At 65.9% G+C, this 348,247-nt stretch carries 332 protein-coding genes, 9 tRNA genes, 1 pseudogene and 1 riboswitch; of the genes and pseudogenes, 159 read left to right on the top strand and 183 right to left on the bottom strand.

Going from position 1 to position 348,247, the window contains the following annotated elements; genetic code table 11:
* Positions 1-61: 61 nt before the first annotated feature.
* Positions 62-931 (bottom strand): ATP-binding protein, encoded by an 870-nt coding sequence (locus MUU56_RS01705; RefSeq protein WP_244765611.1) that lies wholly within the window; start codon positions 929-931, stop codon positions 62-64.
* 183 nt (positions 932-1,114) lie between these two features.
* Here MUU56_RS01705 and yajC point away from each other — a divergent pair, with 183 nt between their 5' ends.
* From yajC to MUU56_RS01680, 5 genes are all read left to right on the top strand, one after another.
* Positions 1,115-1,450 carry a preprotein translocase subunit YajC gene (gene yajC, locus MUU56_RS01700; protein WP_244765610.1) on the top strand — a complete coding sequence of 112 codons (336 nt, stop codon included), beginning with the start codon at positions 1,115-1,117 and terminating at the stop codon, positions 1,448-1,450.
* A gap of 88 nt (positions 1,451-1,538) precedes the next feature.
* On the top strand, positions 1,539-4,046 hold the full coding sequence (secD, locus tag MUU56_RS01695) for a protein translocase subunit SecD (protein ID WP_244765609.1): 2,508 nt from the start codon (positions 1,539-1,541) through the stop codon (positions 4,044-4,046).
* On the top strand, positions 4,039-4,425 hold the full coding sequence (locus tag MUU56_RS01690) for an Mth938-like domain-containing protein (RefSeq protein WP_244765608.1): 387 nt from the start codon (positions 4,039-4,041) through the stop codon (positions 4,423-4,425). The genes secD and MUU56_RS01690 overlap by 8 nt, the downstream gene beginning before the upstream one ends.
* An 8-nt stretch (positions 4,426-4,433) precedes the next feature.
* Positions 4,434-5,288, top strand: coding sequence for a phytoene/squalene synthase family protein (locus MUU56_RS01685; RefSeq protein ID WP_244765607.1), 855 nt, complete (start codon positions 4,434-4,436; stop codon positions 5,286-5,288).
* A gap of 299 nt (positions 5,289-5,587) precedes the next feature.
* Complete coding sequence (locus MUU56_RS01680) at positions 5,588-6,040, top strand: hypothetical protein (protein ID WP_244765606.1); 453 nt, start codon at positions 5,588-5,590, stop codon at positions 6,038-6,040.
* 203 nt (positions 6,041-6,243) lie between these two features.
* Here MUU56_RS01680 and trmFO read toward each other — a convergent pair whose 3' ends face one another.
* From trmFO to MUU56_RS01665, 3 genes are all read right to left on the bottom strand, one after another.
* Positions 6,244-7,653, bottom strand: coding sequence for a methylenetetrahydrofolate--tRNA-(uracil(54)-C(5))-methyltransferase (FADH(2)-oxidizing) TrmFO (gene trmFO / locus MUU56_RS01675; RefSeq protein WP_244765605.1), 1,410 nt, complete (start codon positions 7,651-7,653; stop codon positions 6,244-6,246).
* Positions 7,654-7,796: 143 nt separating this feature from the next.
* Positions 7,797-7,940 (bottom strand): DUF1127 domain-containing protein, encoded by a 144-nt coding sequence (locus MUU56_RS01670; protein ID WP_023511883.1) that lies wholly within the window; start codon positions 7,938-7,940, stop codon positions 7,797-7,799.
* Between the two features lie 342 nt (positions 7,941-8,282).
* Complete coding sequence (locus tag MUU56_RS01665) at positions 8,283-8,426, bottom strand: DUF1127 domain-containing protein (RefSeq protein WP_024270460.1); 144 nt, start codon at positions 8,424-8,426, stop codon at positions 8,283-8,285.
* A gap of 1,100 nt (positions 8,427-9,526) precedes the next feature.
* Between MUU56_RS01665 and MUU56_RS01660 the strand changes: the two genes are divergently transcribed.
* From MUU56_RS01660 to tig, 4 genes are all read left to right on the top strand, one after another.
* Positions 9,527-10,630: a DUF2157 domain-containing protein gene (locus tag MUU56_RS01660; protein ID WP_244765604.1), complete on the top strand. Its 1,104-nt coding sequence runs from the start codon at positions 9,527-9,529 to the stop codon at positions 10,628-10,630.
* Between the two features lie 2 nt (positions 10,631-10,632).
* Positions 10,633-11,223: a GDYXXLXY domain-containing protein gene (locus tag MUU56_RS01655; protein ID WP_244765603.1), complete on the top strand. Its 591-nt coding sequence runs from the start codon at positions 10,633-10,635 to the stop codon at positions 11,221-11,223.
* A 124-nt stretch (positions 11,224-11,347) separates the two neighbouring features.
* Positions 11,348-11,432, top strand: a tRNA-Leu gene (locus MUU56_RS01650).
* 179 nt (positions 11,433-11,611) lie between these two features.
* Entirely contained in the window at positions 11,612-13,090 is a 1,479-nt protein-coding gene (gene tig / locus MUU56_RS01645; RefSeq protein WP_244765602.1) for a trigger factor, read from the top strand.
* Between the two features lie 951 nt (positions 13,091-14,041).
* On the opposite strand, the gene MUU56_RS01640 is transcribed toward tig, so the two are convergent.
* The 6 genes from MUU56_RS01640 to MUU56_RS01615 all read right to left on the bottom strand — a co-directional run bounded on the left by MUU56_RS01640 (position 14,042) and on the right by MUU56_RS01615 (position 20,809).
* Entirely contained in the window at positions 14,042-14,845 is an 804-nt protein-coding gene (locus tag MUU56_RS01640) for an endonuclease/exonuclease/phosphatase family protein (protein WP_244765601.1), read from the bottom strand.
* A gap of 90 nt (positions 14,846-14,935) precedes the next feature.
* Positions 14,936-16,342, bottom strand: a complete 1,407-nt coding sequence (gene sthA, locus MUU56_RS01635) for a Si-specific NAD(P)(+) transhydrogenase (protein ID WP_244765600.1) — start codon at positions 16,340-16,342, stop codon at positions 14,936-14,938.
* Between the two features lie 181 nt (positions 16,343-16,523).
* On the bottom strand, positions 16,524-17,354 hold the full coding sequence (gene radC, locus MUU56_RS01630) for a RadC family protein (protein WP_244765599.1): 831 nt from the start codon (positions 17,352-17,354) through the stop codon (positions 16,524-16,526).
* Positions 17,355-17,362: 8 nt separating this feature from the next.
* Positions 17,363-18,190: a type I methionyl aminopeptidase gene (gene map, locus MUU56_RS01625; RefSeq protein ID WP_244765598.1), complete on the bottom strand. Its 828-nt coding sequence runs from the start codon at positions 18,188-18,190 to the stop codon at positions 17,363-17,365.
* A gap of 30 nt (positions 18,191-18,220) precedes the next feature.
* Complete coding sequence (gene sfsA, locus MUU56_RS01620) at positions 18,221-18,940, bottom strand: DNA/RNA nuclease SfsA (RefSeq protein ID WP_244765597.1); 720 nt, start codon at positions 18,938-18,940, stop codon at positions 18,221-18,223.
* A gap of 12 nt (positions 18,941-18,952) precedes the next feature.
* Positions 18,953-20,809 (bottom strand): PHA/PHB synthase family protein, encoded by a 1,857-nt coding sequence (locus MUU56_RS01615; RefSeq protein WP_244765596.1) that lies wholly within the window; start codon positions 20,807-20,809, stop codon positions 18,953-18,955.
* A gap of 125 nt (positions 20,810-20,934) precedes the next feature.
* Here MUU56_RS01615 and MUU56_RS01610 point away from each other — a divergent pair, with 125 nt between their 5' ends.
* The 4 genes from MUU56_RS01610 to recJ all read left to right on the top strand — a co-directional run bounded on the left by MUU56_RS01610 (position 20,935) and on the right by recJ (position 26,065).
* Positions 20,935-21,279 (top strand): SHOCT domain-containing protein, encoded by a 345-nt coding sequence (locus MUU56_RS01610; protein WP_244765595.1) that lies wholly within the window; start codon positions 20,935-20,937, stop codon positions 21,277-21,279.
* Positions 21,280-21,453: 174 nt separating this feature from the next.
* Positions 21,454-22,674, top strand: a complete 1,221-nt coding sequence (locus MUU56_RS01605) for an LL-diaminopimelate aminotransferase (RefSeq protein WP_064329964.1) — start codon at positions 21,454-21,456, stop codon at positions 22,672-22,674.
* A 58-nt stretch (positions 22,675-22,732) separates the two neighbouring features.
* Positions 22,733-24,055, top strand: coding sequence for a homoserine dehydrogenase (locus tag MUU56_RS01600; protein WP_244765594.1), 1,323 nt, complete (start codon positions 22,733-22,735; stop codon positions 24,053-24,055).
* Between the two features lie 207 nt (positions 24,056-24,262).
* Positions 24,263-26,065 carry a single-stranded-DNA-specific exonuclease RecJ gene (gene recJ, locus MUU56_RS01595; RefSeq protein ID WP_398430735.1) on the top strand — a complete coding sequence of 601 codons (1,803 nt, stop codon included), beginning with the start codon at positions 24,263-24,265 and terminating at the stop codon, positions 26,063-26,065.
* Between the two features lie 32 nt (positions 26,066-26,097).
* Here recJ and MUU56_RS01590 read toward each other — a convergent pair.
* The 7 genes from MUU56_RS01590 to gloA all read right to left on the bottom strand — a co-directional run bounded on the left by MUU56_RS01590 (position 26,098) and on the right by gloA (position 30,112).
* Positions 26,098-26,172, bottom strand: a tRNA-Glu gene (locus MUU56_RS01590).
* A gap of 101 nt (positions 26,173-26,273) precedes the next feature.
* Entirely contained in the window at positions 26,274-26,759 is a 486-nt protein-coding gene (locus MUU56_RS01585) for a hypothetical protein (protein WP_244765592.1), read from the bottom strand.
* A complete protein-coding gene (locus MUU56_RS01580; RefSeq protein ID WP_244765591.1) occupies positions 26,756-27,046 on the bottom strand; it encodes a hypothetical protein in 291 nt (96 codons plus the stop codon). The genes MUU56_RS01585 and MUU56_RS01580 overlap by 4 nt, the downstream gene beginning before the upstream one ends.
* Positions 27,047-27,213: 167 nt before the next feature.
* Positions 27,214-27,288 (bottom strand) — tRNA-Glu (locus tag MUU56_RS01575).
* A 496-nt stretch (positions 27,289-27,784) separates the two neighbouring features.
* Positions 27,785-27,859, bottom strand: a tRNA-Glu gene (locus MUU56_RS01570).
* Between the two features lie 136 nt (positions 27,860-27,995).
* Positions 27,996-29,333, bottom strand: coding sequence for a YcbK family protein (locus MUU56_RS01565; RefSeq protein ID WP_244765590.1), 1,338 nt, complete (start codon positions 29,331-29,333; stop codon positions 27,996-27,998).
* 338 nt (positions 29,334-29,671) lie between these two features.
* On the bottom strand, positions 29,672-30,112 hold the full coding sequence (gene gloA, locus MUU56_RS01560) for a lactoylglutathione lyase (RefSeq protein WP_244765589.1): 441 nt from the start codon (positions 30,110-30,112) through the stop codon (positions 29,672-29,674).
* A 195-nt stretch (positions 30,113-30,307) separates the two neighbouring features.
* On the opposite strand from gloA, the gene MUU56_RS01555 reads away from it, so the two are divergent.
* The 5 genes from MUU56_RS01555 to MUU56_RS01535 all read left to right on the top strand — a co-directional run bounded on the left by MUU56_RS01555 (position 30,308) and on the right by MUU56_RS01535 (position 32,087).
* A complete protein-coding gene (locus MUU56_RS01555; protein ID WP_244765588.1) occupies positions 30,308-30,886 on the top strand; it encodes a cold-shock protein in 579 nt (192 codons plus the stop codon).
* Entirely contained in the window at positions 30,886-31,383 is a 498-nt protein-coding gene (locus MUU56_RS01550; protein WP_244765587.1) for a DUF192 domain-containing protein, read from the top strand. Before MUU56_RS01555 ends, MUU56_RS01550 begins: the two co-directional genes overlap by 1 nt.
* Before the next feature lie 91 nt (positions 31,384-31,474).
* A tRNA-Pro gene (locus MUU56_RS01545) sits at positions 31,475-31,551 on the top strand.
* Between the two features lie 129 nt (positions 31,552-31,680).
* On the top strand, positions 31,681-31,986 hold the full coding sequence (locus tag MUU56_RS01540; RefSeq protein WP_244765586.1) for an ETC complex I subunit: 306 nt from the start codon (positions 31,681-31,683) through the stop codon (positions 31,984-31,986).
* A 24-nt stretch (positions 31,987-32,010) separates the two neighbouring features.
* Positions 32,011-32,087: transfer RNA gene (locus MUU56_RS01535), tRNA-Arg, on the top strand.
* An 89-nt stretch (positions 32,088-32,176) separates the two neighbouring features.
* Here the strand turns inward: MUU56_RS01535 and MUU56_RS01530 are convergent.
* From MUU56_RS01530 to MUU56_RS01510, 5 genes are all read right to left on the bottom strand, one after another.
* Entirely contained in the window at positions 32,177-33,046 is an 870-nt protein-coding gene (locus MUU56_RS01530) for a calcium-binding protein (protein WP_244765585.1), read from the bottom strand.
* Positions 33,047-33,309: 263 nt separating this feature from the next.
* Positions 33,310-34,086 carry an amino acid ABC transporter ATP-binding protein gene (locus MUU56_RS01525; protein WP_244765584.1) on the bottom strand — a complete coding sequence of 259 codons (777 nt, stop codon included), beginning with the start codon at positions 34,084-34,086 and terminating at the stop codon, positions 33,310-33,312.
* Between the two features lie 19 nt (positions 34,087-34,105).
* Positions 34,106-35,260, bottom strand: coding sequence for an amino acid ABC transporter permease (locus MUU56_RS01520; RefSeq protein ID WP_244765583.1), 1,155 nt, complete (start codon positions 35,258-35,260; stop codon positions 34,106-34,108).
* A gap of 1 nt (position 35,261) precedes the next feature.
* Positions 35,262-36,470: an amino acid ABC transporter permease gene (locus MUU56_RS01515; RefSeq protein ID WP_244765582.1), complete on the bottom strand. Its 1,209-nt coding sequence runs from the start codon at positions 36,468-36,470 to the stop codon at positions 35,262-35,264.
* 98 nt (positions 36,471-36,568) lie between these two features.
* Complete coding sequence (locus MUU56_RS01510; RefSeq protein ID WP_244765581.1) at positions 36,569-37,597, bottom strand: amino acid ABC transporter substrate-binding protein; 1,029 nt, start codon at positions 37,595-37,597, stop codon at positions 36,569-36,571.
* A gap of 355 nt (positions 37,598-37,952) precedes the next feature.
* Between MUU56_RS01510 and MUU56_RS01505 the strand changes: the two genes are divergently transcribed.
* A complete protein-coding gene (locus MUU56_RS01505) occupies positions 37,953-39,143 on the top strand; it encodes a cystathionine beta-lyase (RefSeq protein ID WP_244765580.1) in 1,191 nt (396 codons plus the stop codon).
* A gap of 193 nt (positions 39,144-39,336) precedes the next feature.
* Here MUU56_RS01505 and MUU56_RS01500 read toward each other — a convergent pair whose 3' ends face one another.
* Both MUU56_RS01500 and MUU56_RS01495 read right to left on the bottom strand, forming a co-directional pair.
* A complete protein-coding gene (locus MUU56_RS01500) occupies positions 39,337-40,497 on the bottom strand; it encodes an FAD-dependent monooxygenase (protein ID WP_244765579.1) in 1,161 nt (386 codons plus the stop codon).
* Between the two features lie 22 nt (positions 40,498-40,519).
* Positions 40,520-40,768, bottom strand: coding sequence for a zinc-finger domain-containing protein (locus MUU56_RS01495; RefSeq protein ID WP_244765578.1), 249 nt, complete (start codon positions 40,766-40,768; stop codon positions 40,520-40,522).
* Positions 40,769-40,934: 166 nt separating this feature from the next.
* Here MUU56_RS01495 and MUU56_RS01490 point away from each other — a divergent pair, with 166 nt between their 5' ends.
* The 8 genes from MUU56_RS01490 (at position 40,935) to MUU56_RS01455 (ending at position 48,183) form a co-directional block, all read left to right on the top strand.
* Positions 40,935-41,720 carry an alpha/beta fold hydrolase gene (locus MUU56_RS01490; protein ID WP_244765577.1) on the top strand — a complete coding sequence of 262 codons (786 nt, stop codon included), beginning with the start codon at positions 40,935-40,937 and terminating at the stop codon, positions 41,718-41,720.
* 90 nt (positions 41,721-41,810) lie between these two features.
* Positions 41,811-42,644: a serine O-acetyltransferase gene (gene cysE / locus MUU56_RS01485; RefSeq protein ID WP_244765576.1), complete on the top strand. Its 834-nt coding sequence runs from the start codon at positions 41,811-41,813 to the stop codon at positions 42,642-42,644.
* Positions 42,645-42,738: 94 nt separating this feature from the next.
* On the top strand, positions 42,739-42,942 hold the full coding sequence (locus MUU56_RS01480) for a DUF3126 family protein (RefSeq protein ID WP_064330164.1): 204 nt from the start codon (positions 42,739-42,741) through the stop codon (positions 42,940-42,942).
* Between the two features lie 418 nt (positions 42,943-43,360).
* Positions 43,361-43,714, top strand: coding sequence for a phasin family protein (locus MUU56_RS01475; RefSeq protein WP_244765575.1), 354 nt, complete (start codon positions 43,361-43,363; stop codon positions 43,712-43,714).
* A 284-nt stretch (positions 43,715-43,998) separates the two neighbouring features.
* Positions 43,999-44,349, top strand: a complete 351-nt coding sequence (clpS, locus tag MUU56_RS01470) for an ATP-dependent Clp protease adapter ClpS (RefSeq protein ID WP_037408383.1) — start codon at positions 43,999-44,001, stop codon at positions 44,347-44,349.
* A 9-nt stretch (positions 44,350-44,358) separates the two neighbouring features.
* Positions 44,359-46,869, top strand: coding sequence for an ATP-dependent Clp protease ATP-binding subunit ClpA (gene clpA, locus MUU56_RS01465; RefSeq protein ID WP_244765574.1), 2,511 nt, complete (start codon positions 44,359-44,361; stop codon positions 46,867-46,869).
* Between the two features lie 238 nt (positions 46,870-47,107).
* On the top strand, positions 47,108-47,842 hold the full coding sequence (locus MUU56_RS01460) for an AzlC family ABC transporter permease (protein WP_244765573.1): 735 nt from the start codon (positions 47,108-47,110) through the stop codon (positions 47,840-47,842).
* Positions 47,839-48,183, top strand: coding sequence for an AzlD domain-containing protein (locus MUU56_RS01455; protein WP_244765572.1), 345 nt, complete (start codon positions 47,839-47,841; stop codon positions 48,181-48,183). The genes MUU56_RS01460 and MUU56_RS01455 overlap by 4 nt, the downstream gene beginning before the upstream one ends.
* Positions 48,184-48,359: 176 nt before the next feature.
* On the opposite strand, the gene MUU56_RS01450 is transcribed toward MUU56_RS01455, so the two are convergent.
* The 4 genes from MUU56_RS01450 to MUU56_RS01435 are packed head-to-tail and all read right to left on the bottom strand — an operon-like array spanning position 48,360 to position 51,187.
* Positions 48,360-48,785, bottom strand: a complete 426-nt coding sequence (locus tag MUU56_RS01450) for an HIT family protein (RefSeq protein ID WP_133036824.1) — start codon at positions 48,783-48,785, stop codon at positions 48,360-48,362.
* A gap of 17 nt (positions 48,786-48,802) precedes the next feature.
* Entirely contained in the window at positions 48,803-49,996 is a 1,194-nt protein-coding gene (locus MUU56_RS01445) for a GNAT family N-acetyltransferase (protein WP_244765571.1), read from the bottom strand.
* Position 49,997: 1 nt separating this feature from the next.
* A complete protein-coding gene (locus MUU56_RS01440) occupies positions 49,998-50,723 on the bottom strand; it encodes a glycerophosphodiester phosphodiesterase (RefSeq protein WP_244765570.1) in 726 nt (241 codons plus the stop codon).
* On the bottom strand, positions 50,723-51,187 hold the full coding sequence (locus tag MUU56_RS01435; RefSeq protein WP_064330156.1) for a RidA family protein: 465 nt from the start codon (positions 51,185-51,187) through the stop codon (positions 50,723-50,725). Before MUU56_RS01435 ends, MUU56_RS01440 begins: the two co-directional genes overlap by 1 nt.
* 179 nt (positions 51,188-51,366) lie before the next feature.
* Between MUU56_RS01435 and MUU56_RS01430 the strand changes: the two genes are divergently transcribed.
* The 14 genes from MUU56_RS01430 (at position 51,367) to lpxB (ending at position 65,818) form a co-directional block, all read left to right on the top strand.
* Positions 51,367-52,194: a cell envelope integrity EipB family protein gene (locus MUU56_RS01430; protein ID WP_244765569.1), complete on the top strand. Its 828-nt coding sequence runs from the start codon at positions 51,367-51,369 to the stop codon at positions 52,192-52,194.
* A 343-nt stretch (positions 52,195-52,537) separates the two neighbouring features.
* Positions 52,538-53,299 (top strand): 30S ribosomal protein S2, encoded by a 762-nt coding sequence (gene rpsB, locus MUU56_RS01425; RefSeq protein WP_064330154.1) that lies wholly within the window; start codon positions 52,538-52,540, stop codon positions 53,297-53,299.
* 244 nt (positions 53,300-53,543) lie between these two features.
* On the top strand, positions 53,544-54,470 hold the full coding sequence (gene tsf / locus MUU56_RS01420) for a translation elongation factor Ts (protein ID WP_244765568.1): 927 nt from the start codon (positions 53,544-53,546) through the stop codon (positions 54,468-54,470).
* 207 nt (positions 54,471-54,677) lie between these two features.
* Positions 54,678-55,400, top strand: a complete 723-nt coding sequence (pyrH, locus tag MUU56_RS01415; RefSeq protein WP_244765567.1) for a UMP kinase — start codon at positions 54,678-54,680, stop codon at positions 55,398-55,400.
* A gap of 57 nt (positions 55,401-55,457) precedes the next feature.
* Positions 55,458-56,018, top strand: a complete 561-nt coding sequence (gene frr, locus MUU56_RS01410) for a ribosome recycling factor (protein ID WP_244765566.1) — start codon at positions 55,458-55,460, stop codon at positions 56,016-56,018.
* A gap of 42 nt (positions 56,019-56,060) precedes the next feature.
* Positions 56,061-56,807 carry an isoprenyl transferase gene (locus tag MUU56_RS01405; protein WP_244765565.1) on the top strand — a complete coding sequence of 249 codons (747 nt, stop codon included), beginning with the start codon at positions 56,061-56,063 and terminating at the stop codon, positions 56,805-56,807.
* A complete protein-coding gene (locus MUU56_RS01400; protein WP_244765564.1) occupies positions 56,807-57,640 on the top strand; it encodes a phosphatidate cytidylyltransferase in 834 nt (277 codons plus the stop codon). The genes MUU56_RS01405 and MUU56_RS01400 overlap by 1 nt, the downstream gene beginning before the upstream one ends.
* 31 nt (positions 57,641-57,671) lie before the next feature.
* Positions 57,672-58,799, top strand: coding sequence for an RIP metalloprotease RseP (rseP, locus tag MUU56_RS01395; protein WP_398430739.1), 1,128 nt, complete (start codon positions 57,672-57,674; stop codon positions 58,797-58,799).
* Positions 58,800-59,039: 240 nt separating this feature from the next.
* A complete protein-coding gene (gene bamA / locus MUU56_RS01390; RefSeq protein ID WP_244765562.1) occupies positions 59,040-61,370 on the top strand; it encodes an outer membrane protein assembly factor BamA in 2,331 nt (776 codons plus the stop codon).
* Positions 61,371-61,419: 49 nt separating this feature from the next.
* On the top strand, positions 61,420-62,487 hold the full coding sequence (lpxD, locus tag MUU56_RS01385) for a UDP-3-O-(3-hydroxymyristoyl)glucosamine N-acyltransferase (protein ID WP_244765993.1): 1,068 nt from the start codon (positions 61,420-61,422) through the stop codon (positions 62,485-62,487).
* Positions 62,480-62,947: a 3-hydroxyacyl-ACP dehydratase FabZ gene (gene fabZ, locus MUU56_RS01380; RefSeq protein ID WP_244765561.1), complete on the top strand. Its 468-nt coding sequence runs from the start codon at positions 62,480-62,482 to the stop codon at positions 62,945-62,947. The genes lpxD and fabZ overlap by 8 nt, the downstream gene beginning before the upstream one ends.
* Positions 62,944-63,759: an acyl-ACP--UDP-N-acetylglucosamine O-acyltransferase gene (lpxA, locus tag MUU56_RS01375; protein ID WP_244765992.1), complete on the top strand. Its 816-nt coding sequence runs from the start codon at positions 62,944-62,946 to the stop codon at positions 63,757-63,759. The genes fabZ and lpxA overlap by 4 nt, the downstream gene beginning before the upstream one ends.
* 5 nt (positions 63,760-63,764) lie before the next feature.
* Positions 63,765-64,643, top strand: coding sequence for an LpxI family protein (locus MUU56_RS01370; RefSeq protein ID WP_244765560.1), 879 nt, complete (start codon positions 63,765-63,767; stop codon positions 64,641-64,643).
* A complete protein-coding gene (lpxB, locus tag MUU56_RS01365) occupies positions 64,640-65,818 on the top strand; it encodes a lipid-A-disaccharide synthase (protein ID WP_244765559.1) in 1,179 nt (392 codons plus the stop codon). Before MUU56_RS01370 ends, lpxB begins: the two co-directional genes overlap by 4 nt.
* A gap of 29 nt (positions 65,819-65,847) precedes the next feature.
* Here the strand turns inward: lpxB and gltA are convergent, their stop codons facing one another.
* The gene (gltA, locus tag MUU56_RS01360; protein ID WP_244765558.1) at positions 65,848-67,137 is read right to left on the bottom strand and encodes a citrate synthase; all 1,290 of its coding nucleotides are present in this window, start codon (positions 67,135-67,137) and stop codon (positions 65,848-65,850) included.
* A 48-nt stretch (positions 67,138-67,185) separates the two neighbouring features.
* Between gltA and MUU56_RS01355 the strand changes: the two genes are divergently transcribed.
* Positions 67,186-67,392 (top strand): hypothetical protein, encoded by a 207-nt coding sequence (locus MUU56_RS01355; RefSeq protein WP_244765557.1) that lies wholly within the window; start codon positions 67,186-67,188, stop codon positions 67,390-67,392.
* A 52-nt stretch (positions 67,393-67,444) separates the two neighbouring features.
* Entirely contained in the window at positions 67,445-69,901 is a 2,457-nt protein-coding gene (locus tag MUU56_RS01350; RefSeq protein WP_244765556.1) for a ComEC/Rec2 family competence protein, read from the top strand.
* Here MUU56_RS01350 and lexA read toward each other — a convergent pair.
* The 6 genes from lexA to MUU56_RS01320 form a co-directional block, all read right to left on the bottom strand.
* Complete coding sequence (gene lexA, locus MUU56_RS01345) at positions 69,892-70,611, bottom strand: transcriptional repressor LexA (protein WP_244765555.1); 720 nt, start codon at positions 70,609-70,611, stop codon at positions 69,892-69,894. The two genes, MUU56_RS01350 and lexA, sit on opposite strands and share 10 nt — an antisense overlap.
* A 98-nt stretch (positions 70,612-70,709) precedes the next feature.
* On the bottom strand, positions 70,710-71,933 hold the full coding sequence (locus MUU56_RS01340; RefSeq protein ID WP_244765554.1) for a molybdopterin molybdotransferase MoeA: 1,224 nt from the start codon (positions 71,931-71,933) through the stop codon (positions 70,710-70,712).
* Positions 71,933-72,430: a cyclic pyranopterin monophosphate synthase MoaC gene (gene moaC, locus MUU56_RS01335; protein ID WP_244765553.1), complete on the bottom strand. Its 498-nt coding sequence runs from the start codon at positions 72,428-72,430 to the stop codon at positions 71,933-71,935. Before moaC ends, MUU56_RS01340 begins: the two co-directional genes overlap by 1 nt.
* A 13-nt stretch (positions 72,431-72,443) precedes the next feature.
* On the bottom strand, positions 72,444-73,259 hold the full coding sequence (gene trpC, locus MUU56_RS01330; protein ID WP_244765552.1) for an indole-3-glycerol phosphate synthase TrpC: 816 nt from the start codon (positions 73,257-73,259) through the stop codon (positions 72,444-72,446).
* Between the two features lie 8 nt (positions 73,260-73,267).
* Complete coding sequence (trpD, locus tag MUU56_RS01325) at positions 73,268-74,290, bottom strand: anthranilate phosphoribosyltransferase (protein ID WP_244765551.1); 1,023 nt, start codon at positions 74,288-74,290, stop codon at positions 73,268-73,270.
* 15 nt (positions 74,291-74,305) lie between these two features.
* Positions 74,306-76,195 (bottom strand): peptidylprolyl isomerase, encoded by a 1,890-nt coding sequence (locus MUU56_RS01320; RefSeq protein WP_244765550.1) that lies wholly within the window; start codon positions 76,193-76,195, stop codon positions 74,306-74,308.
* A 281-nt stretch (positions 76,196-76,476) separates the two neighbouring features.
* Between MUU56_RS01320 and MUU56_RS01315 the strand changes: the two genes are divergently transcribed.
* The 5 genes from MUU56_RS01315 (at position 76,477) to MUU56_RS01295 (ending at position 82,808) form a co-directional block, all read left to right on the top strand.
* The gene (locus MUU56_RS01315; protein WP_244765549.1) at positions 76,477-78,126 is read left to right on the top strand and encodes a Na/Pi cotransporter family protein; all 1,650 of its coding nucleotides are present in this window, start codon (positions 76,477-76,479) and stop codon (positions 78,124-78,126) included.
* A gap of 145 nt (positions 78,127-78,271) precedes the next feature.
* Complete coding sequence (gene glmU, locus MUU56_RS01310; protein WP_244765548.1) at positions 78,272-79,645, top strand: bifunctional UDP-N-acetylglucosamine diphosphorylase/glucosamine-1-phosphate N-acetyltransferase GlmU; 1,374 nt, start codon at positions 78,272-78,274, stop codon at positions 79,643-79,645.
* A 114-nt stretch (positions 79,646-79,759) separates the two neighbouring features.
* Entirely contained in the window at positions 79,760-81,586 is a 1,827-nt protein-coding gene (gene glmS / locus MUU56_RS01305; protein WP_244765547.1) for a glutamine--fructose-6-phosphate transaminase (isomerizing), read from the top strand.
* Positions 81,586-82,080 (top strand): GNAT family N-acetyltransferase, encoded by a 495-nt coding sequence (locus MUU56_RS01300; protein WP_244765991.1) that lies wholly within the window; start codon positions 81,586-81,588, stop codon positions 82,078-82,080. The genes glmS and MUU56_RS01300 overlap by 1 nt, the downstream gene beginning before the upstream one ends.
* 35 nt (positions 82,081-82,115) lie before the next feature.
* On the top strand, positions 82,116-82,808 hold the full coding sequence (locus tag MUU56_RS01295; RefSeq protein ID WP_244765546.1) for a DUF502 domain-containing protein: 693 nt from the start codon (positions 82,116-82,118) through the stop codon (positions 82,806-82,808).
* A 323-nt stretch (positions 82,809-83,131) separates the two neighbouring features.
* Here MUU56_RS01295 and MUU56_RS01290 read toward each other — a convergent pair whose 3' ends face one another.
* The gene (locus MUU56_RS01290) at positions 83,132-83,347 is read right to left on the bottom strand and encodes a hypothetical protein (protein WP_244765545.1); all 216 of its coding nucleotides are present in this window, start codon (positions 83,345-83,347) and stop codon (positions 83,132-83,134) included.
* Positions 83,348-83,446: 99 nt separating this feature from the next.
* Positions 83,447-85,552, bottom strand: coding sequence for an ATP-dependent DNA helicase RecG (gene recG / locus MUU56_RS01285; protein ID WP_244765544.1), 2,106 nt, complete (start codon positions 85,550-85,552; stop codon positions 83,447-83,449).
* 109 nt (positions 85,553-85,661) lie between these two features.
* Between recG and MUU56_RS01280 the strand changes: the two genes are divergently transcribed.
* From MUU56_RS01280 to MUU56_RS01270, 3 genes are all read left to right on the top strand, one after another.
* Positions 85,662-85,970, top strand: a complete 309-nt coding sequence (locus MUU56_RS01280) for an FAD assembly factor SdhE (RefSeq protein ID WP_244765543.1) — start codon at positions 85,662-85,664, stop codon at positions 85,968-85,970.
* Positions 85,967-89,473 (top strand): transcription-repair coupling factor, encoded by a 3,507-nt coding sequence (gene mfd / locus MUU56_RS01275; RefSeq protein ID WP_244765542.1) that lies wholly within the window; start codon positions 85,967-85,969, stop codon positions 89,471-89,473. Before MUU56_RS01280 ends, mfd begins: the two co-directional genes overlap by 4 nt.
* 66 nt (positions 89,474-89,539) lie before the next feature.
* Positions 89,540-90,172, top strand: a complete 633-nt coding sequence (locus tag MUU56_RS01270) for a glutathione S-transferase family protein (protein WP_244765541.1) — start codon at positions 89,540-89,542, stop codon at positions 90,170-90,172.
* Positions 90,173-90,178: 6 nt separating this feature from the next.
* Here the strand turns inward: MUU56_RS01270 and MUU56_RS01265 are convergent, their stop codons facing one another.
* Positions 90,179-90,850, bottom strand: a complete 672-nt coding sequence (locus MUU56_RS01265) for a DsbA family oxidoreductase (RefSeq protein ID WP_244765540.1) — start codon at positions 90,848-90,850, stop codon at positions 90,179-90,181.
* A 196-nt stretch (positions 90,851-91,046) separates the two neighbouring features.
* The gene (locus MUU56_RS01260; protein ID WP_244765990.1) at positions 91,047-92,843 is read right to left on the bottom strand and encodes an extracellular solute-binding protein; all 1,797 of its coding nucleotides are present in this window, start codon (positions 92,841-92,843) and stop codon (positions 91,047-91,049) included.
* A 290-nt stretch (positions 92,844-93,133) separates the two neighbouring features.
* On the opposite strand from MUU56_RS01260, the gene MUU56_RS01255 reads away from it, so the two are divergent.
* Positions 93,134-93,760 (top strand): invasion associated locus B family protein, encoded by a 627-nt coding sequence (locus tag MUU56_RS01255; RefSeq protein WP_244765539.1) that lies wholly within the window; start codon positions 93,134-93,136, stop codon positions 93,758-93,760.
* A 74-nt stretch (positions 93,761-93,834) separates the two neighbouring features.
* Here the strand turns inward: MUU56_RS01255 and hspQ are convergent, their stop codons facing one another.
* A complete protein-coding gene (gene hspQ / locus MUU56_RS01250) occupies positions 93,835-94,167 on the bottom strand; it encodes a heat shock protein HspQ (RefSeq protein WP_244765538.1) in 333 nt (110 codons plus the stop codon).
* 152 nt (positions 94,168-94,319) lie between these two features.
* Between hspQ and MUU56_RS01245 the strand changes: the two genes are divergently transcribed.
* A complete protein-coding gene (locus MUU56_RS01245) occupies positions 94,320-95,363 on the top strand; it encodes a hypothetical protein (RefSeq protein WP_244765537.1) in 1,044 nt (347 codons plus the stop codon).
* A gap of 68 nt (positions 95,364-95,431) precedes the next feature.
* Positions 95,432-96,463, top strand: coding sequence for a TAXI family TRAP transporter solute-binding subunit (locus MUU56_RS01240; RefSeq protein WP_244765536.1), 1,032 nt, complete (start codon positions 95,432-95,434; stop codon positions 96,461-96,463).
* 237 nt (positions 96,464-96,700) lie between these two features.
* Here the strand turns inward: MUU56_RS01240 and glnA are convergent, their stop codons facing one another.
* Both glnA and MUU56_RS01230 read right to left on the bottom strand, forming a co-directional pair.
* Positions 96,701-98,110 carry a type I glutamate--ammonia ligase gene (glnA, locus tag MUU56_RS01235; RefSeq protein WP_064330048.1) on the bottom strand — a complete coding sequence of 470 codons (1,410 nt, stop codon included), beginning with the start codon at positions 98,108-98,110 and terminating at the stop codon, positions 96,701-96,703.
* 60 nt (positions 98,111-98,170) lie between these two features.
* Positions 98,171-98,509, bottom strand: a complete 339-nt coding sequence (locus MUU56_RS01230) for a P-II family nitrogen regulator (protein WP_003515720.1) — start codon at positions 98,507-98,509, stop codon at positions 98,171-98,173.
* A 366-nt stretch (positions 98,510-98,875) separates the two neighbouring features.
* Here MUU56_RS01230 and MUU56_RS01225 point away from each other — a divergent pair, with 366 nt between their 5' ends.
* Both MUU56_RS01225 and MUU56_RS01220 read left to right on the top strand, forming a co-directional pair.
* Entirely contained in the window at positions 98,876-100,360 is a 1,485-nt protein-coding gene (locus MUU56_RS01225; protein WP_244765535.1) for an NAD(P)H-hydrate dehydratase, read from the top strand.
* A gap of 75 nt (positions 100,361-100,435) precedes the next feature.
* Complete coding sequence (locus tag MUU56_RS01220; protein WP_244765534.1) at positions 100,436-101,167, top strand: 3-keto-5-aminohexanoate cleavage protein; 732 nt, start codon at positions 100,436-100,438, stop codon at positions 101,165-101,167.
* A 49-nt stretch (positions 101,168-101,216) separates the two neighbouring features.
* Here the strand turns inward: MUU56_RS01220 and MUU56_RS01215 are convergent, their stop codons facing one another.
* Genes MUU56_RS01215 through uvrA form a run of 3 tightly spaced genes read right to left on the bottom strand, consistent with a single transcriptional unit; the run spans position 101,217 to position 105,604 of the window.
* Positions 101,217-102,020: a DUF72 domain-containing protein gene (locus MUU56_RS01215; protein ID WP_244765533.1), complete on the bottom strand. Its 804-nt coding sequence runs from the start codon at positions 102,018-102,020 to the stop codon at positions 101,217-101,219.
* A 37-nt stretch (positions 102,021-102,057) separates the two neighbouring features.
* Positions 102,058-102,681: a glutathione S-transferase family protein gene (locus MUU56_RS01210; protein WP_244765532.1), complete on the bottom strand. Its 624-nt coding sequence runs from the start codon at positions 102,679-102,681 to the stop codon at positions 102,058-102,060.
* Between the two features lie 4 nt (positions 102,682-102,685).
* The gene (gene uvrA / locus MUU56_RS01205; RefSeq protein ID WP_244765531.1) at positions 102,686-105,604 is read right to left on the bottom strand and encodes an excinuclease ABC subunit UvrA; all 2,919 of its coding nucleotides are present in this window, start codon (positions 105,602-105,604) and stop codon (positions 102,686-102,688) included.
* A 291-nt stretch (positions 105,605-105,895) separates the two neighbouring features.
* On the opposite strand from uvrA, the gene MUU56_RS01200 reads away from it, so the two are divergent.
* On the top strand, positions 105,896-106,399 hold the full coding sequence (locus MUU56_RS01200) for a single-stranded DNA-binding protein (protein ID WP_244765530.1): 504 nt from the start codon (positions 105,896-105,898) through the stop codon (positions 106,397-106,399).
* Positions 106,400-106,479: 80 nt separating this feature from the next.
* Entirely contained in the window at positions 106,480-106,887 is a 408-nt protein-coding gene (locus MUU56_RS01195; protein ID WP_244765529.1) for a cupin domain-containing protein, read from the top strand.
* A gap of 327 nt (positions 106,888-107,214) precedes the next feature.
* On the opposite strand, the gene MUU56_RS01190 is transcribed toward MUU56_RS01195, so the two are convergent.
* Positions 107,215-107,844, bottom strand: a complete 630-nt coding sequence (locus tag MUU56_RS01190; protein ID WP_244765528.1) for a MarC family protein — start codon at positions 107,842-107,844, stop codon at positions 107,215-107,217.
* Between the two features lie 242 nt (positions 107,845-108,086).
* Here MUU56_RS01190 and gyrA point away from each other — a divergent pair, with 242 nt between their 5' ends.
* On the top strand, positions 108,087-110,867 hold the full coding sequence (gene gyrA / locus MUU56_RS01185; RefSeq protein ID WP_244765527.1) for a DNA gyrase subunit A: 2,781 nt from the start codon (positions 108,087-108,089) through the stop codon (positions 110,865-110,867).
* Between the two features lie 221 nt (positions 110,868-111,088).
* Here gyrA and MUU56_RS01180 read toward each other — a convergent pair whose 3' ends face one another.
* Positions 111,089-111,235, bottom strand: a complete 147-nt coding sequence (locus MUU56_RS01180) for a hypothetical protein (protein ID WP_244765526.1) — start codon at positions 111,233-111,235, stop codon at positions 111,089-111,091.
* A 13-nt stretch (positions 111,236-111,248) separates the two neighbouring features.
* Positions 111,249-111,374: a hypothetical protein gene (locus MUU56_RS32630; RefSeq protein WP_256388514.1), complete on the bottom strand. Its 126-nt coding sequence runs from the start codon at positions 111,372-111,374 to the stop codon at positions 111,249-111,251.
* Between the two features lie 249 nt (positions 111,375-111,623).
* Between MUU56_RS32630 and coaD the strand changes: the two genes are divergently transcribed.
* From coaD to tgt, 6 genes are all read left to right on the top strand, one after another.
* Complete coding sequence (coaD, locus tag MUU56_RS01175) at positions 111,624-112,118, top strand: pantetheine-phosphate adenylyltransferase (RefSeq protein WP_244765525.1); 495 nt, start codon at positions 111,624-111,626, stop codon at positions 112,116-112,118.
* Positions 112,119-112,151: 33 nt separating this feature from the next.
* On the top strand, positions 112,152-112,721 hold the full coding sequence (locus MUU56_RS01170) for a peptidylprolyl isomerase (RefSeq protein ID WP_244765524.1): 570 nt from the start codon (positions 112,152-112,154) through the stop codon (positions 112,719-112,721).
* A gap of 82 nt (positions 112,722-112,803) precedes the next feature.
* On the top strand, positions 112,804-113,319 hold the full coding sequence (locus tag MUU56_RS01165; RefSeq protein ID WP_244765523.1) for a peptidylprolyl isomerase: 516 nt from the start codon (positions 112,804-112,806) through the stop codon (positions 113,317-113,319).
* 80 nt (positions 113,320-113,399) lie between these two features.
* Positions 113,400-113,849 carry a DMT family transporter gene (locus MUU56_RS01160; protein WP_244765522.1) on the top strand — a complete coding sequence of 150 codons (450 nt, stop codon included), beginning with the start codon at positions 113,400-113,402 and terminating at the stop codon, positions 113,847-113,849.
* 8 nt (positions 113,850-113,857) lie between these two features.
* The gene (queA, locus tag MUU56_RS01155; protein ID WP_244765521.1) at positions 113,858-114,925 is read left to right on the top strand and encodes a tRNA preQ1(34) S-adenosylmethionine ribosyltransferase-isomerase QueA; all 1,068 of its coding nucleotides are present in this window, start codon (positions 113,858-113,860) and stop codon (positions 114,923-114,925) included.
* The gene (gene tgt / locus MUU56_RS01150) at positions 114,922-116,052 is read left to right on the top strand and encodes a tRNA guanosine(34) transglycosylase Tgt (protein WP_244765520.1); all 1,131 of its coding nucleotides are present in this window, start codon (positions 114,922-114,924) and stop codon (positions 116,050-116,052) included. Before queA ends, tgt begins: the two co-directional genes overlap by 4 nt.
* Before the next feature lie 24 nt (positions 116,053-116,076).
* On the opposite strand, the gene MUU56_RS01145 is transcribed toward tgt, so the two are convergent.
* Both MUU56_RS01145 and MUU56_RS01140 read right to left on the bottom strand, forming a co-directional pair.
* Entirely contained in the window at positions 116,077-116,493 is a 417-nt protein-coding gene (locus tag MUU56_RS01145; RefSeq protein ID WP_244765519.1) for a DUF4864 domain-containing protein, read from the bottom strand.
* Between the two features lie 213 nt (positions 116,494-116,706).
* Entirely contained in the window at positions 116,707-117,228 is a 522-nt protein-coding gene (locus MUU56_RS01140) for a GNAT family N-acetyltransferase (protein WP_244765518.1), read from the bottom strand.
* 391 nt (positions 117,229-117,619) lie between these two features.
* On the opposite strand from MUU56_RS01140, the gene MUU56_RS01135 reads away from it, so the two are divergent.
* Positions 117,620-118,576: a phosphoribosylaminoimidazolesuccinocarboxamide synthase gene (locus tag MUU56_RS01135; RefSeq protein WP_244765517.1), complete on the top strand. Its 957-nt coding sequence runs from the start codon at positions 117,620-117,622 to the stop codon at positions 118,574-118,576.
* On the opposite strand, the gene MUU56_RS01130 is transcribed toward MUU56_RS01135, so the two are convergent.
* The 8 genes from MUU56_RS01130 to MUU56_RS01095 form a co-directional block, all read right to left on the bottom strand.
* The gene (locus tag MUU56_RS01130) at positions 118,564-119,391 is read right to left on the bottom strand and encodes an MBL fold metallo-hydrolase (protein ID WP_244765516.1); all 828 of its coding nucleotides are present in this window, start codon (positions 119,389-119,391) and stop codon (positions 118,564-118,566) included. The two genes, MUU56_RS01135 and MUU56_RS01130, sit on opposite strands and share 13 nt — an antisense overlap.
* Positions 119,392-119,393: 2 nt before the next feature.
* Positions 119,394-120,173: a TatD family hydrolase gene (locus MUU56_RS01125; RefSeq protein WP_244765515.1), complete on the bottom strand. Its 780-nt coding sequence runs from the start codon at positions 120,171-120,173 to the stop codon at positions 119,394-119,396.
* Positions 120,174-121,724 (bottom strand): methionine--tRNA ligase, encoded by a 1,551-nt coding sequence (gene metG, locus MUU56_RS01120; RefSeq protein WP_244765514.1) that lies wholly within the window; start codon positions 121,722-121,724, stop codon positions 120,174-120,176.
* A 77-nt stretch (positions 121,725-121,801) separates the two neighbouring features.
* On the bottom strand, positions 121,802-122,833 hold the full coding sequence (locus MUU56_RS01115; protein ID WP_244765513.1) for a DNA polymerase III subunit delta': 1,032 nt from the start codon (positions 122,831-122,833) through the stop codon (positions 121,802-121,804).
* Complete coding sequence (tmk, locus tag MUU56_RS01110) at positions 122,830-123,513, bottom strand: dTMP kinase (protein WP_244765512.1); 684 nt, start codon at positions 123,511-123,513, stop codon at positions 122,830-122,832. The genes MUU56_RS01115 and tmk overlap by 4 nt, the downstream gene beginning before the upstream one ends.
* Before the next feature lie 108 nt (positions 123,514-123,621).
* Positions 123,622-124,785: a D-alanyl-D-alanine carboxypeptidase family protein gene (locus MUU56_RS01105; protein ID WP_244765511.1), complete on the bottom strand. Its 1,164-nt coding sequence runs from the start codon at positions 124,783-124,785 to the stop codon at positions 123,622-123,624.
* 77 nt (positions 124,786-124,862) lie between these two features.
* Positions 124,863-125,879 (bottom strand): septal ring lytic transglycosylase RlpA family protein, encoded by a 1,017-nt coding sequence (locus MUU56_RS01100; RefSeq protein ID WP_244765510.1) that lies wholly within the window; start codon positions 125,877-125,879, stop codon positions 124,863-124,865.
* A 202-nt stretch (positions 125,880-126,081) separates the two neighbouring features.
* The gene (locus tag MUU56_RS01095; RefSeq protein ID WP_244765509.1) at positions 126,082-126,297 is read right to left on the bottom strand and encodes a hypothetical protein; all 216 of its coding nucleotides are present in this window, start codon (positions 126,295-126,297) and stop codon (positions 126,082-126,084) included.
* 253 nt (positions 126,298-126,550) lie between these two features.
* On the opposite strand from MUU56_RS01095, the gene MUU56_RS01090 reads away from it, so the two are divergent.
* The 4 genes from MUU56_RS01090 (at position 126,551) to MUU56_RS01075 (ending at position 130,412) form a co-directional block, all read left to right on the top strand.
* On the top strand, positions 126,551-127,312 hold the full coding sequence (locus tag MUU56_RS01090; protein WP_244765508.1) for a hypothetical protein: 762 nt from the start codon (positions 126,551-126,553) through the stop codon (positions 127,310-127,312).
* Positions 127,313-127,417: 105 nt separating this feature from the next.
* Positions 127,418-128,896 carry a D-alanyl-D-alanine carboxypeptidase gene (locus MUU56_RS01085; protein WP_244765507.1) on the top strand — a complete coding sequence of 493 codons (1,479 nt, stop codon included), beginning with the start codon at positions 127,418-127,420 and terminating at the stop codon, positions 128,894-128,896.
* 165 nt (positions 128,897-129,061) lie between these two features.
* Positions 129,062-129,334 carry a hypothetical protein gene (locus MUU56_RS01080; protein ID WP_244765989.1) on the top strand — a complete coding sequence of 91 codons (273 nt, stop codon included), beginning with the start codon at positions 129,062-129,064 and terminating at the stop codon, positions 129,332-129,334.
* Positions 129,335-129,395: 61 nt separating this feature from the next.
* A complete protein-coding gene (locus MUU56_RS01075; protein WP_244765506.1) occupies positions 129,396-130,412 on the top strand; it encodes a helix-turn-helix domain-containing protein in 1,017 nt (338 codons plus the stop codon).
* Here MUU56_RS01075 and MUU56_RS01070 read toward each other — a convergent pair.
* The 3 genes from MUU56_RS01070 to MUU56_RS01060 form a co-directional block, all read right to left on the bottom strand.
* Positions 130,399-131,433: an alpha/beta hydrolase family protein gene (locus MUU56_RS01070; RefSeq protein ID WP_244765505.1), complete on the bottom strand. Its 1,035-nt coding sequence runs from the start codon at positions 131,431-131,433 to the stop codon at positions 130,399-130,401. The genes MUU56_RS01075 and MUU56_RS01070 overlap by 14 nt on opposite strands.
* Positions 131,434-131,516: 83 nt before the next feature.
* Positions 131,517-131,954: a DUF1489 family protein gene (locus tag MUU56_RS01065; protein WP_244765504.1), complete on the bottom strand. Its 438-nt coding sequence runs from the start codon at positions 131,952-131,954 to the stop codon at positions 131,517-131,519.
* A 76-nt stretch (positions 131,955-132,030) separates the two neighbouring features.
* Entirely contained in the window at positions 132,031-133,431 is a 1,401-nt protein-coding gene (locus tag MUU56_RS01060; protein WP_244765503.1) for an L-serine ammonia-lyase, read from the bottom strand.
* A gap of 576 nt (positions 133,432-134,007) precedes the next feature.
* Here MUU56_RS01060 and MUU56_RS01055 point away from each other — a divergent pair.
* The 3 genes from MUU56_RS01055 (at position 134,008) to MUU56_RS01045 (ending at position 136,288) form a co-directional block, all read left to right on the top strand.
* A complete protein-coding gene (locus tag MUU56_RS01055; protein ID WP_244765502.1) occupies positions 134,008-134,697 on the top strand; it encodes a DUF599 domain-containing protein in 690 nt (229 codons plus the stop codon).
* A gap of 93 nt (positions 134,698-134,790) precedes the next feature.
* Positions 134,791-135,810: an acetyltransferase domain-containing protein gene (locus tag MUU56_RS01050; protein ID WP_244765501.1), complete on the top strand. Its 1,020-nt coding sequence runs from the start codon at positions 134,791-134,793 to the stop codon at positions 135,808-135,810.
* Positions 135,811-135,814: 4 nt separating this feature from the next.
* Positions 135,815-136,288 (top strand): methyltransferase family protein, encoded by a 474-nt coding sequence (locus MUU56_RS01045; protein WP_244765500.1) that lies wholly within the window; start codon positions 135,815-135,817, stop codon positions 136,286-136,288.
* 7 nt (positions 136,289-136,295) lie between these two features.
* Here MUU56_RS01045 and MUU56_RS01040 read toward each other — a convergent pair whose 3' ends face one another.
* Both MUU56_RS01040 and mgtE read right to left on the bottom strand, forming a co-directional pair.
* On the bottom strand, positions 136,296-136,682 hold the full coding sequence (locus tag MUU56_RS01040) for a MerR family transcriptional regulator (protein WP_244765499.1): 387 nt from the start codon (positions 136,680-136,682) through the stop codon (positions 136,296-136,298).
* A 117-nt stretch (positions 136,683-136,799) separates the two neighbouring features.
* Positions 136,800-138,230: a magnesium transporter gene (mgtE, locus tag MUU56_RS01035; RefSeq protein WP_244765498.1), complete on the bottom strand. Its 1,431-nt coding sequence runs from the start codon at positions 138,228-138,230 to the stop codon at positions 136,800-136,802.
* A 303-nt stretch (positions 138,231-138,533) separates the two neighbouring features.
* On the opposite strand from mgtE, the gene MUU56_RS01030 reads away from it, so the two are divergent.
* A complete protein-coding gene (locus MUU56_RS01030) occupies positions 138,534-139,028 on the top strand; it encodes a peptide deformylase (protein ID WP_244765497.1) in 495 nt (164 codons plus the stop codon).
* A 101-nt stretch (positions 139,029-139,129) separates the two neighbouring features.
* Positions 139,130-139,378, top strand: coding sequence for a DUF982 domain-containing protein (locus tag MUU56_RS01025; protein WP_244765496.1), 249 nt, complete (start codon positions 139,130-139,132; stop codon positions 139,376-139,378).
* Between the two features lie 92 nt (positions 139,379-139,470).
* Here the strand turns inward: MUU56_RS01025 and MUU56_RS01020 are convergent.
* Positions 139,471-139,555: transfer RNA gene (locus MUU56_RS01020), tRNA-Leu, on the bottom strand.
* Between the two features lie 194 nt (positions 139,556-139,749).
* Between MUU56_RS01020 and lipB the strand changes: the two genes are divergently transcribed.
* A complete protein-coding gene (gene lipB / locus MUU56_RS01015; RefSeq protein ID WP_244765495.1) occupies positions 139,750-140,496 on the top strand; it encodes a lipoyl(octanoyl) transferase LipB in 747 nt (248 codons plus the stop codon).
* Here the strand turns inward: lipB and MUU56_RS01010 are convergent.
* The gene (locus MUU56_RS01010) at positions 140,469-141,713 is read right to left on the bottom strand and encodes a hypothetical protein (RefSeq protein ID WP_244765494.1); all 1,245 of its coding nucleotides are present in this window, start codon (positions 141,711-141,713) and stop codon (positions 140,469-140,471) included. The two genes, lipB and MUU56_RS01010, sit on opposite strands and share 28 nt — an antisense overlap.
* Positions 141,714-141,804: 91 nt before the next feature.
* Positions 141,805-142,755, bottom strand: coding sequence for a DMT family transporter (locus MUU56_RS01005; RefSeq protein WP_244765493.1), 951 nt, complete (start codon positions 142,753-142,755; stop codon positions 141,805-141,807).
* 143 nt (positions 142,756-142,898) lie between these two features.
* On the opposite strand from MUU56_RS01005, the gene MUU56_RS01000 reads away from it, so the two are divergent.
* From MUU56_RS01000 to MUU56_RS00970, 7 genes are all read left to right on the top strand, one after another.
* Positions 142,899-143,303 carry a helix-turn-helix domain-containing protein gene (locus MUU56_RS01000; RefSeq protein WP_244765492.1) on the top strand — a complete coding sequence of 135 codons (405 nt, stop codon included), beginning with the start codon at positions 142,899-142,901 and terminating at the stop codon, positions 143,301-143,303.
* Between the two features lie 82 nt (positions 143,304-143,385).
* Entirely contained in the window at positions 143,386-144,513 is a 1,128-nt protein-coding gene (locus MUU56_RS00995; RefSeq protein WP_244765491.1) for an S-(hydroxymethyl)glutathione dehydrogenase/class III alcohol dehydrogenase, read from the top strand.
* 35 nt (positions 144,514-144,548) lie between these two features.
* The gene (locus MUU56_RS00990; RefSeq protein WP_244765490.1) at positions 144,549-144,974 is read left to right on the top strand and encodes a GNAT family N-acetyltransferase; all 426 of its coding nucleotides are present in this window, start codon (positions 144,549-144,551) and stop codon (positions 144,972-144,974) included.
* Positions 144,975-145,013: 39 nt separating this feature from the next.
* Complete coding sequence (locus tag MUU56_RS00985; RefSeq protein WP_244765489.1) at positions 145,014-145,475, top strand: YaiI/YqxD family protein; 462 nt, start codon at positions 145,014-145,016, stop codon at positions 145,473-145,475.
* Complete coding sequence (locus MUU56_RS00980) at positions 145,472-146,128, top strand: DUF1345 domain-containing protein (RefSeq protein ID WP_244765488.1); 657 nt, start codon at positions 145,472-145,474, stop codon at positions 146,126-146,128. The genes MUU56_RS00985 and MUU56_RS00980 overlap by 4 nt, the downstream gene beginning before the upstream one ends.
* A 20-nt stretch (positions 146,129-146,148) precedes the next feature.
* Positions 146,149-146,982 carry an S-formylglutathione hydrolase gene (gene fghA, locus MUU56_RS00975; RefSeq protein ID WP_244765487.1) on the top strand — a complete coding sequence of 278 codons (834 nt, stop codon included), beginning with the start codon at positions 146,149-146,151 and terminating at the stop codon, positions 146,980-146,982.
* A 156-nt stretch (positions 146,983-147,138) separates the two neighbouring features.
* Positions 147,139-147,453, top strand: coding sequence for a DMT family transporter (locus MUU56_RS00970; protein ID WP_244765486.1), 315 nt, complete (start codon positions 147,139-147,141; stop codon positions 147,451-147,453).
* A gap of 11 nt (positions 147,454-147,464) precedes the next feature.
* Here MUU56_RS00970 and MUU56_RS00965 read toward each other — a convergent pair whose 3' ends face one another.
* The 6 genes from MUU56_RS00965 to MUU56_RS00940 all read right to left on the bottom strand — a co-directional run bounded on the left by MUU56_RS00965 (position 147,465) and on the right by MUU56_RS00940 (position 151,418).
* Positions 147,465-147,848, bottom strand: a complete 384-nt coding sequence (locus MUU56_RS00965; RefSeq protein WP_244765485.1) for a DoxX family protein — start codon at positions 147,846-147,848, stop codon at positions 147,465-147,467.
* Positions 147,849-147,950: 102 nt separating this feature from the next.
* Positions 147,951-148,601 (bottom strand): hypothetical protein, encoded by a 651-nt coding sequence (locus MUU56_RS00960; protein ID WP_244765484.1) that lies wholly within the window; start codon positions 148,599-148,601, stop codon positions 147,951-147,953.
* A gap of 73 nt (positions 148,602-148,674) precedes the next feature.
* A complete protein-coding gene (locus MUU56_RS00955; protein ID WP_244765483.1) occupies positions 148,675-149,460 on the bottom strand; it encodes an ATP12 family chaperone protein in 786 nt (261 codons plus the stop codon).
* A complete protein-coding gene (locus MUU56_RS00950; RefSeq protein WP_244765482.1) occupies positions 149,453-150,118 on the bottom strand; it encodes an HAD-IA family hydrolase in 666 nt (221 codons plus the stop codon). Before MUU56_RS00950 ends, MUU56_RS00955 begins: the two co-directional genes overlap by 8 nt.
* Positions 150,118-151,110 (bottom strand): RluA family pseudouridine synthase, encoded by a 993-nt coding sequence (locus tag MUU56_RS00945; protein WP_244765481.1) that lies wholly within the window; start codon positions 151,108-151,110, stop codon positions 150,118-150,120. Before MUU56_RS00945 ends, MUU56_RS00950 begins: the two co-directional genes overlap by 1 nt.
* A gap of 71 nt (positions 151,111-151,181) precedes the next feature.
* Positions 151,182-151,418, bottom strand: a complete 237-nt coding sequence (locus MUU56_RS00940; protein WP_024271053.1) for an Lrp/AsnC ligand binding domain-containing protein — start codon at positions 151,416-151,418, stop codon at positions 151,182-151,184.
* Between the two features lie 268 nt (positions 151,419-151,686).
* Here MUU56_RS00940 and MUU56_RS00935 point away from each other — a divergent pair, with 268 nt between their 5' ends.
* The 4 genes from MUU56_RS00935 (at position 151,687) to gcvP (ending at position 156,873) form a co-directional block, all read left to right on the top strand.
* The gene (locus MUU56_RS00935) at positions 151,687-151,914 is read left to right on the top strand and encodes a hypothetical protein (RefSeq protein WP_244765480.1); all 228 of its coding nucleotides are present in this window, start codon (positions 151,687-151,689) and stop codon (positions 151,912-151,914) included.
* Between the two features lie 153 nt (positions 151,915-152,067).
* Positions 152,068-152,169: riboswitch (glycine riboswitch) on the top strand.
* Between the two features lie 158 nt (positions 152,170-152,327).
* Entirely contained in the window at positions 152,328-153,467 is a 1,140-nt protein-coding gene (gene gcvT, locus MUU56_RS00930; protein WP_244765479.1) for a glycine cleavage system aminomethyltransferase GcvT, read from the top strand.
* Positions 153,468-153,640: 173 nt separating this feature from the next.
* Positions 153,641-154,003: a glycine cleavage system protein GcvH gene (gene gcvH / locus MUU56_RS00925; RefSeq protein WP_244765478.1), complete on the top strand. Its 363-nt coding sequence runs from the start codon at positions 153,641-153,643 to the stop codon at positions 154,001-154,003.
* Positions 154,003-156,873 (top strand): aminomethyl-transferring glycine dehydrogenase, encoded by a 2,871-nt coding sequence (gene gcvP, locus MUU56_RS00920; protein ID WP_244765477.1) that lies wholly within the window; start codon positions 154,003-154,005, stop codon positions 156,871-156,873. The genes gcvH and gcvP overlap by 1 nt, the downstream gene beginning before the upstream one ends.
* Before the next feature lie 166 nt (positions 156,874-157,039).
* Here gcvP and MUU56_RS00915 read toward each other — a convergent pair whose 3' ends face one another.
* The 10 genes from MUU56_RS00915 to MUU56_RS00870 all read right to left on the bottom strand — a co-directional run bounded on the left by MUU56_RS00915 (position 157,040) and on the right by MUU56_RS00870 (position 167,048).
* Positions 157,040-157,447, bottom strand: coding sequence for a response regulator (locus MUU56_RS00915; RefSeq protein WP_244765476.1), 408 nt, complete (start codon positions 157,445-157,447; stop codon positions 157,040-157,042).
* A complete protein-coding gene (locus MUU56_RS00910; RefSeq protein ID WP_244765475.1) occupies positions 157,431-159,296 on the bottom strand; it encodes a PAS domain S-box protein in 1,866 nt (621 codons plus the stop codon). The genes MUU56_RS00915 and MUU56_RS00910 overlap by 17 nt, the downstream gene beginning before the upstream one ends.
* Positions 159,297-159,515: 219 nt before the next feature.
* Positions 159,516-159,908 (bottom strand): Fe-S cluster assembly scaffold SufA, encoded by a 393-nt coding sequence (gene sufA, locus MUU56_RS00905; protein WP_244765474.1) that lies wholly within the window; start codon positions 159,906-159,908, stop codon positions 159,516-159,518.
* A 285-nt stretch (positions 159,909-160,193) separates the two neighbouring features.
* A complete protein-coding gene (locus MUU56_RS00900) occupies positions 160,194-160,574 on the bottom strand; it encodes an SUF system Fe-S cluster assembly protein (RefSeq protein WP_244765473.1) in 381 nt (126 codons plus the stop codon).
* A gap of 12 nt (positions 160,575-160,586) precedes the next feature.
* Entirely contained in the window at positions 160,587-161,825 is a 1,239-nt protein-coding gene (locus MUU56_RS00895) for a cysteine desulfurase (protein ID WP_244765472.1), read from the bottom strand.
* Between the two features lie 66 nt (positions 161,826-161,891).
* The gene (sufD, locus tag MUU56_RS00890) at positions 161,892-163,166 is read right to left on the bottom strand and encodes a Fe-S cluster assembly protein SufD (RefSeq protein WP_244765471.1); all 1,275 of its coding nucleotides are present in this window, start codon (positions 163,164-163,166) and stop codon (positions 161,892-161,894) included.
* 24 nt (positions 163,167-163,190) lie between these two features.
* Entirely contained in the window at positions 163,191-163,946 is a 756-nt protein-coding gene (gene sufC, locus MUU56_RS00885) for a Fe-S cluster assembly ATPase SufC (protein WP_244765470.1), read from the bottom strand.
* A 48-nt stretch (positions 163,947-163,994) separates the two neighbouring features.
* Positions 163,995-164,156, bottom strand: a complete 162-nt coding sequence (locus MUU56_RS00880) for a hypothetical protein (protein ID WP_244765469.1) — start codon at positions 164,154-164,156, stop codon at positions 163,995-163,997.
* Positions 164,157-164,270: 114 nt separating this feature from the next.
* Positions 164,271-165,740, bottom strand: a complete 1,470-nt coding sequence (sufB, locus tag MUU56_RS00875; protein ID WP_244765468.1) for a Fe-S cluster assembly protein SufB — start codon at positions 165,738-165,740, stop codon at positions 164,271-164,273.
* Between the two features lie 138 nt (positions 165,741-165,878).
* The gene (locus MUU56_RS00870; protein ID WP_244765467.1) at positions 165,879-167,048 is read right to left on the bottom strand and encodes a cysteine desulfurase family protein; all 1,170 of its coding nucleotides are present in this window, start codon (positions 167,046-167,048) and stop codon (positions 165,879-165,881) included.
* A gap of 214 nt (positions 167,049-167,262) precedes the next feature.
* Here MUU56_RS00870 and MUU56_RS00865 point away from each other — a divergent pair, with 214 nt between their 5' ends.
* Positions 167,263-167,940: an alpha/beta hydrolase gene (locus MUU56_RS00865; RefSeq protein ID WP_023516508.1), complete on the top strand. Its 678-nt coding sequence runs from the start codon at positions 167,263-167,265 to the stop codon at positions 167,938-167,940.
* A 74-nt stretch (positions 167,941-168,014) separates the two neighbouring features.
* On the opposite strand, the gene MUU56_RS00860 is transcribed toward MUU56_RS00865, so the two are convergent.
* Both MUU56_RS00860 and MUU56_RS00855 read right to left on the bottom strand, forming a co-directional pair.
* Positions 168,015-169,136: a GGDEF domain-containing protein gene (locus MUU56_RS00860; protein WP_244765466.1), complete on the bottom strand. Its 1,122-nt coding sequence runs from the start codon at positions 169,134-169,136 to the stop codon at positions 168,015-168,017.
* Positions 169,137-169,283: 147 nt separating this feature from the next.
* A complete protein-coding gene (locus tag MUU56_RS00855) occupies positions 169,284-170,417 on the bottom strand; it encodes an anhydro-N-acetylmuramic acid kinase (protein ID WP_244765465.1) in 1,134 nt (377 codons plus the stop codon).
* 130 nt (positions 170,418-170,547) lie between these two features.
* On the opposite strand from MUU56_RS00855, the gene tyrS reads away from it, so the two are divergent.
* Positions 170,548-171,801 (top strand): tyrosine--tRNA ligase, encoded by a 1,254-nt coding sequence (tyrS, locus tag MUU56_RS00850; RefSeq protein ID WP_244765464.1) that lies wholly within the window; start codon positions 170,548-170,550, stop codon positions 171,799-171,801.
* 149 nt (positions 171,802-171,950) lie between these two features.
* Here tyrS and MUU56_RS00845 read toward each other — a convergent pair whose 3' ends face one another.
* The gene (locus MUU56_RS00845) at positions 171,951-175,316 is read right to left on the bottom strand and encodes a DUF3971 domain-containing protein (RefSeq protein ID WP_244765463.1); all 3,366 of its coding nucleotides are present in this window, start codon (positions 175,314-175,316) and stop codon (positions 171,951-171,953) included.
* 176 nt (positions 175,317-175,492) lie between these two features.
* Between MUU56_RS00845 and MUU56_RS00840 the strand changes: the two genes are divergently transcribed.
* From MUU56_RS00840 to MUU56_RS00820, 5 genes are all read left to right on the top strand, one after another.
* Positions 175,493-175,960, top strand: coding sequence for a peroxiredoxin (locus tag MUU56_RS00840; RefSeq protein WP_244765462.1), 468 nt, complete (start codon positions 175,493-175,495; stop codon positions 175,958-175,960).
* A 22-nt stretch (positions 175,961-175,982) separates the two neighbouring features.
* The gene (locus MUU56_RS00835; RefSeq protein ID WP_244765461.1) at positions 175,983-176,810 is read left to right on the top strand and encodes a ferritin-like domain-containing protein; all 828 of its coding nucleotides are present in this window, start codon (positions 175,983-175,985) and stop codon (positions 176,808-176,810) included.
* A gap of 97 nt (positions 176,811-176,907) precedes the next feature.
* Positions 176,908-178,185, top strand: coding sequence for a M23 family metallopeptidase (locus MUU56_RS00830; protein WP_425314242.1), 1,278 nt, complete (start codon positions 176,908-176,910; stop codon positions 178,183-178,185).
* 193 nt (positions 178,186-178,378) lie between these two features.
* Entirely contained in the window at positions 178,379-179,878 is a 1,500-nt protein-coding gene (locus MUU56_RS00825) for a DEAD/DEAH box helicase (RefSeq protein WP_244765459.1), read from the top strand.
* An 8-nt stretch (positions 179,879-179,886) separates the two neighbouring features.
* On the top strand, positions 179,887-180,297 hold the full coding sequence (locus tag MUU56_RS00820; RefSeq protein ID WP_244765458.1) for an NUDIX domain-containing protein: 411 nt from the start codon (positions 179,887-179,889) through the stop codon (positions 180,295-180,297).
* On the opposite strand, the gene MUU56_RS00815 is transcribed toward MUU56_RS00820, so the two are convergent.
* The 8 genes from MUU56_RS00815 to MUU56_RS00780 form a co-directional block, all read right to left on the bottom strand.
* The gene (locus MUU56_RS00815; protein ID WP_244765457.1) at positions 180,298-182,412 is read right to left on the bottom strand and encodes a TonB-dependent receptor domain-containing protein; all 2,115 of its coding nucleotides are present in this window, start codon (positions 182,410-182,412) and stop codon (positions 180,298-180,300) included.
* Between the two features lie 108 nt (positions 182,413-182,520).
* Complete coding sequence (locus tag MUU56_RS00810) at positions 182,521-182,838, bottom strand: TfoX/Sxy family protein (protein ID WP_064330117.1); 318 nt, start codon at positions 182,836-182,838, stop codon at positions 182,521-182,523.
* Between the two features lie 3 nt (positions 182,839-182,841).
* Positions 182,842-184,452, bottom strand: a complete 1,611-nt coding sequence (locus MUU56_RS00805; RefSeq protein WP_244765456.1) for an NTP transferase domain-containing protein — start codon at positions 184,450-184,452, stop codon at positions 182,842-182,844.
* On the bottom strand, positions 184,449-185,147 hold the full coding sequence (locus MUU56_RS00800; RefSeq protein ID WP_244765455.1) for an XdhC family protein: 699 nt from the start codon (positions 185,145-185,147) through the stop codon (positions 184,449-184,451). Before MUU56_RS00800 ends, MUU56_RS00805 begins: the two co-directional genes overlap by 4 nt.
* A complete protein-coding gene (locus tag MUU56_RS00795) occupies positions 185,147-185,473 on the bottom strand; it encodes an XdhC family protein (RefSeq protein ID WP_244765454.1) in 327 nt (108 codons plus the stop codon). Before MUU56_RS00795 ends, MUU56_RS00800 begins: the two co-directional genes overlap by 1 nt.
* A 10-nt stretch (positions 185,474-185,483) precedes the next feature.
* Positions 185,484-186,701, bottom strand: coding sequence for a vWA domain-containing protein (locus MUU56_RS00790; RefSeq protein ID WP_244765453.1), 1,218 nt, complete (start codon positions 186,699-186,701; stop codon positions 185,484-185,486).
* A 27-nt stretch (positions 186,702-186,728) separates the two neighbouring features.
* Positions 186,729-187,604: an AAA family ATPase gene (locus tag MUU56_RS00785; RefSeq protein WP_064332513.1), complete on the bottom strand. Its 876-nt coding sequence runs from the start codon at positions 187,602-187,604 to the stop codon at positions 186,729-186,731.
* Between the two features lie 78 nt (positions 187,605-187,682).
* Positions 187,683-188,165: a flavin reductase family protein gene (locus MUU56_RS00780; RefSeq protein WP_244765988.1), complete on the bottom strand. Its 483-nt coding sequence runs from the start codon at positions 188,163-188,165 to the stop codon at positions 187,683-187,685.
* A gap of 187 nt (positions 188,166-188,352) precedes the next feature.
* Here MUU56_RS00780 and MUU56_RS00775 point away from each other — a divergent pair, with 187 nt between their 5' ends.
* The 7 genes from MUU56_RS00775 to MUU56_RS00745 all read left to right on the top strand — a co-directional run bounded on the left by MUU56_RS00775 (position 188,353) and on the right by MUU56_RS00745 (position 194,139).
* A complete protein-coding gene (locus MUU56_RS00775; RefSeq protein ID WP_244765452.1) occupies positions 188,353-189,417 on the top strand; it encodes an ABC transporter substrate-binding protein in 1,065 nt (354 codons plus the stop codon).
* Positions 189,414-190,418, top strand: coding sequence for a P1 family peptidase (locus tag MUU56_RS00770; RefSeq protein WP_244765451.1), 1,005 nt, complete (start codon positions 189,414-189,416; stop codon positions 190,416-190,418). Before MUU56_RS00775 ends, MUU56_RS00770 begins: the two co-directional genes overlap by 4 nt.
* A gap of 68 nt (positions 190,419-190,486) precedes the next feature.
* The gene (gene rpe, locus MUU56_RS00765) at positions 190,487-191,164 is read left to right on the top strand and encodes a ribulose-phosphate 3-epimerase (protein ID WP_244765450.1); all 678 of its coding nucleotides are present in this window, start codon (positions 190,487-190,489) and stop codon (positions 191,162-191,164) included.
* Positions 191,165-191,166: 2 nt separating this feature from the next.
* Positions 191,167-191,895, top strand: coding sequence for a DUF2259 domain-containing protein (locus MUU56_RS00760; protein ID WP_244765987.1), 729 nt, complete (start codon positions 191,167-191,169; stop codon positions 191,893-191,895).
* Positions 191,896-191,897: 2 nt separating this feature from the next.
* Positions 191,898-192,428 (top strand): hypothetical protein, encoded by a 531-nt coding sequence (locus MUU56_RS00755; RefSeq protein ID WP_244765449.1) that lies wholly within the window; start codon positions 191,898-191,900, stop codon positions 192,426-192,428.
* A gap of 64 nt (positions 192,429-192,492) precedes the next feature.
* A complete protein-coding gene (gene purB / locus MUU56_RS00750; RefSeq protein ID WP_244765448.1) occupies positions 192,493-193,800 on the top strand; it encodes an adenylosuccinate lyase in 1,308 nt (435 codons plus the stop codon).
* Positions 193,801-193,902: 102 nt separating this feature from the next.
* The gene (locus MUU56_RS00745; protein ID WP_244765447.1) at positions 193,903-194,139 is read left to right on the top strand and encodes a hypothetical protein; all 237 of its coding nucleotides are present in this window, start codon (positions 193,903-193,905) and stop codon (positions 194,137-194,139) included.
* 96 nt (positions 194,140-194,235) lie between these two features.
* Here the strand turns inward: MUU56_RS00745 and MUU56_RS00740 are convergent, their stop codons facing one another.
* Positions 194,236-195,039, bottom strand: coding sequence for a DUF2189 domain-containing protein (locus MUU56_RS00740; RefSeq protein WP_244765446.1), 804 nt, complete (start codon positions 195,037-195,039; stop codon positions 194,236-194,238).
* A gap of 169 nt (positions 195,040-195,208) precedes the next feature.
* Between MUU56_RS00740 and MUU56_RS00735 the strand changes: the two genes are divergently transcribed.
* Complete coding sequence (locus MUU56_RS00735) at positions 195,209-195,769, top strand: RBBP9/YdeN family alpha/beta hydrolase (protein WP_244765445.1); 561 nt, start codon at positions 195,209-195,211, stop codon at positions 195,767-195,769.
* 85 nt (positions 195,770-195,854) lie between these two features.
* Positions 195,855-198,443: a sensor domain-containing protein gene (locus tag MUU56_RS00730; protein ID WP_244765444.1), complete on the top strand. Its 2,589-nt coding sequence runs from the start codon at positions 195,855-195,857 to the stop codon at positions 198,441-198,443.
* A 65-nt stretch (positions 198,444-198,508) separates the two neighbouring features.
* On the opposite strand, the gene MUU56_RS00725 is transcribed toward MUU56_RS00730, so the two are convergent.
* Positions 198,509-198,829 (bottom strand): DUF1476 domain-containing protein, encoded by a 321-nt coding sequence (locus MUU56_RS00725; protein ID WP_244765443.1) that lies wholly within the window; start codon positions 198,827-198,829, stop codon positions 198,509-198,511.
* Positions 198,830-199,044: 215 nt separating this feature from the next.
* Between MUU56_RS00725 and purC the strand changes: the two genes are divergently transcribed.
* Genes purC through MUU56_RS00700 form a run of 5 tightly spaced genes read left to right on the top strand, consistent with a single transcriptional unit; the run spans position 199,045 to position 201,465 of the window.
* Positions 199,045-199,809, top strand: a complete 765-nt coding sequence (gene purC, locus MUU56_RS00720; protein ID WP_064330132.1) for a phosphoribosylaminoimidazolesuccinocarboxamide synthase — start codon at positions 199,045-199,047, stop codon at positions 199,807-199,809.
* A gap of 28 nt (positions 199,810-199,837) precedes the next feature.
* On the top strand, positions 199,838-200,080 hold the full coding sequence (purS, locus tag MUU56_RS00715) for a phosphoribosylformylglycinamidine synthase subunit PurS (RefSeq protein ID WP_023517061.1): 243 nt from the start codon (positions 199,838-199,840) through the stop codon (positions 200,078-200,080).
* A 19-nt stretch (positions 200,081-200,099) separates the two neighbouring features.
* Entirely contained in the window at positions 200,100-200,357 is a 258-nt protein-coding gene (locus tag MUU56_RS00710) for a hypothetical protein (RefSeq protein ID WP_244765442.1), read from the top strand.
* Positions 200,354-201,025 (top strand): phosphoribosylformylglycinamidine synthase subunit PurQ, encoded by a 672-nt coding sequence (gene purQ, locus MUU56_RS00705; protein ID WP_244765441.1) that lies wholly within the window; start codon positions 200,354-200,356, stop codon positions 201,023-201,025. The genes MUU56_RS00710 and purQ overlap by 4 nt, the downstream gene beginning before the upstream one ends.
* 47 nt (positions 201,026-201,072) lie before the next feature.
* A complete protein-coding gene (locus tag MUU56_RS00700) occupies positions 201,073-201,465 on the top strand; it encodes a hypothetical protein (protein WP_244765440.1) in 393 nt (130 codons plus the stop codon).
* Positions 201,466-201,474: 9 nt separating this feature from the next.
* On the opposite strand, the gene MUU56_RS00695 is transcribed toward MUU56_RS00700, so the two are convergent.
* Positions 201,475-201,690, bottom strand: a complete 216-nt coding sequence (locus MUU56_RS00695; protein WP_244765439.1) for a DUF1127 domain-containing protein — start codon at positions 201,688-201,690, stop codon at positions 201,475-201,477.
* A 95-nt stretch (positions 201,691-201,785) separates the two neighbouring features.
* Here MUU56_RS00695 and MUU56_RS00690 point away from each other — a divergent pair, with 95 nt between their 5' ends.
* The 7 genes from MUU56_RS00690 to MUU56_RS00660 all read left to right on the top strand — a co-directional run bounded on the left by MUU56_RS00690 (position 201,786) and on the right by MUU56_RS00660 (position 208,315).
* The gene (locus MUU56_RS00690) at positions 201,786-203,204 is read left to right on the top strand and encodes an aminotransferase-like domain-containing protein (protein ID WP_244765438.1); all 1,419 of its coding nucleotides are present in this window, start codon (positions 201,786-201,788) and stop codon (positions 203,202-203,204) included.
* Between the two features lie 103 nt (positions 203,205-203,307).
* On the top strand, positions 203,308-205,545 hold the full coding sequence (gene purL / locus MUU56_RS00685) for a phosphoribosylformylglycinamidine synthase subunit PurL (protein WP_244765437.1): 2,238 nt from the start codon (positions 203,308-203,310) through the stop codon (positions 205,543-205,545).
* Between the two features lie 18 nt (positions 205,546-205,563).
* Complete coding sequence (locus MUU56_RS00680; protein ID WP_064330139.1) at positions 205,564-205,797, top strand: BolA/IbaG family iron-sulfur metabolism protein; 234 nt, start codon at positions 205,564-205,566, stop codon at positions 205,795-205,797.
* A gap of 7 nt (positions 205,798-205,804) precedes the next feature.
* Positions 205,805-206,068: a hypothetical protein gene (locus MUU56_RS00675; protein ID WP_244765436.1), complete on the top strand. Its 264-nt coding sequence runs from the start codon at positions 205,805-205,807 to the stop codon at positions 206,066-206,068.
* A 42-nt stretch (positions 206,069-206,110) separates the two neighbouring features.
* On the top strand, positions 206,111-206,527 hold the full coding sequence (locus tag MUU56_RS00670) for a hypothetical protein (RefSeq protein ID WP_244765435.1): 417 nt from the start codon (positions 206,111-206,113) through the stop codon (positions 206,525-206,527).
* Between the two features lie 116 nt (positions 206,528-206,643).
* Positions 206,644-206,979, top strand: a complete 336-nt coding sequence (gene grxD / locus MUU56_RS00665; protein WP_244765434.1) for a Grx4 family monothiol glutaredoxin — start codon at positions 206,644-206,646, stop codon at positions 206,977-206,979.
* A gap of 130 nt (positions 206,980-207,109) precedes the next feature.
* Complete coding sequence (locus MUU56_RS00660) at positions 207,110-208,315, top strand: multidrug effflux MFS transporter (RefSeq protein ID WP_244765986.1); 1,206 nt, start codon at positions 207,110-207,112, stop codon at positions 208,313-208,315.
* 255 nt (positions 208,316-208,570) lie between these two features.
* Here MUU56_RS00660 and MUU56_RS00655 read toward each other — a convergent pair whose 3' ends face one another.
* The 8 genes from MUU56_RS00655 to MUU56_RS00620 form a co-directional block, all read right to left on the bottom strand.
* A complete protein-coding gene (locus tag MUU56_RS00655; protein ID WP_244765433.1) occupies positions 208,571-209,392 on the bottom strand; it encodes an inositol monophosphatase family protein in 822 nt (273 codons plus the stop codon).
* Positions 209,379-210,260 carry a tRNA 2-thiocytidine(32) synthetase TtcA gene (gene ttcA, locus MUU56_RS00650; protein WP_244765432.1) on the bottom strand — a complete coding sequence of 294 codons (882 nt, stop codon included), beginning with the start codon at positions 210,258-210,260 and terminating at the stop codon, positions 209,379-209,381. The genes MUU56_RS00655 and ttcA overlap by 14 nt, the downstream gene beginning before the upstream one ends.
* A 31-nt stretch (positions 210,261-210,291) precedes the next feature.
* Positions 210,292-211,221, bottom strand: coding sequence for a glutaminase (locus MUU56_RS00645; RefSeq protein WP_244765431.1), 930 nt, complete (start codon positions 211,219-211,221; stop codon positions 210,292-210,294).
* Between the two features lie 239 nt (positions 211,222-211,460).
* Positions 211,461-212,078, bottom strand: a complete 618-nt coding sequence (rpsD, locus tag MUU56_RS00640; protein WP_244765430.1) for a 30S ribosomal protein S4 — start codon at positions 212,076-212,078, stop codon at positions 211,461-211,463.
* A gap of 219 nt (positions 212,079-212,297) precedes the next feature.
* A complete protein-coding gene (locus tag MUU56_RS00635; RefSeq protein ID WP_244765429.1) occupies positions 212,298-213,809 on the bottom strand; it encodes an ATP-binding protein in 1,512 nt (503 codons plus the stop codon).
* A gap of 120 nt (positions 213,810-213,929) precedes the next feature.
* Positions 213,930-214,691, bottom strand: coding sequence for a glutamate racemase (gene murI, locus MUU56_RS00630; protein WP_244765985.1), 762 nt, complete (start codon positions 214,689-214,691; stop codon positions 213,930-213,932).
* 37 nt (positions 214,692-214,728) lie between these two features.
* Positions 214,729-215,562 (bottom strand): RNA methyltransferase, encoded by an 834-nt coding sequence (locus MUU56_RS00625; RefSeq protein ID WP_244765428.1) that lies wholly within the window; start codon positions 215,560-215,562, stop codon positions 214,729-214,731.
* Between the two features lie 69 nt (positions 215,563-215,631).
* The gene (locus tag MUU56_RS00620; RefSeq protein ID WP_244765427.1) at positions 215,632-216,213 is read right to left on the bottom strand and encodes a hypothetical protein; all 582 of its coding nucleotides are present in this window, start codon (positions 216,211-216,213) and stop codon (positions 215,632-215,634) included.
* A 215-nt stretch (positions 216,214-216,428) separates the two neighbouring features.
* Here MUU56_RS00620 and MUU56_RS00615 point away from each other — a divergent pair, with 215 nt between their 5' ends.
* Positions 216,429-217,643: an NADP-dependent isocitrate dehydrogenase gene (locus MUU56_RS00615; RefSeq protein ID WP_244765426.1), complete on the top strand. Its 1,215-nt coding sequence runs from the start codon at positions 216,429-216,431 to the stop codon at positions 217,641-217,643.
* A gap of 111 nt (positions 217,644-217,754) precedes the next feature.
* Positions 217,755-218,390: a glutathione S-transferase family protein gene (locus MUU56_RS00610; RefSeq protein ID WP_244765425.1), complete on the top strand. Its 636-nt coding sequence runs from the start codon at positions 217,755-217,757 to the stop codon at positions 218,388-218,390.
* A gap of 28 nt (positions 218,391-218,418) precedes the next feature.
* Here the strand turns inward: MUU56_RS00610 and MUU56_RS00605 are convergent, their stop codons facing one another.
* On the bottom strand, positions 218,419-219,288 hold the full coding sequence (locus MUU56_RS00605; RefSeq protein WP_244765424.1) for an AraC family transcriptional regulator: 870 nt from the start codon (positions 219,286-219,288) through the stop codon (positions 218,419-218,421).
* Between the two features lie 184 nt (positions 219,289-219,472).
* Between MUU56_RS00605 and MUU56_RS00600 the strand changes: the two genes are divergently transcribed.
* Positions 219,473-221,146: a SulP family inorganic anion transporter gene (locus tag MUU56_RS00600; protein ID WP_244765423.1), complete on the top strand. Its 1,674-nt coding sequence runs from the start codon at positions 219,473-219,475 to the stop codon at positions 221,144-221,146.
* A 68-nt stretch (positions 221,147-221,214) separates the two neighbouring features.
* Here MUU56_RS00600 and MUU56_RS00595 read toward each other — a convergent pair whose 3' ends face one another.
* From MUU56_RS00595 to recA, 3 genes are all read right to left on the bottom strand, one after another.
* Positions 221,215-222,408, bottom strand: a complete 1,194-nt coding sequence (locus MUU56_RS00595) for a GGDEF domain-containing protein (RefSeq protein WP_244765422.1) — start codon at positions 222,406-222,408, stop codon at positions 221,215-221,217.
* A gap of 371 nt (positions 222,409-222,779) precedes the next feature.
* Positions 222,780-225,440, bottom strand: a complete 2,661-nt coding sequence (gene alaS / locus MUU56_RS00590; protein WP_244765421.1) for an alanine--tRNA ligase — start codon at positions 225,438-225,440, stop codon at positions 222,780-222,782.
* A 313-nt stretch (positions 225,441-225,753) separates the two neighbouring features.
* Positions 225,754-226,842 (bottom strand): recombinase RecA, encoded by a 1,089-nt coding sequence (recA, locus tag MUU56_RS00585; RefSeq protein ID WP_244765420.1) that lies wholly within the window; start codon positions 226,840-226,842, stop codon positions 225,754-225,756.
* A 238-nt stretch (positions 226,843-227,080) separates the two neighbouring features.
* On the opposite strand from recA, the gene MUU56_RS00580 reads away from it, so the two are divergent.
* Together MUU56_RS00580 and MUU56_RS00575 are read left to right on the top strand one after the other, a co-directional pair.
* Complete coding sequence (locus MUU56_RS00580) at positions 227,081-228,028, top strand: carbohydrate kinase family protein (protein ID WP_244765419.1); 948 nt, start codon at positions 227,081-227,083, stop codon at positions 228,026-228,028.
* Positions 228,029-228,062: 34 nt separating this feature from the next.
* Positions 228,063-228,989, top strand: coding sequence for a pseudouridine-5'-phosphate glycosidase (locus MUU56_RS00575; RefSeq protein WP_244765418.1), 927 nt, complete (start codon positions 228,063-228,065; stop codon positions 228,987-228,989).
* Between the two features lie 315 nt (positions 228,990-229,304).
* On the opposite strand, the gene eno is transcribed toward MUU56_RS00575, so the two are convergent.
* The 3 genes from eno to MUU56_RS00560 all read right to left on the bottom strand — a co-directional run bounded on the left by eno (position 229,305) and on the right by MUU56_RS00560 (position 232,444).
* Positions 229,305-230,579 (bottom strand): phosphopyruvate hydratase, encoded by a 1,275-nt coding sequence (gene eno, locus MUU56_RS00570; protein WP_064330009.1) that lies wholly within the window; start codon positions 230,577-230,579, stop codon positions 229,305-229,307.
* Positions 230,580-230,709: 130 nt separating this feature from the next.
* Positions 230,710-231,549 carry a 3-deoxy-8-phosphooctulonate synthase gene (gene kdsA, locus MUU56_RS00565; RefSeq protein ID WP_244765417.1) on the bottom strand — a complete coding sequence of 280 codons (840 nt, stop codon included), beginning with the start codon at positions 231,547-231,549 and terminating at the stop codon, positions 230,710-230,712.
* A gap of 1 nt (position 231,550) precedes the next feature.
* The gene (locus tag MUU56_RS00560; protein WP_244765416.1) at positions 231,551-232,444 is read right to left on the bottom strand and encodes a VOC family protein; all 894 of its coding nucleotides are present in this window, start codon (positions 232,442-232,444) and stop codon (positions 231,551-231,553) included.
* Positions 232,445-232,590: 146 nt separating this feature from the next.
* Between MUU56_RS00560 and MUU56_RS00555 the strand changes: the two genes are divergently transcribed.
* From MUU56_RS00555 to MUU56_RS00545, 3 genes are all read left to right on the top strand, one after another.
* Complete coding sequence (locus MUU56_RS00555; protein ID WP_244765984.1) at positions 232,591-233,832, top strand: NAD(P)/FAD-dependent oxidoreductase; 1,242 nt, start codon at positions 232,591-232,593, stop codon at positions 233,830-233,832.
* A 99-nt stretch (positions 233,833-233,931) separates the two neighbouring features.
* The gene (locus MUU56_RS00550) at positions 233,932-234,672 is read left to right on the top strand and encodes a metallophosphoesterase family protein (RefSeq protein ID WP_244765415.1); all 741 of its coding nucleotides are present in this window, start codon (positions 233,932-233,934) and stop codon (positions 234,670-234,672) included.
* Complete coding sequence (locus MUU56_RS00545) at positions 234,672-236,093, top strand: serine/threonine protein kinase (RefSeq protein WP_244765414.1); 1,422 nt, start codon at positions 234,672-234,674, stop codon at positions 236,091-236,093. Before MUU56_RS00550 ends, MUU56_RS00545 begins: the two co-directional genes overlap by 1 nt.
* Before the next feature lie 219 nt (positions 236,094-236,312).
* Here MUU56_RS00545 and MUU56_RS00540 read toward each other — a convergent pair whose 3' ends face one another.
* Positions 236,313-237,266: a GlxA family transcriptional regulator gene (locus MUU56_RS00540; protein WP_244765413.1), complete on the bottom strand. Its 954-nt coding sequence runs from the start codon at positions 237,264-237,266 to the stop codon at positions 236,313-236,315.
* A gap of 101 nt (positions 237,267-237,367) precedes the next feature.
* Between MUU56_RS00540 and MUU56_RS00535 the strand changes: the two genes are divergently transcribed.
* Both MUU56_RS00535 and MUU56_RS00530 read left to right on the top strand, forming a co-directional pair.
* A complete protein-coding gene (locus tag MUU56_RS00535) occupies positions 237,368-237,913 on the top strand; it encodes a cysteine hydrolase family protein (protein WP_244765412.1) in 546 nt (181 codons plus the stop codon).
* 384 nt (positions 237,914-238,297) lie between these two features.
* Entirely contained in the window at positions 238,298-239,449 is a 1,152-nt protein-coding gene (locus MUU56_RS00530) for a ceramide glucosyltransferase (protein WP_244765411.1), read from the top strand.
* 7 nt (positions 239,450-239,456) lie between these two features.
* Here the strand turns inward: MUU56_RS00530 and MUU56_RS00525 are convergent, their stop codons facing one another.
* Positions 239,457-240,047, bottom strand: coding sequence for a TetR/AcrR family transcriptional regulator (locus MUU56_RS00525; RefSeq protein WP_244765410.1), 591 nt, complete (start codon positions 240,045-240,047; stop codon positions 239,457-239,459).
* Between the two features lie 119 nt (positions 240,048-240,166).
* Between MUU56_RS00525 and MUU56_RS00520 the strand changes: the two genes are divergently transcribed.
* On the top strand, positions 240,167-241,390 hold the full coding sequence (locus MUU56_RS00520; RefSeq protein ID WP_244765409.1) for an MFS transporter: 1,224 nt from the start codon (positions 240,167-240,169) through the stop codon (positions 241,388-241,390).
* 279 nt (positions 241,391-241,669) lie between these two features.
* Here MUU56_RS00520 and MUU56_RS00515 read toward each other — a convergent pair whose 3' ends face one another.
* The 3 genes from MUU56_RS00515 to tpiA all read right to left on the bottom strand — a co-directional run bounded on the left by MUU56_RS00515 (position 241,670) and on the right by tpiA (position 244,964).
* Positions 241,670-243,298 carry a CTP synthase gene (locus tag MUU56_RS00515; RefSeq protein ID WP_244765408.1) on the bottom strand — a complete coding sequence of 543 codons (1,629 nt, stop codon included), beginning with the start codon at positions 243,296-243,298 and terminating at the stop codon, positions 241,670-241,672.
* A gap of 147 nt (positions 243,299-243,445) precedes the next feature.
* Complete coding sequence (gene secG, locus MUU56_RS00510) at positions 243,446-243,928, bottom strand: preprotein translocase subunit SecG (protein WP_244765407.1); 483 nt, start codon at positions 243,926-243,928, stop codon at positions 243,446-243,448.
* Between the two features lie 265 nt (positions 243,929-244,193).
* Positions 244,194-244,964 carry a triose-phosphate isomerase gene (tpiA, locus tag MUU56_RS00505; protein ID WP_244765406.1) on the bottom strand — a complete coding sequence of 257 codons (771 nt, stop codon included), beginning with the start codon at positions 244,962-244,964 and terminating at the stop codon, positions 244,194-244,196.
* Positions 244,965-245,114: 150 nt separating this feature from the next.
* On the opposite strand from tpiA, the gene MUU56_RS00500 reads away from it, so the two are divergent.
* Positions 245,115-246,701 (top strand): caspase family protein, encoded by a 1,587-nt coding sequence (locus MUU56_RS00500; protein ID WP_244765405.1) that lies wholly within the window; start codon positions 245,115-245,117, stop codon positions 246,699-246,701.
* Positions 246,702-246,726: 25 nt separating this feature from the next.
* Complete coding sequence (locus MUU56_RS00495) at positions 246,727-247,323, top strand: hypothetical protein (RefSeq protein WP_244765404.1); 597 nt, start codon at positions 246,727-246,729, stop codon at positions 247,321-247,323.
* Positions 247,324-247,416: 93 nt separating this feature from the next.
* On the opposite strand, the gene MUU56_RS00490 is transcribed toward MUU56_RS00495, so the two are convergent.
* On the bottom strand, positions 247,417-248,301 hold the full coding sequence (locus tag MUU56_RS00490; RefSeq protein ID WP_244765403.1) for an alpha/beta hydrolase: 885 nt from the start codon (positions 248,299-248,301) through the stop codon (positions 247,417-247,419).
* A gap of 278 nt (positions 248,302-248,579) precedes the next feature.
* Between MUU56_RS00490 and parE the strand changes: the two genes are divergently transcribed.
* Both parE and MUU56_RS00480 read left to right on the top strand, forming a co-directional pair.
* Positions 248,580-250,637 carry a DNA topoisomerase IV subunit B gene (gene parE / locus MUU56_RS00485; RefSeq protein ID WP_398430680.1) on the top strand — a complete coding sequence of 686 codons (2,058 nt, stop codon included), beginning with the start codon at positions 248,580-248,582 and terminating at the stop codon, positions 250,635-250,637.
* Positions 250,638-250,790: 153 nt separating this feature from the next.
* Positions 250,791-251,216, top strand: coding sequence for a hypothetical protein (locus MUU56_RS00480; protein WP_244765402.1), 426 nt, complete (start codon positions 250,791-250,793; stop codon positions 251,214-251,216).
* A gap of 141 nt (positions 251,217-251,357) precedes the next feature.
* On the opposite strand, the gene MUU56_RS00475 is transcribed toward MUU56_RS00480, so the two are convergent.
* On the bottom strand, positions 251,358-252,485 hold the full coding sequence (locus MUU56_RS00475) for a DUF2336 domain-containing protein (protein ID WP_244765401.1): 1,128 nt from the start codon (positions 252,483-252,485) through the stop codon (positions 251,358-251,360).
* A 129-nt stretch (positions 252,486-252,614) separates the two neighbouring features.
* Here MUU56_RS00475 and MUU56_RS00470 point away from each other — a divergent pair, with 129 nt between their 5' ends.
* The gene (locus MUU56_RS00470) at positions 252,615-253,259 is read left to right on the top strand and encodes a hypothetical protein (protein WP_244765400.1); all 645 of its coding nucleotides are present in this window, start codon (positions 252,615-252,617) and stop codon (positions 253,257-253,259) included.
* A 38-nt stretch (positions 253,260-253,297) separates the two neighbouring features.
* Here MUU56_RS00470 and MUU56_RS00465 read toward each other — a convergent pair whose 3' ends face one another.
* Together MUU56_RS00465 and MUU56_RS00460 are read right to left on the bottom strand one after the other, a co-directional pair.
* Positions 253,298-253,906 (bottom strand): flavin reductase family protein, encoded by a 609-nt coding sequence (locus MUU56_RS00465; RefSeq protein WP_244765982.1) that lies wholly within the window; start codon positions 253,904-253,906, stop codon positions 253,298-253,300.
* A 4-nt stretch (positions 253,907-253,910) separates the two neighbouring features.
* Positions 253,911-254,495 (bottom strand): nitroreductase family protein, encoded by a 585-nt coding sequence (locus tag MUU56_RS00460; RefSeq protein WP_244765399.1) that lies wholly within the window; start codon positions 254,493-254,495, stop codon positions 253,911-253,913.
* A 131-nt stretch (positions 254,496-254,626) separates the two neighbouring features.
* On the opposite strand from MUU56_RS00460, the gene MUU56_RS00455 reads away from it, so the two are divergent.
* On the top strand, positions 254,627-255,589 hold the full coding sequence (locus MUU56_RS00455; protein WP_398430749.1) for a hypothetical protein: 963 nt from the start codon (positions 254,627-254,629) through the stop codon (positions 255,587-255,589).
* Between the two features lie 80 nt (positions 255,590-255,669).
* On the opposite strand, the gene MUU56_RS00450 is transcribed toward MUU56_RS00455, so the two are convergent.
* From MUU56_RS00450 to prmB, 4 genes are all read right to left on the bottom strand, one after another.
* Positions 255,670-256,506, bottom strand: a complete 837-nt coding sequence (locus MUU56_RS00450) for a lysophospholipid acyltransferase family protein (RefSeq protein ID WP_244765398.1) — start codon at positions 256,504-256,506, stop codon at positions 255,670-255,672.
* Between the two features lie 139 nt (positions 256,507-256,645).
* Positions 256,646-258,616, bottom strand: coding sequence for a threonine--tRNA ligase (gene thrS, locus MUU56_RS00445; protein ID WP_244765397.1), 1,971 nt, complete (start codon positions 258,614-258,616; stop codon positions 256,646-256,648).
* A 237-nt stretch (positions 258,617-258,853) separates the two neighbouring features.
* Positions 258,854-260,551, bottom strand: a complete 1,698-nt coding sequence (locus MUU56_RS00440; RefSeq protein WP_244765396.1) for an AIPR family protein — start codon at positions 260,549-260,551, stop codon at positions 258,854-258,856.
* Between the two features lie 281 nt (positions 260,552-260,832).
* Positions 260,833-261,750 carry a 50S ribosomal protein L3 N(5)-glutamine methyltransferase gene (prmB, locus tag MUU56_RS00435; RefSeq protein WP_244765395.1) on the bottom strand — a complete coding sequence of 306 codons (918 nt, stop codon included), beginning with the start codon at positions 261,748-261,750 and terminating at the stop codon, positions 260,833-260,835.
* A 198-nt stretch (positions 261,751-261,948) separates the two neighbouring features.
* On the opposite strand from prmB, the gene MUU56_RS00430 reads away from it, so the two are divergent.
* Together MUU56_RS00430 and MUU56_RS00425 are read left to right on the top strand one after the other, a co-directional pair.
* Entirely contained in the window at positions 261,949-262,776 is an 828-nt protein-coding gene (locus tag MUU56_RS00430; protein ID WP_244765394.1) for a pseudouridine synthase, read from the top strand.
* A 120-nt stretch (positions 262,777-262,896) separates the two neighbouring features.
* Complete coding sequence (locus tag MUU56_RS00425; protein WP_244765393.1) at positions 262,897-263,481, top strand: methyltransferase family protein; 585 nt, start codon at positions 262,897-262,899, stop codon at positions 263,479-263,481.
* A 2-nt stretch (positions 263,482-263,483) separates the two neighbouring features.
* Here MUU56_RS00425 and MUU56_RS00420 read toward each other — a convergent pair whose 3' ends face one another.
* From MUU56_RS00420 to MUU56_RS00405, 4 genes are read right to left on the bottom strand one after another with little or no spacing between them, the layout of a single operon-like run.
* Positions 263,484-264,011, bottom strand: a complete 528-nt coding sequence (locus tag MUU56_RS00420) for a DUF1697 domain-containing protein (protein ID WP_244765392.1) — start codon at positions 264,009-264,011, stop codon at positions 263,484-263,486.
* On the bottom strand, positions 264,008-264,427 hold the full coding sequence (locus MUU56_RS00415; protein ID WP_244765391.1) for a DUF2267 domain-containing protein: 420 nt from the start codon (positions 264,425-264,427) through the stop codon (positions 264,008-264,010). The genes MUU56_RS00420 and MUU56_RS00415 overlap by 4 nt, the downstream gene beginning before the upstream one ends.
* Positions 264,428-264,431: 4 nt before the next feature.
* On the bottom strand, positions 264,432-264,797 hold the full coding sequence (yidD, locus tag MUU56_RS00410) for a membrane protein insertion efficiency factor YidD (protein ID WP_244765390.1): 366 nt from the start codon (positions 264,795-264,797) through the stop codon (positions 264,432-264,434).
* 6 nt (positions 264,798-264,803) lie between these two features.
* A complete protein-coding gene (locus tag MUU56_RS00405) occupies positions 264,804-265,250 on the bottom strand; it encodes an iron-sulfur cluster assembly scaffold protein (RefSeq protein WP_133035393.1) in 447 nt (148 codons plus the stop codon).
* Between the two features lie 394 nt (positions 265,251-265,644).
* On the opposite strand from MUU56_RS00405, the gene folE reads away from it, so the two are divergent.
* From folE to MUU56_RS00390, 3 genes are all read left to right on the top strand, one after another.
* Entirely contained in the window at positions 265,645-266,256 is a 612-nt protein-coding gene (gene folE, locus MUU56_RS00400) for a GTP cyclohydrolase I FolE (RefSeq protein WP_244765389.1), read from the top strand.
* A 76-nt stretch (positions 266,257-266,332) separates the two neighbouring features.
* Positions 266,333-266,785, top strand: a complete 453-nt coding sequence (gene hisI / locus MUU56_RS00395; RefSeq protein ID WP_263193621.1) for a phosphoribosyl-AMP cyclohydrolase — start codon at positions 266,333-266,335, stop codon at positions 266,783-266,785.
* A 361-nt stretch (positions 266,786-267,146) separates the two neighbouring features.
* Complete coding sequence (locus tag MUU56_RS00390) at positions 267,147-268,109, top strand: patatin-like phospholipase family protein (RefSeq protein ID WP_244765388.1); 963 nt, start codon at positions 267,147-267,149, stop codon at positions 268,107-268,109.
* An 80-nt stretch (positions 268,110-268,189) separates the two neighbouring features.
* Here the strand turns inward: MUU56_RS00390 and MUU56_RS00385 are convergent, their stop codons facing one another.
* Together MUU56_RS00385 and MUU56_RS00380 are read right to left on the bottom strand one after the other, a co-directional pair.
* The gene (locus MUU56_RS00385) at positions 268,190-268,618 is read right to left on the bottom strand and encodes a CBS domain-containing protein (protein ID WP_244765387.1); all 429 of its coding nucleotides are present in this window, start codon (positions 268,616-268,618) and stop codon (positions 268,190-268,192) included.
* A 186-nt stretch (positions 268,619-268,804) separates the two neighbouring features.
* A complete protein-coding gene (locus MUU56_RS00380) occupies positions 268,805-269,545 on the bottom strand; it encodes a rhomboid family intramembrane serine protease (RefSeq protein ID WP_244765386.1) in 741 nt (246 codons plus the stop codon).
* Positions 269,546-269,831: 286 nt separating this feature from the next.
* On the opposite strand from MUU56_RS00380, the gene MUU56_RS00375 reads away from it, so the two are divergent.
* The 3 genes from MUU56_RS00375 (at position 269,832) to MUU56_RS00365 (ending at position 272,315) form a co-directional block, all read left to right on the top strand.
* Positions 269,832-270,473, top strand: coding sequence for a PAS domain-containing protein (locus tag MUU56_RS00375; RefSeq protein ID WP_244765385.1), 642 nt, complete (start codon positions 269,832-269,834; stop codon positions 270,471-270,473).
* A 145-nt stretch (positions 270,474-270,618) separates the two neighbouring features.
* A complete protein-coding gene (locus tag MUU56_RS00370) occupies positions 270,619-271,230 on the top strand; it encodes a PilZ domain-containing protein (protein WP_244765384.1) in 612 nt (203 codons plus the stop codon).
* 485 nt (positions 271,231-271,715) lie between these two features.
* Positions 271,716-272,315 (top strand): transglutaminase-like cysteine peptidase, encoded by a 600-nt coding sequence (locus tag MUU56_RS00365; RefSeq protein ID WP_244765383.1) that lies wholly within the window; start codon positions 271,716-271,718, stop codon positions 272,313-272,315.
* A 141-nt stretch (positions 272,316-272,456) separates the two neighbouring features.
* Here the strand turns inward: MUU56_RS00365 and MUU56_RS00360 are convergent, their stop codons facing one another.
* The gene (locus MUU56_RS00360; RefSeq protein WP_244765382.1) at positions 272,457-273,431 is read right to left on the bottom strand and encodes a GlxA family transcriptional regulator; all 975 of its coding nucleotides are present in this window, start codon (positions 273,429-273,431) and stop codon (positions 272,457-272,459) included.
* Positions 273,432-273,719: 288 nt separating this feature from the next.
* Here MUU56_RS00360 and MUU56_RS00355 point away from each other — a divergent pair, with 288 nt between their 5' ends.
* Positions 273,720-274,160, top strand: a complete 441-nt coding sequence (locus tag MUU56_RS00355) for a BA14K family protein (protein ID WP_244765381.1) — start codon at positions 273,720-273,722, stop codon at positions 274,158-274,160.
* A 159-nt stretch (positions 274,161-274,319) separates the two neighbouring features.
* On the opposite strand, the gene MUU56_RS00350 is transcribed toward MUU56_RS00355, so the two are convergent.
* The 4 genes from MUU56_RS00350 to MUU56_RS00335 all read right to left on the bottom strand — a co-directional run bounded on the left by MUU56_RS00350 (position 274,320) and on the right by MUU56_RS00335 (position 279,875).
* A complete protein-coding gene (locus tag MUU56_RS00350) occupies positions 274,320-275,243 on the bottom strand; it encodes an SRPBCC family protein (protein ID WP_244765380.1) in 924 nt (307 codons plus the stop codon).
* Positions 275,240-275,581 carry an ArsR/SmtB family transcription factor gene (locus tag MUU56_RS00345; RefSeq protein ID WP_244765379.1) on the bottom strand — a complete coding sequence of 114 codons (342 nt, stop codon included), beginning with the start codon at positions 275,579-275,581 and terminating at the stop codon, positions 275,240-275,242. Before MUU56_RS00345 ends, MUU56_RS00350 begins: the two co-directional genes overlap by 4 nt.
* A 137-nt stretch (positions 275,582-275,718) precedes the next feature.
* Positions 275,719-278,823, bottom strand: a complete 3,105-nt coding sequence (locus MUU56_RS00340; RefSeq protein ID WP_244765378.1) for a UvrD-helicase domain-containing protein — start codon at positions 278,821-278,823, stop codon at positions 275,719-275,721.
* Between the two features lie 191 nt (positions 278,824-279,014).
* Complete coding sequence (locus MUU56_RS00335; RefSeq protein ID WP_244765377.1) at positions 279,015-279,875, bottom strand: endonuclease III domain-containing protein; 861 nt, start codon at positions 279,873-279,875, stop codon at positions 279,015-279,017.
* 257 nt (positions 279,876-280,132) lie between these two features.
* On the opposite strand from MUU56_RS00335, the gene MUU56_RS00330 reads away from it, so the two are divergent.
* On the top strand, positions 280,133-280,336 hold the full coding sequence (locus tag MUU56_RS00330; protein ID WP_244765376.1) for a cold-shock protein: 204 nt from the start codon (positions 280,133-280,135) through the stop codon (positions 280,334-280,336).
* An 11-nt stretch (positions 280,337-280,347) separates the two neighbouring features.
* Here the strand turns inward: MUU56_RS00330 and MUU56_RS00325 are convergent, their stop codons facing one another.
* The 4 genes from MUU56_RS00325 to MUU56_RS00310 form a co-directional block, all read right to left on the bottom strand.
* Positions 280,348-280,722: a response regulator gene (locus tag MUU56_RS00325; protein ID WP_244765375.1), complete on the bottom strand. Its 375-nt coding sequence runs from the start codon at positions 280,720-280,722 to the stop codon at positions 280,348-280,350.
* An 8-nt stretch (positions 280,723-280,730) separates the two neighbouring features.
* Entirely contained in the window at positions 280,731-281,708 is a 978-nt protein-coding gene (locus MUU56_RS00320) for an HWE histidine kinase domain-containing protein (protein WP_244765374.1), read from the bottom strand.
* A 72-nt stretch (positions 281,709-281,780) separates the two neighbouring features.
* On the bottom strand, positions 281,781-281,993 hold the full coding sequence (locus MUU56_RS00315) for a hypothetical protein (RefSeq protein ID WP_244765373.1): 213 nt from the start codon (positions 281,991-281,993) through the stop codon (positions 281,781-281,783).
* Between the two features lie 334 nt (positions 281,994-282,327).
* Positions 282,328-283,293: a YihY/virulence factor BrkB family protein gene (locus MUU56_RS00310; protein WP_244765372.1), complete on the bottom strand. Its 966-nt coding sequence runs from the start codon at positions 283,291-283,293 to the stop codon at positions 282,328-282,330.
* Between the two features lie 289 nt (positions 283,294-283,582).
* Here MUU56_RS00310 and MUU56_RS00305 point away from each other — a divergent pair, with 289 nt between their 5' ends.
* Entirely contained in the window at positions 283,583-284,668 is a 1,086-nt protein-coding gene (locus tag MUU56_RS00305; RefSeq protein ID WP_244765371.1) for a sensor histidine kinase, read from the top strand.
* Between the two features lie 140 nt (positions 284,669-284,808).
* Here the strand turns inward: MUU56_RS00305 and MUU56_RS00300 are convergent, their stop codons facing one another.
* Positions 284,809-285,708 carry a hypothetical protein gene (locus MUU56_RS00300; protein WP_244765370.1) on the bottom strand — a complete coding sequence of 300 codons (900 nt, stop codon included), beginning with the start codon at positions 285,706-285,708 and terminating at the stop codon, positions 284,809-284,811.
* Between the two features lie 228 nt (positions 285,709-285,936).
* Here MUU56_RS00300 and katE point away from each other — a divergent pair, with 228 nt between their 5' ends.
* Positions 285,937-288,054 carry a catalase gene (katE, locus tag MUU56_RS00295; protein ID WP_244765369.1) on the top strand — a complete coding sequence of 706 codons (2,118 nt, stop codon included), beginning with the start codon at positions 285,937-285,939 and terminating at the stop codon, positions 288,052-288,054.
* Positions 288,055-288,260: 206 nt separating this feature from the next.
* Here katE and MUU56_RS00290 read toward each other — a convergent pair.
* Positions 288,261-288,350, bottom strand: a tRNA-Ser gene (locus tag MUU56_RS00290).
* A 391-nt stretch (positions 288,351-288,741) separates the two neighbouring features.
* Here MUU56_RS00290 and MUU56_RS00285 point away from each other — a divergent pair.
* The 5 genes from MUU56_RS00285 to MUU56_RS00265 all read left to right on the top strand — a co-directional run bounded on the left by MUU56_RS00285 (position 288,742) and on the right by MUU56_RS00265 (position 292,252).
* Positions 288,742-288,954, top strand: coding sequence for a hypothetical protein (locus tag MUU56_RS00285; protein WP_244765368.1), 213 nt, complete (start codon positions 288,742-288,744; stop codon positions 288,952-288,954).
* Positions 288,955-289,144: 190 nt separating this feature from the next.
* Positions 289,145-289,669: a DUF992 domain-containing protein gene (locus MUU56_RS00280; protein WP_244765367.1), complete on the top strand. Its 525-nt coding sequence runs from the start codon at positions 289,145-289,147 to the stop codon at positions 289,667-289,669.
* 82 nt (positions 289,670-289,751) lie between these two features.
* Positions 289,752-290,015, top strand: coding sequence for a hypothetical protein (locus MUU56_RS00275; protein WP_244765366.1), 264 nt, complete (start codon positions 289,752-289,754; stop codon positions 290,013-290,015).
* A 25-nt stretch (positions 290,016-290,040) separates the two neighbouring features.
* Positions 290,041-290,388, top strand: coding sequence for a hypothetical protein (locus tag MUU56_RS00270; protein ID WP_244765365.1), 348 nt, complete (start codon positions 290,041-290,043; stop codon positions 290,386-290,388).
* A 79-nt stretch (positions 290,389-290,467) separates the two neighbouring features.
* Positions 290,468-292,252, top strand: a complete 1,785-nt coding sequence (locus tag MUU56_RS00265; protein ID WP_244765364.1) for a cation:proton antiporter domain-containing protein — start codon at positions 290,468-290,470, stop codon at positions 292,250-292,252.
* 39 nt (positions 292,253-292,291) lie between these two features.
* Here MUU56_RS00265 and MUU56_RS00260 read toward each other — a convergent pair whose 3' ends face one another.
* The 7 genes from MUU56_RS00260 to pcsA all read right to left on the bottom strand — a co-directional run bounded on the left by MUU56_RS00260 (position 292,292) and on the right by pcsA (position 299,766).
* Positions 292,292-292,999 carry a FadR/GntR family transcriptional regulator gene (locus MUU56_RS00260; RefSeq protein ID WP_348538647.1) on the bottom strand — a complete coding sequence of 236 codons (708 nt, stop codon included), beginning with the start codon at positions 292,997-292,999 and terminating at the stop codon, positions 292,292-292,294.
* Between the two features lie 302 nt (positions 293,000-293,301).
* The gene (locus tag MUU56_RS00255; protein ID WP_244765362.1) at positions 293,302-294,372 is read right to left on the bottom strand and encodes a BMP family ABC transporter substrate-binding protein; all 1,071 of its coding nucleotides are present in this window, start codon (positions 294,370-294,372) and stop codon (positions 293,302-293,304) included.
* A 51-nt stretch (positions 294,373-294,423) separates the two neighbouring features.
* A complete protein-coding gene (locus MUU56_RS00250; RefSeq protein WP_244765361.1) occupies positions 294,424-295,344 on the bottom strand; it encodes an ABC transporter permease in 921 nt (306 codons plus the stop codon).
* The gene (locus MUU56_RS00245) at positions 295,344-296,438 is read right to left on the bottom strand and encodes an ABC transporter permease (RefSeq protein ID WP_244765360.1); all 1,095 of its coding nucleotides are present in this window, start codon (positions 296,436-296,438) and stop codon (positions 295,344-295,346) included. The genes MUU56_RS00250 and MUU56_RS00245 overlap by 1 nt, the downstream gene beginning before the upstream one ends.
* Entirely contained in the window at positions 296,428-297,999 is a 1,572-nt protein-coding gene (locus tag MUU56_RS00240; protein ID WP_244765359.1) for an ABC transporter ATP-binding protein, read from the bottom strand. Before MUU56_RS00240 ends, MUU56_RS00245 begins: the two co-directional genes overlap by 11 nt.
* Before the next feature lie 48 nt (positions 298,000-298,047).
* A complete protein-coding gene (locus MUU56_RS00235) occupies positions 298,048-299,019 on the bottom strand; it encodes a quinone oxidoreductase family protein (protein WP_064330184.1) in 972 nt (323 codons plus the stop codon).
* A 24-nt stretch (positions 299,020-299,043) separates the two neighbouring features.
* Positions 299,044-299,766: a phosphatidylcholine synthase gene (pcsA, locus tag MUU56_RS00230; RefSeq protein WP_244765358.1), complete on the bottom strand. Its 723-nt coding sequence runs from the start codon at positions 299,764-299,766 to the stop codon at positions 299,044-299,046.
* A gap of 242 nt (positions 299,767-300,008) precedes the next feature.
* On the opposite strand from pcsA, the gene MUU56_RS00225 reads away from it, so the two are divergent.
* Positions 300,009-301,217: a UbiH/UbiF family hydroxylase gene (locus MUU56_RS00225; RefSeq protein WP_244765357.1), complete on the top strand. Its 1,209-nt coding sequence runs from the start codon at positions 300,009-300,011 to the stop codon at positions 301,215-301,217.
* Here MUU56_RS00225 and MUU56_RS00220 read toward each other — a convergent pair.
* Positions 301,185-302,147, bottom strand: a complete 963-nt coding sequence (locus MUU56_RS00220; protein WP_244765356.1) for an AEC family transporter — start codon at positions 302,145-302,147, stop codon at positions 301,185-301,187. The genes MUU56_RS00225 and MUU56_RS00220 overlap by 33 nt on opposite strands.
* A gap of 140 nt (positions 302,148-302,287) precedes the next feature.
* Positions 302,288-303,037, bottom strand: coding sequence for a cytochrome c biogenesis CcdA family protein (locus MUU56_RS00215; protein WP_064330188.1), 750 nt, complete (start codon positions 303,035-303,037; stop codon positions 302,288-302,290).
* Positions 303,038-303,266: 229 nt separating this feature from the next.
* Here MUU56_RS00215 and MUU56_RS00210 point away from each other — a divergent pair.
* Positions 303,267-303,342 (top strand) — tRNA-Lys (locus tag MUU56_RS00210).
* 143 nt (positions 303,343-303,485) lie between these two features.
* The gene (locus MUU56_RS00205) at positions 303,486-303,800 is read left to right on the top strand and encodes a hypothetical protein (RefSeq protein WP_244765355.1); all 315 of its coding nucleotides are present in this window, start codon (positions 303,486-303,488) and stop codon (positions 303,798-303,800) included.
* Positions 303,801-304,018: 218 nt separating this feature from the next.
* Here the strand turns inward: MUU56_RS00205 and MUU56_RS00200 are convergent, their stop codons facing one another.
* The 6 genes from MUU56_RS00200 to MUU56_RS00175 form a co-directional block, all read right to left on the bottom strand.
* Complete coding sequence (locus MUU56_RS00200) at positions 304,019-305,572, bottom strand: caspase family protein (protein WP_244765354.1); 1,554 nt, start codon at positions 305,570-305,572, stop codon at positions 304,019-304,021.
* Positions 305,572-307,104: a caspase family protein gene (locus MUU56_RS00195; RefSeq protein ID WP_244765353.1), complete on the bottom strand. Its 1,533-nt coding sequence runs from the start codon at positions 307,102-307,104 to the stop codon at positions 305,572-305,574. Before MUU56_RS00195 ends, MUU56_RS00200 begins: the two co-directional genes overlap by 1 nt.
* A gap of 146 nt (positions 307,105-307,250) precedes the next feature.
* Positions 307,251-308,144, bottom strand: coding sequence for an OmpA family protein (locus MUU56_RS00190; RefSeq protein ID WP_244765352.1), 894 nt, complete (start codon positions 308,142-308,144; stop codon positions 307,251-307,253).
* Positions 308,145-308,211: 67 nt separating this feature from the next.
* Positions 308,212-311,565 carry a c-type cytochrome gene (locus MUU56_RS00185; RefSeq protein ID WP_244765351.1) on the bottom strand — a complete coding sequence of 1,118 codons (3,354 nt, stop codon included), beginning with the start codon at positions 311,563-311,565 and terminating at the stop codon, positions 308,212-308,214.
* A 105-nt stretch (positions 311,566-311,670) separates the two neighbouring features.
* Positions 311,671-312,930: a ferredoxin reductase family protein gene (locus MUU56_RS00180; RefSeq protein ID WP_244765350.1), complete on the bottom strand. Its 1,260-nt coding sequence runs from the start codon at positions 312,928-312,930 to the stop codon at positions 311,671-311,673.
* Between the two features lie 239 nt (positions 312,931-313,169).
* A complete protein-coding gene (locus MUU56_RS00175) occupies positions 313,170-313,391 on the bottom strand; it encodes a hypothetical protein (RefSeq protein ID WP_244765349.1) in 222 nt (73 codons plus the stop codon).
* Positions 313,392-313,577: 186 nt separating this feature from the next.
* On the opposite strand from MUU56_RS00175, the gene MUU56_RS00170 reads away from it, so the two are divergent.
* Both MUU56_RS00170 and MUU56_RS00165 read left to right on the top strand, forming a co-directional pair.
* Positions 313,578-314,933 (top strand): M10 family metallopeptidase, encoded by a 1,356-nt coding sequence (locus MUU56_RS00170; protein WP_244765348.1) that lies wholly within the window; start codon positions 313,578-313,580, stop codon positions 314,931-314,933.
* Positions 314,934-315,083: 150 nt separating this feature from the next.
* Positions 315,084-315,704 (top strand): GntR family transcriptional regulator, encoded by a 621-nt coding sequence (locus tag MUU56_RS00165; RefSeq protein WP_244765347.1) that lies wholly within the window; start codon positions 315,084-315,086, stop codon positions 315,702-315,704.
* 54 nt (positions 315,705-315,758) lie between these two features.
* On the opposite strand, the gene MUU56_RS00160 is transcribed toward MUU56_RS00165, so the two are convergent.
* From MUU56_RS00160 to cysG, 5 genes are all read right to left on the bottom strand, one after another.
* Positions 315,759-316,574, bottom strand: coding sequence for a ferredoxin--NADP reductase (locus tag MUU56_RS00160; protein WP_244765346.1), 816 nt, complete (start codon positions 316,572-316,574; stop codon positions 315,759-315,761).
* A gap of 212 nt (positions 316,575-316,786) precedes the next feature.
* Positions 316,787-317,287, bottom strand: a complete 501-nt coding sequence (locus MUU56_RS00155) for a DUF934 domain-containing protein (protein ID WP_244765345.1) — start codon at positions 317,285-317,287, stop codon at positions 316,787-316,789.
* A gap of 11 nt (positions 317,288-317,298) precedes the next feature.
* A complete protein-coding gene (locus tag MUU56_RS00150; RefSeq protein WP_244765344.1) occupies positions 317,299-318,972 on the bottom strand; it encodes a nitrite/sulfite reductase in 1,674 nt (557 codons plus the stop codon).
* A 9-nt stretch (positions 318,973-318,981) separates the two neighbouring features.
* Positions 318,982-319,299: a DUF2849 domain-containing protein gene (locus MUU56_RS00145; protein ID WP_244765343.1), complete on the bottom strand. Its 318-nt coding sequence runs from the start codon at positions 319,297-319,299 to the stop codon at positions 318,982-318,984.
* A gap of 1 nt (position 319,300) precedes the next feature.
* Positions 319,301-320,740 (bottom strand): siroheme synthase CysG, encoded by a 1,440-nt coding sequence (gene cysG, locus MUU56_RS00140; RefSeq protein WP_244765342.1) that lies wholly within the window; start codon positions 320,738-320,740, stop codon positions 319,301-319,303.
* Between the two features lie 197 nt (positions 320,741-320,937).
* Between cysG and MUU56_RS00135 the strand changes: the two genes are divergently transcribed.
* Together MUU56_RS00135 and mazG are read left to right on the top strand one after the other, a co-directional pair.
* On the top strand, positions 320,938-321,525 hold the full coding sequence (locus MUU56_RS00135) for a nucleoside deaminase (protein WP_244765341.1): 588 nt from the start codon (positions 320,938-320,940) through the stop codon (positions 321,523-321,525).
* Between the two features lie 8 nt (positions 321,526-321,533).
* Positions 321,534-322,370, top strand: coding sequence for a nucleoside triphosphate pyrophosphohydrolase (gene mazG, locus MUU56_RS00130; protein WP_244765340.1), 837 nt, complete (start codon positions 321,534-321,536; stop codon positions 322,368-322,370).
* Positions 322,371-322,557: 187 nt separating this feature from the next.
* Here the strand turns inward: mazG and hflX are convergent, their stop codons facing one another.
* The 9 genes from hflX to dusB all read right to left on the bottom strand — a co-directional run bounded on the left by hflX (position 322,558) and on the right by dusB (position 334,066).
* Positions 322,558-323,880 carry a GTPase HflX gene (gene hflX, locus MUU56_RS00125; protein WP_244765339.1) on the bottom strand — a complete coding sequence of 441 codons (1,323 nt, stop codon included), beginning with the start codon at positions 323,878-323,880 and terminating at the stop codon, positions 322,558-322,560.
* Positions 323,881-323,957: 77 nt separating this feature from the next.
* Positions 323,958-324,200, bottom strand: a complete 243-nt coding sequence (gene hfq, locus MUU56_RS00120) for an RNA chaperone Hfq (protein WP_023514954.1) — start codon at positions 324,198-324,200, stop codon at positions 323,958-323,960.
* Positions 324,201-324,297: 97 nt separating this feature from the next.
* Positions 324,298-325,161 carry a D-amino-acid transaminase gene (locus MUU56_RS00115; RefSeq protein WP_244765338.1) on the bottom strand — a complete coding sequence of 288 codons (864 nt, stop codon included), beginning with the start codon at positions 325,159-325,161 and terminating at the stop codon, positions 324,298-324,300.
* Positions 325,162-325,199: 38 nt separating this feature from the next.
* A complete protein-coding gene (gene trkA, locus MUU56_RS00110; protein WP_244765337.1) occupies positions 325,200-326,576 on the bottom strand; it encodes a Trk system potassium transporter TrkA in 1,377 nt (458 codons plus the stop codon).
* A gap of 30 nt (positions 326,577-326,606) precedes the next feature.
* A complete protein-coding gene (gene ntrX, locus MUU56_RS00105) occupies positions 326,607-327,971 on the bottom strand; it encodes a nitrogen assimilation response regulator NtrX (protein WP_244765336.1) in 1,365 nt (454 codons plus the stop codon).
* Positions 327,961-330,234: a sensor histidine kinase NtrY-like gene (locus MUU56_RS00100; RefSeq protein ID WP_244765335.1), complete on the bottom strand. Its 2,274-nt coding sequence runs from the start codon at positions 330,232-330,234 to the stop codon at positions 327,961-327,963. Before MUU56_RS00100 ends, ntrX begins: the two co-directional genes overlap by 11 nt.
* A 207-nt stretch (positions 330,235-330,441) precedes the next feature.
* The gene (ntrC, locus tag MUU56_RS00095; protein ID WP_244765334.1) at positions 330,442-331,896 is read right to left on the bottom strand and encodes a nitrogen regulation protein NR(I); all 1,455 of its coding nucleotides are present in this window, start codon (positions 331,894-331,896) and stop codon (positions 330,442-330,444) included.
* A complete protein-coding gene (locus tag MUU56_RS00090; RefSeq protein WP_244765333.1) occupies positions 331,896-333,044 on the bottom strand; it encodes a two-component system sensor histidine kinase NtrB in 1,149 nt (382 codons plus the stop codon). Before MUU56_RS00090 ends, ntrC begins: the two co-directional genes overlap by 1 nt.
* The gene (gene dusB / locus MUU56_RS00085) at positions 333,041-334,066 is read right to left on the bottom strand and encodes a tRNA dihydrouridine synthase DusB (RefSeq protein ID WP_244765332.1); all 1,026 of its coding nucleotides are present in this window, start codon (positions 334,064-334,066) and stop codon (positions 333,041-333,043) included. The genes MUU56_RS00090 and dusB overlap by 4 nt, the downstream gene beginning before the upstream one ends.
* 146 nt (positions 334,067-334,212) lie before the next feature.
* Between dusB and MUU56_RS00080 the strand changes: the two genes are divergently transcribed.
* Positions 334,213-335,424, top strand: coding sequence for a bifunctional 2-C-methyl-D-erythritol 4-phosphate cytidylyltransferase/2-C-methyl-D-erythritol 2,4-cyclodiphosphate synthase (locus MUU56_RS00080; protein WP_244765331.1), 1,212 nt, complete (start codon positions 334,213-334,215; stop codon positions 335,422-335,424).
* Positions 335,421-335,924: a CinA family protein gene (locus MUU56_RS00075; protein ID WP_244765330.1), complete on the top strand. Its 504-nt coding sequence runs from the start codon at positions 335,421-335,423 to the stop codon at positions 335,922-335,924. The genes MUU56_RS00080 and MUU56_RS00075 overlap by 4 nt, the downstream gene beginning before the upstream one ends.
* A gap of 1 nt (position 335,925) precedes the next feature.
* On the opposite strand, the gene MUU56_RS00070 is transcribed toward MUU56_RS00075, so the two are convergent.
* From MUU56_RS00070 to MUU56_RS00010, 13 genes are all read right to left on the bottom strand, one after another.
* Positions 335,926-336,765 carry a hypothetical protein gene (locus MUU56_RS00070; RefSeq protein ID WP_244765329.1) on the bottom strand — a complete coding sequence of 280 codons (840 nt, stop codon included), beginning with the start codon at positions 336,763-336,765 and terminating at the stop codon, positions 335,926-335,928.
* Positions 336,766-336,846: 81 nt separating this feature from the next.
* Entirely contained in the window at positions 336,847-337,296 is a 450-nt protein-coding gene (locus MUU56_RS00065) for a type II toxin-antitoxin system RatA family toxin (protein ID WP_244765328.1), read from the bottom strand.
* Between the two features lie 9 nt (positions 337,297-337,305).
* Positions 337,306-337,872 carry a P-loop NTPase family protein gene (locus tag MUU56_RS00060; RefSeq protein ID WP_244765327.1) on the bottom strand — a complete coding sequence of 189 codons (567 nt, stop codon included), beginning with the start codon at positions 337,870-337,872 and terminating at the stop codon, positions 337,306-337,308.
* 180 nt (positions 337,873-338,052) lie between these two features.
* Positions 338,053-339,114, bottom strand: coding sequence for a phytanoyl-CoA dioxygenase family protein (locus MUU56_RS00055; protein ID WP_244765326.1), 1,062 nt, complete (start codon positions 339,112-339,114; stop codon positions 338,053-338,055).
* A 58-nt stretch (positions 339,115-339,172) separates the two neighbouring features.
* Positions 339,173-340,201 (bottom strand): lipoyl synthase, encoded by a 1,029-nt coding sequence (gene lipA / locus MUU56_RS00050; RefSeq protein ID WP_263193623.1) that lies wholly within the window; start codon positions 340,199-340,201, stop codon positions 339,173-339,175.
* A 166-nt stretch (positions 340,202-340,367) separates the two neighbouring features.
* A complete protein-coding gene (gene lpdA, locus MUU56_RS00045; protein WP_244765324.1) occupies positions 340,368-341,813 on the bottom strand; it encodes a dihydrolipoyl dehydrogenase in 1,446 nt (481 codons plus the stop codon).
* Between the two features lie 88 nt (positions 341,814-341,901).
* Positions 341,902-342,162, bottom strand: coding sequence for an HP1242/YdcH family protein (locus MUU56_RS00040; RefSeq protein ID WP_244765323.1), 261 nt, complete (start codon positions 342,160-342,162; stop codon positions 341,902-341,904).
* Positions 342,163-342,228: 66 nt separating this feature from the next.
* Positions 342,229-342,870, bottom strand: coding sequence for an SGNH/GDSL hydrolase family protein (locus MUU56_RS00035; protein WP_244765322.1), 642 nt, complete (start codon positions 342,868-342,870; stop codon positions 342,229-342,231).
* The gene (locus MUU56_RS00030) at positions 342,867-343,307 is read right to left on the bottom strand and encodes an endonuclease domain-containing protein (protein ID WP_244765321.1); all 441 of its coding nucleotides are present in this window, start codon (positions 343,305-343,307) and stop codon (positions 342,867-342,869) included. The genes MUU56_RS00035 and MUU56_RS00030 overlap by 4 nt, the downstream gene beginning before the upstream one ends.
* An 80-nt stretch (positions 343,308-343,387) precedes the next feature.
* On the bottom strand, positions 343,388-344,746 hold the full coding sequence (locus MUU56_RS00025; RefSeq protein WP_244765320.1) for a pyruvate dehydrogenase complex dihydrolipoamide acetyltransferase: 1,359 nt from the start codon (positions 344,744-344,746) through the stop codon (positions 343,388-343,390).
* Positions 344,747-344,761: 15 nt separating this feature from the next.
* Entirely contained in the window at positions 344,762-346,159 is a 1,398-nt protein-coding gene (locus tag MUU56_RS00020) for a pyruvate dehydrogenase complex E1 component subunit beta (RefSeq protein ID WP_244765319.1), read from the bottom strand.
* A gap of 17 nt (positions 346,160-346,176) precedes the next feature.
* Positions 346,177-347,223 carry a pyruvate dehydrogenase (acetyl-transferring) E1 component subunit alpha gene (gene pdhA, locus MUU56_RS00015; protein ID WP_244765318.1) on the bottom strand — a complete coding sequence of 349 codons (1,047 nt, stop codon included), beginning with the start codon at positions 347,221-347,223 and terminating at the stop codon, positions 346,177-346,179.
* Between the two features lie 149 nt (positions 347,224-347,372).
* On the bottom strand, positions 347,373-347,681 hold the full coding sequence (locus MUU56_RS00010; protein WP_244765317.1) for an FtsB family cell division protein: 309 nt from the start codon (positions 347,679-347,681) through the stop codon (positions 347,373-347,375).
* 337 nt (positions 347,682-348,018) lie between these two features.
* On the opposite strand from MUU56_RS00010, the pseudogene MUU56_RS00005 reads away from it, so the two are divergent.
* A pseudogene (locus MUU56_RS00005) lies at positions 348,019-348,247 on the top strand (IS110 family transposase); the annotation flags it as partial.

Raw genomic sequence — 348,247 nt, 5'->3', positions numbered from 1 at the left:
ATGACGACAGAGGGTGGGGCGAGGTTACCCTCAAGAGGAAGGTCGGCCCGACCGGCCCCTCTCATTTCATCAGCGGCTTGCCGAGGCGCCCGGCCAGATCCTGCACATATTGCCAGGCGACGCGGCCGGAGCGGGAGCCGCGGGTCGTCGCCCATTCCAGCGCCTCGGCGTGCAGCTGCTCTGCCGGGATGTCGAGGCCGAAATGCCGGGCGTAGCCGTCGATCATCTCGAGATATTCGGCCTGGCTGCATTTGTAGAAGCCGAGCCAGAGGCCGAAACGGTCGGAAAGCGAGACCTTCTCCTCTACCGCCTCCGACGGGTTGATCGCCGTCGACTGCTCGTTCTCCATCATGTCGCGCGGCAGGAGGTGCCGGCGGTTGGAGGTGGCGTAGAGCAGCACATTGTCCGGCCGGCCCTCCACGCCCCCGTCGAGCGCCGCCTTCAACGACTTGTAGGACGTGTCGTCATGGTCGAAGGACAGGTCGTCGCAGAAGATGATGACCGGGCAGGGCGCTTCCTTGAGGATGTCCATCAGCGCCGGCAGCGTGGCGATGTCCTCGCGGTGCACTTCCACCAGCTTCAGCCCGCTGCCCGTCTCCTTCGCGGCCAGCGCATGGACGGATTTGACCAGCGACGACTTGCCCATGCCGCGCGCGCCCCAGAGCAGCACGTTGTTCGCCGGCAGTCCGCGGGCGAAACGCACCGTGTTGTCGACGAGGATGTCGCGCACATGGTCGACGCCGCGGATCAGCTCGATCTCGATGCGGTTCGGCCGCCTGACCGGCTGCAGGTGCTGGCGGGCCGGCGACCAGACGAAGACCTCGGCGGCGTTCCAGTCGTTGACGGCGGGGGCGGGGCCGGCGAGGCGTTCCAGCGCGGCGTTGATGCGGCCGATTTCGGCGAGCAAGAGCTTGACGTGATCTTCCTGCAATTTCTCTCTCCTCATGCGTCCCTGCCGGGTAGCATGCGGCGGCGGGTCGCGAAAAGGGGGAAAGCGCTTGAAAACAGGCCGCTTCGCAAGGTCGTGTGTTGCATTCAATGCCCGCTTGCCTATATTCCGGCAACCGAAACGGCCCCTCTGGCCGCCCGAATTCACGATTTCAAGGAGTAGTTGATGTTCATTACCGAGGCCTTCGCGCAGACGGCGGCACCCGGCGGGGCAGGCGGCGCAGACATTCTCATGTCGGTCCTGCCGTTTCTGCTGATCTTCGTGGTGATGTATTTCCTCATCATCCGCCCGCAGCGCGCCGCCATGAAGCGTCGCGATGAGCTTCTGAAGAACATCCGCCGCGGCGACCAGGTCGTCACCGGCGGCGGCATCGTCGGCAAGGTCACCAAGGTCGTCGACGACAACGAACTCGAAGTCGAGATCGCCGAAGGCATGAAGGTGCGCGTCGTGCGCAGCGGCGTCAGCGAAGTCCGCGTCAAGGGCGAACCCGTCAAGGAATGACTTGGCCTGCCGCCTGGCCGGGCAATGACCCGGCCGGACGGCCCGACTGGTTTTCAGCCGGCGGCGCGCCGGATTAGTCGAGATCGCGATGCAGCAATCCGCCCGCTGGAAGACCTTTTCTCTCTGGCTCGTCCTTGCGGCGAGCCTTCTTGTCCTTCTGCCGAGCCTTTTGCCGGCGCGCATGACCGTCGGCCTGCCCGGCTGGGTGGCGGGCCATCGCCTCGTCCCCGGCCTCGACCTGACAGGCGGCTCCCGCCTCGTGCTGAAGGTCTCGCGCAGTGACATCGCGGCCGAGCGCCTGCGCGCGGCCGTCGAGACCATCGGGAGCACCCTGCGCGCCGCGCGCATTGCCCACAGCGACCTCAACGGGGCAGAAGACACGATCGACGTCACGGTAACGGCGACCGACCGCCTCGATGCCGCCCGTACGGCGCTCGCCGGCCTTGGCCTTGGCGCGCTCAGCGAGCCGGAAAGCGGCAAGTTCCGCATCGTGCTTGCCGCCGATGCCGTCGACAGCGCCGCAAGCGCGGCCTCGCTCGGGGCCGTCGATGCGGTGCGCCGCCGCGTCGAGAGCCTCGACATTCCCGAGCTCGTCGTCGCGCGCGGCGAGCGTGATCGCATCGTCGTCTCCATGCCGGGCCTGACCGATCCGCAGCGCGTCAAGGACATGCTGGCGACGGTCGGCAGGCTTTCCGCCCGGCTCGTCGACGACAGCGTGCCGCTCGACACGGCGATCGAGGACGGCGTGCCGGCGGGCTCCGAGGTGCTCTACTCCACCGGCGAGCCGCCGGTCGGTTATGTCGTGCGGCAGGACGATCTCTTCACCGCCGTCGATGTCGCCTCGGCGGAGCCCGCGCCCAACGACGAGCCCTTCATCGAATTCGTGCTGAAGGCCGGCGCTGCCGAAAAGCTCGCCGCCTTCACGCGGGAGAACAGCGGGCGCACCATCGCCATCCTGCTCGACGAGCAGGTGATCTCGACCTCGCGCATCCAGGGCGCCATCACCGATGGCGTCGGCCGCCTTTCCGGCGATTTCGACGCGGAAGGGGCGGCGAACCTCGCGCGCATCATCGCGAGCGGCCCGCTGCCGGCCCCGCTCACCATCATCGAGGAGCGCTCGATCGAGCCGGCGCTCGGCACGACCTCGGCCACGACGGTGGTCGTCGCGCTTGCGGTCGCCATCGTTGCCGTCGTCGCCTTCATGACCTTCTTCTACGGCGTGCTCGGCGTCATCGCCTCCTTGTCGCTGGCCTTCGCCATGGTCCTCTCCTTCGCGGTGCTGGCGCTTGTCGGCGCGCCGGTCTCGCTGTCGATGATCGCCGGCATGGTGCTGACCGTCGGCATCGCGGTCGATGCCAGCGTGCTGATCTTCGAACGCATCCGCGAGGAGGTGAAGGGCGGACGGGAGCTCTCCCGGTCGGTCCTGGTCGGCTTCCGTCGTGCCCGTGCCACGGTGCTCGATGCCTCCGTCACCATGTTCATCGCCATCGCGGTCCTCTTCCTGCTTTCGGCAGCTCCGGTGCGCGCCTTCGCGCTTGCCGTCGGCATCGGCCTTTTCGCGACGCTCGTCACCACCTTCACGCTGACGCGCCGCCTTGTTACCGTCTGGCTCAACCGCAGCCACGCGACGCACCTGCCGAAGGGCGTGCGCACCGGCCTCTTCGACCGGCTCAACCTGCGCTTCATGGCGGTGCGCAACGGGGTCTTCCTCCTGACCGCGGTGCTGTCGCTCGCCATTGCCGGCCTGCTTGTCGCCGGCAAGCTCAGGCTCGGCATCGATTTCACCGGCGGCGCGGCGCTGGAGGTTCAGGCCAAGGCCGGCAATGCCGATCTCGACGACATCACCGCCCGCCTGAACGATGCCGGCGTGGACGTGCTGACCGTCACGAAACAGCGAGACGCGCGCCATGCGCTGGTGCGGCTGACATCGGCGGGCGAGGGCGAGAACGCGGAGCAGACCTCCGTGCTGGTCGCCCGCGGCGAGCTGGAGGACGACTACGACTTCCGCCGCGTCGAGGTGGTCGGCCCGGCGATTTCCGGCGAGCTGATCGATACGGCGACGCTCGGCTTCGTCGTCGGCCTGCTTGCGCTCATCGCCTATATCTGGGTCCGCTTCGAATGGCATTTCGCCATCGGCGCGATCATCGCGCTGGCGCATGACGTGTTCTTCACGCTCGGTTTCCTGGCGCTCGCCAAGATCGAGTTCAACGTCACCGCGGTCGCCGCGCTGCTGACGATCGCCGGCTATTCGCTGAACGACACGATGGTCGTCTACGACCGTATCCGCGAGAACCTTCGGCATTTCAAGCAGATGCCGCTGCCGATCCTGATCGACGACGCGATCAACCGCACGCTGTCGCGCACCGTCCTGACGTCCGCGACCACGCTGATCGCGCTTGCCGCGCTCGCGCTCTTCGGCGGCGAGGCGATCGGCACCTTCGCGCTGACGCTGCTCTTCGGAGTGGCGATCGGCACCATATCCTCTATCTACATTGCCGGGCCGATCCTCATCCTGTTCCGCCTGCAGCCGGAGCGCTACCGCCCGGGCAAGGGCGGCAAGGGACCGGCCACGGAGGCGACGGGAGCCAATGGCTAAGGGCATCGAAATCCGGGAGGCGCATTTCCCCGGGCGGGCGCCGATCGACGCATATGGCAATGGCGGCTTCCGCTTCGCCGACATGTCGCATCGCGGCTCCATCCTCTGCCTGCCGTCCGGCATCCACGGCTGGGACAAGCAGGAGGGCACGCCGCTGACGCTGTCCGACCTCCAGCGCGTGCTGGACGAGGCGGGTGAGATCGAGGTGCTGCTCGTCGGCACCGGCAAGGAGATCCGCCCGCTTTCGGCCGAGATCAAGGCGGCGTTGACGGAGCGCAAGGTCCGCTCCGACCCGATGAGCACCGGCGCTGCCGTGCGCACGTTCAATGTCATGCTGGCCGAGAGCCGGGCCGTCGCCGCCGCGCTGATCGCCGTGTGACATCAGACATGACCGATCTGCGGCAAGACCATTACGCGCATTGTCTGGCAATGCTCCGCGACACCGATCGCGACCGCTATCTCGCCTGCCTGCTGGCCCCGGCGGAAAAGCGCGGGGCGCTTGCCGCGCTCTACGCCTTCAATGCCGAGATCGCCCGCGTGCGCGACGTGGTGCGCGAGGCGCTGCCCGGCGAGATCCGCCTGCAATGGTGGCGCGACGTGCTCGACGGCACGGCCGAGGGCGACGCCATGGCCAACCCGCTCGCCGCCGGCCTGATGGCCTGTGTGGAGGAATACCGGCTGCCGGTCGCCGTGCTGACGGACATGACCGAGGCGCGCATCTTCGATGTCTACAACGACCCGATGGAGAGCCGTGCGGCATTCGAGGGCTATGCCGGCGAAACCGCCTCGGCGCTGATCCAGCTCGCAAGCCTCATCCTCGATCCGGCAGGGGCGCCTGCATCGGCCGAGGCCGCGGGGCATGCCGGCGTGGCGCAGACCGTCGCGGGCACGTTGCTGATGCTGCCGATCCACCGGCGGCGCGGCCAGGTCTACCTGCCGGCCGATCTTCTCGCCGCCACGGGCCTGACGCCGGAGGGCCTGCTTGCCGGCGACGACATCGCCGCGGCCGCGCGGGCGGTGGATGCCTTTATCGGCCTCGGCCGGGAACATCTCGCCAAGGCCAGGGCCGCCGGCGGCATTTCACCGGCCAATCGCCCGGCCTTTTTGCCGGTCGCCCTCGTTTCGCCTATACTGGATGCAGTGGAGAAGGCCGGCGCGGCGGCACTGGAGCGTTCTCTCCAGCCCGCCCAGTGGCGGCGACAGTGGTGGATGTGGCGGGCGCTGCGCCGCGGCCCGTTCTAGAGCATTTCCGGTGAACTCCGGTTCACCGGAAATACCCCAGATTCTTGTTTTACCGCATTATCCGACGCCAAAGCGACTTCGCTTCGGCTGGAAATGCTCCAGGATCCGTCCCCCTCAGGATAGGTGTTCTGTTGGAGTACGGACCCTAAGGCGCCCGGCCGGCTTCCCGTTTCTTCGCATGTCGCGTAAAATCGCCGCGCATGTCCGCGCGACGTGCCTTGGCACCTGACAAGACGCAAAACTGGCGCAAGCCTTGTCCGCTACAGCGGCAGGATGTTTTTCGTGGAGGAATCGCGCCGATGCTCTGGACCGTCACCATCGCCTGCCTGCTCTTGGCCGGCCTCGTCTTCCGTCAGGTGTTTCGCCGGGAGGATGCGCAGGAGATGGCCGGCGAGGATGCCGGGCTCGCGATCCTGGAATTCGGCCGGGCCTTTCCCGAGGAGGCGATCCGCGAGGTCATCGCCACGACGGACGGCCGCACGGTGTTCCTGCGCCTGCATGACGGCAAGGCCGGCTGCATGCATGCCCACGGCCACCACTATTCCTGCCACCGGATCGAACCCGGCACCGTGCGCGTCGAAAGCGCCGGCCCGAAGCGCCTCGCCGTGAAGTTCGCCAATGCCGCCTTCGAGGGCGGCGTCTTCGAGTTCCGCGACGAGCGGGAGGCCGCGGAGGTCTCGCTCTGGCTGCTCGGCAGCTTCATGCCGGCGGTGGTCGGTCTTGGCCCGGAGGCCGCAGGCCGGCAAATCTAAAAAGGCGGGCCAATCGCCCATGGCTCGACATTGCCTCCTTTTCCTTCTCCTCTGCGAAGAGAAGGTGGCCCGAGGGTCGGATAAGGGGGGCGTGTCCGTCTTGCGCCTGCAGCCCCTCGTAGAGAAGGACAAGAGGCGCGCTCCCGGCCTTATACGGGTGTCGTGCATTTTGAGGGTGCGGCTGTGGGCCGGGCTGCCCGAGGTCAGCGGCCGAGCCAGCGGGCGCAGTCTTCGAGCGCCCTTGCGGCCGTCGCCTGCTTCTTGGCGAGGGCCTTGTCCTTGCCGCGGAACCGCTTCATGCCTTCCGGCTTCGTCACCGTGCCCGGCTCCAGCGGCGGGAACAGGCCGAAATTGATGTTCATCGGCTGGAAGGAGCGTTTGCCCGGCTCGTCGTCGGAGACGATGTGGCCGCCGGTGATGTGGCCGAGCAGCGAACCGAAGGCCGTGGTTTCCGGCGGCAGCGACGGCGTTTCGCCGCGCCGTTCGGCCACCGCGAAGCGGCCGGCGAGCAGGCCGATGCTGGCGCTCTCCACATAGCCCTCGCAGCCGGTGATCTGGCCGGCAAAGCGCAGGCCCGGGCGGCCCTTCAGCGTCAGCGAGCGGTCGAGCAGCGTCGGCGAGTTGATGTAGGTGTTGCGGTGAAGGCCGCCGAGGCGGGCGAACTCGGCGTTCTGGAGGCCGGGGATCAGGCGGAAGATTTCTGCCTGCGCGCCGTATTTCAGCTTCGTCTGGAAGCCGACCATGTTGTAGAGCGTGCCGAGCGCATTGTCCTGCCGCAGCTGCACGACAGCATAGGGCTTGACCGTCGGGTTGTGCGCATTGGTAAGGCCCATCGGCTTCATCGGCCCGTGGCGCAGCGTCTCGCGGCCGCGCTCCGCCATCACCTCGATCGGCAGGCAGCCGTCGAAATAGGGCGTGCCTTCCCATTCCTTGAAGCCCGTCGTGTCGCCGGCGATGAGGGCGTCGACGAAGGCGTTGTACTGCGCCTCGTCCATCGGGCAGTTGATGTAGTCCTTGCCCGTGCCGCCGGGGCCGACCTTGTCGTAGCGCGACTGGAACCAGCAGATGTCCATGTCGACGCTGGCCGTGTGCACGATCGGCGCGATGGCATCGAAGAAGGCGAGCGAATCGGCGCCGGTGCGTTCCTGGATCGCCGCGGCGAGCGAGGGGGCGGTGAGCGGCCCGGTGGCGATGATCGCCTGGTCCCAGTCCTCCGGCGGCAGGCCGGTGACTTCCTCGCGCGTGATGGTGATCAGCGGGTGGCTTTCGAGTGCGGCGGTGACGGCGGCGGAAAAGCCGTCGCGGTCGACGGCGAGCGCGCCGCCGGCCGGCACCTGGCTGGCATCGGCCGCGCGCATGATCAGCGAGCCGGCGAGCCGCATTTCGGCGTGCAGCACGCCGACGGCATTGCTGGTCGCATCGTCCGAGCGGAAGGAATTGGAACAGACGAGCTCGGCAAGGCCGTCCGTCTTGTGGGCATCCGTGCCGCGCACGCCGCGCATTTCATGCAGGATGACGGGGACGCCGTTCTCGGCGATCTGCCAGGCGGCTTCCGAGCCGGCAAGGCCGCCGCCGATGACGTGGATGGGAGCGAGGGAGGAGGTCTGTGTCATGGGCGGTTCGTTACCATGCCCGCGGGCCGACTTCCACGGCGGAGATTCAAAAGCCCGAATCAAAAACGGCACCGAATGGTGCCGTTTGAAGCGTTCCTCGCGCGTCGCCGTTTCCGGCCGCAGCGGCGGAAACCGGCTATGTCTTAGCGGAAGGAACGGGCTGCGATGTCGCGGATGTCGTAACGGGTCAGGCCGATGTCGGACAGCGTGTGGTTCGACAGGTTGCCGAGTTCGTTCATCGTGCGGCGGTAGGAAATCCAGTTCTTTGCAATGCGGATCGGGTTCATGGTCATCTCCTCGAAGTGTTGGCCGGGAGGTCTGTCTCGCCGGTGTGTGAGCTCTATATAGGCGATCCCCTTGTTAATGTGCAGTGCAAAGAAAATGCAGCTGCTATGCATTTGTGCAATAAGACGACCATCAATCGGGCAGATGGATCGCCTGCAGGCAAAATGGGCAGAAAATGCCGCCATTCCAGGCAGATAGGAAAAATGCGTGCCGGGGAAGGGCGGCCCTGCATGTCGCGCATGGAAAATTGCGACATTGTGCGGCGCAAAAAGACGCGCAAACGAAAACGCCCTCCGGCGGGAGCCGGAGGGCGTTCGAAACGGGACCGTTAAAGGTCGTTCGGCTTAGTTGGCGGCCTTGCGGGCGATATACGGGATATCGCTGCGGCCGATGCCGAGGTCACGGAGTTCCCGGTCCGACATGCGGCCGAGTTCGTTGACGGTCTGACGGTACTTGCGCCAGTTGTTGAAAGAGCGTGCCAGGTTCATGTTCTTACCCCTTTCTTGGGCTTCCTGCTGGGCGGCCGCTCGTCCTTGGCGCCGCCCCGATCTGATGATTGGAATATACGCTGCGCCGCCGAAAAGAACAGCGCTGTTACAGCACGGCACCTATGCGTTTTGAGCATGTCAAGCAGAAATTTTGACAAAATTCAGGCCAAATTCCGGGCGTTCGGCCATAAAGGTTAAGGTCGCTATGCAACATTGCTTGGGTGCGACGCAAAAAACAACGCCCGCCGGGGGAGGAGGTCCGGCGGGCGTTGCTGATATCGATTGGCAGCCTGGGAGGAGGGAGGGCCGCCAATCCTGTCGGGGACGTTGGGAGGAGGAGATCGTCGCCCGACCGATAAGAACCATATAGGTCGCCAAAGCCGTGCGCGGTAGAGCGCGATCGGAATGGCACCTATGCGCAGGGTGCATGTATTCCGCGCTGTGCGGGACGGGGTTGCCCAGGTGTTGGGCGAAACGGTGGGCTTGTCTGGCGATCGGGCCGCTTTGGCGCGGCCTGCCATGCGTTTGCGCAAATAATAACGCCCGCTGGGGGAGGAGATCCAGCGGGCGTCACTAAAGTTGATTGGCAACTGGGAGGAGGAGTGTTGCCAATCGTATCGAAACGACGCTGGGAGGAGGAGTGCGTCGTTCCGAATTCCATGTCGTTCCCCGCTTGCGGGGCCCGGGTCTTTCGGCATCATGCCGGGCGGTTCGACCCGTCCGCCTTCCCGTTCCTCTGTCGCCCTACACTACGCGGCGCCTTGATTTGCGGGCCGGATCGCTTCTGATCCGATGTCTGTACTATAGCCCTGGCCGTCGATTTTGTGCAGTGCAATATGAGCATGGATGATATGCGCCATCTGCATGTCCGAAATCACCGGGCCAATCGGCCTGTGAAGGCCAGCTTTATCCAATCTTTCTTTATTTCCCGTTAATCTTGGTGGTCGGAGGCCGGTCTTCAAGGGCGAGAAGCGCGAATAAATGCCCTTTTGGCGGATTTTTGCTCCGATTGCGAATTTCCGGCCGATCTGTATCGTTCCTGTTGACAAAGCCGGAATCGGCGTGAACCACCGGTGTTTTTCCGAACGGAGCGGGAACGGATGTACAGGGGCAGGCTGGAGCGCGACCTCAAACACTGGACGGCACAGGGCCTGCTCGATGCCCCGACGGCCGGTCGCCTGCTGCAGGAATACGATTCCCGGCCCAGTTCCTTCAGCCTCGGGCGGGTGCTGATGATCATCGCGGCCCTTCTCGTCTCCGCCGCGGTTCTGCTGCTCGTTGCGGCCAACTGGGAAGCGATCCCGCGGCTCGTGCGGCTCGTCGGCATCGTCGGCCTGATCTGGGGCGCCTATCTTGGCGGCGCGGTGCTGGTCGGCCGCGGCGCGGAGCGGCTGGCGGCCGCCTTCCTCGTCTTCGGCACGCTCGCCTTCGGCGGCGCGATCGCGCTTGTCGGGCAGATGTATCATCTCTCCGGCGACACGTTCCAGGCGATGCTCGTCTGGTTCGCCGGCGCGGTCGCCGCCGCCGCGCTCTTCCGCTCTGGCGCCGTCACGGCCATTGCCGGTGTCCTCGCCTTCGTCGTCTCCGGTGCGGACTGGACGCAATCCTACAATGTCGACGAGACGGTGCTGCTCTGGCTGATGCCGCTGATGGCGGCCGTCATCATTCTTCTGGTGCGCTATACCGGCGCGGCACGGGTGCGGCATCTCGCCTATCTGCTGCTCGTCGCCTGGCTCGCCTTTATCTATAGCGAATACGAGACGCCCGAGACCGCCATCGCGATCGCGGGGTTCGGCGCCGTCGCCTATCTCCTTGCCGCCGTGCCGCAATCGCCGCTCCATGCGCTCGCCCGCAGCGCCGGCGCGGCACCGGCCTTCTATTCCTACCTGGTGCTGGTGGTCGGCCTTCTCGTGCTGCATGCCGAATTCGACGACATCGCGAACCGGCTGTTGCTCGGCATCGTCACGCTCGTCGCCGCCATTGCCGGCATCGCGCTGTCCGGCAAGGAGAACGGCGCGGTGCGTTACCTCGGTTATGCGACCTTCGCCGCCGAGACGCTTTATCTCGCCTCCGAGACGATCGGCTCGATCATCGGCACGTCCGGCTTCTTCCTGGTGTCCGGACTGGTCGTGGCGCTGGTCGCCTGGGCGGTGATCGTGCTGGAGCGGCGGTTTTCCAAGGCTGAAACCAGAGCGGAGGCCTGACCATGACGACATCCCGCTTTCTCCGCGTGCCCCCGCTCGTCGCCGGCATCCTCGCGGCCGCGCTGCAGACCGCCGTGCTTGGCTACATGGTCGAAAGCCGCGCCTCGATCCTGCGCAGCGGCGCCGACATCAAGCTGAAGACGCAGCCGGTCGATCCGCGTGATCTGCTGCGCGGCGACTACGTCATCCTCTCCTACCCGATCTCGACCATCCCGAAGGCGATCGTCACCGGCGAGGTGCCGAAGGCGAGCGGCCGCGTGCGCCTTGCCGTGCGGCTGACGCCGGGCGCGGACGGCCTGTGGACGGCGAGCGAGGCGCGCTTCGGCGACCTTGCGCCGGAGGCAGGCAGCGTCATCCTGCGCACGCTGCCCTTCGACTACTATTCCGCCGGCGACGGCGGCCTGCCGGATGCCCTCTTCGTCAACTACGGTATCGAGCGCTACTACGTGCCGGAGGGCGAGGGCAGGGTGCTGGAGGATGCCCGCAACCAGGAGGAGCTGGAGGTGGAGGCGCGCGTCTCGAAGGACGGCACGCCGCAGATCGCCCGGCTGGTCCTTCGGGGGGAGCCCGTCTACGACGAACCGCTCTATTGAGCGCGGTGCCCGAAACCCCGCATTTTTCCTTTGATCCGCCCAAAACGGGTGATATAGAGACGCCGCGCTCGGAAGGCGCCACGGTGCGCGGCTACGCTGCTCGTGGCAAAGCGGTTTCTGAGACGCGGGTATGGTGAAATTGGTAGACACGCCAGATTTAGGTTCTGGTGCCGCAAGGCGTGGGAGTTCAAGTCTCTCTACCCGCACCAGAGCCACCGAACGCCGAAACAGAAGGTTTCGGCGGGTTGTGGATATATGAGAGCGCCATTTTGCTTGCCAAAAGGCCACGAAATTCAGTAAAGCCACTGCCGGCAAATGGACCGGCGGGGTGTTCGCCATAACCGGCAGGCCGGTTTGAGCACCGCCAACTCGAAATGAAGGTTTGAACATGCAGGTTATCGAAACGCTCGCTGAAGGGCTGAAGCGCGAAATCAAGGTCGTCATCCCGGCCAAGGACATGGAAGCTCAGATGAACGAGCGTCTTGAAGACGCCAAGGGCCGTGTCCGCATCAACGGCTTCCGTCCGGGCAAGGTGCCCTTCGCCCATCTCAAGAAGATGTACGGCAAGTCCATCATGGCCGAACTCGTCAACGAGATCGTCCGCGACCGTCCGTCGGCCATCCTTTCCGAGCGCGGCGAAAAGTCCGCGACGCAGCCGGAAATCGCGATGACCGAGGACCAGGCCGAGGCCGAGAAGATCCTCGCCGGCCAGGCCGATTTCGAGTTCACGCTCTCCTATGAAGTGATCCCGGCCATCGACCTCAAGGACAATTCCGGCATCGCCGTCACGCGCGAAGTCGTCGAAGTCGACGCTGCCGAAGTCGACGAGCAGATCCTCAAGATCGCCGAAAGCGCCCGTTCCTACGAGACGAAGAAGGGCAAGGCCGCCGACGGCGACCGCGTCACCATCGACTATCTCGGCAAGGTCGACGGCGAGCCCTTCGACGGCGGCAAGGACGAGGACGCGGAGCTGGTTCTCGGCTCCAACCGCTTCATCCCGGGCTTCGAAGAGCAGCTCGTCGGCCTGAAGGCCGGCGACGAGAAGGTCATCACCGTGACCTTCCCGGCCGACTATCCGGCCGCCAACCTTGCCGGCAAGGAAGCGACCTTCGACATCAACGTCAAGGACGTCGCCGCCCCGGCCGATGTCGAGATCAACGACGAGCTTGCCAAGAAGCTCGGCCTCGAATCGGCCGACAAGCTGCGCGAGATCGTCCGCGGCCAGATCGAGAGCCAGTACGGCTCGGTCACCCGCCAGAAGGTCAAGCGCCAGATCCTCGACCAGCTCGACGAGATGTACAAGTTCGACACGCCGGAGCGCCTGGTCGACGCCGAATTCGAAAACATCTGGCGCCAGATCAACACGGACCTCCAGCAGTCCGGCAAGACCTTCGCTGACGAGGACACGACGGAAGAAGCTGCGCGCGAAGAATATCGCAAGCTTGCCGAGCGCCGCGTCCGCCTCGGCCTCGTTCTCTCGGAAATCGGCGAGAAGGCCGGCGTCCAGGTGAGCGACGAGGAAATGCAGCAGTCGCTCTACCAGCAGCTCCGCCAGTTCCCGGGCCAGGAAAAGCAGATCCTCGAATACTTCCAGAAGACCCCGGGCGCCGCCGCTTCGCTCCGCGCGCCGATCTTCGAAGAGAAGGTCGTCGACCACCTGCTCGGCGAGATCAAGGTGACGGACAAGACCGTCTCCAAGGACGAGCTGATGGCGGACGACGAGGCCGAAGGTTCCGAGAAGGAAGCCAAGAAGGCCGCGCCGAAGAAGAAGGCTGCCGCCAAGGCCGAAGCTGCCGAAGGCGAAGACGCCGCTCCGAAGAAGAAGGCCCCGGCCAAGAAGAAGGCCGCCGAAGGCGACGCCGAATAATCGGTCCGACCGGATATCATGTAAAGAGGCCGTCCTTCGGGGCGGCCTTTTTGTTTGCGCGGCAAGGGCCGCGTTCCTGCTGTTTTCGCACCGTCATCCACGCGGCGGTTTCCGCCCGTGGGTTTTCAAAGAGCATCGGACGGGGCGCTGGAAGCCGCCGGGTCAGAAATATGTATATGACGCCTTTCAGCGCCCCGTTCGGCGGTTTTTGCCCGCGACCTGGGCCTCTCTGCAAAGGCCGGGCCGGGCGGACGTTTCCCGTCGGTTTCCGGGATGACGCCGTTTTCCGTTTTTGCATCCGTCATCGCGCGCCTTGGCGATGGCGGACGGAAAGGCAAGCCTTTCCGGACGGGCTTCATCCCGGCGGACGATGCCGACGCATCCGCCAGACCGGCCCCCTTGTGTGCCGCACAGGCACGCCCGGCGCGCCGTTCGGGGCGTGAAGCGGAAGGCTCGGTCCAACGCCCGCCGCTTCCCCCGTGTCGCCGGAGGGAGACCATTTTCCGCAGGCCCGGTGCATGGGGTTCTGCGTCTTCCCCCCACGCCCCGCGCCGACCCCGCCTCGCCGCGACGCCTCGCGGTGTATCCGCGGCGGGATGGGGAGATTGTAGGCATGGATGGAGGGGGCGGGGAAAATGTGCGGTGGGAACGGGGATGAGGAATAGCTGCGGCGTGGGGCCTGGATCCTCGGGTCAAGCCCGAGGATGACGCAAGACGAGAGGTTTGGAGGTATCGGCGAAGGGGCCGCGTGCCGCGCCCATTGGAGGGGCTTGCGCCGCTTCCTCCTCGCCGCCATCCCCGGATGATGCCGGAAAATGATGCAAGAAGAGGAAACTCGTCGGAAAATGCGGGGGGCGGCATGCCGTGCCGCTTGAAGAGCAGGTGGCGTTTCCTCCCCTCCGTCATCCTCGGGCTTGACCCGAGGATCCAACGCACCGTGCTTGGCGGGTTTTATCCGACGCTGAGCAGCAATGCCCGGTGATCCGACACTTCCGGCGCCTCCACGACGGTGAAATCCGCAACGCGTACCGTCGCGTTCACCAGCATGTAGTCGGCATAGCGGCCGGGCTTCGTGTAGAGCGAGGTCCGCGTGTCGGTGAAGCCGCGGGTGATGACGAGGTCGGTGAGGCCGAACCGCGCGAGTGTCTTGAACGTCTTGCTCTCGGGCAGCACGTTGAAATCACCGCAGAGGACGAGGCCTTCGTCCTGGCGGTGCAGGCGCGCGATGAGGGCGACGAGGGCCTCGGCCTGCGCCGCGCGCTCCGGCGTGTCGCCCTTGCCGTCGACGGTTCGAAGGCCGTGAAGCTGTGCGACGGTGAGCGCGCGGTCCGCGGCATAGTCGTAGAGGCGGAAGGCGTGGGCGTTGCGGGGGCGGGGGTGGGGGCCGAAACCGTGCGGGGAGAACGCGCCGTGCACGAAATCGAGCGCCTGGCCGATCACGGCGATATCCTGGCGGATGAAGGTGGCAAGGCCGAACTCCTGCCAGCAGGGACGATCGCCGTCCGCCAGCTCGCCGCGCATGGCCGGCGCGAAGAAGCCGTCATGGCCGGGCAGGGCCGTCGCGATGTCCCGGTAGAGATCGGCGCGCTGCTGGAGTTCCACCGCGCCGTCGCGATAGGTCAGCCATGCCGACCGCGCGGCGATGGCGCGGGGCACCTCCTGCAGGCAATAGACATCGGCATCGACGGCCCTGAGATAGTCGATGAGCGGCGCGTGCAGCATGCCGCCCCAGACGTTCAGCGACAGGATCCTCATGCGTGCCGTTCCTTCTGCCCGTTCTTCCGCCGCTGCAGGCGCAAAACCGCTTCGCATATCTGCCGGAGCGGCCTTGGCCGGCGAAGCGGATCACTTCGCCTGCGACAGGTCGCCCATGCGGTTCCAGGCGTCGAGGCCGGCGATCTTGTAGGCTTCGGCGAGCGTCGGGTAGTTGAAGGTGTTCTCGACGAAATATTCGACGGTGCCCTTCAGGTTGAGCACCGCCTGGCCGATATGGACGAGCTCCGTCGCGCCTTCGCCGACGATGTGCACGCCGAGCAGGCGCCGCGTCTTCAGCGAGAAGATCATCTTCAGCAGGCCGGAATTGAGGCCCATGATGTGGCCGCGCGAGGTCTCCCGGAAACGCGCCATGCCGCATTCATAGGGGATGCCGCGCTCCTTCACCTCTTCCTCGGTGAGGCCGCAGGTGGAGATTTCCGGCACGGCGTAGATGCCGTAGGGGAAATATTTCGGCGGTTCCTTGGCGATGGCGCCGACGGCGACACGGGCGGCGATGCGCCCCTGTTCCATCGAGGTCGAGGCAAGGCTCGGGAAGCCGACGACGTCGCCGGCGGCGTAGATATGCGGCACGTCGGTCTGGAAGGTCTCCGGGTTGACGCTGAGGCGGCCGCGCGAATCGGCCGTCAGGCCCGCTGCGGCGAGGTTCAGGCTGTCCGTCGCGCCGACGCGGCCGGCGGCATAGAGCACCATGTCGCAGGTGACGTGGCGGCCGTTGTCCAGCGTGATCTCGCATTTGCCGTTTTCCAGCTTTTCCACCTTGTCGGCCTTCTGGCCGAGGATGAGCTTCATGTTGCGGTCACGCAGATCGTGGATGAACTCCTCGACGATCTCCCTGTCGATGAAATCGAGGATCGTCGGCTTCGGGTCGATGACGGTGACCTGCGTGTCGAGCGCGGAGAAGATCGTGGCATATTCGATGCCGATGACGCCGGCGCCGATGACGGCCATGGAGCGCGGCAGCTCCTTGATGTCAAGGAGCTCGTCGCTGTCGAGAACGCTGACGCCGTCGAAAGGGATGCTCTCCGGGCGGTACGGCTTGGTGCCGACGGCCAGCATGATGCTCTTGGCCTGGACGTGAACGGTCTCGCCGTCGTCCTTGACGATCTCCATCGTCTCCGGCGTGACGAACTTCGCCTTGCCGCGCATGTGCTGCACGCGGTTGCGGGCGAACTGGTGCTCCAGCACCTCCACCTCGTGGTCGAGCGTGATGAGCAGGCGGCGGCGCAGGTCGTCGGCGCTGATCTCCTGCTTGACGCGGTAGGCGCGGCCGTAGAAGCCGCGCTCGCGCCAGCCGGAAAGGTTCAGCGCCGTCTCGCGCAGCGTCTTCGAGGGGATCGTGCCGGTGTGCACCGAGACGCCGCCGACGCGTTTTCCCTGCTCGATGACGAGGACTTTGCGGCCGAGCTTTGCCGCCTGGATGGCGCCGCGGCGGCCTGCGGGGCCACTGCCCACGACGACGAGATCATATTCCTGCATGTGAGATGGCCCCAGCCTTTTGCGGGAAGAATCATATTGCGATGCAGCAATTGTCTTCGCCGTGCAAATTTTCGTCAACCGAATGTGGCAGCAAACCGTTTCAATCGGATGAAGGAACGCACCCGATTTCGTTGTTTTGTAACGCGATTCGGCGGTTTCCCGCGGGGCGCCGCCCTTCCTTTCAGATCAGTCTCAGCCCCTTGAGGCTGGCATGCCCGTCCTTGCCGATGATGATGTGGTCATGCACCGTGATACCAAGCGGCCGGGCGGTCTCCACGATCGTCTTCGTCATATCGATGTCCGCCCGCGACGGCGTCGGGTCGCCGGACGGGTGATTATGGACGAGGATGATCGCGGTGGCCGAGAGCTCCAGCGCGCGGCGCACCACCTCGCGCGGATAGACCGGCGTGTGATCCACCGTGCCGTGGCCCTGCACCTCGTCGGCGATCAGCGTGTTGCGCTTGTCGAGGAAGAGGATGCGGAACTGCTCGCGCGGCTCGTGCGCCATGGCGGCGTGGCAATACTGGATGACCGAGGACCAGGAGGCGAGCACGGTCTTGTTGCGGATCTCGCTCTTCAGCGTGCGCTGGGCGACGGCCGAGACGAGCTTCAGGTCCAGCGCCACCGCCTCGCCGATGCCCTTCACCTCCTGCAGCAGGGCGGGCGTCGCGCCGAAGACGCCGGCCAGCGTGCCGAAGCGATCGAGCAGGGCTTTCGCGACCGGCTTCGTGTCGCGCCGGGGGATGAGGCGGAAGAGGAGGAGCTCGAGGATCTCGTAATCGGCGAGCGCCCCGTCGCCGCTGTCGCGGAAGCGCAGGCGAAGCCGCTCGCGGTGGCCGTGATAGTGCTTGTCTTCCGCTGCCGGAAGGGCCTTGGCGGGCGTTGCGCGGGCGGGGTGCTCGAAGAAATGGCCCCGCTCGTCGAGCGTGTCGAAGAGGTCGTCGGCGGTCGGCGGGTCGTTTCCCGTATCAAGGGGGGAGGTCGTGTCCGTTCGTCCGCGCGATCCCGTCATGGGCGGCCTTAAGCGGAAAGGCCGGGGCGGTCGAGGCCGCCGGGCGAAAGCGTGAAGATCTCGCAGCCATCCGCCGTCACGCCCACCGTGTGCTCGTACTGGGCGGAGAGCGAGCGGTCGCGCGTCACCGCCGTCCAGCCGTCGGAGAGCACCTTCACATGCGGCCGGCCGAGATTGATCATCGGCTCGATGGTGAAGATCATGCCCTCCTTCATTTCCGGCCCCTCGTTGGCGCGGCCGTAATGCAGGATGTTCGGCGCGTCGTGGAAGAGGCGGCCGACGCCGTGGCCGCAGAAATCGCGCACCACCGAGCAGCGCTCGGCCTCGGCATAGGCCTGGATCGCCTCGCCGATGGCGCCGGTGCGCGCGCCGGGCCTGACGGCGGCGATGCCGCGCATCAGGCATTCGTGGGTGACTTCGAGCAGGCGCTCGGCGGCGCGCTTGATCTCGCCGACGGGATACATGCGGCTCGAATCGCCGTGCCAGCCGTCGAGGATGAAGGTGACGTCGATATTGACGACGTCGCCCTCGCGCAGCGGCTTGTCGTTGGGGATGCCGTGACAGACGACGTGGTTGATCGAGGTGCAACTCGACTTGGTGTAGCCGCGGTAGTTCAGCGTCGCGGGCAGGGCGCCGTGGTCCATGCCGAACTCGAAGACGAAGCGGTCGATGACGTCGGTGGCAACGCCCGGCTTGACCAGCGGGTAGAGTTCGTCGAGGCAGCGCGCTGTGAGCTGGCAGGCCTTGCGCATGCCGGCAAAGGCCTCGGCGTCGTAAAGGCGGATCACGCCCGTGTTCTTCAGCGGCGCGGAGGTCGCGTCGATATAGGTCACCATGGTCGAACTTTCGCTAGTCTGTCCGCATGTTCATAGATCAGCCAGACCGGGTTCGTCCATGGCGATCGACGCCACGGGCCGGATTTGCTGGGATGTAACGGCGCATTTGACCGCATAGGCCTCGACGCCGCGCGAAAGCGCCCGGCGGAAGCCGGCCGCATAGGCGGGATCGAGATCGGCGCAGATGCGGAACCGCGAACAATCCTCCCGCTGGACGAGATAGAGCATGACCGCGCGGAAACCGGCCTCGGCCATGTCGCCGAGCTCCTCGAGGTGCTTTGCGCCGCGTGCCGTCACCGTGTCGGGAAATTCCGCAAGGCCGGCGGCGCGGCGGAAATGCACGTTCTTCACCTCGACATAGGCGGGGGGCCGGTCAGGCCCGGACAGGAGGATGTCGATGCGCGAATTGCGGCCGTATTTCCTCTCCCGCTCGACGACGGGATAGGTGCCGAGATCGGCGACCAGGCCGGCGCGGATCGCCTCCTCCGCCAGCCGGTTCGGCAGGCCCGTATTGATGCCGACGACGGTGTCGTCCGCCTCCACCAGTTCGAGGCGATGGCGGTGCTTGCGCGTCGGGCTGTCGCTCTGCGACATCCAGATGCGCGAGCCGGGCGCCGTCAGGCCGCGCATCGAGCCGGTATTGGGGCAGGAGCCGGTGATCGCCGATCCGTCGTCGAGGATGGCGTCGAACAGGAAGCGCTTGTAGCGCTGCACGAGGGTGCCGGAAACGAGCGGCGGATCGAACTTCATGGGCGTCGGCGGTCAGGCGCGCACGCGCACGTAGGAGCCGGGGGCCTCCTCGATCGAGTTCATCGTGCCGCCGGTCTTGCGCGCCGGCACCATGCGGTCGTCCTGCGCCTTGATCCAGTCGTGCCAGTGCGGCCACCAGGAGCCGGGCGTTTCCTTCGCCTTTTCCACCCAGTCCTCGAATTCGCCCTTCACCGGCCCGCCGGTCCAGTACTGGTACTTCATCTTGTCCGGCGGATTGACGACGCCGGCGATGTGGCCGGAGCCGGCCATCACATAGGTCACCTTGCCGCCGAAGAACTTGCTGCCGACGAAGACCGATTTCGCCGGCGCGATGTGGTCCTCCCTGGTGGCGAGGTTGTAGATCGGGATCTTGACGTCCTTCAGCGACAGCGTCTTGCCGGCAAGCGTCATCTCGCCCTTGGCGAGGGTGTTGTTGAGATAACAATTCCTCAGGTAAAACGAGTGGTTGGCGGCGGGCATTCGCGTGGAATCCGAATTCCAGTAGAGCAGGTCGAAGGGCATGGGATCCTGGCCCTTCAGGTAGTTGTTGACGAAGTAGGGCCAGATCAGCTCGGAGGCGCGCAGCATGTTGAAGGCGGTCGCCATCTTCGAGCCGTCGAGATAGCCGGTCGCCTTCATGCCGCGCTCGATGAGGTCGATCTGCTCCTCGTCGGCGAAGACCTTCAGGTCGCCGGCATGGGTGAAGTCGACCTGCGTGGTGAAGAGCGTCGCCGTGCGGATGCGCTTGTCGCCCTCCTGGCCGTGCAGGGCGAGGGTGGCCGCAAGCAGCGTGCCGCCGACGCAATAGCCGATGGCGTTCACCTCGTCCTCGCCGGTCGCCTGGCTGATCGTGTCGAGCGCGAAGCCGACGCCTTCGCGGGCGTAGGCTTCCCAGTCCTTGTCCGCATGCCGCTCGTCCGGGTTCACCCAGGAGATGACGAACACCGTGTGGCCCTGGTCCACCGCCCACTTGATGAAGGATTTCGCCGGGTTGAGGTCGAGGATGTAGAACTTGTTGATCCAGGGCGGGCAGATGAGCAGCGGGCGCTTCAGCACCTTTTCCGTCGTCGCGTCGTACTGGATGACCTGGCAGACATCGCTCTGCGCCAGCACCTTGCCCGGCGTCAGCGCCATGTTCTCGCCGATGGCGAACTTGCTCGTGTCGGTCTGGCGCAGCTTCAGGTCGCCGCGGCCGGCGGCGATGTCCTCGGCCAGCATCTTCATGCCGCGCACCAGGTTCGCGCCGTTGGAAGCCACCGTCTCGCGGTAGAGCTGCGGATTGGTGGTGATGAAGTTCGTCGGCGAGATCGCGCTGGCGATCTGCTTCACATAGAAGCCCGCCTTGTGGCGCGTGTGCTCGTCGAGCCCTTCGGCATCGGTGACGAGCTTCTCCGCCCAGTCGGAGGTGACGAAATAGGCCTGGCGCAGGAAATCGAAGAAGGGGTTCTTCACCCAGTCCTCGTCGGCAAAGCGCTTGTCCTTGCTATGCGGATCGGGCGCGGCGTCCTGCGCCTCGCCGGAAAGGCGCCCCAGCGTGCGCGACCAGATGTTGAAATAGCTGCCGAGCAGCAGCGTCTGCGCCTCCAGCGTGCGGCGCGGGTCCGTCAGCCAGTATTCGGAGACTTTGGAGAGGGTTTTCACCATGTCGACCATCGGCTCGGAAACCGTGTCGACCTTCTCGCCGCTTTCGCGCGGGGCAAGCCAGGCGGAGGCGGCCTTGCCGAGCTGTTCGATGGTGCGCGCGAAGTTGACCGTCAGCGCCTCGGGATCCTTGACGATGTAGGGCTCGATCGTCGCGGGGTCGAAGGGCTGGAAACCGGGTTTGTTTCCGGCCGCATCGCGTTCATTCGCCTTGCGTTCGTCGGCCATGGTTCCCTCCCGATTTTATTGTTACTTTTGTATTTTTACATTCTCTACGAAACAGATTACAAGGGCCTGACAGCCGCACAAGGCAATATCGGGAACCGGTCGTTTCGACAGGAGCATACAGCCACATGGCGTTCGAAATCAGGCGCTTGCGCGCCGCTCTTCTCATGGCCGCCGCCGCGGCGGCGCTCGCCTCCTGCGCCTCGAGCGAGACGACATCGACCGCGACGGCGAATGCCGGCGCGAACCGGGCCGACGTCTATCCCGACATCACGGCGATCGTCAGCGCCGAGACGCAGCAGATGAGCGACGAGGAGGCGGCCGGCTACAGCGCGCGCCTGACGGCGCTCTCCAACAGTCGCCGCTCGGGCGCGATTTCGGAGGCCGAATACCGCCGCCAGCTCGCCGAATTGCAGGCGCTGCGCGACGGTCATGGCAAGGCGGCGCTTTCGCAAATCGAGAAGACGAATTAGCGCTTGCGTTTCTTGCCGTTTGGCAGCAAAGCGGATGACGGCCAATTGGCCGTCGGCCGGGCGGAGCGCCTTCATTTCGAACGCTTTCGTCCGTATCCGATTTCTTGATTCGCACGGAGTTTTGCGCCGTCCGGCAAGGCCGCCGGAGGGGCTTCGTGCCTAACGGGGTTGAAGATGGAAGAGTTTCACAAGGTCCGGCGTCTGCCGCCGTATGTTTTCGAACAGGTCAACCGTTTGAAAGCAAGCGCGCGAGCGGGTGGCGCCGACATCATCGACCTTGGCATGGGCAACCCCGACCTGCCGACCCCCAAGGCGATCGTCGACAAGCTCTGCGAGGTGGTCCAGGACCCGCGCACGCACCGCTATTCCTCGTCCAAGGGCATTCCGGGCCTGCGCCGCGCCCAGGCCGCCTATTACGCCCGCCGCTTCGGCGTGAAGCTGAACCCGGAGACGCAGGTCGTCGCGACCCTCGGCTCCAAGGAGGGCTTCGCCAACATGGCGCAGGCGATCACCGCGCCGGGCGACGTCATCCTGTGCCCGAACCCGACCTATCCGATCCACGCCTTCGGCTTCCTGATGGCCGGCGGCGTGATCCGCTCCATGTCGGTCGAGCCGGACGAGAGCTTCTTCCCGCCTCTGGAAAGGGCCGTGCGCCACTCGATCCCCAAGCCGCTGGCGCTGATCATCAACTATCCGTCGAACCCGACGGCGCATGTCGCCTCGCTCGATTTCTACAAGGACGTCATCGCGTTTGCGAAGAAGCACGACATCATCGTGCTTTCCGACCTTGCCTATTCTGAAATCTACTTCGACGACAACGCGCCGCCACCCTCCGTTCTGGAAGTGCCCGGCGCCATCGACATCGCGGTGGAGTTCACCTCCATGTCGAAGACCTTCTCCATGCCCGGCTGGCGCATGGGCTTTGCCGTCGGCAACGAGCGGCTGATCGCCGCGCTGACCCGCGTCAAGTCCTATCTCGACTACGGCGCCTTCACGCCGATCCAGGTGGCCGCGACCCATGCGCTGAACGGCGACGGCTCCGACATCGCGGAAGTGCGCAACGTCTACAAGCGCCGCCGCGACGTGATGGTCGACACCTTCGGCAAGGCCGGCTTCGAGGTGCCGCCGCCGGCCGCCACCATGTTCGCCTGGGCGAAGATCCCGGAAAAGTTCCGTCATCTCGGCTCGCTGGAATTCTCCAAGCTGCTCGTCGAGAAGGCGGATGTCGCCGTGGCGCCGGGCGTCGGTTTCGGCGAGCAGGGCGACGATTATGTCCGCCTCGCGCTGGTCGAGAACGAGCACCGCATCCGCCAGGCGGCGCGCAACATCAAGAAGTTCCTCTCCACGGCGGACGAGACGATGCACAACGTCATCTCGCTGAACGCCCATCGCTGAAAAATCCGCCCTCCGCGTCTCTGCGGAGGGCTTTCTTCCAAAACGTTAGGACATGACCATGGCTGATGCCCTGAAGATCGGCATTGCGGGCTTGGGGACCGTTGGTGCCTCGCTCGCGAAGATTCTCGTCGAACGCAGGGACATGCTCGCAACGACGTGCGGCCGGCCGATCGAGATCGCCGCCGTGACGGCCCGCAGCAAGGGCCGTGACCGCGGCGTCGATCTTTCGGCCGCCGAATGGTTCGACGATCCGGTCGCGCTCGCCCGCGAGGCGAAGATCGACGTCTTCGTGGAACTGATGGGCGGGGCCGGCGATCCGGCCCATGCCGCGGTCAAGGCGGCGCTGTCGCGCGGCGTGCATGTCGTGACGGCCAACAAGGCGCTGCTTGCCGCCCATGGCGTGGAGCTTGCCGGCATCGCCGAGGAGAACGGCTGCATCCTCAACTACGAGGCGGCCGTCGCCGGCGGCATTCCGGTCATCAAGGCGCTGCGCGAGTCGCTGACGGGCAACACGATCTCGCGCGTCTACGGCATCATGAACGGCACCTGCAACTACATCCTCACCAAGATGGAGAAGGAGGGCCTCAGCTTCGAGGCCTGCCTCAAGGAAGCCCAGCGCCTCGGCTATGCCGAGGCCGATCCCGCCTTCGACATCGAGGGCAACGACACGGCGCACAAGCTGTCGATCCTGACGACGCTCGCCTTCGGCACGAAGATCTCGGCCGACAACATCTATCTCGAAGGCATCACCAACATCTCCATCGACGACATCCGCGCCGCCGCCGATCTCGGCTACCGCATCAAGCTGCTCGGCGTCGCGCAGAAGACGGACACGGGCGTCGAACAGCGCGTGCACCCGACCATGGTGCCGCTCGACAGCGTCATCGCGCAGGTCGACGGCGTGACGAATGCCGTGGCGATCGAATCGGACATTCTCGGCGAACTGCTGATGGTCGGCCCCGGCGCCGGCGGCAATGCGACGGCCTCGGCCGTGCTCGGCGACATTGCCGACATCGCCAAGAGCCGCCCGGGCGCGCAGACCGTGCCGGCGCTCGGCCGCCCGGCCGCCTCGCTCATCCCCTACAAGCGCGCGCAGATCCGCAAGCACCACGGCGGCTACTTCATCCGCCTTTCGGTGGAAGACCGCACCGGCGTCTTCGCCAGCATCGCCAGGCACATGGCGGAAAACGGCATCTCGCTGGAATCCATCGTGCAGCGCGCGCAGTCGACGACCGAATCGACCGATCCGAAGACCATCATCCTCGTCACCCACGCGACGATGGAGGATTCCGTCCGCAAGGCCGTGGCATCCATCAAGGGCGAGGGCTATCTTGTCGGCGAACCGCAGGTGATCCGCATCGAGCGGCCGAAGGCTGCTTGATTTTGCGGCCTTTGCCGCGTCCGGGCACCCCCCTCTGCCCTGCCGGGCATCTCCCCCACAAGGGGGGAGATCGGCAAAGAAGCGGCGCTATGCTTGAATTGCGACGTTGACGAGGGGCGTGAGACATTGCCTCATCCAATCTCCCCCCTTGTGGGGGAGATGCCCGGCAGGGCAGAGGGGGGTAACACGGCAGGAGCCGCCATGAGCATGCTGGAAAACGCCGACCCCGTCAGCCGGGCCTTCCTGAATGTCGAGCGCTCGGTGACCGGCCAGCGCTGGGTGGCGCGGCTCGACCAGGCGGGGGAGAACCGGGCGCTGGCGATGAGCCAGAGCCACGGCCTGCCGGATCTCATCGCGCGCGTGCTGGCGGGGCGGGGCGTGCCGTTCGAAGGCGCCGTCGAGTTCCTCGATCCGACGCTGCGCCGCCTGATGCCCGAACCCTACAGCCTGATCGACTGCGAGGCGGCCACCGAGCGGCTGGCGCGGGCCATCGAAAGGCGCCAGCGCATCGCGATCTTCGGCGACTATGACGTCGACGGCGCGGCCTCCTCGGCGCTCCTCTATCGTTTCCTCGCGCATTTCGGCGTGCAGGCGGAAATCTACATTCCCGACCGCATCTTCGAGGGCTACGGCCCGAACCCCAATGCCATCGCCCAGCTCATCGAGCGCGGCGCCGAGCTGATCGTCACGGTCGACTGCGGCTCGACCAGCCACGAATCGCTGGCCGTCGCGAAGGCGCGCGGCGTCGACGTCGTCGTCATCGACCATCACCAGGTGGGCGAGGCGCTGCCGCCGGCCCATGCGCTGGTCAATCCGAACCGCGAGGACGACCTGTCGGGGCAGGGGCACCTTTCGGCCGCCGGCGTCGTCTTCCTCGTCCTGGTGGCGCTGCAGCGCGTGCTGCGGGACAGGGGCGATGCGCGGGCGAAGACCTTCGATCTCCTCGCCATGCTCGACCTCGTGGCGCTCTCCACCGTCTGCGACGTCGTTCCCCTGAAGGGGCTCAACCGCGCCTATGTGGTCAAGGGGCTCGTCGCCGCGCGCCATCTCGGCAATGCCGGCCTGACGGCGCTCCTGAAGCAGGCGGGCATCGGCGGCCCCGTCACGCCCTATCATCTTGGCTTCCTCGTCGGCCCGCGCATCAATGCCGGCGGGCGCATCGGCGATGCGGCGCTCGGCAGCCGGCTTCTCACCATCGACGAGCCGGGCGAGGCCGAGCGCATCGCCAGGCAGCTCGACGACCTCAACCGCGAGCGCCAGGCCATGGAGGCCGCCATGCTGGCCGAGGCGGAGGCCGAGGCGCAGGCGGAATACGGCACCGGCGAAAGCGCCTCCGTCATCCTGACGGCCCGCGAGGGCTGGCATCCGGGCGTCGTCGGCCTGCTCGCCTCGCGCCTCAAGGATCGGTTCCGCCGCCCCGCCTTCGCCATCGCCTTCGACCCTTCCGGCAAGGGCACCGGCTCCGGCCGCTCGATCAGCGGCTTCGATCTCGGCCGCATGGTGCGTGCCGCCGTGGAGGAGGGCCTTCTCGTCAAGGGCGGCGGCCATGCCATGGCAGCCGGGCTGACGGTGGAGCGGTCAAACCTCGGCCGCCTGCGCGGCTTCTTCGAAGAACGCGCCGAGCGCGCCGTGCGCGACCTGGTGGCCGTGGAAACGCTGAAGATCGACGGGGCGCTGAGCGCCGGCGGCGCGACGCTGGCGCTCGCCGACCAGCTGGAGCAGGCCGGCCCCTATGGCTCCGGTCACCCGCAGCCGATCTTTGCGCTGCCGGCGCACCGGGTGCGCGACGTCAGGCCCGTCGGCGTCAATCACCTGCGCCTGGAGCTCGAAGGCCCCGATGGCGGGCGCCTCGGCGCCATGGCCTTCCGCGCGGCGGAAGCCGATCTCGGCCTGTTCCTGATGAAGCAGCGCGGGCAGGCGGTGCACATCGCCGGCACGCTTTCCGCCGACAGCTGGCAGGGCAGCCGGCGCATACAGTTCCGCGTGCTGGACGCCGCGAAGGCGTTCTGACGGGCGGGTCTCGATTGTCGAAAGGGGGAGGGTGGCACGCCCTAGGGGAGTCGAACCCCTCTTTTCAGAATGAAAATCTGACGTCCTAACCGATAGACGAAGGGCGCGTGCGGTGGGCGTCTTCTAGTCGGGGCCGCTGATTTGCGCAAGCCCTAAATGCAGGAATTTCCAGTTTTTTCCGTGGGGTTTTTCGGTGCGGGCCGCCCGGTCAGGGGCGGATGCTCGCACGATCGGCGAGGATCGAGGCGGGGTCGCAGGCGAGCCTCGTCAACTCGTTGTCCCGGGTGTCGTTCGTGAAGGCATCCGTCGAACCGTAGACGCGCACCTCTCCCTGCCGGATGCCGTCGGCCTCGCGCTTGTCCTCCGTCACCACGAAGGCGTAGACGTATTTGCCATGGGCGTAACCGACGGCCATGGTCAGGTCCGTCGGGTGGTCGATTTCGGTGTCCTTCGTCGAGAACCAGGTCGAATCGGTTTCGAAATACAGTTCCGCCGCCGCGGCGCCGACGGCATAGGTGTAATAGGCCTCCTTCTTGCCGGGGTGGTCGCCCGGCTCGGGAAGGCGGCAGAACTCGACGCGCGCATGGCGCTCGGGGATATTGCAGGCGAACTGCGTCCGCCAGGGCGGAATGCAGTTCGCCTCGGCGCAGACCGGCAGAAGCAATGCGAAAACCAGCGCGGCGAAGGGCTTCACGCGGCGGCCTTCTTCTTGCGAAGCCCGATGAACGCGACAATGCCGGCCGCAAGGCCGTAGAGCGCCCATTTGAACGGCAGGATATCGGCCGTTTCGCTGCGGATGGGCAGGACCGTGACGGTTCCGGGCGACGATTCGAGCCCCGCCTTGCCTTCCGCCCGGGCTGCGGCGATCTGGTCCGGCGACACCTCCCATTCGGCGCCGGTCCATGTGTCGTAAGCCATCATGCCACCACCGACGGCGCATGCGACAAGGGCGGAGAAGACGAGGTTTCGGGCTATCGACATGCTTGATTTTCCTGCTTATTTCAGTGCGCGCAAGATAATCGGCGTTCCCTCGGCTGGCAAGCCGCATGGCCGCATGGAACGGGGATAGCGGGAGGCGCGGCAAAATGGCGGGTCGCATCCGGGCGGGATCACGCCAGGCGCTTCGAACGACAGAGGACAGGAGAAAGTGGCACGCCCTAGGGGAGTCGAACCCCTCTTTTCAGAATGAAAATCTGACGTCCTAACCGATAGACGAAGGGCGCGTGCGGTGGGCGTTATCTAGTCGGCACCGGACGGATTCGCAAGACGGAAAATCATGCGGGCGCCAACTTTTTCACAGGTGGAGGAGAAGGGAATAGGCCCCTCGGTGTTCCCGTTGCCGGCTGGCCCGGCCGAGAGCAGACGGCCCCGCCAATGCGCTGCCCCGCCGTCCCGGATTGACGACTGGTAATCCGGCGGACGCCTTCCCATATATGCCGTGCTGAGGACCTGAGGCGCCGCCGTTCGACCCTCCCGGCGGGCGCCCGCTGGCTCAGCCTCGTTGCCCCTGTCGGCAACACGCAGCCGCTCGTCCGGCATGCTGGGCCGGGCGGGCGGCGCGACTTGGGCGGTTCGAGACCCCGGAGCGCTGGGCCAAGCTCGACGGGGCCTCTCGCCCGGCCGCGTAAGACTGCAGCCGTGAATGGTAAACGTTCTCGCCCATGCTTCGTTCCGAGACGGAGGGCTGGTCGCTTTGTGATACAGATTGTCGGGGAGGGGTGGCACGCCCTAGGGGAGTCGAACCCCTCTTTTCAGAATGAAAATCTGACGTCCTAACCGATAGACGAAGGGCGCGTGCGGTGGGCGTCTTATAGAAGGGCGCCTGCGCTTCCGCAAGCCGGAAAAAGCCGTTGTGACAAAAAAATGAAGAGCCGCCCAGGGGCGGCTCTTCGTGCGAAAAGGCATCGATCACAGAGGGTTAGGGCGCTGCCTACTTGCGCCGCCGGCAGCGCCAGTTCCAGTCGCGCTCCGGGCCGATGTCGATATGCACGGATTCGGTGTGGCAATAGGTGCCGACGCCGCCGCGGCCCGGCATGGAGCGCAGATATTCGGCAAGCTCCCACTTGCTGACACCGGAAATCTGGATGTCCGCCGCCGCGCAGCGCGTGTGCAGCGATTGCTTCGCGCGGTTGACCTTGATGTCGCGCAGGCCCGAGGTGACGATGATCGGCTTGTCGTAGTGCTTCTCGATCGTCTTCAGCACCTGCAGCAGTTCCGGCTTGAAACAGCCGGTGCGCACCTTCTCCGTCTGCAGCCACAGGCCGTTCGGCGCGAGGCGGGCAAGGCCGGCGAGCGATGCGACTTCCTTGAACTGCGGGCCGTCGTCCTCGACTTCGTCGGCCTCCGAATGGTCCGTCGAGAACATGGAGCTGGCCATCGATACGCCGGGCAGCGTGCCGAGCGAAGCCTTGCGGGTGGCGCTCGCGCTTTCCCGGTTGAGCACGCGGCGCGGCCCTTCGGCAAAACGGTTGCCGTCGAACTGCTGCCTTGCCTCGCGCTTGTTGGCGAAGAGCGAGGCGAGCGTCATGGTCTTTCGCGGCTCGTCTTTCTTGATGTCGGTCGCGCTCGCCTGGCCGGTGGTGCCGGGCAGCACTGCCGCCGCGCCATCGTCCGCCGGTGTCGCAAGGACAAGGTCCGCCGCATTGCCGGTGGCGGCTTCCGCGGTGAGGGCCGTTCGCGCGGTCTTGGGGATCGGCCCATTTTCCGGCAGCGTGATCTCCGCCTGTTCGTCGCCGGGCACGGCGAGCGGCTGCTGGCCGGTCGATCCGACCGGCGGCATGTCCTCGACCGGCAGGCGGCCGGCCTGGTCCGCCGTCTGCGCCGCGCCGGTGCCGGCATAGAGGCTGTTGACGGAGGCATTGGCGCCCGCTGTCTGCGTGGCATAGGCATTGCCGGTCGCGACCGCCTGGCCGCCAGTGCCGTAGATGCTGGCCCTGCCGGCATTCAGCGTCGTCGGCTGCATGACGAGGCCGGACCGCTCGGCGGCAGCGTCATCCGCGACCTGCCGGTCCGCCACGGCCGCCGAAGCGGCATCGGCGGTGACGGAGGGCTCCCCGGCCGTTCCGCCGGCAGCCCCCGCGCTCACCACGGGCGTGGTGGTCTCGTCCGTGCTGCCTTCGGCGAGCGTGTCTTCGCTTTCCTGCGCGGCCCTGCCGTCCGCGCGCATATCCGTTGAGACTGCGGAAACGCAGCCCGAGAGCGTGGCAACCGAAACAGCCAGCAGCAATCCATACCGCAGCGCCTTCAGGCCTGGCCACTTTCCCTGCATGTCCTGCAAAGGCTTTCCCCCGCTTTCGACGTTCGCGCCCCCGGTCTTGCTGCCGGTCGGGCCATTTCTTCAAACAGTCGCAACCGCAATCGAGAAAAGCCGAAGGGCCAAGCTGCGGTTGCTGCGATGTTAGCGTTTCGGTCGGTGGTGTAAAGGCCGAAGCGCGTAAAGCCGTGAAACGCAGAACGGGAGGCGATCCGGCCCGAATCGGCCAAGACGCCCTCTCGCTGGCGATCGACCGGATGGGCAAGAGGTATCCGGCCAAATACGGCGAAACGATGATCGTTGCACGGATGTATAGGACGCAAGCTTTGCCCGGGGCTTGCGTCCCGCAAGGGCTACCAGGCGCCGGTATTGCCCATGGAGGCCCAGGGCTCGGCCGGCGGCAGGCTGTCGCCCTTCTGCAGGATCTCGATGGAAATGCCGTCCGGCGAGCGCACGAAGGCCATGTGGCCGTCGCGCGGCGGGCGGTTGATCGTCACGCCATTGTCCATCAGCTTCTGGCAGATGGCATAGATGTCGTCGACCTCGTAGGCGAGGTGGCCGAAATTGCGCCCGCCGGTATAGTCTTCGCTGTCCCAGTTGTAGGTGAGCTCGAGGCAGGGGGCGGCGTTCGCCCGCGCGGACTCGGCATCCTCCGGCGCGGCGAGGAAGATCAGCGTGAAGCGGCCTTTTTCGTTCTCGTGGCGGCGCACCTCCTCAAGGCCGAACAGCGTCGAATAGAAATGCAGGGACTGGTCGACGTCTTTGACGCGGACCATCGTATGGAGATAACGCATTGGAATATCCTTTGAATGTGGAATCGTCCGGAAGAGTAGGGTTTTGTCAGCCTGAGGCAAGCCTTGCGGCCTATCAAAGGGACCGGCAAAACTTTCAAAGGGACTTGCGCATTCGCATCGGGACAATGTTATTCTGGTTATCAAGAATCAGTTAACCGTAACTCATGTGACGCGTAAACGAGGGGCTGGCAGATCATGGCGGACAGGGTGTCTTCAAAGGAAATCACGAACCGTGATGACCAGAGCAATGACGCCGTCGATCTCGTCGAGATCACCGGGGTCATCAAGTGGTTCGACGTAGCCAAGGGGTTCGGCTTCATCGTGCCGGACAACGGCATGCAGGATGTGCTCCTGCACGTCACCTGCCTGCGGCGCGACGGCTACCAGACGGTTCTGGAGGGCACGCGCGTCGTGGCGCTGATCCAGAAGCGCGATCGCGGCTACCAGGCCTTCCGCATCCTTTCCATGGACCAGACGACGGCCGTGCATCCCTCGCATATGCCGCCCGTCAAGACCCATGTGCAGGTCACCCCGTCGAGCGGGCTGGAGCGCGTGCTGGTCAAGTGGTTCAACCGCACCAAGGGTTTCGGTTTCCTGACGCGCGGCGAGGGCACGGAGGACATCTTCATCCATATGGAGACGTTGCGCCGCTTCGGCCTGACGGAGCTGCGCCCCGGCCAGGTCGTGCTCGTGCGCTTCGGCGACGGCGAGAAGGGCCTGATGGCGGCGGAGATCCATCCGGACATGCCGGTTCCCGGCAACAGGGCCCACTGATGGGCCTTTTCGCGCGGACGGCCGGTTTCGCGCGCCTTGCGAGCGCCGTCCTGGCGCTCTTCCTCTGTCTTTCCCTTGCCGCCTTCGCGGCGGAAACGTTCGACACCCAGCCGCTGACGATCATCACCAGGGACGGCAAGCGCCACGCCTTCACCGTGGAGCTCGCCATCACGCCGCGCCAGCGCGAGCAGGGGCTGATGCACCGCCGCGAGATGGCGCCGGACCACGGCATGCTCTTCGCCTTCGGCGAGACGCGGCAGGTCTTCATGTGGATGAAGAACACCTATCTGCCGCTCGACATGCTGTTCATCGCCAGGGACGGCAAGGTGCGCGCGATCAAGGAGAATGCCGAGCCGCATTCCGAATCGATCATCGATTCGCAGGGGCCGATCGACTACGTGCTGGAGCTGAACGGCGGCACCGTGCGGCGCCTCGGCATCCGGGCCGGCAACCGCGTCGAGAACGAGCTGATGGATTCCCTGCGCAAGGCGAAATAGCCCGGCCATTTCCTGCGACAAGCGCTTGAAAACACCCATTTCCTGTTGCGGCAGCGGGCGGATGCGTGTATCTCCCCATCGCCGGGACGGACGGAGTGTAGCGCAGTCTGGTAGCGCATCTGGTTTGGGACCAGAGGGTCGGGAGTTCGAATCTCTCCACTCCGACCACGTCCGGCGGGCGTTTCGATGCCAAATGCGCGTCCGGTCATTCCCCCTTTACGGAATCCGGGTTATGCATTCTCGGACGCGCGCCGGCGGAACGGCGCGCCTTTATGCGAGAATTCTGGAGCCGCTTCGATGACCGCGAAGATCTATCGTCCCGCCAAGACCGCCATGCAATCGGGCAAGGCCAAGACCCATCTCTGGGTCCTTGAGTTCGATGCCGAGAAGCCGCGGACGATCGACCCGATCATGGGCTATACGAGCTCCGGCGACATGTACCAGCAGGTCAAGCTGACATTCGAGACCCGCGAGGAGGCCATCGCCTACGCGACGCGCAAGGGCATCGACTACCGCGTGATCGAACCCAAGGAAGCGACCCGCAAGCGCGTTGCCTATCCGGACAACTTCCGTTTCAACCGCATGCAGCCCTGGACCCATTGAGGTTTCGCTGGCCCTGCCAGCCCCGGCCCCTTAGCTCAGCTGGATAGAGCATCTGCCTTCTAAGCAGAATGTCGCAGGTTCGAGCCCTGCAGGGGTCGCCAGTCCTTCCGGAATATTTCCGCTCTTCCCCGTAAAACGCTCTTTCCGTCTGTTCCGAACGTGGACTGCTCGGCCCGGTCGGCGCGAAGCTTCACAGAAGGAAGTCGCTCGCCTTCAGATGCTCGGTCGCATCCAGCAGGATCGAAAAATCCGCCGTGCCGTCGCCGTCCACGTCGCCCTGGAGGATCGTGTCGCCGCTTTTTGTCGCGTAGCGCAGCTCACCGGCCTTGCCGTGGAATTTCTCCGTGCCGATGAAGTCGAAGGCCTGGTCGCCCTTGACCGTCTTGTCGGCGTCGATGCCCTTCAGGTCGATCCGGTCCCCTTCCTTCCGGCTGAAGTCGCGGATCGTGTCGCGCCCGCTCCTGGCGACGGTCGAATCGTGGAGGGACCGGAAGACGAAGGTGTCGGCCCCCGCGCCGCCATGAAGCCTGTCCGCATCGGGGCCGCCTTGCAGGCGGTCGTTGCCGTCCTCCCCGTAGAGCCAGTCCCTGCCGAGGCAGCCCCTTATGCTGTCGTTCCCGCTGCCGCCCGCAAGCCGGTCGTCGAGGCCGCCGCCAACCATCCTGTCATGGCCGGCAAAGCCATAGAGGCGATCGGGGCCATATCCGCCGGTGATGACGTCGTTGCCTCTCAGCGCCGTTTCCAGGACTTTCCAGTCGTCCGCCTTTCCTTTGGTTCTTGCCGCGTCGATCACCGCGGTCGCCGAAAACGCGGCGCCCTCAAGGGACAGGCCGAGTCTACCTGCGAAAAAGAGGTTGTAGTCCGTGAACGTCCCGCCGATGGGATAGTCGCTGGCATCATAATGCAGCCCGCGGCCGCGAAACAGGGTCGCGTTGCCGCCGCCATAATCCACTTCGAAGCGCGTGCTGGTGGAGGACCGCACGAGCCCTTCGAAAAGGCCGCTCAGAGTGATGGCCCGCATGTCGATGCTGTGGAAAAGTCCGACCTTCACCTTTGCCATGGCCTGGCTCCCTCAACGGGTAACGGGACCGGTCCACCATCTGCCGGAGGTTCCCGTCGCCTTTCCCGGGGCACGCCTGCCGATATGCCGCGGTCGGCATGGGATCCCGGAACGCCGACTATGGACGAAGGCTGGCGTCTTCCGCAAGGGCCGGGCTTCCATCAAGGCAAGGGTTTACGGAGCCCGGGCCGAGGCGGCCCGGCGACGCAAAAAGGCCGGGGCATCGTGAGATGCCCCGGCCTTGGCTCGTGCTTCGGCAGATCCTAGTGCAGGATCTGGCTGAGGAAGAGCTTTGTGCGCTCGTGCTGCGGGTTGTCGAAGAACTCGGCCGGCGAGTTCTGCTCGACGATCTGCCCCTGGTCCATGAAGATGACGCGGTTGGCGACCTGGCGGGCGAAGCCCATTTCGTGCGTCACGCACAGCATGGTCATGCCTTCCTCGGCGAGCGAGACCATGGTGTCGAGCACTTCCTTCACCATTTCCGGGTCGAGCGCCGAGGTCGGCTCGTCGAACAGCATGATCTTCGGCTTCATGCAGAGCGAACGGGCGATCGCCACGCGCTGCTGCTGGCCGCCGGAGAGCTGGCCCGGATACTTGTTCGCCTGTTCCGGGATCTTGACGCGCTTCAAATAGTGCATCGCCACTTCCTCGGCGTCCTTCTTCGGCATCTTGCGCACCCAGATCGGGGCGAGCGTGCAGTTTTCCAGGATGGTCAGATGGGGGAAGAGGTTGAAGTGCTGGAACACCATGCCGACCTCGCGGCGCACCTCGTCGATCTTCTTCAGGTCATTGGTCAGCTCGATGCCGTCGACGACGATCCTGCCCTTCTGGTGCTCCTCGAGACGGTTGATGCAGCGGATCATCGTCGACTTGCCGGAGCCCGACGGGCCGGCGATGACGATGCGCTCGCCCTTCATGACCTTGAGATTGATGTCGCGCAGAACGTGGAAATCGCCGTACCACTTGTTCATGTTGACGATCTCGACGGCGACATCCGTCGCGGAGACCGTCATCTTTTGCGCCTGGGCCTGGTTTGCCATTGTTGTTGGTTCCTCTCAGTTATCTTGTGTGGCTCGTGTCGAGCCGGCGTTCCACGAAGGCCGAATAGCGCGACATGCCGAAGCAGAAAATCCAGAACACGAAGCCGGCGAAGATCAGGCCCGTCAGCGGCGTGACCGGCGTGATCCAGCCCGAATCCCCAAAACTCGCCTTCACGATGCCGAGCAGGTCGTACATCGAAATGATCGTGACGAGGGACGTATCCTTGAACATGCCGATGAAGGTGTTCACGATGCCCGGGATCACGAGTTTGATGGCCTGCGGAAGCACGACGAAGGTCATTTTGTGGAAGTAGTTTAGACCAAGGGCGTCGGCCGCTTCATATTGTCCTTTCGGAATGGCTTGAAGACCGCCGCGAATAACCTCCGCCATATAGGCGGATGCGAAGATCGACACGCCGATCAGCGCGCGCAGGAACTTGTCGATGTTGTTGCCGGGCTCGAGGAACAGCGGCAGGAGCACGCTTGCCATGAAGAGAACGGTGATCAGCGGCACGCCGCGGATCAGTTCGATGAAGACGATGCAGGCCGTCTTCATGATCGGCATCTGCGAGCGTCTGCCGAGCGCAAGCAGGATGCCGGCTGGCAGCGACACGACGATGCCGACGAAGGAGATGATGAGCGTCACCATCAGCCCGCCCCACAGCGAGGTCTCCACATGGCGCAGGCCGAACGTGCCGCCGAGCAGCAGGAAGAAGGAGACGATCGGGAAGACGATGAGCAGCAGGAGCGCGTTCAGCCCCTTGCGCGGCGCCTTCGGCATGAGGAACGGGATGAGCAGGCCGACGAACATGACGACGACGAGCAGCGGCCGCCACAGCTCGCCGCGCGGGTAGGAGCCGAACATGAACTGCACGAAGCGGTCGTTCACATAGGCCCAGCAGGCGCCGCTCCAGCCGGCGGGAAGCTGGCCGCCCTGATCGGTGGTGAGGCAGGCCGTCCGGTCCGCCCCGGTCCACACGGCCGAGACGAACAGCCAGTTGATCGCCGCCGGCAGGTACCAGACGATCGCCAGGATGGCGACGATCGTCATCGCGCTGTCGGTGACGGAGGCGAACAGGTTACGGTGGAGCCAGGCGATGACCGAGCTGTCGGAGGCCGGCGGTTTTTCCGCGTCGATGAAGCGGTCGCGGACATAGGTAATGCTTTCAGCCATCTCAGCGCTCCACCAGGGCCATCTTGGCGTTGAACCAGTTCATGAACAGCGAGGTGATGAGGCTGATCGAGACGTAGATCAGCATCCAGATCGAGATGATCTCGATCGACTTGCCGGACTGGTTGAGGATGGTGCCGCCGACCGCGACGAGGTCGGCATAGCCGACGGCGACCGCGAGCGAGGAGTTCTTGATGAGGTTGAGATACTGCGAGGTGAGCGGCGGGATGATGATCCGGAGCGCCTGCGGCAGCACGACGAGACGGGTCGCCTGGCCGGGCCGAAGACCCAGCGCATAGGAGGCTTCCGACTGGCCCTTGGACACGCCGCGGATGCCGGCGCGCACGATCTCGGCGATGAACGAGGCCGTGTAGAGCGACAGCGCGAGATAGAGCGCCAGGAATTCCGGTCCGATGACCATGCCGCCGCGCATGTTGAACGAGCCCGGCACCGCGTAGTCGAACGTCAGGGGGCTGCCCATGACGAGGAAGACGAGGAACGGCAGCAGGAGGACCAGACCGAGATTGACCCAGAGCACCGGCGGACGCTGGCCCGTGGCGCGCTGGCGCGCATTGGCCCAGACCGTGAACGCGACGGCCGCGACGACGCCGATCAAGAAGGCGATGAGCACCGTGCCGAAACCGTCGCCGAAGACCGGGGCCGGCATGTAGATGCCGCGGTTCGAGATGAAGAAGATGGCGTCCGGATTTTCCTCCAGGTGCTGGAAGATGGAGCGGATCGACGGCAGCAGCGCAAGAACGCCGAGATACCAGAAGAAGATGACGAGCAGCGGCGGAATGTTGCGGAAGATTTCCACATAGACCGTGCAGAGCCGCGCGATCAGCCAGTTGTGCGACAGGCGCCCGATGCCGACCAGGAGGCCGACGATCGTCGCCGTGACGATGCCGGCGGCGGCGACGACGAGCGTGTTGAGAAGACCGACCTGCAGCGCCCGGAAATAGGTCGAGTCGCTCGAATAGGCGATCAGACTCTGCGCGAGGTCGAAGCCGGCGCGGCTGTTCAGAAAGCCGAAGCCGGCCGTCATGTTGGCGCGCGCGAGATTCTGGACGACGTTGTTCCACGCATACCAGATGGCCGCGACGATCACGACGAGCGTCACGACCTGATAGACGATGCTTCTCAGTGCCGGATTGTAGAGAAGAGATACCTTCGGCGGTTCGCCGGACCCTGTTCGGGCATCCGCAAGAGCCATGCATTTCCCCTGACGTTGGTTCCGCCCTGTTTTCCGGGCGTTTGTTCAAAGGGGAGGGCGGTTATCCGCCCTCCCGGAAGGATCGCGCGACCGGCCGATCAGCGAACCGGCGGAGCGTACTGCAGGCCGCCGTTCGTCCACAGCCCGTTCAGGCCGCGGGCGATCTTGAGCGGAGAGCCTTCGCCGACATTGCGCTCGAAGGATTCGCCATAGTTGCCGACGGCCTTGATGATCTGCACGGCCCAGTCCTTCGGCAGGCCGAGGTCGGCGCCGATCGTCGAATCAGCCTCTTCGCCGAGGAAGCGCTTGATATCCGGGTTGGCGGATGCCTTCATCTCCTCGACATTGGCCGTGGTGATGCCGAACTCCTCGGCGGCCACCATCGCATAGTGCGACCAGCTCACGATATCGAGCCAGCGCGAATCGTTCTGGCGGACGGCCGGGCCGAGCGGCTCCTTGGAGATGATTTCCGGCAGAACCATGTGGTCGTCCGCGTTGGCCATCTTCAGGCGGATCGAGTAGAGGCCCGAGGCATCGGTCGTGTAGGCGTCGCAACGGCCGGCATTGTAGGCGGCGTCCGCTTCGTCCTGCGCTTCGAAGACGACCGGCTTGAAGTCCATGTTGTTGGAACGGAAGTAGTCGGCCAGGTTGAGCTCGGTCGTCGTGCCGGACTGCACGCAGACGGAGGCGCCGGACAGTTCCAGCGCGGACTTCACGCCGAGTTCCTTCTTCACCATGAAGCCCTGGCCGTCATAGTAGTTCACGGCGCGGAAATCGAAGCCGAGCTGCGAATCGCGGCTGACGCTCCAGGTGGTGTTGCGGGCCAGAAGATCGATTTCGCCCGACTGCAGGGCCGGGAAGCGGTCCTTGGCCGAGAGCGGGGTGAATTTCACCTTGGTGGCATCGCCGAAGACGGCCGCGGCCACGGCCTTGCAGAGGTCGACGTCGAGACCCGCCCAGTTGCCCGACGAATCCTGCGCGCCGAAACCGGCGAGGTTCGAGCCGTTCACGCCGCACTGCACGAAGCCCTTGGCCTTCACGTCAGAGAGCGTGTCCGCCTGTGCTGCCGTTGCGCCAAGCCCCAGTACGGCAGCGCCGACGAGCGCCGTCACGATTGTTTTTGCCATTTTTTCACAACCTTTTTCTGTTGTCTTTGTTTTGTCCGCAGGTCCCGCACCCTTGTCGGGCGCGCCCATGGAACTCGCCACCCTCCCGGCGCGAGGTTGCTTATCTCATGCTCAAAATTTCACAGGGTCAAGTGAGCGCGGCCATTTTCCGGTCGGTAACCTAAATTTGTCGGCTCGTGACCGGATTTTGGGCGAAAGATCGGGGATTTGTGCAGTAAATCGCTCAAAAAATTCGCGTCTTTAACACTTGAAGCGCTTTGGGAGCCGGGATCGCGTCGCCGCATGGGGTTGACCTGCCGCCCCGCCTGTCCAAAAGTCGGCGCCACAAACCCCTCGCATCTTCTTCGGATCGATCATGAAAAACAGAGACGAAATCCTCGCCGGCGCCGGCGTGAACACCCGCCTTGCCCATGCCGGAAACGACCCGGCGGACTATCACGGTTTCGTCAATCCGCCCGTCGTGCATGCCTCGACCGTGCTCTTCCCGAATGCGGCGACGATGGAAAAGCGCGCCCAGAAATACACCTATGGCACGCGGGGCACGCCGACGACGGATGCGCTCTGCGCGGCCATCGACGAGCTGGAAGGCTCTGCCGGCACGATTCTCGTTCCCTCGGGCCTTGCCGCCGTCACGGTGCCGTTCCTCGCCTTCCTGTCGGCCGGCGACCATGCGCTCATCGTCGATTCGGTCTATCACCCGACCCGCCATTTCTGCGACACGATGCTGAAGCGCCTCGGCGTTTCGGTCGAATACTACGATCCGGCGATCGGCGCCGGCATCGAAGCCCTGATCCGGCCGAACACTCGGCTGGTGCACACCGAGGCGCCGGGCTCCAACACCTTCGAGATGCAGGACATCCCGGCGATCGCCGCCGCCGCCCACAAGCACGGCGCCGTGGTCAGCATGGACAATACCTGGGCGACGCCGCTCTATTTCCGCCCGCTGGATTTCGGCGTCGACATCTCCATCCACGCGGCGACGAAATATCCGGCCGGCCATTCCGACGTGCTGTTCGGCACCGTCTCGGCCAATGCCGCCCATTGGGAGCAGCTGCACGAGACGCAGATCACGCTCGGCACCTGCGCCTCGCCGGACGACGCCTACCAGGTGCTGCGCGGCCTGCGCACCATGGGGGTGCGGCTGGAGCGGCATCAGGAAAGCGCGCTGGAGCTGGCCCGCTGGCTGGAGGGCGTCGACGACGTGTCCCGCGTGCTGCATCCGGCCTTGCCGAGCTTTCCCGGCCACGCGCTCTGGAAGCGCGACTTCAAGGGCGCGAGCGGCATCTTCTCCATCGTCCTCAAGGGGGGCGCGCCGGAGCGCTACAAGGCGAAGGCGCATGCCTTCCTCGATGCGCTCGGCATTTTCGGCCTCGGTTATTCCTGGGGCGGCTTCGAGTGCCTTGCCGTGCATGTGGGCCTCGGCGACCGGCGCGTCGCCAAGGGGCCGGAGGAAGGCCCGGTGCTGCGTCTCCAGATCGGCCTCGAGGACGTGAAGGACATCAAGGCCGACATCGAGCGCGGGCTCGCGGCCGCGCGAGCGGTCTGACGCGGCCGGATGGGGGGGCGGTGGATCGCCCCTCATCCGGCCTGCCGGCCACCTTCTCCCCGCTTGCGGGGAGAGGGGATGGATGAGCCCGTTTCCCCAAACAACAGGTTTTTTGGATATGGGAAGGCGATGCTTCTTGCGCCTTCTCCCCGCCTGCGGGGAGAAGGTCGCGGCAGCGGGACGAGGGGCCTGATCAGTCCGGCGTGCGGTAGCCGTAGAGCCAGTCGAGATCGCCGGCGAGGCTTTCGGGGCCGCGCAGCGACAGCACGAGATCGCGGCCGAGCGCGACCGGGCCGCGGGCGTGATAGGCGAAGCGGTTGAAGGCGCCGCGGCTGCGCACCCTGGCGACCCGTTCGCGGCGGGTTGCCTCGAACCGGCGGAGCGCCGGCCCCGTGCCGGAAGCCCGGGCGAGGCGGTTTGCCAGCAGCGCCGCATCCTCGATCGCCATGGCCGCGCCCTGGGCGGCGAAGGGCGTCATGGCATGCGCGGCATCGCCGATCAGCACGACCTTTCCCCCATCGGTCCAGGCCCCGTCGGGGCATTCGAAGAGCGGCCACATCAGCGGATCGCGCGCCTCGGCGAGCAGGCGGCGGAGATCGGCGTGCCAGCCGGAAAAGGCGTCGAGCAGGCGGCTGCGGGCGGCGGCATCGCCGCTGCGGGACCAGCCGGCCGCCGGTGTCTGTCCGTGCGCGTGGAGGGCGACGATGTTGAAGGCCTGCGCCCCGGCAAGCGGATAGGCAACGAGATGGGCGCGCGGGCCGAGGAAGGCCGTGACGGCGCGCGGATCAAGGACGGGCGGGGCGGTGGCGCAGGGCACGAGGAAACGCCAGGCGATCGTGCCGGAATAACGTGCGGGCAGGGCGCCGGGCACGTCCTTGCGCAGCGCCGACCAGACGCCGTCGGCGGCGATCACCAGGTCGGCGGGCGCGGCGGCAAGAGCGGCCTCGACGGTGTCGATCCGCCGGCCGGTCGTCAGCGTGGCGAGCGGCTCCCGGCGGACGGCCTCGAGCAGCACGGCCTGCAGCGCGGCGCGGGGCAGCACGCCGTAGGGCGCGCGCCAGCGTTTGCGTGCGAAAGCGCCGGCCGGGACCGAGGCGAGGGGAGCGAGGGTGCGGCCCGAGGACAGGAGAATATGGTCCGGCTCGCTCCAGCGCGCGCCGAGCGCCTCGAGAAGGCCGAGATCGGCGAGGATGCGCGAGGCATTGGGCGAGAGCTGCAGGCCGGCGCCGACCTCTTCGAGCGCGGGGGCCTGCTCCAGGACATGGCAGGCGATGCCCTTGCGGGCAAGCGCGAGGGCCGCCGTCAGGCCGGCAATGCCGGCGCCGACGATGGTTGCGGATCGTACCGAGGGCATCGGGGTGCCGGCCGCCCGGCCGTTACGCCGCGACCTGGTTGGTGAAGATGCAGCCGGCCGGGTCGGTCTGGCTGGCCTTGAGGGCCGGATTGTAGCGGTAGAGCGTCGAGCAGTAGGGGCAGACCTTCTCGTTGTCGTCGCCCATGTCGAGGAAGACGTGCGGATGGTCGTAGGGGACCGACGCGCCGACGCACATGAATTCCTTCACGCCGATCTCGATCGAGCGATGGCCGCCGTCGTTCTGGAAATGGGGAATGCTGTGGCCAGCCATGTCATGCTCCTGGGATGCCGTCTTTCTGGCGCGGACCATAGTCGCCTTCGCGGCAAATGTGTAGATGCAAAACCGCCGCGCCCCGGGAGATTTCCGCATGCCGGCCGTTTTCTCCGCGGGCAAAGGGCAGTAAGAGCAGGGGCATGCAAATGAAAGACGGCCTGCGATGAACCTCGATCCCCCGCCCTTTTCCCGTTTCACCCACCATGGCCTGGAACTCGCCTTCTTCGATGCGGGCGATCCGTCCGGTCCGCCGGTGCTGCTGATCCACGGCTTTGCCTCCAGCGCCAATGTCAACTGGGTGTTTCCCGGCTGGCTGAAGACGCTGGGCGATGCGGGCTACCGCGTCATCGCGCTCGACAATCGCGGCCACGGCAGGAGCGCCAAGCCGCACGATCCCGCGCTCTACACGCCGCCGCTGATGGCCGGGGATGCCGCCGCGCTGCTCGATCACCTGGCGATCCCCGAAGCCCATGTCTTCGGCTATTCGATGGGCGCGCGCATCACCGCCTTCATGGCGCTCGCCCATCCGCACCGCGTGCGCTCCGTCGTCTTCGGCGGGCTCGGCATCGGCATGGTGGAAGGCGTCGGCGACTGGGACCCGATCGCCGATGCGCTGCTGGCCCCCTCGCTCGACGCGGTGACGCACGAGCGCGGCCGCATGTTCCGCGCCTTCGCCGACCAGACGAAATCCGACCGCCAGGCGCTCGCCGCCTGCATCATGACCTCGCGCAACCTGCTGACGGCGGCGGACATGGCGCGCATCGACGTGCCCGCGCTGATCGGCGTCGGGACGAAGGACGACATTGCAGGCAGCCCGCAGCCGCTCGCCGAGCTCATGCCGGATGCAAGGGCGCTCGACATTCCCGGCCGCGACCACATGCTGGCCGTCGGCGACAAGGTCTTCAAGCGCGCGGTGCTGGAGTTCTATGCGGAAATCGACGGCCGCTGACACGCCGTTCGCGACAATGGCCGGCCGGCCATTTCGCAGCGACGCCAATTGCTCTATATATGGGCGGGAACGACGACAAGGAGTGCGGCGATGGTCGCGATGAACGAACTGAGGGCCGGCGACAAGCTCAAGGCCATGGATCCGATCTGGGACAGCCTGCGCGAGGAAGCGCGCGTCGCCGCCCAGGCCGAGCCGCTTCTGGCGGCCTTCCTCTATTCGACGGTGCTGAACCACCGCTCGCTCGAGGAAAGCGTGATCCACCGCGTCTGCGAGCGGCTCGACCATCCGGACCTGCAGGCCAACCTCCTGCACCAGATCTTCGACGAGATGCTGGAAGACTGGCCGGAATGGGGCGGCATCCTGCGCGTCGACATCCAGGCCGTCTACGACCGCGACCCCGCCTGCCTGCGGTTCCTCGATGCCGTGCTCTACTTCAAGGGATTCCACGCCATCCAGACCCACCGCCTGGCGCACTGGCTGCACGACAAGGGCCGGCGCGACCTCGCGCTCTACCTGCAGAGCCGCTCCTCCAGCGTCTTCCAGACGGATATCAACCCGGCCGCGCGCATCGGCAAGGGCTTCTTCCTCGACCATGCGACGGGCCTCGTCGTCGGCGAGACGGCGGTCGTCGGCGACAATGTCTCGATCCTCCACAACGTCACGCTCGGCGGCACCGGCAAGGAGGGCGGCGACCGCCACCCGAAGATCGGCGACGGCGTGATGATCGGCGCCGGCGCGAAGATCCTCGGCAACATCCATATCGGCCATTGCTCGCGCATCGCCGCGGGCTCGGTCGTGCTCAAGCCGGTTCCGCCGAAATCGACGGTCGCCGGCGTGCCGGCCAAGGTCATCGGCGAGGCGGGCTGCAACGAGCCGTCGCGCGCCATGGACCAGCTTCTGGCGGCGTTCGACTACGATCTGTGAGCGGGAAAAGTCGCTTTCTCGCGGAATTCGTGGGTTTACAGGACCCGAAGCAGGTGCGAGAAGCGCGGCAAATCAACCGTTACGGAGACAGATCGTGAAGCCGGAAGAAATCAGGAAGCTCGAGGCCTACTTCAAGCGCAATCTCAACAAGGAGATCGTCGTGAAGGCCCGTCCGCGCAAGGATGAGTCCGCGGAAGTCTATCTCGGCGACGAGTTCCTGGGCGTGATCTTCCGCGACGACGAAGACGGGGAGCTCTCCTACAACTTCTCCATGGCGATCCTCGACATCGACCTGTGATCTGCCGATCATCGCACGGAATACAGGCCCGGCAGCCCTTGGCGCCGGGCCTTTTCGTTGCATGTTCGGTCGCTGGGTCATGGATCTTCGGGTCGAGCCCGCGGATGAGCAAGAGGAATGGTTGGGCAGAGAAGGCAACGAGGCCGCGTTCCGGTACCGCTTGATGGGCTGGTGACACCTGCATCCCCTCCGTCATCCTCGGGCTCGACCCGAGGATCCCGTTAGGCGCGGGAATGCGGTTGCGGGCCCTTTTCATTATAATTTTGCGACAAATAGGCTTTTGTCAGCCGCAATGATCATACCTATCGCACAAGGCCTTGCTTTCCCTGCGGAATATTGCATTGCAGCATCAACGTTGACTTTTTTGTGCATTGCATATAGATTTTGGGCAAATCACCGGGATCCAAAGGAGACTTCGATGTTCAATTTCGACGAGGCAAACAAGAAGGGCAAGGAAGCCGTGGACACGTTCGTCAAGAGCTATACGACCGCTGCCCAGGGCTGGCAGGCGATCGCCACCGAAACGGCCGACTATTCCAAGAAGTCCTTCGAAAACGGCCTCGCGCATTTTGAGAAGCTCTCGGGCGTCAAGAGCGTCGAAGCCGCTCTCGAGCTGCAGACCGCCTTCGTGAAGTCCTCCTATGAAGGTTTCGTCGCCGAGGCCACCAAGCTCAGCGAAATGTACGCCGATCTCGCCAAGGGCGCCTACAAGCCCTACGAAGCACCGGTTGCCAAGGCGACCGCCGCTGCCAAGGCTGCCGTCGCCGCCTGATCCTTTTAGAGTACCGCGTACGCGTATAGCGTTCATCGGCCGGCTGCGGGCAACCGCAGCCGGCCTTTGCGCGTTCCGGGGATTGCGCGAGGCTGACGTAGCGGCAGCAAATTTCGCTATTTCCTTCGGATGACCCGCGATTATGATTGCAGTGCGAAGCGGGGGTCTTACAATCGTGGGCCGAGACATTAGATAACAGGTCCGAAGGCACCCTCGGATGAACGGTGCGCCACAGACAAGCGACCGGAAGCAAAGGGCCCGCAGTCAAGGGAATGAACACGAAAATGGATGTGAGACGGGTTCGAATGCAGGATGGGGAAGGCGGCGGCGACACTCCCGGTCGCAGCACCTCCGTCATTACCCGCACGAAACCCAAGACCAAGAAGCCGAGCCTCTACCGCGTCCTGCTTCTCAATGATGATTATACGCCCATGGAGTTTGTGATCCACATCCTGGAACGTTTCTTCCAGAAGGACCGGGAAGCGGCGACGCGGATCATGCTGCATGTGCACAATCATGGCGTAGGCGAGTGTGGCGTGTTCACCTACGAGGTTGCCGAAACCAAAGTGACACAGGTGATGGATTTCTCCCGCCAGCACCAGCACCCGCTGCAATGTGTCATGGAAAAGAAATGAGGAACGAACGTGCCAACATTTTCTGCCAGCCTTGAAAAGGCCCTCCACCAGGCACTGACCTATGCGAACGAGCGCCATCACGAATATGCGACGCTCGAACATCTCCTGCTCGCCCTGATCGACGACGGCGATGCGGCCGCCGTGATGGGCGCCTGCAACGTGAATCTCGACGTTCTGCGCAAGACCGTCACCGATTATGTCGACCATGACCTCGCCAACCTGGTGACGGGCTACGAGGAGGATTCCAAGCCGACCTCCGGCTTCCAGCGCGTCATCCAGCGCGCGGTGATCCATGTCCAGTCCTCCGGCCGCGAGGAGGTGACCGGCGCCAACGTGCTCGTCGCGATCTTTGCCGAGCGCGAAAGCCATGCCGCCTATTTCCTGCAGGAGCAGGAGATGACGCGCTACGACGCCGTCAACTTCATCTCGCACGGCATCGGCAAGCGGCCGGGCGCGTCCGAGCAGCGCCAGGTGCGCGGGGCGGACGAGAGCGAGAACGAACAGAAGCAGACCCGCAACGGCAACGAGCAGGAGGAGCCCGCCAAGAAGCAGGATGCCCTGACGGCCTATTGCGTCAACCTCAACGAGAAGGCCAAGGGTGGCAAGATCGATCCGCTGATCGGCCGTCACGCCGAGGTCAACCGGACGATCCAGGTCCTGTGCCGCCGCTCCAAGAACAACCCGCTCTATGTGGGCGATCCCGGCGTCGGCAAGACGGCCATCGCCGAGGGTCTCGCCAAGCGCATCGTCGAGGGCAAGGTGCCCGAAGCGCTCGCCGACGCGACGATCTTCTCGCTCGACATGGGCACGCTGCTCGCCGGCACCCGCTATCGCGGCGACTTCGAGGAGCGCCTGAAGCAGGTCGTCAAGGAGCTGGAGGACTACCCGGGCGCCGTTCTCTTCATCGACGAGATCCATACGGTGATCGGCGCGGGCGCCACCTCCGGCGGCGCGATGGATGCCTCGAACCTCCTCAAGCCGGCGCTCTCCTCCGGCGCGATCCGCTGCATCGGCTCGACGACCTACAAGGAATACCGCCAGTTCTTCGAGAAGGACCGGGCGCTCGTCCGCCGCTTCCAGAAGATCGACGTCAACGAGCCGACCATCGACGACACGATCGAGATCATGAAGGGGCTGAAGCCCTATTTCGAGGAGTATCACAAGCTCCGCTATTCCAACGAGGCGATCAAGACGGCGGTGGAGCTGTCGGCGCGCTACATCAACGACCGCAAGCTGCCGGACAAGGCGATCGACGTGATCGACGAGACCGGCGCGGCCCAGATGCTGCTGCCCGCCGGAAAACGCCGCAAGCTGATCACCGAGAAGGAGATCGAGGCGACGATCGCCACCATGGCCCGCATTCCGCCGAAGACCGTGTCGAAGGACGACGAGCAGGTGCTCGCCAACCTCGACAAGGAGCTGCGCTCGGTCGTCTACGGCCAGGACCTCGCCATCGAGGCGCTGTCGTCGGCGATCAAGCTGTCGCGGGCGGGCCTTCGCGAACCGAACAAGCCGATAGGCTGCTACCTGTTCTCCGGCCCCACCGGCGTCGGCAAGACGGAAGTCGCCAAGCAGCTTGCATCGTCGCTCGGCGTGGAACTGCTGCGCTTCGACATGTCGGAATACATGGAGCGGCACACGGTCTCGCGCCTGCTCGGGGCGCCTCCCGGCTATGTCGGCTTCGACCAGGGCGGCCTCCTGACCGACGGCGTCGACCAGCATCCGCATTGCGTGCTCTTGCTCGACGAGATCGAGAAGGCGCATCCGGATCTCTACAACATCCTGTTGCAGGTCATGGATCACGGCTCGCTGACCGACCATAACGGCAAGAAGATCGACTTCCGCAACGTCATCCTTATCATGACGACCAATGCGGGCGCCTCCGACATGGCCAAGGCCGCCATCGGCTTCGGCTCGTCCAAGCGCGAGGGCGAGGACATGGAGGCGATCAACCGCCTGTTCACGCCGGAATTCCGCAACCGCCTCGATGCGATCATCCCGTTCGGCTCGCTGCCGACGCCGGTCATCCACCAGGTCGTGCAGAAGTTCGTCATGCAGCTGGAAACCCAGCTCGCCGAGCGCAACGTAACCTTCGATCTCCAGCCCGAGGCGATCTCCTGGCTGGCGGAGAAGGGCTACGACGAGAAGATGGGTGCCCGCCCGCTGGCGCGTGTCATCCAGGAGAACATCAAGAAGAAGCTCGCCGACGAGATCCTCTTCGGCAAGCTGAAGAAGGGCGGCGTCGTGCGCGTCTCCGTCGGCGTGAAGGAGGACGGCTCGAAGGGCCTGATCCTCGACGCCGTGCCGGAAACCGCGCCGATCAAGCCGAAGGCCGAGGTCGAGGAGGCAGCCGCCAAGAAGGCCAAGCCCCGCAAGCCGAAGGAGACCGTCGCCGCCGAGGCCGCGCCCGCCAAGGCCCGCGCTTCGAAGAAGGCGGTGGAGGCCAGGGCCGAGGAGCCGAAGGACGAGCCGCCGCGCAAGTCGTCCGGCGCCGTTCCCAAGGTGCCGCGCAAAAAGTGACGGCTTTACAAATCGCATGGGCCGGGCAGGAAACTGCCCGGCCCATATTGTTGAAGAAATGGCGCAAGCCTTTCCTCCGTCATGGTCGGGCTTGACCCGACCATCCACGCCCCGCCCGCGGTTGTGGATCCTCGGCTCGGGGCCGAGGATGACGACAGAGGGTGGGCGCGGTTTGCGATCGTATGGGACCGGCCTGGCAGGGTAGCCGTCCGGCTTTGTTTTCCTGCAAGAGAATTGAATGACCGCCCCGCCAGAATCCCAATCCCAGAGCCACTGGTTCCTCCTCGGCATGCGCGGCATCTTCAGCCTGCCGGCGATCATCCTGATGCTGTCCTTCGTGGGGTTCGCCGCCTTCACGGCGGAGGCGAAGGTGCCGGTCGAGCAGGTGATGTTCATGACCGGCATGGTCTGGGCGCTGCCGGCCAAGGTGATTCTCGTCGGCTCCATGCTGTCGGGCGCGCATATCGCGACGGCGTTCCTCGCGGTCACGCTGTCCTCGGTGCGCATGATGCCGATGGTGGCGGCGCTCATTCCGGAAATCCGTGACCGCCGCACGCCGACCTGGCTGCTGCTGATCGTCTCGCATTTCGTCGCCATCACCGCCTGGGTCTTCGCAATGGAGAAGGTGCGGGACGTGCCGCGCGGCGGCCGCGTCGCCTTCTTCGCCGGCTTCGGCGTGACGCTGACGCTCACCAATATCGTGCTCGTCGGCCTCGTCTATGGCGCGGTCTCGGAGTTCCCGCCGATCGTTTCCGGCTGCCTGTTCTTCCTGACGCCGGTCTATTTCCTCACCTCGATATGGATTTCCGCGCGCCACCGGGTGATCTACTGGGCGCTCGGCATCGGGCTCGCACTCGGCACCATCTTCGCGGTGGTCGCGCCCGAATACGATATCCTGCTGGCCGGCGTCGTCGGCGGCACCGCGGCCTGGTGGGGCGAGCGCGCGCTGCGCCGCCGGGAGGCCGCGCGATGAGCTTCGACGGTCTCTGGCCCTATATCTACATCGCCATCGCCGGCTGGCTGGCGACGGATCTCTGGCGCTGGGCGGGCGTCGTCGCCGGCAACCGCATCGACGAACGGTCCGAGGTCCTGAACTGGGTGAGGGCGGTGGCGACGGCGCTGGTGGCGGCGGTCATCGCCAAGCTGATCGTCTTCCCGACCGGCACGCTGGAGGCCTCGCCCCTCTGGCTGCGGCTCGGGGCCGTCGCGTTCGGCGGCCTCTGCTTCTTCATCGGCGGCCGCTTCCGCCAGATCGCCGGCATCGCCGCAGCCATCGCGTTCCTTGCCGCGGGGCTGGCCTTGCTGGGTGTTTGAAAGGGGCGATTCCGTGTGGGGTTTGCCCCTCACCCTAACCCTCTCCCCGCGCGCGGGGAGAGGGGACTTGCCCAACGAACCGGTGAGGAACTGGGAAGCGGGCGCGGCATATCCCTTCTCCCCGTTCACGGGGAGGAGGTGGCCGGCAGGCCGGATGAGGGGCCGTGGCGGATATGTCAGCCCTTCAGCGCCTTGCGCAGCTTCTCCGCATTGGCGGCGAGCACGCCCTGGTCCTCCATCGTGCCGGAATGGGGCTTCAGCGGCTGGCCCTCGACGCGGGGGATGACGTGGAAATGCAGGTGATAGACGGTCTGGCCGGCGGCCGGTTCGTTGAACTGCATGACGGTGACGCCGTCGGCCTCGAACGCCTCCTTGGCGGCGGCCGCGACCTTCTGCACCACCGGCAGCAGGCGCGACAGCGTCTGCGGGGCGGCGTCGAGGATGTTGCGCGACGGCGTCTTGGGGATGACGAGCGTGTGCCCGTTCGCCTGCGGCATCACGTCCATGAAGGCGACCGCGTCGTCGTCCTCGTAGACGCGGTGCGCGGGAATCTCGCCGCGCAGGATCTTCGCGAAGATGTTGTTCGTGTCGTAGGCGGTCATGCTCGTCTCCGATGTGCTCAGTCGTGGTCGTCTTGGCCGCCCGCGCGGCGGAAGGGGCCGTGTTCGGCAAGATATTCGCCCGTCGCCTCGACGTCACGGCGCTCGCGCTCGAGATAGTCGGCGACGGCGCGCCGCAGGCCGGGATGGGTGATGTGGTGGGCCGAATGGGTGGTGACGGGCAGGTAGCCGCGCGCCAGCTTGTGCTCGCCCTGTGCGCCGGCCTCCACGCGCGCCAGCCCCTTCTCGATCGCGAAATCGATGGCCTGGTGGTAGCAGACCTCGAAATGCAGGAAGGGATGGTCCTCGATGCAGCCCCAGTGCCGGCCGAAGAGCGTGTCGCCGCCGATGAAGTTGATCGCGCCGGCGATGTAGCGGCCGTTGCGTCTTGCCATCACCAGCAGGATGTCGTCCGCCATGCGTTCGCCGATCAGGCTGTAGAAGCGGCGGTTGAGATAGGGCCGGCCCCATTTGCGGCTGCCGGTGTCCATGTAGAAGGTGAAGAACTGGTCCCAGATCTTTTCGGTCAGGTCCCCGCCGGTCAGCCAGTCGATTTCGATGCCGTGCTCGAGCGCCGTGCGGCGCTCCTTCTTCAGCGCCTTGCGCTTGCGGGAGGCGAGCGTTTCCAGGAAATCCGCATGCGAGCCGTAGCCCGCATTGAGGAAATGGAACTGCTGGTCCGTGCGGTGCAGGTAGCCCGCGGCCTCGAAGACCGGCATTTCCGCTTCCGGCACGAAGGTGACATGCGCCGAAGAGACGCCATGGCGTTTCGACAGTTCCTTCAGCCCCTCGGCCAGCGCGGCCTGCGTCGCGACGACCGGCTGGTCCGGCCGGTGGAGGAGGCGCGGGCCGGTGGCAGGGGTGAAGGGAATGGAGGCCTGCAGCTTGGGATAATAGCGTCCCCCGGCACGCTCGAAGGCGTCGGCCCAGCCGTGGTCGAAGACATATTCGCCCTGGCTGTGGTTCTTCAGATAGACGGGCAGGGCGCCGAGAAGGGCGCCGTCGTCGCCCTCCAGCAGGAGATGCTGGCCGAGCCAGCCGGTCTCGGCGACGGCGCAGCCTGATTCTTCCAGCGCGGAGAGGAAGGCGTGGCTGACAAAGGGATTGTAGGGCACCAGCGCGTCGTCCCTGGAGGCGCCGGAAAGACGCCCCCAGTCGCCCGCCGGAATATCGGCGAAGCTGGTTTCGACACGGATGCGTACCGTCCCGGCCATGTTATGCCGTCAGCGGCTCGCGCGGATCGAAGCCCTCGAAGGTCATCTGGTCCGCGTTGAGCGCCGTGATCGTGCGCGCCTCGTCGTCGCGCACGGTCCAGGTGATGACCTGCCGGCCGAGGTCGCGCTGCCGGCTGACGAAGGCGTTCGGCAGGTGGCCGTAATAATAGGAGATGAAGTCGAGCCCGAGCTGCATCGCCTCCTCGTGCACGGCAAAATTCTCCGGCCGCGCACCTTCCGCCGTCAGGCCGACGGGGCGGCTGGTGCCGATCGCCTTGAGGTCTTCCAGGAGCCAGTGGTCGAAGCTCATCAGCGCGACGGGGCCGTCATAGTCCTCGATCGCGTCGAGCACGGCCATGGCGAAGCCGTCGTCGTCGCCCTTGCGCCCCTTCAGCTCCAGGACGAGCGGCACGCGGCCCTTCACGAGGTCGAGGAGCTGGCGCAGCGTCGGCACGCCGTCCTCCGTGCCGCCGACCTTCAGCAGGCCGAGTTCGGCGGCGGTGCGCTGGCGCACGTCCCCCTCGATGCCGCAGAGCCGCTTCAGGTCGTCGTCATGGAAGACGACGGGAATGGCATCGGCGGCGTAGTGCAGGTCGCATTCGATGGCAAAGCCGGCGTCGGCCGCGCGGGCGAAGGCGGAGAGCGTGTTCTCCCAGACCTTGCGGTTGAGATCGTGATAGCCGCGATGGGCGATCGGCCGCTCGGTCAGCCAGGGGAATTTCTGCATCAGGCGATTTCCATGATGGCGTCTATCTCGACGGCCGCATTCAGGGGAAGCGCGGCCATGCCGACGGCGGCGCGGGCATGCTTGCCGGCATCGCCGAGGGCCGCGACGAGGAAGTTCGATGCGCCGTTGATGACGAGGTGCTGTTCGACGAAGTCCGGCGCGGAGGCGACGAAGCCGTTGATCTTGATGATGCGCTTGATGCGCGAGAGGTCGCCGAGGGCGGCCTTGGCCTGGGCGAGAAGGCCGAGCGCGCACAGTTCCGCCGCCTTCTGGCCGCCGGGCACGTCGACATTCCTGCCGAGATGGCCGGTGACGGCGAGCTTGCCGTCCAGCATCGGCAGCTGGCCGGAAATGTGGAGCACGTTGCCGCTGATGACGAAGGGCACGTAGTTGGCGGCCGGTGCTGCGGCCACGGGAATGTCGTAGCCCAGTTCCTTGACGCGGTTTTCGATTTCAGCGGACATTCCGGTCTCCGTTTCTTGTCGCCGGTCCATAGATAGGAGCGGCGAGGGGCGGCTGTGAGGGGCATTGCGGCGCGGATCGTCGCAATGGTGGAAATGAAGTTGGCAAGACGTGGATATTGCCTCGCTTTTGCCGGAAGAGTTCATATAACATCACGACCGACTTCAACAGGAGGAAACGGATGTTTCGTTCAGCCTTTGTCGCGGCCTTGACGGCCGGGGCATGCTTCGCCGGCAGCGGCGTTCCGAGCGCCTTTGCCACGCCGGCGACCGGGCTTGCGCCGCACCGCGCCGTCTACGACCTCAAGCTGAAGGACGCGACCGAGCGCTCCGGCATCGCCGGCATGTACGGCCGCATGGTCTACGAGTTCAACGGCAGCCCGTGCGACGGCTACACGGTGAGCTTCCGTTTCGTCACGCAGGTCAATACCGGCGAGGAAACGCGCCTCACCGACCAGCAGACGACCACCTACGAGGACCTGAAGAACGGCAGCTTCCGCTTCCTCACCCGCTCCTTCACCGACGAGAAGCTGGACAAGGAGGTGCGCGGCACGGCGCGCGAGGACAAGGAAGGCGTCAGCGTCGATCTCACCGCGCCGGACGCGAAGCAGGTGGAGCTCGCCGCAAGCCGCTTCCCGACCGAGCACATGCTCGACGTCATCGAACATGCCAGGAAGGGCGAGCGCTTCTTCGAGGCGCGCCTCTTCGACGGCTCGGACGCCGGCGACAAGACGCTGATGACGACCGCCGTCGTCGGCAAGAAGGAAATGCCCAAGGCCGGCGATCCGGACGCCGACAAGGCCGGCAGCTTCTCCAAGGAGGCGTTCTGGCCGGTATCGATCGCCTATTACAACGATACGAGCGAAGGCGACGCGCTGCCGGTCTACCGCATGTCCTTCAAGCTCTACGAGAACGGAATCACCCGTGACCTCACCATGGACTACGGCGAGTTCGTGCTGAGCGGAAAGCTTGCCAAGCTTGAGATGTTCAAGCCGCAGGAATGCAAGTAGGGCGGTTTTGGTTGCCCCTCACCCTAACCCTCTCCCCGTAAACGGGGCGAGGGGACGTGGCCCACGAAACGGTCATTGGTTGGGGAAACCGGCACGGCATATCCCTTCGCCCCGTTTACGGGGAGAAGGTGGCCGGCAGGCCGGATGAGGGGCGAAACTGCACAGGAAATGCCTTTTTTACCCCGCTGCCCTTGATTTGCCGGGAAACTGCGGTTAAGGGGCAGCCATTCCACACGTGAGGCATGGGATTGTCCGGGAGAAATCCGGGCGGTTCCGCCGGTGGCGTTTCCGAAGGAATCGCTGATCGCCTTGCGGAGGTTCAACCGGAAAAGGATGACAAGGCATGGCATTGCCCGATTTCTCTATGCGCCAGCTCCTGGAAGCCGGCGTTCACTTCGGCCACCAGACCCACCGCTGGAACCCGAAGATGAAGCCGTACATCTTCGGCGACCGCAACAACGTCCACATCATCGACCTCGCCCAGACCGTTCCGCTGCTCTCGCGCGCCCTTCAGGTCGTGTCCGACACGGTTGCCGGCGGCGGCCGCGTGCTCTTCGTCGGCACCAAGCGCCAGGCGTCCGACATCATTGCCGATGCCGCAAAGCGTTCGGCCCAGTACTACGTCAACGCCCGCTGGCTCGGCGGCATGCTGACGAACTGGAAGACCATTTCCAACTCGATCCAGCGCCTGCGCAAGCTCGACGAGATCCTGTCCTCGGAAGGTTCCGGCTATTCCAAGAAGGAGCGTCTCAACCTCGAGCGCGAACGCGAGAAGCTTGAAAAGGCCCTCGGCGGTATCCGCGACATGGGCGGCACGCCGGACCTGATGTTCATCATCGACACCAACAAGGAATCGATCGCGATCCAGGAAGCCAAGCGTCTCGGCATCCCGGTCGTCGCCATCATCGATTCGAACTGCGACCCGGACCCGATCGACTTCCCGATCCCCGGCAACGACGACGCCTCGCGCGCCATCGCCCTCTACTGCGACCTGATCGCGCGCGCCGCCATCGACGGCATCGCCCGCCAGCAGGGCGCATCGGGCCGTGACCTCGGCGCGTCCGCCGAGGTTCCGGTCGAGCCGGCTCTCGAAGCCGAAGCGTAAGGCCAAGGTCGGAGCGAGGCTTTCGTTCCTGCTTTCTTGAGATAACCGAGGCCAGAGAGACGATCCCTGGCCTCGGCTTGTTTGAAGACCCTGTCTGCCCGCGCTCCGCTGGGACGCGATCGAGGCGGCAGGTCGGCGGTGATCTTCATCACCCTGTCACACTTCCGGGTACATTCGTTCCCAAAACCTTGAGTTCGCCGAGGTTTTCCGGCGACACGCAACAAGAACCGACAAGAGGCTCACAATGGCTGAAATCACCGCTGCACTGGTGAAGGAACTGCGCGAAAAGTCCGGCGCAGGCATGATGGACTGCAAGAAGGCGCTGGCTGAAAACAACGGCGACATCGAAGCGGCAATCGACTGGCTGCGCGCCAAGGGCATCGCCAAGGCCGACAAGAAGTCGGGCCGCACCGCAGCCGAGGGCCTGATCGGCATCGCCAGCGCCGGCACGAAGGCCGTCGTCGTCGAGATCAACTCCGAAACCGACTTCGTTGCCCGCAACGATGCCTTCCAGACCATGGTTCGCGGCGTTGCCGACGTGGCGCTGACCACCGACGGCACCGTCGAGGCCGTTGGTGCCGCCACCTATCCGGCAACCGGCAAGTCGGTCACCGACACGATCAAGGACGCCGTCGCCACCATCGGCGAGAACATGAACCTGCGCCGCTCGGTCCTGCTGTCGGTCGAGGACGGCGTCGTCGCGACCTACATCCACAACGCCGCCGCCGACCGTCTCGGCAAGCTCGGCGTGCTCGTCGCGCTCAAGTCGACCGGCGACAAGGAAGCCCTGAACGCCATCGGCCGCCAGGTCGCCATGCACGTCGCCGCGACGGCTCCGCTCGCCATCCGCGCCGAGGAAGTCGACGCTGCCGTCGCCGAGCGCGAGCGCAACGTCTTCATCGAGCAGTCCCGCGCCTCCGGCAAGCCGGAAAACATCATCGAGAAGATGGTGGAAGGCCGCATGCGCAAGTTCTTCGAGGAAGTCGCCCTTCTGTCGCAGGCCTTCGTCATGAACCCCGACCTTACGGTCGGCGCTGCCGTCAAGGAAGCTGAAAAGACCGTCGGCGCGCCGATCGAAGTCGTCGGCATGGCCCGCCTCCTGCTCGGCGAAGGCGTCGAGAAGGAAGAGTCCGACTTCGCCGCCGAAGTCGCAGCCGTCGCCAAGGGCTGATTTTCACATTCCCGCTTGGGAAAAGAATGACCCGCCCGGGAAAAGAAGGGGGCGCCGCGTGACAACGCGGCGCCCTTCGTGTATCCGGCTTGCCGAAATGCCTGCCCCGAAATTCTCAAGCGGCGATGGCTGCCCTCAAGCGGGACCGCCCTCGGTTCTGCCCGGCTGCCGGTTCGGGAGAGCAGGTGCACGAGTTCAGGAGCGACCATGACGGCCAAGCCAATCTACAAACGTGTTCTGTTGAAAGCCTCCGGCGAGGCGCTGATGGGCTCGCAGGGTTTCGGCATCGATGTGGCGGTCGCCGATCGCATCGCCTCCGACATCGCCGAAGCCCGGGCGCTCGGCGTGGAGGTCGGCGTCGTCGTCGGTGGCGGCAACATCTTCCGCGGCGTGGCGGTTGCCTCCAAGGGCGGCGATCGCGTCACCGGCGACCACATGGGCATGCTGGCGACGGTCATCAACGCGCTGGCGCTCGCGACGTCGCTGCGCAAGCTCGACATCGACACGGTCGTCCTGTCGGCGATCGCCATGCCGGAGATCTGCGAGAGCTTTTCGCAGCGCGCGACGCTCTACCACCTTTCGCTCGGCCGCGTGGTGATCTTCGCCGGCGGCACGGGCAACCCGTTCTTCACCACCGATTCCGCCGCCGCGCTGCGCGCCGCCGAAATGGGCGCCGAAGCGATCTTCAAGGGCACGCAGGTCGACGGCATCTATTCGGCCGACCCGAAGAAGGACCCGGCCGCCACGCGCTTCGACCGCCTGACGCACAGCGAGGTCCTTGAAAGGGGCCTTGCCGTCATGGATGTCGCAGCCGTCGCGCTGGCGCGCGAGAACCACATCCCGATCATCGTCTTCTCCATCCACGAAAAAGGCGGTTTTGCTGAAATATTGACCGGGGGCGGGCGCGGGACCATCGTAACCGACAACTGATTCTTGAGGCGCGCACGCGAGGCGCGTGCAGCCGCTCTATGAAAACGGGAGTATCCGATGAGTGAAGGTATTGACCTGAAGGAACTGAAGCGTCGCATGGATGGCGCGATTTCGGCTTTCAAGAACGACATCGCGTCGCTGCGCACCGGCCGTGCCTCGGCCAACGTGCTCGATCCGGTGCAGGTCGAGGCCTATGGTTCGCGCGTGCCGCTGAACCAGGTCGCCAACATCTCCGTTCCCGAGCCCCGCATGCTGTCGGTCTCCGTCTGGGACAAGGGCATGGTCGGCGCCGTCGAACGCGGCATCCGCGAATCGAATCTCGGCCTGAACCCGATCATCGACGGCCAGAATCTCCGCATTCCGCTGCCCGAGCTCAACGAGGAGCGCCGCAAGTCGCTCGTCAAGGTCGCGCATGACTATGCCGAGAAGGCCAAGGTCGCGATCCGCCATGTGCGCCGCGACGGCATGGACGACCTCAAGAAAGCCGAAAAGGATGGCGATATCGGGCAGGATCTCTCCCGCAGCCAGTCCGAAAAGGTGCAGAAGATGACCGACGAGACGATTTTGGAGGTCGATCGCTTGCTTGCCGAGAAGGAAAAGGAAATCATGCAGGTCTAGGGCTTCGGCCGCCTGCCTCCGTTCCTCCTTTCCGGATCGTTCATGAACCAGCTCTCGCCCAGCACCGCACCGGCACACGTCGCCATCATCATGGATGGCAACGGACGCTGGGCGAATGCCCGCGGCCTGCCGCGCGCCATGGGGCACCGCAAGGGTGTCGAAGCGGTGCGCGAGGCCGTGCGCACGGCCGCCGAATGCGGCGTGCGATACCTCACGCTCTTCGCCTTCTCCTCGGAGAACTGGAGCCGGCCGGAGAGCGAGATCAGCGACCTGATGGGCCTGCTCAAGACCTTCATCCGGCGTGACCTCGCGGTGCTGCACCGGGAGAACGTGCGCATCCGCGTCATCGGCGACAAGGCGAACCTTTCCAGCGACATCCTGCCGCTCCTGCTGGAGGCCGAGGACACGACCCGCGCCAATACCGGCATCACGCTGGTCATCGCCTTCAACTACGGTTCGCGCGACGAGATCGCCCGCGCGGTGCGCCGGCTCGCGGCCGAGGTCGCCGCCGGCCGCCTCGATCCCGCCGAGATCGGCCCGGAGCGCATCGGCGCCTCGCTCGACACGTCCGGCATTCCCGACCCCGACCTCATCATCCGCACCAGCGGCGAGGAGCGGCTCTCCAACTTCCTGCTCTGGCAGGCGGCCTATGCGGAGCTGATGTTCATTCCCGAGTTCTGGCCCGATTTTTCGCGCGACACCTTTGTCGCCGCGCTGTCGCGCTATGCCATGCGCGAGCGCCGCTTCGGCGGCCTGCAGGCGGCAAAGACGCTTGCGGTGGGTTCGTGATGCACAGCGAATTGCGCCTGCGCATCCTCTCCGGCATCGTGCTCGCCGTCGTCGTGCTTCTCGCGACCTGGCTCGGCGGCCTTGCCTTCCGCCTGCTCGCCTCGGCCATCGCGCTGCTCGTCTACTACGAGTGGTCGACGATCATCCGCCTGCCGGAAACGGACTTCCGCGCCAATGCCTTCGGCTGGCTGTCGGTCGTGCTCGTCGCGGCGCTGGTGCTCTTCGGCTTCGACGAGCTCGCGCTGCCCGCGCTGATCGGCGCCACCCTGATCGGCATCGCCTATGCCTTTGCCCTGAAGGGCAGCGGCTGGCTTGCCGGCGGCATCGTCTATTCCGGCCTGACGGCGATCTCGCTCGCCGCCATCCGCGGCGACACCGCCCACGGCTTTGCCGCCATGCTGTTCATCTTCGCCGTCGTCTGGGCGACGGACATCCTTGCCTATTTCGTCGGCCGCGCGGTCGGCGGGCCGAAGCTCGCCCCGCCCATCTCGCCGGGAAAGACCTGGTCGGGGGCGATCGGCGGGGCCATTTCCGCGGTTGTCGCCGGCACGCTCGTGCACATGATCTTCTTCCCGCTGAACGGCCTGTGGGTGCCGGCGATCGCGCTGGTGCTCTCGGTGTTCAGCCAGATCGGCGACCTTTTCGAATCCTTCATCAAGCGCCGTTTCGGCGTGAAGGATTCCAGCCGCCTCATTCCGGGACATGGCGGCGTCATGGACCGGGTGGACGGCCTTGTTTTTGCCTGCTTCGCCGCGTTCCTCATTGCGCTTGGCGACGCGATCGTTTCGGGCACCGTCAACACGCCGGCCGGCGTGTTCCTTTTCGGCCCGTAGCGGCGACACGTTGGGGATTGGGTTCATGGACATGCTGGCTGGCTCCGTTGGATTCGTGACGGGCTACATCCTTCCCTTCCTGGTCGTGCTGACGCTCATCGTCTTCGTGCACGAGATGGGTCATTACCTTGCCGGCCGCTGGTCCGGCATCGGCATCACGGCCTTCTCCGTCGGCTTCGGCCCGGAACTCTTCGGCTTCACCGACCGCCACGGCACGCGCTGGAAGCTCTCCGCCATCCCGCTTGGCGGCTATGTGAAATTCCTCGGCGACGACGACCCGGCCTCCATACCGGACTACGATACCGTCGCCTCGCTGCCGGAGGATGTGCGCAAGCGCACCTTCCTCGGCGCCGCCCTTTGGAAACGGGCGGTCACGGTCGCCGCCGGCCCCATCGCCAATTTCGTGCTCGCCATCGCCATCTTCGCCGTGATGTTCTCCATCTACGGCCGCCAGATCGCCGACCCGATCGTCGCGGAAGTGCGCCCGGACAGCGCCGCCGAAGAGGCGGGCGTGCGGCCGGGCGACCTCCTCGTCGCGCTCGACGGCAATCCGGTCGCGACCTTCGACGACGTGCGCCGCTATGTCAGCGTGCGCCCGGAGCTGACGATCACGGTGACGGTGCGCCGCGACGGCCAGGACCTCGACCTGCCCATGGTGCCCAAGCGCACCGAGATCACCGACCAGTTCGGCAACAAGATCGAGCTCGGCCTGATCGGCATCGTGACCAACCAGGAAAGCGGCAATTTCCGCGTCGTGGAATACGGCCCGGTCGAGGCCGTGGGGCAGGGCGTGCTGCAGAGCTGGCATATCGTGACGGGGACGTTCGACTATCTGTCCAACCTCGTGATGGGACGCATGAAGGCCGATCAGCTCGGCGGGCCGATCCGCGTCGCGCAGGCCTCCGGCCAGATGGCGACGCTCGGTGTTGCCGCCCTGCTGCAGCTTGCCGCTGTTCTGTCTGTTTCCATTGGACTTTTGAACCTGATGCCGGTTCCGGTACTTGATGGCGGCCATCTGATGTTCTATGCGGTGGAAGCTATCCGGGGCAGGCCTGTCGGGCCCGGGGCGCAGGAGATCGCATTCCGCATCGGCATGGCGCTGGTGCTCATGCTGATGGTTTTCGCGACCTGGAACGACATTTCCATGCTCCTCGGCTGAGGTTTGCCGCATTGCCGGCAGGGAATCGAAAAAGGGGGCCGCTTACGCTGAGGCAGTCGCGCTAACGCTCTGTTTACCGTAATGAAACGGATGTAGTGGCCTTCGGGCCACGGTTGGAATTGAAGTAAACAGAAATTAACGCGTACGCTTGCTTGTATGGCAAAAGCGGTTAAAACGGCAAACGTGACCGGAGTCGGGCGCGCGCCTGCCGGGACGTTGAAACGAAGGTAAGTAGTGAAGATGAAAGCTGGTTCAAACTTTTTGAACGCCGTGTCGGCCGTTGCATTGTCGGCCAGTATGGTTGTCACGGGCGGCTCTTTTGCCACGCTTGTCTCCGCCACCGTCGCGGAAGCGGCCGTGATCCGCAGCGTCCAGGTGCGTGGTGCCAGCCGTGTGAGCGCCGATACGGTCAAGGCGAACATCACCATTGTACCCGGCAAGAACTTCTCCAACGCCGACATCGACGCTTCCGTGCGCCGCCTGTTCGCGACCGGCTATTTCTCCGATGTGAGAATCGCCGTCTCCGGCAGCACGCTCGTCGTCACGGTCGATGAAAACCAGCTGATCAACCAGGTCGTCATCAACGGCAACCGCAAGATCAAGGACGAGAAGCTCACGCCCGTCCTGCGCTCGCAGTCACTCGGCCCGTACAGCGAAACCGCCATCGAAGCCGACAAGCAGGCCATCCGCGACGCCTATGCCTCGATCGGCCGCTCCGACGCCACCGTCACGACGCAGGTCTATCCGCTCGGCAATGGCCGCGTGAACGTCGCCTTCATCGTCGACGAGGGCGACCGCACGAAGATCTCGCAGATCAATTTCGTCGGCAACCAGGCCTACAGCAACAGCCGCCTGCAGGCCGTCATCGTCACCAAGAAGTCGAACTTCCTGTCGTTCCTGACCCGCAAGGACGTCTACAGCGAAGACAAGCTGCGCGCCGACGAAGAGGCGCTGCGCCAGTTCTACTTCAACAACGGTTATGCCGACTTCCGCGTCGTCTCGTCGGAAGCCGTCCTCGACGAAGCCTCCAACGAATATGTCGTGACCTTCACGGTCGAGGAAGGCCAGCGCTACGACTTCGGCCCCGTGAGCGTCGAATCGACGGTCGAGGGCATCGACGGCGAGGAGCTGCAGGGCCTCATCGAATCGCGCCCGGGCAAGGTCTACCGCGCCCGCGACGTGCAGGACACGATGTCCGAGATTTCCAAGCGCGTCGCGGCCAACGGCTATCCGTTCGCCCGCGTGACGCCGCGCGGCAACCGCGATCTCGGCAACGGCACGATCGCCGTCGACTATCTCGTCGACCAGGGCGAGCGCGCCTATGTCGAGCGCATCGAAATCCGCGGCAACACCCGCACGCGCGACTACGTCATCCGCCGCGAGTTCGACATCGGCGAAGGCGACGCCTTCAACCAGGAAGTCATCACGCGCGCCAAGCGTCGCCTCGAGGCGCTCGGCTACTTCTCGACCGTCAACATCTCCACGGCGCCGGGCAGCCAGCCCGACCGCGTCGTCCTGGTCGTCGACGTCCAGGACCAGTCGACCGGTTCGTTCGGTATCGGCGCCGGTTACGAGACGGGCGACAAGGGCGGCTTCAAGCTGGAAGCCTCGATCGAGGAGAAGAACTTCCTCGGCCGCGGCCAGTACATCCGCGTTGCTGCCGGCGGCGGCGAGAATTCGCGCGACTACAACCTGTCGTTCACCGAGCCCTACTTCCTCGGCTACCGCCTTGCGGCCGGCTTCGACGTGTTCAAGAACGAAGACGACAGCGAAGACTACTACAGCGTCGATACGCAGGGCTTCACGCTGCGCGTGACGGCTCCGATCACGGAAGACCTGTCGACGTCGCTGCGTTACAACTACACCAAGCTCGACTATAAATCCGGCGACCTGAGCGAGCTGTCTTCGCCCTACCAGCATGTCGTCGTCAACGGCCCGTGGGTTCGGTCCTCGGTCTCGCACAGCCTGACCTACGACACGATCGACGACAGGACGTTGCCGCGCGACGGCATCTTCGCCCAGATCACGCAGGAATTTGCCGGCCTCGGCGGCGATTCGGACTTCTACAAGATTTCGGGCAAGGCCCGGTACTTCCATATGCTCATGGAGGATGCGGACGTCATCGGCTCGATCGCCGTCAGCGGTGGCCACATGTGGGGCCGCAACGACGTGAAGGTCTACGACCAGTTCACGCTGTCGGCAAACGACCTGCGCGGCTTCGAATCGGGCGGCATCGGCCCGCGCGCGACGTCGACGGGCGATGCGCTCGGTGGCACGACCTACTTCACGGCCTCGGCGGAAGCGTCCTTCCCGCTGCCGTTCATCGCGCGTGACTCCGGCTTCCGCGGTGCGGTCTTCGTCGATGCCGGCACGCTTTACGGCAACGACGTCAAGACCGTTGCGGCTGACAGGGTTCGTGGCGAGGACATGAGCCTGCGCGCCTCGGTCGGTGCCTCCATCATCTGGGCGTCGCCGTTCGGTCCGCTGCGTGTCGACTATGCTGTTCCGGTCAAGAAGGAATCCTTCGACGAGGTCCAGCGCTTCAAGTTCGGCATCGCAACCCAGTTCTGAGATAGGCAGTCCAGAACTGCGAGAAGACGGGCGTTCTGGAGTCATGCCTATGGAGCATAACTGGTTTTTTCCGCCCCATGACGGCGTTCGCCTGGGAGACCTGGCGGCAAGGCTTGGGGCGGAACTTGCCGACGCCGCGCATGCCGACCGCATCGTGCGCAGCGTCTCGCCCGTGAGCCGGGCGAAGGACGGCGACCTCTGTTACATCCTCTCCCGCAAGTTTCGCGCCGAGCTTGAGACCAGCGAGGCGACCGCGATCCTGTGCGATCGCGCTCTGGCCCCGCTCATTCCGTCGAAGATCGCGGTTCTGCTTTCGACCCGCCCGCACACGGCCTTTGCCCGCGCCGGGGAAATCCTGTACCCCGCCGCCATGCGGCCGGAAGCAATGACCTCGTCGCCCGCCGGCGTTGCCCAGGGCGCCTATGTCGATCCGCAGGCGCGCCTCGAGAACAATGTGTCCATCGAACCCATGGCGGTGATCGGCAGGGGCGCGGAGATCGGCGAGGGCAGCCGCATCGGCCCGGGCGCGATCGTCGGCGCGGGCGTGCGCATCGGCCGCGACTGCACGATCGCCGCGGGCGTCACGATCCAGTGCGCGCTGATCGGCAACAATGTCATCATCCACCCCGGCGCGCGCATCGGCCAGGACGGCTTCGGCTATGCGCCCGGCCTCAGGCCCGGCATGATCAAGATCGTCCAGATCGGCCGCGTGATCATCCAGGACCATGTGGAGATCGGCGCGAACACGACGGTCGACCGGGGCACGATGGACGACACCGTCATCGGCGAGGGCACCAAGATCGACAACCAGGTCCAGGTCGGCCACAACGTGCGCATCGGCCGCCATTGCGGCATCGTCAGCGGCGTCGGCATCGCCGGCAGCACGCGCATCGGCGATGGCGTGATGATCGGCGGCGCGGCCGGCATCAACGGTCATATCACCATTGGAGACGGCGCGCAGATTGCCGCCATGAGCGGTGTCGTCGCCGATATTCCACCGGGCGAGAAATATGGCGGCATTCCCGCCCGCCCGATGCGCGATTTCCTGCGCGACATGGCGGAGATCGCCATGCGTTCCAGCACTCGAGTCCAGAAGAAGGGGGGCAACGATGAGTGAAGAGACCAAGGCGACGCTCGGCGTGGCTGATCTGCGTGAGATCCTGACGTTGCTTCCTCATCGCTATCCATTCCTGCTCGTCGACAAGATCGTCGACATCGACGGCGACGATTCGGCCATCGGCATCAAGAACGTCACGGTCAACGAGCCGCAGTTCATGGGCCATTTCCCCGATCACCCGATCATGCCGGGCGTGCTGCTCATCGAGGGCATGGCGCAGACGGCCGGCGCGATCTGCGCCCGCAAGACGCGCGCGGGCACCAATCTCGTCTACTTCATGACGATCGACAATGCGCGCTTCCGCAAGCCGGTCGTGCCCGGCGACCGCGTCGAATTCCACGTCGCCAAGCAGAAGCAGCGCGGCAATATCTGGAAGTTTCACTGCGACGCAAAAGTTGATGGGCAACTCGTCGCGGAAGCTGATATCGGCGCGATGATCGTCAAGAAGGAAGACGCCTGATCATGATTGCCGCCAGCGCGAAGATCCACCCGCTCTCCGTCATCGAGGACGGGGCGATCATCGGTGAGAACGTCGTCGTGGGACCCTTCTGCCATGTCGGGCCCAAGGTCGTTCTCGGCGATGGCGTGGAGCTTCTGACGCATGTGGTGGTCACGGGCCGCACGGATATCGGCCGCGGCACGCGCATCTTCGCCAATGCCGTCATCGGCGGCGATCCGCAGAGCGTGCATCACGACGGCGCCGAGACGACGCTTTCCGTCGGCGAGATGTGCGTCATCCGCGAAGGCGTGACGATGAACACCGGCACGACCGAAGGCGGCGGCAAGACCGTCGTCGGCAGCCACAACCTGTTCCTCGCCAATTCGCATGTCGCGCATGACTGCCAGCTCGGCAGCCACATCATCCTGTCGAACAATGTCATGCTCGCCGGCCATGTGACCGTCGAGGACCGGGTGATCCTCGGCGGCGGCTCGGCGGTGCACCAGTTCACCCGCATCGGCCGTCAGGCCTTCATCGGCGGCCTTTCGGCGGTCGCCTATGACGTCATCCCCTATGGCATGCTGAACGGCAATCCGGGCATCCTCGGCGGTCTCAACGTCGTGGGCATGAGCCGGGCGGGCATGGAGAAGGCGGCGATCCACGAGGTCCGCCGCGCCTTCAAGCAGATTTTCGAAGGCGAGGGCTCGATCCGCGCCAATGCGGCCGCGATCCGCGCGGATTATGCGAACAGCGTGCCCGTCATGCACATCCTCGATTTCATCGCCGCCGAAAGCGACCGCGCGCTCTCCTCGCCGAACCGCGGCAAGGCCTGAGCGGCATGGCGGACAGCCGGCCCCTCGCGCGCGACCGGCTGGCCATCATCGCCGGCGGAGGCCTCCTGCCGCGCTATGTCGCGGATGCGGCCCGCGCCCGTGGCGAGGATCCCTACATCCTGGCGCTGCGCGACGAAGCCAGCCCGGACTGGTCCGGCTTCGAGCACCAGGTCATCTCCATCGGCAACTATGCCGGCATCGGCGCAGCCTTCCGGGCGAAGGGCATCGGCCGGGCCGTGCTGTCGGGCTCCGTCCGGCGCCGGCCGGAATGGCGGGACATCCATGCGCCGCTGAAGGCCCTTGCCGCCGTGCCCTCCATCATCCGCACCCTGCTGAAGGGCGGCGACGATGCGGTGCTGAAGATGGTCATCCGGCTGATCGAGGCCGAGGGGGTGCGTGTCGTCGGCGCGCATAACATCGTGCCGGACCTGCTCGGCAGCGAAGGCCCGCTCGGCGCCGTCGCCCCGGATGCGGCCGCCGAGGCCGATATCGCCGCCGCCGCCGCCGCGGCGCTGGCGCTCGGCCGCCTCGACGTGGGGCAGGGCGCCGTCGCGCTCGGCGGGCGCGTGGTGGCGCTGGAGGGGGCGGAGGGCACGGATGCGATGCTGGAGCGGGTGGCGGGCCTGCGCGCGGCCGGGCGCATCTCCGCGCGCCGCAAGGGCGTGCTCGTCAAGCTCTGCAAGCCGGAGCAGGACCTGCGCGCCGACCTGCCGTCGATCGGCGTGGAAACCCTGCGCCGCGCCCGCGCCGCCGGCCTAGCGGGGATTGCGGTGGAGGCGGGGCGCTCGCTGGTGCTGGAGCGCGCGGCGCTCGTTGCCGAAGCGGATGCGAACGGCCTGTTCGTGACCGGCATCGTGCCGGACAGGGCGGAGATGCGGCAATGACGGAAAGACCCCTGACGATCGGCGTCGTTGCCGGCGAGATTTCCGGCGATCTCCTCGGCGGCGACCTGATCGCGGCCTTGCGGGTTGCCCATGCCGGCCCGGTCGCGCTCGTCGGCGTCGGCGGCGAGGCACTGGAGCGGCAGGGGCTTCAATCCCTGTTCGATTTCTCCGAACTCTCCATCATGGGAATCTCGCAGGTGCTGAAACGCCTGCCATCGCTCATCCGCCGCATTCGCCAGACGGCCGATGCCCTGATCGCCGCGCGACCGGACGCGCTTGTTATCATCGACAGCCCGGACTTCACCCACCGCGTGGCGCGCCGTGTGCGCAAGGCACTGCCGGACCTGCCGGTCGTCAACTATGTCTGCCCGAGCGTCTGGGCCTGGAAGGAAGAGCGCGCGCCGCGCATGCGCGCCTATGTCGACCACGTCCTCGCCCTCCTGCCGTTCGAGCCGGCCGTGATGGAGCGGCTCGGCGGCCCGGCGACGACCTATGTCGGCCACCGGCTGATCGGCGATCCCGATATCCGGCACATCCGCGCCGCGCGCCTTGCCCGCGCCGAGCGGGCGCCCGGCGAGCGCGTCTGCCTGCTGCTTCCCGGCTCGCGCGGCACCGAAATCACCCGCCTGCTGCCGGTCTTCGGCGAGGCCGCACGGGAGATCACCGCGCGAAACCCCGGCACGCGCTTCCTCCTGCCCACCGTGCCGCGGCAGGAAGCGCTGGTGCGAAAGCTGACGGCGGACTGGCCGGTGAAGCCGCAGATCACCGTGTCCGCCGCGCAGAAGTGGCAGGCCTTCACCGAGGCCGATGCGGCGATTGCGGCATCCGGCACCGTCATCCTCGAACTGGCGCTCGCCCGCGTGCCGGTCGTCTCGACCTATCGTTTCGACTGGCTCGCCAACCTCTTCCTCGGCAAGGTGAGAATCTGGACGGCGGCGATCCCCAACATCATCGCCGACTATGCCGTCGTGCCGGAATACCTGAACGACATGGTGCGCCCCGGCAGCCTGACCCGCTGGTTCGAGCGGCTTTCGCAGGAGACGATGCAGCGCCGCGCCATGCTGGAAGGCTACGACCTCGTGCACGAACGCATGCAGACCGGAAGGCCGCCCGGCGAGACCGGCGCGGCGGTCATCCTCGATCTTCTTACAACAAAAAAGCCCGGTCGAAACTGACCGGGCTTTTTCATGGATATCTGCTGAGATCAGCGCTTGGAGACGGGGATATAGTCGCGCTTCGGAGCGCCGACATAGAGCTGGCGCGGACGGCCGATGCGCTGTTCCGGGTCTTCGATCATCTCGTTCCACTGGGCGATCCAGCCGACCGTGCGGGCGAGCGCGAAGAGCACGGTGAACATGGTGGTGGGGAAGCCCAGCGCCTTCAGCGTGATGCCGGAATAGAAGTCGATGTTCGGATAGAGCTTCTTCTCGATGAAGTAGTCGTCCGTCAGCGCGATACGCTCCAGCTCCATGGCGACTTCCAGCATCGGATCGTCCTTGATGCCGAGCTCGCCGAGAACCTCGTGCGTCGTCTTCTGCATGATGCGGGCGCGCGGGTCGTAGTTCTTGTAGACGCGGTGGCCGAAGCCCATCAGGCGGAACGGATCGTTCTTGTCCTTCGCCTTGGCGACATATTCCGGAATACGCTCGACCGAGCCGATTTCGGCGAGCATGTTGAGCGCGGCTTCGTTCGCGCCGCCATGGGCCGGGCCCCAGAGGCAGGCGATGCCGGCCGCGATGCAGGCGAAGGGGTTGGCGCCGGAGGAGCCGGCGAGGCGCACCGTCGAGGTGGAGGCGTTCTGCTCGTGGTCGGCATGCAGGATGAAGATGCGGTCCATGGCGCGCGACAGCACCGGGTTCACCACATAGTCCTCGCACGGCACGGCAAAACACATGCGCAGGAAGTTCGACGCGTAGTCGAGGTCGTTCTTCGGGTAAACGAAGGGCTGGCCGATATGGTACTTGTAGGCCATGGCGGCGATCGTCGGCATCTTGGCGATCATGCGCAGCGAGGCGACCATGCGCTGGTGCGGATCGGTGATGTCGGTGGAGTCGTGGTAGAAGGCCGACAGCGCGCCGACACAGCCGCACATGACGGCCATCGGGTGCGCGTCGCGGCGAAAGCCGGTGAAGAAGCGGCTCATCTGCTCGTGCACCATGGTGTGGTGCGTGACGCGGTAGTCGAAATCGTCCTTCTGGGCCTTGGTCGGCAGCTCGCCGTACAACAGAAGATAGCAGACTTCGAGGAAGTCGCCGTGTTCGGCCAGCTGCTCGATCGGGTAGCCGCGGTGCAGCAACACGCCTTCGTCGCCATCGATATAGGTGATCTTCGACTCGCAGGAGGCGGTGGAGGTGAAGCCGGGGTCGTAGGTGAAGGCGCCTGTATTCTTGTACAGCGTGCCGATGTCGATCACATCGGGGCCGATCGTACCGGACCGGGTCGGCAATTCGACTGTCTTGTCACCGATCGACACACCCGCGCTTGTTCCTGTCATAACGATCCTCCGTTGTTTCCAATGGCGGCACGAGGTTGTGCCGGAACCATGAACATGCTCGTTTTGCTAGCCCATTTGCGTTTGCATGCCAAGCGAGACCAAAGGCAAATTGTGCATTGCGAAAACAGGCTTTCCGGCAACGCAATATCTACCCTTTCCAACAAGTTTCAAGCAACTTTTGCGCGTGTTTCATTAAATGCGGAGGTGGCATCCTTTCTGTTTGGCTTAGCATCTGCGGCGGCTACTGCTGATTGAATATTCTTCCGTTCGATTGCATGATGAGGTCCGGACGGGCGGGGCCGCGATCATGGAGAAAGCCGACGTCGCAGAACGGCGGGAAGTGCCCGAGGCCGATGCCTGGCGGGCGGTGCCTGATGGCGCCCGCCTGCCGACCCCGGTTTACGGGCCGCGCAACGGGTCCGTGTTTTCCGGCATGCGGCACGCGGCAATGCGTCTCCGGGGCGCGCCTGCCGCGCGGCAGGCGGGCGCGGCCGCCCTTGCGGAGGAGCGCGCCCACGGCCACTTCTTCCTCTTCGTTCCGGTCTTTCTCGGCGCCGGGGCCGCTTTCTGGTTTGCCGTCGCCTCCGATCCGCCGCTTCTTGCCATGCTCCTCTCCGCCTCACTCGCCTTCTGGCCGGCCTGGCGCCTGCGCCACCGGGAAGACTGGGTCGCGCTTGTGGCCGCCGCGGCGTTTCTCGTTCCCGCCGGCATGCTGCTGGCCGCGCTTGAAAGCGCCCGGCTCGGCACGGTCATCCTCGACGCGCCGGTCACCACCGAGATCCGTGGCCGCGTGCTCTCGCGCGAAAGCGATGAACGCGGCGCGATCCGTTATCGCATCGCGCTCGATGCGACGCGCGATCCCGTGCTGAAGCGGCAACCCGCCGTGGTGACGCTGCTGGCCCGCAGCCGGCACGCGCCGATCCCGATCGGCGGCGGCATAACCGGGCGCGCCCGGCTCGGGCCGCCCTCCGGCCCGGCGCTTTCGGGTCTCAACGACTTCGCCTTCGACGCGTATTTCGCCGGCACCGGGGCGGTCGGCTATTTCTACCGCGCGCCGGGCACGGCCGCGGTGGCCGATCCGGGGCTTGCCGACCGGATCCGGCAGGAGATCGCCACATGGCGCAACAACCTCACCGAGCACATCCGCGGCCGCATTGGAGGCGATGCCGGGGCGATCGCCGCGGCCCTGGTGACGGCCGAGCAGCGGGCGATCGGCGTGGAGACGGTGGAGGCGCTGCGGCAGGCCGGGCTTGCCCATGTGCTCGCCATTTCCGGGCTCAACATGGTGCTGGCCGCCGGCACCTTCCTCGTCGGCGCGCGCGTCGTGATGGCGTTGATCCCGGGCTTCTCCGAGCGTTATCCCGCCAAGAAGATCGCCGCCGCCGGGGCGCTCGTCATGGTGACGCTCTACATCCTCGTCTCGGGCGGCGCGATCTCCGCCGTGCGTTCCTGGATCATGATCTGCGTCATGCTGGTCGCTGTGCTGTTCGGCCGGTCCGCGATCAGCCTGCGCAACGTGGCACTTTCGGCGATCCTCATCCTGGTCGCGACGCCGTCCGCCGTCACCAATCCCGGCTTCCAGATGTCCTATGCGGCGACGCTCGGGCTCGTCGCCGGCTATGCGGCCTGGCGCGAACGCCCCGTCCGGCGGGAGGACGGGGGAGGGCGCCTGAAACTCTTCGGCGGTGCGCTCGGCCGCTTCTTCGGCGGGCTCATGCTGTCCTCGCTGATCGGCGGGTTCTCGACCCTGATCTATTCCATCGGCCACTTCCACCGCATCCCGGCCTACGGGCTGGCCGGCAACCTGCTCGCCATGCCCGTCATCAGCGCCGTCGTCATGCCCTTCGGTCTCGTCGCCGTGCTCTTGATGCCCCTCGGCCTCGATGCGGTGCCTTTCGCGATCATGGGCAAGGGCATCGAGTGGATGATCGCCCTTTCGACATGGGTCGCGAGCTGGAAGGGCGAGATCGTCACCGGCCGCATTGCGCCCGCCGCCTTCCTGCTGGTCGGCCTCGGCGGCGGCCTTGTCTGCATCCTGCGCACGCGGCTGCGCCATGCGGGAACGCTGCTCGCCGGCCTCGGCCTCGCCATCGCCTGCTGGCCGGCCGGACGCGATGCGCCGGAGGCGCTGGTGTCGGAGGACGGCCGTCTCGTCGCCATCCTTCGTGGCGAAACCGTCGCGACGAACCGCGCGCGGCCGCCGGACTTCATCTATGCGCAGTGGCGGCGCGCCCTCCGGCTCGGCGATCTTGCAAAACCGGACATCCGACGGAGCGCGGGATTGACTATCGAGGAAACGGGCGAGCCGTCCGGCGCAACCGGAGACCGGAAACGGCCCCGGCGCAAGGCCGACCGGCAAAAGGCGAGGGACGCCATGGCCGCGGCTTTCACGGCGGCGAGAGAGGGCGACAATTTCGTCTGCGAGGCAAAGGCATTCTGCGCCGCCGTCTCGCCGAGCGGCTGGCGGATCGTCACCCTCGACGACGTCGCCTTCCTGGGCACGGCCTGCGACGCCGCCGATCTCGTCGTCGTTCCCTTTGCCCTCCGGCTGGAGGTCTGCCGTTCGGGCGCCCGCCTGGTGACGGCGCGTCATCTGAGGCGAACCGGCGCCCTCGAGATCCGGCCGGATCCTGAGGGCGCATCCGGCGCTCTCTCCGGGGCCGATATCACGCCGGCCGTCGAAAGCCTAAACCGGCCGTGGTCCCGCCATCGCACCTATGACTGGCGCAGCGGCACCTTCGATCTTCCGAAAGATCAGTTGTAGCGGCGGATGAGGCCGACCAGCTTGCCCTGGATCTTCACGCGGTCCGGCCCGAAGATGCGGGTCTCGTAGGCTGGGTTTGCCGCTTCGAGCGCGATGGACGCGCCCTTGCGGCGGAAGCGCTTCAAGGTCGCCTCCTCGTCGTCGACAAGCGCCACGATGATTTCACCGGGATTGGCGCTGCTGGCATTGCGGATGATGACCGTGTCGCCGTCGAGAATGCCGGCCTCGATCATCGAGTCGCCCTTGACCTCCAGCGCATAGTGCTCGCCGTTGCCGATCATCTCGGCCGGCACGGTGATGTCATGCGTGTTGTTCTGGATGGCGGAGATCGGCACGCCGGCGGCGATGCGGCCCATGACCGGTACGGAGACGGAAGACGGGATCTCCGCGATCGGCGTGCGCTGCGGCGGGGCGGCGGCCGGGGCCTGCTTGCCGCGGCTGCCCTCGATGACCGCCGGCGAAAAGCCGCGGCGCGGCTGCAGGCTCTGGGTATAGGCCTCGGGGAGCTTGATCACCTCCAGCGCGCGGGCCCGGTTCGGCAGGCGCCGGATGAAGCCGCGCTCCTCCAGCGCCGTGATGAGGCGGTGGATGCCGGACTTGGAGGCGAGATCCAGCGCATCCTTCATCTCGTCGAAGGAGGGGGGAATGCCGGACTCCTTCATCCGTTCATGAATGAACAGGAGAAGTTCCTGTTGTTTGCGCGTGAGCATGGCCCCTCCACCGAGAATCGTGTGAAACAAATCCAGAACAGACACTATCTGTTCCATATGTGTTCCGCAAGGGGTTGCTGAAACAATAATAGTACTGTTCAGGCGGCAGGTTCGCGCAGGAGAAGAACCGTGCAGGGCGTGCCCGCCGGGGCCGCCGGGGCGTGGGGCGGGCGCACGAGCAGGCCTTCGGAGACGGCGAAGGCCTTCATCATCGAGGATTCCTGCTTGTCGAGGGGCGTGACGAGCAGTTCGCCGGCGGGGCCGCGGGCGATGCGCGCGCGGACATAGTCCTGCCGGTGGTCGTTCTCCCTGAGCGGCACGGCCGCGACGGCCGGATGTTGCCGGTCTTTCGCCGGCAGGCGGGCGAGGCGGCGCACGAGGGGGGCGAGGAAGAGATGCGAGCAGACGAGGCTCGAAACGGGATTGCCGGGCAGGCCCACCACCTGGACCGCGCCGAGCCGGCCGACCATCAGGGGTTTTCCCGGGCGCATGGCGATGCGCCAGAAATCGAGTTCCATGCCCGCCTCGCCGAGCACGGGCTGCACGAGGTCGAAATCCCCGACGGAGGCGCCGCCGAGCGTGACGAGCACGTCGATATCCTGCGTCAGCGCGTGGCGCACGGCCTCCAGCAGCGCCTGCCTGTCGTCGCGAACGATGCCGAGGTCGATCACCTCGGCGCCGGCCTCCCGGGCGAGGGCGGCGACGCCGTAGGTGTTGGAGGCGATGATCTGGCTGGCGCCGGGCGGCGTGCCGGGCGGGACGAGCTCGTCGCCGGTGGCGAGCAGGGCGATGCGGGGGCGGGCATAGACCGGCAAGACGGGGTGGTTCATCGCCGCCGCCACGGTCAGCCGGCCGGCATCGAGCATGTCGCCGGACTTCAGGACGACCTCGCCCTCGGAAAAATCCTGGCCGCGGGGACGGATGTGGCGGCCCTTCGGGGTAAGGAAGGTTGTGCGGATGCGGCCGTCTTCCAGCACCGCGGCATCTTCCTGCAGCAGAACGGTATCGGCGAAGGCCGGCAGCGGGGCGCCGGTGAAGATGCGCACCGCCTCGCCGGGCGCCGCGATGCCCTCGAAGGCATGGCCGGCCGAGGAGAGGCCGACGACCGACAGGACGGAGCCGAGCACGGCGATGTCCGCATGGCGCACCGCATAGCCGTCCATGGCGGAATTGTCGAAGGGCGGCTGCGTCAGCCGCGCGGCGATGTCTTCGGCGAGCACGCGGCCGTCGGCCTCGTGCAGCCCAACCGTCTCCGTCCGCCGCGTCGGCCGGGCGGCGGAAAGCAGGCGGTCGAGGGCGTCCGCGACGCTGAGGAGGGACATCAGCCGGCGTCTCCGCGCCGGTAGTCGCCGGAGCGTCCGCCGGATTTTTCGACGAGGCGGATGCCGCTTATCTCCATTTCGCGGTCGGCGGCCTTGGCCATGTCGTAGATGGTGAGGCAGGCGACGCTGACGGCCGTGAGCGCCTCCATCTCGACACCGGTGCGGCCGGTGAGCTTGGCCATCGCCTCGACGCGCAGGCCCGGCAGGGCGCGGTCCTCGAAGATCTCCACGGCCACCTTGGTCAGCATCAGCGGATGGCAGAGCGGGATGAGGCTGGCGGTCTGCTTGGCGCCCATGATGCCGGCAAGGCGCGCCGTGCCGATCACGTCGCCCTTCTTGGCATTGCCGCTAAGGATGAGCTCCAGCGTCGCCGGCGCCATGCGGACGAAGCCTTCGGCTCTTGCAACGCGCACCGTCTCTGCCTTGTCGCCGACATCCACCATGCTGGCTTGCCCGGCGGCGTCGATATGGGTGAGCGTGCGGGCCTCGCCCGTCATTGCGCGACCGCCATCATTCCGCCGCCAGCATGCCGGCGGAGCCGGTCAGGAGCTCGCGGGTCGCCGCCGCCACATCGTCCTTGCGCATCAGGCTCTCGCCGACGAGGAAAGTGGAGATGCCGGCCTTGCCGAGCCGTTCGCAATCCGCATGGGTGAAGATGCCGCTCTCGCCGACCAGCAGCCGGTCCTCGGGCACCATGCCGGCGAGCTTTTCAGACACGGCGAGATCCACCTCGAAGGTGCGCAGATTGCGGTTGTTGATGCCGACGAGCTTGGACTTGAGCTTCAGCGCGCGCTCCATTTCCGGCGCGTCGTGCACCTCGATCAGCACGTCCATGCCGAGCGAGAAGGCGGCGTCCTCCAGCCTCTTCGCGTCGTCGTCGCCGAGCGAGGCCATGATGAGGAGGATGCAGTCGGCGCCCCAGGCGCGCGCCTCCAGCACCTGGTAGCTGTCGAACATGAAATCCTTGCGCAGCGCCGGCAGGCCACAGGCCGCACGCGCCGCCGTCAGGAATTCCGGCGCGCCCTGGAAGCTCGGCGTGTCCGTGAGCACGGAAAGGCAGGCGGCACCGCCGGCCTCGTAGGCCTTCGCCAGCGCCGGCGGATCGAAATCCGGCCGGATGAGGCCCTTGGAGGGACTTGCCTTCTTGATCTCGGCGATGAGGCCGAAGCGGCCCTCGGCCTTCTTCGCCTTGAGGCTGGCGAAGAAGCCGCGCGGCGGCTCCTGGTCGCGGATGCGGGCGCGAAGCTCGGCGGGGGAAACGCGTGCCTTGGCGGCGGCGATCTCCTCCAGCTTGTAGGCCTCGATCTTCTTCAGGATATCGGTCATGGACAATCCTACTCCGCCTTGCCTTCGTTGGAAACCGCGACAAGGCGTTCCAGCACGGTGCAGGCGCGGCCGCTTTCCAGCGCTTCGACGGCAAGCCGCATGCCGTCCTTCAGCGTCTCCGCCTTGCCGGCGACGACCAGCGAGGCTGCGGCATTGGCGAGCGAAATGTCCCGGTAGGGCATGTGCGCGCCGCCGAGCACGGAGAGGAGGGCGGCCGCATTGTGCGCGCCGTCGCCGCCGCGCAGGTCATCGAGCGCCACCTGGGGCAGGCCGAAATCGGCAGGCGTCAGCTCGAAGGTGCGGATCTTGCCGTCCTCGAGGGCGGCGACCCGGGTGGTGCCCGTCGTGGTGATCTCGTCGAGGCCTTCGCCATGCACCACCCAGATGCTTTCCGAGCCGAGGTCGCGCATCACCTCGGCGATCGGCAGCAGCCAGTGCGGCGAGAAGACGCCGAGGAGCTGGCGCTTGACGCTGCCGGGATTGGAGAGCGGGCCGAGCAGGTTGAAGATCGTGCGCGTGCCGAGTTCGACGCGCGACGGGCCGACATGCTTCATGGCGGGATGGTGCAGTTGGGCGAACATGAAGCCGAGGCCGGCATCGTGCACGCAGCGCGCGATTTCCGCAGGGCCGATGTCCAGCTTGACGCCGAGGCAGGAGAGGGCGTCCGCCGTGCCCGATTTCGAGCTCAGCGCCCGGTTGCCGTGCTTGGCGACCGGAACGCCGGCGCCCGCGACGATGATCGCCGCGAGCGTCGAGATGTTGTAGGTGCCGGCCCCGTCGCCGCCCGTGCCGACGATGTCGATCGCGTCGGCGGGAACATCGACCGGCAGCATGCGGGCGCGCATCGAGCCGACGGCGCCGTAGATCTCGTCGACGGTCTCGCCACGCACGCGCAGCGCCATCAGGAAGCCGCCGATCTGCGAGGGCGTGGCGGCGCCGGACATGATGATCTCGAAGGCGCCGCGGGCGTCCTCGCGATCCAGTGTCGCGCCCCCGGCGACCTTGGCGATATAGGGTTTCAGGTCGGACATGCGGTTCCCGTCTCCCTATCGCGCGATGCTCTGCTCGGCGAGCGTGCGGTTGATCGAGACGCCGTAGGAGGCCTGCAGGGCGCTCACCATCTGGTCGAGGATGTCGTCGCCGCTGGCGCGCGCGACGGCGGCGATCTGCTGCTCGTCGCCGGAAAGCGCGTCGGTGGCGGTCTCGGCGTTCACGTCCGTCACCTTCAGCAGGATCTGGCCCTCGCCGTCGACGCCGGGCGTGTTGGCGACATGGCCGACGGGACCGGCGAAGGCTGCGGCGACGGCCGCCGGGCTCAGCACCGGATCCTGGGCGCCGCGGTTGAGGCCCGTCTTGTTCTCCACGGCCATGCCGAGCTCGCCGGCGATGGCGGCAAGGTCGCCGCCCTTGCGCACGCGCTCGGCCAGCTCTTCCGCCTTCTTGGCGAGCGTCTGGCGCTGCTGCTCGGCGGTCCAGTCGGCAACCGCGCGTTCGCGCACTTCGTCGAGCGTGCGGTCGCGGTCCGGGATCACGTCGAGCACCTCGAACCAGGCATAGCCCTCGCGGCCGACATTGATCGGCTGCGTTTCCGTGCCGACATCCGTCTTGAAGACCTCGCCGAGGAGGGTGGCCTTTTCGGGCAGGCCGTCGATCTCCTCGCCCTTTTGGTCGTTGCCCTGGGCGTCGATCGCGTCGATCGTCACGGCCTTGAGGTTGTTCTTGGCGGCGGCTTCCGCAAGGCCGAGGCCCTCGGCGCGCGCGTCTTCCAGCCGGTCGTGCACGGCGAGGATGCCGTCGGCGGCCTCGCTCAGCGCCAGCTCGTTGCGCAGCTCCTCCTTCACCTCGTCGAAGGTCTTGACGTTTTCCGGGCGGATGTTCGTCACGCGCAGGATGATCGGGCCGAACGTGCCGTCGATGACCGGCGTCGTGCCGCCGTTCTCGGCGACGGCGAAGGCGGGAGCGGCGAACTTCTGGTCCGGGACGTTCGCCTCGGTGAAATCGCCGAGCAGGACGTCGGCGGCCGTCTTGCCCTGTTCGGCGACGATGGCGTCGAAGGTCGTGCCGGAGGCGAGCTTGGCGGCGGCGGCGTCCGCGCTGGCGCGGTCGGCAAAGGTCAGCTGCTCGATCGTGCGGGTGGCCGGCGTGCGGTATTTTTCCTTGTTCTTCTCATAGTCGGCCCGCAGCGCCTCGTCGGTGATCGCGGCCGTGTCGACGATGTCCTTCGGCTCGAGCGAGACATAGACGACCTTGCGGTATTCCGGCGCGCGGTACTTGGCCTTGTTCTCCTCGAACCAGGGGGCGAGCACGTCGTCGCCCGGCGCCTTGACGGGGTCGATATTGGCATTGCTCAGGATGAGATAATCGACGGTGCGCGCCTCGTTGCGGTACTGGCGCAGCGCCGCCGTCAGCACCTCCGGGGCCTTGTAGCCGTCGGAAACCGCCTCGACGACCTGCGCGCGGATCGCCACCTGGCTGCGGTTGTTGATGTAGTCGTTCTCCCTGAGGCCGGCATTGCGCAGCACTGCGGAGAAGGCCATGCGGTCGAACTGGCCGTTGACGCCGCGGAAGGCCGGATCGTCGGCGATCAGCTGGGCGAGGCGGCCTTCGGAAAGGCCGAGATTCATGTCGCGCGACAGCTGGTCGAGCGCGGCGCCCGCGACGAGCTCGGCAAAAACCTGATTCTCGATGCCGAAGGCGCGGGCCTGCTCGGCGTTCAGCCGCATGCCGAAGCGCTGCGACATGGTCGCGACCTGGCGCTCGTAGGCCAGACGGAAGTCCGTCGGCGAGACGCTGACATCGCCGACCGTGACGACGGAATTGGCCGTGCCGGTGATAAGAGAGCTCGAAACGCCCCAGACAGCGAAGGAACCGACCAGAACGATCAGCAGGGCTTTTGCCACCCAGGTGTGGGAGGCGCGTCTCAGGGCTTCGAGCATCGTCTAAATTTCCTCAATCACGGCGGCCATGCGGCCGGAGATCGTCTCTTAACGGAAAGTTCGCGGGAATTGAAGTCCGCCCGGCGCGCGCGATGCATGGGAAAACCGGGTCCGGCGCAAATGTGCGGGGCGGTGCCGATTTATTTTGCCGGCAAACAAAAGTTTTCTGAAATTATTGACGGAATACCGCCAGAATGGCCTATCACGATACGAAACTTCGTGCTCGGATGCGCGATCAGGCCGGTGAGTCCCGTTTCCACCGGCCGGAAGGAGGGCAGAACGTGGAATCCACGATCGTCATGATCAATCTTTTCGGCGCGGTCGCGCTGCTGCTCTTCGGCCTGGCACAGGTGAAGGACGGCATGACGCGCGCCTTCGGCGTGCGGCTGCGCTCGGGCCTGGCGCTCGGCACGCGCGGGCCGTTCCGCTCCTTCTTCGCCGGTTTCGTCGCCACCGTCGCGCTGCAGAGCTCGACGGCGACGGCGCTGATGATCGCCTCCTTCGTCGAGCGCAACCTCGTCAGGGCGCGCATGGCGCAGATCGTGCTGCTCGGCGCCAATGTCGGCACGGCCGTCACGGCCTGGCTGGTGGCGACGGGCATCGAATCGATTTCCCCGCTCGTCATCCTGATCGGCATCGTCTTCTACAAGTCGAGCAGTTCCACCGCCCGGCAGGGCCTCGGCTCCGCTTTGGTCGGCATCGGCCTGATGCTCTTGTCGCTGCACCTGCTCAGCCTTGCGACCGAGCCGATGCGCCAGTCTCCGGCGCTCGGCGCCTTCCTGACGCTGCTCGACGGCGCCTGGCCCGTGGCGCTCGCGTTCTCGACGGTCCTTGCCATCATCTCGTCCTCCAGCCTCGCCGTCGTCGTGCTCATCATCTCGCTGACGGCGATGGGCATCCTGTCGCCGGCCCTGACGGTGATCCTCGTGCTCGGCGCCAATCTCGGGGGCGCCGTGCCGCCGGTCATCGCCACCTTGAAGGCGGCCGCCTCGGCCCGCCGCGTCACGCTCGGAAACCTCCTCGTGCGCGGGGTCGGCTGCCTTGCCGTGCTGCCCTTCGCGGGGCAGGTCGCCGAGCTGCTGGCCCTCCTGCCGCTCCCGGCCACGAAGCTTCCCGTCGACGTGCACCTTGCGTTCAACCTCGTGGTGGCGCTCGTCCTCTGGCCGCTGTCCGGCCCGCTTTCCAAGCTGATGGAAAAGCTCGTGCCGGAGGAAAAGCAGCCGGAGACGGGGCCGAAATATCTCGACGATTCCGCGCTTTCGAACCCGGTCGTGGCGCTGTCCGGCGCAACGCGCGAGGTCCTGCGCGTCGGCGACATCATCGAATCCATGCTGATCCGCACGATGCGGGCGTTCAACGACAACAACCTGGCGCCGCTGAAGGATGTCGGCGAACTGGAGCGGCAGGTCGACGCCCTGCAGCAGGAGGTGAAGATCTACCTCTCGCGCCTTGGCCGGCAGGGCATCACCGGCGAAAGCGCGGCGCGCTCCATCGTCATCATCGACTATGCGATCAACCTCGAGCATGTCGGCGACATCATCGAGAAGGGCCTGCAGGAGCAGGTGCGCAAGAAGATCACCAACGGCCTGAAATTCTCCGACGACGGCTACAAGGAGCTCGCCAACCTCTTCAACCTGACGATCGAGAACCTGCGCATCGCCCAGACGATCTTCGTCACGCGCGACGAGGGGCTGGCGCGCCAGCTCGTCGAGGTGAAGGTGGATGTGCGGCGGATGGAGAAGCAGTCTTCCGAAAAGCATCTGGCGCGCCTGCGCGACGGGCGGCTCGACAGCCTCCAGACGAGTTCGCTGCATCTCGACATGCTGCGCGACCTGAAGCGCGTCAACGCCCACCTCGTCTCGGTCGCCTATCCGATCCTCGACGAGAGCGGGCTTCTGACGGAAAGCCGCCTGCGCAGCAGCGCCAGCTGAGAAATCCTCCTGCTTCGGCCCGGGTGGAGTGGCTCTCCGCATGAACGGGCGGGCGGCCTTTGTCGCTCATCCGCGGAATCCCTTTGTCTCCTCCGCCCCGTTTTTGCTAAGGAACGGCGTCGATTTCGGGTGAACGAGGATTCTCATGATTGCAACGAAGCGCAACTGCCTGGCCGTCATCCTGGCCGCCGGCGAAAGCACCCGGATGAAGTCCTCCCGCTCGAAGGTGCTGCATCCCGTGGCCGGCCGGCCGATGATCGCCCATGTGGTCGATGCGCTGGCCGCTGCCGGCATTTCCGATATCGCGCTGGTGCTCGGCCGCGATGCCGACAAGGTCGAGGCGGCGGCGCAGAACCCCGCGGTGACGAGCTCGGTACACATCCAGACCGAACGGCTCGGCACCGCCCATGCCGTGCTGGCCGCGCGCGAGGCCATCGCGAAGGGCTATGACGACGTGCTCGTCATCTTCGGCGATACGCCGCTCGTCACCGAGGCGCCGCTCACGGCCGCCCGTGCCGGCCTTGCCGGCGGCGCGGATGTCGTCGTCATCGGTTTCGAGGCGGCGGACCCGACCGGGTACGGCCGGCTGATCGTGGAGAACGGCGAACTGCTGGCGATCCGCGAGCAGAAGGACGCGAGCGAGGCCGAGCGCGCCATCACCTATTGCAACGGCGGCCTGATGGCGATCGACGGACGCAAGGCGCTCGACCTCATCGGCCGCATCGGCAACGCCAATGCCAAGGGCGAGTACTATCTCACCGACATCGTCGAAGTGGTGCGCGCGACCGGCGGGCGGGCGATAGCCGTCGCGGCGCCCGAGGAGGAGCTGACCGGCTGCAACACCCGCGCCGAGCTTGCCGTCATCGAGCGGCTCTGGCAGCAGCGCCGCCGCCGCCAGATGATGCTGGACGGCGTCTCGATGATCGCGCCGGAGACCGTCTTCCTGTCCTACGACACCAGGATCGCCCAGGACGTGACGATCGAGCCGAACGTCGTCTTCGGCCCGGGCGTCACCGTCGAATCGGGTGCCGTCATCCATTCCTTCTCGTATATCGAGGGCGCGCATGTATCGGCCGACGCCGAGATCGGCCCCTATGCGCGCCTGAGGCCCGGCGCCCGTCTCGGCGCGGGTGCCAAGGTCGGCAATTTCTGCGAGGTGAAGCAGGCGGAGATCGGCGCGGGCGCCAAGGTCAACCACCTGACCTATATCGGCGATGCGATCATCGGCGAGAAGACGAATATCGGCGCCGGCACCATCACCTGCAATTATGACGGCATCAACAAGCACCTGACCCGCATCGGCGCCAATGCCTTCATCGGCTCCAATTCGTCGCTCGTCGCGCCCGTCTCGATCGGCGATGGCGCCTATGTCGCGTCGGGCAGCGTCATCACCACGGATGTGCCGGACGATGCCGTCGCCTTCGGAAGGGCCCGGCAGGAGAACAAGGAGGGCAGGGCCGTGCTCGTCCGCGAGCGCAACCAGGCGGCCAAGGCAGCCAGGAAGAAGGCGGCCGAATAGGTTGCTGCCCGCATTAACGCTTGCAATCGAAAGTGAGTGCCGCCGTGTTGCGTTGCGGCAAAAAACCACTACGAAACGAATAGAGTTGAACGAAACGAACCTGCGGAGCGGCCCATGTGCGGAATTGTCGGTATCGTCGGAACCCAGCCTGTTGCCGGTCGCCTCGTCGATGCGCTGAAGCGCCTTGAATACCGCGGCTACGATTCGGCCGGTGTTGCCACCATCGTCGACGGCAGGCTGGTGCGCCGCCGCGCCGAGGGCAAGCTCTTCAACCTCGAAAAGCGCCTCGCCGAGGAGCCGCTCGCCGGCACGATCGGCATCGCCCACACCCGCTGGGCAACGCACGGCGCGCCGACGGAGGCCAATGCCCATCCCCATTTCGTCGAGGGCGTCGCCGTCGTGCACAACGGCATCATCGAGAACTTCTCGGACCTGAAGGACGAGCTCACCGCCGGCGGCGCGACCTTCACCACCCAGACCGACACGGAAGTCGTCGCCCAGCTCGTGGCGAAATACCGCCGCGACGGCCTCGGCCGGCGCGAGGCGATGCACGCCATGCTGCGCCGCGTCACCGGCGCCTATGCGCTCGCGGTGATCTTCCAGGACGACCCGTCCACCATCATGGCCGCCCGCAGCGGCCCGCCGCTCGCCATCGGCCATGGCCGCGGCGAGATGTTCCTCGGCTCCGACGCCATCGCGCTCGCTCCCTTCACCAACGAGATCACCTATCTCGTCGACGGCGACTGGGCGGTGATCGGCCGCGACGGCGTCTTCCTCTTCGACATCGACGGCAACCGCGTCGAGCGCCCGCGCCAGATCTCGTCGGCCGCCGCCTACCTCGTCGACAAGGGCAACCACCGGCACTTCATGGAGAAGGAAATCCACGAGCAGCCGGAGGCGATCTCCCACGCGCTCAGCCATTACGTCGATTTCCTCGCCCATACGGTGCGGCCGATCGCCGAGGAAATCGACTTCGCCAAGGTGCCGAGCCTTGCCATCTCCGCCTGCGGCACGGCCTATCTTGCCGGCCTTGTCGGCAAATACTGGTTCGAGCGCTATGCCCGCCTGCCGGTCGAGATCGACGTCGCCTCGGAGTTCCGCTATCGCGAGATCCCGCTGAACCCGGCCTCCGCCGCGCTCTTCATCTCGCAGTCCGGTGAGACGGCCGATACGCTCGCCTCGCTGCGCTACTGCAAGGAGAACGGCCTCAAGATCGGCGCCGTGGTCAACACGAAGGAATCGACGATCGCCCGCGAATCGGACGCCGTCTTCCCCATCCTCGCCGGCCCGGAGATCGGCGTCGCCTCGACGAAGGCCTTCACCTGCCAGCTTGCCGTGCTGGCCGCGCTCGCCGTCGGCGCGGGCCGGGCGCGCGGCACGATCAGCGAGGCGGAGGAGAAGACGCTGGTGCGCCACCTCGCCGAGATGCCGCGCATCATGGCAAGCGTGCTCAACACCATCCAGCAGTCGATCGAGCAGCTGTCGCGCGACCTCTCCAAGTGCAAGGACGTGCTCTATCTCGGCCGCGGCACCAGCTATCCGCTGGCCATGGAGGGCGCGCTGAAGCTCAAGGAAATCTCCTATATCCATGCCGAGGGCTACGCGGCAGGCGAGCTGAAGCACGGGCCGATCGCGCTGATCGACGAGAACATGCCGGTCATCGTGATCGCCCCGCATGACCGCTTCTTCGAAAAGACCGTCTCGAACATGCAGGAAGTCGCCGCGCGCGGCGGACGCATCATCTTCATCACCGACGAGAAGGGCGCCGCCGCCTCGAAACTCGAGACCATGGTGACGATCGTGCTGCCCAATGTCGACGAGATCATCGCGCCGATGATCTATTCGCTGCCCATCCAGCTTCTCGCCTATCACACCGCCGTCTTCATGGGCACGGATGTCGACCAGCCGCGCAACCTCGCCAAATCCGTGACGGTCGAATGATCTTTCTGCGCCCGGAACGGCCCGATGACGTCAACGCCATCCGCGCGCTGACGGAAACGGCCTTCAGGACGGCGCCGCATGCCGACGGCACCGAGCACGTCATCATCGACCGCCTGCGCGCCACGGGCGCCCTGACGCTCTCGCTGGTGGTGGAATCAGATGGCGTGATTATCGGCCATGTCGCCTTCTCGCCGGTCACGGTTTCCGATGGCAGCGCAAACTGGTACGGCCTCGGCCCGATTTCCGTCGATCCGTCCCGGCAGGGCGAGGGCATCGGCGGCCGGCTCGTCGAGGAGGGGCTGCAGCGCCTCAAGGCTCTCGGCGCGGCCGGTTGCGTACTGCTCGGCGATCCCGGCTATTACGGCCGGTTCGGCTTTGCGGCCGATCCGAAGCTGACGCTCGACGGCGTGCCGCCGGAGTATTTCATGCGTGTGGCGTTTTCACCGGTTTACGGCGGGGGAACCGTTTCCTATCATCCGGGTTTCTACGGCTGAGTGGCCTCCCACGCTCGCCAGGTGCTGGATATCCGATGACCGACCTCGTTCCGAGGCAGTCGCTTGCCATGCGACTGCGCAACAATTTCCTGACCGGCCTCGTCATCTGCGCGCCGATCGCCATCACCATCTGGCTGACCTGGACCTTCATCCGATGGGCCGACAGCTGGGTGAAGCCCTATATTCCGGCGCAGTACAACCCGGAAAACTATCTCCAGTTCGCCATCCCCGGCTTCGGCCTCTTGACGGCGCTGGTGCTGATCACGCTCGTCGGCTTCCTCGGTAAGAACCTCATCGGCCGCACCATCGTCGAGTTCGGCGACGGGCTGTTCAACCGCACGCCGCTTGTGCGCACGGTGCACAAGAGCCTGAAGCAGATCTTCGAGACGGTGCTGAAGGACAAGGGTACCTCGTTCAACAAGGCGGCGATGATCGAATATCCGAGCCCGGGCCTGTGGGCGATCGTCTTCGTGGCGACGGATGCGCGCGGCGAGATCGCGACGAAGTTCAAGGCGATGGGCAAGGACATGGTCGCCTGCTTCCTGCCGCCGACGCCGTTCCCGACGGCCGGGTGGCTTGTCTATTTGCCGCGGGAGAAGATCGTGCCGCTCGACATGAGCGCGGAGGACGCCGCAAAGCTCATCATCTCCGTCGGCCTCGTCACGCCGCCGGAAAAGCCGCTCCAGCTCGTCGAGAGCGAGGAAGGATCGAGCAAGAAGAAGGGCTGAGGGAGGGCCTGGAAGGGCCGCTCTCTGAGCCACATCCCACCTTCTTCTTGCTTTCCCCCTCCGTCATCCTCGGGCTTGACCCGAGGATCCAGGCATCACGGCACGCCCCTCTGTCGCATGGATCCTCGGGTCAAGCCCGAGGATGACGGCGGGAGGTTTGAGGATGACGGAGAGGAGGTTTGAGGATGACCCAGGAAAAGCTTGGGGGCATTCCGGGAGAAGCCTGACGATGTCTCAGGAGATTCGCGGACACGAAGAGAGAGGCGCGGATGATGTCGGCGTTCAGCCTTCGAGCCGCCCCGCGAAGGGGCGGCGGGAAAAGGCTATTCGGTGACGGCTGCGTCCTTCTGGTCTTCCAGAATGATCTTGCTTTCCTCCGCCGGCAGGCGGGACTGTTTCTGGGTGGTCGTGACGCTTGCGGTGGTGATGGTCTTGTCGACCTTGGCTTCCGCGCTGACCTTGTTGTGCCAGGCGCAATCCGCAAAGGCGGCGGATGCCGAGAGGCCGAGCATTGCTGCGACTGCGAGAACTGTCTTCATGGCATTTCTCCTTCTTCGCTGAGGCGAGGGGCAGTATGCGCTCACGCGCAGTCTCGGCGAAATCACGATTTTGTGGCCGGCGCGTTTCCGGTACAGACCCTAGCCGGCGCGCAGGAACCGGATCGCCTCGTCGCGGCGGTAGAGATAGAGCAGCGTGCGGATCGCCTCGCCGCGTTCGCTGGTCAGGTCCGCGTCGCGTTCCAGCACATAGGCGGCGTCCTTGCGGGCGATTTCGAGAAGGTCGCCATGCGCTTCGAGGCTGGCCACCAGGAAGCCGGGCGTGCCGGACTGGCGGGTGCCCAGAAGCTCGCCTTCGCCGCGCAGCTTCAGGTCCTCCTCGGCGATGCGGAAACCGTCCTCCGTCTCGCGCAGGATGGAAAGCCGCGCCCGGCCGTTCTCGCTGAGTGGCCCCTTGTAGAGGAGGATGCAGCTCGACGCCTCCGCGCCGCGCCCGACGCGGCCGCGTAGCTGGTGGAGCTGGGCAAGCCCGAAGCGCTCGGCGTGCTCGATCACCATGATCGAGGCATCCGGCACGTCGACGCCGACCTCCACCACGGTCGTCGCGACGAGCAGCCGCGTCTCGCCGTTCTTGAAGGCGAGCATGGCGGCGTCCTTCTCCGGCCCGCTCATCCGCCCGTGCACGAGCCCGGCCGCATCGCCGAAGACGCTGGCGAGCGTTGCATGCCGTTCCTCGACGGACATCAGCTCGCTTTCCTCCGTCTCCTCGACCAGCGGGCAGATCCAGTAGGCCTTCTTGCCCTCGGCAAGCGCCGTGCGCAGCCGGTCGACGATGTCGCCGATGCGCTCCTGCGGCATGACGACCGTCTGGATCGGCTTGCGGCCGGCCGGCTTTTCGGTGAGCTTCGACACGTCCATGTCGCCGAAGGCGGCGAGCACCAGCGTGCGCGGGATGGGCGTCGCGGTCATGACGAGCATGTGGGGCGAGATGCCCTTGGCCGTCAGCCGCAGGCGCTGGTGGACGCCGAAACGGTGCTGCTCGTCCACCACGGCGAGCACGAGGTCCCTGTAGGCGACATTGTCCTGGAAGAGCGCGTGCGTGCCGATGACGATCTGCGTCTCGCCGGAGGCGATACGCTCCAGGATGGCGTCGCGCTCGCGGCCCTTGGTGCGGCCGGTCAGGACGTCGATGGTGACGCCGGCGGGCGCCGCCATGCGCGAGAGCGTGGCGAAATGCTGGCGCGCCAAAATTTCCGTCGGGGCCATCAGCACGGCCTGGCCGCCCGATTCGACGGCCGCCAGCATCGCCATCAGCGCCACCGCCGTTTTGCCCGCGCCGACATCGCCCTGGAGGAGCCGCAGCATGCGCTGCTCGCCCGCCATGTCCTTCAGCACTTCGGCGATCGCGACCTGCTGGCTGCCCGTCAGCGAGAAGGGCAGGGCATCGATCACCGGACCGCTCAGCGCGCCGGTCGCCACCACCGGCCGCCCGGCGACCTTGCGCAGGCGCTGGCGCACCAAAGCGAGCGAGATCTGGCCCGCCAGGAACTCGTCATAGGCGAGCCGGCGGCGGGCGGGAGCCTGCGGGTCGAGATCCGTTTCGTCGCGCGGATCGTGCAGGCGGTGGATGGCGTCGAAGGCGGAGGAGAAACCCTGCCGCTGCAGCAATGTCGGCTCGATCCATTCCGGCAGGTGCGGCACGCGCGCGACGGCCGCCTCCACCGACTTGCGCAGCACGCGCGCGGTGAGGCCGGCGGTAAGGCCGTGCACGGGCTCGACCAGCGGCACCGTGTCCGCCTCGCCGAGCCGAGCCATATAGTCCGGATGCACCATGGAGGGGCGGCCGTTGAACCAGTCGACCTTGCCGCTCACCACCACCGTCTCGTCGATGGGCAGGGCCTTTTCCAGCCAGTTGCCCTTGACGCGGAAAAAAGTGAGCGCCAGCTCCCCGGTCTCGTCGTGCAGGAAGACGCGGTAGGGCTGGCTCGACTTGCCGGGCGGCGGCGGCTGGTGGCGGTCGACGCGGCCGGTGATGGTGACGATGACGCCCTGCGGCGCGTGCGCGATGCCCGGCTGGTTGCGCCGGTCGACGATCGAGTGCGGGAAATGGAAGACGAGGTCGATGACCCGGCAGTCCTCGATGCTCTCCTGGCCGAGCAGGCGCGCGAAGAGATCGCCGAGCTTCGGGCCGATGCCGGGAAGCGAGGAGAGGGGAGCGAAGAGCGGATCGAGCAATGCGGGTCTCATGGCGGCCAAAATCGCCGGACCGGGACGCTTTGGCAAGGCTGACAAGCGGCTTTTGCCGGTCTATAGAAACGCGGAATTATACCTGAGTGAAAGAAAAGCGAGCACGATCATGACGGGCACGACACGCTCCAGCGCCGAGATCGACCCGCGCCGCAAGCGCATCCTCTTCCGCTGCTGGCATCGCGGCATCCGCGAGATGGACCTGGTGCTCGGCGCTTTCGCCGACGCGGAGATCGAGACTCTTTCCGAGGCCGAGCTCGATGAGCTGGAGCGCATCATGGCCGAGGAGGACAACGACCTCATCAAGTGGGTGACGGGCGAAAAGCCGGTGCCGGAGGCGTTCCGCGACGGCCTCTTTTCGCGCATCGCCGCCTATCGCCCCGATTTCTCGCCGCTCTTCAAAGACGACCGCGCATGATCCCCGGATTTTCCCCCGAACGCGTCGCAGCGGCCGGCCGGCCGATGACCATCGGCGCCGTGCCGTCCGGCGTCGAGCCGCTGATCCTCGCCGAGCTTGCCCGCACCGGCGGCCCGCTCGCCTATGTGCTGTCGGACGGCCAGCGCATCTCCGATCTCGAGCAGATGCTCGGCTTCGTTGCGCCGGACATTCCGGTGCTGACGCTGCCCGGCTGGGACTGTCTGCCCTATGACCGCGTCTCGCCGAGCGCCGAAGTCTCTGCACGGCGCCTGTCCGCGCTTTCCGCGTTGATCGCCCACCAGAAGAAGCCGCATGCGGCCATCGTGCTCGTCACCGTCAACGCCATGCTGCAGAAGACGGCGCCGCGCGCGATAATCGAGAGCCTTGCCTTTTCCGCCCGCCCCGGCAACCAGGTGCGCATGGACGACATCGCCGCCCGGCTGGAACGCAACGGTTTCGAGCGCGTCGCGACGGTGCGCGAGGTCGGCGAATATGCGGTGCGCGGCGGCATCCTCGACGTCTTCGTGCCCGGCAGCGGCGAGCCGGTGCGCCTCGATTTCTTCGGCGATACGCTGGAGAGCATCCGCTCCTTCGATCCCGCCAGCCAGCGCACGACCGGCCAGGCGCGCTCCCTCGACCTCAACCCGATGAGCGAGGTGACGCTGACGCCGGAGACGATCTCGCATTTCCGAAAACACTACCTCTCCTCCTTCGGCGCCGCGACGCGCGACGACGCGCTCTACCAGGCCGTTTCCGAAGGCCGGCGCTATGCCGGCATGGAGCACTGGCTGCCGCTGTTCTACGACGGCCTCGAAACCGCCTTCGACTATCTCGCCGGCTTCCGTATCGTCACGGACCATACGGTGCGTGAGGCGGCCGTCGAGCGCTCCCGCCTCGTGCGCGACTACTACGAGGCGCGCGTGGCGTCCGCGACGCCCGGCAAGGGCCAGGTGGCGCAGGCGACGCCCTACAAGCCGGTGCCGCCGGGCCTCCTCTATCTCGACGCAGAACGCTTCGCCCGCGATCTCGACGAGCGCGACGCCATCCGCCTCTCGCCCTTCAACGAGCACGAGGGCGAGGCGCGGCATGTCGAGACCATCGCCGCGCGGCCCGGCATGCGCTGGGCGCGGCCGGCCGGCAGCGAGGATGCGGACAGCGCCCGGGTCAACGTCTTCGACCAGGCGGTGAAGCACATCGCCGACAAGCGGGCCTCCGGCGCGAAAGTGCTGGTGACGGGCTGGTCGGAAGGCTCGCTCGACCGCCTCTTGCAGGTGCTCGCCGAACACGGCCTCGGCAATGTCGTGCCGGTCGGGAAGTTCTCCGATCTCCGCAAGCTGAAGCCCGGCGAGGCGGGCTCGGCCGTGCTCAGCCTCGAAAGCGGCTTCGAGGCGGGTGATATCGTCGTCATCGGCGAGCAGGATATTCTGGGCGACCGCATGGTGCGGCGCTCGAAACGCCGCAAGCGCGGGGCGGATTTCATCACCGAGGTCGCCGGGCTCGACGAGGGCTCGATCGTCGTGCATGCTGAGCACGGTATCGGCCGCTTCGTCGGCCTCAGAACCATCGAGGCCGCCGGCGCGCCGCATGCCTGCCTCGAACTCGTCTATGCGGACGAGGCCAAGCTCTTCCTGCCCGTCGAGAACATCGACCTCCTGTCGCGCTACGGCGGCGAGGGCACGGATGCGCTGCTCGACAAGCTCGGCGGCGTCGCCTGGCAGGCGCGCAAGGCCAAGCTGAAGAAACGCCTGCTCGACATGGCGAACGGCCTCATCCAGATCGCCGCCGCCCGCCTCGTGCGCCATGCGCCGGTGCTCGTCTCCACGGAGGGCGTCTACGACGAATTCGCCGCCCGCTTCCCCTATGACGAGACCGACGACCAGGCGAACGCCATCGACGCCGTGCGCGAGGATCTCGGGGCCGGCCGGCCGATGGACCGGCTCGTCTGCGGCGACGTCGGCTTCGGCAAGACGGAGGTGGCGCTGCGTGCCGCCTTCATCGCGGCCATGAACGGCGTGCAGGTCGCCGTCGTCGTGCCGACGACGCTGCTCGCCCGCCAGCATTTCAAGACTTTCTCCGACCGGTTCCGTGGGCTGCCGATCCGCGTGCAGCAGGCCTCCCGCCTTGTCGGCTCCAAGGAACTGGCTCTCACCAAGAAGGAACTCTCCGAGGGCAAGACGGATATCGTCGTCGGAACGCACGCGCTGCTCGGCTCGTCGATCAAGTTCGCCAATCTCGGCCTCCTGATCATCGACGAGGAGCAGCATTTCGGCGTCAAGCACAAGGAACGGCTGAAGGAGCTGAAGAGCGACGTGCATGTGCTCACGCTCTCGGCGACGCCGATCCCGCGCACCCTGCAGCTCGCCATGACGGGCGTGCGCGAGCTCTCGCTGATCACCACGCCGCCGGTCGACCGCATGGCGGTGCGCACCTTCATCTCGCCCTTCGACCCGCTCGTCATCCGCGAGACGCTGATGCGCGAGCACTATCGCGGCGGCCAGAGTTTTTACGTCTGCCCGCGCCTCAGCGATCTTGCGGAAATCCACGATTTCCTGCGCCAGGACGTACCGGAGCTGAAGGTCGCGGTCGCCCATGGCCAGATGCCGGCCACCGAACTCGAAGACATCATGAACGCCTTCTACGAGGGCCGCTACGACGTGCTGCTCTCGACGACCATCGTCGAATCGGGCCTCGACGTGCCGACGGCGAACACGATGATCATCCACCGCGCCGACATGTTCGGCCTCGCCCAGCTCTACCAGCTGCGCGGCCGTGTCGGCCGGTCGAAGGTGCGCGCCTTCGCGCTGCTGACGCTCCCGGTCAACCGCACGCTGACAGGCACGGCCGAGCGCCGCCTGAAGGTGCTGCAATCGCTCGATACGCTCGGCGCGGGCTTCCAGCTCGCCAGCCACGACCTCGACATCCGCGGCGCGGGCAACCTGCTCGGCGAGGAACAGTCCGGCCATATCAAGGAGGTCGGCTTCGAGCTTTACCAGCAGATGCTGGAAGAGGCCGTCGCGGAAATCAAGGGCGACGAGGAGGTCACGGACACCGGCTGGTCGCCGCAGATCTCCGTCGGCACGCCGGTGATGATCCCCGACGACTACGTGCCGGACCTGCACCTGCGTCTCGGCCTCTACCGCCGCCTCGGCGAGATCACCGAGCTCCGCGATATCGACGCCTTCGGCGCCGAGCTCATCGACCGCTTCGGGCCGCTGCCGGTCGAGGTGCAGCACCTCCTGAAGATCGTCTACATCAAGTCGCTCTGCCGCGTGGCCAATGTCGAGAAACTGGATGCCGGCCCGAAGGGCGTCGTCGTGCAGTTCCGCCACAAGGAGTTCCCGAACCCGGCTGCGCTGGTCGGCTATATCGCCAAGCAGGGCACGCTGGCCAAGATCCGGCCCGACCAGAGCCTGTTCCTCGCCCGCGACTACCCGACGCCGGAAAAGCGGCTGACCGGTGCGGCGCAGGTGATGACGCAGCTTGCGGGGCTGGCGAAGCAGTAGGGCGTTTTCGCGGTTCGGGGAAAAGCGCACATGCTCCGGCGCGTTGCGCCGGGATGGAGGATGAAGATGTCTGCCGCCGATGCATCCGTCACCGTCTACGGCGCCGCCTACAGCGTCTATGTCCGCATCGTGCGGATCGCCCTCCACGAGAAGGGCGTGCCCTACGATCTCGTACCGATCGACGTGTTCGCCGAGGACGGATTGCCGGCGGACTACCGGGCGCGCCATCCGTTCGGCCGCATCCCCGCCTTCGAGCATGATGGATTCGGCCTCTACGAGACGAGCGCCATTACCCGCTATGTGGACGAGGCCTTCTCCGGCCCGCCGCTCCAGCCGCGCGGCCTTCGCGAGCGGGCACGGATGAACCAGATCATCGCCATGCTGGACAACTACGCCTATCGGCCGATGGTGTGGGACGTCTATGTCCAGCGCGTGGAAACGGCGCCTGCGGACAAGGCGCGCATTGCCGCCGGGCTGGAAAAGGCCCGCACCGTCCTTGCGGCGCTGTCGGACCTGCTTTGCAAGGGGCATTGGCTGGCGGGGCCGGAACCGTCGCTTGCCGATTTTCACGCCGCGCCGATGTTCGCCCTGTTCGAGGAGGCGCCGGAAGGCGCTAGGCTGCTTGCGGATTTTCCGGAAATCCACGCCTGCTGGGAGCGGGTTAAGTCCCGCCCCTCCGTCCTCGCCGCCGGGGCGTGAGGCCGGTCAGTTCTTCCCGATGCGCTCCTGCGCCTTCAGGGCCGCGATCTCGCGGAAGGCGTTGGTCAGCACGTCCACCGACTGCGCGCCCATCACGGCATATTTGTTGTCGATGATGAAGCAGGGCACGCCCGTCACGCCCATGTCGCGGGCCATGCCGATCTCTTCCTTGACCGAATCGACATCCGCGCCGGCCGAGAACAGGGCGGTGACGACGGCCCGGTCCATGCCGCAGGCTTCGGCGATGTCGAGCAGGACGGTGCGGTCGCCGACATTGCGGCCTTCCTCGAAATAGGCCTTGAAGAGGGCGACCGCGACCCGGTTCTGAACCTCGGGGCCTTCGATCATCGCCCAGCGCAGCAGCCGGTGGGCGTCGAGCGTGTTCGGGCTGATCTTCACCGCGGGAAAGTCGAAAGCGATGCCGGCTTCCTGGCCGAGACCCGCCAGCATCTCATGCGCGCGTGTCACGGCCTCGTCGCCGCCGAGCTTTTCGGCAAGGTGCTTCTTGTGGTCGATCCCTTCGGCCGGCATGTCGGGATTGAGCTGGTAGGGGCGGAACGTCACGGCGACGGCGAGATCGTCCCTGACGGCCTCGATCGCCTTGTCGAGCCGCTTCTTGCCGAGGTAGCACCAGGGGCAGACGACGTCGGAGACGACATCGATCGTAATGGCTTCCATCCGGGTTTCCTTTCAAGCGCCGGACAATCCCGGCCGCCGCGCAAGCCGCGTTTTGCGGGCCGCGCGGCGCAGTCAACTCTCTGCCGCGTCCGCGTGCGTTCCGAAGGGCGCGACGCTCTCACCGCCGAGATAGGCCGGCTTGCCGCGGCTTTCAACAGGTTACCTTGCGGTAACCCCAATTCTGGGGATACCCCCTTTATTGTACCCGCTCGTCCCACCATGCGGGGAGCTGGAAGCCCCAGAGCGGCGTCGCTTCCGGCCGGCCGATGTGCTTGTTGCGCGCGATCCATTGCTCGCCCAGATGGTAGAGCGGGACGATGTAGTTGCCGGACAGCAGCATCCTGTCCTGGAGGCGCACGGCGGAGCGGAAATCCTCTGCCGTGCGCGCGGAGAGAATGGCGGCCATGACGCGGTCGAGGTCTGGATCGGCGACGCCCGCGAAGCTCTCGCTGCCTTCGGTGTCGCGCGCCTGCGATCCCCAGCGCCGCACCTGCTCGAGACCCGGCGACAGGGAGGAAAGGAAGGCCTTCATGATGACGTCGTAGTCGAAGATCTGGCTGCGGCTCTGATACTGCGAATCATCGACGGTCCTGAGGCTGACCTGAACGCCGAGAGCGGAAAGGAAGCGCTGGTAGGCGAGGGCGAGCTTCTCCTGGTCGGCGTTCTGCGTCATGATTTCGAAGGCGAGCTGCTTGCCGGATGCATCCACCATGCGGCCGTTCTTGATGGAATACCCCGCATTCCTGAAATGGTTCATCGCCTCGCGCAGCACCTTGCGGTCGCGGCCCGAGCCGTCGGTCACCGGCAGGCGATGGGTGCCCTCGAGGACGGCGGGGTCGATGCGGCTCACCGCGTCGCCGAGGATCTCGCGCTCACGCGCGTCGATCGGCGTGTTGAGCGATGACAGGTCGGTGTTCTGCCAGAAGCTTTCCGTGCGCGTATAGGCGTTTTCGAACAGGCTGCGGTTGACCCATTCGAAATCGAAGGCATAGAGCAGCGCCTTGCGCAGCTCCGCGTTCTGGAAGACCGGGCGGCGCGTGTTGAAGACGAAGCCGAACATGACCGGCGGCAGCTTCGACTTCACCGCATCCTTGATGACCGTGCCGGACTGGACCGCGGGAAAATCGTAGCCGCGCGCCCATTTCGTCGGATTGCCCTCCTGGTAGAGGTCGACGGCGCCCTTCTTGAAGGCCTCGAACAGCGAATTGTCCTGCAGGAAATATTCGACGGAGATCTCGTCGTAATTGTCGAAGCCGACCTTCGAGGGGATGTCCTTGCCCCAATAGTTCGGATCGCGCTCGTAGACGATGCGCTCGCCGGGCTTCACGGCCTTGACCTTGTAGGGTCCGGAGCCGAGCGGAAAGGCGAGCGACGACCGGTCGAAGGTCTCCACATCGGTGGCGTGTTTGGGCAGGATCGGCGAAAGCGCGATCAGGAGCGGCGCCTCGCGGTCGCCCTTCTCGTTGAAGGTGAAGCGGACGCTGTGCTCCCCGGTCTTCTCGAGCTTCTCCACGCCGTTCAGGCGGATGCTGAAGGGCGCACGGCCCTTGTCGCGCAGCAGCTCGAAGGTGAAGATGACGTCCTCGGGCGTCACCGGCTTGCCGTCGGCCCAGCGCGCCTTGGGGTCGAGGTGGAACTCGACGAAGCTGCGGTCGTCGTCCCATTCCACGCTTTCGGCGAGCAGGCCGTACATGGTGAAGGCCTCGTCGCGCGAGCGCAGCATCAGCGATTCGTAGACGAGATTGCCGAATTCCGGGTCCCACATGCCGCGCGCCGTGGTGCGCATGCTCTTGAGGATGAAGGGGTTGAGGCTGTCGAAGGTGCCGACGACGCCGTAGGAAATGCGCCCGCCCTTCTTCACGTCGGGATTGACGTAACTGAAATGCTTGTAGTCCGGCGGCAGGGCGGGGTCGCCGTGCATGGCGATGCCATGGAGCGGGGCGGCGTGGCCGAGGGCGGCGGGCAGGCCGAGCAGTGCGGCGGCACAGGCCATCAGGAAGGGGCGCAAGTGTGTCTCCTCATGGGGGTCCGGATGATTCTCGCCATTATACGCGCTCGAAACGAGACGGCAGCGTGGCAGGTGCGGAAATCCGATGCACGCGGGAATTTCATCAAGAAAGGCTGGATATCCGGCGCGGCCCATTGTAACAGGGTTCCCCGAAGCGGGTCATGCAATTGCCTCATTTCGCCGACAGGAGAGCGCACGGCTGACCAATCGCCCAAGTGGGACCCAGGAGGGGCGCTGTCGCTCCGGCACCGGATTTTCAGGAGACCGAACTCGTTATGATCTTCACATCGCACCTCATCAAGCGGACCGTGCTTTCCGCCTTCGCTGCTTCCGTTGCCCTGGCGGCTGCTCCGTCCGCTTCTCTGGCACAGCAGCAGGCTGCACCGCCGAAGGGCTGGTTCAAGGTCTGCACCAAGCAGGAGGACAACGATGTCTGCATCGTGCAGAACCTGCTGACGGCCAACAGCGGCCAGCTCATCACCGCGGTCGGCCTCATCACCGTTGCCGGCAAGACCAACCGCAAGATCATGCAGGTCTCCGTGCCGAGCGCCCGCCTGATCCCGCCGGGCGTCCAGATGCAGATCGACGGCGGCAAGGCGCAGAAGCTCGACTACGCCATCTGCATGCCCGACAAGTGCGTCGCCGAAGTGCCGCTGACCGACCAGATGATCTCCAGCCTCAAGAAGGGCGGCGAGCTTGTCCTGACCTCGGTCAACTTCCAGCGCGCGCCGAACCCGATCAAGATCTCGCTCGAAGGGTTCACCGGCGTGTTCGACGGCGAGCCGATCGAACAGTCGCAGCTCGAAGAGCGCCAGCGCCTGCTGCAGGAAGAAATGCAGAAGAAGGCGGAGGAAGCCCGCAAGAAGCTCGAAGAGGCCCAGAAGGCCGCCAAGAGCCAGTAAGCGTCCCGCTTCGCAGGAACATGAAAAACCCGGCCATCGGCCGGGTTTTTTGTTGGGGCGGCGGAAGGGACGGTTCAGTGGAAGATACCGCTCTCTTCCTTCCAGCGGTAATGTCCCTTTTCCACGTCCATCAGGGCGCGGACCTGGGGGTGGCGGATCGGCTTGCCGCTTTCATCCGCCACGAGGTTCTGTTCCGAGACATAGGCGACGTATTCCGTGTCGTCGTTCTCCGCGAAGAGATGATAGAACGGTTGATCCTTCGATGGCCGGATTTCGGCGGGAATGGCGTTCCACCACTCCTCCGTGTTGGCGAATTCCGGATCGACGTCGAAGATCACGCCACGGAAGGGGAAAACCCGGTGGCGGACGACATCGCCAATGGCAAATTTTGCGTTACGCATCTTCATGGCGTACCTACCTTTCCACTTATATTTGGGTAAATACGCCGAAACATCAATAGTTCGCGCGTCTCGCACGTCTTTATCCAGGGGGTGGCGCGCTTGCGCCACGGGTGGTTTCGGCGTACCTCGAAAGGGACGTCTCAGGTGGGTCGGGTGGCATGAACAATCAGTGGGGCAGGAGCGGTAGCGGATCGGCGGCGGGCAGTGGCATCGGAGGCATCCTGTTCGCCTCCGTGGTGTGCCTGGCGCTCGGCGGTGCCGCGGGCTACGGCGCCTTCCGCATGATGGACGACGCCATTCCCCAGGGCGAAGTCGAAGCGCGCGACAGGCGCATCGCCGAGCTTGCCCGCGAGCTGGACGCCCGCGCCGCGCAGGTGGAGGAAAGCACGCAGAAGGCGCAGGTGCTGACCGAGGAGAACGGCACGCTGCGGCGCCAGGTCGAGGCGCTGCGCAAGGATGCGAGCGCGTCGGATTCGGATGTGGCGGTGATTGCGGCCGAACGCACGAAACTCGCGCAGGAGGTCGTGCCGGCGCTCGAAAACAGGCTCCAGCTGCTCGGCCAGCGCGTCGCGGACGCCGAAGCGCTGAAGACGAAGGCCGAAGACGCCGTCAAGGACCGCGAGCGGCGGCTGTCGCTCCAGAGCGACAGGATCGCCAGCCTCGAGAAGGCCTGCAGCCAGCAGGCCGCGACGCGCAGCGCCGAGGCCGATGACCTGAAGACCCAGACCGCGGCCCTGCGCGAGGAACTGGAAACGGTCCGCAAGGCGGAAGAGGCGCTGCGCACGAGGAACCTGCCGGCCCTCAAGGAGGAGATCACCCGCAAGGACAAGGAGATCGCCGCCCTCGGCGAGCGCACCAAGGCGTTGACGGGGCAGGTCGAGGCGCTCGAGGCGGCAAGCTGCATGGCGCTGCCCAGGCAGCCGAACGATAACAGCCGCAAGGCGGAGCCGGAGAAGGACGCGACCGGGGAGGCTGCCCGGGACACCTCCATCCAGGCGATCAATCCGCGCGATGGAACGCTTGTGGCCGAGGCGATGCGGGAAACGCCCGGCCTCGATGCCCTCACCAGCCTGCAGCGCGAGCAGCTCGAACGCTCGCTGACGGCGGGTGAATGCGTGACGAGCGCGCTCGGCGGCGTCTTCCGGCGCATTCCGGTCCTCGCACTCAGAAATCTCATGCGCGACCTCGACAGCGACTGCTGAGCCGCGACGTTGAACGTGTCTGCAGGGCACCTATCCTGATTGAGTACAGACCCCAAGGGAGAGTGGGAATGAAGCGATCTGTTCTTTTGGCCGCGCTCGGGCTTGCGCTTTCCGCTGCGGGCGCTTCGGCTGCGGATTTCGAACGCAACATCATGACCGGCGGCCCGCAGGGCACCTATATCAAGATCGGCCGCGATATCGCAGCGCTCGGCGCCGAATGCGGCCAGACGCTCAATGTCCTCGAAAGCGCCGGATCGCTGGAGAACTTCGTCGGCGTGCGCAACCGCCGCAACACCCAGTTCGGCATCGTGCAGAGCGACGTGCTCGAATACCTGAAGACCTTCGAGAAGAACGATCCCGAGGTGCAGAAGGCGGTCAAGGGCGTGCGCATCATGTTCCCGCTCTACAACGAGGAGATCCACGTCCTCGCCCGCAACGACATTGCGGGCCTAAAAGACCTCGCGGGCAAGAAGGTCGCGGTCGGCAAGAAGGATTCGGGCACCTTCCTCACAGCAACGCTCATCATGGACATCCTGCAGGTCAAGGCCGGCGAGCGCATGGACATCAACCCGGACGAGGCGCTGCCGAAACTCCTCTCCGGCGAGATCGACGCCTTCTTCTACGTCGCCGGCGCGCCCGCCTCGCTCTTCACCGGCAACACCATCGACAAGGCGAAGTTCCACCTCGTGCCGATCACCGAGGCGCCGCTGCTCGCCACCTACACGCCCTCGCGCATCGAGGCCGGCACCTATTCCTTCCAGGACAAGCCGGTCGACCTCATCGCCGTCAAGGCCGTGATGATGACCTACGACTACGACACCAAGCGCAACGCCTATCACCGGGACAGCTGCAAGACCGTGGCGGACTTCTCCAACCTCATCGTCACCGGGCTCGACAAGCTGAAAACGACGGGCCATCCGAAATGGAAGACGGTGGACCTGACCGCCCTGCCGCCCGGATGGCAGGTCGGCGTCTGCGTCAAGGCCGGCATGGCGCTCGACTACAAGCCCGCCTGCAAGCCAGCCGCCGCCGCCACGAGTGCCACCGACGACAGCAACGAGGAATATCTCAACCTGCTCAAGCAGCGGCTCCAGCCGTAGCGCGCGCTTTTCTCAAGACGGGCATCGCGCGCGATTGAATCCTCGGGTCGAGCCCGAGGATGGCGGCGGGGAGGAGAGGCTGGCGGCCTATCGAACGGTGCGGCATGCGGTTCGCTTGCCTGTTTTCGCCCGCCATCCCTTCCTTCGTCATCCTCGGGCTCGACCCGAGGATCCAAACGCTCCCCGACAAAAAAAACCCGGCCTGAGGCCGGGTTCTTCGTTTGAAAACGCCGCTTATCAGGCGGAGTAGTACATGTCGAACTCGACCGGGTGCGGGGTCATTTCGTAGCGCATGACCTCCACCATCTTCAGCTCGATGTAGGAATCGATCTGGTCGTCGTCGAACACGCCGCCGGCCGTCAGGAACTTGCGGTCCTTGTCGAGGCTTTCCAGCGCTTCGCGCAGCGAGCCGCAGACAGTCGGGATCTTCTTCAGCTCCTTCGGCGGCAGGTCGTAGAGGTCCTTGTCCATGGCCTTGCCGGGATGGATCTTGTTCTTGATGCCGTCGAGGCCGGCCATCAGCATGGCGGCGAAGCCGAGATAGGGGTTGCCGAGCGGATCGGGGAAGCGGATCTCGACGCGCTTGGACTTCGGGCCCGTGCCGAACGGAATGCGGCACGAGGCCGAGCGGTTGCGGGCCGAATAGGCGAGCAGCACCGGCGCCTCGTAACCCGGGACGAGACGCTTGTAGGAGTTCGTCGTCGGATTGGTGAAAGCGTTGATCGCCTTGGCGTGCTTGATGATGCCGCCGATGAAGTAGAGGCAGGTTTCCGAAAGGCCGGCATATTCGTCGCCGGCGAACTGCGGCTTGGAGTCCTTCCAGATCGACAGGTGCACGTGCATGCCCGAGCCGTTGTCGCCGAAGACCGGCTTCGGCATGAAGGTCGCCGTCTTGCCATAGGCATTGGCGACCTGGTGCACGACGTACTTGTAGATCTGCACCTTGTCGGCGCTGCGCACCAGCGTGTCGAACTTGACGCCGAGCTCGTGCTGGGCGGCCGCCACTTCATGGTGCTGCTTCTCGACGGTGACGCCCATCTCGGTGAGGACGGTCAGCATCTCCGAGCGCATGTCCTGGCAGCTGTCGACCGGAGGAACCGGGAAGTAGCCGCCCTTGACGCGCGGGCGATGGCCGAGGTTGCCGGTCTCGTAGTCGGTGTCGTCGTTGGACGGCAGTTCCGAGCTGTCCAGCTTGAAGCCGGTATTGTACGGGTCGGCCTTGTACTTGACGTCGTCGAAGACGAAGAATTCCGGTTCCGGGCCGGCATAGATGGTGTCGCCGATGCCCGAGGCCTTCAGGTAGGCTTCGGCCTTCTTGGCCGTGCCGCGCGGGTCGCGGTTGTAGCTCTCGCCCGAGACCGGGTCGAGGATGTCGCACATGACGACCATGGTGGACTGCGCGAAGAACGGGTCCATGTGCACGGTCGCCGGATCGGGCATCAGCACCATGTCGGACTCGTTGATCGCCTTCCAGCCGCCGATCGAGGAGCCGTCGAACATGACGCCATCGGCGAACATGTCTTCGTCGACGACGCCGACGTCCATTGTCACATGGTGCATCTTGCCGCGCGGGTCGGTGAAGCGCAGGTCGACGAACTTGACGTCGTTTTCCTTGATTTGCTTGAGGATTTCATTGGCAGTCGTCATTTTATGGAGTCCCTGTGTGAGATGACGAGGTGGAAGCCTCGGCCGGACGGCCGGGCGGGATCAGATGGCGTCGACGCCGGTTTCGCCGGTGCGGATGCGGATGACTTCTTCGACGTTGGAGACAAAGATCTTGCCATCGCCGATGCGGCCGGTCTGGGCCGCGTTGCGGATGGCCTCGATGACGGCCTCCGCGTTTTCGTCCGCCAGGACGACCTCGACCTTCACCTTGGGCAGAAAGTCGACGACGTATTCGGCGCCACGGTAAAGCTCCGTGTGGCCCTTCTGGCGTCCAAAGCCCTTCGCCTCGGTGACGGTGATACCCTGCAGGCCAACTTCCTGAAGGGCTTCCTTCACCTCATCGAGCTTGAAGGGCTTGATGATCGCTTCGATCTTTTTCATGAGAAAATGTCTCTCCGCTTCTCCCGTTTGCGCGCGGTTTGCGCGCGCCGCACACTCAAATGCACGTATCATGCCAACTTGAAGCAGGATGCATGCCAGAGCGGATGAAATCCGTTTCCCTGCCGATCCTGCCCGTCCTCACGCGGTGGATGATGCGGCTTTCCAGCCAAAAGGGCCAGCGGAATTTGCCTAAAAAATGTCACTTTCCACGCCCGGCGGCGCCCGCGAACCGCAAGTCCGGCGCGCCTGCCGCATAAAGCTGCAAATTTGAGCATATCGAATATGCAGATGCACAAATAACAGGCTTGTCGACAGGATCGATTCCCGGACTTGTCTCCGTCATGGCTTTGCGCGCATGCTGTCGTCATGCACAAGGACATAGACACACTCATCGTCACGCCGGAGGATATGGGCCGCATCGACCGCGCCGCAGCCCTTGACCTTTCGAGCTACGGCCTGATGGAGCGGGCGGGGCAGGCGGTCGCCGCGGCGGCCCTGCGCCGCTTTCCCGGCGCCCTGCGCTTTGCCGTGCTTTGCGGTCCCGGCAACAATGGCGGCGACGGCTATGTCGCTGCCCGCGCCTTGCAGGAGGCGGGGGCCTCGGTCACCGTCCATGCCCTTGGCGCGACGGCGGCGCTGAAGGGCGACGCCGCGACCGCCTTCGCCCGTTTTCCCGGCGCCGTCGCGCCGCTTACGGCCTATGCGCCCCAAGCGGGCGACGTGGTCGTCGACGCGCTGTTCGGCGCGGGGCTGTCGCGCGACGTGCCGCAGGCGGTCGCTGAGATCATCGAGGCCGTGTGCCGCAAGGCGGTCCTGCCCGTGCTGGCGGTGGACCTGCCGTCCGGCGTCGACGGCCGGACCGGGCAGGTGCGCGGCGCCGCCTTCGCGGCCACCGCGACCGTCACCTTCATGTGCCGCAAGCCCGGCCACCTGCTGCTGCCCGGGCGTTCCCTGTCGGGCGACCTGGACGTCTTCGATATCGGCATCCCCGCCCGCCTGTTCGCCGGGCATGCGGACCATATGCGCGTGAACACGCCGGCGATCTGGCGCCTCGATCTGCCGGTGCAGGGCCGCGCGACCCACAAATACGGGCGCGGCCATCTTGCCGTCTTCTCCGGCCCGGCGGCGGCCACGGGCGCCGCGCGCCTCTCCGCCGAGGCGGGCCTTCGCGCCGGCGCCGGCCTCGTCACGCTGCTTTCGCCGCGGGAGGCGCTTTGCGTCAACGCCGCGCACCTGACCGCGGCGATGCTGAAGCCCGTCGACGGCGACGACGACCTTGCCGGCCTGCTCGGTGATGCGCGGCTGCAGACCTTCGTGCTCGGCCCCGGCTTCGGCGACGGGGAGCGGGCGAGGGGCCATGTCCGCCTGCTTGCCGAAGGCGGCCGCCGCCTCGTGCTCGATGCAGACGGCATCAGCGCCTTCCGCGACCATCCGGCCGCACTCTTCTCGCTTTTTTCCGGCGGAAACCCGCGGCTGGTGCTGACCCCGCATGACGGCGAGTTCGCCCGCCTCTTCCCCGATCTTGCAGGGGACGGAACCCTGTCGAAAATCGACCACGCCCGCCAGGCGGCCGCGCGCAGCAACGCCATCCTGATCCTCAAGGGCGCCGACACCGTGATCGCCGCGCCGGACGGCCGGGTCCTCGTCAACGAGAACGCGCCGCCCTGGCTTGCCACCGCCGGTTCCGGCGACGTGCTCGCCGGCATCGTCGGCGCCCATCTCGCCCAGGGCATGCCCGCCTTCGAGGCTGCTGCCAGCGCCGTCTGGCGTCATGGCGAGGCGGGCCGCATCGCGGGCGAGGGGCTGACGGCGGAGGACCTGCCGGGCGCCATTCCGCCCTGGCCGGAATAGGGCAGGGCAGGCGCCGCGCAAACGCTTTTCCTGCCACGCCCTGCATCAAGCGAAACCGAACCCGGGAGGACCGGCATGATCGTTCAAGCCTGCATCAACGGCGCGCGCCCCGCCGGTTACCATCCGCGCCTGCCCCTGACGGCGGAGGCGATGGCGATCGACGCCACGGCCTGCATTTCCGCCGGCGCGGCGGAGCTCCATATCCATCCGCGCGGGCCGGACGGGCGCGAGAGCCTGTCCGCCGTCGACGAGACGGTACGCGCCGTACGTGAGGCATGCCCCGGCACGCTCATCGGCGTATCGACGGGCGCGTGGATCGAAGGCGACGCGGCAAGGACGCGCGACAGCATCGCGGCATGGCGGGAGCGGCCGGACTACGCCTCCGTCAACCTTTCCGAACCCGATGCGCCCGCCGTCATCGCGCTGCTGCACCACATGGGCATTGGGGTCGAGGCGGGTCTGGCAAGCGTGACGGACGCCGAACGGTTCGTCGCCCTGCTGCCGGATGGCCGGCGCGCGCTGCGCGTCCTCATCGAGATCGACGAGGAACAGGATTTCGGAAAGGCGGACGCGATCGTGGACGGGATCGCGCAGGTTCTCGCCCAGGCGAATGTCCGCCGGCCGATCCTCCTGCACGGCGCCGATGCGACCGTCTGGCACTTTGTCCGGCGTGCATACCGGCAGCGCTGGTCGACCCGTGTCGGGCTGGAGGACGGCTGCCTGCGTCTCGATGGCAGGAGAGCGGCCGGAAATGCCGAGATTGTGTCGGATGCCGTGCGGTTCTTCCGCTCCGCGGCTCCTGGCTGAGGCTCGATGCCGTGAAATTCGGCCGAAGGCTGCCGCACGGCCGGGGGCGTCAGCTCGTGCGCCGCTGCAGCTCGCGCGCGCCGTTCGGCGCGTTCACCTTGCCGGAGGTGATGAAGAACGCGAAGACGTCGCGGGGCTTCTTCGCCGGCTGGGTCTTTGGATCGATCTTCGGCAAATCGGCAGGCTCGCCGCCGCCGGACCAGGCCTTGAGCCGCTCCGCCCACTCATCGAGCGCTTCCGGCGGATAGCAGGTCTTGATGTCGTCGGAGCCCTTCTGCAGGCGGGCATAGACGAAATCCGCCGTCACGTCGGCGATCTCGGGATAGTCGGCATGCTGGGCGTAGACGATCGCCGCCCTGTACTTGCGGGCGAGCGCCGCGAATTCCGGCACGAGGAACGTATCGTTGCGCACTTCCAGCGCATGTTTCAGCGCGAGGCCGTCGAGCTTTTCCGGCAAAAGCTTCAGGAAACCCTCGAAATCGTCCGGCTCGAACTTCTTCGTCGGCGGAAACTGCCAGAGGATCGGGCCGAGATGGTCGCCGAGCTCGGTCAGCCCCTGCGTCAGGAACTTTTCCACGGATTCGCCGCCATCGGCCAGGACCTTGCGGTTCGTCGTGAAGCGGCTCGCCTTCAGCGAGAAGATGAAGCCGTCCGGCACGTCGGAGGCCCATTTGGCGAAGGTTTCCGGCTTCTGCGAGCCGTAATAGGTGCCGTTGACCTCGATCGCCGTCAGTTCACGGCTGGCGAATTCGAGCTGGCGCTTCTTCGCCAGCTTTTCCGGATAGAAGGTGCCTTCCCAGGGATCGAAGGTCCAGCCGCCGATGCCGGTTCTGATGGTGCCGGATGTGCTCATGTCAGTTCTCCTCGACAGACAGGTGGCGGCACGCCTCTCAGGCGGGCGCGATGAAGGGCTGGGAAATGTCCTGGAACACCGGCAGTGCCTCCATGCCGGCGCAATGGGCTGCAAGCGCGGGGTAGGCGGCAGGGTCGATGAGGCCGGGATGGGCCTCGCCGACATGCCGCCAGGCGCAGGCGACCGCGATATCCGCATGGGTGATGCGGCCGAACCAATATGGTCCGGGCCGCGCAGCCCGCTCCGCCTCCAGCGCGGCAAGGACGGTTGAAATCTGCAAGCGGCAGCGCTCGGCGAAAAAGGCCGAAGGCGTCTCGTGCAGGTGCAGCTCGTAGAACAGGCTGACGCCCTTGTCCGCAAGGCCGGTCGCGAAGGCCATCACCTTCAGCACCTGCCGCCGCGCGGGCTCGACCTGCGGCAAGAGCCGCTGTTCCGGCGGCACGAGGCCGTCGAGATGATCGAGGATCGAGGGGCTGTCGGCCACGACGTCGCCATCGTCCAGCACCAGCGTCGGCACCCGCATCAGCGGGTTGACCGCCTGCACCTTGTCGCCTTCGCCGAACACCGACCAGGGCCGATGCTCGAAGGGGAGGCCGTAGAGCCGCAGCGCAATGCCCACCCGGCGCACAAAGGACGAATCGTACTGGCCGATCAGGATCATGGGGTTACTCCGCCGCGACCTTCTTCATCGGCCGGCGTTCCAGCAATTCCCGGAGGAAATGGCCGGTATAGGAGCGCTCCACCTTCACCACGTCCTCCGGCGTGCCCTCGGCGATCACCTCGCCGCCGCCATCGCCGCCTTCCGGGCCGAAGTCGATGATCCAGTCGGCGGTCTTGATGACCTCCAGATTGTGCTCGATGACGACGACCGAATTGCCCTGGTTGACCAGTTCGTGCAGCACTTCGAGCAGTTTCGCCACGTCATGGAAGTGCAGGCCCGTCGTCGGCTCGTCGAGGATGTAGAGCGTGCGGCCGGTCGAGCGCTTCGACAGTTCCTTGGCGAGCTTGACGCGCTGCGCCTCGCCGCCCGACAACGTGTTCGCCTGCTGGCCGACCTTGATATAGCCGAGGCCGACCTGGTTCAGCGTCGTCAGCTTGTCGCGCACGGCCGGCACGGCGGCGAAGAACTCGACGCCTTCCTCCACCGTCATGTCGAGCACGTCGGCGATCGACTTACCCTTGAAGGTGACGTCGAGCGTCTCGCGGTTGTAGCGCTTGCCGTGGCAGACGTCGCAGGTGACGTAGACGTCGGGCAGGAAGTGCATCTCGATCTTGATGACGCCGTCGCCCTGGCAGGCCTCGCAGCGCCCGCCCTTGACGTTGAAGGAGAAGCGGCCGGGCTGGTAGCCGCGGGCTTTCGCCTCCGGCAGGCCGGCGAACCAGTCGCGGATGGGGGTAAAGGCGCCGGTATAGGTCGCCGGGTTGGAGCGCGGCGTGCGGCCGATCGGCGACTGGTCGATGTCGATGACCTTGTCGATATACTCGAAACCGTCGATGCGCTCGTGCTCGGCCGGGATTTCGCGCGCGCCCATGATGCGGCGGGCGGCCGACTTGTAGAGCGTCTCGATGAGGAAGGTCGACTTGCCGCCGCCGGAAACGCCGGTGACCGCCGTGAAGACGCCGAGCGGGATCGACGCCGTGACATTCTTCAGATTGTTCGCTTTCGCGCCGACGACCTTGATTTCCTTCTTTTTCTTCGGCTTGCGGCGTTCGCCGGGAATGGCCACCGAAAGCTCGCCGGAAAGATACTTGCCCGTCAGCGACGCCGGGTTGGCGATCACCTCGCCGGGCGTGCCCTGCGCGATCACCTCGCCGCCATGGATGCCGGCGGCGGGGCCGATATCGACCACGTAGTCCGCCGTCAGGATCGCGTCCTCGTCATGCTCGACGACGATGACGGTGTTGCCGATGTCGCGCAGGTGCCGGAGCGTGTCGAGCAGGCGCGCATTGTCGCGCTGGTGGAGACCGATGGAGGGCTCGTCGAGCACGTAGAGCACGCCCGTCAGGCCCGAGCCGATCTGCGAGGCGAGGCGGATGCGCTGGCTCTCGCCGCCCGACAGCGTGCCGGAATTGCGCGAGAGCGAAAGATATTCGAGGCCGACATCGTTGAGGAAGCGCAGGCGCTCGCGGATCTCCTTGAGGATGCGGACGGCGATCTCGTTCTGCTTGGCGTTGAGGCGCTCCGGCAGGGTCTCGAACCAGTCGCGCGCGACGCGGATCGACATGGCCGTCGCCTCGCCGATATGCAGCTTGTCGATCTTCACCGCCAGCGCCTCCGGCTTCAGGCGGAAGCCGTTGCAGGCCGGGCAGGGGGCGGCCGACATGTAGCGCTCGATCTCCTCGCGCGACCAGGCGGAATCGGTTTCCTTCCAGCGCCGTTCGAGGTTCGACACGATGCCCTCGAAGGTCTTCACCGTCTTGTAGGAGCGCGCGCCGTCCTTGTAGTTGAACTCGATCTTTTCCTTGGTGCCGTGCAGGATGGCATTCTGCGCGTCCTCCGAAAGCTCCGACCAGCGGTTGGAGAGCTTGAAGCCATAGGCGGCGCCGAGCGCTTCCAGCGTCTGGTTGTAATAGGGCGAGGAGGATTTGGCCCAGGGCGCGATGGCGCCGTCGCGCAGCGTGCGCTCCGCCTCGGGCACGATGAGGTCCGGGTCGATCTTCTGCTGGCTGCCGAGGCCGTCGCAGGTCGGGCAGGCGCCGAACGGGTTGTTGAACGAGAAAAGGCGCGGCTCGATTTCGGGGATCGTGAAGCCGGAGACCGGGCAGGCGAACTTTTCCGAGAACAGCACGCGTTCGTGCGTCTCGTTCAGCGACTTGTTGGCCGAGCCGCCGGCCGCCGTCTCCTCGACGGGCAGCGGCTTGTCGGCGAATTCGGCGATCGCCAGCCCGTCGGCGAGCTTCAGGCAGGTCTCGAGGCTGTCCGCAAGGCGCGAGGCGAGGTCCGGGCGCACGACGACGCGGTCGACCACCACGTCGATGTCGTGCTTGTACTTCTTGTCGAGCGCCGGCACGTCGGCGATCTCGTAGAACTGGCCGTCGACCTTGACGCGCTGGAACCCCTTCTTCATCAGCTCGGCGAGTTCCTTCTTGTACTCGCCCTTGCGGCCGCGCACGACGGGCGCGAGGATGTAGAGGCGCGTTCCCTCGCCGAAGTCGATGACGCGGTCGACCATCTGGCTGACCGTCTGGCTCTCGATCGGCAGGCCCGTCGCCGGCGAATAGGGCACGCCGACGCGCGCGAAGAGCAGGCGCATGTAGTCGTAGATCTCGGTCACCGTGCCGACGGTCGAGCGCGGATTCTTCGACGTCGTCTTCTGCTCGATGGAGATGGCCGGCGACAGGCCGTCGATCTGGTCGACGTCCGGCTTCTGCATCATCTCCAGGAACTGGCGGGCATAGGCCGAAAGGCTCTCGACATAGCGCCGCTGGCCCTCAGCATAGATCGTGTCGAAGGCGAGCGACGACTTGCCGGAGCCCGAAAGCCCGGTCATGACGATCAGCTTGTTGCGGGGCAGGTCGAGGTCGATGCCCTTGAGATTGTGTTCGCGCGCGCCGCGGATGGAAATGGTCTTGAGTTCGCTCATGGTGTCCAGCGTCAGGAGTCGTTGCGCATCAGTTTCGGATCTGGCCCCTATGTAGGGATGAGACGGGGCGTGTCCATGCGCGGTCAGAGAATTCCGTGCCCGTTTCCGATTCGGTTGACAAGAGTGTAGGCATTTATTAGAACAAAAAAAGAACAAAAATCTGCAATTGATCTGTGGATTACCACTCTTGCGGGGCGGCGCCGGCGATCGCCAGCCGATAAGATGCCGCATTCGTGTAGTGAAAATGATGCCGGGCAGTCTTCGCCCGGCGCGACAACGGGAAATACGGGTATGGCTGGAAGCGTCAACAAGGTGATCTTGATCGGCAATGTCGGGGCGGACCCGGAAATCCGGCGTACGCAGGACGGTCGGCCGATCGCCAACCTGCGCATCGCCACCTCCGAGACCTGGCGTGACCGCAACAGCGGCGAACGCCGCGAGAAGACCGAATGGCACAATGTCGTGGTCTTCAACGAAGGCCTGTGCAAGGTCGTCGAGCAATACGTCAAGAAAGGCGCGAAACTCTACATCGAGGGCGCGCTGCAGACCCGCAAGTGGCAGGACCAGACCGGCAACGACCGCTACACGACGGAAGTCGTGCTGCAGGGCTTCAACTCGACGCTGACCATGCTCGATGGCCGTGGCGAAGGCGGCGGCGAGCGCCGCGGCGGCGGCGATTTCGGCGCGGCGCCGAACTATGACGATTACGGCTCGCGCCCGGCTTCGGGCGGCGGCGGCAGCAGCCGTTCGAGCGGCTCGCTCTCGCGCGACATGGACGACGACATCCCGTTCTGAGACGGCGGGACGAGGCCGGCTGCCGCGCCGGCCTTCGCCGGGCGCTTTCGACGGGCAGGCATGCTGGGAAGGAAAGCGTCATGGACTTTGAAAAGACGGCCGCAGACGTGTTGTTCCTGCGGCCGGGCGAGGGACGCAGCTATCCGCTCGGCCGCATGAGCGCGGTCTTCAAGGCGGACCATGGCGAGACCGGGAATGCCTACAGCGTCTCCGAATGGTGGCTGGAGCCCGGTGCGGCCGGGCCGGGCGCCCATTCCCATGCGGACAATGTCGAACTTTTTTACGTGATCGCCGGTGTCGCCAGCATTCTGGCCGGCGAGGACTGGCTGGAGGCGCCGGCCGGCAGTTTCGTGCGCATTCCGGCGACCGTGATGCATGACTTCGAGAACCGAACGGACGAGCGCGTCGGGCTGCTCAACGTGTTCCTTCCCGGCGGTTTCGAGGAGAACATGCCGGCGATCGCAAAATGGTTCGCAGAAAACCCCTGACCGTCGGAAACCCCGTGCGAGGCGCCGGGCTGTGGTCTGTGAGGAAAGGCATTGTGCCTCCTCCTGCAAGAACCTCGCAGGCTTCTCTCGGGTGAGCCCAGGGCAATCGCCTTGGGAAGGAAACCGTCGCCCCATCCCCTTCTCCCCTGCGGAGAGAAGGTGCCGGCAGGCGGATGAGGGGGATGCCGAAGGCAAGAAAAAGCAAAGGATGCCCCGCATCGCCGCCTCATCCGACCCTTCAGGCCACCTGCTCCCCTCGGGGGAGAAGGGAAGAGCGATGACGTCGAATTTCCTGTGCGGTCGCCCCGCGGGCGAGCACGGCACCCCTCAGCCGATGAACACCGATTTCACGCCGTCCACCACGAACTGCACCGCCAGCGCGGCGAGGATGACGCCAAGCAGGCGCGTGAGGATGGCGCGGCCGGTCTTGCCGAGGAAGCGGTCGATGCGCTCGGCGATGACCAGCGACAGGAACAGGATGGCGATGCAGAGCGCGATGACGCCGATGAGGGCGCCGCGCTCGAGCGCTGAGGGGAAGGACCCCGAGGTGAGGATCGTCGCGGAGATCGCGCCGGGGCCGGCGATCAGCGGCAGGGCGAGCGGGAAGACGGCGATGTTGTGGATGTGATCGCGGGTGATCGCCACCTCGCTGGTCTTCTCCTTCCGCTCGTTGCGGCGCTCGAAGATCATCTCGAAGGCGATCCAGAACAGGAGCAGGCCGCCGGCGATGCGGAAGGCGCCGATGGAAATGCCGAGCAGCGAGAGCACGCCGGCGCCCGTCAGCGCGAAGACGGCGAGGATGCAGAAGGCGATGACGCAGCCGCGCAGCGCCACCTGCGTGCGCTGCGGGCGCGTCATGCCGACCGTGAGCCCCAGGAAGATCGGCGCCAGACCCGGCGGATCGATGGTCACGAGCAGGGTCGTGATCGCATTGACCAGAAGATCGATGTTGAGCATGTCAGGCGTTCCCCTCGCCGTTGCGCGGCCGATTTTTCCCGGCCTTGTCCGGCTATTGTTAGGGGAGGGCGCCGCGCAAGGGAAGGGCGGCCGGACCATCGCGCCGCTACGGCCATGAAAATGCGCAAATTGGCGGATTTTACTTGGAAAAGCCTGTTCAAAACCCTTGGCGAAATTGGCGCTCCCAGCGCCGGTAGGCTATAAAATTCCCTTCTGATTCTGAACAACGATCGTGACCGAAATTGACAGAGCAATCGACACCCGGCGGCAAGAACCCTCCCGGCATTGAGCCTATTTCCATCATCGAGGAAATGCAGCGGTCCTATCTCGATTACGCCATGAGCGTGATCGTGTCCCGCGCATTGCCCGATGTGCGCGACGGCCTGAAGCCCGTTCACCGGCGCATCCTCTACTCGATGAGCGAGATGGGCGTCGACTGGAACAAGAAATACGTGAAGTCGGCGCGCGTCACCGGTGACGTGATGGGTAAATACCATCCGCATGGCGACGCGGCGATCTACGATGCCCTGGCGCGCATGGCGCAGGACTGGTCGCTCCGCCTGCCGCTGATCGACGGCCAGGGCAATTTCGGTTCCATCGACGGCGACCCGCCGGCCGCCCAGCGTTATACGGAATGCCGCCTGGAAAAGGCCGCCCATTCCCTGCTCGACGACCTCGACAAGGAAACGGTCAACTTCCGCGACAACTACGACGGCACGATGAGCGAGCCGGTCGTCGTGCCGGCAAAGTTCCCGAACCTGCTGGTCAACGGCGCGGGCGGCATCGCCGTCGGCATGGCGACGAACATTCCGCCGCACAACCTCTCCGAAGTCATCAACGGCTGTATCGCGCTCATCGACAACCCGGCGATCGAGCTGCTCGAGCTGATGCAGCACATTCCGGGGCCGGACTTCCCGACCGGCGCGCTGATCCTCGGCCGCGCCGGCATCCGCCAGGCCTACGAGACCGGCCGCGGCTCCGTCATCATGCGCGGCCGCGCCCACATCGAGCCGATGCGCGGCGACCGCGAGCAGATCATCGTCACGGAAGTTCCCTTCCAGGTGAACAAGGCGTCGATGATCGAGAAGATGGCCGAGCTGGTGCGCGAAAAGCGCATCGAGGGCATCTCGGACCTGCGCGACGAATCCGACCGACAGGGCTACCGCGTCGTCATCGAGCTGAAGCGCGACGCCAATGCCGACGTCATCCTCAACCAGCTCTACCGCTACACGCCGCTGCAGACCTCCTTCGGCTGCAACATGGTGGCGCTGAACGGCGGCAAGCCGGAGCAGATGACGCTGCTCGACATGCTGCGCGCCTTCGTCGCCTTCCGCGAGGAGGTCGTCAGCCGCCGCACGAAATACCTCCTGCGCAAGGCGCGCGACCGCGCCCATGTCCTGGTGGGTCTCGCCATCGCCGTCGCCAATATCGACGAGGTGATCAACCTCATCCGCCGTGCGCCCGATCCGCAGACGGCGCGCGAGCAGCTGATGGAGCGCCGCTGGCCGGCCAAGGACGTCGACGCGCTGATCCGCCTCATCGATGATCCGCGCCACCGCATCAACGAGGACCTGACCTACAATCTCTCCGAAGAGCAGGCCCGCGCGATCCTCGAGCTGCGCCTCGCCCGCCTCACGGCCCTCGGCCGCGACGAGATCGACGAGGAACTCAACAAGATCGGCGAGGAGATCAAGGATTACCTCGATATCCTCTCCTCGCGCCTGCGCATGATGAACATCGTCAAGGAAGAGCTCATCGCCGTGCGCGAGGAGTTCGGCACGCCGCGCCGCACCGAGATCGCCGAGGGCGGCCCGGACATGGACGACGAGGATCTCATCGCCCGCGAGGACATGGTCGTCACCGTGTCGCATGCCGGTTACGTCAAGCGCGTGCCGCTCGCCACCTACCGCGCGCAGCGCCGCGGCGGCAAGGGCCGCTCCGGCATGGCGATGAAGGACGAGGATTTCGCGACCCGCCTCTTCGTCGCCAACACGCACACGCCGGTCCTGTTCTTCTCCTCGCGCGGCATCGTCTACAAGGAGAAGGTCTGGCGCCTGCCGATCGGCACGCCGCAGTCCAAGGGCAAGGCGCTGATCAACATGCTGCCGCTCACCCCCGGCGAGCGCATCACCACCATCATGCCGCTGCCCGAGGACGAGACGACGTGGGAAAACCTCGACGTCATGTTCTCGACGACCCGCGGCACGGTGCGCCGCAACAAGCTGTCCGACTTCGTCCAGGTCAACCGCAACGGCAAGATCGCGATGAAGCTGGAGGAAGAGGGCGACGAGATCCTCAATGTCGAGACCTGCACGGAGAACGACGACGTGCTGCTGACGACGGCGCTCGGCCAGTGCATCCGCTTCCCGGTCGATGACGTGCGCGTCTTCGCCGGCCGCAACTCGGTCGGCGTGCGCGGCATCTCGCTGGGCAGCGGCGACCGCATCATCTCGATGACGATCGTCAGCCATGTCGATGCCGAGCCGTGGGAGCGCGCCGCCTACCTGAAGCGTTCCGCCGCGGAACGCCGCGCCAGCGGCGTCGACGAGGAGGACATCGCGCTGGTCGGCGAGGAGGTCGGCGAAGTCGGCGACCTGTCCGAAGAGCGCTACCAGGACCTCAGGTCCCGCGAGCAGTTCGTGCTGACGGTGTCGCAGAAGGGTTTCGGCAAGCGGTCGTCCTCCTACGACTTCCGCACCTCCGGCCGCGGCGGCAAGGGCATCCGCGCCACCGACACCTCGAAGACCAGCGAGATCGGCGAACTCGTCGCCGCCTTCCCGGTCGAGGACAAGGACCAGCTCATGCTCGTCTCCGACGGCGGCCAGCTGATCCGCGTGCCGGTCGATGGCATCCGCATCGCCAGCCGCGCGACGAAGGGCGTCACCATCTTCTCCACCGCCAAGGACGAGAAGGTCGTCTCGGTCGAGCGCATCAGCGAGCCGGAAGGCGAGGACGAGGCGGACGGCAACGGCATCGAAGGCGAGATCGACGCCGGGGATGCAGCACCGCCCGCCGAGGAATAGGCCGGAAACGGTCCGGCCTTCGCAATCGAAACAAGAAGGGCCCTTTCCGGCAGTCACCGGAAAGGGCCCTTCTTCTTGAAACGGAAAAGCCGGACGGGCAGGGAACGACCGTCCGGCTTTTCAATTGTGCGGGCAGCCTGGAGGAAAGGCTACCCGCTCTGACGGCGGCATACGTGCTGCGGCATCCCGCGCCGGGGGCGCTGTGCCGCAGGGGGGCGTTCTCAGACGCCGAAGCCGCCTGCTTGGGTTTTCAGCTTGGCCGCCTTCAGGGCTGCGCGATCCCGTTTCAGTTCAAGGATCGTGCGCGCGAAGTCGAAGGTGAAGACGGTGCTGATGAAGATCGTGAAGAGGATGGTGAGCGCGGCCATGGTGCTATCCCGCTCAGCGCAGCCACTTGCCGCGGGCGGCGATTTTCGGCGTTGCCGGGCGATCCTCTTCCCGCAGCGCATGGATGGTCGCGGCGGTAAGGGCGATGAACATGGTCATGCAGAGTAGAGCGAGGGCCATTTTCGTGTTCCTTCAAGCCTAAGGAAACGCATTACTTGTTTCACTGTGTTGTGCCGGGAGAATGCGCGAGGGCGACCTTTGTTCCCGGCTCCGATGCTGCTATTTAGACATGGCCTGCCTGAAATGGTCTTGAACGGCCCGTTCATGCCGCGTTCATGTTCTTGGCAGGGGACAGCGCGGGCTGCGACAGGCCGCGCCCTTGCGGAAAGGGGCCGTCCGTGACAAAAGGCGGCAAACGGGACCCCGCCGATGACAGCTGCCTTCTACCCTGGCTCTTTCGATCCGATCACCAACGGCCATATCGACGTGCTCGTGCAGGCGCTGGACGTGGCGCCCAAGGTCATCGTCGCGATCGGCATCCATCCCGGCAAGACGCCGCTGTTCTCCTTTGAGGAGCGCGCGGACCTCATCCGCCAATCGATCGTCGAGGCGCTGCCGGCGCGGGCAGGGGATGTCAGCGTCGTTTCCTTTTCCAATCTCGTCGTCGATGCCGCGCGCGAGCACGGCGCGCGCCTCTTGATCCGCGGCCTGCGCGACGGCACGGATCTCGACTATGAAATGCAGATGGCCGGCATGAACCGCCAGATGGCGCCGGACGTGCAGACCGTCTTCCTGCCGGCGGGCGTCGCCTCGCGGCCCATTACCGCCACATTGGTCCGCCAGATCGCGGCCATGGGCGGCGATGTCAGTGCCTTCGTTCCGGCGCCCGTCTTCACGGCGCTGAAAGCCCGCAAGACGGGCTGAACCCATCATCCTGAACCCCCTTAGGGAGCTATCATGAACATCCTCCGTTTCGCCTTTGCAGGAGCCCTGTTCCTTGCGACCACCACGAGCGCCGTCGTTGCCCAGGCGGCCGAGTTCATCACGATCCAGCTCAAGGACGGGCCGGTCGTCGTCGAGCTGAACGACAAGGTCGCGCCCAAGCATGTCGAGCGCATCAAGGCGCTCGCCGCGGCCGGCGAATACGACAATGTCGCCTTCCACCGCGTGATCGAGGGCTTCATGGCGCAGACCGGCGACGTGCAGTTCGGCGACATGGAAGACGGCTTCCAGCCGGGCGCGGCCGGCACGGGCGGCTCCAGCCAGCCGGACCTGCCGCAGGAATTCTCCGACGTGCCCTTCGAGCGCGGCACGGTCGGCATGGCCCGTTCGCAGGACCCGAACTCGGCCAACTCGCAGTTCTTCATCATGTTCGCCCCGGGCGACTTCCTGAACGGCCAGTACACGGTCGTCGGCAAGGTCGTTTCCGGCATGGAGAACGTCGACAAGATCAAGCGCGGCGACGAGGCCAGCAATGGCGCGGTCACCGATCCCGACCGGATGATCAAGGTCACCGTCGGCAAGTAATTCACTTTTCGGTGTGTCGCCTGTTGCAATTAAGGAACGGCGACACACCTTTTGCGCAACATGCCTTTGAAGGAGAAAGACCATGGCCGAGATCAAGGATCCGGAAAACACCATCATCATGGAGACCACGAAGGGCAAGGTGGTCATCCAGCTGCTTCCGGATCTCGCGCCGGGCCACGTCGCGCGCATCAAGGAACTGACGCGCGAGGGTGCCTATGACGGCGTCGTCTTCCACCGCGTGATCGAGGACTTCATGGCCCAGACCGGCGACGTGCAGTACGGCAAGACCGGCGGCAAGGACTTCAACCCGGCCCGCGCCGGCATGGGCGGCTCGGAAAAGCCGGACCTCAAGGCCGAGTTCTCCAACATGAGCCATGTGCGCGGCACCTGCTCCATGGCCCGCAGCCAGATGCCGAACTCGGCCAACTCGCAGTTCTTCATCTGCTTTACCGACGCCCCCTGGCTCAACAAGCAGTATTCCGTCTGGGGCCAGGTCGTCGAAGGCATGGAAAACATCGACAAGATCAAGCGCGGCGAGCCGGTGCGCGATCCCGACACCATCGTCTCGATGAAGGTTGCCGCCGACGCGGCCGCCTGATAGAGAACCTTTCGTTTTCGACCGCGCTCGCCCCGGCGGGCGCGGTTTTTCTTTGTGCGCTTTTCAAGAGACAAGTCGATATGGCTGCTTTCCTCTGGGCGCTGCTCGGCATTGCGGCGGGCGCGTGCATCGCCATCCAGGCTCCCATCAATGCCTTGCTCGGCCGCGGGCTCGGCATGCCGGTCGCCGCCGCCTGCGTCTCGTTCTTCGCGGGCGCGCTCGTCCTCGCCCTCGTCGTTCTCGTCACCGCCGCCGCCGAGGGCCGGGCACCGGACTGGCGCGGGGCGGATGCCTGGCTCTATTTTGCCGGCGGCGCGCTTGGCACGGTCTATGTGACGACCGCCATCTTCCTGACGCCGCGCATCGGCGCCGCCGCCGTCATGGCCTTCGCCGTTTCCGGCCAGCTCATGGCCGGCATCCTGCTCGACCGCATCGGCTTTCTCGGCATGGCCGTGCGCGAGATTTCCCTCGGCCGTATCGCGGGGGCCTTGCTGCTCGTCGCCGGCGCGCTGCTGATCCGCTTGTACTGAGGCCCGGCATGCGCGTCGACCTCTTCGATTTCGATCTTCCGGAAGAAAACATCGCGCTGCGCCCGGTGAGCCCACGCGAGGCGGCAAGGCTGCTCGTCGTGCGCCCGGGGCAGGAGACGCCCTACGCGGACCGCACCGTCGGCGACCTGCCGTCGCTGCTGCGCGCCGGCGATGCGCTGGTCTTCAACGACACGCGCGTCATCCCCGCCCAGCTCGAGGGCATCCGCCATCGCGAGGGCGCTGGTGGCCAGAAGGTGTCCGCGACGCTGCACATGCGCATCGCCGGCGACCGCTGGAAGGCTTTTGCGAGGCCCGGCAAGCGCATCAAGCGCGGCGACCGCATCGTCTTCGGCGCGGCGGAGGCGCTTTCGGCGACCGTCGAAGAGAAAGGCGAGGGCGGGGAGGTCACCCTGCATTTCGACGCCTCCGGTCCCGATCTCGACCGCGCCATCGCCGCCGTCGGCCATATCCCGCTGCCGCCCTACATCGCCTCCAAGCGCGCGGACGACGAGGCGGACCGCCGCGACTACCAGACGATCTACGCGCGCGAGGAGGGTGCCGTCGCGGCGCCGACGGCCGGCCTGCACTTCACCGACGCCCTCTTCGAAAAACTCGACGCGCTCGGCGTCGAGCGGCATTTCGTGACGCTGCATGTCGGCGCCGGCACCTTCCTGCCCGTGAAGGCCGACGACACGACCGACCACGTCATGCACGAGGAGATCGGCCATGTGTCCGCGGAGACGGCCGCCGCGCTCAACACTGTGCGGGCGAGGGGCGGGCGCATCGTCTCCGTCGGCACCACCTCGCTGCGCCTCCTCGAAAGCGCCGCCGACGAAGACGGCACGATCAAGCCCTGGTCCGGCGCGACGGGCATCTTCATCACGCCCGGCTACCGCTTCCGCACGGCCGACATGCTGATGACCAATTTCCACCTGCCGAAATCGACGCTCTTCATGCTCGTCTCCGCCTTTTCGGGCCTGGAGACGATGCGCGGCGCCTATGCCCATGCGATCGCCACCGGCTACCGCTTCTATTCCTACGGCGACTCCAGCCTGCTTTTCCGGAACGACCGATGACCGAAACCTTCCAGTTCAAACTGCTTGCGACCGACGGCAAGGCGCGCCGCGGCGAGGTCTCCATGCCGCGCGGCGTAATCCGCACGCCGGCCTTCATGCCGGTCGGCACGGTGGGCACCGTCAAGGCGATGTATCTCGATCAGGTGCGCGACCTCGGTGCGGACATCATCCTCGGCAACACCTATCACCTGATGCTGCGCCCCGGTCCGGAGCGCGTCGCGCGCCTCGGCGGCCTGCACGAGCTCATCCGCTGGCCGCACCCGATCCTCACCGATTCGGGCGGCTTCCAGGTCATGTCGCTCGCGGGCCTGCGCAAGCTCGACGAACAGGGCGTCACCTTCAAGAGCCATGTCGACGGCGCGCTGCACCACATGTCGCCGGAGCGCTCGATCGAGATCCAGGGCCTGCTCGACAGCGACATCCAGATGCAGCTCGACGAATGCGTGGCGCTGCCGGCCTCGCCGAAGGAAATCGAGCGCGCCATGGAAATGTCGCTGCGCTGGGCCGAGCGCTGCAAGGTGGCCTTCGGCGACCAGCCGGGCAAGGCGATGTTCGGCATTGTGCAGGGCGGCGACATCCCGCACCTGCGCGTCCGCTCCGCGCAGGCGCTCGCCGAGTTGAACCTCAAGGGCTACGCCATCGGCGGCCTTGCCGTCGGTGAGCCGCAGGAGGTCATGCTCGACATGATCGACACGACCGTGCCGCACATGCCGACCGAAAAGCCGCGCTACCTGATGGGCGTCGGCACGCCCGACGACATCCTGAAATCCGTCGCCCGCGGCATCGACATGTTCGACTGCGTGATGCCGACCCGTTCCGGCCGCCATGGCCTCGCCTTCACACGCCGCGGCCGCATCAACCTGCGCAATGCGCGCCACGCCGAGGACATGCGCCCGCTCGACGAGGAATCGACGTGCCCGGCGGCGCGCGACTATTCGCGCGCCTATCTGCACCACCTCATCCGCGCCAACGAATCGCTCGGCGGCATGCTGCTCACCTGGAACAACCTCTCCTACTACCAGGACCTGATGGCCGGCATCCGCAAGGCGATCCAGGAGGGGCGTTTTGCCGATTTCATGGTGGAGACGCAGGAGAACTGGGCGAGGGGCGATCTCGCCCCTCTCTGAGGGCGTGTTCCGCGCTTGGATTGCTCAGATCTGCGGCCCCGGCGCGGTGCGCACCATGTGCACGCCGTTGATCTTGTAGCTGCCGTCCGGCTGCTTCACGACCTGGTAGAGCGCCGTCCAGTCCTTGCCGTCCTGCCCTGAGATCAGCACCTCCTGCACCACCGTGTCATCCGCGACCTTGAAGCGGCCGAAGGCAAAATTGCCCGGGCGGTAGACCGGCGCGTAACCCTTCTTCACCATGTCGAAGAAGGCGTCCTCGGTTGGAAACTTCCCGCGGATGGTCGGCGAGGCGAAGGAATAGGCGGTCTTCGCGTCGTCGTTCAGGAAGGCGGTTATCTGGCCCTGGATGATACCCTGTACGGTATCGACGGGTTCTTCCGCCCGGGCATTTGAGAGCGGGGACAGCGAAACGCAAAGGAACACGGCGGCAAGCATTTTCATGGCGCACACTCCTTTTCGGACGAAGCTAGAATAGCATGGACGCCTGAAAAGAACCGCCATGCGGAAGGGCGCGCTGATTGCCGGGGAAGATATGCATGAATTTCGTTATAGAACAGAATGTTGCTGAATAAAGATAAAGTATGAATTTAACATCACTTGTTTGTGATATATCGGGGTGTTCCATGGCTGCGCGGCGGCTGGCGGCGCGAACGCCTATGCCTTCCGGAGGACGACGATGTCGCTTCCCTGATAGATCGAGCGGGCGAATTCGCGGAACCCGTGCCGCTCGGCAAGCCGGATGGAGGCCGTGTTTGCAGGGTCGATGATGCAGGTCACCGGCAGGCCGCCGTGGTTCGCCTCCGCCCAGGGCAGCATCGCATCCAGCGCCTCGCTGGCATAGCCGCGGCCATGGAAGCCCGGGAGCAGGCCCCAGCCGGCTTCCAGCGTGTCTTCGATGCTGGGCGTCATCTCGCGGCGCATCTCATGGAAGCCGGCTTCGCCGATGAGCTGGCCGGACGCCTTGTCCGTGACCGCCCAGAAGCCGAAGTTCATGACGCTCCACATGCCGATATGGCGCAGCAGGCGGATCCACGACTGTTCGCGAGACAGCGGCACGCCGCCGATGTAGCGCACGACTTCGGGCATCGTCCACATCGCGGTCATGGCGTCGAGATCGTCCGGGCGAAAGCCGCGCAGGACGAGACGGTCGGTTTCAAGCACAGGGATGTCGGGCATCGGGATCGTGGCGGAGGCTGGAAGATGTGGCGATCTGGGGAATGGACGTCGGCTTCGATCGGGAAAGCCGCTGGCCGGGATTCGGGATATTCTACTACGAATTGTTCGGGACCGTCGATATCGCGTGAACGAAAGTGGTTGTGATCGGCGCGGGCGAGACGCGCCCGGCATCGCGGGACGACGTTTTAATGCGAAGGCATTGAATTCATGGGCGTGCCATAGCCCACAGGGGGCGTATCTTCCCGTATCCACAAATCACATAATATAGATTATGGAACCAATCATTGTCCGCAAAGACCCAAACCCTCTGGAAATCCGGTTTCCGCCTTGACCCTTCACCACCCGTGGCCTTAAGCGAAACGGCAGACGAAACCAACAGCGAAAGCCCGCCATGATGAGCGATTTGCGCATTCTCTCCGACGCCCATATCCCGGAACTGCCCAACCGCTACAACGGCAAGGTCCGCGAGAACTACGACCTTGCGGACGGCAGCCGCGTCATCATCGCGACGGACCGGCTCAGCGCCTTCGACGTCATCCTCACCGCCATTCCCTTCAAGGGCCAGGTTCTCACCCAGACGGCGCGCTACTGGTTCGAGGAAACCGCCGACATCTGCCCGAACCACGTCATTTCCTATCCGGACCCGAACGTCGTCATCGGCACGCGGCTCGACATCCTGCCGGTCGAGATCGTCGTGCGCGGCTATCTCGCCGGCACGACCAGCACCTCGATCCTGACGAAATATCGCAAGGGCGAGCGCGAAATGTACGGCATCACGCTGCCGGATGGCCTGAAGGACAACGAGAAGCTGCCCGAGCCGATCATCACGCCGACCAGCAAGGCCTTCGACGGCGGTCACGACGAACCGCTTTCCGGCGCGGAAATCCTTGAGCAAGGCCTGCTGACGCCCGCGCAATGGGAAACGGTGTCGCGCTATGCGCTGGCGCTCTTTGCGCGCGGACAGGCCCGTGCGGCCGAACGCGGGCTGATCCTCGTCGATACCAAATACGAGTTCGGCACGGACAAGGACGGCCGCATCGTGCTGGCCGACGAGATCCACACGCCGGATTCGAGCCGCTACTGGATCGCCGACAGCTACGAGCAGAGTTTCGCCACGGGTGGCCGCCCGGCGAGCTTCGACAAGGATTTCGTGCGTGCCTGGGTCACCGAGCGCTGCGATCCCTACAAGGATCCGATCCCGGAAATCCCGCGCGCGCTCGTCGAGCAGACCTCGAAGGTCTATATCCAGGCCTACGAGCAGATCACCGGCAAGACCTTCGTGCCCGACCTCTCGGGCGCGACGGTGCTGGAGCGGATCCGTAACAACCTGAAACCCTATTTCGCCTGATCGTCCGGAAGTTCGATCTCGAAGCTGAGCCCGTCAAACGCCGGTTCCACATGGTCCGGCGTTTCTCTTTGCACCGTGTCGTAATCGAGCGGCACGTGCATATGGGTCAGGATGGCGCGTGCCGGCTTCAGCCGCTCGATCCATTCCAGCGCCTGGCTGAGCGACAGATGGCTGGAATGGTAGCGGTATTGCAGGGCATCGACGATCAGCACGTCGAGGTGTTCGAGCCGCGCGACCGTCTCGTCCGGGAAGTCGCTGATATCGCTGCAGTAAGCGACATTGCCGATGCGGAAGCCGAGCGAATGGATGGAGCCGTGTACCTGGAGGAGGGGCTGGAAGGTGATCGCGCCTCCTCGCCCGCCGATCGTCAACGGCGCATCCATCGGCTCGATCAGGTTTTCCGTCACGATGGGCGGATACATGCTGCCCGGCGGCGTCTTCAGGCAGTAGCCGAACCCCTCGCGGATGCGCTCCATCGTCACCGGATCGGCCCAGATCGGCACCTGCTTGTGGTTCTGCAGCACAAAGCCGCGGATATCGTCGATGCCGTGGATATGGTCGGCATGGGCATGGGTGTAGAGCACCGCGTCGATGCCTTCCACGCCCGCGGCGATCATCTGCATGCGGAAGTCCGGCCCCGTATCGATGACGACGGTGGTCCTGCCTCCCGGGCCGACCTGCTCGACGAGGAAGGCGGCGCGGCTGCGGCGGTTCTTCGGATTGGCGGGATCGCAGGCGCCCCAGTCGCCGGTGATGCGCGGCACGCCGGGCGAGGAGCCGCAGCCGAGGATGGTGAAGCGCCGCGTCGTGGCCACGGTTACACCCGCGGCATCTTCGAGAAGATGCGGAAGGCGTTTTCGGTGGTGATGCGGGCGATCTCGTCCTCGCTGACGCCGACGGTCTCCGCCAGCACGGCGGCGGTGTGCGCCACATAGGCCGGCTCGTTGCGTTTTCCCCGATAGGGTTTCGGCGCGAGGTAGGGTGCGTCGGTCTCGACCAGCATGCGCTCCGGCGGCACGGTTTTCGCGATCTCGCGCAACTCTTCCGATTTCGGGAAGGTCAGGATGCCGGAGAAGGAAACGTAGCCGCCGAGATCGACGCCGGTGCGGGCAAGCTCCGGCCCGGAGGAGAAGCAGTGCAGCAGGAAGGGAAAGGCCCCCTTCCCCGTTTCCTCGGTCAGGATCGCCGCCATGTCCTCGTCCGCCGAGCGGCTGTGGATGACCAGCGGCAGGCCGGTTTCCCGCGCGGCGGCAATGTGGTTGCGAAGGCCGATGGCCTGCGCCTCGCGCGGTGCGTTGTCGTAGAAATAGTCGAGCCCCGCCTCGCCGATCGCCACGACGCGCGGGTGCTTCGAGAGTTCGACCAGCTCCGAGACCGGAATGTCGAGCTCCTCGTCCGCATTGTGCGGATGGGTGCCGACCGAGCAGAAGACGGACGGGTATTTTTCCGCGATCGCCAGGATCGCGGGGAATTTCTTCACCCGCGTCGAGATGGTGATCATCTGCGTCACCCCGGCCGCGTGCGCCCGCGCGACGATAGCGTCGCGCTCCGCTTCGAAGTCGGGGAAATCCAGATGGCAATGGGTATCGATCAGCATTTACGCCTCGGGCGCGACGTAACGCGGGAAGACCGGGGTGGGCGCTTCCAGCGGCGTGCCGCTGACGAGGCGGCCGGCTTCGCCGAGCGCCGCGAAATCGCGCTTTTCGACGGGCGCGGCAACGAGATCGAGCAGCTTGCGGCCGGATTTCGGCATGAAGGGCTGGAGCAGGATCGCGATCTGCCGCACGACTTCCGCCGTCACGTAGAGCACGGTGCCCATGCGGACCGGGTCGGTCTTCTTCAGCGCCCAGGGCGCTTCGCCGGCGAAATAGCGGTCGGCCTCGGAGACGACGGCGATGATCGCCGCGAGCGCCTTGTGGATCTGCTGCCTGCCCATCTCCTCGCGGGTGATGGCGTGCAGCGCATCGACGGAGGCGAGCATCGCCCGGTCGGCGTCGGAAAGGTCGCCGCACTCCGGCACCTTGCCGTCGCAGTTCTTGACGATCATCGACAGCGAGCGGCTGGCGAGGTTGCCGATGCCGTTGGCGAGGTCCGAGTTGATGCGGGTCGCGATGCCCTCCTCGCTGTAGCTGCCGTCCTGGCCGAAGGAGACTTCGCGCAGGAAGAAGTAGCGGATCGGGTCGAGGCCGAAATGGTTGACGAGGTTGACCGGATCGACCACGTTGCCGAGCGACTTCGACATCTTCTCGCCCTTGTTGAGCAGGAAGCCGTGGGCGAAGACGCGGCCCGGCAGCGGCAGGCCGGCAGACATGAGGAAGGCCGGCCAGTAGACGGCATGGAAGCGGATGATATCCTTGCCGATGACATGGATGTTCGCCGGCCAGTATTTTGCACGCGGGCCATCCGGATCGGTGAGATAGCCGGTCGCGGTGACGTAGTTGGTCAGCGCGTCGACCCAGACATACATGACATGCGCCGGGTCGTCCGGAACCGGGATGCCCCAGTCGAAGGTGGTGCGCGAGACCGACAGGTCCTTGAGGCCGGACTTGACGAAGGAGATCACCTCGTTGCGGCGCTCGGCCGGGCCGATGAAGTCCGGATTGTCCTCGTAATGCTTCAGCAGCCTGTCCTGGTAGGCGGAGAGGCGGAAGAAGTAGCTCTCCTCCTCCACCCATTCGACGGGCGTGCCCTGCGGGCCGTAGCGCACGCCGTCGTCGCGCGTCTCCGTCTCGTTTTCCTGGTAATAGGCCTCGTCGCGCACGGAATACCAGCCGGCATAACCGCCCTTGTAGATGTCGCCATTGGCGGCCATGCGGCGCCAGATCTCGGCGCAGGCCTCGTAGTGGCGCTCTTCCGTCGTGCGGATGAAGTCATCGTTCGACGCATTAAGAAGAACGGCCATATCCTTGAATTCTTTAGAATTCCTATCGGCAAGCTCGCGCGGAGAAATGCCTTCCTTGCGCGCCGTCTGCTGCATCTTCTGGCCATGCTCGTCCGTACCGGTCAGGAAGAACACGTCGCGCCCGTCCAGCCGCTGGTAGCGCGCCATGGCATCCGTCGCGATCAGCTCGTAGGCATGGCCGATATGCGGCTTGCCGTTCGGATAGGAAATGGCGGTCGTGATGTAGAAACGGGACGTATCGGTCATGGCAGCGTTCTGTCTTCGGTTGTGCAATGCCGCAAGGTATTAGACCATGCGGGCGGCAAGGGAAACAGCAAGTTCGCTTAAAGCGCGGCGCGGATGTCGTCGAGCACGGTGATGATCGTCTGCTTGCGATCGAGATTGTAGCCTTGCGCTATGGCGATGCGCTCGCCGAGCTGCGAGGAGAGGTGGGCGAGGCGGTCGGCGCGGGCGAGGTCACCGGAAAGGGCGGCGTTGCGGGCTGCATCCGTCACGAAATCGGTGGCGTGCTGGCAGAAGAAGGAGAAGACCGTGTCGCTGTCCTTCGCCGAAAGCACGTCGGCGAGCTTGTGCACGTCGCGGCGCGGCGGCTCGGTCGGCGCCTCGACGATGGCGCGGAAGGCCTCCACGATGTCGAAGCCGCCGTAATTGGTGAGCTTCAGCGCTTCGGAGACGCTGCCATGGGCGGCGGCAAGCACCTCCCCTGCCCGTGGGCCGGCGGGCGATGCGCCGAGGCTGTCGAGGGCGGCGGCGAGATCGTCCTGCGACAGCGGCGACAGCGCCAGCGGCAGGCAGCGCGAGCGGATGGTCGGCAGGAGCTTTCCGGGAGCGTGCGTGAGCACGAGGAAGAGAGAGCGCTTCGGCGGTTCTTCCAGGATCTTCAGGATGGCGTTGGCGGCGTTGCGGTTGAGGTCGTCGGCGGGATCGATGATGACGATGCGCCAGTTGCCGGTGCCCGATGTCTGCGCCAGGAACTTTCCGGCCTTGCGCACCTCGTCGACCGTGATGAAGGCCTTCACCTTGCCGGTCTTCTCGTCCACCGGGCGGGTGAGATGCAGGAGATTGTGCGAGGCGCCGGCGGCAAGCTGGCGCGTGACCGGCGAGGCGGGCGACGGATCGGCGATCGTCTCCGGCGCCTCGGCGGGTTCGGGATGGTGGAGAACGTGGTTGGCGAAGCGGAAGGCGAGCGTCGCCTTGCCGATGCCGTTCGGCCCCTCGATCAGGATGGCGTGATGCCCCTTGCCGGAGCGATAGGAGCGCGCGAGGAAAGCCTCCGCCTCGGCATGGCCGAAGAGTTTCGCCTGCTCGGCGGGATGCACCGCGCCGTCGAGAATGCCGGGCCGCTCCTCGCTCACGAGACGTGCTCCGGATCCAGCCGGCCGTGGGCGGTGATGGGCAGCAGCGGCTCGACAAGGGCGAGCACCTCGGCGGCGATGGCGTCCTGGGCCTGCGTCGCATCCACCACGCGGCAGCGCAGCGGCTCGCGCTCGGCGATGTCGAGAAAGGCCTCGCGGCGCTTTTCGTGGGTCTCCAGCTCTTCCTTCTCGAAGCGGTCGGGCGCCTCGCTCTCGCCCGCGCCGCGCTTGCGGGCGCGCTCCAGGCCGATGGCGGCGGGCAGGTCGAAGATGATCGTGCAATCGGGCACGACGCCGTTGACGGCAACGCGCTCCAGCGCCTCGATGAAGGGCTGTTCGAGATTGCCGGTGATGCCCTGGTAGACGCGCGAGGAATCCATGAAGCGATCGCACAGCACGACCGTGCCGGCGGCCAGCGCCGGACGGATGACCTCCTCGACATGGTCGCTGCGCGCGGCGGCGAAGAGCATCGCCTCCATGCGGATGCCATAGGGTTCGGCGGCGCCCGAGAGGAGGACGTGGCGCACCGCCTCCGCGCCCTTGGAGCCGCCCGGCTCGCGCGTCATCAGCACGGTGAGGCCGCGCGCGCGCAACGCGTCGGCCAGAAGCCGGATCTGCGTCGACTTTCCGGCGCCCTCGCCGCCCTCGAACGTGACAAACAAACCCGGTGCGGCCGACAAATCCTGTTTCCGTTATTACGCGCGATATCCGGCAGGGCCGGGATGACTCGGGACACTACTAACCCATGTTTCCGGCCGGCGAAACGCTTTTCGCCCTGCTCCACCCCGTCAGATCCAGAAGAAGAACAGTTCGATCAGCGCATCGAGCGCGCGGGCGCGCAACGTGCCGACGCCCACGCTTCCCGCGGTCTCCACCGGCACCTCGCGCAGGAGCTGCTTGTCGTTCCAGATCTTCAGCGTGCCGACCGCCTGCCCCGGCGTCACCGGCGCGCGCACCGGCCAGTTGTAGACGACGCGCGCGACGAGGCGCTGCGAATTGTCCTTCGGCAGGAAGACGTCGACCTGCTCGCCCGCGACCAGCGGCACCGTCGAGGCGTCGCCGCCATAGACGCTGGCATCGGCGATCGCTTCGCCCTCCTTGAACAGCGTGCGGCGTTCGAAGGAGGAGAGCGCCCATTCGATGATGCGGCGGGATTCGTCGATACGCGCCTTGTCGCTCTCCATGCCGCCCATGGCGAGCACGAGGTGCTTGCCGTCTCGGTTGACCGCCGCGACGATGGAGTAGCCGCCCTCCTCCGAAAACCCGGTGACGAAGCCGGTGACGCCGATATTGAGCGCCAAGAGCGGGTTGCGGTTGCGCTGCTTGATCTTGTTCCACTCGAATTCCGGCTCGAGATAGTAGCGCATGTGCTGCGGATAGCGCGTCTGGAGGTGCCGGGCGAGTGCCACCATCTCGCGCATCGTCACCGTGTTGCCGGGGTTCGGCAGGCCGGTCGCGTTGGCGAAGCTCGATTTTTCGAGGCCGAGCGCCCGCGCCTCCGCCGTCATCCGCTCGGCAAAGGCCGTCTCCGAGCCGGCAAGGCCTTCGGCGAGGACGATGCAGGCATCGTTGGCGAACTGCACCGTGACGCCGCGGATGAGGTCTTCCACGCGCGGCGTCGATTTCAGGGCGGCGAACATGGTGGAGGTGCGCGACGGCGCCCCGCCGGTGCGCCAGGCATATTCGGTGACGGGATAGGTCGTATCGAGCGTCGTCTCGCCGCTTGCGAGCGCCTTGAAGACGCTCGCCATGGTCATCAGCTTGGCGAGCGAGGCGGCCGGCACCGCCTCGTCTTCGGCGCGTGCGAACAGCACCGTGCCGGTTTCCGCCTCGATGAGGTAGACCTGCTTCGCCTTGACGTCGAAACCGGCCTGCGGCGCGGCCGACTGGGCGAACGCAAGGCTTGCGACGGACAGCAGGAGGATAAGGGCGGCGAAAAGGCGGCGATGCATGGCGACTCCGGATGCCGTCACACTCCCACAGCCGCCCGCATGGCGCAAACGGCTTCGGGAACGCGGGCGATCGGCGATCAGCCCGCGTTGCCGGCCAGCGCCGAGAGCGGCGTCAGCCTGCCGTCGATCGTCAGGATGGCATCGAAGGCGCCGGCGGCATCACGCACACGCTCGTCCGCATAGGCGGCGGCATAGCTCGGATCGGCGGAAAGCTGCGGCACGACGTTCGGCCGCTCGATCGGCAGCGGGCCGATCTCCGGCAGCATGACGAACTGTTCCATCGCCTGGAAGGCCTCGCTTGCCGGCGTGGTCTTGGCGAGCGCCGTCATCGTGCTCTCGGCTGGCACGGTCAGCACGCCCTCGCCCTGGCCGACGCCCGGCAGCGCGCTGTTGTCCGCCGAGGCCACCATGACGCCCGTGGCGATCTGCCCGCCCGGATCGACCGCCGGAACGCGCGAGCCCTTGGTGACGTAGGAGGCCATGAGATAGGGCATGTCGTTGCCCTCGAGCGGCGCCTTGCCGACATATTGCACGCGCACCTTGGCCGTGCCGGTGCGCTTCATGTCGAGGAGGTCGGCGGTCTTGGAGGAAACGTCGATCACGCGGCCTTCGTGGAACGGGCCGCGGTCGTTGACGCGCACCACGACGGACGTGCCGTTCTCCATGTTGGTCACGCGCGCATAGCTCGGCAGCGGAAAGGTCGGATGCGCGGCGGAGAGATGGTACTTGTCGTAGACTTCGCCGTTCGCCGTCCTGCGGCCATGGAAGGCGGAACCATACCAGGAGGCAAGACCGGTCCTGTTGTAGCCCGGCTCCTCCTTCGGCTGATACCACTTGCCGCGAACCTGGTAGGCCTTGCCGACCTGGTAGCGGCCGCCGCCCTTCGGCACGGACTGCCCTTCCTCGACGACGCGCGGGCTCGCCTTCACGCCATATTCGGACTCGGCGAAGAATTCCTTGCTGCGCACCTTCTTCTTCGGCGCCGGCGTCGTCGTCGCACAGGCGGCAAGGCCCGCGCAGACCAGAGGAATAGTGAGCAACCTCAGGCCCTTGCCGAACCGGGTCGCGTTCTTCTCGAAGTTTTTATGTCCCACGCCGCTATTGTCCCCGACGGTGTGCCAGCCAACTGCCTTGCCCCTGCAAGCCGGCCGTCAATGCCACTCAGTAAATAACAGTCCGTTAATCATGCCAATAAGATGGCAAAATTGCGAACGGATGGAAGCCCCGTGGCGAGCTTCCATGATTCATGGTTTCCGGATGGTTAAGCGCAAGGCGCTTTCATCGCCGTCTTCAACGTCACGAGGCCGGAACCTGCAGCACGTCGAAGAGCTGCTCCGGGTCGCGTACGCCGTGTCGATAGAGCGTGATGATCGACCGGGCGAGCGACCGCGCGCGGGCCTCGTCGAGGCCGGGGGTGTTTGTTGCCGCCAATCGGGTGAAGACACGCTGCAGGACGACGAGGTCCTGCGGCTCGAATATGCCGATATGCGCGGGGTCTCGAAGCACGTCCATGGCTGCCTCCCCTGTTCCGCATCCAGCCGGCATGATTGCTGTCGGGTGCAGGTGCGATTCTAGGAGCAGAATGCGTCAGCAACAAGTCGGGAAATCTTGCAGGACCGGCCCCGCGGCCCTCGCAGGGCATGACGCGCCGGCCCTTTCTCGACCGCCCGATCTCAACCAAAAATTAACCCTGTTCGCAGAGGCTCCGCACAGGGTCGAAGCACCGGGAAAGCCGAGTCCGACCGGGCCATCGAGGGTGGAAGAGATGACAGCGGCAGCGACCGGCAACGATGAACACACGCCCCTCATCTCCCATCGCCTGCTGACGCGCCTGACGATCGGCGTCGCCGTGCTGGCGAGCCTGACGGTGGCGATCAGCGTCGCCGGCCGAATGCTCGGCGAACGCATCGCCCAGGCGGGGCATACGGAGAGCGCCGAGCTCGTCGACGTGGTCATCGGCCAGGACCAGATCCGGCTTCCCGCCAACACGATCCGCTTCGAGGAGCAGCGCCAGACGGGGCGCACCGAACGGGTCGATCTTTATTTCACCTGGCCGGAAATGCAGGGCTATTCCAATGCGCAGCGCAGCCGGTTCAACGATGCCGGCCGGCCGGAAGGCCTGGTTTTCCTCAATCTTTCACAGAGCACCATGTCGAAGGACATGTCCGGCCGGCTGGAGCCGATCTACAGCCACCTTTTCGGCGACGAGCCCGGGCCCGGCCCTGCCGGCCTCACCCTGCGGCGCCTGAAGGAGAACTCCGGTTACGGCGACGAAGTGTTCTTCACGGGCACCCTGCCGGACGGCACCGGCTATGCAGTGCGCTGCATGATCCCGGCCGACGAAGCGCAATCGACCAGCGCCGATTGCCAGCGCGATATCCACATCGGCCGGGATCTTTCCGTGCTTTACCGTTTTTCGAGCAGACTTTTGCCGCAGTGGCAGGCCATGGAGGCGCGCATTCGCGACTATCTCGGCCGATCGCTCATCCGCAACGGCCGCCCCTCGTCCACCGGCTTCGGCCGATAAAACACCGCCAACCTCAGAAACCAATGATTCATCATAAACCGATTGGTAACGCTATCCCGCTACTGTGCCGGAAATGGTCGATCCGGGCGGTCAGGTCCGGACAGCATGTGCAATCCGAGAATGAAGAGTAACGTAGTGTCCCGTTCCGTATTCCTCGATTTCCTCCCCCGCTCCTGCCAGGCATTTGCCACTGCGGCGAAAGGTCTGGTGATGATCGGAATGGTCGCCACCGTCGCGGTCGCCACCCCGGCCGAAGCCAATCCGAAATATTCCGGCATCGTCATCGACGCCAAGACGGGCAAGGTGCTCTACAGCGAGGATGCGGACGCGCTGCGCTATCCCGCCTCGCTCACCAAGATGATGACGCTCTACCTCACCTTCGAGGCGCTGGAGGCCGGGAAGATCCGCCTCAACACCCGCGTCCCCTTCTCCAAGAACGCCGCGAGCGAACCGCCGACGAAGCTCGGTGTCGGCGCCGGCAATTCGATCACCGTCGAACAGGCGATGCTCGGCCTCATCACCCGCTCGGCGAACGACGCCTCCACGGCGCTCGCCGAATTCCTCGGCGGCTCGGAAGAGCGCTTCGCCCGCATGATGACGCAGAAGGCGCGCGCGCTCGGCATGACGCGCACCGTCTACCGCAACGCCAACGGCCTTCCCAACACGGCACAGGTGACGACCGCCCGCGACCAGGCCCGCCTCGGCATCGCGCTGCGCCAGCACTTTCCGCAATATTACGATTATTTCTCCGTCCGCAGCTTCCGCTTCGGCAAGCAGACGATCAACGGCCACAACCGGCTGCTCGGCACCGTGCGCGGCGTCGACGGCATCAAGACCGGCTATACCCGCGCTTCCGGCTACAACCTCGTGACCTCGGCCGTGGCCGACGGGCGCAGCGTCGTCGGCGTCGTCATCGGTGGCCGCTCGGGCGCTGCCCGCGACCAGCAGATGCGCAAGCTCATCGCCACCTACATGCCGAAGGCCTCGCGCCGCGGCGGCGGCAACCTGATCGCCGAAACCAAGGATGCCCCGACGCTGACCGCCGAGGTCGCCGGCAAGGCGGTCACCGCATCGGTTTCCGGCAGCCTCGACCTGCCGGAGAACGGCCCGATCCCGACCTATCGCTACAATGAGGCCCGCATCGAGACGGCCTATGCCGCCACGTCGGACGCGGCTTCGGAAGTCGTCGGCAAGCGTGCCCTCGCCGCAACGCTGAAGATCCAGCGCGACGCGGCCGTGCCGCCGGCGGACCTGACGGAACAGGGGGATGCGGGCGCCGCCGTCGACGAGCTGACCACCTCCTCCACCGTTGCCTCGCTCGCCACGGATGCCGTGCCCTCGGGCTGGGTCATCCAGATCGGCGCGACGCCCGACAAGGGCCAGGCACAGGACCTGCTTTCCAAGGCGAAGAACCAGGGCGGCAAGGCGCTTTCCAGCGCGCAGCCCTTCACGGTCGCCGTCAACAGCGGCAGCCAGCAGCTGTTCCGCGCCCGCTTCGGCGGCTTCGACAACCAGGACCGCGCGACGGCCGCCTGCAAGGCGCTGAAGCGCAAGGGTTTCGCCTGCTGGGCCAGCCAGCAGTAAGAACGACCGGACGCGCCGAACCACCGGCGCGCTCCCTCAAATCTCGCCTTGCGCCAGCACAGTCACCGGACAGGTAGTGCATCCCGGGACTGCGGAGCAAGGCAGGCGGAATGTCGCGAAAGCGGCTCTGCCATCCTCGATTGGGTAATGCGTACGAGGCAGATCATGGCGATGAACGAGAACCTGTTCGATGCTCCCCCCGTAGCCGGCGCGGAAAAGCGCAGGTCGCTGAAGGGCACGCTCCACCCGCTGCACGAGGCGGCGATGCGGATCGCGGATATCGGGCTCGGCCGTTCGCGCAACAGGACGAAGGATCTCGTCGGCATGCTGCTCGCCCATGGCGCGAGGGCCTGGCGCTCGGGCCAGCCGGCCGCCGGGATCCATCTCCATGTCGGCGTCAGCGAGCGCCGCCATCCGGTTCGCCTGCGCCTGCGCTGAGGGTCGCCTGAACCGGCGACGCGCCCCTTGCAAAGGGGCCTGACATCCGCTGTGCAGGACCATGCCGGCAATTCCGCTTCCCTTCATCATCGCGCTGCTGCTCGCCGTCCTTCTCCTGAAGCTGGTGCTGCTGCGCCAAACCGCGCTGCGGCCTGCCATCGGCTTCGTCGCCGCCTGCATGGTCGTCGCGTTCGCGGTCGGCGCCCGGTGGTCGTTCGACGCGCCGTTCGTGCGCTTTCTCCAGCCCGTCCTTGCCGCCGCGCTGCCGCCGATCGCCTGGCTCTGCTTCACAGCCGGGCACACTGAGCGCGGCAGGGCCCGCTGGCTGTACCTGCTGCCGGTCGCCCTTGCTCTACTCTTGTCCGCCACCTGGCAAGTCTGGCGGTCGCCGGTCGACCTGCTGCTCGCGCTTCTCTATGTCGGCTACGGGCTCGCCCTGCTGCGCCTCGCCAGGGCCGGGCCGGACGGCTTTGCCGCAGCGCGGCTGAGCGATACGGCCCGGGCCGAGAATGCGGCGCGCATGGCGGGCGGCACGCTCGTCGTGTCGGCGCTGGTCGATCTCCTCATCGCCGTCGATTTCGGCCTTTACAGCGGCGACCATGCCGCGCTGATCGTGGCCGCCGGCAACATTCTTCTCCTGCCTGTCCTCGCCTACGCCGTCGCCACCATCGGGCGCAGCCTGCCGGCGGACGCTGCCGGCGAGACGGCCCCTGCCGACCTGCCGCGCGCGCCGACGGAAGACGACAGCCGCATCGTGGAGGCGATCGACCGGCTGATGCGCGAGAAGGAGCTCTTCCGCGACCCCGACCTCACCCTGAACCGGATCGCGCGGCGCGCCGGCCTTCCGCCCCGCCAGATCTCGGGCGCCGTCAACCGCCGCGAGAACCGCAACGTCTCGCAACTGGTCAACGGCTACCGCATCGAGGCGGCGAAGCGCCTGCTGGCGGAGACGGACCTGCCGGTCACCGCCGTCATGTTCGAAGCCGGGTTCCAGACCAAGTCGAACTTCAACCGGGAATTCCTGAAGGCCACCGGCCGGTGCCCGAGCGACTATCGTCGCGCACCTACGGCAGGCTGACGGCCAGGAAGGCGAGGATGCGATCGGCGACCTCGCGGTGGATCGCCGCGCGGCCGCGGATGCCGCCATCCTTGCAGACGATGCCGTCGCCGGGCGTTTCCGCCTCGATCCTCTCCGCCGCGCCCGGCTTGCAGACCTGCAGGAAGCTGAAATGCATGGCGTCGGGGATGACGACATAGGTGCTGCTCGCTGCCGGAAGCGCCCTTGCGAGGTAGCCCGATTCCCGTTCGGCCGGCATGTCGCCGATATCGGTGCCCGCCGCGATCACCAGGGCCGGCACGCGAAGGGCCGCAAGGCTTTCCGGAGAAAAACCCCGCGCCAGGCCGAGATCGAGCGAAACGAAAGCGCCGATGCGCGGATCGCCGAGCTCGCCCTCGAGCTTCTGGCGGCCGGCACCGGTGCCGTCCAGTCCGAGTTCTGCCGTCAGGCTGCAGGCACGCGGGCTCGTGTTCATCGTGCAATCCGCCGTGAACCGCTCCGCATCGAACCGCGCGCCGGCAAGGGCCGCGGCCGTCCAGCCACCGAGCGAATGGCCGATAACGGCAATGCGGTCGGCCGCGATGCGATCGGCGATGTCCCCGTCTTCCAGCAGCGCGTCGATAAGCCGGCTGAGGTCGCGTGGCCGTTCCCAGGGTTTCGCCGCCTCGGCCGCGCTCCTGTCGAAGGTCGTGGTGCCGGGATGGTCCGGCGCGGCGACGATATAGCCGCGCGCGGCGAGTTCGCCGGCGAGCCAGCTCAGATTGCGCCAGCTTCCGCCATAACCGTGCGACAGCACGACGAGCGGGTGCGTGCCCGCGCCGATCCCGGCATCGCGGATCGCGGGGATGCCCAGGAAGGCGGGGTTCTCCGCGACGGGAGCCGCCTTTCCGGTATCGGATGTCGGATACCAGACGACCGCGAAGAGCGCGCGCCCCTCCGGTGACCCGGCGATCCTGATGTCGCGGACGCCGAGCGCACCGGCATTGCAGGATGTCGCGGCGCCGGCGAGAAGCGTGGCGGCAAGGAAGAGTGTTTTCAGCATGGAAGCCTCGTTGGTTGAACGAGGCCGGGATGCGGCAAGACGTCGGGGAAAGAGACCTGAAACGCGATCGAGGACGTCGGATTTCAGAGAAGGCCGAGTTCGGCGAGTTCGCGCCGCAGTTCCAGCGGCAGGTCTGCCGTGCCGTCGCCCATGTTCCTGAGGTCGCGCGGCGCGTCGTCTTCCGTCAGGTAGCGCCAGCCCTGGAAGGCGCGGCGCGGCTGCAGCTCGGTCTCGACGACCTCCGGCCCGAGCACCAGCTCGCAGCGGGAGATGCCGTCGACATCCGTGAAGGTCTTGATGCCGAGGAGGCGCTGGCGCGCCTGCACCTGGCCCTTGATCACCCAGTAGAGCGAGCCGCCGTCGAGCAGGTCCTGGTCGCGCTTGGGCACCATGCGGGTGATGTGGCTCGAATGCGGTTCCATGCCCGCGGCGATCGCGATCAGCGAGCGTTCGGACACCCATTCGCGCAGGTCCTCGATCGAGTCCGCGCCGACACAGAGTTTGATGAGATGCAGGGCCATGCCCCTTTGAACGCTCTTGCGGCGGCCCGGTCAAGGGGCCGCCATGTCGCACTCCACAGCGTTCGCGGCGAAAGCCTCAGCACTCCACCACATTGACGGCAAGGCCGCCGGTGGAGGTTTCCTTGTATTTCTCATTCATGTCGACGCCCGTCTGGCGCATCGTCTCGATGCAGGCGTCGAGCGGCACGAAATGCACGCCGTCGCCCTTGAGTGCGAGCGAGGCGGCGGTCACGGCCTTCACCGCCCCGAGCGCGTTGCGCTCGATGCAGGGCACCTGCACGAGGCCGGCAATGGGGTCGCAGGTCATGCCGAGATGGTGCTCCAGCGCGATTTCCGCGGCGTTCTCCACCTGCTCCGGCGTGCCGCCCATCACGGCGGCAAGCCCGGCGGCGGCCATGGCGGAGGCGGACCCCACCTCCCCCTGACAGCCGACTTCGGCGCCCGAGATCGAGGCATTGTGCTTGATGATGCCGCCGACGGCAGCCGCCGTCAGCAGGTAGTCGCGGATGCCGTCCTGGTCGGCATCCTCGTGGAAATGCAGGTAGTAGCGGATCGTCGCGGGCACGACGCCGGCCGCACCGTTGGTCGGCGAGGTGACGACGCGCCCGCCTGCCGCATTCTCCTCGTTGACCGCCATGGCATAGACGGAGAGCCAGTCGTTGGCGAGCAGCGGGTTCGCCTTGTTGGAGCGCCACTCCTCCTGCAGCTTGTCATGGATCGAGCGGGCACGCCGGCGCACCTTCAGCCCGCCCGGCATGATGCCCTCGTTCTTGAGGCCGCGGTCGATGCAGCTCTTCATCGCGCCCCAGATGCGGTCGAGGCCGGCATCCAGTTCCTCGCGCGACATGGTGGCTTCCTCGTTGGCGCGCTTCATCTGGGCGATCGTCATGCCGGAGCGCTCCGCCATTTCCAGCATCTGCTTGGCCGAGGCGAAGGGGAACGGCACCTTCTTGTCGCCTGCCTTCGCCTTGCTGGCGCGCATCTGCTCCAGTTCGGTGTCCGTGACGACGAAGCCGCCGCCGACGGAATAGTAGATGCGCTTGAGGAGCAGCCGGTCGTCGCGGTCATAGGCCGAGAAGGTCATGCCGTTGGCATGGCCGGGCAGCGGGTTCTTCTTGTCGAAGATCAGGTCGTCCTTCGGCCGGAAGGCATAGCCGGGATGGCCGGGCGGCGTGATGCGGCCTGTGCGCTCCACCTCGGCGACGATGGCGTCCATGCGGTCCGGATCGACCGAATCGGGCCGCTCGCCCATCAGGCCGAGGATGACGGCGCGGTCGGAGCCGTGGCCGACGCCGGTATAGGCGAGCGAACCGTGCAGGCTCATGCGGATCGTCGCGACCTGCGCGCCCGACGGCCGCGGCCAGTCGGCGGAGAGGATGAGGTCGAGAAAGCGGTTCGCCGCCGACATCGGTCCCATCGTGTGGGAGCTCGACGGCCCGATCCCGATCTTGAAAACATCGAATACCGAAAGAAACATGGTCCGGACTTCTCCCTTGCCTCGGCAGGCGCTCTGATCCCTGAAGCTACGTCATCACGCGGCGCACGTAAGGCGATCTCCCGACATCGGGTTTTACCTGCGCGACATGTCGCTTCCAACAGCCCTCGAAACAAAAACAGCGCGCTTCGCGGGGAAGCACGCTGTTCATGTAAGGATGACGGGCGGATGTTTTCAGATGCCGCCGAAAAGATAGGCGATGACCAGAACTGCGCCGAAACCGAGGACTGCGCGGGCGGTGACGCCCCAGCAGGATTTCTGAACGGTACTTTCCATGATTTCCCCGAATGGAAGATGTCGTTGCAACGGCCGCGGCGGCCCTGCATGGCGGTCTGTTTAATGAAGATTTCATGAAACCGCAATCGCCAAAAATGGCGAAACCAAGGCGTCCCGATCATAGGAGCCCCGCGCCAGGCGCATGACATGTCGCAAAATCAGACGGTTGGGCGGCGCAGTCGCGGCAGTGGTCCGCCGCCTTTTCGCCCAAGGTCTGAACGGGCCCGGACCACCGTCCCGGCGACGCTTGCAAAATGCCGAATCCGTGGCACAACGCTTGCCATGAGCACACCGGATTTCGTCGCCCTCGCCCTCTTCCTCCTGCTGTGGACGGGATATTCCTGGATCACGGAGCGGGCGAAGTTCTTCGATCGCGTCAGCCTCACGCGGGCGATGAGCTCGCAGCGCGCCGTCTGGATCCGCAACGCGATGCACCGCGACCTGCGCATGATCGACACGCAGATCATGGCCGGCCTGCAGAACGGCACGGCCTTCTTCGCCTCCACCTCGATCCTGGCGCTCGGCGGCTGTTTCGCGCTGCTCGGCGCAACGGAGCAGGTCTTCGCCATTTTCAGCGACCTGCCGCTGGTCTTCCAGGGCAGCCGCGCCGGCTTCGAGCTGAAGGTCGGCGGGCTCGCGGGCATCTTCGGCTATGCCTTCTTCAAGTTCGGCTGGTCCTACCGCCTCTTCAACTACTGCACGATCCTGCTCGGCGCGATCCCGATGAGCGGCGACATCCACAAGGACCCGGCCGGCGCCGACCTTGCCGCCGACAAGGTCATCCGCATGAACATCCTTGCGGCAAAACACTTCAACATGGGGCTGCGCGCCATCTTCCTGTCGATCGGCTATCTCGGCTGGTTCGTCAGCCCCTATCTCTTCATCGCGACGACGGTCAGCATCATCGTCGTGCTCGTGCGCCGGCAGTTCTATTCCGAAGCGCGCCTCGCCGTTCTCGAACGGCTCGACTGACATCCCCCCGGCGGCCACCTTTCGGCCATCCGCCCGGCGCAAGCTTGGCGTGACATTCTCCCATGGACCAAAGCAATGCGGCGACCCCGACCCATGACGACGACGGTGATTGACGGCAATGTGGCAGGAGAAGGCGCGGTACCGCGCCGCCTTCCGCGCATCCCGCTGATCGACCAGCTCCGTGCCCTCGCGCTGATCGCCATGGCGGTCTACCATTTCACCTGGGACCTCGGCTTCTTCGGCTATATCGAGCCGGATACGGCGACGACCGGCGGCTGGAAGATCTTCGCGCGGCTGATCGCCGGCTCCTTCCTGTTCCTCGTCGGCTTCAGCCTGGTGCTCGGTCATGTCCAGGGTTTTCGCGCAAGGCCCTTCCTCATCCGGCTCGGAAAGATCGGGCTGGCGGCGGCGGCGATCACCCTCGCCACTTGGTTCGCCTTCCCGGAGACCTTCATCTTCTTCGGCATCCTGCATGCCATTGCCGCGGCGAGCCTCGTCGGCCTCCTCTTCCTGCGCCTGCCGCTCGTCGTGACGCTGCTTGCTGCCGCCGCCGCCGTCGCAGCGCCCTTCTATCTGCGCGCGCCGTTCTTCGATCACCCGGCGCTCTGGTGGGTCGGGCTTTCGGTCGATATCCCGCGCTCGAACGACTATGTGCCGCTGCTGCCCTGGATCGCCCCGGTGCTCATCGGCATCGTGCTCGGCAGGCTCTTCGTCGCAAGCCCGCTTCCTGGGCGGCTCGCCGGCTTCGGCGGCCAGACGAAAGTCTGGTGGAAAAGCCTTCTGGAGACGGCCGGTCGCCACAGTCTCGCCATCTACCTTATCCATCAGCCCGTGCTGATCGCACTGGTCTACGGTTTTTCCCTCGTGGTGCCCGCGCCTGCAGCCGATCCCGTCGTCGGCTATACGAAGAGCTGCATGCGCGCCTGCGAAAGCGAGCGCGGCGACGGGTTCTGCCGCAGTTTCTGCGGCTGCACGCTGGACCGGCTGACGGAAGAGAACCTGCTCACCGACCTTGCGCGCGGTGCGATCGACGTGACGAAAGACGAGCGCATCGCCGCGATCTCGTCGCAATGCACGATGGATGCGGAAACGAAGACCGACCTGAAGGAGTAGGATCATGAACGCCTATCGCATGAAGCCACTCGCCTTTCCCTGGCCTCCGCTGATCTACGGCGCGGCGCTCGCGGCGGCCTTCCTGCTCCAGGCGTATTTTCCGCTCGCGGCGGCCGAGACGAACATCTGGATCGCCCGCACGGCCGGCGGTCTCCTGATCGTCATGGCCATCGTGCTGGATGTCTGGGCGATGCGCACGCTGCTCGACTGCCATACGACGATCCTGCCGAACCGCTGCTCGACCCATCTCGTGACGTCCGGCCCCTACCGCTTCACCCGCAACCCGATCTACCTCGGCTATACGCTGGCGACCGCCGGCATCGGCCTTGCGGTGCTCAATCCCTGGTGCATCGTGACCGCCATGGTCGCCGCCGTGCTGACGAGCATCGTCGCCATCAAGCGCGAGGAGCTGCACCTGCTCTCGCGCTTCGGCATCGATTTCGAACGCTATTGCAACGGGACGACGCGCTGGATCTGACGAGGGGTCAGGTGCCGACGCCGATTTCGGCGAGGCGCGTCAGGCAGGCCTCCTCGACATTGTCGAGTTCGGCCAGCGTTTCCTCGATGTCGCGCCGCTTCTGGCGCAGCTCGTCGCGCTTCTCGCTGACCTTCGCCATCAGCATCTCCAGCTGCCCGACCTCGCCCGGCGGGTCCTTGTAGACGCGGATGATGTCGCGGATCTCGGCGATGGTGAAGCCGATGCGCCGGCCGCGCAGGATTTCCTGGATGAGGCGGCGGTCGGCCGGGCGGAAGAGACGCGTGCGGCCGCGGCGCTCGGGGTTGATCAGCCCCTCGTCCTCGTAGAAGCGCAGCGTGCGGGTGGAAACCCCGAATTCGCGCGTCAGCTCGGTTATGGTATAAAACTTGTCCACGCCTGCTCCGATCTCGTCTGGGCAGGCATTTTATTGACTTTTACGTATAAGTCAATTTTCGCTCTTTTCGACGTCTATCCGAACGCGAAATCGCGCCGTGCGTTCCCCGCAAAAGCCTCAGCGGATGGCGAACCACCAAGTCGCGATCCCAAGGAATGCGAAGAAGCCGACGATATCCGTGACGGCGGTCACGAAGACCGCGGAGGAGACGGCCGGGTCCGCCCCTGCCTTGTCGAGGAAGAGCGGAATGGCGATGCCGGCGAGCGCCGCCGCGCTCATGTTGATCAGCATGGCCGCCGCAATGACGCCGCCGATATTGGCATCATGGAACCAGATGCCGGCGACGAGGCCGATCATCAGGCCGAAGGCGAGGCCGTGCAGCAGGCCGACGCCCGCCTCGCGCCGCACGACGCGCCAGGCGTTGTGGATGTCGAGGTTGCGCGTCGCCAGCGCCCGCACGGTGACGGTCATCGTCTGCGAGCCCGCATTGCCGCCCATGCCGGCGACGATCGGCATCAGCACGGCGAGCGCCACGATCTCCTCGATCGTCGCCTCGAAGAGCGAGATGACCGAGGCGGCGACGAAGGCCGTCAGGAGGTTGACGAGCAGCCAGGGCGCGCGCGAGCGCACGGTCTCGATGGTGGTGTCGGACAGTTCTTCGTCACCGACGCCGCCGAGGCGCATCAGGTCCTCCTCGGCCTCCTCCTGGATGACGTCGACCACGTCGTCGATGGTCAGGACGCCGACGAGGCGGCCGTTCTCGTCGACGACGGCGGCGGAGAGAAGGTCGTACTGCTCGAAGAGCTGGGCGGCCTCTTCCTGGTCCATCTCGGCCGGGATCGGATGGTTCGTCTCGCGCATGATCGCCTCGATCTTCGTGCCGCGCTTGGTGCGCAGCACGCGGTCGAGATCGATGGCGCCGAGCAGGCGGAAGGTCGGGTCGATGACGAAGATCTGCGAAAAGCTCTCCGGCAGGTCGGCGTCCTCGCGCAGGTAGTCGATCGTCTGGCCGACCGTCCAGAACGGCGGCACGGCGACGAATTCGGTCTGCATGCGGCGCCCGGCCGTGCTTTCCGGATAGTCCAGCGAGCGGCGCAGGCGGATCCGTTCGGTGAACGGCAATTTGGAGAGGATTTCTTCCTGGTCCTCCTGGTCGAGGTCTTCCAGGATGTAGACGGCATCGTCCGAATCCATCTCGCCGAGCGCGGCGGCGATCTGCTCGTTCGGCATGTGCTCGACGATGTCGAGGCGGATCGCCTCGTCGACCTCGGTCAGCGCCGCAAGATCGAAGTCGTCGCCGAGCAGGGAGACGAGCTGGCGGCGCTGCTCCGGCTGGATGGCCTCCAGCAGGTCGCCCATTTCCGATTCGTGCAGCCGCGCGACGTGCCGGCGCAGGAACAGGAGGTCGCGGTCGGCGATCGCCGCGCCGACATGCATGAGGAAGTCCGAGCGGATCGAACCGTCCTCGGCATAGATGTCCTCGCCGTCGAAGGTACTGTGCTCTGCCTGTCCCTGATGGATACGGTCGTCGTCGCCGGTGTCGTCCATCGGGCCGCTCCTTGTATCGGGCTCGTCCCGCCCGGCATGTCGGCGGCGCTGGGACGACAGGGATTGCGTAGAGGGTTGAGGCGCAGCGCGCCGCCGGGCGGATCGCTGCCTTCCCCCCTGCTAAAGCAAAGCGCGCGGCCGGTCCATCTTCGAAAGCGGCAAAAGCCGGCTGGACGCAAAAATTTCGCAAGCTGTTGCAATTTCACGAAAATCACACGAATCGCGATGCCGTGCGCCGGCACGACGTTTTCCCCCTGCCGCAAACAGGCTAGGAAGGGCGCACAACCGGCATCCGGAGGCCCCATGGCGATCCTTCCCATCCTCAGCTACCCCGATCCGCGCCTGCGCCTGCCCTGCCGAGCGGTCGAGGTCTTCGATGCGCGGCTGGCGACGCTCGCCGAAGATCTTGCCGCCACGATGCGGGCCGCCCCCGGCATCGGCATCACCGCCGCCCATGTCGGCATCCTGGAGCGGCTGACGGTGATCGAACTCGACGGGCCGGGCTCGCTCAAGGCCTATGTGAATCCGCGCATCGAATGGTTCTCGCCGGAAAAGCAGCGCCACACGGAGGGCAGCGTCTCCATGCACGGCGTGACCGACGAGGTGGAGCGCCCTGCCCGCATCCGCGTCGCCTACCAGGATCTTTCTGGCGCCGCGCGGACGGAAGAGGCCGACGGCCTGCTCTCGGTCTGCCTGCAGCACGAGATCGACCAGCTCGACGGCATCTTCTGGATCGACCGCCTTTCGCGGCTGAAGCGCGAGCGCATCGTCAAGAAGTACGCCAAGGGCAAGGCCTGAACCGCGAAAGCCCTTCTGCACGAAGCGGAATCGCCTCGCGATTTTTTTGGAACCATCGGTCCCGACCCGCATTCTCAAGCGCGAATGAAGGGACGAGACAAATGCCGACCACCCACTGGAACCGAAAACTGGGCATCCTGCTGCCGGGTGCCCTGCGCCCACGTTTCATCGAGGATATCCGCAATGCGATGTACGTCCTGGCCGAGCTCTGGCCGGTGACCTACGGCAAGGCCTACCAGCGGGCGCTTGCCTTCTGCGCCCGCGCGCTGGAGGGCCGCACCAGCGCCGCGCGTGCCCGCCTCGCCTTCATCGCGGCGGCGCGGGAAGCCCGCGTGGAAATCGTCGCCTGAGCAAGGGGCGGCGCCGTTCAACACCGTTGGACCGCGTGCGGATCGAAACCGTGAGCAAAAACAAAAAACCCGGCTGAAAAGCCGGGTTTTTTTGGTGCGGTCGAGAAGACTCGAACTTCCACGGGTTGCCCCACAGCGACCTCAACGCTGCGCGTCTACCAATTCCGCCACGACCGCATCGTGGTAGGTGTCGTCTTGCGGCGACGGGGGTGCATGTAGCAAAAGCATTTGGGGTGCACAAGGCCGTTGCGAAAGAAAAATGACGAAAAGCGAACAATTTCAACAGAGCCTGCGCAAGCCCCCTGAAACCCCTGAAATCCTTGCAGGATTGCGCCTATATCTGGCACAAAGGAATGAAAAGGACGGCCATCATGCAGCGTCAGGACATATCCGCTTCCCTTCTCGCCATTCCCGGCTCGCCGCCGGTGCGCTGGCGCGTCGCGCAGGGCCTCGTCGCCTATGACGAGGCGGTCGAAACGATGGAAAGGGAGGCGGCGGCGATCGCGAACGGCGAGGCCGACGAGCTCGTCTGGCTCGTCGAACATCCCCCGCTCTATACGGCCGGCACCAGCGCGGATGCCGCCGACCTCGTGGCGCCCGATCGCTTCCCGGTGTTCTCCACGGGCCGCGGCGGCGAATACACCTATCACGGCCCCGGCCAGCGGGTCGTCTATGTCATGCTGGACCTCAAGCGACGGCGGCAGGACGTGCGCGCCTTCGTGGCGGCGCTGGAGGAGGTCGTCATCGACGCATTGTCCTCGATGAACGTTCGCGGCGAGCGGCGCGAGGACCGGGTGGGCGTCTGGGTGCGCCGGCCGGAGCGTCCGCCCCTGCCGGACGGTTCGCCGGCGGAGGACAAGATCGCGGCCATCGGCATCCGCCTGCGGCGCTGGGTGAGCTTTCACGGCTTCTCGCTCAATGTCGATCCGGATCTCGACCATTTCTCCGGCATCGTGCCCTGCGGCATCCGCGGCTACGGCGTGACGAGCCTCGTCGATCTCGGCCTGCCCGTCATGATGAGCGATGTGGATGTGCGCATCCGCGATTCGTTCGAGCATGTCTTCGGCCCCACCGTTTCGGAGGCGGACTGTCAGCCCGTCAGCCTGTCGCAGGCATAGATGATCGCATAGCCGTGCAGGACGATGGCGGCGTAGAGGCCGAAGCCGGCGAGCAGGCGCTGCGGCGCCGTCATCGGGTCGAGCGCCGTGCGCGGCTTCACGCCGCCCCCGCCGATGAGGCTTAGCACGGTGAAGACCGCAAGACCGGCGATCAGGAGGCCGACCGGCAGGCCGATCCGCCAGCCCACCCAGAGGATCGCCAGCGTCACCAGGAAACTCGCCGAAAGAAGGCCGAGGCGGCTCGAAAACACCTGCCGCAGCACCTGCCCGCCGTCGAACCGGTGCATGGGCAGCAGGTTCAGAAGGTTGAAGGCGCCGAGAATCAGCAGGAAGACCAGCAGCACGGCGCCCGAGGAAGGGCCTGCCGCATCGTGCAGCGCGATGAGCGGCGGCACCAGGAAGGCCGGCATGCCGGCGCCCATCAGGGCACAGACCGCCACCTCGAACCGCGAATTGTACGGCCGCCCGCCGACGGCGATGCCGCCGAGCAGCGGCACGAAGATCATGCGCACCCGCTGGTGCCCGAAGGTGCGGTAGGCGGCCATGTGGCCGAGCTCGTGCAGGGCGATCACCACCGTCAGCAGGGTGGACAGCAGGAGGCCATGCGCAGTCAGCCCGAAGAACGGCCAGAGCAGCAGGGTGGAGAGCACCGCGAGGCCGGCCTGCGTCGCCGGGCGCTCCAGCACGCCGCGCACCTCGCCGCTGCCGGTCTCCAGCCATTGCTCGAGCGCCGCCATCTCCCGGCGGAGCTGGATGTAGCGGAAGAGGAGGAAGGCGACGCCGCGATAGCGGTCGGTCTGCTCGACGGTCAGGGCCGTCCCGCCCGGCACCGGGCGCAGCGTGCGCCGCTCCACATAATTGCGCCAGAAGGCGGCATCGAGCGCGCTGTCCTCGATCACCCGCGTTTCGCAGGCGATGTTTTCCGCATCCGCCGCCTCGTTCACCGCCAGCGTGCGGGTGATCGGGTTTCCCCGCCGGTCGGGATGGGAGAAGGTCTGCCGAACCCGGCCGGCCGACAGCCGCTCGCTGGAGACGACCGAAGGGTGCCAGTCCGCCTCGGCGCCGAGCGGGCTGACGAGCGCGGCGAGGCGCGGTGGCGGAGCCTTGAAGATGCGGGTGAGGTGCAGCGTGCGGCGGCCGACCGGCGCGGCGATCAGCAGCCAGATCAGGCCGAGATTGATCGCCAGAAGCAGGATCACCGAAACCGATGTCGACATGGCACCCTCCCCGGCCGTCATGGCAGGTTGCATCGAGCCTAGCGGCAATCTCCTAACAAATGTTAAGATTCGGCCCTGTGCGAAAAATCCGTCAGTCGAAGGCGATGTCGGCCCGGAGCCTGCGGCTCCTGTGCTCGCGCCAGATGATGAAGAGGCCCGAGGCGACGATGATGGCGATGCCGAGCCATTTCGAAGGCGTCGGGAAGTCGCCGAAGATGGCATAGCCGAGCACGGTCGCCGAGATGATCTCGAAATACTGGAACGGGGCGAGCAGCGAGAGCGGCGCCATGCGGAACGCGCGCACGACCAGCATATGCGCATAGCCGGAGAGCGCGCCGAGGATGACGAGCAGGACGAGGCCGAAGAGCGAGCCCGGCAGCGAGGGTTCGAAATCGGCGATGCCGGCCGAATTTCCGAGGAACAGCGCCGCGCCCATGAAGATCGTGCCGCCGAAGCCCGCGATGGTCTGCATGGTCAGCGGCGAATCGGCCTCGCCGATCGCGCGGTTCATGAAGAGATAGATGGAATAGAGGAAGGCGCAGGCGACCGGCAGCAGCGCCGTCCAGCCGAACAGCACGAAACTCGGCTGGATGACGATCAGCGCCCCGCCGAAGCCGACGACGATGGCAAGCCAGCGCCGCCAGCCGACCCTGTCGCCGAGGAAGGCCGCGGACATGGCGGTCAGGATGAAGGGTTCGACGAAATAGATCGCGAAGACGTCGGCGAGCGGCATGTATTTCACCGCCGCGAAGAAGAGAAGGCTCGCCGCCCCGTGGATCGCGCCGCGCAGCAGGTTGAGCCACGGCCGCTTCGGCCGCAGCATGGCGCTGCCGGCCGCCGTGAAGATCAGCGGGATCGTGCAGACCACCTGGAAGAAGAAGCGGTAGAACGTCACTTGGCCCGGCGACATGTCCGCGAAGGTCGCCATGTATTTGGCGATGGCGTCCATGCATGGCAGGAGCAGCATGGCGATCGCCATCAGCGCCACGCCCTGCATCGTGCCGGCGCCCGACGGATCGGTGGTGCTGGCCGTGGTGTTCATGCTGCGACTCCTTCGTTCGCCTCTGCATAGTCCTTTTCCGCAGGCTGGCAATGCCGGAAATCGCGTCATCGGCGCGGCGCATTTGAGGTAGCCCGGCCTCGCGCCTTGCCTGTAGACTTGCGGCAAGGACAATGGAGGCCGCGATGACCTTTCCCGGCGAGAGCAACACCATCCCCTTCCCTTCGGGCCGCGCCGACGGCGACACGCTCGGCGGGCGCATCTGGCGGGCGCGCGATGCGCTGGGGCTCGGCCTGGAAGACCTCGCCGCCCGCCTCGGCCTGCCGGAAGCCACGGTGAGCGGCTGGGAGCGCGACCATGCCGAGCCGGAGACGAAGGCGCTGTTCATGCTGGCCGGCGTTCTCTCGGTCTCCCCCTCCTGGCTGATCGCCGGCATCGGCGAGGCGCCGGCGGATCCCTCCGGCGAGGAGCACCTGCATCCGCTCCTGCGCCAGCTGCGTGAAATCCACCAGTTGCACGACCAGACCGGCAAGGCGATCGCCGCGCTCGAAACCGAGATCGCAAAATTGATCAAAAAAGATCAGGGCTGATTTTTTCCGGAAACCGCACTTGAGAGGCCGGACCTGCTCTGCAATGGTCGGCCCGACACAGAATCCGCATAGGGAGACGAAGATGGACGTACGCGCCGCCGTTGCCGTTCAGGCCGGAAAACCGCTGGAAATCATGACCGTGCAGCTCGAAGGCCCGCGGGCCGGCGAGGTGCTGGTCGAGGTGAAGGCGACCGGCATCTGCCACACCGACGACTTCACCCTGTCGGGCGCCGACCCGGAAGGCCTCTTCCCTGCCATCCTCGGCCATGAGGGCGCGGGCATCGTCGTCGATGTCGGGCCGGGCGTCACCTCGGTGAAGAAAGGCGACCACGTCATCCCGCTCTACACGCCCGAATGCCGCGAATGTTATTCGTGTCTGTCGCGCAAGACGAACCTCTGCACCGCCATCCGTTCGACGCAGGGCCAGGGCCTGATGCCCGACGGCACTTCCCGCTTCTCGATCGGCAAGGACAAGATCCACCACTATATGGGCTGCTCGACCTTCTCGAACTTCACGGTCCTGCCCGAGATCGCGCTCGCCAAGGTCAATCCGGACGCCCCCTTCGACAAGATTTGCTACATCGGCTGCGGCGTGACGACCGGCATCGGCGCGGTCATCAACACGGCGAAGGTCGAGATCGGCTCCACCGCCATCGTCTTCGGCCTCGGCGGCATCGGCCTCAACGTCCTGCAGGGCCTTCGCCTTGCCGGCGCGGACATGATCATCGGCGTCGACATCAACCCGGATCGCAAGGAATGGGGCGAGAAGTTCGGCATGACGCATTTCGTCAACCCGAAGGAGGTCGGCGAGGACATCGTGCCCTATCTCGTCAATATGACGAAGCGGAACGGCGACCTGATCGGCGGGGCGGACTACACGTTCGACTGCACGGGCAATACCAAGGTGATGCGCCAGGCGCTGGAATCGGCCCATCGCGGCTGGGGCAAGTCGGTCATCATCGGCGTTGCGGGCGCGGGCCAGGAGATTTCCACCCGTCCGTTCCAGCTCGTCACGGGCCGCCAGTGGATGGGCACGGCCTTCGGCGGGGCGCGCGGGCGTACGGACGTGCCGAAGATCGTCGACTGGTACATGGACGGCAAGATCCAGATCGACCCGATGATCACGCATACGATGCCGCTCGACGACATCAACGAGGGCTTCGAGCTCATGCATTCCGGCAAGTCCATCCGCGGTGTCGTGGTCTATTGACGGACACGACCCCCTATACAATCGACGTGCGGAGGATGGCAGCATTCTCCGCCGTCGAGCTTTATGCTCTCTTGAGACTGCGCGTCGATGTCTTCGTCGTCGAGCAGGCCTGCGCCTATCCCGAACTCGACGGCAAGGATGAGGACGCGCTGCATCTGCGGCTGCTGATCGACGGCGAGACGGCCGCCTATGCGCGCCTGTGGCAACCGGAGAACAGGGTGCCGCGCATCGGCCGCGTCCTCGTTTCGCCCGGACACCGGGGCAAACGCCTCGGCGAGGCCCTGATGCACGAAGCGATATCGGCCTGCGAGGCGCATTTCCCGGGGCAACCGATCGCCCTTTCCGCGCAAGGCCATCTGGAGCGCTTCTACCGATCCTTGGGTTTCGCGCCGACATCGGGAGAATATGTCGAGGATGGTATTCCCCATATCGACATGCAGCGTCCTGCCGGCCATTCTTGAGACTGCGCGGAACCACGACATACAGGAAATTGCGGCGCCATGATCTACGTTGACGCGGATGCGTGCCCGGTAAAGCCCGAAATCCTCAAGGTGGCGGAACGCCATGGCATGGCGGTGACCTTCGTCGCCAATTCGGGCCTGCGCCCGTCGCGCGACCCGATGGTGCGCAACGTCATCGTCTCGGGCGCCTTCGACGCGGCGGACAACTGGATCGCCGACAATGTCGGCGCCGACGACATCGTCGTGACGGCCGACGTGCCGCTGGCGGTGCGCTGCGTCGAGAAGGGCGCGCATGTTACCGGCCCCACCGGCCGCCTCTTCGACAAGACCAATATCGGCATGGCGAGCGCCATGCGCGACCTCGGCGCGCATCTGCGCGAAACGGGCGAGAGCAAGGGCTACAATGCCGCCTTCTCGCCGCGCGACCGCTCCGCCTTCCTCGAAATGCTCGACCGCCTCTGCCGCCGGGCGAAGAACGCGCAGGCTGGCCCGTCCCCATGAAAAAGGCGCCGGGGCCGAGGATCTACGGCAGGCACCTGCCCTTCTATGTCGGCATCGGCGCGGCGGCCCTCGCGCTTGCCCTTGCGCTCTGGCTCAAGCCGGATTTCGCCATCGGCATCGCGGCCGTCGCCTTCTTCCTCTGCTATCTCCTCTTGACCGCCTGGCGCGTGCCGCGCCTGACCGCAGCCCATCTCGAATATTATGCGACGGACACGGACGAGCCGGTCACGGTCATCTTCGCCGTGACGTTCGCGGCCGTCGCCGTTTCCACGGGCTCGCTCTTCGTGGTGCTCAACCGGCCGGCCGCCTCCCTCGGCGAATTCGTGCTCGCCTTCGCCTCCGTCGCGCTCGGCTGGCTGACCATCCACACCATGGCGGCCATGCACTATGCCCATCTCTATTGGCGCCCCGGCAGCACGGAAACGAGCCTCGATGCCGGCCGAAGCCTCGACTTTCCCGGCAAGGCCGCGCCCGGCGCCTACGATTTCCTCTATTTCGCCTTCGTCATCGGCATGACCGCGCAGACCTCGGACGTCGCCATCACCTCCACGGCGATGCGCAAGGTCAACCTGCTGCACGCGATCGTTTCCTTCTTCTTCAACACGGTGCTGGTTGCCGCCGCCGTCAATGCGGCAGTATCGCTCGCCACCTGAACCATACACGGAGTTCCCAGATGAAAGTGCTTTCCCAGAACACGGCCTTCGGCGGCATGCAGGGCGTGTTCGCCCATGATTCGGAAGCCTGCAAGTGCGAGATGACCTTCGCCGTCTTCGTGCCGCCGCAGGCGATCCACGAGCCGCGCCCCGTGCTCTGGTATCTGTCCGGCCTCACCTGCAGCCATGCCAATGTCATGGAGAAGGGCGAATACCGGCGCATGGCCGCCGAGCTCGGCCTCATCGTCGTCTGCCCGGACACCAGCCCGCGCGGCAACGACGTGCCGGACGAAATCACCAACTGGCAGATGGGCAAGGGCGCCGGCTTCTATCTCGACGCGACCGAGGCGCCCTGGGCGGAACACTACCAGATGTACAGCTATGTGACGGAGGAGCTGCCGAATTTCGTCAGCCAGCATTTCCGCATGGACATGGCGCGCCAGGGCATTTTCGGCCATTCGATGGGCGGCCACGGCGCCATGACGATCGCGCTCAGGAACCCGGAGCGCTTCAGGAGCTGCTCGGCCTTCGCGCCGATCGTCGAGCCCTCCACCGCCGACTGGTCGGCCCCGGCCTTCGAAAAGTATCTCGGCGCCGACAAGGCGGCGTGGCGGCAATACGATGCCTGCGCGCTCGTCGCCGATGGCGCCCGGTTCCCGGAATTCCTCATCGACCAGGGCAAGGCGGACGGCTTCCTGGAAAACGGCCTGCGCCCCTGGCTCTTCGAGGCAGCGGTCAAGGATACGGACATCGCTTTGACGCTGCGCATGCACGAGCGCTACGACCACTCCTACTACTTCATCTCCACCTTCATGGACGATCACCTGAAGTGGCATGCCGAGCGTCTCGGCTGAGCCATTGCAATGGCGGGGGCGCATGGCTGGCATGCCGCCCCCGTCCTTGCCCTTCCCCGCCACCGGGGTATAGTACGCCCCGGTAGACGGCTACCGCCGGATGGCATCCGGTCACGACCGCGGGGACGGCCTCGCTCCTTTCTTATGGAGTGGGCAATGCCCTGGATTTATCTCACCCTCGCCGGCCTGTTCGAAATCGGCTGGGCGATCGGCCTCAAATATACCGACGGTTTCACCAGGCCTCTGCCGACGGTCCTCACCGCCGGCTCGATGGTCGTTTCCATCGTCCTGCTCGGCCTTGCCGTGAAGACGCTGCCGATCGGCACCGCCTATGCGATCTGGACCGGCATCGGCACGGTCGGCACCGTGATGCTCGGCGTCGTCCTCTTCGCCGAGCCGGTGACCGCCATGCGCATGGGCTGCATCGCGCTCATCGTCACCGGCATCCTCGGCCTGAAATTCGCGGCCTAGAGCGGGCGGCTCTAACGGCGGTTGTCGAGCGCGAAAGCACCCGGCCCTGCGGCGGTCAGGTAGAGGAAGACGAAGCAGAACAGGATCGCGGCGTCGCCGCGATTGTTGATCGGGAAAAAGCTCTGCGGTGCATGCGCCATGAAATAGGCGACCGCCATGAAGCCGCAGAGCACGAAGGCCGCCGGCCGCGTGAAGAGGCCGAGCAGGATCAAAAGGCCGCCGGCGATCTCCAGCGCGCCGGCCAGCCCTATCAGGTTCATCAGATCGCCGAAGGGCTGGTCCGAGGGCGGGAAATTGAAGAACTTTTGCGTGCCGTGCTCGATGAAGAGCAACGCCGTCATGATGCGCAGCGCCGCCAGCGCCTGCGGCCGATAGGCGGATAGACCGTCGAACATGCCTTCGTTCCCCTTCGTTTCAAGAAGAAGGGAACTCTATCACGCTTCCCGCACGGATTCGCCTGGTCCTTGCCGCGCCTCGCCGTGGCGCATTTCGCGCGATCAGTCGCAGCTGATCGCCTGCGTGACGACGCAGGGCGCCACCTTCTTCCTGGAGCCTTCCGGCAGCGCGCGCGAGCGCACCGTCAGCGCCGCCTCGCTGGGAATGACCAGCGGGCGTTTCTCCCCGCCCGGATAGGCCTGGATGGAGGTTCTCGTCGGCGTGCGGCGCTTGCCGCCGGCCTCCTTGCGATCCTTGCCGGGACGCTTGCCATAGGTCGCCTTGCCGGTGGCGACCGGCGCCAGGTGATAGGCGAGCGCCACCCGCTTGGCGATGGCATCGCCGAGCGCTGCCTCGCGTCCCCTCTGCTCCGGCATGAAGCTGTTGACCGTCAGGGTCCGGCGCGACGCTTCGCCGGGACCGTCCAGCGTCACCGTCACGCGGGCCGTGCTCCGGCCGTCGCTGCCCTGCCTTACGCCGGAAACCCGCACATCCATTACCGCCCGGTCAATCGCGACGGCCCGGCGCGTCGCCTTGGCAGCCCGCTTCAGGTGCTCGCCCGCGCGCTTCAGCACCGTGGCGGACGCGCTGCCGTCGCCGCTGACGACGATCTTGCGGATGTCTCGGACCGGATAGGCCTCGTCGGCGCTGGCGGCGAAGGGAGTGGAGAAGAGAAGGCTGGCGGAAAGAAGGACGCGGACGAGGAACTGCATGAAGTCAAACCGGTATGCGATGTCGGATTTCGGTCGCGCGCCAAAATGGTGCGAACCTCTTAACAAAGTCTTTTCAGCGCGGAATTTCCGCAAGCACGGCGGCGGCGACGTCCATTTCCGCCCGGCGCAGCGCGCGGCGGTGGAAGGCCTCCTCGTCCGTGCCCCAATGCTCGATCTGCCAGTCCTCGTCGACATGGGCGAGCGTCCAGGCCCTGTCGGCGTCGATGACGCCCTCGGCGAGCGCCAGCGCCAGCAGCGCCGAGCCGGTGAGCGTCGTCACCGTGTGCAGGCAGGCGAGTGCCAGCGGATCGCGGAACGCGGCAAGCGCCTTGGAAAAGGCCTCGATCGCCGGCGCCGGCTGTTCCTGGTGCATCACGCCTTCGACGAGGATGAAGCGCGCGCCCCTTGTGTCGGCCACCCAGCGGATGACCGGGTCCCAGCCCTCGCGCTGCCGCTCGACGAGCCCGGCCGGCGAATCCGCGCGGTAGCAGAGCATGTCCGTGCCGGCAAAGCGCACGATCTCGTCGAAGACCGCATCGAAATTCTCCGAGACGCCGTCGACGGCCGTGTTGACGAGCCGCGTCACCGGCATTTTCGCCGGGTCGATCTCCTCGCCCTGCCCGTCCCATTCGGCCACGAGCCGGTCGGCGATCGGCTTGGCCGGCACGGCGAGCAGCTTCTTGCCGGGCGTGCGCACCGGGCGGCCGTCGAGCAGGATGCGGTGGCCCTCCTCCACCTCGTCCGTCGAAACCGCCTTGTAGAACCGCTTCGGCAACGGGCGCTTCATCTGGATCTGCGCGCGGCGCACCGGATCGGGATCGCTCATCGCATCGGAAAGGTCGCTCAGGATATCACGCATCGGAAATCTCCAGCCATTCGAGAAGGTCGGCGGGCGTGCGCAGGATGTGGTCCGCGCCGGCCTCGACCAGTTCGGGCACGGTGGCATAGCCCCAGGAAACGCCGATCGCCTTCGCACCCGCCGCCTTCGCCATCTGCATATCGTAGACCGCATCGCCGATGACAACCGTGCGCACCGCATCCACGCCCGCCTCGCTGCAGCATTCCGTCACCATGGCCGGATGCGGCTTGGAGGGGCAGTCGTCGGCCGTGCGCGAGACGAAGAACGTCCTGTCGAAGCCGTGCGCGGCGCGGATGAGATCGAGGCCGCGGCGGGACTTCCCCGTCACGGCGCCGAGGATCAGGTCGTCCTGCCGCTCGAGGCGCGCCATCATGGCGGCGATGCCCGGAAAGAGCGGCTCCTGGAAGCCGGGCTCGGCGCGCACGCCGGTATAGGCCGCCTTATAGTGCGCGGTCATCGCCAGCGCCTCGTCGTCGACATGCGGCTTGCCCTGCATGCGGGCGATGGCGATGTCGAGCGTCAGGCCGATGATCGCCTTGGTTTGCGCGATATCCGGCCGTGCGAAGCCGAAATCGACGAAGGTGCGCGCCATGACCTCATGGATCAGGTTGACGCTGTCGACCAGCGTGCCGTCGCAATCGAAAAGGACGAGCCGCATCAGTCTTCCTCGTCCGCCGCGTTCTGGTCGAAGCCGAAGAGGTTCCAGGTCTGCACCATGTGCGGCGGCAGCGGCGCGGTGACGCGCAGGCGCCCGCCGGACGGGTGCGGGATGTCGATATGGCGGGCATGGAGATGCAGGCGGTTCTGCACGCCGCCCGGAAAGCTCCAGTTGACGTCCGCGTCGAAATATTTCGGGTCGCCGAGGATCGGGTGGCCGATATGGGCGGCGTGCACGCGCAGCTGGTGCGTGCGCCCGGTATAGGGCTCCATCTCCAGCCAGGCGAAGTTCTGCCCCGCCTGCTCGACGATACGGTAGAAGGACACGGCGTGGTCCGCACCGTCCTCGCCGTGCTTGGCGATGCGCATGCGGTCGCCGTCCGACGTCTGCTCCTTGACGAGCCAGGTGGAGATCTTGTCCTCGCGCTTCTTCGGCACGCCCTTGACCAGCGACCAGTAGGTCTTCTTGGTGTCGCGCTCGCGGAAGGCGGCGGTCAGCTTCTGCGCCGCGCCCCGCGTGCGGGCGATGACGAGCACGCCCGACGTGTCGCGGTCGAGGCGGTGCACGAGACGCGGCTTCTCGCCCTTCTGGCTCGTCCAGGCCTCCAGCATCTTGTCGATGTGCCGGGTGACGCCCGAACCGCCCTGCACGGCGATGCCGGCCGGCTTGTTGAGCACGAAGACCTTGTCGTCCTCATGCAAGAGCATGCGGGCGAGCAGTTCGCCATCGGGGGAATGTTTCAGGTCGCGGCCGGCGATGGGGCCGGCCTTCGGGCCCTTGGCATCCACGTCCATCGGCGGGATGCGGACCATCTGGCCGGGCTGCACGCGGGTGTCGCTCTTGGCGCGGCCGCCATCGACACGCACCTGGCCGGAGCGCAGCAGTTTCTGCAGCTGGCCGAAGCCGAGGCCCGGATAGTGGACCTTGAACCACCGGTCGAGCCGCATGCCCGCCTCGTCGTTCTCCACCTGCTTGTGTTCGATGCCTGCCATCTTCGCCTTCTTTCGTTGCGCCGTGCTTTAGCGCAAGAACGGGCGAAGGGGAATATTGGAAACGGCGCGCGTCAGAATGCGCGGAAGGTCAGCGTCGTCAGGGATCGCACGATGCCCGGAATGGAGGCGACGTGGTCGTTGATGAACTTGCCGATATCCTCCTCGCTGTCGACATAGATCTTCAGGAGAAGGTCGTAGTCGCCGCTCGTCGAATAGAGCTCCGAAATGAGTTCCGTAGCGTAAAGCGCGTCGGCGACCTCGTAGGTCTTGCCCGGAGCGCATTGCAATTGCACGAAAATCGGCTTCATCGGTTCCTCCCGCGCCATCGGCGGCATGCGTGTTCCCGCCCGATTCCGGCGGCATTCCATATCTCTTATGGCGGAATTCCGCCGCCAAAGGCAAGGCCGGCCGATAATCGTACAGACCGTTAAAACTCGATGAAAATGCAACCGTGGCACTTTATACCTCGGAAAGATGCAACTGATAAATTGCAACGATACAAAACCAACTCCGTTGAATGCCATGACACAGATCGTGACAGTTTCGCCGGCAACGGCCGCCTACGCATCGCAGGGAATGCGGTCGCAGACGCGTGCGAACACCCTCTTCGAGGAGCGCATCCATGCCTGGAGCGAGGATGCGAAGGTCCGCGGCGATGCCCGCGCGATCGCCGCGCTCACCGTCATCCATCCGCCGGCCCTGGCCCTGGCGCTGATCACCGCCCCCGGAAGCGCGGTAACCGTTTCGCAGGCGCAGCGCCTCTATGTCGAGAATGACCTGCCCGCCGTGCCGGAACCCGCCTGATCCTCCTTCGGAAAACAGCCGTCCTCCAACCTGCCGCCCCTTCGGGGGCTTTTCTTTGCGCGGTCCCTGCCCGGCCTTTCCCGCTACGACAAAAATTCGCTTGGGAGCGACGCAACGCTCTTGCCAAAGCGCGGGCAACGCCTTTATCTGGAGGCGACCTCGCTGGGAGAAGCTGGCCGCCCGACCAAGGGCATGGCCGGTGCCGAAGGAGCAACCGCCCCGGAAACTCTCAGGCAAAAGGACCAGCAAGGTGCCGTCGGAACTCTGGAGAGAAGCGTTTTTCGAGCGCTCGCCGAAGGGATAACAATCTCAGGCGAAGGGACAGAGGGGGCTCAGGAGAGCGGCGCGAAAGCGCCGGGATTGTGAGCCGGTGCCCGTTGGATAGGGGGCGCCACAGGACTGGAGGGCGCCTTTTGGACGGATCGTCTGAACTCAAGAAAACCCCGCTTCATGCGCTGAACCTTTCGCTCGGCGCCCGCATGGTGCCGTTCGCCGGCTACGAGATGCCGGTGCAATATGCCGCCGGCGTGATGAAGGAACATCTGCACACCCGCGCGAGCGCCGGCCTGTTCGACGTGTCCCACATGGGCCAGGTCACCGTGCGCGCCCGCTCCGGCGACAATGCGGACGCCGCCCGCGCGCTGGAGACGCTGGTGCCGGTCGATGTCCTCGGCCTCGGCGAGGGCCGCCAGCGCTACGCCCTCTTCACCAATGACGCGGGCGGCATCCTCGACGACCTGATGATCGCCAATCGCGGCGACCATTTCTACGTCGTCGTCAACGCCGCCTGCAAGGAGGCGGATTTCGCCCATATGCTGGCGAAGATCGGCGACACCTGCGAACTGACCCTGCACGACGACCGCGCCCTCATCGCGCTGCAGGGCCCGCATGCCGAGGCCGTGCTCGCCGAACTGTGGGCGGACGTCTCCTCCATGCGCTTCATGGACGTGCGCGCCTGCGACCTGCACGATGCCGACTGCATCGTCTCGCGTTCGGGCTATACGGGCGAGGACGGGTTCGAGATCTCCATTCCCGCCAGCCTTGCCGAAGCGGTCTGTCGCCGCCTGCTCGACCACCCGGACGTGCTGCCGATCGGCCTTGGCGCGCGTGATTCGCTGCGCCTCGAAGCCGGCCTCTGCCTTTACGGCAACGACATCGACACGACGACCACACCGGTGGAAGCCGGTCTCGAATGGGCCATCCAGAAGGTGCGTCGCACGGGCGGCGAGCGCGCCGGCGGCTTTCCGGGTGCGGCCGTCATCCTCCGTGAGCTCGAAAACGGCGCATCCCGCCGCCGCGTCGGCCTGAAGGCGGAGGGCCGCGCGCCGGTGCGCGGCGGTGCGGTGCTCGCCACCGATGCCGAGGGCGAGGACGTCGTCGGCACCGTCACCTCCGGCGGCTTCGGCCCGAATGCCGACGGCCCCGTCGCCATGGGCTACGTCACCAAGGCGGCGACGGCGCCCGGCACCCAGCTCTATGCCGGCGTGCGCGGAAAATTCCTGCCCATCACCGTCGCGGCCATGCCCTTCGTCAAGAACACCTTCAAGCGCTGACAGATGTACGTGCTTCGCCCCCTCATCCGCCTGCCGGCACCTTCTCCCCGCGGGGGAGAAGGTGAAAAAGGCAAGCGCCGGTATCCCCTTCTCCCCCGCGGGGAGAAGGTGGCCCGAAGGGCCGGATGAGGGGGTTGGTTCGACCAACAAATTTCCCATAGAGAGGAACGAACATGCTGAAATTCACCGAAGAACACGAGTGGCTGAAGATCGAAGGCGGCGTTGCGACCGTCGGCATCACGGTGCACGCGGCCGAACAGCTCGGCGATCTCGTCTTCGTGGAACTGCCCGAGGTCGGCGCGACCTTCGAGAAGGGCGGCGACGCGGCCACCGTCGAGAGCGTCAAGGCAGCTTCCGACGTCTATTGTCCGCTTGACGGCGAGATCGTCGAAATCAACGAGGCGATCACCGCCGATCCCTCCCTCGTCAACAGCGACCCGCAGGGCGCCGGCTGGTTCTTCAAGCTGAAGCTCGCTAACCCCGCCGACGCGGAAGCGCTGCTCGATGAAGCCGCCTACAAGGAGCTTGTCGGCTGATGTCTCTTCCCAAGGATTTCGCCTTTACCGATTACCAGCCCTACGACTTCGCCAACCGTCGCCATATCGGCCCCTCGCCGAAGGAGATGGAGGCGATGCTGAAGGTGATCGGCTATGACAGCCTCGACGCGCTGATCGACGACACCGTGCCGCAGTCGATCCGCCAGGCAAAGCCGCTGGAATGGGGCGCGCCGATGACCGAGCGCGAGGCGCTCGACAAGCTGCGCGAGACCGCCAACCGCAACAGGAAACTCGTCTCGCTGATCGGCCAGGGCTATTACGGCACGATCACCCCGCCGGTCATCCAGCGCAACATCCTGGAGAACCCCGCCTGGTACACGGCCTATACCCCCTACCAGCCGGAAATCAGCCAGGGCCGCCTCGAAGCGCTGCTCAACTACCAGACCATGGTCTGCGACCTGACCGGCCTCGACGTCGCCAACGCCTCGCTGCTCGACGAGGCGACCGCCGCCGCCGAAGCCATGGCCATGGCCGAGCGCGTGGCGAAATCCAAGGCAAAAGCCTTCTTCGTCGACGAGAACTGCCACCCGCAGACCATCGCGCTCTTGAAGACCCGCTCCGAACCGCTCGGCTGGCAGATCATCGTCGGCGATCCCTTCACCGACCTCGACCCCGTCGACGTCTTCGGCGCGATCTTCCAGTATCCCGGCACCTACGGCCATGTGCGTGATTTCTCGGGCCTCATCGCTCGCCTGCACCAGACCGGCGCCATCGCCGTCATCGCGGCCGATCCGCTGGCCCTCGCGCTCCTGAAATCGCCCGGCGACATGGATGCGGATATCGCCATCGGCTCCACCCAGCGCTTCGGCGTGCCGGTCGGCTACGGCGGGCCGCACGCGGCCTACATGGCCGTCAAGGACGCCTACAAGCGCTCCATGCCCGGCCGCCTCGTCGGCGTGTCGATCGATGCGCGCGGCAACCGCGCCTATCGCCTGTCGCTCCAGACCCGCGAACAGCACATCCGCCGCGAAAAGGCGACGTCGAACATCTGCACCGCGCAGGTGCTGCTCGCCGTCATGGCCTCGATGTACGCCGTCTTCCACGGGCCGCAGGGCCTCAAGGCGATCGCCCAGAGCGTGCACCAGAAGACCGTCCGCCTCGCCAAGGGCCTCGAAAAGCTCGGCTACACGGTCGAGCCCGACGTCTTCTTCGACACGATCACCGTCCATGTCGGCAAGCTGCAGGGCATCATCCTGAAGACGGCCGTCGCGGAAGGCGTGAACCTGCGCAAGATCGGCGACGACCGCATCGGCATCAGCCTCGACGAGCGCTCGCGCCCCGTCACGCTGGAGGCTGTCTGGCGCGCCTTCGGCGGCAATTTCGAGGTGGCCGAATTCGAGCCGGACTACCGCCTGCCGGAAGACCTCTTGCGCACCAGCGAATACCTGACGCATCCGATCTTCCACATGAACCGCGCGGAAAGCGAGATGGTGCGCTATATCCGCCGCCTCTCCGACCGGGACCTCGCGCTCGACCGGGCGATGATCCCGCTCGGCTCGTGCACGATGAAGCTCAATGCGACGGCGGAAATGCTGCCGATCACCTGGCCGGAATTCGCGGAGATCCATCCCTTCGTTCCCGCCGACCAGGCGCAGGGTTATCGCTACCTCATCGAGGACCTGTCGCAGAAGCTCTGCGACATCACCGGCTACGACGCCGTCTCCATGCAGCCGAATTCCGGCGCGCAGGGCGAATATGCCGGCCTCCTGACGATCCGCGCCTATCACCTCGCCAATGGCGACACGCATCGCGACGTCTGCCTCATCCCGACCTCCGCGCACGGCACCAACCCCGCCTCCGCCCAGATGGCCGGCATGAAGGTCGTCGTCGTGAAAGTGTCGGAGAACGGCGATATCGATATGGCCGATTTCCGTGCAAAAGCAGAGCAGTACGCGGAAAACCTCTCCTGCTGCATGATCACCTACCCCTCCACGCACGGCGTCTTCGAGGAGAATGTGCGCGAGGTCTGCGAGATCGTGCACAGGCATGGCGGCCAGGTCTACATGGACGGCGCCAACATGAACGCCATGGTGGGCCTTGCCCGCCCGGGCGACATCGGCTCGGACGTCTCGCACCTGAACCTCCACAAGACCTTCTGCATCCCGCATGGCGGCGGCGGCCCCGGCATGGGGCCGATCGGCGTGAAGGCGCACCTTGCGCCCTTCCTGCCGAGCCATCCGGAAGTCGCGGGCCTTGGCAATACCGGCGCCGTCTCGGCGGCGCCCTTCGGCTCGGCCTCCATCCTGCCGATCTCCTGGAGCTACTGCCTGATGATGGGCGGCGAAGGCCTGACGCAGGCGACCAAGGTGGCGATCCTCAACGCCAACTATATCGCCGCCCGCCTGAAGGGCGCCTATGACGTGCTCTACGCCTCCGCCAAGGGTCGCGTGGCGCATGAATGCATCATCGACACGCGCCCGCTTGCGGCAAGCGCCGGCGTCACCGTCGACGACGTCGCCAAGCGGCTGATCGACTGCGGCTTCCACGCCCCCACAATGAGCTGGCCGGTTGCCGGCACGCTGATGATCGAGCCGACCGAATCGGAGACCAAGGCCGAGATCGACCGGTTCTGCGAGGCGATGCTGGCGATCCGCGAGGAGGCCCGCGCCATCGAGGACGGCACGATGGACAAGGACAACAACCCGCTGAAGAACGCCCCGCACACGGTGGAAGACCTCGTCGGCGAATGGGACCGCCCCTATTCGCGCGAACAGGCCTGCTACCCGCCGGGCGCCTTCCGGGTGGACAAGTACTGGTCGCCGGTCAACCGCGTCGACAATGTCTACGGCGACCGCAACCTCGTCTGCTCCTGCCCGCCGCTGGAGGATTATGCGGAGGCTGCCGAGTAGGGACTTTGTGTCCCGGCCGTTCCTGTCGGCGGGGTCCGGTTTCCAACGGCGTATCCCGCAACCTCTCCTCCGTCATCCTCGGGCTCGACCCGAGGATTCACGCCACAAACTGACGAACCCCGGCCGATCCATCGGCCGGGGTTTTTCATTGCGGGCAGGGAGAGGATCAGGGCGAGACGGCGACGTCCACCCAGAAGCGGGTAAAGCCTTCGGCGAAATCGCGGTAGCCGCTCAGCGTCGAGGGCTTGACGGCATAGGCATTGGCGCCGTTCTGATAGGCGCGGTTGACGTCGGCGGTGCTGGAGGACGAGGACAGCATGATGACGGGCGTCACCGCCGTGCGGGCGCGCCCGCGCAGCCGCTTGAGCAGGTCCATGCCGCTGGTGCCGGGCATGTTGATGTCGAGCAGGATATAGTCGAAGGCCTCGCGGTCGAGCCGGTCGCTCGCCAGTTCCGCGTCGGCGACATGGGTGATCTCGATCGTGCTGCCGGCATCGCTGAAGGCGCGCATGACGAAGCGCACGTCCACAAGATCGTCGTCCACGACGATCAGCTTTCTAGCCGAGCCTCCCACGATCGTTCCCCTTTGATTTTACGGGTTGCGGAAACGTCACGACGAAGCGTGCCCCCGGACCGTACTGCGTGTCAAGCGTTATCACCCCGTTGTGGCTCTCGACGATCCGGCGCGCCAGCGCGAGTCCGACGCCGGTGCCCTGGTACACCGCCTCGTCCCGGTGAAGGCGTTGAAACACCTCGAAAATCCGTCCGGCATGCTGCGGGTCGATGCCGATGCCGTCATCCTCGACGACGAAATCGATGCCGCCCGGGCGCTCGCGGCAGTAGACGCGCACGACCGGCGCGGCGCCGGGCCGGCGGTACTTCAGCGCATTGCCGATGAGGTTCTGCGCCAGCCGCTTCAGGAGCTCCGGATCGCCCATCACGTCCGGCATGGGCGCGGCCTCGACACGCCCGCCCGCCTCCTGCACATGGCTTTCCAGCAGCGCGAGCGCGTCGCGCACCACGTCGGAGAGCGAAACGGGCTTCGGCGCCGAGATCCGGTAGGCGATCTGCGAGAATTCCAGCAGGCTGTCGATGATCCGGCGCATGCGCGCGGCGCTCTTGCGCACATGGTCGGCATAGGTCGGCAGTTCGGCGATGTCGCCGCGGTGCAGGTCCTCCGAGATCATCTCGGCGAACATGGAAAGGTGGCGCAGCGGCGCCTTCAGGTCATGCGAGACCGTGGCGGTGAACTGGTCCAGCGCCTCGTTCTTGCGGCGCAGCTCCTTCGTCTGGGCTTCCACCTGCTGCTGCTGGCGCTTGGCCTCGGTGATGTCGCGCCCGACGCAGACGACCTCGCAGACACCCTCCTTGTCGAAGATCGCCACGGCGGTCCAGAGCATCCACATCATCTGGCCGTCATGCCCCTCGATGCAGATCTCCACGGTCTTGACGGGCGCGGCGCGGGTGTAGTTCTCGACGTCCATCAGCGCCGCGGTATGTTCCGGTGCGCAGGCGATATCCGGCAGGTAGCGGCCGATCAGCCCGTCCGTCGTCGAGCCGACGAAATGGGCGTATTTGTCATTGGCGAAGCGGATCGTCAGGTCGCGATCGAACCGCAGGATCATGTCGGGCAGGATCTGCAGCAGCGAGAGATATTCGCGGCGCTTCATCTCCAGCGCCGCTTCGGTGCGCTTCAGCTCCGTTACGTCGACGCGCAGCGCGACGATGTCGCCGGTCTCGGCCACATGGCTCTCGCCGCGGATCCACCGGTCCTTGCCGAACTCGAAGACGGTTCCGCCGCTGCCGGTGTTCCTGTGGCTTTCGAGGCGGGCGCGCACCATCGCCTCGGCCTCCGGCGTTCCCTCCCGGATGCCGGGAAACATGCCCGCGCGGATATTGGCGCGCGTAATGCTCTCCAGCGTCACGCCCACGCGCACGGCATCGCGGGCCGGTCCGCACCGCTCCTTGTAGGAGCGGTTGAACATGACGAGGTGCTCCGTCTCGTCGAAGATCGCAAACCCCTCGGGCATCGTGTCGAGCGCCGCCGCGATGCGCTGGCCCAGCAGGATCTGCTCGCCGTGGCTGCCTCCGCTCAGAAGGCTGCGCAGGAGGATCGCATAGGAGGGCCGTCCGCCTGCATCCGGCATGGCGATCACATGGGCCGTCGCGTCGAAGGTGGCGCCGTTGTCGTGGCGGAAGCAGAGAGCATGGGTATTTTCGCGCCCGCCCGCGGCCTGCCGGGCAAGGCGCGCCGCTGCCGCCTCGCCCGCGAGAACGGCCACGCCCGCCGCCGCCCCGTCGTCGCGGCTCCAGCCGAAGGTGCGGGCGGCCGCATCATTGTGGGAAACGAGGCACCCCTGCGCGTCGACAATGACCACGGGAAAGGGCAGGTTCTGGTAAAGTGCCGCGGCAAAGTCGTCCATCGCTCGCGCCCCTCTCCCTGGCGATCACGCCGGCGCCGGATTCGCGCGCCGCGCGCGGGAGACTAAAGCAATTCCGGCAAAAGTGCGAAGCGGTTTTGCCGGAATTGCGCCGGGACGAAAGGCTGGAGCGATTTCGGAAAGGGCGTGGAAACGCTCCCGGCAAGACCGCCGGTGAAGGAAAGCCGCAAGGATTGACGGGCTGCGCAATGCCCGACCGGTTCAGCCGGCGCGCACCGTCGGCTGGCCGGAAGCCGCGAGGGCCGCAAGATCGGCCGGCTTCAGCTCGACCGATTCGCCGCAGCCGCAGGCGGACGTCTGGTTCGGGTTGTGGAAGGTGAAGCCGGAGCGCAGCGTCGTCACCTCGAAATCCATCTGCGTGCCGAGAAGGTAGAGCACCGCCTCCGGCGCGACCCAGACGCTGGCACCGTTGTGTTCGATCAGGTCGTCCTTGGCATTGGGTTCGGTGACGAGGTCGATGGCATATTCCATGCCGGCGCAACCGCCCTTCTTGATGCCGACGCGAATGCCCTTGGCATCGCCGCCGGCATTGTCAACGATCGCCTTGACCCGGTCTGCCGCCGCGTCGGTGAGTGTCATCACTGCAAAGGCCATGGGCCGCTTCTCCTTCGCCGGCCGGGTTCAAGGCCCGGCGGTCTGCGAATCCGAATCTAGTGTTGGCGGGTTAACGGATCAAGTCACAGCGCTGAGAGTTTGCCCCTCATCCGGCTGCCGCCACCTTCTCCCCGCAAGCGGGGAGAAGGGATATGCCGCACGGTTTTCCCAAACGAAGAGGCATCCCTATCGAGGAAACCATCGCCCGGTCGTCCTTCGCCCCGCTTGCGGGGAGAAGGTGCCGGCAGGCGGATGAGGGGCAGGCCTCAGCCAGTGCCCCTCGCTTCAATACCAGCCCACGGCGACCTGCGCCTCTTCCGACATGCGGTCCGGCGTCCACGGCGGATCGAAGGTCATCTTGACCTCGACGCCGGACACGCCCTCGACCGCGCCCACGGCGTTTTCCACCCAGCCCGGCATCTCGCCGGCCACGGGGCAACCGGGCGCCGTCAGCGTCATGTCGATCTTGACCATGCGGTCGTCTTCGATGTCGATCTTGTAGATCAGGCCGAGCTCGAAGATGTCGGCCGGGATTTCCGGGTCGTAGACCGTCTTCAGGGCGGAGATGATGTCGTCGGAAAGGCGCGCCAGTTCGTCGTCCGGGATCGCCGAATGCACGATGCCGTCGCGGACGTCGGTCTTGTCTTCCGTTGCGTCGAGGGACATGGGTCCACCTCCTCAGGCAAAGAATTTGCGGGCATGGTCGAGCGCGTCGGCCAGGGCATCGACTTCGGCGCGCGTGTTGTACAGGCCGAACGATGCCCGGCATGTGGAGGTGACGCCGAAGCGTTTCAAGAGCGGCTGGGCGCAATGGGTGCCGGCGCGCACCGCCACCCCTGCCCGGTCGATGACCATCGAGACGTCATGGGCATGGATGCCTTCCAGCTCGAAGGAGAAGATCGAGCCCTTGCCCAGCGCCGTGCCGAAGATCTTCAGCGAATTGATCGCCGAAAGCCGCTCATGGGCATAGTCGCGCAGGTCCGCCTCATGGGTGGCGATCGCCGCACGGCCGATCTTCTCCATGTAGTCGAGCGCATGGCCGAGCCCGATCGCCTGCACGATCGGCGGCGTGCCGGCCTCGAAGCGGTGCGGCGGGTCGTTGTAGGTGACGATGTCCTCGGTCACGTCGACGATCATCTCGCCGCCGCCCTGGAAGGGCCGCATCTCCTTCAGCCGGTCCATCTTGCCGTAGAGCACGCCGATGCCGGAGGGGCCGTAGAGCTTGTGGCCGGTCATCACATACCAGTCGCAATCGATGTCCCGCACGTCCACCGGCATGTGCACGGCGCCCTGCGAGCCGTCGACCAGCACCGGAATGCCGCGCTCGCGGGCGATGCGGCATATCTCCTTGACCGGCACGATGGTGCCGAGCGCGTTCGACATATGCGTTATGGCGATGAGCCTGGTGCGCTCGGTCAGGCACTTCTCGAAGTCTTCGATGTGGAAGGCGCCCGTATCGTCCACCGGCGCCCAGACGAGCTTGGCGCCCTGCCGCTCGCGGATGAAGTGCCACGGCACGATGTTGGAATGGTGCTCCATGATCGACAGCACGATCTCGTCGCCCGCGCCGATCTTCGGCATGCCGTAGCCGTAGGCGACCGTGTTGATCGCCTCGGTCGAGGATTTCGTGAAGATGATCTCGTCGACCGAGGAGGCGTTGAGGAAACGGCGCACCTTCTCGCGCGCCGCCTCGTAGGCGTCCGTGGCGGCGTTCGACAGGAAGTGCAGGCCGCGATGCACATTGGCATATTCGCTGGAATAGGCGTGCGAAATCGCGTCGATCACCGCCTGCGGCTTCTGCGCCGAGGCGCCGTTGTCGAGATAGACCAGCGGCTTGCCGTAGACCGTTTTCGACAGGATCGGGAAATCCTTGCGGATCGCCTCGACGTCATAGGCCAGTGCGGGGGCGTGTTCCATCTCGACTTCCTTGTTTACGCAATCCGGACGCAAAACCGCTGTACACTTTTGCTGGGATTGCTCCTGTTAGGCGTGCTTGTCGAGCCAGTCGGCGATGACGCCTTCCAGCGCCTCGACCAGCGGCTCGTCTTCCAGCTCCTCGACGATCTCGGCGACGAAGGCGTTGACCAGCATGGCGCGTGCCTTGTTTTCCGGGATGCCGCGGGCCATCAGGTAGAAGAGCTGCGTGTGGTCGATGTCGATCACGGTCGCGCCGTGGCCGCACTGCACGTCGTCGGCGAAGATCTCCAGCTCCGGCTTGGCCGAGAAATCGGCTTCGTCGGAGAGCAGCAGCGTGTTGCACGACATCTTGGCGTCGGTCTTCTGGGCGTCCGGCGCAACGCGGATCTGCCCCTGGAAGACGCCGCGGGCGCGATCGAAGATCACGTTGCGGATCACCTCGGTGGAGGTCGTGTTCGGCACGTCGTGGCCGACCGTGAAGGTCACGTCGGTATGCGTCTCGCCGCCGAGCAGGTTGATGCCGCGCAGGATGAGGTCGGAGCCCTCGCCCGCCACCACGGCGTGGATTTCCTGCCGCACGAGCTTGCCGCCGGCATTGATCACGTAGAGGCGCAGCTTGGCGTCGGTGCCGAGCGTGATGCGGATCTGGCCGAGATGGGTATCGGCCGCCCCCTGGCCCTGGAAGATGACCCAGGTGACCTCCGCGCCGTCGGCAAGCGAGATGTCGCTGATCGTCGTGACGAAGGCGGCATTGTCGCCGGCCGCCACATGGCGCTCGATGACGGTCGCCTTGACGTTCGCGCCGAAGGTCGCCGGGAATCGCGTATGGACCTGGCCGGCATTCTGGATCGTCTGAATCTCGACCGGCGCTTCAAGTTCGGTGCCGGCGGGGAAATCCAGCACGAAACCGTCGCGAACGAAGGCGCCGTTGATGCGGCCGATCGTGTCGTCGCCGTCGCGGGCGACAAGGCCGTCCGCGGCCGTGCCGTCGGCCAGCGCATTGGCGAAGGTGCGCAGCGTGACGCCCTCGACCGCGCCCCGTGCATCCGCCACTCCGTTGACGACGGAAAGCACCGTGGAGCCCTCGACCAGCGGACCGATCCTGGCGGCGGAGGCCGCCGGATCGAAGGCCGGCACGGCGCGCAGCAGCGCCCTGAGGTCCGTATAGTGCCAGGCCTCGACGCGGCGCGTCGGAAGGCCGGCTTCCTTGAAGTCGCTGATGAGGACGTCGCGGGCGGCAAGCACGGCGCCGTCGCCCGGCAGTTCGCCGAGCGCATGGTCGTAGGCTTCGCAGAGCGCCGTCTCGGCGACGGAGAGCTTCATGCCTGTCTGCATGTTCATGAGATCACTCCTTCATGGGTGCCGTCAGGCCGCAGCACCGATGATGTCGGCGTAGCCGTTTGCTTCCAGTTCATGCGCCAGCGTCTTGTCGCCGGACTTGATGACCTGGCCCTTGTAGAGAACGTGCACCGTGTCCGGCACGATGTAGTCAAGCAGGCGCTGATAGTGCGTGATGACGACGACGGCGCGGTCGGGCGAGCGCAGGGCGTTGACGCCGTCGGCGACGATCTTCAGCGCATCGATGTCGAGGCCGGAATCGGTCTCGTCGAGGATGCACAGCTTCGGCTCCAGGAGCGACATCTGCAGGATTTCGGCGCGCTTCTTCTCGCCGCCGGAGAAGCCGACGTTCAGCGGACGGCGCAGCATTTCCGGCGCGATCTTCAGTTCGGCGGCGGCTTCCTTGACGCGGCGCATGAAGTCCGGCGTCGTCAGTTCCGCCTCGCCGCGCGCCTTGCGCTGCTCGTTCATCGCCACTTTCAGGAACTGCATGGTGGCGACGCCCGGGATCTCGACCGGGTACTGGAAGGCGAGGAAGATGCCCTTGGCGGCGCGCTCCGCCGGGTCGAGCTCCAGGATGCTCTCGCCGTCGTAGAGGATGTCGCCTTCGGTGACTTCATAGTCCTCGCGGCCGGAGAGGATGTAGGAGAGCGTGGACTTGCCCGAGCCGTTCGGGCCCATGATGGCGGCGACTTCGCCGGCCTTCACGGAAAGGTTCAGGCCGCGGATGATCTCGGTGCCGTCTTCGGCGATGCGGGCGTGCAGATTCTTGATTTCAAGCATGGTTTTCGATCCTGGCTTCGGAGCGCGTCCCGCGCTCCCGTCTTCGTTTCAGAAGCCGAGGAAGAAGTGGACCACCGGAAGGAGCGTCGCCGAAAGGGCACCCACCCCGAACCCCATCGCCAATCGCACGATCCTGTTCGTAAGCGTCGGCGAATAGGCTGCAAGTCCACCGCAAACCACGGCGTAGTACGTCAGATTGACCGGATCCATGTCGTCGCCTCCAGATGAGAGCCGCATCCGCTACTATAACGGATCACGCGGGAACTTCATCGTGAGGCTTGTCCGGTCCCCCGGCGGAACCCGCCGGGACATTCCTTCACCCGATCAGCCGACCGAGCCTTCCAGCGAGATGCCGATCAGCTTCTGCGCCTCGACGGCGAATTCCATCGGCAGTTCCTGGATGACTTCCTTGACGAAGCCGTTGACGATCAGCGCGATCGCCGCTTCGGTCGGGATGCCGCGCTGCAGGCAGTAGAACAGCTGGTCCTCGGAGATCTTCGAGGTGGTCGCCTCGTGCTCGAAATGGGCGGTCGCGTTCTTCGCTTCGATATAGGGCACGGTATGCGCGCCGCACTTGTCGCCGATCAAAAGCGAGTCGCACTGGGTGAAGTTGCGCGCGTTCTCCGCCTTGCGGTGGGCCGAGACCTGGCCGCGATAGGTGTTGTTGGAGAAACCCGCGGAAATGCCCTTGGAGACGATGCGGCTCGACGTGTTCTTGCCGAGATGGATCATCTTGGTGCCGCTGTCGATCTGCTGGTGGCCGTTCGAGACGGCGATCGAGTAGAACTCGCCGCGCGAACCATCGCCGCGCAGGATGCAGGACGGGTACTTCCAGGTGATGGCGGAGCCGGTCTCGACCTGCGTCCACGAGATCTTGGAGTTCTTGCCCCGGCAATCGCCGCGCTTCGTCACGAAGTTGTAGATGCCGCCCTTGCCTTCCTTGTCGCCCGGATACCAGTTCTGGACGGTGGAATACTTGATCTCGGCATCATCGAGCGCGACCAGCTCGACGACGGCCGCATGGAGCTGGTTCTCGTCGCGCTGCGGCGCGGTGCAGCCCTCGAGGTAGGACACGTAGGCGCCCTCCTCCGCGATGATCAGCGTGCGCTCGAACTGGCCGGTGTTCTTCTCGTTGATGCGGAAGTAGGTGGACAGTTCCATCGGGCAGCGAACGCCCTTCGGCACGAAGACGAAGGAACCGTCGGTGAAGACCGCTGAGTTCAGCGTCGCGTAGAAATTGTCTGTCGTCGGGACGACGGAGCCGAGATACTTCTTCACGAGATCGGGATGCTCGCGGATGGCTTCGGAAATCGACATGAAGATCACGCCGGCCTTCTTCAGCTCCTCCTTGAAGGTCGTGACGACCGAGACCGAATCGAACACGGCGTCGACGGCGATCTTCGAGGTCTGCACGCCGGCGAGGATCTCCTGCTCGCGCAGCGGAATGCCGAGCTTCTCGTACATCTTCAGAAGCTCGGGATCGACGTCGTCGATGGACTTCGGGCCGGTCTGGTTCTTCGGCGCGGCGTAGTAGTGAAGGTCGTTGAAGTCGATCTTCGGATAGTCGACGCGCGCCCAGGTCGGCTCCTCGAGCGTCAGCCAGCGGCGATAGGCCTCCAGGCGCCATTCGAGCATCCAGTCGGGCTCGTTCTTCTTGGCCGAGATGAAGCGGATGATATCCTCGGACAGGCCCTTCGGCGCCTTGTCCATCTCGATCTTCGTCTCGAAGCCGTATTTGTACTGGTCGACGTCTATCTGACGGACCTGTTCGATCGTTTCCTGCACCGCAGGCATGTCGTTCTCCAATCTTGCCGGATCCAAGGTCCGGCAGTTTGTCAACGTGTGGCGGGCCTCCCGCCGGTTATGTAAGCGCCAAAGGCGGTTTTTCCCACCCTTTGGCAAGCGAAAACTTGCGTTCCCGCAAGATTCACCTCACGCCGCGTTTCCCGTCATGCGCCGCCGCGAAACGACGCGCGAGAAGGCGGCGAGGAAGCGTTCCACATCCTCCTCCGTCGAGCCCGGCCCGAGCGAGACCCGCAGCCCGCCGAGCGCGGCATCGAAGCCCATGGCCGCCAGCACATGGCTCTGCCCGACCTTGCCGGAAGAGCAGGCCGACCCTGCCGAAAGCGCAATGCCCTCCAGGTCGAAGGCGATCTGCCCCGTCTCCGATTTCAGGCCCGGCAGGCTGAAGAACGAGGTGTTGGCGACACGCTCGACATCCGCGCCGTGGATGATGACGTCGTTGGTCGCCGCCTGCATGCCGGCCTCCAGCGTGGCGCGCAGGGCGGCGATCCGTCCGTTGCGCTCCGCAAGGTCGGCGGCGGCAAACCGCGCGGCCGCGGCAAAGCCGGCAAGCGCCGCCGGGTTTTCCGTGCCGGAGCGATGCCCCTTCTCCTGCCCGCCGCCGCGGATCAGCGGCACGGGCATCAGCACCTCGCCGCGCGAGATCAGCGCGCCGGCGCCCTTCGGGCCGCCCAGCTTGTGCGAGGAGACGATTAGGAAATCGGCGTCGAGCGCCGCAATATCGACCGGCACGCGGCCGACGGCCTGCACCGCATCGACGACGAGGAGGCCGCCATGGCGGCGCACGGTCTCCGCCGCCGCCGTCACCGGCTGCACGATGCCCGTCTCGTTGTTGGCGAGCATGACCGCCACCATCGGCAGGCCCTTCGCCTTGTCATGGCCCGCAAGAAGCGTTTCCAGCGCGTCGAGATCGACGAGGCCGGCGCGGGTGACGGGGATCGTCGTCACGGCCTCGCGCGCAAAACGCCCGCCCTCGCGCATCGCCGGATGCTCGATCTCGGACACATAGAGATGGCCGATGGCGAGCGGCGTGCGGCCCATGCGGTAGTCGGGCGTCAGGACGAGGTTCGCCGCCTCGGTGGCGCCGCTCGTGAAGATCACATGGGCCGGCGCGGCGCCGACCAGCGCGGCGACGTCACGGCGCGCGGCCTCCACCAGCATGCGCAGCGCCCGGCCCTCGCCGTGCACGGAAGACGGGTTGCCGACGCTGTCGAGCGCGGCAAGAACGGCCTTGCGCGCCGCCGGCAGCAAGGGCGCCGTGGCGTTCCAGTCCAGATATGTGCGCTCCGTCTTCGTCATTCTTTACCCATGCCTGCCAGGCCAAGTTCACGGCGGCGTGCATTTTCCTTGAAATTTCCGTCTGGCTTGCCTTATGACACCAAACGCACGGCGTCCCATGGGCGCCCACACAGTTTCGAATGGTTCTAAACTAGGTTCTAGAAAAGCTGACTGGTTTCGTCAAGACTTCAGTTGACAAGAATCCGTTCCAGAACGCGAACTTGCCGGAGTAAGAATGCCCGAAATCATCTTCAACGGACCCGCCGGTCGCCTTGAAGGGCGCTACCAGCCGTCCAAGCAGAAGAACGCCCCGATCGCCATCGTGCTGCACCCGCACCCGCAGTTCGGCGGCACGATGAACAACCAGATCGTCTACCAGCTGTTCTACATGTTCCAGAAGCGCGGCTTCACGACGCTGCGCTTCAACTTCCGCGGCATCGGCCGCAGCCAGGGCGAATTCGACCATGGCGCGGGTGAACTGTCGGATGCGGCCTCGGCGCTCGACTGGGTGCAGAGCCTGCATCCCGATTCGAAGAGCTGCTGGGTTGCCGGCTATTCCTTCGGCGCCTGGATCGGCATGCAGCTCCTGATGCGCCGCCCGGAGATCGAAGGCTTCATGTCGATCGCCCCGCAGCCGAACATCTACGACTTCTCGTTCCTCGCCCCCTGCCCGTCGTCGGGCCTCATCATCAACGGCGATTCCGACAAGGTGGCGCCGGAGAAGGACGTCAACGGCCTCGTCGAGAAACTCAAGACGCAGAAGGGCATCCTGATCACCCACCGCACGGTGCCGGGCGCCAACCACTTCTTCAACGGCCAGACGGAAACCCTGATGGCCGAATGCGAGGATTACCTCGACCGCCGCCTCGCCGGCGAACTGACGCCGGAACCGGCCGCCAAGCGCATCCGCTGACCGGCCGAGAAAGAGAACGGAAAGAAGCCCGGTGACGTTCGCCGGGCTTTTTCTTTGCCTTCCGGTCACGCGCCTCAGTTCGCGCGCTTGACGACCTCCAGCACCACCGCGGGCGGCTCCGCCTCGCGCACGCAGTCGCGCCCGGCATTCTTGGCCGCATAGAGCGCATCGTCCGCCCGGCGCATGGCAAAGCGCAGCGGCTCGCCGCGCGTCACCTCGGCGACGCCGAAGCTGGCGGTGATGCGCACGGCCGGCGGCAGGCCGGGAATGGGCGCGACGGCACGGGTGGCGCGCAGGGTCTGGGCGAAGAGCAGCGTCGCCTCCCTGCCGGTGTTCGGCAGGAAGAGCGCGAACTCCTCGCCGCCAATGCGCGCGGCGAGCGCGCCTGGCGGCGCCGCGACACGCAGCGCCTCGCCGAAGGCGCGGATGGCGCTGTCGCCGCCCTGGTGGCCATGCGTGTCGTTGACCGACTTGAAATGATCGATGTCGCACAGGATGAGGCCATGCGGCCCGGCGCCCGCCAGCAGCGCGTCGATGCGGTTGTCGAAGCCGCGGCGGTTGAGGAGGCCGGACAGCGGATCGACCTCCGCATTGCCCTTCTCCTCCGCGACGATCTCCAGCACGAGCACGCAGAGCAGCATCAGGCCGACCGTGACGATCAGCACGGCGCCCATGCTCTGCGAGACGAGCGCGAACTGGCTGGCGAGATAGTCCTCCGCCGTGTTGCCCGCCCCGGCGAGCACGGCGGCGAAGGCCTTCACGATGAAATGCCCGCTGGTCAGCGCAAGGAGGACGATGAGCGCCCGGTCGACGAAACTGGCCGGACGCGCCCGCCAGACGGCGAAAGCGCTCATGCCGAGCGCCACCGCGAACGGCGTCTGGTAGGGCAGCGCATGGGCGAGCGTGCCGCGCGGCAGGTCGTAGATGACATAGTCGAGCGCGACGAAGGCGACGAAGATACCCGCCAGGACCCACCGGTTGGTACGAAGGCCGTAGAGATGGCCGACGCCGACGCGCAGCATCAGCATGCCGCCCAGCATGGCGGCGAAGGCGAGGATCGCCCAGAGCTTTGCCGGCGGCACATAGGCGACGAGGAATTCGAAGATGGTGGCGAGCGAGGCGACGGCATAGGTGCCGGCAAACCAGCGGGCGGCGACGCGGTTGCGGCTCCTGGCGGACACCGCCAGGAAAAACATGCAGAAACACTGCGCGATGAGAAAGTTCACCGCCAGCAGGAAGCCCGCGCCACTCATTGGCCACCTAACGCAAGACACAAAGCCGTTCCGTGCAGGGCGCCCCGGACCGATCTCACCGATTCCTAGACGGTGCCCGCGAAAAAACCGTTAATCGCGGGGGGCGTGTTTCTGCAGTAGGCCGCCGGTCACGGGCGCCGTCACGCCCGTCGTGCCCGGGAAGGTGAGCGGCAGGCCGCGGAGCGAGCGGACGGCGAGATAGGCCCAGGCCTCCGCCTCCATGCTGTCGCCGTCGAGGCCGACCGCCTCGGCCGTCACCACCTCCGCCCCCTCCGTCTCGGCAAGCGCCGCAAGGTCGCCCATGATCACCCGGTTGAGCCGGCCGCCGCCGCACACGACATAGAGCTTCGGCCGCTCCGGCAGGTGGCGGGCCGAGCGCAGGATGGCGGCCGCCGTGACATGGGCCAGCGTGCGCGCACCGTCCTCCAGGCTCGCGTCCGGCCCCTCCGGCGGGCGGAAATCGTTGCGGTCGAGCGAGCGGCGCACCGGGTCGGTGAAGAAGGCATGGCCGAGATAGCGCTCCGCAAGGCCGGGATCGACGCGGCCCTCCGAGGCGATCATGCCGCCCTGGTCGTAGGGAATGCCGGCATGGGCCTCCACCCACTGGTCGATCAGCGTGTTGCCGGGGCCGCTGTCATAGGCGACGATCGCCCCGCCCGCGCCGATGAAGGTGATGTTGGAAATGCCGCCGATATTGACGAAGACGACCGCCTTGCCGGTGGCGCCGGAAAGGCCGGCGGCAAGCGCGGCGTGATAGGCGGGAATGAGCGGCGCGCCCTGCCCGCCATGCGCCATGTCGTTCGCCCGCATGTCGTAGACCACGTCGATGCCGGTCTCGCGGGCGAGTAGACCGCCGTCGCCGAGCTGCACCGTCAGGCCGGCATCCGGCCGGTGCAGCACGGTCTGGCCATGGAAGCCGATGACGTCGATGTCGGATGCCGCAAGCCCGTTCTCCTCCAGGAAGGCGCGCACGGCCTCGCCGTGGCGCAGCGTCAGCGCGCGCTCGATCTCGGCAAGATCGCCCGGCCGTTCGTCGCGCTTGCCGATCGTCTTGGCGGTCTCCAGCGCCCCTTGCAGGCGGCGGCGGAAGGTGGCGTCGTAGGGCCGCGCCAGGAAGGGGCCGCGCTCGACGACGGCCTCGCCATCCGTGCGCAGCAGCGCGACGTCGATGCCGTCGAGGCTCGTGCCGCTCATCAGACCGATCGCCGTCCGCAGTCCCGTCATGCCATCCGCTCCAGAATCACTTTAGGAGTGATTATGCGGTGAAACAGTGCTAAACGCCCGGCGGTCCGCCGGAAAATTATCTCCGGCCGCCAACATCCCGCCCAGAGCATCCCGGCAAGAGAGACAGGCCATGTCCGAATTCAAATCCGATTTCCTCCGCACGCTGAAAGAGCGCGGCTTCATCCACCAGATCTCCGATGAAACCGGCCTCGACGACCTTCTCGCCAAGGAAACCGTGACGGCCTATATCGGCTTCGATCCGACCGCGCCGAGCCTGCATGCCGGCGGCCTCATCCAGATCATGATGCTGCACTGGTTCCAGAAGACCGGCCACCGCCCGGTCTCGCTGATGGGCGGCGGCACCGGCATGGTCGGCGACCCGTCCTTCAAGGACGAGGCGCGCCAGCTGATGACGCCGGACACGATCGACAGCAACATCGCCAGCATCAAGAAGGTCTTCTCGAACTACCTCACCTATGGCGAGGGCCCGAAGGACGCGCTAATGATCAACAATGCCGACTGGCTGCTCGGCATCAACTACCTCGAATTCCTGCGCGATGTCGGCCGGCATTTCTCCGTCAACCGCATGCTCTCCTTCGACAGCGTGAAGCTGCGCCTCGACCGCGAGCACTCGCTGTCCTTCCTCGAATTCAACTACATGATCCTGCAGGCCTACGACTTCGTCGAATTGAACAAGCGCTACGACGTGCGCCTGCAGATGGGCGGCTCGGACCAGTGGGGCAACATCATCAACGGCATCGACCTCGGCCACCGCATGGGCACGCCGCAGCTCTACGCGCTGACCTCGCCGCTCCTGACGACCGCCTCGGGCGCCAAGATGGGCAAGTCTCTCTCCGGCGCCGTCTGGCTCAACCCGGACATGCTGTCGGCCTATGACTTCTGGCAGTACTGGCGCAACACCGAGGACGCCGATGTCTCGCGCTTCCTGAAGCTCTACACGACGCTGCCGATGGACGAGATCGCCCGGCTCTCCGCGCTCGGCGGCGCCGAGATCAACGAGGTGAAGAAAATCCTCGCCACCGAGGTGACGGCGATGCTGCACGGCCGCGAGGCCGCCGAGCAGGCCGCCGAAACCGCGCGCAAGACCTTCGAGGAAGGCGCGATCGCCGAGAACCTGCCGTCGATCGAGGTGTCCGCCGGTGAGCTCGAAGCCGGCATCGGCCTCCTCACCCTCGTCGTCAAGGCCGGCCTTGCCGCCTCCAACGGCGAAGCCCGCCGCCATGTGCAGGGCGGCGCGGTGCGCATCAACGACGCCGCCGTTTCCGACGAGCGCCGCCTCATCGGCACCGCCGACGTTTCGGGCGACGGCGTGATCAAGCTCTCGCTGGGCAAGAAGAAGCACATCCTGGTGCGCCCGGCCTGACCACCGCCTTCTCCGCCGTCATCCTCGGGCTTGACCCGAGGATCCATTCTTTCAACGGCTTGTGGATGGTCGGGTCAAGCCCTACCATGACGGAGGAGAGGTCTGCGGACTTTGTCGACAGCCTGAAGGCCGCCTCCGGGCGGCCTTTTTCACTGGAACTCGAAGATGTTGCGGAAGACGCCGGGGGCGATGATCGACAGCGGGTTGATCGTCAGCTTCGGCTTGTCGAAGGGGCCGGAGAGCTTGAAGGTGATGCCGATCAGGCCGCGGTCGTTGCCGTTGCCGAGCAGGATGCCGATCAGCGGCAGCTCGGCGAACAGCCGGTTGAGGCCGTAGGCCGGCATGAAGGTGCCGGTCATGTCAGTCCGGCCATTGGCATCGCGCACCGTACCCTGGAAGGTGGCGCCGACGGTTTCGCCGCGCACCACGCCGTTTTCGAGGCTCAGCGCGCCGCCGCCGGTGCGCACCTGGGCGAAGCCGCGGGAGAACTTCACCGCGCTCACGTCGATCTCGCGGCGCACCGCGTCGTTGAGGCTGCGCCCGCTTTCGCCCGCCGGCGTCGAGACCAGCGAGCGCAGCCGCTCTTCCCCGACGAGCGAGAAATTGCGGATGTCGACGGAGCCGCGCCAGATGCTGCCCGCCGTCTCGCGCAGGCGGACATTCAGGAGGCCGCCGCGCATGTGGCTGTAGATATCGGCAAAGCGCGCCACAGCGCCGGCATCGCCGCTGGTGAGCTGGATGGCGTCCGTGCCGCCGTTGCTGGCAAGCTGCGCCACCACGGGCGCGCCGCTCTTCGTCACCGCCGAAAGGTCCATGCCGGAAATGCGGCTGCCCGCCGTGCTGTAGCGGAAGCTGACATTGGAGAGCGTTTCGCCATTGAAGCCGATGGCCCGCGCAAGGTCGGCCCGGATGTTGAGGCCCTGCTTTTCCCCGCCGCCGCCACCGCCGCTCGCGGTCTTGAGGCGTGCCAGCACGGCGCGCACATCGGCCGCCTCGCCATCCGCCACGACCGTATAGCCGGATTTGCCCTGCTCCACCTTCAGCCGGAACCGGTCGTCGGCCGAGAGCCGGACGGTGGAAAAATTCGCCGCATCGAGCCGCGTGCCGCGGAAGCTGAGATTGCCCGCCACGGTGAACCCGTCACCGGCAAAGCGGAAATCGGAAATCCGGGTGACCCCCTCCTTCGTGTCCGCCGTCAGCGTCACCTTGCCGCCGATGCCCGCGCCCTTGGTCCAGCCGATCCAGGGTATGGAGACCGTGGCCGCCCCGACATCCGCCTCCACCGTGCGCGGCCCGTCGCCGTCCTGCTCCAGCCGCACCTCGACCGGGCCTTCCACCACATCCTCGAGGCCCGGCAGCAGCGTGCGGCGGTCCCTGTTGTCGAGTGTGCCGGACAGCACCGTCTTGCGCTTGAAACCGGCCGCCTTGCCGACGGGCTCGACGAGCTCCAGGTCGAGCGTCACGCCGTCGATATCGCCCCTGGCCTTGAGGTCGGCCTTCTGGGGATCGATGGCAAGGAGGCCGCGCAGGCCCGTCACGGTGCGCCCGGCAATCGGCTTGCCGACGTCGACGTCGTCCAGCGAGAGGGCCGCCGTCCACTGCGGCGGCGGCGGGTTGTGGGCGGAGATGACGCCGAAATGCGCCTTGACCTTGGCCTTCACCTGGCCGCTGAAGTCGTCCGGGGCAAAACCGGTGGCCGGCAGGGCGCGGATCGGCCGGTAGGTCACCAGCTCCGCAATGGCGTCGGCATTGCCGGCGACGTCGATGTCCATGTCCGCCATCAGCGGCTTGGTATAGTTGTCCGGCAGCACGAAGGTGCCGCCGGTCAGCGCGACGGAGCGGCCGGACGGGAAATAGGCCGTGCCGCCGTTGATCGCGATCTCCGTGCGCGGCCCGCGCAGGCGGAACTTCCCGGACGTGTCGCGCAGCGGCGGGATCTCGCCGGCGACGTTCATGCGCGCGCCCTCGATGTCGAAATCGATCTTCAGCTCCTCCGGGCCGAGATGCATCGGCACGCCCGGCAGGCGTTCGCGGCCTTCGGCGAGGTAGAATTCGATGCGGCCGTTGGTGACGGTGCCGCCGAAAATGTTCTTGATCACCCAGCTGCGCGCCGTCTTGGCCATCCAGAACGGCCAGAACTGCTTGACGGCGGCCGATTCCAGCTCGCTGGCGATCATCACGAAGCTGATTTCCGGGTCCCGGTCGCCGAAGCGCATGGCAAGGGAGCCGGCGACGTTGCCCTTCTCGCTGGACACCGCCATCTCCTCGAACAGCAGTTTCTTCGTCTCCGGGAGATAGTAGCCGTTGACCTTGGCATCGAAACGGATCGGCGCCTCGGTGGAATCGACGGGACGGCTCACCGCGTTGCTGAAGACGAGATCGATGGCAAAACCCTTGTCCGGCCGGTCGGAGATCCGGTCGAGGTCGATGAGGCCGCCGGTGAAGGGAAAATGCGACTGGCCGACGCCGGCATCCTGCGAGGCGAGCTCGATCGAGCCCTTGTCGAAATTGTAGGCGACCTTGAGGGTGGACGGGCGCAGCGCGGCGGCAATGCCGTCGCCATAGACCGCGCCGGCGGCCATGGCGACGTTGAGGCCGAGCACCGGCCTCGTGCCGGCGGCCTCGCGCACGGCATTCACCGAAACATCCGCCGTCGTGTCGATGCCGGCATGCACATTGCCGTTGACGTCGTTGCCGAGCAGGAACTTTCCGAGCGCCACATTGCGGATCGAGCCGTCCAGCGTGCGTACCGAACCCTCGGCGCCCGAGGCCGTCAGGTCGATCTCGCCCTCGGCGCCGTCCATCGAGAAATGCCCGTCGATCGACATGGTGCCGTCGCCGTCGCGGGTGAATTGCAGGCTGGCGATGGCCAGCGTCACCGCCTTGCCGTCCGGCCCCTGGAAGGTCGCGCCGAGATCGGCCACCTTGACGGTCTGCATGCCGTTGGCATCGATGAGGTGGCTGACGCCGTCGAGCCGCTCGAAGGTGGTTTCGAGATAGTCCGGCACGTCGGAAATGCGCAGCGCCGTCAGATCGAGCGGCTTGCTCTTGGGCAGCAGCGCCGCGTTGAACATCGCGCCGTCGACGTCGAGCCGCGAGACGGCAAGGCGGCCGACGGCAAGTCCCAGCGGATCGAGCACGATGCCGATCGAATCGGTCGCCGCCAGCTCCTTGCCCGATTCGACCTCGACGATCCGGACGTTCTCCGCCTTCAGCGCGAAACCGTTGAAGCCGGCAAGCCGCAGCACGGTATGATCGACGGAGGCGCGGTAGCGCTCCCCGAGCGCCTGGTTGAGGGCGGCGACGGCGCGGGCGTTCAGCGCGCTGTCGAAAATGCCCGTTTCCACGAGGCCGACAAGCACGGCGCCGAGAAACAGCACGAGTGCGACGGTGGCGGCGACGATGCGGCAGGCGATGCCGGTGCGGCTCGCCTCGACCGCGTGCAGGACGATGGGCTCGTGCGCCTGCGCGGACGGCAATTCATGCAGCGGAACGATGTCCTTTCTGCGGAACACGACTTTCTCGCCGCGGATTTCTCCCATCGTGCGATTGTTTCCTTTGCCCCTTTGTGCAGCGTTGTCCGTGGAATCGCTGCCTGTCGTCCGCTCGCCGCTGGACGATTCGGTGTGCCACTATATATGCGGGAAGCCGGCTCCTTGACTCAAAAAGCCGGCCAAAGAAAGGAAATCCCATGGCAGAACTGGCCCCGGGCACCGATGCCCCGGACTTCACCCTTCCGCGCGATGGCGGCGGCACCATTTCGCTCTCCGCATTGCGCGGCCGGCCCGTCGTCCTCTTCTTCTATCCGAAGGATGACACGGAAGGCTGCACGACGGAAGCGAAGGATTTTACCGCCGCGAAAGCGGATTTCGAGGCGGCCGGCGTCGCCCTCGTCGGCCTCTCGCCCGATCCGGTGAAGAAGCACGACAAGTTCGTTGCAAAACACGCGCTCGGCATACCGCTCGCCTCGGACGAAAGCCTCCAGACGCTGGAGGCCTACGGGGTCTGGAAGGAAAAGAGCATGTATGGCCGCACCTATATGGGCGTCGAGCGCACGACCGTGCTCGTTGACGCCAACGGCAAGATCGCCGAGATCTGGCCGAAGGTGAAGGTCAAGGGCCATGTCGAGGCCGTGCTGGAAGCCGCCAGAAAGCTTTAAATTCTAAAGGCAAATATTTGAAATGACGGAACTTCCACATATCGAAAGCCTCCGTGGCGGCACCACGGCTGCCATCGCGGCGGCCGATCTCGACCTGAAGACGGCGCTCGCGCAGGAGACGGCGCGCCGCTGGTTCGCCCGCACGCTTTCGATGCGCTCGCCCCGCGACCCGGCCCTGCCGGCGCGGCCCGGCCGGCCGGAAAGACCGGAGCTCATTCCGCCCAGGCACATGGAGAAGCGCTCGCTGCACACGCTGAAGGGCCGCATCGCGCTTCTCCATGCCCTGGCCCATATCGAGCTCAATGCCGTCGACCTCGCGCTCGACATCGTCGCGCGCTTCACGACGGAGCGCGTGCCGCATTCCTTCTTCGACGGCTGGATGCAGGTGGCCTTCGAGGAGGCCAAGCATTTCCGGCTGATCCGCGACCGCCTGCGCGAGCTCGGCGCGGATTACGGCGACCTGCCGGCCCATGACGGGCTCTGGCAGGCCGCGCACGACACGCGCAACGACCTGACCGCGCGCCTTGCCGTGGTGCCGCTCATCCTGGAGGCACGCGGGCTCGACGTCACGCCGACGCTGCAGGCCAAGATGCGCGAGACCGGGGACGATGCCAGCGCCGACATCCTCGACGTCATCTACAACGACGAGAAGGGCCATGTGGCGGTGGGCGCGAAATGGTTCCGCTTCCTCTGCGCCCGCGAGAGGAAGGATCCGTCGGCCACCTTCAGGGAACTGGTGCGCGCGAATTTCCGCGGACCGCTGAAACCGCCCTTCAACGACGTGGCGCGGGCGGAGGCCGGGCTGACGCCCTCCTTCTACCGTTCCCTCGTTTCCGTCAGCCAGAGCTGATATTCAACCCGCACAACCCTTCCGGGAAACGCTTTGTTAACCCTAACAATGTGTAATTCCCCGCACGAGACCTTGAGAATCGGTCGGGGAGTAGATGGTGGCGGAGCGTCCTGAAAACCGCGTCTTCGGAAAGCGTGCGCAGCAGCATGTCGTGATCCTCGCGAGCGGCGACAAGATCCGCCACATGACCATCCGTCCCTGGATGGCCGCCGTCACCTTCTGCTTTGCCGGCATGTTCACCGTCGGCTATCTCGCCGCCACCTCCTATCTCGTGCTGCGCGACGACCTGATCGGCGCCACCATGGCACGCCAGGCCCGCATGCAGCACGACTACGAGGACCGCATCTCCGCGCTGCGGGCGCAGGTCGACCGCGTCACCAGCCGCCAGCTCCTTGACCAGCAGGTCGTCGAGGAGAAGGTCGAGAAGCTGATGCAGCAACAGCTCGCCCTCTCCGCCCGCCACGGCAAGCTCGACGCGCTGCTGAACCGCGCGGAGAATGCCGGTGCGACCGGCACCGCGCCCCTGACCGATGGCACGCCTGTCGTCGACGGGCGCCGGGCCGATGCGGTGGGTGCCATCAACGCCATCATGGGCGCGACCGGCGCGCAGAAGAAGACGACGCAGCTTGCCTATGCCGCGACGAACGAATCGGTCGCCGATCGCGCCGACCGGCTCTTCTCCAAGGTCACGCTCTCGCTGAAGGACCTGGAACACGAGCAGATCGACCGCATCCAGACGCTGGCGGCCGGCGCCTCGGAGACCGCCGACGCGATCCAGGCCATCCTGCGCCGCACCGGCTTCGATGTCACCGAAACGGCGGCGGGCGGCGATTCGGAAACGGCGATCGGCGGCCCGTTCGTCGAGCCGGTCGACGTCACCGATCCGTTCGAGGCCTCGATCAACGACCTCGACGTCGCATTGGACCGCCTCGACAATGCCCGCCGCACGGCGCGAAAGCTGCCCTTCGGCAACCCCGCGCCCGCCAGCAGCATCACGAGCCGTTTCGGCAACCGCACCGATCCGTTCCTCGGCCGCCTCGCGCTGCATGCCGGCATCGACTTTCGCGCCCGCACCGGCACGGAGATCGGCGCAACCGGCGCGGGCACGGTCGTCGTGGCCGGGCGCAACGGCGGATACGGCAACATGGTGGAAATCGACCACGGCAACGGCCTGACGACGCGCTATGCCCACCTTTCCCGCGTGCTCGTCAGGGTCGGCGACCATGTGGAAGCCTCCACCCCGATCGGGCTTTCCGGCACGACGGGCCGCTCCACGGGCCCGCATCTGCACTATGAAGTGCGCCGCGACGGCAAGGCGCTCGACCCCATGCGTTTCCTCACTGCCGGCATGAAGCTGACGACCTATATGGATTGACGTAAGGCAAGGCGATACGCCTTGGTATGACAAAAATATCCGCCATCGGCTTCAAATCTCTCGCGGATTTACCAAATTCGCTGATTTCCTTGACTTTCCGGCACTTTCGGCATATTTGCGCTGCATCCTTGCGGCGATAGGGCCGCTGAACCTCATTGCGTTCGTAAGAACCGGAACGGAAACTGTTTTCCCTTTGACCACTTTTGCTGATCTTGGCCTGAGCCCGAAAGTCCTGTCCGCCGTCACCGACGCGGGATACACGATCCCGACCCCGATCCAGGCGGGCGCCATTCCGCCGGCCCTTGCACGGCGCGACATTCTCGGCATCGCCCAGACGGGCACCGGCAAGACCGCCTCCTTCGTTCTGCCGATGCTGACGCTGCTCGAAAAGGGCCGTGCCCGCGCCCGCATGCCGCGCACGCTCATCCTGGAGCCGACGCGCGAGCTTGCCGCCCAGGTTGCCGAGAACTTCGAGAAATACGGCAAGAACCACAAGCTGAACGTCGCCCTCCTCATCGGCGGCGTCTCCTTCGACGAGCAGGACCGCAAGCTGGAGCGCGGCGCGGACGTGCTGATCTGCACCCCCGGCCGCCTGCTCGACCATTGCGAGCGCGGCAAGCTCTTGATGACCGGCGTCGAGATCCTCGTCATCGACGAAGCCGACCGCATGCTCGACATGGGCTTCATCCCGGATATCGAGCGTATCGCCAAGCTCATTCCCTTCACGCGCCAGACGCTGTTCTTCTCGGCCACCATGCCGCCGGAGATCCAGAAGCTGGCCGACCGCTTCCTGCAGAACCCGGAGCGCGTCGAGGTGGCACCGCCCTCCTCCACGGCCAAGACCGTGACGCAGCGCCTCGTCGCCACCCACGGCAAGGACTACGAGAAGCGCGCCACGCTTCGCGATCTCATCCGCGCCCAGGACGATCTCAAGAACGCGATCATCTTCTGCAACCGCAAGGTCGATGTGGCGGACCTCTTCCGCTCGCTCGATCGCCATGGCTTCTCCGTCGGCGCGCTGCACGGCGACATGGACCAGCGGGCCCGCACGACGATGCTGGCCAATTTCAAGGAAAACAAGCTCACGCTGCTCGTGGCGTCCGACGTCGCGGCCCGCGGCCTCGACATTCCGGATGTGAGCCATGTCTTCAACTTCGACGTCCCGATTCATGCCGAGGACTATGTCCACCGCATCGGCCGCACCGGCCGTGCCGGCCGCTCGGGCGCCGCCTTCACCCTGGTATCCAAGCGCGACGGGAAGTTCCTCGACGCCATCGAAAAGCTGATCGATCAGAAGATCGAATGGCTGAGCGGCGGCATCGAAGACCTGCCGCCGCAGGCCGAGAGCGAGGAGCGCGAGCGTCCCCGCGGCGGCCGCGATCGGGGCGGTCGTGACCGCGACCGCGATCGTTCCCGTGGCCGCAAGGGCGAACCCCGCGCGACCGAAACGCGCATCGAGACCAGCGAGAGTGAAGAGAAGGTGGAAGCCGTGAAAGCTGAACGCAAGGCGGAAGGGCGGCCGCAGAATCCCGCTCGCAATCCGCGTGCCGCAAACCATAGCGCGCCGCGTCCGGCCAATGACGACAGCCGCGATCGCCGCAGCCGTTACCGCCGCGACGAGGACGACGGCCCGACGCCGCTCGGTTTCGGCGACGAGGTTCCGGCCTTCATGCTGATCGCCGGCAAGGCCTGATCTCCCGAATGTCCATTCCAGGCATCGATGTGCCAGGCCTCGGTTGCGGCCTGGCGATTTTGCGTGAGGGCAGGCTCCTGCTCTACCGGCGCCTGCGCGCGCCGGAAGCGGGCGCGTGGAACATCGTCGGCGGCAAGATCGACCACATGGAGCGCGCCGTGGATTCCGCCCGCCGGGAGGCGGAGGAGGAATCCGGGCTGACCATCGGCGCCGTCGATTTTCTCTGCGTTTCCGAACAGATCATCGCGGACGAACGCCAGCACTGGCTGTCGCTCATCTATGTGACGGAGGATTTCTCCGGCGAGCCGCGCGTCATGGAGCCGGAAAAGCTGCCGGAATTCGGCTGGTTCCCGCTCGATGCCCTGCCCGCGCCGCTCTCGCGCTTCGCCGCCGATGCGGTGAAGGCACTGCGGAAATGATCAGAACCGGGCCGTCGCACCGATGATGAAGGTGCGGCCGCGGCCGTTCTTGACGCCGCCGTAATTGTCCATCAGGCCGGAATTCGCCTTCATGTAGGTCGTGTCGAAGACATTCTCGACATTGAAGAAGATCTTGGCGTTCTCGTTGATCTGCCAGGAGGCATGCGCGTCGAACAGCGTATAGGCGTCGACGTCGAAGGCCATGCTCTGGTTGATATAGGCCTGCTTGCTCTTGCCGACATAGCGCATCCGGCCGCCGACCGTGAGCGTTTCCTCCAGGAAGCGCATGCCGGCGTCGATCGTCAGGAAGTCGTCCGGCAGCCGCCCCGTGTCGCTGCCGACGCCGGCGGCGGCGCCCTCCGGCTGCTTGGTGTCGGCAAGCGTCAGCGAGAAGCCGGCATAGTAGCGGCCGGCATCGTAGCCGCCCTCCACTTCCAGCCCCTTCATCACCGTCGTGCCGTCCACGTTGACCCAGCGCGCGGCGCCGTCCGTGTCGATGTCGTAGGTGATGTAGTCGCGGATGCGGTTGTGGAAGTAACCGACCTTCAGCCAGGCGGAATCGCCCGGCGTCAGGAGGTCGTCCGCCGTCATGTTGACGCCGAGCTCCCAGCCGCGGCTCTTTTCCGGCACGAGGTTGGGATTGTTGTTGATCGGGTCTGAGGAGCCGTCGAAGCTGTGGCCGCCGGGATAGAACATCTCGGCCGCCGTCGGCGGACGGGCGGTATGGGCATAGGTCACATAGGGCTGCAGCCATTCGAGCGGGCGCGCCGAGAGGGTGACCTTCGGGTTGAGGTCGCCGCCGTCGCGCGACAGCGTCTCCATCGGGCACGGATCGCCGCCGGCGGCACAGCCGTTCGTGCCCGGCGCGTCGTAGCCGCTGATGCCTTCGAGCGACCAGTAGTCGTAGCGCAGGCCTCCGGTCAGGTCGAAGATGCCGTGCGAGATCGTCGCCTCGCTGAAGACGCCCGCCTTCACCAGCGTCCCGTCCGGATTGGCGCCGCGCTTGGCGTTGCCCTCGTAGCGGTCGCGGCTGTAGGCGCCGCCATAGGTGAGCTTCAGCTCCGTTTCCTCGCCGAGATCGAAGCGCATGCGGTTGGAAATGTCGAAGCCGGTCGTCGTGTTGGTGCCCTTGCGGCCGTCGAACGTGCTGACATTGCCGTTGGTGCCGTCGAATTCGAGATCGGTGATGTTGAGATAGGCGTTGATCGAGAGGTCGATCAGGTCGCTGCCGGGCTGGTAGCTGTATTTCGCCGTATAGGTCTGGTTCTCGACGATCCAGTTGTAGCCGGAGCTGCCCGGCAGGAACTCGTTGCCGTACCAGATGCCGCCGAGCGACAGCTTGTGATCGGCGTTCGGCGACAGGTTGACCTTGAAGAGGCCCGATTTCGGGTGCTGGTCGCCGGCATTCGGGTAGAGAATGCCCGAGCCGTTCTCGTAGGGGCTCTTCTTCGTGTCGCTGAGCGCGCCGACGATGCCGATCTCGCCCTCGCCCATCTCGGTGCGCACGGCGCCGCTGAGGAGGCGCGAATAGTCGAAGCCGTTGGTGCCGGCGCGCACCGAGGTCATCACCCCGTAGTCCTTGCCGGGCAGCAGCACGTCGTCGACGTCGAGCGTGCGGAAATTGGCCGCGCCCGCCAGCGTGCCCATGCCCTCGGCACCCGAGACGGCGCCGCGCGTCACGTCGACGCCGACCAGCATGTTCTGTTCCACATAAAGCAGGCTGTCGAAGGTGCCGCCATGGCCGGAAAGGTTGCTGAAGGTCTGCGGCACGCCGTCGATCATGCTGTTGACGCGGCCCATGCCCTGCATGCCGCGGATGTTGACGGTGATGCCCGGCTGGTCCGCCGGCTCGCGCGTGAACGTACCCGGTGCGGAGCGCAGGACCTGCATCACGTCGCCGGCATAGCGGTCCTGGATCTTCTCGCGGTCGGCGGTCGAGACGCCGGCCGGAACGTCGACGATGCCGTCGCCATTGCCGTCGCCTTCCACGTTGATCTGCTGGAGATCGGTCGCCGTTGCGTCCTGCGCGGTGGCGGGTCCGGCGGCTGCCAGCAGCGCAAGCGCCATGGCCGTGCCCGCAAGAAGCGTCGACGCGTGAAAACGAACCTGTTTCATGGAGACCTCACCGCACTCTGCCAGCGCAATTTTGACGCGCGGACCGATCGGTAATGGACAACATGACAATATAAGTCAAGTTTGAATGCCGCGTTTTCCGGGCTGTGGTTATTTCGCCCGCAGCGCCGCCTCGTAGGCCCGGCGCACCCAGAGCGCCATGAGGTCGGGATCGTCGAAGGCCTCGTCCGGAATGGACCAGTAGGGCATCTTCACCGGCTTGCCGCTCTTGCCGTCATAGAACCATTGCCGGCAGCCGGCGGCCGCGAAATCCGGGGCGCTGACCGCGTCGGCCTTGAGCAGGATCTCGTCATAGACTTCCAGCGCCAGGATGCGGCCCTGGTGGTAGATGCCCTTGCCGCCGAACATGCGCTTGATCGTCACCGGTCCCAGCGCCTGGAACATCTCCTCGATCGCGTCCCGATCCATGCCCTACCCTTTCAGAACCCCGCCCGCGGCCAGCACCGCCTCCGGCGTGTCGACGTCGATATGCGCCGCCGCGCCGATCTCCACGTCGACGATGTCGAGCCCGGCGCTCTCGACGATATGGCGCGCGCCGACATCGCCTTCAAGCTGCAGGATCGCGGCGAAGGTGGTGCGTGGCAGCACGACGGGATTGCCGCGCTTTCCGCCGGAGACGGCCCGCACGATGGCATGCCCGCCGGCCGCAGCAAAGGCATCGAGCAGCCGGCGCACGTCCTCGCCGGTGACATGCGGCATGTCCGCCAGCATGACGACGACCCCGTCGCAGCCCGGACCGAGCGCGGCGACGCCCGCCCGCAGCGAGGTCGACATGCCCTGCGCGTGATCGGGATTGCGCACGAGATCGACCTTGAGGCCGGAAAGCTCCGCCTTCACCTCCTGCGCCCGGTGTCCCGTCACCACCAGCACGCGCGCCGGCCGGGCTGCCAGCGCCGCCTCCGTCGAACGGCGGACGAGCGCCTTGCCGTCGAAGGCGGCGAGCAGCTTGTGGCGGCCGTGCATGCGGCTGGCGCGGCCGGCGGCGAGCACCAGTGCCGCGACGGAGAGCGGCCGTTCCGCCGCGCGGGTATCACGCGGCTGCGGCCGGCTCGGGATTTCGGCGAGAAGGCCGCCGACGCCCATGCCGGTAATCTCGGTGGGGCCTGGCGTTTCCCCGGCGAGGATGCGGGCGAGGATCCAGTCGAAACCGTTTTCCTTCGGGCTGCGCGCGCAGCCGGGCGCGCCGATGACCGGCACCGCGCCCACGCGGCCGAGGACCAGCAGGTTGCCGGGATCGACCGGCATGCCGACATGCTCGACCACGCCGCCGGCGGCCCGGATGGCCGCGGGGATGACGTCGTTGCCGTCGGTGACGGCGGAGGCGCCGAAGACGAGCACGAGGTCGTTGTCGGCCGCAGCCATACGGATCGCCTCGGCGACGCCGGCCGCCTGGTGCGGCACCCGCACCTCTCCGGTCAGGCGGCTGCCGGAAGGATGCAGGCGCTGTTCGAGCAGCCGGCGCGTCTTGTCCATCACGGAGGGTTTCAGCGTCGGCAGTTCCGTCGCGACGAGCCCGACGCGGCGGGGCGCGAACGGCTTGACCTCCAGCGCCCGGCTGGAGGCCAGCACCGCCGCCGCTTTGCGCGCGAGATCGCCGGCCACCGCCAGCGGAATGATCTTGATCGTCGCCACCATGTCGCCGGCCGTCACGCTGGCATGGTCCGGCAGGGTGGCGATGGTGATGGCCGGATCGACCCGGTTGAACCGGTCGATGGCCGCCCGGTCGGCAACGAAGAGCCCGTTGGCGGCGGCATGGAGATTGATGCGGCCGGTCGCGGGCGGGGTGAAGGTCAGGTGGTCCGGCGGGATCGCCCCGGCGATCAGCGCCGCCGCCGCGTCCTCGTCGAGATCGCCGGCTTCGAGGCGCACGGCGATGACGGTCGCGATGCCGGCGGCAAGCAGCCCGTCGCAGTCCGCCTGCGTCAACACATGCCCCTTGTGCAGCGACAGGCCCGCCACGCGCACGCCATGCGCCAGCCGTGCGCCCAGCGCCCCGGACACCGGAACCTCCCCGAAGATCATGGTCCGGCCCCGAGAAGGGGGCGCCGGCGCAGATGCGCCACGATGTCGGCCAGGATGGCGACGGCGATCTCCGCCGGGCTCGCGGCGCCGATATCGAGGCCGATGGGCGCCGAGATGCGGGCGATCTCCGCCGCGCCGTGTCCCAGTGCCGTCAGGCGCTCGACACGCTTGGCATGGGTCTTCCGGCTGCCGAGTGCGCCGACATAGAAACAGCCGGTGGTGAGCGCCTGCGACAGCGGAAAATCGTCGATCTTCGGATCGTGCGTGACGGCGACGAGGGCGGTATAGGCATCGAGCGGCCGCGCCTTCAGCACATCCTCCGGCCAGTCGGCGACAAGGTCGATGCCGGCAAAGCGCTCTTCCGTGGCAAAGGCGGTGCGCGGGTCGATGATGGTGATGTCGAAGCCGGCGACGACCGCCATCCGCGCCAGCGCCTGGCTGATATGGACCGCGCCGATGGCGACGATGCGGGCGGGCGGCAGGTGGACATTGAGGAAGAATTTTCGATCCTCGACCTCCACAAGGCCGGACCGGCCGGAGCGGAAGGCGCGCGCGATCGCCTCGCCGAGCGGGCCGGCGACCGGATCGCCCTCGCGGATCACCCGGTCGCGCCCGTCGCCGAGATCGGTCAGGTGGATGACGGCGCGGCGGGCGGCGCGCTCCGTGTTCAGCTTGCGCAGCAGATAGGGATCCATCAGCCGACGCGCTCCACATAGACCCGGATGCGCCCGCCGCAGGACAGGCCGACGCGCCAGGCGGTCTCGTCGGCGACGCCGAATTCCAGGAGCCGCGGCTCGCCGTCCGCAATCACCTCCATCGCCTCGCCGATGACGGCGCCCTCGACGCAGCCGCCGGAAACCGAGCCGTGGAAATTGCCCGCGCCGTCGATCACCAGATGGCTGCCGACCGGGCGCGGCGCCGAGCCCCAGGTCTCGATGACGGTGGCGAGCGCCACCATGCGCCCGTCGTCCATCCAGCGTTCCGCGATGGCCAGCGGATCGAACACGTCGTTGGTCTCCATTCTCCCCTCCTCATGCCGCCGGCAGGAAACGCCGCGGATCGCCGGTGCCGCGCGGCGCCGCGACGGAAAGCGCCGCCACCAGGTCGGCCATGGCCTCCAGGTTGTGCACCGGCCGCAATTCGTCGACATGCGGCAGCATCGCCCGCACCCCGCGCGCCCGCGCCTCGAACCCTTCGAAACGCAGCAACGGATTGAGCCAGACGAGCCGCCGGCACGAGCGGTGCAGCCGGTCCATCTCCTTTTCCAGGAGGTCGATGCCCTCGCGCTCCAGCCCGTCGGTGATGAGCAGCACGACGGCGCCCTGCCCCAGCACGCGGCGCGACCAGAGCCGGTTGAATTCCTTCAGCGTCTCGCCGATGCGCGTGCCGCCTGACCAGTCGCTGACCGACTGGCTGCACGCCTCCACCGCGATATCGGGATCGCGGTGGCGCATCTGGCGCGTGACATTGCTGAGCCGCGTGCCGAACAGGAAGGCGTGCAGGCGGCGGCGATGCTCGCCGAGCGCATGCAGGAAATGCAGGAAGATGCGCGTGTACTGGCTCATCGAGCCGGAAATGTCGGCCAGCACCACGAGCGGCGGATGCACCGTCTTCGGCTCCCGGTGGCGCGGCAGGATCAGCGCGCCGCCGGTGCGCATGGCATGGCGCATCGTGGCGCGCGCGTCGATCGCCACCGGCCGGGTGGAGCGGCGGAAGCGGCGCGTGCGCACCTCGTCGAGAGGCAGCACAAGGCCGGCGATGGCACGCTTTGCGGCGGCAAGCTCGGCCGCGGACATCTGCGCGAAATCCGTCTTGCGCAGCACCTCGCTGCCGGAGGCGGTGAACCGGGCATCGACCTCGATGTCGGGCTCGTCGCGCAGGCGCCGCTCGTCCTGCCGGCCGCCGAACAGCGCATCGGAGACGCGCGTCTCGCCCGCCTTGCGCTTTTCCCGCTCCGCCTCGCGCCGCACCACCGGCGACATCAGCGCGATCATCTTGCCGACGAGATCGCGCGAGCGCCAGAACAGCCGGAACGCCTCGTCGAAGACCGCGTCGTCCTCGTGCCGCTTGACGAGCGTCGCATGCAGCGCCGTATAGAATTCCTCGCGCTCGCCGATGCCGATCGCCCGCACCGCCTCGATGGCATCCGTCACCGCCGCCGGCCCGATGCGCAGGCCCGCCTTGCGCAGCACGCGGGCGAAGAACACGATATTGTCGGCAAGCCGCCCTTCGAGAGCTGCGCCCGGCATGCCATTGTCCGCCGCCGCCGTCATCGCTCAGCCCGCCGCCGCCAGGTCGGCCTTCACGCCATCCAGCAGCCTGCGCCCCTCCGCGCCCTCGATGCGGGCAATGTCGTCCTGGTACTTGAGCAGCGTCCCGAGCGTGTCGGACACGGTTTCCGGGTCGAGCGCGACGCGGTCAAGCTCGGTGAGCGCGCTCGCCCAGTCGATGGTTTCGGCGACGCCCGGATTCTTGAAGAGATCGAGCCCGCGCAGCTTCTGCACATAGGCGACGACCTCGCGCGAGAGCGCCGCGTTGCAGCCCGGCACCTTGCGGCGGATGATCTCCAGTTCCTGCGCGGCGGCGGGATAATCGACCCAGTGGTAGAGACAGCGGCGCTTCAGCGCGTCGTGCACCTCGCGGGTGCGGTTCGTCGTGATGATGACGATGGGCGGCTCTGCGGCGCGGATGGTGCCGAGTTCCGGCACCGTCACCTGGAAATCGGACAACACTTCGAGGAGGAAGGCCTCGAAGGCCTCGTCGGTGCGGTCCAGTTCGTCGATCAGGAAGACCGGCGCCCGGCCGTCCGGCGAGGACAGCGCCTGCAGCACGGGGCGGCGGATGAGATAGCGCTCGGAGAAGATATCGGCCTCGATGCGGCCGCGATCCGTGGTTCCGGCGGCCTCGGCAAGGCGGATCTCCAGCATCTGCGCCGGATAGTTCCACTCATAGACCGCCGAGGAGATGTCGAGGCCCTCGTAGCATTGCAGTCGGATCAGCGGGCGGTCGAGCGCGGCGGCGAGCACCTTGGCGATCTCCGTCTTGCCGACGCCGGCCTCGCCCTCCAGGAAGAGCGGCCGCTTCATGCGCAGCGCGAGGAACAGGACGGTCGCCAGCGACCTTCCGGCGAGATAGTTGCCCGCCGCCAGCATGTCCACGGTTTCGTCGATGGATTGCGGTCTGTTTCCGCGTTGATAGGCCACGCCATTCCTCCGTCTGGAAGAACGAACTTATAGCGTGCGATAGCCCCGGTCCATATAGAGAAGGGCTTCCCCGGGCTCGCCGAAGGAGACGCCCATCACCTCGCCGATCAGCACCATGTGCGTCGCCATGACCTTGAGCTCGACAAGCCGGCAATCGAAGGCGGCCAGCGCATCCTTCAGCACGGGCGCGCCGGTCACCAGCTCCTGCCAGTTGCCCATGGCGAAGCGCTGCTCGGACGTCAGCGCCGGGTCGCGTCCGGAAAAGGCGTTGGCAAGCTCGATCTGGCTGCCCGAGAGCGTGTTGAGCGCGAAATTGCCGCTCCTGGAGAAGATCGCGTTCTTCGGGTTGGAGGCGTTGACGCAGGCGAGCACCATGGCCGGATTGTCCGACACCGAGCAGGCGGCGGTGATCGTCACGCCGCGCCTTTCGCCCGCATGCGCCGTCGTCACGATCTGCACATGGCCGGCATAGCGGCTCATCGCATCACGGTAGAGCGACGGGTCCAGCATCAATCTGTCCAACACGGCATTCTCCTTCACCACAGGTGATACATGGCGAAAGTGAAGAAAAATGTAACCCCCGTTCTCGAATTTTCCTGTCCCATCAGAGACAAGGCCGGGCTTTGCGTGGATATTTCTCTTTGACGCTGCCGGCCCGATCCTTACAAAGAGCGTCACCGCGATCGATGGATTGAGAATGAGAACCGCCTTCCTTGCCAGCCTGCTCGGCGCCTCGGTGCTTGCCGCCTCTTCCGCGGCCGCGGCCGGCCTCACCTTCGCCGTGGTTGCGCCGGCGGAAGGGCCGCTCGCCATCCTCGGCCAGCAGGTGCGCGACGGTGCCCGCTTCGCCGCGCAGGCGAACGGCGACACGGTGGTGGAAATTCCCGAGGCCTGCGACGAGAGCGACGGCGCGGCGATCGGCAAGGCGATCCTGGCGGCGGATGCCGTTGCCGCGGTCGGCTTCCTCTGCACGGAGGGGCTTGCGGCTGCCCTGCCCGCCCTTGCCGAGGCGAAGGTCCCCGCGATCACGCTTTCCGTGCGCTCGGGCATCCTCATGGAGGACGCGCTGAAGAAGAACTGGCCGCTCTTCCGCCTCGCCCCCGGCCCGAAGGCGGAGGCCGACAAGGCGGTCGAGGTCATCGTCCGGGACTGGAAGGCCGAGCCCTTCGCGCTCATCGACGACGGCACGATCCACGCCCGCGAGCTGGTCGAGACGATCCGCCTGCGGCTGGAGGAGGTCGGCATGAAGGCCGCCTTCGTCGATACCTATCGCCCGGCGCAGGAGCAGCAGCTCACCCTCGTGCGCCGCCTCGCCCAGACGGGCGTCACGCGCGTCTTCGTCGGAGGCGACCGGACGGATATGGCGGTGATCGCGCGCGATGCCAGGGCGGAGAAGGTGGCGCTGGCGCTCATCGGCGGCGAGGCCCTGATGGGCGCCGATCCGCTCGTGCCGATGACCGACGGCGTCGGGGCGATCGCGCTGCCGGACTACCAGGCCTTGCCGGAGGGCGAGGCCGTCGCGGCGGCGATGAAGGAACGGGGTATCGTCGCGGAAGGCTATGTGCTGCCGGCCCATGCGGCCGTCACCGTCCTTGCGACGGCGGCAAGCCGCGGCGGCGATCTTGCGGCGGCGCTTTCCGGCACGCCCTTCGCAACGGCAATCGGCACCGTCGCCTTCGGGGCCGACCACGAACTTACCGAAAATCCCTACCGCCTGCTCGTCTGGCGCGCCGGCGCCTTCGTGCCGGCGGAGGGAGAATGATGCGGCCCGGCCCGAAGAACCGCCTGACGGATGTCGCCGGGCTCACGGTCGGCAACGCCACGGATCATCGTCTCCGCTCCGGCGTCACCGTCGTCCTCTGCGAGGAGCCGGCGACGGCCGCCGTGCAGGTGCTGGGCGGCGCGCCGGGCACGCGCGAGACCGATCTCCTTGAACCGCACAACACGGTCGAGGCCGTCGATGCGCTGGTGCTGTCCGGCGGCTCGGCCTTCGGGCTCGATGCGGCATCGGGGGTGCAGGCGGGCCTTCGCGAACGGGGGCGCGGCTTTGCCGTCGGCCCGCACCGCGTGCCGATCGTGCCGGCCGCCATCCTCTTCGACCTGATGAACGGCGGTGCCAAGGACTGGGGCCGCTACCCGCCCTATCGCGAGCTCGGCCATGCGGCGCTTGCCGGGGCGGCGGCGGATTTTGCCACCGGCAGCGTCGGTGCCGGCACCGGCGCGCTGACGGCGACCTGCAAGGGCGGGCTCGGCACCGCCTCCAGCGTGGTCGAGGGCGGCTTCACGGTCGGCGCGCTGGCGGCCGTCAATGCGCTCGGCTCCGCCACCATCGGCGACACCCGGCATTTCTGGGCGGCGCCCTTCGAGGAGGCGGACGAATTCGGCGGCCTCGGCCTGCCCTTCCCGTTCCCGCCCGAGGCCCGCACGCCGCGCACGAAACTGTCGCTCCGGCCGAGCGGCACGGAGAACACGACGATCGCCGTCATCGCCACCGACGCCGTCCTCACCAAGGCCGAGGCCAAGCGGCTGGCGATCGCCGCCCATGACGGCTTTGCCCGTGCCCTCTGGCCGGCCCATACGCCGCTCGACGGCGACCTCGTCTTCGCGCTTTCGACCGGCAGGAGCGGCCGCCGGCCGGCGCCGGAGGACTTCATCACGCTCTGCGCCGCCGCCGCCGCCGCCATGGCCCGCGCCATCGCCCGCGGCGTGCACGATGCGACGCCGATGCCCGGCGATGTCCTACCGGCGTGGGCGCTGCGCTGATTCGGCCGTTGTCCGCCTTTGCCGGGAATGGTATGGCGACGCCAAATTCCTTCCTCACGGAGCCTGACATGACCCTTCCCATCCGGATCGCGCCCTCCATCCTCGCCGCCGACTATGCGAAACTCGGTCAGGAAGTGCGCGACGTCGTTTCGGCCGGGGCGGACTGGGTCCATCTCGACATCATGGACGGCCATTTCGTGCCGAACATCTCCTTCGGCCCCGACGTCATCAAGGCGCTGCGCCCGCACACCGACGCCTTCTTCGACTGCCACCTGATGATCGCGCCCGCCGATCCCTATCTCGAAGCCTTCGCGAAGGCCGGCTGCGACGGCATCACCGTGCATGCCGAGGCCGGCCCGCATCTCGATCGCTCGCTGCAGGCAATCCGCGCGCTCGGCAAGCGCGCCGGCGTGTCGATCAACCCCGCCACCTCGGAAAGCGTGCTGGACTACTTGCTCGACAAGATCGACCTCATCCTCGTCATGACGGTCAATCCCGGCTTCGGCGGCCAGAAGTTCATTCCCGCCATGCAGGAGAAGCTGCGCCGCGTGCGCAAGATGGTCGGCGACCGGCCGATCGACATTGAGGTCGACGGCGGCATCGCGGTCGATACGATCGCCCTGCCCGCCGCGGCCGGTGCCAATGTCTTCGTCGCGGGCTCGGCGATCTTCGGCGGCGGTCATGTTGACGCCTACCGCAAAACCATCGACACTCTGCGCAGCAATGCGGAGGGAGCGCGGGCGTGACGATGTTCCGGAAGGCGGCGAGCGCCCTTGCGGCATGCCTGCTGGCGGCGAGCACGGCCACGGCCGGCGATTTCTCCACCTTCCAGTCGCTCGGCTTCTCGCCGGACGGCAAGGTCTACGCCTTCGAGGAATTCGGCGTCCAGGACGGCTCGGGCTTTCCCTATTCCAACGTCTATTTCATCGACACGGAAAAGGACGCCTATCTCCCGGGCACGCCGGTCCGCGTGCGCATCGACGACGAGGCGGCGGATATCGCGAAGGCGCGCGCGCAAAGCCGCGACAAGGCCGTGGCGCTGATCGAGACGCACAAGGTGCTCTCCCATCCCGGCGTGATGGCCGCCTTCAACCCGATGGGCGAGGTCGGCGCCGACAGGAGCCGCATCGAATATCTGCAACACGCCATCGAACCGACGCCGGGCGGCAGCTTCGCCCTCGCGCTCGAGGAAATCCCGCTCGCGCTCTCCGAGAAGTGCCGCGACATCACGCCGGAGGGCGGCAAGGGGTTCCGCCTGAAACTCGTCATGCGCGACGGCGAAGCGGCCGACACGGTGGTGCACGAGGATGCGCGCGTGCCCGACAGCCGCGCCTGCCCGCTTTCCTACCAGGTTTCCGGCGCGCTCACCTTCAATCCGATCGACGGCGACCCGGTCCATGTCGCGCTCGTCCTGGTGCGCAGCTTCGGCTTCGAGGGCAGCGACGGCCGCTGGATCGCCGTGCCCTTCCGGCCCTGACCATGGAGCTGGCCGCGGCGGGACGGGACGGGCCCGATGCCGCAGGGCGGCAGCCGTCCGCGCCGATCTTCCCGTCGCTGCCGGTCTGTCTCGGCGGCGCCCTCGGCTGGGGCGCGCTGATGGCGGCCGGCGCCTTTCTGTCGCTGGCGCTGCAGGGACGCGCCGAAAACTTCCAGCTCGTGCGGATCCTCGCGATCTACTTTGCCGGCGGCCTTGCCGCCTGGCCCCTCGCCCTGCCGCTGGCCCGGCTCCTCACCCGCCACCGGCCGTTCGAAACCCGCTTTGCCGCCCATTTCGCGCTGCTCAGCCTCGGCACCATCGCCGTGACGGCCTTCTTCTTCGCCCTGGACTACCGGCTTTTCTACGCACAGTGGCACCATGCGCCCGGCACGCGCATCTGGATCTACCAGTTCGTCTTCACCATTGCCGGGGCCGTCTACCAGTTCCTCGTCATGGGCCTCAGCCTGTACCTGCCGGTCGGATTGCCCGTCGTTGCGGGCGCCAGCCTGTGGCTCTCCCGATCCATACGTTGAGCTTGCCGGCCATCTTTGCTAAAGCGGCGGCAATTCCCACACTGCCAAGGAAAGCCAAGAGCCGATGATCCCTCGCTATTCCCGACCGGACATGGTCGCCATCTGGTCGCCCGAAACGAAGTTCCGCATCTGGTTCGAAATCGAAGCCCATGCCTGCGATGCGCTCGCCGAGCTCGGCGTCATCCCGAAGTCGGCCGCCGAGACGATCTGGGAAAAGGGCGGAAAGGCCGAATTCGACGTCGCCCGCATCGACGAGATCGAGGCCGTCACCAAGCATGACGTCATCGCCTTCCTGACGCACCTTGCCGAATTCGTCGGCCCGGACAGCCGCTTCGTGCACCAGGGCATGACCTCCTCCGACGTACTCGACACGACCTTCAACATCCAGCTCGTGCGCGCCGCCGACATCCTGCTTGCCGGCATGGACCGCGTGCTCGCCGCGCTGAAGGCCCGCGCCTTCGAGCACAAGGACACGATCCGCATCGGCCGCAGCCACGGCATCCATGCCGAGCCGACGACGATGGGCCTGACGCTCGCCCGCTTCTACGCCGAAATGGACCGTGGCCGCGCCCGCCTCGTCGCCGCCCGTGCGGAAATCGCCACCGGTGCGATCTCCGGCGCCGTCGGCACCTTCGCCAATATCGACCCGCGCGTCGAGGAACATGTCTGCGCCAAGCTCGGCCTCGTGCCGGAACCGGTCTCCACGCAGGTCATCCCCCGCGACCGCCATGCCATGTTCTTCGCCACGCTCGGCGTCATCGCCTCGTCCATCGAGAACGTCGCGATCGAGATCCGCCACATGCAGCGCACGGAAGTGCTGGAGGCGGAGGAATTCTTCTCGCCCGGCCAGAAGGGCTCCTCCGCCATGCCGCACAAGCGCAACCCTGTGCTGACGGAAAACCTGACGGGCCTTGCCCGCCTCGTGCGCATGGCCGTCACACCCGCCATGGAGAACGTGGCGCTCTGGCACGAGCGCGACATCTCCCATTCCAGCGTCGAGCGCGGCATCGGCCCGGATACGACGATCACGCTCGACTTCGCGCTGAACCGGCTTGCCGGCGTCATCGAGAAGCTGGTGATCTATCCGGACAACATGATGAAGAATCTCAACAAGTTCCGCGGACTTGTTCACTCGCAGCGCGTCCTGCTTGCCCTAACGCAAGCCGGCGTTTCGCGCGAGGATTCCTACCGCCTCGTGCAGCGCAACGCCATGAAGGTCTGGGAGCAGGGCAAGGACTTCCTGGAGGAACTCCTGGCCGACGCCGAGGTGCGCGCCGCCCTCTCCGAGGAGCAGATCCGCGAAAAATTCGATCTCGGCTACCACACCAAGCACGTCGACACGATCTTCCGCCGCGTCTTCGGCACCGTGTAGCCCACGCTTTCGAGATCGGCCGGCGAAGCCTCTTCGCCGGCCGGCCCCTCTGTATTAGACTTCCCTTGCGTGCAATGGCGCACGTCTTCCCGGGGGCTGAACATGAGGTTTCCTGCTGCCGCGCTTCTCGCCGTGGCTTTCTTTGCCGGAACGGCACAGGCACAGACACCGCAATCCGTCGTCGAACTTCTGGCCGCCGGCTACGACATCATCAACGTGTCGCCGATCGCCGAAAGCTATGCGGTCTTCCTGGAGAAGGACGACACGGTCGTCATCTGCCAGGTCGGCTTCAAGGACGGCGCCTTTTCCACCGACAGGTGTTATCCGCTGAGTAAATGAGGGCCGGAAACGGCGATGGCGCCAATGGCGCCATCGCTCCCCTCTGACGGGCGGTCTTGCACTCTCCTCCTGGCGCGTGCCGCCCGCGAAACGGCGTCATCGCTGCTCGTCGACGACGATCTTGCGATAGAGATGCCAGGTGGCATGGCCGAGGATGGGCATGATCACGGCGAGCCCCACGAAGACCGGGATGGAGCCGACGACCAGCAGCGCGGCGACGATCAGCCCCCAGCAGGCGACCGGCACCGGGTTCACCAGCGTGGCGCGCAGCGAGGTCTCGATGGCCGCCACGGCGCCGACATCCCGGTCGAGCAACAGCGGAAACGCGATCACCGTCGTCGCCAGCACGACGAGCGCGAAGCAGAAGCCGATCGCATTGCCGGCCAGCATCAGGAGCAGCCCGTTCTCCGAGCCGAAGACGGAGGCGAGGAACAGGGCGAGCGACTGCGGCGGCTCCGGCCCGAACAGGCTGGTATAGAGCAGCTGCGCGAAGACCAGCCAGGCGATGAACAGCGCCATCAGCATGGCGCCGACGGCAAGGATGGATGGCAGGGCCGGCGAGTTGCGCACCTCCAGCGCATGGCGCCAGGAGGCATCCATGCCGCGCTCGCGCCGCCGGCTGATCTCGTAGAGGCCGATGGCGAAGAACGGTCCGAGCAGCGCAAAACCGGCCACCAGCGGAAAGATCAGCGGCAGCATGTTGGCGCCGGAGCTCCAGGTGACGAGCACCACGCCCGCGATCGGATAGATGAGGCTGAGGAAGACATAGTGGGACGGCTTGGCGCGGAAATCGTCGAAGCCGCGGCGAAGCGCATCCATCACGTCGGGAATGCCGATCCGCCGGATCGCCGGGCGCGCCACCATCTGGTCGTGGCCTGCCATCACATGAAATGTCGTCATGACAATTCCTCCTTGCCGGTTCGGGACCGTCTCGGCGCGCACGTGGAGGGCGATCGTCCGCCAGCACGGCGTGCCGTGATTGGCATTGAAGGGGACGAATCATACACCCGGGGGGATGATTTGTCCCTCCCCCTTGACTTCAGCACTTCGTGAACGCACATGCCGGCGCATGAAAACCTCAGAAGCAGAAATCCTCATCATCCCCGGATACACCAATTCCGGGCCCGAGCATTGGCAGAGCCGCTGGCAGTCCAAGCTCGGTTCGGCGCGGCGTGTCGAGCAGGCCGAATGGTCCAAGCCCGTGCGCGAGGACTGGGTGCAGCGCGTGATCGAGGAGGTCGCGGCCGCCAGCAAGCCCGTCGTGCTGGTCGCCCATTCGCTGGGCGTGGCGGCGGCGATCCACGCTGCCCCGCATCTCGGCAACAAGGTGGCCGGCGCCTTTCTCGTCGCGCCGCCCGATGTCGCCAACGAGGGCATCCGGCCGAAGCACCTGATGACCTTCGGCCCCTATCCGCGTGAGCCGCTCTCCTTCCCCTCGCTCGTCGTTGCGAGCCGCAACGATCCCTTCGGCACCTACGAGCATGCCGACGACATCGCCGCCGCCTGGGGCGCGCTGCTGCTCGATGCGGGAGAGGCCGGGCATATCAACACGGAGTCCGGCCATGGTCCCTGGCCGGAGGGCACGATGGTCTTCGCCCAGTTCCTGAGCCGGCTCAAGGCGCCCGAATGACGGGCGCCTCCCGGCCCCATTAAGAGGAATTTCATAGAAATCCTGCACGCTGGCCCCGTTGAGTTCCAAGCAGGCGCCGCGTTTCATGGCCAAACCATCCGGTTCGACCTCCATTGCCGTGCATGAAACGGAGCGCGAGCCGTTTTATCGCCGGCTTTTCGCGCGGTCCGGATTTGGTTTCGCCGCACTCGATGCCGAGGGGCGCATCATCGAGGCGAACGGGACGTTCCTGCGGTCCTTCGGCGTCACCTGTCTTTCCGCCCTTCCGCCCTTTCCGGACTGCGTCTCGCCTAGGGACAGCGCCGTCCTTGCCTTTGCGATGCGCCCGAGCCTTGCCGAGCAGGCGCCGTGGGAGCTTCGCCTGCAGCGGCCGGACGGCGGGGAATTCTGGGTTCTGGCGTCCTTCGTCGAGCCCCCGGCCCTGCCCGGCGAACCCGTCGCGCCCGCCCTCATCGTCCAGATCACGGATGTCGACGAGCGCAAGCGCAACGCGCTCGAGCTGGCGGAGCGGGAAAGCCGCTGGAACCATGCGCTCGAATCCGCCGGCCAGGGTGTCTGGGACCACGATTTCGCGCGCGGCGACCTTTTCTATTCCCGCCAGTGGCGGGCGATCCGCGGCCTGCGGCCGGACGAGCCGATCGATTCGTCCCTGGAAGGCTGGCTCCAGTCCGTGCATCCCGACGACCGGGCGCATGTCCTGGAGGAGATCCGCAAGCAGGAAACCGGCCAGACGCCGTTCAACGTCTTCTGCTATCGCGAGCGCCACAAGGACGGCCGCTGGGTCTGGATCGAGAGCCGCGGCGCCGTCGTCGATTACGGCCCGGACGGCAAGCCGAGCCGCATCGCCGGCACCGACACGGACATAACGGAGCGCAAGGAGGCGGAAGAGCGCCTCGCCCAGATGTCCCGCCGCCTGGAACTGGCGCTCGACGTGTCGCGCATCGGCGTCTTCGAGGTCAATCTGAGAACCGGCGACGTGCGCTGGGACGACCGCATGATCGAAATGTACGGCCTGACCGGAGAGCCCGACGAAGGCACCTGGGAACGGGCGCTCCATCCGCAGGATCGGCGCAAGGCGACGGCGCGGGTCAGCGACAGCCTCTTCCAGAGCCAGGATTTCGCCAACGAGTTCCGCATCATCCGCGGCGACGGGCAGATCCGCCACATCCGCGGCCGCGCCGCGCCCTATGTCGACATGACGGGCGTGCCGCACCTCATCGGCGCCAACTGGGACGTCACGGACGACATGCGCCTTCGCGAGGAGCTGCAGCACGCCAAGGACCTGGCGGAGGCGCGCAATGCGGAACTGGAGGCCGCCCGGGCGCGGATCGAATATACCGCCCTGCACGATCACCTGACCGGCCTGCCGAACCGCCGCTTCCTGGACGCCACCATCGAGGCGGCCGCGCAGGAGGCGCGGCGATCCGGCAGCCGCCTTGCCGTGCTGCATATCGACCTCGACCGCTTCAAGGAGATCAACGACACGCTCGGGCACCTTGCCGGCGACCAGATGCTCGTCCACGCCGCCGGCGTGCTCAACGAGCTGAAAGGCCCCGGTGATTTCGTCGCCCGCATCGGCGGCGACGAGTTCGTCTTCCTGTCGACCGGCTCTGCCGGGCGCAACCTCGCCATGCTCGCCGAGGCGATCGTGTCGGCGATGCGCAAGCCCGTCACCTTCAACGGCCATATCTGCCGCTTCGGCGCGAGCGTCGGCATCGCCAGCCAGTCGGGCGAGGCCATCGATGCCAAGCAGCTCCTCGTCAATGCCGATCTCGCGCTCTATCGCGCCAAGAACCGCGGGCGCAGCCGGCATGAATTCTTTACCAGCGATTTCCAGGCGCAGATCATCGTCAACAAGCAGACGGCCGACGAAATCCTCACCGGCATCGAGCAGCAGCGCTTCCTGCCCTATTACCAGCCGCAGTTCTGCGCCCGCACGCTCGACGTCGTCGGCGTCGAGACGCTGGCGCGCTGGGACCATCCGACCCGCGGCATCCTGGCGCCGGATGCTTTCCTGAAGATCGCCGAAGATCTCGACTGCGTCGCGATGATCGACCGGATCGTGCTCGAGAAATCGCTCGCCGACTATGCCGGCTGGCGGGCGCTCGGCCTCGGCATCGAGAAGATCTCGGTCAACGTCTCCTCCAAGCGCCTGCACGACCCGGAGCTCGCGCGCTCGCTGCACACGCTGGCCATCCGCCCGAAATCCCTGTCCTTCGAGCTCCTGGAATCGATCTTCCTCGACGATTGCGACCGCATCGTACTGGAAAACCTCGCCGAGATCCGCAAGCTCGGCATCGATATCGAGATCGACGATTTCGGCACCGGGCATGCCTCGATCGTCAGCCTGATGAAGCTCTCGCCGCGCCGGCTGAAGATCGACCGGCAGCTCGTCAAGCCGGTCAGCCGCTCGCCCGGCCAGCGCAAGCTCGTCGGCACGATCGTCGAGATCGGCCGCTCGTTGAACATCGAGGTCGTCGCCGAAGGCGTCGAGACGCCGGCCCATGTCGCCATCATGCGCGATCTCGGCTGCGACATCCTGCAGGGCTATGCGCTCGCCCGGCCCATGCCGGCGGAGGCCATCGCGGATTTCGTGCGGCGCCAGGAATGGCGCCAGCCGGGCGGCGGCGCACGCGACCTCCAGAACGAGGTGCGCCGGGCCGCCGGCGGCTAGAACGAGAAAAGCCGCCCGGCAAGCCGGACGGCTTTCGATGATACGGCCTGACGGCGAAAGGCCGGTCAGCCCACTTCGAGCTGCGCGATGGCAACGGCCAGGAGCTCGATCATCTGGACGCGGATTTCGTCCTCGCTGCGGGCGATGCCGGCAGCGTCGAAATCGGCCTTGATCTTGCGCACCACGTCCTCATGGCCGACTTCCTCGAAATCGGCGGCGACGACTTCCTTGGCATAGGCTTCCGCCTCGCCGTCCGTCTTGCCGAGCAGGCCGGCGGCCCACAGGCCGACCAGCTTGTTGCGGCGTGCTTCGGCCCTGAAGCGCAGCTCCTCGTCCAGCGCGAACTTGGCCTCGAAGGCCTTTTCCCGATCCTGCATGCTGGTCATCTATGGCTCCCGTAGATTCTCTGACCCGTTAGGCTTTCCGCCCATAAATCAAAACAACGGCAAAAGTGCAATGCGAACTTTCGTGAGGTCCGAACTTCCCGGAAAACGGGGGATCGGCCGTGACAGCGATTGTTAAACTGCGGCATTTCGTTTATGGGAGCGCAAACGAACGACACCTGCGCGACCCAAGCGCGCCAACAACAGAGACAAAATCCATGAACCGTCGCCGCCGTATCTACGAGGGCAAGGCCAAGATCCTGTACGAGGGTCCCGAGCCGGGCACGCTGATCCAGTTCTTCAAGGATGACGCGACCGCCTTCAACAAGAAGAAGCACGATGTCATCGACGGAAAGGGTGTGCTGAACAACCGGATCTCCGAGTACATCTTCACCCAGCTCAACAAGATGGGCATCCCGACCCACTTCATCCGCCGGCTCAACATGCGCGAGCAGCTGATCAAGGAAGTCGAGATCATCCCGCTGGAAGTGGTCGTGCGCAACGTCGCCGCCGGCTCGCTCTCCAAGCGCCTCGGCATCGAGGAAGGCACCGTGCTGCCGCGCTCGATCATCGAATTCTATTTCAAGGCCGATGCGCTGGAAGACCCCATGGTCTCCGAGGAGCACATCACCGCCTTCGGCTGGGCGAGCCCGCAGGAACTCGACGACATCATGGCGCTCGCCATCCGCGTCAACGACTTCCTCTCCGGCCTCTTCCTCGGCGTCGGCATCCAGCTCGTCGATTTCAAGATCGAGTGCGGCCGCCTCTACGAAGGCGACATGATGCGCATCATCATCGCCGACGAGATCTCGCCGGACAGCTGCCGCCTCTGGGACATCGCCACCCAGGAGAAAATGGACAAGGACCGCTTCCGCCGCGACATGGGGGGCCTCGTCGAAGCCTATCAGGAAGTGGCCCGCCGCCTCGGCATCATCAACGAGAACGAGCCCGTGCGCGGCACCGGCCCGGTTCTGGTGAAGTAACACGCCTTCCAAGGATGGACAGACAGACATGATCAAGGCACGCGTAACGGTTACGCTGAAAAACGGTGTTCTCGACCCGCAGGGCAAGGCGATCGAGGGCGCCCTCGGCAGCCTCGGCTTCGACGGCGTCGGCCAGGTTCGTCAGGGCAAGGTTTTCGATCTGGAGCTCGCGACCGCCGACCGCGCCAAGGCCGAGGCCGACCTCAAGGCCATGTGCGACAAGCTGCTGGCCAACACGGTAATCGAGAACTATACTATCGCCCTCGCCTGACGGTTGAAGGAGATGGCAAATGGCGGATGCGACACACGACCTGCTCCATGAATTGCTGAAGAGCTTTCATGTCCGCATGGACAAGTTGGACAGGGGTTTGGCCGACCTCCGCAGCGAGATGATCACGATGCGCGGAAACATCGTGACCATCCAGCAGGATGTGCATCACATCTATTCGCGCCTGGACCGCGTGGACCAGCGCCTCGACCGTATCGAAAACCGCCTCGAACTGCGTGAACTCGCCGAGGCCCAGGCAAGGTTTGAACCACACCCATGAAGTCCGCCGTCGTCCAACTTCCCGGCCTCAACCGTGACCGCGACATGATCGCGGCGCTGACCAAGATCTCCGGCCAGGCGCCGGTCACCGTCTGGCAGACGGAAACGGAGCTGCCGGATGTCGACCTGATCGTCATCCCGGGCGGTTTCTCCTACGGCGACTACCTGCGCTGCGGGGCGATTGCCGCCCGCATGCCCGTCATGCAGGCGATCAAGGCGAAGGCCGAGGCCTGCGTGAAGGTGCTGGGCGTGTGCAACGGTTTCCAGATCCTGCTTGAATCCGGCCTCCTGCCCGGCGCGCTGATGCGCAACGCCTCGCTGAAATTCGTCTGCCGCGAGGTGAAGCTCGAAGTCGCCAATGCCGAGACCGACTTCACCCGCGCCTATGAGAAGGGCCAGATCATCCGCTGCCCGGTCGCCCATCACGACGGCAACTATTTCGCCGACGCCGAGACGCTGGCCGCCATCGAGGGCAATGGCCAGGTCGTGTTCCGCTATGCGCAAGGCACCAACCCGAACGGCTCGATCAACGACATTGCCGGCGTGATGAACGCGAAGGGCAACGTGCTCGGCCTGATGCCGCACCCGGAAAACCTCATCGAGGCCGCCCATGGCGGTTCCGACGGCCGCGGCCTCTTCGCCTCGGTGCTCGACGTAATCGCCGCTTAACCGGTCGTTGTTATCAAGGGCGCATGTCCGTCCCCGAAAGGCTTTTCATGCGCCCGCTTCTTCCCGCCAAGCTCGTCCTGCCGCTTCTCGCCGCCGCGGCGCTTGCCGCGTGCCAGGCGAAAACCCCGGCGCCGCAGGTCCGTGGCGGCGCCCTGCCGACCATGGAGCGCGTCGCGCTCGCGGCGAACAGCTGCTGGTTCAAGTCGGGCGACCCGGCCTTCAAGGCCTATCGCCTCGCGCCGGAGCTGAACTCCTTCTCCGGCCGTCCGCGCATCCTCGTCGTCCACCGCAATTCGCCGGAATCGCGCCCCCTGCTCGTCGTGCAGGCGGAGGGCAACCCGGCCAGACTCGATGCCTTCGGCCCGATGATGGGCGAGGCCGTCGGCCCGCGCATCGCGACCGACGTCAAACGCTGGGCCGCCGGCGGCAAGGGCTGCTGACCCCGGCCGTCAATCCCAATAGATCGACTTGCGGATTTCCCGCGTCGCTTCGGCACGGCTGACGCCGATGTCGCGGAGCTGTTCATCCGTCATTTCCACCAGCGCGTGGCGCGTGCGCCGCGTGACGCTCCAGGCGCGGCCTGCGCGCCAGGCGCGATGCAGCATCGCGCGCAGGCCGCCAGGCCTGCCGGATTCTGCCGCGGTGAATATTGTATCGATTGCCATGGTCGTCTCTCCTGAAGCGTCACAAGCTCTCGTGACAAACGGTGCATTCAGGAAATAATTGACTCTCATTGCGGTGCAATCTAAGAATTGGCACCATGACAAATTGGCTTCCCGATCTCCAGGCCTCCGACGGCCCGCTCTATGTGCGCATTGCCGACCAGATCGAGCAGGCGATCAGCACCGGCGCGCTCGCCTCCGGCAGCAAGCTGCCGCCCCAGCGCAACCTCGCCTACGACATCGGCGTGACCATCGGCACCGTCAGCCGTGCCTATACGATGGTGCGCGAGCGGGGCCTCGTCAGCGGCGAGGTCGGCCGCGGCACCTATGTGCTCGGCTCGAAAGAGGATGCCGATCCGGCGGCCATGGATCCGGTCAGCGCCCGGCTGGTCGGCACCCGCGCGGCGAATGCACCGCCCGGCAAATTGCGCTTCGACACGACGGCCGCCACCGATGTCGGCCAGTCGACGGCGATCACCGACATCCTCACGGACATCTGCCGGGAGCAGGCGAACGAGATCGCCAGCTATACCCGGAATTTCCCGCTGCAATGGCTGGAGGCCGGGCGGCGCTGGTTGAGGCGGGACGACTGGCAGCCGGCGATCGAGAGCATCGTGCCGACGCTCGGCGCCCATGCCGCCGTCATTGCCGCCGTCTCGGTCATCACCGCACCCGGCGACCGCATCGTCTTCGAGCATGTCACCTATTCGCAGGTGAGCCGCGGCACCGCCCTCATCGGCCGCCAGACGGTGCTCGTCGAATCGGATGCCCACGGCGTGATCCCGGAGGATTTCGAGCGCGTCTGCGTGCAGCAGCATCCCAAGCTCGCCTTCCTGATGACGTCGGGTCAGAACCCGACGCTCGCCATCATGCCGGAGGATCGCCGCCGCGCCATTGCCGCCATCGCCCGGCGGCACAATGTCTTCCTCATCGAGGACAATCTCTATGGCGGCACGATCGATGCCGGCATTCCGCTCCTCGCCGAAATCGCGCCCGATCGGACCTTCCTTGTCGGGGGCCTCTCGAAGAGCGTGGCGGCGGGCGTGCGCGGCGGCTGGATCGCCTGTCCGCCGCACCTTGCCCAGCGCGTGCGCATCGCCCACAAGATGGTGAGCGGCGGCCTGCCCTACCTGCTCGCCGAACTCGGCGCCAGGCTGGTGCTGTCGGGCATGGCGGACGCCATCCGCGCGAAGGTCTCCGCGGAAGTCGAGGCACGCGAGGCGCATGCGCGGGAAATCCTCGCGGGGCTCGATTTCAACTCGCACCCCCGCGTGCCCTTCCTCTGGCTGAAGCTGCCGGACCCGTGGCTGTCCGGCACGTTCCGCCAGGCGGCCTTCGCCGAGGATATCCTCATCGACGACGAGGACGAGTTCAAGGCCGGCCGGTCGGAGAAGACGTTCTACCGCGTGCGCATCGGCCTGTCCTCGCCGGAGAACCGCGCGGATGTCGCGGCCGGCCTCTTACGGCTGCGCAGCCTCATCGCCCACGGCCCGACGGGTTACGACAGCCCGGCCTGAACAGGCCGTTTCGCCTGTGATTGCGGTCATTTTCCTGTCGCGCTGCCGGGCGGCATAGGTTAAAGAGACCGCAATCCTGCCCTCCACGACAAGACGAGCGACGATGACCATTTCGAACACCCGCCCGATCACCCCGGAGCTGATTGCCGCCCACGGGCTGAAGCCGGATGAATACGACCGCATCCTCTCGCTGATCGGCCGCGAGCCGACCTTCACCGAACTCGGCATCTTCTCGGCCATGTGGAACGAGCACTGCTCGTACAAGTCCTCCAAGCGCTGGCTGCGCACGCTGCCGACCAAGGGACCGCGCGTCATCCAGGGCCCCGGGGAAAATGCCGGCGTGGTGGATATCGATGACGGCGACTGCGTCGTCTTCAAGATGGAGAGCCACAACCACCCGTCCTATATCGAGCCCTACCAGGGCGCGGCGACGGGCGTCGGCGGCATCCTGCGCGACGTCTTTACCATGGGCGCGCGCCCGGTCGCGGCGATGAACGCGCTGCGCTTCGGCGCGCCGGACCATCCGAAGACCCGCCACCTCGTCTCGGGCGTCGTCGCCGGTGTGGGCGGCTACGGCAATTCCTTCGGCGTGCCGACCGTCGGCGGCGAAGTCGAGTTCGACCCGCGCTACAACGGCAACATCCTCGTCAACGCCTTCGCCGCGGGCCTTGCCAAGTCGAACGCGATCTTCCTCTCGGAAGCCAAGGGCGTCGGCCTGCCGGTCGTCTATCTCGGCGCCAAGACCGGCCGTGACGGCGTCGGCGGCGCCACCATGGCCTCCGCGGAATTCGACGAAACGATCGAGGAGAAGCGACCGACCGTGCAGGTCGGCGATCCCTTCACGGAAAAGTGCCTGCTGGAAGCCTGCCTCGAACTGATGCAGACCGGTGCCGTCATCGCGATCCAGGACATGGGCGCTGCCGGCCTTACATGCTCGGCCGTCGAAATGGGCGCCAAGGGCGACCTCGGCATCGAGTTGAACCTCGATCTCGTGCCGGTTCGCGAAGAACAGATGACGGCGTACGAGATGATGCTGTCGGAAAGCCAGGAGCGCATGCTCATGGTTCTCGAACCCGCCAAGGAAGAGGTCGCCAAGTCGATCTTCGTCAAGTGGGGTCTCGACTTCGCCATTGTCGGCTACACGACCGACGACCTGCGCTTCCGCATCCTGCACCAGGGCGAGGAAGTGGCGAACCTGCCGATCAAGGAATTGGGCGATCAGGCGCCGGAATACGACCGCCCCTGGCGCGAGCCGGGCAAGCCCGCGCCGCTGCCGGCCAACCTCGTCGCCGAACCCGCTGATTACGGCCAAGCCGTGCTGGCGCTGGTCGGCTCGCCGAACCAGTCGAGCCGCCGCTGGGTCTACGAGCAGTACGACACGCTGATCCAGGGCAATTCGCTGCAGATCCCGGGCGGCGATGCCGGCGTCGTGCGCGTCGAAGGCCATGCCACCAAGGCCCTCGCCTTCTCCTCCGACGTGACGCCGCGCTATGTCGAGGCCGATCCGTTCGAGGGCGGCAAGCAGGCCGTCGCCGAATGCTGGCGCAACATCACGGCGACCGGCGCCGAGCCGCTCGCCGCCACCGACAACCTCAACTTCGGTAACCCGGAAAAGCCGGAGATCATGGGCCAGTTCGTCAAGGCCATCCAAGGTATCGGCGAAGCCTGCCGGGCGCTCGATTTCCCGATCGTCTCGGGCAACGTCTCGCTCTACAACGAGACGAACGGCATCGCCATCCTGCCGACCCCGACCATCGCCGGCGTCGGCCTTCTGCCCGACTGGTCCGCCATGGCGAGGATCGGCGGTGCCAGGGACGGCGACCAGCTCGTGCTGATCGGCGTCGACGGCAGCCATCTCGGCCAGTCCGTATACCTGCGCGACGTGCTCGGCCTCGTCGACGGCCCGGCGCCGGAAGTGGACCTGCACGCCGAACGCCGCAACGGCGATTTCGTGCGCTCGGCCATCCGCAACGGCCAGGTCACCGCCTGCCACGACATCTCCTCCGGCGGCCTCGCCGTCGCGCTCGCCGAAATGGCGATGGCCTCGGGCAAGGGCATCAAGGCCAGCCTTTCGCAGGCCAACGGCCCGGCCCATGCGCTGCTCTTCGGGGAAGACCAGGCCCGTTATGTGCTGGCCGTCCCGGCCGATCTCGCCAACTTCCTGTGCGCCAATGCGGAAGGTGCGGGCGTGCCGTTCCGTCGCCTCGGCACCGTCGGCGGCGATGCGCTCGTGGTGGACGGCCTGCTGTCGCTGCCGATTGAACAATTGCGCGACACCCATGAATCGTGGTTCCCTGACTTCATGGACGGCAACGGCACCGCCGCTGCCGCCGCGGAATAAGATAAGGGAGCAGTTCACATGCCTATGTCACCCGGCGATATCGAAGACATGATCAAATCCGGCATTCCCGGAGCGAAGGTGGTCATCCGCGATCTTGCCGGCGACGGCGATCACTACGCCGCCGAAGTCGTCGCGGAAGCCTTCCGCGGCAAGACCCGCGTGCAGCAGCACCAGATGGTCTACGACGCGCTGAAGGGCAATATGGGCGGCATCCTGCACGCCCTCGCCCTGCAGACCTCGATCCCGGATTGACCGATCCATGGCCGATCTCATCAAGGAACTCGTCAGCGGCGTGGTCGATGCAGCCCTCAAGGAGGTGCTGAAGAAGACCGGCGTGCGCAAGGCCTCGACGAAGCGCACGCGCCGCAAGACGACGACGACGCGCAAGAAGGCGTCCGGCGGGCTCCTCGGTGACATCCTCGAGGCCGTGCTGAAGCCGGAAAAGAAACCGGCGAAGCGCCCGCGCAAACAGGTGAGCCGCCGTCGCACGGCGGCAAGCCGCAGCCGCCAGCGCAGCCGCTGATCGGAAAAATTCAACCAAGTCAAGAATAGGGCGGATTGCAGAGTGCCTCCAGTCACCGCTTTCGCATCCGGCGGTCAGCCGGATTTCCTCCTTGTTGTCGGTGGGTATATCGTCGCTGTCACAGTCGCCTCCGCGGTCGTGGTTGCAGCGCTTGACATGGTGGCGGGAGGCGTCAATTCGACATTTTTCTCAGCTTTCTTTATGGGCTGCGCATATACATTTGCCTATGCACTTCCCGGATTCATCGCTACTGTCATGATTGCCCGCTATTTCCGTTTGCGGGCATGGCTCTTCTTCACCGTCGCTGGCGGCCTTGACGGTATTGTGGCTTTGTGGATTTTGGACCGCCCGGGGCCGGGACCGAGTGATGACTTTATTCTCATGGTTATCGCTGGCGGTTTGGCTGGTGGCCTGGCCTACAGACTAATTGCATATCGACGGGGTGACGCTGCCGGCTGAAGCGCAGCTGCGCATTTTTTCTAATGGGCTTCTGGCAATTGTCACCCGAGGTTGTTATCTAGGGCAAACGGATCATCGCATCGGCCCTTGAAGCCGATTTGCCAAGGAAGACTGCTATGAGTGGCATCCACGATTTCATCGACAACGAAGTGAAGACCAACGACGTCGTCCTCTTCATGAAGGGCACGCCCGAATTCCCGCAGTGTGGGTTCTCCGGCCAGGTCGTGCAGATCCTCGACTACGTGGGCGTGGGCTACAAGGGCATCAACGTGCTCGCCGACGCCGACATCCGCCAGGGCATCAAGGACTATTCCAACTGGCCGACCATCCCGCAGCTTTACGTGAAGGGCGAGTTCGTCGGCGGTTGCGACATCGTGCGCGAGATGTTCCAGTCGGGCGAATTGCAGTCGCATCTTCAGGAACAGGGTATTTCGATCAAGGGCGCTGCCTGACGCTTAACGGTCTTCCCAAGGCCCAAAGCTTTTCAAAGGCGCCGCATCCCAGCGGCGCCTTCTCTCTTTTTCATGGAATATATAGATTATGTCTGGACTTTCCCCTGAATCGGCCCAGCGCCTCAAAGGCATGGGCAAGATGGAATTCATTGCGCTCATGGCGCTGCTGATGGCGCTCAATGCGCTCGCCATCGACATCATGCTGCCCGGCCTGCAGGAAATCGGCGCCAGTCTCGGCGTCGAGAACGAGAACCACCGGCAATATGTCATTTCCGCCTACCTGATCGGCTTTGCGCTCGCGCAGCTCATCTACGGTCCGGTCTCCGACCGCTTCGGCCGCCGTGCGCCCATGTTCGTCGGCCTTGCCATCTATGTCGTGTCGTCGCTTGCCGCGATCCTCGTGCCGAGCTTCGCCGCGCTTCTGGCGCTGCGCTTCATCCAGGGCATCGGCTCGGCCGCCATGCGCGTTATCACCGTCTCGATCGTCCGCGACATTTTCGGCGGCCGCGCGATGGCGGAAGCGATGTCGCTCATCATGATGGTGTTCATGGTCGTTCCGGTGCTGGCGCCGGGCACAGGCCAGATCGTCATGCTGTTCGGCGACTGGCACCTCATCTTCGTCTTCATGGCGGTGATGGCCGCCGTGATCTGGGCCTGGATGTATTTCCGCCTGCCGGAGACCCTGCATCCCGAAGACGTGCGGCCCTTCACGGTGCGCTCGGTCCTCGGCGGCTTCCGCATCGTCCTGACGGACCGCGTGGCGCTCTGCTACACGCTCGCCAGCACCTTCATCTTCGGCGCGTTGTTCGGCTTCATCAACTCGGCGCAGCAGATCTATGTCGGCATCTACGGGCTCGGCGTCTGGTTCCCGGTCGCCTTTGCCGGCGTTGCCGCCTTCATGGCCCTGTCGTCCTTCGTCAATGCCCGGCTGGTCGGCCGGTTCGGCATGCGGCGGCTGTCGCATGGCGCCCTGCTCGGCTTCCTCGGCGTCAATGCGTTCTGGCTGCTGCTGACGCTGGTCTGGGCACCGCACCTGCCGTTCGCGATCTTCATCGTGCTCTTCGCGCTGTCGATGTTCCAGTTCGGCTGGATCGGCTCGAACTTCAACTCGCTCGCCATGGAGCCGCTCGGCCACGTCGCCGGCACGGCCTCCTCGGTGCTCGGCTTCATGGGCACGGCCGGCGGCACGGTCCTCGGTGCCATCATCGGCCAGGCGTTCAACGGCACGGCGCTGCCGCTCGTCATGGGCTTCTTCGTGCTCTCGGTCATCGGCCTCGTCTTCGTGTTGATCGCCGAGCGCGGCAAGCTGTTCCAGCCGCACAACAAGCCGGTTTGAGGGAGAGCGTCGTCGCTCTCCTCCAGCCGGCCCAGCGTGAGAAAGGCACTTGCCCTTACCTCCAGCCGAACCGCTCGCGAGGAAGGCGCCTTACCTCCCCTCCGTCATGGTCGGGCTTGACCCGACCATCCAGGCCCAGGGGGCCGCGTGGATCCTCGGGTCGAGCCCGAGGATGACGAAAGCAGAAGGTTGCGGACAAACAAAAGGCCCGGCTGCGAATGCAGCCGGGCCTTTTTCATCGGTGGTCAAGCCGCCTCAATCCACGAAGACTTCGCGGCGCAGCATCTCCCAGCTGTCCTTGTCCGGCGCGACCAGGAGGCCGCCCTCGACATGGTGCGGCTTGTAGGCCGAGCCGTCGAAGCGCGCGGCATAGGCGCCGGCCTCCTCGGCGATCAGCGTGCCGGCGAGGTGGTCCCAGGGCATCAGCTTGTTGTACATCAGGTAATGCAGGTGGCCGCCGGCAAGGGTGCGGTATTCGTGCGCCGCGCAGCGATAGTTGGAGACGAAGGCCACCTTGGCGAGATTCGACAGGATGCGCGCCCGGCGCGCCCGGTCGAGGAAGCTGGTCGAGGCCATGCCGGTCATCGCTTCGAGCGGTGCGCCGCCCCGCGTCTTCAGCCGCACGGCCGGGCGGTGATCGCCGGTCTGCCACGCGCCGCCGCCCTTTTCCGCCATGACGAAGTCGTCGCCCATCGGATCGTAGATGATGCCGCCGACCGTCTCGCCGCCGGAGACGATCGCCGCCATGACGCCGAAGAGCGGCACGCCGGCGGCAAAGTTGAAGGTGCCGTCGATCGGGTCGACGACGATCGCGACGTCCGCATCCTTGAGCTTCGGCAGCAGCGCCGGATCGGCCGCGACCGATTCCTCGCCGACGAACAGCACGCCCGGAAACTGCGCCGCGACTTCCCGGCTGATGAAGCGTTCGGCCGCCTCGTCGGCTTCCGTCACCAGGTCGTTGGCATCCGCCTTGGTGCGGATGTCTCCCTTGGCGAGCGCGCGGAAGCGCGGGCGGATTTCCGCCTCCGCCGCCTGTGCAAGCACGAGGGCGAGGGCATTGATGTCAATCGTCGTCATGGGGCCTTACCGTTTCGAGGGAGGAGAAATCGAAAAGCTTCGGGTCGAGAAGATGGGACGGGTTGGTATGGCCGAGCGCGCGCAGCATGGCGTCCTTGCGGCCCGGCATGCGCGTCTCGATCTCCGCCAGCATCGCCTTCATCGCATTGCGCTGCAGGCCGTCCTGCGAGCCGCAGAGGTCGCAGGGGATGATCGGGAACCGCATGGCGGCGGCGAATTTGGCAAGATCGTCCTCCGCCGCATAGGCGAGCGGACGCAGCAGCATGACGTCGCCCTCGTCGTTCAGGAGTTTTGGCGGCATGGCGGCGAGCCGCCCGCCGTGGAAGAAGTTCATGAAGAAGGTTTCGAGAATATCCTCGCGATGGTGGCCGAGCACCAGCGCGTCGCAGCCCTCCTCCCGGGCGATGCGATAGAGATTGCCGCGCCGGAGCCGCGAGCAGAGCGAACAATAGGTCGCCCCTGACGGCACCTTCTCCTTCACGATGGAATAGGTGTCGCGATATTCGATCCGGTGCCTGACGCCGATGGATTTCAGGTAATCCGGCAGGATGTGCTTCGGAAAATTCGGCTGGCCCTGGTCGAGATTGCAGGCGACGAGCTCCACCGGCAAAAGGCCGCGCCATTGCAGGTCCATCAGCAGGGCGAGCAGGCCGTAGCTGTCCTTGCCGCCGGAAAGGCCGACGAGCCAGCGCTTCTGGCCCTTCAGCATGGCGAAATCGTCCATCGCCTGCCGGACCTGCCGCAGCAGGCGCTTGCGCAGCTTGTTGAAGGAGACGCTGGAGGGCGCGTCCGCAAAGAGCGGATGGCGGCCGGTATCCGGTGCGTCGTCGTCGGTATCAGCAAAGGCCAGGGTCGTAGATGCCGTCATGGGCCTGCAATGCCCCGAACCGGCCGCACAATCAAGCCCCGAAGACGGACCAGCCGGTGCGCGCCGCCAGCATTTCCAGCGCCAGCGAGCCGATGAGCGAATTGCCGTTCTCGTTGAGCCCCGGCGACCAGACGGCGACCGAGGCCTTTCCCGGCGCGACGGCCAGGATCCCGCCGCCGACGCCGCTCTTGCCCGGCAGGCCGACGCGGTAGGCGAAGTCGCCCGAGCCGTCATAGTGGCCGCAGGTCAGCATGAGTGCGTTGATACGCCGCGCCCGAAGATGCGAGACGACGCGGTGGCCGGTCAAAGGGTTGGTGCCGCTGTTGGCGAGGAACAGCCCCGCCTTGGCGAGTTGCCGGCAGCTCATCGCCAGCGCGCATTGATGGAAATAGACGCCGAGCACCAGTTCGGCCGCATGGTCGAGCCTGCCGAAGGAGCGCATGAAATTGGCGAGCGCAAAGTTGCGGAAGCCCGTCGCCTGCTCCGAGCGTGCCACGGCCTGGTCGATGATGATGTCGTCCTCGTCCGCGAGATAGCGCAGGAACCGCACGATCTCGCCGATCGCCTCCTTCGGCGTATGGCCGGCGAGCACGAGGTCGGTGATGGCGATCGCCCCGGCATTGATGAAGGGGTTGCGCGGGATGCCGCCCTCGTGCTCGAGCTGGACGATGGAGTTGAAGGCCGAGCCAGACGGTTCGCGGCCGACCCGCTTCCAGATCGCCTCGCCATGCTTGCCGAGGGCGAGCGTGAGGGTGAAGACCTTGGAAATGCTCTGGATGGAAAAGGCCTCGTCCGCGTCGCCGGCAAGGTGCACCGCGCCGTCGACCGTCACCACGGCGATGCCGAACTTCTTCGGATCCACATGGGCAAGCTGCGGAATGTAGTCCGCCACCCTGCCCTCGCCGCACCGTGGCGACAGGCTCGCGTGGATCTCCTCGACAATGCCCTGCAAGTCCGTCATCCCGTTCCCCCGAAACGAAAAAGCCGCCAATCTCTTGGCGGCTCAGACTGGCTGGCAAAGTCCCGAACCCCTCTCCTCCGTCATGCTCGGGCTTGACCCGAGCATCCATAAACCGTTGAGAAGGTTGGATCCTCGGCTCAAGGCCGAGGATGACGGTGGTGGGTGGCAAGGCTTGCCGGCAACCTGAGCCGCCAATTTCTTGGCGGCTTTTCCCGATTGCACAAGGTGTCGCCCGCGAATTAACGCGAGTAGAATTCGACGACCAGGTGCGGTTCCATGATGACGGCGTAGGGCACGTCGGAGAGAACCGGAACGCGAACGAAGGTCGCGGTCATCTTGTTGTGGTCGGCTTCGATGTAGTCCGGAACGTCGCGTTCAGCCAGACCGACGGATTCGAGAACCGTGACGAGCTGCTTGGACTTTTCCTTGACTTCGATGACGTCGCCCGGCTTGCAGCGGTAGGAACCGATGTTGACGCGCACGCCGTTGACCTTGACGTGGCCATGGTTGACGAACTGACGGGCAGCGAAGACCGTCGGAACGAACTTGGCGCGGTAGACGATCGCGTCGAGGCGCGATTCGAGCAGGCCGATCAGGTTCTCCGGGGTGTCGCCCTTGCGGCGCTCGGCTTCGGCGAAGATCGCGCGGAACTGCTTCTCGCGGATATCGCCATAGTAACCCTTCAGCTTCTGCTTGGCGCGGAGCTGGACACCGAAGTCCGAAAGCTTGGACTTGCGGCGCTGGCCGTGCTGGCCCGGGCCGTATTCGCGGCGGTTGACCGGGGACTTCGGACGGCCCCAGATGTTCTCGCCCATGCGGCGGTCGATTTTGTACTTGGATGCAGCGCGCTTGCTCATCGCATTTCCTCTTGGTCTTGTTTACCGGGCCAATGACGGACCGGCTGAAGGAAACACGCCCTCCTCTGAACCTTTCGGGTTCCGACAGGCTTCTCACGATCGCGACCGGAGAATCCACGGGACATGTCAAATGAAACACCGGACATTTCTGCCCGGCGTTGGCGGGGTCATTAGGGGAGTTTTACAGGACTGTCAACGAGCAAGGCCCGGAAAATCCGCCTATTCCGCCGCATCGCGGTGGGAATCGGCAAGGTCCGGCCCGTTGGCGTCGCCCGGCAGCGTCTCGCAGCCGAGGTCCGGGAAGGCGACGATGCGGTGGCCGGCAAGATCGCTGTGCACGACCACCAGCCCCTGCTCCTCGAAATAGCCGAGCAGCCGGCGCGCCCGGCGGGCCGAATGCGTGCCGTAGGCCCGCGCGATCCGGGCGTCCGAGGGGCAGGCGAGCCCGCGCACCGCGGCCTGCGCCACGAGCAGGAAGACACCCTGCAAATCCTCGGTCACGCTGCGCGACAGATCGAGCGCCCTGCCCCAGATTTCCGTCGCCGCTGTCTCGGCATCGACGCCGGAGCGCGCGACCGCCATCTTGCGGCGGAAGGCGGGAAGCGACAGCGGCGCGCCGGGCACGCGGCGGATGCGGCAGCGCACGAGGAAATCCTGGAACAGTTCGGCATCGGCCCGGAAGGCCGCATCGGGATTGCCGAGGATTTCGGCGAGCGCCTGGTCGAGCAGACCTTCCCGCTCCTCGGCGGAGATTTCCGGCACCGGTACCTTCGCCTCCGCCTGTACCGGCTCCGGCCGCGCGCGGGACAGTTCGGCGAGGATGTCCGTCGTCGGGCGCGGCGCCGGCGGCGCGCGGCGGACGAGCGGGCGGGAAAACTCGTCCGGATCGGGCGTGAAGATCAGGTCCTCCACGTCCGGCAGTGCATCCGGCAGCGGCATCAGCTTGGGGCTGGTCGAGCGCGCGGAGGTCTCGACCGCGCCGATCGTCACCGGCAAGGGGCGGCGCGACAGCGCCGGGCCGAGCGCGACGAAGGAACCGCGCGGCAGGTCGCGGAACATCTCCGCCTGCCGGCGGTCGAGCCCGAGCAGGTCGGCGGCGCGCGCCATGTCGATGTCGAGGAAGGTGCGGCCCATCAGGAAATTGGAGGCCTCGGCCGCGACGTTCTTGGCGAGCTTCGCCAGCCGCTGCGTGGCGATGACGCCGGCAAGGCCGCGCTTGCGGCCGCGGCACATCAGGTTGGTCATCGCGCCGAGCGACAGTTTTCGCGCCTCTTCGGAGACCTCGCCGCTGGCGGCGGGCGCGAAAAGCTGCGCCTCGTCGACGACGACGAGCACTGGGTACCAGAAGTCCCGGTCCGCATCGAACAGCGCATTCAAGAAGATGCCGGCCGCCCGCATCTGCTCGTCGGCCTCAAGGCCCTCCAGCGAGAGCACGCAGGAGACGCGGTGCTGGCGGATGCGGTTGGCGATGCCGACGAGCTCGGCTTCCGTGCGCTCGCCATCGACCACGACATGGCCGAACCGGTCGGAAAGCGTGACGAAATCCCCTTCGGGATCGATGATGACCTGCTGCACCCATTGGGCGGACTGCTCGAGCAGGCGCCGCAGGAGATGCGACTTTCCCGAGCCCGAATTGCCCTGCACGAGCAGGCGCGTCGCCAGCAGTTCCTCGATATCGAGCCTGGCCGGTGCGCCGCCCTGCACCGTTCCCATGTCGATGCCGACCTTCATCCCGTTCCTCGTTCCAAAATTCCTGATTCGCCGGTCGCCACCGGATATCCGGCAAGCCCTAACACGAAACAAGCATCCATCACGCCCGGCTTCTTGAAAGAATCCACAGGGAAAGCCGCATCAAACGACCCGAAGCCCGAAACCCTGCATCAGGCGGCGCGTCGAAAAGTCCGGCTTGCCGGAGGTGAAGACGGCGATGTCCTCGCCCGGGGCGAGGGTTTCCAGCGGGGGCACGAGGCGGCGGGCCTGGCGGGCGATGGCTTCGGCGGGGTCGAGCCAGTCGACCGGCCAGGGGGCGAGCTTGCGGAAGAGGTTGGCCATGAAGGGATAATGCGTGCAGGCGAGCACGACGATATCCGTCTTGCGGCCGTCCTCGTCGACGAAGCAGGGCACGATCTCGGCGCGCACGGCCTCGTCGGAGAAGGTCTCGCCGCGGATATAGGCCTCGGCCATGCGGGCGAGATTCTCCGAGCCGACGAGGCGCACGTCGCACTGGCTGGCGAAGGACTGGATGAGATCGCGCGTATAGGCGCGCTTCACCGTGCCGGGCGTGGCCAGCACCGAGACGAGGCCGGAACGCGTGCGCTCGGCGGCGGGCTTTATCGCGGGCACGGTGCCGACGAAGGGCATGTGTGGAAATGCGGCGCGCAGGTCCGCGCCCACCAGCGTGAAGGCGGTGTTGCAGGCGATGACGCAGACTTCCGGGTCGTGCTCGGCGAGCAGTTTCCCGAAGAGATCGATGATGTGCGCCTTCAGCGCCGGCTCTTCCCAGCCGCCATAGGGAAAGCCGGCATCGTCGGCCACATAGGTGAAGTGCCGCTCGGGCATCAGCACACGCGCCTCGCGCAGGACGGTCAGGCCGCCGATGCCGCTGTCGAACATCAGGATGGGCCTGGCCGCCGCCTGTTCCGGAAAGGGCCTATGCGTCGTCACGGGGCACCTTGGGCCGGCGGTTGCGGGTGCGGTTCGGGTTGGTCGCGCCGCGCGGCGATTCGCGGGTGAAGCGATCGAGGCAGGAGATGATGCCGCGCATGACCTGGATCTCCGTGCCGGTGAAGGAAGGACGCGTCAGGATGGCGCGCAGGTTCTCCACCAGCTTGGGCTTTTTTTCGGCGGGCCGGAAATAGCCGCGCGCCTCCAGCGTCTCCTCCACATGGTCGAAGAGGCCCTGCAGCTCCTCCTTCTTCGCCGGGCGCTGCGGCAGCGCGTCGAAGGGCGTGTCCTTGACGGAGGCAAGGCCGCTCTTCATCCACTCGTAGCTCATGAGGAGCACGGCCTGGGCGAGGTTGAGCGAGGCGAAGGCGGGGTTGACCGGGAAGGTCACCAGTTCGTCGGCGAGCGCGATTTCCTCGTTGGTGAGGCCCGTGCGTTCGCGGCCGAAGAGGATGCCGGTCTTCTGCCCGGCGCGGAAGCGCACGCGCAGGTCGTCGGCGGCGACGACCGGCGAGCGGACCTCCTTGTAGCCGTAGCGGTCGCGCGCGGTCGTCGCATAGACGAATTCGAGGTCGGCGACGGCCGCTTCCAGCGACGGATAGACCTTCGCCGCCTCGATGACATGGTCGGCCTTGCTGGCGGCGGAGATCGCCTTCTCGCTCGGCCAGCCGTCGCGCGGGTTGACGAGGCGCAGTTCGGCCAGGCCGAAATTCGCCATGGCGCGCGCCACCATGCCGATATTCTCGCCGAGTTGCGGATGAACGAGGATGATCGCCGGTCCCTCGGCGATCAGCGTGCGTTCGCTGTTCGTGCCTGCCATGCCCAAATATCCCTGGAAAGTTCGGGCTTCACTGGCACAATAAGCGGCAAATGAAAAGCATGAAGCCGCTCATTCGGGGGATTCGGCGGCGCTGCCGTTGCCGCCATTGGCGCCGGCCTCGGCGATCTCCACCATTTCCTTCTTCAGGGAGGCGCCCTCCTCGAAGCTCGGGCGCTCGATGTCGTCGATGACCGCCCGGCCGTCCTCCTCGATCATCTTGAAGACCAGCGTTTCCGGCTGCCAGCCGGCAGGCCGCTCGCCGAAGCAATGGCTGTTGTCGAAGGTCACGGTCACGTCCTCCGCGCCGTTCGCCAGTTGCCCCTCGGTGGTCGTCACGTCCTTCAGCGCGCAGCTGTCCTGGCCGCCGATCACCGGATCGTAGTCGAAGGGCGAATCGCCGTCGTCATAGGCCGGGAATTTCGCCGCCGCCTTGTATTTCGCAACGAAATCCTTGCTGTAGAGGCGCTTCAGGAAATCCTCGGAGAAGTAGTCCGTATAGGGCGGCGGCGTGTCGGTGTCTGTGTCCTCGCCCAGGTCCTGCCAGTTGACCGTCGCGGCCGCCATGACCTCCGAAACGGGCGCCTTGAAATCGGCGGCTGCAACGGAAACGGGAAGCAAAAGGGCGAGCGCCACGAGGCCGAAACGCGACATCATATTCTCCACTGGATGACGGCGGGCCGGAACGGGCCGCCGAAGAGCCTTCCTGAAACGGAATTTTGGCGAAACTTATTCTCAACGCCGGCGAAAATAAACCGTCTCGGCAATTGGTCGGCTTTGCCTTCCCGGCCACGAATGCTATAGGGCCAAACGTTCCTTTCAAGTCCACGATCCGGGGCGCAAGGCCCCGACAAAACACGAGGCTCTCCATGGCAAAGATCAAGGTCGCCAACCCCGTCGTCGAACTCGACGGCGACGAGATGACGCGCATCATCTGGCAGTTCATCAAGGACAAGCTGATCCATCCTTACCTGGATATCGACCTCGAATATTACGACCTCGGCATGGAGAACCGCGACGCCACCGACGACCAGGTGACGATCGACGCGGCCAACGCCATCAAGAAGCACGGCGTCGGCGTCAAGTGCGCCACCATCACGCCGGACGAGGCCCGCGTCGAGGAATTCAAGCTGAAGAAGATGTGGAAGTCGCCGAACGGCACGATCCGCAACATCCTCGGCGGCGTCATCTTCCGCGAGCCGATCATCTGCAAGAACGTGCCGCGCCTCGTTCCGGGCTGGACCAAGCCGATCATCGTCGGCCGCCACGCCTTCGGCGACCAGTACCGCGCCACCGACTTCAAGTTCCCCGGCAAGGGCAAGCTGACGATGAAGTTCGTCGGCGAGGACGGCAAGGAAATCGAATACGACGTGTTCGACGCCCCGTCCGCCGGTGTCGCCATGGGCATGTACAACCTCGACGATTCGATCACCGAATTCGCCCGCGCGTCGTTCAACTACGGCCTGCAGCGCAAGGTGCCGGTGTATCTCTCGACCAAGAACACCATCCTCAAGGTCTATGACGGCCGCTTCAAGGACATCTTCCAGCAGGTCTTCGACGCCGAGTTCGCTGAAAAGTTCAAGGAAGCCAAGATCTGGTACGAACACCGCCTGATCGACGACATGGTCGCCTCGGCGCTGAAATGGTCCGGCGGCTATGTCTGGGCGTGCAAGAACTACGACGGCGACGTTCAGTCCGACATCGTGGCCCAGGGCTTCGGCTCGCTCGGCCTGATGACCTCGGTCCTCATGACGCCGGACGGCAAGACCGTCGAAGCCGAAGCCGCGCACGGCACGGTGACGCGCCACTACCGCCAGCACCAGAAGGGCGAGGAAACCTCGACCAACTCGATCGCCTCGATCTTCGCCTGGACGCGTGGCCTTGCCCACCGCGCCAAGCTGGATGGCAATGCGGAGCTGGCGAAGTTCTCCGAGACGCTGGAACGCGTCTGCGTCGAGACTGTCGAATCGGGCTTCATGACCAAGGACCTCGCGCTCCTCATCGGCCCCGACCAGCCGTGGCTCTCCACCACCGGCTTCCTCGACAAGATCGACGAGAACCTCCAGAAGGCCATGGCGGCCTGATCCAGCAAGACCACGGAAAGCCCGGCCAAGCGCCGGGCTTTTTCGTTGCGGCCTCTTGCGGCAGGGCCCGTGTGCCCTATCCTCCCGGCCGGTTTGCAAGAGGAGGACGGCATGGCCGAGGAACTGGTTTTCTATAGCAACCCGATGTCGCGCGGGCGCATCGCCCGCTGGATGCTGGAGGAGGTCGGCGCGCCCTATCGCACCGAATGGCTGACCTTCGACGGCTCGATGAAATCGCCGGAATTCCTGGCGATCAACCCGATGGGCAAGGTGCCGACCATCCGCCACGGCCAGACCGTGGTGACGGAGGCGGCGGCGATCTGCGCCTATCTCGCCGATGCCTTCCCCCAAGCCGGCCTCGCCCCGCCGCCCGAAAAGCGCGGCGATTACTACCGCTGGCTCTTCTTCGCAGCCGGCCCGCTGGAAATGGCGGTCTCGCTGAAGGCCTTCGGCATCGAGGTTCCCAGGAAGCGCGAGCGCAGCATCGGCTGCGGCAGCTATGCTGCGGTCATGGGCGCCCTGTCGCTGGCCGTCACGCGCTGTCCCTACATCGCCGGCGACAATTTCACCGCCGCCGATGTCTATGTCGGCGCCCATATCAGCTGGGGCCTGCAATTCGGCTCGCTGGAGCCCCGGCCGGAATTCAAGGCCTATTGGGATCGCCTGAAGGAGCGGCCGGCCAGCAAGCGCGCGACCGCGATCGACGACGAGGAGATGCACCGCCAGCTTCAGGCGGCGAAGGGTTAGGGCGGGCTTACCGCCAGCCACCTGCCGTTCAGGCCGCGGCTTCGGCCGGCTGGAGCGGCAGGCATATTTCCGTCAGAAGCGCGTTCGGCGCAACCTCGCGCGGATTGTTGAGATAGGCCTCGAACATCACCTCGTCGCGGATCGAGCGTCCCGAGGCCGGCAGCCATGTGCCGTAGAGCCAGCGATAGGCCGCGCCCATATCGGCATAGGGACCCTGGTGGCGCAGCACCGCATAGTCGCCGCCCGCCAGCGTGCGGCGATCGAGCGGCGCCTCGGCGGGAATGGTCGCATCCGCCGTCACGCAGGCGAAGGAGCGAAGCTCCTCCTCCGCCACGAGATCGGGATCGTCGAGGAAGACGCCGATCATGCGCATGTCCGGCCGGAAGAGGTTGCGGGAGAAGAGCGCGCCATGCAGCGCCTCGAAGGCCTTGCCGATGCCCATGTAGGAACCGGAATGGGCAACGGCGAGCAGCGTCTGCTCGGGAATGGTGCGGATGGTCACGTCGAACATGCGGGAGCACTCCTTGTCGTTCTCGGGTTCGTAGGCGCGATGGGAGCCCTCCTTGCGGTAGCGTGCCGGCGGCATGCCATAGGCAGCCGCGAAGGTACGCGTGAAGGACTGGAGGTTGGCGTACCCCCATCGCGCGGCAATGTCCCGGACGGAGCGGTCGCTGCGCACCAGATCGCCCGCCGCACGGTGCAGACGCAGCCGGCGGACGGTTGCCGCCAGCGTCTCGTTGTGCACGGCGCGGTAGACGCGGTGCCAGTGATGGGCGGAAAGGCAGGCGATCTCCGACAGCCGGTCGAGGTCGAGATCCTCTTCCAGGTGCTCGTGGATATAGGCGGAAACCCGCAGCAGGCGTTTCTCATAGGCCGCCCAGATCCCGCTCTCGCTCATGCCGCTTCCCTCTCGCCGGAACGCATTCAACCAAGCACGGAGCGATTTCACAAATCCTGCGCTTCTGTCATGCTCTGCAATTTCTGCATAGCCTTGCCTTGTGCCATTGCAAAAACGGGCGACTCGGCGTGAGATGCCCCCGCCGGCCCTCCCTTACTCCATCCTCCGGCCTTCCGAGGCACCCATGACCGATACCTTGACGCCGAAGCTCGCCAGCGTTTTCGCGGAGGGCTATGGCCCCGCGCGTTTCAAGGCCGATGCGCTGGCCGGCCTCACGGTGGCGATCGTCGCGCTGCCGCTGTCCATGGCGATCGCCATCGCCTCCGGCGTCACGCCGGACCGCGGCCTCTACACCGCCATCATCGGCGGCTTCCTCGTTTCCGCGCTCGGCGGCAGCCGCTTCCAGGTCGGCGGGCCGGCCGGCGCCTTCATCGTGCTCGTCTCGGCCACGGTCGCCCGCCACGGCGTCGAGGGCCTGCTGGTCGCCACGCTGCTCTCCGGCCTCATGCTCGCGCTGGCCGGTTATCTCAGGCTCGGCAAGTACATCAAGTTCATCCCCTATCCCGTGACGGTCGGCTTCACGGCCGGCATCGCCGTCATCATCTTCGCCAGCCAGATCGGCGAACTGTTCGGCCTGAAGCTGGACGGGCGCGAGCCGGGGCCGATCGTCGAGAAGCTCGAGGCGCTCTGGGCCGCCCGGCCCAGCTTCAATCCGGCCGCCTTCGGCGTCGCCGGCCTCACCATCGCCGTCATCCTGCTGTTGCGCCGCTTCCGCCCGAGCTGGCCGAACCTGCTCATCGCCGTCACCATCGCCTCGTTCGCCACCGCGCTTCTCGCCCTGCCGGCGGACACGATCGGCACCCGCTTCAACGGCATTCCGCGCGGCCTGCCCCTGCCCGCGCTGCCGTCCTTCTCCCCCGAGCTCGTGCTCGCCGTCCTGCCGGATGCCGTCGCCTTCACGCTGCTCGGCGCCATCGAATCGCTGCTCTCGGCCGTCGTCGCCGACGGCATGACGGGGCGCAGGCACCGCTCCAGCATGGAGCTTATCGCCCAAGGAGTCGCCAATGTCGGCTCGGCGCTCTTCGGCGGCATCTGCGTGACGGGCACCATCGCCCGCACCGCCACGAACGTGCGCTCCGGCGCCACCAGCCCGGTCTCCGGCATGCTGCACGCGGTCTTCCTGCTGCTCTTCATGCTCGTCGCCGCGCCGCTCGCCAGCTATATCCCGCTCGCCGCGCTCGCCGGCGTGCTGGCGGTCGTCGCGTTCAACATGGTGGAGCGCCCGGCCATCGCCGCCCTCTTCCGCTCCTCGCGCGGCGATGCGGCGGTGCTCGTCGTCACCTTCCTGCTGGTCGTCTTCCGCGACCTGACGGAGGGCATCGTCGTCGGCTTCCTGCTCGGCGCGGTGCTGTTCATCGACCGCATGGGCAAGTCCGTCGACATCCGCGAGGAGACGGTGCCGCGCGTCGTGCGGGCGATCGAGAATGCCGGCGAGGACAGCGGCCTGCCCGAGCGGCCGGTCGCCGGCGACGATCCGGATACGGTGATCTACCGCATCAGCGGCGTCTTCTTCTTCGGCGCGGCGGCCAGCGTCGGCTCCGTGCTCGACCGCATCGCCGACCAGCGGCGCAATTTCGTGCTCGACTGCGCCGACGTGCCGCTGCTCGATTCCACCGCCGCCAGCGTCATCGAGGGCCTGGTGCGCAAGGCCGAGCGGGCCGGCGTGCGCGTCTTCATCACGGGCCTGAAGCCCGACATGCGCCGCATGCTGGAAGCCCACGAGCTGCACGCCCCGCGCGTCACCTTCACGGCCACCGTGGACGCCGCGATGGGCGAGATCGCGGCGACCACGCGCTGAAACCGCGCCGGAGCGGCGCGAACGGCTCTCCGTCCGATGCTTGTCATGCAAAGGAAAGCGCAGACGCCTCAGCCGGCGCGGGCGACATCCGAAGCGGCCGGGTTTCTCATGCGCTCGGCGACACCCGGAAGCCCCAGAGAGGGCGCCGCGCGCTTCACCTGGTTGCGGCCGGCCTCCTTGGCCGCATAGAGCGCGCCGTCGGCCGCCGAATGCAGGCGGTCGAAATCCGCTCCGAAGGTCGCGACATCCGCAAGGCCGATGCTGACCGAGACCGCGATCTCGTCATCCCCGGCGCGCACCGGCAGGGCGGCGACCTCCAGCCGCAGCGCCTCGGCGAACTGTTCGGCGGGCGCCATGTCGCGCCCCGGCGCAAAGAGCGCGAATTCCTCGCCGCCGAAGCGGCAGAACAACATGTTCGCCTCCAGGCGGGCGGCGACCTGCGCGGAAAACCGCTTCAGCACGAGATCGCCGGCGACGTGGCCGTAGGTGTCGTTGATCGCCTTGAACCGGTCGAGATCGAAGATCATCAGCGTGCCCTGCCGCCGGTCGCCCAGCAGTTTCTGCATGTCGTCCAGGAACGAGCCGCGGTTGGCGATGCCGGTCAGCGCGTCGGTGCGCGAGGCCTGGCGGTAGAGCGCCTCGCCCCGCTCCTTGATCAGCACCAGCATGGCGACGGCGGCAAGGATCGTATGGGCGAACAGTTCCAGGGAGAAGACCGCGAACCAGGCGGAATAGGCCGTGCCATGGCCGAAGGCCGCAGGCAGGACGATCGCCATGGGAATGCGCAGGCCATAGATGATGCCGTGGCTGACGAAAAAGGCCGCCGCAAGCATGCGGGTCGGCAGCGGCTCGGTGCGGTGCCCGCGCCAGATGTCGATGCCGATCCACAGGCAATAGGCGGTGATGATGGTCGAGCTGACGATGATGCGGTTGTTCACATCCTCCGACACCTGCGGGACGAGAAGATAGACGAGGCCCCACAGGACGGGGCCGGCCAGAACGACGGAACGATAAACGCGGCGGCGATCGAAGACGCGGAAGCCGGCCCACATGAACGCATAGCCGCAGGCGGCGAGCGCATTGCCGAGGCCGACGGTCAGGAGCGGCGGGCCGACGGAGCGCAGCGCGAACAGCAGCGTGCAGAGCGAGCCGACCCACATGGACAGGCACCAGTAGCCGGCCGCCCTGTGCCGCCGGTCGGTCAGCCACACCTGCAGCATGAAAATCCCGACGGCGGTCGTCGCCAGGAACGTACAGATCATCAAGGTTGAGATGCTGATGATGTCTTCAATCAAAATACGCACTCCGCACGCGCAGGATGCTAGGGGCAAACCTTGAAGACTTCGCAAACAAAAGCGGCGGGCCGAAGCCCGCCGCCGTGATCCGTTCCTTGCGTGCAGGGTCGTCGCATGGGGAATGAAACGCCACCCCATTCCCTTCTCCCCCGCGGCAAGAAGGTGCCGGTAGGCGGATGAGGGGATGTCCAAAGCGCGAAGGCTCTGTCAGAGCCACCCCCTCATCCCTTCGGGCCACCTTCTCCCCGCGGGGGAGAAGGGAATGGGGCAGGGTCGAACTCGATATATGATCGCCTACCCTTGTGGAGGCACAGGCGATCGCGCGGCCGCGGGAAGGTTCAGCCGGCGATGGCGCCGGCAACCGCCTCGATCGCCGCGCCTGCCCTGGCGCCGTCCGGGCCGCCGGCCTGCGCCATATCGGGACGCCCGCCGCCGCCCTTGCCGCCGAGCGCTTCGGAGGCGCGGCGCACGAGATCGACGGCGCTGTAGCGGCCGGTGAGGTCGTCGGTGACGGCGACCACGGCGCTCGCCTTGCCGTCCGCCGAGACGCCGACGAACGTGACGATGCCGGATCCGAGGCTCTTCTTGCCGTCGTCGGCAAGGCTCTTCAGGTCCTTCGGCTCGACACCTGTGACGACCTTGCCGAGATATTTCACGCCCGCGACCTCGCGCACGCCCTCGTCGCCGCCGGCGGTGCCGCCCGACAGCGCCAGCTTCTTCTTCGCCTCGGTCAGTTCGCGCTCCAGCTTGCGGCGCTCCTCGACCAGCGCCTCGACGCGGGCGAGCACGTCGCCCGGCTGCGCCTTCAGCGTCGTGGCGAGCGCCTTCACGCGCTCGTCCTGCTCGGCAAGGTAGGCGCGGGCCGCCTCGCCCGTCAGCGCTTCCAGACGGCGCACGCCGGAGCCGACGGCGCTCTCCGAAAGGATGCGCACGAGGCCGATCTCGCCGGTCGCCGACACATGCGTGCCGCCGCAGAGCTCGACCGAATAGGGCCGGTTCGCCTTGGCGCCGTGCAGGCCGGTGCCCATGGAGACCACGCGCACCTCGTCGCCGTATTTCTCGCCGAAGAGTGCCATGGCGCCTTCCGCGATCGCATCGTCCACCGTCATCAGGCGGGTGGTGACCGGGGCGTTCTGCACGATGATCTCGTTCGCCATGTCCTCGATGACGCGCAGCTCCTCCGCCGACATGGGCTTGGGATGCGAGACGTCGAAGCGCAGGCGCTCCGGCGCGACCAGCGAGCCCTTCTGGGCAACGTGGGTGCCGAGCACCTCGCGCAGCGCCTCGTGCAGCAGGTGAGTGGCGGAGTGGTTGGCGCGAAGGCGCGCGCGGCGGGCATGGTCCACCGTCAGCGCCACGGCATCGCCGACGGCAAGCTTGCCGCTCTCGACGACGGCGCTGTGGACGAAGACGCCCTCGCCCTTCTTCTGCGTGTCGGTCACCAAAAGGCGCGCATGGTCGCTGGCGATCACGCCCGTATCGCCCATCTGGCCGCCCGATTCGCCGTAGAACGGCGTCTGGTTGACGACGATCTGCACAGTGTCGCCGGCACTGGCGCCGTCGATCGTCCTGCCGTCCCTGACGATCGCCTGCACCACGCCCTCGGCCGCCTCGGTGTCGTATCCGAGGAACTCGGTCGCGCCGTGTTTTTCCTTCAGCTCGAACCAGACCGCTTCCGTCGCCTTGTCGCCGGAGCCGGACCAGTTCGCCCGCGCTTCCGCCTTCTGGCGCTGCATCGCATCGTTGAAACCGGAAAGGTCGACATTGATGTCGCGGGCGCGCAGCGCGTCCTGGGTGAGGTCGAGCGGGAAGCCGTAGGTGTCGTAGAGCTTGAACGCGGTCTCGCCGTCCAGCATGTCGCCCTTCTTGAGCGTTACGGTGGCATCCGATAGCAGCGACAGGCCGCGCTCCAGCGTCTTGCGGAACCGGGTTTCCTCCAGCTTCAGCGTCTCGGAGATCAGGGCTTCGGCCCGCACGAGCTCGGGATAGGCGCGGCCCATCTCGCCGACCAGCGCCGGCAGCAGCGACCACATCAGCGGCTCGCGGGCGCCGAGCAGCTGCATGTGGCGCATGGCGCGGCGCATGATGCGGCGCAGCACGTAGCCGCGGCCTTCATTCGACGGCAACACGCCGTCGGCGATCAGGAAGGCGGAGGAGCGGAGATGGTCGGCGATGACCCGGCAGCTTGCGGCCGCCTCGCCTTCCGCCTTGATGCCGACGGTCTCCTCGACGGCCGAGATCAGCGTGCGGAAAAGGTCGGTCTCGAAGACGCTCTGGACGCCCTGCAGGATGCAGGCCATGCGCTCGAGGCCCATGCCGGTGTCGATCGACGGGCGCGGCAAAAGGCTGCGCTCGCCGGGCGCCGTCTGGTCGAACTGCATGAAGACGAGGTTCCAGAATTCGAGGAACCGGTCGCCGTCCTCCTCGGGCGAGCCGGGCGGGCCGCCCCAGACATGCTCGCCCTGGTCGATGAAGATTTCCGAACAGGGTCCGCAGGGGCCGGTGTCCCCCATCTGCCAGAAATTGTCGGAGGTCGGGATGCGGATGATCCGGTCGTCGGACAGGCCGGCGATCTTCCTCCAGAGGACCGCCGCCTCCTCGTCCTCGGAATAGACGGTGACGAGCAGCCGGTCCTTCGGCAGGTCGAAGCCCTTGGTCACCAGCGTCCAGGCAAGCTCGATGGCGCGCTCCTTGAAGTAGTCGCCGAACGAGAAGTTGCCGAGCATCTCGAAGAAGGTCAGGTGCCGCGCGGTATAGCCGACATTGTCGAGGTCGTTGTGCTTGCCGCCGGCACGCACGACCTTCTGAGCGGTCGTCGCGGTGGAATAGGAGCGCGATTCCAGCCCGGTGAAGACGTTCTTGAACTGCACCATGCCGGCATTGGTGAACATCAGCGTCGGGTCGTTGCGCGGCACGAGCGGGCTGGACGGCACGATCTCGTGGCCGTTCTTTCGGAAATAGTCGAGGAAAGTCGACCGGATCTCATTCACGCCGCTCATATCGCGTCCTTCATCTCTGCCCATTCACGCCGGAAGACCGGCGCATCACCCACCCAATGTCACTGCAACGACGGTAAAACCGCCTCGCCGGCCGGAGTGCCCGCCCGGAAGACCCCACAAGGCCGCCCTTTCGCGAATTCCGTCGAAACCGCCCGCGCCTGCCGCTTGGATGCGGAAAGGCCGAAAACCTTGGCGCGCGCGAGAACTGAAGGCTTTTATCGCCCGCCTCGGCCCCTGTCCAGACACCAAAAAACCGGCCTTTCGCGAAGAAGAGGCCGGTCTTTCCCATTTTTGCGGAACCGTTGCGCGGCGATTACATGCCGGCCGCGTCGTCGGCGTCGTTCGGATCCGGCCCGCCGTTCTCCAGGAAGCGGTCGGCGATCAGGCCGGCATTCTGGCGCAGCGCCATTTCGATCTCGCGGGCGAGGTCCGGATTGTCGCGCAGGAACGTCTTGGCATTCTCGCGGCCCTGGCCGAGACGCTGGCTGTTGTAGGAGAACCAGGCGCCGGACTTCTCCACGATGCCGGCCTTGACGCCGAGGTCGATGAGCTCGCCGGTCTTGGAGACGCCCTCGCCGTACATGATGTCGAACTCGACCTGCTTGAAGGGCGGTGCCATCTTGTTCTTGACGACCTTGACGCGCGTCTGGTTGCCGATCACCTCGTCGCGCTCCTTGACGGCGCCGATGCGGCGGATGTCGAGGCGGACGGAGGCGTAGAACTTCAGCGCGTTGCCACCCGTCGTCACTTCCGGCGAGCCGTAGACGACGCCGATCTTCATGCGGATCTGGTTGATGAAGATCACCATCGTGTTGGACTTGGAGATCGAGGCGGTGAGCTTGCGCAGCGCCTGGCTCATCAGGCGCGCCTGGAGGCCCGGCAGGCTCTCGCCCATCTCGCCCTCGATTTCGGCGCGCGGCGTGAGCGCGGCGACCGAATCGACCACCAGCACGTCGATCGCGCCGGAGCGCACCAGCGTGTCGGTGATTTCGAGCGCCTGTTCGCCGGTGTCGGGCTGCGAGATCAGCAGATTCTGGAGATCGACGCCAAGCTTGCGGGCATAGACCGGGTCGAGCGCGTGCTCGGCGTCGACGAAGGCGCAGATGCCGCCCGACTTCTGGGCCTCGGCGATGGTCTGCAGCGCCAGCGTCGTCTTGCCCGAGCTTTCCGGACCGTAGATCTCGATGATGCGGCCCTTGGGCAGGCCGCCGATGCCGAGCGCGACGTCGAGGCTGAGCGAGCCCGTCGACACCGTCTCGATCTCGACGACGCTGTCCTTCGAGCCGAGCTTCATGATGGAGCCCTTGCCGAAGGAGCGCTCGATCTGGGAGAGTGCCGCTTCGAGTGCCTTGCTTTTATCCACTGCTTTATCCTCTACGAGCCGCAAAGTGTTCTGTGCCATTTGGTCCACCTTTAGGTTATTGAAGCAAGACAGGCAACGAAGCCGTCGATGAAAGCTATGTACACATTTTGTTCTCTTTTTGCAAGGTCCATTCATCCATTTGAATGATTTCGTAAATCGAGCGTGTGTTCTCTTTTCGTTTACGGCTGTTGAAACCCGTGGCGGAACAAGGATGTACCCGCGCGGGCGCCTCGCTTTTGCCGGCGAATCGCGCCCCCCGCGGGAATGAAGGAAGACGATGACGGGAAAGACGATACTGGTGATGGGCGGCGCCCATGTGGACAGGCGCGGACGCATCGCCGGCGAGACGGCGCCGGGGGCGAGCAATCCCGGCGCCTGGTTCGTGGAAGCGGGCGGCGGCGCCTTCAATGCGGCGCGCAACCTTGCCCGGCTCGGCCGCACGGTGCGGCTCGTCTCGCCGCGCGGGGGCGATGCGGACGGCGCCATCGTCGCGGCGGCGGCGGAGGCGGCGGGCGTCGAGGATACGCCCTTCACCTTCCTCGACCGGGCGACGCCGAGCTACACGGCGATCATCGAGCGCGACGGCAACCTCGTCATCGCGCTGGCGGACATGGAGCTCTACCGCCTGTTCTCGCCGCGCCGCCTGCAGCAGCGGGCGATGCGCGAGGCGGTCGCGGCGGCGGGGCTGATCCTCACCGATGCCAACCTGCCGGCCGAGACGCTGGCGGCGATGACGACGGCGGCGGGCGCCGCGGGCGTGCATATCGCCGGCATCGCCATCTCGCCGGCCAAGGTGCCGCGCTTTGCGGCGAGCCTTCCCGCCCTCGCCTTCCTGTTCATGAACGAGGCGGAGGCACGCACGCTGGCGGGCGCGGCGCCGGAGGACCCGGCCGGCTGGCCGAAGGCGCTGCGCGCGGCCGGCCTTTGCGCCGGCGTCGTGACGCGCGGCGGCCGGGGCGTCGTCGCCTTCGATGCGGAAAAGGCGGTTCTCGTCACGCCGCCGGAGGCGCCCGCGCTCGGCGACGTCACCGGGGCGGGCGATTCGCTCGCCGCCGGCTTCCTCGATGCCTGGATAGCCGGCCACGATATCGGCGAGGCGCTGCGCCGCGGGGTCGCCGCCGCGGCGATCACCGTGCGTTCGCCGCTGGCCGTCGCCGAAGAAATGTCGCAGGCGGCGCTTCAGGCCGCACTTTCCCTTGTGCCGGAGGCCGAAGGGATGGCATGAGACTTTTTTGCCGAAATTCCTGCAAGGACACCGCATGACCAGACCCGTTTCCACCCTCCTGCCGATGCAGTATTCGGACGAAGTCGCCGCCGCCAAGAGCCGCGGCGCACCGATCGTCGCGCTCGAATCGACGATCATCACCCACGGCATGCCCTATCCGGGCAACCTCGACATGGCCCGCAGCGTCGAGCGCATCATCCGTGAGGAAGGCGCCGTGCCGGCGACCATCGCCGTCATCGACGGCGTGCTGCATGTCGGCCTCGACAATGCGCGGCTGGAAGCGCTGGCGCAGACCGAGGGCGCGATGAAGCTGTCGCGCGCCGACCTCGCCTTCGCGATCGCCGAGCGCCGCACGGGCGCGACGACCGTGGCGGCGACGATGATCGGCGCGGCGCGCGCCGGCATCAGGGTCTTCGCGACCGGCGGCATCGGCGGCGTGCACCGCAAGGCGGAGGAGACCTTCGACATCTCCGCCGACCTCGACGAACTGTCGCGCACCGGCGTGATCGTCGTCTGCGCGGGGGCCAAGGCGATCCTCGACATCCCGAAGACCCTGGAAGTGCTGGAGACGCGCGGCGTGCCCGTCGTCACCTATGACAGCCCGGTCTTCCCGGCCTTCTGGTCGCGCGATTCGGGCCTGAAGAGCCCGCTGACGCTGAACAGCCCGGCGGCCATCGCCAATTTCCAGAAGGTGCGCGACCAGCTCGGCGTCGACGGCGGCATGCTGATCGCCAATCCGGTGCCGGAGGCCGACGAGATCGAACGCGAGGAGATGGAGATCTACATCGCCCGCGCGCTCGACAATGCCGAACGCGACGAGATCGCCGGCAAGGCCGTGACGCCCTACCTGCTCGACAGCCTGTTCCGCCTGACGGACGGGAGGAGCCTCAAGACCAACATCGCACTCGTCGAGAACAATGCGCGGCTGGCGGCGGAAATCGCCGTGGCACTGGCGGACTGAGCCGCCGGTCGGGGGTGCCATGCCCTTGTGTGAGGCGATTGCACAAGGGTAGGCAGGTTGCGCTTTGCGTCACCCCCCTCTGGCCTGCCGGCCATCTCCCCCTCAAGGGGGGAGATTGGCAAGACGTGCAAACCTGGCTTGATCAGCACCGTTGGAGAGAGGCGAGGCGCTGCTCCATCCGATCTCCCCCCTTGAGGGGGAGATGGCCGGCAGGCCAGAGGGGGGTGCTTTGCCACATGCCGCAGCCCTGCCCTCCACAAAAAGAAACCGGCGGCAGCGCTTGCACGCTGCCGCCGGAAGATGCCGTGCAGCCGATCAGCCGCGCAGGATGCCGCGGCCGGCGTATTTCGCCTGGGCGCCGAGCTGTTCCTCGATGCGGATCAGCTGGTTGTACTTGGCGGTGCGGTCGGAGCGGGCGAGCGAGCCGGTCTTGATCTGGCCGCAGTTGGTGGCGACGGCGAGATCGGCGATCGTCGAATCCTCGGTCTCGCCCGAGCGGTGCGACATGACGGCGGTGTAGCTCGCCTTGTGCGCGGTCTCGACGGCGTCGAGCGTCTCGGAGAGCGAGCCGATCTGGTTGACCTTGACGAGGATCGAATTGCCGACGCCCATCTTGATGCCGTCGCGAAGGCGCGCGGAGTTCGTCACGAACAGGTCGTCGCCGACGAGCTGCACCGTCTTGCCGATCTTGTCGGTCAGCGCCTTCCAGCCGTCCCAGTCGTCTTCCGCCATGCCGTCCTCGATCGAGAAGATCGGGTATTTGCCGGCAAGCTCGGCAAGGTAATCGGCCATGGCGCCCGGCTCCAGCGTGCGGCCTTCGCCTTCCAGCACATACTTGCCGTCCTTGAAGAATTCGGTCGAGGCGCAGTCGAGCGCGATGAACATGTCCTCGCCCGGGCGGTAGCCGGCCTTCTCGATCGACTTCATGATGAAGTCGAGGGCGGCGGGGGCGGAGGCGAGGCCCGGCGCAAAGCCGCCTTCGTCGCCGACATTGGTGTTGTGGCCGTCGGCCGCAAGCTGCTTTTTCAGCGTGTGGAACACTTCCGAGCCCATGCGCACGGCGTCGCGGACGGTGTCGGCGCCGACCGGGACGATCATGAATTCCTGGAAGTCGATCGGGTTGTCGGCATGCGCGCCGCCATTGATGATGTTCATCATCGGCACCGGCAGGACACGGGCGTTCGGGCCGCCGACATAGCGGTAGAGCGGCAGGTTGGCGGCTTCCGCGGCGGCCTTGGCGACGGCGAGCGAGACGCCGAGGATGGCGTTGGCGCCGAGGCGCGCCTTGTTCGGCGTGCCGTCGAGCTCGATCATCGTCTGGTCGACGGCGATCTGGTCCTCGGCATCGAGCCCGCCGATCGCCTCGAAGATCTCGCCGTTGACGGCGGCGACGGCGTTTTCGACGCCCTTGCCGAGGTAGCGCTGGCCGCCGTCGCGCAGTTCGACGGCTTCATGCGCGCCCGTGGAGGCGCCCGACGGAACGGCCGCGCGGCCGAAGCTGCCATCTTCGAGATGCACGTCCACTTCGACGGTGGGGTTGCCGCGGCTGTCGAGAATCTCGCGGCCGATGATGTCGATGATTGCAGTCATGGAGATCGTCCTGTTCCGGGGTTTATAAATCGATTAAAATCCACTTTTAATCGAGGATGCAGAAATTACAATGGCGTGCGTCGCCCTGGGAAAAACGGATGGCATGTCTCCATGTCATCCGTTTGAAATGTCAGGCCTTGGCGATGTCGTCGAAGGCGACGAGCTTTTCCAGAAGCCGCGGCATGTCCTTCAGGTGCACCATGTTCGGGCCGTCGGAGGGCGCGTTGTCCGGGTCCTCGTGGGTCTCCACGAAGAGGCCCGCGATGCCGATGGCGATGGCCGCGCGTGCCAGGGTCTCGACGAACCGGCGGTCGCCGCCGGTCGAGCCGCCCTGCCCGCCCGGCTGCTGCACCGAGTGCGTCGCGTCGAAGACGACGGGCGCGCCGAGCGAGGCCATGATCGGCAGCGAGCGCATGTCGGAGACGAGCGTGTTGTAGCCGAAGGAGGCGCCGCGCTCGCACAGCATGACGTTGGGGTTGCCGCTCTCGGTGAATTTCGCCAGCACGTTCTTCATGTCCCAGGGCGCCAGGAACTGGCCCTTCTTGACGTTGATCGCGCGGCCGGTCCTGGCGGCGGCGACGAGCAGGTCCGTCTGGCGCGACAGGAAGGCCGGGATCTGCAGAATGTCGACCGTCTCGGCGACGACGGCGCACTGCTCTTCCGTGTGGATGTCGGTGAGAACCGGGAAGCCGAAATCCTTCTTGAGGTCGGCGAAGACCTCCAGCGCCTTTTCAAGGCCGATGCCGCGCTTGCCGGAGAGCGAGGTGCGGTTGGCCTTGTCGAAGGAGGATTTGTAGACGAGGCCGATGCCGAGCTTGTCGGTCATCTCGACCAGCGCCCCGGCCATCATGTAGGCATGGTCGCGGCTCTCCATCTGGCAGGGGCCGGCGATCAGCGAGAAGCGCTTGTCCTGGGCGAAGGTGACCTTCTTGGCGCCTTCGCCGACGACGACGGTGGAATTGGTGTTCATCTCATTCTCCGAAGACAAGGAGGACGCCCTGCCCGGGTGCCGGCGGCACGAGGAGGCGGTTGTCCCGTTTATGGAAGGCGACGCCGCGTTCCGTCAGGAGGCGCTCGCATTCCGCTGTATTTTCAACCTTGAAGACGACCGCGCGCCCTTTCAGGCCGCGATCCGTGCCGGCGACCGGCGCGATCCCGTAAAACCCCTCCAGGCCCGCATCGTTGAGCACGGTGATGCGCCCGCGCGGCGTATCGACGGACATGCCGAAGGACAGGGCCTCGACCGCGCGCTCGTCGGCCGCCTCCTGCACGAGATACTGGAAATCCGTCGGGTTCTGTTCCGACAGGACGACCTCCGACAGGGCGGTGACGCCGTTCGCGTGCGTTTCCAGCGACGCGCGGTCGGCCGGCAGCGGCAGGATGCGCTGCGAGGCGAAGAAGAAGAAATCGGGGCTGCGCAGGTCGGCGGCGAAGGCAAGGCGGAAGCTGCCGGTCGCGCTGGTCCCGTCGGGCAGCAGCATGTCGCGGGAAAATTCCAGCACCTCGCCGCCGGAAAGGCCGGCATTGGTATAGCGCTGGTCGTCCTCCCAGGCATCGCCGCTCGCCATGGCGATGGCGGAAAAGCCCTCGAGGCCGCGGCGGAAGCGGAAGGCCTGGTCGCGCGCCACGAACACATTGCCGCCGCGCGCCGCTTCCTCGCATTCCTCGCGATTGGCGATGCCGAGCGGTTCGAGATAGGAACCGTCCGCAAGGAAGACGCAACAGTTCTCCGTGCCGAACGGGTGGCGGGCGTCGCTGGCAACGGTGAAGCCGAGCGCGGTCAGGCGCGCGCGGGCCACCCCGAGGTCGGACACCGGCAGCACCAGATGGTCGATCGGGCGGGGCGTTCTCGAACTCACGGTCATGGCGAAAAATCCGGCGTGTTTCAGGCGCCCCGTGCTTTGCCCGCTTTCGGCGCGCAATGCAAGCGCCAGCACGGCCCGCCCCGCCCTGCGGGAACTTTTCCGCCACCCGATCATTTCCCGCAGCGTCCCCGCACCGGAGCCCGCCCATTCCCAGATCCCGCGACATCACCCGCCAGCGCGACCTCCACGAATCCCGCCCCCTCTGGGCTGGTTCGCCGCGCCTTTCGCTTCGCGCGCGGCCAAGGCCGTCGCGTACCGACTATGACGTCATCATCGTCGGCGCCGGCATTTCCGGGGCGCTGATGGCCCATGCGCTGGCGGACGGCACGCGCTCGGTGCTCGTCGTCGACCGGCGCCTGCCCGTGCATGGCAGCACGCTTGCCAGCACCGCGATGATCCAGCACGAGATCGACATCCCCCTCTCGAGGCTCTCGGACATGATCGGCGCGCCGAAGGCCCGCCGTGCCTGGCAGCGCTCCGCCCGCGCCGTCGAGCGCCTGTCGGGCATCGTCGCCGATCTCGGCCTCACCTGCGGCTTCGAGCGCAAGCAGACCCTGTTCCTCGCCGGCGAGGCCTATGGCCGCCGGGCCCTGCGGGAGGAGGCCGAGGCGCGCCGCGCCGCCGGCATCGCGGCCGAATATCTTGACGCCGCCACCCTTGCCGAACGCTTTTCGATCACGCGCACCGGCGCCATCCTCAGCGACATCTCCGCCGCGGCCAATCCGGCGCAGATGGCCGCCGGCATCCTGCGCGCGGCGGTGGCGCGCGGCGTGGAGCTCGTCAGCCCGCTGGAGATCACCGACCTGCGCAGCGCCGCGGGCCGGGTGTTCCTGGCGACGGCGGAAGGACGGATCCTGTCGGCCGGCCACGCCGCCTTCTGCTCCGGCTATGAGTTCCTGGAGGCCGTCGCCGACAAGGAGCATGCCATCGTCTCCACCTGGGCCCTCGCCACCCCGCCCGGCACACCGCTGCCGGACTGGCTGAAGACGTGCATCGTCTGGGAGGGCGCCGACCCCTATCTCTATCTCCGCCGCACGCGCGACGGACGGCTGATCGTCGGCGGCGAAGACGAGGACAGCGCCGAGGCCTATGCGTCCGCAAGGAAGCTGCGGCAGAAGGCGGCGACCATCCGCCGCAAGGCCGAAACCCTGCTCGGCCTTGCCCTGCCGGAGCCCGACCACGTCTGGGCGGCCCCCTTCGGCATCACCCGCACCGGCCTGCCGCTGATCGGCCGCGTGCCGGGCCTCGAAAATGTCTTCGCCGTCATGGGCTTCGGCGGCAACGGCATCACCTTCAGCCAGATCGCCGCCGAGATCGTCGCGGCCGGGATCGCCGGCCATGCCGATGCGGATGCCGACCTCTTCGCCTTCCCCAGCCGCCAGACTTGACGAAGGGAAGGCCCGGCCGGCCGATATTCCCCTTCCGTTGAATGGCTGCGGGCGCAAAGCCGGGTTATGCTCGCCCGACATCGACGAAGCCGGACTGCCATGCTGCTTGCCATCCTCTCCGATATCCACGCCAACCGCGAAGCCTTCGAGGCCGTGCTTGCCGCCGTCGAAGGCGCCGGGGCCGACCGCCTCGTGCTGCTCGGCGACATCGTCGGCTACGGGGCGGATCCGGAATGGTGCGCGGAACGGGCGATGGCGCTTGCCGCAGGCGGCGCCGTCGTGCTGCGCGGCAACCATGACGAGGCGGTCGGCAATCCCGCCGTCTCGATGAACCCGACCGCGACCTTCGCCCTCGAATGGACGCGCCGCCAGCTCGGCAGCCAGACCCGCGCCTTCCTCGCCGCCCTGCCCTTCGAGGCGCGCGAGGGCGACTGCCTCTTCGTGCATGCCGATGCCAGCGCGCCGCCCGCCTGGAACTATGTGCTCGACGCCAGCGATGCCGGCCGGCATCTTGCGGCCTGCGCGGCGCGCGTCAGCTTCTGCGGCCATGTGCACAAGCCGGCGCTCTATTCGACGGCGCCGGGCGGCAGGGTCACGCATTTCCGCCCCGTCGCCGCCACCCCCGTGCCGCTCCTGCCGCAGCGCCGCTGGCTCGCTGTCATGGGCTCCGTCGGCCAGCCGCGCGACGGCGATCCCGCGGCCGCTTACGCGCTCTACGACACGCAGAGCGCCGAGCTCCGCTTCCAGCGCGCCGCCTATGACGTGGAGCGCGCGGCCGGGAAGATCCGCGCGGCCGGGTTGCCGGCCTCGCTCGCCGACCGGCTCTTGCGGGGGCGCTGATGGTCAAGGCTCGGCTGAAACCCGGCGATCTCATCGACGGCTTCCTCATCGAGGCCATCGCGCACAATGGCGGCATGGCGCGCATCTGGGCCGTGTCGCGGCCCGACATCGATTTCCCGATCCTGATGAAGGTGCCGGTCATCGGCGAGGGCGACGATCCGGCCGCCATCGTCGGCTTCGAGATGGAGCAGATGATCCTGCCGCGCCTGTCCGGCCCGCATGTGCCGCGCTTCGTCGCCAACGGCGATTTCGCGACGCTGCCCTATATCGTCATGGAGCGCCTGCCCGGCACCTCGCTCTATCCGCTGCTGGAGCGCCTTCCGTTGCCGCCGGAGGAGGTCGCCGCGCTCGGCGCGAAGATCGCCGTCGCGCTCGATTCGCTGCACCGCCAGCATGTCGTGCATCTCGACCTGAAGCCCTCCAACGTCATGTTCCGCGAAAGCGGCGAGGCCGTGCTGATCGACTACGGCCTTGCCCGCCACATCCACCTGCCCGACCTGATGGACGAGCAGTTCCGCCTGCCCTACGGCACCGCGCCCTACATGGCGCCGGAACAGGTTCTCGGCACGCGCAGCGATTTCCGCAGCGATCTCTTCGCCCTCGGCGTCCTCCTGTACTTCTTCGCGACCGGCGAGCGTCCTTTCGGCGATCCGCAGCGCCTGAAGGGCCTGAAGCGCCGCCTGTGGCGCGATCCGCTGCCGCCGCGCGCCCGCAACGCCGCCATCCCGCCCGCCCTGCAGGAGGTCATCCTGCGCTGCCTGGAGGTCAACCCCGCCTGGCGCTATCCGAGCGCCGCCCAGCTCGCCCTCGACCTGCAGGACCTTTCCGCCGTCAAGCTGACGGCACGGGCGGAGAAGATGAAGCGGGACCCGCTCGGCATGGTGCTGCGCCGCCGCTTCAACCCGGTGCCTATCGAGACCGTCAAGCCGCAGACCGCCGAGGCCCAGCTCGCCAATGCACCGATCGTCGCCGTGGCGATCGACCTTGCCGCCAGCACGCCGGACCTTGCCGACGCCATGCACAGGACCGTCGCCCGCATCATCGAGAACACGCCGGACGCCCGCATCGCCTGCATCAACGTCCTGAAGATCAACCGCATCGCCATCGACACCTCACTGGACGAGGAAGGCCGCAACAAGCATGTGCTGCGCCTGGTCGAGCTGCGCACCTGGTCGACGGGCCTTGCCGTCCCCGGCGGCGGCATCACCTTCCATGTGCTGGAGGCCGTCTCGCCGGCCGACGCCATCCTCGATTATGCCCGGGAAAACTATGTCGACCACATCGTGATGGGCGCGCGCGCCGAATCGGCGATGCGCTCCATGCTCGGCAGCGTCTCCGGCGAGGTCGCCGCCCACGCCCCCTGCACCGTCACCGTGGTGCGCAACCGCCCGCGGCCGGGAGGGGCGCCGGATACAGGGTAAGCCCCTAAGGAGCGGCAGTCGCGAGTGTGGGGTGGAGCGTGCCGCAATCCCCCCACTGGCCTGCCGGCCATCTCCCCCTCAAGGGGGGAGATCGGATGGAGCAGCGTTTCGCCTCTCTTCAACGGTGCTGGTCAAGCTAGGTTTGCACGTCTTGCCAATCTCCCCCCTTGAGGGGGAGATGGCCGGCAGACCAGAGGGGGCACCTCGTCAACCGCGCGCTCACGAACGGAACCGCTTGCGATACTCGCCCGGCGTCAGCCCGACGATGCGGGCGAAGACTTTCCGGAAGGCGCCGGGATCGTTGTAGCCGACATCGAGCGCCACGCGGTCGACGGAGCGCGTGGTGAACTGCAGGTGCTCCTGGGCCTTCGCCACCCTCAGGCGCTGGCAATAGTCCGTCGTCGTCAGCCCCGTCGCCTTGCGGAAGCGTCTGAGGAAGGTGCGTTCCTCCAGCCCGGCCTGCGCGGCGAGCAGGTCGAGGCCGATCTCGCGCGCCTCGCTCGCCTGCAGGAAATGCTGCACCTTCAGGATCGCCGCATCGCCATGCAGGAGGCGCGGCGAGAAGGTGCTGTAATAGCGCTGCTCGCGGCCCGGCGGATCGATGACGAACTGCCGGGCGATCTCCAGCATGATCGTCGGCCCGAGGAAGCGGTCGATGAGCTTCAGCCCGAGATCGACCCAGGCCATCACGCCGCCGGCCGTCACGATGTCGCCGTCGTCGGCGAGCAGCCGGTCGGTATCGACGGTGACGTCGGGAAACCGCCGTTCGAACGTCTCGGCGATCACCCAGTTGGTGGTGATCGTGCGGCCGGCGAGAAGCCCCGTCTCGCCCAGGAGGAAGGCGCCGGCGCAGATCGAGGCGAGCTGGATGCCGCCCGCATGGCATTCGCGCAGCCAGGCGGCAAAGGGCGCCGCCTCCACGCGCCGGATCGGATCGCCGAGCGCCGGCGGCAGGACGAGCACGCAGGGACGCGACGCCGCGTCGCCCTCCGCGTCCACCCGCACCGGCACGCCGTCCTCCAGCCGCCAGTGGCTGACGGTGAGGAGAGGCCCTGCGCGCCCCTTCTTCCGGCCGAGTTCCATCGCCGACCGGAAGAGATCGGTCATGCCGAGCACGGCGGCCATCTGCACGCCGGGATAGAGAACCAGTCCGATCTCGGCTGCACGCGCCATGTCACTTTCACCCCGGATTATGTCGGTCCTGCCAATGGCGAGGGATGGCAGGCCGGGGGCAGAATGTCCACATCGTCCATCGCCTGCAAGAAGGAACCGCCATGAGCAAGCGCGCCATCATCATCGTCGACCTCCAGAAGGACTATCTTTCCTCCGGCAGCTTCGCGCTGGCGGGCATCGATGCCGCCGCCGCCAATGCCGCGCGTATCGTCGAGGCCGGGCGCGGCAGGGGCGACCGGATCATCCATGTCCACCACATCGCGAAGGAAGCCGCCTCGCCGCTCTTCGCCCCGGGCACGGAGGGCATCGAGCCGATCCCGGCCGTCACGCCGCGCGAAGACGACACGGTCATCGTCAAGAACTATCCGAACTCCTTCCGCGGGACGGCGCTCGACGAGACGCTGCGGGACGGCGGCATCGAGGACGTGGTGGTCGTCGGCGCGATGAGCGACGTCTGCATCGACGCGACGGCGCGCGCCGCCGCCGACCTCGGCTACAACCTCACCGTCGTGCACGACGCCTGCGCCACGCGCGACAAGGCCTTCGGTGATTCGCTCGTCCCGGCCGCCCAGGTCCACGCCACCATCATGTCGGCGCTGGAATTCGGCTACGGCAAGGTCACCACGACCGCCGATTTCCTGTCGTAGTCCCCGCAACCGCCGTCCCTGCCCCGGGCGCAAGGGCTATCGCACAGGCAAGGAAACCGTCGCCACATCCCCTTCTCCCCCGCGGGGAGAAGGTGCCGGCAGGCGGATGAGGGGGATGGCGAAGGCAAGAAAAGCAAAGGATTCGTCCGTATCGCCCCCTCATCCGACCCTTCGGGCCACCTTCTCCCCAGGGGGAGAAGGGAAGAAGACGATGCCGCATATGGCCCGGCCCCGGCAGGCGCGGTCTGTGGAGCCGCGGACACCCCCTACCAAAGCCCGTCGCGCCGCCCGTCATTCCCCTGTCATGGGACGATGGTGTCTCTTCGCGCGTGAATGCACCCCGGCGGCCGCATCGTGATCCGGCGCCCAGCGGAGTACGCGTGAATGGATACGGCTCAGGCCCTGGCCCTTGCCTCGGGCGCCCTCGTCGCCACCAATCTCCTCAGCATCCTCATCGCCGGTAAGCGGCTGAAGCCGACGGGCGCGGCGCCGCCCGAGATCGAGGAAAGACCGCCCGTCTCCATCGTCATCCCCGTGCGCGGCATCGAGAATTTCTCCGCGGAGACGCTGGAGCGCGCCTTCCGCCTCACCTGGCCGGACTACGAGCTGCTCTTCTGCGTCGCCCATGCGGGCGATCCCATCGTGCCACTGATCGAGACGGCCGCCGCCGCCCATCCGCATGTCGCCGCGCGCATCCTTGTCGGCGATGATCGCATCAGCGCCAATCCGAAGCTCAACAATTGCGTCAAGGGCTGGCAGGCGGCGCGGCACGACTGGGTGATCCTTGCCGATTCGAACGTCCTGATGCCGCCCGACTACATCCGGCACCTGATGGGCGGCTGGCGCAGCGATTCGGGCCTCGTCTGCTCGACGCCGCTCGGCTCGCGGCCGGACGGCTTCTGGGCGGAGGTGGAATGCATGTTCCTCAACACCCAGCAGGCCCGCTGGCAATATGCCGGCGAGGCGCTCGGCCTCGGTTTCGCGCAGGGCAAGAGCATGCTCTGGTACAAGCCGATGCTCGATGCCAATGGCGGCATCCAGGCGCTGAACGCCGAGATCGCCGAGGACGCCGCCTCCACCAAGCTCGTCAGCCGGCTCGGCCTCAAGGTGCACCTCGTCTCCTCGCCCTTCGAGCAGCCGCTGGGGCGGCGCACCGGGCAGGAGGTCTGGTCGCGCCAGTGCCGCTGGTCGCGCCTGCGCCGCGTCACCTTCCCCGCCTTCTTCAGCCCGGAAATCCTGCTCGGCGCCGTCCCGCCGCTGCTTCTCGCGCTCGCCGCGGTGCTCCTCGGCGATGCGCCGGTCCTGCCCGCCGTGCTGCTGGTGCTCGCCGGCCTCTACCTGCCGGAAGCCGTCCTTGCGCTTGCCAAGGGCTGGCGGCTTTCCCTGTGGTCCGTGCCGGCGATGATGGTGCGGGACGCCATGATGCCGGCCATCTGGCTGCGCGCCTGGATCGGCGGCGCCATCGACTGGCGCGGCAACACGATGACGATAAGCACGAATGCCTGCGAATTGAAGGAAGCGCCGGCGGGGCCGTAGGCGGCCGTCAGCCCTTGACGCGCAACCCCTCCAGCAGCGTCCGGAACCCCTTGACCGCCCGCCTGGAGGTCTCCTCCGGATCGTCGGACTTGGCGATCCACAGCGCCGCATGGCTGCTCGCCCCGTTGATCAGCCGGGCGGCCGCCTCCGTGTCGATATCCCCCATCACGCCATCGGCCTTCAGCTGCTCGATGCTGCGGCTGAGGGCGGCGATGCAGCCATTGTTGGTCGGCCATTGCGAGACGTCGCCGAGCACGGCCGGCCCGTCGCGGAACATGATGCGCTGGATCTCCGGCTCCAGCGCCATCTCGATATAGGCGACGCATTCCGCGACAAAACCCTGCCAGCGGTCGGGCGCCGCGGCCGAGATCCGGTTGAGCCGCAAGGTCATTTCCGCGTCAATCTGCTGGATCACCGCCTGGAGCAGCCCCTTCTTGTCGCCGAAATGGTGGTAGAGCGCGCCGCGCGTCAGCCCGGCCCCGGCGGTGAAATCGTCCATCGAGGCGGCGGCATAGCCCACCGTGCCGAAGGCCTGCCGTCCGGCGGCGATCAGCTTGGCCCGTGTTTCGGCGATCATTTCCTCACGCGGCTTGCGCATGGCGTCTCCTCATTCACATACGCCGCGTATTTTATTTGACATACGCCACGTATGCAACTATCTCTTCAACATACGCCGCGTATGTAATTATCGAACCCGTCCCTTTCCAGGAGCAGGCCATGTCCAACCCCTACAAGGAAATTTTCAGCGTGCCGGGAACGAAGTCGTTCTCCGCCGCCGGCTTCCTCGCCCGCCTTCCCATCGCCATGGCGCCGATCGGCATCGTCGCCATGCTCTCGCAGACCCATGGCGAATACTGGCTCGCCGGCGCGGTCTCCGCCACCTTCGCGCTCACCAATGCGCTCATCGCCCCGCAGGTCTCCCGCCTCGTCGACCGCTTCGGCCAGGCCGCGGTGCTGACGCCCGCCACGATCGTCTCCGTCCTCGCCTTCCTGGCGCTGATAACCGCCACCCACCAGGGCTGGCCGGCCTGGACGCTCTTCGCCGCCGCCTTCCTCGCCGCCGCCATGCCCTCGATGCCCGCCATGCTGCGCGCCCGCTGGACGGAGATTTTTCGCGACCGGCCCGAGCTCAACACGGCCTTCGCCTTCGAATCGGCCGCCGACGAGCTGGTCTACATCGCCGGCGCCTCGCTCTCGGTCGGCCTTGCCGTCGCGCTTTTCCCGGAGGCCGGCATGCTGGTCAGCACCGCCTTCCTCGCCGTCGGCACGCTCGCCTTCGTGCTGCAGCGCGCGACGGAGCCGGCCGTGCAGCATGTCGCCGGCAGCGCGCCGCAGAAATCGGCGATCCGCCTGCGCCCCGTCCAGATCATCACGCTCGCCCTCGTCTTCGTCGGCGCCACCTTCGCGACCGCCGAGGTCTCGGCCGTGGCGATCACCAAGGACCTCGGCCAGCCGAATGCCGCCAGCCTCGTCATCGGCGTCTATGCCATCGGCTCCTTCGTCGTCGGCCTCGTCCTCGGCGCGCTGAACCCGAGGATGGCGCTGCAGAAGCAGCTGATGATCGCCGTCGCCGTGCTGGCGCTCACCGCCCTGCCGCTGCCCTTCGCCGGCACGGTGCCGCTGCTGGCCTTCGCCGTCTTCGTCAGCGGCATCGCCATCTCGCCCACCTTCATCACCGCCTTCGGCCTCGTCGAACGCCGCGTGCCGTCCGCCATGCTGACGGAAGGCGTCACCTGGGTGACGACCGGCATCGGCATCGGCATGGCGCTGGGCGCCTTCGTCGCCGGCTGGGCGGTGGACAATTTCGGCGCCCAGAACGGCTTCTGGGTCTCCGTCGCCGCCGGCCTCGGCGCGGCGCTCACCATCGGCATCGGCCAGCGGGTCCTCGCCGGCCAGGATCCCGACGAGGGGATCGGCGCCCTCGCCCAGGCGGCCGAATGACGAAAGCAGGAAGCCCGGCAGAAATGCCGGGCTCCTTCCATCGCCAAGGCAATCAACCTCTCCGAACCACGGGTGCGTGTGGATCCTCGGGTCAAGCCCGAGGATGACGGAAAGGTGGTCCTTCCAAAAGCAAGAGCCCGGTGTCGCCACCGGGCTCGATTCTTTGACAAGCCTCTCCCAGCCCTCTGCCGTCATCCTCGGGCTTGACCCGAGGATCCACCGCCGCACCCGCGGCGAGGCCGGTCGGGTCTGGCCCGACAGACGCGAAGGAGGCTTTCCTCAGACGAGGCGGCTCTGTTCCAGCGCCGCTTCCACGAAGCTCGCGAAGAGCGGGTGCGGATCGAGCGGGCGGCTCTTCAGCTCCGGGTGGTACTGCACGCCGATGAACCACGGATGGTCGGGATATTCCACCGTCTCCGGCAGGATGCCATCCGGCGACATGCCGGAGAAGACGAGGCCGCAGCTTTCGAGCCGGTCCTTGTAGTCGACATTCACCTCGTAGCGGTGGCGGTGACGTTCGGAAATATCCGTCGAGCCGTAGATGTCGGCGATCTTCGTGCCGCCCTTCAGCGCCGCGCGATAGGCGCCGAGGCGCATCGTGCCGCCGAGGTCGCCGGACGCCGAGCGCTTCTCCAGTTCGTTGCCCTTCACCCATTCCGTCATCAGGCCGACGACGGGTTCCGCCGTCTTGCCGAATTCGGTCGAGGAGGCCTTCTCGATGCCGGCGAGGTTGCGCGCCGCTTCCACCACCGCCATCTGCATGCCGAAGCAGATGCCGAAATAGGGCACCTTGCGCTCGCGGGCAAAACGCGCCGCGTTGATCTTGCCCTCCGACCCGCGCTCGCCAAAGCCGCCGGGAACGAGGATGCCGTGCACCTTTTCGAGGTAGGGCGCCGGGTCCTCCTTCTCGAAGACCTCCGACTCGATCCATTCGAGCTTGACCTTGACGTGGTTGGCGATGCCGCCGTGATACAGCGCCTCGATCAGCGACTTGTAGGCGTCCTTGAGGCCGGTATACTTGCCGACGATGGCGATCGTCACCTCGCCCTCGGGCGTCTTGATGCGATCGGAAACGGTCTGCCAGGCTTCGAGGCGCGGCTTGGGCGCCGGCTCGATGCCGAAGGCGGCCAGCACCTCGTCGTCGAGGCCTTCCTTGTGATAGGCGAGCGGCACGTCGTAGATCGACGCGACATCGAGCGCCTGGATGACCGCCGTCGGGCGCACGTTGCAGAACAAGGAGAGCTTCCTGCGCTCGGCCTCGGGGATTTCCCGGTCGGCACGCACGAGCAGGATGTCGGGGTGGATGCCCATCGCCTGCAGCTCCTTGACGGAGTGCTGCGTCGGCTTGGTCTTCAGTTCGCCCGCCGCCGGAATGTAGGGCATCAGCGTCAGGTGCACATAAACCGCGGTGCCGCGCGGCAGATCGTTGCCGAGCTGGCGGATCGCCTCCATGAAGGGCATGGCCTCGATGTCGCCCACCGTGCCGCCGATCTCGCAGATGACGAAATCGTAGTCCTCGTTGCCTTCGATGACGAAGTTCTTGATCTCGTTGGTGACGTGCGGAATGACCTGCACGGTCGCGCCGAGATAGTCGCCGCGGCGTTCCTTGTCGATGATGTTCTTGTAGATGCGACCGGTGGTGATGTTGTCGGTCTTGGTGGCCGAGCGGCCGGTGAAGCGCTCGTAGTGGCCGAGGTCGAGGTCGGTTTCCGCACCGTCGTCGGTGACGAACACCTCGCCGTGCTGGGTCGGGCTCATCGTGCCCGGGTCGACATTGAGATAGGGGTCCAGCTTCCTGAGGCGGACGCGGTAGCCGCGGGCCTGAAGGAGAGCTCCGAGTGCAGCGGCGGCAATGCCTTTTCCGAGGGAGGAGACCACGCCGCCTGTGATGAATACATATCGCGCCATGGGAGTCACCGGATACCTTTTCAAAATCGATTCCGCCACCGAAAAATCACCTTGGGCGTGATTTCGGAAGTCGCAATCGGCGTTTTACACAAGAAGAAGGCCGGTTGGATTTCGCCAACCGGCCGGTTCGTTTTCGGTCCTTGCGGCTTACTGGCCGCTCGGGACGCCGGAGTTCTGCTCCGTGCCCGTTGCAGCGCCCGTGCCGGTGCCCGTCGCGGGCGTGTCGCCGGTGCCGGTCGCCGTGCCGCCATCGGTCGGAACGGCGTCGGTGCCGGTCGTCGCGGGCGTCTGGTTGGTCGTGTTGTTGTTGTTCTGGGTGCCTTCGCCCTGCGATGCGCCGCCGAGCGCGTCGAGCACGCCGCCGGTGCCGGTCGTGCCGGGGATACGGTCGAGGATGTCGGTCGGCTGCGTCTCGTAGCGGGCGAGGATGCCCATGCCGAGCGCCAGCACGAAGAACAGCGTGGCGAGAATCGCCGTGGTGCGCGTCAGGGCATTGGCCGTGCCGCGCGCCGACATGAAGCCGGAGCCGCCACCGATGCCGAGGCCGCCGCCTTCAGACCGCTGGATCAGCACGACGCCGATCAGCGCGACGACGACCATGAGATAGATGACGAGCAAGATGGTCTGCATGTTTTCGGTATCCCGGCCAGATGGCCCAAATGTCAGGTTTGCGGCTCAATATACCAAGCCGCGCACCATTCCAAGCCCTAGCTGTCGATCCGCCCGCCCTTTTGGCCGAAGCGGGTCAGGGTCCCCCCCTCATCCGGCCCTTCGGGCCACCTTCTCCCCGCGGGGGAGAAGGAAACGGGGCGCTTGCGGCTCTCCCCTTCTCTCCCGCGGGGAGAAGGTGCCGGCAGGCGGATGAGGGGGCGACCCGAAACGGGCATTATGAAAGTCAGGCGGTCAGCGCTTCGTATGCGCGGTAGATGGCAAGGAAGTCGTCCGATTTCAAGCTCGCCCCGCCGATCAGCGCGCCGTCGACATTGGCGACGCCCATCAGCTCCTGCGCATTGCCCGGCTTCACCGAGCCGCCGTAGAGGATGCGCATCTTCGCGCCCTCGCCGGCAAGGCGGCCGGTCAGCTCCGCGCGCATGAAGGCGTGCGCCTCCTCGACATCGGCCGCCGTCGGCGTAAGCCCCGTGCCGATCGCCCAGACGGGCTCGTAGGCGATGACGGTGTTTTCCGCCGTCGCGCCGTCCGGCACGGAGGCCGCAAGCTGCGCCTTCAGCACGTCGAGCGTCTTGCCCGCCTTGCGCTCGTCGCCGGTCTCGCCGATGCAGATGATCGCGACGAGGTCGTTCGCATGGGCGATCTCCGCCTTGGCGCGCACCAGCGCGTCGCTTTCCTTGTGGTCCGTGCGGCGCTCGGAATGGCCGACGATGACATGGGTGCCGAAGCAGTCGGCGATCATTTCCGCCGAGACGTCGCCGGTATGGGCGCCGGAGGCCTTCTCGTGGCAGTCCTGCGCGCCGATCATCAGCGGGCTGTCGTCGCAGAGCGCGGTGGCGACATAGAGCAGCGTCGCCGGCGGGCAGATCAGCGTCTCGACCTTGTCGGAAAGCGGCCCCTTCACGCCTTCGGCCATCGCCTTGATCTGGTCGAGCGATGCGCGCGTGCCGTTCATCTTCCAGTTCCCGGCAACGAGCGGGGTTACATCCGGTGTCATGGGGCCTCCCTGTTCTTGAAATTCGCGTGGCTTGCGGCGTAGCAAATCGAAGGCCGCAAGGAAAGCCGGATAGTTCCGGGTGAAGGCGAATAGGCCGCCCCCGTCGGACGTAACATCCAAGGCGCAGCGGGCGCCGAGGGGAAGGCGAAGATGCGGCGCACAGGTTCCTCGACGGGCTTTTTCCTCGTGCTGCTGGCGGGGCTTTTCCTTGCCGGCGGCGCGGTCGCGCAGGCTCCGACCGCCGAGGAGAAGACGCGCGGCCTGATGGGCATCAAGACCAGGGTCGAGGCCGGCACGACCGCCGAGGCGGCGCAGGCCGTCCCCGCCGTCGCGGCAAGACGCGTCGCGCTGGTCATCGGCATGTCGGCCTACACGGCCATATCGCCGCTGCGCAACACCGGGGCCGACGCGCAGGCCGTTGCCGACATGCTGCAACGGCTCGACTTCTCCGTCGATCTCGTGGTCGATGCCCCCCTCGCCCGCATGCAGGACACCATCGTCGCCTTCGCGCGCAAGACCGAGACCGCGGAAGTCGCCCTCGTCTACTATGCCGGCCACGGCGTCGAGGCGGCGGGAGAGAACTATCTCGTGCCCGTCGACGTCAAGGTCGACGACCCGGCGACGATCCCGCAGCAGGCCGTCAGCCTCGCCTCCGTCCTCGCCAGCGTGGAAAGCGCGCGCAAACTGCGCATCGTCATCCTCGATTCCTGCCGCAACAACCCGTTCCCGACGCTCGTCGGCGCGGCGGCGGCAAGCGGGGTGACGCTCGGCGGCGCCGGCCTATCGGCGCCCGATCCCGCCCAGGGCATGATGGTCGTCTACGCCGCGGAGGGCGGCAAGGTGGCGCTCGATGGCGACGGCGCGCACAGCCCCTTCGCCACCGCCATCCTCGAAAGCCTGCCGCGGCAGAATGTCGAGATCGGCCTCGTCTTCCGCCAGGTCCGCGACCGGGTGATGGCGCTCACCGCCAACCGCCAGCAGCCGCATTTCTACGGCTCGCTCTCGGGCGCGCCCTATTTCCTCGCCGGCGAGGACGCCGCCGTCGCCGGCCTTGCCGACAAGGCCGCGCAGTGGCAGGCGCTCAAGCCGGACCAGGAGCAGCAGCTCGCGGCGCTCGCCGGCGAAGGCGACACCCGCGCCATGATCGGCCTCGGCTACATGGCGCTGACGCCGGACACGCAGAAGTTCCAGCCGGAAAAGGCGTTCGGCCTTTTCAGCAGGGCGGCCGAGGCGGGCGATGCCGAAGCGATGTTCGAGCTGGCGAAACTCCACGAGAAGGGCATCGGCACCGCGCAGAACGTGCCCGAGGCGATCAGGCTCTACCGGCGCGCCGCCGATCTCGGCTTCGCCGATGCCATCAACGATCTCGGCTTCCTCTACTATCAGGGCGCGGACGGGCTGGCGCGCGATCCGAAGAAGGCGGTGGAGCTCTTCATCCGCGCGGCGGACCTGCGCCACCCGCAGGCCATGTTCAACGTCGCGGCGCTGATCGACGACGGGCTGGTGCCGGGCAGGACGCCGGAGGATGCCGCCGCCTATCTCTACAGCGCGCTGCGCTCCGGCGTGAACGACGTGCTGGAGCAGCTCACCACCCGCCCGACCATGTTCAAGCCGGCGACGCGGCGCGCGCTCCAGGCGGAGCTGCAGCGCAACCGGTTCTATGCCGGCGCCATCGACGGGGCCATCGGCGCGGGCACGCAGCGCAGCATGCGCATCGCCTTCGGCCAGACGGAATAGCCGGACGAAACAGGAGGAGGGTTTCATGGTTTCGAGCGGACGACTGCATCCCCTTTACGCCGCGGTGCTCACCGCCGCGCTCGCCGTGACCGGCGTTTCCGACGGCTACGGCCAGTCCACCGACCCTTCGCCCCGGGGATCGAGCAATTCGCAGGCCGAGGGGGCGGCAACGCCCAGCGATTTCATCACCAACGCCATTCTCGCCAATCTCGCCGCCGCGCGGTCCGAATGCGGCAGCTACGACCGGATCTACCGCGTCGACTGTCTGCGCCATCGGCTGCTCGACATCTCTCGCCGCATTCCCGAAGGCCCGGCCTATGGGCAGGCGCGGCAGATCGTCGGCCGCGCGGCGAGCCGGCTGGGCAGCATCCAGTCCGCCAATGCCGACACCCGCGTGCCGAAGCAGCGTTCGCGGCGCAATCCCCGGCTGCGCGAGGCCAAGGTCTATACCGCCATAAAGCGGGAGAAGCTGAACCAGGCGATGCAGCAGGCGAGCCGCGTCATCGAGGAAGCCGCGACGCAACTGCTGCGCGCCGGCGAGAATTCGGAAAAGCGCTCCGCCCACTACCAGAAGATCGCCGCCGCCGTCGGCTCGACCAAGGTCCTGCTGCGCTCGGCCTGAATTTCCAGAGAAATTCCAGCAAAAGTGCACAGCGGTTTTGCGGCTCTACAAGAGGATCGGGCATCTCGCGGTTCGGCGAAAGGCGGAAATGCCCTATTGCGAAAACAGCCAGTTCAGCGTCTCGCGCCAGTCGGTCATGCGCACGGGCGTGCCGTGGCCGCCGGTCTGGAACAGCACGAAGCGCGTCGGCACGCCGGCCTTGCGCAGCGTGCGGAACACCGCGATCTGGTCGTTGGCCGCATAGACGCTGTCGCTGTCGCCATGGGTGAAGAAGACCGGCAGCTTCGCCTTGAAGGCCGGCGTCCTGCCGTAGTCGCCATCGGCCGCCCCGCCCATCAGCACCATGCCGGCAAGGCTCTTCACCGCCGCCGGATCGCGCGCCACGCGGGCGCAGATGAAGCTGCCCATCGAGGCGCAGGCGAGGATGACCGGCGCCTGCGGCGACAGCGCCTTGGCCGTCAGGATGAGGCCGGAGACCCGCGCCGCGCCCTTGTCGTCGAAGGAGGGCACGCTCGGCGCGTAGTAGACCCCGCCGTTCTGCGCGGCGAGGTTCTTCAGCCGGTTGAAGTTGCCGCCGAAATTCCAGTCGTTGTTGCCGAGCCGCCGGTCGCCGCCGCGGCCGTGGATGAAGATGACGGTAAAGGCCGCGCCCTCCGCCTTGCCGGTCATCGCGACATCGATCGGCCCGGCGGGCGTGGCGATCGTCGCGTTCTTCTGCGCCTTCTTCACCGCCGTCGAGACATAGGCCGCCTTCACCCGGCGCTCCGGCACCTGGTCGCGGCCGTTGATGTCGCGCAGTTCCTGGTAGTCGACGACCCTCAGCGCGCCGTCGTCGCCCGTCTCCACCACCGTGCCGTAGCCGAACAGGTCGTCCTTCCAGGGTTTCAGGCTCAGCGCCGCCGCCTCGCCGGCAAGGGAACCGGCGAACAAGGCGGCCAAAACCAGCCGGGAAAGGCAATGAACTGTGGACTGACGCATGAACTGTGGCTCCCTGAAGGCAGCGATACTTGCCATCCGCCCGCCCGCAACGCAATCCTCCGCCGGCGGTTGGCGCGGCTTGGCGCATCCTGCAGGCCGGGTGACGCCACCCCGCGGCGCACGCGACGGACGGGACGGCACGCCGCCCCGGCATCGCGAAAGCCCGCGGAATCTGGCAGAGTCGCAGGTGATTCGCGCAATGACCTCTTTTGCGCCAGACCCCGGTCCGCCATGGACCGGCGGGAAAGCTGGCAAACGGAACAAAATCTGAACGGCCCATGCAAGACGACAGCAACGACCTCTTCGCCAACATGCCCTCCCAGCCCGCAGCGCCGCCGGTCGAAAAGCCGGTCGCGGCGGCCGCCCCTGCCCGCGAGGCACGCCCCGCCCCGCCGAGCGAAGGCACCGGCGGCTATGACGCCTCGGCGATCCGCGTGCTGGAAGGCCTCGAACCGGTCCGCATGCGCCCCGGCATGTATATCGGCGGCACGGACGAGAAGGCGCTGCACCACCTCTTCGCCGAAGTCATCGACAACTCGATGGACGAGGCCGTCGCCGGCCACGCCAATTTCATCGAGGTCAATCTCGATGCCGAGGGCTTTCTGACCGTCACCGACAACGGCCGCGGCATTCCGGTGGAAAACCATCCGCAGATGCCGGGAAAATCCACGCTGGAGGTCATCCTCACCGTGCTGCACGCCGGCGGCAAGTTCGACGGCAAGGCCTACGAGACCTCGGGCGGCCTGCACGGCGTCGGCGTCTCGGTCGTCAACGCCCTCTCCGACCTTCTCGAAGTGGAGGTCGCGCGCAACAAGAAGCTCTACCGCCAGCGCTTTTCCCGCGGCAAGCCGCTCGGCCCGCTCGAAGAGCTCGGCGACGTGCACAACCGGCGCGGCACGAAGGTGCGCTTCCATCCGGACCCGGAGATTTTCGGCGCGCACGCGCATTTCGATCCGGGACGCGTCTTCCGCATGGCCCGCTCGAAGGCCTATCTCTTCGGCGGCGTCGAGATCCGCTGGAGCTGCGACCCCGCGCTGCTGCCGGAAGGCTCCGAAACGCCGGAAAAGGCCGTCTTCCACTTCCCGGGCGGCCTCAAGGACTACCTCCAGGCGACGCTCGGCAAGGAGCACACCGTCACCCGCGAGATCTTCGCCGGCAAGAGCGAGAAATCCGGCGGGCACGGCTCGCTGGAATGGGCCGTCACCTGGTATGGCGGCGATTCGCTGATCCACTCCTATTGCAACACCATCCCGACGGCCGACGGCGGCACGCATGAGGCGGGCCTGCGCATCGCGCTGACCAAGGGCCTGAAGAACTATGCCGAGCTGACGCAGAACAAGCGCGCCGCCGCCATCACCACCGACGACGTGATGATCTCGGCCGTCGGCATGCTCTCCGTCTTCATCCGCGAGCCGGAATTCGTCGGCCAGACGAAGGACAAGCTCGCCACCGTCGAGGCCCAGCGCATCGTCGAGAACGCGCTGCGCGACCCGTTCGACCACTATCTCGCCGACAATCCGGGCGAAGCCGCCAAGCTGCTCGACTGGGTGATCGAGCGCGCCGAGGAGCGCCTGCGCCGCCGCAAGGAAAAGGAAGTCAGCCGCAAGACCGCCGTGCGCAAGCTGCGCCTGCCCGGCAAGCTGGCCGACTGCGCGCAGAATTCCGCCGAGGGCGCCGAGCTCTTCATCGTCGAGGGCGATTCGGCCGGCGGTTCGGCCAAGCAGGCGCGCAACCGCGCCAACCAGGCCATCCTGCCGCTCCGCGGAAAGATCCTCAACGTCGCCAGCGCCGGCCGGGAAAAGCTCGGTGCCAACCAGCAGATCTCCGATCTCGTGCAGGCGCTCGGCTGCGGCACGCGCTCGAAATACCGCGAGGACGACCTGCGCTACGAGCGCGTCATCGTCATGACCGATGCCGACGTCGACGGTGCCCACATCGCCTCGCTGCTCATCACCTTCTTCTACCAGGAGATGCCCGACCTCATCCGCGGCGGCCACCTCTATCTCGCCGTGCCGCCGCTCTACCGCATCAGCCAGGGCGGCAAGACGCTCTATGCGCGCGACGACCCGCACCGCGAGGAGCTGATGCGCACCGAGTTCAACGGCCGCGGCAAGGTCGAGATCGGCCGCTTCAAGGGCCTTGGCGAGATGCTGCCGGCGCAGCTCAAGGAAACGACGATGGATCCGAAGAAGCGCACGCTCCTCAAGGTGGCGATCGACGACGTCGACTTCGAGGGCACGCGCACGGCGGTCGACGACCTGATGGGCACCAAGCCGGAAGCCCGCTTCCGCTTCATCCAGGAGCGCGCCGTCTTCGCCGACAACCTTGATATCTGAGGTCTTCCCGCCTTATTTTCGTGGCAATCCCGGCCTCTAACCGGCGCAAGGTATTCCCCCGTCATCCCGCCCTCCGGGTCCCCTTCTCCCCGGTGGGGAGAAGATGGCGGCAGGCGGATGAGGGGCATTTTCCAAACGGCGGAAAGGACGGCCATGAAAGCTGCGCTCATCGTCATGACGATCATGGGCTGCGACGACAGCGCAACCCAGTGCCACTATATCGATACGGTCGGCAGGAGCTGGCAGACCGTCGCGCTGTGCGATGCACAGGCCGAGACCTACATCAACCGCCATCAGGACAAGAACTACCCGGTCATCGTGGCGGTCTGCGAGAGCGCCGGCGACCGCATCACCGCCGACATAGCCAAGCCGACCCCCGAGGAGATGCCGACCGGGACCAAGGCCGAAGTCCCGGTGCCGGCCGAGACCGCCGAGGCCCGGCAGGGCCTTGCGACCCGTGCGCTGAATTTCGTGAAGAAGGCCATCCCCGACAAGGCCGCCCTGAAGGCCGCCGTCACCACGCCGGTGCGCTATGCCGAGGACGGTTATTCCTGGGTGGTCAAGCGCTTCGCCGATTAGAGCATTTCCAGCAAAAGTGCGAAGCGGTTTTGCGTCCGGAAATGCGGCAAAACAAAGGGTTGGAGCGTTTTCGCGATTCGGAGAAAAGCGGAAATGCTCTAAGAGCGCCTGAAAAACCTTACGGGATCGATACGCCCGGTCTCACGCCGCATCGCGCGCGGCGATGAGGGCGTAGCTGCGCGCCGTCTGGCGCTGTTCGGCGATAGCCAGCCGCTCGACGAGTTCCAGCATGGACTGGCAGGAGGCATCGCCGGCCGCACGGGCCCGGGAAAGCAGGCGCTCGGAGACCGAGAACCCGTCGTCCCCGGCCTTCGCCTCCTGCCGCCAGAGCATCGTCGCCTCGGCAAAGAGCGCGCTGATGTCCCGGCCGAGGCCGGCGGCCTCGTAGAGCGCGCGCACCGCCGCCTCGCGCCCGTCGGAAAGGATGGAACGGACACGCCGCTCCGCCTGGCCGGAGAGATCGGTGATGGCGGCCGCAAAGAACTCGACCCGGCCGGTGCACAGCGCATGCATGAGGAAGACCGGCGTCAGCCGGCCGGTCAGCCGCAGGTGCTCGACGAGCGCGGGCATTTCGGCGGCGCAAACCTCCCCCACCATGCCGATCGTCGCGACATCGCAGGCTTCGCGCGTGATGCGTTCGACGCGGTTCGCGCCCACCGCCGCCTGGATCAGCCCGTAGCCGGCCAGCGCCATGCCGATCTTCTCCACCAGCGCATGGCGCGCATCGCTCGGCAGGTCGTCGCGGTCGAGCAGCAATGCGCGGATTTCCGCATCGTCGCCGAGCCGGTCGGCAATGCGCGACAGGCTGCGCCGGGAAAGGACGGCGCCTTCGTTCCCCAGCAATGCCGACACGTCCGCCACGTCGCCGATCTCCGCCAGCGCCGCCGAAACCGGGCGCGAGACGAAGGCGCGATGGGCGATCAGCATGCGCGTCGTCGCGCTGCCTTTGGCGGCGAGATCGACGAGGTCGCCATCCGTCAGCAGCGACGAACGCAGGATGATGTGGGCGGCGATTTCCGGCTGGTCTTCCGCCAGCGGCAGGATGACGGCGCGCGGCGCATCCTCGCAATCGGCGAGCGCTTCGGCGAGCGCCAGCCGCACCTGCGGCGCCGGATCGTCGAGCAGGAAGATCATCGCCATTTCCGCGGCGCGGCGGTCGACGGCCGAAATGCGCGCCCGTGCGTAAGCCCGCGCCAACACACTGGCCGCCTTCGCCCGGTCCGCTGCCCGCGCGGTCTCGACCCAACGAAGAAAAGCATGAACGATCAATGGACGCCCCAAACGCCTGCAAAACGCTACTGGAAACACGTTAGCGCCAAAGTGTTTAAGATTGGTTCACCATATCCGTTAACCGGATCGTCATTGCCATTCCCGCGGGCCTGCGCCTATGAAGGGGCCATGAACCCGCTGCCCCGCGCCCTTTTCGAAGCGACCGACATCGCCCCCGCCCTTCCCCAGGGTTGCGGCGTGCTGGTACGCGCCGGCACCGCCGGCGACGCACGGGTGAAAGGCAGCTTTGTCATCGTCGACGGGGCGGTCGAGGCCGAAACCCTCCGCCGCGCCATTGGCGGCGGCGCCGCGGGAATTGCCCTGTCCGGCTGGCGCACCGGCGCGGACCTCCAGCGCCTCGCCACCCTCCTGTCCGTCGCCGAGGCCGAGGAAGGCCGGGAAGACGGCGGCACGGGGATCCTCGCGATCACGGACGGCATCCTGCCCGCCCCCCTCTCGCCGCAGGGCCTTGCCGGCAAGTCCGGACGACTTGCCGGCCTCATATGGAATCAGGGGCTCTTGAAGCAGACCCTCGGCGCAAGCCGCACGCTCACGCAAACCGGCGAATGGACCGCCGCCTTCGCCGCAGCCCGCAGCGCGACCCTCCTTGCCGCCGCCGCAGCCGGCATACCGGCCTATGATTCGTTGCCGGACGTGACGGGAGCGGCCTTGGTAACGGCGTGCGAACGCTCGCGGGGCGACGGCTTCTTCGGCGGCCTTGCCGCGCATGCGGCGCAGATAAAGCCGATCCGAACCGTCTGGGAAGGCGACTGACCGGAGAGAATCGGCCCGGGCGATGACCGCCCGCGTCCTCACCCCGCCTTCGGCCGCATCATGGCGAAAACCTCCGCCCCGCCGTCGCAGTAGTCCATGTAGCCCATGCGCCCCAGCGGGCGTGCGACGCCCATGTCGATCATGCCGTCGCGCAGGATCTCCGGGCTGATATGGATGCCGACCACCTGGCCGAAGACCACCCAGTTGTCCGATTCCCGCCCGTTGATGTCGACCGGGCGGAAGGCCTGCGTCATCCGGCATTCCAGCACCGCATGGGCCTCACCCACATAGGGCGCATCGACGAGACGGCCGGCGACCGGCGTGAGGCCGGCGAGCGCGAACTCGTCGACGCAGCGCGGCACGGCGGCGGAGCTGGCATTCATCGCCTCGGCGAGATGCCGGCCGGCCAGCGAGCAGGTGAAGACGCCGGTTTCCTCGATATTGGTCACGCTGTCCTTGTGGCCGCTCGAGGAGAACATCACCAGCTTCGGCCTGTCGCTCACCGCGTTGAAGAACGAATAGGGCGCAAGGTTGTGCCGCCCGTCCGCCGCCTTCGTGCCGATCCAGCCGATCGGCCGCGGCGCGACGATCGCCTTGAACGGATCGTGCCTCAGGCCGTGGGCGTTCTCCGCCGTCTCGTAGAACAGCGCGTCAGGCCTCATCGCCGACCCATGTGACGATCTCGGCGAGCTCCGGCCGCGGCCGCTCGGTCGGCGGCACGGTGGGCGTGCCGATATGGATGAAGCCGGCGATCCGCTCGCCCGGCTTCACGCCGAGGATCGGATAGGCGCGTTCGTCGAAGGCGTACCATTCGGTCAGCCAGTTCGAGGCAAAACCGTGCGCATTGGCGGCCATCGCCAGGTTGAGGCACACGGCGCCCGCCGACATCACCTGCTCCCATTCCGGGATCTTGAAATGCGGCGCCGCGCGGCTGACGACGGCGATCACCACGGGCGCGCGGGTGAGCCGGGTGTTCTCCACCTTGACCATCTCGTCCGAAAGGTCCGGCTTGTCGCCCATGGCGATGGCGGCCAGCGCCTCGCTGATCCGCTGGCGCTCCTCGCCGCGATAGACGATGAAGCGCCAGGGCGCGAGCTTGCCGTGGTCGGGCACGCGCGAGGCGAGCGTCAGCATCTCCTCCACCTCGCCCTTCGAGGGGCCGGGTTCGCTCATCTGGAAGGCGGGGATCGACCGGCGGGTCGAAAGATAGTCGATCAGCTTGATTTCGGTTTTCATCGGGCGGGAGTTCCAATACCTTGGCGCGCGGACGCGGCCTTGAAAATGCCATTAGCCGGGTCTTCAAGTGGAGCCTTACAGTCAGGAAGTCAACCGCCCCCATGCGCATGCCCATCCCTCCCGCCGTTGCCATGAGCCTTGCCGTGGCGAGCCTCGTCGCGTCGCCCGTCCCGGCCCGCGCGCAGGAGGCGCTGGACAGTTTCTCCCAGATCACCACGCCGCTGAAGGGCAGCAAGCTCACCTCGTTCAACCCGATCGTGACGGGCGAGGCGACGCCGGCGAACCTCAGGGACGTGACCTGCGAGGCGCTCCTGACGAAGGACGGCAGCCCCATGCAGCACGGGCTGACCTGGCGCGTCTTCTCGCCCATTCCGGGCGCCGACGGCAAGCTGCCGCTGCTGGCCTCCTCCGAGGGCGGCTCCGCCGCCTTCCAGCTTGTGCCCGGCGAATATTTCGTCAACGTCGCCTTCGGCCGCGCGGGCGCCACCAAGAAGCTGGTCGTTCCCGATACCGGCGATGTCGACAAGCAGGTCATGGTGCTCGATGCCGGCGGCATCATGCTGAACGCCGTCTCCGGCTCGGACGTGCGCATTCCCCCGAAGGAGCTCTCCTTCTCGATCTTCGCCGCCGACGTGCGCGAGGACGGCGAGCGCAACCTCGTCGTCGACGACGTCAAGCCGAACTCCGTCGTGCGCCTCAATGCCGGCACCTACCACGTCGTCTCCGATTACGGCACGGTCAACGCCGTCATCCGCGCCGACATCCAGGTCGAGGCCGGCAAGCTGACGCGCGCGACGATCCAGCACCGCGCCGCAAAGCTCACGCTGAAGCTCGTCTCCGAGCCCGGCGGCGAGGCGATCGCCGATACGGCCTGGTCGATCCTCACCTCCTCGGGCGACACGGTCAGCGAAAGCGTCGGCGCCTTCCCGACGCTGGTGCTGGCCGAGGGCAGCTATATCGCCGTCGCCCGCAACAAGAACAAGATCTACCAGCGCGACTTCACCGTGAAGGCCGGCGTCAACACCGATGTCGAGGTGCTGCTCGACGAGAACGCCAACGGGGAGAAGGCCGGCGCCGAGGACGTGGTGGACTGAAAGCCGCATCCAGGCGCGATCGCCTGAAGGCGGGAAAAGCTCCGGATTCAAACAGATACAGCGTCCGTGCCGCCCGGCCCTCAGCCGGCGCGCCGCAGAAACGACCGCGGCCGGGGCGCCATCGCGAAGACGGCCTCGTGGAGCCGCGCCGTGATGTTCCGGCGGTCGCCCGCATCCAGCTCCGCCCAGGCAATGACGCCGCCGATGCGCGCGGCGATCGTCGCGCCCGAGAGCTTGCGGAACTCGCGGATCAGCAGCGACAGGCGCAGCGTCAGCGAGACCTTGCTGGCGAGATGGAAGAGCCGGCCGTTCTGCCCCTCGAAATAGACGGGGATGACATTCGCCTTGGCCGACTGGATGAGCTTTGCCGGGAACATCTTCCACGGCAGGTCCTCCGCCCGGCCGAACACCTTCCTCGCCGTCGCGACGCCCCCCGCCGGAAACACGATCACCGTCGTGCCCTCTTTCAGAAGCCGCACCGCCTCCGCCCGCGTCTTCATGTTGAGCGCCAGCGCCTCCTTCGTCTCCTCGAAGGAGACCGGCAGCGCATAGGGCTGCATTTCCGGCACTTTCAGCAGGTCGTTGTGGATCATCACCCTGAACGGCCGGCCGAGCTGCTCGGCGAGCGCCAGCACCGCGATGCCGTCGCCGATGCCGAAGGGATGGTTGGCGACGATGACGACCGGCCCCTCGGGCAGGTCCGGCGGCGGCCAGGCGCCCTCGACGCGCAGCCCGACATCGATGAGATCGAGCATGTCGCCGAAGACCCGCGCGCTCCGCCCGACGACGGAGCTGCGCCAGACATGGTAGAGCCGGGCGTAGCGGTTACGGCCGGCAAGGCCTTCCATGGAGCGGATGAACCATCGTTTGAGGCGCGGATCGTTCTCGTTGGCGTAGGACAGTTCCTTGAACCGCACGGTGTTCCCCAAAAACCCCGCCCCCTCCTCCGTCATCCTCGGGTCAAGCCCGAGGATGACGGAGGAGGGTGGGCAAAAAGATAATCCCGCACTGGCTAGCACGGGATTATTGCAATTTTCCGACAGTTGCGGCGAAGGCTCACGCCTTGCCGAGCTTGCGCTTCAGGTCCGGCGGCATCGCCTCCAGCGACAGCGTCTCGATCGCCTCGTCAAGCGACATCGCCGTCTGGTTCTGCGAGCCCAGCCGGCGGATGTTGACGGAGCGTTCCTCCGCCTCGCGCCGGCCGCAGACGATGATGACCGGAACCTTGGTCACCGAATGCTCGCGGACCTTGTAGTTGATCTTCTCGTTGCGAAGATCGGTCTCGACGGTCAGGCCGGCATCGCGCAGCTTCTCCGCCACCTCGCGGGCATAATCGTCCGCCTCGGAGGTGATGGTCGCGACCACCACCTGCTGTGGTGCGATCCACAGCGGCATGTGCCCGGCGAAGTTCTCGATGAGGATGCCGAGGAAGCGCTCCATCGAGCCGCAGATGGCGCGGTGGATCATCACCGGCTGGCGCTTTTCCGACGCCTGGTCGATATAGAACGCGCCGAACCGTTCCGGCAGGTTGAAGTCGACCTGCGTGGTGCCGCACTGCCATTCGCGGCCGATGGCGTCCTTCAGCGTATATTCGAACTTCGGCCCGTAGAACGCGCCCTCGCCCGGCAGGATGCCGGTCTTGATGTTGTTCGACTGCCGCTGGATCGTCTCGAGCACCTGCGTCATCACGTTCTCGGCGCGATCCCACAGCTCGTCCGAGCCGACGCGCTTGTCCGGCCGGGTGGAAAGCTTGATGGTGATCTCCTCGAAGCCGAAATCCTTGTAGACCGAGAGGATGAGGTCGTTGATGCGCAGGCATTCGGCCGCCATCTGCTCGTCGGTGCAGAAGACATGCGCATCGTCCTGCGTGAAGCCGCGCACGCGCATCAAGCCGTGCAGCGCGCCGGAAGGCTCGTAGCGATGCACATTGCCGAATTCCGCAAGCCGCACAGGCAGTTCGCGATAGGATTTCAGGCCATGCTTGAAGATCTGCACATGCCCCGGGCAGTTCATCGGCTTCAGCGCGAAGACGCGCTCGTCGTCGGTCTCGTCGCCGGCGACGGTCACCTTGAACATGTTGTCGCGATACCAGCCCCAGTGGCCGGAGGTTTCCCACAGCGACTTGTCGAGCACCTGCGGCGCGTTCACCTCCTCATAGGTGCCCGCGAGACGACGGCGCATATAGGCGACGAGCGTCTGGAACATGCGCCAGCCCTTGCCGTGCCAGAAGACGACGCCCGGCCCTTCCTCCTGGAAATGGAACAGGTCCATTTCGCGCCCGAGCCGGCGATGGTCGCGCTTTTCGGCCTCGGCGAGGATGTTGAGATAGGTGTCGAGCTCCTCCTGCGTGCGCCAGGCGGTGCCGTAGATGCGTGTCAGCATCGGATTGTTCGAATCGCCGCGCCAATAGGCGCCCGCGACCTTCATCAGCTTGAAGGCCGTGCCGATCTGGCCGGTCGCGGCCATGTGCGGCCCGCGACACAGGTCGAACCAGTCGCCCTGGTAGTAGATCTTGAGGTCCTGCCCCTCGGGGATCGCATCGACCAGCTCGACCTTGTACGTCTCGCCCTTCCCGGCAAAGATCTCCTTCGCCTTGTCGCGCGACCACACTTCCCTGGTGAAGGGCTTGTTGCGCTGGATGATCTCCTTCATGCGCTTTTCGATCTTCGGCAGATCGTCCGGCGTGAAAGGCTCGTCCTTGGCGAAATCGTAGTAAAAACCGTTGTCGATGACCGGCCCGATGGTCACCTGCGTCCCCGGCCAGAGCTCCTGCACCGCCTCCGCCATCACATGCGCGGCATCGTGCCGGATCAGCTCCAGCGCCCGGTCGTCGTCGCGCGTGACGATCTCGATCCGCCCGTTCGAAACGGTATCGGAGAGATCGCGCAGCTCGCCATCGAGCGCAATCGCGACCGCCTTCTTGGCCAGCGACTTGGAAATCGCCTCGGCCACGTCACGCCCCGTCGAGCCCGCGGGATAATCGCGGACGGAGCCATCGGGAAAAGTCAGGGAAACAGGTGCAGACATCGAAAATCTCCTATCCAGTCCCGCCAACGAATGCGGGTGGTATGCGGGGGAATGGCCGGATGCGCCGGCGCGTTGCGGTGGGCGGTATACGGGGATTTGGGGGGGATTGGAAGGGGGAGAAGCCAGCGCTCGCTGGCTTCCCTTCGAGACATTCCGGCTCTCGTCGAAAATAAATGATTAAGCGTTCGTTTTTGATTGCTATAGATTCTCGACCTAGCTATGCGAAATGGTCGTAAATTAAATACTTTCCAACATCTCAGTGAGAATTGCCTGTCTCTTCAACCGATCATTTGTAACCTCACCAAGACTCACACATACGCGTGTCGCTCTTTCAAATATAGATGTGGCCTCCGGACCATGCTTTTCCATAGATGATACTATTTTTGCCGCCTCCTTTTCCACTTCACGACTACCAAGTTTATTATTTGTCTTTCCGCATATAATTGCCTTAACAACAGCAAGAATGTGCCATTTAAATTTTTTCATATTCTGAGGTATAACACTATTAGAAACCAAAAGATTAAATCTATGCATCGTTAAACACGCAGAATAAAATACTATTTCCCTCACATCGTCAGCAAAAATGAAGCCGCCAAGTTCCTCATACATCTGCTTCGGATACCTAAAAGCGAGCTCAGGTCTTGCACAATACATAGACGCAACACACTTAGCAGCATTATGCAGAGAGTAAACACGAATAGCAGATATATCCTGCCCAACGTATTGCCTATCTCGACGCTCTAGATACAATTTTTTCTCTTTATCTTCGGAATCGACTGAGTTAAAATATTGCTCCACCCTCCTAACTACTGGCTTTAAAGATAAAAATTGTGCATCATCAACTCTGGACTGGCTATTTGTGGCTCTAACCAAATCAGCAAAAACATCCTCGTCCTGAGTTTCCACGATTTTCACATTCACCATAATTTCCGCCAGATGTGCACGGTTCTCAAAAAGCACGTTTGAGGTCTGGCAGCCGTTGACTATCTGATAATTTTTTAGGTGGAAAACGCTACCCTGAAGTTTTACATCAGGGCTTACAATAGTAATTCCGTTATTTAAAACAGGAAACCTGGAAGCAGAATTAGACTTTATAGTCTCAGATATCGATTTATTTACTGGATTGTCATCCCCTAAATAAGCCCGCACATTTTCCTCAAAGACCTGCCCCCTAAGATTTCCATCCTCCGTAATGAGAAGGCGATCAACTAAGTCAGCGGCTTTCACTACGGCAAGATAAGCCTCATCAATTCCAGAAATCTCTGGAAGAGCCGCATTACTCAATGCAGTCAAGCTAGCCTGCGTACCGGAATATGTTCCAACCCATAGTTTCGTAAGCTCATCACGCCCAAGAAACCGAACCTCAACCTCATTAAAGTACCCTAACTCTAAAAGCTGTTCTTCAAATTCTATTCGGGCGCGCTCCAGCTCTGCGGGGTTTTGATAAATTCCTGTCGTGATATAATACGCGAAAACAGATGGTCTTCCATTTCGAACTTTTGGCACATTGGATATCACCACATCGAATGCAGCTTTAGCGTCATTCAAAACATCATCACTTAAAGAATAAACCTCGGCGGTGACAAATCTCAAGATTCCGTCTTTGAACTTCAAAAAATCACCTAAATCAAAGCGTTCACCGCCCTTTGCTTGAACAAAAACGACCTCAACATCGTGATTCCTTCTTGGCTCCTTAAATATGCCTTCTGCTTCCTCAGGTGACGGGCACGGTGTTTCATCAATGACTACAGCAACACCATCAATTCCATCGTCCACGTCACCAGTGGTCACCTCATCAAGGTCAAAATCAGCGGAATACCGAGAAGATAAAACACTAAAAGTACAAAACTTTTCAAACTGAATTGATTCAGCAACAGAGATATATCCAAAATTCTCAGAAAAACTCTTCAGGTGGGCGTGAACAATACGATGCATAATATTCTCCCGATTCTCTCCCATACCATCGCAATAGCGCTCGAAGTTTGCAATCGAGGTTTGTTAATTCCTGCCATTTTTTCAGGCGTTGGTTGCGCCTCACCTTTTCTGTACTGGAGGGTTCACACTCCTCATTCTCCCTATCTCCAAAATCCGCTTTATCTTGTCCCTCCTTCCGCCACTAGGCGGAACACTTAACATGTCTATGCGGCAGGAGGAGGCGCTTTTGATTTCTGCCTCACCCGAACTGTTCTAGCTTACCGGACAACGCGGCGGGGCGCTCATTCCACGCCGAGCGCCTCCGCCGAAATCCAGAACACCGCGTCCTGCGATTCGGCCGTTTCCAGCCAGACGAACTCCAGATGCGGGAATTCCTCCTCCAAAATCTCGCGGCCCGAGCCGATCTCGCAGATCATGCCGCCGCCCGGATTGAGGTGATCGGCCGCCTCTGCGAGGATTTTTCGAACGAGGTCGAGCCCGTCTTCCCCGCCGTCATGCGCCATTTCCGGCTCGGCACGGAATTCCGGCGGGTAGCCTGCGAGCGCCGCATGGTCGACATAGGGCGGATTGGTGATGATGAGGTCGTAGGTGCGGCCGGCAAGCGGGGCGAAGAGATCGCCCTGAAGGAGCGTCACCTGGTCCTCCACGTCGTGTTCGGCAAGGTTGAGCCTGGCGACCTCCAGTGCGTCGGCCGACAGGTCCACCGCGTCCACGCTCGCCTGCTGGAAGAACTTTGCCGCCAGCACCGCAAGGCAGCCCGAGCCCGTGCAGATGTCGACGGCGCTTTCCACCAGCATCGGATCGGGCAGGAAGGACGAGCCGTGCTCGCCGAGATATTCGGAGAACAGGATCTCGCCGATATGCGAGCGCGGCACGATCACCCGCTCGTCGACAAAAAAGCGCACGCCCTGGATATAGGACCGGCCGGTGAGGTAAGCCGAGGGTTTTCGCGTCGTGACGCGCGCCTCGATGCGTGCCGCGAGCAGCTGCCGCTCGGCCGGCAGCAGGCGGGCGTCGAGGAAGGGATCGAGCGTGTCGATCGGCAGGTCGAGCGTGTCGAGCAGCAGGAAGGCCGCATCGTCGCCGGCCGTCGTCGTGCCGTGGCCATAGCTGAGGTCGGCCGCGTTGAAGCGGGAGATCGCATAGCGCCAGTAGTCGCGCAGCGTGACGAGTTCGGTTGTGATGTCGTCCTGGGTCAACGGCGGCCTCGCTTCGGCTATAGTGGACGGGCGCAATTCCGGCAGAACCGTGCAGCGGTCTTGCGTCGGGAATTGCGCAAAAGACAAACAGGGCCTTTCCACCAGCCGCAGGCGAGCGGAAAGGCTCTGGACGGACCCGGCTTTAGAATGGCATGGGCTGGCCGGTCAACCGCGGCGATCAGGGGTTTTACGGGCAGCATGGCGAAAGACAGAGGCAAACGGCAAAAACCGGCGCCTGCCCGCAGGGCAGCGGCCGCCCCGAAGGCCCGCGCCGCCGCGCGGCCCGAGGCCGCCAACGCCGGCAAGCGCGCCACCCTGCCCCGCGCCCTCTCCAAGCTCGGCTTCTGCTCCCGCACGGAGGCGGAAGCGCTGATTTCGGCCGGCCGCGTCGCCGTCGTCGGCCGTATCGTCACCGATCCCGAGACCTGGATCGACCTTGCCGACGCGCGCATCACGGTGGACGGCGCGGCGGTCGTCGCGGAAAAACCCGTCTACCTCATGCTCAACAAGCCCCGCGGGCTCGTCACCACCCGGCACGACCCGGAGGGCCGGCCGACGGTGTTCGAATGCCTGAAGCACCTCGATCCCGCGCATCTCTCCCCCGTCGGCCGGCTCGACAAGGCGAGCGAGGGCCTGCTCCTCTTCTCCAACGACACGGAATTCGCCAACGCCCTGCTCGATCCGAAGACCCATGTCGCCAAGACCTATCATGTCCAGATCGACCGCATCGCCGACCGGCCGGTCCTCGATGCGCTGGAGAAGGGCGTCCACCACGACGGCGAATTCCTGCGCGCAAGGTCCGCAGGCAGGCTGCGCGACGGCGAACGGAATTCCTGGCTCGAGATCGTGCTCGACGAGGGCCGCAACCGCCAGATCCGCCGTATGCTGGAAGCGCTCGATATCGCGTGCCTTCGCCTCGTGCGCGTCGCCATCGGCGATCTCGTGCTTGGGGATCTCGAAAAGGGCGCCGTCCGCCCGCTGACGGAGGCGGAAGTCAAGACGCTTCGCCGGCTCGTCCGCCGCTGAGCACCGCGACAGCATTTTCCCCGCGCCGCCGGCCGGCCGCATACTGGGTCGCACGGCGCGGGCCTTGACTCTCCAGTCACTGGAGGTTGCAGACTGGCCGCGACCAAGATCGGAGACCCGATGATGCCGTCCCTGCCCGTTCTTTCCGCAGCCCTCATGGGCGCCTATCTCGCCGCCTTCCTCGTCCTGACGGTGCTTTCGGCGCGGGCGGCGGGACGGCCGGCCTGGCTGTTCGGCCTCGGCGGCCGGCAGGGCCTGCCCGCCCTGCTCTTCCGCCTGAGCTTTGCCGGCGGCCTGCTCTATCCCGTGCTTCTCGCCACCGGCGTCGAGCCGGCGCCGGCGTTCCTCGATCCGCCCCCGCCGGTCCGTATCGCCGGCCTGCTGCTGGCGCTTTCCGGCGGCCTCTTCGCCATCCATGCCCAGCGCTGCATGGGCCTGTCCTGGCGCATCGGCTCGGCGGCGGGGCATTCCGGCGCCATCGTCGAAACGGGACCGTTTCGTCTCTCGCGCAATCCGGTCTTCGTCGGGCAGGTCGCGCTCTTCGCCGGCCTTCTCGTCGCGCGGCCGGATGCGGTCCAGCTCGCACTCACGGCCGCGCTCGTGCTCGCGGTCCGGCTGCAGGTTCGGGTGGAGGAGGCGGTGCTGGTCCAGGATCTCGGCGCGGCCTATCGCGCCTACCGGCAGCGGGTGCCCCGGTGGCTGTGAGCTCAGCCGAGCATGGTCGCAAGGCCGTTGACGGTGTTGGCGTTACGCAGGGTGCCGATGCCGAGCTTCTTCGTCGTCAGGTGCGACAGGAGCCTGGTCTCGCTCGGCTTCTGCGAGAAATCCACCCAGAGATCGCCGTCGACGACAGCGAGGCGGATGCCGGGCGTGGCGATCCTTTCGAGCCTCGGCAGAACCTCCGGCCCCAGCGGCGTCCGCATGACGCGGATACCCACATCCGCGCCGTTGCCACCCGGAAAAGGATTGCCGGCCGCAAGCCGCCGCCAGGCCTCCGCCGTGCGCAGGATGATGTCGACATGCTTTTCGAAGCGCGCGCGAAACGCCGCTTCCAGCCGGTCCTCGATGGCGCAAAGCGGTTCGTCCTCTCCCTCGAAGATCAGGTTGCCGGTGGCGACCAGGGTGCGCGTGCCGCGAAAGCCGAGGCCTTCGGCCATGGCCCTGAGGTCGGCCATCACGAGCCGCCGTCCGGGGCCGAGCACGATGGAATGCAGAAGAGCGACATAGACCGTCATGGGCGCCAGAACGCCCGTGCGGCGGGCGGCAGCCGGTCGAGGACGCGCGCGAAGGCCGCCGGATCGACATGCCGGCCGAGGGCGGCGGCAACATCGGCGATGGCCGTCTGCGGCGAGACATTGTGGTCGCCGCGAAACGCCTGCACCTCGCGGATCAGCACGTCCCATTCCGCAAAGGGCCGGATCGGTTCGGCGATATCCCAGCCCGACACGAAGAGCGCGCGCAATACCGGCGGCAGGACCGCGGCGAAGGCAAGCGCCTCCGCCACCGAAAGCCGGCGGCGGAACACCGTCAGCACGGCCTCCGCCATGGTGAAAGCCTGGTTGGTGGTCTGCAGCATGGCCGTGTCGCGGGCATCGATGAGGAAGGCGTCGAAATCGCGCGAGGCCTGGCGGTATTCCATCGGCACGGTCATGGCGTCACCGCCTCTTTTCCGCAACGCGCCACAGCCGCCAGGGCGCCCACCAGTGAAAGCGCGGCGCCAGCGCCTCCGGCACGGGATCGAAGCCATGGGTACCGCCGGGGCCGCAGCGGGCGACACGGAACAGCGCCAGGAAGCCGCCCCGCCACAGACCGTGGCGGGCGACGGCCTCGTAGCCATATTCCGAACACGTCGGCAGGTGGCGGCAACCGTTGCCGACGAAGCCGGAAAGCGTCAGCTGGTAGAGCCGGATGAGGCCCATGCCGAGGAGGCGGCCCAGCGTCCGGCGGAACGGCCCCTGCCAGTTGCGCCCCCTATGGGCAGGCCGCGCACCGGCATGCCGGCAGTCGGGCGCATCGCACATCGCCCCTCACCCGGCCTTTTCCAGCCGCTTCGCCTCGATCTGGCCGATGGCGTCCACCACGGCGTCGAAGGTCAGCATGGTGGAGGCGTGGCGGGCCTTGTAGTCCTTGACCGGCCGCAGGAACCGCATGTCCTCGAAACGACCGTCCGGCCCCTCGCCGTCGGCCTTGAGCATGGCCAGCATCTTGTCGCGCGCGTCGCGGATTTCCGCCGTCGTCGCGCCGATGACGTGGCGCGCCATGATCGAGGACGAGGCCTGGCCGAGCGCGCAGGCCTTCACCTCATGGGCGAAATCCGTGACCCGGTCGCCGTCGAGCTTCAGGTAGACCTTGACGCGCGAGCCGCACAGCTTGGAATGGGCGCCGGCCTCGCCGTCCGCATCGGCAAGCGTGCCGATGCGCGGGATGTTGCCGGCAAATTCGAGGATACGGCTGTTGTAGATATCGTCCATCATGGTCCCGTTTTCCGCATTTTTTGCGGAATCTTCAATGATCCGAGGAGATTATTCCGGCCTCGTCGGTAAAAAAGCACGGCGTGTCGTCTCAAGCCTCTTTCGCAGGCCTCGCCCGATACTATATGATAACTCGTATTGGGGTGAGCGTTTTGCAAGACGCTGGAGCAATTCCCGGAAACGTGCGAAACGGCTTTCCGTCCGGAACTGCGAAGGCAAGGAGCAAGTCGTTCACCTGTTGTTTGGGAAACCGTGCCGGACGGTCATGCGCACTGAGAAGCGAAGACCCGAAAGCCCCGGAGCCCGCCAACGGAACCCAAGCCTGCAGGGTTAGGCGAATGGCCAGTGGCGAGTCCGATAAACACGTCAGGTAACCTGCAGAAAGGTCAATGGGTCCATGGACGCCATAGTCACCAATTTCCCGCGTGTCGACGATCCGTCCGGCCGTCCTTCGCAAAAAGAGGCGGAGGATGCCGTTCGCGTCCTGCTCCGCTGGGCGGGCGACGATCCGGAGCGCGAAGGGCTGCTCGACACCCCGGCGCGCGTTGCGAAAGCCTATCGCGAGCTCTTCTCGGGTTATGACCTCGCCGCCGAGGACGTGCTCGGCCGCACCTTCGAGGAAGTGGCCGGCTACGACGACATGGTGCTGGTGAAGGACATCCCGTTCTTCTCGCATTGCGAGCATCACATGGTGCCGATCATCGGCAAGGCGCATGTCGCCTATCTGCCGAACGGCCGCGTGCTGGGCCTCTCCAAGATCGCCCGCGTGGTGGAGATCTACGGCCGCCGCCTGCAGACGCAGGAGACGATGACGGCGCAGATCGCCAGATCGATCGACGAGACGCTGAACCCGCGCGGCGTCGCCGTGATGATCGAGGCCGAGCATATGTGCATGGCGATGCGCGGCATCCAGAAGCAGGGCTCGACAACGCTCACCACCACCTTTACCGGTGCCTTCAAGACCGAACCGGCCGAGCAGGTCCGGTTCATGACGATGATCCGGAGCTAGAGCATTTCCAGCAAAAGTGCGCAGCGGTTTTGCGTCCGGGATTGCGTCAAACAGAAAGATGGAGCAATCGACCGCGATGCCGATCACCTTCGAGACCCCGCCCAAGGACAAGGCCGAGCTCGAAACGGGCCCGGCCTTCACGCCGCGCTTCGACGAGCACGGCCTGGTGACGGCCGTGGTGACGGATGCGAAGGACGGCGAGTTGCTGATGGTCGCCCACATGAACGCCGAGTCGCTGGCGCTGACCATCGAGACCGGCATCGCGCATTACTGGAGCCGCTCGCGCAAGGCGCTGTGGAAGAAGGGCGAGACCTCCGGCAACCTGCAGACCGTCGTGGAGCTGCGGACGGATTGCGACCAGGACGCGGTGTGGCTGAAGGTCGCGGTCGCCGGCCATGATGCGACCTGCCACACCGGCCGCAGATCCTGCTTCTACCGCACGGTCTCGAACGGTCCCGATGGCGCCGTGCTGACCATCACGGGCGGCGCGCCGCAGTTCGACCCGGCGGCGATCTACGGCAAAAATTAAGCATCCCGGCGAATTCCGTCCGGTTTCGGCACGGATTCACCAATTGGCAACCGATCCCGACGCTTAATGTCCTGCATGGCGGCTTTTATCCCCGCCATGCGGATCAGGACATGGAACCCCATCGCTCTCGTGCGTCACGACAGGTTTCCAAGGCCACCCCCACCGGGGCGACGATCCTGCGGGCACGCGCCCTCCTCCAGCCGAAACAGGACGCACACGGGACAGCCCGGCAGGTTTTCGCCCGCAAAGTTCCCCGCGTCACAGAATGCATCTATCCTGTCATCTATTGTGTTGCCGAGGATGCCGCGATGCCGGAACCGATTGCTTCGCTGCGAATTCCTCTTGGTAACGGAGGTCGGGAATGTTGAACTGGAGTTTCAATCGTAGTCTTGTAACAGCCGATGCATCCGACCCCGGCGGTCCTTCCATGAACGACATGTCCCATATTCCCGCGCCGGCCCCGCCGCGCAAATCGAAGATCGCTCTGGCGCTCGGCGGCGGTGCCGCCCGTGGCTGGGCCCATATCGGCGTGCTGAGGGCGCTGGACGAGGAGGGCATCGAGGTCTCGATGATCGCCGGCACCTCCATCGGCGCCCTGGTCGGCGGCTGTTACCTCGCCGGCAAGCTGGACGAGCTGGAAGCCTTCGCCCGCTCGCTCACCATGCGGCGCATCGCGAGCCTGCTCGACTTCACCATTCGCGGTTCCGGCCTTTTCGGCGGCATGCGGCTGACCAAGCGCATGCAGGAGCATCTGGAAAACCTCTCGATCGAGAGCCTCGACCGTCCCTTCGTCGCCGTCGCCACGGAGGTCAACAGCGGCCACGAGGTCTGGATCAACAGCGGCGCGCTGATCACCGCCATCCGCGCCTCCTACGCGCTGCCCGGCATCTTCGAGCCGATCAAGTGCAACAATCGCACGCTGGTCGACGGGGCGCTGGTCAATCCGGTGCCGGTCTCGGTCTGCCGCGCCCATGAGGAGCCGCTGGTCGTCGCCGTCAACCTCAACTACGACCTCTATGGCCGCTCGGCGGTGATCAAGCACAGCGCCAGCGAACAGAAGATCGACGAGCCGAGGCAGGAGGACAGCGCCGCGCGGCTCGGCCTGACGAGCGTGATGGTGCAATCCTTCAACATCATCCAGGACCGCATTTCCCGCGCGCGCCTTGCCGGCGACCCGCCAGATCTCGCGCTGCATCCCAAGCTTTCGGATATCGGCCTGTCGGAGTTCCACCGCGCCGGCGAAGCGATCGATCGCGGTTATCTCGAAGCCAAGACCCGCATCACCGAGATCAAGCGCATGCAGGAAGTCGTGCTGATGCGCTGATGAAGAGACTGCATTGCAGATGCCGGAGCGGGCGGAGCGAGGATTGTCGCTCCGCCCGAAACCGTTCGGGGGACCGGAGGTCAGCTGGCGATATAGGCCTTGATGGCATCCGCCTCGTGCTGGATCGCCCGGATATGGGATTTCACCACGTCGCCGATCGAGATGATACCGACGAGCCGGCCGTCCTTCTCCACAGGGATATGGCGGGCGCGCAGCGTGCTCATCATTTCCATGAGCTCGTCGACGGTCTGGTTCTCGCCGCAACGATGGACATTGCCCCACATGATGGAGGAAATGGGCTTGTCCAGGCATTCGGCCCCGTTGCGGGCGACGGCGGCAACGATGTCGCGCTCGGTCGCAATGCCGGCGATGCGGTCGTTGCGGTCGAGGATGACGATGGCGCCGATGTGGTTTTCATGCAGATAGACGGCAGCCTGCCTGACGGTGAGCTGCGGGCCGCCGGTAACGACGTTGCGGCCCTTCTCGTCCAGTATCGACTTCACATACATGCGTACCTCCCGTGTGCATCATGACGCAGAGAGGCGGGACACCCGATTGGGATTGCCCTGCCAGTACCGGCGGCATCCGCTTCCTCCCGCGACATGCCGCTCCCGTTCCGGTGTGCATGTGCGAACCGGAACACATCCATGGTGCGCCACGAAAGAGGCGATTGCAAGACCGCTAATGGACTATCGTTAATCCCGGCGGCTTTCCGGCGACCCGACGTCGAAGAGCGGGAAGAAGAGGAAGCCGAACAGGAAGCCGCCGATATGGGCCTCCCAGGCGATCACCCCGCCTGCATCCGAGCCGAAGATCTGGCCGAAGCCGATCAGGAAGTTCGTCAGGAACCAGATGCCGGAAAAGACCAGCACGGAGCGGTTGGACAGCGCTTCCGGTATCGTCAGGCGGCGATTGAGATGGGCGAACTGCCGGCTGATGCGCCCGCTCGGCGAGAAGACGAAGCGGGCCGCGGCCCCCATCAGGCCCGAGACGACGCCGGAGGCGCCGACGACGAGGATCATCGCCCCCCAGTGCAGCGCGGTGTGAAAGGCGACCGCGGCAACGGCAGAAAGGCACCAGAACAGGAAGAAGCGCGCAAGGCCGATGCGGCGCACCACCGGCGCTCCGAAGGCGACCATCCAGAAGGCATTGAAGATCAAGTGCTCCCAGCTGCCGTGCAGCAGCGAATAGGTGACCGGCCCCCAGAGCCAGCCAAGATCCTGCTCGGCGAAGGGAATGGCATAACGGCCGGGAATGAAGGCGAAATGCAGGAGCACGAACTCGTCCGCCGAAGCCGAGAGAAGATAGGTGCGGATCACGTGGATGGCGGTCAGGAGCGCCAGGACCGCGACGAGGCTGCCCGGCAGGTTGAAGGCCGGCTCCCGCTTGCGGATATCCGCACTGCCACCCTGCACGTCAACGCCGTCGTTACTCATGACCGATCCACCAAACTCATAAAATACGAATCGCGCTTATACAGAGAAAAGAAAGGCCGTGCAGCTTTCGCTGACGGCCGGCGCCCCCAATCCCCGGGGCTGAAATCGTTGTGCAGTAAACCAGTCCCTCATGGAGGGATGCCCGGATGTTCCCCCAAGCCGGCCGGCAGCGCAATCGAAACCAAATATTAACCTTAACGCCGCGCTGGCACGAAACTCGCTCCTTCCCCGGCAAGACCACCGGATGCCCGGCCTTTCGTGCCGAAACGGAACAGAATCGATTGGAATGAGCATGCAGACGAAGGCCATCACGGCCCTTTACGACTACTGGACGCGCCAGCGCGGCGAGCGCCGTGTTCCGTTGCGGAGCGCCATCGAGCCCGCCGACATCGCGCCGATCCTGCCCGACGTCTTCATCCTGGAGCACGGCCGGCTGCACGATCCGCGCTTCCGCCTGGCGGGCACGCGCCTCTGCGCGCAGTTCGGCCGTGAATTGAAGGGAACGGCATTCGACGCGCTCTTTGCCCCCGACCAGCGCACCCGCATCGCGCGGATCACGGAGAATGTGATGGCCCATGCGGCGCCCGCCATCCTGCAGGTCGCGCTCGTCGACGGCCGACTGGAGACCACGGAGGCCGAGATCGTGCTGCTGCCGCTTGCCAGCAAGGGCAAGGCGGCGGATCGCATCATCGGCGCCTTCGCCCCCCTGCCCGGCCAGCAGCCGCCGCTGTGCGCCTTTCGCTATGCGACGCTCGGCGCGCTCTCGGTCATCGACCCGAGCCGCGCGCGCAGCCTCGAGGGCAACCGGCCGGCCATCCCCATGCCCACCTCCATCATGGCCATGCGGCCGGCCGGCCTCGGCCAGACGGTGAGCCGCGTGCTGCACCTTCGCATCTTCGAAGGCGGCCGTCCGGCTGACGATGCGTGAGGTCGAAGGCGCAGCCACAACCGAAAACGCCCCTGAGTTGTCAAAACACGCGACCGTGATCGCTTTTCAACGGGTTGGCAAACCTTCTGTTAACCTCGAAAGATTAAGAGTTGGAAAGAGATAGGATCATCAGGCCCGCGCGCACATGTACTCATTCCAGCAAGCATCGCCCGCCGCCCGCAAGCCGCAGCCCGAGCAGCGCAGCTTCCAGCGCGTCTCGGTGAACCTGCCGGGCCGGCTGATGCTGCCCAACCACGACGAATACGAGTGCACCGTGCTCGACATGTCGCCCGGCGACGCCAGCTTCGTCTGCGCCGCCCGCCCGCGCATGGGCGAGCGCATCATCGCCTATGTGGACCATCTCGGCCGCATCGAAGGCAGCGTCGCCGTCCTCAACGACAACGGCTTCGCCATCCTCCTGACCGCCACGGACCGCAAGCGCGAGAAGCTCGCCGCGCAGCTGACCTGGATCGCCAACAAGCATGAACTCGGTCTGCCGGAAGACCGCCGCCACAACCGCCTGGCGCCGCGCAACACCCGCACCGAGCTGACACTCGACGACGGACGGCGCTATCCCTGCCGCATCATCGACCTGTCGCTCTCCGGCGCGGCCGTGGATATCGAGGTGCGGCCGGCCCTCGGCACGCCCATACAGCTCGGCAACATGAAGGGCCGCGTCGTGCGCCATTTCCAGGAGGGCGTCGCCATCGAGTTCTCCTCCGTGCAGTCGAAGGAAGCCCTGACCGCTTTCCTGTAACATTCCGGGACGGCAAGGCGCCGACCTGTTCCAAGAGGGCCCCTGCGGGGCCCTTTGCTGTTTCAGGACGGCACAGGCTGCTCTTCGCGAAAATAAACGCAAAAAAATTTTCGGCCCGCCAAGGCGTTTTGCCGTCCCTTCTGGCGGCTTCCTCGGCATTCCGGCCGCCCGTCCGGTGCCGCGGCGCGCGGCTTGCGTTCCCCGCCGGCGCGCCCAGCTCGCCAGCCGCCTCCCGAAGAGCGTGGCGCTCAACGAAATATCCCTTTTATAATCAGCGAATTACGCCATCTGCGGCGATCTTGGCGCAGGCAGGATTTCGTTCAAATTTTAATCAAATACGCTTCAAATACAGATCAAAACAACGTCAAATTCTATTCTTGTTTTATTCTTATGCTGTCTTGATTTGAACTAAGTTATACTTCCGTTTTTCGCGCAAGATCAAAACATAGCTGCCATTGTGACCCCATCAAACGGGGACAGACACAATGACAAAAACGATCAAGACAGGGACGTTCGCATTCCTCTTCTCTCTCGCCGCCGCAGGCGCTGCGATGGCCCTGCCCGCCAACATTCCGCTGGCCGGCGCGACAAACCAGCCCATCGGGCACTATGAATTCTGCAAGCAGTACAGCGACGAGTGCGGTCCGACCGGCAAGGACACCGGCCCGCTCAAGCTGACGCAGGAAAACTGGAAGACGATCCTCAAGGTCAACTACACCGCCAACACCGAGTTCATGCCGCTGACGGATATGGAAATCTACGGCGTCGAGGAACAGTGGACCTATCCCGACACCGCGGCGGACTGCGAGGACTACGTGCTCATCAAGCGCAAGCGCCTGATGGAGGCCGGCATCTCGCCCTCCAACCTGCTGATCACCGTCGTGCTGCAGCCGAACGGCGAAGGCCATGCCGTGCTGACCGTGCGCACCGACCGCGGCGACTTCGTGCTCGACAACATGCGCAACAAGGTCCTGCTCTGGTCGCAGACCGAATACCGCTACCTGAAGCGCCAGTCCTCGGTGAATGCCGGCAAGTGGGTGAAGCTTCAGGACGGTCGTGCCGACGCCGTCGGTAGCGTCAAGTAACATCCGGCCGCCGCAAGGCGCCGCATGACGAGACTGCCCGGCGAAACCGCCGGGCGCGAGAAAGGGCCCGGTCAGTCCCCCAATCCCCGTCCCCGACCATGGCCCTGCGGCCGGTTCTGCTGTCCCGGAACCGGCCGCGCTCTATTTGGCCCGCTGCTCGGCCCGAAGTTTGAGCGGGCTTGCGCCGAAGTGATTGCGAAAGGCGCGTGAAAAGGCGGAAAGGCTGTCGAAGCCGCTGCGCAACGCCACGTCCTGGATCGAAAGCGACGTATCGCGCACCAGCCGCTGGGCGGCCGTCAGCCGCAGGCGCAGGTAATATTTTCCCGGCCCGATGCCGAGGCCGGCGGCAAACAGCGTCTCCAGCTTGCGCGTGGAAAAGCCGAGCCGCCGGGCGAGCGCGGCAATGGTCAGCGGCCTGTCGATGGTGCGCTCCATGAGGCGGATCGCCGCGGCCAGGTCCGGCTGATGCTCACCCAGCCGGCCGAGCGAGACGAGCGGCTGCGCATCCGTCGCGGCATGGGTCTCGTCATAGACGAAGACGCTCGCCACATCGAGCGCCACCGCCGAGCCGAACCGCGCGCGCACCAGATGCAGCATCATGTCGAAGGTCGGCGAGGCACCGCCCGAGGTCCAGAGCGGCCCATCGGTGACGAAACGGTCGGCCCGCACGTTGAGCGCCGGAAAGGCGGCCGCGAAATCCTCGAGCTCCTCCCAATGCGCCGTCGCATCGCGCCCGTCGAGCAGGCCGGAGCGCGCCAACAGCCAGCAACCCGATTCGATGCCGGCCACCACATCGAACCGCCGCGCCACCTTCTTCAGCCGCGACACGAAGGACCGGTCGGCATGGCGCTCCTGGTTGAAGCCCGCGATGACGAGCAGCGCGTCGCCGCTCGTCACGTCGGCAAAGGCGCCGTCCACGCGGATCTCCACGCCGCAGGTCAGGAGCACCGGCTTGCCGAGCGGCGACAGGATCGTCCAGCGGAACACCGGCTCCGGCACGACGCGGTTTGCCGCGCGCATCGGGTCGAGTGCCGAGGCGAGCGACATGATCGACGACTCGGGCAGAAGGACGATCGTGATGTCGAGCGGCCCCTGCCGCGGCGCTTTTTTGCTCATGTGGAAATCGTCAAAAAATATGCGCATTATGTCAATCGAGAAAATCGCGTTCGGGCATGATCGGCCGCACAGGAGATCTGGAGATGCAGCCGGATTGTGGTGAGAGCCCCTGTACCCCGAATACCCTGATCCGCATTTTACCGGAACGGGTTGGCGAGCCGACAAGGCGGACCAACCCGTTTTTTTTTGACCTTTTCCCGCGGGATTGCGGCCGTCATCGAAGACAACGGGAACCACCCGGGGCCGTCCCGCGTTTCATTCTCGAAAAAAGCAGGAAAGGTTTTTGCCATGTTGAATCTCAAGACTGGTCTTGCCGCGGGAGCGCTCTCCCTTGCCCTGGCTCTGACCTCCGTCATCCCGGCCCAGGCCGTGACCTTTGCAAGGGTGCCCGTGCCGGAAGCCTCCGCCGTCGAGAAGGTGCAGTATCGTTACGATCGCCGCGACCGTCGCGATCGCTACGACCGGCGCGCCGAGCGCCGCTGGCACGGCCATCGCGGCTACCGCGACTATCGCCCGGGTTATCGCCGCCATTCGGATGGCTGGTGGTATCCGCTTGCCGCCTTCGGCCTCGGTGCCGCAATCGGCGGCGCTATCGCCAACCAGCCGCAGGCCGGCAGCGGATCGCACCAGAGCTGGTGTGCCAACCGTTATCGCTCGTATCGGGCGTATGACAACACGTTCCAGCCCTATAACGGCCCGCGCCAGCAGTGCGTATCGCCCTATTCGTGATGCGTATGGCGTAGAAGCAAGGAAGGGCAGCCATTCGGCTGCCCTTTTCGCTGCAGTAGACTAGCAAAAATCTTCGGTTTGAATGCGCTTGAAGGCTGCGCCACAGGCCGAAAACCCCTTCAAAACGATCCTTGAAACCGGCTGCCGAGCCGCGGCATCTCATCGTGATTTGATAAAGACTTCCAGCTTGCCCAGCGTCTGCAGGCCCAGTTCGACTGCGCCGAAGCCCTTCGCCGCCTGGAACTCGGCCTCCGTGCTGAACACCATGCCCAGCGTCACCCTTGTTCCCTCGCCCTGATCCTCGAACGATGCCCAGGCGTCAGCATGCTTCGGGCCGTTCTCGCCCCATAGCAGCGTATAGGCGATCCTCTCCTCGGGTTGAACCGTGGTATAGAGGTGGTGGTTCGGGAAGATCTTGCCATCCGGCGCGATCATGTCGAAGACCCATTCGCCGCCCGCTCTGAGATCAATCCGCTTCGTGCGGCAGGAAAACCCGTCGGGCCCCCACCATTGCGGCAGCGTCTCGGCATTCATCCAGTTGTCCCAGACGATGCTTCGCGGGGCCTGGATCACCCGTTGCAGGACCATGGTTCGCCTGGCCGTCGCGGAGAGATTGTCCAGCCCGGCATTGAAGCCCTGCCGGTAGCCGGCCTCCATGTTTTCGGCAAGCGAGGAAAGCTGCACCGTCACGATCACTCGGCTGCCTTCGTCCGTGCCGGAGAAATCCGCCGTCACCAGAGCCGCCGACTGCGTCACGCCCCCGCAGGAGACCGTCTCGTAGTTCACGCTGCGCAGCCCCGGCTGCAATTCGAGCCAACCACACTCGCAACGAATGTCCGGCTGGCCCTCGACCTTGCAAAGCGAGATTTCGCGCCCGCCCACCCGGGTGTCGGCCTCCAGGAACTCCACGGTGACGGAGGGCGTCGGGGCAGACCAGACCGCCCGCGCGGCCGGAGCCGCCCATGCCTGCCACAGCACCGGTAAGGGCACGGCCACGGTCCGCTCGAAGGTCAGCGTCGCAAAGCGGTCGTCCGCAGGATCGGGTGCCGCAGACATGCGCTCGGGGTTGCGTTTCGATATCATTGCTTGCGCTCCTTGATCGCCCTCGTCGCGAAGGCTTCCAGCCTATCCAGCCGGGCTTCCCATATGGCCCGCTGTTCATCGAGCCATGTGCGAACCGGCTCCAGTGCCGCCGGCACGATGGCGCAGGTGCGTATCCGCCCGTCCTTGGACGTGACGATCAGCCCTGCCTCCTCCAGCACGGAAAGGTGCCGCATCACCGTGGGCAGACGCAGCCCCGTGGGTTCGGACAAATCCGTAACCCCCGCCGGCCCCTCCGCCAGACGTGTCAGGATCGATCGACGGGTCGGATCGGCCAGAGCGTGGAAAAGCAGCGAGAGGTCGGGATCATGCTTAGTCATAATGCTAACTATCATGCGATGCGCCCGGCACGCAAGAGAAACTTCGCCAACTTGCTAAGTATTATCGAGGCGCCAAAGCAGCCGGCACCTTCCCCGGCGAGTGGAAACGGTCTGTGGCGCTGGTCTGGCGCGGAGTTTCAAAAAAGGTTGAGCTGCTGTGACTGCCTGCTTTTTCGTCCGCTGGCACTCTCGCTGACGATCAGGTCCGCGGCGATCTGTCCGAGGAAAGGCGAAGCCGGTAGCGCGCGCACTGCACCGCGCCAGAACCGCTCCTTGGCGCGGATCAGGAACAGCCTGTCCTTGGCGCGGGTCATGGAGACATAGAACAGCCGCCGCTCCTCGTCCTGCGTCGCCTCCTCATCCGGCGTCGCCGTCCCCCATGAAAACGGCACCAGTCCGGCTTCCATACCCACCACGAATACGACTGGAAATTCCAGACCCTTGGCCGCGTGCATGGTCATGAGCGTGACGCGCGCGGCACGCTCATCGCGGAAATCGGCCTCGGAGGAAAGCGCCACCGCTTCGCCAAGCAGGACGGGATCGCCGGCCACCTGAACCGAGCCGGAGAGCGCGGTGAGCCAGCCTCTCGCCTCTGCGAGCGCGGCGGCGTCGGCCCTCCGCGCCCTGCGGGCGTCTTCCGCCGCCTGCCCGATGCGCGCGGCAAGGTCCTGCCCCTCCGCCCCGTCCAGCCCGTCGAGGATCGCGGTCACGCCGGGATGGCCGGCGATGGGAGCCGGCGAGCTTTTCATGAACGGAATGCCGGCGCGGTCGAAGGCGGTCCGCAGCGCCGCTGCCTGCGCGTCGGTGCGGTAGAGCACGGCGCAATCGGCAAAGCCGAGCGGCCGGCCGGATGACGTCACGCCACCCGCGCGATTGGCCGCGAGCAGGTCATGGCCGCCGAGCAGGCTTTCGATGGTCGCCGCGACGAACTCCGCTTCCGCTGCCTCGCTCGCTGCCGCATGGGCAATGATCGGCTCGCCCATCGGGCGTGTCAGGCCTGACGAAGGCGCACCGATGAAGCCAGACGCCGCTTTCACGATGGTGCCGGTCGAGCGATAGTTGCGTTGAAGCCGAAGGGTCCTGGCTGCGGGGAAGTCCCGGCCGAAACGCGCGAAGCAGGCGGCGTCCGCCCCGCGAAAGCCGTAGATTGCCTGATCGGGATCGCCGATGACGCAGAGGTTGCCGTTGTCCCCGGCCAACAGCCGCAGCAGGCGATATTGCTGCTCGTCCACGTCCTGAAACTCGTCGGCGACGATGTGCGGGAAGCGCGTGCGCCACGCGGCGGCGATCTCCGCGTCCTTATCGAGAAGATCGGCCGACAGAAGAACCAGATCGTCGAAATCGACCCAGCCCTGCGCGCGTCCGATCCGGTCGAGGACGATGCGGGCCTCCGCTTCCTCACCCGCACCCTTCCCGCCGCTGCGCTTGAGCACCGAGACCGCCTTGACGAGGCGGGCGGCGCGCGTATCGCTGACGCCGAGCGCTTCGGCCAGCGCCGCCTTGCGCTCCGCCTCGCGGGCGATGCGGAAGTCCTCCGCGAGACCGGCCCGGCCGGCATGCGCGTGCAGGATCGCCAGGCCCAGCGAATGGAAGCTGTGCACCGCCACGGCATCCGCCTTCCTGCCGAGAAGCCCCGTGAGGCGGGTGCGCAGCTCCTCCGTCGCCTTGCGCGTGAAGGTGACGGCGAGGCACGAGCCGGCCGGCACGCCGCATTCCAGCACCAGATGGGCGATGCGGTGGGTGAGCATACGCGTCTTGCCGGAGCCGGGCCCGGCGATCACCATCAGCGGTCCGTCGACAACCTCGGCAGCGCGCGCCTGATCGGGGTCGAGCCCGGCCAGGACGCCGCTGCGGCCCGACGGCTGCATCGCCGGCGCGGCTTCAGGAAATGCCGGGGCATCGCCCGATGCCGTGTCTTTCGCTGCCGGTTTTGCCCGGCGCGCGCGGCTGGACAACGGCGCGTCGAACAGCAGCTGGTTTCCGGCAAGACGGTCCAGCTCCCCGTCCTGAAACAGCCGGATGACGCCGTATTCCCCGTCATAACCCGCCTGCCGGATGACCTCTCCGGAGCGCAGGCGCGTCACGGCCTCGCCGAGCAGCGGGTCGACCCTGGCGATATCCTCGGCCGGCATTTCCTCCAGCACGGCAAGCTCCGGCCCGAGCGCGGCAATGGCGCGGTCATAGGTGTGGGTCACGGCTTTCGAGGCGACGCCGCTGCCGACGATCTCCGAGAGGATTTCCGGCAGGGGCACGAGGCTTGTGACCTTTCCCGCCGTCGCAGGAACCGCCGCGCCCTCCTTGCGGTCGGCGAGCGCCTCGACGCGATGCGCCACACCGACGGTGACGGGCCGTCCGCAGACCGGGCAGCGGCCGCCGAGTTCGATCGTCTCTTTGGGGTCGAGCCGCACGCCGCAGGCGCGGTGCCCGTCCATGTGATATTTGCCTTCCTCCGGGAAGAACTCGACCGTGCCGACATAGCCGTCGCCGGTTTCGAGCGCGCGACGGATGGCGAAATAGTCCGGCTCGCAGGAAAAGCGCGTCGCCTCGCGGCCGAGCTTGCCGGGCGAATGGGCGTCGGAATTGGAGGTGAGGCGGAAGCGGTCGAGTGAGGAGATGCGCCAGTTCATGGCCGGGTCGGACGACAGGCCCGTCTCCACCGCGAAGATATGCCCGGCAAGGTCGCCGTAGCATTCCTCGATGGAATCGAAGCCCGACTGCGAGCCGAGCGCGGCGAACCATGGCGTCCAGATATGGGCGGGGACGAGATAGGAATCCGGTCCGGACTCCAGCGCGATCTCCAGCAGATCGCGCGAATCGAGGCCGAGGATCGGGCGGCCGTCCGAGGCGATGTTGCCGATGCGCGCAAGGCTCGCCGCCAGCCGGTCGGTGGCGTCGAGATCGGCCGCATAGATCAGGTGGTGGATCTTCCGGGTCTTGTCGCCCTTCTTGTAGATGGTCGAAATCTCGGTGCAGATCATGAAGGAGACCGGCCGCCGGCAGGCCGGCGGAAGCGTCTCCCACAGCGCCGCCTCGATTTCGGGCCGCAGGCGAAAGAGCCCGTTGCCCTCGGGCACCAGCTTGTCCTTGATCTCGGCGAGCCACACCGGATGCACGCAGTCGCCGGTGCCGACCACCCGCACCCCCTTGCGCGCCGCCCACCAGAACAGGCGCTCAAGATCGAGATCCCGGCTCGTGGCCCGGGAATATTTCGAGTGGAGGTGCAGATCGGCAAGGAACGTCATGACAGGCGCATTCATCTTGTGGGGCATACATCCGGCACTGCTTGATAGCACGCGCAGACAAGGCGGATCACGGATAAACGGCACAAATCACAGCATTCGAGCCGATATGTTGTGTGATGCAGCCGACGCGGAAGAAAGTCGCCGATGGGCGGACCCGTTTCCTTCGGTTTCCAGGTCCGGATCGTACCGATTCATTCCTTCCAGCCGCCACGCTGTTCCCGCGCAGGTCCCTGCCGATGATCCATATTACGCCCTCTCAAGCCCACCGGCCTTCGGGCAGAGGTTGCGGCCGCCTTGCAGCGCCGGCGGATCGGACAATCGGGGCAGCGGGCACGGCCGTGCCGGCAGATGGTCTGACCAAGACGTTTCATCAGAATGTGAAGCTCGGCCAGTTCGGCCGCGCTCCATCGAGGCGCCGCCGCCATCACCGCGTCATAAGCGGTCCGCGTGTCGGCCTTGTTCCGGACGAAGCCGTACCGGCCCAACACGCGCAGGACGTGCGTGTCCACGACGAATGCCGGCATGTCCAACGTGCTGAAGTTGAGCGTGGAGGCCGAGACCTTGCGGCCGACGCCGGGCAGGCGCTCCAGCCACGCGAGCGCCTCGGCAACGCCGAGGCGGCCGAGGAAGTCCAGGTCGAAATCCGGATAACAGGCGCCTATGACGCGAAGCGCATCGCCGAGATGCCGCGCCTTGACATCGGGAAAGGCGACATCACCGATCAGGGCTTCGACATCGCCGGTCGACGCCGCTGCGAGAGCGGGCCATTCCGGATAGGCCTCCACGAGCCGCTGATAGGCGGCCAGAGAGACTTCGTCCAGCGTGCGGTTGCTGATCGACGATTTCACAAGCTGGCCGATCGGCGTTCGCGCGCAGACCCGGTCGGGGCGACCGAAAAAGAACCTCAGCTGTTCCCGCACCCACGCCATGTCCGCGATGGCGCCAAAATCGAATACCATCTGCATTCCGTCAATATAGGAACAAAAAGGGAACAATACAAGGCTGGCCGACCAATCGAAGAAGAGGCGCCCTCCCCTCAGGCTCGTGGTCATCTTGATCGGCGCCTTGCAATCGTAGCCGCGCTCGCTGAAGAACCGGATCCAGTTTTCCCAGCTCTTCGCGTTCTGCCAGCACGGAAACGATCGTCTTCATCGGGAAATCCCTTGCTGCAGTCGGGATGAGGAACCCGTGTGCACAACGTTTGTTGCCCTGAAGCCGCGCCGGCGCGGACGAATGGTTGCGGGGACCGCCGACAATCAATAAGGTCTGCCGGCGGCGCCTATGCCGCCCAGTAGTTCACGAGGTCGACATGGCAACCGGTACGGTCAAGTTTTTCAATCAGGACAAGGGCTTTGGTTTCATCACGCCCGACAATGGCGGGCAGGATGTGTTTGTCCATGTCTCTGCCGTGCTGTCGGGTGGACCTTTGAAGGACGGCACGAAGGTCAGTTACGAGATCGGCCAGGACCGCAAGACCGGAAAGTCGAAAGCGGAAGACGTTCGCGCCATCTGATAGGGCAGCGTCTAGAGCAAGCGGCGGATCTCTCCAATCATCCGGGACATGTCGGTCGGCTTGCCGAGATTGGTAACGCCCTGGAAAAAACCGGATTCCGTGAGCTGGCGTCCTTCGGCGGACGCCAGTAGGAAGGGCACGCCTCGCGACCTGAGCAGCGCAGCCACGGCAGTCACCCTGCCGTCCCTCAAGGTGACGTCGAGGACCGCGGCGTCCGGCTGCTCGCGATGGAGGAGCTGCAAGGCATCCTCGATGCTTCCGACAGGGCCCAGAACCTCGAAACCGCCGCTCGTCAGTGCTCGCTCGATCTCCATGGCGATGAAGATTTCATCCTCGACGACCAGGATGCGCGCTACGGCCTGATTATGTCCGTCATCGGAAGACATGCGCATCCCTATACCGGCAGTTTGATGTTGGCGATCAAACCGCGGGCATCGAACCTTTGTTCCGCCGATCCCCCGAGATGTTTCGCGGTCGCGGTGATCAACTCCGTGCCGTATCCGCGATGGACAGGCGGTCGAACCGTCGGCCCATGCTCCTCCCGCCACTCGCAGACCAGCATGGTCAGGCCATCGCTCTCTTCGATCCGCCACGACAGCCGGACCCGCCCCTCCGGAACCGAGAGCGCGCCGTATTTCAGCGCGTTCGTCGTCAGCTCGTGAAACATCATGCTGACTGGCAGGACCTTCGACGATGGAAGGGTGGTGGAGGGTCCCGCTTCGATGTGGATACGGTTACCGCCCGTGGCGGTGACCGCAGCGTCGAGAAGCGCGGAGAGATCCGCGCTCGCTTCTCCCGGCGCGATCTCCTGCGCGCGCAAGGCAAGGTCGATACGCCCCAGAAAGGCGTCGCGATACTCCTTCGCCGTGTAGCCCTCCGTCTGCGTCTGCATGGCGAGTGCGCGGATCACCGAAAACAGGTTCTTCATGCGATGGCGGGTTTCGGCAAGAATGATATCGCTCTCCGCCCGCTCCCGATTGCTCTCGGTGACGTCCTCGAAGACGACGAGAATGCTGGTGCTGTTGTTGTCGGGATGGACAAGACGCCGGGCATCGACAAGGAATGTGCGCTTTCCGATGGTTTGAAAATTGTGCGTGACCTCATAGCCGACGACCGCTGCTGTCTTCGGAATGATCTCCGCCATCAACGTTCGCAGATCCGCGATATCCCACTCGCCGTTGCCGAGCGAAAACAGGCTGCGACCGAGAATATCGTCCCGGTCCACCTTGAACGCGTCGATGAAGGCGTTATTGGCATTGGTGACACAAAAGACCTGGTCGAGCACGACGAGGGGCTGTGTCAGCGTATCGACGATCCCTTGCGCCTGAACGTGACCGGCGCGGAGCAGGCGGTATAAATCTTCAAGGATCATCGTTCGCCTTCCTGCGACCGTTTGAGGGGAACACCGCCGAACGGACGAACGGCCGGGCGGAGATATCGACGGCTACACTTCCATATTCTCCCAGCCGAGCGCGGTCGCGAGGTAGCCGAGGGCAAAGGCAGAACCGATGCCATAGATCACGAGCAAAGCTTCCAGGGGACCGGGCGACGCACCGAATGCGGGCGGTTCGAGTTGCAGAACCGCCACGGCGCTTAGGGCACCGAGTGCAAAGCCGATGCAAAGGCGGCTCAGAATGTAGTGTACGAGCGCTGGCATTGGACGATCTCCCGGTTCAAATAATCAACGACCCCGCCCCGGCAATGTTCCGTTCCGTTATGAGCGGTACGCGCTTACGTAGAACGCAGGATGGCCGCGCCATCGGCGTGGACGTTCAGCAGGCGCTGGTAAACCACCGTCGCGCTGAGCGGCTTCCGGATGAATACCGCGTCCTCTGGCAGCTGTGCGGGCTGCGGGAGCGTCCGGCCGGATGCGGCAAGTATCCTGACGGACGGCCGGCGCTCGGCGACCTCGTCGCCTCCAGACAAAACCTTTCCTTCACGCATCCGCGCCAGTGGCAGCACAACCGATCGCCCATGCGCGGGTGCGGACGTCACGCGTCCGCACCGATCGTGTCGGCCATGTAGGCTCCCCTGCGGCCCATCTCTTCCGGTGGTCCCGTCGTGCTGTCGCGCGCCGTCTGATGTTCGAGCTCGGCGTTCAGTTCCGCGCCGAGGATGACGATGATGACGGAGACCCAGACCCACACCATGAAGCCGATCGACGCGCCGAGCGCGCCGTAGGTCGCGTTGTAGTCCGCGATGTGACCGAGATAGAAGGTGATCGCCAGCGCCGCGGCAAGCCACGCACCGGTGGAGAAGACCGCGCCCCAACTGAGCCAGCGCAGCTTCGCCGGCTCCCGGCTTGGTCCGAGCCGGTAGAGCGACATGATCGCCACCGCGATCAGCGCCAGCAGCAGCGGCCAACGCGCCAGGCGGATGATCAGCTCCGTCCAGCGGCCGAGCCAGAGATAATCCAGCATTGCCGGAACGATCCCTGCCAGGGTGATGATAAGCACGACCAGCACCAGACTGGCGAAGGTGAACGAAAGAGAGGTCAGATTCAGCCGGATGAAACCGCGCTTTTCGGTCTCGCCATAGGCGACGTTCATCGCCTCGAACAGCGCCTTCATGCCGGCATTGGCCGACCAGAGCGCAATAGCCAGGCTGCCGAGCAGTGTGGCGGAAAGGCTCGCTTGCGGCGCGGATGTGAGGCTGCGTAGCTGGCCGAGGATCAGCTCGAATGCCTGTTCCGGCATCGCCGAACCGAAGAAGGCGAGACGGTCGACGACCGAGGATGGATCGGCGACGAGCCCGTAGAGCGACACGAACACGCTGATGGCGGGAAAGATCGACAGGAGAAGATAGAAGGTGACGCCCGCCGCGATGAGCAGGATGCGATCGGTGGTCAGGCTGTCATAGAGGCGCCACGCCACATCCCGCAGGCCGAGCGCCGGAATCTCGCCCGGCGAGTCCGCGCGCCGGCCCTTCGGATCCGAAGTTGCAGAAAATCCCTCCATGCCTCTCCCTCTTCTTGTCGCCACGCAGCAACAATGCATGGAAGCGAAAGGAGTTCAGCCGGTTTTGCGAAAGACGCCGCGCCAGCCGGTTCGCAACCGGCTGACCACTTGCGTGTTCATTGCAATTGGAGGATCAAAGTTGCAAAGGCCTTGGGAAACACCATGTTATCGAATGTTCGTTACCATCGGAAACGAGGGCTGGAGCACGGATTGGCATCGATCTCCGTGAAAACCGCAAAGGGGTGTCAAATTGCGTGAGTCCGCGCATTTCCTCGATGGCGGGGGAAGGATGGCCGACGCCATCCGGGCATACGACTGGTCTTCTACCGTCCTTGGCGCCCTCGAACGCTGGCCTTCCTCTCTCAAGATCGCCGTCGGCATGATGGTGAATTCGAAGTTTCCCAAATGCATCGTCTGGGGGCCGGACCTCATCACCATCCATAACGACGCGTTCCTTCCCATCCTTGGCGAGAAACCGCCCGCGCTCGGCAGGCCGTTCAGCGAGGTGTGGCATGAGGCTTGGGACGAGATCGGACCGGTCGCGGAGCGGGCGTTCGCTGGCGAGGCGACGTTCATCGAGGATTTCCCGCTCGTGATCAATCGGCATGGCTATCCCGAGAAGACCCATTTCACCTTTTGCTACAGCCCGATCCGCGACGAGACCGGCGTGGTCCGGGGGATGATCGACACGGTGATCGAGACAACGGCCACGGTCGACGCCCGACAGCAGGCGAACCTGCTCAACGCAGAACTCGAACACCGCATAAAAAACACGCTTGCGGTGGTCGCGGCGATCGTCAGCCAGACATTGCGAGGCGACGATAACGATGCGGAGGCGCGATCAAGCCTGCTGGAGCGCATTCAGGCGATGGCGCAGGCTCAGTCGCTGCTGACGCGCGGCGGCGCCACGGAGGCCAGCGTGGTCGATGTCGTCTTTCAGGCGATGGCGCCATTCGAGACCACCAACGAACGATTTCACATCGGCGGTCCGCCGATCATGCTGTCGTCCAGGCAGGCGCTGAGCCTCAGCCTGGCGCTGCACGAACTGGCGACGAATGCCGTGAAGTATGGCGCCCTTTCAAACGAAGCGGGAAAAGTTCGCGTCGAATGGACCGGCGGCCGGCCCGAGACTGATGAGACGTTTGTGTTCCGCTGGGTTGAAGAGGGTGGCCCGGCGGTGCGCACGCCAGCCCGCAGGGGGTTCGGCTCAAGGATTATCCAAATGGTATTGCCGCACGATTTCGGCGGCAAGGCAGTGCTTTCACACGATCCCCTCGGCATTCGGTTCGAGTTGCAAACCGAGATGCGGCATATAGGCGGCGCCCCGTCCCAGAACGATCCGTCGGTCGCAGGCGCCGGCGCTGGAGACCGCTGACGACGTTCCTTCAAGAACGATGCCCCATTGGGAGCTAAGACATGCCTGCGGGCAAGTTCGGGACGCCATAGCAACAGGCGCCATGCAGCGCCTGTTGCTCCTTGAGAAAGGTTGCAGAAGCCCTTGGTTACCGGCCGGGCCTAAGCCCGCACGACCAGAGCCGCCTCTTCGTCGTCGCGTTGCCGTCCGCCAAGGGCGGCGGCAGCGGAAGCGACGAAGGCGCCGACCAGCAAGGACAGGGCACCGAGCAACGCCACCGTGGCGGCTGACTTTCGTGCCTCATCAGCGGCCTGAAGGGCTGCGTTCTTCGCGTCCTCAACCTGCTGCAGCACCTGGTCGACACGCACACGGGCCTCTTCCTGGGGAATCCCGGCGCGGGCAGCGACGATGGTCGCGACATAGGCGCGATCAGCTTCCGGAATCTCACCGTTTGCCGCACCCTGCATCAGGATGCGCGACACCTCGGCGGTTGCCGCCGCATCGTCCGACTGCGCTCTGGCCGCCGCATCCTGGGGACGAAGAAGCAGGTCCGTGAAATACCCTGTCGCAAGATCGGGAGTATCATTGCTTCCAGCTGCCGTCGCCGTGGCGCCGACGGCCGCGGTCGTTGCAACCGACGATGCCGCCTGCACACCGCTTCCGACCAGCGAAGTGAAGGCCGAGCCGGCAAGCCCGGCGACGACGACGGTCGCCAGCGCCCAACTCAGGAGCCCATGCGCGGTATCCCGGAAGAACACTTCGTCGGTATGGATGCCTGCCCATTTCGTGCGAAGCCGTCCGGTGAGATAGCCGCCCAGCGCCGAGGACAGCCACTGTACGACGACGAACCAGATGGCGGCCGTCACGCTGACCGTCGTGAACGAGGCGCTCTCTCCCGACCAGGGCGAAACCATGGTGAGCCCGACGCCGGAACCGAGAAGAAGGAGAATGAGGCTCATCGCGCATGCCGCTGTCGCGCCGCCGATGACCGGGCCCCATGCCAGGGCGGGAACATTGGATTCGATGCCGACGTCGGAAACGCCCGTCGTGTAATTGGCCATCGCCGCCCCCTATCGCATGAACAGGACAAGCAGGATGACGATCGGCAGGGGAATGCCCAGGAGCCAGAGAAGAATACCGCGACCCATTTGAAATCTCCTTCATGTCGTGAACGCGTCGAGCGCGTGGAAACAACAACTTCCGCTACGATCGGATGTTCCATGCCGCTGCCCCGGAACAAGGCGGGATATTTCAGGTTAGGGGACTGCAACACTTCCCAGGAGATTTCCATGGCCAAGAAAGCGAGCCCCATCACGAAGATGGAAGAGGCTTCCGTGCATGATCAAAAGCTCCGGCGCGGCAACGGTGGCGAACTGCATCAGATTGCCGAAGACGGTCATCCCGTCCTGACGACGGCGCAGGGCGCCCCCGTCGCGGACGACCAGAACACGCTTCGGGTCGGCGCACGCGGGCCGGCCCTCATCGAAGACTTCCACTTTCGCGAAAAGATCTTCCATTTCGACCACGAGCGCATTCCCGAGCGGGTCGTGCATGCCCGCGGCTACGGCGCCCACGGCTATTTCGAGACCTATGAGTCCCTCGCGGCCTATACACGTGCCGACCTCTTCCAGCGCGCCGGCGAGAAGACGCCCGCCTTCGTGCGCTTCTCCACCGTCGCCGGCAGCAAGGGATCATTCGACCTTGCCCGTGACGTGCGCGGTTTTGCCGTGAAGATCTATACGAACGAGGGTAACTGGGACCTCGTCGGCAACAACATCCCGGTTTTCTTCATCCAGGATGCGATCAAGTTCCCCGATATCATCCATGCCGTGAAACCCGAGCCCGACCGCGGCTTTCCGCAGGCCCAGTCCGCCCATGACAATTTCTGGGACTTCATCAGCCTGACGCCCGAAAGCATGCACATGATCATGTGGGTCATGTCGGACCGGGCCATTCCCCGCTCCTTCCGTTTCATGGAAGGGTTCGGCGTGCACACGTTCCGCTTCGTCAACGCCAAGGACGAGTCGACCTTCGTGAAGTTCCACTGGAAGCCGAAGCTCGGCCTCCAGTCCGTCGCCTGGAACGAGGCGGTGAAGATCAACGGCGCTGACCCCGACTTCCATCGGCGCGATCTCTGGCAGGCCATCCAGTCCGGCAACTTCCCGGAATGGGAATTGCAGGTTCAGCTTTTCGATCAGGATTTCGCCGACAGCTTCGATTTCGACGTGCTCGACCCGACCAAGCTCATTCCGGAAGAGGTCCTTCCGCCGAAACCCGTCGGCCGTCTCGTTCTCGACCGCATGCCCGACAACTTCTTCGCCGAAACCGAGCAGGTCGCCTTCATGACGCAGAACGTGCCGCCCGGCATCGACTTCAGCAACGATCCGCTGCTCCAGGGCCGCAACTTCTCCTATCTCGACACGCAGCTGAAGCGGCTCGGCAGCACGAATTTCACCCATCTGCCGATCAATGCGCCGAAGTGTCCCTTCGCGCATTTCCAGCAGGACGGGCACATGGCGATGCGCAATCCTGTCGGCCGGGTGAATTATCAGCCTAACTCCTTTGGCGAAGGGCCGCGCGAATCTCCCCGCGCCGGATACCGGCATTTCAACGCGCAGGAGAGCGGTGAGAAAGTGCGCCTGCGGCCGGAGAGCTTTGCCGATCACTACAGTCAGGCGCGCCAGTTCTACATCAGCCAGACGCCGCCCGAACAGCGGCACATCGCCATGGCGCTGACCTTCGAGCTGAGCAAGGTCGAAACGCCTGTTATCCGCGAGCGCATGGTCTCCCATCTCCTGAACATCGACGAGACGCTGGCGAACAAGGTCGCGATCGCCCTCGGCATCGACGCACTGCCGAAGCCGGCCGCGGCGGCGGTCGAGACGCGCCAGGACCTGGAGCCCTCTCCCGCCCTCAGCATCATCCAGCGCGGACCTCAGCGCTTCGAGGGTCGCAAGCTCGGCGTGCTCGTCACCGATGGCGCGGACAGCACGCTTTTCCAGGCTCTCAAGGCGGGCATCGAGAAAGAGAAGGCGGTGATCGAAGTGATCGCCCCGAAGGTCGGCGGCGTTACTTTGTCCGATGGCAAGCCGCTGGCCGCTCAGCAAATGATCGATGGCGGTCCCTCCGTGCTCTACGACGCGGTGGTCGTGCTGGCGTCGGAGGAAGGCGCAGGCGATCTCCTCAAGGAGGCGGCAGCGCGCGATTTCGTTGCGGACGCCTTCGCCCATTGCAAGTTCATCGGCTACACCAAGCCCGCCTTTCCGCTCCTGGAAATGGCCGGCGCTGCCGACTTGCCGGATGAAGGAACTGTCGAGATCGACGGCGCCGATGCCGTCGCCGGCTTCCTGAAAGGTCTCGGCGCTCTGCGCGTCTGGGCAAGAGAGCCTTCGGTCAAGCTTCCCTGAAAGCGAAGGAAGCCCCGGTTTTGCCGGGGCTTCTCTCATCTGCTGGCAGCGGCGACAAGCAAAAGAAGGCCGCTGCCGTAGCCGCGCGATCGTCTGTCCTATGCCTTTGCGCTGGTGTCCATGGCCGCTGCGATGGAAATAACCGACGGTCGCATGAGAAGGGCAGCATAGAAAATCAAAAAATTCTCAGTGAAAACAAAGCGCCTTGGCGGAAGAGGTGGGATTCGAACCCACGGTAGGCTTTCACCTACGCCGGTTTTCAAGACCGGTTCCTTAAACCACTCGGACACTCTTCCATCTGAAACGGCGATGCCCCTCCGGTGTCGGAAAAGCTGCGAAAGCCGGTTTTCAGCCGGTTCGCCACCCCTGCAGGCGATGCCGGCTTTTTAGCAGCTTTGGACGCATCGTCAACGTGCGAGCATGCGGTCGGAAAAGACTTCGTCACGGCACCTTGTTTTGAACACAATGCCTGCCTATATACCCCTCATCGGCATTGCTGATGAGCGCTGGAAAGCTTCTGCCGCTCGCAATTGCCGCCATCACCTGATGCCTTTGACCACGGATGTACTGGCACTGGTGAAAAGGGTGATGATGAGGAAGGTCGGTGCGTTTTCGCCCCGGCCTTTTTTGTTGCCGGAACAATACCCGGCGGGAGAGGTTTCGTTCCGACACCAGAGGAGACTGGCCATGGAACAGACACCCACCGCAAGGCTGGCAGCCGAATATATGCGCCTCGGCGGCGGCCGGCGCGCGAAGATCGACGACAACCTCGTCGGCACGCGTCAGTGGACACACGATACGCCGGCAGCCGAAGCGTTCTGGAACGAACATATCGCCCCGCTGGACGAAAGGCGCCGCGACGAGGTGATCACCCACCTGCCGACGATCAATCGCGTATAGGGCGCCTGCATGCCTCCTGCTGTGATCGAAAAGCCGCGCCCGGCACACACCGTGCGGGCCGGCCGGCGCAATGTGTTATCAAACCGTTACCTGCCCACACTCCGCCACGATCTTCTCCATGAGATGGCCTGCGGCCGGGAACCAATGCACCGGATTCGCCATTATCGTGCCAGTTAGAAGGAGTGCACAGATGAACAAGAAGCTTGGAACTGTCCTTGCGCTGGGCCTTGCGCAGGCTTTTGCAACAACCGCTGGCGCGGCAGACATGGTTATCCGCGAGGAGGCGCCGGCCTATGTCGAGCGCGGCGATCGCGATGGCGTGAAGATCGGCATGCTGACCTGCGATGTCGGCGGCGGCGTCGGCTATGTGCTCGGCTCGGCCAAGAGCGTCGATTGCGTCTTCTCCTCCACGCGCGGCGAGCAGGATGCCTATAGCGGCGTCATCCGCAAGATGGGCGTCGATGTCGGCTTCACCACGCAGGGCCGCATCGTCTGGGCGGTCTTCGCACCGACGGCCGGCTACCATCAGGGCTCGCTCGGCGGCCTCTACCAGGGCGCGACGGCGGAGGCGACGCTCGGCTTCGGCGTCGGCACCAATGTGCTCGTCGGCGGCACCTCCGGCTCGATCCACCTGCAGACGGTCAGCGTCAGCGGCCAGATCGGCCTGAACCTTGCAGCCACCGGCACGTCAGTGACCCTCACGCCGCAAGGCTGATCCAGGAAACGGGCGGCTTCGGCCGCCCTTTTCTTTTGCCCCGTTCCGGCCTTCTGCTAGAATTGCACGGGAGGAGTCTTCCATGATCCGCATCGCCCTCGCCTCTTTCGCCGCGCTCTTCCTTGCCGCCTGCACGACCGGCACGCCGCGGGCCGTCGAACCCATTCCCGGCAGCATCACCTATGGCGGCCAGCCGCGCACGAAACTCACCAAGGCGCCGATCGGCAGCACGTTCGAACACACGTTCATCGACCGGTATGGCCGCCCCGTGGTGGAGACCTACCGCATCCAGCCGGATCGCTCCCTCCTCCTCATCCACCGCTACACGCGAATCGAGTATTTCTGAGGTGACGCAGGCCATGGAGACGACAATGCTGGAAAGCACCGATATCGAACTGGAAGACGAACGGCTGAGGCAGCTCGACATCCTGGCGCAGGAGCGCGCCATGACGCCGGCAGAACTGCTGTCGCATTATTCGTCCGGCTCCTTCGGCTTCCATGAGGCGGTGCATACCGCATCCATCGTGCTCGACCTTGTCGACGACCAGCTTCTCCATCACCCCGCCATTGCCGGCAATGACGAATGGTTCCGCCTCGCCGCCCGCGCGAGCGAGGCCCTGTTCAACCTCTACCAGTCGATGGGGGCGGCCCAGCTTGCCACCCGCGCGGCGGACGAGGGCAAGCGGCCGGAAGAGCTGAACGCCAGCAACGACGATTGACGGTTTTCCCGCCTTGCGCGACGGGGCCGGCAGCCCTACCCTATCCTCTTGAATTCCCATGGATTAAGGATGGACGCGCTTGCCCCATGCGACGCCGCTGATCGCAACCCTCGTTGCCGGTATCTCCCTCGCCTTCCTGGCGGGTCTGGTCGCACATCGTTTCCGTCTGCCGCCGATCGCCGGCTATCTCCTCGCCGGCGTGTTCATCGGCCCCTTCACCCCCGGATTCGTCGCCGACCAGAAACTGGCGAACGAACTGGCGGAAATCGGCGTCATCCTGCTGATGTTCGGCGTGGGCCTGCATTTCTCGCTGAAGGACCTCCTGTCGGTGCGGGCGATCGCCATACCGGGCGCCATCGGCCAGATCGCCGTTGCGACCGTGTTCGGCCTGCTGGTCGCGCTGGCCATGGGGTGGTCTGCCGGCAGCGGCTTCGTCTTCGGCCTGTCGCTCTCCGTCGCCAGCACCGTGGTGCTGCTGCGCGCCCTGCAGGAGCGCCGCATGGTGGAGACGGAAAGGGGCCGGATCGCGGTCGGCTGGCTGATCGTCGAGGATCTCGTCATGGTGCTCACCCTCGTGCTGTTGCCGCCGCTCGCCGGCGTGCTGGGCGGCACGGCGCAGACGGCCGATGTCGACCCGGACTTGACGCGGGCGCTCGGCATCGGCGCGGTCTGGACCGCGGTGGGCGTGACGGCGCTGAAGGTCTCGGCCTTCATCGCGCTGATGCTCGTCGTCGGCCGCAAGGTCATTCCGATGATCCTTCATTACGTGGCGCATACGGGCTCGCGCGAGCTGTTCCGCCTGTCCGTGCTCGCCATCGCGCTCGGCGTCGCCTACGGCTCGGCCAAGCTGTTCGGCGTGTCCTTCGCGCTCGGCGCCTTCTTTGCCGGCATGGTGCTGGCCGAATCGCAGCTCAGCCAGCAGGCGGCGCGCGAGACGCTGCCGCTGCGCGATGCCTTCGCGGTGCTCTTCTTCGTCTCCGTCGGCATGCTGTTCAACCCGGTCAACCTGATCGAGCGGCCGCTGGCGATCCTCGCGACCTTCGTCACCATCGTCTTCATCAAGTCGGCCGCCGCCTATCTCATCGTCAAGGCCTTCGGCTATCCGCGCACCATCGCGCTGGCCATTGCCGCAAGCCTCGCGCAGATCGGCGAATTCTCCTTCATCCTCGTCGTGCTCGGGGTCGGCCTCGATCTCCTGCCGGCGGTGGCGCAGGATCTCGTCGTGGCGGGCGCGCTGTTCTCGATCCTGGTCAATCCGCTGCTCTTCATGGCGGTCGATCACTACGGCGCCAAGCTCGATGCCGCAGAAACACAGGAACCGGAGGGCAGCCCCGATGCGGCGCCCCAGCCGGAGGACCCCGCCGAGGACGGGCCGGAGCCGACGACACTCACCGACCATGCGATCGTCGTCGGCTACGGCCGGGTCGGCAGACGCATCGTCGAGCGGCTGCGCGCCGCCGGCATGCCGGTGCTGGTCATCGAGGAGCGGGCCGGGGTGGCCGCCGCCCTGCGGGAAAGCGGCGCCGAGGCGATCGGCGAACCGGCGGGCGGGCGCGGCGTGCTGGCGCAGGCCAACATCACCGGCGCGCGCTGGTTCGTGACGGCCATACCGGATGCCTTTGCGGCCGGCACGCTGATCGAGCAGGCGCGCTCGGCCAATGGCGCGATCCGCATCGTGGCGCGCGCGACGTCCGAGGCCGAGGCCGAGCACCTTCGCCAGTTCGGCGCCAACCACATCGTCATCGCCAAGGAGGAGGTCGCCGCGGCCATGACCGACCGGCTGCTCGCCGGGGAGGCGCGCAAGGCGCCGGACGAGGACGGCGCGCAAGGCGAGCTCAACCTCGCCGCGCCATCGCCGATCTGACGGGCGCACGCCTTCACGAAGCAACCCGCTGGAACGGCGCTATTTCCCCTCGCGGAGCGCCTGCACGACGCGCTCGCGCCCGACCTTGATGACGTTCTCCATCGCCCGGCGCGCGCCGTCCTCGTCCCGCTTGTCGATCTCCTCGACGATGCGGATGTGGCTCGTCGAGACATCGCCGATCTTGCCGCGGTCGGCGGCCGGGGACGAGAGCTTGAAGGCGCCCACGAGGCCCGCCTCGATGAGGCTGCCCAGCGTGCGCAGGAAGGGATTGCGCGAGGCCTCGAGCACGGAGAGATGGAACTTCAGGTCGGCCATGGCCAGCGTCTCCGCCGTGTGCTCCGGATCGCCCATGGCGACGGCAAGGCGCATCATCTGGCTGATATCGGCCTCCGTCGCATGGCGCGCCGCCAGCGCCGCCGCCTGCGGCTCGAAGGCAAGGCGCACTTCGGACAGGTGCAGCAGGAAATCCTCGTTGACGCCGACGGCGAAGTACCAGGTGAGGATATCGCTGTCGAAGAGGTTCCACTGGGTGTTCGGCGTCACGCGCGTGCCGATGCGCGCGCGCGGCACGACGAGGCCCTTGGCGGCGAGCGTCTTCATCGCCTCGCGCAGCACCGTGCGGGAGACCTTGAAGCGGGCGGCAAGCTCGGCGTCGCCCGGCAAGGTGGCGCCGACGGGATACTCGCCCGCGATGATCGCCCTTCCCAGCTCGTTGACGACCTGCGCGTGGCTGGTACGCGTGTTCATCCCGCTGATGACGGTTTCAAGCAAACCCCTGCGCAACGACGTCCCCTCCTCCGCCAAGGACCACCCATTCTGGTCCAAAGCCATCCGGCAGGTATAGAGCGCGCCGCCGATTCCGCAAAGGCCGATCGTGTCATCACGCCTTCACAAACGAAAAGGCGCCCCTTGCGGGGGCGCCTTTCGTGCCGTCATGGGCCGGAGCGTCTCCGCTTTTCTCCGAATAGCGAAAACGCTCCCACCTTTCGTCTTGCCGCAATTGCGAACGCAAACCGCTTCGCGCTTTTGCCGGAATTGCTCTGGCCGGCTTACTTCGGCAGCTGATCGTCGACGCCGGCGATGTAGAAGTTCATGCCGAGCAGCGTGCCGTCGTCGGAAACGGCGCCGTCCGCCAGCCAGTCCGAACCGTCCTGCTTCTTGATCGGGCCGGTGAAGGGATGCAGCTCGCCGGAGCGGATCTTGGCTTCCGCCTCTTCCGCCAGCTTCTTCACGTCGTCGGGCATGTTGGTGTAGGGCGCCATGGTGAGGATGCCGTCCTTGAGGCCGTCCCAGACCTGCTCCGACTTCCAGGTGCCGTCGAGAACCGCCTGGGTGCGCTTGATGTAGTAGGCGCCCCAGGTGTCGACGATGGCGGTAAGCTGAGTGTTCGGGCCGGCGGCGATCATGTCGGAGGCCTGGCCGAAGGCCTTGATGCCGCGCTCGGAGGCGACCTGCATCGGCGCGGTCGTGTCCGTGTGCTGGGTCAGGATATCCACGCCCTGGTCGATCAGCGCCTTGGCGGCGTCGGCTTCCTTGCCCGGGTCGAACCAGGTGTTGGCCCAGATGACCTTGACCTTGAAGTCCGGGTTGATCGACTGCGCACCGTGCACGAAGGAATTGATGCCCATCACAACTTCCGGGATCGGGAAGGAGGCGATGTAGCCGGCGACGCCCTTTTCCGAGATCTTCGCGGCGATCAGGCCCTGGATGTAGCGGCCTTCATAGAAGCGCGCATTGTAGGTGGCGACGTTTTCGGCCGACTTGAAGCCGGTCGCATGCTCGAACTTCACGTCCGGGAACTTTGCGGCGACCTTGACCGTGGCGTCCATGAAGCCGAACGAGGTGGTGAAGACCAGCGCGCAACCGGAACGGGCCATGCGCTCGATCGCACGCTCGGCGTCCGGGCCTTCCGGCACGTTTTCGAGGAAGGGCGTTTCGATCTTGTCGCCGAAATGGTCCTGGAGTGCCTGGCGGCCGATGTCGTGCGCCTGGGTCCAGCCGCCGTCGGTCTTGGAGCCGACATAGATGAAGCAGATCTTCGTCTTGTCCTGGGCGCTGGCGGCAGCGGCAAAGCCGAGGACGGCTGCCGAGGTTGCGAGAGCGAGAATGATTTTCTTCATTTTATCCTCTGTAGGTTATCAGGAGTGGTTTTCCCGTCTTCTTGTTCTTGGTCACCGGTCGGGCACGAACGGTTTTCCGAGCGAGGCAGGCGTATTGATCAGCGTCATCCGCCGATTGTGCGATATCAGGATGAGGACGACAACCGTGGCGATGTAGGGAAGCGCCGACAGGAACTGCGAGGGGATGCCGATGCCGAGCGCCTGGGCGTGCAACTGGCTGATCGAGACCGCGCCGAAGAGATAGCCGCCCGCCAGCAGCCGCCAGGGCCGCCAGGAGGCGAAGACGACGAGCGCGAGCGCGATCCACCCGCGCCCGGCGGACATGTTCTCCACCCATTGCGGCGTATAGACCAGCGAGAGCTGCGCGCCGGCAAGGCCCGCGCAGGCGCCGCCGAACATGACGGCGAGGTAGCGCGTGCGGATGACATGGATGCCGAGCGCATGGGCGGAGGCGTGGCTGTCGCCGATCGCCCGCACCTTCAGGCCCGCGCGGCTGCGGAACAGGAACCAGTTGACGCCGAAGACGAGCGCGATCGACAGGTAGAAGATGATGTCCTGCTTGAAGAACAGCGGACCGAAAAAGGGAATGTCCGACAGCAGCGGGATCGCGATCGGCTGGAGCTTGATGCCCGACATGCCGACATAGGGCTCGCCGATCTGGCCGGAAATGCCGAGGCCGAGAATGGTGAGCGCAAGGCCGGTCGCCACCTGGTTGGCGACGAGCGTCAGGGTCAGGAAACCGAAGAGCAGCGAGAACAGCGCGCCGCAGGCAATGCCGGCGAGGACGCCGATATAGGGCGAGCCGGTCGCCTGCGTCACGGCGAAGGCGAGCACCGCCCCCATGACCATCATGCCCTCGACGCCGAGATTGAGCACGCCCGCCCGCTCGCTGACGAGCTCGCCGAGGGAGGCCAGCACCAGCGGCGTTGCCGCGGTGATGACGGTGAGAAGGATCGCTTCGATGATACCCATCAGTGCGCTCCCCCTTCGCTGGACTGCCCAAGCCGGGAGAAGACCAGCCGGATCTTGTACTGGATGAGCGTGTCGCAGGAGAGCACGAAGAACAGGAGCAGCCCCTGGAAGACGCGCGTCACCTTGTCGGAGACGCTGAGCGTGAGCTGCACCGCCTCGCCGCCCACATAGGTCAGCGCCAGGAAGAGGCCGGCGGCGATGATGCCGAGCGGATTGAGGCGGCCGAGGAAGGCGACGATGATCGCGGTGAAGCCGTAGCCGGGCGAGATGATCGGCTGCAGCTTGCCGATCGTGCCGCTGACCTCGGAAATGCCGGCAAGACCGGCGAGCCCGCCGGACAGCAGCATCGAGAACCAGATCATGCGCTTCGACGAGAAGCCGGCGAAGCGCCCTGCCCGCTCCGACTGGCCGAGCACGGTGATCTCGAACCCCTTCAGCGTGTAGCGCATCATGAGCCAGAGGCCGACGGCCGCAATGATGGCGAAGGCAAAGCCGAGATTGGCCCTCCCCGAGGCGATGAGCTCGGGAAGGATCGCTTCCGGCGCGAAATCGCGCGTCACCGGGAAATTGTAGGCGTCCGGGCTGCGCCAGGGGCCGCGCACCAGCCAGTCGAGGAAGAGCTGGGCGATATAGACCAACATCAGGCTCGTCAGGATCTCGTTGGTGTTCATATGCGCCTTGAGGAAGGCGGGGATGGCGGCGTAGAGCGCGCCGCCGATCATGCCGAAGACCAGCATCAGCGGCAGGACGAGCGGCGAATGCCAGTCATGGAAGACGACGGGCACGATGGCGCCGGCAATGGCGCCCATGATGAACTGGCCCTCGGCGCCGATGTTCCAGTTGTTCGAGCGGTAGCAGATCGAAAGGCCGGCGCCGATGAGGATCAGCGGTGCGGCCTTGATGGCGATCTCGTGCAGCGACCAGATGTCGAGCAGCGGCTCGATGAAGAAGCTGTAGAGCGCCGAAACCGGATCCTTGCCGATCAGCGCGAACATGATGCCGCCGGCGATCACCGTCAGGCCGAGCGCAAGGAAGGGCGAGAGGACGGAGTAGAGCGTCGAGGGATTGGCGCGCTTTTCCAGTTCAATGCGCATGGGCCACCTCGCCTTCCGTCTTGCCGTACATGCCGCCCATCAGGAGGCCGATCTTCTCGCGGGTCAGTTCGTGCGCCGGATAGGCATCGGACAGCCGCCCCTCGCTGATGACCGCGATCTCGGTCGCGACCTCGAAGATCTCGTCGAGGTCCTGGCTGATGACAAGCACGGCCGAGCCCGCCTTCGCGAGATCGACGAGCGCCTGGCGGATGCGGCTTGCCGCGCCCGCATCGACGCCCCAGGTCGGCTGGTTGACGATCAGCACGGCCGGCTGGCGGTCGAGTTCGCGCCCGACGATGTATTTCTGCAGGTTACCGCCGGAGAGCGAGCCGGCCGCCGGGTTCTCGCCGCTCTTGCGCACGTCCATCGTCTCGGAAATGCGCTTCGAGGCGATGCGCACGACCGCATGGCGGATGACGCCGAGCACGCCGCCGGCAAGGAACGTCTTGCGGTCCGACTGGTTGCGCGCCAGGACGAGATTGTCGGAGAGCGGCAGCGCCGGCACGGCGGCATGGCCGTGGCGCTCCTCCGGCACGAAACCGGCGCCCATCAGGCGGCGCGCCGTGATGCCGAGATTGCCGGCCGCCTTGCCGCGGATGGAGACGGCGGCGGCTTCCGGCACCGGATATTCGCCCGAGAGCGCGTCGAACAGCTCGCCCTGGCCGTTGCCGGCAACGCCGGCGATCGCCAGAACCTCGCCGCCACGCACCTTCAGACAGACATTCTTCAGCGCGACGGCAAAGGGGGTGCGCGCCGGCACGCCGAGGTGCCGGGCTTCGAGCAGCACGTCACCCTTCGTGTTGGTGCCGGCCGCCGTCACCGAGGCGACGTCGCTGCCGACCATCATGCGCGCCAGCGAGGCCGGCGTTTCCTGGCGCGGATCGCAGGCGCCGGTCACCTTGCCGTGGCGCAGGACCGTGGCGCGGTCGCAGATGCGCTGCACCTCCTCCAGCCGATGGCTGATGTAGAGCACCGAGCGCCCTTCGGCCTTCAGCTTGGCCAGCGTCTCGAACAGCCGGTCGGCCTCCTGCGGCGTCAGCACGGAGGTCGGCTCGTCGAGGATGATCAGCTCCGGGTTCTGCAGCAGCGCGCGCACGATCTCGATGCGCTGGCGCTCGCCGACCGAAAGGTCCGCGACATGCGCCTTCGGATCGAGCGGCAGGCCGTAGAGATGGGACAGGCGCGAGGCCTCCTCCGCCACCTTGGAGAGCGAGATGCCGGGGCTTAGCGACAGGGCGATGTTCTCGGCGACCGTCAGCGCCTCGAACAGCGAAAAGTGTTGGAAAACCATGCCGATGCCAAGGCGGCGGGCAGCGCCCGGGCTCGGGATCCGCACGGGCTCGCCCTTCCACAGGATCTGTCCGCTGGTCGGCGCCAGCACGCCGAAGAGCATCTTGACGAGGGTGGATTTACCGGCGCCGTTCTCGCCCAGCAGGGCGTGGATTTCGCCCGGCTGGATATCGAGATCGATGGCGTTACACGCGGCAAACGAACCAAATAGCTTTGTCAGGCTGCGGACAGCCAGCAACGGACTGCCCCCGGACGCTCCAACGGCTGACACTCTTCCCCTCTTTCCTGCAAACCCATCCTGCCGCCCGTTCGGGTCGTGTCAGGGAATGAGCAGCGTCGTTCCACTCGTTTTTCTTGCTTCCAGATCCGTGTGCGCGCGTCCCGCCTCGGCCAACGGATAAGTCTGATGAATATTGATACGCACTTTGTTGCTTTGCACAACATCAAAGAGCGAGTTTGCACATGCATCCAGCGCCTCGCGCGTGGCGATATAGGCAAAGAGCGTCGGACGCGTGGCGTAGAGCGAGCCCTTCTGCGAGAGCAAGCCCATGTTGAAGGCCTCGACCGGGCCGGAGGAATTGCCGAAGCTGACGAAGAGGCCGCGCGGCTTCAGGCAGTCCAGCGATTGCGGGAACGTGTCCTTGCCGACGGAATCGTAGACGACGTCGACGCCCGCCCCGCCCGTCAGCTCGCGAACGCGCGCGACAAAATCTTCCTTCGTGTAGTCGATGACATGGTCGTAGCCATTCGCCAGGGCAAGCTCGACCTTTGCCTGCGATCCCGCCGTGCCGATGACCGTCGCGCCGAGCGCCTTCGCCCATTGTCCGGCAATCAGCCCGACGCCGCCGGCCGCCGCGTGGAACAGCAGCACCGTGCCCGGCTTCACCTGATAGGTCTGGAGCAGAAGGTATTGCGCCGTCATGCCCTTCAGCATCATCGCCGCCGCCGTTTCCAGCGAGATGCCGTCAGGCACCTTCACCAGATGTTTCGTGGCGACGTTGCGCTCGGCGGCATAGGCGCCGTCGGCGGAGGCATAGGCGACGCGGTCGCCGACGGCGAAATCCGTCACGCCCTCACCGAGCGCGGTGATCGTGCCAGCCCCCTCCTTACCGGGAATGAACGGCGGATCGGCCTTGTAGAGCCCCGTGCGGAAATAGACGTCGATAAAATTGAGCCCGACGGCCGCCTGCCTGATCTGCACCTCGCCCGGGCCCGGCGCATCCAGCGGCACGTCCTCGAGCTTCAAAACCTCCGGTCCGCCGAGACTGCGGACGACGATCGCCTTGGTCATCGAAAATCCTCCAGATTGCTGTTTCTATCGGCCGAGATTGGGAAACACCTGCAGCACGGCCCCGACGACATAGAGATAGATCCCCGTCGCCACAACGCCCCAGACCACCCAGGCCGGCGTATCGAAATGCAGGAGCAGCGCATAGCCGCCGAGCAGCGCCCAGAGGAAGAAGACGGCAAGGTTCAGCGCCCGCAGCCGCTGGACGCGCACCGGATGCAGGAAGTTGATCGGCATGAAGGTGAGGAAGACGGAGACGAAGACGATGATCGACGCCGTCAGCTCGCTCGCCTGGATGACGAACAGCGTGAACACCACCATGTTCCAGACGACCGGGAAACCGGAGAAGAAATATTCGTCCGTCTTCATGCCCATGTCGGCATAATAGATGGCGCTCGACACGACGATGGCGCCCGCGGCCACGAAGGACCAGGGCTCGCCGATCATGCCGCTCTGGTAGAGCGCAAAGGCGGGCAAAAGCACGTAGGTCACATAGTCGATGACATTGTCCAGCGTATCGCCGGACCAGTTCGGCAGCACTTCCTTGACCCGCACCTTGCGGGCGATCGGCCCGTCGATGCCGTCGACGAGCAGTGCCAGGCCAAGCCACCAGAACATGTCGACGAAACGGTGCTCGCCCGCGGCCACCACGCCGAGAAAGGCGAGGAAGGAGCCGGACGCCGTCAGGATATGGACGGAAAAGGCACGGATCTCCGCGTAGGGTACGCGTTTGTAGTTGAAAAACTTCATGGCCCTTCGCAGTCCATCCCTGGGGTTTTCATCGGCGGCACGCCGACATGCCCTCTTACGCGGTCACTGCCCGTAATATGCATTGATTGCCCGGCATCGCCAGTGCAAATCGGCCACCCGTCCGGCGACTTGGCGCCCTGCGCCGATTCATCCCATGGAAATTGCCTCTTTGCCGGCCTAGATTCTGCCGGTAGAAGCGAGCCCGGTCCTGTGGGTAACGCTTGCCGCTTCGGAGGTCGGTCATGAGGCAATTCGATATCGCGGTCGTCGGCGCCGGCCTTGCCGGCAGCCTCGCGGCGCTGGCGCTCGCCGATTCGGGCGCAAGCGTCGCGCTGATCGCCCCGCCCGCCCGCGCAAATGACGGCCGCACCACGGCGCTGATGGACCAGTCCATCGCCTTCCTCAAGACGCTCGGCCTGTGGGAGGAGATCGCCCGCCATGCGGCCGCGCTCGAAACCATGCAGATCCTCGACGGCACGGCGCGCCTGTTGCGCGCCCCGCCCGTCGCCTTCCGCTCCAGCGAGGTCGGGCTGGAGGCCTTCGGCTATAATATCCCGAACGCGCCCTTCCTTGCGGTGCTGGACGCCCGCATCGCGGCGACCGGCAATATCGTGCGGATCGAGAGCGGCGTGACGGCCGCCAATGCCTTCGAGGAAGGCGTCGAGCTGACGCTCGAGGATGGCGGACGCGTCCTGGCCGGCCTCGTCGCCGGTGCCGACGGCCGGAAATCGAAGATCCGCGAGAGCGCCGGCATCGGCGTCAAGGCCTGGTCCTATCCGCAGGCCGCCCTCGTGCTCAATTTCTCGCACGAACGGCCGCACGGCAATGTCTCGACGGAGTTCCACACCGAGAGCGGCCCCTTCACGCAGGTTCCCCTGCCCGGCCGGCGCTCCAGCCTCGTCTGGGTGCTGCCGCCGAAGGAGGCGGCGCGCCTCGGCGACCTGTCCGCCGCCGATCTTGGCCACGCGGTCGAGGCACGCATGCAATCCATGCTCGGCAAGGTCACCGTCGAGGGCGCGGCGCAGCGTTTCCCGCTCTCCGGCATGACGGCCGAGCGGTTCGGCAAGGGCCGCATCGTGCTCCTCGGAGAAGCCGGCCATGCCTTCCCGCCGATTGGCGCGCAGGGCCTCAATCTCAGCCTGCGCGACATCATGGCCTTGAAGGAACTCATCCAGGGGGCAACACCGGCGAACGATGCGGGGATCGGCGAACGCTTCGACCGCAGGCGGCAGGCGGATATCCGCTCGCGCACGCTCAGCGTCGACCTGCTCAACCGCTCGCTCCTCTCCGGTTTCCTGCCCGTGCAGTTCCTGCGCTCGGCCGGCCTGCACCTGCTCTCCGCCCTCGGCCCCTTGCGCAGCATCGTCATGCGCGAAGGCATCGAGCCGCTCGGCTCGCTGAAGGCCTTTCGCGACGGCCTACGGGAACGGGTCGCCCGGAAGCAGGCCTGACTTGATGAGATAGAGCAGGATCGTCACCGTCGCGACGGACAGCACCGTCGTGACGAGGATGGTCGCCGAGGCCCGCTCCTGCCACACGCCGTATTGCTGGCCGATGACGAAGACGTTGGTCGCCGTCGGCAGGGCGGCAAGCAGCACCGCGGTGAAGACCCAGACCGGATCGAAGTTGCCCGCAAGTCCGAGCACCAGATACATGGCGACCGGCAGCAGCAGGAGTTTTGCCGGCACGATGTAGCCGATCTCCACCGGTACCCGCTTCAGGGGCCGGAGCGCCAGCGTGACGCCCATGGCAAAGAGCGCGCAGGGCGCCGCCGCCTGCGCCAGGTAGTCGATCAGCCGCTGCAGCGGCGCCGGCGGCTCGAAGCCGGCAAAGGCCGCGCCGAAGCCGGCCGCCGTCGCGATGATGAAGGGATGGGTGACGATCTTGCGCAGCACCCCGCCGGCGATCTTGAGCGCCGGCTGCTTCTCCCCGCCGGCAAGCGCCATCAGCGCCGGCGCGACCATGAAATGCAGCATGTTCTCGAAGCAGAAGACCAGCGCCACCGGCACCGCCGCCGGCTCGCCGAAGGCGAGCAGCGCCAGTCCCGGCCCCATATAACCGATATTGCCATAGGCCGCCGCCAGCCCCTGGATCGTCGCCTCGCCTATCGACGCCCGCCGCAGCCAGAGCCCGATCGCGAAGATCAGGCCGAAGACCAGGTAGGTCGCGCTGATATTGGCGAGGATGAAGTCGATGCGCGTCAATTGCTCGATCGGCGTCTTGGCCACCAGCTTGAAGAACAGCGCGGGCAGCGCGATGTAGATGATGAAGGTGTTGAGCCAGCCGAGCGCCTCGACCGGCTGGCGCGTGATGCGGGCGACCACGTAGCCGAGGAAAATCATGCCGAAGAACGGCAGCACCAGTCCGATGATGTCAGCCATGGGCCGAAGCCTGCTCCCGCTTGCCTGGGGCATGTCGCGCAAGAGCGTGCGGCGGCTCTCTGCGACATGCGAAAAATCGATGGCCTGACGCGTGACGGCGCGAATCCCGTGGGATCGCGGTGCCTCAGGCCTCGTCCCGACTAGCCGATTTGCGAGAGAATGGGAAACGTTTGCTGGAACCAGATGGCGACGGTGCTGATATAGCCGAAGATGAAGGCAAGGCCGGTGAGGACGAGCAGCACGCCCATCACCTTCTCCACCGTGCCGAGGTGGCGGCGGAAACGCATGAGGAAGCGCATGAAGGCGCCGGAAAAGCCGGCCGCGATCCAGAACGGCACCGCAAGTCCCAGAGAGTAGATCGCAAGCAGGACGGCCCCGTCGCCGACCGTCTCGCGCGCCGCGGCGACGCCGAGGATCGCCCCCAGCACCGGCCCGATGCAGGGCGTCCAGCCGAAGGCGAAGGCAAGGCCCATGATGTAGGCGCCGGACGCCGTCGCCGGCTTGCCGCCGCCCTGGAAGCGCGCCTCGCGGGCAAAAAGCCCGATCCGCAGCACGCCGAGGAAATGCAGGCCCATCAGGATGATGATGACGCCGCCGACCTGCGCGAGAATGTCGAGATGCCGGCGCAGCACCATGCCGATCGTCGAGGCCCCGGCCCCGAGCGCCACGAAGACCGTGGCGAAACCGAGCGTGAAGCAGAAGGCCGCCAGGAGAACGGCCCCGCGCGTCTCGCGCCGCACCGCCACCGCATCCCCGCCCTTGAACTGTTCGACGGAAATGCCGGCCATGTAACAGAGATAGGGCGGAACGAGCGGCAGGACGCAGGGCGACAGGAACGAGAGGGCCCCGGCAAGAAGCGCGCTCAACAGGGAAATATCGGCGATCGACAAAGAACTACTCCGCAGCGGCGGTGAAAGGCGGCCAGGCCCGAAACCGGCCATGCCCGCCCCTCCAATGGCGCTTCCTAGTATCCGCCGAAACCCTCTCCTGCCAATCACCTTTTGGAGAACGCGGCGAAATGCAGCAAAAGCTGTTTTTCGCCGCATTTTCCGGGTTGACCCGGCAAATCCTCCTGCCTATGTTCCGCGCACTTCCGCGGGGCGCCTTCGCACCGCCAGGGAGCGCGTAGCTCAGCCGGTAGAGCAACTGACTTTTAATCAGTAGGTCCAGGGTTCGAATCCCTGCGCGCTCACCAAAAAATCAAAGGCTTAGCCTTTGAAATCAGCCCAAACGGGCTAAAATGACCCTCACACATGCCGCGTACAGTCTCGCAGCGCCACGAATACGCGTTGCTGCGGGATTGCATCGACCATGGTCGAAGAGCGCAGGGAGGCCGTCATGGATATGGAGCTGTTCATTTTTCTGGTTCTGGTTGTCGTTTTCGCAGGCGGCGCAGGCCTCGTGATCGGCGGCGCACGATGGATCGTTTCGCACCTGGTCGGTTTCGCCGACGAAGGACATGCCCACAGGCTGGCCCGCGCCCTTGGCAAACCCGCAAGCAAAGAAACGCAGATGCAGGGGTTGAGGAAGGGATTGATTTTGACGTCGGCCGGAGCCGCCCTCATGCTGGCTGGCTACTACGGCCTCAATGCCTTCACCGCATCCGAAAAAGAGGCGCGGCAACCAAGCGCACAGCTACCCGACTCGTTTTGAAGCCAGCCATGCCGACGCGAATGCGTCGATCTGGGCTCTTCGATCTGCAAAAGCCTCGACACGGATGCTTTCCCCCTTCCCCGACTCGGACCCTGTCGGGCAGGCCATGGGCCGCGACCTCCGCCAAGTCGCGCAAAGCATGAGGTGACCGGCCGCAACTCCCGCTCTTCCGATCGCGCATATTATGAGCGGCTGGCAGGCCGCCGTCGGAGGTGCTGTCAGTAGACCGCGTATTTCAGAAGCCCGAGCGACCAGTTGACGCTGCGGTTTTCCGTGTCGCGGGTCCAGGTCTGCTGCAGCGTGCCGGCAATGTCGGCGATGGTGGTGCGGGCGTCGAGTTCCTTGGTCAGGCCGTAGTCGTTGGGGGCGACCTTGGTGAGGTCGACGTCGTCGGCGATGACGATGGCGACCAGCACGTTTTCGCTCGGGCCTTCCGCTTCGAAATCGAAGCCGTAATAATCGTCCGGAATGGTGAGCGGGGTGTTAGCGGAGAGCGGCGTGATCTTCTGGGCCGCCTCGTTCGGGAAGATCTGGGTCGCCTTGCCCTCCTTGTCGACGTCGTAGAGGATGAGGTGCCCGCCCGTGCTGCTGGTCACGGTGATGCGGAAGACGTCGCCGTTCTTCAGGCTGTCGGAGGAGAGCGCCACCTTGACGTCGCCGGTCTCGGCCTTGCCGAGGATATCGCCGACGGCATCCACCGGGTCGGCGGCGACATAGGCGGTCTGCTGGGTGTTCTCGACCTTCACCTCCTCGACCTTGCCGTAGTCGGGCGTCTGCTGCTGGGTGTCGCCGCCCGTCTGCGGCTGCTGGTATTGCTGGGCGGTGGCGTCGGCGGTCGGCTTTACGGCGCTGGCGCCGAGCAGGGCGTAGTTGACCTCCAGCTGCGGGTCGAGGCTCTGGCACTGGGTCTGCGCGGCGCAATAGGTCTGCGATTGCTTCTTCACATATTCGAGCAGTTCGGCATTGGAGACGATGCCGTTGCCGTTGCTGTCGCCCGCGGCGATCTCGTGGCCGTTCACATAGGAAAGCGTGAAGACGCCGTGGCGCTCGTCCGGCGGCAGGCGCGTGTCGTCCCAGGCGACCTGGTAGGAGGAGGCGGCGCTCCAGGCCTCCACGCCGTTCTGCTTGGCGATTTCGGGCTTGTCGACCACCGCGACGTCGATGCGCAGGCCGCGCGTCTTGACCGCCTCCACCGGCTTGGCGAAGGGGCGCGGCAGGAAGCGCGCGCTTTCCAGCACCTCGCCGACCTTGGGCGAGAGCGAGCGCGAGATCGTGCCCGAATGGCAGGCGTCGATGACGATGGAGACGGCGCGGTCCTTGAGCTTGGCGAGCATCGCGTCGATCTCGTCGTCGAGAATGACATTGGTCCAGTCGCCGTCGCCGGCGGCGATGTCGAAGGTGGACAGCGCCTCGTCCAGCCCGTCCTCCTCGTCGCCGTTCTGGTCCTTCACCTGAAGGCCGTGGCCGGAGAAGTAGAAATAGACGCGGTCGCCGGGCTGGGTCCCGGCGATGAGCCATTCGTCGATGCTGGCGAGAATGGCGGCCCGGGTCGCATCCTTGTCGCGCAGGACGCGGATCGATTCGGGGGCGAAACCCTGCTTCTCCTTGAGCAGCTTCTCGATCAGCGGCACGTCGTTCTTCGGGCCTTCGAGGAACATCTTCTCGGGCAGCGTGGCATAGGTGCCGATGCCGATGAGAAGCGCCCGGTCGGCCGCCTTGGCGCCGGAAACGAGGCAGAGCGAGAGAAGAAGAGCGGCGGCGTAACGGATCATCAGAGCGTTTCCCGCGTGTAGAGGGGTTGGATGGCGACGCTCGCCTCCTTGCCGTCGAGCCGGGTCAGCAGCGCCTTCAGCAGGGTTTCGGACGTCACGGCCTTGTCGGCGAGCACCGCGCCGATCGCGTCGACCGGTTCCGCGGTCCAGATCGTGATCAGGTGATCGGCGCCGAAGGGCTTGACCACCTCGACATCCGTCAGCTTGAACTGCGAGCTGGCCGTGCCGGCCACCTGCATGTCGAGGAACTGCACCTCGCCCGTATTGGCGAGGTTGAAGACCAGCATGTTCGGATAGCGGCCGGGCGGGGCGTCGAAGCGCAGGCGGTTTCCGGCGGCGTAGATGTCCTTTGCCGGCGTGAGCGAGACGGAACCGGGGTTCTGGCTGGCGAGCGCCTTCAGGAAGTCAAGCAGCACATATTTGTCGACCACAGCCTGGATGCGGTCCGCCCCGACATTCTCCGCCGCCACATCGCCGTTCGGGGTGTAGAAGACGCCGCCCGCCACATCCCAGCGATAGGGCGTGCCGGTGCCGTCGGCGTTCTTCGGCCTGTCGGCGGTGCCGTCGATCTGGAGCGCGATGCTGCCCGTCCAGCCGAGCTCCCTGGCCGGCTTGATGGCCTTCGGCGTGGTCGCGGCGCCGCCGGTATCGGAGGTGTCCGTCGCCGCCACCGTGGCGGTCTCGACCGGAATGCCGCGCGTCAGCCGCACGACGACCTCGCCCTCCGAGCGCGCCACCTGCGGCATGAAGTTCGGCACCTGCAAGGCTTCCGAGCGGTTCTTCACGTTGGAGAAGATATAGTCTTCCAGCTCGATGCGGGTGATGACGCCGTCGCCGTCGCGGTCGGCGCTGCCTTCCACGGCGCGGGCGAAACTCCAGCTGAGCGCGCCGCGCGGCTCGCCGTCGATGATGACCTCCGGCGTCGGCTGGCTTTCGAGCGAGGCGGCGAGCACCGTCACCTGCTTGAAATCGATCTCCTTGAGATTGGCGCCGGCCAGCGCCTCCTGCGAGGGCGGCGCGAGCTTGACCGTGACGGCCGGCGCCAGCCGGCTCTTGCCGGTGACGGAACGGCTCATGCCGCCGGAAAAGCAGCTGTCGGACACGAAGAGCACATGCACGCCCTTGCTTTCCGCCTCGCCGAACCAGGCGTTCATCTCGTTGTCGACGATGATCTCGTTCGAGGTTTCCGCATAGCGGTTGCGATCGAAGCCCGGCAGCTGGAGGAATTCGTCGAGCCCGTCGGCCTCGTCGCCGGCGACCAGTTCGGGCATCTGCGCGCCGTGGCCGGCATAGGTGAAGATGATCGTATCGCCCGCCACCGCCTCAGCGACCATGTCGGTCCAGGCCTTGCGGATATCGTCCTTGCGCGCCTCGGCATTGGTGAATTTCCGCACCGTGAAGCCCGCCGCGCTCATCGCGCGATAGACGTCCTCCGCATCGCGCACCGCGCCGTCGAGGCTGACATCGTTGGGATACTGGTCGATCCCGACGACGAGCGCATGGGTCTGCGCGGCCCGGGCCGGAAGCGGCATTGCGGCGGCAAGGCAGAGCGCAAGAGCGGTTCCGGCAAAAGCGCGAAGCGGCCTCGCGCCGGCAGGTGCGCCAACACAAGATGGCAGGGCGCTCTCGCCTTTCGGGGAAAAGCGGAAAGGCTCCAGCAGGCGGGGCAGCATCCTGGTCATTCCACGTCCACTTCCACCCGGCGGTGCAGCTGGTTCAGCGTCTCCGTGTCATAGGCGCTGGCGTCGTCCGGCTTGAAGGGCTGGTCCTCGCCCTTGCCTACCACGGTGATCGTGCCGGCATAGCCGTTGCTGGAAAGATAGCCCTTCAGCGTCTCGGCACGCGCGACGGACAGCCTGTAGTTGGCGTCCGCCGAGCCGACGGGATCGGTATGGCCGATCAGCGTGATCGATGCGGGCTTGACCGCCTTCAGGCATTCGGCGAGGTCCTTCGCCGCCTCGATGCCCTCCGGCGTGAAGTCCGCCGTGCCGAAGACGTAGCGCACGGGCGTCGACTTCTTCTTGATCTTCACGCCGCGGAAGGAGACCTTGCAGCCGCCGCGCATGGCGAGCTGCACCGGCCGCGGCGCGGCAAGGCGCATTTCGCTGGCGAGCTTGTCGAGGCGCAGGATGTATTGCTCGTCCGGCGCCATCCAGTCCGGCGTCAGCGTCTCGTTCGAGCCGTCCTCCAGGGCGAGCTGGTAGAAGCGGGCCGCCTGTTCGTAATCCTTGCGCTCGCGCGCGAGGTCGCCCAGCGCATCCAGCACCTGCCAGGGGCCGCCATACTGGCGCTGCAGGTCTTCCAGCGCCTGCCGGTGGTCGGAAAGCTTTCCGCCGGCGCCGACAGCGGCGACGATGCGGTTGAAGGTGACGAGCGATGCGACGCGGCCGGTGAGCGCGCGCTCGTTGGCGCTGCAATTGGCCGTGCCGGCCGTTTCGGCGAGCGCGTGCGCCTTCTGTTCGTCCCCTGCGTTGAGCGCCTCGACAACGCCGGTAAAGGCATCGCAGGCCGCGGCAGCCGGAGCCGCTCCGGCCAGTACGAAAAGTGTCGCTGCAAGGGATCGCTTCAGCATTGTCGGTCCAGCCCTCATATCCTCATGGAAGAAACGGACAGGGGCCCGAAGGCCCCTGCCCCATGCATCATTTGATCTCGAACGTCACCATCTGGACGCCGCTTGCCCCGTTGTCCTTCTCGGCCTGCTTGGCGAGATTGATGGCAAGGCCCCGCGTTACCGGCTGCTTCGTGCTTGCGGCCAGTTCCTTGGCTTTTTCGGCCGTCAGCTTCTGGTCGCCAAGGCCGCCGATGCGGCAGTAGGCGATCATCGTTTCGCCGGGCGACGGCGAATCGAAGGTGAGGTTGCCCGTGCCCGGCTGCGGGATCAGGCGGCGTTCCCCGGCATTCAGCGTCGTATTGCCGATCATCACGTCCGGAATGATCTCCACGTTGCCGGTATCCTCCACATACATCACCTGCAGCTCGCAGGCATGGTTGGTGCTCAGTTCAAAGGCAAGGTAGTCCCCCACCTTCGCACTTGTCGATGCCACATGGACGGCAAGTTTCACCTTGCTCTCCTTGGCCTTGTCGTCCTGCTTGTAGGCCGGCACGACATAGCTCGCGCTCGCGGACTGGTCGCCGCCGGTCGCCTGGCCCTGCGTGCCCGCCTGCTGGTAGGCGTCGTTGCTGGCGGCGGCCTGCTCCTGCTTCTGCTCGGGCTGCTGCTGGTAGGCGTCGTTGTTTGCGACCGCCTGCTCCTGCTTCTGTTCCGGCTGCTGGTAGCCGGTATTGCCTGCCGTGTTCACCGCCCCGTCCGGGTTGACGCCGCGCTTCAGCGGCTCGAGCTGGAGCAGCGGCTGCAGCATGAAGGCATATTGCTCCTCGACCTCGACGCGCGGGATCGTGGCCCCCGCCTCGAGCGTGGCGACCCAGTCGAGGCCGATGCGCAGCGCATTGACGTCGGTGAGGCGGCGGATGTCGGACGAGAACTCTTCCGGCGTCATGTCGAACTCGGCCGCAAGCTGCTCGAAGTTCAGCTCGTCCTCGTACTTGTCGGCGAAGTAGGTGAAGATCTCCGCGCCGCCGGGCGCCTTCAGGCTGGTCTTGCCGCCGCCGGCCGTCGGTTCCGTGATGCCGAGGCGGTCGAGCGCGGCGACGAAGCGATCCGTGTCGCGCTTGTAGACCTCGTTCAGCTCCTCCTGCGGCACGTAGATGGCGAGCAGCTCGTCCTGCTGGTCCTTGGAGAACAGCGTCGAGGTCTCGATATGCTCGCGGAGCTGGTCGCGCTTCGAAAGGATGCCGTCGAAATGGCAGTCGAAGCACGAGCGCGCATTGATGATCTCGACGCCCTTGCCGATCGGCCGCTTGCGGAAGGAAACGATCGCCGTCGGGCCGATGTCGAGCTGGTCGCCCTTGTTGGTCGACAGGTAGTAGCCCTGCATGCCGTTCGGGAGCGAGAAGATCATTTCGCCGCCGTCATGCTCGAAGGGCTGGAGGCCGGCCTTCAGGCGAATGCCCTCCGGACCTGCCGGGAAGCGCTTCAGCACCTGCCGGCCGACGTCGCCGGCAAAGTCGTAGGATTTCCAGTAGTAGCCGCCGAAGGGCATGTCGTGCCGTTCCAGCATGCGGTTGTGGTCGGAAACACCCGAGGAACCGTCGGCAAAGCCGGCGCGGACGATGCGGCGGCGCTCGATGTTCTGCTCGACGGGCACGCCGAAACGCTTTTCCAGCTCGGCGATGTTCGTCGGCAGTTTCATGAGGCGGTTATAGACCTTCGGCCGGGCGCCGTTGCTCATGAACCAGTCGACGCGCATGATCGGCAGCTGCGTCTGCGTCGCCTTGGCAAGCGAGTGCAGCTGGGCGTCGCTGACGGGGTCTACGCCGTAGAAATATTCGTTGATCAGGAAGTCGTAGTCCTCTTGGCTCCATTCGAGATCGCGCAGGTCGACGCGCACGAGCAGGCCGTCGGAGCCCTCCACCTCTTCCGGCAGCACCAGCTCCGGCCCGTAGGAGAGCGAGTTGAGCAGCTTCTTGAAGCCGCCGGCCAGCACCCTCATGCGCTTCAGGAAGGTCTCGTGCGATTCGCAGCTCATCATGCCATTGTACTGGTCGCGATAGCTGAAGTAGCGCATGAACGGCTGGTCGTGCTCGTCGACCCTGGAGATGTCGCGCAGCGCCAGCTCGACGAAGTCGAGATATTTCAGCATCGGCCGCGAGCGCTCGGTCTTCGTGGCGGAGACGGCGGTCGGGATGGCGTCCTTGTTCAGCGAGTTGATCCAGTTGGCAAGGCTCTGCACCTCCGCATCGTCCGGGCGCTTGCCGAGCGGCATGCGGCCACTGGTGACGCTGGTGTAGAGCAGCGACTTGGCGGCATCGCCGGGAGTCACGAAGGCCGGATTGGCGGCGATCGAGGCAAGGTCGCCCGCCGGGAACGAGCCTTGCGAGCTTTCGCCCGGGCCATGGCAGTTGCGGCAATATTTGCCGATGAAGGCGTCTGCCGCCGAGGCGAACTCGGCGCTGCCGCCGCCGGCGGTCAGGGCACTTTCGGCAGTCGCTTCGCTGCAGACCGGCGCGGTGCTGGTCTCGACCGGCGTCACCTTCACCTCGCGGTCGGCGAGGAAGGCGTACATCGCCTGCTTGTCCTCGTCGGAGAGCGTCGAGAGGCCCTGCGCGATGCGGCGCATGACCGGGTCGGACAGCGGCGAACCGGAGAGTTTCTTGCCCTCGTCGATCAGGCCCCTGGTGAAGACCTCGTGCGAGGCAAGGCCGCTCATGCGCGCCTTGGTGATATCGGGCGCGACCGCGCCGGTCAGGCCCTTCTCCCCCTCATAGGCGCGGGCGAGATCGAGGCCATAGGTCGTGGTGCGCGGCGTGTGGCAATCGCCGCAGCCGCCGACATTCTCGACCAGGTAGCGGCCGCGCTCCATCTGCGTCTCCTCGCGCGGCTGGTAGGCCTGCACGGTGAAATGGCTGCGCTTCCAGAGCGTGATCGTCGTCTGGCGGCTGAACGGGAAGGCGATCTCGTGTTCCTTCGAGGCGGCATCGGATTGCGGCAGCGTCTCGATATAGGCCTTGATGTCCAGCACGTCCTCCGGCTTCATGCCGCCATAGGACGTGTACGGCATCACCGGGTAGAGATTGTCGCCGTCCTTCTTGAGCCCGACCATCACGGCGTTCAGGAAGTCCGCATTGGACCAGCCGCCGATGCCGTTCGGATGGGCGGAAATGTTCGGCGCGAAGAACTTGCCGATCGCCGTCTGCATCTCCATGCCGCCGGACAGAAGCTCGGTATTGTCGCCGGAGCCGTGGCAGGCGCCGCAGCCGGCGGCATTGAACAGGAGCTTGCCGTTTTCCGCATCCGCCTTGTAGGTGCCGAAGGCATCCGGCGCGAACTGATCGACGGCGAGCGCCCCGGTCGGACAGAATGCCGCCACGGCGAGGCCGAAGGCAGCGGCAAGCCGGGCGCCGGGGCTGAAGAATGATGTCCTGAACATGCGCATGGCTTGTTCCTTTCGCTCCATGGAGCCGGCGCACCGGCTGGAAATGCAATCCTTGAGACACAATTCCGGATGAGAAACCGCCTTGCAGTTTCCCCGGAAACTATCCTACCGAAACTCGAAACGCTCGAACTCGACACGGCGCGGCGCCTTGCCGAGTTCTCTCAATCCTTTTTCGATCGCCAGCCTGAGCGGCGGCGGACCGCAGAACCACAGGTCGGCCTCGGCCGGGTTCATGCTGGTGCCGGAGACGAGCTTGGTCGCGTCGAAACGCCCGTCCGTCGCCGAATTGTGCAGCACGAAGTTGAAGTTCTCGAGCTTTTCCGCCTGCGCCCGGAACGTGTCGAGGCCGATCGCCTCGGCCCCGTCGCGCACGCAGTAGACCATGTGGATGTCCTGCCCCTCGTCGCCCTTCAGCCGGCTCGCCATGGCGAGGAACGGCGTGACGCCGATGCCGCCGGCAAGCCAGATCTGCTTCTTGCCGCCGCGCCTGTGGTTGAAATGCCCGTAGCCGCCCTCCAGCGTCAGCGCATCGCCGACCGCCACCGCCTCGCGCAGCGCCTTGGTGTAGTCGCCGAGCGGCTTGATGGCGAAGCGCACCGAGCCGTCGTCCTCGATGCCCGCGATGGTGAAGGGATGCGGCTCGCGCAGGCCCGGCTTGTTGACGCGGAAGAAACCGAACTGGCCGGGCATGGCCCTGAGCTTGCGGCCCGTCGGTTTCGCCGAGATGATCGTCGCCCCGTCATGGCGCTCGACATTCACCACCTCGTATCTTCGCGTGCGCAGCCAGGGCAGGAGCTGGGTATAGGCGTAGCTGAGGATGCCGAGCGCGGCGAAGAGGTTGAGATAGACCGCCAGCAGCACCGTGCCGTCATAGGGCCGCTTGATGAACATCTGGTGGAAGGCGACGAGCACGAAGAGCAGGCCGATGAAGCGGTGCGTGATGCGCCAGTACTGGTAGGGAATCTGGAAGCGCGTCTTCGGGATCACCTTCACCAGGCTGAGGACGAGCAGGAAGACGAAGCCGTAGAAGGCCCATTCGCCCGCCGTCCTGGCGAGCACGTTGAGGCCGCTCGTCACCGACAGGCCCTGGAAATCCGGCGCCACGAAATAGTGCACGAGGATAAGACAGAGCACCGCGATGCCGATCTTGCGGTGGAACTGGTAGATGCGGTCGAGCCCGCCGAACAGCTTCTCGATGAAGGGCGGACGCGTCGCCATGAACTGCGCAATGCCCATGGCGACGAAGGCCATGGAGGAGGCCATCAGGGAGAATGTGGTTCCGGCATTGGTATGGCTGACGGCCGGCACGGCCAGCAAGCCGGCAAAAATGATCAAAAGTGTTGCGACGATGGAACCCGCAGTCAACGTATGCCCCCACAAATTCAACTGGTCCGGTCCGAAATCCAAGGCATGCTGGCAAGGCCCATGACGTTCGTCAACCGCATTCCTCCTATCGACGGGCGGGCGCACGGCTTTATTCGGGATGGTTTTTTAGGAACGGGAAATGTCTCGGGACGGCGGGGAGCGCGGCGCCGCGGGCCGGGCACGGATACGAAAAGGGCGCCGTCCGGCGCCCTGCAATGCGTTCCCTATCGCCGGCCCGGCTACTTGGCGAACCGCTTGAGCTCGTCACGCGCCCGGTCGGCGAGCGGGTGGTCCGGATGGCGCGCGATGAACAGTTCCAGCGCCTCGCGCGTGCCCTTCGACTTCAGATTTTCATATTCCGCCTGTACGGCCTTTTCCGGATCGGAGGGTTTCGCCATGATGCCGCCCGTGCCCGCGGGCGCTTCGCCAGCCGCCGCCAGGACAAGACAGGTGCTCGCCACAATAGATATCTTCGATAGCAATTTTAACCTCCGGTCGAATACCATTCGGTAATTATCCGTCCTGTGCTACGGGGCTTCCATCTCACCACGGGAAGCGTGCATGTTTCAAGGGTTCACAGAATCGACCCGAATTGCGGTCTATCCAAGGCACGCCCCACGACATCCAGCATAGCAGGAGAATGCGACATGACAGGTATCGGCAAGACCACCAAGACGATCGGCAAGACCGGCATAACGATGATTGACGGCGTTCTGTCGGGAAATGCCTGGTCGGGCTCGGTGACCTATGCGTTTCCGACCTCTTCCTCCGCCTACACCTATGCAGGCGAACGTGACAACGGCTTCGGCACGATATCCTCGATGCAGCAATCGGCTGCCCGCTTCGCACTGGATGCGAGCTTCGGCAATGCGGCGAACAACGGCTTTTCGGTCGAAGGGTTCACCCGCCTCTCCGTTTCGCAGGGAAGCGCGACGAGCTCCAACCTGCGCTTTGCCGAATCGAACGACCCGAGCACGGCCTGGGCCTACTATCCCGGCACGACCGATGGCGATGGCGACCTCTGGTTCGGCCGCTCGTTCGACTACCGCTCGCCCGTCGCAGGCAACTATTCCTGGGCGACCATGCTGCACGAGATCGGCCATGCGCTCGGCCTCAAGCACGGCCATGAGGCGGACGACGGTTTCCCCGCCCTGCCCGCCAGCAAGGATTCGATGGAATATTCCATCATGACCTACCGTTCCAACGTCGGCGGCCCGGCCGACGGCTACAGGAACGGCGAGTTCGACTATGCCCAGACCTACATGATGGCCGACATCGCCGCCCTGCAACGCATGTACGGCGCCGACTTCTCGACCAATTCCGGCAACACGGTCTACAAGTGGAAGCCCGGCAGCGGCGACACGCTCGTCAATGGCAAGGTCGCCATCGATGCCGGCGGCAACCGCATCTTCGCCACCATCTGGGACGGCGGCGGCAAGGACACCTACGACCTCTCCGCCTACAAGACCGGCGTCAGCGTCGACCTTCGCCCCGGCCAGCATTCGAAATTCAGCGATACCCAGCTCGCCCTGCTGAATTTCGAAAGCGATGCCTATGCCCGCGGCAACATCTTCAACGCCCTCCTGTTCAAGGGGGACCAGCGCTCGCTGATCGAGAACGCCAAGGGCGGCAGCGGCAATGACGTGCTGCGCGGCAACCAGGCGAACAACACGCTGCAGGGCAATGCCGGCAACGACAAGCTCTACGGCATGCTCGGCAACGACAAGCTCGACGGCGGCAAGGGCAACGACGTGCTCACCGGCGGCGCGGGCCAGGACGACTTCGTCTTCAAGAAGGGCTACGGCCGCGACACGATCACCGACTTCAAGGACAATGTCGACGATATCGACCTGCGCTCCTACAACTTCTCCAAGGTCGACACCGTGCTCGGCAAGGCCTCGCAGGTCGGCGACGACGTGCATATCAAGCTCTCGGCCACCGACATCCTGATCCTCGACGACTTCAAGCTGAAGGATCTCGACGCGCGCGACTTCCTGCTCTGATTTCCAGCAAGAATCCGAGCGCAGCACAGGCCGGAACCCGGGTTCCGGCCTTTTTTCGTGCCACGTCGCAAGGCCGCCCCTGATATATCAGAACAATGGACATCTGTTTGGGCGCATGCCACGATGTGATATATCAACAGGGAACCCGACATGACGGAAAGCGCGGCCTCGCAAGCCCACCTCGCCTATCTCGCCCTCGAAGGGCTGATCGTCACGCTCAAGCTGAAGCCCGGTTCGCTCGTCACGGAACGCCAGCTCATCGCGCTTGCCGGCCACGGCCGCACGCCGGTGCGCGAGGCGATCCAGAAGCTGGAATGGCAGGGCCTGATCGCCGTGCGCCCGCGGGCCGGCCTGCAGATCACCGCGATCAGGCCCGAGGACCATGCCGAGGTGATGGCGACGCGACGCCAGCTCGAACCGCTTGCCGCCGATCTCGTCGCCCGCCATGCCGGCGAGGCGCATCGCGGCGAGCTCGTCGCCTGCGCGCAGGCGATGACCGCCTGCTCGATCCATTCCGACATGGAAGGCTTCCTTGCCGCCGACAAGGCGTTCGACGAGATCATGGAGGCGGCCTGCCCCAACCGCTTCCTGACGGCCGCCCTCGCCCCGCTGCAGACCCATGCCCGCCGCCTCTGGTTCGCGCGCGCCGACAACCGGCAGATGGACCGCTCGGTGGACCTGCATGTGAAGGTGATCCGCGCCATCCGCAACGCCGACGGCCCGGCCGCCGCCACGGCCATGGCGACCCTCATCGACGATCTCACCGATTGAAACGAAAAGGGGCAGCCCGAAAGCCGCCCCGTCAATCCTCAAGGAACCGTTCGCTCAGTCGACGAAGGCGCGCTCGATGACGAATTCGCCGGGCTTGTTGTTGGCGCCCTCGATGAGGCCCGCCTCTTCCAAAAGCGCCTTGGTTTCCTTCAGCATCGCCGAGGAGCCGCAGATCATGCCGCGGTCGACCGCCGGGTCGAAATGCGGCACGCCGAGATCGGAAAACATCCTGCCGTTGCGGATGAGGTCGGTGATTCGGCCCTGGAACGGGTAGTCCTCGCGCGTCACGGTCGCATAATGACGCAGCTTGTTGCCGACGACTTCCGAAAGGAACTCGTGGTTGCGGATCTCCTCGACGAGGTCGAAGCCGTATTTCAGCTCGGCGACCTCGCGGCAGGTATGCGTCAGGATAACCTCGTCGAACTTCTCGTAGGTTTCCGGATCGCGCATCAGGCTGGCGAAGGGCGCGATGCCCGTGCCGGTCGAGAACATGTAGAGCCGCTTGCCCGGCGTCAGCGCGTCGAGCACCAGCGTGCCGGTCGGCTTCTTGCGCATCAGCACCGTGTCGCCCGGCTTGATCTGCTGGAGATGGGAGGTCAGCGGGCCGTCCGGCACCTTGATCGAGAAGAACTCCAGTTCCTCGTCCCAGGAGGGGCTGGCGATCGAATAGGCGCGGTAGACGGGCTTGTCACCGACCATCAGGCCGATCATCGCGAACTCGCCCGAGCGGAAGCGGAAGCTTTCCGGACGCGTCATGCGGAAGCGGAACAGGCGATCCGTATAGTGCTGCACGCTCGTCACCGTCTCGGCGAAAACGCCGGCGGGGATTGCGGAAGCGACAAAATCTTCGGTCTTGGCAGGTGCGTTCATTTCGGGATCGGTCCTGGCTTCGCGTCGAGAAAATTTGACGATAGGCAGATATTACATGTTGAGCGGCAAAGGAAGGTATTCCGTTCCAATGCGCTGATTGGCCGCGCAATAGTTTGCCGTTCGCGCCGATTTTGCGCAAGGCCGGCCGCCCGGCGTTGATCTTGCGCAAACCTGCCATGAAATTGCGGCTATTCGCCGGCCGGCTCCCGCCCTCAGGCCCGCCGGCGCCAGCTGTAGGAACCGACATCCTCGGAGGGACGGGCGGTCGGCTGGTAGTGGTTGTCGATGCCCGGCAGGCGGTTTTCCGCAAGCCGCTTCAGCGCCGTCGCATTGGTGACGGCGAAGCTGTCGATGCCACAGCGCAGCATCAGCGGGATCTGGTCGATCAGCACGTCGCCGACCGCCCTCACCTCGCCCTTGAAGCCGAGGCGCGCGCGCAGCAGCGAGGCATGGCTGAAGGCCCGCCCGTCGCTGAAGGCCGGGAAGGCGACCGCGACCAGCGCGATGCGGTCGAGATGGCCTTCGAGCCTGCGCACGTCGTCCGCCGGGTTGATCAGCACGCCGAGGCCGGTCTCGTCGGTCTCGGAGACCTTGGCAAGGAAATCGCCGAGGCCGAGGATCGCCTTCTCGTTCGAGCCCGCCTTGGTCTCTTCGCTTTCGATCACCCAGGGATCGTCGGTCACGAAACCGGTTTCGTTCCAGATTTTCGTCATCACCGGTCTCCTCAGGCTGCCGCGGCGGTCTTGTCGCCGTAGAGCGCATCCTTGAACGGCTGCGGCCCGACGCGGCGATAGGCCGTCAGGAAGGTCTCGGAGGGGTCGAGGCGGAGGCCGAGATAGGTATCGACGATCACCTCGATCGCGTCCGTCACCTTTTCCGGCTCGAAGCCGCGGCCGATGATCTCGCCGATCGACGTGTTCTCGTCGCCGGAGCCGCCGAGCGTGATCTGGTAAAGCTCCTCGCCCTTCTTCTCCACGCCGAGCAGGCCGATATGGCCGACATGGTGGTGGCCGCAGGCATTGATGCAGCCGGAGATCTTGATCTTCAGTTCGCCGATCTCGGCCTGGCGCTCGGCCGAGCCGAAGCGGGCGGAGATCTCCTGCGCGACCGGGATCGAGCGGGCATTGGCCAGCGCGCAGTAGTCCAGCCCCGGACAGGCGATGATATCCGTGATGAGGCCCGCATTGGCGGTTTCGAGCCCGGCGGCGACAAGGCCGCGATAGATCGGCTCCAGATCGGCCAGCGCCACATGCGGCAGGATGAGGTTCTGCTCGTGGCTGACGCGGATCTCGTCGAAGGCGTATTCCTCCGCGATATCGGCGACCGCCTCCATCTGCGCGTCCGTCGCATCGCCCGGAATGCCGCCGATCGGCTTCAGCGAGATCGTCACGCTGGCATAGTCGGGATGCTTGTGCGGATGCACATTGTGCTGCACCCAGCGGGCAAAGTCGGCATCGGCCTTCTTCCACTGCGCAAGGCTCGCCCAGCCCTCGGCGCGGGAGGCAAGCGCCGGCGGCGCGAAATAGGCGGTGATGGCGGCGATATCCTTCTCCGGCAGCTTCAGCTCGGTGTTCTTCAGTTCGGCGAACTCCACTTCCACCTGCCGCGCCAGTTCCTCCGCGCCCGTCTCGTGCACGAGGATCTTGATGCGCGCCTTGTACTTGTTGTCGCGCCGGCCGTGCAGGTTGTACACGCGCATGATCGCGGTCGTGTAGGAGAGCAGATCCTCTTCCGGCAGGAAGTCGCGGATCTTCTTGGCGACCATCGGCGTACGGCCCTGCCCGCCGCCGACATAGACGGCAAAGCCGATCTCGCCCGTCTCGTTCTTCTTCAGGTGCAGGCCGATGTCGTGCACCTGGATCGCCGCGCGGTCGCGCTCGGCGCCGGTGACGGCGATCTTGAACTTGCGCGGCAGGAAGGAGAACTCCGGATGCACGGAGGACCACTGGCGCAGGATTTCCGCATAGGGACGCGGATCGGCAACCTCGTCGGCCGCAGCGCCGGCGAAGTGGTCGGCCGTCACGTTGCGAATGCAGTTGCCCGAGGTCTGCAGCGCATGCATCTCGACCGTCGCGAGATCGGCGAGCGCATCCGGCAGTTCCGACAGCTTCGGCCAGTTGTACTGGATGTTCTGGCGCGTGGTGAAATGGCCGTAGCCGCGGTCGTACTTGCGGGCGATATAGGCGAGCATGCGCATCTGGCGCGCATTCAGCGTGCCGTAGGGAATGGCGACGCGCAGCATGTAGGCATGAAGCTGCAGATAGACGCCGTTCATCAGGCGCAGCGGCTTGAAGGCATCCTCGGCCAGCTCGCCGGAGAGGCGGCGGCCGACCTGATCGCGGAACTGCTCCACCCGGCTGGAGACAAAGGCGTGATCGAATTCGTCGTAGCGATACATAAGCGTTCCTCAGGCGGCCGGTGCGGCCGTCGCAGTCAGGCCGGCATAACCGGCGGCATAGGCAATGGTCGGGCCGGCGGCGCGGATGCGCTCGCGCATGCGCAGCGGCCGCAGCACGCCATCCACCCCTTCGACGTCGACGACGTTCACGTCAACCACCTTGTTGTCGGCGAAAGCCTGCTTGCCGGTCGCCTCCAGCGCATCGACGGCCTCCTTGTGGCGCGCGACGAAGGCGGCCTGGAGCTGTTCGTTCCAGTTGCCGCTCGCATCCAGCCAGACGGAAATGCCGTCGGAAAGGCGGTTGGCTGTCAGAACCTTGTCGGCCATGTCATGCTCCCAATGCTGCTGTGGTTCGGACCGGCTCGCGGACGGCGAGCGGTTCGGAATGTTCGAAATTGGCGCCTGCGACGGCATCGCCGATGATCACCATGACGGGGCCGGTCAGTTCGTCGCGGTGCTCGAGGCCCGGCAGGTCCTTCAGGGTGCCGTGCAGCAGCCGCTTTTCCCGCCGGCTGGCATTCTCCACGACGGCGACGGTCGTCTCGGCCGGCAGGCCCGCCTCCATCAGCCGGGCGGCGACGGAAGCCGCGACCGTGCGGCCCATATAGACGGCGACGGTGGCGCCGGAGATCGCAAGCCGCGCCCAATCCGGCAGGACCGAGCCCGTCAGGTCGTGCCCCGTCGTGAAGACGAGCGAGGATGCGACGCCACGCAGCGTCAGCGGCAGTTCGAAATCGGCGGCCGCGGCGAAGGCGGAGGTGATGCCGGGCACGACCTCGTAGGTGACGCCGGCCTGGCGGAGCGCCGCCATTTCCTCGCCGGCGCGGCCGTAGACCAAGGGATCGCCGGATTTCAGGCGCACGACGCGCTTTCCCGCCTTGCCGAGTTCGACGATGAGGTCGTTGATCTCTTCCTGCGACTTGGAGTGACAGCCCTTGCGCTTGCCGACGGAAAGGCGCTCTGCATCGCGGCGCCCCATGTCGACGATGGCCTGCGGCACGAGCGCATCGAAGACGATGACGTCGGCTTCCATCATCACGCGCTGGGCGCGCAGCGTCAGGAGATCCTCCGCGCCCGGGCCGGCGCCGACCAGCCAGACGTGGCCGGCGGCGCGGCCCTGCGAGGTCAGGAGCGAATCGGCGGTGCGGTGCGCGAGATCGATATCGCCATTGTTGACGGCGTCGGCCACCGCGCCCTGGAAGAAGCGGCGCCAGAAGACGCGGCGCGTCACGCCGCGCGGCAGGAGGCGATCGACGGCCTCGCGGTAGCCGTTGGCAAGGCTGGCGAGCCGGCCGAGCGAGGGCGAAAGGATCTGGTCGACCTGCGCGCGGATCATCTGCGCCAGGACGGGGCCTGCGCCCTCCGTGCCGATGGCGACGGCGACGGGCGCGCGGTTGACGAGCGCCGGCGTGAAGAAATCGCAATGGTCCGGCTGGTCGACGGCATTGACCGGAATGCGCAGCGCCCGGGCCGCGGCGGAGATCGCACGGTCGGCGGCGGCATCCCCCGTCGCGGCGAAGACGAGCGCCGCATCGGCGATGGCATCGCTGGAGAAGCGCGCGCGCACCAGCTCCAGCCCCTTGTCCGCGATGAAGCGGGCGAAATCGGCCTCCGGCGCCTCGGCGAGCACGACGATCCGGGCATCCGTGTTGAACAGCAGCCGGGCCTTGGCGAAAGCCTCGTCGCCCGCGCCCACGACAATGACCGTCCGGCCGCTGACGCGGAAGAACGCCGGGAATGTCGAAAGCTTCTGGTTTGCTGCGGTCATGGTGTGGTCCGGTTGAAGTGTGCGCACTATCGCGAATAATAGCCAGGAACAAAAGAAACAGAAATTCCAATGGCTCCGGGGGCGCGTATTGTTTTGCTCGCACCTCCCGCATTTTGAGCATAAGTCACCGGCCGCCCTTGCCTGTCCACCGCGGCGACCGCTAAGGAGGCATCATCACGCCAACGGGGATTCCCATCATGGACCAGTCCGCCCTCGCAAAGCGCCTCCTCGACGTCATCGAAACCGATATCCTGCCGCTGACCGCTGAGGGCGTTGCCACTGGCAACAAGGTTTTCGGCGCCGCGATCCTGCAAAAATCCGATCTGTCGCTGGTCATCGCCGAAACGAACAACGAGATGGAAAACCCGCTCTGGCATGGCGAGGTGCACACGCTGAAACGCCTCTACGAGCGCATCGAGAAGCCGGATACCAGGGACTACGTCTTCCTCTCCACGCACGAGCCCTGCTCCATGTGCCTTTCGGCCATCACCTGGGCCGGCTTCGACAATTTTTATTATTTGTTCAGCCACGAGGATTCGCGCGACAGTTTTGCGATCCCGCACGATCTGCGCATCCTCAAGGAAGTCTTCCGGCTCGATCCCGGCGGCTATGCCAGGACGAACGCCTTCTGGCACTCCGCCGCCATCGCCGATCTGATCGCCACATCCGACGAGCCCGCGAAGGCGGCATTGAAGGCGCAGGACGCGAGGATCCGCGCCGCCTATGATGACCTGTCGGACGCCTACCAGTCCGGCAAGACCGGCAACAACATCCCGCTCAACTGAGAACCGCGATGGAACCGAGCCGCGACATCGAACGCCTGATCGAGATCATGGCGGCCCTGCGCCAGCCCGAGACCGGCTGCCCCTGGGACGTCGTCCAGACCTTCGAGACGATCAAGCCCTACACGATCGAGGAGGCCTACGAGGTCGCCGACGCCATCGAGCGCAACGACATGGACGACCTGTGCGAGGAGCTGGGCGACCTCCTCCTCCAGGTGGTCTTCCATGCCCGCATGGCGCAGGAGCGCGGCGAATTCGACTTCGGCAACGTGGTCGAAGCCGTCACGCGCAAGATGATCCGCCGCCATCCGCACGTCTTCGCCCGCTCGGATGCGGAAACGCCCGAGGCGGTGAAGCTGCAATGGGATGCGATCAAGCAGGCGGAAAAGCGCGAGCGCAAGGAGCGCCGCGCCCGGCGCGGCCTGCCGGAGGATCCGCTCCGCGGCCATCTCGGCTCCGTGCAGCGCTCCTTCCCGGCCCTCGTCGAGGCGCTGAAGCTCCAGGAACGCGCCGCCAAGGTGGGCTTCGACTGGTCCGAGCCGGCGCCGATCCTCGACAAGATCGAGGAGGAGGTCGGCGAGCTGCGCGAGGCGCTGCGCAACGACGACCAAAAGGCCGTCGCCGACGAACTCGGCGACCTCATCTTCGCGCTGGTCAATATCGGCCGCCATGTCGGCGCCGATCCGGAAATGGCCCTGCGCGGCACGAACACGAAGTTCCGCAACCGCTTCTCGCATATCGAGGACAGCCTTGCGGCGAATGGCGAAAGCCTCGAAGCGGCAACGCTGGAGCGGATGGAAGCGCTTTGGCAGGCGGCGAAGCGGATCGAGCGGCAGTTGGAGACGTAAAGGGTTTCAAAGCCCCCATCCCGCTGCCGCGACCTTCTCCCCGCAAGCAGGGAGAAGAGGCAAGACGAAAGGCCTTCCCTTCATCCGAGACGCTTCAGTTTTCGGGAAACCGGCACGGCACCCCCTTCGCCCCGCCTGCAGGGAGAAGGTGCCGGCAGGCGGATGAGGGGCGAGACTCCCGGCGCCTTCAGCGCTCCCAGTCCTCGACCACTCTCTTGCCGCCGACGCCGAGCCGGCGGTCGAGTTCGGCGGCTTCCGTTTCGGTCAGCCGCAGGTCCAGCCGCACAGTGCCGTCTTCCAGGTCCTCGCGTCCGTCGACGATCGAATGGTCGTAGACCCAGGGCAGAAGCTGCAGCTGCGTGACCGGCAGAATGACGTCGCGGTCGACCAGCACGCCGGAAAGCCGCTGGTTGATCTCGGAAAGCAGCCTGTCGACGCCCTCGCCGGAAATGGCGGAGACGGCGATGACGTTCGGCTGGCCCTCGGCCTTCTGCACCAGCGCCGCGCGCGCTTCGGGCTCCAGCCGGTCGATCTTGTTCCAGACCTCGAGAATGCGCTCGGCGCCGTCCTTCTCGTCGATGCCGAGATCGGCGAGGATGCGCAGAACATCCGAGGACTGCGCGCCGTTGTCAGGGTCCGACATGTCGCGCACATGGAGGATCAGGTCCGCCTCCAGCACCTCTTCCAGCGTCGCGCGGAAGGCGGCGACGAGGTGGGTCGGCAGGTCCGAGATGAAGCCCACGGTGTCGGACAGGATGACCGTGCGGCCCTGCGGCAGCTTCATGCGGCGCAGCGTCGGGTCGAGCGTGGCGAAGAGCATGTCCTCGGCCAGAACCCCCGCCCCGGTGATGCGGTTGAACAGCGTCGACTTGCCGGCGTTCGTATAGCCGACGAGCGCGACGATCGGATGCGGCACCTTCTTGCGCTTGGAGCGGTGCAGCTGGCGGGTGCGGCGCACCTGCTCCAGCTCGCGCTCCAGCTTGACGATCTTGTCCTGCAGGAGCCGGCGGTCGGCTTCGATCTGCGTTTCGCCCGGGCCGCCCATGAAGCCGGCGCCGCCGCGCTGGCGCTCGAGGTGGGTCCAGCTGCGGACCAGCCGGCCCTTCTGGTAGTTGAGATGGGCGAGCTCGACCTGCAGCGTGCCTTCCTTGGTGGAGGCGCGCCGGCCGAAGATTTCGAGGATGAGGCCCGTGCGGTCGATGACTTTGGCGCCCCACTCCTTTTCGAGGTTGCGCTGCTGCACCGGCGTCAGCGGGTGATCGACGATGACGAGGCCGGCATCGTGTTCGTCGAGCGCCGCCTTGATCTCCCCGATCTTGCCGGTACCGAGCAGCGTGCCGGGCTTCGGCTGGCTGACGGGCACGATGGCCGAATGGGCGACGGTGAGGTCGATGGCGCGCGCAAGGCCGACGGCCTCTTCCAGCCGCGCCTCGTCGGACCGCGTGGTCACCGTTGGATCGGGTTTTCCGCGCGCGGCCTTCAGCACCGGCACGATGACGACGGCGCGCATATCGTCCCGGTGCTTTTCAGCCTCCGGAACGATGGAATCCTTGCTTGTATCGGATTTCTTAATGATCTTGGGTCCTGTCAGGAGCCGCTTTCCTCGGTCTCGAACATCTGCAGCGGCTGGCCGGGCATGATGGTCGAGATCGCATGCTTGTACACGAGCTGCGAGTGACCGTCGCGGCGGAGCAGCACACAGAAGTTGTCGAAAGAAGTGACAACCCCGGTCAGCTTGACCCCGTTGATGAGAAAGATCGTCAGGGAAATCTTTTGCTTGCGAACGGTATTAAGAAAAAGATCCTGCAGGTTCTGAGAACGTTCCGCCATCGCGCCGCTTCTTTCTGATTGCCGGCCCTTGAGACCGGTTGACTAAAATAAAATGTCCCCACGCCCGACACGACGTGGCGGACCGTCAATTTTGGTATCAAATCGCGGTCTTCTCCGCAACGGCGAAAAAGGCCTCGCGGATTTTCTGTGCCGTCATGCCGGGATGCCCGTTGGCGATCGTGTGTCCGTCGATCGAAACGACCGGCAGGCAGATCGTCGTCGCCCCGGTCACGAACACTTCCCGCGCCTCCAGCATCTCCGCCACGGAAAACCGGCGTTCCTCGACCGCAAGCCCGAGCGCTGCGGCGACATCCATCAGCGTCGTGCGGGTAATGCCGTTGAGGATGCCATGATCGGCCGGCCGCGTGACGAGCGTTCCCGCCCTGTCGACGATCCAGAGATTCGTCGCGCCGCCCTCCGTGACATTGCCTTCCGCATCCACAAAAATCGCCTCCTGCGCGCCGGCCTCCTTCGCCTGCTGGCGGGCCAGCACGTTCGGCAGCAGGCCGACGGTCTTGATGTCCACCCGCCCCCAGCGGTTGTCGGCGACCGTGGCCGCCCGGACGCCCGAGGCATATCGGGCGGCGTTCACCACCGGGGTAAGGCTTTTCGCCGTGACGACCAGCGTCGGGCGCACTTCCGGCGAGGGAAAGACATGGTCCCGCTTCGCAACGCCGCGCGTCACCTGAAGATAGACCAGGCCATTGGTCACGAGGTTGCGCCGCAGCACCTGCCGCAGGATGCCGATCAGCGCCGCGCGCGGCATCGGCGGGCGGATGCGGATTTCCGCAAGCGACCGGTCGAGCCGGTCGAGATGACGCGACAGATCGACGATATAGCCCTGCTGGACCTGGCAGACCTCATAGACCGCATCGGCAAAGACGAAACCGCGATCCAGGACATGCACCGCCGCGTCGGCATGGCGGACATAACGGCCGTTGACATAGGCGATGCGCGGCATGGGGGTTCCTATTTTCAGGTTTGCGGATGCAGACCCGCTCAGAAATACTGGATGCTGACGCGGAAGAGCTGTTCGACATGGCGCACGGCCACCGCGGCGGCGAACAGCACGACGCGGTCCCTCGCCTTGATCTTCGTGCTGCCGTCCGGCCGGATCACCGCATTGTCGCGATAAATCGCGCCGATGCGGATGCCGGGCGGCAACTCGATCTCGCGCAGCGGCCTGCCGACGAGCGGCGAGGTCTCCAGCGCTTCGGCCTCGATCACCTCGGCAGATCCTTTCTGCACCGCATAGACCGAGCGGATGCGCCCCTTGCGGACATGCTGCAGGATGCCGGAGATCGTCACCGCACGCGGATTGATATGCGCGTCGATGCCGAGCGTCTTGGTGAAATCCTGGTACATCGGATCGTTGATCAGCACGAGGTTCTGCTTGCAGCCGAGGCGCTTGGCCATCACGCTGCCGAGAATGTTGATCTGGTCATTGTTGGTCAGCGCGACGATCAGGTCCGCATCCTGGATATCCGCCTGGAGCAGCATCTTCTGGTCGAGCGCCGAACCGTGCAGCACGACCGCATTGCGCAGCTTGTCGGCGATCGCGACGGCCCGTTCGCGATCGCTCTCGATGATCTTGAGCCGCGTCTTCGCCTGGTAGTCCTCGATCGCCCTGGCGACGAAATAGCCGATATTGCCGCCGCCGGCGATGACGATACGCGCCGCCTCCTGCTCCTCGTGGCCGAACAGCGCCAGCGTGCGCCGGACGTGCCCCTTGTCGCAGACCACATAGGCAAGGTCGCCGGAATGCAACTGGTCGGTGGAATTCGGCACGAAGAGCTTGCCGTTGGAGAAGATGCCGGTGACGGTGGCGTTGAGGTCGGGGAAGAGCTCGCTGAGCTGCTTCAGCGGCGTCTCGACGACCGGGCAGTCCTCCATGCATTCGATCGCCACCATGACGATGCGGTCATCGGCAAAGCGCACGACGTCCGTCGCGCCCGGGAAGGAGATGCGCCTCAGCACCATCTTGCCCACCTCCACCTCCGGCGAGATGGTGACGTCGATCGGCATGTTCTCGCGGGAGAAGAGATCGGAATATTCCGGCGCCAGATAGTTCTGCGAGCGGATGCGGGCGATCTTGGTCGGCACGTTGAACAGCGAATGGGCCACCTGGCAGGCGACCATGTTGACCTCGTCGAACAGGGTGACGGCGATCAGCATGTCCGCCTGGTCCGCGCCGGCCTTGGCCAGCACCTCCGGATGCGCGCCGTGGCCGACGATGCCGCTGACATCGAGCGTGTCGGTTATGGCGGCGATCAGCGAGGGCTGCGTGTCGATCACCGAAACGTCGTTTCCCTCCTGCGAGAGCCGCTCGGCGATACCGTAGCCGACGCGTCCGGCGCCGCAGATGATGACCTTCATGCCCAAGAATCCCTCAAGTTCCCGAGGGCCTTATACGCCAAGCGACTTCAGTTTGCGATGGAGCGCCGAGCGCTCCATGCCGACGAATTCGGCCGTGCGGGAAATGTTGCCGCCGAAGCGGTTGATCTGGGCGATGAGATAGTCCCGCTCGAACATTTCGCGCGCCTCGCGCAGCGGCAGCGTCATGATGTGCTGGTCGCCCTGCGTGGAGATCTTCGGCAGCATGTCGCCCACTTCCGTCGGCAGCATGTCGGCGGTGATCGGCGTGTCCGGGCCGTCGCTGCGGGCGAGAATCATCAGCCGCTCGATATTGTTGCGCAGCTGCCGGATATTGCCCGGCCAGTCATGCGCCTGCAGCACCGCGAGCGCGTCATCGCCGATCTTGCGCGAGCGGATGCCCGCCTGCTCGCTGATCTGGCGCATGAACATGTCGACCAGGAAGGGGATGTCCTCGCGCCGCTCGGCGAGCGGCGGCACGCGCACGGGCACGACGGCGAGGCGGTGATAGAGGTCCTCGCGAAAACCGCCCTCGGCGATCAGGCTCTCGAGATTGTAGGCGGTGGAGGAGATGATGCGCACGTCCACCTTCACCCGCTTGGAGCCGCCGACGCGCTCGAACTGCTGGTCGACCAGCACGCGCAGGATCTTGTTCTGCGTCTCGCGCGGCATCTCGCCGATCTCGTCGAGATAGAGGATGCCGCCATGCGCCTCTTCGAGCGCCCCGGTCTTGCGCGGCTGGCCGGGCGTTCCTTCCGTGCCGAACAGCGCGATCTCCATGCGCTCCGGCGTGATCGCCGCGGCATTCAGCACGACGAACGGGCCGCCCGCCCGGCTCGACTTGCGGTGGATCATGCGCGCCACCAGTTCCTTGCCGGAACCGGAAGGGCCGAGGATCATGATGCGGCTGTTGGTCGGCGAGACCTTTTCGATGTTCTGGCGCAGCTGCGAGACGGCGACGGAGGTGCCGATCAGCTCCACCGGATCGCCGGAGCGTTTCTTCAGCTCCGTCACCTCGCGGCGCAGCTTCGAATTCTCCAGCGCCCGCTCGGCGATGAGGATAAGCCGGTCCGCCTTGAACGGCTTCTCGATGAAATCATAGGCGCCGCGGCGGATCGCCGAGACGGCCGTCTCGATATTGCCGTGGCCGGAGATCATCACGACCGGCAGGTCCGGATGGCGGCTCTTGATCTCGTCGAGCAGCGCCAGCCCGTCGAGCTTGCTGCCCTGCATCCAGATGTCGAGGAAGACGAGGCGCGGCATGCGATCGTTGATCGCGGCGAGCGCGCTGTCGCTGTCATAGGCGGTGCGCGTCTCGTGCCCCTCGTCCGAGAGGATGCCGGAGACGATCTCGCGGATGTCCTCCTCGTCGTCCACCACAAGAATATCAGACGCCATGGCTCACTTCCCTGTTCTTCTTGTCCGCATCGACGGCCACCACCGTTTCCTCGTAGGGCAGGATCACCCGGATCATCGCCCCGTGGCCGTTGTCGAAATCCGCGGGGGCATCATGCAGTTCCAGCTGTCCGCCGTGGTCTTCGATGATCTTCTTCACGATGGCGAGGCCGAGCCCCGTGCCCTTCTCGCGCATCGTCATGTAGGGTTCGAGGATCCGGTGCCGGTTCTCCGTCGGCAAACCCTTGCCGTTGTCAATGACATCAACGACGAACCGCCGTCCTGCGTCGTCGGGCGTCGCCCGGACGAGGATCCTGCGCTCCTCGCGCGTCACCTCCGGCGGCAGCGCCTCGATGGCCTCCACCGCATTCTTGATGATGTTGCCGAAGGCCTGGCCGAGCATGCGTGCGTCGAACAGCCCTTCGAGCGGCACCTCGCCGAGATCCTTGCGGAAGACGACATGGGTATTGCCCATCTCGCGCAGGAAGACCGCGTCCTTCAGGATGCTGCGCAGGTCCGAGCGCTCCTTCGTCGGCTTCGGCATGCGCGCGAAGGCGGAGAACTCGTCGACCATGCGGCCGATATCCTCGACCTGGCGCACGATCGTGTCCGTACACTGGTCGAAGACGGCGCGGTCCTCCGGATCGATCTGCTTGCCGTAGCGGCGCCGGATGCGCTCCGCGGAAAGCTGGATCGGCGTCAGCGGGTTCTTGATCTCGTGCGCGATGCGCCGCGCCACGTCGGCCCAGGCGGTGGAGCGCTGGGCGATGACGAGGTCGGTGATGTCGTCGATGGTGACGACATAGGATTCCTTGGCATCCTTCGCCTCCTCGCGCGTCACCTGCACGTTCAGCGTCCGCTCCTTGCCGCCGTGCATGATGTTGACCTGCTTGCGGTAATTGTTGCGGTGGCGGGTGGAGCCCTCGGCCAGCACCGCCGCGATCTCCGGCGCCACCTCGGTCAGCGGCTTGCCGATCAGCTCACTGGCGTTGCGCCCGAGCAGGATCTCGGCCGAAAGATTGGCGATGGTCACGCGGCCGTCCTCCTCGACGCCGATGACGGCGGCCGTGACGCCCGAGAGCACCGCCTCGATGAAACGACGGCGATGGTCGACCTCGTCCTTCGCGTCGAGGATCTGCTCCTGCTGCGCGCGAATTTCCGCGATCATCTTGTTGAAGGTGCGCGAGAGGTTGCCGACGTCGCCATCGACCGTGCGCACCGGCACGCTGACGTCGAGATTGCCCGAGGCGACGCTGTCGGCGGCGCCGATCAGCTGGCGGATCGGCCGCACGATACGGTCGGCGACGGCAATCGCCGTCCAGATCGCCGCGAGCAGCACGATGAGGGCAAAGCCGAGATAGAGCACGCCGAAGGCGATCTGCAGGGTCGTGCGCCCGGCCTCCAGCGCGCGGTATTCCGCCGTGTTCTCCTCCATCAGCCGCATGGAGCGCATGACCTCGGGATCGACGGTGCGGATCGTGTAGAGGAATGCCTCCGGGATGTTGTCGAGCTTGATGATGGCGCCGACGAGATTGGTGCCGCCCGGCGGGATCAGCGTCGGCTGGCCGGCGGCCGAGGCCTTCAGGGCATCCTCCGGCACGGCCGGCAGCTCGTTTTCGATCTGGATGTTCGCCTGCAGGATCGTCGAACCGTCGGCGCGCAGCAGGAAGGCGCCGAGCATGCCGCGGCCGCGCGCCTGGCGCGTCATCAGATCGATGAAACCGGTGCGGTCGAGGCTGTAGAGCTGGCGGTTGCGGTCGAGGTCGTTCGCCATGGAGGCCGTCTGGCCCTGCAGGTAGCTCGCATTCTCCAGCACGTAGGCCTGCGCCACGTTGAGCGAGGAACTGACGATCGACTGGGTGCGGATGGAGAACCAGCGGTCAAGGCCGACATCGAGCGTGATGGAGGCGAAGATGGCGACGAGCACCGCGGGCGTGATCGCGACGATGGAGAACAGCGCGACGATGCGCACATGCAGGCGCGCGGCGGCGCGGCCGCGGCTGCGCGCGCGCAGGAGCCGCAGGATCTCGCGGCCGATCAGGAACACCAGGCCGACGATGAAGACCGCGTTGATCGCCGCCGAGGCGATGACGACGTTGGCTTCCGGCTTGATCGGCGTCAGCCCGAGCAGGATGAACAGCGAGATCGTCGCGGCGACGAGCGCGCCGCCGGCCAGCACAAGGCCCGGCAAAGCGAAGGAGGCACGCCGGTCGCTGCCCGCCGCCTTACCGTTTTCGCCTGAGAGCAGGCTCACGCCTTCCGTCATCTGCCGCATCGCTTCCCCGGCCGGGCGCCCCGAAGGGAACCGGCGTTCTTCTCGTGTTTTCCGGAGCAGCGCCGATCGCGCGAGGGACCGGCCGCCTCCGCGCCCGCATCCATGACGATCAGGCACGCGCGCCTATTCGGCCGCAAACCCCTCTGTTACCCTCAAGCAACAGATTGTGGCCAAAATGCAACGCCTGCGGCCATCAAGTCAAGCAGAGCGCGAACTTCTGTACACAGATACACCCAGTTCGCGAATTTTCTTGCGCAGCGTGTTGCGGTTGAGGCCGAGCAGGTCGGCCGCCTTGATCTGGTTGCCGCGGGTGGCTGTGAGCGCGGCGAGGATCAGCGGGTACTCCACCTCGGCGAGCACGCGGTCGTAGAGCCCGGTCGGCGGCAGGCCGTCGCCGAAGCTGGCGAAATACTGCCGCATGTTCTCCTCCACCGCCTGGGAGATGGAGAGCGAGCCGCTGCGCACCGCGGTCTTTTCGATCGGACTGTCCGGGATATCGGCGCGCAGCTCCGTCTCGATGATCTCGCGGGTGATGACGTCCTGCGGATAGAGCGCGGTGAGCCGGCGCACGACGTTTTCCAGCTCGCGCACATTGCCCGGCCAGGGATGCGCCTTCATCAGCTCCAGCGCCTCCTGGTCGAAGCGCTTGGCGTCGAGCCCTTCCTTTTCCGCCTGCTGCACGAAATGGCGCACGAGGTCCGGAATGTCCTCCGCCCGGTCGCGCAGCGGCGGCAGGCGCAGCGGCACGACATTAAGGCGATAGTAGAGGTCTTCCCGGAAAAGCCCTTGATTTATCGACTGTTTCAGATCCTTGTTGGTCGCCGCGACGATGCGCACGTCGGTGCGGATCGGCGTGCGGCCGCCGACGGTGGTATATTCCCCCTGCTGGAGCACGCGCAGAAGCCGGGTCTGGGCGTCCATCGGCATGTCGCCGATCTCGTCAAGGAACAGCGTGCCGCCCTCCGCCTGTTCGAAACGGCCGGTGGAGCGGTTCTGCGCCCCGGTGAAGGCACCCTTCTCATGGCCGAAGAGCTCCGATTCGATGAGGTCGCGCGGGATCGCCGCCATGTTGATGGCGACGAAGGGGCCGTTGCGGCGCTTGCCGTAGTCGTGCAGCGCGCGGGCGACCAGCTCCTTGCCGGTGCCCGATTCGCCGGTGATCATCAGCGTCAGGTCCGTCTGCATCAGCCGGGCGAGCACGCGGTAGATCTCCTGCATCGCCGCCGAGCGACCGACGAGCGGCATGCCGTCCTGCGTGTCGTCGTCGAGCCGGGCCGGCTTGCGCTTCGGCTCGGACAGCGCGCGGCCGATGATCGCGATCAGCTCGGTGAGGTCGAAGGGTTTCGGCAGATAGTCGTAGGCGCCCTTTTCCGAGGCCTTGATCGCCGTCATGAAGGTGTTCTGCGCGCTCATCACGAGCACCGGCAGGTCCGGCCGCGCCTTCTTGATGCGCGGCAGCAGGTCGAAGGCGTTCTCGTCCGGCATCACCACGTCGGTGACGACGATGTCGCCCTCGCCGGCGGCGATCCAGCGCCACAGCGTCGCCGCATTGGAGGTGATGCGCACGTCATAGCCCGCGCGGCTGAGAGCCTGGTTGAGAACCGTGCGGATCGCGGCATCGTCATCGGCAACGAGGACTGTGGCGCCTGTCATCAATCATGTCCTTTGGTCTTGGGAAAGTCGTCGTCTTCGCTGACGCCGCGGGAGGCCGGCATCAGCACGCGGAAGGTGGTCCGGGAGCCCTGGCTGTCGCATTCGACGATGCCGCCATGTCCGCCTATGATCTTCGCCACCAGCGCAAGGCCGAGGCCCGACCCGTTGGTCTTGGTGGTGATGAAGGGATCGAACAGGTGCGGCAGGAGATCCGCCGGCACGCCCGGCCCGTTGTCGTGCACGCAGAATTCCAGCGGCAGCGAAATCTTCTCCCGCGTGCCGGCGACGGAGAGGCGGATGCCCGGGCGGTAGGCGGTCGTCAGCTGGATTTCGCCGTCCGGCCGGTCGCCGATCGCCTCGGAGGCGTTCTTGATGAGGTTGAGGAACACCTGCACCAGCTGGTCGCGATTGGCGAAGACCGGCGGCAGCGACGGGTCGTAGAGCTCGGTGATCTTGATGTTGCGCGCAAAACCCGCCTTGGCGACGATCTTCACATGGTCGAGCACGGAGTGGATGTTGAGCGGCACGCGGTCGACCGGCCGCTCGTCGGAAAACACCTCCATGCGATCGACCAGCGAGACGATGCGGTCCGTCTCGTCGCAGATGAGCCGCGTCAGTGCCCGATCCTCGTCGCCGACGGACGTTTCGAGAAGCTGTGCGGCGCCGCGGATGCCCGACAGCGGGTTCTTGATCTCGTGCGCCAGCATGGAGGCGAGCCCCGTCACCGAGCGGGCCGCACCGCGATGGGTGAGCTGCCGGTCGATCTTGTCCGCCATCGAGCGTTCCTGGATGACGACCACCACCGAACCCGGCTCGGTCGTCACGGGCGCAACGTAGATATCGACGAGCTTTTCCGCGCCGAGCCGCGGCGAACTCAAGTCCACGCGGTATTCGCTGACCGGCGCCTTGCGCTCGCGCACCTGGTCGATCAGCGTCAGGAGCGGGCTGCCGAAGGGAATGAAGGTGGAAATGTCGTGCCGGGCGAGATAGCCTGCGCTTGCCCCGAAGAAGGATTCCGCCTCCCAGTTGGCAAAGGCGATCAGCCCGCCCGCATCGACGAGGATGACCGGGTTCTGGATGGCGTTGAGCACGGCGAGCGCCAGGTCCGGCGCCTTCGCGACATTGGGGTCGACCGGCTTGCCTGTCATGCCGCTTCTCCGAATGCCGGCACCGCGCCGGCGAGCAGCGCCTCGGCCAATCTGTCGGCAACGAAATCGCTGTCGCGTGCCGTCATGAGCTCGGCCTTGGCCGGGCCGGTGAAACCGGGAGCGAAACGCTCAAGATACCAGCCGAGATGTTTTCGCGCATGGCGCAGCCCCGCCTCGGCACCGTAGAAATCGAGCATCATGCGATAGTGCTCCACCGCGAGGACGGCGATCTCCGCCGTCGAGGGATGCGCGCAGGCGCCGGCCAGCACCGCCGGATGCCACGGCCGGCCCTGCGCCGAGCGCCCGACCATCACCGCATCGGCGCCGGAGCGCCGCAGGATGTCCTCGGCATCCTGCGCGGTATCGACATCGCCGTTGGCCACCAGCGGAATGGAGAGCACGTCGCGCACCGCGCGGATCGCGTCCCAATCGGCCCTGCCCTCGTAGAACTGCATGCGCGTGCGCCCGTGCACGGTGATCATCGCCGCTCCCGCCGCCTCGGCGCGGGCCGCGATATGCGGCGCATTGATCGAGCCATGATCCCAGCCGAGCCGCATCTTCACCGTCACCGGCACCTTCACCGTCTTGACGGTCGCCTCGATCAGGCCGAGCGCATGGTCGGGATCGCGCATCAGCGCCGAGCCGGAATAGCCGCCGATCACCTTCTTGGCGGGGCAGCCCATGTTGATGTCGATGATGTCGGCGCCCTCGCCTTCGGCGATCCTCGCCGCCTCGGCCATCCAGTGCGCCTCGCGGCCGGCAAGCTGCACCATGTGGGGCCGGATGCCGCAATTGCGGATGCGCGACCAGCTTTCCCGCGCGTTCAGCGCCAGCTCGCGGCTCGCCACCATCTCCGTCACCACCAGCCCCGCGCCGAAACGCCAGGCGAGATCGCGGAACGGCAGGTCCGTGACGCCGGACATCGGCGCCAGAACCACCCGGTTGCGAAGGCTCCGGCCGCCGACATCGAGCGGCGCTGACAGGGAGGGGATCGTCAAGTGCTCATCTTTCAAGCAAATCATGTCTGTGCACTATTTTTAGCCATTCTTGTCGTTCTTGCCAAGCCGCAATCACATGCCGCCGCAATTTTCCAAAGGACGCTGGAATTGCGCCATCCTTCCGGCTAAACCACCTCAAAACGCTTTGAACCGGGAGGTGCGAGACCGAAATGCTGGCGGAAAATGCGCTATCCTGCGGCGTGGTGATCGTCGCCGCCGGGCGAGGCGAACGGGCCGGCAGCCATGCCGAAGGCCCCAAGCAGTATCGGCGCATCGGCGGAAGGCCGGTCATCTCCCATACGCTCGATCTCTTTGTCAATTGGCCGCACGCCCGGCATATCGTGATCGTGATACACCCCGATGACGCGGCCCTGTTCGAAACGGCCCGCGCCGCCGCCCTTCCCGCCGGGGAGCGCCTCACCGTCGTCCATGGCGGCCCGACGCGCCAGCAGTCCGTGCTGGCCGGCCTGGAAGCCCTTCCGGCCGACGCGGTCAGCCACGTCCTCATCCAGGATGCGGTGCGCCCCTTCGTCGAGCCCGCCATCCTGGAGCGCACCCTCGCCGCCTTCCAGCACGGCGCCCGCGCCGTGCTGCCGGCCGTCGCGGTGGCCGACACGCTGAAGCGGGCGGACGCCAACGGCAATGTCGCCGAGACCGTCTCGCGTTCCGGGCTCTTCGCCGCCCAGACGCCGCAATCCTTTCACCTCGCCACCATCCTGGAGGCCCACCGCCGCGCCAGCGCCTCCGGCCGCACGGATTTCACCGACGACGCCTCGATCGCCGAATGGGCGGGCGTGCGCGTGCATCTCGTCGAAGGCAGCGCCGGCAACGTCAAGCTCACCCTGCAGAAGGATATCGCCATGGCCGACCAGCGCCTTTCCCACGGCCTGCCGGACGTTCGCACCGGCAACGGCTATGACGTGCACCAGCTCGTCGAAGGCGACGGCGTCACGCTCTGCGGCCTCTTCATCGCGCACGACCAGGCGCTCTCCGGCCATTCCGACGCCGACGTCGCGCTGCATGCGCTGACGGACGCGCTGCTCGCCACCTGCGGGGCCGGCGATATCGGCGATCATTTCCCGCCCTCCGATCCGCAATGGAAGGGCGCGGCCTCGCGCATCTTCCTCGAACACGCCGCCGGCATCGTGCGCGCGAAGGGCGGCACGATCATGAACGCCGACGTCTCGCTGATCGCCGAGGCGCCCAAGGTCGGCCCGCACCGCGAGGCGATGCGCCGCAACCTTGCCGATTTCCTCGGCATCTCCATCGACCGCTGCTCGGTCAAGGCGACGACCAACGAGAAGATCGGCTTCATCGGCCGCCGCGAGGGCATCGCCGCCATCGCCACCGCCACCGTCGTCTACGGGGGAACCGACGCATGAGCCTCTGGCCAAATGACATCGAAGACACCGCACGAAAAATCGTCGCCGATTTCACGGAGCGCGGCCTGTTGATCGCCACCGCCGAATCCTGCACCGCCGGCCTCATCGCCGGCGCGATCACCGAGATATCGGGCTCGTCGAGCGTCTTCGACCGGGGCTTCGTCACCTATTCCAACGAAGCGAAGCGGGAGATGATCGGCGTCGCCAATGCGACGCTGAAGGCGCACGGCGCCGTCTCCCGCCCGACCGCCATCGAGATGGCCGAAGGCGCCATCGGCAATTCCGCCGCGAACATCTCGGTTGCCGTGACGGGCATCGCCGGGCCTGGCGGCGGTTCGGAGGAAAAGCCGGTCGGCCTCGTCCACCTCGCCGCGGCCCGCAGGGGGCATGAAACGCTGCACCGCGAAATGCGCTACGGCGATATCGGCCGCAGCGCCGTGCGCCTTGCGACGGTGCGCACGGCGCTCGAAATGCTGATCGAACTGTCGGAAGCGGACTGAGCTATTTCGCCGCTCCGGGCAGACAGAGCCCGGTGACGTCGAGCAAGGCCTCCATGCGGACCGCCGCGTCGTCCTGCTCCCACCAGGGAACGCCCGTCGCCAGGTATTCCTTGGCCATCCAGGCATCGTTCGTCTCGTGCTCGCGGCGAACGGCATCCTGATATTCCTTGCCGGCGCGCTTCTCCGCCATGCATGCGGCATAGTCGTCGCCCGCAAGCACGCGGCTGGCATAGATGCCCTCGAAATCCCCCGTGCTGCCGGCCTTGCCGGTCTCGATGTCGGCGACGCGCGCCGCCTGCTCGCGGGAAATGTCGAGGTCGAGGGTCTCGATATAGACCCGTCGTCCCCAGTCCATCTCCTTGTTCGCCGGATCCACCGGCGCGATCTCGTAGATCCGGCTGAGGAGTTTTGCGCCCGCCATCGCCTCGGAGATGACCGCGACGGTGGTGAGCGTGTAGGTGAGGCTTCGCGCCTCGACCTTGCCCGCCAGTTGCCCCAGCGGCTCGAACCTGCGCGTCACCGTCGCCGTCTCGCCGACGGGCACGGCCCTGATGTCCGGCGTCACCGTCTCCTTCCCGTTGAGGAACAGATACATGTTGGCGACGCGGCCGGGCGGAAAATCCTGGTCGCTGTAACGAAGCGGCTCGGGATAGGCGCCGGGACTGCGCGAACGCGTGCTCACCTTCAGCCCTTCGGAGAGCCAGTAGTTGCCGGCGATCGGGCGTTTGTCGGCATCGAGCAGCAGCACATAGCTTCCCGCCTTGCGCAACAGCGTCAGGTCGGGCTCCGCGGATGCGCCATGCGCCGCGAATATCGAAGAAGCCAGCACAAGAATGCGCAAGCGCCCTATCGTCACAGCACCCATCGTCCGCCTCCCGGCCGTTGATCCTCGGGTGAATGACGGATGGTCGCGCCGTTTTGTTCAGCTGCCGTAGATCGTCGCGGCGCGTTTCTCGAAGGCGTCGGTGAACATGCGGAAGGCGCGATCGAACATCGAGCCCATCAGCGCGCCGAGAATGCGGCTCTTGAATTCGTAGTCGATGAAGAAGTGTACGGAGCAACCGCCGCCCGGCGCCGCCTCGAAGCGCCAGCGGTTGTCGAGATAGCGGAACGGCCCGTCGATATATTTGACGTCGATCGCCCGCTCGGCGCGGTTGAGGAGGACCTGGGTGGTGAAGGTCTCGCGGATCGCCTTGTAGCCGACGGTCATGTCGGCGACCAGGAGCTCCTTGCCGTCGCGCTCCTTGCGCGAACGCACGGTCAGCGCCTCGCAGAGCGGCAGGAACTCCGGGTAGCGCTCGACATCGGCGACGAGGTCGTACATCTGTTCTGGCGTGTGGGGGACCGGACGGCGGGTTTCGAACTGAGGCATGGCCGAGAGCTAATATTGCCGCGCGAGGATGGCAAGTAGCCGGCGGTTCTCCGCCTTGGATTTCAACACGCAAACCGGCACATCCGGTCCATATGCCGCAAGCTTCTCCTCGATTTCCGGGCTCTCCGTCTTCTCGAAGTTCCAGATATAGGTCAGGAATTCGCGCGTCATCCGCTCCGGGCAACCATCGGCCATCTCCGGCCGCGACCGGCCGCGGAATTTCAGCCAGCGCGAGAGCACGCCGTAAAGCGACGTCCAGCGCGGCGGGCGAAGCCAGAGGACGAGATGCGTGCGCGGCAGGCGCACCGGCAAGGTGCCTGGGCTGGTGCCGTCGATGATCCAGCGCTCCTGCTCCACGATCGCCTGCAGGCGCGCCAGGGCCTCCGCGCGGGGCCGCACCGTCCAGCCCGGCAGCCAGAAGATCTCGCGGTCCATCGAGACATAGGGCAAACCCAGCCGCTCGCCGAGTTTTCGCGCCAGCGTGCTCTTCCCGCTGCCCGAGCAACCGATCACCAGCACGCGGTTCGCCGCCGTCAGCCGCTCAGCGGCCTCCCCGATCGTGATCGAAACAGTCATGGGTTTTCTCATGGACATCCGGCCGTCGGCGGGTTGGCAATCCGTGCCGCACGGCGTTAGAGCATTTCCAGGAAAAGTGCGAAGCGGTTTTCCGTCCGGAAATGCGTTGAAACAAACAGATAGAGCGTTTTCGCGATTCGAAGAAAAGCGGAAACGCTCTAGACGCAGCGAGTGGCAAGATCAAGATGGCGTGTGGTTCGAAGGAATGTCAGGCCGCGGACGGGCCTGGCCGATCGGTCGCCATATCTCACGCTGCAAACCGAGGCGCACAAGCCAATCCTCCAGATACCACCCGATCACCTCCTTGCGTCCGCGTACGAAGGGAATGTGGGCGACATCGAGATTGACGAAGGGCAGGAACGGATTCGGCCTTTGCGATGCGTAGAATTCCACCCGAACGGAACTGCGCGCGGAATAGCCCCGGGCATGGAACCCGAATGTATCGCCGACGACGAGCGTATTGGCCGGCACCGCGAATTTCGTCGGCATGGGCAGATGGAGGCGCTTCACCGCTGACAGCGGGATACGGAAGGAACCGCCGGTCCATCCGCGCGACCCCAGAATGCTCATCCGCTTCTGCCACGCAAGCCGGCGCCGCGTCAGCTTGTGCGAGCCCGCGACATAGGTGAAAGGCCCCTCGTCTGCCGGCACATCGTAGAGGAAATACCAGGCCTTTGCGGTGGAATGGAACGTGTCGGTATGCAGGTCGGTCTGGGGATCCATCTCGCCGGCGCCCTGCGAAGGCGTGCCGAAAATAGTCTGGATGCTCAGCACCGGTTCGACATTAAACCCGCCGACATAACGGATCGGGCCGGTCCATCGTTCACTGTTTAGGAATGCCTTTATCGCGGGGTTTTTCGCCAGGACATCCGGGGTCAGGGGGATACGGCGGGTGACGGCGCGGCCCTCGCGCATTTCGCGTGCGGGCGCCTCAAGGGACTCGACCTCGCGGACCAACGCCTTGAAGTCCTCGTCCGACAAGAGGTTACGGCGCTCGATGAAGCCATTGGCCGCGAAGAAGGATCGTTCGTCCTTCGTGACGAGATGGCGAAGCCGCTTTCGGCGCCAGCCCGCAATTCTGGCGGCGGTTTTCACCCGCCAGACGTGAAGGCCCTTGCGGTTCAGTCGCTCGCTTCCGAGGATCGGGTTGCGGAACTCCTTGTTTCCCGAAAGGATCTGCAAAGCGTGAATGGGCGCCAGGAGGATATTCCTGATCCTGGCGAGAACGCTGCCTTCGCTCATCCGATCCTCCACGGTCAAAGCGGCAATGTAGCAGCCGGATCGTGCTGGCCAAGGACTTTTACTCGGCGGCGATGGAGAGCTTTCTTTCTCGCGCAGCCCTCAGCCGGGCGAAGTCGTCGCCGGCATGGTGCGAGGAGCGGGTCAGCGGGCTGGAGGAGACCATCAGGAAGCCTTTGGTATAGGCGACCGTCTCATAGGACTTGAACTCCTCCGGCGTCACGAAGCGGTCGACCTTGTGGTGCTTGCGGGTCGGCTGCAGGTACTGGCCGATGGTCAGGAAGTCCACATCGGCGGTCCTGAGGTCGTCCATCAGCTGGAGCACCTCGTTGCGCTCCTCGCCGAGGCCCACCATGATGCCCGACTTGGTGAACATGGTCGGGTCCAGTTCCTTCACGCGCTGCAAGAGGCGCACGGAATGGAAGTAGCGCGCGCCGGGGCGCACCGTGAGATAGTTGCCCGGCACGGTCTCCATGTTGTGGTTGAAGACGTCCGGCTTGGCCGCGACGACGCGCTCCAATGCGCCGGGCTTCTTGAGGAAGTCCGGCGTCAGGATCTCGATCGTCGTCGCGGGGGAAGCCGCGCGGATCGCCCAGATCACCTTCTCGAAGTGCTCCGCGCCGCCATCGGCAAGGTCGTCGCGGTCGACCGAGGTGATGACGACATGCGACAGGCCCATCTGCCGGACGGCCTTGGCGACGTTTTCCGGTTCGTCCTGGTCGAGTGCATTCGGCTTGCCCGTCGCCACGTTGCAGAAGGCGCAGGCGCGGGTACAGATCTCGCCCATGATCATGAAGGTCGCGTGCTTCTTGTCCCAGCACTCGCCGATATTCGGGCAGCCCGCCTCCTCGCACACCGTCACCAGCTTGTGCGAGCGCACGAGGTCGCGCGTTTCCTGGTAGCCCTTGGAGACCGGCGCCTTGACGCGGATCCATTCCGGCTTGCGCAGCACTTCCGTATCCGGCCGATGGGCCTTTTCCGGATGGCGCACCCGCGGAGCGTTGGGATCAAGATTGGTGCGGTCGAGAATGGTGACCATGTCGATTCCACTTTCTAGCAGGCTTCTGCGCCTGTCTTGCGGACCCGAAATTTCGAGCCAGCCTTATCTGCGGCAGGCTCGGGCTGCTGTCAAACCTCGCCCCGCCCCTCCGACGCTTATGGATGGTCGGGTCAAGCCCGACCATGACGAAAGAGAGGTTCGCGGCATTTTTCCGAGAGTCTGAGCCCGCCTCATGTGGAGGCGGGCTTTAGCACGTTCAAGCGTTCAGTGCACGCCCATAGGCATCGAGCACGCTTTCCTTCAGCGTTTCCGAAATGGTCGGATGCGGGAAGATCGTGTGCATCAGCTCCTCCTCGGTCGTCTCCAGGTTCATGGCGATGACGAAGCCCTGGATGAGCTCGGTCACTTCCGCCCCGACGAGGTGAGCACCCAGAAGTTCGCCCGTCTTCTTGTCGAAGATCGTCTTGACGAGGCCCTGGTCCTCGCCGAGCGCGATCGCCTTGCCGTTGGCGACGAAGGGGAAGTGGCCGACGCGGATGTCGCGGCCCTGCTCCTTGGCCTTCGCTTCCGTCAGGCCCACGGAGGCGACCTGCGGATGGCAATAGGTGCAGCCCGGGATCTTCGCCTTGTCCATCGGATGCACGTTCGGCAGGCCGGCGATCTTCTCGATGCAGATGACGGCCTCGTGCTCGGCCTTGTGGGCGAGCATCGGCGGACCTGCGACGTCGCCGATCGCATAGATGCCCGGCACGTTCGTCTTGCCGTAGCCGTCGATGGCGATGAAGCCGCGGTCGGTCTTCACGCCGAGCGCCTCGAGGCCGATATTCTCGATGTTCGCCTGCACGCCGACGGCCGAGATCATGCGGTCGGCGGTGATCTTCTCGACCTTGCCATCCTTCATCTCGACATGGGCGGTGACAGAGTTGGCGCCCTTCTCCACCTTGGCGACCTTGGCCTCCAGATGGATCTTCATGCCCTGCTTCTCGAACTGCTTCTTGGCGAGCGCCGAGATTTCCGCATCCTCGACCGGCATCACCGTCTTCATCACCTCGACCACCGTCACGTCGACGCCGAGCGTGCGGTAGAAGGAGGCGAACTCGATGCCGATGGCGCCCGAGCCCATGACGAGCAGCGACTTCGGCATTTCCTCAGGCTTCATCGCCTCGAAATAGGTCCAGATCAGCTTGCCGTCCGGCTCGATGCCCGGCAGCGCGCGCGGGCGGGCGCCGGTGGCAATCACGATATGCTTGGCCTTGTAGGTGCCCTCGGGCAGGACGTTCTTCGGCAGCGGCGCCTGCGGCTGCTGGATCGCCTTGCTCGTCTTGGAGACGACGATCTCGCCGGGCTTGGTGATCTTGGCCTCGCCCCAGATGATGTCGACCTTGTTCTTCTTCATCAGGAAGCCGACGCCGCCGTTCATGCGGCTTGCGATGCCGCGCGAGCGGGCGACGATCGCCTTCAGGTCCGGCGTCACCGTGCCCTCGATCTTCACGCCGTAATCGCCCGGATGCTGGGCATAGTGGAAGATCTCGGCCGAGCGCAGCAGCGCCTTGGTCGGGATGCAGCCCCAGTTGGAGCAGATGCCGGCGAGATGCTCGCGCTCGACGATGGCCGTCTTCAGGCCCAATTGCGCCGCGCGGATCGCGGCGATGTACCCGCCCGGACCCGAACCGATAACGATGACGTCGTAGGCATTCGACATGAGCGCTTCCACTCCTCTGTTGTTCTTCTGCGCCCGCGGTCGGCTGACGCCGCCGCGGCCTTGACGAGGAGCGGAAGCACTCCGCCCCTCAGGGAAGCTCTTCGACCTTTTCCGGCCGCGTCAGCATCCCGTAGATTTCATCCTTGAGCCGCATCCGCGCCTTCCGCATGTCGGCCATGTGGACGTCGGCGACGGGCTCGATATCCGTCTCGGCGCGGTGGATCGCGAGATTCACCGCCTGGTATTCCTCGGAAATCCGGTGGAAGTGGCCATCGACCTCGCGCAGGTGGCGGATCTTGGCCAGATGCTCCGGAAATTCCTCTGCCAGTTGGTGCGGGGTGTTCGGCATGTCCATCTCCTTCTTCTGATGATGGTGACAGCCTAGCGCGCCCGCGCCTTCCCTCCTTGATCCCGGTCAAAGCCCGAGCATCATGCGCGCGACCGGTTCCAGCCCCTTGCCGATCGCCCGCGTGTTCCGCGCGTCGAGATGCACGCCGTCGAGCGGCGTCGTCTCGGCCACCGAGCCCGCATCGAAAAAGCCGCAGCCGCGCTCATCCGCCAGGTCCGCATAGAGCGTCGCCAGCATCGCCGATTGCTCCACGCCGCCGGCGAACATGGCCGCGAAGGCGGTGTTCGCCGTTTCGCAGAGCGGCGGCGGCGAGACGATCAGCACCTCCGGCCCTTCCGCCGCGTCGAACGACCAGGCGTGGTGGCGCACCAGCTCCACCAGCCGCTCCATGCCCTGCACCGCACCGAAGGCCGTGCCGCAGATGGCAGGCTTCATGTCGTTGGCGCCGAGAAACAGGATCACGAGGTCGATCGGGTCGTGGCTGTGCAGGATCGTCGGCAGGATGCGCGCACCGTTGCGGTCGCAATCCGCCAGATGGTCGTCATAGGCGGTGGTGCGGCCGTTGAGGCCCTCCGCGATCACGGCGACACCAGGCCCGAGGGCCTTGGCGAGCACGCTCGGCCAGCGATCCTCGAAGGCGTGCCGGTCGAGCGTTTCCGCATTGTAGCCCCAGGTCAGGCTGTCGCCGTAGCAGAGAATGGTTTTCACAGCATCCCCCCGGAATATTCCCCTCCCCCCTGCGGGGAGGGGTCAGGGTTGGGGGTGGTTCCGCGGAGTTCCATGGCGATCCTTCCAAGGACAGACATCATATCCAGCATCACTTCACGGTTCTGGAAACGAATGACGCGAAAATTCTGTTCACGAAGATAAGCCTCCCGCTCGACATCTCGTCTTTTCCGTCCCGCATCGGCATGGATTTCACCGTCGACCTCGATAACGAGCCTCCTGCCCAGACATACGAAATCCGCGACGTAACGACCGATTGGCACTTGTCGACGGAAATGAGTTCCCGGAATGCCCGGCAATTCCTTGCGAAGCGCGGCCCAAAGGCGGCGTTCCGCATCCGTCATCGAGCGGCGAAGGCGCGGCGCGTTCATCGCCGCTTCACGACTGGGCGGATTCGATTTTTCGCGATTCCAGACCATGTTCACCGTTCCTGCCCCAATCGGCACCCCCACCCGTCCGCTGCGCGGACACCCTCCCCGCAAGGGGGAGGGAAAGCGTCTCAGACGAGCATCCCCATCGGGTTCTCGATATAGCGCTTGAAGGCCCCGAGCAGCTCGGCGCCGAGCGCCCCATCGACGCAGCGGTGGTCGGTGGAGAGGGTGACCGTCATCGCGTTGACGATGACCATCTCCCCCTTCTTGACCACGACCCGCTCCGTGCCCGCGCCGACCGCCAGGATCGTCGCATGCGGCGGGTTGACGACGGCGGCGAAGTTCGAGACGCCCATCATGCCCATGTTGGAGACCGCGGTCGTGCCGCCCTGGTACTCCTCGGGCTTCAGCTTGCGTTCCTTGGCGCGCTTGCCGAGGTCCTTCATCTCGTTGGAGATGGCCGACAGGGTCTTCAGTTCCGCCTTGCGGATGATCGGCGTGATCAGGCCGCCCGGAATGGAGACGGCGACGCCGACATCCGCATGCTTGTGCTTGACCATGTTCGTATCGGTCCACGAGACGTTGGCGTCCGGCACGTCGCGCAGCGCGAGCGCCATGGCCTTGATCACCATGTCGTTGACCGACAGCTTGTAGGCCGGCTTGTCTTCCCTGCGCGGCGCCGAGTCGTTGAGCTGGGCGCGCAGCGCCAGCAGCGCGTCGAGCTCCACGTCGACCGACACGTAGAAGTGCGGGATCGTCTGCTTGGATTCCTGCAGGCGCTTGGCGATGGTCTTGCGCATGCCGTCATGCGGCACGAGCTCGTAGGAGCCCTCGTCGAAGAGCTTCAGCACGGCATCGTCCGACATGCCCTTCGGCGCGGCGGCCGGGGCGGCGGATGCGGCAACAGCCGGCGCTGCGGCGGCAGCGGGCTTGGCACCGCCGGAGGCCGCAGCCTTCTCAACGTCGCTCTTGATCACGCGGCCGTGCGGGCCGGATCCGGAAACCGCCGAAATGTCGATGCCGGCCTCCTTGGCGAGACGGCGGGCAAGCGGCGAGGAGAACACGCGGTTGCCGTCCTTGGCCGGAGCCGGGCCTGCGGATGCGGTGGCAGCCGGGGCCGCAGCAGCCGGCTTTTCCGCGTCCTTCGGCGCCTCGGCCTTGGCTTCGGCCGGCTTGGCTTCGGCGGGCTTGGCGTCCGCCTTGGGCGCCGAACCGCCGCCGGCAGCGGCGGCGCTCACATCCTCGCCATCGGCGGCAAGGATGGCGATCAGGCTGTTGACCTTCACGCCTTCCGTGCCGGCGGGAACGACGATCTTGGCGACCGTGCCCTCGTCGACGGCCTCGACCTCCATCGTCGCCTTGTCGGTCTCGATCTCGGCGATGACGTCACCGGATTTCACGGTGTCGCCTTCCTTGACCAGCCACTTGGCGAGGTTGCCCTCCTCCATGGTGGGCGAGAGGGCGGGCATCGTAATGTTGATCGGCATTTCGGCGCCCTCCCCTTATTTGTAGCAGACGGTTTTGACCGCCTGGACGACTTCGCCGACATTCGGCAGCGCCAGCTTTTCGAGATTGGCGGCATAGGGCATCGGAACGTCCTTGCCGGCGATCGTCAGGATCGGCGCATCGAGATAGTCGAAGGCCTGCTGCATGACGCGGGTCGCGATCTCGGTGCCGACGGAGGACTGCGGATAGCCCTCCTCGACGACGACGAGGCGGCCGGTCTTCTTGACGGATTCGATGATCGTCGGCAGGTCCATCGGGCGGATGGTGCGAAGGTCGATCAGCTCGACGTCGATGCCGTCCTTCTCCAGTTCCGCGATCGCCTTGATGGCATAGGTCATGCCGATGCCGAAGGAGACGACGGTGGCGTCGTTGCCCTTCTTGTGCACGCGCGCCTTGCCGATCGGCAGCACGAAATCGTCCATCTTCGGCACGTCGAAGCTCTGGCCGTAGAGGATTTCGTTTTCGAGGAAGATGACCGGGTTCGGATCGCGGATGGCCGCCTTCAGGAGCCCCTTCGCATCGGCCGCCGTGTAGGGCATGACCACCTTGAGGCCCGGAATATGGCTGTACCAGGCGGCGTAGCACTGCGAGTGCTGGGCGGCGACGCGCGCCGCCGCGCCGTTCGGGCCGCGGAAGACGATCGGCGCGCCCATCTGGCCGCCGGACATGTAGAGCGTCTTGGCGGCGGAGTTGATGATCTGGTCGATCGCCTGCATGGCGAAGTTGAAGGTCATGAACTCGACGATCGGCTTGAGGCCCGTCATCGCCGCGCCGACGCCGACGCCGGCAAAGCCGTGCTCGGTGATCGGGGTGTCGATGACGCGGCGGGCGCCGAATTCCTGCAGGAGGCCCTGCGTGACCTTGTAGGCGCCCTGGTATTCGGCGACTTCCTCGCCCATGACGAAGACGTCCTCGTCGCGGCGCATCTCTTCCGCCATGGCGTCGCGCAGCGCCTCGCGCACGGTGGTCGATACCATTTCGGTGCCGGCCGGGATATCCGGATCGGCGGCGACTTCGCCCTTCGGCTGCGCCGGAACCGGTGCGGCGGCGGAGCCCTGCTGGGTCGGCTTTTCCGCCTCCTCCACCTTCGGGCCGGCGGCCTCGGCCTGCTTTTCGGCAGCCTTCGGCACAGCCATGGCATCGGCGCTCTCGCCGTCCTGCAGGAGCACGGCGATCGCCGTGTTCACCTTGACGCCCTCGGTGCCGGCGGCGATCAGGATCTTGCCGATCACGCCTTCGTCGACGGCCTCGACTTCCATCGTCGCCTTGTCGGTTTCGATTTCGGCGATCACGTCGCCGGACTTGACGGCGTCACCCTCGTTCTTGACCCACTTGGAGAGCGTGCCCTCCTCCATGGTCGGAGACAGGGCGGGCATGAGAATCTCGATTGGCATTGGTGTCCCTCCCCGGATTACAGCAGGATGTCGGTGTAGAGTTCGGATGCATCCGGCTCCGGATCGGCCTGCGCGAAATCGGCGCTGTCGGCGACGATGTCACGGACGTCCTTGTCGATCTGCTTGAGGTCGTCCTCGCTTGCCCATTTGTTTTCCAGAAGGCGGGCGCGCACCTGCTCGATCGGGTCGTGCTCGGACCGCATCTTCTGCACCTCGTCCTTCGAGCGGTACTTCGCCGGGTCGGACATGGAGTGGCCGCGGTAGCGGTAGGTCTGCATTTCGAGGATGATCGGCCCCTTGCCGGAGCGGCAGTGCTCGACGGCCTCGTCGGCAGCGGCCTTGACCGCGCGCACATCCATGCCGTCGACCTGGAAACCCGGGATGTTGAAGGACGCGCCGCGCTGCGAGAAGTCCGTCTGAGCCGAGGCGCGCGAGACGGCGGTGCCCATGGCGTAGCGGTTGTTCTCGATGATGTAGATGACCGGCAGCTTCCAGAGGGAAGCCATGTTGAAGCTTTCGTAGACCTGGCCCTGGTTGGCCGCGCCGTCGCCGAAATAGGCGAGCGAGACATTGTCGTTGCCGCGGTACTTGTTCGCGAAGGCGAGGCCCGTGCCGAGCGAGACCTGCGCACCGACGATGCCGTGGCCGCCGTAGAAATGCTTCTCCTTGGAGAACATGTGCATGGAGCCGCCCTTGCCCTTGGAAAGGCCGCCGCGGCGTCCGGTCAGCTCCGCCATCACGCCGCGCGCGCTCATGCCGCAAGCGAGCATGTGGCCATGGTCGCGATAGCCGGTGATGACCTGGTCACCCTCCTTCAGCGCCAGCTGCATGCCGACGACGACCGCTTCCTGGCCGATGTATAGGTGACAGAAGCCGCCGATGAAGCCCATGCCATAGAGCTGGCCGGCCTTTTCCTCGAAACGCCGGATCAGCAGCATCTCGCGGTAGGCATGAAGATCGTCTTCCTTGGAGAATTCGGCAATCGTGCCGCCGGTGAAGTCTTTCTTTGCAGGCTTTGCCGCGGTTTTGCGGCTGGACGTGGACGCGGTTTTACGCGGAGCCATTCGTTCCTCCCTATGTTTGCCTCTTGAAGGAAACCATAGGGGAGAAAGCCCGCCTCAGCAATGCCATAAATGCATGGCTTATATTCTTTGCAAACCACTGATTAGTAAGGCAGATTTACGATTAACCAGATTTCGGTTAATCGACTTTCTCAGTGGAAAATCACGATTTCGTCGGCTCTGGACATGTTGAGATAGGAGCGTGCCTTTTCGTCGAGCATGTCGCGCTCGAGCGAGCCGTCGCTCATCAGGGCCACCTCTTTTTCCAGGGTCTGGCGCTGCCGCACGAGGACGTCCAGACGCGCCTGGCGCGTCACTCTCTGCCGTTCGAACTCCTCCATCCCCCTGAGACCGAAGTCGCCATGGACGGAATGATAGCCGAAGTAGGAGAGGAATGCGACTGTAATTACCGGCAGAGCCAGCCGGCCGAATTTTCGCTTCTTATGGTGTTTGGTCCACATGCAAGGCAGCCCCGATACGCAATACGGGTTCGACACTAGCGGCAAGCGGTTAACCGACCATTGACCATGATCGACGGGCAAGGAAAAAACCGCATCTGCCGATGCGTTCAGCTTGATGACAAACTCGCTCCCAATACTCCGTCATCCTCGGGCTTGACCCGAGGATCCTGTGTGTTTGGTCTGATGTAAGATGGTTGCGGGAAGGAGGCCGAGAGGATCCAGGCCGCCGTTTGTGACGGCAGGCCGCGGCGTGGCTTGGTCCCTTCCCGCTTCGCCCATCAACCTGAACAGTTGCACGGGGCTGTCGCCACAGACCCCGCACACAGGAGCAGGCGCCATGACGATACACCATACCTTCATCGGCTGCGACATCGGCAAGGACATGATCGACATCTTCGATCCGAGAACGGCCAGGTTCTGCCGCATCCCCAACGAGCAGACCGCGCTGTCCGCTTTTGCCCGCGGTCTCGACCCGGCCACCGACCTGGCCGTCTTCGAGGCGACAGGTCATTGCGACCGGCTGCTGCGCCTGTGTCTTTCGCAGGCCGGCATCGCCTTTGCCCGCG

The sequence above is a fragment of the Shinella yambaruensis genome (genome assembly GCF_022899355.1).
Lineage (GTDB): Bacteria > Pseudomonadota > Alphaproteobacteria > Rhizobiales > Rhizobiaceae > Shinella > Shinella yambaruensis.
This window is presented reverse-complemented; position numbering and strand designations above follow the sequence as displayed.

Bases quoted from the DNA above. Each gene is read 5' to 3' on its own strand.
- yajC (WP_244765610.1), top strand. From the start codon at position 1,115: ATGTTCATTACCGAGGCCTTCGCGCAGACGGCGGCACCCGGCGGGGCA.
- secD (WP_244765609.1), top strand. From the start codon at position 1,539: ATGCAGCAATCCGCCCGCTGGAAGACCTTTTCTCTCTGGCTCGTCCTT.
- MUU56_RS01690 (WP_244765608.1), top strand. From the start codon at position 4,039: ATGGCTAAGGGCATCGAAATCCGGGAGGCGCATTTCCCCGGGCGGGCG.
- MUU56_RS01685 (WP_244765607.1), top strand. From the start codon at position 4,434: ATGACCGATCTGCGGCAAGACCATTACGCGCATTGTCTGGCAATGCTC.
- MUU56_RS01680 (WP_244765606.1), top strand. From the start codon at position 5,588: ATGCTCTGGACCGTCACCATCGCCTGCCTGCTCTTGGCCGGCCTCGTC.
- trmFO (WP_244765605.1), bottom strand. From the start codon at position 7,653: ATGACACAGACCTCCTCCCTCGCTCCCATCCACGTCATCGGCGGCGGC.
- MUU56_RS01670 (WP_023511883.1), bottom strand. From the start codon at position 7,940: ATGAACCCGATCCGCATTGCAAAGAACTGGATTTCCTACCGCCGCACG.
- MUU56_RS01665 (WP_024270460.1), bottom strand. From the start codon at position 8,426: ATGAACCTGGCACGCTCTTTCAACAACTGGCGCAAGTACCGTCAGACC.
- MUU56_RS01660 (WP_244765604.1), top strand. From the start codon at position 9,527: ATGTACAGGGGCAGGCTGGAGCGCGACCTCAAACACTGGACGGCACAG.
- MUU56_RS01655 (WP_244765603.1), top strand. From the start codon at position 10,633: ATGACGACATCCCGCTTTCTCCGCGTGCCCCCGCTCGTCGCCGGCATC.
- tig (WP_244765602.1), top strand. From the start codon at position 11,612: ATGCAGGTTATCGAAACGCTCGCTGAAGGGCTGAAGCGCGAAATCAAG.
- MUU56_RS01640 (WP_244765601.1), bottom strand. From the start codon at position 14,845: ATGAGGATCCTGTCGCTGAACGTCTGGGGCGGCATGCTGCACGCGCCG.
- sthA (WP_244765600.1), bottom strand. From the start codon at position 16,342: ATGCAGGAATATGATCTCGTCGTCGTGGGCAGTGGCCCCGCAGGCCGC.
- radC (WP_244765599.1), bottom strand. From the start codon at position 17,354: ATGACGGGATCGCGCGGACGAACGGACACGACCTCCCCCCTTGATACG.
- map (WP_244765598.1), bottom strand. From the start codon at position 18,190: ATGGTGACCTATATCGACGCGACCTCCGCGCCGCTGAAGAACACGGGC.
- sfsA (WP_244765597.1), bottom strand. From the start codon at position 18,940: ATGAAGTTCGATCCGCCGCTCGTTTCCGGCACCCTCGTGCAGCGCTAC.
- MUU56_RS01615 (WP_244765596.1), bottom strand. From the start codon at position 20,809: ATGGCCGACGAACGCAAGGCGAATGAACGCGATGCGGCCGGAAACAAA.
- MUU56_RS01610 (WP_244765595.1), top strand. From the start codon at position 20,935: ATGGCGTTCGAAATCAGGCGCTTGCGCGCCGCTCTTCTCATGGCCGCC.
- MUU56_RS01605 (WP_064329964.1), top strand. From the start codon at position 21,454: ATGGAAGAGTTTCACAAGGTCCGGCGTCTGCCGCCGTATGTTTTCGAA.
- MUU56_RS01600 (WP_244765594.1), top strand. From the start codon at position 22,733: ATGGCTGATGCCCTGAAGATCGGCATTGCGGGCTTGGGGACCGTTGGT.
- recJ (WP_398430735.1), top strand. From the start codon at position 24,263: ATGCTGGAAAACGCCGACCCCGTCAGCCGGGCCTTCCTGAATGTCGAG.
- MUU56_RS01580 (WP_244765591.1), bottom strand. From the start codon at position 27,046: ATGTCGATAGCCCGAAACCTCGTCTTCTCCGCCCTTGTCGCATGCGCC.
- MUU56_RS01565 (WP_244765590.1), bottom strand. From the start codon at position 29,333: ATGCAGGGAAAGTGGCCAGGCCTGAAGGCGCTGCGGTATGGATTGCTG.
- gloA (WP_244765589.1), bottom strand. From the start codon at position 30,112: ATGCGTTATCTCCATACGATGGTCCGCGTCAAAGACGTCGACCAGTCC.
- MUU56_RS01555 (WP_244765588.1), top strand. From the start codon at position 30,308: ATGGCGGACAGGGTGTCTTCAAAGGAAATCACGAACCGTGATGACCAG.
- MUU56_RS01550 (WP_244765587.1), top strand. From the start codon at position 30,886: ATGGGCCTTTTCGCGCGGACGGCCGGTTTCGCGCGCCTTGCGAGCGCC.
- MUU56_RS01540 (WP_244765586.1), top strand. From the start codon at position 31,681: ATGACCGCGAAGATCTATCGTCCCGCCAAGACCGCCATGCAATCGGGC.
- MUU56_RS01530 (WP_244765585.1), bottom strand. From the start codon at position 33,046: ATGGCAAAGGTGAAGGTCGGACTTTTCCACAGCATCGACATGCGGGCC.
- MUU56_RS01525 (WP_244765584.1), bottom strand. From the start codon at position 34,086: ATGGCAAACCAGGCCCAGGCGCAAAAGATGACGGTCTCCGCGACGGAT.
- MUU56_RS01520 (WP_244765583.1), bottom strand. From the start codon at position 35,260: ATGGCTGAAAGCATTACCTATGTCCGCGACCGCTTCATCGACGCGGAA.
- MUU56_RS01515 (WP_244765582.1), bottom strand. From the start codon at position 36,470: ATGGCTCTTGCGGATGCCCGAACAGGGTCCGGCGAACCGCCGAAGGTA.
- MUU56_RS01510 (WP_244765581.1), bottom strand. From the start codon at position 37,597: ATGGCAAAAACAATCGTGACGGCGCTCGTCGGCGCTGCCGTACTGGGG.
- MUU56_RS01505 (WP_244765580.1), top strand. From the start codon at position 37,953: ATGAAAAACAGAGACGAAATCCTCGCCGGCGCCGGCGTGAACACCCGC.
- MUU56_RS01500 (WP_244765579.1), bottom strand. From the start codon at position 40,497: ATGCCCTCGGTACGATCCGCAACCATCGTCGGCGCCGGCATTGCCGGC.
- MUU56_RS01495 (WP_244765578.1), bottom strand. From the start codon at position 40,768: ATGGCTGGCCACAGCATTCCCCATTTCCAGAACGACGGCGGCCATCGC.
- MUU56_RS01490 (WP_244765577.1), top strand. From the start codon at position 40,935: ATGAACCTCGATCCCCCGCCCTTTTCCCGTTTCACCCACCATGGCCTG.
- cysE (WP_244765576.1), top strand. From the start codon at position 41,811: ATGGTCGCGATGAACGAACTGAGGGCCGGCGACAAGCTCAAGGCCATG.
- MUU56_RS01475 (WP_244765575.1), top strand. From the start codon at position 43,361: ATGTTCAATTTCGACGAGGCAAACAAGAAGGGCAAGGAAGCCGTGGAC.
- clpS (WP_037408383.1), top strand. From the start codon at position 43,999: ATGGATGTGAGACGGGTTCGAATGCAGGATGGGGAAGGCGGCGGCGAC.
- MUU56_RS01460 (WP_244765573.1), top strand. From the start codon at position 47,108: ATGACCGCCCCGCCAGAATCCCAATCCCAGAGCCACTGGTTCCTCCTC.
- MUU56_RS01455 (WP_244765572.1), top strand. From the start codon at position 47,839: ATGAGCTTCGACGGTCTCTGGCCCTATATCTACATCGCCATCGCCGGC.
- MUU56_RS01450 (WP_133036824.1), bottom strand. From the start codon at position 48,785: ATGACCGCCTACGACACGAACAACATCTTCGCGAAGATCCTGCGCGGC.
- MUU56_RS01445 (WP_244765571.1), bottom strand. From the start codon at position 49,996: ATGGCCGGGACGGTACGCATCCGTGTCGAAACCAGCTTCGCCGATATT.
- MUU56_RS01440 (WP_244765570.1), bottom strand. From the start codon at position 50,723: ATGCAGAAATTCCCCTGGCTGACCGAGCGGCCGATCGCCCATCGCGGC.
- MUU56_RS01435 (WP_064330156.1), bottom strand. From the start codon at position 51,187: ATGTCCGCTGAAATCGAAAACCGCGTCAAGGAACTGGGCTACGACATT.
- MUU56_RS01430 (WP_244765569.1), top strand. From the start codon at position 51,367: ATGTTTCGTTCAGCCTTTGTCGCGGCCTTGACGGCCGGGGCATGCTTC.
- rpsB (WP_064330154.1), top strand. From the start codon at position 52,538: ATGGCATTGCCCGATTTCTCTATGCGCCAGCTCCTGGAAGCCGGCGTT.
- tsf (WP_244765568.1), top strand. From the start codon at position 53,544: ATGGCTGAAATCACCGCTGCACTGGTGAAGGAACTGCGCGAAAAGTCC.
- pyrH (WP_244765567.1), top strand. From the start codon at position 54,678: ATGACGGCCAAGCCAATCTACAAACGTGTTCTGTTGAAAGCCTCCGGC.
- frr (WP_244765566.1), top strand. From the start codon at position 55,458: ATGAGTGAAGGTATTGACCTGAAGGAACTGAAGCGTCGCATGGATGGC.
- MUU56_RS01405 (WP_244765565.1), top strand. From the start codon at position 56,061: ATGAACCAGCTCTCGCCCAGCACCGCACCGGCACACGTCGCCATCATC.
- MUU56_RS01400 (WP_244765564.1), top strand. From the start codon at position 56,807: ATGCACAGCGAATTGCGCCTGCGCATCCTCTCCGGCATCGTGCTCGCC.
- rseP (WP_398430739.1), top strand. From the start codon at position 57,672: ATGCTGGCTGGCTCCGTTGGATTCGTGACGGGCTACATCCTTCCCTTC.
- bamA (WP_244765562.1), top strand. From the start codon at position 59,040: ATGAAAGCTGGTTCAAACTTTTTGAACGCCGTGTCGGCCGTTGCATTG.
- lpxD (WP_244765993.1), top strand. From the start codon at position 61,420: ATGGAGCATAACTGGTTTTTTCCGCCCCATGACGGCGTTCGCCTGGGA.
- fabZ (WP_244765561.1), top strand. From the start codon at position 62,480: ATGAGTGAAGAGACCAAGGCGACGCTCGGCGTGGCTGATCTGCGTGAG.
- MUU56_RS01370 (WP_244765560.1), top strand. From the start codon at position 63,765: ATGGCGGACAGCCGGCCCCTCGCGCGCGACCGGCTGGCCATCATCGCC.
- lpxB (WP_244765559.1), top strand. From the start codon at position 64,640: ATGACGGAAAGACCCCTGACGATCGGCGTCGTTGCCGGCGAGATTTCC.
- gltA (WP_244765558.1), bottom strand. From the start codon at position 67,137: ATGACAGGAACAAGCGCGGGTGTGTCGATCGGTGACAAGACAGTCGAA.
- MUU56_RS01355 (WP_244765557.1), top strand. From the start codon at position 67,186: ATGAACATGCTCGTTTTGCTAGCCCATTTGCGTTTGCATGCCAAGCGA.
- MUU56_RS01350 (WP_244765556.1), top strand. From the start codon at position 67,445: ATGGAGAAAGCCGACGTCGCAGAACGGCGGGAAGTGCCCGAGGCCGAT.
- lexA (WP_244765555.1), bottom strand. From the start codon at position 70,611: ATGCTCACGCGCAAACAACAGGAACTTCTCCTGTTCATTCATGAACGG.
- MUU56_RS01340 (WP_244765554.1), bottom strand. From the start codon at position 71,933: ATGTCCCTCCTCAGCGTCGCGGACGCCCTCGACCGCCTGCTTTCCGCC.
- moaC (WP_244765553.1), bottom strand. From the start codon at position 72,430: ATGACGGGCGAGGCCCGCACGCTCACCCATATCGACGCCGCCGGGCAA.
- trpC (WP_244765552.1), bottom strand. From the start codon at position 73,259: ATGACCGATATCCTGAAGAAGATCGAGGCCTACAAGCTGGAGGAGATC.
- trpD (WP_244765551.1), bottom strand. From the start codon at position 74,290: ATGTCCGACCTGAAACCCTATATCGCCAAGGTCGCCGGGGGCGCGACA.
- MUU56_RS01320 (WP_244765550.1), bottom strand. From the start codon at position 76,195: ATGCTCGAAGCCCTGAGACGCGCCTCCCACACCTGGGTGGCAAAAGCC.
- glmU (WP_244765548.1), top strand. From the start codon at position 78,272: ATGATTGCAACGAAGCGCAACTGCCTGGCCGTCATCCTGGCCGCCGGC.
- glmS (WP_244765547.1), top strand. From the start codon at position 79,760: ATGTGCGGAATTGTCGGTATCGTCGGAACCCAGCCTGTTGCCGGTCGC.
- MUU56_RS01295 (WP_244765546.1), top strand. From the start codon at position 82,116: ATGACCGACCTCGTTCCGAGGCAGTCGCTTGCCATGCGACTGCGCAAC.
- MUU56_RS01290 (WP_244765545.1), bottom strand. From the start codon at position 83,347: ATGAAGACAGTTCTCGCAGTCGCAGCAATGCTCGGCCTCTCGGCATCC.
- recG (WP_244765544.1), bottom strand. From the start codon at position 85,552: ATGAGACCCGCATTGCTCGATCCGCTCTTCGCTCCCCTCTCCTCGCTT.
- MUU56_RS01280 (WP_244765543.1), top strand. From the start codon at position 85,662: ATGACGGGCACGACACGCTCCAGCGCCGAGATCGACCCGCGCCGCAAG.
- mfd (WP_244765542.1), top strand. From the start codon at position 85,967: ATGATCCCCGGATTTTCCCCCGAACGCGTCGCAGCGGCCGGCCGGCCG.
- MUU56_RS01270 (WP_244765541.1), top strand. From the start codon at position 89,540: ATGTCTGCCGCCGATGCATCCGTCACCGTCTACGGCGCCGCCTACAGC.
- MUU56_RS01265 (WP_244765540.1), bottom strand. From the start codon at position 90,850: ATGGAAGCCATTACGATCGATGTCGTCTCCGACGTCGTCTGCCCCTGG.
- MUU56_RS01260 (WP_244765990.1), bottom strand. From the start codon at position 92,843: ATGGCCTGTGCCGCCGCACTGCTCGGCCTGCCCGCCGCCCTCGGCCAC.
- MUU56_RS01255 (WP_244765539.1), top strand. From the start codon at position 93,134: ATGATCTTCACATCGCACCTCATCAAGCGGACCGTGCTTTCCGCCTTC.
- hspQ (WP_244765538.1), bottom strand. From the start codon at position 94,167: ATGAAGATGCGTAACGCAAAATTTGCCATTGGCGATGTCGTCCGCCAC.
- MUU56_RS01245 (WP_244765537.1), top strand. From the start codon at position 94,320: ATGAACAATCAGTGGGGCAGGAGCGGTAGCGGATCGGCGGCGGGCAGT.
- MUU56_RS01240 (WP_244765536.1), top strand. From the start codon at position 95,432: ATGAAGCGATCTGTTCTTTTGGCCGCGCTCGGGCTTGCGCTTTCCGCT.
- glnA (WP_064330048.1), bottom strand. From the start codon at position 98,110: ATGACGACTGCCAATGAAATCCTCAAGCAAATCAAGGAAAACGACGTC.
- MUU56_RS01230 (WP_003515720.1), bottom strand. From the start codon at position 98,509: ATGAAAAAGATCGAAGCGATCATCAAGCCCTTCAAGCTCGATGAGGTG.
- MUU56_RS01225 (WP_244765535.1), top strand. From the start codon at position 98,876: ATGCACAAGGACATAGACACACTCATCGTCACGCCGGAGGATATGGGC.
- MUU56_RS01220 (WP_244765534.1), top strand. From the start codon at position 100,436: ATGATCGTTCAAGCCTGCATCAACGGCGCGCGCCCCGCCGGTTACCAT.
- MUU56_RS01215 (WP_244765533.1), bottom strand. From the start codon at position 102,020: ATGAGCACATCCGGCACCATCAGAACCGGCATCGGCGGCTGGACCTTC.
- MUU56_RS01210 (WP_244765532.1), bottom strand. From the start codon at position 102,681: ATGATCCTGATCGGCCAGTACGATTCGTCCTTTGTGCGCCGGGTGGGC.
- uvrA (WP_244765531.1), bottom strand. From the start codon at position 105,604: ATGAGCGAACTCAAGACCATTTCCATCCGCGGCGCGCGCGAACACAAT.
- MUU56_RS01200 (WP_244765530.1), top strand. From the start codon at position 105,896: ATGGCTGGAAGCGTCAACAAGGTGATCTTGATCGGCAATGTCGGGGCG.
- MUU56_RS01195 (WP_244765529.1), top strand. From the start codon at position 106,480: ATGGACTTTGAAAAGACGGCCGCAGACGTGTTGTTCCTGCGGCCGGGC.
- MUU56_RS01190 (WP_244765528.1), bottom strand. From the start codon at position 107,844: ATGCTCAACATCGATCTTCTGGTCAATGCGATCACGACCCTGCTCGTG.
- MUU56_RS01180 (WP_244765526.1), bottom strand. From the start codon at position 111,235: ATGGCCGCGCTCACCATCCTCTTCACGATCTTCATCAGCACCGTCTTC.
- MUU56_RS32630 (WP_256388514.1), bottom strand. From the start codon at position 111,374: ATGGCCCTCGCTCTACTCTGCATGACCATGTTCATCGCCCTTACCGCC.
- coaD (WP_244765525.1), top strand. From the start codon at position 111,624: ATGACAGCTGCCTTCTACCCTGGCTCTTTCGATCCGATCACCAACGGC.
- MUU56_RS01170 (WP_244765524.1), top strand. From the start codon at position 112,152: ATGAACATCCTCCGTTTCGCCTTTGCAGGAGCCCTGTTCCTTGCGACC.
- MUU56_RS01165 (WP_244765523.1), top strand. From the start codon at position 112,804: ATGGCCGAGATCAAGGATCCGGAAAACACCATCATCATGGAGACCACG.
- MUU56_RS01160 (WP_244765522.1), top strand. From the start codon at position 113,400: ATGGCTGCTTTCCTCTGGGCGCTGCTCGGCATTGCGGCGGGCGCGTGC.
- queA (WP_244765521.1), top strand. From the start codon at position 113,858: ATGCGCGTCGACCTCTTCGATTTCGATCTTCCGGAAGAAAACATCGCG.
- tgt (WP_244765520.1), top strand. From the start codon at position 114,922: ATGACCGAAACCTTCCAGTTCAAACTGCTTGCGACCGACGGCAAGGCG.
- MUU56_RS01145 (WP_244765519.1), bottom strand. From the start codon at position 116,493: ATGAAAATGCTTGCCGCCGTGTTCCTTTGCGTTTCGCTGTCCCCGCTC.
- MUU56_RS01140 (WP_244765518.1), bottom strand. From the start codon at position 117,228: ATGCCCGACATCCCTGTGCTTGAAACCGACCGTCTCGTCCTGCGCGGC.
- MUU56_RS01135 (WP_244765517.1), top strand. From the start codon at position 117,620: ATGATGAGCGATTTGCGCATTCTCTCCGACGCCCATATCCCGGAACTG.
- MUU56_RS01125 (WP_244765515.1), bottom strand. From the start codon at position 120,173: ATGCTGATCGATACCCATTGCCATCTGGATTTCCCCGACTTCGAAGCG.
- metG (WP_244765514.1), bottom strand. From the start codon at position 121,724: ATGACCGATACGTCCCGTTTCTACATCACGACCGCCATTTCCTATCCG.
- MUU56_RS01105 (WP_244765511.1), bottom strand. From the start codon at position 124,785: ATGCATCGCCGCCTTTTCGCCGCCCTTATCCTCCTGCTGTCCGTCGCA.
- MUU56_RS01095 (WP_244765509.1), bottom strand. From the start codon at position 126,297: ATGGACGTGCTTCGAGACCCCGCGCATATCGGCATATTCGAGCCGCAG.
- MUU56_RS01090 (WP_244765508.1), top strand. From the start codon at position 126,551: ATGACAGCGGCAGCGACCGGCAACGATGAACACACGCCCCTCATCTCC.
- MUU56_RS01085 (WP_244765507.1), top strand. From the start codon at position 127,418: ATGTGCAATCCGAGAATGAAGAGTAACGTAGTGTCCCGTTCCGTATTC.
- MUU56_RS01080 (WP_244765989.1), top strand. From the start codon at position 129,062: ATGGCGATGAACGAGAACCTGTTCGATGCTCCCCCCGTAGCCGGCGCG.
- MUU56_RS01075 (WP_244765506.1), top strand. From the start codon at position 129,396: ATGCCGGCAATTCCGCTTCCCTTCATCATCGCGCTGCTGCTCGCCGTC.
- MUU56_RS01070 (WP_244765505.1), bottom strand. From the start codon at position 131,433: ATGCTGAAAACACTCTTCCTTGCCGCCACGCTTCTCGCCGGCGCCGCG.
- MUU56_RS01065 (WP_244765504.1), bottom strand. From the start codon at position 131,954: ATGGCCCTGCATCTCATCAAACTCTGTGTCGGCGCGGACTCGATCGAG.
- MUU56_RS01060 (WP_244765503.1), bottom strand. From the start codon at position 133,431: ATGTTTCTTTCGGTATTCGATGTTTTCAAGATCGGGATCGGGCCGTCG.
- MUU56_RS01055 (WP_244765502.1), top strand. From the start codon at position 134,008: ATGAGCACACCGGATTTCGTCGCCCTCGCCCTCTTCCTCCTGCTGTGG.
- MUU56_RS01050 (WP_244765501.1), top strand. From the start codon at position 134,791: ATGACGACGACGGTGATTGACGGCAATGTGGCAGGAGAAGGCGCGGTA.
- MUU56_RS01045 (WP_244765500.1), top strand. From the start codon at position 135,815: ATGAACGCCTATCGCATGAAGCCACTCGCCTTTCCCTGGCCTCCGCTG.
- mgtE (WP_244765498.1), bottom strand. From the start codon at position 138,230: ATGGACGACACCGGCGACGACGACCGTATCCATCAGGGACAGGCAGAG.
- MUU56_RS01030 (WP_244765497.1), top strand. From the start codon at position 138,534: ATGGCGATCCTTCCCATCCTCAGCTACCCCGATCCGCGCCTGCGCCTG.
- MUU56_RS01025 (WP_244765496.1), top strand. From the start codon at position 139,130: ATGCCGACCACCCACTGGAACCGAAAACTGGGCATCCTGCTGCCGGGT.
- lipB (WP_244765495.1), top strand. From the start codon at position 139,750: ATGCAGCGTCAGGACATATCCGCTTCCCTTCTCGCCATTCCCGGCTCG.
- MUU56_RS01010 (WP_244765494.1), bottom strand. From the start codon at position 141,713: ATGTCGACATCGGTTTCGGTGATCCTGCTTCTGGCGATCAATCTCGGC.
- MUU56_RS01005 (WP_244765493.1), bottom strand. From the start codon at position 142,755: ATGAACACCACGGCCAGCACCACCGATCCGTCGGGCGCCGGCACGATG.
- MUU56_RS01000 (WP_244765492.1), top strand. From the start codon at position 142,899: ATGACCTTTCCCGGCGAGAGCAACACCATCCCCTTCCCTTCGGGCCGC.
- MUU56_RS00995 (WP_244765491.1), top strand. From the start codon at position 143,386: ATGGACGTACGCGCCGCCGTTGCCGTTCAGGCCGGAAAACCGCTGGAA.
- MUU56_RS00990 (WP_244765490.1), top strand. From the start codon at position 144,549: ATGGCAGCATTCTCCGCCGTCGAGCTTTATGCTCTCTTGAGACTGCGC.
- MUU56_RS00985 (WP_244765489.1), top strand. From the start codon at position 145,014: ATGATCTACGTTGACGCGGATGCGTGCCCGGTAAAGCCCGAAATCCTC.
- MUU56_RS00980 (WP_244765488.1), top strand. From the start codon at position 145,472: ATGAAAAAGGCGCCGGGGCCGAGGATCTACGGCAGGCACCTGCCCTTC.
- fghA (WP_244765487.1), top strand. From the start codon at position 146,149: ATGAAAGTGCTTTCCCAGAACACGGCCTTCGGCGGCATGCAGGGCGTG.
- MUU56_RS00970 (WP_244765486.1), top strand. From the start codon at position 147,139: ATGCCCTGGATTTATCTCACCCTCGCCGGCCTGTTCGAAATCGGCTGG.
- MUU56_RS00965 (WP_244765485.1), bottom strand. From the start codon at position 147,848: ATGTTCGACGGTCTATCCGCCTATCGGCCGCAGGCGCTGGCGGCGCTG.
- MUU56_RS00960 (WP_244765484.1), bottom strand. From the start codon at position 148,601: ATGCAGTTCCTCGTCCGCGTCCTTCTTTCCGCCAGCCTTCTCTTCTCC.
- MUU56_RS00955 (WP_244765483.1), bottom strand. From the start codon at position 149,460: ATGCGTGATATCCTGAGCGACCTTTCCGATGCGATGAGCGATCCCGAT.
- MUU56_RS00950 (WP_244765482.1), bottom strand. From the start codon at position 150,118: ATGCGGCTCGTCCTTTTCGATTGCGACGGCACGCTGGTCGACAGCGTC.
- MUU56_RS00945 (WP_244765481.1), bottom strand. From the start codon at position 151,110: ATGGCAGGCATCGAACACAAGCAGGTGGAGAACGACGAGGCGGGCATG.
- MUU56_RS00940 (WP_024271053.1), bottom strand. From the start codon at position 151,418: ATGAAGCCGATTTTCGTGCAATTGCAATGCGCTCCGGGCAAGACCTAC.
- MUU56_RS00935 (WP_244765480.1), top strand. From the start codon at position 151,687: ATGCGGTCGCAGACGCGTGCGAACACCCTCTTCGAGGAGCGCATCCAT.
- gcvH (WP_244765478.1), top strand. From the start codon at position 153,641: ATGCTGAAATTCACCGAAGAACACGAGTGGCTGAAGATCGAAGGCGGC.
- gcvP (WP_244765477.1), top strand. From the start codon at position 154,003: ATGTCTCTTCCCAAGGATTTCGCCTTTACCGATTACCAGCCCTACGAC.
- MUU56_RS00910 (WP_244765475.1), bottom strand. From the start codon at position 159,296: ATGGACGACTTTGCCGCGGCACTTTACCAGAACCTGCCCTTTCCCGTG.
- sufA (WP_244765474.1), bottom strand. From the start codon at position 159,908: ATGGCCTTTGCAGTGATGACACTCACCGACGCGGCGGCAGACCGGGTC.
- MUU56_RS00900 (WP_244765473.1), bottom strand. From the start codon at position 160,574: ATGTCCCTCGACGCAACGGAAGACAAGACCGACGTCCGCGACGGCATC.
- MUU56_RS00895 (WP_244765472.1), bottom strand. From the start codon at position 161,825: ATGGAACACGCCCCCGCACTGGCCTATGACGTCGAGGCGATCCGCAAG.
- sufD (WP_244765471.1), bottom strand. From the start codon at position 163,166: ATGAACATGCAGACAGGCATGAAGCTCTCCGTCGCCGAGACGGCGCTC.
- sufC (WP_244765470.1), bottom strand. From the start codon at position 163,946: ATGCTTGAAATCAAGAATCTGCACGCCCGCATCGCCGAAGACGGCACC.
- MUU56_RS00880 (WP_244765469.1), bottom strand. From the start codon at position 164,156: ATGGATCCGGTCAATCTGACGTACTACGCCGTGGTTTGCGGTGGACTT.
- sufB (WP_244765468.1), bottom strand. From the start codon at position 165,740: ATGCCTGCGGTGCAGGAAACGATCGAACAGGTCCGTCAGATAGACGTC.
- MUU56_RS00870 (WP_244765467.1), bottom strand. From the start codon at position 167,048: ATGACGAAGACGGAGCGCACATATCTGGACTGGAACGCCACGGCGCCC.
- MUU56_RS00865 (WP_023516508.1), top strand. From the start codon at position 167,263: ATGCCCGAAATCATCTTCAACGGACCCGCCGGTCGCCTTGAAGGGCGC.
- MUU56_RS00860 (WP_244765466.1), bottom strand. From the start codon at position 169,136: ATGTTTTTCCTGGCGGTGTCCGCCAGGAGCCGCAACCGCGTCGCCGCC.
- MUU56_RS00855 (WP_244765465.1), bottom strand. From the start codon at position 170,417: ATGACGGGACTGCGGACGGCGATCGGTCTGATGAGCGGCACGAGCCTC.
- tyrS (WP_244765464.1), top strand. From the start codon at position 170,548: ATGTCCGAATTCAAATCCGATTTCCTCCGCACGCTGAAAGAGCGCGGC.
- MUU56_RS00840 (WP_244765462.1), top strand. From the start codon at position 175,493: ATGGCAGAACTGGCCCCGGGCACCGATGCCCCGGACTTCACCCTTCCG.
- MUU56_RS00835 (WP_244765461.1), top strand. From the start codon at position 175,983: ATGACGGAACTTCCACATATCGAAAGCCTCCGTGGCGGCACCACGGCT.
- MUU56_RS00820 (WP_244765458.1), top strand. From the start codon at position 179,887: ATGTCCATTCCAGGCATCGATGTGCCAGGCCTCGGTTGCGGCCTGGCG.
- MUU56_RS00815 (WP_244765457.1), bottom strand. From the start codon at position 182,412: ATGAAACAGGTTCGTTTTCACGCGTCGACGCTTCTTGCGGGCACGGCC.
- MUU56_RS00810 (WP_064330117.1), bottom strand. From the start codon at position 182,838: ATGGATCGGGACGCGATCGAGGAGATGTTCCAGGCGCTGGGACCGGTG.
- MUU56_RS00805 (WP_244765456.1), bottom strand. From the start codon at position 184,452: ATGATCTTCGGGGAGGTTCCGGTGTCCGGGGCGCTGGGCGCACGGCTG.
- MUU56_RS00800 (WP_244765455.1), bottom strand. From the start codon at position 185,147: ATGGATCCCTATCTGCTGCGCAAGCTGAACACGGAGCGCGCCGCCCGC.
- MUU56_RS00795 (WP_244765454.1), bottom strand. From the start codon at position 185,473: ATGGAGACCAACGACGTGTTCGATCCGCTGGCCATCGCGGAACGCTGG.
- MUU56_RS00790 (WP_244765453.1), bottom strand. From the start codon at position 186,701: ATGCCGGGCGCAGCTCTCGAAGGGCGGCTTGCCGACAATATCGTGTTC.
- MUU56_RS00785 (WP_064332513.1), bottom strand. From the start codon at position 187,604: ATGCTGGCGGCGGGCAACTATCTCGCCGGAAGGTCGCTGGCGACCGTC.
- MUU56_RS00780 (WP_244765988.1), bottom strand. From the start codon at position 188,165: ATGCTGGACCCGTCGCTCTACCGTGATGCGATGAGCCGCTATGCCGGC.
- MUU56_RS00775 (WP_244765452.1), top strand. From the start codon at position 188,353: ATGAGAACCGCCTTCCTTGCCAGCCTGCTCGGCGCCTCGGTGCTTGCC.
- MUU56_RS00770 (WP_244765451.1), top strand. From the start codon at position 189,414: ATGATGCGGCCCGGCCCGAAGAACCGCCTGACGGATGTCGCCGGGCTC.
- rpe (WP_244765450.1), top strand. From the start codon at position 190,487: ATGACCCTTCCCATCCGGATCGCGCCCTCCATCCTCGCCGCCGACTAT.
- MUU56_RS00760 (WP_244765987.1), top strand. From the start codon at position 191,167: ATGTTCCGGAAGGCGGCGAGCGCCCTTGCGGCATGCCTGCTGGCGGCG.
- MUU56_RS00755 (WP_244765449.1), top strand. From the start codon at position 191,898: ATGGAGCTGGCCGCGGCGGGACGGGACGGGCCCGATGCCGCAGGGCGG.
- purB (WP_244765448.1), top strand. From the start codon at position 192,493: ATGATCCCTCGCTATTCCCGACCGGACATGGTCGCCATCTGGTCGCCC.
- MUU56_RS00745 (WP_244765447.1), top strand. From the start codon at position 193,903: ATGAGGTTTCCTGCTGCCGCGCTTCTCGCCGTGGCTTTCTTTGCCGGA.
- MUU56_RS00740 (WP_244765446.1), bottom strand. From the start codon at position 195,039: ATGACGACATTTCATGTGATGGCAGGCCACGACCAGATGGTGGCGCGC.
- MUU56_RS00735 (WP_244765445.1), top strand. From the start codon at position 195,209: ATGAAAACCTCAGAAGCAGAAATCCTCATCATCCCCGGATACACCAAT.
- MUU56_RS00730 (WP_244765444.1), top strand. From the start codon at position 195,855: ATGGCCAAACCATCCGGTTCGACCTCCATTGCCGTGCATGAAACGGAG.
- MUU56_RS00725 (WP_244765443.1), bottom strand. From the start codon at position 198,829: ATGACCAGCATGCAGGATCGGGAAAAGGCCTTCGAGGCCAAGTTCGCG.
- purC (WP_064330132.1), top strand. From the start codon at position 199,045: ATGAACCGTCGCCGCCGTATCTACGAGGGCAAGGCCAAGATCCTGTAC.
- purS (WP_023517061.1), top strand. From the start codon at position 199,838: ATGATCAAGGCACGCGTAACGGTTACGCTGAAAAACGGTGTTCTCGAC.
- MUU56_RS00710 (WP_244765442.1), top strand. From the start codon at position 200,100: ATGGCGGATGCGACACACGACCTGCTCCATGAATTGCTGAAGAGCTTT.
- purQ (WP_244765441.1), top strand. From the start codon at position 200,354: ATGAAGTCCGCCGTCGTCCAACTTCCCGGCCTCAACCGTGACCGCGAC.
- MUU56_RS00700 (WP_244765440.1), top strand. From the start codon at position 201,073: ATGCGCCCGCTTCTTCCCGCCAAGCTCGTCCTGCCGCTTCTCGCCGCC.
- MUU56_RS00695 (WP_244765439.1), bottom strand. From the start codon at position 201,690: ATGGCAATCGATACAATATTCACCGCGGCAGAATCCGGCAGGCCTGGC.
- MUU56_RS00690 (WP_244765438.1), top strand. From the start codon at position 201,786: ATGACAAATTGGCTTCCCGATCTCCAGGCCTCCGACGGCCCGCTCTAT.
- purL (WP_244765437.1), top strand. From the start codon at position 203,308: ATGACCATTTCGAACACCCGCCCGATCACCCCGGAGCTGATTGCCGCC.
- MUU56_RS00680 (WP_064330139.1), top strand. From the start codon at position 205,564: ATGCCTATGTCACCCGGCGATATCGAAGACATGATCAAATCCGGCATT.
- MUU56_RS00675 (WP_244765436.1), top strand. From the start codon at position 205,805: ATGGCCGATCTCATCAAGGAACTCGTCAGCGGCGTGGTCGATGCAGCC.
- grxD (WP_244765434.1), top strand. From the start codon at position 206,644: ATGAGTGGCATCCACGATTTCATCGACAACGAAGTGAAGACCAACGAC.
- MUU56_RS00660 (WP_244765986.1), top strand. From the start codon at position 207,110: ATGGGCAAGATGGAATTCATTGCGCTCATGGCGCTGCTGATGGCGCTC.
- MUU56_RS00655 (WP_244765433.1), bottom strand. From the start codon at position 209,392: ATGACGACGATTGACATCAATGCCCTCGCCCTCGTGCTTGCACAGGCG.
- ttcA (WP_244765432.1), bottom strand. From the start codon at position 210,260: ATGACGGCATCTACGACCCTGGCCTTTGCTGATACCGACGACGACGCA.
- MUU56_RS00645 (WP_244765431.1), bottom strand. From the start codon at position 211,221: ATGACGGACTTGCAGGGCATTGTCGAGGAGATCCACGCGAGCCTGTCG.
- rpsD (WP_244765430.1), bottom strand. From the start codon at position 212,078: ATGAGCAAGCGCGCTGCATCCAAGTACAAAATCGACCGCCGCATGGGC.
- MUU56_RS00635 (WP_244765429.1), bottom strand. From the start codon at position 213,809: ATGAAGGTCGGCATCGACATGGGAACGGTGCAGGGCGGCGCACCGGCC.
- murI (WP_244765985.1), bottom strand. From the start codon at position 214,691: ATGTTCGACAGCGGCATCGGCGGCCTGACCGTCCTGCGCGAGGCGCGT.
- MUU56_RS00625 (WP_244765428.1), bottom strand. From the start codon at position 215,562: ATGGCAGGCACGAACAGCGAACGCACGCTGATCGCCGAGGGACCGGCG.
- MUU56_RS00620 (WP_244765427.1), bottom strand. From the start codon at position 216,213: ATGTCGCGTTTCGGCCTCGTGGCGCTCGCCCTTTTGCTTCCCGTTTCC.
- MUU56_RS00615 (WP_244765426.1), top strand. From the start codon at position 216,429: ATGGCAAAGATCAAGGTCGCCAACCCCGTCGTCGAACTCGACGGCGAC.
- MUU56_RS00610 (WP_244765425.1), top strand. From the start codon at position 217,755: ATGGCCGAGGAACTGGTTTTCTATAGCAACCCGATGTCGCGCGGGCGC.
- MUU56_RS00605 (WP_244765424.1), bottom strand. From the start codon at position 219,288: ATGAGCGAGAGCGGGATCTGGGCGGCCTATGAGAAACGCCTGCTGCGG.
- MUU56_RS00600 (WP_244765423.1), top strand. From the start codon at position 219,473: ATGACCGATACCTTGACGCCGAAGCTCGCCAGCGTTTTCGCGGAGGGC.
- MUU56_RS00595 (WP_244765422.1), bottom strand. From the start codon at position 222,408: ATGATCTGTACGTTCCTGGCGACGACCGCCGTCGGGATTTTCATGCTG.
- alaS (WP_244765421.1), bottom strand. From the start codon at position 225,440: ATGAGCGGCGTGAATGAGATCCGGTCGACTTTCCTCGACTATTTCCGA.
- recA (WP_244765420.1), bottom strand. From the start codon at position 226,842: ATGGCACAGAACACTTTGCGGCTCGTAGAGGATAAAGCAGTGGATAAA.
- MUU56_RS00580 (WP_244765419.1), top strand. From the start codon at position 227,081: ATGACGGGAAAGACGATACTGGTGATGGGCGGCGCCCATGTGGACAGG.
- MUU56_RS00575 (WP_244765418.1), top strand. From the start codon at position 228,063: ATGACCAGACCCGTTTCCACCCTCCTGCCGATGCAGTATTCGGACGAA.
- eno (WP_064330009.1), bottom strand. From the start codon at position 230,579: ATGACTGCAATCATCGACATCATCGGCCGCGAGATTCTCGACAGCCGC.
- kdsA (WP_244765417.1), bottom strand. From the start codon at position 231,549: ATGAACACCAATTCCACCGTCGTCGTCGGCGAAGGCGCCAAGAAGGTC.
- MUU56_RS00560 (WP_244765416.1), bottom strand. From the start codon at position 232,444: ATGACCGTGAGTTCGAGAACGCCCCGCCCGATCGACCATCTGGTGCTG.
- MUU56_RS00550 (WP_244765415.1), top strand. From the start codon at position 233,932: ATGCTGCTTGCCATCCTCTCCGATATCCACGCCAACCGCGAAGCCTTC.
- MUU56_RS00545 (WP_244765414.1), top strand. From the start codon at position 234,672: ATGGTCAAGGCTCGGCTGAAACCCGGCGATCTCATCGACGGCTTCCTC.
- MUU56_RS00540 (WP_244765413.1), bottom strand. From the start codon at position 237,266: ATGGCGCGTGCAGCCGAGATCGGACTGGTTCTCTATCCCGGCGTGCAG.
- MUU56_RS00535 (WP_244765412.1), top strand. From the start codon at position 237,368: ATGAGCAAGCGCGCCATCATCATCGTCGACCTCCAGAAGGACTATCTT.
- MUU56_RS00530 (WP_244765411.1), top strand. From the start codon at position 238,298: ATGGATACGGCTCAGGCCCTGGCCCTTGCCTCGGGCGCCCTCGTCGCC.
- MUU56_RS00525 (WP_244765410.1), bottom strand. From the start codon at position 240,047: ATGCGCAAGCCGCGTGAGGAAATGATCGCCGAAACACGGGCCAAGCTG.
- MUU56_RS00520 (WP_244765409.1), top strand. From the start codon at position 240,167: ATGTCCAACCCCTACAAGGAAATTTTCAGCGTGCCGGGAACGAAGTCG.
- MUU56_RS00515 (WP_244765408.1), bottom strand. From the start codon at position 243,298: ATGGCGCGATATGTATTCATCACAGGCGGCGTGGTCTCCTCCCTCGGA.
- secG (WP_244765407.1), bottom strand. From the start codon at position 243,928: ATGCAGACCATCTTGCTCGTCATCTATCTCATGGTCGTCGTCGCGCTG.
- tpiA (WP_244765406.1), bottom strand. From the start codon at position 244,964: ATGACACCGGATGTAACCCCGCTCGTTGCCGGGAACTGGAAGATGAAC.
- MUU56_RS00500 (WP_244765405.1), top strand. From the start codon at position 245,115: ATGCGGCGCACAGGTTCCTCGACGGGCTTTTTCCTCGTGCTGCTGGCG.
- MUU56_RS00495 (WP_244765404.1), top strand. From the start codon at position 246,727: ATGGTTTCGAGCGGACGACTGCATCCCCTTTACGCCGCGGTGCTCACC.
- MUU56_RS00490 (WP_244765403.1), bottom strand. From the start codon at position 248,301: ATGCGTCAGTCCACAGTTCATTGCCTTTCCCGGCTGGTTTTGGCCGCC.
- parE (WP_398430680.1), top strand. From the start codon at position 248,580: ATGCAAGACGACAGCAACGACCTCTTCGCCAACATGCCCTCCCAGCCC.
- MUU56_RS00480 (WP_244765402.1), top strand. From the start codon at position 250,791: ATGAAAGCTGCGCTCATCGTCATGACGATCATGGGCTGCGACGACAGC.
- MUU56_RS00470 (WP_244765400.1), top strand. From the start codon at position 252,615: ATGAACCCGCTGCCCCGCGCCCTTTTCGAAGCGACCGACATCGCCCCC.
- MUU56_RS00460 (WP_244765399.1), bottom strand. From the start codon at position 254,495: ATGAAAACCGAAATCAAGCTGATCGACTATCTTTCGACCCGCCGGTCG.
- MUU56_RS00455 (WP_398430749.1), top strand. From the start codon at position 254,627: ATGAGCCTTGCCGTGGCGAGCCTCGTCGCGTCGCCCGTCCCGGCCCGC.
- thrS (WP_244765397.1), bottom strand. From the start codon at position 258,616: ATGTCTGCACCTGTTTCCCTGACTTTTCCCGATGGCTCCGTCCGCGAT.
- MUU56_RS00440 (WP_244765396.1), bottom strand. From the start codon at position 260,551: ATGCATCGTATTGTTCACGCCCACCTGAAGAGTTTTTCTGAGAATTTT.
- MUU56_RS00430 (WP_244765394.1), top strand. From the start codon at position 261,949: ATGGCGAAAGACAGAGGCAAACGGCAAAAACCGGCGCCTGCCCGCAGG.
- MUU56_RS00425 (WP_244765393.1), top strand. From the start codon at position 262,897: ATGATGCCGTCCCTGCCCGTTCTTTCCGCAGCCCTCATGGGCGCCTAT.
- MUU56_RS00420 (WP_244765392.1), bottom strand. From the start codon at position 264,011: ATGACGGTCTATGTCGCTCTTCTGCATTCCATCGTGCTCGGCCCCGGA.
- MUU56_RS00415 (WP_244765391.1), bottom strand. From the start codon at position 264,427: ATGACCGTGCCGATGGAATACCGCCAGGCCTCGCGCGATTTCGACGCC.
- yidD (WP_244765390.1), bottom strand. From the start codon at position 264,797: ATGTGCGATGCGCCCGACTGCCGGCATGCCGGTGCGCGGCCTGCCCAT.
- MUU56_RS00405 (WP_133035393.1), bottom strand. From the start codon at position 265,250: ATGATGGACGATATCTACAACAGCCGTATCCTCGAATTTGCCGGCAAC.
- folE (WP_244765389.1), top strand. From the start codon at position 265,645: ATGGACGCCATAGTCACCAATTTCCCGCGTGTCGACGATCCGTCCGGC.
- hisI (WP_263193621.1), top strand. From the start codon at position 266,333: ATGCCGATCACCTTCGAGACCCCGCCCAAGGACAAGGCCGAGCTCGAA.
- MUU56_RS00390 (WP_244765388.1), top strand. From the start codon at position 267,147: ATGTTGAACTGGAGTTTCAATCGTAGTCTTGTAACAGCCGATGCATCC.
- MUU56_RS00385 (WP_244765387.1), bottom strand. From the start codon at position 268,618: ATGTATGTGAAGTCGATACTGGACGAGAAGGGCCGCAACGTCGTTACC.
- MUU56_RS00380 (WP_244765386.1), bottom strand. From the start codon at position 269,545: ATGAGTAACGACGGCGTTGACGTGCAGGGTGGCAGTGCGGATATCCGC.
- MUU56_RS00375 (WP_244765385.1), top strand. From the start codon at position 269,832: ATGAGCATGCAGACGAAGGCCATCACGGCCCTTTACGACTACTGGACG.
- MUU56_RS00370 (WP_244765384.1), top strand. From the start codon at position 270,619: ATGTACTCATTCCAGCAAGCATCGCCCGCCGCCCGCAAGCCGCAGCCC.
- MUU56_RS00365 (WP_244765383.1), top strand. From the start codon at position 271,716: ATGACAAAAACGATCAAGACAGGGACGTTCGCATTCCTCTTCTCTCTC.
- MUU56_RS00360 (WP_244765382.1), bottom strand. From the start codon at position 273,431: ATGAGCAAAAAAGCGCCGCGGCAGGGGCCGCTCGACATCACGATCGTC.
- MUU56_RS00355 (WP_244765381.1), top strand. From the start codon at position 273,720: ATGTTGAATCTCAAGACTGGTCTTGCCGCGGGAGCGCTCTCCCTTGCC.
- MUU56_RS00350 (WP_244765380.1), bottom strand. From the start codon at position 275,243: ATGATATCGAAACGCAACCCCGAGCGCATGTCTGCGGCACCCGATCCT.
- MUU56_RS00345 (WP_244765379.1), bottom strand. From the start codon at position 275,581: ATGACTAAGCATGATCCCGACCTCTCGCTGCTTTTCCACGCTCTGGCC.
- MUU56_RS00340 (WP_244765378.1), bottom strand. From the start codon at position 278,823: ATGACGTTCCTTGCCGATCTGCACCTCCACTCGAAATATTCCCGGGCC.
- MUU56_RS00335 (WP_244765377.1), bottom strand. From the start codon at position 279,875: ATGACCACGAGCCTGAGGGGAGGGCGCCTCTTCTTCGATTGGTCGGCC.
- MUU56_RS00330 (WP_244765376.1), top strand. From the start codon at position 280,133: ATGGCAACCGGTACGGTCAAGTTTTTCAATCAGGACAAGGGCTTTGGT.
- MUU56_RS00325 (WP_244765375.1), bottom strand. From the start codon at position 280,722: ATGTCTTCCGATGACGGACATAATCAGGCCGTAGCGCGCATCCTGGTC.
- MUU56_RS00320 (WP_244765374.1), bottom strand. From the start codon at position 281,708: ATGATCCTTGAAGATTTATACCGCCTGCTCCGCGCCGGTCACGTTCAG.
- MUU56_RS00315 (WP_244765373.1), bottom strand. From the start codon at position 281,993: ATGCCAGCGCTCGTACACTACATTCTGAGCCGCCTTTGCATCGGCTTT.
- MUU56_RS00310 (WP_244765372.1), bottom strand. From the start codon at position 283,293: ATGGAGGGATTTTCTGCAACTTCGGATCCGAAGGGCCGGCGCGCGGAC.
- MUU56_RS00305 (WP_244765371.1), top strand. From the start codon at position 283,583: ATGGCCGACGCCATCCGGGCATACGACTGGTCTTCTACCGTCCTTGGC.
- MUU56_RS00300 (WP_244765370.1), bottom strand. From the start codon at position 285,708: ATGGCCAATTACACGACGGGCGTTTCCGACGTCGGCATCGAATCCAAT.
- katE (WP_244765369.1), top strand. From the start codon at position 285,937: ATGGCCAAGAAAGCGAGCCCCATCACGAAGATGGAAGAGGCTTCCGTG.
- MUU56_RS00285 (WP_244765368.1), top strand. From the start codon at position 288,742: ATGGAACAGACACCCACCGCAAGGCTGGCAGCCGAATATATGCGCCTC.
- MUU56_RS00280 (WP_244765367.1), top strand. From the start codon at position 289,145: ATGAACAAGAAGCTTGGAACTGTCCTTGCGCTGGGCCTTGCGCAGGCT.
- MUU56_RS00275 (WP_244765366.1), top strand. From the start codon at position 289,752: ATGATCCGCATCGCCCTCGCCTCTTTCGCCGCGCTCTTCCTTGCCGCC.
- MUU56_RS00270 (WP_244765365.1), top strand. From the start codon at position 290,041: ATGCTGGAAAGCACCGATATCGAACTGGAAGACGAACGGCTGAGGCAG.
- MUU56_RS00260 (WP_348538647.1), bottom strand. From the start codon at position 292,999: ATGAACACGCGTACCAGCCACGCGCAGGTCGTCAACGAGCTGGGAAGG.
- MUU56_RS00255 (WP_244765362.1), bottom strand. From the start codon at position 294,372: ATGAAGAAAATCATTCTCGCTCTCGCAACCTCGGCAGCCGTCCTCGGC.
- MUU56_RS00250 (WP_244765361.1), bottom strand. From the start codon at position 295,344: ATGGGTATCATCGAAGCGATCCTTCTCACCGTCATCACCGCGGCAACG.
- MUU56_RS00245 (WP_244765360.1), bottom strand. From the start codon at position 296,438: ATGCGCATTGAACTGGAAAAGCGCGCCAATCCCTCGACGCTCTACTCC.
- MUU56_RS00235 (WP_064330184.1), bottom strand. From the start codon at position 299,019: ATGACCAAGGCGATCGTCGTCCGCAGTCTCGGCGGACCGGAGGTTTTG.
- pcsA (WP_244765358.1), bottom strand. From the start codon at position 299,766: ATGAAGTTTTTCAACTACAAACGCGTACCCTACGCGGAGATCCGTGCC.
- MUU56_RS00225 (WP_244765357.1), top strand. From the start codon at position 300,009: ATGAGGCAATTCGATATCGCGGTCGTCGGCGCCGGCCTTGCCGGCAGC.
- MUU56_RS00220 (WP_244765356.1), bottom strand. From the start codon at position 302,147: ATGGCTGACATCATCGGACTGGTGCTGCCGTTCTTCGGCATGATTTTC.
- MUU56_RS00205 (WP_244765355.1), top strand. From the start codon at position 303,486: ATGGATATGGAGCTGTTCATTTTTCTGGTTCTGGTTGTCGTTTTCGCA.
- MUU56_RS00200 (WP_244765354.1), bottom strand. From the start codon at position 305,572: ATGATCCGTTACGCCGCCGCTCTTCTTCTCTCGCTCTGCCTCGTTTCC.
- MUU56_RS00195 (WP_244765353.1), bottom strand. From the start codon at position 307,104: ATGCCGCTTCCGGCCCGGGCCGCGCAGACCCATGCGCTCGTCGTCGGG.
- MUU56_RS00190 (WP_244765352.1), bottom strand. From the start codon at position 308,144: ATGCTGAAGCGATCCCTTGCAGCGACACTTTTCGTACTGGCCGGAGCG.
- MUU56_RS00185 (WP_244765351.1), bottom strand. From the start codon at position 311,565: ATGCGCATGTTCAGGACATCATTCTTCAGCCCCGGCGCCCGGCTTGCC.
- MUU56_RS00170 (WP_244765348.1), top strand. From the start codon at position 313,578: ATGACAGGTATCGGCAAGACCACCAAGACGATCGGCAAGACCGGCATA.
- MUU56_RS00165 (WP_244765347.1), top strand. From the start codon at position 315,084: ATGACGGAAAGCGCGGCCTCGCAAGCCCACCTCGCCTATCTCGCCCTC.
- MUU56_RS00160 (WP_244765346.1), bottom strand. From the start codon at position 316,574: ATGAACGCACCTGCCAAGACCGAAGATTTTGTCGCTTCCGCAATCCCC.
- MUU56_RS00155 (WP_244765345.1), bottom strand. From the start codon at position 317,287: ATGACGAAAATCTGGAACGAAACCGGTTTCGTGACCGACGATCCCTGG.
- MUU56_RS00150 (WP_244765344.1), bottom strand. From the start codon at position 318,972: ATGTATCGCTACGACGAATTCGATCACGCCTTTGTCTCCAGCCGGGTG.
- MUU56_RS00145 (WP_244765343.1), bottom strand. From the start codon at position 319,299: ATGGCCGACAAGGTTCTGACAGCCAACCGCCTTTCCGACGGCATTTCC.
- cysG (WP_244765342.1), bottom strand. From the start codon at position 320,740: ATGACCGCAGCAAACCAGAAGCTTTCGACATTCCCGGCGTTCTTCCGC.
- MUU56_RS00135 (WP_244765341.1), top strand. From the start codon at position 320,938: ATGGACCAGTCCGCCCTCGCAAAGCGCCTCCTCGACGTCATCGAAACC.
- mazG (WP_244765340.1), top strand. From the start codon at position 321,534: ATGGAACCGAGCCGCGACATCGAACGCCTGATCGAGATCATGGCGGCC.
- hflX (WP_244765339.1), bottom strand. From the start codon at position 323,880: ATGCGCGCCGTCGTCATCGTGCCGGTGCTGAAGGCCGCGCGCGGAAAA.
- hfq (WP_023514954.1), bottom strand. From the start codon at position 324,200: ATGGCGGAACGTTCTCAGAACCTGCAGGATCTTTTTCTTAATACCGTT.
- MUU56_RS00115 (WP_244765338.1), bottom strand. From the start codon at position 325,161: ATGCCGCGCATCGCCTATGTCAACGGCCGTTATGTCCGCCATGCCGAC.
- trkA (WP_244765337.1), bottom strand. From the start codon at position 326,576: ATGAAGGTCATCATCTGCGGCGCCGGACGCGTCGGCTACGGTATCGCC.
- ntrX (WP_244765336.1), bottom strand. From the start codon at position 327,971: ATGGCGTCTGATATTCTTGTGGTGGACGACGAGGAGGACATCCGCGAG.
- MUU56_RS00100 (WP_244765335.1), bottom strand. From the start codon at position 330,234: ATGACGGAAGGCGTGAGCCTGCTCTCAGGCGAAAACGGTAAGGCGGCG.
- ntrC (WP_244765334.1), bottom strand. From the start codon at position 331,896: ATGACAGGCGCCACAGTCCTCGTTGCCGATGACGATGCCGCGATCCGC.
- MUU56_RS00090 (WP_244765333.1), bottom strand. From the start codon at position 333,044: ATGACAGGCAAGCCGGTCGACCCCAATGTCGCGAAGGCGCCGGACCTG.
- dusB (WP_244765332.1), bottom strand. From the start codon at position 334,066: ATGATTTGCTTGAAAGATGAGCACTTGACGATCCCCTCCCTGTCAGCG.
- MUU56_RS00080 (WP_244765331.1), top strand. From the start codon at position 334,213: ATGCTGGCGGAAAATGCGCTATCCTGCGGCGTGGTGATCGTCGCCGCC.
- MUU56_RS00075 (WP_244765330.1), top strand. From the start codon at position 335,421: ATGAGCCTCTGGCCAAATGACATCGAAGACACCGCACGAAAAATCGTC.
- MUU56_RS00065 (WP_244765328.1), bottom strand. From the start codon at position 337,296: ATGCCTCAGTTCGAAACCCGCCGTCCGGTCCCCCACACGCCAGAACAG.
- MUU56_RS00060 (WP_244765327.1), bottom strand. From the start codon at position 337,872: ATGACTGTTTCGATCACGATCGGGGAGGCCGCTGAGCGGCTGACGGCG.
- MUU56_RS00055 (WP_244765326.1), bottom strand. From the start codon at position 339,114: ATGAGCGAAGGCAGCGTTCTCGCCAGGATCAGGAATATCCTCCTGGCG.
- lpdA (WP_244765324.1), bottom strand. From the start codon at position 341,813: ATGTCGAATGCCTACGACGTCATCGTTATCGGTTCGGGTCCGGGCGGG.
- MUU56_RS00040 (WP_244765323.1), bottom strand. From the start codon at position 342,162: ATGCCGAACACCCCGCACCAACTGGCAGAGGAATTTCCGGAGCATCTG.
- MUU56_RS00030 (WP_244765321.1), bottom strand. From the start codon at position 343,307: ATGGTCTGGAATCGCGAAAAATCGAATCCGCCCAGTCGTGAAGCGGCG.
- MUU56_RS00025 (WP_244765320.1), bottom strand. From the start codon at position 344,746: ATGCCGATCAACATTACGATGCCCGCCCTCTCGCCCACCATGGAGGAG.
- MUU56_RS00020 (WP_244765319.1), bottom strand. From the start codon at position 346,159: ATGCCAATCGAGATTCTCATGCCCGCCCTGTCTCCGACCATGGAGGAG.
- pdhA (WP_244765318.1), bottom strand. From the start codon at position 347,223: ATGGCTCCGCGTAAAACCGCGTCCACGTCCAGCCGCAAAACCGCGGCA.
- MUU56_RS00010 (WP_244765317.1), bottom strand. From the start codon at position 347,681: ATGTGGACCAAACACCATAAGAAGCGAAAATTCGGCCGGCTGGCTCTG.